Source organism: Dactylosporangium sp. McL0621 (genome assembly GCF_049995355.1).
Taxonomy (GTDB): domain Bacteria; phylum Actinomycetota; class Actinomycetes; order Mycobacteriales; family Micromonosporaceae; genus Dactylosporangium.
This window is the reverse complement of sequence record NZ_CP188259.1, coordinates 2346673-2790549: the sequence shown is the minus strand read 5'-3', so window position 1 is coordinate 2790549 and position 443877 is coordinate 2346673. Positions and strand designations below refer to the sequence as shown.

Below are 443877 nucleotides of genomic sequence, written 5' to 3'. Positions count from 1 at the left end.
CCAGGTCCTGCTCGCAGACGCCGTCGACGACCAGCCAGCGCTCGGCGAACCTCAGGTCCACCAGGTGGGCGCCGATCAGGTCGCGCACGGTGCTGTTGGCGCCGTCGCAGCCGAGCACGGCCGCGGCGGGGACCGCGAAGACCTCGGAGCCGAGCCGGTAGGAGACGGTGGGGAAGTCGACCGCGAACACGGTGGCGCCGCCGATGAGCTCGATCAGGGGGTCCGCGGCCGTCCGGGCCCGCAGGAGGCGTTCGAGGTCGGGCTGGTCGAACATGTTCGCCTGCGGGTAGCCGTGCGGGCCGCCGCCCGGGGCGCGGTCGAACGAGGCCATCACGCGGTGCCGGGCGTCGAGCAGGCGCAGGCCCAGGCCGGGCCGGCTGATCTGCAGGAACTCCTCGGCCACGCCGGCCGCCTGCAGGATGCGCACGACCTCGTCGTCGACGTGCACGGCCCGCGGCAGCGGGTAGGGCTCGGCGTAGCGGTCGAGCACCAGGGACGCGACACCCCGCCGGGCCAGCAGGATGGCGGCGGTGAGCCCGACCGGGCCCGCGCCGACGATGACCACCCGATCCATCCGCCCAGGTTGCAACCTGAAAGTCCTCGACGGCAAGCGGCAGACGGTCGATCAGTGACATCGTGCCGTCGTGGGTCCGCAATCGCAGCATCGCTGGACCGGGCCGGGGCGATCCTGCGCGACCCGCGGTACTTCAAAGGCGGCTACGGCGGCGTGCGGTCCATCGCCACCGTGGCCATGTCCGAGGGCGGCCTGCCGATCCTGCAGAACACGTGCGCGATGCACCGGCAGGCGTCGTTCTACGCCAACGAGTGGCCGGACGGGACGCGGATCGGCCCGGACGGCGACGTGTTCGCGTTCTACCTGCCGTCGATGGACGGGACCCGGGCGCGGCCCGTGCTCGGCGCCGGCGAGTTCACCGGCGCGTTCACGGACCGGCCCGAGGTGCAGGCGGTCGCGTCGTACCTCTCCACGCCCGGATGGGCGGATCACCGGGCCCGGCTCGGCGGGGCGGTCAGCGCGAACCGGGCCATCGACCGCGAGGCGTTGCGCTCGCCGGTCGAGAAGCTCTCCGCGCAGTTGCTGACCGATCCGGGCACGGTGTTCCGCTTCGACGCCTCCGACATGAGGCCCGCGGCCGTCGGGACCGGCACCTTCTGGACCGGCATGATCGACTGGCTGGACGGGAAGCCGACGAAGGACGTCCTGGACGGCATCGAAAAGAGCTGGCCGGCCGGTTAGGCGCAGGTCCTGTTGTCGAGGGCGAACGAGGTGGGCACGGCGTTGGTGCCGTTCCAGCTCGACAGGAAGCCGAAGCTGACCGAGCCGCCGACCGGGATGCCGGCCGTGTAACTCGCGTTGGTCGCGACCACGGTGGCGCCGGACTGGGCGTAGGTGGCGCCCCAGGCCTGGTTGAGCGCCTGGCCGTTGGCGAAGGACCACCGCAGGTCCCAGCCGTTGATCGCGGCCGTGCCGATGTTCGCGATCTTCACCTCGCCCTGGAAGCCGCCCGGCCACTGCCCGACGATCGTGTACGTGACCTTGCAGGGCCCGATCACCGGGTCGGACATCATCGAGCGCGACGGCGAGGGCGAGGCCGAGGAGCGCGACGGCGAGGGCGACACCGACGAGCGGGACGGCGACGGCGAGGTCGTGCCGCCGGCGTAGACCGAGGCCTCCTTCGAGGTGGCCCTGATGCCGTTGGCGCCGTTGAAGATGCGCTCGCCCCAGCTGGTCAGCTGGGCCGGGTTGAAGCTGGTGACCATGTCGAGGTACTCGACGCCGCCGCCGTTGCCGCTCCACGACCAGCCGAGGTAGCCGATGCGCAGCGACGTCGTCGTCGCCATGATGGTGTCCTCGTCGGGGTTGCCGTCGGAGTGGTTGAAGCCGAACTCGCCGACCACGATCGGCAGCTTCGCGGTGACGAACCGGTTCAGGTAGTCGTTGATCTCCGCCGCGGTGTCGAAGACGCCGTACATGTGGATGGAGAAGACGGTGTTCTTCTGCGTGTCGGCCGCGAACACGGTCGCGGCGTTGTCGCGCATGGTGAACGACCAGTCCTGGCCCCAGTTCGGGGCGTCCACCATGATGGTGTGCTCGAAGCCGTTGGAGCGCAGCCGGCGGATGGCGTTCGCGGTGTCGGTGGCCCAGTTGGCGACGGTGGCCGCGTTGTTGCCGTACGGTTCGTTGCCGATGTTCACGATGACGTACTTCTCCTGGCCCACGAGCGCGCTCTTGACGCTCAGCCAGTAGTCGACCGCCTTGTCGAGCGGGACGGCCGCGCTCGCCTCGCCGTAGCCGGTGGTGTCGTGCGCCTCCAGCACGCAGATCAGCTTGCTGGCCTTGCACAGCGACACGACGTTGGCGACGTCGGCGGTGTCGTTCTTGGCCCACTGGGCGCCGGTGGCCAGCACGACCCGCACGGTGTTCGCGCCGAGCGCCTTGATGTTCGCGAACGCGCTGGTCTGGGTCGGGTACCAGGTGTGGGCGTGGCTGACCCCCCGCATCACGAACTCGTTGCCGTTCGCGTCGTACAGCCGGCCGTTGCTGACCGTGAAGCCGGCGGCCGCCTGGGCGGGCTGGACGGCCACCAGCACGGAGATCAGGACGGCCAGCGCCACGCTGGCGGCGAGGGCGATCTTTGTTCTCATTCGAGCCTCCCTTCTCGTTGCCGGGCAATGTATTAACCGGTTCAGTAAGGGTCAACGAACCACCCGCTGAACACCCCGCCACCAGCGCGGGCTTCATGAAAATTGCGGGTAGGTCAGCCCGTCCCCACTTCGAGACAGCACAGGGAGAAGCACATGCCAATGGACAACCCGGCCGACCTGTTCCTCTACGAGCTGTCGGGCATGTACGACGCCGAGCACAAGAGCAACCAGCTGGTCGGCGAGATCCTCGGCCGCACGGAGCAGAGCCCGCTGGCCCAGATCCTGCGCGCCCAGCAGCAACAGGGGCAGCAGAAGATCCAGAACCTCGAGACGTGCTTCGCGATGATGGAGGCCGAGCCCGAGGACGTGCCCTGCCTGACGATGGACGGGATGCGCGCCGAGTTCCAGGCGTTCGTGGGGCAGGCCCCGTCGATGGAGGCGATCGAGATCTACACCGTCGACGCCGAGACGAAGATGGCCCACCTGGGCATCGCGGGCTACCAGGGCCTCATCGACAAGGCGCTGCTCATGGGTGAGATCCAGTGCGCCCAGATCCTGCGCACCAACCTGGTGCAGAAGCAGGAGAACGCGGGCACGTTCGAGCGGATCAGCCACGAGCTCGGCCAGCGGGTGGCGATGAACGTCTAGCGCCCGGCGACGACCACGTGGGTCTCGGTCTCCTCGTCGGTGACCGTCCGCGGTTGCAGGCCGCCCGCGCGCAGCAGTGCGTGGGCGGCCGGCAGCTGCGCCGGGCCGGCCTCGGTGAGCAGCGCGCCGCCGGGGGCGAGCCACGCGGCGGCCTCGGCCGCGACGCGGCGCAGCACGTCGAGGCCGTCGGCGCCGCCGTCCAGCGCCGTGCGGGCCTCGTGCACGCGGAACTCCTCGGGGAGGTAGGCGATCTCGGCGGTCGGCACGTAGGGCACGTTGGCGAGCAGGAGGTCCACACGGCCGCGCAGATCGTGCGGTACCGCCGAGAAGAGATCGCCGGCGAAGACCTCAGCGGTCACGCCGGAGAGGTTGCGGCGCGCGCACGCCACGGCGGCCGGGTCCAGGTCGGTCGCGACCAGGCGGACGCCGGGGCGGCCCTGCGCCACGACCAGGCCGAGCGCGCCGGTACCGCAGCACAGGTCGAGCACGGTGCCGCCGTCGCGCAGCATCGTGCGGGCCGTGGCGGTGAGCAGCTCCGTGCGGTGCCGGGGGACGAAGACGCCGTCGGTGACGGCCACGCGTACCCCGGCGAAATCGGCGAAACCGAGGACGTGCTCCAGCGGCGCACCGGCGACCCGGCGGGCGGCCATCGACTCCAGGGCCGCGGCGTCGGGCGCGGCCGCCAGCAGACGGTCCGCCTCCTGCTCGGCGAAGACGCACCCGGCCGCGCGCAGGCGGGTGGTCAGCTCGGCGTGGTTCATGCGTTGAGGTACGCCAGAACGGCCAGCACGCGGCGGTTGTCGTCCTCCGACGGGGGCAGGGCGAGCTTGCCGAAGATGTTGTTGATGTGCTTGCCGATCGCCTTCTCCGTGACGAAGAGCCGGCCCGCGATCGCCGCGTTCGAGCGGCCCTCGGCCATCAGCCCGAGCACCTCCCGCTCGCGCGGGGTCAGCGCGCGCGTCGGGGCGCCGGCGTTGCGGGCCAGCAGCTGCGAGACGACCTCCGGGTCCATCGCGGTGCCGCCGGCGGCGACGCGCCGGACGGCGTCGACGAACTCGCCGACGGTGGCGACGCGGTCCTTGAGCAGGTACCCGACGCCGCCGCGGCGATCCGAGAGCAGCTCGCGGGCGTAGAGTTGCTCGACGTGCTGGGACAGGACCAGCACGGGCAGCCCGGGGACCTCGGCCCGGGCCGCGATCGCCGCGCGCAGGCCCTCGTCGGTGAAGGTCGGCGGCAGCCGCACGTCGACGACGGCGACGTCGGGGCGGTGCGAGAGCAGCGCGGAGCGCAGGTCGGTGCCGTTGTCGACGGCGGCGACGACCTCGAAGCCGTACGCGCCGAGCAGCCGTATCAGCCCGTCGCGGAGGAGGGCGAGATCTTCGGCGATGACAACACGCACGGCAGCTCCATGGTCAGCACGGTCGGTCCCCCCGGCGGGCTGTCGACGCGCAGAACCCCGTCGAACACGGCCAGCCGGCGCTCGACCCCGGCCAGCCCCGAGCCGGCCCGGGGCGCGGCACCGCCCACGCCGTCATCGCTGACGCTGCAGTAGAGGAATCCTCCGAGGTAGGACAACGATACCCAGGCCGCCCCGGCGCCGCTGTGCTTGACCACGTTGGCGAGCGCCTCGGCGACGGCGAAGTACAGGGCCGACTCGACCGGAGCCTCGGGCCGGCCCGGCAGGTCGCCCTCGACCACGACGGGCAGCGGGAGCGTCAGGGCCAGCGCGCGCAGCCCGCCGACCAGCCCGCGCTCGGCCAGCACCGGCGGGTGGATGCCGCGCACCAGGTGCCGCAGCTCGGCCAGGGCCAGGCCGCTGGCCTCGCGCGCCTCGGCGATGAGCCGCTGGGCCGCGGCCGGGTCGTGCAGCACGATGTCCTCGGCCATGCCCAGGCTCATGCCGAGCGCGACGATCCGGGCCTGCGCGCCGTCGTGCAGGTCGCGCTCGATGCGGCGCAGCTCGGCCGCCTGGGCGTCGACGACCTGGGTGCGGGTCTCGGTGAGGCGGTTGACGCGCTGGGCGAGCACCGAGCGGCTCGTCGGTCCGAGGAGGCTCTGGTCGTACCGCGCGAGCGCCCACTGCACCCACGGCGCCGCGTAGAGCACGCCGGCCGCGATCAGGGCGCCCTGGAACGGTACGGACAGGTAGCTGATCGGGTTGAGCGGCCAGGTGACCCCGTAGCCGCCGTTCTCCCCGGACGTCACGTTGATGATGACCGGCAGCAGGGCGATCCCCGTCAGGCCGTAGAGCATCAGGATCGCCGTGCTGAACCCGAACGCCACCCCGAGCGGCGCCCCGCCGAGCAGCCACAGCAGGTCGCGCCACGTGGCGGGGTCGCGCACGAGCCACATCCACCGCCGCGGCGAGCCGATGAACGCACCGGCCGGCCGGGGCCGGTAGGGCCGGGGAATGTCGACTCCGGACCACTGCCCGGCCAGCTGCCGCCGAAGATTGGCGTAGGCCCGCACCAGCAACTGCACGAGCGGCGCGAGCACGAGCCCGACCCCGAGCACGGTGAACGCGAACGACAGCACGGTGAGCACGATCAGCACGATGTGGATGGGCAGCCCGAGAATGCCGACCACCGCCACCCGGGCGACGCTGACCAGCCCCCGGCGGACGAACGGCCACGGCTTCATGGAGCCATTCTGTCCGCCCGCCGGGCGGTTGGCAGTAGGTCTAAACCCCCGGGTTGCCGTGGGTTCTAGGCCCCGTAGAGGCCGCGGCGGTAGGTGCTCTCGGCGTAGTAGGCCTCGAGCTCCTCCACCGACTCCGCGGTGTCCTGCACGCTCTTGACGAGCTTCGCGTGCGTCGGCAGGAGCTCCGGCGTCCACGTCTCGGACTTCCACAGGGCGGAGCGCATGAAGGCCTTCTGGCAGTGGAAGAAGATCGTGTCGATGTCGACCACCAGGGCCAGGATCGGCCGGTGGCCCTCGACGACGAGGTCCTCGAACCAGGGCGCGTCGGTCAGCAGCCGGGCGCGGCCGTTGATGCGCAGCGTCTCCCGGCGGCCCGGGACGAGGAAGAGCAGGCCGACGTGCGGGTTGGCGAGGATGTTGTGGAAGCCGTCGGCGCGGCGGTTGCCCGGGCGTTCCGGGACGACGATCGTGCGGTCGTCCAGCACGTGCGTGAAGCCGGGCGGGTCGCCCTTCGGCGAGACGTCGCAGTTGCCGCCGGCGTCGGCGGTGCCGACGAGCACGAACGGGGAGAGGGCCAGCCAGTCGCGGTCGGTCTGGCAGAGGCGGTCGCGTTCCTTGGTCACGGCCCGGGGCATCGGCGACCCGAGCAGCTCCTCCAGTTCCGTCACCGAGGTGATCTGCATGGCGCCAGCATACGACCGGTAACAATCTGAAACAGACAGGTTATTGTCCGGGCGCACGTGTGCCATTAGCGTCGGCTCATGACGGGACAACGCACCGAGGCGTACCGCGACGACCGCGCGCACGTCTTCCACTCGTGGTCCGCCCAGCGGATGCTCGACCCGGTCGTGGTCGAGGGCGGGCTCGGGGCCACGTTCTGGGACGACGCCGGAACGCGGTACCTCGACTTCTCCTCGCAGCTGGTGAACCTCAACCTCGGCCACCAGCACCCGCGGGTCGTGGCCGCGATCCAGGAGCAGGCCGCGAAGCTGTGCACGGTCGCGCCGACGTTCGCGAACGCGGCGCGCAGCGAGGCGGCCCGGCTCATCGCCGGGGTCGCGCCGGGCGAGCTGGAGCACGTGTTCTTCACCAACGGCGGCACCGAGGCCAACGAGCACGCGATCCGGATGGCCCGGGGCACCACCGGCCGGCACAAGATCCTGGCCGCGTACCGCTCCTACCACGGGGCCACCACGGGCTCGATCACGCTCACGGGCGACCCGCGCCGCTGGGCCAACGAGCCCGCGATGCCGGGCGTGGTTCGGTTCTTCGGGCCGTACGCGTACCGCTCCCCCTTCCACGCCGAGACCGAGGAGCAGGAGGCCGAGCGCGCCCTCGCCCACCTCGAGGAGATCTTCACGCTCGAGGGCCCGCAGACGATCGCGGCGGTGATCCTCGAACCGGTCGTGGGTACCAACGGCATCCTCGTGCCCCCGCCCGGCTACCTCGCCGGGGTCCGCGCGCTGTGCGACCGGCACGGGGCGCTGCTCATCGCCGACGAGGTGATGAGCGGCTTCGGCCGGTGCGGCGAGTGGTTCGCGGTCGACCGCTGGGGCGTGGTGCCCGACCTCGTCACGTTCGCCAAGGGCGTCAACTCCGGCTATGTACCGCTGGGTGGCGTCATCCTCGGCCCCCGCGTGTACGAGACGTTCGCCGAGCGCCCGTTCCCCGGCGGCCTCACGTACTCCGGGCACCCGCTCGCCTGCGCCGCCGCCGTGGCCACCATCGAGGTCATGCGCGACGAGCGGATCCCCGAGCGCGTGCGCGACCTCGGCGAGCGGGTGGTGCGGCCGCGGCTGGAGAAGCTGCGCGACCGGCACCCGTCCGTCGGCGACGTGCGCGGCCTGGGCCTGTTCTGGGCGATCGAGCTCGTGCGCTCGAAGGAGACCCGGGAGATGCTGGTGCCCTACAACGCCGCCGGCCCGGCCGCGAAGCCGATGGCCGAGGTGGTCGCGGCGTGCAAGGCCGGCGGTGTGTGGCCGTTCACCCACTTCAACCGCGTCCACGTGGTGCCCCCGCTGATCATCTCGGAGGACGACCTGGTCCGCGGCCTCGATGCGGTCGACGACGCGCTCGAGGCCGCGGACGGGTACTGCGCCTGAGGGACTACGCCCCGCCGGCGGTCAGCGTGACCGTCTGCGGGGCGAAGGAGGAGCCCGTGGTGTCGACGCCGGCGGCCTTGGCGGCGTCGAGGGCCTTCTGCATGTAGTCGTTGGTGTAGGCGAGGCCCTCGGGCTTCTTCTTCAGTACCGTGTCGCCGGTCTGGTTCTTGGTCGTCATCGAGATGTCCACGGTGCGCGCCCAGTCGGCCTCGTCAACCAGGCCGACGCCCTTGGCCGCCGGCCAGACGAGCTTGTTGACCTCGTTCATCTGCCACAGCTGGTGCGTCTTGCCGAGCTTGGAGCCCTTGGCCACGACCATGTCGCGGCACTCCTCCGGCTTGTCGCGGCAGTAGGCCCAGCCCTTGATGGTCGCGGTCAGGAACTTCACGGTCCGGTCCTGGTAGCCCGCGTCCTTGAGCTTGTCGGTGTTGGCCCACACGGCGTCCTGCAGCATCGAGGAGCCGACGGTCTTCCAGTCGATGATCGAGAAGTCCTCGGGCTTGTAGAGCTGGCCGGTGGCCGGGTTGGTGGCCTCCAGCAGCTGGGCGTACTCGTTGTAGGACATGGCCTGCGCGACGTCGATCTCCTTCTTCAGCAGCGCCTGCATGTCGAACTGCTGCTGCACCAGGGTGACGTCCTTGCCCGGGTCGAGCCCGGCCTTGGTCATGCCGGCGAAGAGCTCGAACTCGTTGCCGAAGCCCCAGTTGCCGACCTTCTTGCCCTTGAAGTCGGCCGGGGACTTGATGTTCGAGCTCGCGAACGCGACCTGGTAGGTGCCGGAGCGGGCGAAGATCTGCCCGACGTCGGTGATGCCGGCGCCCTGCTCGCGCGAGGCGAGGGCCTTGGGCACCCAGGCCACGGCGTAGTCGGCCTTGCCCTGCGCGAGGACGGTCTGCGGCACGATGTCGACGCCGCCCTCCAGCAGCTGCACGTCGAGGCCCTGCTCCTTGTAGAAGCCCTTGTCCACGGCGGCGATGTAGCCGGCGAACTGGGCCTGGTAGAACCATTGCAGCTGCAGCTTCACGGTGGTGAGACCGCCGCTGCTCGTAGTGGTGGGGGACGTGGAGTCGGCAGTGCCGCAGCCGGCCAGGACGAGCCCGGCCGCGACCACGACAACGAACTTCTTCATGGGGGAACCTCCGTCAGAAACGGGACTTCCAAGGCATCGCGAGACGCTCCAGCAGCAGCGTCGTGAGGTAGAAGACGAGCCCGAGGACGCAGGCGCCGAAGACGAACGCCCACGCCCGGGGATACGCGGTGAACGCGGCGGCGGAGGTGATCCGCGCGCCGAGCCCGTCCTGCAGGCCGCCGAAGTACTCCGCGACGACGGCGGCGATCACGGCCAGCGACGATGCCTGCCGCAGGCCGGTGAACAGGTGAGGCAGCGCGCCCGGCAGGCGCACCAGGCGGGCGAAGGTCCAGCCGCCCGCGGCGTAGCTGGCCATGAGCTCGCGGTGGGTCGGGTCGACCTCCCGCAGCCCGCGCAGCGTGTTGAGGAAGACCGGGAAGAACACGATGATCCCGGCGACCAGCCGGCGCGGCAGGCTGCTGGTCGACTCGAACATGTTGTTGAGGATCGGCGCCAGCGCGATGATCGGCAGCGCGTTGAGCACCGCCGCGAACGGCACCGAGACCTCGCTGAGCAGCCGCACCCGGCTGGTGGCCAGCGCGGCGAGCACGGCCACGACGGTGCCGCCGACCAGGCCGACGAGCGCGTTGGCCCCGCTGGCCAGGGCCGCGTCGAGCACGTTGGAGCGCTGCTCGACGAGCTCGGCCCAGATCGCCGACGGGGCCGGCAGGATGAAGGGGGCGATCCGGCCCGCCTTGACGACCAGCTCCCACCCGGCGAGGCCGAGGATTCCGACGAGCAGCGGCGGCAGGATCCGCCTCATGACCGCAGCGCCTTGCGCACGGCCGTGACGTGGTCGAAGTAGGCGGTCGACTGGCGCACGGCCTCGTTGCGCTCGCCCAGGGCGATGTCGATGGTGGCGGTGATCCGGCCGGGGCGGGCCGACATCACGACGACCTTGTCGGACAGGAACACCGCCTCGGAGATGGAGTGCGTGACGAACACGGTCGAGGTGCGCGTGGCCGCGCAGATCTGCAGGAGCTCGCCCTGCAGGCGCTCGCGGGTCATCTCGTCCAGGGCGCCGAACGGCTCATCCATCAGCAGCAGCGGCGGGTGTACGGCCAGAGCCCGCGCGATCGCGACCCGCTGCTGCATGCCGCCGGAGAGCTGGGCCGGGTAGTGGCCGCCGAAGTCCGCGAGCCCGACCAGCGCGAGCATCTCCTCCGCGCGGGTGCGCCGCTGCTGGCGCGGGATCCGGCGCAGCTCCAGCGGCAGCTCGACGTTGCGGCGCACGGTGCGCCACTCGAAGAGCCCGGCCTGCTGGAAGGCGATGCCGTACCCCTGCTCGCGGCGGGCCTGCCCGGCGGGCTTGCCGGCCACGGTGACCGCGCCGGTGGTCGGCTCGATCAGGTCGGCGATGAGCCGCAGCAGCGTCGACTTGCCGCACCCGGACGGGCCGATGAGGGAGACGAACTGCCCGTCGTCGACGTCCAGGTCCACATCGGACAGTGCCGCCACCTCGTCGGGGCGGCCCTGGTTGAACACCTTGGTGACGCCCGCGATCGACACCGCGGTCATATAACGTTCACCTCGACTCTACGGCGATGGCGCATGAGGGGGAGCTCGAGCAGGCTCACGAACGCGGCGACGCACAGGCCGAGCAGCGCGGCGCCCAGCATCGCGGTGTAGACCTTGGCCGGGTCGGAGGTGGCCTCCCGGGAGTACTCGATGACGAGCCGGCCGATCCCGCCGCGGGTGCCGGTGGAGATCTCGCCGACGACGGCGCCGACGACCGCGGCCGCGCCGGCCAGCCGCAGCGCCGGGAAGAGGAACGGCAGGGCGGCCGGGAGCCGGAGCTTGACCAGCGTGCGCCACCAGCCGGCCGCGTAGGAGCGCATGAGCTCGACGCCGGCGGCCGGGGGCGACTGCAGGCCGCGCAGCAGCCCGACGGCGATCGGGAAGAACGCGAGGTAGGCGGCGATGGTGGACACCGTCATCCAGTCCTGCCACGGGTAGGGGCCGAACGACAGCGCCCCGCTCCAGCCGGCCACCAGCGGCGCGAGCGCCACCAGCGGCACGGTCTGGGACAGGATGACGTACGGCAGCAGCCCCCGCTCCACGACCCGGAAGCGCTGCATGAGCGCCGCGAGCACGAAGCCGATGAGCACGCCGGCGGCGAAGCCGACCGCCGTCACGCCGAGCGTAAACAGACACGCGTCGAGGACCACGCGCCAGATCGGCCGCCCGCCGGTCAGCTCGGGCCGCGACAGGCGCTCCAGCACGGTGTACAGGTGCGGCATGGACAGATCGTCGGCGCGGGGCAGGATGCGCACCCCGAAGACGGCGGTGCCCTCGTCGTTCCCGACCGCCTTGTAGCCCTCCCACAGCAGGACGAAGGCGGCGACCCCGGCGAGGGCACCCAGCACGCGTTTCATGAGACGACCGGGATGACATGCTCGCCGTAGGCGGCGAGCGTGGACTCCTTCGCGTCGTGCTGCAGGTACAGGGCGAACTGGTCCACGCCGAGCTGCTTGAGCTCGGCGAGGCGCTTGAGGTGGTGCTCGATCGGGCCCAGGATGCAGAACCGGTCGACGACCTCGTCGGGGACGAAGTCGGTGTGCGTGTTGCCGGCCCGGCCGTGCTCGGCGTAGTCGTAGCCCTGCCGGCCCTTGATGTAGTCGGTGAGCACGGTCGGCACGGCCCCGCCGGCGCCGTAGCGGGCCACGATGTCGGCGACGTGGTTGCCGACCATGCCGCCGAACCAGCGGGTCTGGTCCCGCTGGTGGGCGAGGTCGTCGCCGACGTAGGCCGGGGCGGCGACACAGAACTTGATCGCCGCCGGGTCCCGCCCGGCCCGCTCGGCCGCGGCGCGCACCGCCCCGATCATCCAGGCCGCGATGTCGGGGTCGGCCAGCTGCAGGATGTACCCGTCGCCGACCTCCCCGGTCAGCGCGAGCGCCTTCGGCCCGTAGGCGGCGACCCAGACCTCGAGGCGGCTGTCGGGCGCCCACGCGAACTGCAGGTCGCGGTCGCGCAGGTGTACCGCGCGGCCGTTGCCGAGCTCGCGGATGACCTGCACGCACTCGCGCAGCTCGGCGAGCGTCGTGGGGCGGGAGCCGAGCACCCGCACCGCCGAGTCGCCGCGGCCGATGCCGCAGACGGTGCGGTTGCCGTACATCTCGTTGAGGGTGGCGAACAGCGACGCGGTGACCGTCCAGTCCCGGGTGCCCGGGTTGGTCACCATCGGGCCGACCACGACCCGCTCGGTGTCGGCGAGAATCTTGCTGTAGATGACGAACGGCTCCTGCCACAGCACGTGCGAGTCGAACGTCCACACGTGGCTGAAGCCGGCCGCCTCGGCCTTCTTGGCCAGCTCGACCACGCCCAGGGCGGGCGGGTCGCACTGCAGCACCACCCCTATGTCCATGCCGTCACCGCACCTTCGGGAAGCCGAGGTCGACCTCGGACGTGGCCGGGTCCGGCCAGCGGGAGGTGACGACCTTGCTGCGTGTGTAGAACTGGATGCCTTCGGGGCCGTACATGTGCAGGTCGCCGAAGAGCGAGGACTTCCAGCCGCCGAAGCTGTAGTAGGCGACCGGGACCGGCACCGGGACGTTCACGCCGACCATGCCGCAGACCACGTCGTACTGGAACCGCCGCGCGGCGCCGCCGTCCCGGGTGAAGATCGCGGTGCCGTTGCCGTACTCGTTGTCGTTGACGAGCTGGACCGCCTCGTCGTAGGAGTCCGCGCGCACGACCGACAGCACCGGGCCGAAGATCTCGTCGCGGTACAGCGGCGAGTCCGGGGTGACCTTGTCCACCAGCGACGCGCCGAGGAAGAAGCCGGGGCCGGAGCTGACCGGCGCCTCCCGCCCGTCGACGACCACCTCGGCCGAGCCCGGCTCGGCCAGGTAGCCGGCCACGCGGTCGCGGTGCTCGCGGGTGATGAGCGGGCCCATCTCCGCGGCCGGGTCGGTGGCCGGGCCGACCGCGATCCGGCCGATCCGCTCGCCGATCGCGGCCACGAGCGGGTCGGCGACGGCGCCGACCGCGACGACGACGGAGACGGCCATGCACCGCTCCCCCGCCGAGCCGTAGCCGGCCGAGACGGCGGCGTCGGCGGCCGCGTCCACGTCGGCGTCCGGCAGGACCACCATGTGGTTCTTGGCCCCGCCGAGCGCCTGGACCCGCTTGCCGGCGCGGGTGCCGGCCTCGTAGACCGCCCGGGCGATCGGGGTCGAGCCGACGAAGCTCAGCGCCTGCACGTCGGGGTGCGCGATGAGCCGCTCGACGGCCTCCCGGTCGCCCTGCACGACGTTGAAGCAGCCGTCGGGCAGGCCGGCCTGGCGCAGCAGGTCGGCCAGCAGCAGGGAGGCGGACGGGTCCTTCTCGCTGGGCTTGAGGATGAACGTGTTGCCGCACACGAGCGCGTTGCAGAACATCCACATCGGCACCATCGCCGGGAAGTTGAACGGCGTGATGCCGGCCACGACGCCCAGCGGCTGGCGGATGGAGTACACGTCCACGCCGGAGCTGGCCTGCTCGCTGTAGCCGCCCTTGAGCAGGTGCGGGGCGCCGGTGGCGAACTCGATGTTCTCCAGGCCCCGGGCCAGCTCGCCGCCGGCGTCGGCGACGGTCTTGCCGTGCTCGGCGGAGACCAGCGCGGCGATCTCCTTGCGGTTGGCGTCGACGAGCTCGCGGAAGCGGAACATGACCTCGGCGCGGCGGGACAGCGAGGCCGCCCGCCAGGCCGGGAACGCGGCCAGGGCGCTCGCCACGGCGGTGTCGGTCTCGGCGGCGGTGGCGGCGACGACGTACGCCTGCTGCTCGCCGGTGGCCGGGTCCCAGACCGGCAGCTGCCGGCCGCTGGTGCCGGAGACGGCCTGTCCGTCGAGCCAGTGCTTGATCTCTCGCATATCGCAACCCCTACAGGAGATAGTCCGACAGCCCCCGGCGGAGGAACTGCCCGTGACCCTTGCGGCCGTGGTACGTGTCGCCGGAGACGATCACGCTCCCGCGGGAGATGACCGTGTCGACCTTGCCGGCGATCTCCACGCCCTCCCACGCCGAATGGTCCATGTTCATGTGGTGCGTCTCGACGCTGATGCGGGTGCGCGCCGAGGGGTCGTACAGCACGATGTCGGCGTCGGACCCGGGCGCGACGACGCCCTTGCGCGGGTACAGGCCGAACATGCGCGCCGGGGTCGTCGCGATCGTCTCGACCCAGCGGGCCAGCGACAGCTTGCCGTCGACGACCCCCTGGTACAGCAGGTCGACGCGGTGCTCGACGCTGCCGATACCGTTGGGGATCTTCGAGAAGTCACCGATGCCGAGCTCCTTCTGGTCCTTGAAGCAGAAGGGGCAGTGGTCGGTGGAGACCACGGAGAGGTCGTTGCTGCGCAGGCCCTTCCACAGGTCGGCGCGGTGGCTCTCGTGCTTGCTGCGCAGCGGGGTGGAGCAGACCCACTTCGCGCCCTCGAAGCCGGGGGCGCCGAGCTGGTCCTCCAGGGTGAGGTACAGGTACTGCGGGCAGGTCTCGGCGAACACGTTGCGGCCGAGGTCCCGGGCGGCGGCGACCTGCTCGAGGGCCTTGCTGGCCGAGAGGTGCACGATGTACAGCGGGCAGTCGGCGGCCACGCTGGCCAGCCAGATCGCGCGGCTGGTGGCCTCGGCCTCGAGCGCCTCCGGGCGGGTGAGCCCGTGGTGGATCGGGTCGGTCTCGCCGCGCTCCAGCGACTGCTTGACGAGCACGTCGATGGCCGGGCCGTTCTCGGCGTGCATCATGATCATGGCGCCGTTGTCCCGGGCCTTCTGCATGGCCCGCAGGATCTGCCCGTCGTCGCTGTAGAAGACCCCGGGGTAGGCCATGAAGAGCTTGAAGCTGGTGATCCCCTCGTCGGTGACCAGCTGGTCCATCGCCTTGAGCGACTCGTCGTCGACGCCGCCGAGTATCTGGTGGAAGGCGTAGTCGATGTGGCACTCGCCGGCCGCCTTGGCGTGCCACGCGGCGAGCCCGTCCTGGACGACCTCGCCGGTGCGCTGGACCGCGAAGTCGATGATGGTGGTGGTACCGCCGAACGCGGCCGCCCGCGTGCCGGTGTCGAACGTGTCGCTGGCGAAGGTGCCGCCGAACGGCAGCTCCATGTGCGTGTGCGCGTCGACGCCGCCCGGGATGACGTACTTCCCGGTCGCGTCGAGCACCTCGAAGTCGCCCTCGACCGGCCCGTCGCCCGGCATGAAGATCGCGGAGATCTTCTCGCCGATGACGAGCACGTCGGCCGGGATGGCGCCCTGCGGCCCGACCACCGTCCCGCCCTTGATCAACAATCCCGTCACGGCTGCACCAGCTCCCCGTAGGCGTCGGGCCGGCGGTCGCGGTAGAACTGCCAGCGGTCGCGGACGGCGGCGAGCAGGTCGAGGTCGAGGTCGCGGACGATGAGCTCGGGGTTGTGCGCGTCGCCGACCTCACCGACGAACTTGCCCTCGGGGTCGACGAAGTAGCTGGTGCCGTAGAAGTCGTTCTCGCCGAGGTCCTCGATGCCGGTGCGGTTGATCGCGCCGATGAAGTACTCGTTCGCGACGGCGCTGGCCGGCTGCTCCAGCTGCCATAGGTACGCACTCAGGCCGCGGCTGGTCGCCGACGGGTTGAACACGATCTGGGCGCCGTTGAGCCCGAGCGCGCGCCAGCCCTCGGGGAAGTGCCGGTCGTAGCAGATGTACACGCCGACCTTGCCCACGGCGGTGTCGAAGACGGGGTAGCCGAGGTTGCCGGGGCGGAAGTAGAACTTCTCCCAGAAGCCCTTCACCTGGGGGATGTGGTTCTTGCGGTACTTGCCCAGGTACCTGCCGTCGGCGTCGACGACGGCGGCGGTGTTGTACAGCACGCCGGGCTGCTCCTGCTCGTACATCGGCAGGATCATGACCATCCCGAGCTCGGCGGCGAGGGCCTGGAAGCGCTCGGTGGTCGGGCCGGGGATCGACTCGGCGTACTCGTAGTAGGCGGTGTCCTGCACCTGGCAGAAGTACGGGCCGTAGAACAGCTCCTGGAAGCAGACGACCTTGGCGCCCTGGGCGGCGGCCTGCCGTGCGTAGTCCTCGTGCGCCTTGATCATCGATTCCTTGTCACCCGTCCAGTTGGTCTGGACGAGGGCGGCGCGGATGATCGTCATGGCTGCCCCTCTCTGGTCGGTCCACAGTGGCCGGTGGCGGGGATGTCGTCCGGCGGCAGATGACCTTGTATCGGGTCGGATGCCGTAGGACACTAACGACACAAATCTAGGCGGACAATGGTCCGAGCGTTACAGAATGTTTCGGAGATGTAATTTGCTAGCGCTGATCACCGGAGCGGTGGACGACCGGTCGGCCCGGGGCATCGCGGCGGCCGTCAGCCGCCTCGTCACCGCGGGGACGCTGCCCGCGGGCACCCGCCTGCCCACCGTGCGTGACGTCGCCCGCGAGCTCGGGATCAGCCCGACCACGGTCAGCGAGGCGTGGCGCAGCCTGGCCCGCGCGGGCGCCATCCAGACCCGGGGCCGCTCGGGCACGTTCGTGTCCGGCCCCTCGGTGCCGCGCCAGCGCCTGCGGTACGCCCAGCTCGGCACCCGCGTCAGCGAGCTGCGCGGCGGCCTGCTGCGCGACTACTCGACCGGCGTGCCGGACTACGACCTGCTGCCGAGCCTCACCGAGGCCCTCAAGCGCATCGGCGACGCCCGGCTGACCACCTCGTACCTCGACGGCGCCGTCCTGCCGGGCCTGGAGGAGGCGCTGCGCGGGCGCTGGCCGTACCCGCCCGAGCAGATCACCGTCGTCGACGGCGCCATGGACGCGCTCGACCGCATCGCCGGCGTCGTGGTCCGCTTCGGCGACCACGTGCTCGTCGAGGACCCGGCCTTCCCGCCGACCCTCGACCTGCTGGAGACGGTCGGCGCCACCGTCGTCGGGGTCGGCCTCGACGAGCACGGCCTGCGCCCCGACGCGCTCACCGCCGCCCTGGCCGGCTGCGAACCGGTCGCGCTGTTCCTGCAGCCGCGCGCGCACAACCCGACCGGCGCCAGCATGACCCAGGCCCGCGCCGACAAGCTCGCCCGCATCCTGGCCCGCCACCCCGGCGTCACCGTGATCGAGGACGACCACGCCGGCGCGATCGCGACCGCGCCGCCGGTGAGCCTGGGCCGCCGCCTGCCCGACCGCACCGTGCACGTCGTCAGCTTCTCCAAGAGCCACGGCCCCGACCTGCGCCTGGCCGCGATCGGCGGCCCCGCGTCGGTCGTCACCGCCGTCACCGACCGGCGGCTGCTCGGCCCCGGCTGGTCGTCGCGGCTCCTGCAGGCCGTCCTGGTCGAGCTGCTCACCGACCCGGCGACGGTACGTCAGGTCGCCCACGCCCGCGACGAGTACGCCCGCCGCCGCACCGCCCTGCTCGACGCCCTCGACGAGCGCGGGGTCGCGGCCACCGGCGCGGACGGGATAAACGTCTGGATGGCGGTCGCGAACCAGCAGGTCGCGCTGCTCACCCTGGCCGCGCACGGGATCGCGGTGGCGCCCGGGGCCCCGTTCGAGGTGAGCCACCAGGACAGCGACCACGTGCGCATCACCGCCGGCCTGATCCGCGACGACTTCCCCGCCCTGGCCGACGTCCTCGCCGAGGCGGCCGGCGGCGAGGTGCGCGGCAGCGGCCCGCGCGCGGCGAGCCACCCCCGCGGCTGGCGGTGACACTCACGACAGTTTGGCCCCCATCCCTGGCGCCGGCGGCCGTTTCTGGATGATGGTCTACCGGGGGCGCCGCGGCGAAAGGGACGAACTGTGCGATACGTGGCGATCGGCGACAGCTTCACCGAGGGCATGGGCGACGAGCGCGCGGACGGCCGCCCGCGGGGCTGGGCGGACCTGGTCGCGGCCGGGATCGCGGAGGCGACCGGCGAGACGGTCCAGTACGCGAACCTCGCCATCCGCGGCCGCCTGCTCGGCCCGATCCTGGACGAGCAGCTCGACGTGGCCCTGAGCCTGGACCCGACCCCGACGATGCTGTCGCTCAACGGCGGCGGCAACGACATGATGCGCCGCGGCACGGACATGGACCACCTGCTGGCGCTGACCGAGACGGCGGTACGCCGCACTTCGGACGCGGGCGTGAAAATGCTCCTGCTCAGCGGCGCCGACCCGTCGGAGCACCTACCGTTCGGCAAGGTCATCCGCCGCAAGGGCGAGATCCTGTCCGCGGCCGTCCAGGAGCTGACGAACCGCTACGACGCCCTCTTCGTCAACATCTTCGGCGACGAGGAGATCCGCAAGGCCCCGTACTGGTCCGCGGACCGCCTGCACCTCAACGCGGCCGGCCACCGGCGGGTGGCGAGCCTGGTGCTGACGGCCCTGGGCCACCCGACGACGGCGGAGCGCATCGACCCGGGCCCGGCCCCGACGCGCGGCCTGCTGGCCGAGGCGAAGTACTACCGCGAACACGTCCTGCCGTGGGTGACCCGCCGTCTGAGAGGCCGCTCCTCGGGCGACGGCCGGGTGGCAAAACACCCGAGCTGGGTGCTGATTTCCTAGTTCGCTGCGGGCCCGGCCGCCGCGGTACACGTCCGCCGCCGCCGCGATACGCAGCATGCGCCTCCGCAACTCGGGCCGCACCAGGCGCCCGTGCGTCCCGGGGGGGGACGAGCCGGGCCTGCGGATCGCCCTTGGGCAGCAGCTCAGAGTACGAGCGCGGCCGTCTGCTCGGCGATCGCGTGCTCCTCGTCCGTCGGTACCACGCACACCGCGACCCGCGCACCGTCGGGGCTGATGACGCGCTCGTTCGCCTCGTTGCGCGCCGCGTCGACGGTGACGCCCCACGGCTCCAGGCCGCTCAGCGACGCCGCCCGCACGGCCGGGGCGTTCTCGCCCACGCCCGCCGTGAACACGATCGCGTCGAGGCGGCCCAGCACGGCGTGGAAGGCGCCGATGTACTTGCGGATGCGGTGGCAGTACACGTCGAAGGCCAGCGCCGCCGCCTCGTCGCCGGACGCCCGGTGCTCCAGCACGGTGCGCATGTCGTTCACGCCGGCCAGGCCCAGCAGGCCCGCGTGGCGCTGCAGGGTGTCGTCGACGGCGGCGAAGTCCATCCCGGCCACGCGGTGCAGGTAGGCGGGGACGGCCGGGTCCAGGTCACCCGAGCGGGTGCCCATGACCAGGCCCTCCAGCGGGGTCAGGCCCATCGACGTGTCGACGCTGCGCCCGCCCCGCACGGCGGTGGCGCTGGCGCCGTTGCCCAGGTGCAGGACGACCAGGTTGAGGTCGTCCAGGGGGCGGCCCAGCAGGTCGGCGGCGCGCGCGGACACATAGGCGCACGAGGTGCCGTGAAAGCCGAAACGCCGGATGTCGTACCGTGCGGCAAGTTCGCGATCGATCGCGTACGTGGCCGCGGCAGGCGGGATCGTCGCGTGGAACGCGGTGTCGAACACGGCCACGTGCGGCACCGCCGGGAGCTTCGCGCGGGCCGCCTCGATGCCGGTGATGCCGCCGGGGTTGTGCAGCGGGGCCAGCGGTACCAGCTCGCGCACGGCGTCCAGCACCGCGTCGTCGACGACCACGGGCGCGTGGAAGCGCGACCCGCCGTGCACGATCCGGTGCCCGACGGCCTCGATCGCGGCGGCGTCGACGCCGTCGAGCACCTCCTCGAGCGCGGCCGCGTGGTCGGGTACGCCGCCCGGCTCGCCGATCTTCTCGACCAGGCCCCGTTCCCCCGCCGCCGGGTCGGCGAGATCCACGACACGAAACTTCACCGACGAGGAGCCGCTGTTGAGCACGAGGATCATGCCAGGCAGACTATCGCCGTGGCCCGCATCGTGTACCTCGTCGAGCACGGACCCGACTCCGGCAAGTCGGCCGTGGCCCTCGGACTGGCCGAACTGCTGTCGCGCAAGGTGCCGCGGATCGGTGTTTTCCGGCCCGTCGCCCCCGCGTCGGAGGACGTTCTGCTGGAGTTGCTGCGCTCGCGGTACACGATCGGGGACGGCCGCCTCTACGGCGTGACGTATCCGGAGGCGGCGGCGATGCTCGCGGCCGGGCGCGCCGAGGAGCTCGTCGGGCAGGTCGTCGAGCACTTCCGCCCGGTCTCGCAGCAGCACGAGGCGGTCGTGGTCATCGGTACCGACATCGACGACGACCTCGCATTCAACGCCCGCCTGGCCAACGAGTTCGGCGCGGTCGTGGTGTCGGTCGTCAACGGCAGCGGGGCCGACGAGTCCACATTGGACTCGATGGCCCGCCAGGCCTACCACGCGCTGGCCGACCTCGACGCGACGGTCGCCGCCGTGGTGCTGAACAAGACCGTTTCGGCGGTACCCGCGCCGAAGCTCCCGGTGCCCTGCTTCGTCATCCCGGACGTGCCGACCGTCGGCGCGCCGACGGTGGCCGAGGTCGCCGCCCAGCTCGGCGCGAGCGTGGTGACCGCCGGCGGCGACCGGGACGCGGCGCTCGGGCGCGACGTGCTCGACTACGTCGTGGGGGCGGCGCAGGTGCCGGCGGTACTGGGCCATCTCACCCCCGACTGCCTGCTCATCACGCCCGGGGACCGGGCTGACCTGCTCGTGGCCGCGGGCGCCGCGCACGCGTCGGGCCTGGTGCCGCTGGCCGGGATCGTGCTCACCCTCGGCATCGCGCCCGACCCCGCCGCGCTGAGCCTCTTCGAGCGGCTCAACCCCGGGCTCGCGGTGCTGTCGGTACCGTCGGGAAGCTACGACACCATCGCGTCGTCCACGCGCATGGAGCACCGGCTCAGCGCGGCCAACCCGCGCAAGGTCGAGGCCGCCCTGGGCGCGTTCGAGTCCAATGTGGACACGGAGGCGCTCGCGGACGTGCTGGAGCTGACCGCCTCGGCGCGGGTGACGCCGCTGATGTTCGAGTACGACCTCATCGACCGCGCCCGGGCGGACCGGCGGCGCCTCGTGCTGCCCGAAGGTACCGAGGAAAGAATCCTGCGCGCCGCGGACATCCTGCTGCGCCGGGGGGTCGCCGACCTGACCCTGCTCGGCGATCCCGCGGCGATCCGGGCCAAGGCGCGGGACCTGAGCCTCGACCTCGGCGCCGCGGAGCTCGTCGACCCGGTCACCAGCCCGCTGCGGGAGGAGTTCGCGGCGACCTACCGCGACCTGCGGGCGCACAAGGGCGTCACGTTCGACCTCGCGCGCGACGTGGTGGCCGACGTGTCGTACTTCGGGACCCTCATGGTGCAGCTCGGCCACGCCGACGGCATGGTCTCGGGCGCGACCCACACCACCGCGGCCACGATCCGCCCGGCCTTCGAGATCATCAAGACGGTGCCGGGGCTGAGCGTCGCCTCCAGCGTGTTCTTCATGCTGCTGCCCGACCGCGTCCTGGTGTACGGCGACTGCGCGGTGAACCCCGACCCCGACGCCGAGCAGCTGGCCGACATCGCGCTCTCCTCGGCCGGCACCGCCGCGCGCTTCGGGGTGACCCCGCGCGTGGCGATGTTGTCGTACTCCACCGGCACCTCCGGCTCCGGCGCCGACGTCACAAAGGTCGCCGAGGCCACGGCCATCGTCCGCGCCCGGCGCCCGGACCTGCCGGTCGAGGGCCCGATCCAGTACGACGCGGCGATCGACCCCGCGGTGGCCGCGACCAAGCTGCCCGGGAGCCCGGTGGCCGGCCAGGCGACGGTGTTCGTGTTCCCGGACCTGAACACGGGCAACAACACGTACAAGGCGGTCCAGCGCTCGGCGGGCGCGGTGGCCGTGGGCCCGGTGATGCAGGGCCTGCGCAAGCCGGTCAACGACCTGTCCCGGGGCGCGACGGTGAAGGACATCGTGAACACCGTCGCCATCACCGCGATCCAGGCGCAGGCCACTTCTTAGTTTTTTGTCATACCGGTGGGGCACGATGGGGGGATGATTGCGAGAGTCTCGTCAGTCGTGTTCGACGCCTCGGACCCGCATGCCCTCGCGCGGTTCTATTCGGAGCTGCTCGACCTGCCGGTCACGAAGGTCGAAGGCGACTGGATCGACATCGGCGACGGCGGCAGCCGGATCAGCTTCCAGCACGCGCCGAACTACATCCCGCCGCAGTGGCCGGACCCGAACTACCCGCAGCAGCTCCACCTGGACATCTGGGTCGACGACATCGATGCCGCGGAGTCCAAGGTCCTGCGCATGGGCGCGCAGCTGCTCTCGGCGAAGGAGGCGGGCTTCCGGGTGTACAGCGACCCGGCCGGCCACCCCTTCTGCCTGGAGTACAGCTGAGCCGCCCTACGGATCGGCGGTGGCCTTGGCCGGGCAGCCGTTCTTCTGCTGCCACGCCTCCAGCTCGGTGACCGGGGACTTCTCCTTGCCCGCCTTCCACGCGTCCAGGTAGGACCAGGGCCAGATCACCCCGCGGCGGGTCCACCAGTCGCCGGTCTTCGCGCACGCCGGGGAGAGCCCGAAGTGGATGTGACAGGCGCTGGCGTCGCCGGTCCGCCCGACCTTGGCCACCGGCTGCCCGGCCTGGACCACCGTGCCCGCCGCGATGCCGTCGTCGATGACCGAGAAGTGCGACATGTAGTACCGCGCGCCGTCGTTACCCAGGATCGACACCGACAGTCCGCCGCGCGAGGAGCCCTCGTTGACCTTGGCCGTCCAGGTGTCGACCTTGGTCACCTCCAGCACGGTCCCGTCGACCGGGGAGAGCGCGTTGAGGCCGCAGTTGGCGATGATGTCGGTGGCCGGGTAGTCGTGGTGGTCGTGCGAGTAGGAGCCCTTGCCCTGCAGGGGGAAGGCGTGCTTCGTGGTGCCCGTGGGGGCGGCACCGGCACCTTCGGAGGCCAGCCCGGCGCTACCGGGCGCACCGGAGGCGGCCGCGCTGGACACCTGACGACCGGGCGACTCCGCGGCGGCGGGGGCCTGACCCGCGGGGGCCGGATCGCCACCGCAGGCGGCCGCACCGAGGGCGACGACCAGCAGGGCGGCGCCGGCGAGACTCAGGCGAAGGGCAGACATCGCCCGCCACCCTACGCGCCGGCGGCAAGCGACCCCAAGCCACCGCCCGGCCACGGATCGGGACCCGTTCGACGGTAGCCCTCGACCACCGGTGCGGACCTCTCACCAATTCCGGCGCCGCCGCCCGGCGAGCACTCCCTCTCCGTCCAGCCTCTCACCAATCCCGGCCCCTCGGCCCGGCCAGCGCCCTCTCCGTTCAGCTCTTCGCCGATTCCTGCTACCTCGGCCCGGCCGGCACTCCCTCTCCGTTCAGCTCTTCGCCAATTCCGGCTACCTCGGCGCGGCCGGCACTCCCTCTCCGTTCAGCCCTTCACCGACGCCGGCCCCTCCACGTTCGGCCCCTCACCGCTTCCGGCCGCCGCTGCCCGCCACGAATCCCGCCCGTTCGACGGCGGCGCCCTCCCCCTTCGACCTCTCGCCGATTCGGGCTCCGACCAAGTCGACTTCGGCCGGCAGCCGACGATATGTCGGGCGCTGGCGCGCCGCGACATATCGGATTTATCGGTTATGCCCAGTTCGCCGGGACCAAGCCGGCGGTCAGTAGCGAGCGGCGTACGCCGTCGGGGGCTCCCCGAACATGCCCGTGAAGTCGCGGGTCAGGTGGGCCTGGTCGGCGAAGCCCAGGTCGGCGGCGAGCGCGGCCCAGTCGATCGGCGCCCGGGCCGCCATCCGCTCGGTCACCTCGTGCAGTCGGAAGCGGCGCAGCACCCACTTCGGGCTCACCCCCACGTGCTCGGCGAACAGGCGCTGCAGGTGGCGCTCGCTGACCCCGAAACGGGCGGTCAGCTGGTCGACCCGGCGCAGCTCGGGCGACCCGGCGATCTCGTCCACCCATAGGGCCACCTCGTCCCCGACCGGGTCCGGCTCCGGCCGATGAGCGGCCAGGAAGCCGTCCAGGGCCGCCACAACGGCCTCAGCCGGATCAACGGCATCGAGGGCCGCCAGGACCAGGGCCGGAACGTGCGGAAAGACGGCGTCGGCGGCCAGCGACCGATCCGTGAGGGATTCAACCGGGCCACCCAGGAACCGGCGGAACACGCCCGGACGAAAGGCCACCCCCACGACCGCCGCCCGGCCCGACAGAACCCTCCGCACCCGCCCCCGGCACACGCCCCGGACCATCGCCGGCCCGTCGGTCGAGAAGGTCAGCTGGACGTTGGGGTACGGGACGATCAGCTGGGCGTAGTCGGGCTGGCCGCGCAGGTCCCAGCGGGCCCACCAGTAGCGGGCGACCAGACAGGACAGCCCCGGGGCGGGGGCCGCGAAGCCGTGGGACTGGAAGTCCGACCAGGCCCCGGCCAGCTCCCGGCGGTCACGCATGCCCTGAATCCTGCCACGCCCCAAAGAAGGAACCTCGACCCCATTATACGTAAATGTCGGATTTGTCGGTAGGGACGGGCTTTACTGGACCAGTCAACGAGAACGACGCGGGCCCGCCGAGGTGTGCGTGCACAACGGGGGACGGCGGAGGCCGCGGAGCAGCGGGTCCGGGTGGCAACGACGCCAACCCGGACCCGTTTCTGTTTGGTGTGGTGGCGGGGGCGTTGCGTACAGTTCCCGTCGTGACCCCGCACGACCCCCTTGACGACCTCGGCCCCGGCATCGACCCCGAGCGGCTGGCCATCTGCCTCGCCGTGTTCGAGGAGCTGCAGGAGCTACCGCCCGAGCACCCCGACGTGCTGCGCGTACGCCGGGCCACCTCGCACCTGTACAAGCACGTCAAGCGCCAGCGGCGCAGTGAGCGGCGCGCCGCCGTCACCGAGGCCGACCGGGCGGTGACCTCGGCGACCGCGACCGGCGCGCCCGGGCGCATCGACGACGAGACGCAGGGCATCGCGCTGGTGTCCCCGACCGTCGGGGCGCTCGCGGGGCAGCTCAAGCGGGCGCGCTCGTGCTACACGTGCAAGACGCGGTACGTCGACGTCGACGCCTTCTACCACCAGCTCTGCCCGCCCTGCGCCAAGCTCAACCGGGAGCGGCGCGACCAGCGCACGGACCTGAGCGGGCGCCGGGCGCTGCTCACCGGCGGCCGGGCCAAGATCGGCATGTACATCGCGCTGCGGCTCCTGCGCGACGGCGCCCACACCACGATCACCACGCGGTTCCCCAACGACGCCGTGCGCCGCTTCGCGGCCATGCCCGACAGCGCGGAGTGGCTGCACCGGCTGCGGATCGTCGGCATCGACCTGCGCGACCCGGCCCAGGTGGCGGCGCTCGCCGACGACGTGGCCGCCCAGGGGCCGCTCGACATCCTCATCAACAACGCGGCGCAGACGGTCAAGCGGACCGCCGGCTCCTACTCGCACCTCGTCGCGGCCGAGTCCGCGCCGGTGATGCTCGACGGGCCCATGCCCGACGTGCTGACGTTCCACAAGACGGACAACGAGCTGGTGCTGGAGTCCGCGCGGACCCCGACCCTGATCCCGCCGCACGCGCTGACCGCGCTCGCGCTGACCAGCCGGAACACGACCCCGGAGAAGATCGCGGCGCTCACCGCGATCGACGCGGGCGGGCTGGTGCCCGACCTGGCCGCGAGCAACAGCTGGGTGCAGACCGTCGAGGAGGTCGACCCGCTCGAGCTGCTCGAGGTGCAGCTGTGCAACGTCACGGCGCCGTTCATCCTGGTGTCGCGGCTGCGCCCGGCGCTCAAGGCGGCGGCCGCGCGGCGCAAGTACGTCGTGAACGTCTCGGCCATGGAGGGGCAGTTCAGCCGGCGGTACAAGGGGCCGGGGCACCCGCACACCAACATGGCCAAGGCGGCGCTGAACATGCTGACGCGCACCAGCGCCGAGGAGATGCTCGACGACGGCATCCTCATGACCGCCGTCGACACCGGCTGGATCACCGACGAGCGGCCGCACCCGCAGAAGATGCGGCTGCACGAGGAGGGCTTCCACGCCCCGCTGGACCTCGCCGACGGCGCCGCCCGGGTCTACGACCCGATCGTGCGCGGCGAGCGCGGCGAGGACCTGTACGGCTGCTTCCTGAAGGACTTCGAGCCCTCGAGCTGGTGACTAGCGCAACTGGTACAACAGCATGAACTTGCCGACCTGGACCTCGTCGCCGTCGTTCAGGTTGGCGCTCTTCACCCGCTCGCCGTTGACGTAGGTGCCGTTCAGGCTGCCCATGTCGAGCATCGAGTAGCCGAACCCGCCGGTGTTGCGGTGGAACTCGACGTGCTTGCGCGACACCGTGTTGTCGTCGAGCACGATCTGGTTCGCCGAGTCTCGGCCGCAGCGCACGACGTCGCCGTCGAGGGAGAACTCGGCCCCGGCCTCGGCGCCCTTGCGGATCAGCAGCGTGGCGCGGCCCGAGGGCAGCTTCTCCATGTGCGCCGTCAGGTCCAGCGGCTGGGTCGGGCCCTCGGGCGCCTGGACCGCGGCCGCGTTGAGCAGCTCCTCGGTCGTCAGGATCGGCACGCCCCAGTGCCGGGCCAGCGCGATCGCCTCCAGCGGCGCCGCCGGCACCCGGATGCCGGGCCCCAGCACGAGCTGGAACGGGCCGTGCGCGGCGACCACCTCGACCGCCCGCAGCGGCGCGTTCAACGCGGTCAGCGCGCGCTGGAACAGCTCGGCGCTGATCGGTTCGTCCATGCTGCGCGGACCGCCCTCGACGGGCAGTTGCAGGTGCCGGCCCGTGGGTTCGTCCTTGAGCAGGACCACGGGACGGCTCTGCCAGGTCTGCGCACGCACACCCACCACGACGAGCTCTCGCATGCCCCGCCTCCCGAGTCCGTAGCAACGGCTGTCAACCCCTGTGCGCCTAACGGTACCGTGTCGGGCGATCGACCCCCTGGGCCGGTCAGGTGGAGGTCTATCGTCAGATCTGTCCGATCTGCCGCATCAGCCGGTCTACCTCGGCTTCCCAGTCGACGGGTTCGCCCCGGTCGTGGCGGCTGCGGACGGCCCCGTCGAGCACGAGCTCCACGAAGTCCGCGCCGGTCGTGAAGCCGACAGCAACCTCGGTGGCGATCTGCTGGTACTGCGGCGCCACCCAGAAATCGAACACCTGCGACACGTCGGCGGAGTTCCAGTCCGACGGCACCGGCGCGGAGGCAAGGCCTGCGTCTTTGAACCGGAACCCGAGCGCGCGCAGCGCCTCGAGGGCCGCGGCCTCGGCCGGGAGCGGGTGCACGGCGACGAAGTCCAGGTCGCCCGGGTCGTGGGCGAAGGCGACCTCGAGCTCGGTGCGCACCCCGACGGCCAGGCCGGGAACCCGCTCCCCGAACACATGAGTGATCGGTGTGCCGAGCGGAACGGCGATTTGCAGCGGTACCGCCCGAGCCTCCCCCGCCTTCAACCGGAACTCGCCGGCCAGCTCGTGGCGGCCGAGCTCCCGGGTGGCGGAGCCGTCCCGGGTCAGCACGGTCAGGACGATCCGCTCGATCTCGACGTCGCGCTCGCCGCCGGTGAGGTGTACTGCACCGCGGAGTGACTCCCCCGGGCGGGTCTCAGGATCATCGAGTACCGTATCGACGGCCGGACCGCCCACGCCCAGGGCAGCGCGGCGCAGGCTCCGGAACACCATGGCGGGCACACTAGCACGCGGCACTGTAGGGTTGGATCGTGTCAAAGCTCCTGCGGATCGGGGAACTCGCCAACCAGGCCGGCGTGTCGACGCGCACCGTCGACTTCTACACCGGACTGGGCCTGATCGAGTCGGCCGAGCGGACGGCCGGCAACTTCCGGCTGTACGACGCGTCCTGCATCGAACGGATCGCGGCGATCAAGGCTCTGGAGGCCAACGGCGTGAGCCTGGCCGACATGGCCGGCGCGCTCGAGCGCGGCGCGGGCGACCTGACCGGGCAGCTCAGCCAGGTGCAGGGCGACATCGACCTGCTGCGCGAGGCCGCCGTGCACGCCGGGCCGGCCGCGCACCAGCTCCTGCTCGCGCTCACGGCGCGGCTGCAGTCGCTGGTGCACACGGCGATCGAGCTGACCCAGAACCTGCCGCCACTCGGCGGCTGAGCCTTACGCGCGGACGACCAGCTCCGCGATGCGCCGGCCGTGCAGCGCCGCGTGCTCGTGGCCGGTCTTCAGCAGCTCCGCCGCCCGCCCCCGCAGCGGCGCCATCGCCGGAGTGACGTCGGCGAGCGTGAGCTCGGCCTCGGTCACGTGGACGTCGAGGTGCAGCACCTCGGCGAGGATGCGCCGCACGTACGGGCTGTTGTGGTCCCAGCCCTCCTTGGGCGCGCCCGGGCCGTAGCCGCCGCCGCGGCTCATCGCCAGCACCGCCGGCCGCCCGGCGAGGGGCCGGTCGCCGGCGCCGCCGAACGCCGGGTTGAGCAGGACCAGGTCGATCCAGGTCTTGAAGCTGGCCGGGACGCCCCAGTTGTAGAGCGGCACCGCGAACACGTACGCGTCGGCCTCGAGCAGCTCGGCCGAGAGCCGCTCGTTCAGCGCGACCGCCTCCGGCGCCGCGGGCGCGGTCGGGTCGACCATGGACAGCGCCGCCCGGCCCCAGAGGTCGCCCGGCAACGGCTCGCGGCCCAGGTCACGACGGGTGACGGTGGCGCCGGGGTGCTCGGCGAGCCAGGCCTGCTCGGCGGTGTCGGCGAGCGCACGGCTCACCGACCCGGTCGTGCGGATGCTGGCGTCGAGACGGAACAGGTGCATCGGTACCTCCACAGTTTGTGCAGCTGTGAAGAAAGTCTGCTTCGCAGAACATCTGATGGCAAGAGTGAGTGACCTGCTTATCATTGCTGTCATGACGCAGGCGGCTGATCCCCACGTCGAGCTCCAGTCGGACCTCGGCTGGGCGCTGGGCGTGCTCCTGCGCGGCTACGCGAAGGGCGCCCAGTCGGTGATCGCCGATGTGCCCGGCGGCCCGCGCGGCTACCAGGTCCTGACCTCGGCCGTCGACGGCGCGGCCCTCACCCAGCTCGCCCTGGCCAACAAGCTGGGCATCGACCGGACCGTGATGACGTACCTGCTGGACGACCTCGAGAAGGCCGGCCTGATCGAGCGCAAGCCCGACCCGGCCGACCGCCGGGCCCGGCGCATCTCGGCCACCGAGGCGGGCCGCGCCACCCTCTGCGACCTGCAGCGCAAGCTGCGCCACGTCGAGGACCGGGTGCTCACCGCGCTGCCGGAGAACGACCGCGCCCGCTTCCGCGAGATGCTCCGCGAGGTGGCCGTCAACATCGACACCCAGGACCCGCTCCAGGACGCCTGCTCGGTCGTCGAGTCGCTCGGCGCGGCCGAGGCGCCTAGGCCGCCCAGAAGGGGTCGCGGCCGCTGAGCGCGAGCACGCGGTCGAACATCGCGGCATCGGCCGGCACCGGTACCTCGGGCCCGTAGACGCCCATCGCGCGGCCCTGCTCGGCGGAGCGGGCGACCTCGTCGTACATCAGGCGCAGCACGTCGCCGGAGAACGCGACCGGCACCCCGAGCCCGCGCGCGAGGTCCCAGCCGTGCAGCACGAACTCGCCGAGCACCATGCCCCCGACCAGGTCCGCGGGCATCTCGATGCCGCCCATGACCGTGCCGCCGTCCCACGCGTCCGCCTCGCCCCACGCCGCCGCGAGCCGCTCGAGCTGCGCGCGCACGTCGCCGTCCCCGCCCCCGGGTGCCACGGCCTCCTTACGCGCGGCCCCTTCCAGCGGCGGCCCCCACTCGAGCAGATGCCCGACGAGCCCGCGCACGTCCCACTCCCGGCACGGCGTGGGCCGCCCGAGGTCCTCCGGCGAGATCCGGCCGACGAGCCCGATCGTGACGGGCGCGGCTTCAACCAGCAACAGGTGCTTGTCCATGCCCGTCAACCTGCCCCACCGGTACCGCCGCCGTCTTGAACAAACCCGCCAGGCGCGTGGCGGGCGACGGGACGGAGCCAGGGCACGGCCAGGAGGATCACGACCGGCGGGAGGATGAAGCCCGCGCGCGTCGAGGTCACCGCGTCCAGGATGGCGCCGTCCACGGCCGCGCCCGCCGCCGCGCCGACCGAGAACGCGGTCGCGACCCAGGCGAAGGCCTCCGCCGCGGTGCCGGGCGGGGCGATGCGGTCCACGGTCAGGAAGGCCGCGGCCAGCAGCGGCGGCAGGAACAGGCCGCACAGCACGGCGAGCGGCAGCATCAGCGGGGCCGGGGCCGGGGTGAGCAGCAGCGGCACGTAGCCCAGGCCGAGCGCCAGGCCCAGCCACGGCAGCCGGCGTGCGTCGACCTTCACGCGGGTGTTGACCAGGCCGCCGATGAGCGCGCCGAACGCCTGCGCGGCCAGCAGCCAGCTCGAGAACGAGCGGTGCCCGACGGACTCGGCGTAGTCCAGCATCGCCACCGGCAGGGAGCCGACGCCCGCGCCGATCAGGACCACCGCGGTCAGCAGCAGCCGCAGCGGGCCCGAGCGCAGGGCGCCCGCCCAGTGCCGCTCGGCGTGCTCGCCCCGCCAGCCGCGCACGACCGGTGTCGTGACGAACCACACGGTGCCGAGCAGTTGGAGGGCGGCGGTGGCGTACACGCCGGCCGCGCCGCCGCCGAGGGCCACGGCCAGGCCGGCCACGAGCGGGCCGAAGATGAAGATGAGCTCCTGGACCGCGATGTCGAGCGTGTACGCGGCCGGCACCTGCTCCTCGTCGAGCAGGTCGCGCCACAGCACCCGCAGGCCGGCCTCGAACGGCGGGGCGCCCAGGCCGGCGAGGGCTCCGGCCAGGAGCGCCGCCCAGAGCGGTACACCCTGCACCAGAACCACGAACCCGAGGGTCGACACGGCGGCGCCGGCGAGCATGACCGGCGGCTGGCGGAACCGGTCCGCGATGCGCGCCAGGACCGGCCCGCCCACGGCCAGGCCGGCCGTGTAGACGCCCACGAGCAGGCCGGCGGCGGCGATGGAGAGGCTCTCCCGGGCGTACAGCAGCAGGGCCACCGGGGCCGCCCCCAGCGGCAGCCGGCCCACGCAGCTGGCGGCGAGGACGCGGGCCACCTGCGCGGCGCGCAGCACGGCGGAGACCGACATGGGCGTGATCATGCCATCCCCCGCGATTAACGACACCATAAAAGGGCGTTAGGCGGGATTTGCAAATCGCACGAGGCGTCGTTAAGCGCCACTCCGATACGTTTTTCTGACCCGAGAGAAATGGTATCGACAATGCGCAGAACGGTGCTGTACCCGCTGGTCGCCCTCGGTGCCGCCGCCGCTGGGACGCTCGTCTTCGCCGAGCCCGCCTCGGCCCACGGATACGTGTCCTCGCCGCCGAGCCGGCAGGCGCTGTGCGCGCAGGGCAAGGTCGCCGACTGCGGCGCGATCCAGTACGAGCCGCAGAGCGTCGAGGGCCCGAAGGGGCTCAAGAGCTGCGACGGCGGCAACGAGCGGTTCGCCGTGCTCAGCGACGACAGCCGCAACTGGCCGGCGACGGCGGTCGGCACGTCGGTCACGTTCAACTGGGTGCTCACGGCCCGGCATTCGACGAGCACGTGGCAGTACTTCATCGGCAGTAAGCAGATCGCGGAGTTCAACGACGGCGGCAAGCAGCCCGACGCCACCGTTTCGCACCAGGTGAGCCTGGCCGGGTACAGCGGGCGCCAGAAGATCCTGGCGATCTGGAACATCGCGGACACCGCCAACGCCTTCTACAACTGCATCGACGTGCAGGTCGGCGGCGGCGGAGCGACCCCGACGACGACGCCGACACCCAAGCCGACTCCGACGAAGTCGATCACGCCGACGCCCGCTCCCACGAAGACCGCGACGCCCACGAAGAGCACCCAGCCCACGACGGCGACCACGGACTGGGCCCCCGACACGCTCTACCACGTCGGCGACGTGGTGACGTACAACGGCAAGCGTTACCAGTGCCGCCAGTCCCACCGCTCGATCTACACGTGGGAGCCGGTCTACACCCTGGCCCTCTGGCTGCCGCTGTGAAGCGCCTGCTGGTCACGCTCGCCGCGGCCGCCGCGCTGCTGAGCGGCTGCGGGAGCGAGCCCGCGGCCGTCCCGCCGCTGGCGGTGAGCCAGGGCATCGCCGAGGCCGACGCGGTCACCGCGGCCGGCCCGCACAACGACTTCGACGTGATGTTCCTACAGATGATGATCGCCCACCAGCAGCAGGGCCTGCAGATGCTCAGGCTCGGCGAGCAGAAGGGCGTGCGCGAGGAGGTCGTCGACCTCGCGGGCGCGATCGACGTGGTCGAGGCCGAGGAGGTCCGCACCATGCAGCGCTGGCTGCAGGCGTGGAAGGTACCGCAGGCCGACATCGCCGACCCGGCCGTGCACGCGGCCCACGGCGGCCGCCCGGCGACGGGCCCCGAGGAGATCCAGGCGCTGCGGGACGCGAGCGGCGCCGACTTCGAGACGAAGTTCCTCAACCTGCTCATCGCCCACCAGCACAACGCCGTCGAGCTGGCCCAGCAGCTGGCCACGACCGGCCAGAACGCGACGGTCAAGCAGCTGGCGGAGCGGGTGCAGCTGTCCCGCACGCAGCAGATCAAGCAGATGCTGGCCCTCGCCGCGGGCTGACATGTTCCGATGGGCCGGACCCGGGGCATAACTGCAGGGTCCGGCTTTGTCGTCTCATCGGAGGTGTACCGCCATGTCGTCGACGGCCACTCAGGCCATCAGCCGCTGCCCGAAGTGCGGCGCCCGCGTCCACGTGAACGCCGGCTCCCCCACCCCGGCCCACCAGCCCGACGGCGCCGGCCCCGGCGCGGGCGAGTGCCCGGGCAGCGGCCAGCCCAGCCGCTAGCTGTTTCTCGCGCTCCCGCCGGTCGCTCCCCATTGGGGGAGCTCCGCTCCACCCAAACCCCCTCCCACACGTGGGTCGCCGTCCGCGGGCGAGGGGCGCCGGAGCGTTGTGCGCGCGGCCTCCACGGAGCGTCGCGGGAAGCGATCGACCGTCATTTGCGCGCGATTCGGTACTCCAGGGTCAGGAAGGGCAGTCCGAACAGCGAGAACGCGTGGTCGGCGCGCAGTTCGCCGTCCTCCACGTACACGTCGAGCTCCTCGGCGAAGCCGTGCACGGCCATCGTGGACAGTGCACGGCTCTCGCCGTCGATGTAGCTCAGGTAGTGCCCTGTCTGCCCGTCGTACGCCTTGCTCGTCAGCCGCAGCCCGCCGTCCGGGCGGGGCCGCGGGGCGAGCGTGGCCGTGAAGTTCGCCTGCGGCAGGGGGAAGCCGACGCTGACGTACCCGCGCTCGCCGTGCCGGTACGTCGTGTAGATGCCCACGTAGATCGGCTCGCCGTTGTGGGCGAAGGAGCGTATCCACCCCCGCGTCGACACGACCCCGTCGGCGCCGGTGATGGTGTCGATTCGGCTGTGCATCCCGCGTTGCGCCTCGCGCAGGTTCATGGGCACGTTGGCCTGGCCGAGCGGGCGGGCCACGAGGTTGCGGTACAGCAGATAACCCGGCCGCACCCAGGGCCACCACCGGGGCACGATGTCCAGCGCGAAGCGGGTCGTGTGCTCGTAGAACTCGCGCACCCGCGGGTCCACGGCCGCCGGGTCGAACTCGGGGCCGGCCAGGGCGTCCAGGCTCGCCACGATGCCGATGTCGGCGACCGCCTCCTCGTAGGTGCCGCCGGTCGCCGCGGCCAGGTCCCGCACATAGCCGGTGCCGACGTAGCGGGTGCGGGCCTCCAGCGGTACCACGAACGGCAGCTGCTCGGCCGTCGCGCTCTCGGCCACCAGCTCGACCTGCGGCTCCCGGAACACCAGCTGCGAGACGGTCCGGAACGCGACCACGCTCGCCGCGGCCGCCTGGGCCGGCGGGCGGTTGCGCAGCGCCGCGCCCACGGCCAGGCCGACCACCGGGCCGAGCGCCACCTTGTGCGGCCGCACGCCCATCGCGCCGGCCACGGCCCCGGCGGCGACCCCGACCGCGAGCGGCGACGCCCCGGCCTTGCCGGCCGCCCACCCGACCGGCGCCGCGAGGGCCCCGCTGGCCGCGATCCGCGCCCAGACCGCCGGGATCTCGCCGGGCTTCTGCCGCGCCCGGGCCGCCGCGTCGATCGCGGCGAGCGTGCCGCCGCCGACCGCCGCGGCCTTCAGCGCCGCGCGCGGCCCGCGGTGCGCCGCCAGCGCCGCCCCGGCCGCGACCCCCATGAGCGCGGCAAAACCGATCCCCTGCATCCGCTTGGCATCCACGGGGTCGTTTCTACACGGTTCTCGCTCGCGTATTTTCACCGAGCACTTCAGCCTGACTCAGGTCTTCGGCCGTATGGACGATGTAGACGACACCAAACGGTGGCCGTCCACACGGTAGAGTCCGGCGCAATGAATGGAGTGCCGTGAGCACATCCCATGAGCAGCCGCGGACCGTGCTGCTGCGCGATCCGGTCCTGCGCGCCATGTTCCTGGGCACCGTGGCCTGCACCATCTGGTATGCCCTGCCCGGAACCGGGGCATCCGTGAAGCTCGCCCTGTTCTGGCCGATTCAGGTGCTTCTCGACGTCATCTTCGCGGTCCTCTCGGCGCGGATGAGCGCACTGCCGGGCGTGTCCGCGGCGCACCGGCGGTTCTGGCGGCTCATCGCGGCCGGGGCGGTGTTCTTCACGGTCGGCGACACCGTCCAGGGCGTCGAGACCTTCGCCAACCCCGTCGGCGGCATGGTGCAGGGCGGCGCGGTGCAGTCCGGGCTCGTCACCTGCGGCTCGGTCGTCTGCCTGCTTGCCATGGTGCTGCACCCGACCCGCACGGCCGGGCGGGAGCGGCTGCGGTTCATGCTCGACGCGGCCACGGTCGTCGCCGCCACCGCGGTCTTGGTGTGGTACCTCTCCCCCAGCGTCGACGTCCGGGAGAGCGGCGGTGCGCTGCTGCTCGCCCTGGCCTCGGCCGGGGTCAGCATCGCGGGCTCGTTCGGCCTGGTGAAGCTCATGCTGGGCCGCAACATGCCGTTCACCCCGATCGCCGGCTGGACCGCGGGCCTGGCCAGCGTGCTCATCGGGCTCAGCACCGGCCTGACCGCGGCCCTGGTGGAGGTCACGCGGCCCGAGCTGGCGATGCTGGCCCGCCTCCTGCCGTGCGCCCTGCTGGCCGCCGTGCCCCGCATCAACGAGGCCAACCTGCGCGCCGACCCCGGCATCCTGGAGCGCCGGCCGGTGCGGCCGTTCAGCCTGCTGCCGTACATCGGGGTCGCCGCCGCCTACGTGCTGCTGATCGTGTCGCTCACCGAAGGCTCGCTGGACGTGCGGGTCTGGGGCGTCGTCGTCGGGGTGCTGCTCGTCACCGGCATCGTGGTGACCCGGCAGCTGATCGCGTTCACCGACAACGCGCGGCTGCTCGGCGAGGTCGACCGCAGCCTGCGCGCCCTGGCCGAGCAGGAGGAGCGGTTCCGGGCCCTGGTCCAGCACTCCTCCGACATCACCGTCATCGCCGGGCCGGACCACGTGGTGTCGTACGCGAGCCCGGCCGTGGAGCGCACGTTCGGCGTGCCGCCCGAGTCGGTGGTCGGCCGGCGGATGGACGAGCTGACCGTGCCCGAGGGGCGCGAGCAGTGGCGGGCCCGCCTGGCCGGCCTGCTGACCCGCCCGGGCGCGAGCATCACCATGCGGCTGCAGGTGCCGCACCTCGACGGCCGCCCGCGCTACCTCACGGCGGTGGCCACCAACCTCACGCACGTACCGAGCATCGGCGGGGTCGTCTACAACGCGCACGACATCACCGAGGTCGTCGCCTACCAGGACCGGCTGCACCACCAGGCCACCCACGACGCGCTGACCGGCCTGGCCAACCGGGCCCTGTTCGCCGAGCGGATCGCCGCGGCGGGCGGCCACGCGGCCATCCTGATCATCGACCTGGACGGGTTCAAGGCGGTCAACGACACCTACGGCCACCACGCCGGCGACGCCCTGTTGCGCGCGGTCGCCGACCGCCTGCGCCGGTGCGTGCGGGCCGGCGACACGGTGGCCCGGCTCGGCGGCGACGAGTTCGCGGTCCTGCTGCCGGACACGCCGCTGTCCTACGCCGAGGACCTGACCCGCCGGCTGCACGAGTCCTTCGGCCAGGCGGTCGAGATCGACGGGACGCTGATCCCGATCCGGGCCAGCATCGGGGCGGCCAGCGGCGCCCTGGCCGACGCCGACGCCCTCCTGCGCGACGCGGACGCCGCGATGTACTCGGTGAAGCACGCCCTGCGCGACCGCGCCGCGTTCTGACTCAGAGGTCGTGGCGGTACCAGGCGTTGGCCTCCACGTACGTGGCGACGCCCCGCTCCGGGTCGCACACCACCGGCCCGAGGCCGCCCGCGACGACGACCGGCCCGGGCGCGTCGAACGGCAGGCCGGTCCACTCCCGCCACCGCGGCAGCGGCGCGGCGATGGTCATCGAGTGCGGCGCCACCGCCACGAACCGCCCGCCGGCCCGCTCGTGCACGCGCAGCCAGGGGTCCGCGGCGGTGCCGTCGGCGCGGCGGCGGGCCACGTACTCGGCCAGCGGTACCAACGGCTCCAGATGCTTGTGGGTCGGGCGGACCGGGGCGAACAGCGCCGGGTGCCCGAGCGCCGCGGCGTTGCGCCGGGCCAGCGCGACCAGATGGCCGGAGACGCCGCGGCCGCGCAGGTCGGGCCGGACGGTCGCGAACAGCGCGGACACCTGCGGGCCGGGGGTGCCGGCCAGGGTGTCGGCGGCGGCGGACAGCAGTACCGCGTCGTAGCCCCCGGCGGGCAGCACCCCGTCCTCGGCCGCGGTGAAGGGCAGCGTGCACAGCAGCCCCGCCGGCCGCCCGGTCGCCCGCTCGACGGCCAGCAACGTGTACCGCGGGTGCCGCGCCACGAGCGCCGGGAACAGCGCCGCGGACACCGGGTCCTGGTACAGGAACGGGGCCACGGCGGGATCGTCGAAGGTCGTGATGAGCGGCAGGCGGTCGGGGCGCTCGGCCAGCGTCGTCACCTCGAGCCAGGCGAAATCCACGAGAACGACTCTACCGAGCCGGGGAGCGCACCCCCGACACGGAAAACGCAATCCGCGCGGGACCTTCAGGGCCCGTTGGTGTGGCCGATGTATATACCGGTGGATCAGACCTTGCCCGCGTGCGGTCGGCGGGACAAAGTAGCTGTCGGTACACGGAAGGGAGCGGCGTGACGAGGCGGGTGACCTGGGCATACGCGCTCTGTGCGCTCACCCTCGCGGTCTGTTACCTACTGTTCCCGGCGGCGGGCCTGCTGTGCTACGTCGGGCTGGTCGTGGGCACGCTCGCGGCGATCGGCTTCGGCATCCGCACCCACCGGCCCCGCCGGCGACTGCCGTGGCTGTTCTGGGCCGGCGGGTCGCTGGGCCTCGCCGCCGGCACCGCCGCCGCCGTGGTGCAGACCGACGTGCTGCACTCCGACCGGTTCCCGTCGGTCGTCGACGCGATCTCGCTCGGCTGCACGTTCCCCCTGCTGCTGCTGAGCCTGCTGATGCTGAGCCGGTCCGGGGCGGCGAACCGCGACTGGGCCACGGTCATCGACTCGCTCATCTTCACCGCCGGGGCGGGGCTGCTCGCCTGGGTGTACCTCATCGACCCGTACCTCAGCGACCCCGGCCTCAACGCCGCCCAGAAGGCCGTCTCCATCGCGTACCCGCTGTGCGACGTGATGCTGCTGGCGATCATGGCGCGGATGGTGCTGGCGGCGCGGCGCAGCTGGGCGGTGGCGCTGCTGCTGACCTCCGGCGCGGTCCTGCTCGTCTCCGACGTCGTGTTCAGCCTGCGCCGGCTCAACGGGGACTGGGGCCTGGGCAGCATCGTCGACGTCGGCTGGATCGTGTTCTTCGTCGCGGGCGGGCTCGCCGCGCTGCACCCGTCGATGGCCGAGCTGTCCGAGCCCCGCGTGATCGGCTCCACCCAGGTCAAGCCGCGCCGGGCGGTGCTCGGCGTCGCCTCGCTCGTCGCGCCCGGGATCCTCTTCGCCGAGGCGCAGTCGGGCCCGGTACCCAACGGGACCGTCATCGCCGTCGGCTCGGCCGCGCTCGTCGGGCTGTCGCTGGGCCGGGGCGCGCTCGCCGCCCGCAGCGCCGCGTACACCCTGGCCCGGGAGCGCGCGCTGCGCCGGGCCTGCGAGGCGCTGCTGTCGGCGACCGAGGTGGCCGCGGTCGAGGCGGTCGTGCGCCGCGCGGTCGGCTCGCTGCTGCGCCCCGGCACCGCCCACCGCACCGTGCTGCGCGTCGGCCCGGCCGGCCGCGACGCGGTCATGAGCATGCAGTACGTCGCGAAGCTCCCGCCGGAGTCCGCGCGCGATCTGGACGGGTTCGAGCTCGCGCTGTACTGCCCCCTGAGCGTCGGCGGCGTCCGGCTCGGCGAGCTGTGGGTCGCCGCCGGCGAGCGGGCCCTGGTCACGCTGCAGGAGTCGGCGCGCGTGCTCGCCGGCCAGGCCGCCAGCATGCTCGACCACATCGCGCTGAACCGCGAGATCACCCGCCGCGACAGCGAGGCGTACTTCCGCACCCTGGTCCTCAACGCCGCCGACGTCATCCTCATCGTCGGCGACGACGACCGGGTCACGTACGCCAGCCCGTCCGCCCGCCCGCTCTTCGGCGCGGACGTGGTCGGCGCCCGCCTGGCCGACCTGCTGGTCGCGTCGGACACCGTCCGCCGCGCCGACGGGACCACGGCCGAGGTCGAGGTGACCGTGCGGGACCTGACCGGGGAGCCGACCGTGGCCGGCCGGGTGCTCACCATCCACGACGTCACCGACCGCCGCCGCCTGGAGCGGGAGCTGCTCGACCGCGCCTACCTCGACCCGCTCACCGGCCTCGGCAACCGCCTGCGCTTCCACGACTGCGTGCAGAGCGCCGAGGCCGCCGCGGTGCTCATCGTCGACATCGACGGATTCCGTACCGTCAACGACACCATGGGCCAGGAGGTCGGCGACGAGCTGCTGCGCGCGTTCGGCGAGCGCCTGGTCGAGGTCTGCCCGCCCGCCGCCGTGGTGGCCCGCCTCAGCGGCGACGAGTTCGGCGTGCTGCTGCGCGGGGCGCGGGTCGACGAGGTCGAGGCGCTCGCCGCGCACATCGTCGAGGAGTTCCGCCCGCCGTTCCTGGTCGGCGGCAGCGTGGTGACGGCCCCGCCGAGCATCGGCGTGGCCACGACCGAGGACGCCGCCGACGCCGCGCAGCTGCTGAGCGAGGCCGACGTCGCCCTCGACAGCGCGAAGGGCACCCCGGAGCGCTGGCGCCGCTACGAGTCGGCGATGCACGCCCACACCCTGCGCCGCATGCGCCTGCGCACCGACCTCGACCAGGCCCTGGCCACCGACGCGTTCGTGCTGCACTACCAGCCGATCGTCGACCTGGCGACGGGCCGGCCGCACGGCTTCGAGGCCCTGGTGCGCTGGCAGCACCCGCAGCTCGGCCTGGTGCCGCCGCTGGAGTTCATCGAGATCGCCGAGGAGTGCGGCCTCATCGTGCCGCTGGGCGACTGGGTCATGCGCCACGCGATCGCCGCCGCGGTAAATTTCCGGGAGTTGTACCGGCACGAGGCCCCGACCATGAGCGTCAACGTGTCCGTGCGCCAGTTCCGCTCCCCCGGCTTCGTCCAGCGCGTCCTGACCGAGCTGACCCAGGCGGACCTGCCGGCGCACGCGCTCACGGTGGAGATCACCGAGAGCCTGCTGCTCGGCGACGACGAGCACATCCACGCCGATCTGGCCGCCCTGCGCGCCGCGGGCGTCCGGGTCTCGATCGACGACTTCGGCACCGGGTACTCGTCGCTGTCCTACCTGCACCGCGTGCCGGTCGACGCGCTCAAGCTCGACAAGTCCTTCGTGGACACCATCGGCAGCTCGCGCCGGCAGTACGACCTGGTGCGCGGCATCGTGCAGCTGGCGCGCACCCTCGACCTGGAGGTGGTGGCCGAGGGCATCGAGACCGAGGCGCACCGCCAGCGGCTGGTGGATCTGCGTTGCGCGTTCGGCCAGGGCTACCTGTTCACCCGCCCGCTGCCCTACGCCGAGGCGCTGGCCTGGCTGCAGACCCCGGGCCTGGTGGAGCCGGCCGCCTGAGGGGCGCCCGTCGCGTTCGCGGGCGCCGCCCTCGCCGCCGTCCCGCCGCGACCGTCAAGGCCGGGTCAGACCGTCAGCACCCAGTGGTCGCAGCGGATCGGCATGCCCTCGTAGTCCACGTCGCACGGGCCCGTGTCCACGAAGCCCGTGCGCCGTGCCACCGCCGCCGCCGCCCGGTTCCCGGCCCCGATGAACGCGTGGACCTCACGGACCAGCCCCGAGGCGCGCACCTCATCGACGACGAGCCGCACCGCCCCGGCCGCGAGCCCGTGCCGCCGCGCCCGGCCGGGCAGGAGCATGATGCCCAGCTCGTGGATCTAGCGCCCCTCCCAGGTGCTGCGGAACACGGCCACGACCCCGGCGGGAGTGTCCCCGGGCTCGGCCAGGACGGTGCGGTACCACTCCCGCTCCCGCCCGGCCAGGCGCCGCTCGTGCACATGCGCGGCCCGGTCGCCGGGGGCCGGCCCGCCCAGGTGGGCCATCACCTCGGCGTCGTGCTCGAGGGCCGCGGTGAGCGAGCGGTCCTGCTCGGAGTACCGCCGCAGCCTCATCCATGGATCGTCTCAGACTTCCGCGGGGACGATGGCCAGCAGCTGGGTGGGCGGTTCGAGCGCGTCGACGATGGTGTCGCCCTCCAGCCAGAGCCCGCCGGCGCGGCACACGAGCGCGGCCGCGGCCTCGATCGGGCACGGCAGCGGCGCACCGCAGGCGCCGCACCGGGCCGGGTCGTCGGGGTCCCGCTCGAGGTGCCGCGTCTGCAGTTCGGCGGCGGTGGTGACGAGGACGCTGTCGGGGTCGAGATGCAACATGCGACCGATGGTGCCGATTCGCCCCGCTACGATCCCGGCACGAAACGGGTGATCCGCCGATTCACCCTCCGGCCAGGGCGTTCGCGAGCTCGGGCAGGCGGCCCAGCGCGCGGGCCCCGGCGATCGGGTCGGCGTAGTCGCGGGTGTGCGCGATGAGCCCGTCCCGCAGTGTCATCACCATGACGAAGCGCAGCACGAAGCGCTCGCCGGTGGCGTGCATGAGGCCGTGGACGTCGTACTCCAGCACCACCGTCGCCGGGTCGGCGCACTCGTGGACGCGCACGCCGGAGAGCTCGGTGTAGCGGCGCACCGCGGTGCCGGCCCGGAAGCGCGCCCGCAGTTCCTCCCGGGTCGTCTCGACCCGGGCCGGCACGAGCCCGGGAACGGCGAAGGGCATCTCGATGACGACGTGCTCGGCGTAGCAGTCGGCCAGGTCGCCCGGGTCGGGCGAGACGACGGCGGCAAGGAAGCGATCGATGATTTCCATAAAACGGAGCTTACACTCCGATTCGAGCGATGGAAATTTCAGCTTCTGTCCCGGGCAACGCGGACAAAGGTGTCGAAGCGCTTGACTCCCCCGGGGTGCGGCGAAGGATGGGAGCGCTTCCAACCGCCATCGAAGCCTCGAAGGAGCCCCATGCGGTACCGCACCACCACCCTCGCGGTGGCCGGCGGCCTGCTGCTCGCCTCGGCCGGGGCGGTCCTGCTGCCGACCTCGGCACAGGCCGCCGCGGGCTGTCAGGTCACGTACACCACCAACGACTGGCCGGGCGGCTTCACCGCCGCCATCACCGTCAAGAACCTCGGCGACGCCGTCTCCTCGTGGAACCTCGGCTTCGCCTTCACCGCCGGACAGCACGTCGACCAGGGCTGGTCGGCGACCTTCACCCAGTCCGGCGCGAACGTGACCGCCGCCAGCATGTCGTACAACGGCGCCCTCGCCACCGGCGCGAGCACCAGCATCGGCTTCAACGGTTCGTGGACCGGCTCCAACCCGAAGCCGGCCGCGTTCACGCTGAACGGCGTCACCTGCACCGGAACCACGACGACGACCTCGCCGAGCCCATCGAGGAGCGCCTCCGCGTCGGCGAGCCCGTCGACGTCCACGTCGCCGCCGCCGGCCGGCGCGGCGCCGAAGCTCAAGGTCAGCGGCAACAAGCTCGTCACGAGCACCGGGTCGACGTACCGGCTGCTGGGCGTCAACCGCTCCGGCGGCGAGTTCGCCTGCATCCAGGGCAACGGCATCTGGGACGGGCCGATGGACCAGGCCTCGATCACCGCGATGCGCTCCTGGAAGATCCGCACGGTCCGGGTGCCGCTGAACGAGGAGTGCTGGGTCGGCACGAGCGACGTGCCGGCCGCCTACGGCGGGGCCAACTACCAGAACGCGGTCAAGTCGTACGTCAACCTGCTGGTCAGCAACGGCATCACCCCGATCGTGGAGATGCACTGGAACTACGGGCAGTACACCGGCCCGTCGGCGGGCTGCTCCGACATCAAGGCGACCTGCCAGAAGCCGATGCCGGACGCGCAGTACGCCCCGAGCTTCTGGACCGGGGTCGCCAACGCGTTCAAGGGCAACGACGCGGTCGTCTTCGACCTGTTCAACGAGCCCTACCCGGAGCGGGCCACCGGCAGCGCGAGCACCGGCTGGGCCTGCTGGCGCGACGGCGGGACCTGCAACGGCATCTCGTACCAGGTCGCGGGCTTCCAGTCGCTGGTCAACGCCGTGCGCGCGACGGGCGCCACGAACGTCATCATGATCGGCGGCCTGGCGTACTCCAACGACCTCACGCAGTGGCTGCAGTACAAGCCCACGGACCCGCAGAACAACATCGCGGCGTTCGCGCACCTGTACAACTTCAACACCTGCTCCAACACCTCGTGCTTCGACAGCCAGCTCGCCCCGGTGGCGGCGCAGGTGCCGCTGTCGCTGACCGAGATCGGCGAGAACGACTGCGCGCACGGCTTCGTCGACACCGTCATGAACTGGGCCGACGCGCACGGCGTCGGGTACCTCGGCTGGACCTGGAACACCTGGGACTGCTCGACGGGCCCGTCGCTCATCAGCAACTACAACGGCACGGCGACCGCCTTCGGCCAGGGCATCAAGGACCACCTCGCGGGAGTCTCCTCATGAGAAGGAAGATCATCGCCGGTGCGGCCACGCTCCTCGCCGCCGTCGGGACCTTCACGTTTGTCGTGACCCGGGCCGAGGCGGCGACGCAGACACTGCAGTCGCTGGCCGCGGCGGGCGGGCGTTACTTCGGCTCCGCCACCGACAACCCGGAGCTGACCGACACCGCCTACACCGCGATCCTCGGCGGCGGCGAGTTCGGCCAGACCACCCCGGGCAACGCGATGAAGTGGGACACGATCGAGCCCACCCAGGGCACGTTCAACTACACCAAGGGCGACGCGGTCGTGACCTTCGCCCAGGCCCACAACCTGAAGGTCCGCGGCCACACGCTGGTCTGGCACAACCAGCTGCCCGGCTGGGTCTCCGCCCTGCCGGCCGCCCAGCTCCAGGCGGCGCTGGAGAACCACATCACGCAGGAGGCCACCCACTACAAGGGCAAGGTCTTCGCCTGGGACGTCGTCAACGAGCCCTTCAACGACGACGGCACGTTCCGCACGTCGCCGTTCTACAACGCGATGGGCAGCGACTACATCGCCGACGCGTTCCGCACCGCCCGCGCCGCCGACCCCGACGCGAAGCTCTACATCAACGACTACAACACCGACGGCCAGGGCGCGAAGGCCGACGCGATGTACAACCTCGTCAAGTCGCTCAAGGCGGCCGGCGTGCCGATCGACGGCGTGGGCTTCCAGGCCCACCTCGCGATCCAGTACGGCTTCCCGACGAACATGCAGGCGAACCTGCAGCGCTTCGCCGACCTCGGCGTCGACGTCGCGATCACCGAGCTGGACGTGCGCATGGTCCTGCCGCGGGACTCGGCCAAGGACGCCACCCAGGCCACGTACTACAACAACGTGGTGAAGGCCTGCGTCGCGGTGACCCGCTGCGTCGGCATCACGATCTGGGACTACACCGACAAGTACTCGTGGGTGCCGAGCACCTTCTCCGGCCAGGGCGCGGCCCTGCCGTGGGACGAGAACCTGGTGAAGAAGCCGACCGCGTACGACGCGATCGTCACCGGGCTGGGCGGCACGGTCCAGTCGCCGAGCGCGTCCGTGACATCCGCCGGCCCCAGCCCCAGCAAGTCAGCCTCCTCCAGCCCCCCGGCGGCCGGCGCCTGCACGGCGACCTACAAGATCGTCGGTAGCTGGCCGGGCGGCTTCCAGGGCGAGGTCAGCGTCACCGGCAAGGCCGGCTGGACGGTCAGGTGGACGTTCGCCAACGGCCAGACCATCAGCCAGCTCTGGGGCGGCACGCTCAGCCAGTCCGGCTCCGCGGTGACGGTGACCCCGGCCTCGTGGAACAACACCCCGCCGGCCACGTTCGGCTTCCTCGCCTCGTGGAACGGCACCAACGCCCTGCCCACCGTCGCCTGTTCATAGAATGCGCACGTGATCCGAAGGCCCCGGTTGCTCGCGACCGGGGCCTTCGCGCCGCTGCGGGCCGCCGCGTTCCGGGCCCTGTGGACCGCGGCCCTGGCCAGCCAGGTCGGCACCTGGATGCAGACCGTCGGCGCGCAGTGGATCCTGCTGCAGCACCCGCACGCGGCCACCACCACGGCGCTGATCCAGACCGCGACCACCCTGCCCGTGCTCTTCCTCGCGCTGCCCGGCGGCGCCCTGGCCGACGTGTTCGACCGGCGCCGGCTGCTCGTGGGCATCCAGATCGCGCAGACCGCGATCGCCGGCGCGCTGGCCGTGCTCGCCGGCCTCGGCGCGCTCGGCCCGGCCGCGCTGCTCGCCCTCACCTTCGGCCTCGGCTGCGGCGCGGCGCTGACCGTGGCGCCGTACCAGGCCCTCAATCCCCGAGCTCGTGCCGCGCCCGGACCTGCCCGCCGCGTCCGCGCTCGGCTCGCTCAGCGTCAACCTGGCCCGTGCCGTCGGGCCCGCGATCGCCGGGCTGCTCGTGGCCCGCATCGCCCCGGTGGCGACGTTCGCGCTCAACGCCGCGTCCTTCGCCGCGTTCGCGGTCGTCCTGTCGGGCCTGCGCCGCCCGGCCCCGGCGGCCGAGACGCGGCCGGAGCCGTTCCTGGCCGCGGTCCGCGCCGGCGAGCGGTACGTGCGCTTCTCCCCCGAGATGCGCCGCATCCTCGTGCGCATCGCGCTGTTCATCACGCCCGCGGTCGCGCTGTGGGCGCTGCTGCCGGTGCTGGCCGCGCACCGCATCGGGCTCGGCCCCACCGGCTACGGGCTGCTGCGGTACCGCGTGCGCGAGGACCGCCGCCGGGCGTTCGTGGCGGCCATGCACCGGGTGCGCGAGGCCCGGCTGCGCACCGGCGCCCTGCAGTGGGGCGTGTTCCGCGCCGGCGAGGACCCCGGCGCGATGGTCGAGATCTACACGGTCTCGTCGTGGGAGGAGCACCGCCGCCAGCACGACGAGCGGCTCACCGCCGCCGACCACGACGACGAGCTCGAGGCGCGCTCCTACGCCGACGGCGAGCCCGAGGTGACCCACCTGTTCAGCGGGTCACCGTGAACATGAAGCATCCGTAGGCGATGTTGCGGCTGTCGACCCGCACCACCTCGGGGTGTGCCAGGATCTCGGCCAGCTCGGCCTCCGGGTCGGTGCCGTCGTGGGCGCGCGTCGACGGGTGGATCCAGCCGCGGGCGTCGTAGGCGCGCAGCACCTGCGGCCGGTGCCGCCACGCCGCGGGGTAGCCGGAGCCGTCCGGGCCCGGGCAGGCCTCGGCGTGGGCGAAGACGGCACCGATCTCGCGGTACGGGCTCGGCGGCAGCTCCGGCTCGTAGCCGAACAGCAGCAGCTGCTCGCCCGCGGTGGCGTCGCGCAGGCAGCAGCGCAACGGCTCGCCGCCCGTGGCCCGCCACGGCTCGGGCGGGTTCCCGGAGACGTCGCGGCCGTTGCGGCGAACGGATTCCAGCTTCTCGGGGGCGATGGCGTGAATGGTGAACATGCCCCCAGCGTGCCCCCGCGAAACGCCTGGCGCTGGCGGAAATCGGCCGTGGCATTCGGGGCTAGTGGATCATGCGGAGCGGCCCCGGCTTCCGTACCGTGGAACAAGTGGAGCGGGTACCCCTGAACGAGAACGACGCCGCGCGGCAGCGGCTCACTGCACTCATCGACGCCCTCGGCGACGAGGGCCTTCGCCAACCCGTCGAGCCGGGCTGGAGCGTCGCGACGATCCTGGCCGAGCTCGCGTTCTGGGACCGCTGGGCGCTGACCCTGGTCCGGCGCTGGCGCTCCGGGCACCTACCGCCACCGACCGTGCCGAACTGGTACGACGACGCCATCAACACGACCCTGCTGCCGACCTGGCAGGCCCTGCCCGGCCCGGTCGCGGCGCAGCTCGCGTGCGCGGCCGCCGAGGAGGCCGACCTGGAGATCCGCAAGGCCGAGACCCCGGTGGTGGCCGGGATCCTGGCCGCGGGCCAGGGCAACCTGCTGCACCGGCACGTGCCGCGCAACGCCGCCATGGACCGCATCGAGGCGGCCTGACGGGGCCCCGCGCCCGCGCGGGATGCTGCATACTCGGTCGCCGTGACCGATCCCTTCAAAAGCCTCGACCCCGAGTGGGCCCGGGACGCCGAGCGCCGGGCCGTGCGCGACGACCGCGCGCGGCGGCTGCGGCGCGGGTTCCGCCCGTCCCGCCCGGCCGGCCGGGCGCGGCTCGGCCCCACCGCCAAGCTGCTGCTGATCGGCGCGGTCGCGGCGCTCGCGGTCGTGCTGTCCTTCGGCGCCTCGTTCATCCTGCCCAGCGGGCGGTAGAGCGGCCGGCGCGGGCACGAAGCGATGCGGTCACCACCCCGCTGGCACCGGCGGCACCGGACGTCTCAGGCGTCGAGGTCCTCGCAGAGCTCACGGTCTCGGCCGGCCGCCACCGCCGCGGACGGGTTTCAGCGCGTTCTCCGACCTGGCGACCTGGATCGACCCACATGCCCGCTCGCGCACGGAGAGGCGCCGCGGGCCAGCGGCCGTGTCACACGCGCCCCGGCATCAACGGCCGGGGTTCGTTCGGATTGCCGTTGGTCAGCCGGCGGTCGCACGTGTGACGCCAGGAACGGGGCCCCAGGAAGGACGCTTGCTCCATATCCGGCTCGGCCATCGCCGCGCGCCGACTGGATCTCGAATCTGCTGTCCTGGCGGCCGGCCCGGTCCGCACAGATTGTACAGCGCACATACTGCGAGTGGAAGCCTCACAATCTCGATCGACCGCAGCGAGTTACGACTTCTGCAACAAGGTAGCTGCGGTTACAATCTAATCCAATTCACCCTACGGGAGGTGCCCCATGGGAGGCGATTATTTGGCGTAGTCACGCGGGCGATGAACGGCGCATACTCGGTTGAAAGATCGCCCAAAAGACCGAGAGGCTGAACCGAATTCAGCCTTCCGCGCCGTCAGCACCGGGTAACTGGCGCACGCCCGGCCGAGCCGGAACAGCTCGGTCGTCCGGACAGCACGGCAGCATCCGAAGCGATGACTTTTCCAGTTACTTCAGCCGACTCGCCGCCTCCCGGCCCACCGACGCCAGCAGCGTGAGCAGTGGGGACAGGCGACGAACGACGCGCTCCCATCAGAAGACACAGCGATCGATGGTTGGCGCCATCGTCACCCCCGTGGTATCCATAGCTCAACTCGATCGACACTGATCAAGGCGGCTTAACCCTTCTCGCCGCCGATTTGGTCTTCACGAGCTGGAGCTGGTCGCGTGGGCATTGGTGAATTCTTCGAATCTCCAATCCTGAAGAATGTCCGCAGCGCGGCCGGGACGATCAACGCTGTAGTATTTTTTTCCACCTCGATTGCGACCGTGGCAACGGTGGCCTACCTCGCGTGGGGACGAAAGGTAAACGACAGCAAATTGGCCGCGCCCGTCGGCGTGGTACTGCTGGGCTGGTTCGTCACCGTTATTGGGCTCTACATCTATGTACGGAAATTTTATGAGCCGCCGGACTATGAGCTGCTGGAAGTCGAAGGGTCGCTCCTGGTCGAAGCCTCCGGTGATCATTACCGCTACACTTACGTAAAGAAGCAAACTGTGCGGGCGCTGCGTCCCGACATTCGGGTCATCGAGTTTAAAGCCCACTGGACCGGGCAGAGCAGCACCGGCAAACCGGTGGTCCGACCCGTGTACGGAGATCATGTGGTCCTGGACGGCAAACACTCAGAGGAAGACGGGCGCGTCCATCGCTGGGTCTATCCAGGCGGTCCGGTCGGCCGGGGCCATAAGGTTGACGTGGGCATCCGACACGTTCATGAGGATGATCTCGCACGCCAACGGCCGTACTTCCGTGACGGCGGCGGCCGGTACCGAACGGCCAAGCTGACTGTGACCGTGAAGTTTCCTCGCGACCAGGACCCGTCGCCCGTGTCAGGTGCCGTCTGGAACACCCACCTGCCGGTCGGTCAAAACAACCAGGTCGGCGACTACCCGTTCGATCGAAGGATCAACTTGGCAGACAACACGGTAGAGTATATCGTCACCGTTCGTCGGCCGAAGCGGCATCATTCCTACGGGGTGCGCTGGAACTGGCCGACGACGGCTTCCTAGCATCCGCGCGTGTTTGGCCGGAGCCGCGACGCACCGCTGTGTAGAGTAGGCCCGTCGAAGGGACAGATCCGTGGGTGACTGAGAAACGCAGCAGCGGCGCAGCGGCGACGGACGACCGTTAGCCATGGAGTCGCTTCAGCGAGCAGGACGTCGATTAAGGTGTTGAGTGGGCTCACGCGCCACTCGGCGCCTTTTCGTCGTTTGTTGCCTCGATCGAGACCCCCACCTCGGCTGGATTCGACCGTCTGCGGCAACGCCACGTGCTCGGACCGTGCGCTCGGCGACGTCGCCGGGATTTGCTGCCGTGCGATCGGCCGGCCGATCGCAGCCCCAGGCGATCAGTTCGTCGCATTCGGGTCCGTCGACGCGCAAAGGCGGCGACATCCGAAAATCTCGCAGATCTTGATCGAGTGTCGAAGGTCCACGCAACGCAAGAGGCGAAAGCGCAACGCTCCAGCCTCCCCGTTGCGCAGCGACGACAGATCGATCGCCCACAAAGGCCTACGGCCGTAGTCGGATCCGTAGACAGACGCCGTGCCACGGCCGAAGCTCAGGCCGGCCACGACAAACACGTAGCCGAGAGGCAGCACCCAACGGACCCGTAGTGCCGCCGCGGGGCCGCGGGGTGGTTGCGGTCACCCACCCCGCCCGCGCGGGCCGTACAGGACGCCTCAGGCGTCGAGGTCTTTGCGGATCTCCTCGAGGATCTTCGCGGTCTCCGTCGGCGGCCGGGCCTCGACGCACAGCCGCTCCATCGCCTCGGCGTAGAGGTCGACGTCGTCGCGCTTGTCGAGGTACAGCGCCGAGGTGAGCTGCTCGATGTAGACCACGTCGGGCAGGTCGTCGTCGGGGAAGCGCAGGATCGTGAACGCCCCGCCGGCGGCGGCGTGCCCGCCCGCGTTGAACGGGATGACCTGCAGGCGCACGTTGGGCAGCGTGCGGTTGATCTCCAGCAGCGCGTCGACCTGGGCGCGCATGATGTCGTGCCCGCCGATGGGGCGGCGCAGCGCGGCCTCGTCGACGACCATCCACAGCTTCGGCGCGTCCGGGCGGGTCAGGATCTGCTGGCGCTGCAGGCGCAGCTCGACCCGCCGCTCGATCTCGTCCTCCTTGGCCCGGCCGTGGCCGAGCAGGACGACCGCACGGGCGTACTCCTTGGTCTGCAGCAGCCCCGGCACGAACTGCACCTCGTAGGTGCGGATGAGCGCGGCGGCCGCCTCCAGCCCGAGGTAGGAGTGGAACCAGCTGGGCAGGACGTCGCCGAAGCGGTGCCACCAGCCCGGGTTGTTGGCGTCGCGGGCCAGCGCCAGGAGGCGCGAGCGCTCCTCGGGGTCGTCGACGCCGTAGAGGGAGAGCAGGTCGGCGACGTCGCGCTCCTTGAAACCGACACGGCCGAGCTCCATCCGGCTGATCTTCGACTCCGACGAGCGGATCTCCCAGCCGGCGTCCTCCCGGGTCACCCCCTGAGCCTCACGCAGGCGCCGCAGATGGGCGCCCAGCAGCATCCGGAGGACCGTAGGGCCTCCGGACGCTCCTCCTTCAGTTAGACCGGTCGTCACCGTGCTGCCTCCGGGACCGTCATGGTCGAGCAGTCGCGAGCCGCGAGCCTGCCCCGCGACCGGAGTAAGCATGCCATGACCGGACAGTAAGCGGGAGTGGGCTCGCCTCCGAGCCTGCTCGATCTCCTGGCCGTAGTTACTCGGCCGCCAACAGGTTGTCGAAGTCGCCGTCGCGGGCGCCTCCGACGAAGGCGGCGATCTCCTCGTAGGTGTATATGAGCGCCGGCCCCTCGGGGTCGCGCGAGTTCCGCATGGCGAATCCGGCTCCCCCGGGCAGGCGGGCCAGTTCGACACAGTTGCCGCTGGGGTTGCTGCGGCGACTCTTCTGCCAGGTCACACCGGAGAGGTGGCCGGCCGGCATCCCGTTGTACGTCTGCTCCATCGACATCTCTCTGACGACCTTGGTTGAAAGTTCACCAAGCAACGGCATCTGCACGTGCATCGGCTCTTGCTTCTGCAGCCGATAAAGCGCATGCTAGCGCATGTGCGGATGTCAGGGGTCGCTCACAGTTCGTGATCAAAACCCGGCATTCGTACCCAAATGATCGAGTGGCTTCCCCAGCTACGATCTGAAGGGACGCGCGCATGGATCCCCTCGCCTTTCTGGCCGGTGCGGCCGCGGCGGCTGGGGCGTGCGCGGCCATCCCGCTCCACCTGCGGGCCCGCCGCGCGGAGCGGCTCGCGACCCGGCTCGGCGCGGAGCTCGAGATCGAGCGGCACGCGGCCAGCCACGACCCGCTCACCGGCCTGCCCAACCGCCGCGCCTTCTATCTGCGCGGCACCGCGCTGGTGGCCGACCGCGGGCAGCACCCCCTGGTCGCCGTCGTGCTCGACGTCGACGGGTTCAAGCAGATCAACGACGTGTTCGGCCACTCGGCCGGCGACGAGGTGCTCGTGACGACCGCCCGCCGCCTCTCCGCTTACGCCGACGGCGGCCTCGTGGCCCGCCTCGGCGGCGACGAGTTCGCGGGCCTGCTGGCCGGCCGCCCGGGCCGCGCCCAGGAGCAGGCCGACCGGCTCGCCGAGGCGCTGGCCGCCCCCATGCGGCTGGCGGGTCAGATCGTCACCGTGAGCGTGTCCGTCGGGCTCGTCCCCGTCGAGCCCGACGCACACCTCGCCGACGCCGTCCACCGCGCCGACGCGGCCATGTACCGCGCCAAGGGCACCCGCCACCGGATCCCGGCGGCCGGGCCCCACCTCAGCCTCCATCAGCACCAGCACCTGGTGCACACCACGCTCCGCCTCGGCAAGTCCCGCGACACCACTTCCCCCCGTCCGACCACGGCGACCTAGAGGGATTCGCTATGGAGCTCCCAGACCTCGTCCGTCAGCGCCGCCGGCACCAGCCGCGCCCGCGCGGGTGGCTGGCCGCGAAGTTCAAGCGCGGCGAGCTGTGCCGCGACTGCGGCCGGCCGTGGCCGTGCGACCAGTACGTGACGGCCCGCAACTCAGTGCTCGTCTACGCCCTGCGACGCCTCGAGGTCGCCCGCCCGGGGAGCCTTGGGTGACGACCGAGGCGCACATCCCGGCCCGCCCCGCGTGGCGGTGCACCGGATGTGCCGACCCCTGGCCGTGCGCGCCGAAGCGGGCCCAGCTCGCCGCCGAGTACGCCGACCACCCCGCCGAGCTGCGCACGCTCATGGCGCTGCGGGTCGCCGACGCGGCCGAGGACCTGCGCCAGTTCGGGGCCGAGCAGCTCTGGCAGCGTTTCCTCGGCTGGACGCCGGAGCCCGGGCAGGGCCCGATCATCCGCTGGGTGGCCAACCCGCCGCTGGGCGGCAGCCGGCGCCAGCCGCCGCCGCGCCAGCAGATCGACCCCCGCACCTCCGGCACGGCCGCGCAGGCCGCCGCCGCCCAGGTCTCTACGCTGCCCGGGCCACCAGCGGGTAGTGGTCCGAGCCGGACTCCGCCTCCCCGCCGGTCACGACGCGGCAATCGCTGAACCGGGCGGCGCCGCCCGGTGTCGCCCACAGGTAGTCCAGCCGCAGCCGCGTGAACTCCGCGCCGCCGACGCCGGTCGTCGGCACGGTCCAGGCCTGGCCGTGGCCGCACCGGCGGAAGAGGTCGACGAGCCCCCGCCGCGCCAGCAGCGCCGTCGCCCGCACGTCGGGCTTCCCGCGATCGAGGTGGCGGCGGCGGTACCGCAGCGGCAGTTCCTCCAGCCGCGCCGCGTGCTCCCCCCACGGGTCGAGCGTGTTGAGGTCGCCCAGCAGCACCCCCTCGCCCTGGCGGCGCAGGAAGCCCGCGAGCCAGCCGGCCTCGGCCCGCCGCACGCTCCCCCAGTAGGGAAACAGGTGCGCGGACACCAGGGTCAGCGGCCCGAGCGGCGTCGCGACCCGCACCCACGCGGCCGCGTGGAAGAACGGCCGCGGCACCCGCCCGGCCCCCAGCACCCGCAGCCGCCGCGAGACGAGCAGCCCGACCGGCTGGCCCCGCCAGGAGCGCGCCACGATCTGCCGCATTCCGGTCAAAGCCCCCAGCGCCGGCTCGCCGCGCAGCTCCTGGAGCGCGACCACGTCCGGCGCCTGGCCCGCGATCACGCGCCCGATGGCCGGAAGGCGCCCGGCGCCGCCGTTGCTGATGTTGTACGTCATGAGCGTCAGCGACATATCGTGCCCTCGTGAACCATGCAGTACAGCCGGCCCTCGACGCCCTGCGCGACGCCCGCGCCGAGGCCACCCGCACCCTGACCGACCTGATCCGGATTCCCAGTGTCGGCGGTACCGCCGCCGAAAGCGAGATCGTCCACCACGTCGCCGCCCTCCTGCGCGCCGAAGGTGTCGACTGCGACCTCTGGCCCGTGCCGGTCGCCGAGCTGGCCGCCCGCGCCGACTTCCCCGGCATGGAGGTCGAGCGCGCCGAGGCCTGGGGCCTGGTCGCCCGCATCCCCGGCACCGACCCCGGCGCCCGGTCCCTGATGTTCAACGGTCACCTGGACGTGGTACCCCCCGGCGACCCCGGCACCTGGACGAGCTCCCCGTGGTCGGGCGACATCCGCGACGGCCACGCCTACGGCCGCGGCGCCTGCGACATGAAGGGCGGCTTCGTCGCGGCCCTCCAGGCACTCCTGGCCCTGCACCGCACCGGCACCCGCCCGCGCGGCGACCTGCTGCTGGCCGCGGTGATCGGCGAGGAGGACGGCGGCCTGGGCACGTACGCCACCCTCGACCGCGGCTGGCGGGCCGACGCCTGCGTGATCACCGAGCCCACGGCGCTGGACGTGCTGGCCGCGAACGGCGGCGCGCTGACCTTCCGCCTGCGCGTGCCCGGCCTGGCCGCACACGCCTGCGCGCGGACCTCCGGGGTGAGCGCGGTCGAGAAGTTCCAGCTGATCTTCCCGGTGCTGCGCGCCCTGGAGGCGAACCGCAACCGCGCGGTCGACCCGATGATGCGCCGCTGGGACATCGCCTACCCGCTCGAGGTCGGCACGGTCCGGGCCGGCGACTGGGCCTCGACGGTGCCCGACCTCCTGGTGGCCGAGGGCCGCTTCGGCGTCGCCCTGGACGAACCCGTGGAGACCGCCCGCACCGAGTTCGAGCGCACTGTGGCCGAGGCCTGCGCCGGGGATCCGTGGCTCAAGGAGCACCCGGTGACGGTCGAGTGGTGGGGCGGCCAGTTCGCGTCCGGCCGCTGCCCCGACGGTACTGACCTCGTCCAGCGGGTGGTGCGGACCCATGAGCGGATCACGGGCCGGGCACCGGCGGTGGTGGGCGCCCCGTACGGCTCCGACCTGCGCCTTCTCACCGGAGCGGGCGTCCCCGCGGTGCAGTTCGGCCCCGGCGTCGGCTACGGCCACTGCCCCGACGAACGGGTCTCCCTGGACCAGGTCAACGCCTGCGCCGAGACTCTCGTGCACCTAGCGCTTGCGGAGGGTGACGCACCGTAGTTCAATATTCGAGGGTCGTCAGCCATTGACCGGCAGCTGTTAGGACAGTTAACTAAAACGCGGACCGGCCATCCGATCGGTTGATTGCATATATCGATGGTCTTCATATAGTGATGGGTATGACTGGCTTACCGTTACGCGAACCGACGTTCCTGGTCCTGACCGCCCTGGCCGCCGAGTCACAACACGGCTACAGCATCCTGGACGACGTAAGGCGCATATCGGAGGGGCGGGTACGCCTGCAGGCCGGCACCCTGTACGGCATCCTGGACCGCCTGCGGGCCGACGGCTTGATCGAGGTGGACCGCGAAGAGGTGGTCGCGTCCCGGCTGCGGCGCTACTACCGCCTGACCGGAATCGGCCGGGATCTGCTCAGCGCCGAGACGGTCCGGCTGCACCGGAACGCCGCGGCCGCCGACAAACGGCTTCACCTGTCGACCGGCGGAGCCGCCGCGTAATGCATCCGCTCGCGGACCGCCCCGCCGTTCCCGGCGGGGCTCCGCCCGTTTGCGAAGACCCCGGGCGTTACGCCGACATGGCGCTTGAAATGGCGGTGCAGATGCGCCTGGTCGTGAAAGCCGACCTCGGCCGCGACATCGGCCGGCTTCAATCCAGTAAGTAATAGCGCGCGGGCCCGCTCAATGCGCCGGCTCAGGATGTACCGGTGCGGGGGCAGCCCGAACGCGGCGCCGAAACTGCGGACCAGGTGCCCCGGATGGCTACCCAGCAGTAGCCCGGCTTCCTGCAGCGTGATGCCCGTCGCCAGCCGCGAGTCCAGCAGCTGGCGCAGTTCGTCGGCGACGCGCCGGGGCGGCGCCGAATCCTCCCGGAAATGCCGGTCCAGATGCTGCCGGAGCCGGTCCTGAATCAGCGCCAACCGGCTTTCGGCCTCGAACTCCTCCCCCGGCCGGTCGAGCACCAGATGCAGTTGGTCGATCCGCCGCCGCAGTACCGGATCGCGCATGTCGGGCTCGTCGACGGCGGCCCCCGCGAGGCCCGGCGCCAATACCGAGGAATCGAGGTACAACACCCGCTTGTGGAACCCGGAATGCGTGGCCGCCCGGCCGTCGTGCGGCACGAAAGGCGGCAGCAGCGTCACGGTGGACCCGGCGACGGCCCCGGTGATGGCGGTCCAGGTCGAACTGGATCGCCCCGGAATCCACGATGAGCAGCGTCCACGCGTCGTGGACGTGCACCGGGTACGCGTGCTCGACGAAGTGCGCGTGAAAGACCTCGGCGACCCCCGGCACCCGAGGCCGCCAGGCCGTGACGGCCTCCATGTGAACAACGTACAAGTCACCGGGCCCGGAGATGTCCAGGCTGTCACCATGACCTTTCCCACCAAGATCGCCGTCCTGCTCCGCGACGACCTGCCGGCCTGGCAGGCGCTGAACGTCACGGCCTTCGTCGTCTCGGGCGTGGCGGGCACCGACCCCGGCCTGCTGGGCGAGGACTACGAGGACGCCGACGGCACGAAGTACCTGCCGATGCTGGGCCAGCCGGTCCTGGTCTTCGCGGGCGACGGGACGGTCCTCAAGGCCGCCCACGCCCGGGCCGTGGAGCGGGGCGTGGCCTGCGCGATCTTCACCCAGGACCTCTTCGCGACCGGCAACGACGAGGACAACCGGGCCGCGGTGCGCAAGGTGGCCCGGGCCGACCTGCACCTGGCCGGGCTCGCGGTACACGGCCCGAAGAACGCCGTCGACCGCATCGTCAAGGGCGCAAGACTGCACGGCTGAGGTGTCCTTCCGGGCCGGGCGCCGTTCGTCCTTAGGGTGGATGACGACTCGCGAAGGAGCAGACCATGCCGATGTACGCCGCGTTCACCTACACCGCCGACGTCGACTGGAGCCACCCCGACCAGGCCGCGGAGATGCTCGAGTACAACGCGTTCGCCAAGGCCGCGGCCACGGTGATCAAGGGCGGCCACGCGCTGTACCCGACCGCCACCGCCACCACCGTGCGCGTCCAGGGCGGCAAGGGCGGCGACGTGCTGGCCACCGACGGGCCGTACGCGGAGACGAAGGAGGCCCTGACCGGCTTCTACCTGCTCGACTGCGCCGACCTCGACGAGGCCGTGGCGGTCGCGGCCCGGATGCCGGCCGCGTGGAACGGCGCGGTCGAGATCCGGCCGGTGATCGTCTTCAACCGGTAGTGGACGAGCTCGCCCGGATCGTGCGGGACGAGGGCGCGGTCGTGCTGGCCGCCCTCGTCCGCGGTACCGGCCGCCTCGACCTCGCCGAGGACGCCACCCAGGACGCCCTGGAGAAGGCGCTGCTCACCTGGCCCGCGGCCGGCATTCCGGACAACCCCCGGGCCTGGCTCATCGTGGCCGCGCGGCGCCGCGCGATCGACATCATGCGCCGCGAGGCCCTGCGCCCGGTCAAGGAGGCGTCCTTCGAGATCGACGTCGCCGAGAACACCGACCTGCTCAGCCTGATCTTCATGTGCTGCCACCCGGCCCTGGCCGTCGAGGCGCAGGTCGTGCTCGCCCTGCGGACCCTGGGCGGCCTGTCGACGGCGGACGTGGCCCGGGCGCTGCTCGTGCCCGAGGCGACCGTGGCCAAGCGCCTGACCAGGGCCAAGCAGAAGATCCAACAGGCGCGGATACCGTACCGTGTCCCGCCCGGCGCCGAGCTGCCCGCGCGGCTGCACGGGGTCGCGGCGACGGTGTACCTGATCTTCAACGAGGGGTACACGAACGGCGCCCCGCTGCTGGTCGGCGAGGCGATCCGGCTGGCCCGGCTGCTGGCCCGGCTCATGCCCGACGAGCCGGCGGCGCTCGGCCTGCTCGCGCTGCTGCTGTTGCAGGACTCCCGCCGCGACGCCCGGCTCTCCCCCGCCGGCGACCCGGTGCTGCTCGCCGACCAGGACCGCTCGCGCTGGGACCGGGCCGCGATCCGCGAGGGCGTGACCGTGCTCGGCACCGCCCTGCGCCGAAGTCCGGACCGGCCCGACCGCTACGCCGTGCAGGCCGCGATCGCCGCCTGCCACGCGCTCTCCCCGTCGTACGACCGGACCGGGTGGGGCGCGGTGATCTCCTGGTACGACGTGCTGCTCACCGTCCACGACACCCCCGTCGCGCGGCTCAACCGGGCGGCGGCGGTCGCCGAACGCGACGGGCCCGCGGCGGCGCTGCCCCTGGTCGAGGCGATCACCGCCCTCGGGTCGTACCCGTGGTGGCACGCGACCCGCGCCGAGCTGCTCCTGCGCCTGGGCCGCCCGGCCGAGGCCCGGGCCGCCTTCGACGCCGCGCTGGCGCTCGACCTCGCCCCGCCGGCGCGCGCCCATCTGGAGTCGCGGCGGTTGCTCACATCAACCTGATTTCAGCGGTACGTCAGCACCGTTGACCATCGTGCCCTCATGGACACGACTCCCCTGCTCCTCCAGTTACCGCCCGGGGCCGCGCCGGACTCGATCGTCGAGCGGCTGCCCGTGCACGACCTGCTCAACCGGCTCCCGCCGCGCCGGCGGGCCGTGCTCGTGCTGCGGTACGTCTGCGACCTGTCGATCGAGCAGACCGCGCGGGCGCTCGGCTGCAGTACCGGCACCGTGAAGAGCCAGTCCGCGCGCGCCCTGGCCACGCTGCGCACGCACGCCGCACGGGCCGGGCTCTGAGTTTTTTGTCGTACCCGGATGTCAGGATGCGGGCATGTACTTCGTGGAGCGTGGGGCCGGGGTCGATGTGCTGGCGGTGCACGGGTGGACGCCGGACCATCGGCTGATGCTCGGCTGTCTGGAGCCCGTGTTCGAGCGGGTGCCCGGCTATCGGCGGCTGTATCCGGACCTTCCGGGCATGGGGCGCACCCCGGCGCCGCCGGGCGTCGACTCCTCCGACGACGTGCTGGCCGCGCTCGACCGGTTCGTCGACGAGCGGATCGGGTCGGCGCCGTTCCTGCTCATCGGGGAGTCCTACGGCGGCTACATGGCCCGGGCGCTGGCGCGGCTCCGGCCGTCGCAGGTGCTGGGGCTGGCCCTCATCTGCCCGATCGGGACGGCGGTGGAGCACGCCGAGCGGACCGTGCCCGCGCACGTGACGCTGCGGGCCGAGCCCGGCCTGGAGTCCGCCGACCCGGACTTCCTGGAGATGGCGGTGGTGCGCACCGCCGCCACGCTGGAGCACTACCGGGCCGACGTGCAGCCCGGGGTGGAGGCGGCCGATCTCGGCGCCATGGCCCGGATCCGGCAGCGGTGGGTGCTGTCGACGCCGCCGGAGTCGGGTCCGCCGTTCGAGCGGCCGTCGCTGATCCTCACCGGCCGGCAGGACAGCTCCACCGGGTTCGCCGACCAGTATCCGTTGCTCGAGCACTACCCCCGGGCCACGTTCGCGGTGCTCGACCTGGCCGGGCACAACCTGCAGTTCGAGCAGCCCGTGCTGTTCGGGGCGCTGCTGGCCGAGTGGCTCGAGCGGGTGGGCGCCGTGTAGCGCGCCGATGGGTTTGCGACTGCCACCGCCGGGCACGGGCAGGCGGTGGATCGCTCCTCTCCCGGCCGGTGGCGGGCGATCAGCGTCGTGCTGGTCGCCGGGTTCATGACGCTGCTCGATGTCAGCATCGTCAACGTCGCGCTGCCCTCCATCAAGCAGAGCCTCGCGCTGAGCGCGGGCGGCCTGCAGTGGGTGCTGTCCGGCTACGCGCTGACGTTCGGGCTGCTGCTCGTGCCGGCCGGGCGGTTCGGCGACGCGCGCGGGCGGCGCAACGTGTTCATCGCCGGGCTGGCCGCCTTCACGCTGGCCAGCGCGGCCGCCGGGCTGGCCACCGGGGCGCTCTTCCTCATCGTCGCCCGGCTGGTGCAGGGCGCCGCGGCCGGCGTGGTCAACCCGCAGGTCTCCGGGCTCATCCAGCAGCTCTTCGCGCCGGCCGAGCGGGGGCGGCCGTTCGGGCTGCTCGGGGCCACGATCGGGGTGTCGACCGCGGTCGGGCCGCTGCTCGGCGGGCTGCTGATCCAGTTCTTCGGGGCGGCCGAGGGGTGGCGGTGGATCTTCTACATCAACCTGCCGATCGGGATCATCGCGATCGTGCTGGCGGCGCGCTGGATTCCGGCCCGGCCCGCTTCGCCGGCGCCCTCGTCGCCGGCGCGGGAGCCGCTCGATCCGGTCGGGGTGCTGCTGCTCGGGGCCGGGGTCGTGCTGTTGCTGCTGCCGCTGGTCGAGGAGCGGGAGTGGGCCGGCTCCGCCAAGTGGCTGCTGGTCGTGGCCGCGCTCGGGGTGCTGGCGGGGTTCGTCGCCTGGGAGTACCGCTTCGCGCGGCGGGGCACCGCCCTCGTCGACCTGTCGCTGTTCCGGGTGCGCTCGTACGGGCTCGGCGCGCTCGTGGGCCTGTTCTACTTCGGCGGGTTCACCTCCATCTTCTTCACGTACACGCTGCTGCTGCAGAGCGGGCTGCACTACTCGGCGCTGGAGGCGGGGCTCGCCATCACGCCGTTCGCGCTCGGATCGGCGATCGCCGCGGCCGTCGGGGGGCGGACGGTGAACCGGCTCGGGCGCCCGCTCGTCGTCGCGGGCCTGGTCCTCGTCGGCGCCGGCCTGGGCGCCACGGTCCTGGCCCTGCACCTCGTGCCCGGCCACGGCGCCGGCTTCGCCACCGCGCTGCCGCTGCTGGTCGCGGGCATCGGCAGCGGGTTCGTGATCAGCCCCAACCAGACGCTGACCCTGGCCGAGGTCCCGGTCGAGCGAGCGGGCAGCGCGGCCGCGGTGCTGCAGACCGGCCAGCGCATCGGCACCGCGATCGGGATCGCGGCGGTCGGGGCCGTGTTCTTCAACCGCCTCGCCCACCACGGCGGCAACTGGAACCTGGCGTTCCAGGCCTCGCTGCTGGTGACGATCGGCTTCGTCGCGGTCGCCTTGGCCGCCGCCACGACAGACGTACTCGCCGCGCGCCGCAAATCGGCTTCCTCGTGACCGCGCGCCGCCCCGCGGCTTCCCCGTGACCGCGCGCCGCGAATCGACCTCCCGTCACCGCGCGCCGACTCGCCCGCTTCCTCACGACCGCACGCCGCCTCGCCCGCCTCCTCATGACCGCACGCCGCCTCGCCGCGGCACCGTCGCCGCGATGGTGCGCGAATCGGCCACCTCGTGACCGCGCGCCGCGAATCGGCTTCGTCGGCGGGATCGTCCTCGGCGGCCGGGCGTCAGGCGGCGACGTCCGGCTCGGGGCGCCGGTCGTGGGGCTCGTCGCGGTCCTCGTCGCGCGGGACGGGGGCCGGAGCGCGGACGGCGGCGGCGCTCGCGGCCACCAGCAGGGCCAGCAGCGCGGGCAGGGCCAGGGCCACCGGCAGCGGCACCGCCTGCGTGGCCGCGCCGATCAGGACCGGGCCCGCCAGGAAGCCGGCGTAGCCCATGCTCACCGCGACCGACAACGCCCGCGCCGGCTGGCCCGGGTTGCGCGCGGTCGCGGCCGAGAAGACCTGCGGCGCCACGCACGACAGGCCGGCGCCCAGCCCGGCGAAGCCCACCACGCCGGCGTACCGGTCGTCGACCAGCAGCGCCGCGCCCAGCCCGGCCGCCGCGACCAGGCCGCCGAGGCGGACCAGGCGCACGGGCCCGAGCAGCACCGTGAGGCGGTCGCCGACCAGGCGGCCGGCGGTCATGGCGATCGCGAAGGCCGCGTACCCGGCGGCCGCGAAGCCGGCGGTGCCCCCCAGGTTGTCGCGCAGGTACACGGCGCTCCAGTCGGCCGCGGCCCCCTCGCCGACCAGGGCGCAGAAGGCGAGCGCGCCCAGCAGGTAGACCCCGTCGAGGCGGCCGGTGGGCGCGGCGGCGGTCTCGGGCGCCGGGGGCTCGGGGGCGATCCAGCGCAGCGCCCAGGCCGCGAGGACCACGGTGAGCGCGCCGACCAGCAGGAACGTGCCGCGCGGGGACCAGCCCAGGTGCGCGCACAGCCCGCCGAGGGCCGCCCCGGCGAAGCCGCCGATGCTGTAGACGGCGTGGAACGAGGAGATGATCGGCCGGCCGTACGCGCGCTGCAGCCCCAGCGCGTTGGCGTTCATCGACACGTTGAGGATGCCGTGGTTGACGCCGAACACGAGCAGCGCGACGGTGAGCAACGCGAGCGACGGCGCGTACGCGGCCGGCAGGAGCAGCACCCCCTCAAGCAGCGCCGTCGGGCCGGCGACCCGCACGCTGCCGAAGCGGTCCACGAGCCGCCCCGCGCCGAGCTGCCCCGCGATCGCGCCGGCGGCCAGCCCGAGCAGCGCGACGCTGAGCCGCCAGTCGTCCAGCCCGAGGCCGTGCTTGATCGCGGGTACCCGGGCCGTCCACGCCCCGAGGGCCCCGCCGAAGAGCAGGAACAGCAGACACCCGGCGACCCGGGCACGGCGCAGCCGAACCGACATCAGCGCACGCTACCCCGCCGGGAGCACCGGCGCAGCACTTAAATACGAGTCGCGAAAAAAGCGACACGGCCAATCCGGGCGCCGGACCACCGGATCGTCGGGGCGGCCCTCAGCGGCGCCGGGCGATGGCCAGCAGGTCGCGGGCCGGGCCGGTGAGCTGGCGTCCCGCGGGCCAGACGGCGTGCAGGCGCCGCTGCAGCGGCACGTCCGCCGCCGGTACCGCCACCAGCGTCCCCGCCGCGAGCTCGGCCACGATCGCGAGGGAGCTGACCACCCCCGGCGCGTTGCCCGCCGCGACCGCGTGCTTGATGGCCGTCGTCGACGACAGCTCCAGCAGCGGCGCGGGCGCGGCCGCGGGCAGGGCCGCCTCCAGCGCGCCCCGCGTTCCCGAGCCGGCCTCCCGCGACACCGGCGGCGCCGCGGGCAGGGCCGCCTCCAGCGCGCCCCGCGTCCCCGAGCCGGCCTCCCGCGACACCGGCGGCGCCGCGGCCAGAGCCGCCTCCAGCGCGCCCCGCGTCCCCGAGCCGGCCTCCCGCGACACCAGCGGCGTCGCGGCCAGCTCGGCGGCGGTGATCCCGCGCCGCCGCCGCGCCCACGGATGCCCCGGCGCCACGATCACCGTGAGCCGGTCGGCCCCGACGGGAGCGGCGTCGAGCCCGGCCGGCACCGCCGGCGCCTCGACGAAGCCGAGGTCCGCCTCCCCGGCCAGGACCCGCGCCGCCACGTCCGCCGAGTTCAGCGCCCGCAGCGTCACCGACAGCCCGGGGCTGCCGGCGTGCAGCGCGACGAGCCAGGCCGGCAGCAGGTACTCGGCGACCGTCTGGCTCGCCGCGACGGTCAGCCGGCTGTGCCGCGACGCGCGCAGGGCCGCGATCCCGGCCGCGAGCGCGTCGGCGGCGTCGACCGCCACCCGCGCCCAGTCGGCGATGAGCGCGCCGGTCTCGGTCAGCGACGAGCCCCGTGGCCCGCGGTCGAGCAGCGTCACGCCGAGGCGCCGCTCCAGCTGCCGCAGCCGGGCGCTGGCGGCCGGCTGGGACATTCCGTGTGCGACCGCGGCGCGCCCGACGGAGCCGAGGCGGGCCACCGACAGCAGCAGGTCGAAGCTGGTCAGGTCGGTCACCGTGGGCGGCAGAGGCATAACCGGAGACTATGACCTCACAAGCACGGGACGGCTACCGGACCCCGGCCGCGACCGGCAGATTCGATCGCATGGACAGAGGACCGTTGCGGCCGGGCGATTTCAGTGCGGTCATGGGTACCGGCATCGTCGCCAACGCCGCCGTGGCGCTCCCCGGGCACGTGCCGGGGCTGCGCGCGGCCGCGGCCGTCGTGTGGGTGCTGGCGTCCGCGCTGCTGGTCCGGGCCGTCGCCGGCGCGGTCGGGCGGCGGATCGACCCGGCGACCGCGCCGGTGCTGGGCGCGCTGCCGATGGCCGCCATGACCGTCGGCGCGGGGACGCTGCTGTTCACGCCGCTGCCCGCGGTCGCCCTCGCGCTGTGGCTGACGGGCACGGTGCTCGGCCTCGTGACCGCCGTCGCCGTGCCGCTGCTGCTGACCGCCCGCCGCGACGCCGTCGTCACCGGCGCGTGGCTGATGCCGGTGGTGCCCCCGATGGTGTCCGCGGCCACCGGAGCGCCGCTCATTGCCCATCTTCCGGCGGCGGTACGCCCCGATGCCCTGCTGTGCTGCTACGCGCTCTTCGGCGTCAGCCTCTTCGCGGCCGTCGCGATCATCGCCCAGCTCTGGGGCCGCCTGCTGCACCACGGCCCGGGCGAGCCGGCGACGGTGCCCACGCTGTGGATCGTCCTCGGTCCGCTCGGCCAGTCGGTGACCGCCGCGCACGCGCTCGCCGGGGCCGCCCGGGACGTCCTGGCGCCCGAGTACGCCCGCGGCACCGAGGTGTTCGCGCTGCTCTACGGCGTGCCCACGCTCGGCTTCGCGCTGCTGTGGCTCGCCTTCGCCGCGGCCGTGACCCTGCGCACCGCCCGCGGCGACGGGGGCCTGCCGTTCACGCCGGCCTGGTGGGCGTTCACGTTCCCGGTCGGCACCTGCGTCACGGGCGCGGCCGGCCTGGCCGTCCAGACCGGCTCGCCCATGCTCGAAACCCTGGCGGTCGCGCTCTACGTGCTGCTGGTGGCCGCCTGGGGAACGGTCGCCGCGCGGACGTTCGTCCGGCGGCGGCCGCGGCTCAGCGCTGTCCCGAGCGCCACGGGCCGGTGATGCCGACGCGCTGCCCGGTCGCGGTGTCGTGGTTCCGGTCGCCGGTGACGGCCAGCATCTGCAGCTGGCCGCCCGCGGCGAGGCGGCCCGGCCGGCGTGGGTCGAGCGGGGCCGGGTCAACGGCTGATCAAGCCGCTGGCCTGGGGCGCAACATGATCGATTGATGATTGCCTGTGCCTCTGCACACAGATCGAACCAGTTTGTCCGCTTCTCTCCCGGCAATCCGAAAGGGGTAACCGAACACAACGAGGAGGATCAATGAACAAGCCCCGGATCCGGACCGCTCTCGGAGCAGTGACGCTCGTCATCGCGATGATCGCACTCTCCCTGGTCGGGTCGCCCGCCGCGAACGCGGCGCCCGCTCAGGCCCAAAACGCGGTGGGCACGCTCACCTCCACGGTGACCGGAACCTTCACGGACGCGCAGGGTGGCGCGGGCACGTTCAACGGCACGTTCACCCCGTCGCAGTTCAGCGACGCCGGTGACCACGTCAACGCCACCGGCGTGCTCGCCGGGCAGCTGACGGACTCGACCGGCGCCGTGCAGAACGTCTCGCAGCCCCAGACGTTCGCGGTCAACGACATCAACCCGGCCGTCGGGTGCCAGGTTCTCGACCTGAACCTCGCCCCGCTGGACCTCGACCTGCTCGGCCTCGTCGTGCACCTCGACCGCGTGCACCTGAACATCACCGCGGTCCCGGGCGCCGGCAACCTGCTGGGCAATCTGGTCTGCGGCATCGCCGGCCTGCTCGACGGCGTCGGCGTCTTCGCCCAGATCTCGCAGCTGCTCAACCAGATCCTGGCTCTGCTGGGCCTGCTCGGCCTGTAAACCGGGCTCCGGGACGGGGCGTGGCCTTCGCGGCCGCGCCCCGTCCGGCTGTGCTCAGATCCGGCCCTGCAGCCGCAGGCGCAGGGCCCGCAGCACGACGCCCGGCTTGGCCAGGGCGGCCGGGTGCTGCTCCATCGCCGTCACGCTGTTGAGGCGCCGGCAGGTCGGCTCGTCGGTCATTGACGCGCGCAGCAGCAGATCACTCGCCCAGCGGATCATCCGGTACCCCCGCGGCTGCCCCGCCGTGATGTGCGGCAGACCCAGGTCGGCGAAGGTCGACACCTGCCACGCGGCGTCGACGATGACGCGGACCTTGTCGAAGTAGGGCCGCGCGGGCGTCGTGGTGACGTCGGGCCCGGTCTGCAGCCAGGCCGACAGGCACGACGCGTGCAGCGCCGCCGACGTCATCCCCTGCCCGTACACGGGGTTGAACGACGCCACCGCGTCCCCGGCCGCGACCAGCCCCGCGGGCAGCCGCTCCAGCGTGTGGAAGTCCCGGCGGCGGCTGTCGGCCTGGTGGTACGTGATGACCCCGCCGATCATCCGCCCGCGCTCGGCGATGTCGCCGAACATCGACGGGAAGTACTTGCGGCAGCGCTCGGCGTACTCCTCGGCGTCGCGGGACGGGCGGTCCTCGTCGTACCCGGCGACGAGCATGAGCCAGCGGTCGTTCTCGACCGAGAGCACCCCGCCGATCCGCGGGATCCGGCCGGCCCCTGGCGTCTCCTGGGTGATGACGACCCAGGTGTCGCTCACCGACTCGTCGCGCTCGAACAGCGCCGAGGCGTAGTTGAGCTTGATGGGCATCCGCTGCATCGGCGCCCGCGGCCAGCCGTGCTCCTCCAGCCAGTCGTTGAGCCGGCTCGAGCGCCCCATCGCGTCGACGACGAGGTCGGCCGCGATCTCCTGCGGCTCCTCGGCCCCATCGGGCACGTACCGCACGCCGCGCACCGCGGACTCGGTGAAGACCAGGTTCTCGGCCCGGCCGTACACCATCGTCACGTTCGGCAGTTCCAGCACGCGGCGGCGCACCTGCGACTCCAGGAACGGCCGCGTGGTGATGAGGATCGGGCGCGTCGGCGGCGGGTCGGCCACCTCGCGGAGCTGGTTGTTGATGTACACCCGGCCGTCGCTGCGCCCGTAGTCCGGGGCGCCGGCCGCGACCGCGCCCTCGCTGAAGCCGGGGAACCAGCGGTCCAGCTGCGTCTGACCGGCCGGCAGCAGCGCGTGGACCTGGGTGCCCTGCGGTACGCCGGGGCGAGGTCCCTCGACCTCGGTCGGGTCGCGTTCGACGATGAGCACCCGCTCGGCGTGGTCGCTCAGGACCCGGGCCGCCATCAGGCCGGCCACGCTGCCGCCGAGGACCACCGCCTGTTTCATCAGGACGCGCGGCGGACCCGGCGGCTCAGGGGTGCTGATCTGGGAGAACTGCTGTGATGCTGACGGTGCCATGTTGTTGATGTTAAATGTTTCACTGCGTGGGTGATCAATGGAGTCGTACTCCCGCCGCCTCCGCCGCGGGCCCTGGACGAGAATGCGTCAATGCGCTTTGGCATCCTGGGGCCGCTGGAGGTCCTCGACGACGACGGAACCGTCGTCCCGGTCGGGGGGCCCAAGCCGCGGGCGCTGCTCGTCCGGCTCCTGCTCGAAGCCGGGCACGTCGTGCCCGCCGAGCGGCTCGGCTCCGAGAGCCCCAACGCGCTGCAGGCCCAGGTCTCCCGGCTCCGCAAGGTGCTGCCCGTCGAGTTCGCCGGCGGCGGGTACCGCATCGCCGTCGACGCCGACGACGTCGACGCGCACCGGTTCGGCCGGCTCGCGCGGGAGGGGCGGCAGCGGCTCGCTGCCGGGGACGGCCGGGGCGCCGCGGTCGTGCTCCGGGAGGCGCTCGCCCTCTGGCGCGGGGCCGCCCTCGCCGACCTGGCCGACGGGGCGCCGGCGGTGCCGCTGGAGGAGGCCCGGCTCGCGGCCGTCGAGGACCTCGTCGAGGCCGAGCTCGGGCTGGCCGAGGGGACGCCGGTCGGGCCGTTGCGCGGCCTCGTGGCCGAGCACCCGTTCCGGGAGCGGCTGCGCGCCCAGCTGATGCGGGCCCTGCACGCCGCCGGCCGCACCGCCGAGGCGCTCGAGGTGTTCGACGAGGGGCGGCGGCTGCTCGCCGAGGAGCTCGGGACCGATCCTTCGGCCGAGCTCAGTGCGGTACACCTGCGGCTGTTGCGGCCCGAACCGTCGGCTCCGGTCCGACGGGGGCCGCCCGCGCCGATCACCCGGATCGTCGGGCGGAGCGCGGAGCTGGACCGGCTCGCCGGGTCGCGGGACGCCCGGCTGGTCACGCTGGTCGGGCCCGGCGGCGCGGGCAAGACCCGGCTCGCCGTCGAGGCCGCGCGGCGCGACCCCCGGGAGGCCTGCTTCGCGGACCTTTCGGCGGCGCCGGCCCCGCTCGCGGTCGCGGCCGCGCTCGGACTGCGCGACGGCGGGCTGGCCCCGAGCGCCGCCCCGGACCCCGTCGAGCTCATCGCCGGCGCCCTGGCCGGGCAGGAGCTGCTGCTCGTGCTCGACAACTGCGAACAGGCCCTCGACGCCACCGCGGCCCTCGTGCGGGAGCTGCTCGCCGCCTGCCCGCGCCTCGCCGTCCTCGCCACCAGCCGGGAGCCGCTGGGGCTCACCGGGGAGGTCCTCGTGCCGGTCGGGCCGCTCCCTGCCGGCCTCGCCGCCGCGCTGTTCGCCGAGCGGGCCGCGGCCGTGCGCCCGGGCTTCACGGTCGACGCCGGCAACGCCGCGGCCGTGGCCGGGATCTGCTCGCTCGTCGACGGGCTGCCGCTCGCCATCGAGCTGGCCGCCGCCCGGCTCCGCCAGCTCGACGTCGGCGAGCTGGCCGCCCGGCTCGCGCAGCACGAGCACTTCGCGCTGCTCTCCCGCGGCGACCGCACCGCCGCCGACCGGCACCGCACGCTGCACGCCGTCGTGGACTGGAGCTGGCGGCTGCTCGGCGACGAGGAGCGCACGGCCGCGGCCCGGCTCTCCGTGTTCGCCGGCGGCGCCACCCGCCCGGCGGCCGTCGCGGTCTGCGGCGTCGACGAGGCCGTGCTGGCCGATCTCGCCGACCGGTCGCTGCTCGTGGCGAGCGGCGGGCGGTACCGGATGCTCGAAACGATCCTGCTCTTCTGCCGGGACCGGCTCGCCCCGCCGGAGCGGGAGCGGCTGGAGCGCGCCCACGCCGAGCACTTCCTCGCGCTCGCCCGGGAGGCCGACCCCCACCTGCGCCGGGCCGAGCAGCTCACCTGGCTCGCCACGCTCGGCGCCGACCACGAGAACCTCATGGCCGCGCTGCGCCGGTCCGCGGCCGCCGACCGGGCCACCGCCATGCGGCTCGTCGCCGCGCTGGCCGCGTACTGGTGGCTGGCGGGCCGGCGCCGGGAGGTCACGCCGATCGCGGCGGCGCTGCTGGACGGGCCGATCGAGGGGCTCGAGGAGGAGTACGTCAGCTGCGTCGTGCATGCCGAGGCCCTCGCGTCGCCGGCGCATCGGGAGCGCGCCGGGGAGGTGATGGCGGCGCTGGATCGGCCGCTGCGGTACCCGTTCGGGGCCGCGGTGTGGGGGATGGTGCGGGTGCCGGGGGCCGGGCCCGAACCGTCGCCGGTGATCCTCACCGGCGATCCGTGGAACCGGGCGCTGCAGGACCTCGGCATGGCGCTGCTCGACGTCCTCGGCGGGCACCCCGACGAGGCCGGGCTGCTCGATGTGCTGGCCCAGTTCCGCGCGCTCGGCGAGCGCTGGGGCATGGCGCAGGGCCTCGACTGGCTCGCGCACGTCGCCTCCTGGCACGGCGACCACGCCCTCGCGCACGAGCGGTGGGCGGCGGCGCTGACCGCCCTCGACGAGCTCGGCGCCGTGCAGGAGGCGGCCGACGTGCTGTGCCGCCGCGGCCACGACCACGTCCGCCAGGGCGACCTGGCCGCGGCCGAGGCCGATTTCCGCCGCGCCACCGGGTCGCCGGCCGCCGAACTCGGGCTGGCCGAGGTGGCCCGGCACCGCGGCGACCTCTCCGCGGCCGCCGTGTACCTTCGCCGCGCGCTGGACGAGACGCGGCCGGGAAACCCGGGCACCGTGTACATCCGCGGCAGCATCCTGACCGCCCACGCCCGCCTGGCCGAGGCCGGGGACCGCCTCGCCGACGCCGCCCGGATGCACGAGGAGGCGTGGTCGGCCGCCCAGCTGGCGCCGTTCGCGGCGAACCTGGCCGACGTGATCGAGGGCCGGGCCGGCCACGCGGCGCTGACGGGCGCCGCGGCGGAGGCGGCGCGCCTGCTGGGGCGCGCGGCGGCCCTGCGCGGCACCGCGGTGGCGTCGGACCCGGACGTGGCCCGCACCGCCGTGGCCGCGACCGAGGCGTTGGGCGCCGACGGGTTCGCTCGCGCCTACGCCGATGGGCTCAGGGCTGCTCAATGAACTGGTAGTCGGCGGCGATGCGTCCGTCCGGGTCGAGCAGCAGCACCTCCAGGCCCACGCCCGCGACGTCGCCGCCGGCCGTGGGCACCATCTCCCAGCGGAACTTCACCACGTCGCGCAGCCGCTCGCCGTCGCCGCGGGCCCGGAACGCGAACGCGCCCGGCGCGACGAACTCCTCGTAGGCGCGGGTCACCCGCCGCTCCAGCGCCTCGTGGCCGCGGGCCTCCAGCACGGGCCGGTCGAAGCCGAGGCCCGCGGCGACCGCGCGCAGCTCGGCCGGGGGCTGCAGCACGTGTACCGCATCGCGCGCCCACAGCTCGCGCACGGCCTCCCGGCGGCGGTGCGGGTCGGGCTCGTTCCACAGTGCGACGTACCGGTCGATGATGTCCATGCCGACGACCCTGCGGCGCCCGGTGCGGCGCGGCAATTCCCCGCAGGGTATCGCCGGGCGGCCCCGGACCGGTTAGAAACGGAGCATGGAGACGTTCGGCGGGGCGCTGCGGGAGTGGCGTACCCGGCGCCGGGTCAGCCAGCTGGAGCTCGCGGTGCGCGCCGGCACCACCCAGCGGCACCTCAGCTTCCTGGAGAGCGGCCGCTCGGCCCCGGGCCGGGGCATGGTCATCCGGCTCGCGGAGTCGCTGGAGGTGCCGATCCGGGAGCGCAACGACCTGCTGCTCGCGGCCGGGTTCGCGCCGGCGTACGCCCGCAGCCCCCTCGACGGCCCGGAGCTCGCCCCGGTCCGCGCCGCCCTGGAGCACGTGCTGCGCGGCCACCTGCCGTACCCGGCCGTGGTCGTCGACCGCCACGGCGACCTCGTGTCCGGCAACGCCGCCTTCCGCGCCCTGACCCGCGGCGCCGACCCGGCCCTGCTCACCCCGCCGGTGAGCGTCCCGCGCCTCCTGCTGCACCCAGGCGGCCTCGCCCCGCGCATCGTCAACCTCGACGAGTGGGCCTGGCACGTCGTCGACCGCGTCCGCGCCGAGGCCGTGCGCAACCCCGACGAGCGCCTGCGCACCCTGGCCACCGAGCTCGCCGCCCTGGCCCCACCGCGACCCCCGGCGCCCGGGCCGCGGCATCTCGGTTTCGCGGTACCGCTGCGCCTGCGCCACGGCCACGGCGAGCTGCGCCTCATCACGACGCTGACCCACTTCGGCACCGCCGTGGACGTGACAATCGCCGAGCTGCGCCTGGAGGCGTTCCTGCCCGCCGACGCCCCCACGGCCGCGGCCCTGGCGGGCCTGGCCGAATAGCTACCGCGCTGCTTCCAGCAGCGCGATCGTGGACTGGTGCCCACCGGCGGCGGCCCACTCCGCCGCGGTGTAGCCCTCGCCGCGGTCCTCGCGCCGGCCCGCGTCGGCGCCACCGTCCAGCAGAGCCCGCACGGCGTCGTCGTGACCCCAGCACGCGGCCCCGCACAGCGGCAGGCCCTCCTCGCCGGTACCGCTCTCCGCATTCGGATCGGCCCCGGCGGCGACGAGCACGCGCACGTTGTCGGCGCGCCCCTGAACGCCGGCCCGGTAGAGCGGCGTGCTGCCGTGCCGGTCGGGAAGCCCGGGATCGGCCCCGGCGCGCAGCAGCGCACCGACCTGACGAGCATCCCCCCACGCCACGACACTCATGAGACGGTCCTGCAACTTCTTACGCCGACGTCGATTCATTGCGCCCACCCTATCGCGCAGCGAGCCAGGGACACTGTCAGCGGACTGGTCGTGAACTGTCAGGGCTCGGCGCGACCGTCGACGGCATGAAGCACACCACGGTTCTCATCTCCGGCGCCAGCATCGCCGGGCCCGCGCTCGCGTTCTGGCTCGCTCGGTACGGCTGCGACGTCACCGTCGTCGAGCGGGCGCCCGCGCTCCGGCCCGGGGGGCAGGCGGTCGACTTCAAGGGGGCTACGCACCGCACGGTGCTCGAGCGCATGGGGCTGCTCGACGACGTGCTGGCGCGGCAGACCGGCGGGCACGACCAGACGATCGTCGACGCGAACGGCAAGGCGCTCGCGGTCATTCCCGGCGAGTTCACCGGCGGCGAGATCGAGATCACCCGCGGGGACCTGTCCGCGCTGCTGTACGACAAGACGGCCGCGCGGTGCGAGTACGTCTTCGGCGACTCCGTCACGTCGCTGACCGAGGTCGGCGAGAAGGTACACGTCACGTTCGCCAGCGGCGCGCCGCGCACGTTCGACATCGTCGTCGGGGCCGACGGCATCCACTCCAACGTGCGGCGGCTCGCGTTCGGGCCCGAGGCGGACTACGTCAAGTTTCTCGGGCACTACTACGCGCTCGTCGGGCTGCCCGACGACGGCGACGCCGTGATGTACAACGAGCCGGGCCGGATGGTCGCGTTCGGCGGGCCCAAGTCGCCCGCGTTCCTCGTGTTCCGGTCGCCGGAGCTGCGGTACGACCGCTATGACCCCGAGGCCGCGAAGGCGATCATCCGGACGGCGTACCGCGGCGGGAAATGGCGCATCCCCGAGCTGCTCGATGGGCTCGACGGCGCCGACGACGTGTACCTGGACTCGATCAGCCGGTCCGAGGTGCCGGCGTACGCGAAGGGGCGCGTCGTGCTCCTCGGCGACGCCGCGTACGGCAACACCCTCGGCGGCTTCGGCACCGGGCTGGCGGTCGTCGGCGCGTACGTGCTCGCCGGCGAGCTCAAGGCCGCGGGCGGGGACCACCGGGCGGCGTTCGCGGCCTACGAGGCGGCGTTCCGGGGGTACGCGAAGGTGTCGAAGCAGGGCAGCGCCGGGCCGTTCCTGGCGCCGGGGAGCCGGAGCCGGATCGCGCTGCGCAACTGGATGTTCCGCTCGTCGTGGCTGCTCGGGCTCATGCTGAAGATGACGGACAAGTTCGCGACCGGCATCGACCTGAAGCGGTACTGACCACTTTCGGGGCCGGCGCGGGTCAGTACCGGCATGCAGACACTTGGACAGACCGCCGTGGTGACCGGCGGCACGCGCGGGCTCGGGCTGGGCATCGCGGAGGCGCTCGCGAAGGCCGGGTACGACACCGTCACCATCGCCCGCGGGCCGGGCGCCGACATCGTCGCCGACGCGGCCGGGCCGGGGCTCGCCGAGCGCGTCATCGCCGAGCGGGCGCCGTCGGTGCTGGTGCTCAACGCGGGGGTGCTGCCCGACCCGCGGCCGGTGCACGAGCAGACGTGGGAGTCGTTCTCGACGCCGTGGGAGGTCGATGTGCGCCAGGCGTTCGAGTGGACCCGGGCCGCGCTGCGGGCCCCGCTGGCGCCCGGCGGCGTCGTCGTGCTCATGTCGAGCGGGGCGGCGCTGGGCGGGTCGCCGCGCAGCGGGGGCTACGCGGGGGCGAAGGCGATGGTGCGCTTCGTGGCGCGGTACGCCGACGACGAGGCCGCCCGGCTCGGCCTCGGCCTCCGGTTCGTGGCGCTGCTGCCGGGCCTGTCCCCCGGCACCGGCGTCGGCGACGTGGGCGCGGCCGCCTACGCGGCGCGGGAGGGCATCACCGTGGCGGCCTTCCGGGAGCGGCTCGGCGCGGTGGTGACCCCGGAGGTCGCCGGCGCGGCCGTGCTCGAGGTTCTGGCCGACCCGGCCGCGGCGGCGGGCGCCTACTCGGTGTCGGCCGCGGGGCTGACGAAGATCGAGTAACCTCGGCGGCCATGACGGGGACCCCTCGGTGACCACATTCCGGCGGGTCCGGTGTCAGCATGGTCGTGATGAGTCTTCTGTCCCGGGCCCAGGCGGGCGACGACAAGGCGTTCGGCGAGCTGGTCGAGCCGTTCCGGCGGGAGTTGTACGTCCACTGCTACCGCATGCTCGGCTCCGTCCAGGACGCCGAGGACGTGCTGCAGGAGACGCTGACCGCGGCGTGGCGGGGCCTCGGCTCGTTCGCCGGGCGGGCCTCCGTGCGCACGTGGCTGTACCGGATCGCGACCAACCGCTGCCTGAACTGGCTGCGGGACGGGCAACGCCGGCCGCGCCCGGAGCCCGGGTTCGGCCCCGGCGACGACGTGCCGGCGCCGACCCGCACCGTGGAGCCGATCTGGCTGCAGCCCATCCCCGACGCGCTGCTGGAGGGGCTGCCCGACGACACGCCGGGGCCCGAGGCGCGGTACGAGCGCCGCGAGGCGGTGTCGCTCGCCTTCGTCACCGCCGTGCAGTACCTGCCGCCGCGGCAGCGGGCCGTGCTGCTGCTGCGCGACGTGCTCGGCTACCGCGCGGCCGAGGCCGCCGGGATGCTGGACCTGACCGAGGACGCGGCAAACGCCCTGCTCAAGCGCGCCCGCGCGGCCGAGCTGCCGCGGGCTGGGGCGGCCCCGCCGTCGCCGCGCCAGGTCGCCGCCGCGTCCCGCTTCGCCGACGCCATGCAGGACGGCGACGTGGACGCGATGGTCGGCCTGCTCACCGACGACGCATGGCTGACGATGCCGCCGGCGCCGCTGGAGTACCAGGGCCGCGCGGCGATCGGCGCGTTCATCCGGCACGTGGGCCTGCTCGACGGCCGGCGCCGGTACCGCCTCGTCCCGGCCGGGGCGCACTGGCAGCCGGCGTTCGGCTGCTACGTCTCCGACGACGGCGACCCGGTCGGGCACGCGCTGGGCATCCTGGTCCTGACGATGGAGGGCGAGCGCGTGTCCGTCTTCACCCGCTTCATCGACAACACCGTGCTGCCGTACTTCGGCCTGCCCCGCCGCCTCTGACCAGATGAGGCCCGGAGGTGGTGCGGTCCGTGAAGGCCGCAAGCCAAACGAACCCGGCCCCTACGCCCCCGGACGGCGACCGACGTGTGGGAGGGGGCCTGGGTGGAGCGGAGCTCCCCCGGTGGGGAGCGAAGCGCGAAGAACAGGGTCCGTGCGCCGGCCTTCGGCGGTGACCGGCGCACGGACGTCTTTCACCCGTTGTACACGCGCAGCTCCGAGACCTGCCCGGCCGGCCAGCCGGTGTTGGCGGTGAAGGTCAGCCGCAGGTAGCGGGTGGTCACCGCGGACGGGAAGGTGATGGTGACCGTGTTGCCGGTGGCGGGATTGAAGGTGTACCCGGCCGAGCCCACGATCGTCGAGAAGCTCCCGCCGTCGGTGCTGCCGCTCACCGACAGCGTCTGGGTGCGCGTCGCCCACGACGACTGGGGCGGCAGGGTCAGCACGACCCGGCGGGTGGCGACCGCGCTGCCCAGGTCGACCTGGAGCCACTGCGGCCAGGCGTTGTTCACGCTCTCCCAGTAGGTGCCGGTGTTGCCGTCGACCGCGTTGCCGCTGCCGTACACCTGGGTGTGGCTGCTCTCCGCCGTCGGGCGGCCCGCGGCCAGGTTCGTGGTGTTGTTCGGCGGGGCCGCGGTCGTCGCGGTGACCGCGTTCGAGGCGCCGGAGGCGTTACCGGCCGCGTCGAAGGCGGCGACGGTGAAGGTGTACGCCGTCGAGGCGGTCAGGCCCGTCGCGGTGAAGGCCAGCGTGGTGGTGGTACCGATGACCGTGCCGCCCCGGCTGACGCGGTAGCCGGCGACGCCGACGTTGTCGGTGGCGGCGTTCCAGGCGAGCGCCGCCGTCGTGTCCGTGGTGCCCGTGACGCGCAGGCTGCCGGGGACCGACGGCGCGGTCTGGTCCGGCCCGGTCGGGAACGGAACCGTGAACCGCGTCGCGGTCAGCGCGACCTGGCCCTTGAGCATCCGGCCACCGTCGCTGGTGAGTCGCAGGTAGTAGTCCGACGAGCACGGCGTGCCGTCCTCGTCGAGGGCCCGCATGCCGGAGTTGGTGGGCTGCCAGGCCGCGCTCTCGGCGGTCTTGGCGATCTGGTTGCCCTCGTTGAACTCGTCGAACATGGAGATGTACACGCTCTTCACGCCCGCGCGGGTGTGGTTGTAGAACTGCCGCCACATGAGCTCGCCGTGGTGGCGGTGCCCGGCCGCGAGGTCGCCGGGGATGACGCACGGCTGGTAGTCGATGCCGCGGCCGTCGAGGTCGGCGAGGTCGGGCAGCACGCGGTTCTGGTAGAACCAGTCAGCGCCGGCGTTGTCGCTGATCCGGCCGACCATCCACGGCGAGACCATGTCGAAGGCGTGGTACACGTCGAGGTACCCGGCGCGCGAGTCGTCGGTGCCGAGCCGCCAGTGCGTCGGTACCCCGCCGATGACGTAGCAGCCCTGGCCCTTGAACCAGTTGATGACGTCGAGGCACGCGGCCGGGGCGAACGGGCGGCCGTCGTCGTTGAAGCCGAAGCCCCAGATGCACACGACGGGCTTGCCGTTCTGGCGGGCGTACGCGGGCGAGGCGGTGTGCGCGGACATCTTGCTCGTCCAGTCGGTCTTGATCTCGCCCTGCATGTTCAGCCACCACGTGACGTCGTACATGATGTAGAACTTGCGGCCGTACGCCTCCGCCGCCTGGCGTACCTTCTGGGCCATCGCGTCGCGGGTCGCGCCCTCGCCGCCGTTGGGGTTGAAGCGCTGCAGGCCCGCGGTGTCGCAGCCGTTCTGCTGCATCCAGCGGAAGTGCGTGTCGACGGTCTGCTGGTCGTAGGAGGAGAAGAGGTTCGCCGGCTGGCCGTTGCCGAGGTTGGCGAAGTTGGTGCGGTACCCCTTCGTGAAGTCGCGCAGGTCGGGCCAGCAGGTGATCGAGCACGCGCCCGGGGCCGGGGCCTGCGACCAGTTCGGGCTGTAGTGCCACCAGCCGTTGATCGGGGCGCCGTCGCCGGGGCAGGCGAACCAGCCCTGGTAGCCGACGGTGACCTTGCCGACCACGTCGCCGGGCGGGCTCACGGCCTGCGCCTCGGTGGCGATCGGCAGCGCGCCGGCGGCGGCCCCGGCGAGCGATGTGGCGATGACGGCGCGGCGGGAAACTCCCATGTGGACTCCTCGGGTGTCACCCCGGGACACGGCGGAGGGCGGCTCGTGTCGGGGCAGGGCGGAAAACGGGCCTGGGCGGGGCCCGTTCACCGGCACTGAGCAGCTCACGCGGGTGGGGACGCGCGGTTGGCGGCGCTGACCATTGTCGGCTTCTGGCGTGGAATCCTGCCAGCAGTCGCGCCTGTACCGCAATACTTCGATGTGTCGATCGCAAATTTACGACTTCAGGGTCGTTCGACCGGCACCCACAGGCTCGGCAGGTTGACGACGACGCCCTCCTGGCTGCTGCGGGCGATGACCACGACGGCCTCCTCGGCGCCCGGGTTCTCCTCGCGGTGCGGGGCGTAGGGCGGTACGAAGATGTAGTCGCCCGGGCCGGCCTCCAGCCGGATCTCCTCGTCGCCGTCGGCGAAGACGAAGACCGGGTGGCCCGACACGACGTAGATGGCGGTCTCGGCCTCGCCGTGGTGGTGGTCGCCGGAGTTGGTGGCCGGGGCGACGTGGGTGCGGCCCATCCAGAGCTTCTCCGAGCCGACGGTCGTGCCCGAGATCGCCTCCAGCCGGGTCATCCCCGGCGTCTGGCCGGTGTCGCCGCCGAGCTCGGCGCCGCGGATGTGCCGCAGCGGGGCGTGCCAGTGATCGCTCATACCCCCGCACTGTACCGCCGACGCCTTTTGCCCGATTTGTCGTTAAGGCGGGTAACGAAGGGAGTTCGAATGAACCGCAGGAGCCTGCTGCTTGCCGCCGGCGCCGTCGGCGTCACGACCGCGGTCGGGGGCGCGGCCGCCGCGATCGCCGCCGACGACCCCGAGGCGGGCCGCGGGGCGCGGCCGATGTTCACCTGGGAGCTCGCCGGCGGGTTCGTCCCGGCGGGCTGGAGCGCGCTGCGGGCGCCGCGGCTGGTCGCCTACGACGACGGCGTGCTCCGGCAGCTGCGCGACGAGCAGCGGGCGCGCCTGCGGGTCCCCGGCATCGCCGACGCGGCGAAGCGGCTGCGGATCGGCCCCGGCGAGCTGCGCTCGCTGCGCAACCACGCGACAACGGTCCTGCGCGACCCGGCCAACGCCCGCCGCCGCGCCGGCGCCCCGATCATCGCGGACGTACCGTCGACGGTGTTCACCGCGCGCACCAACGGGCGCCGGTTCAGCCTGCAGTTCGAGGGGCTCGAGGAGACGCGGCGGGACCGGGCCGACCCGACGCCGGCGTACTCGCTGCTCGACCACTGCACCCAGCTGCGCGACCGGGTGAACCGCACCGGCACGGCGTTCGCGCCCGACGCGGTGCGCATGATCGCGGTCCTGCTCGACGCGGCCCAGCCCGCCTCGGCCCCGGTGCCGCCGTGGCCCGCCGGCGTGCCGGTGCCCCGCTTCCGCAAGGACGAGTTCCTGGTGCAGACCGACCTGCGCGACCGCCGGGCCCGGGCCCTCATGCGGGCCGTGCCGCGCCCGGACTCCGCGCAGTGGCCGGTGTTCCGGCTCCCGGACGGCCGGCGCGCCCAGCTCAACTGGCGTTTCCTGCTGCCACACGAATAGCCTTCAGCGTTTCCACCAACACCCTTCGGGTCACCGCGACGTCCTGGCCCATCTGGAACCCGGGGTGCAGCACGGCGAACCCGTGCAGCGCGGCCCGCAGCACGCGGGTCGCGTGCACCACCTGGTCGTCGGTGAGGTCGTAGCCCTTGAACACGGCGAAGACCACGGCGAGGAAGCGGTCGGCGGCCGCCGTCACGCCCGGGTCGGGGTCCGCGCGCTGCGGCACGAGCGCGTAGCGGTTCGGGTGCCGGGTGACGAAGGCGTCGTAGACGTCCGCGAGCGCCTCGAGCGCGTCGTCGCCACTGCGACCGAGCATGGCCGCGGTCGCCTCGGCGGTGAACTCGTCGAGGATGCGGATCCGCAGCAGGGCCCGCAGCTCGGCGAGGCCGGCGACGTGCTTGTACAGCGACGGCGTCGCCACCCCGCACACCCCCGCCACGGCGGCCAGCGTCAGCGCCTCCGGCCCGCCGTCGTCGAGCACCCGCAGGGCCGCGTCGACGACGGCGGCGGGGCTGAGCCCGGCCCTAGGCACCGACACGCTCCCGCACGAACTCGGCCACGGCCGCGGCCGTCTCCGCCGGCATCTCCGAGTGCGGGTAGTGCCCGGCGCCGTCGATCATCGAGACCTGCCCGTGCAGCCGCTCGGCCATGAGCCGCGCCTCGGCCGCCGGGTCCGGGAAGTCGGGGTCCTTGCTGCCCATGACGACCAGCGCAGGCGTGGTGACCTCGCCGGTGCGGGCCGCGCACACGTCCGTGTCGGCCGCCATCATCGCGCGCAGGGCCGCCATGCGCCCGGGCTCCTTGAGCGAGGCCGACAGCGCGCGCTTCTCGGCCGGGTCCGCCTTCTTCGTCTTGTACAGCGAGGCCCAGTACGCGATCCACAGCGGCCGGAACCGGCTCACCGCGGCGATGGCGGCACGCATGAACACGTTGGGCCGGGGCATCACCCGCGCGAACGGGTCGGAGAGCACGATCGCCCGGAACAGTTCGGGCGCCTCGGCGGCGGCCCAGACCGCGCTCGCCCCGGTGTAGGAGTTGGTGAACAGGACCGCGGGGCCGGCCTGGAGCCGCCGCAGCAGCGCGATCGCGTCCCGGGCGACGGCCTCGGGCGAGTAGTCGGCCCACACCGCGTCGGTCTCGCCCTGCCCGCGCAGGTCCATGGTGACGACCCGGTAGCCGCGCGCGGTCAGCTCGGGGACGAACTTCGCGTAGGTGCGCCGGTCGACCCCCATGCCCGGGAGGCAGAGCACCAGCGGCCCGGTGCCGGCGGTGTCGTCGTAGGCGATGGTCCCGTTCTCGTGCTCAAAGCTCAGCGTCATAGCCAATAAGCTAATGCCATTAGCTTTGTACGTCAAGAGCCTCGGCGTCGCGGCGGGCGGCGGCCACCGGTTCGGCCCGATGTACCAGCAGACCCTGAGCGGCTGCCCGGCCCGCCTCACCGCGATCCTGAAGGACGAGCGGCTGCGCTCCGTGCTCGCGGTCGCCCTGTCCGACTCCCCCGAGGCCGAGCGGGCGCGCAAGGAACTGCCGGCCCTGATCGCCCGGGCCGGCGCGGCCGACACCCCACCCGGCCCGGCCGGCAGCCCGAGCGGCGCCCGCCTGCGAGTCGTGCACGGTGCGCCGGGTTTGTGAGGGTCTCGTGGAGGTACGAACGCGGTGCCCTTCACGGCGATTGGATTCCGCGCATGCGGAGGACGGTTTACGCGCTCTATGCGCGGCGGCTCGGTGCGCGGCTCGCCGGCGCGAACCTGCCCCGGCTTCCGGAAGGTCGACTTCCTCAGGGCGCTGCGGTCGTACTCGGCACGCCACCGGCGGTTCGGCTCGTAACCCCGCCGCGCACGAGCCGGGCCGCCCGGGCGGTCACCGCCAGCAGCAGCGCGCCCGCGGCCACCCCGAGCGCGAACCGCACCGCCGCCGGGGCGAAGGACTCCGGCCAGCCGGCCTGGTCGGCCAGGAACGAGCCGAGCAGGAGCTTCCAGGCGTTCCAGGCGAACAGGAAGCCGGACCCGATCCAGGCCAGCGCGAGCGGCACCGGCCCGCGGCCCAGGAACCAGGCCCCGGCCGCGATCGCGAGCGCCCACAGCGCGTCGTTGCCCAGCTGCAGGTACCAGGTGACGTCCCGCGCTTCCGGACGGACCAGGCCGGCCGGGCCGCCCAGCGCCCAGTACGCCGACACCGCCGCGAACAGCAGGGCCAGGGCGGCCGCCGGGCGCGACCACGGCGGCCTCGGGCCGGGCGCGAACGCGGACGGCCAGCGCTCGCGCAGGTACAACGGCAGCGCCACGGCCAGGCACACGCCCATCCCCAGGAAGCTCAGCTCGATGAGCCAGTACTCCCACCCGGGCGCCTCCGGCGTCCCGTCCGAGGCGACGGGCAGCAGCGAGGAGACGAGCATGTACGGGATCATCGGCACCAGGAAGCCGCCGCCGATCCAGGCGAAGAAGAGCACCGCCCGCCCCGGCAGGCGCATCCCCCAGGGCCGGGCGAGGGCGAGCGCCAGGGCGACGCCGGTCGCGGACATGATGACGGTGGCCAGGTTGAGCGCCACGACCGGGAGGCCGCCGGCGGCCAGGCCGAACAGTCCCGCGATGACCCAGGAGACCTTGATGAGCAGGTACGGCGTCATCGCGGCAGCGCCCCCGTAGGCGAATGCCTTTCGCATGGACGTCAGTCTCTACGGTGTCCCCTGTGGGCAGCCTGAGCCGGCTGAGTAGGGTTCGTGCTGTGGGAGCACTCGCGCAGGCCGGACGGGACTATCGGGCGCAGCAGGAGATCTCGCTGCTCGACGGGCGGCTCACGGTGACGCTGCCCGAAGGGGCGCGGGCCGAGGCGCGCAACCAGTCGCTCATGGGCGTGGCCGCGTCGGGGCAGGCGGAGACGCGGGTCCTGTTCGACCTCGACGGCGAGCGCCTGGTGCTGCTCGCCTCCGAGCTCTTCCGCGTCGTCGCCGGCGAGCTGCACAGCTCGATCGAGGCCGTCGCGCAGACGTGGGAGCTGCCGGCGGGGCAGCGGCTGGAACCGATCGAGGCCGGGGCGGAGACGGTCGCGTACGGGTACTTCCCGCTCGACTCCCGGCGCCAGGCCGTGCCGATCGCGGATGCGTTCGTGCGCACCGCCGATTTCGCGGTGGTACGCGTCCAGCTCTTCGTGTCGCCCAACGCCGCCGACGACCGCGAGGGCCTCACCGAGCTGGCCTCGCAGGTCCTGCGCACCGTGCGCCCCGGCGAGCGGAGCCTGCGCGCGGCGGCCGGCGAGCGCCGCCTGGTCGACCTGGGCGGCGAGACGATCCTGACCGCGCACGTGCCGGACCGCTGGGTGGCGTACCAGGAGCCGGGGCTGTCCTTCGTGGTGCTCCGCCTGTTCCGCCTCACCCCGCTCGGCGGCCCGTTCGCGTCGGTGACCCTGTACCGCGGCAGCGCGCCGTCGCTGGTCCACGAGCGCTTCCCGGCCGACGCGGTCACGAGGTCCGGCGGGCGCCTGCTGGGGCTGCCGACCGACTGGGTCCACGTCCACACCGGGATCGGGGGCACGTCGGCGGTACACATGCGGGAAGCGCTCGTCGAGGACGGCTCGGGGCAGTTCGTCCACGCCCTGGCCGAGACCGACGAGCCCGTCTTCGAACCGGAGATCGACGAGATTCTGGGCTCCATCGCGCGCGTGCGGGCAGAATGACCGCATGCGCCGCCGGGCCTGGTCCGAGCTCGCCTACGTTCTGGTGGGCGCGCCGCTGGCCGTTCTCGGCGCAGCGTACGTCCTGATCTGCCTGCTGCTCGGCGCGGCGCTCGCGGTCACCGCCCTCGGCGTGCCCCTGCTCGCGGCCGCCGTCCCCGCGACGCGGATGCTCGGGCGGGCCCGGCTCGCCCTGGCCGGCGCCCTGCTCGGCGAGCACGTCCCGGCCCCGGAGCCGTACCGCCGCGGCGGCGGCCTGTTCGCCGGCCTGCGCGACGGCCCCGGCTGGCGGGCGGTCGCGTACCAGGTGGTCGCCCTGCCGCTGGCGGTCGTGAGCCTGGCCGTGGCGACGGCGACGTGGGGCTGGGGCCTGGTCGCGCTCACCGCGCCGATCCAGCGGGCGTTCGGCGTCAACGTCCCGGGCTCGCTCGGCCCGGCCGGGATCGCGGCGCTGTGCGTGAGCGGCGCCGTGCTCCTGCTGCTCGCCCCGCGGGCGGTCCGCGCCACCGTACTGCTGGACCGGCTCCTGATCCGCGCCCTGCTGGCCCGCGACGAGCGCGCGAGCCGGATCGCGGCCCTGGAGCGCACCCGGGCCGGCGCGGTCGAGGGCGCGGCCGCGACCCTGCGGCGCATCGAGCGCGACCTGCACGACGGCGTCCAGGCCCGGCTGGTGGCGCTGGCCATGCACCTGACGATCGCCGCCGAGACCCTGCCCGCCGACGGCCGCCCGATGCTGCTGGCCGCGCGCAACGACGCCCGCGACGCCATCCGCGAGCTGCGCGAGGTCATCCAGGGCATCCACCCGCCGATCCTCGACAACGGCCTCGACGCCGCGGTCGCGACCCTGGCCGCGCGCAGCCCGGTCCCGGTGACCCACCGCGTGGCGCTCGCGACCCGCCCGACGGCGGCGATCGAGACCATCGCGTACTTCACCCTGGCCGAGCTGCTGACCAACGTGGCCAGGCACAGCAACGCCACCGAGGCCGCCGTCGAGGTGACCGAGCCGGACGCCGGCGCCCTGCGCCTGGTCGTCCGCGACAACGGCGCCGGCGGCGCGACCCCGGACGGCGGCACCGGCCTGCGCGGCACGGGGCGGGGCGGCACGGGGCGGGGCGGCACCGGGCGGGGCGGCACCGGCCTGCGCGGCATCGCCGACCGGGTCGCGGCGGTCGACGGCACCCTCGCCGTCACCAGCCCGCCCGGCGGCCCCACCGTCGTCACCGTCGACCTGCCCCGGCCGCGGTGAGGCCCCGATGCGCATCGTGATCGCCGAGGACCTCGCCATCCTGCGCGACGGCCTCGCCCAGCTGCTCACCCTGCGCGGCCACGACGTCGTCGGCGCCGGCGACGCCGCCGAACTGGAGCGCGCCGTCGCCGCCCGCCGCCCGGACGTCGCGGTCATCGACATCCGCATGCCGCCGACCCACACCGACGAGGGCCTGCGGGCCGCCCTCGACCTGCGCCGCCGGCACGAGGGGCTCGGGGTGCTGCTCTTCTCGCAGTACGTCGAGACGCGCTTCGTCAGCCAGCTGCTCGCCGAGGGCTCGGCCGGCATCGGGTACCTGCTCAAGGAGCGCGTAGCCGACGTCGACGACTTCACCGACGCGCTGCACCGCGTGGCGGCCGGCGGCACCGCCCTCGACCCCGAGGTCGTCACCCAGCTCATGGCCCCGCGCCGCCGCGACGCCGGCCTGGCGAGCCTCACCCCGCGCGAGCGCGAGGTGCTGACCCGGATGGCCGAGGGCCGGACGAACGCCGCGATCGCCGCGGCGTTCGTCATCACCGAGCGCGCCGTCGAGAAGCACGTCGCGAACATCTTCACGAAGCTGGGCCTGCTCGCCTCGGGCACCGACCACCGCCGCGTACTCGCCGTGCTGCGCTACCTGGAGCACCGCTGACCCGCTCAGATCTGCCGGCTCCACAGGACCACGAACACGACCACGGCCCCGACGACCGCCACGGTGACCGGCACCAGCCACCGGGGCCGCGGCCCGCCGTCGAGCGCGACGCTCAGCCGCCGGTGCAGCGCCGCGATCCCGGCGAGCGCCCCCAGCCCGGCGAGCAGGATCGGGATGCCGACGAGGAAGTGCACGAACCAGGCCCCGGCGCGGCTGGGCCCGCCCCACGAGTTGTCGTACGGCCCGGGGTCCACGATCCCGTACAACACCCCGCGCAGCACGAAGATGGCGAGAAACGCGAGCGGCACGAGCGCGACGACCCCGAGCACCAGCCCGGCGACCGCGGGCCCGATCCGCCGCCGGGCGAGCCCGCGCGGAATGAGCAGCGCGCAGTACATGACGTTGTTCCCGATCGTCCGCACAGCAGCAACCATGGCTCCAGCCTGGGCCGCGGGGCCGCCCGGCGACATGGTGGTGCCACGACACCTCAGGGGTTCGGAAAACCGAACCCCGCCGCCTCGATGACCGTCTCCAGGGGCGCGTCGGTGTCGACGACGACGTGGCGGTCCGTCCACGGCTCGTACGCGGCCGCCCGCGACTCGACGCGGTCCCAGGTCGGCTCCGGGAGGTGGCGAAAGCCCCGCCGCCGGCCCTCCAGGCGGCGGCGGTGCTCCTGCCGGTCGGAGCACGTGAGCACCACGAACCGCAGCTCGACGGCCGCGCTGCCGGCCGCCCGGCGCCAGGTCTCGCGGGCCGGCTCGCCGTCGTTGACGGCGTCGACGACGACATCGCGGCCCAGCGCCAGGTTCTGCTCGGCCGCCGCCCGGATCACCTCGTAGGCCGCGACCCCGGTCGCCCACCCGGCCGGCAGCCCGGCACCGAGCATCGCGTCCTCGGCGTTGTCGACGGACAGGTGCACGGCGCGCAACCGGGCGGCGATACCGGCGGCCACGGCACTCTTGCCGACGCCCGGCAGGCCGGAGACGACGATCAACACACCTCAGCGTACTTGCACGACGGCCCGCGCCCGCTCGGGCGTGACGACCGGCCGAAGCCGTGGATCGGTGAGGAGAACGACCGGCGCGATCCGATGCGGCGAGTCCGAGCGCCAGCCGGGCAGCGCGGCGAGCACGACGGCCCAGGCCGCGTCGAGAGCGCCGTCGTCGGCCAGCGCGCGGGCGCGCTCCAGCGCGGCCTGGAACGCCGGCGGCTCCGGCAGCACCGGCGGCACGAACCGCTCAGGCGCCGCCAGCTCGTCCTCGGTAAGAATGCCGGCGAAGAGTGCGCGATAGGGGCCGATCGGGGCGTTGCGGAGGTACAGCGGCACGGCCTCGGCGCGCAGCTGCTCCCGGCCGATCTCCTCGACGACGTGCGGCCGTGCGAGGACCTCGTTGCGGATCTCGTGGTGCACGGAGGCCGGGTCGAGGAACCCGTTGAGCATGACGGCCAGGTACGCGCCCGCGCCGGAGCCCTTGACCGCGGCACGGGCGAGGGCGTCGACCGCGCCGGTGACATCGCCGCGCCGGGCCAGTGCGCGGCCCTCGTCGACCAGTGCCCCGGCGCCGGCCGCGTCGACCGGGCGGCCGTCGCGCCCGCTCAGCTCCTCGAAGGAGGCCCGCTCGGCGTCGACCAGGGCGGCGAAGGACTCGTACCGGTCACCGAGACCGGGATACCAGCTCGCCCAGGTCCAGGCCGCCCACTCGCCGTCCGGCCCGGCATCGCCGGGGTCGAGCAGCCAGTACTGGGCATCGCCGGCCCCGGAGACCAGCAGCGCCCGGTCGCCCAGCGCGGACTCGCCGGGCTCCGGGCTGTCCCGGATGGCCTCGTGCAGCCCGGGGCCGGCGTCACGCAGCCAGGCGACGTCGTCCGTGGTGCGCATGGTCCACATGAACGGCCCGAGGTTGAGCCAGCCGTCGGAGGCCGCGAGGAACGACCGGTAGCTCGGCGGCAATGCCATACCCAGACGTCGCTCGGTCTGTGCGAGCCGGGCGACGTCCGCGCCGTCGAAGCCCAGCCAGCCGGCGGCGCGCTGGGCGGCGCTGACCTCACCGAGATCGCCGTCAGCGGCGACCTGGAGCACGTCGGCGCTGTACCCGGCGAGATACTGCCGCCATTGCTCGACGTCGCGCGCGCTGGTCACCGGACCACGGTAGCCGAGGCGCCGAGGGGCTCACCCGATGCCGGCGGTGCGGCAGGCCTGCGAGTACTGGCCCGCGCACAGGGCGCCCGGCGTGCACGCGGCGGATCGGAAGGGGTGTTACAGCGCCCGGCGCAGCCACTCCTCGACGCCGGCGACGTGGATCGAGGCCCAGGAGCGGGCCAGGTCCGGCTGGCGGGTCGCGATCGCGTCGACGATGGCCTGGTGCTGCTCGCGCGTGCGGGCCGCCGCGCCCTCCTGGGTCAGGCCGCGCCAGATGCGGGCGCGCGTCGTCGGGCCCGACAGGCCGTCGATGAGCGAGCACAGCACGGCGTTGCCCGAGCCCGCGGCGATCAGGCGGTGGAACTCCAGGTCGTTGGCGACGAGCGCCTCGATGGCCGGGTCGGCGCCGAGCGCGTCGAGCACGGCCTGGAGGCGGGCCACGTCGTCGTCGGTCATGCGGGTCGTGGCCAGGGCGGTCGCGGCCGGCTCGAGGATGCGGCGGACCTCCAGGAACTGCAGCACCGTGTCGTCGCGGTGGAAGTCGACAACGAAGCTCAGGGCGTCGAGCAGGAGGTCGGGCTCCAGGCTCGTCACGTAGGTGCCGTCGCCCTGGCGGACGTCGAGTACGCGGATCATCGACAGCGCCTTGACGGCCTCGCGCAGCGAGTTGCGGGACAGGCCCAGGCGCTCGGCCAGGTCCGACTCCTTGGGCAGCCGGTCCCCCGGGCCGAGCTCGCCCGAGGTGATCATGCCCTTGATCTTGTCGATGGCCTCGTCGGTCAGTGCCACAGTTGCCTCCGCGGCGACTGTACTGCGGGCAGGCCATATACCTCACGCGCCGTCGCCGCGAACACCTCCGGCGCCGGGACCAGCGCCCGGATGCGCTCCAGGGTCTCGCCGTAGGGCACCGCCAGCGTCGACACCGGCCAGTCCGAGCCCCACATGAGCCGCGCCGGGCCGAAGCGCTCGAGGGCGGTCTCCACATACGGCCGGACGTCGTCGACCTCGGTGAACAGGCCGGAGATCTTGGCGTACACATTCGGCATCTCCGATAAATCGGAAATGTCGGACCGCCACGAGCCGAAGTCGCGCGGCTTGCCGAGATGATCGAGCACGAACCGCACCCCGGGGCAGGCGGCCGCGACCCGGACGGCGGACGGCAGCTGGTCCGGGCGGATCACGAGATCGAAGACGAGGCCGGCCGCGCCGTACGCGGCGAGCCCGGAACGCACGTCCGCGCGCGCCAGATAGTCGGTGTCCTCGGCCTGCACCTGCGCGCGCAGCCCGACCAGGTACTCCGCGCCGGGCAGGTCCCGGTAGGCGGCGAAGCCGGGCGACGCCGGATCGTCCCAGGCCACCACCCCGGCGATCTCCGGCGTCGCCGCCGCGTGCGCGAACAGCAGCGCGGCCTCTTCGGCGTCGCAGCGGCCGCCCTCGACCAGCACGGTCTGGGTGACCCCGGCCGCGGCGAGCTCGGCCCGCAGGTCGGACGGGGTGTAGGTGCGGCGGATCGGGGCGAGCGCCGGGGCGTCGAGCCAGTCGTAGCCGCCGCCGAGGTGCCACAGGTGGTGGTGCGCGTCGACGATCACAGCAGGCCCCGCTCGCCCAGGGCGGCCCACAGCGCGTCCGCGGGCGGGGCGGCGAACCGCGCGGCGTTGCGGCGCACCTGGCCGGCGTCGTCGGCGCCGACGACGACCGCGGTCACCGCCGGGTGGCGCCCGGGGAACGAGAGCGCGGCGGCCGGCAGCGTCGTGCCGAACTCGCGACAGGCCTCGGCCAGGTCGGCCGCGCGCCGGATCAGGTCCGAGGGCGCGTCGCCGTACTCGTAGTGCAGTCCGGCCCGCGGCACGTCCTCGGCCAGCAGGCCGCTGTTGAAGACCCCGGCCGCGAACACGGCGACGCCGGCCGCGGCACAGGCCGGCAGCAGGGTCTCCGCGGCCGGCTGTTCGAGGAGGGTGTACCGCCCGGCGACCATGACGACGTCGGGCGCGCACTCGGCCACGACCCGCGCGAGTACACCCGCGTCCTTGGAACCGGCCCCGACGGCGCCCACCACCCCCTCGGCGCGCAGTTCGGCGAGGGCCGGGAAGCCGTGGCGCAGCGCCGCCTCCGGCGCGAACTCCGGATCGTGCAGCAGCGCCACGTCGACGCGGTCGAGCCCGAGCCGGCCCAGGCTCTCCTCCAGCGAGCGGCGCACCCCGTCGCGGCTGAAGTCCCACACCCGGCGGTGCGTGCGCGGGACCGCGAAGCCGTCGGCGAGGTCGTCGCCGCCGTCGGCGGTGGGCTCGAGGAGCCGCCCGACCTTGGTGCTCACCGTGTATTCGCCGCGCGGCCGGCCCGCGAGCGCCGCCCCGAGCCGCCGCTCCGAGAGGCCGAGGCCGTAGTGGGGCGCGGTGTCGAAGTACCGGACGCCGCAGTCCCAGGCCGCGTCGACGATGGCGCGGGCGTCGGCGTCGGAGCGCTCGCGCCAGAGATTGCCCAGCTGGGCGCAGCCGAGGCCGAGCGCCGTCACGCCGGAGGCCTGACCCGCAGGGCGTGCATGCCGCCGTCGACGGACAGCACGGCGCCGGTGGTCGCGCTGGCCAGCGGGCTGGCCAGGTAGGCGATGGCGTGCGCGATCTCGGCGGCCGAGACCAGCCGGCCGGTCGGCTGGCGGGCCTGCAGGGCGGCGAGCTCGCCGGCGGGGTCCGCGGCCTGGTCGAGCAGCCGCCGCACCCACGGGGTGTCGGCGGTGCCCGGGTTGACGCAGTTGACCCGGATGCCCTCGCGCACGTGGTCGGCGGCCATGGCGGCGGTGAGCGACTGCACGGCGCCCTTGGTCGCGCTATACAGGGCCCGGTCCGGCAGGCCCGCGTGGGCCACGATCGAGCAGGTGTTGACGATCGCGGCGTGCGCCGAGCGGCGCAGGTGCGGCAGCGCGGCGCGGCTGACCCGGACCAGGCCGACGACGTTGACGTCGAAGACGCGGTGCCACTCCTCGTCGGCGTTGCTCTCCACCGTGCCGATCGCGCCGATGCCGGCGTTGTTGACGAGGATGTCGATGCCGCCGAGGTGCTCGGCCGCGGCGGCGACGCCCGCGCGCACGGCGGCGTCGTCGGTGACGTCGGCGACGAAGCCGGCGACGCCCTCCGGGATGCCGTCGGTGCGCAGGTCGAGGCCGGCCACGCGGGCGCCCAGCCCGGCGAGGTGGCGGGCGGTGGCCAGCCCGATCCCGGACGCGGCCCCGGTGACGACGGCGGTGAGACCGTCGAACTCTCCAGTCACGAAGCTCTCCCAAACATCGGAGGATTGCTGTCTATCAGCCGGAGACTGCCCGCCGCAAGGGGTTGTCGACGGCCTATAGATAGGATGTTCGCTACTCCATGCCGCGCTTCCCCGGCGTCCAGAACGGCTTGGTCAGCACCGAGCGCCGCGGCCAGCCCCGGTCGCGGACGAGATGCTGCCGCACGGACTGCACGGCCCGCGCCTCCCCGGCGACATAAGCCTGCCCGGGTTCCGGCGGAAGATCCAGCAGCCGTACCGCATCGATGAGGCCGTCCCGCGACGCCCACGTGACGTTGCCGTCGAGGGCGAGCCGGTCCGCGGGCCCGGCCTCGACCACGACCCGGCTCGCGGCGCGCCCGGCGGCCGGCAGCGCCCGCAGCATGGGGCCGAACGCGACCGACGCGGTCTCCTCGCCGACGAAGAGGTGGTAGCGCGCCGGGCGCGTCACGAAGTCGCCCTTGGGCCGGCTCAGCAGCACCTCGTCGCCGGGCTCGGCCGCGGCCATCCAGCGCGCGCCCGGGCCGTCGCCGTGCAGCAGCGCCTGCAGCTCGATGGTGTCGGCCTCGCGGCTCCACACGGAGTAGGTGCGCAGCAGCGGCCCGAAGGCGCCCTTCGGGCCGACGTCGACGCGGACCTGCTGGCCGGGCCGCCACTCGGCGTCACGCAGCGCGCCGGCCCGGAGGCGCAGGCGGCGGAACCGCCCGGTGATCTCGGCCTCGACGACCGCGGCGCGCACGAACAGCTTCTCCCACAGCTTCATGCCGCGGGACGGTACAGCGCACGGCGATATTTCCCATCGGAGCCTTCGTCTGGTGCATTGTGGCAATGCACCGGACGAGGGTTCCGGCCATGGAAGTTGCTAGATGTCCTCGTCCAGCTGCGTGCCGCGGCGCGGGTCGCGGATGCTGCGGCCGGTCGAGTCGACGGCGCCCTCGTCCACGAGGCCGCCGCGGGCCAGCTGGTGCTCGAGGCTCTGCTTGCGCTCGGCCTCGAAGCGCGCCGCCTCGCGGGCCGCCGCCTCGGGGCTGTTCGGGTCGATTCCGGTCGGGTCATGCGCGTTCATGCTGCTCACTCCCAGTGCTCGGCGATGCGGGGACGGGCGGGTCGGGACACAGTACCCAGGGTGAACTGCGCTAATCCAGAGGCGTGATGTTCCGGATTCTCACAGCACCGCCGTCGCGTGGATAGATTCGAGGCGAGAGCAATCTGCGACTCGAAGGAGACCTGACGCATGTCAGCACAGAGCAGCGCGGCGAACGCGGGCACGATCGACGTCGGCGGCGACCTGACCGTCAACCGGCTCGGCTTCGGCGCGATGCGCATCACCGGCGACGGGATCTGGGGTCCGCCCCGCGACCGCGAGGAGGCCAAGCGGGTCCTGCGCCGGGCCGTCGAGCTGGGCGTGAACTTCATCGACACCGCCGACTCCTACGGCCCCGACGTCAGCGAGGAGCTGATCGCCGAGGCGCTGCACCCGTACGCCGACGACCTGGTCATCGCCACGAAGGGCGGCCTGGTTCGGCCGGGCCCGGACCGCTGGGACGCCGACGGGCGGCCCGAGCACCTGCGCGCGGCGCTCGAGGGCAGCCTGCGCAAGCTGAAGCTCGACACGATTCCGCTGTACCAGTTCCACCGCGTCGATCCCCGCGTCCCGCTCGAGGACTCGGTCGGGGCGATCGCCGAGCTCAAGGCCGAGGGCAAGATCCGCCACATCGGCGTATCGAACTTCACCGAGGAGCAGCTGCGGGCCGCGCAGCGGATCACCCCGGTGGTGTCCATCCAGAACCGCTACAACGTCGACGACCGCGGCTCGGAGTCGCTTGTCGACCTGTGCGAGCAGGAGTCGATCGTCTTCCTGCCGTGGGCGCCGATCCAGAACCTCGACGGCAACGCCGCGATCGAGGCGGTCGCGAAGAAGTACGAGGTCACGCCCCGCCAGATCGTGATCGCCTGGCTGCTGGCCCGCTCCCCGGCGATGCTGCCGATCCCCGGCACCGGCTCCGTCGGCCACCTCGAGGACAATATCGCGGCCGCCGGCATCGAACTGTCACCGCAAGAGGTCTCGGACATCACCCGCAACGCGTAAAAAAGAATCTCGGGCGCGATGTCGGATCCGGGCCCTCCCCTTCGAGGAGGGGATGAAGGACCTACTCGACGAGGGAGACGACATGCGTTACGTGATGCTGCTCGAGGCGACCCACCAGCCGTCGACGCCGCCGCCCGCCGGGCTCATGGAGGCGATCATGAAGCTCGGCGAGGAGGCGACGGCGGCCGGGGCGCTGCTGGACAACGCCGGCCTGCTGCCCAGCGCGGCCGGGGCGAAGATCACCGTCACCGGCGGCGACCTGACCGTTACCGACGGCCCGTTCGCGGAGACCAAGGAGCTGATCAGCTACGCGCTGTACTCGGTGCGCTCGAAGGAGGAGGCCGTCGAGTGGTGCTCCCGGTTCATGAAGGTCCACCGCGACCTGTGGCCGGAGTGGGCGGGCACCTGCCGCGTCCTGCAGGTCATGGAATTCTGAGCCGCTGAGATGCCGGACCAGCCGGACGTGCGCCGCGTGGTGGAGGCGGTCTACCGCATCGAGTCCGCCCACATCATCGGCGCCCTGGCCCGGCTGGTCCGGGACGTCGGGGTCGCCGAGGAGCTGGCCCAGGACGCGCTCGTCATCGCGCTGGAGCAGTGGCCGGCCCGGGGCGTGCCCGACGCCCCGGGCCCGTGGCTCATGGCCACGGCGAAGCACCGGGCGGTCGACTACCTGCGCCGCCAGGAGACGTACCGCCGGAAGCTGGCCGTGGTGGGCGCGGACGACGAGGTCGACGAGGAGTCGGAGATCGTCGACGCCCTGGACGACCACATCGGCGACGACACGCTGCGCCTGATCTTCACGGCCTGCCACCCGAACCTGACGACGGAGTCCCAGGTCGCGCTGACCCTGCGCATGCTGGGCGGCCTGCGCACGGACGAGATCGCGCGCGGCTTCCTGACCACGGAGGCGACGGTCTCCCAGCGCATCCTGCGGGCGAAGAAGGCCCTGCACGGCGTCGCGTTCGAGCTGCCGCCGCCGGGCGAGATCCCGGCCCGGCTGTCGGCGGTACTGGGCACCGTCTACCTGATCTTCAACGAGGGCTACGCGGCCACCGCGGGCGACGACTGGTCCCGCCCCCAGCTGTGCGAGGAGGCCCTGCGCCTGGGCCGGGTCCTGAGCGGCCTGCTGCCGAACGCGCCGGAGGTCCACGGCCTGACCGCGCTGATGGAGCTCCAGGCCTCGCGGCTCCCGGCCCGCAACGATCACGACGGCCGCCCGGTGCTGCTGAAGGACCAGGACCGCCTGCGCTGGGACCGCCTGCTGATCAGACGCGGCCTGGAGGCGCTGGAGCGGGCCGAGCGCCTGGGCGTCCTGGGCCCGTACGGCCTGCAGGCGGCGATCGCGGCGTGCCACGCCCGGGCGACGACCTTCGAGCGGACGGACTGGGGGCGCATCGCGGCCCTCTACCAGCTGTTGTCCCACGTCACGAAGTCGGCGGTGGTCGAGCTGAACCGGGCCGTCGCGGTCGGGATGTCCGAGGGCCCGGCCGCGGGGCTGGCGCTGCTCGACGAGCTCAGCGCGGCGCGGCGGCTGGTCGGGTACCCCCATCTCCCGGCCGCCCGGGGCGAACTCCTGGAGCGCCTCGGTCGCCTCGACGAGGCCCGGACGGCGTTCGCGGAGGCGGCCGCGCTGACCCGGAACGAGGCCGAACGCGAGTTGTTCCGCAACCGCACCTTTTGAATCGCCCCCGCGGTGGGAAAGAGGACGATGTGCGGTTTCTGGGCGGACGGTACCGGCTGCGACGCAAGCTGGGCGAGGGCGGGATGGCCAGCGTCTGGGCGGCGCACGACGAGGTGCTGGACCGCGAGGTGGCCGTCAAGCTGCTGACCCCCGAGCACACCGCCGACCGGGAGGCGTTCGACCGGGCCCGCAACGAGGCCCGCTCCGGGGCCCGCTTCGCTCACCCGAACGTGGTGGCGGTGTACGACTTCGGCACCTCGCGGCGCGCCGGCCGGGGCACCGCGTACCTGGTCATGGAGCTGGTCGAGGGCCAGCCGCTGGACGCCGTCATGAGCGAGGGCCCGCTCGACTGGCGGGTCGCCGGGCGGGTGTGCGCCGAGATCGGGGCGGGCCTGGCCGCGGCGCACGGGCACGGCATCGTGCACCGTGACATCAAGCCGGCCAACGTGGTGCTCACCCCGGCCGGCGCCAAGATCCTCGACTTCGGCGTGGCCGCGCGCACCGGGCAGCCGGACCAGCTGCCGGACGGGACGCTGCTCGGCACGCCGTCGTACCTGGCGCCGGAGCGGCTGGAGCGGGGCGCGGCGGCCCCGCCGGCCGACGTGTACGCGGTCGGGGTGCTGCTCTACCAGTGCCTGACCGGCCGCCTGCCGTGGCCGGCCGACACCGATGCGCAGGTGCTGCACGCGCACCGGCACACCCCGCCCGCGCCGCTGCCCGAGATCGCCGGGCTGCCCGAGGAGCTCGCCGAGGTCTGCACGGCGAGCCTGGACAAGCTGCCGGAGGCGCGGCCGACCAGCGTGGCGCTCGCGCTGCTGCTGTCGGCCGCGGTCGACGTGCCGGTACACGTGCCGCCCGTGCTCCGCCCGCACGCCATGTCGCCGTCGATACACGCGACGACCGAGGCGATATCCGTTTGACCGCCGTGTAATTGTCACGGTGTGAGCGACTATCTGGGGATCAACCGCGCCCAGTGGGACGAGCGCGCGCCGGCGCACGCGGCCTCGCGCGGGTACAACCTCCGGGGTTTCGACGATCCGGAGCACCTGAGCAACGTCGTCCGCTTCGACCGGCCCCGCCTCGGCGATGTGCGCGGCCTGCGGGCCGTGCACCTGCAGTGCCACATCGGCACCGACACGCTCTCCCTGCACCGGCTCGGCGCCCGGGTCACCGGCCTCGACTTCTCCCCCGCCTCCCTGGCCGAGGCCCGCGCCCTGGCCGAGCGCGCGGGGGCGGACATCGACTACGTCGAGTCGGACCTCTACGGCGCCCCCGGCGTGCTCGAGGCCGGCGCGTTCGACCTGGTGTACACCGGGGTCGGCGCCCTGTGCTGGCTGCCCGACGTCCGCCGGTGGGCCGGCGTCGTCGGGGCCCTGCTGCGCCCCGGCGGCCGGCTGTTCATCCGCGAGGGCCATCCCATGATGTGGTCGATCGACGAGACCCGCAAGGACGGCCTGCTCGTCGTCGGCTTCCCGTACTTCGAGACGCCGGACCCGCTGGTGTGGGACGAAGCCGAGTCCTACGTCGACACCGACGGCGCCGCGTTCCAGCACACCGTCACCCACTCGTGGAACCACGGCCTGGGCGAGATCGTGGGCGCGCTGCTCGGGGCCGGGCTCGAGCTGACCATGCTGGAGGAGCACGACAGCTGCCCCTGGGACTTCTACCCCGGCCGTACCGTCGAGGGCCCGGACGGGGAGCACCGGCTGGCCGCGGGGCGCGAGCGGTTGCCGCTTACATACACTCTTCAGGCGCGTAGACCGTCGTTCTCATAGTGTGGGAGGCCGAGCCGTGGGCGAGGAGCAGGACGTCAATCGGGTCGTGGCCGAGGCCGCCCGGGCCGCCCGGGCCGCGGCCGCCCCGCTCGCCGCGGCGCCGGCCAAGACCATCGACGAGGCGCTGCGCGGGATGGCCCGCCGCCTCGCCGCCGGCCCCGCCCCGATCCTCGAGGCGAACCGCGCCGACGTGGCCGCGGCCGAGGCCGGCGGGATGAGCGGCGGCCTGCTCGACCGGCTGCGCCTCGACGAGGCCCGCCTCGCCGGCATGGCCGAGCAGCTGAACATCCTCGCCGACGTGGAGCCCGAGCCGGCCCGGCGCACCGTCCGGGAGCTCGGCGGCGGCCTGGTGCTGCAGGAGTGGCGCCGCCCGGTCGGCGTCATCGGCGCCAACTACGAGGCCCGCCCCAACGTGACGGTGGACGTCGCCTCGCAGCTGATCAAGAGCCAGAACGGCGGGGTGCTGCGCACCGGCTCGGCCGCCCTGGCCTCGGCGACCGCCCTCATGGACGAGATCGTCGCGCCGGCCCTGGCCGAGGCCGGCCTCGACCCGGCCGCGGTGCAGCTCATCCGGGCCCGGGGCCGCGCGACCGCCGACGCCCTCGTCGCCCAGCCCGGCCTGATCCCGCTGGTGATCCTGCGCGGCAGCGGCGAGAGCACCCGCATGCTGGCCGAGAAGGCGGCGCTGCAGGGCGTGCGCACGCTGGCCCACGCCGACGGCGGGGGCGTGCTCTACATCGACGCCGCGGCCGACCTGGACAAGGCGTTCGCGCTGGTCGACGCCGGCCTCGACCGCCTCGGCGTGTGCAACCGGCTCAACCTGCTGCTCATCCACCGCTCGCGGTACGACGAGCTCGTGCCGCGGGTGAGCGCCGCCGTGGGGCCCCGGATCGCGGTCTCGGCGCCGCCGCACGCGCACGCGCTGGGTTACGAGTGGGCGCTGGACTCCGACCGTGAGGCGACCATCACCGTGGCGCCCGTCGACTCCCCGCTCGCCGCGGCGCGTCTGGCCAACGACGAGACGTCGGGGCTGGCCGCGGGCATCGTGACCGAGGACGCCGCGGCGGCCCGGGAGTTCCTGGGCGCCTACGCCGGGACCGGGGCGTTCTGGAACGCGACGACCCGGCTGCTGGACGGGTTCAAGCTGCTCAACGTGCCCGAGACGGGGATCAACATCGACCGGGTGCCGGGGCCGCGGGGGCCGGTGACGTTCCGGGACCTGTCGCTGCGGCAGTACGCGGTGGTGCCCGCCGACCGCCTCGCCGACCTGGACTGAGCCGCTCGAGCTTTCAGTAACGGAAAACGGCCACCGCCCGGCGCAGGTCGCCGGCGATGTCGCCCAGCTCCTCGGCCGTGGCGGCCGTGCCCTTCGCGATGCCCGTCGTCTCCTCGGCCGCGGCCGCCACGCCGCCGACGTTCGCGCTGATCTGGCCGGCGCGGCCCGCGACCTGGCTGACGGTCCGGCTCATCTCGGCCGTCGTGGCCGACTGCTGCTCGACCGCGGCCGCGATCGCCGTCTGGGCGTCGCGGATGGTCGTGATGACCTCGCCGATCTGCTCGATCGCCTGCCCCGCGGCGGCCGAGTCGCGCTGGATGGCCTCGACGCGCTGGGCGATGTCCCCGGTGGCGCGGGCGGTCTCCTGGGCCAGGTCCTTCACCTCGGTCGCCACGACCGCGAAGCCCTTGCCGGCGGCGCCGGCGCGGGCGGCCTCGATCGTGGCGTTGAGCGCCAGCAGGTTGGTCTGCTCGGCGATCGACGTGATGAGCTTGACGACCGTGTCGATCTCGCGGCTCGGTCTCCGCGGACCGGGCCAGCGGCAGCAGCTCCTGCTGCAGCACCGTGCGGTAGTCGGCCAGCGCCTTTTCGAAGGCGGCGCGGTCGCTCGTCTCCCCGGCCACGGGCAGCGCGATGAACTCGCTCCACGCCTGGTCCAGCCCCGTGTTCGCCGCCTGCACGTTCTGCAGCGCGGCCGCGATGTCGGCGGCCGTGATGGCGAGGGCCATGTTCGAGACCTCGGCCTGGACCGTCTTGAAGAACAACCCGACGTCGTCGAGGTCGGCGATGTCCTGGAGGTTGTCGCTGTACATCAGGCGAAGCCGGTCCTGGGCCGCGCCGAGCTGACGGATGCCCAGGACCCCGACCCCGACGAGCAGGGCGCAAACGACCGCGACGGTCGAGGCGAGCTTCCCGGCGATCGGTAAATTCCGCACCATGTCCGGCTATTCGGCCGAATGTCCGACTACGTGAGCAATGTTTCGCGGATCCAGTCGTGCAGGGGGTCCACCCGGGTGGTGGTCTCCTCCTGGTCGTGCGGGCACGAGGCCCCCGTGCTCTCCACCGAGACCAGCACCGGGAGCCGGCCGGGCTCGGCGAAGTAGGGCGCGCCCGAGTCGTACTCGCACGCGCTCGTGTCGAGCGCGGGGCGGTACCCCTTCACCCCGACCGTGACCGGGGCGACCGAGGACACCCGGACCTGGCCGGTCCGCAGCTGCCGGGACGGGGCCGGGTCCGTGGCCGCGCGCTTGCCCCACCCGGTGATGCGCAGCACGGCGCCGGTCCGGGGCGCCTTCTCGGCCACGCGCAGCGGCACGACGTCGTACACCGGCCGGTCGAGTTTGGCCAGCGCGATGTCGCCGCTCGGAGCCTGGCGCACGGAGACGACCTTCGCCACGTGGCCCGTCCGGTGCGACAGGTCCGCGCGCCCGACCGTCGCGGTGGTCTCGTACGGCACCGACCCCGACGCCGGGTTGCGCCGCGGATCGTGGAAGCAGTGCCCGGCGGTGATGATCCACCAGGGGGACACCAGGGCCGCCGAGCAGGCGCTGGCGTAGCCGGTGCCGTCGGGCTTCGGAATGCCGGTCATGGTCAGCTGTACCGCGAACCGGTACCGCCCCTCCGGCACCGGACCTCCGCTCGCGACAGCGCCGGCGGGCGTGGCGAGGCTCGTCGCGGCCGCGGCCACCATGGCGGTGAAGGCGATCGAGCGGGCCAGCCGTGACGACTGGCCCGTCACGGAGTGGCGGACATGTCGGTGAAGACCGGGTCCGTCAGCTCGCCCTCCCCCGTGATGCGCAGCGACGACACCTGCGTCGGCGGGGTGCGGCGGTCCCAGATGCGCTGGTTGCGGATCGTCGCCGAGCGCACCCGGGCGTTCACGCAGATCCCCGCGGCCGGATGCCCCTCGGTCCCGTTGCCCCGGATGCGGTTGCTCACCAGGAACGGGTCGATCAGCTCGCCGTCGAGGCGGATGCCGTCGCCGCCGTTGTCCCAGATGTCGTTGCCGTCCAGGACCATGTCGCTGGCCGGGACCGAGATCGCGCCCGGGAGGTTGTGCTGGCGGTACCCGTGCCCGCGGTTGCGGCTGATGCGCGTCGCGCTCACGGTGTAGCCGCCCGGGGTGTTGCCGATGCTCACGCCGTCGCCCGGGTTGTCGTCCACCACGCAGCCGCTCACCACGCCGTAGCGGCCGGCCACGTGCGTGGTGCCCTGGCCGGACACGTCGAAGCCCGCGGTGTGGTTGCCGATCATGGTGCAGCCCGAGACCAGCAGGCCGTCGGCGCCCCAGTCGGAGATGCCGTACTCGTTGTCCTCCGCGTGGCAGCCGAGGATGCGGATGCCCCGCGGCGGCGTCCAGGCGGCGTCCTGGAGCTCGACGAAGATGCCGTTGGTCCCGTTGCGCCGGGTCACGCACTCGGACACGGTCAGGCGCTCGACCGCTCCCCAGCCGCCCACGCCGATGCCGATCCCCGCGCCGCCCTTCTCCCAGCCGGCGTCGAGCCGGCCGCAGTGCACCGCGATCACGCGCTCCACGGTGCAGTCCTGCAGGAAGTCGCAGCCGAAGCCGGTAGCCGGGGTGTCGTGGATGTACAGGTCGCGGAAGGAGGCGCGGACGACGTACTGCAGCCCGAGGCCCTTGGCGAGCACGTCGTACGCCGGCAGCGTGATCTGCGACCCGTCGATCTCGAAGCCGGCGAAGGTGACGTCGGCGATCGGGCGGTCGGGCGCGGCGCCGTGCTGCAGGGTGGTCCAGAACGCCAGCGGCACCGGGGTGCTCGGCGCGCCCGGGTTGGACAGCACGAACCGGGTGGCGCCCGGACCGTCGCCGATCAGCGAGACGCCGGTGCGCCAGATGGTGCCGGCGTCGTGGATCGCGTAGGTCGCCGCGGGGCAGTGGATGACCTCGCCCGGCGGGCACGAGTCGACCAGCTTCTGCAGGGCCGGCTGGTCGTTGGTGACGCCGTCGCCGGTGAGGCCGTGGTCGAGCGCGTTGATCACGTGGGGTCGGATACCCGCAGGGCCCCGAGTATGCGCGCGAGCTCGGCCCGATCCCGCTCGGGCAGCGCGGCGAAGAACCGCTCGGCCTGGGCGCCGCGCTCGGCCCGGATCCGCTCGGCGGCGTCGGCGCCCGCCGGGGTCAGCCGCACCAGGGTGGCCCGGCGGTCGGCCGGGTCCGGGAGCCGCTCCACCAGCCCGCGCTCCTGCAGCCCGTCGACGACCTCGGTGGTCGAGCGCGGGGCGATGCGCAGGTGGTCGGCCAGCTCGCTGAGCCGCATGGTGCCGTGCCGGACGAGCACCATGAAGGCCCGCCCCTGCCCGGGCGTGATCCCGAACGGCTGCATTGACTCGTGGGACCGGTGCCGCAGCTGCCGGGCGACGCTCCAGAACAGCTCGGAGAGGTTCTCATCCTCCACGGGAACAAGGTACCAGGGGTTTGTGTTGTTGCCTCATAGTGAGGTACCCTCAGCATATCCCGACAGGAAGGTGTTCCCCTTGGAGCCCAATCCCCCCGCCCGCGCCCGCGGGAGCCGTAAGCCCTCCGCCGCCGAGAAAGAGCAGGCCAAGCAGGTTTCGCTGGCTCGCATCGGGCGGCTCTTCACCGCGCACCGCGGCCGCCTGGCCGGCGTCGTGCTCATCATCGTGGCCTCGTCCGTGCTGGCGATGGCCTCCCCGTTCCTGCTGCGCGAGGTCATCGACCGCGCGCTGCCCGCCCGCGACACCCGGCTGCTGGTCTGGCTGGTCCTCGGCATGGTCGCCGTCGCCGCCGTGACCTCCGCGCTCGGCGTAGTCCAGACCTGGCAGTCGACGAAGGTCGGCCAGCTGGTCATGCACCGCCTGCGTGTCGACGTGTTCACGCACCTGCAGCGGCAGTCGGTCGGCTTCTTCACCCGCACCCGCACCGGCGAGGTGCAGTCCCGCATCACCAACGACATCGGCGGGATGGAGGCGGTCGTCACCAACACCGCCACGTCCATCGCCTCCAACCTGACCACCGCGATCGCCACCGCCGTCGCGATGGCGGCGCTGTCCTGGCGGCTGTCCCTGGTGTCGCTCGTCGTGCTGCCGCCCGCGATCTACCTGACCCGCCGGGTCGCGAGCATGCGCCGCGAGATCACCGCCCAGCGCCAGCGCGAGCTGGCCGACCTCAACGTGACGATCGAGGAGGGCCTGTCCGTCAGCGGCGTGCGCCTGTCCAAGACGATGGGCGCCGGCGGGGCGGTCGTGCGCCGGTTCACCGAGTCGTCCGGGCGGCTGATCGACCTGGAGCTGCGCTCCGAACTGGCCGGACGCTGGCGGATGGCCTCGATGAGCATCATCTTCGCCGCGATCCCGGCGATCATCTACCTCAGCGCCGGCCTGCCGATGACCGCGGGCACGCTGAGCATCGGCACGCTGGTGGCGTTCACCTCGCTGCAGGCGGGGCTGTTCCGGCCGCTCATGGGCCTGCTCGGGGTCGGCGTGCAGCTGACCAGCTCGCTGGCGCTGTTCGCGCGGATCTTCGAGTACCTCGACCTGCCCGTCGAGGTCGCCGAGCCCGCCCACCCGAAGCGGCTGCCCGCGCCCCGCGGCCACCTGCGCTTCGAGGACGTCACGTTCACCTATCCGGGCAGCGACGCGGCCGCGGTGGCGGGCGTCTCGCTCGACGTGCCGGCCGGGACGTCGCTGGCGATCGTCGGCGAGACGGGCTCGGGCAAGAGCACGATCGCCGCGCTCATCGCCCGGCTGCACGACCCGGGCGCCGGGCGGATCACCATCGACGGCGTCGACCTGCGCGACCTGCGCCTCGACGACCTCGCGGCGATCGTCGGGGTGGTGAGCCAGGAGACCTACCTGCTGCACACCACCGTCCGGGAGAACCTGCGCTACGCCAAGCCCGACGCGACCGACGCCGAGATCGAGACCGCGGCCCGGGCGGCCCGGATCCACGATCTCATCGCGTCGCTGCCGGAGGGGTACGACACCGTCGTGGGCTCGCGCGGGTACCGCTTCTCCGGCGGCGAGCAGCAGCGCATCGCGATCGCCCGGACACTCCTGCGCGACCCGCGCATCCTGGTGCTGGACGAGGCCACGAGCGCGCTGGACAACGAGACCGAGCGGGCCGTGCAGCGTGCCTTCGACGCCCTGGCCCGCGGCCGGACCACGATCACGATCGCGCACCGGCTCTCCACCATCCGCGACGCCGACCAGATCGCGGTCCTCGACCAGGGCCGGATCGTCGAGCGCGGCACGCACGACACCCTCCTCACGGCCGCCGGGGCCTACGCCACCCTGGCCGCATGAGTCCGGGAAGTCCCCGATGACGGCGGTGGCGCGGCAGGAGCATGCTTGGGGCATGGGTCGTTTCCTGGTTGGTGCCATCGCGGTCGTCGTGGGCCTCTTCGTGGTCGGCGCGATCGCCGTATGGGTGTTCCACGCCCTGCTCAGCACGCTCGGCTACCTCATCGTCGGCGCGCTCGTGGTGGGCGGCGGCATCTGGCTGTACGGCAAGGCCAAGCGCGGCCTGGGCAGCTCCCGCAACCAGCGCCGCATCGAGGCGGGCCTGGCGACGTGGAAGCAGCGCAACCGCTGACGCGTTTTTTCGAGGCGGCTCGATCGCGCGCGGTCAGGCCCCGCCGGGGTTCCGGCGCGCGATCGCCGCGTTGAGCGCCGTCGCGAAGCCGGTCCAGGCCACATAGGGCGCCAGGGCGGCCCCGGCCGCCCGGTCCGCCTTCCACGCACGCCGCAGCAGGTCGAGGTTCGACGCGTTGAGCAGCGCGATCTCGGCCAGCGCGGCGCGGGGACGGCGCGCCCCGAAGAAGACCGCCGTCCAGCCCGCGTTGAGCGCCAGGTTGACCCCGTAGGCGACGGCGAAGTCGCGCCGCTCCCGCCCCTTGCCCGCGTCGAGGGCACGGGCGCCGGCGAGGGCGATCAGGCCGTACAGCGGCGTCCACACCAGCGGGAACGCCTGCCGCGGGGGCTGCCAGGCGGGCTTGTCGAGGCGGCGGTACCACGGGTCGCCCGGCCTCGTCGCGAGCGACCCGATCCCGGCCGCCACGGTCACGGCGGCGGTCGTCTTGAGCCATGTGGGAACGCGCATACCCGCCTGGTACCCGTCACTCGCGCGGCGTCACCTCCAGTACGCGGGTGGCGGGCACGGCCGCCCCGTAGCGCTCGCGCAGCGCGAGCCGGTCCGGGTCGTCCAGGAAGGCCTGCAGGCCCTCCCGCGCCGCGAAGTGGATGACCTGCACCTCCTCGCGGCCGTCGGTGAGCCGGCGCTCGAGGCTCCCGCCGTGCCGGGGCAGCAGCGCGAGCACCTCGTCCTCGTACGCGGCGGAGGCCTCGGACACCAGCTCGACCAGCGCGACCAGCAGCAGTCCCGTCACCGCACCAGCCAAGCACACGCGGCCGGCGCGAGAAACCCGCCCGCCAGCCCGAACTGGGCGGAGTAGTCGCCGGCGCGGACGTGCGTGTAGAGCGCGCACACGAAGAACAGCACCAGGCCGAACGCGGCGAGCGTGCCCGCCCACGGCACCGCGAGCCCGGCCGGCAGCCCGAACGCCCCGGCCGGCTTCAGCGTGCCGATCGGGAACGTCAGCCACGACTCGGGCACCCCGGCGCGGGCCATCCCGGGCAGGATCGGCCGGGATGGCCCGAAGTGCAGCACGGCGCAGGTGCCCGAGAACAGGTTGGCCGCGGCCGTGACCAGGGCCGGCACGGCGTGGGCGGACATCTCAGTAGGCGCCGCGGTGGTCGGCGGCGTACTCGGCGAAGGTGCGCGCCGGGCGCCCGAGGATCGACTCCACCCCGTTCGTCGGCCGGTGCTGCGGGCTGTCGAGGTGGCGGCGGTACCGGGCCATGAGCGCCTCGACGAACGGCTCCGGCAACCCGCCCGCGGCCATCCCCCGGGCCGCGGCCTCCGGCGGGACCTCCTCGAACCGCAGCGGCCGGCCGAGCACGGCGCCGAGGATCGCCACCTGCTCGCCGTGGCTGAGCGACTGCGGCCCGGTGAGCTCGAGCACGCCGTCGCCGTCCCCGGTCAGGGCCCGCGCCGCGACCTCGGCGAGGTCCCGCTCGTCGACGAGCGACTCCTGGAAGGCCCGGAAGGCGTACCGCACGACGTCCCCGCCCCGCAGCTGCGGCCCGAACGCACGGACCGTGTTCGCCGCGAACGAGCTCGCGCGCAGGGCGACCCAGGGCAGCCCGCTGTCGGCCGCGGCCTGCTCGGCCTCCCGGTTGCGATCGCCGGCGAAGCGCGACGGCTGGTGCTCGGCCGGTTCGTCGACGTTCATCGCGGAGAGCGCGACGACGCGGCGCACCCCGTGCTCGCGGGCGAGGGCGACGAGCCCCGTGGCCCCCTCCCCCACCGCCCGCGGGTGCAGGAACAGCGCCTCGACGCCGCCCCCGCGCAGCGCCTCCTCGGCCGTCGGGCCGGCCGAGCGGCTGACCCCCAGCACCGCGGCCCCGCTGCCCTCCAGCGCCGCGACGAGATGGCGCCCGACCAGACCGGTGGCGCCCGTGACCAGGATCATGATGGCTCCTCATTCGATATGGTGTCTCCGAGACCAGTATCTTACGAGTTGCATAATATATGGCTAAGGAAGTACATCATATGAGTTCCGTATCACCTTCGCGGCGCCGGGCGACCAACGCGACAAAGGAGTCGCTGCGCGCGCTCAGCACCCAGCTCTCGCTGCTCAACCACCGCGTCGGGGCCCGCCTGGAGGTCAAGGACGCCGACTGCGACTGCCTCGACCCGGTCGACCGCCACGGGCCGCTGAGCCCGAGCGCCCTGGCCCGGCGCGCGGGCCTGCACCCGGCGACGATGACCGGCGTACTGGACCGCCTCGAGCGCGGCTGGGTCGTCCGCGACCGCGACCCGGAGGACCGGCGCGCCGTGGTGATCCGGGCGCGGCGCGAGCGCAACGCCGAGATCTACTCGCTCTTCGCCGGCATGAACGGCCGGATGGACGAGGTGTGCGCCGGCTACGACGACGCCGAGCTGGCCCTGCTGGCCTCGTTCCTGGAGCGGGTCACCGAGGCCGGCCGGACCGCCGCGGACGAGCTCAGCTGACGTCCCACACCCGCACCACGCCGTCGCGGGAGCCCGTGGCGAGCCGGCCGGCCTCCCGGGGGCTGAAGGCGAGCGCGTCGATGGGGCTGTGCGCCTGCTCGAAGGTCCGGATCGTCTTGCGCGAGTCGGGATCCCACAGGTGTACCGCCTGATCGTCCCCGGCCGCCGCCAGAACCGACCCGTCCCGGTCGAAGGCGACGGCGTTGATCGGCGTCTTGCCGCCGGACAGCCGCGCGGCCACCACGCCGGCCTCGCCCGTCCACAGCAGGACACAGCCGTCGGCCCCGGCCGTGGCCAGCAGGGTGCCCGCCGGGTTGTACGCCACGGCGCGGATCGTGTCGGCGTGCGCGACCGAGGCGTCCAGGGGCTGCCGGGCGCCGTCCGCGCTGCTGTACACCGCCGGCGCCGTCGCCGCCCCGCCCAGCGCGACCTCGGTGGCGCTCCCGGCCCCCGGGTTCCAGGCGACCGCCGCGACCGCGCCGGGGTTGAACGCGTCGAACTCGACGCGCTGCCGGCCGGTCGCGACCTCGTGCACGACCGCGAAGCCGGTGTCGGCCCCCAGCACGAGCAGCGTGCCGGTACGGTCGAAGGCGAGGGCGGTGAGCGAGAACGGGAGGCTGGGGATGATGCCCTCGCCGCGCTCCTTGTGGGTGGCGACGTCCCACAGGTGCACGCGCCCGTCGTCGCCGCCCGCGGCGAGCAGTTTCCCGTCGGGGCTGAACGCGACCGCGCGGGGGGCCGCCGCCATGGTGAGGGTCGTGGCCTTCCCGGCGCCGACGTCCCACAGCCGCAGGGTCTTGTCGTCGCCGACGGCCGCGAGCAGGTCGCCGGCGGGGCTGAACGCGACGGACCGTACGGCGCCGACGGCCCCGCGCAGCTCGGCCACGACCGGGCCGCGGAGCCAGGCCCGAACGCCGAGGATCCCGGCCACCACCGCGATCATCACGATCGCACCGACGACGTGCCGCCGCCGCAACCACCGCGGGGCCGGCCCGGCCGCGGGTTTGGGCGAAACCGCCCCCGGCTTCGACGGGGCGGCGGACGCTGAGGCGGCCTCCACAGTGGACGCCGCGGCAGGGGCGGTGGTGGTGACTGCGGCAAGGGTGGGGGGAGCGGGCACGGCAGGCGCGGGCCCGGGAGAGGTCGGCGCGGAAAAAGCAGGCGCGGGAGAGGTCGGCGCGGGAGAAGTGGGCGCGGGAGAAGTGGGCGCAACTCGCGCGGGCGCGGGCGCGGGTGCGGGCGCGGTGGCCGTGACCGACGCTGGGTGCGTGGGAACGGTGGGCGTGGGAACGGTGGGCGCGGGGACCGTGGCGGGCGCGGGCGCGGCCAGCACCGGGGTCAGGTCCTCGGTCGGCAGAGCCACCTCCCAGGTCGTGACCGGGGCCAGCAGGCTGCCCTCCGCGACCACGAGCTCCGGCTGGTCGACGATCGCCGGGGCGATGCGCAACGCGCGGTGCAGCAGCGTCGCCGCCAGGGGGATGCGCGACGAGCCGCCGACGAGGAAGACGCCGGCGATGCGTTCCGGGACCGCGCCCGCGTCGCGCAGTACGCGGACGGTCAGGGCGACCGTGCGGTCGAGGTGCGGCCGGGCCGCCGCCTCGAACTCCGCGCGGGTCAGGTGCACGTCCCGCTCGAGCAGGGGCAGGTGCAGGTCGGCGGTCGCGTGCCGGGTGAGCTGCTCCTTGGCCGCGCGGGCGCCGGTCCACAGGGCCCGGCGGGCCTGCTGGTCGGCCGGGGTCTGGGGCCAGTCGAGGCGCCCCCACTCGCCGGCGGCCGTCGACGTGAGCGAGCGGGCGTGCGCGACCACGGCCGCGTCGAGGTCCAGGCCGCCGATGTCCGTCAGCCCGTCGGCCGCCAGCACCTCGAACGCCCCGCGCGCGGCGTGCACCACATCGGCGGCCGGAAGACCCGACCAGCCGTCGCCGCTGTGAAGGACGGCGCCGCCGCGTCGAAGGCCGTCGGCCGCCAGCACGTCGAATCCCCCGGCGTCCGTGCGGCGCACGACGCTCACGTCGAACGTGCCGGCCCCGAGGTCGTACACGACGACGGTCTGCCCGGGCTTGAGCGAACGCACCGTGCCGAAGTAGGCCGCGGCCGCCACCGGCTCGGAGACCAGCCCGACCTCGCCCAGCCCGGCGCGGCGCGCGGCGTCGGCGAGCAGGCTCAGCCGGGTGCGGCCCCAGGCCGCGGGGTGGGTGAGCACCACCTCGGCGATCGGGCCGCCGGCGACCCGCCGCGCCTCGTCGCCCACGCGGCTCAGGATCGCGGCGAGGACCTCGACGACCGGGTACTCTCGCTCGCCCAGCCACACGGTGCCGTCGTCGATGCGGCGCTTGGGGTTGGCCTCCAGGCCGGCCGGCTGGGCGGTCGCGGCCCGCTCGGCGTCGAGCCCGGTCAGCAGGTCGGGGCCGGAGCCGGCGAAGACGGCCGAGGACAGCAGCGGCGAGGCGTCGAACAGCAGCGGGCGGGTCGCGCCCGGGAACGCCAGCACGGCCACCGTGGTCGAGGTGCCCAGGTCGATGCCGAGCCGGTATGCCACCCGCACACTGTACGAGCCGGCGCCAAACCTCAGCCGGCCGCGGCCTCCGCGAGCAGGTAGAACGCCTGCGCCTCGGCCGAGGTGCCGGGGCGGTCGAAGGTGGGGGCGCCGCAGACCGAGGTGACGAGCCCGTCGACCACGAGGGGCTCGACGGCCGCGCGCAGGGAGCCGGCCACGGCCGCGTAGGAGTCCGGCAGCCAGCCGCCGGCCACGCCGGTGAAGGCCGCGTAGGCGAGCATCTGCGCCAGGTTCGCCTCGCGGAAGGAGCCCGGGTCGTCGAGGACGTCGCCGAACAGGCCGTCGGGGCGGCGGTACCGCAGGCAGGCGTCGATGACCTCGCGGGCGTGCCCGGCCAGCGGCGCGGCCAGCTCGGGCGCGTGCCGGATGGCCCGCGCGAGCCCGGCGGCGACCCAGCCGCTGCCGGTGCCCCAGAGCCGCGGGCGGGTGTCGGCGGCGGCGTAGAGCCCGTCGCGGCACAGCCGGGCGCGGTGGCCCTCGGCCTGGGCCAGCGCCAGGTCGGGCCGGCCGGCGAAGGCGAGCATCGGCACGAGCATGTAGACGGAGTCGGCCCAGCACTCGGGCGCGTCCAGCAGGTGGTAGAGGGTGCCGTCGGCGGCGCGCGGGGCCCGCTCGACGATCCAGTCCAGCTGGCGGCGGGCGGCGTCGGGCGCGTCGAGGAGTACCGCACCCTCGTAGATGGCGGCCGAGTTCACCGACCCGCGCTCGCCGCCGATGGTGCCCAGGCGGCCGTCGGGGCTCTGGTGCACGGCCGCGTCGCGGGCCAGGCGCGCGGCCAGCCCGGTCTCGCCGCGGTCGAGCAGGGCGTGGATCGCCACGCCCTGCTCCCAGTTCTGCCGCTGCATCGCCAGCAGCGTGAGCAGGACCGGATGGCCGGTCAAGACCGGGCGGTGAGCACGAAGACGGGGATCTGCCGGTCGGTCTTGGTCTGGTACTCCGCGTAGTCCGGCCAGGCCTCGATGGCGCGCTTCCACCACAGGGTCTTCTCCTCGCCGGTCACCTCGCGGGCGGTGTAGTCCCGCCTGACCGGGCCGTCCTGCAGCTCGACGTGCGGATGGGCGACGAGGTTGTGGTACCACACCGGGTGCGCCGGCGCGCCGCCCAGGGAGGCCACGACGGCGTACTCCCCGTCGTGCTCCACCCGCATGAGCGGTGTCTTGCGGATCTTGCCCGACTTCGCGCCGAGCGACGTCAGCACGATGACCGGTCGCCCCCGCAGGGTGTTGCCCTCGGCCCCGTTCGTGCGCTCGAACAGCTCGACCTGCTCGCGCGCCCAGTCGGTCGGGCTCGGCTCGTACTCACCGGACAACGGCATGGTGCTCGCTCCTCACTGGTCCTTGATCTCGTCTTCGACGCTACCCGCGGCCGTGGGATCGGAGGGGTCGGACGCGTGTTCGGCATCCTCCTCCGCCTGCTCCCGGCGCTGCTCGTCCTCGTCGGTCGGCTCGGTGCCGGGCGGCTCGTCGGCGTCGGCGGGCTCGCCGCGGGGGTGCTCGGCGAGGTACCGGATGGCGGTGTTGCCGACCGCGAGCAGCGGGACCGCGACGAGCCCGCCGACGATCCCGGCCGCCACCACGCCCGTCGTGATCGCGAGGATCACCGACAGCGGGTGCAGGGCGACGGCCCGCCCCATGATCAGCGGCTGCAGGACGTGGCCCTCCAGCTGCTGTACCGCGATGACGACGGCCAGCACGAGCAGCGCGCTGACCGGCCCGTTGGTCACGAGCGCGACGAGGATCGCGACCGCGCCGGACAGCGTGGCCCCGACGACCGGGATGAACGCGCCGAGGAAGACCAGGGCGGCCAGCGGCAGCGCGAGGGGGACGCGCAGCACGGCGAGGCCGATGCCGATGCCGAGCGCGTCGACGAACGCGACGAGCACCGTGGCCCGGACATAGGAGACGAGGGTGTACCAGGAGTAGTGCCCGGCCCGCGCGAGCGGCAGCTGGGCCTGGCGGGGCAGCAGCCGGCACAGGAACGACCAGATCTGCCCGCCGTCGCGCAGGAAGAAGAACAGCGTGAACAGCACCAGGAAGAAGCCGGTGAGCACCTCGCCGAGGGTGGTCGCGGTGCTCAGGGCGCCGGACGTCAGCGTGCCGCGGTTGGACGTGAACTGCTTCTGCAGCGAGCTCATCATGTCGCTGAGCTGCTTCTCGGAGATGTGCAGGGGGCCGTTGGCGAGCCAGCGCTGGATCTCGCCGAGGCCCTCGCCCACCCGGCCGGAGAGGTTGTCGAACTGGGCGATGAACGTGTAGACGATCCCGCCCAGGCCGCCGAAGACCACGACGAGGCCGCCGACCAGCACGATCGCGGCGGCCAGCGACCGGTGCACCCCCCGCCGGCGCAGCCCGCCGGCCACGGGCTCGAGCAGCGCGGCGAGCAGGATCGCCACGACGACCGGGATGACCATCAGGCGCAGCGCGGCGACGAGGCGCAGCAGCAGGTACGCGGCCAGGATGAACAGCACGATCCGCCAGGCCCAGGCCCCCGCGACCTTGATGCCGCGGGGGATGCCGTCCTCCACAGTGGACGCGGGCCGCACCTCCACGGGCCCGGCGAACGGCGGGATCTGCCGCGCCGTGCTCAGCCGCGTCCGCGCGCGCTCACCGACTTGCGTTATCCACTGCGCCATGCCACGGCAGTACCCCCAATGGGGGGAGATCAACCGGTTCTTACTTCTGCCTGTCGTAGCGCGAGAAGTCGTCCGGGTTGTCCTTGCTCGACGTCCGCCAGATGTCGCCGTTGCAGGTGTACGTCGTGGGGTCGAGGTTGGGCTCGAGCTGGATGCGGCCGGCCTGGACGCCGTCGACGCTGACCGTCACGACCGTGGTGGCCTCGCCGCCGGCGTAGGACAGCACACCGTCCTTCGTGGAGACCTTCCACTCGGTGCGACCGGCCCAGGTGGCGGTGACGGTCCGGCCGTCGTCGGTCTTGCCGCTGTACACCGTGCTGGTGTCGTCCTCGATGGCGCTGCCGTCGTCCTTGATCTCCCAGATCTTGCCGCCGCCGCTCATCTTGACCTTGGACAGGTTCCCGCGCTTGGCGGTGTCGGTCCCGCTGAGATCGACGACCTTCTGGTAGGAGGTCTGCTTCCACTTGCCGACGAGGCACTTGTCGACCGGGCCGGTCTGGGAGGCGCCCGCCTGCGGGGTGCTCGGGGTGTCGGGCTTGCGGTTCAGCGCGACCACGACGATGGCGACCACGACGACCACGAGCAGCACCGAGCTGATGATGAGGGCGGGGAAGAACCGGTTGCGCCGCCCGGAGCCGCCGTCCGGCAGGGGCGGCGCGGACGTCGGGTAGGCCGGCTGCTGCGGGTACGCCGGCGGCGGCTGGTAGGCCGGCGGGGCGCTGTACTGCTGCGACGCATAGGGCACCGCGGAGTAGGGCTGGGCGGCCGGCGGCTGTTGCTGGGGGTACTGCTGGGGCGGGTACTGCTGCTGGGGCGGGTACTGCGGCTGCGGCTGCCCGTACGGCGGCTGCGCCTGAGGCTGGGGCGGCCCGTACGGCGGCTGCTGCGGGTAACCGCCCGGCTGGGGCTGGCCATGGCCACCGCCGCTCGGATCGGGCTGCTGCCACTGCCTGCTCGGGTCCACGGTCCCCGTCCTCCCCATGCCACTGCGCGAGCCATCCAAAGTTCACGCACGCATCGCGTGCCATTCGCCGTCGAGAATGGCATACGCCGACATCTTTCGCAGGTCGCCCTTTCCGACAAATGCCGCGTAACGCCACGGCGCTGACCTGCGAAATTCCACTTGGCGCCAACTGGCCGACCCACAGCGGCGCTTTGTGTGTGACGATCGAGCGCAACGGGTACACGTCGCGCACCGGGCAGGCCCGTCGGAGGAGGTTGGGCGTCATGCTCAGCGAGAGCGAGCAGAAGCGGCTCGCAGACATCGAAGCCGCGTTGCGCAGCGACACGCGCTTCGTCAACGGATTCAACCGGGCCATGACTCGCCGGATCACGCCCCGCCGCGTGACCTCGGTGGCCATCGCCATAGCCGCAATCGTCGGCGCCGTCATCGGCCTGGCCGCCCACAGCGTCTTCGGGACGGTGCTGGCGATCTGCGCCCTCGGCGTCGCGGGCGGCGTCTGGACCTATCGGCCGGCCCACTCCGAGCCGGTCACCACGCAGACCGAACTCGATCTCGAACTCTGACACCCTCGCACATTGCGGTCCTCGCGTTCCCCGGCCCCGCCCCAGGCGCCGGGGAACTGCATGTCTGCGGCCGTTTCCCCGGTCCCGTCGGGCTGACACCCGGTGTGCCGATCTTGCGGGTGACCGCCCGAAGCGCCACAGTTGTCCGGTGATGCCCCCAATCGCCAGGCTCAAGGCGGCGCTGAACGGCGGCCGGGCGCCCGGCGAGCACCCGGCCCTGCCCTGCTCCCCCGCCGAGCTCGCCGAGGCCGCGCAGCGCTCGGTCGCGGCCGGGGCCGAGGCCGTGCACCTGCACCCGCGCGACGACACCGGCGCCGAGTCGCTCGCGGCGGCCGACGTGGGCGCGGCGGTCGCGGCGGTGCGCCAGACCTGCCCCGCCACGCCGGTCGGGGTCACCACGGGGCTGTGGATCACCGGGCGGGACGTGACCGCGCGGCAGGCGGCGGTCGCGGCGTGGGCGGGGCTGCCGCGGTACCAACTCCCGGATTTTGCCTCGGTGAACGTCTCCGAGCCCGGGTTCACCGCGCTCGCCGCCACGCTGGGCGAGCTCGGCGTCGCGGTCGAGGCCGGGGTCTGGACCCCCGAGGACGCGGGGGCGCTGTCGATCGCGGACGAGGTGCCGCGGGTGCTCGTGGAGATCATGCGGCCCGGCGTGGACCCGCTCGCGATCCTGGCCCGGCTGGACGAGGCCGGGGTGACCGGCGAGCGGCTGCTGCACGGCGAGGGGGCGCTGTGCTGGCCGATGGTGGAGCTGGCCGGGCGGCTCGGGCTGCCGACGCGGATCGGGCTCGAGGACACCCTCACCGGCCCGGACGGGGCGCCCGTGGCCGGCAACGCGGAGCTGGTGCGGCTGGCGCTGTCGGTCTGGTCGACCGCCCGCTCAGTTGCGTAGGTCCCAGGCCACCCGCGACAGGACCGCGCCGAGCGGCGCGTCGAGCAGGAGCGCGGCGAGCGTGTCGCCGCGCGTCGGGCCCTGGTTGACGATGGCGACCGGCAGGCCGAGCTTCGCCGCGCGCACCACGAACCGGCGGCCCGACATCACGGTCAGCGAGGAGCCGAGCACGACCAGCGCGGCCGAGCGCTCGACGAGCTCGAAGCAGGCCTGCACCCGCGGCGCCGGCACGCTCTCGCCGAAGAACACGACGTCGGGCTTGAGCATCCCGCCGCAGCCCGTGCAGTCCACGACCACGAAGCCGGCCGCCTGCTCGTCGGTGAGGTCGACGTCGCCGTCGGGGTTGACGCCGCCCGCGACGGCCGCGTAGCCGGCGTTGGCCGCGCCGAGGCGGGCGTCGAGCTCGGCCCGCGCGGAGAGCTCGCCGCAGCCGAGGCAGACCACGCGGTCGAGGGCGCCGTGCAGCTCGACGACGCCGTCCGCGCCGCCGGCCTGGTGCAGCCCGTCGACGTTCTGCGTGATGACGCCGGTGAGCAGGCCCAGCCCCTGCAGCCGCCCGACGGCGTGGTGCCCGGCGTTGGGCGCGGCCCGCGCGATGGTGCGCCAGCCGAGGTGGCTGCGGGCCCAGTACCGCCGCCGCGCGATCGGGTCGCGGGTGAACGTCTGGTAGGTCATCGGCTGGGCGTTGCGCCGCGCCCCGCTCGGGCCCCGGTAGTCGGGGATGCCCGACTCCGTCGACAGGCCCGCGCCGCTGAGCACGAGCACCCCGCCCTTGCCGACGAGCGCGCTCAGCGCCGCGACTGACTGTTCCACGGAATCAATACTGCCTCGCGCTCAGCGCAGCGCGGCCCGGATGGTCTCCGCGACCGGGCCCGCGGTCGGGTAGGGCTCCGCCGGGAGCAGCGGCGGCTGGGCCAGGAACCGGGGCCGGTCGCCGTGGTGGGGCTGGGCCGCATGGACAAGGAACGGGTGGCAGAGGTACACGTCGCCGGCCGTCCCGGTCGCCAGCACCTGCTCCCGGTGCGCGGACGCGGCGTCGATCCGCGCCCCGATCTCCATGATCGGCGCGCCGCGCTCCCCGAACGGGGCCAGCAGCGGCGGCATGTCCATGTGCGAGCCGACCCGCACCCGCGTCGGGGCGTTGCGCTCGTCGACGTCGGTGAACAGGAACAGCAGGAGCAGCGCCCGGCCCCGCGAGTGCACGTTGGCCCAGAACCCGGACTCGCCGGGCGGCGTGAAGCTGCCCTCGATGTGCCACCCGGCGTCGTCGGGCTCCTCCTCGTGCGGGAAGCGCAGCGGGAACGACCCGATCGAGTCGCGCGGGTGCCACCGGCCCGGGCCGACGAGCGCGTCGAAGGCGTCGAGCAGCACCGGCTGGTTCGCGGCCGCCCGGAACGGCTCCTGCGCCATGCCGCCGACCCAGTACACCGGCCTCGTCCAGGTCGCGGGGTCGTCCGGCTCGGCGTCGATCTCGGCCCAGAGCAGCTCGGTGCACTGCCGGGCGACCTCCGCCGGTACCGCCGCATCGATCTTGACGAACCCGTCCCGCACGAACCGATCGACGTCAGCGCTCAGCATGCCCACCATCCTGCCGCGGGCGCCGAAACTTTCAACCGATTTCTACCGGTCTCGAGTTGGGGCGTGATGGGGCGCACAGTCCCGGCCACGGGCGACGTATCGTGTTCGGCATGGGTTTGGTGAGCAAATTCAACACGTGGCGCCGCAAGCTGCAGGAGCAGGTGGGCACCACGATCGACCTCGAGCCGATGCGCGCCCTGCTGCCGGAGATCGAGAAGCGCGAGGCCGAGCTGTCAGAGCTCACCGACGACGAGCTTCGTGCCGCCAGCAAGGCTCTGCACCAGCGCGACGACCCCCAGGACTTCGTCGAGGCGTGCGCGCTCGGCCGTGAGGCGGCCAAGCGGGCCCTGGACGAGCGGCCCTACGACGTGCAGCTGCTCGGCGCCCAGGTGCTGCTGGCCGGGCACGTCGTCGAGATGGCTACCGGTGAGGGCAAGACCCTTACCGCCGCGATCGCCGCCGCCGGCTACGCGGCCCAGGGGCCGGTGCACGTCATCACCGTCAACGACTACCTGGCCCGCCGCGACGCCGAGTGGATGCGCCCGGTCTACGAGCTGCTCGACCTCACCGTCGGGTGGGTCAACGAGTCCTCGACGCCCGACGAGCGGCGCACGGCCTACGCGCAGGACATCACCTACGTCTCGGTCAGCGAGGCCGGCTTCGACCTGCTGCGCGACTCGATCGTCACGAACACCGCGGACCGCGTGCACCGCGAGTTCGCCACGGTCATCGTCGACGAGGCCGACTCGATCCTGATCGACGAGGCCCGGGTGCCGCTGGTGCTGGCCGGGTCCACCATCGCCGGCGAGGAGCAGCCGATCGCGCTCGCCGAGATCATCGGCGGGCTGCACCGCGACCGGGACTACGAGGTCGTCGACGAGGGCCGCACCGCCCACCTGACCACGCAGGGCCTGGCGAAGGTCGAGTCCGCCCTCGACCTCGACCTCTACGCCGAGGACAACGTCGACACCCTGACCGCGGTCAACCTGGCGCTGCACGCCGAGGCGCTGCTGGTCCGCGACGTCGACTACATCGTGCGCGACGAGCGGGTCGAGCTCATCGACGAGTTCCGCGGCCGCGTGGCCCAGCGGCGGCGCTGGCCCGACGGGCTGCAGGCCGCGGTCGAGGCCAAGGAGAAGATCCGCTCCAGCGGCGGCGGCACGGTGCTGCAGACCATCACGGTGCAGGCCTTCCTGACGCAGTACAAGCGGATCTGCGGCATGACGGGCACGGCCATCCCGGTCGGCGACCAGCTGCGGGAGTTCTACAAGCTCGAGGTCGCGGTCATCCCGCCGCACCTGCCCAACATCCGCAAGGACTGGCCCGACCGCGTCTACGCCTCGGCCGAGGAGCGCGACATCGCCGTGGTCGCCGAGATCGTCGCGATGCACGCCACCGGCCGCCCGGTGCTGATCGGCACGCTGAGCGTCGCCGAGTCGGAGCGCCTCGCCGCCACCCTCGGCGAGGAGGGCGTGGAGTGCGTGGTCCTCAACGCCAAGAACGACGAGGCGGAGGCGGCGATCGTGGCCGAGGCCGGCGCGGCCGGCGCGGTGACGGTCTCCACGCAGATGACCGGCCGCGGCGTCGACATCCGCCTCGGCGGCAGCGACGAGAAGGAGCGCGAGCGGGTCGCCGAGCTCGGCGGGCTGTTCGTCATCGGCACGGCCCGCAACGACTCCCGCCGCATCGACGACCAGCTGCGCGGTCGCGCCGGCCGGCAGGGCGACCCGGGCGAGTCGATGTTCTTCGTCTCGCTCGAGGACGAGCTGGTCCAGCGGTACGGCCCCGAGCCGATGCCGATGGGGCAGGCCGACGCCGAAGGCGCGATCGAGGACGAGGACGTGCGCTGGGCCATCGGCTCCGCCCAGCGGGTCGCCGAGACCGTCAACCTGGAGATCCACCGCAACACTTGGCGGTACAACTACCTGCTCGACCAGCACCGCCAGCTGCACGGCAAGCGGCGCGAGGAGCTGCTCACCACCGACTCGGCCGGCGAGCTGCTCGCCGAGCGGTCGCCGGACAAGTACAACGAGCTCGCGGAGGAGCACGGCGAGGAGACGCTGCTGCGCATCGCCCGCGTGATCGCCCTGTTCCACGCCGACCAGGCCTGGTCGGAGCACCTGGCCGACATGAGCGAGCTGCGCGAGGGCATCCACCTGCGGGTGCTGGGCTCGCAGGACCCGCTGGACGAGTTCCACCGCGAGGCGATCCCGGCGTTCCGCGGCCTGCTGGCCGAGATCGACAACCGCACGGTCGCCGAGTTCGAGGAGATCGAGATCGACGGCCCGGACTGGGAGCCGGAGGACGCGGGCCTGGTCCGGCCGAGCGCGACCTGGACCTACGTGGTGAGCGACAACCCGTTCGGCTCGGAGATGGAGCGGTTCTTCGCCGGCATGGTGAAGCTGTTCCGCAGCGGCAAGGGCGTCAAGAAGAGCTGAGCGAAGGGGGGCCCGCCGGGCCCCCCTCGCCTCACCGGTTCAGGGCCTCGGTCAGCGCCCCGCAGAACGCCGGCAGGTCGTCCGGCTTGCGGCTGCTGATCAGGTTCCCGTCCACGACCAGCTCCTCGTCGACCCAGGTGGCGCCGGCGTTGCGGTAGTCGGTCTTCAGCGACGGCCACGACGTGAGCCGGCGGCCCCGGACGGTGCCGGTCTCGATGAGGATCCAGCCGCCGTGGCAGATCACCGCGATGGGGCGCCCGAGGTCGGCGAAACCGCGCACGAACTCGACCGCGGTCGGCTGCCAGCGCAGCAGGTCGCCGTTGGCGACCCCGCCGGGCAGCACCAGGGCCGCGTAGTCGCCGGGGCGCGCGTCGGCCGCGGTGACGTCCACGTCGAACGAGTCGGCGGGGTCGAGATGGTGGTACCCCCTGACCTTCCCCGGCTCCGGCGACACCAGCCGCGGCGTGTGCCCGGCGTGCTCGACCGCCTTCCAGGGCTCGGTCAGCTCGACCTGCTCGATGCCCTCCTTGGAAACCAGAAACGCGACATCCATATGCTCGCCCTCCTTCCAACCCCCGGATACCCCGCGGGCGGCGGCCCAACCGGCGGTACCTTCGGCCCGTGGAGATCAACGTGCGGCGGGCCGGCCCCGCGGACACCGACGAGCTCGTCCGGCTGCGGATCGTGATGCTGGAGGCGATGGACGGCGCGCCCACCCCGCCCGGCGAGTGGTCGGAGCGCTCCGCGGCCGCGCTCCGCCGCCGCCTGCCGGTGCCCGACCCGGACGCCACCCTGGCCGCGTTCGTGGCCGACCGGCCCGACGGCCCCGGGCTGGCCGCGTGCGCGGTCGGCACCATCGAGGAGCGGCTGGGCGCGCCGGGCAACCCGGACGGTCGCGTCGGTTACGTCTTCAACGTGGCCACCGACGCCGCGTACCGCCGCCGGGGCCTGTCCGCCGCCTGCCTGGACGCCCTGCTGGCGTGGTTCGAGCTCCGCTCGGTGCCGATGGTGCACCTGGTCGCCTCCCCCGACGGCCGGCCGATGTACGAGCGGATGGGCTTCGCCCGCCACGCCCACCCGTCCCTGCGGCTGCGGCTCCCCCGGATTGACGCCCCTACCGATGGGTAGGGTGGGGGCGTGACCACCGCCGCCATCGACTCGGGTCTGTTCCGCCGGGTGCTGCGGCGGCACGCGGCCGCCGTCGTCGTGGTGACCGCGCCCGGGCCGGTCGGGTTCACGGCGACGTCGTTCACCTCCGTGTCGCTCGACCCGCCGCTGGTGTCGTTCTGCGTGGCCAAGGCGGCCTCCGCGCGCCCGGCCATCAGCGCGGCCCCGGCCGTCGCCGTGCACGTGCTGACCGCCGACCAGGAGCCGGTGGCCCGCATCTTCGCCACCCCCGGCATCGACCGGTTCGCCGCCTACGAGCGCACCGGCCCGTGGCGCACGGGGCCCGGCGGCGTGCCGCTGCTGGGCGCTCCCCTGGCCGTGCTCATCTGCCGGGTGGTCAAGCAGGTCGAGGCCGGCGACCACGTCATCGTCATCGCCGCGCCCGTGCACGCCGAGCACCACGACGACGCCGAGGCGACGCCGCTGGTGTACCACGACGGCGTCTACACCGGCCTGTAGCCCTCAGGCGGTCTCGCCCCACAGGCGCAGCCGGGACATGCCGCCGTCCGGGTAGATGTCCAGCCGCACGTGGGTCGCCGGCCGCGGCGAGTCCAGCCGGAAGTGGTGGCGGGTGTCCGGCTGCGTGGGGGTGCGCGGCAGGAGGTCGAACCACGCCGCCTCGCTCGCCGGGTCGTCCGTGGCCCGCAGCGAAGCCTCGCCGGGGGCGTTGCCCTTGAAGTGGGTGGTGTCCAGCTCGGCCAGGCGGATGCACCCCGCGGCGGCCAGGCGGACCAGCACCCACTCGTTGCCGGGCTCGCGGCGGCGCGCGGTCTCCCAGCCCTCGCTCATCTGCCGCGAGCGGTCCGGCAGCAGCAGGTTGCCGGGCGATCCGTAGAACATGTCGCTGCAGCCGGCGACCACCGCGCCGAGCTCGAGCGCGGCCAGGTTCACGGTCAGGCCGTGCAGCAGGGCCGGGTCGGGCCGCACCTCGCCGTGCACGCGGAGCCGGGCGACGCCGCCGTCGGGGTAGATGTTCAGGCGCACGTGGGTGTAGCGGGCGTCGTCGGCGACCGGGAAGTGGTTGCGGTGGTCGCCGCGCACCGGGGACCGGGGCACGAGCCCGGTCCAGGCCGCCGCCTCCAGCTCGGCCGGGGACGGGTGGCCGGGCACCTCCGCGGCCTCGACGGCGACGAACGGCGGGTAGTTGCCGGTGAAGTGCGCGGTGTCGACCACCACGCCGTGGATGCGGCCGGGCGCGCCCAGGCGGACGACGGCCCAGTCGTGGCCGGGCGAGCGGCGCCGGCGCGTCTCCCAGCCGTCGTAGACCTTGCCCTTCGGCCCGTAGGTCCACGTCTCGAACTCGGACGGCTCGGGGTTGACGAGGTTGTCCATCGCCGCGAAGAACTCGTCGTTGGCGGCCACCACGCCGCCGCCGAGCGCGCGCGAGGCCAGGTCGGTGAGGTCGGTGAACGTCACTGGGCATCCTCCCGGAGCAGGAAACGGCCGTTCGCTTCCGCCCCGACCGGCTCCCCGCGCAGCCAGGTCGTGCGGACGGCGCCGATCAGCTCGCGGGTGGCGTACGGGGTCACGGGGTGGCGGTGCTGCAGGGCGGCCGGGTCGACCACGAAGGTCGCCGTCGGGTCGAACGCCACCAGGTCCGCGTCGGCGCCGGGCGCGATGCGGCCCTTGCGGCGCAGCCCGACCAGGTCGGCCGGGCCCGCGGACATCCAGCGGACCACGTCGGCCAGGGTGAAGCCGCGCTCGCGGGCGGCCGTCCAGACCGCCGGCAGGCCCAGTTGCAGCGACGCGATGCCACCCCAGGCCGCGGCGAAGTCGCCGGAGTCGCGGCGCTTGAGCTCGGGCGTCGAGGGCGAGTGGTCGGACACGATGATGCCGATGGTGCCGTCGGCGAGCCCGCCCCACAGCCGGTCCTGGTTGCCGGTGTCGCGGATCGGCGGGCAGCACTTGAACTCCGTCGCCCCGTCCGGGACCGCCCCGGCGTTGAGGGTGAGGTAGTGCGGGCACGTCTCGGCGGTGGCGCGGACGCCCTCGGCGCGGGCGCGGCGCAGCGACCCGAGCGCGTCGGCGGCCGACAGGTGCAGGATGTGGACCCGGCGGCCGGTCGCGCGGGCGGTGTCCAGGGCCGTGTCGACCGCGGACACCTCGGCCGCGGCCGGGCGGGAGGCGAGGAAGTCGGCGTAGGCGCGCGACGGGCGGGCGGCGTGCAGGCGGGCCGGGTCCTCGGCGTGGACGATGAACAGCGCGTCGACCGCGGCGAACGCCTCGGCCAGCCCGGCCCGGTCCAGCGGCGGGAACTCGGGCACGCCGGAGTCGGCGAGGAAGCTCTTGAAGCCCAGGACGCCGGCCTCGTGCAGCGGGACGAGGTCGGCGGCGTTGCCGGGCACCGCGCCGCCCCAGAAGCCCACGTCGACATAGCACTGGCCCCGCGCGGCGGCCTGCTTCTCGCGCAGGGCCGCGACCGTCGTGGTCGGCGGCAGCGAGTTCAGCGGCATGTCGACGATCGTGGTCACCCCGCCGGCGGCGGCCGCCCGGGTCGCGGTGGCGAAGCCCTCCCACTCGGTGCGGCCGGGCTCGTTGACGTGCACGTGCGTGTCGACCAGGCCGGGCAGCAGCGCCAGCCCCTCCAGGTCGATCACGGGCCCGTCCACCTCGGACCCGTGGTCCCCGACCGCGGCGATCCGTCCACCGTGGACGGTCACGGTCGCGGCCCGCGGGCCGCCGGGCAGGTAGACCTGGCGGGAGCGCAGCGAGAAGGTCACAGGGCCTCCAGCACCTCGACGGGGTGGCGCACGTCGCCGGGGCGCAGGGCGCCGCAGTGCAGGCCGCGCAGCAGGAACCGGGCCATGGCCCGCGCGGTCGCCGGCTCGTCGAGGTGCCCGCGCGTGCGGCGGCCCAGGTAGTGGGCGAGGCGGTGGACGACCTCGTCGACGCCGTCGCGGAAGAACTCGAACGTGGCTCCCCAGCGGGTCACCAGGTGCCCGGGGTGCAGGTCCCAGCCCTGGTAGATGCCGCGCTCCAGGCTCCGGCGCACCAGCCGGGCGTGCAGGGCCCAGGCGCGGTGCACCTCCTGGGTGGTGCCGGTGGGCAGCACGTTGGTGGAGCCGTCGGCGACGTGTACCCCGGTGCCGGCCGCGGCCGCCTGCATGACGGACTTGGCGTGGTCGGCGACCGGGTGCTCGAGGCTCTGGTACGTCGGGGCGATCCCGAGCGCGGTGCTGTAGTCGTAGGTGCCGTAGTGCAGGCCGGCGAGCCGCCCCTGGGAACGGACGATCATCTCCGGCAGCGGGCTGCGGCCGTCGGCGCCGAGGATCGCCTGCGGGGTCTCGACCTGCAGCTCGAAGCGCAGCGTGCCCTCGGCCAGGCCGTGGGCGTGCTCCAGCTGCCGGCACAGCAGCACGGCGGCGTCGGCGTGCGCGGCCGAGGTGGCCTTCGGGAACGTGATGACGAAGTTGTCCGGCGGCGGGCCCAGCGCCTCCAGGAACCGGTCGATCGTGCGGGCGGCCCGCAGTACCGTATCCGGCTCGAGGCTCTTGGACCGCAGGCCGGAGAAGGCCGGCGGGTCCGCGCGCAGGGCGGCCCCGGCCCCGGCCGCGTGGGCGTCCTCCTCGTCGTCGCCGCGGCGGCCGTACCCGTCCTCGAAGTCGACCCGCAGGTCCTCGATCGGCTCGGTCATGAGCTTGGCCAGCACCAGCTCCACGACGTCGTCCGGGAACGGCGGGCGCCCGTGGTCGCGGACCAGGATTCGTGCCTCGTTGCCCCAGTCGACCAGGGTCCCGGCCGTGAACGACGAGGCGGGCACGTAGACGGTGTGCACGGGCTGCCGGGCCGGCGGCTCCTCCACCTGGCCGGGCAGCAGGAGCCGGTCCAGGTGCTCGGCCCGCGCCCGCAGTTCGTCGAGATCCCGCTCCGAGAGCGCCATCTCAGGTGCCCGTCAGGTGCTCGGGCCGCACCGGCACCCGCACCAGCGGCAGGCCGGTGGCGGCGCGGATCGCGGCGACGATCGCCGGGGTGGACGAGATGGTCGGGGGCTCGCCGACGCCGCGCAGCCCGTACGGCGCCTCGGGGTCGCCCAGCTCCAGCACCTCGATGAGCATCGGCGGCACGTCCAGGATGGTGGGGATCAGGTAGTCGGTGAACGACGGGTTGCGGATGAGCCCGTCCACGACCTGGATCTCCTCCATCACCGCGAGCCCGAGGCCCTGCGCGGTGCCGCCGGCGATCTGGCCGCGCACCGACTGCGGGTGCAGCGCCCGGCCGACGTCCTGGGCGATGGCGATCTCGACCACCCGCACCAGCCCGAGCTCCACGTCGACGTCGACGGTGGCCCGGTGCGCGGCGAAGGCGTACTGGACGTGGGCGTGGCCCTGCCCGGTGTGCGGGTCGAGCGGGAAGGTGGGCTTGTGCCGCCACTCGACGGTCTCGTCGATCGGCCCGGCGTCCAGGGCCACGAGGATATCGGCGTCGCGACGCTCCAGCTCGCGGCGCACCGCCTCACAGGCCGCCTTGACCGCGCCGCCGGTGACGTACGTCTGCCGCGACGCCGACGACGACCCGGCGCTGCCGATCGTCGTGTCCGCGGTGGCCACGGTCACCCGGTCCACCCCGAGCTCGGTCCGCACGATCTGCGCCAGCACCGTCACCAGGCCCTGGCCGACCTCGGCGGCGGCGGTGTGCACGACCGCGGCCGGCTCGCCGCCGACCAGCTCCAGGCGCACGCGGGCCGTGGAGTAGTCGTCGAAGCCCTCGGAGAAGCCGACGTTCTTGATGCCGATGCCGTAGCCGACCCCCCGGCGCACGCCCTCGCCGTGGGTGGTGTTGGCGACGCCGCCGGGCCGCTCGCGCAGGTCGTCGCGCGCGGGTTCCGGCGCCGGGCGGTCGCGGACCCGGCGCAGCAGGTCGGCGACGGGCGCGGGGCCGGTGACGACCTGGCCGGTGGGCATGGTGTCGCCGGGCTCGAGGGCGTTGCGGGCGCGCAGCTCCACCGGGTCGAGGCCGAGGGCGGCGGCGAGCTTGTCCATCTGGGACTCGTACGCGAAGCAGGCCTGGACCGCCCCGAAGCCCCGCATCGCGCCGCACGGCGGGTTGTTGGTGTAGACCGCGTACCCGTCCACGGTGACGCTGGGCACCCGGTAGGGCCCGACGCCGAGCGTGCTGGCGTTGGCGACGACGGCCATCGACGTGGACGCGTAGGCGCCGCCGTCGAGCACGATGCGGGCCCGCACGTAGAGCAGCCGGCCGGTCTCGTCGGCGCCGTGCTCGTAGGCGAGGCGGGCCGGGTGCCGGTGCACGTGGCCGAAGAACGACTCCTCGCGGGAGTACACCATCTTCACCGGCCGGCCGGTGTGCAGGGCCAGCATGCACGCGTGGACCTGCATGGAGACGTCCTCGCGGCCGCCGAACGCGCCGCCGACCCCGGCCAGGCTGAGCCGGACCTTGTCGTGCGGCAGGCCGAGGCAGTCGGCGACCTGGGCGAGGTCGCCGTGCAGCCACTGGGTCGCGATGAACAGGTCGACGCCGCCGTCCTCGGCCGGGATCGCGAGGCCGGACTCGGGGCCGAGGAACGCCTGGTCCTGCATGCCGACCTCGTAGTCGCCGGTGACCACGACCGGCGCGGTGACGTCCTGCGGGCCCTTGCGGATCGGCACGTGCCGCAGCAGGTTGCCGGCCTCGTGCACCCGCTCGGTCGCCGGGTCGAGGGCGGCCTCGCTGTCCACGACGGGCGCCAGCACCTCGTACTCGACCGCGATGCGCGCCGCGGCCCGCCGGGCGGTCTCGGGGTGGTCGGCGGCGACGATCGCGACCGGCTCGCCGGCGTAGCGGACCTGGCCGATGGCGAGCACCGGCTGGTCGCGGTGCTCCAGCCCGTAGTGCTTGGCCCCGGGCACGTCGCCGGCGGTGAGCACGGCGTGCACGCCCGGCAGCGTCAGGGCCTCGGTGATGTCGATCGCGGCGATCCGGGCGCGCGGGTGGGGGCTGCGCAGCGTCGCGCCCCACAGCATCCGGTCGGCCCACAGGTCGGACGAGAACGCGAACTCGCCGGTGACCTTGAGCGTGCCGTCGGGCCGGACCGGTGAGGTACCGATGCCGCTCGTGGCCTTTGTGGATACGGTCACCGCAGCCTCCTCGCCGCCCGGGCCAGGTCGGCGGCCAGTACCGTTGCGTCCACCGTGGACAGCGCACCGTCCTGCACGACCGCGCGGCCGCCGACCAGCAGCAGGCGCAGCGGGGCGGCCGGGCCGAGGACGAGGGCGGCGACGGGGTCCTCGATGCCGGCGTGGCCGAGCCCGTCGAGGCGCCACAGCGCGATGTCGGCGAGCTTGCCCGGCTCGAGCGAGCCGAGCTCGCCGTCCCGGCCGAGGCAGCGGGCCCCGCCGATGGTGCCCAGCGCGAGGGACTCCCGCGCGGTCAGGGCGGCCGGGCCGCCGCGCAGCCGGGCCAGGTACAGCGCCTGGCGCAGCTCCGCGCCGAGCTCGCCGGCCTCCTGGGAGGCGGCGCCGTCGACGCCGAGGCCGACCGGCACCCGGGCGTCGAGCAGGTCGCGGACCGGGGCGATGCCGGCCCCGAGGCGGCCGTTGGAGCTCGGGCAGTGGGCGACGCCGGTGCCGGTCGCGGCGAGCCGGGCGATCGCGGCGGCGTCGAGGTGCACGGCGTGGGCGAGCCAGACGTCGTCGCCGAGCCAGCCGAGGTCCTCGGCGTACTGCACCGGCGTGCACCCGTGGACCTCCTGGCAGTACCGCTCCTCCTCGACCGTCTCGGCGAGGTGGGTGTGCAGCCGCACGCCCTCGGACCGGGCCAGGTCGGCCGCCTCCCGCATCAGCCGCGGGGTGACCGAGAACGGGCTGCACGGCGCGACCGCGATGCGCACCATGGCCCCGGGCGCCGGGTCGTGGTACCGGTCGATCGCCTCCTTGGTGGCGGCGAGCGCGGCGTCGGTGTCCTCCACGACCGAGTCGGGCGGCAGGCCGCCGTCCTTCTCCGAGAGGTCCATGGAGCCGCGGCACGGGTGGAAGCGCAGCCCGACGGCGGCGGCCGCCTCGATCTCGGCCGCGAGCAGATCGCCGGCGCCGCGCGGGAACACGTAGTGGTGGTCGGTGCTCGTCGTGCACCCGGTGAGGGCCAGCTGGGCCAGGCCCGCGGCCGCGGCGGCGTGCACGGTGCCGGCGTCGATGCGGGCCCAGACGGGGTACAGCTCCTTGAGCCAGCCGAACAGGATCTCCTGCTGCGCGTAGCCGCGGGTGGCCCACTGGTAGAGGTGGTGGTGGGTGTTGACCAGCCCCGGGGTGGCCAGGCAGCCGCGGCCGTCGACCCGCGTCGCGCTCGCGTCGCCCCGGTAGGGGCCGGCCCCCACCGCCACGATCCGGTCGCCGTCCACGACGACGTGCCCGTCGGCGTGCTCGGTGCCGGCCGCGTCGACTGTCGCGACCGCGCAGCCCTCGATGACGATCATTGCCCGGCCGCCGTGCGCACCGCCGCGACGATGTGCTCGTACCCGGTGCAGCGGCACAGGTTGCCGGCCAGCGCCTCGCGGATGTCCGGGTCGCTCGGGTGCGGGTTGCGCTCCAGCAGGTCGTGGACGGCCACGATGAGCCCGGGGGTGCAGAACCCGCACTGGACCGCGCCGGCGGCGAGGAACGCCTGCTGGATCGGGTGCAGCGCGTCGCCCCCGGCGAGGCCCTCGACGGTGCGCACCGCCCGCCCCTCGGCCTGCCCGGCGGCGACCAGGCAGGCGCAGACCGGGGTGCCGTCGAGATACACCGTGCAGGACCCGCACTCCCCCTGCTCGCAGGCGTTCTTGGCGCCGGGCAGGCCGAGCCGCTCGCGCAGCACGTACAGCAGGCTCTCGCCCGGCCAGACGTCGTCGGCGGTGCGTTCCTCGCCGTTCACGGACACGTTCAGCCGCATCGGTACTCCTCCCCCGCCGACCGCGGCGCCCGTCCGGCGGTTCCGTTCAGCCGCATCGGTACTCCTCGCAATGCCGACCGCGGCGCCCGTCCGGCAGTTCCGTTCAGCCGCATCGGTACTCCTCGCAATGCCCACCGCGGCGCCCGTCCGGCGGTTCCGTTCAGCCGCATCGGTACTCCTCCCATGCCCACCGCGGCGCCCGTCCGGCGGTTCCGTTCAGCCGCATCGGTACTCCTCGCAATGCCCACCGCGGCGCCCGTCCGGCGGTTCCGTTCAGCCGCATCGGTACTCCTCCCATGCCCACCGCAGCGTCCGTCCACCCAGGACTGACAGGGCGTGCCGGCGGTACGCGGCGCTGCCCCGCACGTCGTCGATCGGGCGGGCCGCGGCCGCGACGAGCTCGCCGAAGCGCGCCACCATCGGCTCCGGCAGCGGCCCGCGCGACTCCCACGGCAGCTCGGCCGCGAACTCCTCCGCCGCGGCGGCCCGCAGCGGGGTCGGGCCGGCCGAGCCGATCCCGGTCCCCGCGGTACGCCGCTGCGGGTCCAGGGCCACGGCGAACGAGCACACCGCGATCACCATCGCGTTGCGGGTGCCGACCTTGGCGAACTGCTGCGCGCCGGCCGCGGGCGGGATGCGGAACGCGGCGATGAGCTCGTCGGGGGCCAGGGCGCTGCGCTTGGGGCCGGCGAAGAACTCGGAAGCGGGGATGCGCCGGGCGCCGCGCACCGAGGCGACCTCGATCTCGGCGCCGGTGGCGAGCAGCGGCGGGTGGGCGTCGCCGGCCGGGGAGGCCGAGCCGAGGTTGCCGCCGACCGTGCCCCGGTTGCGGATCTGCGGGGAGCCCACCGTGCGGGCGGCCATGGCCAGACCCGGCAGGCGCCCGCCGAGCTCGTCGATGATGCGGCGGTACGTCACCCCGGCCCCGATCCGCAGCACGCCCCCGTCGGCGCCCCACTCGGCCAGCGCGCCGACGCGGGTCAGGTCCAGCAGCGCGGGCGGGCGGCGGCGGTCGAAGTTCAGCTCGACCATCACGTCGGTGCCGCCCGCGATCGGCACCGCGCCGGGGTGCTCGGCCTTGGCCGCGAGCGCCTCGTCCCAGTTCGACGGCCTCAGAAAGTCCATGCGACCTCCTCCGGGACCGCGGCGCCGTCGCGGCGCACGACGCCCTCGATGAGCCCGTAGGGCCGGTCGGCCGCGTAGTAGACCTCGTTCGGGTTGTCCAGGCCGAACGGCGCCAGGTCGACGAGGAAGTGGTGCCGGTTGGGCAGCGAGAGCTTCACCTCGACGACGTCCGGGCAGCGCTCCAGCACCCGCGAGCCCATCGCGAACAGGGTCTGCTGCAGCGCGTAGCTGTAGGTGTCGGCGAACGCCTCGACGAGGGCCTCCCGGGCGGGCCGGGGATCCGTGAACCCCTCGACGCACCGCCAGGTGGCGTCGACGGAGGTGGCGAGGATGCGGTCGCGGGTCTCGGGCAGCGTGGTGTAGCGGTCCTTGAGGTACCCGTGGAACTCCGAGTCGGTGGTCTTGAGCAGCACGAGCCCGCCGATGCCGGAGGCGACCTGGGTGCCGTGGGGTCCATGGTGGACGGTGGCGGTGCGGACCTCGCCCCCCTCGCGGCGGAAGGAGTGCCGGCCGTCGACGCTCTGCCAGGGGTACTGCTGGATGGCGACCCGGGCCTCGTGGATCGACGGCTGCGAGGCGACGAAGTGCTCGGCGAGCCGGGCGGCGAACGCCTCGATGCTCGCGACGCCGAACTCGCGGGCGAAGGCGTAGACGGTGTTCTTCTGCGTGTCGGTCGGCAGCACGGCCGCGTTGTCGCCGGTCAGGTGGCTGGCGGCGAGGTCGCCGCGCAGGGCCACGCTCACGTTGAGGTCGGTCAGCCGGTCGCCGTCGGCGCCGCGCTCGACGCGCACCAGGCGCGTCTCGGCCTTGCCGTACTGGTTCGGGCCCAGCTCAAAGGTCGGCACGCGCTCAGCTCCCCCGGTAGGTCGAGTACCCGAACGGGCTCAGCAGCAGCGGCACGTGGTGGTGGCGCGGTTCGGCGACGGTGAACACGATCGACACCTCGGGAAAGAAGGCGTCGGGGCCGAGGTAGGCGGCGGTGTCGATGACCAGCCGGTAGCGGCCCGGGCCGACGTCCTCCCAGCGCAGCCGCCCGTCGGCGTCGGTGAGCCCGTCGCCGACGAGGATGTGCCCGGCCGTCTCCAGCCGGATGGGCACGCCCGCGGCGGGAATGCCACGGGCGGTGTCGAGCACGTGGGTCGATAAGCTCATGCAGCCACCGATTCCGCCAAGCGTTCCAGGCGGAGCTCGACGATCTTGCGCAGCTCGCCGCGGACGACCACGCGCTCGGTCTCCTCGTCGTTGCCCAGGCGCCCGCGCGCGTCCGCGAGCACCTCGGCGGCCGACTTGCCGGTGGCGAAGATCAGGAACAGGTGCCCGAAGCGGCGCTCGTAGGCCTCGTTGGCCCGGGCCAGTTCCTCGTCGGCGCCCTCGACCCCGGACTGCTCGCGGCGGGACCACTCGGCGTCGGTACCGCCGCCGGAGGGTCGCTGCCCGATCCGCGGATGCGCGGCCAGGACGCGCTGCAGCTCGGCCCAGCCGAGCTCGTCGAATGCCGTCACGCCGCTCACGACCAGGTCGGCGGGCGTCTGATAGGGCCGCGCGGCGGCCACGCGGGCGGCCCAACCGGGCGACGCGCAGCAGGCGAGCAGGGCCTCCTCGGCGGCCTCGGGCGCGAGGCCGTTGAACCGATCGAGCATGACACCCCTCTCGTATCCCCGGGACAGTACTCCGGGGATGTTTCATGTCCAGACCATTCGAACGGCTTCCGCGATCATGTCCAGTATCCGCGTTTTGTCCGGTCCGGCGAGGGTGTAGCCCGGAATCGTGTCAGCTCGGCGCCAGGCCGGGCGTGACGACGTGCAGCCGCCACCGCACCTCGAAGACGTCCAGGGGGCGCAGGCCGGCCCGCGTCCGCTCGCTCGTCGACAGCGTCGCGCAGTTGCGGTCGACGAGCACCACGACGGTGTGGCCGTCCGGGTAGCCGAACACCAGGGTCACGTCCGTCGGGTAGCTGATCAGCTGGCAGCGTGCGTCGGCCGGGACCGGCGGCAGGGCGTTCGCCTCGCGCACCACCTGGTCCACGCCCGCCGTCAGGGTGCGCGGCTCCGCCAGGGTGCGGGCGGCGCCTCGGGTCGGGGTCGGGCCGGGCGTCTCGCAGCGGGTCACCGAGACCGCGCCGACCGGCACGAGGTCGCCCGGGAGGTCCGGGTGCGGGCTCCGGCGCACCGGCGTGGGCACCGCCGCGCACGGGCCCGCATCGGGCCCGGCCGGCACGTCGTCGGGCATCGTCCGGGACCGGGCGGCCGCCGCCGCCAGCAGGATGACCGCGAGCGTGGCCGCCGCGGCCGCCGTCGTCAGGTAGCGCGTGCGGCGGACCCGGGTGCGCACCGCGGCCAGGCGGCCGGGGGGCGTCGGCAGCTCGGGTACCGCGGACTGCAGGCGGTCGCGCAGCGCGCGCTCGGGCGGGCTCAGGTCGCTCATCGGATCGGCTCCCTTCGTTCGGGCTGGTCCAGCCGGAGGTCGGCGTCGGCGCGCAGGGCGGCCAGCGCCCGGTGGGACTGGACCCGGACCGTGGCCTCGGAGCAGCCCACCAGCGCCGCCGTCGCCGTGACCGAGCAGTCGTGGGCGTACCGCAGGACGACCACCGCGCGCTGCTGGCGGCTCAGCCGCGCCAGGGCCCGCCGGACCGCGTCCCGGTCGCTCACCGAGGCCGCGTGGTCGCCGCGCGCCGCCGGCTCCGGCAGCTCGGCGGTCGGCACCTCGGCCCGCCAGCGGCGCCGGCGCCAGCTCAGATACGTGGTGAGCAGGATCTTGCGCACGTACGCCTCCGGGTTGGACCCGCCGCGACCCGGCGCCAGCGCCGCCACGCCGCCGCGAGCGCGGTCTGGAGGAGGTCCTCGGCCGCGCGGTCGTCGCCGGTCAGCAGCCACGCGGTGCGCAGCAGCGCCGCCGACCGGGCCGCGACGAACTCGGCGAAGTCATCCATGCCGTTGAAACGCTCCACGGCCGGCGAAACGTTAACGAGCCAGTTCAGGTGGGCCGTGGCAGACTCGAACACATGGTCGATATGGAGCTGCGGCCCGCGGTGGAGGTCGTCGACGCCGGTGGGCGGGTGGTGCGCATCATCGACGCGCACCGGCTCACCGCCGGTGACGTGGTCGGGCACGACCTGCCCAACCGCGGGGTCGAGATCGTCGTCGAGGGCGACGGGTTCCGCGCCCGCTGGGTGCGCGGGGCGTTCAGCCTGCCCGCCTTCGCGAAGGTGTTCGCGGGCGGCGCGGCGGGCGGGGCCCTGTTCCGCCTGCTCGGGCTGCCCGGGGCGGTGCTGGGCACGATCATCGCGGTCGGGATCGCGCGCAGCACCCGGCCGGCCCGCCCCGCCGACGTCGACGATCCGCAGGTCAGCGTGCGGGAGGACGGGCCCGACCTGGTCCTGCGCTCCACCTCCCTCGCCGCCCTCGTCCTCGCGATCATGCAGCTCACCGGCGCCGACGGGCCGGTGACCGTGAGCCCCGCGGCCGGGCCCGGCGCCGGGCCGGAGGGCGTTCGCCTCGACGACGTGGGCGGCCTCGAAGACGTGGTGGCGCAGTTCCGCGACGTCGCCGTGTCGTTCCGCCACCCGGAGGTGATGGCCCGCTGGGGCGCCACCCGGCCGCAGGGCATCCTCCTCTACGGGCCGCCCGGCACCGGCAAGACGATGCTCGCCCAGGCGCTGGCCAACGAGATCGGCGCCGACCTGCGCGAGATCCGCACCCCGGAGATCCTCGACAAGTGGGTCGGCAACTCGGAGAAGAACATCCAGCGGATCTTCACCGAGGCCCGCGGCCTGCGCCGCCCGACGGTCCTGCTGTTCGACGAGTTCGACTCGATCATCAGCTACACCGGCGCCGCCTTCGACGCCGCCGGCCAGATGATCAACGCTGTGGCCGGCATCTTCAAGCAGGAGATGAACACGCTCATCGAGGCCAACCCGAACGTCATCGTGGTGGCGACGACGAACTTCCCCGACCGCGTCGACGCCTCGCTGGTGCGCTCCGGGCGCTTCGACCTGAAGCTCTCGGTGCCCGCCCCGGGCGCGCGGGCGCGGGCGGCGATCCTCGGCCGGCAGATCCGGGCCCTGATCGCGCGGCACGAGACGCCCGGGTTCCGCATGTTCGCCGACGACGTGAACCTCGACGAGCTCGCGGCCGCGGCGGCCGGGCTGACCGGCGCCGACCTCAAGGAGGCCCTGCGCCGCGCCCAGCTCGACAAGGCGATGAGCGAGGCCCGCGGCGGCGCGGCCGGCCCGATCACCCAGGCCGAGCTGCACGCCGCGATCCGGCGCCTGACGTAGGGGCTCCTCAGGCGGCCTCGAGGTAGTGCAGGACGGCGGCCACGCGGCGGTCGGTGCGGTCGTCCGGCGCCAGCTCCAGCTTGGCGAAGATGCTGCGGATGTGCTTGTGCACGGCGCCCTCGGTGACGAAGAGGCGCTCGGCGATCGCGGTGTTGCCGAGGCCCTCCGCCATCAGGGCGAGGACCTCGCGCTCGCGGGCGCTGAGCCGCTCCAGGCGCGCGCCGGGGCGGCTGCGGCTGAGCAACTGGGCGACGACGTCCGGGTCGATCGCGGTGCCGCCGCCGGCGACGCGGTGCAGGGCGGTCAGGAACTCCTCGACACGGCCGACGCGCTCCTTGAGCAGGTACCCCAGGCGCGAACCGCCGACCGCGAGCAGGTCGGTGGCGAAGGCCTGCTCGACGTACGCCGACAGCACCAGCACCGCGAGGTCCGGCCGGCGGCGGCGCGCCTCGACCGCGGCCACGATGCCCTCGTCCGTGTGGGTCGGGGGCATGCGCACGTCCACGATTGCCACGTCGGGCGCATGCTCATCGACGGCGGCGAGGAAAGTGGTCGGGTTGTCGGTGGTGGCGACGACGTCGAGGTCCTCCGCGCGCAGCAGCATCGCGAGCCCCTCCCGGAGCAGCGCGTCGTCCTCGGCGATCACGATCCGCACGGGATGCTCACTTTCAGGATGGTCGGGCCGCCCGTCGGGCTGGTCAGTTCCATGGTGCCGTCGTGGGCGGCGGCGCGCTGGCGGATGCCGGTCAGGCCGGATCCGCCCTGCTCGTCCGCCCCGCCGTGCCCGTCGTCGGCGATGGTCAGGTGCAGGCGGTCGCCGGTACGGCGCAGGCGCAGCGTGGCGTGCTCGGCCCCGCTGTGCTTGGCGACGTTGGTGAGGGCCTCGGCGGCGACGAAGTACGCCGTCGCCTCCACCGAAGCCGCGCAGCGCACCGGCAGCTCCGCGTCGACGTCGACCGGCACGGCGCAGTTGGCGGCGAGGGAGCGCAGCGCGTCGGGCAGGCTGCGGTCGGTGAGCACCGGCGGCAGGATCGTGCGGACCACGGCGCGCAGGTCGGCCAGCGCCGCCTCGGCCGCGCCCTGGGCCCGCTCCAGGATCTCGTCGGCGCGCTCCGGGTTCTTGGCCACCGCCCGCCGGGCCGCGCCGAGCAGCACGTTGACGGCCACGATGCGGTTCTGGGTGCCGTCGTGCAGGGCACGCTCGATGCGGCGCAGCTCGGTGGCGTGGGCGTCGAGGGCGGCGGCCCGGGTCGCGGTCAGCTCGGCGACGCGTAGCATCAGGTCGGTGCCGGGCGCGGGGGCGAGCAGCAGGCGCCCGGGCGCCTCCTGGAGACGGGCCATCAGCGGCGTGGCGTAGAAGACCAGGAACAGCCACACGAGCGCGAGGGCGGACACGACCAGGGCCCCGCGGTCGTCGTGGACCAGCGGGAAGCCGATCGAGGAGGTGGCCCCGTCGGGCGGGAGGAGCCGCCACCACAGCGGGAACGAGCCGTCGCGCAGCACGTTGACCGGCAGCGCGATGGCGAAGACACCGAGAAAGAGCCCAGCCGTCCCGTGTACCGCGGCCCAGGCCACCTCGCGCCGCACCGCGCGGTCGGCGACGGCGTCGCGCAGCCGGGTCGGCGCGGGCAGGTGGCCCAGCAGTTCCGGCCCGGTCTTGGAGAGCCGGTCGCGCTCGCGATCGGCGACGACGCGCAGCAGCCGCAGCGCGAACGGCAGCAGCACCAGCCCGACACCGACAACACACGCGAGCCCCGTGACCGCGGTGGTCACGAGCGCGATGAGCGCCAGGAACGCGGTGCCGAGCCCGCCGACGAGCCGCTCGAGCGCGTCGAGCGCAACGCGAAGCCGCCGCTGAGCCATCTGCCGAAAGTACAGCCTGCTCTACCCCGGTCGTCCAGTGCACGGCATCGACCGGGCGTGGGCGCGGCCATAGCGTCGTTGGCATGACGAAGAACCGGATGCTCTGGCTGGCCCTCGCCGTCGCGGCTGTGCTCAATGCCGCGCTGTCCACCGTGAACCCGTTCCTCGGCGCCGGTTTCGGCGTCGTGGTCCTCGCGTGCGCGGGCACCCTGATCCTGCGCCACTACCGGCGGGCCTAGGGGCTGTATCGAAGTGGATGGCCGGGCTGCGGCGGACTCAGACGCCGCCGGGAACCGTAGCGGTCACACCCCGATACAACCCCGGTATCGGGGCGCGCCCGGCGCGGCCCCAGCCGACGCCTGAGCCTCGCCTCGCTCCGACCCCCACTTCGACACAGCCCCTAGTGCCAGATGCGCGCGCCCGCCTCGAAGGCCTCGCGGTCGTGGACCGGGATCACGCACAGCAGGTGGCCGCCCGGGGCGCGCAGCACGTGGCAGTCCAGCCAGCGGCGCACGGGCTCGGCGCCGAGCGCGGTCAGGCGGGCCACCTCGGCGTCGAGATCGTCCGTCTCGAAGTCGAGGTGGTACCGCGCCTCGCCCTCGATCTCCTGCAGGGCCGCGTAGATCAGGCCGCCGGCCAGGCTGGTGAACTGCGGCTCGTGCGGTTCGACGGCGGCCTCGGCCCCGAGGGCGCCGGCCCAGAACGACTCCGCGGCCGGGCGGTCGGGGGCGGCGACGTCGATGATGACGGCGAAGAGTCGCGAGCGGTGCATCAGGCGTGCACGAAGGGTGTCGTGGTGGCCAGCAGCCGGAAGCCGAGGCGCTGCAGGATCGGGCTGCTGTCGTCGCTCGCGTCGACCTGCAGGTAGCGGAAGCCGGCCGCGGCGGCCTGGGCGGCCCGGTAGGCCACGACGGCCCGGAACACCCCGCGGCCCCGCCACTCCGGCGCGGTGCCGCCGCCCCAGAGGCTCGCGAACTCGGTACCGCGGTGCAGCTCGACCCGCCCGGCGCAGATCGGGCGGTCGCCGGCCAGGGCGACGACGGCCTTCACCTCGTCGGGCCGGGCGAGCAGGGTCTGCCCGGTGGCGGAGTGGTCGCCGCCGAAGACCTCGTCGTGGATGCGGACCACGAGTTCGGCGCCGTCGGCGTCGGTGACGGGCACCAGGCGTACCCCGTCGGGCGGCGCGGCGTCCTGCGGCAGCGCGCCCACCTCGGCGACGAGCAGCGCCTCGGCCGGCCCCGGCTCGAAGCCGGCGTCCAGGAGGCGGTCGGCGAGGTCGGCCGGCTCGTCGTACGAGTACAACTTCCACTCCCACGGCAGGCCGGCCTCGGCGAAGCGGCGGATCTGCGCCGCGATGACCGCGTCGGCGTCCAGCCCGCCGAGCCCGGACCAGGTGATGCCGGTCCACCCGTCGGCCGCGCGGACCACGCGCACCACGCCCGGCTCGCGCTCGACCACGGAGCCGGGCCCCTCCTGCGGCCGCTGCCGGATGTCCTGGTCGAACCGCGCGAGGATCTCGTTGACGTCCATGTCTCCACCCGATACCGGGCCGATCTCATGCGCAACCCATTTCCGCGATCAAGCCGCGACGGGCCCCGTCGTCAGCCCAGCAATGTCGGGAGGGGCAGGCCCGGCACCGACGGGAGGATCTGGGTCGGCAGGGGCAGGACCGGGCCGGTCGGGACGATCTGGGTCGGCAGGCCCGGGATGATCTGGCCGTCTCCCCCGTTGCCCGGGGTGTTCGTCGCGCCCCCGCCGCCGCCCGGGTTTCCGCCCGCGGTCGTCGCGCCCGGGGCCGGGGTCGGGGTGTCCGGGGCGGCCTCGGTGGTCGGGGGCGGCGCGCTCGTCGCGGACGGGGTGGCGGCGGCCGGGGCGGGCGGCGGAAGCTGGGACCGCAGGTCGGCGATGCGGTCGAGCAGGCGCTGGCGGGTGCCCGGGTTGTCGACCTGGGCCGCCTCGTTCGCGGCGGTGTCCAGGAGGCGGCGCGCGTCGTCGTACCGGCCGGCGGCGATGGCGTCGGCGGCCTCGGCGATGGCCTGCTCGGCGGCGCGGGCGTGGGCCTGCTCCGGGTACAACACCTGGGTGAGCGGCCACAGAGGACCGTTCGGGCCCGAGCGCTCGGCGCCCACGGCGAGGCCGGCGAGGATCACGAGGGCGGCCGCCACCGCGGCGAACGTGCGGCGCAGTCCCGCCCCGGGCCGACGTCGGCGCCGCATTTCGGAAATGTCCGTCACGACCGGCTGGAGGGCGACGGTTTCGGCCTCGGGCGCGGCGTCCCGCAACTCGGGCAAGTCCGGGCCAAGGCCCGGCGAGTCCAGGTCAAGGCCCGGCGAGTCCAGGTCAAGGCCCGGCGAGTCCAGGTCAAGGCCCGGCGAGTCCAGGTCAAGGCCCGGCGAGTCCAGGTCAAGGCCCGGCGAGTCCAGGTCGAGACCAGCCAGAGAGTCCAGGTCAAGATCCGGCAGGTCGGCCGACAGGTCCGCATGCCAATCGGCGAACAGGTCGGTCAAGGCGTCGCCCGACGGGGCGCCGGGGCGCTCCCCCCGCGCCAGGGCGTCCAGCAGAGCGTCGTCGGCGTGCAACGTGGCCAGGTCGACCGGCGTCTCGCCGCGGCTGTCCGGCACGGTCTCACCTCGATCCGTCATCGCGCCACCTCGAACACCAGCGTAAACGCGCGGAGCACCAGAGTGGTCACGCCGCCACCTCGCCCAGGGAGTCGCCGGCCAGGGTGCGCAGGCGGGCCAGGGCGCGCGACTGGTACACGCGCACCACCGCCGGCGACAGGCCGACGATCACGCCGACCTCCTCCGCCGACAGCCCGGCCGCGACCCGCAGGAGCACGATCTCGCGCTGCTGCTCGGGGAGCTGGGCCAGCAGCGCCGAGAGGCGGCGGGCCAGGTCGGTGCTCACCGCCTGCTGCTCGGGCCCCGGCGCCGCGTCCGGCCGATCGGGGAAGGTCGGGGTCGGGCCGGGGCCGCGGACCGCGGCGCGCTGGGCGTCGGCGACCTTGTGCGCGGCGATCGTGTAGACGAACGCGGTGAACGGGCGGCCCTGGTCGCGGTACCGCGGCAGGGCCCGCAGCAGCGCGAGGCACACCTCCTGGGCCACGTCGTCCGCGGTCGTGTAGGCCCCGCCGACGCGCCCGAGCTTGGCGCGGCAGTAGCGCACCACGCCCGGCCGCAGCTGTTCCAGCAGGGCCGCCGTGGCCTCCGGCTCGGACCGTACGGCGCGGTCGACGAGCCCCGGATCGAATGTTGCCGTCATCGTGAACGCACGGTAACCGCCTGCGGCCGGAACCACCACCCGGAGAAATTTCCCGGAGAAGCTGTTGCGCCCCGCCCGGAGTTCGCGATCTCACCCATGAAGGGAGGATCACATGGGCGTCGAGGTGCACGTGGAAGGGCTGACGAAGTCCTTCGGCGCCCAGCCCGTGTGGTCCGACGTCACGCTGACCCTGCCCGCCGGGGAGATCTCGGTGCTGCTGGGCCCGTCCGGCACGGGCAAGTCGGTGTTCCTCAAGACGCTCGTCGGGCTGCTCAAGCCCGACCGCGGCGCGATCCTCATCGGCGAGCACGACCTCACGCGACTGCGCGAGCGGGAGCTGTACGAGGTGCGCAAGCTCTTCGGCGTGCTCTTCCAGGACGGCGCGCTGTTCGGGTCGATGAACATCTACGACAACGTGGCGTTCCCGCTGCGCGAGCACACCCGCAAGCCGGAGCGTGAGGTGCGCGCGATCGTCTCCGAGAAGCTCGACATGGTGGGGCTGAACGGCGCCGAGGGCAAGCTGCCCGGTGAGATCTCCGGCGGCATGCGCAAGCGCGCCGGGCTGGCCCGGGCGCTCGTGCTCGACCCGGAGATCGTGCTCTTCGACGAGCCGGACTCGGGCCTGGACCCGGTCCGCACGGCGTACCTCAACCAGCTCATCATCGACCTCAACCAGCAGATCGACGCCACGTTCCTGATCGTCACGCACGACATCAACACCGCGCGCACGGTCCCGGACAACATCGGCCTGATCTACCACGGGCACCTGGCCATGTTCGGCCCGCGCGAGATGCTGCTGTCCAGCACCGAGCCGGTCGTGCGGCAGTTCCTCAACGCCCAGCGGGTCGGCCCGATCGGCATGGCCGAGGAGAAGGACGCCGACGAGCTGCAGGCCGAGGCCGACGCGGGGGTCGAGCCGCCGCCGCTGCCGCCGATCCCGCTGCAGCTGCCGCCCTCGAACAGAGCGCCGCGCAGGGCGGAGCGCCCGCCGGGCCAGTGGTGCGCGGCCAACAACATCGCCCCGCCCGAAGGGTCGTTCCGGTCATGACGGCGGTCGGGCTGTTCTTCATCTTCTCGCTCGACGCGCTGCGCGGGCTGTTCAGGAGACCGTGGCAGCTGCGGGAGTTCGTGCAGCAGGCCTGGTTCGTCAGCTCGGTGTCGATCATGCCGGCCGCGCTGGTCTCGGTGCCGTTCGGTGCGGTCATCGCGCTGCAGCTCGGCTCGCTGGTGCGCCAGCTCGGCGCGCAGTCGTTCACCGGGGCCGCGTCGGTGCTCGCGGTCGTGCGCGAGGCCGGCCCGATCGTCACCGCGCTCATCATCGCCGGCGCCGGCGGCTCGGCGATCTGCGCCGACCTGGGCGCGCGGAAGATCCGCGAGGAGCTCGACGCGATGGAGGTGCTGGGCATCGACCCGCTGCACCGGCTGGTCGCGCCGCGGATCGCCGCCACGATGCTGGTCGCGGTGCTGCTCAACGGCCTGGTGAGCGTGGTCGGGGTGGCCGGCGGCTACTTCTTCAACGTGGTGCTGCAGCACGGCACCCCGGGGGCGTACCTGGCCAGCTTCCAGGCCCTCGGGCAGCTGCCGGACCTCGTCGTCGGCGAGATCAAGGCGCTCGTGTTCGGCGCGGTGGCGGCGCTCGTGGCCTCGTACAAGGGCATGACCGCGAAGGGCGGGCCCAAGGGCGTCGGGGACGCGGTGAACCACAGCGTGGTCATCACCTTCATGCTGCTGTTCGCGCTCAACTTCGTCATCACGGCCGTGTACTTCCAGATCGTGCCGCAGAAGGGGAGCTGAGCATGGCCATCCTGAACCGGCTCGACGATCTCGGCGGTCAGCTGACCTTCTACCTGCGCGCGTTCGCGTGGGCGCCGCGGACGGTCCGGCGGTACAAGCGCGAGATCGTCCGGTTGCTCGCCGAGGTCAGCTTCGGCGGCGGCGCGCTCGCCGTGGCGGGCGGCACCGTGGGCGTCATCTGCTTCATGACGTTCTTCACCGGCACCGAGGTCGGGCTGCAGGGCTACCAGGCGCTGGACCAGATCGGCTCCAGCGCGTTCACCGGGTTCGTCTCGGCCTACTTCAACACCCGCGAGATCTCCCCGCTCGTCGCCGCGCTGGCCCTCTCGGCGACGGTCGGCTGCGGGTTCACCGCCCGGCTCGGCGCGATGCGCATCTCCGAGGAGGTCGACGCGCTCGAGGTGATGGCGGTACCGTCGCTGCCGTTCCTGGTCACCACGCGGATGATCGCCGGACTGATCGCGGTCGTGCCGCTCTACGTGGTCGGGCTGCTGTCGAGCTACCTCGCCACCCGGACCATGGCCATCGTCTACTTCGGACAGTCCGCGGGCACGTACGACTACTACTTCCACCTGTTCCTGCCCCCGGTCGACGTGCTGTGGTCGTTCGTCAAGGTGGTCGTGTTCAGCGTCATCGTCGTGCTGGTGCACTGCTACTACGGGTACACCGCGAGCGGCGGCCCGGCCGGCGTCGGCGTCGCCGTGGGGCGCGCGGTGCGCCTGGCCATCGTCGCGGTGAACGTCGTGGACTTCTTCCTGTCGCTGGCCATCTGGGGCGCGACGACGACCGTGCGGATCGCCGGATGAGAAGACTCCTGGGCCTCGCCTTCATCGTGCTGCTGAGCGCCGCGCTCGGGCTGGCCGTGCTGCAGTACGACAAGGCCTTCACCCCTGTCACGTGGGTGACCCTGAAGACCGCGCACACCGGCATGCAGCTGAGCCCGGGCGCCGAGGTCAAGTACTACGGCGTCGTCGTCGGCGAGGTGCGCAGCGTGGACAGCGACGGCTCGGGCGCGCGGCTGCGCCTGGCCCTCGACCCCGCGCCGGCGACCCAGATCCCGGCGACGGTCAGCGCCCGGCTGCTGCCCAAGACCCTGTTCGGGGAGCGCTACGTCGCGCTCATCCCCGGACCGGACGGCCGGGCCATCCGCGACGGCGACGTCATCGGCCAGGACCGCTCGGCGAGCGCCCTCGAGCTCGAGCGGGTCCTCGACGACGCCCTGCCGCTGCTGCAGGCGATCCAGCCGGACAAGCTCGCCGCGACGCTGGGCGCGCTGGCGACGGCCCTGGAGGGCAAGGGCGACCAGCTCGGCCGCGACGTGACGAACCTCGACAGCTACCTGCGGGCGCTCAACCAGGACATGCCGCTCATCGCCGAGGACGTGCGGCGGCTCGCCGCGGTGCTCGACGTGTACGACGGCGTCCTGCCGGACCTGCTCGGACTGCTGCGCGACGTGTCGGTCACCGCGGACACGGTGGTCGACCAGCGCGAGCAGCTGGCCGGCTTCTACGCGGACACCACGGCGGCGGCGGACAGCACGAAGTACTTCCTGCAGCGCCACGGCGACCAGCTGATCCGGGTCGGCGACGTGAGCCGGCCGGTGCTGGAGCTGCTCGCCGCCTACGCGCCGGAGTACCCCTGCCTGATGCAGGGCCTGGTCGCGCTGCAGCCGCGGGTCGATCAGGTCTTCTCCGGCGGCCGGATGCACATCACGCTGGAGATCACGCGGGACAACGGCAAGTACGTCAACGGCGACCAGCCCGTCTACGGCGCCCGCAACGGCCCCGACTGCCGCGGCCTGCCGAGCCCCCAGATGCCCGCGCCCGGCGCGGCGATAAACGACGGCTACGACTACGGCGCGAACCGCCCGGGCCCCGCCAAGCTCCCGGTGGGCACGGTCGTGGCGCCGCCCTCCAGCGAGGCCGGCTCGGCCGACGAGCAGAAGCTGCTCGACCCGCTGATCGGCGCGGCCGAGGGCGTGCTGCCGGCCGAGGTGCCCGACATCGCGGTACTGCTGTGGGGCCCGCTGCTGCGCGGAGTGGTGGTGAACGCGAAGTGAAGAAGGACCTGTTCAAGCTCACGCTCTTCGCCGCGGTGACGGTGCTGCTGACCGGCCTGCTCGCGCAGACCCTCGGCGCGTTCGGCGGCGGCGGCACGCGGTACAAGGCGCGCTTCACCGACGTGACCGGCCTGCTCGCCGGGGACGACGTGCGCATCGCCGGGGTGAAGGTCGGGGAGGTCGGGGCCATCCGCGTCGCCGACAACCGGGTCGCCGAGGTCGCCTTCACCGTCGACGACGCCATCCCGCTCACCACGGACGTGCGGGCGACCATCCGGTACCGCAACCTCGTCGGCCAGCGTTACGTCGCGCTGAACGAGGGCCCGGGCGACGGGCGGCCGCTGAGCGCCGGGCAGACCATCCCCGAGTCGCGGACCACCCCGGCGCTGGACCTCACGGTGCTGTTCAACGGCTTCCGGCCGCTGTTCACCGCGCTCACCCCGCAGGCCGTCAACCAGCTCGCGTACGAGATCATCCAGGTGCTGCAGGGCGAGGGCGGGACGGTGGCGAGCCTGCTGCGCAGCACCGCGTCGCTGACCGGCACGCTCGCCGACCGGGACGCGGTGATCGGCCGGGTGGTCACCAACCTCAACGCCGTACTGTCCACATTGGATGACCATCGCGGCGACCTCGACACCACGATCGCGCGGCTGCAGCAGTTCGTCTCCGGCCTCGCCGGCGACCGGGTCGCGATCGGCGACGCGCTGGCCAACGTGGGCGCGCTCACCGGGGCCACCGCCGCGCTGCTGCAGGACGCCCGGCCCTCCCTGCAGGCCGACATCGACCAGCTCGGCACGCTGTCGGGCACGTTGAACGCCAACGCGGGGGTCATCGACAAGACCCTGCAGGACCTTCCGGGCCGATATGAGCAGCTGACCCGCGTCGCCTCCTACGGCTCGTGGTTCAACTTCTACCTCTGCGACTTCGACGGCCAGGTGACGCTGGCCGGGCAGCGGCTCGACCCGGCGAGCTTCAGCTCCACGGCGGCCCGGTGCAGTACAGGAGGCGCGGCGTGAGACGCAACCCGCTCGTCGTCGGCGCGGTCGGCCTGGCCGTGCTGGTCGCGCTCGTGCTCGGCGCGTTCAAGATGGACGCGCTGACCGGGCTGACCGCCACGAGCTACCGGGCCGCGTTCCGCGACGCGAGCGGGCTGGCGCCGGGCAACGAGGTGCGGGTCGCGGGCGTGCGGGTCGGCAAGGTGACAGGCGTCGGGCTGGCCCGGGGCGGCCCCGGCCCCTACGTGCGCGTCACGTTCCGCCTCGAGGACGACAGTGTCCGCATCGGTACCGCCACGCGCGCGACGATCCGCATCAAGACGGTACTGGGGCAGAAGTACCTCGCGCTGGAGCCCGCGGGCGCCGGCCGGCTGGCCGAGAACGCCGAGATCCCCCTCGACCGCACCGCCGCCCCGTTCGACGTGGTGCAGGCGGTCACCGGCCTCGCCGACACCCTCGACCAGATCGACAGCATCCAGCTCGCCGACGCGTTCACCACGCTCGCCCAGGCCTTCGCCGACACCCCCGGCAGCGTCCAGGCGTCCCTGGACGGGCTGTCGCGGCTGTCGAAGACGGTGAGCGACCGCGACGGCGAGCTGCGGGCGCTGCTGACCCGGGCCCACGAGGTGACCGGGGTGCTGGCCGCGCGCGACGAGGAGTTCCGCAAGCTCGTGGCCGACGGCGACGCGCTGCTGACCGAGGTGAGCAAGCGGCGCGACGCGATCCACGACCTGCTCGTCGGCACCAACGCCCTCGCCACCCAGCTGGCCGGGGTCGTCTCGGACAACAAGGACCGCCTGGAGCCGGCCCTGCGGCAGCTGCGCGGGGTCGTCGGCATCCTGCAGCGCAACCGCGACAACCTGGAGCTCACCCTGCAGCGGATGGGCCCGTTCGTGGCCGCGTTCGCCAACGTGACCGGCAACGGCCGCTGGTTCGACTCCTACCTCGCCGGCCTGCTGCAGCCGTACGTGCCGAGCGGAGGGCGGTGACGTGAAGCGCCTCATCGCCTTCGGCGCCGCCGTGCTAGCCGGCGCGGCCGTGGCCCTGGTCATCGCCGGCACCGGGCATCCGCAGCGGCACCTCGTGGCCCACTTCACCCGTACCGTCGGCATCCACGCCGGCTCGTCGGTGCGCGTGCTCGGCGTGCGCATCGGCGAGGTGACCTCGGTGACGCCGCAGGGGCGCACGGTCCGGGTCGAGATGTCCTACGACGCCGAGTGGCCGATCCCGGCCGGCGCCCAGGCCCTGATCATCCCGCCCAGCGTGGTCAGCGACCGGTACATCCAGCTCACCCCCGCCTACACCGGCGGCGCGGCCCTGGCCGACCGCGCGGACCTCCCGGTCGGGCGCACCGCGGTGCCGATGGAGATCGACGACATCTACAAGGCCCTCAACGACTTCAACGAGGCGCTCGGCCCCGGCGGCGCCAACGCCGACGGCGCGCTCAAGCAGCTCGTGCTGGCCGGGCAGGCCAACCTCCGGGGCAACGGCGACAACCTGCACACGACAATCGACGGGCTGGACAAGGCGCTGACCACCCTGGCCGACGGCCGCCAGGACCTCTTCGGCACCCTGGTCAACCTGCAGGAGTTCACCACCGCCCTGGCGCAGAGCGACGCCGCGGTGCGCGCGTTCAACCAGCGCCTGGCCGAGGTCGCCGGGCAGCTCGCCGGCGAGCGCGACGACCTGGCCGCGGCGCTGCACGGGCTGGCCACCGCCCTGGCGCAGGTGACCGCGTTCATCCGCGACAACAAGGACGAGCTGGTGTCCAACGTGGACGCGCTCGCGGACGTGACCGGGGTCCTCGCCAAGCAGCAGAAGGCGATCATCGAGATCCTCGACGTGGCGCCGCTCGCGCTGTCGAATCTCAACCTCGCGTACAACCCGCGCTCCGGCACCCTCGACACGCGCGACGACGCGCTCGGCCCCTACGACGCCGCGACCTACGTCTGCTCGGTGATCGCGCAGAACGTGCCGGTGGCGCAGCTGCCGAAGGAGTGCACGGCGCTCGGCCAGACGATCGGCGGCCTCAAGCCGGCGCCGCCCGCCGTCGACACCACCAAGGCGCCGGCCGCCCCGGCGCTGCCCTCCCTGCCCGAAGTCACCCGCGACCTCACGCTCGGCGGCATCCTGCGGGGGTTGTCGTGAGAAAGTCCTTGGCCGCCGCGGCCGCCGGTGTCTGCCTCCTCGCCGGCGGCTGCGACCTCACGCTCCCGGGCGGCGCGCCTTCCGGCCCCGGGTACCACGTCACCGCCGAGTTCTCCGACGTGCTCGACCTGGTCCCGCAGGCCGCCGTGAAGGTCAACGACGTGACCGTCGGCAGCGTCGAACGGATCTCGCTCGACGGCTGGACGGCCCGCGTGCGGCTGCGCGTCGACGCGAAGGTGAGCCTGCCGGCCAACGCCACGGCCGCGGTACGCCAGACAAGTCTGCTCGGCGAGAAGTACGTGGCCCTGGAGGCCCCGGCCACCGAGGCGCCGCAGGGGAAGCTCGGCGACGGCTCGGTCGTGCCGCTGAGCCGCACCCGGCGCTCGGCCGAGGTCGAGGAGGTGCTCGCCGCGCTCGGCCTGCTGCTCAACGGCGGCGGCCTGGCCCAGCTCAAGACCATCAACGAGGAGCTGGGGACCGCGCTGCAGGGCCGCGAGCCGGCCGCCAAGGACGCGCTGCACCAGCTCGACGCGTTCGTCGGCGGGCTCGACGCGCAGAAGGCCGACATCGTGCGGGCCCTCGACGCCCTGGACCGGCTCACCGTGACGCTGTCGAAGCAGCGGGACGTCATCGGTACCGCACTGTCGTCCCTGGCCCCGGGCCTGACCGTGCTCGAGGAGCAGCGCGAGCAGCTCACCGCGACCCTGACCGCGCTCGGCGATCTGGGCCGGGTCGGCACCCGGGTGATCGAGCAGAGCCGCGACGACACGCTGGCCTCGCTCAAGGCGCTCCAGCCGCTGCTGGAGCAGCTGGTCAAGGCCGGCGACGCGCTGCCGAAGTCGCTGGACTTCCTGCTGTCGTTCCCGTTCCCGCCCAGCGTCAGCGGCGCGATCGTCGGCGACTACGTGAACCTCGGCGCGACCGCGGACATCGACGCCACCACGATCCTGTCCAACCTGCTGGTGAACACCGCCCCGCCCGTCGCCTCGACCCCGGCGCCGAAGGCCTCCTCGGGCTCCTCGGGGTCGTCCGGGGGCCAGCCCAAGACCGGGGGCTCCGGGGGCACCCAGAAGCCGCCGCCCCTCATCGGCGTGCTGCCCCTGAACTGCCTGCCGATCGGCGGCCTGCTCCCGCCCGGGTGGATTCCGCCGAAGGGCTGCGAGCTGCCGAAGGACTGCCAGATCGTGCCGCCCGGCACCAAGCCGCCGGCCGGCAGCCTGATCCCGCCCGGCGGCGTCGTGCCGCCGGGGACCGTCTTCCCGCCCGGCACGCTGCTGCCGCCGGGCACCGCCCTGTCCCCCGCCTGCCTGCTGCCCCCGGCGACCGGCGCGACAAACGGGCAGCAGGGCGGGCTCACCGACGTGCTGGGCGGAGGTCTGCTGCCGTGATCCGCCGCTCCGCCAAGCTGCAGGTGCTGGCCTTCCTCGTGGTCGGGCTCGTCGGGATCGTGTACGTCGGGCTGGAGTACGTCGGCCTGGGCGACCGCCTGCTGGGCCGCGGTACCACCGTCTACGCCGACCTGGCCCAGGCCGGCGGCCTCTTCGCCAACGCGCCCGTCACATACCGCGGCGTGCCCGTGGGCCGGGTCGAGTCGGTCGCGCTGCAGGGCGCCGGGGCGCGGGCGCGGCTGCACCTCGACGACGGGGTGCTCGTCCCGGCCGGCACCCGGGCCGTGGTCGGGCAGCGCTCGGCCGTCGGCGAGCAGTTCCTGGACCTGCGCCCGGACGGCGACGCGGGCCCGTACCTGCACGACGGCTCGGTCATCCCGCGCGAGCGCACCGGCGTCCCGCTCGCGCCGGAGACGCTGCTGGCCAACCTCGACGCGCTCGTGCAGTCGGTCGACCCGCAGGCGCTGTCGGTCGTCATCGACGAGCTCGGCACCGCCTTCGAGGGCAACGAGCAGGCGCTGCGGCACCTGCTCGACGCGGGTGAGCTGATCCTGGACTCGGCCTCGGCCACGCTGCCGCAGACCCGCACGCTGCTCGCCGACGGCCGCACGGTACTGCAGACCCAGGAAGAGTCGGCGGCCGCGATCCGGCAGTGGGCGTCCGGCCTGGCGCAGATCGCCGCGACGCTGCGCTCCTCCGACGCCGACCTGCGCCGCATCATCGCCGACGCGCCGCCGGCCGCGCGCGAGCTCGTGTCGCTGCTCGACGGCCTCGACCCGTCGATCGGGCCGCTGCTGGCCAACCTGGTCGCGGTGAACGGGGTCGCGGCCCGGAGACTGCCCGGGATCGAGCAGATACTTGTGGTGTACCCGCTCACCGTCGCGGGCGGCTTCACGGTGACGCCCGGCGACGGGACGGCCCACTTCGGGCTCGTGCTCAACGTGGACGACCCGCCGCCGTGCAAGTACGCCGGCTCGACGCGATGCAGCGCGGCCGACCAGGGGCGGGGGTCCAGCGTCCGCGGCACGAACAACGCGCCGCGGCCCGGCTCCTCGGGCGACCCGGCGCCGCCGTCCTACGACCCGGTGTCCGGCACCGTGCTCGGCTCGGACGGCAACCCGCTGCTGTTCGGCACCACCGGCGGCCAGTACGCGCTCGCCGGCGACCAGTCCTGGAAACAACTCCTGCTCGCCGGTCTCGCGCCGTGAGCCCGTCATCCCTGGAGGCTTCCGTGTCCGCAGCAGAGGAGCGCGGCCTGCGGCTCGTGCCGGGCGGCGCCGATTCCGATTCTTTTGAGGAGAGCACGCCTTCTTTGGCAGAGCACGCGGCTGCTTCTGAACGGCTCGGGCCACGCGGTGACCGCGTCGAGGCTTTTGAACGGCTCGCGCCGCGCAGCGTCCGGCGGCGGGCCGCCACCCGCCGCCGGGTCCCGAAGCGCCGCGACACCATCGACCACGTCCTGTCGCACCTGGACGAGGAGCCGGTGGTCCTGGAGGAGAAGTCCGTCGAAGACGTTACTCACGACGAGGATGACGCCGGGAAGCCTCCTCGTCGGCGAACGGCGCCGCACCGGCGGGGGCCCGCCCGCTCGGTGCGGCGCCGGGAGCCGAAGCCCCGGTTCCGCCTGCGCCGCCCGTCGCTCGCCACCGCGCTGCTCGCGCTCGTGCTCGGCGCCGCGATCGCCGCGGCCGCCGTGCTCGGTCAGCGGTGGTACGACGCCCGCACGCTCGACCGTGCGCACCAGCAGGCCCTGGCGGCGGCCCAGCAGACCACGGTCGACTTCGTGTCGGTGAGCGCGGCCAGCGTCGACCGGGACCTGCAGCGGATCGTCGCCGGCGCGACCGGCGACTTCCGCGACGAGTTCACCCGCGGCCAGGCCCAGGTGAAGGCCGCGGTCGTGGAGAACAACGTGGACTCGAGGGGCACCGTGCTGCGGTCCGCCCTCGTCTCGGGCGACCGCGAACACGCCGTCGTGCTCGTGGCGGTGGACGCGACGGTACGCAACAGCAAGGCGCCGGAGGGCCGGGCGTCGCACTACCGCATCCAGGTGGACCTGGCCCGCGACCGCGACTCGGGCCGCTGGCTCGTGGCCAAGCTGCAGTTCGTGGGCTGAGGGGAAACGACGATGAAGCGCGTTTACGTGTACGTCCTGATCGTGGCCGCACTCGGCCTGGCCGGCGCCGGCTGGTACTTCACCGACGAGCACCACCGCCGCGACGTGGCCGTGCGCCAGTCCACGGCGGCAGCAAACGCCGCGGCGCAGGCCATCTTCTCGTACGACTACCGCAGCTTCGACGCGAGCATCGCCAACGGCAAGGGGTTCACGACCGGCGGCTTCGCCGACGAGTACGCCCAGACGACGACGGCACTCAAGTCCAACGCGGTCGCCGAACAGGCGATCGTGCGAGCGGCGGTCTCGGCCACGGGCGTGGTGAGCGCCGCCCCGACGCGGGTCGAGCTGCTGCTCTACGTCGACCAGTACCGCCGCAACGCCAACATCACCGGCGAGAAGGTCGACCAGAACCGGGTGGTGCTGACCATGGTCCCGGTCGGCGGGGCGTGGAAGGTCGCCCACGCCATAGCCGTCTGACCACCGACGCGCTGCTGATCTGGGGCAGAGCCCGCCTCGGATCAGCTCGGGGCCGGCGACTCGAAGTACCCGCGTAGCTTGTCCGCGTACGGCAGGCGCTGCTCGGCCGGGGAGAAGTCCTCCTGCGGGCGGGTGAAGTAGAGGTCGTCGCCGGCGTACCGCGGGAAGACGTGCATGTGGTAGTGCCAGACGTCCTGGTTGCCGGCGGGCTCGTTGTGCTGGCGTACCGAGATCCCGTCGCAGCCGTAGGTGTGCCGCATGGCGATCGCGACGTCGCGGGCCAGGTCGTGGATCGCGTGCCCGTAGCGGGTCGGCAGGTCGTACAGGTTCTCGTAGTGGGTGTTCGGCACGACCATCACGTGACCGTGGTTCTTCGGCCACCACCGCGGCGAGACGAACGCGGTGGCCAGCTCGTCGCGCCGCACGACGTCGCGCTGCGTTCGCCGTTCGTCCTCGCCGCCCGCCACCAGCCGGCAGAAGGGGCACTCGTAGTCATCCGGCGCGTGGTTGAACATGGCACCCCCTGATCGGCTAGGAGATCTTACGGCGGAACGTGTACATGGCGAAGGTGTACGCGACCACGAGGATGCCCACGCACCAGGCGAGCGCGCCCCAGATGCCAGTGCCCGCCGGCTGCTCGGTGAACAGGGATCGGATCGCGTTCACGATCAGGGTCACCGGCTGGTGTTCGGCGAAGGCGCGCACCGGGCCCGGCATGGTGGCCGTCGGCACGAACGCCGAGCTGATGAACGGCAGGAAGATGAGCGGGTACGAGAACGCGCTCGCGCCGTCCACGGACTTCGCGGCCAGGCCCGGGATGATGGCGATCCAGGTCAGGGTGAAGGTGAACAGGATCAGGATGCCGGCGACCGCCAGCCAGGCCGGCAGCCCCGCCGCGGAGCGGAAGCCCATGACGAGGGCGACGAGCACGACGACCACGACCGAGATGAGGTTGGCGACCAGCGAGGTCAGTACGTGCGCCCACAGCACGGACGAGCGGGCGATCGGCATGGACTGGAAGCGCTCGAAGATGCCGCTCTGCATGTCGAGGAAGAGCCGGAACGCGGTGTACGAGATGCCCGAGGCGATCGTGATGAGCAGGATGCCGGGCAGCAGGTAGTCCACATAGGACTTGGCGCCCGAGTTGATCGCGCCGCCGAAGACGTACACGAACAGGAGCATGAACGCGATCGGCATGATCGTGGTGGTGATGATGGTGTCCAGGCTGCGGGTGATGTGGCGCAGCGAGCGTCCGGTCAGCACGGCGGTGTCGCCGAAGAAGTGTCTGGTCATCTCGTTTCCCCTTACTTGTCCGAGCCGGCGCCGACGAGGGCGAGGAAGACGTCCTCGAGGGTGGGCTGCTTCTCGACGTACTCGACCTTGGCCGGCGGGAGCAGCTGCTTGAGTTCGCTGAGGGTGCCGTTCACGATGATGCGGCCCTCGTGGAGGATCGCGATCCGGTCGGCGAGCTGTTCGGCCTCGTCCAGGTACTGGGTGGTGAGCAGGACCGTCGTGCCCCGGCCGGCGAGCTCCTTGACCGACTGCCACACCTCGATGCGGCCCTGCGGGTCGAGCCCGGTGGTCGGCTCGTCGAGGAAGATGACCGGCGGGTCCCCGACCAGGCTCATCGCGATGTCGAGGCGGCGGCGCATGCCGCCGGAGTAGGTCGACACCTTCCGCGCGGCCGCCTCGGTCAGCGAGAAGCGCGCGAGCAGGTCATCCGCGATCTTGCCGGCCTGCTTGAGGTGGCGCAGCCGGGCGACCAGCACGAGGTTCTCGCGGCCGGTGAGGATCTCGTCGACGGCCGCGAACTGGCCGGTGAGGCTGATTGACTCCCGCACGTCCGCCGGTCGCGTGGCGACGTCGAAGCCGTGGACGCGGGCGGTGCCGGCGTCGGCCTTGAGCAGCGTGGACAGGATCTTCACGACGGTGGTCTTCCCGGCCCCGTTGGAGCCGAGCAGGGCGAAGATGCTGCCCCTGGCCACGTCGAACTCCACGCCCCGCAGCACGCGTAGCTCGCCGTACGACTTCTGCAGGCCCTTTACCTCGATCATCTCAGCGCTTCCCTTCGGGGGGTGGTGATGCGGCGGATGGTGACGTTGCCGTAGTTGGTGTGCAGGTGGAGCTCGACCGTGCGTTCGCTCGCGGCGGCGGCCGGGTCGGGGGTGAGCTCGTTGCGGACCCGGCCGTGCGCGGAGCTGGCGTCGATCCAGGCCGCGACGCCGTTCGGGATGCCGACGTCGACGTCGGCGTGGCCGTTGTCGAGCCGGATCGTGCCGCCGCCGACCTCCCGGATGCGGATGGGCCCGTGGGCGCTGCGCGCGGTCACGTCGCCGAGGGCGCGGTCGATGGTGAGCGTGCCGGACGTGGCGGCCTCGACGTCGCCGCCCGCGGTACCGAGCTCCATGGATCCGTGCGCGGCGCGCAGCCGGGCGCTGCCGTGCACCTCGGCGATGCGCAGCACCCCGTGGCCGGCGGTGACGTCGAGGCGGCCGGTCACCTCGGCGATGTCGGTACTGCCGTAAGGCGCATCGAGCACGAGGTCGGCGACGGTGTCGGCCGTGACACCGCCGTACTTCGCGACGATGCGGGCGTCCCCGAGCACGCCGCGGGTCCGGACCGACCCGTACGCGGTCTCGACCGTCACCCGCGAACCGGTCGGCACCTCGCACCGGACGTCGACCGAGTCGCCCTTGCTGAAAAGATTGAGCCGCCGCGGTACCTTGACCCGCACCCGGCCGCCGTCGAACGACACCGAGGCCTCGCGGGCCAGCGACTCGTCGCCGCCGCGGCCGGCCTTGCTCGGCAGCACCTCGACGACGGCATCGGTACGCTCCGAGGCGACGATCTCGACAAGGCCGGCGCCGACCGTGACCTCGAGGTCGATCGGGCCGGCAACGTCGTAACTGGGCATGGCTGACCTCCACATGGGCATGCCGGATCAGTCCCGCCGCGCGGCGGGACCGTGAGGTTCGATGGGATATGGCCTAGCGGGCCCAGCCCGTGAAGCGTTCGCCCTGCTTGGTGTCGCGCCGCGGGACGCGCTGGACGCCGGGTTCCAGGGCGGCGGCGATCGCGCGGACGAACCACGAGTTCACCGAAACCCCCTCCTCGGCCGCGGCCTGCTCGGCCCGCGCCTTGAGCCGGTCCGGCAGCCGCAGCGTGGTCCGGGAGGACACGGTGTCGTCGAGCGCCGGCGCCGCGACCTCGGCCGCGGTCGGACCGGCCGCGTCCGGCGCCGGCTCGGGCCGGGTCACCGCCAGGTGCGGATCCCGTCCCCGCAGCACCACCTCGACCGACCCGGGCGCGATCTGCTGCGTGATCTCGCCGGCGACGTCGCTCAGGGCCCCGAGCAGCATGAGGCGGACCGCCGGCTCGAGAGCGACATTGAGCTGCTCCGCGACGGCCCGGGCGTCCGCATCACCGTTCACCGCCGCCGCAGCCAGCTGATTCTGGAGATCGGAGACGTACCGGTCGAGGTCCATGACACCACTGTAGCCACCGAGTGGTGTCATGACAAGGGCAAGTGACACCACATGACACCAGGCGGTCAGTCCCTGAGTTCGGCGACCACGGCCGCGTGGTCGGATGGCCACAACCCGTCAATCGGAACATTTCCGGCAACCCAGACCCGTTTGACGGAACCGCGGGAGCCGTGCGGCGGTTCGACGAGCACGTAGTCGATGCGGCAGCTCGGAAGCCCGAACGCGCGCGCATGCGGGTTGCGCGCGTCCCAGGTGTGCCCGGGATCGGCACCGCCGGTGTACCGCCACGCGTCGACGAGCACGAGCCCCTCCGCCGCGGGCGCGGTGAGCCGCCCGCCGAGCAGCCGCAGCTCGTCCGAGTCGGGCTCGGCGTTGCAGTCACCGGTCAGCACCGCGGGGTGGTCCTGGATCGTGTGCTGCGCGACGAACCGGGCCACGGCCGCGACCTGCTCGACCCGCACCGCCGAGCCCGCCGGCGCCGAGTCCAGGTGCGTGGTGAAGAACGGCACCGGCCCGCCGGGCGCGTCGACGCGCGCGAACAGCACGGTCCGCCCGTCCGGGCCGGGCAGCGCCCCGATCGCCGGCTCACCGATCGGCCACCGGCTCAGCACCGCGTTGCCGACCTCGGCGTCGGGCTCCCCGCCGCGCTCCCGCCACCGCCGCGGCGCCGGCGACGGCGCGTATGCCCAGTGCATCCCGAGCTCCGCGGCGAGAATCGCGGCCTGGTTCGCCCCGGGCGTGGCCCACACCTCCTGCAGCCCGCAGACGTCGGCCCGCTCGGCGCGCAGCACCGCGAGGATCGCCGCCTGCCGCTGCCGCCAGTCCCCGAAGCGCCACCACAGATTCCACGTGAGCACCCGCATGTGGTTCAGCTCCCGTCCCGCCGGCGCGCCAGATGGACAACGATGTCGGCGTTGACCTCGACCGTCGCTCCCAGGAACGGTGCCCGCGCGGCCCGGACCGCCGCGTCGACGGCCGGATCGGCCGGCGCGATCGGACCACCGAACGAGGCGAACACCCCGCCCGGCTCCAGCAGCGCGGCCATGCGCGACCACCGCGCCTCCGGGCTGGTCCGGTGCAGCGCCGCCGCCACGTACACGAGCCCGAAGCGCTCGCCGGGAAGCAGATCCTCGAACGCGGCCCGGCGCGTCGTGACGCCTGCTGGCACGCACCGGCGCAGCTCGGCGAGCATGGCCGCGTCGGGTTCGGTTGCCGTCACGGCGATCCCGGCCCGCGCGAACAGCCGGGTCGCCTTCCCGGTCCCGGCGCCGATCTCGAGCGCGGTGCGAACCGGCCGGCCGGCGTACCCCATGACGAGATCGAACAGCCGCACGGGATACCCGGGCCGGTACCGCTCGTACGCCGCCGCCACCGCCCTGAAGCTCAACGCGCGCTCACCCATGCCGCGATTATGTCGGGGCCACGGATGAACGATGCCGCGGTCGTCGTGGTGGAGCGGCGCTAGTCGGATGTCCGCGCGCCGCGGCGGCCCGCCAGGATGACCGTTGCCGCTACCGCCACACAGGCCAGTGCGCCCAGCGACAGCTCCAGCGGGCGGTGCACGATCCACTGTGGAATATCCCGCTGCGGTACGGCCACCGCGCCCGCGAAGGCGCCCAGCAGGCCCAGGTACGAGCCGGTCATGAAGCGGCGGTGCGTCTGCACCCGGCCCGTCAGCGCCGCCCACAGCGCGATGCTCAGCGTCACGAACGTGAAGGCCGACAGGCCGTGAATCCAGCTGAAGTGGCCCGGGTTCAGGGCCTTGACGAAGAACGAGCTGATGATGGTGAAGTACATGGCGCCGACCCACACGCGGCCCGCCACGCGGTGGGGGCGGTCGCCCCGCGTGCGGCGCAGGAGGTTGAAGGCGCCGAGCAGCAGGGAGATCGTCGCCGCGGCGGCGTGGAGCGGAATAACAACGTTATCGCGCATAACACTGTTATAGTCGCGGCCGTGGTGAACGTCAATGCCGAGCTCACCGGGCGGCTGGTCGACGCCGCGGCGCGGATTCTCGTGGACGAGGGGCCCGGCGGGCTCTCGCTGCGCAAGGTCGCCGCGGCCGCGGGGGTTTCGACGATGCCCGTGTACACGCTCTTCGGCGACAAGCAGGGGCTGCTCGACGCCATGCACCGGGAGGGGTTCCGGCGGCTGGGCGCGGCGCTCGCGGCCGCGCCGCGGTCCGGGGACGCGCTCGCCGACCTCATCGCGCTCGGGTTCGCCTACCGGGAGGCGGCGCTGGCCAGCCCGCACCTGTACGGCCTGATGTTCACCGGGGGCTTCGGGCACACGGAGGCGGCCGACGCAACGTACCGGCCGCTGGTCGCCGGGGTGGCCCGGTGCCAGGCCGAGGGCGTGTTCACCGGCGACGACCCGGAGCCCGTGGCGCTGCACCTGTGGGCGCTCGCGCACGGCATGGTGAGCCTGGAGCTGGCCGGCAAGGTGGACGGGGAGAACTTCGCCGAGCAGCTCGGCTACGCGGGCCTGCCGTTCCTGCGATAGTACGAGTGCACGGCGTCCTGGCCGGTGTAGTTCGGGCCGGCACGGTCGTCGGCGCCCAGGTACACGTAGGGCAGCGCCACGTCGCCGCGGTCGTCGCGGCCGATCCGGCGCCGGCGGCCGTCGTAGTTGAAGCCGGCGTCGCGCAGGTCCGCGGCCAGGCGGCGACCGGCGGGGGCGCCGTCCTCCAGCCGTACCGCCGCCAGGTCCAGGTCGGCGACCAGCCTTCCGCCCTCGGTCAGCCAGCCCGCCGCCCGGGCCAGCAGGCCGAGCTTGTCGCCCACGTAGTGCAGGCCGTGGATGCTGGTGATGAGGTCGTACCGCCGGCGCGGCGCCCAGGCCTGCACGGGCGCCGCGGTCAGCCGCAGCCAGGGCACGTCGGGCGCGGGGACGAAGGCGTCGACGAGGTCGACCCCCTCGACCAGCACGCGGCCCGACACGCCCTGCTCGCCGAGGCGGCCCGCGGCCTCGACCAGCGCGCGGCCGGAGCCGCAGCACAGGTCGAGCCACGCGACCGTGTCCGGCGCGCCGGTGACCCGGGCCAGCGCCGTGATCACCTCGACCGGGTTGAAGCCGAGCTCATGTTCGTAGCTGTTGACGCCGTCGAGGCCGCGTTCGCGGTTCATCGCGGAGTTCGCCACCACTGCCGATCCGGCGAGGGCGTCGTCGTCGAGCAGGGGCACGGCGACATGATCGCAGTTATCGCCGGTGGCGGGAACCCCCATGATCGTCACCGGCGCGGTCGTCGGAGCCTCCGCCGGGGTCGCCGTGGTCCTCGCCGGGCTCGGTCGTCCGGAGTCCGCCGTGGTCGTCGCCGGGCTCGGTGGTACGGAGTCCGCCGTGGTCATCGCCGGGTTCGGTGGTGCGGAGTCCGCCGTGGTCATCGACGGTGGGCGAGCCCGACGGGCTCGCCGGGTCGCCGGCCGGGTCGTCCACTCCTCGGGACGGGTTGTCCTCGGACGGGCTGGGACTGACCACTACCTGGGACGGGCGGTCGTCGTGACGGCCCGGGCCCGAGGACGCCAGGGCCGTGCCCCCTATCGCCAGGGCCGCGGCGGTGGTCGCGGTGATGATGAGGAGTCTGCGCATGGGAGGTACACCTTTCTGTCTGTGCGACGAACGGTGCCGTGCGCTTCGTCAACGGGGTCCTGGCCCGGGGCTAAGGATCGGTTAAGAGCTCCAGGGTCACCCGGGCGCCGGCGACGACGAGCCGGCCGCCGGTCGCCTCCGCGGTGCGCCGCGCGATGTCCAGGCCCAGGCCGGTCGAGCCGCCGCCGCTGACCCCGCGCGCCCCGGCGGCCGGGTCGAAGCCGGGCCCCTCGTCCTCGATCGTGAGGGCGACCAGGCCGGGGCCGGCGTGCAGGGAGACCGCGAGGCCGGTGCCCTCGTCGGTGTGCGCGAAGACGTTGCCCAGCAGGGCGTCCACGGCGGCGGCGAGGTCGGCGGCGGCCACCGCGACGGGCCGCGGGCCGGGGTCGAGCGCGGTACGCACGGCGCGGCCCTGGTCCTCGGCGAGCACCGACCAGAACGCGACCCGCTCGGCGACGACCGCGGCGGCGTCGCACTCGGGCGCCGGCCGTTCGCGCCGGGCGTCCTCGATGACCGCGGTGAGCGCCCGGTCCAGCGCGCCGACGTGCTCGAGCATCCGCGCGGCGTCGGCCGGGTCGGCGAGCCCCTCGGCGTCCAGGCGCAGCGCGGTCATCGGGGTGCGCATCCGGTGCGACAGGTCGGCGGCGGCCTCGCGCTCCTGGCGCAGCAGGTCGCGGATGCGCCCGGCGAGGCGGTTGAGGGCGGCGGCGACCGCGCGCACCTCGGGCGGTCTCCCCGAGCTTGCGCCGCAGCCACGACAGGTGCACGTCGACCGTCTTGTCCGCGGCGGAGTACGGCACCTGCCACACCTCGGTGAGCAGTTCCCGCTTCGGTACCACCGCACCCGCCCGCGCCGCCAGGTAGTGCAGCAGATCGAACTCGCGCGGCGTGAGCTCCAGGGGCGCCCCGTCCAGGGTCGCCGTGCGCGCCCGCGGGTCGATCCGCACCCCGTCGGCCTCGACCACCGGCGAGGGCGGGTCGGGCGGGGCCGAGCGGCGCAGCACGGCCCGGATCCGGGCGTCGATCTGTTCGGCCCCGTACGGCTTGACCACGTAGTCGTCGGCCCCGGCGTCCAGGGCGCGCACCATCTCGCCCTCGGTGCGCCGGGCGGTGACCACGATGACCGGCACCTGGCTGACCGCCCGCAGCATGCGCAGCGCCTCGCGCCCGTCGAGGTCGGGCAGCCCGAGGTCGAGCAGCACCACGTCGGGCGCCTCGGCGACGGCGAGGCGCAGGCCCTCGAGGGCGGTCGCGGCGGGTACCACCACATGCCCCCGCCCCGCGAGCGCCTTGCGGACCCCGGTGCGGATCGTCGCGTCGTCCTCCACGATCAGCACCTTCGCCATATGGCGAGCTTAACCGCGCTTTATCGTTGCCCGGCGGACACTGGAGCCATGCGGATGCGCTGGCCCCTGGCGATCGCGGCGTGGCTGGCGGCCGCGGCGCTCGCGACGGCCGCCTCGATCGGGGCGGTCGGCTCGCTGAGCCGCGGCCTCTTCGGCCCGTCGGACGCGCCCCTGCGCGAGACGGAGGTGGAGGCCCAGCTCGCCCCCACCACGCCGGCGCCCCGGGAGAGCAGCCCGGCGCCCGCGGAGAGCAGCCGGGCGCCCGCGGAGAACCGGGCCCTGGCCACCGCCGGGGGCAGCATCGTGGCGAGTTGCACCGGCGGGCTGGCGTACCTCGACTCCTGGATCCCCCGCTCCGGGTTCGAGACCGACCACGTGCAGCGCGGCCCGGCGGCGACGGCCTCGCTGCGGTTCAAGGCGCGCTCCGGCGGCGATTCGGTCCGGGCCCAGGTCACCTGCCGCGACGGCGAACCGGCCCTGGCCGTGGTCGACGACGACTGATGTAGCTCTCACGCCCCGCCCACGCGCGGAAGCACCCGCACGGCAAAAACCGTTATCGATCCGTCCGGCCGGCATCTTTCGTGGCGATCCCTCACGAAAGAAAGGACGCTCCGATGCGAAGAATCGCGCTCACGGCCGCCGCGGCGGCCGTGGTGGCCGGCGGGGTCGCCGTCGCGGTCCGGCCCGCCGAGGCCGCCGGCGCCCCGGTCGCCGGCGGCACCTACACCCTCGCCTCCGGCGCGTCCGGCAAGTGCCTCAACGTCAGCGGCACCGGTACCGCCAACGGCGACCTGCTGGTCCAGCTCGCGTGCAGCAACCAGCAGTTCCGGGTGGTCGCCCAGAACGGCGCCTACGGCCTGGTCGGCGTGGCCGGCGGCAAGTGCGTCGACGTGCCCAACTCGTCCGCCACCGCGGGCACGCAGCTGTGGCAGTGGACGTGCGGGGCCAGCGCCAACCAGACCTGGCAGCTCACCGCCTCGACCGCGGCCGCCGGCAAGTACCTGATCAAGAGCGCGGCTTCGAACCTGTGCGTGAGCGACAAGGACGGCTCCACGGCGGGCAACAACCCGATCGTGCAGGAGGCCTGCTCCGACATTGCCCGGATGCAGTGGTCGTTCAATCTTGTCAGCGGACCCACGACCGAACCCGTGGTGGCCTTCCCCGGCGCGGTCGGGTTCGGGGCCGCGGCCACCGGCGGGCGGGGCGGCAGCGTGTACCACGTCACGAACCTCAACGACAGCGGCCCGGGCTCGTTCCGCGACGCGGTGAGCGCCTCGAACCGCATCGTCGTCTTCGACGTCGGCGGCTACGTGAACCTCTCCTCGCGCACAACCGCTGCCCGCTGGCCAAGGCGAACACGCAGTACATCAACAACGTCGTGTACAACTACCAGGCCGGGTACACCGCCGGGAACTCCAGCGGCCACTTCACCCACGACGTGATCGGCAACTACTTCATCGCCGGCCCGCGGACCACGAACGCGAGCAACGCGTACTACCAGATGGGCAACCAGTCGGTCTACAACTCCGGCAACGTCATCGACTCGAACAAGGACGGCGCGCTCAACGGCTCGGCGCTCGGCCCCGGCGGCGGCGCGACCGCGCTGTCGAGCCCGTGGTCGGCGACGACGAGCGGCATCCCGGCCACGAGCGCGGCGGCGGCCTACGCCAACGTGGTGGCCAAGGCCGGCGCGCTGCCCCGCGACCAGGTCGACGCGCTCGTGGTCAAGGACGTGCAGTCGCTGGGCAGGTCCGGCGACCTCTGGGCGCACCAGACGAGCACGGGTCTGGGGAACAACGGGTACGGGACCCTCGCCGGCAGCACCCCGCCCGCCGACGCCGACCGGGACGGCATGCCCGATGCGTGGGAGAGCGCCCACGGCCTCGATCCGAACAGCGCGAGCGACGCCACCGGCGACTTCGACCACACCGGCTACACGAACGTGGAGAAGTACGTCAACGGCCTCCTCGGTTGAGGTCTCCGCGCCGGGCCGCACCTGGCCCGGCGCGGGACTTTGCCGCTATCCTGAACAGGATGCCTACCAACGTGTGCAGATTGGGGGTCCCGACCGCAACAGCTGAGTGCTGATGCGGACCTCGGAGACCCGGCTCGACCTGTGGCTGCGGGTGCGTGAGTTCGCCGTACCGCCGCCGATGATCACAACGTCCACCGCCCGGCGCCTCGCCGGGGACTGGGCCGGCGCCTGTGCCGCCGCCCGCGTCGACGTGGACCTCAACCTGCGGCTCCTGGCCCGGCTGCGCGGCCCCGACATCGCCGCGCGCGTCCGCGCCGACCTGCGCCACCTCGCCCCCGACCTGCTGCGCTGGCACCTGCCGCGGGCGGGCCCCGAGGGCCGGCTGCGGCCCGGGCTGACCGTCCCGCTCGCCCGCTACGACGACGGCCTGCACCTCGTCGCGCGGACGCCGCCCGCCTGGGCCGCCGGCGGCCAGCGGTTCGGCCTCGCCCTGTGGGACGGCACGCCCGGCCACCCGCACCCCGACCGGTACTACCGGCTCGACCTGCACCGCCACCTCTGGGACGCGCGGCGGGCCGGTGAGCTGCGCGCGCGGGCGCGGCCTGACTGGGTGGCCGAGGCCGGGCGGCTGCGGGCCGCGCGGGTGCTCGTCCGATACGGCCGCCGCCGCCTCCTGCTCGACGCCGAGTCGGGCGAGGCGCGGCCGACCCGCACCCGCGACGGCCGCCTGCCGGTGCTCCCGCACGCGTCCACGTGGCCGGCGCCCGACCTGGAGCTGCTGGAGGCCGGCCGCATCGACCCGGGCGACCTGCACCCGCTCGTCGCCGAGGCTCTTGCCCCGGGCGCGCAACCCAGGCCGCCTCAACAAAAGCGGACGCCGCGGATCGTCGAGTGCCGGGGCGCGGCCCACCGGATCGCGCTCGTCGGCGGGGTGCTCACCGCGCTCGACCACGACCCGGCCCAGCTGCGCCGCGAGGAGCTGCTGGCCGCGCTCGGCGGCCCGCCGCTGCCCTGCCTGCGGGCCATCGACGACTGCCACCGCCACCCGGAGTCCCTCGACGACATCCGCGCCCGGCTCGACCACGGCGACACCGCCGGGGCCCTCGCCGCCGTGGAGGACCTGATCGGCCCGGACGCGCTGCTGCGCGCGGGCGCCCTGCGCGACGCCCTGGAGGCGGCCGCGCGCCAGAGCATCCGGCACGGCCTGTACCGCAACGGCCTGACGACCTTCTGAAAAAGGTGATGACGTATGCCCACTTTGGACACCGCCGCCGACCTGCTGAAGCTGCTGTACGACACCGGGACCGAGCCCCGCGACGACGCGCAGCTCGAGGCGCTCACCCTCGCCGTCGCCGCCGACCTGCCCGTCCTGCTGTGGGGCGAGCCCGGCATCGGCAAGACCGCCGCCCTCGACCAGCTCGCCGCCGCCCTCGACCTGCCGCTGACCACCGTGATCGCGAGCGTGCACGAGCCGTCGGACTTCGCCGGGCTGCCGATCCCCGGCGACGACCCCGCGGCGCAGGGCGTGGCGATGGCCCCGCCCGACTGGGCCGTGCGGCTCGTGAAGGCCGGGCGGGGGCTGCTGTTCCTCGACGAGCTGTCCACCGCGCCGCCCGCCGTGCAGGCCGCGCTGCTGCGCGTCGTGCTGGAGCGGCGCATCGGGGCGCTCCGGCTGCCGGCCGGGGTGCGGATCGTGGCCGCGGCCAACCCGCGCGGCTCCGCGGCCGACGGGTGGGAGCTCAGCGCGCCGCTCGCCAACCGGTTCGTGCACCTGCAGTGGGCCCACCGGCACGAGGTCGTGGTGCGCGGGCTCGGCGGGGTGTGGCCGCGCACGCGGCTGCCCGAGCTCGACGCGGGCCGGCTCGGCGAGGCCGTCGCGTTCGCGCGGCGGGCCGTCTGCGGGCTGCTGGCCGCGCGGCCGAAGCTGGTGCACCAGCTGCCGGCGAGCGAGTCCCGCCGCGGCGGGGCGTGGCCGTCGCCGCGCAGCTGGGACATGGCGCTGCGCCTGGTCGCGTTCGCCACGGCCGCCGGAACGTCCCGCGAGGTGCTGTCGATGCTGGTCCGCGGGGCGGTCGGCGACGGGCCGGGCCTGGAGCTGCTCGCGAGCCTGGACCGTCTGGACCTGCCGGACCCCGAGGAGCTTCTGGAAGATCCTTCGGCGGCGGTACTGCCGGAGCGCGGCGACCTGCGCCAGGCCGTCCTCGACGCCGTGGTGGACGCGGTCCGGCGCCGCCCCACGCGGACGCGCTGGGACGCGGCGTGGGCGGTGCTCGCCGGGGCCGCCGCGACCGGCGCGCCCGACCTCCTCGTCGTGCCCGCGACGACCCTGGCCGCGCTGCGCGAGGACGACTGGGAGCTGCCCGACACCATCGAGCGCCTCGCCGGCGTCGTCTCCGTGGCCCGGGCCGGTGCGCGCTGATGTCCCCCTTGTCGTTGGACGCCGAGAAGCTCTACGCGGCGCGGCTGCACGCGACCCGGGCCCGCCCCTACCTCGCGACGGCCCTGTTCGCCCTGCACGTGGTGCCGTCGCGGCTCGTGCCCACGATGGGCGTGGACCGGTACTGGCGCTGCTATGTCAACCCGGCCTTCGTCGCCGCGACCGCGCTCGAGGAGCTCGCCGCGGTCTGGGTGCACGAGGTCTCGCACCTGCTGCGCGACCATCACGGCCGCGGCGACCGCCTGGGCCTCGACACCCCGGGCGACCGGCTGCGCGTGAACATCGCGGCCGACTGCGAGATCAACGACGACGCGTTCGGCGACGGCCTGCCCACGCCCGAGGGCGCCGTGCACCCGGACCGGCTCAACCTGCCGGCCGGGCAGCTCATGGAGGAGTACCTGCCGCAGTTCCGCCTCGGCCCGCGCACCCAGGAGCACGCGTGGCTCGACTGCGGCAGCGGCGCCGACGGCCTCGGGCGCCCCTGGGACCTGGGCCCCGGCGGCGCGAACGCGCTGAGCGAGCACGAGCGCGACGCGGTCCGGTTCCGCGTCGCCGAGGGCATCCGGGGCGCCCCGGGCCACGCGCCGAAGGGCTGGCAGCGCTGGGCCGACGAGGCCTTCCACCCGCCGCAGCCGTGGCGGCGGCTGCTCGGCGCGGCCGTGCGCACCGCGGCGTCCGGCGCGGGGTCGGGCGACGACTACACGTACGGCCGCCCGGCCCGCCGCGCCGCCGCGCTGCCCGGCGTCGTCCTGCCGAGCCTGCGCCGCCGCCCGCCCCGCGTCTGCGTGGTCATCGACACCTCCGGCTCGGTCAGCGACGGCGAGCTGGGCAGCGCGATCCTGGAGGTGGCGGCCATCACGCAGGCCGTCGGCGGCCGGCGCGACCTCGTGACGGTGGTGCCCTGCGACGCCGCCGCGCACCTGGCGGTCCCGCTGTGCCGGGGCGAGGGCATCGCGCTGCTGGGCGGGGGCGGGACCGACCTGCGGGCCGGCTTCGCGCGGGCGCTGCGGGCGAGCCCGCGCCCGGACGTGGTGGTCGTGCTGACCGACGGCCAGACCCCGTGGCCGGAGCGCCGCCCGGCCTGCCGCACGGTGGTGGGCCTCTTCCCGCGCGCGAACAAGCCGGCGTGGGACGAGGCCGACCCGGACTACGTGCCCGACGCCCCGCCGGACTGGGCGAGGGTGGTGACCATCGGCTGATCGAGGGGGCCGGTCACGACCAGGCGAGCGAGGACCTCGTGCGCCAGTACTCGTCCGGCCGCTCGGCGTCGTCCCGCAGGTCCGGCGCCGTGCCGAGGGCGCGCAGGTTGCTCCTCAGCTGGGCCACCGTCGCCGCGCCCGACAGCACGACGTCCGCGAACGGCTGGGCCAGCGCGGCGGCCAGGGCCGAGGCGTCCCGCGCGGCCAGGCGGCCGTTCGCCATCGCCTCCTTGACGATGACGCGGCGGCCGTCCGCGTGGGCCTCCGCGAGCGCCGGGCCGGCCGAGCGCTCCAGCAGGTTCCACGTCGCCTGGACCGAGCGGAACAGCGGCTCGCCGTCCACCTCGACGCGCAGGGCCGTGCGGATCGCCGCGGCCTGCCGGGGGCCGCTCACCGACAGGCCCACGGTGACGCCCGTCGCGGCCAGGCCGGCCAGGAGGCGGTGCAGGGTGCGGTCGGTCAGGGCCGGGCTCTCCGGGGTCACCGAGTGGATCTGGTACAGGCTCAGGCGCCCGCCCAGCAGCGCGCGCGACTCGGCCAGCTGGCGCTCGAAGGTCGCGGGCGAGTGGTCCTTGGCCTCGTGCACGTCGGCGTCGACGCGCCAGCCGGCGGTGTACGTGTACCCCCACTTCGACCCCACGACCACGTCGTCGTGGCCGGGCAGCCAGCCGGCCAGGAACTCCTCGGCGCGGCCGTACGAGCGGGCGACGTCGACGTAGCGGACCCCGGCCTCGTAGGCGGCGTCGAGCAGCTCGTGGCTGCGGGCCCGCAGCGCGGCGACCGAGCGCTCCGGGGGCAGGTCGCGGTCGCGGCCCAGGTTGATGTACCCGGGCCGGCCCACGGCGGCGAGCCCCAGCCCGATGCGCATCAGGCGGGCTGCAGGTGCTCGGCCAGGATGGCCAGGTGGGTCCGGCGGGCGGCGGTGTGCCGGGCCAGGCCGTCCGGGGTCAGGTTCACGAACACGCCGCGCCGGTCGGCCTCGCACAGGGCGCGCGCGACGAGGCCGTGCTTCTCCAGGCGGGCGACGGCGCGGGACAGGGCGCTCTGGCTCAGGTACATGTCGGCGGCCAGGTCCTGCATGCGTCGCTTCTCACAGTCCTGCCCGACGAGACGGTCGAGGATCTCGAACTCGCTCAGCGTCAGCCCGTGCTCGTCCGACAGGGCTCGCTCCAGGTGGCCAGCGACCTCGTTGTAGCTGGTCAGCAGCGAGCGCCACCGCTCGACCAGGGCTCCCTCCGACCTCATGGGCGGCATCCTACTCCTCGATCCAAGACAGTGCACCTGCATTAAATGTACGCGGATTTAGTGCATGGACATTGAATGCGCACGCATCTAGTGTCGCATCTCGTGACCATGACCTTGACCAACGCCGATCGCACCCGGACCCCGCAACGGCTCTGGGGCGTGCTGGCGGTGCTGTGCGCCGTGCTGTTCCTCGACGGCCTCGACGTCTCGATGGTCGGTGTCGCGCTGCCGTCGATCGGCGGCGAGCTCGGCCTGTCCACCACCTCACTGCAGTGGATCGTCAACGGGTACGTCCTGGGCTACGGCGGCCTGCTGCTGCTCGGCGGCCGCACGGCGGACCTGCTCGGCCGGCGCCGCGTCTTCCTGATCGCCCTCGGCGTCTTCGCCGTGGCCAGCCTGGTCGGCGGCCTCGTCGACGACGGCGGCCTGCTGATCGCCACCCGCTTCGTGAAGGGCCTCGCGGCCGCATTCACCGCCCCGACCGCCCTGTCGATCCTGACCACCACCTTCCCGGAGGGCCCGGCCCGCAACCGCGCGCTGTCGGTGTTCTCCGTCTTCGGGGCCAGCGGCTACTCCTCCGGCCTCATCCTCGGCGGCCTGCTCACCAGCGTCGGCTGGCGCTGGACGTTCCTGATCCCGGTGCCGCTCGCGCTCGCGGCGCTGGCCGCCGGCATCGCGCTCATCCCGCGCGACCGCCCCGCGGCCGAGGGCGGCCACGACCTTGCCGGCGCGGCAACACTGGTCGGCGGCATGCTGCTGGCGGTGTACACCGTCGTCTCCGCCCCGGCCCGCGGCTGGCTGCACCCGGTGACGCTCGGCCTGGCCGTCGCCGCGGTGGCCCTGCTGGCGGCGTTCTTCACCATCGAGCGCCGCGTGCGGCACCCGCTGATCCGGCTCGGCATCCTGCGCATCGGCTCGATCGTGCGCGCGAACCTGGGCATGGTGGCGCTGTTCGGCTCGTACCTGAGCTTCCAGTTCATGATGACCCTGTACCTGCAGGACGTGCTGCACTGGTCGCCGCTGCGCATGGCCCTCGCCCTGCTGCCGGCGGGCCTGCTTGTCGCGTTCGGCTCGCCCTTCGTGGGCCGGCTCATCACGCGGTACGGCACCGCGCCCCTCATCGCGGGCGCGATGCTCTCCATGAGCCTGGGGTACGGCTGGTTCCTGCTCACCGCCGGCAACACGCCGCACTACGCGGTGACCACGCTGCCGACGATGCTCCTGCTGGGCGGCGGCTTCGCGTTCGGCTTCAGTTCGATCATGGCCCAGGCCACCGACGGCATCGCCGACGCCGAGCAGGGGCTGGCGTCCGGCCTCGTGCAGACCTCCGGCCAGGTCGGCGCGGCCCTGGTCCTGGCCGTGGTGACGGCCCTGACCGCGGCGGCGAGCCCGGCTTCGCGGGGCGACTTCAGCCAGTTCCACCCGGGCGTCAACCTGGTGACCGGGGTCGCGGTGGTGGGCCTGCTACTGAGCCTGACGCCACTGGTACTGCGCCGCCGTTAGGAACGCGTCGACGTCGTCGGCGTACAACCGGACCTCGGTCACCGGCCCGTCCGGCGTCCCGAGCGGCGTCGGCTCGCGCAGCACGACCTCGACGTTGGTCTGCCCGGAGACCGGGACCGACAGGGTGCGCCCGGCGGCGTGCTCCTCGACCTGCAGCATCGCGCTGCCGGCGAGGAGCCGCCGCCGGGCGCGCACCTCGGCCACGGCGGCGCCGGGGATCGCGATGTCGGCGAAGAGGCTGTGCCGCACCCGGATGCCGGCCTCGTCGACGAGGTGCGGGTACACCCGGTAGGACGCGACGATGCCGAGCATCCACAGCAGCCCGTAGACGCTGAGCACGTCCACGACGAGGCGGACCACGGGCCACGGCAGGATCAGGTGCACGGCCACCGTCTCGACCGCGGAGACGATCACAAATGCCCAGAGCAGGGGTCGTACCGGTCCGGCGTAGCCGAACCCGTCGCGGGGCCCGCGCCGCAGCACCCAGCGCGCCAGGCCCTGCCACATGAGTCGCTCGAGCGCGGCGTACCGCCTCATCGGCCGCTGAGCCGCGTGCGCCGCCAGCGGCCGTCGAGGTGGCCGAGCTCGCCGAGCATGGCCTGACCCCACTCGGCCCGCGGCGGGGCGAGCAGGCCCACCGCCCAGCGCAGCAGCCGCACTGGCGCGTCCTCGGCCGGCCCGTCGAGGAACCGGCGCGGGTTGCGGCGGTACAACGCGACCGCCACGGCGGCCGGCGCGATCAGGAACACGAAGAACAACGGCACTACGCCTCACTCAGACGGCGGCGGGGGTGGGCGGCGGTGCGTTCCTGACGAGCTGCGGTCAGGGCGGCCACGAGGTCGCGGCCGGCGCCGGTCAGGCGGTACAGGTGCCGCGGCGGCCGGCTGTCGACGCCCGGCTCCCACGAGGTCTCGAGCAGGTCGCGGTCGGCCAGCCGCACGAGGATCGGGTAGAGCGAGCCCGACTTGAGGCGCACCTCGGTGGCCAGGTCATACCCGTAACGCCACCGAGCCGGCTCCGCGGCGAGCGCGAGGAGAACGCGAACCGTCTGCGGCGAGGGAGGGCGGTTACGCTGCACCCGCTTAACTCTACTCATGTAGTCATTACGGTCAAAAGCGCCGATCAGCTCTCGGTGAGCGCCGCGTGCGCGGACTGGAGCAGCTCCTCGGAGAGCGGGTCGCCGGAGGTGGCGCGGGCGAGCACGAGGGCACCCACCATGGTGCAGAGCCGCGCCAGGCCGTCGTCGTCGCCGACGGCCACGCGGGCGGCCAGGTTGCGGACACCGGTGACGTAACGTTCGTGGGCGCGCGCGGCCTGGCCGGGCTCGCGCCCGAGGTCGGCGGCGAACCCGGAGACGGGGCACCCCTGCCCGGCGTGGTCGCGGTGCCAGACCGACAGGTAGCGGTCGACCAGCCTCCGGCGCGCGGCCTCGGGCCGCCCGGACTCCTCGACGGCGATCGCGGAGTGCGCGGCCGGGTCGTCGAAGGCGTAGACGGCGGCCTCGTCGATGAGGTCCTCCTTGGACGCGAACTGCTTGTAGAAGCCGCCGTGCGTGAGTCCGGCCGCCTTCATCACGTCGGCCACACTGACCGCGGTGCCTTGCTCGCGGAACATCCGCGCGGCGATGGCGACGACGCGCCGGCGGTTCTCCTGTGCCTGTACCCGGGACACGCGACCCATGGAACCCCACTCCCCTGCGATGGATGTCACTTGTAATCTATCACGATCCCGATTTAGATTGCGTACGACATCCAAGCCTGACCCAACGATCATGGGGGACTCCTGTGACATCTCCGCCCGCAGCGTCGACATCCTCAGCGCAGCGTTGGACGCTGGTGCTGGTGTGCACGGCGGCGTTCATGCTGCTGCTGGATATCACCGTGGTGAGCGTCGCGTTGCCATCGATCCAGCGGGACCTCGGAGCGAGCCTGTCGGACCTGCAGTGGGTCAGCGCCGCGTACTCGCTGGTGCTGGCGGTGCTGCTGTTGCCGGCGGCGACTCTTGGTGACCGGCTGGGTCGGCGCCGGCTGTTCCTGATCGGGCTGGTCTTGTTCACGGCCGGGTCCCTGGCCTGCGCCGTCGCTCCCACCGCGGTGACGCTGGATGTGTTCCGTGCGTTGCAGGGGGTCGGCGGCGCGGTGCTGTTCGCGACGGCTACACCGCTGCTGCGGGCGGAGTTCTCCGGTGCCGCGCTGGCTCGCGCGCTGGGCGCCTTCGGCGCGACGCTCGGCCTGGCGACGGCGATCGGGCCGCTGGCCGGTGGGGTGCTGACCGACACGCTGGGCTGGCGGTCGATCTTCTTCGTCAATCTGCCCATCGGGGTGGCCGCGTTCGTTGTGGGTGTGGCGCGGCTGCGCGAGTCGCGTAACCCGGCCGGCGGCCGGGCCGACCGGGTGGGCATCGTTCTGATCACCGGGGCGTTGACCGCGCTGATGTTCGCGCTGATCCGCGGCAACGCGATGGGCTGGGAGAGCCCGGCGATCGTGGCGCTGTTCGTGACCGCGGCCGTGGCTCTGGCCGGTTTCGTGTTCTACGAGCTGCGGATCGCGGCGGCGCCGATGGCCGATCTGCGGCTGTTCGGCCGGCGTGGCTTTGCCGCAACCGGGTTCGTGGCGTTCGCCATCTCCATGGCCGTCATCGGGATGATCCTCTACCTGTCGCTGTTCGTGCAGAACACCCTCGGCTACTCCCCGATTCAGGCCGGGCTGCGGTTCCTGCCGCTGTCGCTGGCCTCGTTCGCGGCCGCGCTGGTCACCGGCCGGCTGATCGGCAAGGTGCCGATGCGGGTGCTGCTGGGCGGAGCGATGGTCGCGGCGGCGGCCGGGCTGGCCTCGATGGCGCAGCTGACCGCCACGTCGACGTGGCTGGCACTCGTGCCCGGCTACGTCCTGGCCGGGATCGGCCTGGGCATCACGTCCACCGCCCTGGCCTCGGCCGCGCTGGCCGCGGTGGAGCCGGCCCGCGCCGGGATGGCCGCCGGCATCGTGAACACGCTGCGCCAGGTCGGCACCGCCGCCGGCGTGGCCGTGATCGGCGCCCTCTACGCCTCCCGCGTCGACACCACCACCGCGCACGCCCTGGCGGGACTGCCCGCCCCGACCGGCACGATCCAGCGACTGGCCGCGGCGGTCGCCTCCGGAGCCGGCACCACGGTCGCCGGCCTGGTCCCGCCCCCGGCCCGGGCGACGGTCGCGCACGCCGCCCGGGCCGGCACGGTCAGCGGGCTCCATGTGGTCCTGCTCGCCGCGGCCGCGTTGGCCGTACTCGCCACGATCGCCGGCTTCGCCTTCGGGCCGGACCCGGCCCGGCCCTCGCCGCCCGGCCACGCCGCAGGCGTTCCGTCCGGCGCCGGCCCCCGAACCACGACGCCGTAACCCCGGATCTCGCCCGACGACGAAGGAGTTTCACTGATGAACGCCGACAACCTTGTCCTCATCTCCGGGGCCGGCGGCGTGGGCCGCGCGGTCTTCGAGCACCTGAGCAAGCAGGATGTGCCGGTCCGCTTCATGGTCCGGCGCGACGACGAGCGCGCCGCCGCGGTGAGAGATCTCGGCGCCGAGGTCGTCATCGGCGACCTGACCCGGCCCGGGACCGTCGCCGCCGCCATGCAGGGCGTGTCGCGGATGCTCTTCGCCATGGCCGTGTCCCCGGACCACCTGCTGGCGGCGACCGTTGTGGCTTCCGTGGCCAAGGACTACGGGAAGCTCGACGCCCTCGTCGACCTGTCTCAGCTCACCGTGTCCCAGATGACCGCGACCAGTACCGCCGAGTCACACCAGCAGCGGCTGCACTACCTGGCCGAGCACGTCCTGAACTGGTCCGGTCTGCCCGTCGTCCATATCCGCCCGACCGTGTTCCTGGACACGCCGCTGTTCACCACCATGGCGGCCCGATCGATCCAGCAGAACGGCACGATCGCGTTGCCGTTCGGCGCCGGGCACACCTCGCCGGTCGCCCTCGACGACGTCGCCCGCGTCATCGCCACCGTCCTGGGCGACCCGGCCCCGCACATCGGCCGTGTCCATGAGCTGACCGGGCCGGAGTCGGTCGACATGACCGAGCTTGCCGCGGCCTTCTCCCGCGCACTGGGCCGCACTGTGTCCTATGTGGATGTTCCGCTCGAACAGTGGCGGGCCGGGCTGTCGAGGATGGGCCAACCGCCCCACGTCGAACAGCACATCGCCACCATGGCCCAGCTGCACCGGGACAACCGCTACGACCGTGCCGCTGACGGCGTCGAGCAGGTGACAGGCTCCGCACCGCAGTCGGTCGAGTCGTTCGTGGCCGCTCACCGGGGCCTCTACCTCGGCTGACCCTCACGGGCGGAGCGCGTCCCGGACCGCCGCGGCCGGGGCGGTCAGCGAGCCGTGCACGAGGTCGGTGCGGTGCACCAGGCGGGGCTCGACGACCGGCACGCCGCGCACCCCCGCGGTCAGGGCCGACGCCGGCAGCAGCGCGAGTCCCGCCCCCGCGCCGATCAACGACAGGAACACCGCGGCATCGGTACCGGGATAAGCCAACCCGCCCCGGAAGCCCTCCGCCCGCGCCAGGGCCCGCAGCTGGGTCAGCGGCGTGGCGACCTCGGGCGCGTCCAGCCACACCGCGTCGGCCAGATCCGCCAGGCGCAGCCCGCGCCGGCCGGCGAGTGGGTGCCCGGCCGGCAGCGCGACGACGGCCGGGCGCTCGGCCACCGGCACGGTCGACAGCTGGCCCGCGTCGGGCAGCGGCAGCGGGTCGCTCGGCGCGGTCACGCCGTCGACCAGCCCGAGGTCCAGCTCCCCCACGGCGACCCCGGTCGCGACCGCCCCCGCGCCCGCGATGCGCAGCGTGAAGGTGACCCGCGGCATGGACCGCTGCACGCCGACGAGCGCGGCGGTGTCCACTCCGGACAGTGGGGTCGCGCCGAGTACCACCGACGCCGGCGCCGGGCCGGACAGCCGCACGACGTCGGCCCGGGCCGCGGCCAGGCGCAGCAGGATCGGGCCGGTGTGCTCCAGCAGGCGCGCGCCGGCGTCGGTGAGCGCGACCGGGCGGCGGCGCAGCAGCGGCGCGCCGACGTCCTGCTCGAGTGCGGCGATGTGCTGGGAGACCGCGGACTGGGTGTAGCCGAGCTCGTCCGCGGCCGCGGAGAACGAGCCGAGCCGGGCGACGGCGGCGAAGGTGCGCAGCAGGTGCGGGTCCACGACATCATGATTCCTTATATCGGTACCGCAAACAGTCGTTGGACTTATCTCACCGTTGGGTCGACGCTGATTCGTATGACGACGACCCGTACCGCCCGCGTCGCGCTGGTCGGCGACCGCTCGGCGCACGTCCGCTCCCACACCCGCATCCCGGGCCTGCTCGAGGTGCTCCGCGAGCAGCACGGCCTCGCCCTGGACGCGTACTGGATCCCCTCCGAGGAGGTCGACGAGGCGAGCCTGGCCGGGTTCGACGGGGTCTGGCTGATCCCGGGCTCGCCGTACCGCTCCGAGTCCGGCGCGCTCGCGGCCGTGCGCGCGGCCCGGGAGTACCGCATCGCCTTTCTCGGCACGTGCGGCGGCTTCCAGCACCTCATGCTCGAGGTCGCCCGCGACCTGGCCGGGCTGGCCGAGGTCGTGCACGCCGAGAGCGACCCGGACGGCGGGCCGCAGCTCATCGTGCCGCTCGTGTGCTCGCTGGTCGGGCACGAGGGCGCGGTACGCCTGCGCCGGGGCAGCCTGGCCGAGCGCATCTTCGGCGTCGAGCGCTCGGTGGAGCGCTACCACTGCGCGTACGGCCTCGACCCCGCCTACCTGCCGGCCCTGGAGGCGCACGGGCTGCGCTTCACCGGCCACGACGACGACGGCGCGGTACGCGTGGCCGAACTCGAGGGCCACCCGTTCATGCTGGGCACGCTGTTCCAGCCCGAGCTGGCCGGCGACGGCAGCCGGGTGCACGCGGTGATCCGCGCGTTCGCCGAGGCCGCGGTGGCGGTGGGCGCGGCCCGGGAGACGAGCCCGGCCTGACCGGCGCGTACGACGGGGCCGCGGCCGCCGTGGGCGACGAGCCCGGTCTGACCGGCGCGTGCGACGGGGCCGCGGATGGCGTGCGCCGCGGCCCGGGAGACCAGGCCGTAGGCGACGAGCCCGGCCTGACCGGCGCGTACGACGGGGCCGCGGCCGCCGTGGGCGACGAGCCCGGTCTGACCGGCGCGTGCGACGGGGCCGCGGATGGCGTGCGCCGCGGCCCGGGAGACCAGGCCGTAGGCGACGAGCCCGGCCTGACCGGCGCTCAGCGGCGCCGCAGGCTCCACTCGAAGCGGCCCGCGCACACGACCGCGCCGGTACCGTCGCGGATCTCGGCCTCGGTGCCCACCCGGGCCTTCGCGGCCCGGCCGGCCTAGAGCGCCCGCACGGCGGCGAGCGCCTCGTCCTCCAGGCGGCACGAGGCCACCAGGCGGCCCCGGGCCGGGGCGAGGAAGCGCAGCTCGGCGGCGGCGCCCAGCGGTACCACGCCGGCGAAGCCGTCCGGGTCCTCGACGGCCGCGACGAACGCGGCGAGCCCGGCCGCGTCGACGAGCGTGATGAGGCCGCTGGAGTGCAGGGAGCCGATGACGTTGGTCAGCGCCTCGGGCACCTCCGCGGCGACCTCGGCCGCCCCGTCCGCGGCGCGCACGACCTCGAGGCCGAGCGTGACGTGTGCCGGGATCGGGCCGAGGAGCTGCCGGGCGAGGGCGGTCGCGTCCACGGCTACGACTTCGGGACGTTGCTCAGCGCGGTGCGCCCGATCCGGGCCATGATCTCGTCCAGCTCCAAGGCACTGAAGCGTGCGTGGTTGTACCCGTGGAAGGTCAGCATGATGTACACGTCCTGCTGCAGGCACCACAGCTGCGCGTCGGCGTTCTCGCCCGCCGGGTCGACCTTGTGCCCGGCGACCGCGTGCTCGCCGCACTCGACCGGCAGGCGGGACAGCCCGCTCGTGGCGCCCTGCTGGGACTCGAACTTGGCCGGGGCGGACGAGCTGACCTCGACGTACAGCCGCAGCCGGCTCCCGCTCGCCTCCGGGCTGTGCGAGTCGTGCTGGAACGTGTAGTCGCAGGTGCCCTCGTCGCCCTTCTGGGCCTTCTCCAGCGGGGCGCCGAGGTCCGTGCCGAACGCGTCCTTGTTCAGCAGCGCGCACGGGTCCTTGGGCTGGCGGTGCGACTGGTTCGAGGGCACCACGCCGCCGAGCCCGTTCTCCACCACGAACGCGGCCGCCGTCCCGCCGATCACGCACAGCGCCAGCAGGCCGCCGACGATGGCGAGGAGCACCCCGGTCCGCGGCTGGAACGGCGCGGGCGCCGCGGGCGCCTGATAGGCGGGCGGCTGACCGTACACAGGCGGCGGCTGACCGTAGCCCGGGGGCGGCGGCTGACCGGGCGCCCCCGGATACGACTGGGGCGGCGGCGCGGCCGGGTACGACCCGGGCGGCGGCGCGGCCGGGTACGACCCGGGCGGCGGTGGCGGCGCGGCCGGGTACGACCCGGGCGGCGGTGGCGGCGCGGCGGAGTACGGCCCGGGCGGCTGCGCGGGGTACTGCTGGAACGGGTCGTACTGCGGCGACGTCACGAACGGCAGTATGGCAGGCCGGACCCCCGCTCACGGGGCACGGCTCAGAGGGCCGAGGCGACAAGCTCCAGCAGCGCGCGGTCGTGCCCAGGCGGGGCGATCAGCGCGATCCCGGCCGGCGGGTCGGCGCCCGTGGGCAGCGACACGCTCGGCAGGCCGTAGGCGCTCGCCGGCACCGAGCAGCGCAGGATTTCCCGCCGCCAGGCGTCGCGGCCGGCCAGGCCCAGGTCGCGCGCGTGGCCCGGGCCGCCCGCGGGCAGCACCAGCCAGGCGTCGTCGCCGAGCATCGCGAGCAGCTCGGCCCGGCCGGCGGCGAGGCGGGCCCGGGCCTCGGCCTCATCCGCCGCGCTCACCCCGGCCCCGAAGCGGAAGCGGCCCTCGACGTCGGGGGCGAGCGAGCGCGGGTGCGCCTCGACCCACGCCCCGTGCGCCCGCCAGGACTCGGCCGCCTGCACCCGCCGGAACGCCAGCAGCAGCGCGTCGGGATCGTCGAAGGTGGACAGCTCGGCCCCGGCCACGGGGACTCCGAGACGGGCGGCCGATTCCGCGGTACCGCCGACCGCCAGCAACCGCCGCGGAGGCGCAACGGGCCCCGGCGGCAGCAGCACCTCCCCCACCGCGGCGAGCGTCCCCGCGTCGCGGGTGATCCAGCCGACGGTGTCGAAGGAGGGCGCGAGCGGCAGGACGCCCTCGGTCGGCACGGCGCCGTGGGTGGGGCGCAGGCCGAACAGCCCGCAGCAGGAGGCCGGCACGCGGATCGAGCCGCTGGTGTCGGTGCCCAGCCCGATGTCGGCGTGCCCGGTCGCGACGGCCGAGGCCGGGCCGCTCGACGAGCCGCCGGTCACGAGGCCGGGCGCGGCCGGGTTGGGCGGGGCGCCGTAGTGGGCGTTCGCGCCCGAGAGCGAGTACGCGAACTCGTCGGTGTGCGCGATGCCCTGCACGACCGCGCCCGCGGCGCGCAGCCGGGCCACCGCCGGCGCGTCCTCGGCGGCGGGCAGCGCCGTCGCGAGCCAGTCGGGGTTGCCGGCCCCGGCGGCGAAGCCGGTGACGGCGAAGATGTCCTTGACCGCGAGCCGCATCCCGTCCAGGACACCGTGCCCGGTGGCCGGGGCCAGCGGCATGCCCTTGACCCGCCACACGCTGGGGTCAGCTGTCACGTCGAGCAGAGTACTGCCTTTCACCAGGTTGGCGCGCCCATCCACGCGGCGGCGGCCAGGGCGGTCTGGCCCGCGGCGTTGGGGTGGAAGAAGTCCTGGGCGGTGACCATGTCGAGGGTGAAGCGCACGCGGTGCACGGCCCCGCCGTCGCCGCGGCACCGCGGCCCGTACGCGCGGCAGGCGGCGGCCAGCTGCTCGTTGTAGGCGTCGATGCGCTCGGCGAAGGCCCGGCGCCGGGCGGTCACGTCGGGGGCGGTCGACGTGGGCTCGGCCAGCAGCGCCGGGCAGAGGCCGAAGTTCCACGCCTGCACCGCGACCTTGTTGGTGTGCCCGATCTCCCACAGCCGGTTGATGTCCGGGATGCTGGCCACCAGCACGCGGGCGTCCGGCGCCCCGTCGCGCAGCACCGCCAGGGCCCGGTCGACGTCCTGCCGGAACTCCTCGACCGGCGTCATGTCGGCGAGCCGGCCCCGGCAGGCGTCGTCGGCGCCGGCGAGGATCGTGACGTACCGCGGAGAGACCTTCACCGCCGCGGCGGCCTGCCCGGCCAGCGCGTCGGCCCGCGCGTTGGCCGCGGCGTAGTTGTGGTTGCCGCCCTTCAGGCCCGGGTTGTCCTTGAGCAGGCGCTTGTAGTGGCTGTTCACCTTGGTGCCGTCGCCGGTGGCCCAGGAGTTGCGCGGGCACGGGCTCGGCGCCAGGCACGAGGCGAACGCATTGGAGATGGAGTCCCCGAGCGCGGCCATCGACGCGACGCCGCCGGAGGGGCGGCCCGACGGCCCCGGGTCGGCCCCGGCCGCGCCGTCGCACGCGATGGCGAGCAGCGCCAGCCCGGCCAGCAGCAGAGTCCACCCGCGCTTTCTTGCGCTCCGCACTCTAATATTGACGATGAGCGACATTCTAAGGGGAATAAGCCGGCCCGTCGCCGTGTTGACCTTGATCTGTGAGTGAAATTCCGCTTTCTGTGCTCGATGTCGCACCCGTCGCCGTCAACGGCTCGACCGGGGAGGCGTTGCGGAACACGACCGAGCTGGCCCGGCGCGTCGAAGCGCTCGGCTACCGGCGGTTCTGGGTGGCCGAGCACCACAACATGCCCGCCATCGCCAGCTCCTCGCCCGCCGTGCTGCTGGCCCACCTCGCCGCGGCGACGTCCACGATCCGGGTCGGCTCGGGCGGCGTGATGCTGCCCAACCACGCGCCGCTGGTGGTGGCCGAGCAGTTCGGCACCCTGGAGGCGCTGCACCCCGGCCGCATCGACCTGGGCATCGGGCGGGCGCCGGGCACCGACCAGTACACGGCCCTCGCCCTGCGCCGCACCATGGAGGGGCTCTCGGCGGAGAACTTCCCCGAGGAGCTGCAGGACCTCATCGCCTACTTCGAGGGTGAGGCCCGCATCCTCGCCTCGCCCGGCAAGGGCTCGAAGCCCGACGTCTGGCTGCTCGGCTCGAGCGGCTTCAGCGCGCAGCTCGCGGGCGTGCTCGGGCTGCCGTTCGCGTTCGCGCACCACTTCAGCGCGCAGAACACGCTGCCCGCCCTGGGCCTGTACCGCCAGCATTTCCGCCCGTCGAAGTGGCTCGACGAGCCCTACGCGATGGTCGCGGTGAGCGCGATCGCGGCCGAGACCGACGAGGAGGCCGAGTTCCTCTCCGGCCCCAGCGCGCTGTCGTTCCTGCGGCTGCGCTCCGGCCGTCCGGAGGCGATGGCGACGCCGGAGGAGGCGGCGGCGTACGCGTACAGCGACCGGGAACGCGAGTTCGTGCTCTCCCGGCGCGAGGGCCAGGCGCTCGGCTCGCCCGCGACGGTCCGGCGGCAGCTCGGCGATCTGCTCGCGGCCACACAGGCCGACGAGTTCATGCTGACCTGCATGGTCTACGACATCGAGGCCCGCGCCCGGTCCTTCGAGCTGATCCGCAAGGAGGTCGCGCCCGCGCTGACCAAGTAGCCCGGGCCCACCAAGTGGCGCGTTCTCGCGGTAGCGTCACCCGCGAACTTCGGCGAAGATGGCGGACGATCTTGCCGGTCGAGTGAGGGTGGGGGCGTGTGAACAAGACCTGGGTGCGGCTGCGGCCGGTGGTCGAGGGGGACCTGGCCATGTTCCGCCGGTTCGCGACCGAGCCGGGCCTCGCCGGGCCCGCCTGGAGCGGGTACAACGAGCCCAACGGGCCCGCCCGGCGGTTCGCGGTCGACGGCTACCTCGGCGCCGAGGACGGCCGGCTCATGGTCGAGGCGGACGAGACCGCGGCCGGGTTCGTGCAGTGGTTCGCGATCGGCTCCGGGATGGCGCAGTACTGGGGCATCGGCATCGTGCTGCTGCCCGAGTGGCGCGGCCGCGGGGTCGGCTGGCGGGCGCAGACGCTGCTGTGCGACTACCTGTTCGCGAGCACGCCGACGCAGCGGATCGAGGCCCGCATCCAGCCCGAGAACATCCCCGAGCAGAAGGCCCTCGAGAAGGTCGGGTTCCTCAGCGAGGGCATCCTGCGCGCCGCCGAGTTCCGCGACGGCGCGTGGCGCGACGTGCTGGTGTACGGCCGGGTGCGGGGCGACCGGTGATCTACAAGATCCTGCTCCCGGCGGAGTGGGCCGGCTGCGAGGGCGCCGAAGCCTTCGCGGGCTCCCCGCTCGATCTCGGCGACGGGTACGTGCACCTGTCCACCGCCGCCCAGGTGCACCGCACCGCCACGAGGTTCTTCGCCGGCGTGCCCGCGCTCGTCGTGCTCTCGGTCGACCCGGAGGCGCTCGGCGACGCGCTCAAGTGGGAGACAAACGAGCACGGGACCTTTCCGCACCTGTACGCGCCGTTGCCGATGGCGGCCGTGACGAAGGTCCGGCACATCACCGACGCCGCCGACCTGACCGCGCTGCCGGACTAGGGGCTGTATCGAAGTGAGGGTCGGACTGAGTCCGCCGCAGCCCGGCCATCCACTTCGATACAGCCCCTAGATCCGCACGAAGTGTGGCGCGGCGGCCGCGAGGGTACCGTGTGCCCATGCCAGACGCGCCGCCGGTGTTGATCGTCATGGGAGTGGCCGGCACCGGGAAGACCACGGTGGGCGCGATGCTGGCGGGTCGCCTGCACTGGCTCTACGCCGAGGCCGACGACTTCCACCCGGCCGCCAACGTCGAGAAGATGGCCGCGGGCACCCCGCTCACCGACGCCGACCGCGAGCCCTGGCTGGCCGCGATCGGGCGCTGGATCGACGAGCGCGCCGCGGCCGGTGAGCCGGGCGTCGTCACGTGCTCCGGGCTCAAGCGCGCGTACCGCGACCGGCTCCGCCAGGGCCGCCCGCAGGTGCGCATGGTGTTCCTCCAGGGTTCCCGCGAGCTGATCGCGCGACGGCTCGCGGCCCGGCACGGCCATTTCATGCGCGCGGAAATGCTCGACAGCCAGTTCGCCGACCTGGAGCCGCCGGAGCCGGACGAGGGTGTGACCGAGGTTTCGGTCGAGCCTCCGCCCAACGAGATCGTGGACGCGATCCTGCGCGCTAACCCCGACGCGTGAGCTGACCGCCGGGCCCAGCCGAAGGAGCCCGCGATGCACTGGACGTTGCACGACACGACGCTGGTGATCTGGACCGTGGTCGCGATCGCGGTCGTGGTGGTGCTGATCACGCGCTTCAAGGTCCATCCGTTCCTGTCCCTGGTGATCGGCAGCGCCGTCGTCGGCCTGGGCGCCGGGCTCGGCGCGGCGAAGGAGATCAGCACCTTCGAGTCCGGCTTCGGCACGACGCTCGGCGGCGTGGGCATCCTCGTCGCCCTCGGCACGATCCTGGGCAAGTTGCTGGCCGACTCCGGCGGCGCCGACCAGGTGGTGGACACCATCGTCGGCCGGGCCGGGAAGGCGCGCCTGCCGTGGGCGATGGCCCTGATCGCGATGATCATCGGCATCCCGCTGTTCTTCGAGGTCGGCGTGGTGCTGCTGATCCCGGTCATCTTCCTGGTGGCCCGGCGCGCGCGGACCTCGATCGTGCGGGTCGGCATCCCCGCCCTGGCCGGCCTGTCGGTCATGCACGGCCTGGTCCCGCCGCACCCGGGGCCGCTCATCGCCATCGACGCGCTGAAGGCCGATCTGGGGCAGACCCTCGCCTTCGGCCTCATCGTCGCGATCCCCACGGTCATCATCGCCGGTCCGCTGTACGGCATGTGGATCGCCCGCTTCGTCTCGCCCGAGCCGCCGGCGCGGCTGGTCGCCGAGTTCGCCCGTACCTCGGCCCGGTCCGGTCCCGCCGACTCCTCCGACGCCGACCAATCTGCCGGCCTCGACCGCTCTTCCGACCTCGACCGCTCCTCCGACGGCACCGCGGACCTCGACCGCTCCGCCGACGGCCTCGACCGCTCCTCCGGCCGCACCGCCGTCGAGGCCGCGGCCGACGGATCTCCCGCGGAAGGCGACGCCGAGGCGCCGGCGTCGGCCACCAGCCGCCCCGGGTTCGTGCTCACCCTCGTCACCGTGCTGCTGCCCGTCGCGCTGATGCTCGGCCGCGCCATCGCCGACATCGCCACCGACGACAAGAGCAACCCGTTCCGCAAGGTCTTCGACGCGATCGGCGACCCGTTCGTCGCCCTGCTCCTGGCCGTCCTGCTGGCCCTGTTCACCTTCGGCTACCTGCGCGGCTTCTCCCGGGCCCAGGTCGGCGACATGGTATCGGGCAGCCTGCTGCCCATCGCCGGCATCGTGTTCATCATCGGCGCGGGCGGCGGCTTCAAGCAGGTCCTGGTGGCCATCGGCATCGGCGACGCGATCGGCAAGGCGGCCGCGGCCAGCGGCATCTCGGCGCTGCTGCTGGGCTGGCTGATCGCGGTCGGCATCCGGCTGGCGACGGGCTCGGCCACGGTCGCGACCGTGACGGCGGCCGGCCTGATGGCGCCGCTGCTGGCCCAGCTGCCGGGCACCAACACGGCGCTGCTGGCCCTGGCCATCGGCTCGGGCTCGCTGTTCCTCTCGCACGTCAACGACGCCGGGTTCTGGCTGGTCAAGGAGTACTTCGGGATGACCGTCGGGCAGACCTTCAAGACCTGGTCGGCGATGGAGACCATCATCTCGGTCGTCTCGATCGTGCTGATCCTGCTGCTGAGCGTCTTCGTCTGACCGTCTCACTCGAAGAGGGAGCCGCGGCCGCCGCCCTCGCGACGGCGGGCGCGGCGGCGCAGCTCGACCACGACCGAGTCGACCAGGGCGGTGGCGGCCAGGACGAACAGCAGCACGGCCAGCCAGGTGAAGCCGGCCGCCAGGGCCAGGGCGCCCAGCACCGCGCTGCTGAGGAAGCCGAACGCGGCCAGGAGGAGGCGGAGGTTCAGGGCGGAGTACGGGTGCCCGTGGGTACCGCGGGCGCCCCGGGGCTGGGCGCGCATCATACGTAACGCTTTGCCCGATCCGCCGGGTCCAAACACCGGGCGCCGATCGGGTACCCTACGGCCACATGGGGATGCTCGACCGGCTCCGCGGCACGCCGCAGGAGCGCTTCGCCCGCCGCGTGGTGACCGCGATGCGCGATGCCGGGGTGGCATCGGCGCGGTACCTGCCCGACCAGTTCGCGATCGAGGTCCGCCGGGACTCGACCCAGGCCCAGCCGGCCATCGCCTACCTGGGCAACATCTTCCGCGAGTGCGAGCGCGCCGACCGGGCCGAGCGCCGCGAGCGCATCGCGTCGTTCCTCAGCGCCGTGATCTTCAACCCGGGCGCCCCGACCAGCTGGGAGGAGGTCGCCCCGCTGCTGCGGCCCCTGCTGCGCACGGTCACGTTCGGCACCGGGATGCCCGCCTCCGCGCCGCGGCCCCTGCGCCGGCCGGCGTGGGCCTACCTGGCCGAGTTCGTGGTCGTCGACCAGCCGACCTCGGTGATGTACGTGACGGAGAAGCAGGCCCACGAGTGGGGCGTCACCGAGAACGCCGTCTTCGACCGGGCCCGGCGCAACATGGCGGCGATCGCGAAGGTCGGCGACGAGGTGTCCGACGCGCCCGGCCCGCGCACGCTGATCCGGATGGTCGAGGACGGCGACGCGTACTGGGCCTCGCACCTGTTCGTCGACGGCTGGCTGGCCGCCCAGCAGGCCCGGCTCGGCGGGCGCCCGCTCGCGTTCGTCGCCGACACGACCGGGATGCTGCTGGTCGGGCGGGGCGCCGAGGACACCCCGGAGAGCCTGGGCAAGGTGTTCGAGCTCGTCGAGCAGGAGTACCGGGACGCGGCCCGCCCGATCTCCCCGGTGGCGCTGACGGTCGACGGGACCGGCGCCGTCGTGCCCTTCCTGGTGCCGGCGGAGCACCCGATGTACACCATCACGCACCGCACCGAAGTGATCATTGCGGCGTCGGAGTATGCCGCCCAGGCCGCCCACCTCGAGTCCGACGCCTTCGTGGCCGCGTGCACCACCGCGCAGCGCCCGGACGGGGCGGTCTTCACGGTGGCGAGCTGGGCCGAGGGCGTCGACACGCTGCTGCCCCGGGCCGACTACGTGGCGTTCCCGTCCGGCGGCGCCGACACGTTCTTCGTGGCGTGGGACGCCGTGGCCCGCGAGGTCGACCTGGAGCCGGAGCCGGACCTGGAGCCGGAGCGCTACCGCCTGCGCGAGTGGCCCCACCCCGGCGTCGTCGAGCGGCTACGCAAGGTCGCCACGCGGCCCTGAGCCTTCGAGCACCGCACGGAGCCGGGCGCGCACGGCCGGGTCCTCGGCGTCCGGGTGCGGCTCGGCGACGCGCTGGCCGTCGAAGAAGAGCCCGGAGCGCGTCTCGTCCAGAATGAGCCGCAGCGTCGCCGCGCCGCCCTCGTCGACGGTGGAGAAGGGCGTCTGGCCGTACTCCCGCACCATCTCGGTGTCCATGAACGTGGCCGGGTGCAGGCAGTTGGCGGTGACCCCGGTGCCGTCGAGCTCCGCGGCGAGGTCGAACGTCCACGCGGCGAGCGCGAGCTTGCTGCGCCGGTACGCGCGCACCCCGTCGTACCGCCGCTCCTGCTGCAGATCCCCGAAGTCGATCGGCTCCTGCCCGAGCGACCCGACGTTGACGACCCGCGCGGGCGCGTTACGCCGCAGCGTGGGCAGCAGCGCGCGGGTGAGCCGCACCGGGGCGAGCAGGTTGACGGCCCAGCGCAGCTCGTACCCGTCGGCGGAGACCTCGCGCGCGCCGCCCCGCTCCCCGAACCCGACCCCGGCGTTGTTGACGAGGTGCGTGAGCGCCCGGTCCCCGACCTGGCGCGCGAGCCGGTCGACCGCGGCGAGCGACGCGAGATCGGCGACGAACCCTTCCGCCTTGCCGCCGGCCGCCTCGACCTCGGCCACGCCGCGCTCGACCTTGTCGGGATCGCGCCCGTGCAGCAGGACGGTGAGCCCGGCCTGTCCGAGTCTGGGGGCGAGCCAGCGGCCGAGCCCGGAGGTGGCGCCGGTGAGAAGAACTTCGCTCATGGGGGAAAGCCTGGCACGAAATGTCGGGCGCTGCCGCGCCGCGACATTTCGGATTTATACCTCGCCGGGCGATATGTCGGGGACCGAGCGCGAAACCGCGAAAACACAGCAGGGCGGCACGAGGCCGCCCTGCTGTTGTGCCGAAGTCGCTAGTTGCCCGGGACCTGCAAGCCGCCCGTGCTGTCCGCGGCCTGGATGTCCAGGATGTCGACGTAGAAGCGCAGGTCGCCCTGCGGGTAGCCCTCGGCGTTGTTGTAGGCCTCCTTGACCGGGATGTCGAGGATGACCCGGCTGCCGACCTTCAGGCCCACCAGTCCCCGGTCCCAGCCCTCGATGACCTGCGCCTGCTGGCCCTGCTCCAGCATGCCGACCTGCACCGGGAAGGTCTGCTTGTGCTGCCAGGACGAGTCGAAGACCTTGCCGTCCTTGTACGTCAGGCCGACGTAGTTGACCACGACGGTGTCGCCGGGCTTGACGGTCTTGCACTTGCCCTGGATCAGGGTCTTGACCTCGCGCACGCCGACGCTCTGCTCGGTGCCCGGCTCGGTCTTGGGCTCGTCGGCGAGGCGCTTGTCGAAGCCGCCGAGCAACGGCGGGTACGAACTCTGGGCCGGCTTCTTGCACTCGGTCTTCTGCTGCTCGGCGCGGTCGCCGAAGTACCACACGCCGGCGAACGCGCCGCCGATGGCCAGCAGGACGATCACGGTGCCGGCGATGGCCTGGCCGACGCGGCGGCGGCGGGCGGCCCGGGCCGCGGCCACACGGGCGGCGGCGCGCTTCTCGGCCCTCGTCAGAGGCGCCGGGCCCCTCTTCTTGGCCGGCTTCTCCTCATCTTCGTCGGCCTCCGAGTCGGACTCATCCGCCGAGTCCGATTTGTCGGACGAATCCGAAGATTCCGAAGATTCCGAAGAATCCGAGTCATCCGACGCAACCGAATCGTCCGAATCAGCCGAAGCGTCCGCGGACGAAGCGTCAACGGCATCGACCGAAGTCGAAGCCGACTCATCGGCGATCGTCGAGTCCGAATCCGGATCCTCGACGGTCGACTCCTCCGGCTCGACCGCTTTCGGCGGGGTGGCCTTGGTCGACCTTGCCGGGCGGCGGTTCCTGCCCCGATCGCTCACGATTCGTCGACTCCCCTGGTGGACGGCCCCGCACACAGACGGACCTGAGTTTCGTTCGGCAGAGCTTCCCATACCACACGCCTCGCGGCACGCACCGGGGTAGGGCCGTGGTATGGCCTAAGGTCGGTCGTATGGGCAACGCTACGGGCGTCGAGATTACCGGACCGCTCGGCGAACGCTTCGCCGAGATCCTCACCGAAGAGGCTCTGAGTTTCCTGGCAGAATTGCATCGCCGCTTCGACGCGCGCCGGCTGCAACTGCTGGCCCTGCGCAAGGAGCGCGAGGCCGTGCTGCAGGACGGCGGCACGCTGGGTTTCCTGCCCGAGACGAGCGACGTGCGCGAGGGCGATTGGCGCGTGGCCGAACCGGCACCGGGCCTGGAGGACCGCCGGGTCGAGATCACCGGGCCGACCGACGCGAAAATGAGCATCAACGCGCTCAACTCCGGGGCGCGGGTGTGGCTGGCCGACCACGAGGACGCGAACACGCCGCTGTGGGAGAACGTCGTCCAGGGCCAGCTCAACCTGCGTGACGCGGTGGCCGGCACGCTGGCGTACACGTCGCCGGAGGGCAAGGCGTACCGGCTGACGGACGGCCCCCGGCCGACCATCGTGGTGCGACCGCGCGGCTGGCACCTGCCCGAGAAGCACATCCTGGTCGACGGGCAGCGGACCTCGGGCTCGCTTACCGACTTCGGCCTGTACTTCTTCCACAACCACCTGGCCACCCGGCCGTACTTCTACCTGCCCAAGATGGAGTCGCACCTCGAGGCCCGGCTCTGGAACGAGGTCTTCGCCTTCGCCGAGGAGCGCTTCGGCCGCCCGATTGGCACGATCCGCGCCACCGTGCTCATCGAGACCTTCCCGGCCGCGTTCGAGATGGAGGAGATCCTGTACGAGCTGCGCGAGCACTCGGCCGGGCTCAACGCCGGCCGCTGGGACTACATGTTCAGCGTCATCAAGAAGTTCCGCACCCGCGGCCGCGACTTCCTGCTGCCCGACCGCAACTCGGTGACGATGACGGTGCCCTTCATGCGCGCGTACACGGAGCTGCTCGTGCGCACCTGTCACAAACGCGGCGCCCACGCGATCGGCGGCATGGCGGCGTTCATCCCGAGCCGTCGCGACGCGGCCGTGAACCAGGCCGCGTTCGAGAAAGTTTCCGCGGACAAGACCCGCGAGGCCGGCGACGGCTTCGACGGCTCATGGGTCGCGCACCCCGATCTCGTCCCGCTCTGCCGGGAGATCTTCGACGGCGTCCTGCGCGACCGCCCGAACCAGCTGGAGCGGCTCCGCGAGGACGTCGACGTCGCCGCGGCCGATCTGCTCAACGTCGCGGCCACGCCCGGGCGCCGCACCGAGGCCGGGCTGCGCGGGGCGGTGAGCGTCGGCGTGCAGTACCTCGACGCGTGGCTGCGCGGCAGCGGCGCGGTCGCGATCAACAACCTGATGGAGGACGCCGCGACCGCCGAGATCTCGCGCTCGCAGGTGTGGCAGTGGCTGCACAACGGCGTCGAGCTCGACGACACCGGGGAGAAGGTGACCCGCGAACTGGTCGAGCGCTTGGCCAGCGAGGAGCTGGCCAAGCTGGGCGGCGACCTGTCCGCCGCGCATGATTTGTTCATGGAGGTGGCCGTGGCCGACGAATTTGTGGACTTCCTGACGATTCCGGCGTACGAACGGATGCCATGAGCGTCGCAGCGCTCGCCGCCGCCGTCAGCAGCGTCCTCAGCCCGGACCAGATCATCACGGATCGGGCCCGGCTGCGGACGTACGAGTGCGACGGCCTGGCGCACTACCGGGTCGTGCCCGGCATCGTGCTGCTGCCCCGCACCGCCGAGGAGTGCGCCGCCGTGGTCCGGGCCTGCGTCGAACACAGAACGCCGTTCGTGGCCCGCGGCTCCGGCACCGGCCTGTCCGGCGGCGCGCTCCCCCACGCCGACGGCGCCCTGATCGTCACCTCCCAGCTGCGCGCCATCCGCGAGGTCGCGCCGCAGGACGAGCGGGCCGTGCTCGAGCCCGGCGTGATCAACCTGCAGGTCTCCAAGGCGGCCGGGCCGCACGGGTACTACTACGCCCCCGACCCGTCCAGCCAGCAGATCTGCTCGATCGGCGGCAACGTGGCGGAGAACTCCGGCGGGGCGCACTGCCTGAAGTACGGCTTCACGGCCAACCACGTGACCGGCGTGCAGATCGTGACGCCCGACGGTGACCTGGTGCGGCTGGGCGGGCGGGCCCCCGACGCGCCCGGCTACGACCTGCTCGGGGCGTTCGTCGGCTCCGAGGGGACGCTCGGGATCGCGACCGAGGTGACGGTACGGCTGGTGCGTCTGCCGGAGACCGTGCGCACCCTGCTGGCGGCGTTCGCCGGCCCCGACGAGGCGGGCGCGGCGACCTCGGCGATCATCGCGGCCGGGGTGGTACCCGCGGCCGTGGAGATGATGGACGCGCTCGCGATCGAGGCGGCCGAGGCCGCGGTGCACTGCGGCTACCCGGGCGGGGCGGGCGCGGTGCTCATCGTCGAGCTCGACGGGCCCGCGGCCGAGGTCGAGGCCCAGTTCGCCGCCGTCGAGGGGTTCTGCCGCGCGCACGGCGCCTTCGAGATCCGCATCGCCGCCGACGACGCCGAGCGGGCGCTGTTCTGGAAGGGCCGCAAGTCCGCGTTCGCCGCGGTCGGGCGCATCTCCCCCGACTACATCGTGCAGGACGGGGTCATCCCCCGCACCGCGCTGCCGCAGGTGCTCACGCGCATCGGCGAGCTCGCGCGGGAGCACGGCGTGCGGGTCGCGAACGTCTTCCACGCCGGCGACGGCAACCTGCACCCGCTCGTGCTCTTCGACGAGGCGGTGGAGGGGCAGGCCGAGCGGGCCGAGACGGTGTCGGGGGCGATCCTCGACATCTGCGTGGAGCACGGCGGGTCGATCACCGGCGAGCACGGCGTGGGCGTGGACAAGGCGAAGTACCTTCCGCGGATGTACACCGAAGCCGACCTCGACACCATGCAGCTGCTGCGGTGCGCGTTCGACCCGCGGGGCCTGGCCAATCCGGGCAAGCTGTTCCCGACCCCGCGGCTGTGCGGCGAGGTGCCCGGGCGGCACAAGGGTCCCAATCCCTGGCACGACGCGGGCGTGGAGGTGTTCTGACGATGACGGTCGTCGATGGGATCGCGGGGGTGCCCGCGGCGGCGGTCGCCGAGCCCGCCTCGACCGCCGAGGTGGCCGAGGTCGTGCGCGGCGCCGCCGCCGACGGGCTCGCGCTCGTGGTGCGCGGGGCCGGCACGCGGCAGGACTGGGCACTGCCGCCGCAGCGGCTCGACCTGATCGTGGCGATGCGCGGGATCTGCGGGCTCGTCGAGCACGCGGCCGGCGACCTCGTGGCGATCGTGCGCGCGGGAACGCCGCTGCGCGAGCTGCAGGAGGCGCTGCGCCCTTCCGGGCAGCAGCTGGCCCTGGACGAGCCGCTGCCGGGCGCGACGGTCGGCGGCACCGTCGCGGTAAACGCGTCCGGGCCGCGCCGCATGCTCTACGGCACCGTCCGCGACCTGCTCATCGGGGTCACCGTGGTGCGCGCCGACGGGGTCGTGGCCCGGGCCGGGGGCAAGGTCGTCAAGAACGTCGCCGGGTACGACCTCGGCAAGCTCGTCGCCGGCTCGTACGGCACCCTCGGCGTCATCACCGAGTGCGCCTTCCGCCTGCACCCGCTGCCGGCCGCGGCCCGCTACGTCTCGGCCCGCGCGGACGGCCCCGACGACGCCGGCCGGGCGGTGGCCTCCGTGCTCGCCGCGCAGGTGGTGCCGAGCGCGCTGGAGGTCGACATGACCGCCGGGGACGGGCCGCTCACGGTGACCGCGCTGGTCGAGGGGGTGCCGGCGGGCGTCGAGCGGCGCGCCGCCGACCTGGAGAAGCTCCTCGGCGACGACACCGAGCAGGGCGAGTCGCCGCCGCCGTCCTGGGGCGCCTACCCGTGGGCGACCGGCGACGTCGGGATCAAGCTCACCTGCGCGCTGTCCCGGGTGCCGTACCTGCTCACCGCGGCCGGCGTCACCGCGCGCCTGCACGACGTGCCGCTGCGCGTGCGCGGCTCGGCCGGCACCGGCGTGCTCTACGCGGGCCTGCCCGGCCGTACCGACCCCGGCGTCGTGGCCGGGGTGATAAGCGACCTGCGCGCGGCCACCCGGGCCGGGGCCGGGCACTGCGTGGTGCTGACCGCCCCGCCGCCGGTACGCGCGCGGGTCGACGTCTGGGGCCACGTCGACGGCCTCGACCTCATGCGCCGGGTCAAGGAGCAGTTCGACCCCGCGGGCACGCTCGCGCCCGGCCGCTTCGTCGGAGGCATCTGATGGCGGACCGGCGCGAGCTCATCGACGACTGCGTGCACTGCGGGTTCTGCCTGCCGACGTGCCCGACGTACGTGCTGTGGGGCGAGGAGATGGACTCGCCGCGCGGGCGGATCCAGCTGATGCTGCAGCAGAGCGAGGGCGAGCCGCTGACGCCCGCGATGGCCGGCCACTTCGACGCGTGCCTCGGCTGCATGGCGTGCGTGACCGCGTGCCCGTCCGGCGTGCGCTACGACGAGCTGATCACCGAGACCCGGGCGATGGTCGAGCAGGTGCGCCCGCCCGCCGGCCGGGCCCTGCGCGCGGCCGTGTTCGCGCTGTTCCCCTACCGCCGCCGGCTCGCTCTGGCGAAGGCGCCGCTGCGGGGGTACCGCATGATCGGCACCCCCTTCCGCGACCGCCTCCCGGCCACCCTGCGCACGCTGCTCGACCTGGCCCCGCCGGGCGTCCGCACCGCCCGGCTCCCGGCCGTCGTCCCCGCGCTCGGGCGCCGCCGCGCCCGCGTCGGCATGCTCACCGGCTGCGTCCAGCAGGCGTTCTTCCCCGGCGTCAACGCCGCCACGGCCCGGGTGCTGGCCGCGGAGGGCTGCGAGGTCGTCATTCCGCCCGAGCAGGGCTGCTGCGGCGCGCTGAGCCGGCACAGCGGCCGGGCCCAGGAGGCGGATCGCTTCGCCGCGGGCCTCGAGCGCGCGTTCGCCGGCGTCGACGCGCTGGTCGTGAACGCGGCCGGGTGCGGCTCGGCGCTGAAGGAGTCCGGGCCGCTGGCCGCGCGGACCCGGGACCTGTCGGAGTTCCTGGTCGAGCTGGGCCCGGTCGCGCCCCGGCTCCCGGTGCCGGTGACCGCGGCGTACCACGACGCCTGCCACCTGGGCCACGCGCAGGGCGTGCGGGCCCAGCCGCGGGCGCTGCTGCGGGCCATCCCGGGCCTGGAGCTGCGCGAGATCGCGGACGCCGAGATCTGCTGCGGCTCGGCCGGGATCTGGAATGTGCTGAACCCGGGGCCGGCCGCGGAGCTGGGCGACCGCAAGGCGAGCGACGTGCTCGCGACGGGCGCGTCGCTGCTGGTCACCGCGAACCCGGGCTGCCTGATGCAGATTGCGGCGGCGGTACAGCGGGCCGGCACCACCATCCGCCTGGCCCACACGGCCGAGGTCCTCGACGCCTCAATCCGCGGCGTCCGCCCCTGAGCGCAGGGCGTTCATCCGCGCCTGGATCTGCAGCCAGGCCGGGTCCTGCTCGCCCGCCTCCAGCACTGTCTCCAGGTCCCCCGGCCCCCACGTGCGCTCGCCGTCGGTCAGCTCGAACTCCTCCTCGAGCTCGGCGTCCTCGGGCACGTCCTCGGTGGACGCCAGGAACGCGCGCACGGTCTCCGGGCCCGCGGCCGGCGGGGCCTGCGTGGCCGGGAGGAGTACCAGCTCGCCGCCGGCCCCGGCGACGACGATCTCCCCGGTGGCCGTGGCCGCGAGCGCGGTCACCGGCCCGGTGCAGCGGGAGTCGAGGCCGGACGGGGTGCCGACGAACAGGTCGGGCGCGAAGGCGACGTTGTGCCGCGACCAGCCCTCGTCCCACCGGCCCAGCACGGTCTGCAGCACGCGGCGCAGGGACGGGAACTCGTACACGTAAAGCGTGTGCGCGTAGGCGTTGCCGCGCACGGCGAAGTACCGCCCGTCCGGGCTGAACAGCGGCGCCGTGTACCCGTCGACCTCGATGATCAGGGCCCGGCGCAGCAGGCGCACCCGCGCCCCGTCGGTGCGCCCGAAGACGACGAGGGTCGCGCCCTGGTCGCTGCGCAGCGTCGCGAAGAGCCCGCCCGCGGGGTGCACGACGACGCCGGTGTCCCAGTCCGGGCCGTCGCCCCGGGTGCCGTCGCCGAGGTCGATGACGTCGGCGAGGTCGTGGCCCTCGCCCTTGGCCGCCGAGGGCCGCGCCAGCAGCGTCCGCCCGCCGGGGCCGAGCCCGATCGCGCGGTAGGGGTGCTCCAGCACCGGCTCGATCCCGCCGCCGGGGCTCCAGGACCTGACGCCGGCGTCGGTGGCCACGAGCAGCCGCGGCTCCTCCGGGTGCCAGACCGGCGAGCGGGCGCCCTCCCCGAGGGTCGCGAGCTCACGCAGCTCGCCGTCCCAGACGTGTACCGCCGGCCCTTCCGGCTCCACGCCCGCGATGAGGGGCAGCCGGGGGTGACACAGAAGTTGCTCGATGACCACGACGGGACGGTATCGGATCGAGGACTGACCCGGGCCGCCGAGGGCCCGCGGTGCGTGAGCGCGGGCATGGAGACGAACCTGGTGGACTGCCCCGAGTGCGGGCTGCCCGCGACCCGCCGCGAGGGCGGGCGCCTGCCGAGCACGGACGGTCCGGTCGAGCACGTACACGTGCGGTGCGTGATCGGGCACCGCTTCTTCGGCCCGTCGGACATCCTGCTGCACCGCCGCCGGCCCCGATGACACGGCAACGCCGGGGCCCCCGGCGCGGCGGGCCCCGGCGGATGGCCGATCAGTTCGGGCGCAGCGGGCGGCCCTGGCCGTCGACGGGGCGACCGGCGAGCATCATGATGCCGTCGATGATGAACCACAGCCACAGGCCGCCGGTGATCACCCACGGGACCAGGAACAGGAAGAACCCGCAGATGAAGGCGACCCAGCCGACGACGAAGCTCAGCACGAGCTGGGTGACGCCGAGCGCGATGTTGCCCGCGTAGAGCCGGCCGATGCCGCCGACCGCGAAGATCAGGCCCGGCAGCAGCTGGAGCAGGCCCGCGACGAGCTTGCTCTTGTCGGAGTAGGGCTGGCCGGTCAGCGGGTCGTAGGCCTGCACGGCGACCGGGTAGCCCGCGGGCTGGCCGTACGCGGGCTGCGCGTAGGCGGCCTGGCCGTACGGGTCGTAGGCGCCGCCCGAGGCCGGGGCGCCCGAGACCGGCGGCAGCTGGTAGGCGGTGCCGTAGGGCTGGCCCGAGGCCGGCACGCCCGACGCCGGCGGCGCGGACATGGGCGGCGGGAGGGCGGGCTGGGCGTACGGGTCGGGCTGGCCGTAGGGCACCGGCTGCTGCCCGTACGGCACGGGCTGCTGCCCGTACGGCTGGGGCTGCTGGCCGTACGGTGACGGCTGTCCGTACGGATCCGGCTGCCCATACGGATTGGGACTTCCATACGGTGGCTGCGTCATGAAGTGCAGGCTACAACGAGGCCGCGACACTTATCGCCCCCGGACCGGCTGTGACGCGGTCGACAGTTCGCACGACTTCCGGCGTGCACCCGCCGGGCAAAAGACAAGGCGGGTCGCTCACGACTCCCGCTGCGGCACCGCGATCAACATGGCCACCAGGATCGCGGCGCACATCGCGAACACGGCGAGCCCGGCCGTCACGGGCACGTACCACCGGGGCGCGAGCGCGGCGACGTCCGCCCCGATCTCCATCGAGCCGGCGCCGGCGCCGGCGATCCGGGGCGCGAGGATCGTGCCGCCGCCGAACACGGCCGGGGCGAGCCCGGCGACGAGCAGCGCGCACGTGATCCAGGCGGGGCCGCGCCGGCCGAAGCGCAGCCGGTCGGCCGCATAGAGGCAGCACCCGGCCGCGGCCACGGCGAGCCCGACCCCGACGAGCACGGCGGTGTGCCCGCGGGTGGCGCCGCCGTCGCCGTAGGCCAGCTCGTACGCCGCCGCGATGCTCCCCCACGCCACGACGCCGGCCAGTCCCCCGAAGAGCGCCGCGAACCCGGCCGCGAGCAGCAGGACGCGCGCCGCCTTCCGTGAGGCCTCCACGGTCGCATCTTCGCAGAGGCCCCACGCCGGCCGTCAATGCGCGGCGGCCATGCGCCCCCGGCCGGAGCCCTGGTGCACCAGCTGGTACGCGGCCACGAGCAGCAGCACGCCGCTCACGATCGCGTACACCCCGATCGCCCACGCGATGGCGAGCGCCCCCGCGGACGGGCGGACCATGATGAACAGGCCGGCCACGATCGCCAGGGCGCCGATGAGGGCCAGCGGCCAGCCGCCGTGCTGGCGGGTCGCGAGCCAGAGGTCGGCCAGGCCCGTGAACACCGCCCAGATGCCGACCAGGATCGCGAGCGCCACGGCGGTGACCCCGGGCCAGGCGATCGCCATGACGCCGATGACCAGCCCGACGAACCCGGCCACGCCGCGGGCCACCCGCGGGCCGGTGCCGTCGGCGAACCCGGTGATCGGGTTCGACGGCCCGGGCGCCGGGCGGATCGCGTGCACGAGCTGCTCGATGCCGGTGACGACGGCGAAGATGCCGAACAGCAGCGCCAGCGCGATCACCGTCACGCCGGGCCAGATCACCGCGAGGATGCCGAACAGGACGGCGAGTACGCCGCGGATGCCCAGCAGCCAGGCTTCCCGTTTGAGCATGTGATCCCTTCCCTTCTAACCATGGCGAGGGTCGAACGGCGACTCGCGGGCCAGCGAGTCGAACAGGGCGCGCTCGCCGGGGGTGAGCCGTTCCGGCACGACGATGCGCAGTTCCGCGAAGAGGTCCCCGGCCGCGCCGCGGGGGTTGGGCAGCCCGTGCCCGGGCAGGCGCACGCGCCGCCCCGACGACGACCCGGACGGCACGTCCAGCCGCACGTCGCCGCCGGGCAGGCCCACCGGCACCGCGGCGCCGAGCGCCGCCTCCCACGGGCTGATGGGCACCGCGACCCGGACGTCGCGGCCGGCGACCTTGAGGCGGGGATGGGGCGCCAGGTGTACCTCGAGCAGCAGATCGCCCGCGACCCCGCCGCGGACGCCGGGCTCGCCGCGGCCGGGCAGCCGCAGCCGCTCGCCGTCGGCCACCCCGGCCGGGACGTGCACGTCGTACTGCCGCGGCCGCCCGGCCGGCCCGTCGACGGTCACCCGCCGCCGCCCGCCGATGTAGGCGACGTCGACGCCGACGGTGACCTCGGCCCGCAGGTCGGCCCCGCGGGCGTTGCGGAACAGCCCGCCCGAGAGGTCGGCGGGCCGCCGCGCCCGGCTGAGGAGCGCGCGGTACGCGACGCTGATCTCCTTGAACCGCTCCTCCGCGCCCGGCTCGGTGCTGACGTCGGGGTGGTGGCGGCGGGCCAGGCGCCGATACGCGCGCTGGATCTCCTCCCGCCCCGCGCCCCGGGGCACGCCGAGCACCTCGTACGGATCGCGGACCGCGGCGGCCATGGCGGCCGTCCCCGCGCCCCGGCCGCGCCTCAGGCCGTCGCGCTCCGGCCGACCTGCCCGGTACTGCCCACGCCTCCGGTCCCGGTACTCGTCTTGCCGGCGATCCCGGTCGGCTGGCCGCCGGTGCCGGGCCGCGCCTGGCCCTCCTTCATCTGCTTCGCGTGCGCCGCGGGCGTGTCCGGCGCGTCGGGCCGCATGGCCGGCCCCGTGTCCCGTCCGCCCTGGATCGCGATCCGGCGGGCATGCTGCTCGCGCAGCTTGGGCGCGACGATCGTGAGCACCCCGCCGTCGAGGTCGGCCTCGACCGCGTCGGCGTCCACGTCGCCGGGCAGGGACAGCAGGTACTCGAACTCGCCCGTCCGCCGCGCGTGGTGCCGCAGCGTTCCGGTCCGCTCGCGCTCCTTGAACGAGCCGTAGACGCGCAGCTCGCTGTCGCGCAGCTCGATCTCGACGTCGCCGGGGTCCACGCCCGGCAGGTCCAGCTCGATCCGGAACGCCGCGCTCGTCTCCTCGATGTCGACGGGCGCGCCGCTCGTGACGGGCAGGCCCAGCGCCGGATACATGGCCAGCGACCGGCGGGGACGGGTGACCAGCAGTGTCATGGTGACGCCTCCAAGAAACGGGGCTGCCTGTACCCCGCCATGCTGGGCGAGCCGCGGGTGACCCGGTGCCACCCGAGCGGGATGAGCGGCCCAGCACCGAGCCCGTCCCGCCCGAGTGATGGCCGCTCACCTCCGGCCCGGGCAGCGTTTCTCGCATGTACGAAGACGTTTTCATCGCGGAGGTACGCGACAAGACCGGCATCACCGACCCCGAGCGTGCGCGCCGGGCCCTGCGCGGCGTGCTGCACGCCCTGGCGACGAGGCTCCCGGACGGCTGGGTGCACCACCTCGCCGCGGAGCTCCCACCGACTCTGGCCGAACCCCTATGGTCCTACCAGCACCTGTACGACCAGGAGGTACACCTGGACTTCCTGTCCGACGTAGCCGCGCGCGCCGCGGTGCCGCCGGCCGACGCGGAAAGGCTGGCCCGAGCGGTCTTCGCCACCGTGGCGAGCGCGTGCGACCCGGCCCTCCTGCGCCGCGTGTACCAGCCTTTGACGAGCGACGTGCTGGCCCTGACCGAGGCCGACTCCTCGCTCCTGCCGGTCTGATCCCCGCACGTTCCCCGAAAAGTCGGGCGCGGCAGCGCCCGACATCTCGGGAACGGGCTATCGCGACGTGTGCCTGATCCTCCAGAGGGCCAGCGCCGACACCAGGGCGGTCAGGAGCAGGTACAGGGCCGTCTCCAGCAACTGGAAGGTCCAGAAGCGCCCGTTGGGCTGGTAGGCGATGTCCAGGTGCAGGTCGTGCGCGGCCAGGCACGGGGACGAGTCGCCGAAGGTGCCCGTCGCGCCCGTCTTCGGGGCCTGCATCAGGCAGTCGTCGAATACGCCCGCGTCCAGGGGGCGGCCGTCCGCGGTCAGCAGCTCGCTCACCGATGTCACCCAGGCCCCGGGGACCTCGATGCCCTTCAGCACCGGCGCACTGCCCAGCGTGCCCAGGCCGTGGGCGGCGTCGATCGCCTCCGCGGTCATCGGGCGGGTCTCGTGGCGGGCCGGCATCAGGTGGGGGCGGACCGCGTTGGGCACGGCGAAGAGCGTGACCAGGACCAGCAGGCCGGAGACCGCCATGGCCGGCAGGGTGCGGCGCATCAGCAGGCCCGTCACGGCGCCGACTGCGGTGGCGAAGGCGGCCTGGCCGATCGGGGACAGCGCCCGGGCGCCGAAGTTGACGGTGCCGAAGCGGTCGCCGGCGATCGTGTCGACCGGGGCGGCGGCCCAGCTCAGCAGGGCGCTCGCGGCGGCCGCGACGAGCATCGCGGCGAGCACCACCGTGGCCAGGCGCACGGCCAGCCAGCGGCGCCGGGTGACGCTCTGGTTCCAGGCCAGGCGGTGGGTGCCCGCCTCCAGCTCGCGGGCGATGAGCGGGGCGCCCCAGAACATGCCGATCAGCACCGGGACCAGGCCGAGCACGCCGGCCAGCAGGAGCAGCCGGGTGCGGTAGTCGCCGACCAGGCGGGCCAGCGCGGCGGCGCAGTCCCCGGTGGCCCGGCACTGCGCCAGGTACCCGTCGTGCGCGTCGCGGATGTCGAGGCCGGTGACGACCAGGTACGCCGCGAGCGCCCCCAGCACCAGCGCGCCCACGAGCGCCTGCAGGCGGAACTGCCGCCAGCTCATCCAGATCATGCCGACGCTCCCCGCAGCGAGGTGAGGACCAGGTCCTCCAGCGACGAGCCGTGCGCGGCCCGCAGCTCGGACACGTCGCCGGCCAGCTGGACGCGGCCGCCGGCCAGCACGATCAGGTAGTCGCAGACGCGCTCGACGTCGGCCAGCAGGTGGGAGCTGAGGATCGCGCTCGCGCCGAGCTCGGCCACCGAATCCAGCAGGCTGCGCAGGAAGGCGTCGCGGGCCAGCGGGTCCAGTGCGGCCGCCGGCTCGTCGAGGATGAGCAGCTCGGGTCGCTTGGCCGCGGCCAGGGTCAGGGCCAGCTGGGCCCGCTGGCCGCCCGAGAGCCGGCCCGCCTTCTGGGTCAGCGGCAGGCCGGTCCGCCCGATCCGGTCGCGCGCCAGGGGGTCGTCCCAGCGCGGATTCATCCGGGCCCCCATGCGCAGGTGGTCGGCGACGGTCAGCCCGCCGTACACCGGGGCGTCCTGCGCCACGAACCCGACCCGCGCCAGGTGCGCCGCGTCGGCCGCGGGGCGGGCGCCGAGCACCGTCAGCGTCCCCGCGCTCGGCTCGATGAGCCCGCACGCCAGCTGCAGCAGGGTCGACTTGCCCGCGCCGTTGGGGCCGACGAGCCCGATGATCCGCCGCGCCGGGACGTCGAGGTCGACGCCGCTCAGCGCGGACCGGCGCCCGTAGCGCTTGGTCAGCGCGGACGCCCGCAGCACCGCATGTGATTTCGTCATGCGTCGAATCCTCGGCGCCGGCCGGACGCCGGCCATCGTGCCGAAGCAGGGGCGCGACCGTACTTTTGACCGGTTCGCCGGGGCCGCGCCGCTCCTACAACTGAGGCATGAAACTCATCGACCTTGCCCTCGCCGCGGTGTGCGCGGCCGCCCTGGGCGTCACCGCGTTCATGCTCGCCGGCAGCTGGGGCGGCACGTCCTGGCTCCTCGACGTCCTCGCCGGGGTCGCCGTCGTGGTGCTCGTGGTGCTGCGCTCGCCGTGGTCCATCGCGGTCGCGCTGGCCGCCGTCGCCGTCGCCCGCGTCGCCGATCAGCCGCAGGAGCCGGGGCCGGCGGCCGCGCTCGCGCTCGCGTTCCTCGTCGCCTGGGCCGTGCCCCGCGGCGCCTGGTGGGTTCCGGCCGGCGGGCTGGCCGTCGTCGCCGCCACGTGGGCCTCGGCGCTGCCGGACGAGCACGGGTTCACCCCGGTGACCGTCATCGACGCGGCCCTCTGGGGCCTCGGGCTCGGGGCGGGGCTGGTGGCGCGGTTCAGCGGTACCAGCGGCGGAGGCGGCGCAGCGTCTCGGCGCCGCCCAGCTCCGGCGGCGGGGGCGGCAGCTGGCGCAGGAGCAGATCCCGCTCGGTGACGAACGACGGCGCCGGTTCGGTCAGCGGGACCGGGGACAGCCAGAACCGCTCGATCTCCACGTCGGGCTCGGCGAGGCCGGCCAGCGCTCCGGCGGTACCGATGGGGGATGGAAGCTCGGCGGCGACCGGTTCGAGGTCGTCCGGCTCGGCCGGACCGCCGGCGCGCAGGGTGCGCAGCGCGGCCAGGAGGGCGTCGCGGGACCGGCCGCGCCAGAGCAGGATGTCGAACGGGTCGGCGTCGAAGCGCTCGGCCAGCAGGTAGCAGGTGGCGGCCAGGTGCTTGCACGGCACCGCATTGTCCGGGCAGCTGCAGCGCATGGTCAGGTCGGCCAGGCGGGCCGGGAACAGCGGCGCGCCCGCGGCCAGGAACACGTCCTCGACGTGCGGCGGCAGCTCGCCGGCGAGCAGCTTGGCGGCGCCGAGCGCCTCGCCGGCCAGGGCCTGCTCGACGCCGGCCCACACGGAGTCGCCGAACGCGGCGAGGCCGATGCTCACGTCGTACGGCCGGGGCCGCGAGCCCTGCACGCTCGCGGTCACCGTGCCGGGCGCCACGTCGAGGCGCAGCACCTGCCCGGCGCGGGCGTAGTTGCGGCCCCGGGTCAGGCGGGTGCCGAGCGCGAAGGACTCCAGCACCGCCAGGAAGCGCTTGGACCACCAGCTCGCGCCGATGGCGCCGCGCGTGCTGCGGGCCCGGATGCCGCCCTCGACGCGGACGGTCCGGGAACCCCAGTACTCCGGCGTCGTCACCCCTGCAGGCGCTCCAGGCCCGGGACGACCCGGCGCGGGGTGAACTCCACGACGGTGTACTCGGCCAGGCCCTTCTGCCGGAACGGGTCCAGCGCGAGGCGGGCCTCCAGCTCCGGCCGCTCCAGCCCGGTGGCCAGGATCACGCCGCCCTCGCGGGGCGTCATGGCGCCCGAGGCGACGAACACGCCGTCGTCGTACTGCCCGTCGACCCACTCGGTGTGGGCCTGGAGGGCGGCGTCGATCTGGTCGAGCCCGGCCGTGTACCGCAGCGTGATGACGAACATTCCCGCGAGCCTACCCGGTTTGAGGTCCATGGTTCTCAGGCGGCGCCCACGGCGTCGTCTTTGAACGCCGCCACGACGCGAGCCATCGGCTCCAGGCAGTCGGGGTGCGGGAGGCGCACCATGACCTCGCCGACCCCGGCCTCGGCCAGCTCGCGAAACCGCCCGATGTGGTCGTCGACCGTGCCCGCGTGCACCGCGGCGGCGTACGCCTCGCGGGGCCGCCGCCCGCGCCCGGCCTCGACGAGCGCCTCGACGCCGCGGTCGTCGGCGGCGACGAGGGCCGTGGTGAGGTGCGTGAGCGCGGTCTCCGGGTTGTACCCGCGCAGCACCTCCGCCTTGCGCCGCACGGTCGCGAGGTCGCCCATGACGTTCGCCGCGTCGGCGTACTTCGCGGCGAGCCGCAGCGTGTGCCGCTCGCCGTTGCCGCCGACGACGATCGGGATCCGCTCCTGCTTCGGCCGCGGGTAGCACATCGCCTCGGGGACGGTGAGCACCCGGCCCTCGAAGCGCGGGCTGCCCTTGCCCCACAGCAGCGGCAGGAGCTGCAGCGCGTCCTCCAGCAGCGCGTAGCGCGTGCGCACGTCGGGGAAGTCCCAGCCGTAGGCGGCGTGCTCCTCCTGGAACCAGGCGAGCCCGAGCCCGCAGACGGCCCGCCCGCCCGACAGGACGTCGAGGGTGGCGGCGATCTTGCCGAGGTGGGCGACGTTGCGGTACGTCACCCCGCTCACGAGCGTGCCGAGCCGGACGGTCTCGGTGCACGCGGCGAGGTACGCCAGCGTCGTCCAGCTCTCCAGGAAGTCGTCCCAGGCGCGGCCGATCTGCGGGATCTGGCGGAAGTGGTCCATGACGTATATCGCGTCGAACCCGGCGGCCTCGGCGGCCCGCGCGGTCTCGCGCACGTCGACGCCCTTGAACTCGCCGAGGTGCAGCCCGAACCGGAGCCGCGCGGGCTCGTCGGCCTGGCGCCGGGCCGCCGGCTCCGCCCCGAGAAACGCGTCCGGCACGGTTCTGGCCGGAGCTTCCAGGTGTACCGCCGAAAAGCCTTCGTCCTTGAGCAGTTCCCGCGTCCGGGCCCAGTCGCGCAGCTGCCGCGTGAGGGCCTCGGCCGGGATGCGCTTGTGCGTGCGGGCCCGGTTGCGCGCCCGGCACTCGGCCGCCGGCGTGTCGAACGCGATCGCGACGCAGGGCATGTCGTGCTCGCGCGCGAGGGCGATCCAGCGCCGCCGCCGCTCGGCGTCGAGCCCGAGGGTGTCCACGACGGTGGTGAGCCGCCGCCGGACCCGCCGCTCGACCACGAGCTCGAGGATCTCGAACGCGTCGGCGCTGGCCGCGAGGTCGTCCTCGCCGGCCCCGGCCAGCGCCCGGAGCGCATCGGACGACACGATGCGCTCCGGGCGGAAGTGCGCGGCGGCCCAGGTCGACTTCCCGGCCGCCCCGGGCCCGGCGAGGACGACGAGGCACGGCTCCGGCAGCGTCAGCACCCCTACAGCATGAAGGGTGCCGCCTGCGGTGACGTCTCAGCGGTACGCCGTGTGGTGCGCAGGGCCAGCCCGGCAAGCACCAACGCGAGGGCGGCGCCGTAGCCGAGGCGCTGCGCGGTCGACGTCGCCAGGCCCAGGTCGCCCGCGAACTGGGGCAGGTACGCGGCCGCGGCGACCGCGAGCCACTCGGCCGGCGCGCCGTACGCGACGAGCATCACGAGCAGCAGCGCGTACCACGGGTAGGCGGGGGCGGCCACGAGCAGCGTCGCCGCGACCATCGCGGCCGCGGCCCGCCACGGGCGGTCCGGGTCGGCGCGGCGCCACACCAGCACCGCGGTCGTGGCGAGGATCAGGGCCGCGGCCGGGGCGGTGAACGCGCGGGGCAGCACGAGGCCGAGCAGCGCGAAGCGGGCGCCGTCGGCGTAGCCCTCCTCGTGCAGGTAGCCGGGCAGGTAGCCCAGCACCTTCGGGCCGGCCGCGAGCACGTGCGGCAGGTAGACGGCCGCGACCGCGCCCGCGGCCGCGGCGAGCACGGCCACCGGGCGGCGGCGCAGCAGGGCCGGGGCGAGCAGCGCCGGGGTGAGCTTGGTGGCGATCGCCAGGCCCAGCACCGCGCCGCCCGGGCCCGCCCGGCCGCGGGCGGCGAGCAGGAGCGCGAGGGCGGCCAGGAACACCGCGGCCGCGTCGGCGTGCGCGTTGTTCCCGGCCTCCAGGGCCACGAGCGGGCACCAGGACCACAGCACCGCGCGGCGCGGGTCGCGGCCGAGGGAGCGCAGCGCGAACCACAGCAGCGCGCCCGTCGCGGCGGCGAAGGCGGCCATCGCCAGCTGGAAGGCGCCGACCCGGCCCGGGAGCGCGGCGAAGAGCGCCTCCGCCACCGGCGGGTAGATGGTCGGGACGGCGGGGCGGTTGATCAGCGTGCAGCCGTCCGGGACGCACCACGGCGCGCCCGGGGGCCACAGGGTGTCGTCGCGGAACGGGCGGAGCTCGGGGGCGGCGGGCGGGTACCGGTACGGGTCGATGCCCGCGCGCTGGACGCGGCCGTCCCAGACGTAGCGGTACACGTCGTCGCTGCTGTTCGGCGGGTGCGCGGCCGCGGCCAGGGGCAGCAGCACGCCGCCGAGCAGCACCAGGACGAGCGCGGCCCGGCGGCCGGTGCGGGCGACGAGCCAGGCGCCGGCGGCGAACGGGAGCCAGGCGAGGAGGTACCAGCGCCCCGGCAGCAGCAGCGCGCCGAGCAGCAGCGCCAGCGCGGCCGCCGCAGCGACGGTGCGCCTCACCGCTTCCGCCAGCGCCACCGCGACCGCCGCAGCGCCCAGCCGGCGGCGACGAGCGCGGTCACGGCGAGCAGGATCAGCAGGCCGCGGCCGTACCGCTGGGGAAAGGCCGACGGGTTGTCGGCGATGCGCCCGGCGCCGATGACGAACGGGAGCGCGACAACGGTCAGGGCCGCCCCGACCGCGAGCGCGGCCTGGACCGGGCGCCGCGCCGGCTCGGGCACGAACCGCGTGGTCAGGACGCCCGCGAGCACCACCAGCGGTACCACCACGAAGTCGTGCGCGACGAGCGCGACGGCGGCGAAGACGAGCCGGCCCAGCAGCTCGGGGCCCGGGGCGTCGAGCCAGCCGTAGACCCCGTAGCCGAGCAGGGCCAGGCCGGCCAGCGCGAGGAGGACTCTCATGCCGTCACCTTCGCGACCCACTTGGTCTGCAGCACGCCGGGCCGGTTCGGGGCGATGAGCCGGCAGGGGTACCCGTGGTCGAGGTGCAGCGGCTCCCCGCCGACGCGCAGGGCGAGCAGGGTCAGCGGGTCGCGGGCCTGGCCGGGCTCGAGCACCGAGGCGCGGTACGGCCCGTCCGCCTGCAGCGACTCGACCGTCACCGGCCGGTCCGTCTCCGCCGCGCCGACGAGCCGCAGCAGGTCGGCCACGCGCACCCCGGACCAGGCGGCGCCCGCGCTCCAGCCCTCGACGCACGCGATCGGCAGCTCGGCCCCAGTCTGCGGCAGGGCGAGCAGGTCGGCGAGGCTGAGCGCGTGGCGGCCGGCCGGGCCGGTGACGAGCAGGCGGTACGCCTCGTCGACCCGCACGATCCCGGCCGCGGCGGCGGTCTTGTTCACCGGCACGCCCTGCGGCCCGACGCCGGGCAGGCGCGGCGCGAGCAGCGACACCCGGCGCAGCGGGGCCACGGTCTGCCCGGCGGTGGCGAGGGTGACGGCCCCGGCCGCGGTGCCGGTGAGCGCGAGCACGCCCCGGCGGGTCCAGCCCCCGGTCCCGGGCGCCGGGCGGGGCTCGGCCGCGAGGCCGCGGATGAGCGGGAGCTTCGCCGCCAGGTGCAGCAGCAGTGCCCCGGCGAGGATCCAGGCCGTCCAGTAGTGCGCGCCGATAAAACCGAAGGGCATCAGTTTGTACCAGTACGCAATGTTCAGCACCCCGGTCACGAGCTCGAAGACGGCCGCGGCCGACAGGAGGCCGACCGCCGCGCGCTCGAGGGCGTGCCCGAGGCCGCGCACCGGCGGCCAGGCGAAGAGCTTCGGGAAGACCGACCAGATCTTGGCGGTCAGCAGGGGCACCGAGGCCAGTCCGCTCGCCACGTGCAGGCCCTGGGTGATGCGGTACAGCTGCACCGGCCGCGACGGCCAGTGCAACCAGCCCGGCGGGTGCTGGATGTAGTGGCTCAGCACGCCGGTGACGAGGCACGTCGTGAACGCGACGGCCAGCCAGAGGCCGAGGTTCGCGGTGAGCCGGACGCTCCTCACCGGCCCGGCGTCGTTCACTTTCCCAGCTGGGAGAACCATCGACCGGCCTCCGTCCAGGTGTCGATGTGGTGCAGCGCGGCGGCCGCGGCCATGGCGGCGAGGTCGTCGGCGGCGACGAACGCCCACGCGAACGGGACGCTGGTGCGGCCGCGATGCTCGTCGGCCAGCGCCACCGGGCCGCTCCAGCTGCCGGCGCCGGGCGGGTCGACCTCCACGAGCACCGTCCCGCCGGGGGCCACGAGCCGGCGGCAGCGGCGCAGCAGGCGGGCCGGGTCGCCGCCGATGCCGATGTTGCCGTCGGCGAGCAGGGCGCCGGGCCAGCCGCCCTCGCCCGGCAGCGGGTGGAACAGGTCCTGGCGCAGCACGGGGGCGCCGTGGCGGCGGGCGTACCGCACCGCCTGCGGGCTCACGTCCACGCCCAGCACCCGCCGGCCGCTCGCCGCGAGGGCGCCGGTGAGCCGGCCCGGCCCGCAGCCGAGGTCGACGGTCCCGTCCGGGCAGCGGTCCAGGATTGCGCCGTCGCCCGGCCGCGACCCGCGGTGCCACGCGTGCGGGTCGAGCGCCCGCACGGCCGCCCCGTCGGGCCCGACGAGGCGCAGCGCGGCCGGCTCGCCGCGCTCGGCCCGGCGCAGCGCGGCCCCGAACACCGCGACGGGCGCGGTCACCGCTGTCCGTCCACGGTGGACAGGACCCGGGCGAACCGGGTCGCGGGGGCGGCCGCGGCGGCCGCGCGGGCGTCGGGGGCGGTGTCCACGTCGCGCAGGGTCGCGGCGGTCGAGACGGCCAGCCCGCGCTCGCACAGCGCGGCCCGGGTGAGCGCGCCGGTGTCCGCAGTGGACATCGGCACGTCCGCCAGCACCGCGGCCGCGGCCGGGTCGCGCAGGCCCAGCAGCCACCAGCCGCCGTCCTCGGCCGGCCCGAGCACCGCGTCGGCCGTCGCCAGCCGCGCGGTGGCGTCGACCAGGTGCCCGACGCTCAGCTGGGGCGTGTCCATGCCGACCAGCAGGGTGGCGACGCGCGGGCGGGCGGTGTCGGCGTACGCGGCCGCGAGCCGCTCCCCGAGCCCGGCCCCGCGCTGCGGTACCCGGCCCCACCCGCGCGGCGCGGCCAGGGCCCCGTCGACGACCAGGGTGCGGGCCACGGCCGGGGTCGCCGCGAGCACGTCGGCGGTGTCGGCGATCGCGGCGGCGGCCAGCGACGCGGCCTGCTCGGCCGTCCACGGTGGACAGAGCCGCGTCTTCACCCGCCCCGGCACCGGGGTCTTTGCCAGCAGCAGCACCTGGACCCTCATGACGCCAGCACCCGCGACATGTCGCGGACCGCGCGCAGGGTGCCGCGGACGCTGCCGGTCACCTTCGAGCGGCCGCCTTCGGCCCGGGGCGCGTAGTCCACGTCGACCTCGGCGATCCGCCAGCCCGCGGCCCCGGCCCGCACCATCATCTCCAGCGGGTAGCCGAAGCGGCGGTCGGTCAGGCCGAGCGCGAGCAGGGCCTCGCGGCGGGCGGCGCGCATCGGGCCGAGGTCGTGCACCGGGATGCCGGCGGTGCGCCGCAGCCGCCACGCCACCAGCGCGTTGCCCGCGCGGCCGTGCACCGGCCAGGCCCCGCGGGCGGTGGGCCGGCGGCGGCCGAGCACCAGGTCGCGCTCGCCGGCCGCGACGGGGCCGGCGACCCGCGGGAGCTGGCGCGGGTCGAAGGAGCCGTCGGCGTCCATGAAGCACACCACGTCGGCGGTCGCGGCGCAGAGCCCGGCGTGGGCGGCGGCGCCGAAGCCGCGCGGGGCGGCGGCCACCACCGTCGCGCCGTGGGCCGCGGCGATCTCCGGCGAGCCGTCGGTGGAGCCGTTGTCGGCCACGATCGCGCGGAAGCCGGCCGGCAGCCGCGACAGCACCCACGGCAGCGCGGCCGCCTCATTGAGACAGGGCAGTACGACATCGGTCACCTCTCGGACGCTAGCGATGATCATCGTCACAAGGTCTTACGAGCCGCTGACGGACTATTACGAACCACGAACGCGGCCCCACCCCGGCGCCCGGCCGCGCCTAGCGTCAGGGGATGCGCATCCTCGTCACCGGCGGCGCCGGGTTCATCGGCACCCACGTCGCCGCCGCCCTGCGGACCGCCGGCCACGACGTCACCGTGCTCGACGTGCTGCACCCCAAGGCCCACCGCACGGAGCCGGTCGTCGAAGGCCCGTTCCTGCGCGCCGACGTGCGCGACGCGGCCGCGGTCGGCGCCGCGCTGGCCGGCGTCGACGTCGTGGTGCACCAGGCCGCGATCGTGGGCATGGGCGTGGACCTGGCGGACCTGCCGGAGTACGCCGGGTGCAACGACCTCGGCACCGCGGTGCTGCTGGCCGGCATGGCCCGGACCGGCGTGGGGCGGCTGGTGCTGGCGAGCTCGATGGTGGTCTACGGCGAGGGCGCGTACGCCTGCCCGCGGCACGGCCCGGCCGAGCCCGCCGCGCGCACGGCGGAGGACCTGGCCGCCGGGCGGTTCGAGGCGCGCTGCGCGGACTGCGGCGCGGAGCTGGAGCCGGGCGAGGTCGGCGAGGACGCACCGGTGCGGCCGCGCAGCGTGTACGCGGCGACGAAGGCGGCCCAGGAGCACCTCGCCGCGGCGTGGGCGTCGGCGGCCGGCGGGTCCGTGGTGGCGCTGCGGTACCACAACGTCTACGGCCCCGGCATGCCCCGTGACACGCCCTACAGCGGCGTGGCGGCGATCTTCCGCTCGGCACTGGAGGCCGGCCGGGCGCCGCGCGTGTTCGAGGACGGCGGGCAGCGCCGCGACTTCGTGCACGTGGCCGACGTCGCCGCGGCGAACCTCGCGGCCGTTGACGCGACGGGGCGGGCGGGCTTCCGGGCGTACAACGTCGCCTCGGGGCGGCCCACGACGGTCGGCGCGCTGGCCGCGGCCCTGGCCACCGCCATGGACGGCCCGGCCCCGGTCGTGACCGGCGACTTCCGCGCCGGCGACGTGCGGCACGTCGTCGCCTCGCCCGCCCGGGCGCGGCGCGAGCTGGGGTTCAGCGCCGGCGTCGGGCTCGCCGAGGGCCTGCGCGAGTTCGCCACGGCGGCGCTGCGCGCCTGAAACCCCGGTGGCGGGACCATTATTCCGAGTCGTTACACACGGCGACGCGACGGCCGGCCGCGCTCTAGCGTGAGGCCATGAGGATCGTGTTGACCGGGGGAACCGGGTACATCGGGTCGGCCGTGGTGCGGGAGCTCGTCGCGGCCGGGCACGCCGTCACCGCGCTGGTGCGCAGCGACGAGGCGGCCGCGAAGGCGCGCAAGGGCGGGGCCGAGGCGGCGGTCGGCGACCTGTTCGACGCGGGCTGGACCGCGGCCCGGTTCGCCGAGGCCGACGCGGCCGTGCACATCGCGGCCACGGGCGGCCCCGACACCGTCGAGTTCGACAAGGCGATCATCGCCGCGGCGGTGCAGGCCGGGAAGCCGTACGTGCACACCAGCGGCATCTGGCTCTGGGGCGACAACGCGGACATCACCGAGGAGTCCCCGCTCGCGCCGCCGGCCCTGACCGCGTGGCGCGTGCCGGTGGAGCAGTCGGTGCTCGACTCGGGCCTCGCGGCCACGATCGTGGCGCCCGGCATCGTCTACGGCCACGGCGGCGGCATCCCGGCGGGTGTACTCGCACCCGCGCGCGACGAACAGGGCCGCGTCAAGCTCATCGGCGACGGCTCGCAGCACTGGACGAGCGTGCACGTGGACGACGTCGCGGTCGTGTACCGCCTCGTCCTCGAGCACGGCTCCGGCCTCGGCCGCGTGGTCGTCGCCTCGGGCGTGAACCCGACCGTGCGCGAGCTGGCCGAGGCCGCCGCGGGCGGGGCGGGCGTCGCCCCGGAGTCCGTGGAGGACACCCGTGCGCGCCTGGGCGAGGGGTTCGCCGACGCGCTGCTGCTCGACCAGCAGGCGACGGGCGCGAAGGCGCGGGGCCTGGGCTGGACGCCGAGCGGCCCCTCCCTCGTGCAGGAGCTGCGCGGCTAGACCGGGTCGGCGTACCTCGGGTACCGCACGCTGACGGTGGTGTTGTCGAGGCTCGTCACCTCCACGATCGCGGTGCTGAACCTGGTGCGGCCGCGCCGGGTCAGCTCCACGTCGGAGGCCGCGCGTAGGTGTCCGTGGGCTTCCCGTCGACGGCTTTCGCGCAGATCGACAGGGACGTGGTTCACCGCAGCACCGGCCCGAGGATCGCCGCCGCGGTCACCAGCATCGCCACGCCGAGCACGAGCACGACGGCGAAGGCGGCGGTCCCCAGCGTCGGCAGGCCTTCGCGCCCGGGCCCGCCCCAGGTGGACGGGCACGGCCGGCTTGGCCGCCCCGGCACAGAGCAGCGTGCCGGGGAGCACAGCACCGACCGGCCCCGCGACATCCCCCGTGGTCACGGCCTCAGAGACCAGCACGCAGAAACGATTGTCAATGCGTCAGGGTCGTTGCCCTGCGGATCTCCCGATATGTCGGGCGCTGCCGCGCCGCGACATATCCGATTTATCGCCCGGCGGGAGATATCTGCAAGAGGTCCGATTCCGGGAGCGGGCAGTCCGGGCAAGTGCAGTCGGTCAAGCTGTCGCACTCGGCGGCGATCACCCGGGCCAGGGTCTCGCGCACCTGGGTCAGGTCGGCGATCCGGCGGTCGATCTCGGCGAGCTTGCCCGCCGCGCGGTCCTGCAGCCCGCCCGAGCGGCGCCGCCGGGACCCCGGCAGCAGGGCCGCGACCTCGTCGAGCGTGAAGCCGAGCCGCTGCGCGGCCTTGATCGCGGCGAGCAGCGCCACCGTGTCCGGCGGGTACAGCCGGTGCCCGCCCGGGCTGCGCCGCGGCTCGGCGAGCAGGCCGCGGCGCTCGTAGTACCGCAGCGTCTGGATGTTGACACCGGCCCGCCCGGCGAGCTCGCCGGTGCGCAGGCCCACAGGCGGGTGCGTCATCCTCCGACGGTAAACCCGTACCCGAGGACCGGATGCAACCGGCGCGCTGGGGCTACCATTGCGCGTCGGCGACGGTACCGAATGGGGAGTGACGGCACCAGTGAACGCGTGGGACCAGGTCGAGGCGCTGCGGTTTCCCGGGCGGGAGTTCGACTCCGCGACCGGGGTGGCGCGCTTCCACTATGCGCTCGGTGACCTCGTCCTGACCGAGACGATCGACTTCGGGCCCCCGGCCGTCGAGCCCGAGGCCCTCGGCCGCGTGCTCGACCTGCTCTACGTGGCCGCGTCGACCTCCTACTACAAGATCGCCGCGCCGCGCCGGGTCGAGCTCGGGGACCTCGCCCTCGCCGAGGGCGCGCTGCCCTGGGTGCGCGCGTTGTACCACGACGGCCTGGGCGAGTTCGCGTACCGCAACAAGCTCGAGTACGTGCTCGACCTCCCGATCGACGCCCCGTCCACGGCGCCCGCGCCCGGCTGGGAGCACGTGCCGTCCGGCCCGCCGCTCGCCGCCGTCGGCGGGGGCAAGGACTCGATCGTGTCGATGGAGGCGCTGCACCTGGCCGGCCTCGACCCGGTGCTGTTCTCGGTGAACCCGAACGCGATCATCAAGAGCGTCATGGCGGTCTCGCCGCAGCCGGTGCGCACGGTGCAGCGCCGGCTCGACCCGCGCATGCGGGAGCTGAACGAGTCCGGGGCGTACAACGGCCACATCCCGGTGACCGCGATCAACTCGCTGATCGCCGTCGCCGCGTCGCTCATGCACGGCCTCGGCCCGGTCGTGATGTCCAACGAGAGCTCGGCCTCGGTCCCGAACCTGAGCTGGCTCGGCCGCGACATCAACCACCAGTGGTCCAAGGGCCTGCCCGCCGAGCGGCACCTCCGCGACGCCCTGCTCGCCCACGCCGGCCTGCGCGACGCGTACTTCTCCCTGCTGCGCGGCCTCTCGGAGCTGCACATCGCCGGCCTCTTCGCCAAGTTCACCGCCTACGACGAGGTGGTGACGAGCTGCAACGCGGCGTTCAAGCTGCGCGACGCGAGCGACCGCTGGTGCGGGCACTGCCCGAAGTGCCGCTTCGTCTTCCTGGCCCTCGCCCCGTTCACCGGCCGCGAGCGCCTGGTCCACATCTTCGGCGCCAACGTGTTCACGGACATGTCGCAGCTGGAGGGGTACCGCGAGCTGATGGGCCTCACCGCGCACAAGCCGTTCGAATGTGTCGGCGAGATCGAGGAGTCGCTGGTCGCCCTGCGGCTGCTGACCGAGCACCCCGACTGGCACGACGCGCCGATCGTGGCCGCCCTCACCGCGGAGCTGCCGTCGCTGCCCTCCGATGCCGAGGTCGAGGCGGCCTTCAAGGGCGACGCCCCGAACGTGGTACCGCCGCGCTACCTCGAGGCGCTCAACGCCCTGGGCTCGCCGCGCTGACGCACTACCCGCCGATCTGCTTGTGGATCGCGGCGATGATGCGCGGGATCTCGCGGCGCTCGAGCTGGGTGTAGCTGTCCCCGTACGGCGCGTCGCGGATCACCGTCGCCAGCCCGTCGGTCACCTTGCAGCGCGCGACGGCCCGCGCGACCATCGCGACCGGGTACCCACCGGCGGGCCGCGCGAGCAGCCCCGTCGTCCACTCGCGGGTCTCGGGGATCTCCTGCATCTCGGTCCACTCGAAGCGGCCGATCACCCACAGCGCCCCGACCTCGATCTCGTCGATCTCCTCCCGGGCCCGGCCCAGCCGCTGCTTGACGAAGCGCGAGTGCCGCTCGACCACGGGCAGCGGCGCGATCCCGGCCGCGTAGAGGTCCATGGCCGCCTGCCCGGACGTGACCCAGGTGCGCTCGGTCGCCGCGCGCGCGTCGGACCGGGCATCGCCGCCGCCGGCCACGCGGGTGCGGCGCTCCAGGCACTGGATGCACAGCGCCGCGTACCCCTCGCCGGTGACCTCGTTGTGCGCCTGGTGCGACATGCAGAAGGCGCGGCCGCACTCCCGGCACCGGCCGATCGCTAGCACGGCGCATCGATCGATCGCACACTCGGCCGCCATGGGCCGACCATATCGCGGTGCGTTGATCGACGACATGTCGGGCGCTCGGCGGGTTCCAGCGGTCCTTGCACCACGGTGGCTCTCTCGTCGACGACGAGGAGGCGTTCGATCGCGGACCGGATTGTTCTTGCCCATGATCAGGTCGCCTTCCCAGTGGCCGGGGGGACGGCCCGGTCATCACCATCGGCGGCGCGGACCGCGGCTGACGCTGCCCCGGGATGCGGCGGGGCCGGCGGGTCGTGTCGTGACATGTCGGATTTATACCCCGCCGGGTCTTTTACTGGGACGGGGGGCTGACAAACGACGCTCGGCCGATGGTGCGCGGGGCCTTCGGCCCCGCAATGTGTAAGCGTGGTCCATTTCGTTGTTGCTCGCGGTTATGCCTCTTGGCCGTTGTTTGCTGCCGGGTTCGTGCGGGTCGTCATTCGGTGGTCCCTGTGCTGTCTCGCGCTATTTGAAACGGGATCCTGTTTTCGACCGTAATTTGGGATAATCAATGTGTGTTGGGGCAGCGGGGGTTGTTCAGTCGGGCCGAAATTACCTCTATGTATGACGCTACTCGGCGGCGTAACTATTCGCCTGCTGGTGAAAAGTTTCGGAAGGAACACCGGCGGCATCGGGACTGGGGGCTTGAGCAGCGGCATCGGAAGAAGCTCTGTGACCAGTACGGCAGTGTCGAGGCGGCCGAGGCGTACTTCGCGCGGCGGGCCCGGGCCGCCCTTGCGCCAGCCCCTTCGGAACCGCCGGCTGAACAGGCCGAATATTCCGTCGAGCCGACGGAATGCCCCGCGCCACCGGATGAGGATACCGCGGAACAGGGCCTGACCAACGGTAACGACGATCCCGCGCCACCACGAAGCGCTCCGCGGCCGGCACCGGCCGCCGCATTGTGTATTCCGCCTAAGAAACCGAAAGCCCGCATCACCGCAACGCCGGCTCGTGGGTCATGGATCGTGCACGAAACGATTGGGCGGCGGCGCCGTCGGGGCACAGGCGGCATTCCGGTAATCTCGGTCCATGACCGGCCCCTACCCCGAGCCGCCGCCGCAGTACGGCCCGCCGCCCCAGCAGTACGGGCCGCCGCCGCCGTACGCGCCGGGCCAACCGCCGTACGCGCCGGGGCAACCGCCGTATGCGCCGGGGCAACCGCCGTACGCGCCCGGGCCGACGCCGCCGAAGAGCAACCGGGGCGTCGTCATCGCGGTCGTGAGCATCGTCGGCGTGCTGGCGGTCCTGTGCGCGGCCGGCATCGTCGCCGCGGTGTGGCTCGTCAACCGCGAGAACGGTGGTGGGCACGACGACAGCGACGAGATCGCCGGGCTCATCGACTACCGGCTGACCCACCCGGACTGGCTGGAGCGGGATCACCTGCAGGATACGGAGCAGCCGGTGTACAAGATGGTCCCGGCCGCGGGGGGCAGGCACTTCGGGATCTGGCAGCGGTGCGCCGGGGACGTGTACGACAAGCCGGTGGTCGAGGGCCGCGCGGTGCACAGCCTCGAGCACGGGGCGGTCTGGATCACGTACCAGCCGGGGCTGGCCAAGGCCGACGTCGACAAGCTCGCCGGCAAGGTGCGCAACAACGATTTTATGCTCATGAGCCCGTACGAGGGGCAGCCCGGCGCGATCTCGCTGCAGGCGTGGGGGTACCAGCTGCGGGTCGACAAGGCCGACGACCCGCGCGTGGACAAGTTCATCCGGCGGTTCCGTGAGACCGCCAGCCTCGAGCCCGGAACCCCCTGCAGCAATGGCACGACGGAGTAGAGGGCTGCCGTTACTCCTGGCCGCCGTCCTCGCTACGGCGGCCTGCAGCGCACCCGCGGGCACCGACGGCGACCTCGTGAACGGGTGGCCGATGCTGCCCGCGGCCAAGTACGTGCCGCCCGCGATCGGGCAGTGTCTCGCCGGCGGGCCGTTCAGCGCGTTCGAGCAGCCCAGCGCCGCCGTGCTCACCGAGACCGGCTGCGCGCAGGAGCACAGCGTCGAGGTCGTCGCGACCGGCACGGTGCAGAGCGACAGCCTCCCGGGGTGGGACTCCGACCCGGCCCGGGCCGCGTACGCCGCGTGCGACAAGGCGGCGAGCGCGTACGCCGGCGGGGACTGGCACACCGGGCGGCTGTTCCCGTTCCTGTCCCTGCCGAGCGAGGGCGCGTGGGCGGGCGGCGTGCGCACCTACGTGTGCGGGCTCGCCGAGGCCGCCGACGACCTGTTCGCGCCGAAGGCGCGCACCGGGAGCCTGAAGAACGCGCTGCAGGCGCTGGCGCTCACCTGCGTCGACCTCGACGGCGGGGACCTCACGCCGGACGGGTTCTACCGCAGCGTCGACGCCGTCAGCCCCGTGGCCTGCACCGAGCCGCACGACACCGAGTTCGTCGGGGTGTGGGCGGCCCCGGCGGGCGGGTTCCCGGCCGACGCGCAGGCGCTCAACGCGACCGTCAGCAAGGCCTGCTTCGCGGAGGTGGCGGCGTTCATGGGATTGACCGAGCTGCAGCTGTACCAGCGCAAAGACGTCTACACCTTCTGGGACGGCCTCACCAGGTCGCAGTGGCAGCTGGGCGACCGCACCGCGCACTGTTTCCTCAACGTCTCCACCGCCAAGCCCCTGCACGCCTCGCTCAAGGGCCTAGGCCCCCAGCCCCTCCCGGCCTAGCAGCACGTGCAGGGCCACGCCCGGGTCGGTGCCGTCGACCAGGCGGGTCACCTCGAGCGTCGCGGTCTCGGGCGGCCCGAAGGCGACGGCCAGCCGGATGCGCACGGGCGCCTGGTCCGCGGGCGGCAGACCGGACCGGAACACCCGGCAGAGCGCGGCGAAGGCCCGCGGCTCGTTGACGTCGGCCGGAAAGACCACGAGGGCCCCGTCACCGAGCATCTGCAGTTGTACCTCGGGAAAGGCGATCCCGGCCCGCGCCGCCGCCCGCTCGACCGCGTCGTGCAGGCGCCAGTGCAGCTCCTCCCGCGCGGGCAGCACCGGGGCGCCCACCAGCAGTACGAACGCGCATAATCGCTCGTTCACGCCGCCACCGCCGCGGCCGGGTCGAGCGTGAGCAGCTCGCGCAGGTCGGCGGTGGACAGGTCGGTCAGCCAGCCCTCGCCGGTGCCGACGATCTTCTGGGCCAGGCCCCGCTTGTCGGTGATGAGCGCGGCGATCTTCTCCTCGACCGTGCCGGCGGTGACGAACTTGCGCACCTGGACCGCGCGGCGCTGGCCGATGCGGAAGGCGCGGTCGGTCGCCTGGTCCTCGACCGCCGGGTTCCACCAGCGGTCCACGTGGATGACGTGGTTGGCCGCGGTGAGGGTCAGGCCGGTGCCGCCGGCCTTGAGGGAGAGCACGAACAGCGGCGGCGAGGACGGCGTGGCCTCCTGGAAGCGGGCCACGAGCGCGTCGCGGCCGGCCTTGGGCACGCCGCCGTGCAGGAACGCGACCTCGCGGCCGAAGCGGGCGGAGAGCTCGGCGCGCAGCATGCGCCCGAACTCGGCGTACTGGGTGAAGATCAGCGCCCGCTCCCCCGCGGCCAGGATCTCCTCGGTGAGCTCCTCGAGCCGGTCGAGCTTGCCGCTGCGGCCGGGCAGGCGGCTGCCGTCGCGCAGGGCCAGGGCCGGGTGGTTGCAGATCTGCTTGAGCCGGGTCATGGTCGCCAGCACCAGGCCGCGGCGCTCGATGCCCTGGCTGCTGTCGATGCGGGCCAGCATGTCGTCGACCACGGCCTGGTAGAGGCTCGCCTGCTCGGGGGTCAGGCTGCAGACGACGTCCATCTCCAGCTTCTCCGGCAGGTCGGTGATGATCGTGCGGTCGGTCTTGACCCGGCGCAGCACGAACGGCTGGGTGATGCGGCGCAGCCGGGCGGCGGCGTCGGCGTCGCCGTCGCGCTCGATGGGCTCGGCGAAGCGCTCCTTGAACTTCGTCGCGCTGCCCAGCAGGCCCGGGTTGGCGAACTCCATGATCGACCACAGGTCGGCGAGGCGGTTCTCGACCGGGGTGCCGGTGACGGCGATGCGGTGCCGGGCGGGCAGCCGGCGTACCGCAGCCGCCTGTTTGGTGGCGGCGTTCTTGACGGCCTGGGCCTCGTCGAGCACGACCCGGTGCCAGGGCACGGCGGCGAGGGCGTCGGTGTCGCGGCCGGCCACCGAGTACGTGGTGACGACGACGTCGAAGCCGGCCGGGTCCAGCGCCCGCGCCCGGTCGGCGCCGTGGTGGACGTGCACCCGCAGCTGCGGGGCGAACTTGGCCGCCTCCCGCTGCCAGTTGCCGACCAGGGACATCGGGCAGATCAGCAGCGTCGGGCCGGGCGCGTCGCCGGCCAGCAGGGCGAGCAGCTGGACGGTCTTGCCCAGGCCCATGTCGTCGGCCAGGATGCCGCCGAGCCCGGCCCGCTCCAGGAAGCGCAGCCAGTTGAGGCCTCTTCGCTGGTACGGCCGCAGCTCGCCCCGGAACGACAGCGGCACGTCGCCGTCGTCGATGCGCATCTCGGCCTCGCCGCTGAGCAGGTCGCCGAGCCAGCCGTCGGCGGCGACCTCGACCACGGGCAGCCCGCCGGGGCCCTCGGCGGCGCCGCCGGCCAGGTGCAGCAGGTCGGCGACGGTGAGCGCCTCCTGCTCGCGGTGGCGCTCGATGAACGACAGGCCCTCGGCGAGCCGGCGGGGATCGAGCTCGACCCACTGGCCGCGCAGCCGGACCAGCGGGGCCTTGAGCTCGCTGAGCCGGCGCAGCTCGTCCTCGCTCAGCGGCTCGTCGCCGATCGCGAGCTCCCAGCGGTAGTCGACCAGGGCGCCGAGGCCGAGGCCGCTGTCGGTGGCGACGGTGCCCGGTGCGGTACCGCCGGATCCGTCTTTGATCTTGAGCCGGGCCCCCAGCCGGGCCGACGCCTTGCGCCACCAGCCGGGGAGCACGACGCCGAAGCCGGCCGCGGCCAGCAGCGGGGCGTTCTCGCTGAGCAGGCGATGGGCGCCGTCGGTGTCCAGGCGCAGCGCGACCGGGCGGGCCTCGCGCAGGGCGTCCTCGAGCGCCGGGTACAGCCGGCTGGCCCGCCCGAGCTCGGCCAGCAGCGTCTCCTGCGGGGCCGGGATGTGCCGCTGGAGGGCCTTGAGCGCGCCGCGGGAGCGCCACACCCGCTCGGCGTCGACGACGAGGGTCGGCTCGTCGGCGGCCTGCAGCGCGAACTCGAGCGTCCAGTGCGGGTCGGGCGCCGGCTCCTCGCCGACCTCGGGTTCGGGCGGCTCGACCAGCCGGAAGCAGGCCCGCACCGACCCGCCGACGGCGTCGGCCTCCCAGGCGGCCAGGCGGCGGCCGAGCGCTTCCGGGGGTACCCCCGGAATGTCGCGGTCGCGGCCGGTGAGCGCGCCCAGCCAGCCATCGGCCGCCTCGTCCGGCAGCGCGGCGCGGGCCGCGGCGTCGACGAACGCGTCGAGGGCCTCGGCGGTGGCTCCGGCCCGGGTCGCGGACGGGGTGGCGGCGAGGGCGGCGGAGGGCAGGGCCAGGGCCAGGGACCGGGCGTAGGCGGCGTCGCGGCCGGTGAGCACCGGGGCCCAGCGGGCCTGCGCGCCGGCGATCGTCGGCAGCATCCGGCCGCGGGCGACGAGGGTGGCGGCGAACTCGGCCACGCTCAGGAACCACTCGGTGGACTGGGCCAGCGCGATGTCCGCCCCGGCCAGGCCCGGGAGCCCGCGCAGCAGCTCGAGCGCGTCGTCGGGCTCGTACTCGACGGTGGCCACCAGGCAGGGCCGCAGTTCAGCCTTTTCGGTGACGGCCGGCCAGGGCTCGGGCCGCCGGTTGCGGGTCGGCAGCACCAGCGAGCGTTCGGCCGCGATGCCGGCGTCGCCGTCGAGATTCAGGCCCGCCAGCGCCGTGCCGGCGTCCTCGGCCCACATACCGACCCGGCCTTCGACCCAGAGCGCATGGACCACGAGCACCGGTGCAGCGTAGTGGAGCCGCAGCCTATCGACGGCCTGAACCTCTGTTCAGTGACAGGTGTCGTTGTTACCATCCGGTAATCCGAGTCATTTTCATATTGGCTCGCAACCCCCGGAGGGATCCGCCATGTCCCTGCCTGTCGTGAAACGCGCCCTGGGGGCGTTGCTGCTCACCGCCGCGGTGCTCGTCGCCCCCGCCCTCACCGCGCCGGCCGAGGCCGCCGTCCTCGCCCCGAACGACTACTGCCTCGACCAGTGCAACGACATCCTGCCGCCGGGCCAGAACGGCAACGCCACGCTCGCCGACATCCTGGCCCACAAGGCCCTGGGCTTCCGCCCGGCGCACTCGGCCGACCAGCTCGGCCCGTACGCGAACCTCGTCTCGGCCTACACCGGCCTCACCGACGAGCAGATCTCGTCCTTCTACAACGACGCGTCGTTCGGGGTGCCGGCCGGCCAGGTCGACCGCAGCTACAGCCCCCGCTCCGACGTGACGATCGTGCGCGACAAGGCGCTCGGCGTGCCGCACGTGACCGGCACGACCCGGTCCGGGACGATGTTCGGCGCCGGCTACGCCGGGGCCGAGGACCGGCTCTTCGTGATGGACCTGCTGCGCCGGGTCGGCCGCGGCAAGCTGACCCCGTTCGCGGGCGGCGCGCCGGGCAACCGGGAGCTGGAGCAGAGCATCTGGCGGCAGGCCCCGTACACCGAGGCCGACCTGCAGGCCCAGGTCGCGGCGCTGCGCACCAAGGGCACCCGCGGGGCGCAGCTCTACGACGACGTGCAGAACTACGTCGCCGGGATCAACGCCTACATCGCCGCGTGCATGTCCGGGCGCAACTGCCCCGGCGAGTACGTGCTCACCGGCCACCTCGACGCGATCACCAACGCGGGCGGCCCGGAGCCGTTCCAGATGACCGACCTGATCGCCATCGCCGGCGTGGTCGGCGGGCTCTTCGGCGGCGGCGGGGGCGGCGAGGTCGAGTCGGCGCTGGTCCGCGTCACCGCCCGGGCCCGCTACGGCGCGGCCGAGGGCGACCGGCTGTGGGCCGCCTTCCGCTCCCAGAACGACGAGGAGACCGTGCTCACCCTGCACAACGGGCAGTCCTTCCCGTACGGCGCGGCCGACCCCGACGCCGCCGGCGTCGCGCTGCCGGACCAGGGCAGCGTCACCGCGCAGCCGGTCGTGTTCAACCCGAGCGGCTCGGCGGGCACGACCGCCGGGCTGGCACCGGGCTCGGCGACCAAGCGGGGCATGTCCAACGCGGTGGTCGTCGACGCCGCCCACTCGGCCGGCGGGCACCCGATCGCGGTGTTCGGTCCGCAGACCGGGTACTTCTCGCCGCAGCTGCTCATGCTGCAGGAGCTGCAGGGCCCGGGAATCAGCGCGCACGGGGTCGCCTTCGCCGGGCTCAACCTCTACGTGCTGCTCGGCCGCGGCCAGGACTACGCGTGGAGCGCCACGTCGTCGGAGCAGGACATCACCGACACCTACGCGGTGCCGCTGTGCAACACCGACGGCTCCCCCGCCACCACGCAGTCCAGCGCGTACCGCTTCCACGGCACGTGCACGCCGATGGAGGCGCTGACCCAGACCAACGCCTGGACCCCGACCGTCGCGGACGGCACGGCCGCCGGGTCCTACCAGCTCATCACGTACCGCACGAAGTACGGCCTGGTCGCGTGGCGCGGGACGGTCGGCGGGCAGCCCGTCGCCTTCACCCAGCTGCGCTCGACGTACCGCCACGAGGCCGACTCCGCCATCGGGTTCCAGGCGTTCAACGACCCGGCCGCCATGGCGAACCCGGCCCAGTTCATCGCCTCGGCGAGCAGCGTCGGATACGCCTTCAACTGGTTCTACGTCAACGCCACCGACACCGCGTACTTCAACTCGGGCGACGACCCGGTGCGCAAGACGGGCGCGAACCCGAACCTGCCGACGAAGGCCGACGCGGCATATGAATGGTCCGGCTGGAATGCGGACACGAATACGGCCGACTACATTCCGGTGAACCAACACCCGCAGTCGACCGGTCAGGATTATTTCGTCTCTTGGAATAACAAGCAAAGTAAGGACTTCTCGGCGGCCGACGGAAACTTCAGTTTCGGGGCCGTGCAGCGCGCGGATCTGCTCGACCGGCGGGTGAAATCGGCACTGAGCGGCGGAAAGGTCGACCGGGCCGGGGTCGTGCGGATCGTCGAGGACGCCGCCGTCACCGACCTACGCGCGGAGAACCTGCTGCCCGAGCTGCTGCGGATCCTCGACCCGGGCGGGACGAGCACCGACGCGAACGTGGCGGCGCTGCGGGCCTGGCTGGCGGCCGGGGGCAAGCGGGTGGAGACGACCCCCGGCTCGCACGTCTACCAGCACGCGGCCGCCATCCGCACGTTCGACGCCTGGTGGCCCAAGCTCGTCGAGGGCGCGTTCCGGCCCGGGCTCGGCGACGACGTGTACGCGGCCCTGACCGGGGCGCTGCAGATCGACGAGTCGCCCTCGGGCTACACCGGGCCGACGAACGCCGGCTCCCTGAACCAGACCCAGGCCCACAAGGGGTCCTCGTTCCAGTACGGCTGGTGGGGGTACCTCGACAAGGACCTGCGCTCGGTCCTCGGCGACCCGGTGCGCAGCGGCCTGGGCAGGACCTACTGCGGCGGCGGGACCCTGGCCGGGTGCCGCCAGGTGCTGGTCACGACGCTCGGCACGGCCGCCGCCGAGCCCGCGACGACCACCTACCCGGGCGACAGCAGTTGCTCGGCCGGCGACCAGTGGTGCGCGGACACGATCATCCAGTCGCCGCTGGGCGGGATCACGCACGACAAGATCTCGTGGCAGAACCGCCCGACGTACCAGCAGGTGGTGTCCTTCCCGGCCAAGCGCGGCGACGACATCACGAACCTGGCCCAGGGCCGCGGCGTCAGCGCCAACGGCACGTTCCTCGGCTTCTCCGCCGGGGCCGCGGTCGACGGCGACCCGACCAGCCGGTGGGCCAGCTGGTGGAGCGACAACCAGTCGATCACCGTCGACCTCGGCGCGGCCAGGCCGGTCCGGCGGGTGATCCTGCGCTGGGAGGCCGCGTACGGGTCGCGGTACCGCATCGAGGTTTCCACGAACAACAGCACGTGGACGACCGCGGCGACGATCGACGCCGGCAACGGCGGGATCGACAACGTCACGTTCGCGCCGGTCAGCGCCCGGTACGTGCGCATGGCCGGGGTGGCCCGGGGCACCGGCTACGGCTACTCGCTGTGGGAGTTCGAGGTCTACAACCATTAGTCAGAGCGCCGCGCGGTGACGGCCGGCCCGCAGCTCACGTGCGGGCAACTCGGCCGCCGCCCAGGTGACGTACTGCCCCGCCCGGCTCAGGACACACGTGCTCACCAGCAGCTCCACGAGCACGTGCTGGCCGAAGCCGGGCGGCGGCGCGGCCAGGGCCCGCTCGGCGACGAAGGCGGCCGCGACCGACCGGCGCAGCGCCTGATCGCGCGGGAACACGGCCCGGCCGGTGAGGTAGAACGCCTCCTCGCCGGAGTCCATCGGGAAGGTGTGCAGGGCGAAGCGGCTGTCGCGCAGCAGGTCCTCGAGCTTCGGCGAGACCATGAGCAGCGTGTAGAGGCCCTCCTCGACGAGCAGGGGGCTGACCGGGTGCACCCGCGGGCCGCCGTCGGCGCGCACGGTGCCCAGGTAGGCGAGGCCCACGCCGCTGCGGTAGAGCAGCGTGCGACCGGCCGCGGCGAGGTCCGGCGCCGAACGCCGGAAGCGCCCCCACGAGAGCATGGCGCCCAGACTCGCGCACCCCGGACGCCGGGTCAATTCCGCCAGGCGTTGATCAGGTCCTGGACCTCGTCGGCGACCTCCTCCGCGAGCAGGTCGTCGGTGTCCACGACCTCCCCCAGCGGGCGCAGGTCGCGGCGGGCGGTGAGGTACGCCCCGAGGTCGTCCAGCCGCCATCCGCGCGCGTCCGCGTCGTCGTCGGCCTCGACCCGCTCGACCAGCGCCGGCGGCGAGACGTCCAGCAGCACGTGGCGCACCTCGTGGCCCCGGTCGCGCAGCGCGCCCAGGACCTCCTCGAGGTGCTTGCGGCGCAGCATCGTCATGGGCACCAGCAGCGGGTCGGCGCCCCGGGCCTGGCGGGCCGCGGCCACGACGGTGGCCGCGCGCCAGGCGGGCAGCTCCCGGTAGTCGCCGTGGCGGACCCCGGGCCGGACCAGCCCGGCGGTGCGCTGCAGCACCCAGCCGATGCGCTCGGCGTCGAAGGCCCGGGCCCGCGGCTCGCGGCGGCACAGCTCGGCGGTCACGGTGGCCTTGCCGACGCCCGACGGGCCGTTGAGCCAGACGATCACGGGACCTCCCACCGCTGTACGGCTTCCAGGATTCTCGCAGGTGGAACCGAGGGGGATGCCAGCCCCGCACGGGATAAATAAGGCATGACGATCCTGACCCTTCCGCCGCGCACCCCGTCCGCAGTCGACCAGGAGCGCATCGAGGTGCTGCTCATAGCCCCCGCCCACCGCCTGTCGGAGCTGGATCGGCACCTGCCCCAGGGCTGGGTGGTGACCAGGCGGGCCGAGATGCCGGCCGGGTGCCGGGAACCCGACATCGTGGTGCTCGACGACCCCGGTTCCCGCTCGGTCACCGCCGCCTGCCTGCGCCACCCGGCCGCCTCGATCGTGGCCGTGCTCAACCCGTACAGCGACCACCAGGCCGTGGTCGACGTGCTCGAGGCCGGCGCCGACGCCTGCGTGCGCTCGTCGACCGCCGCGGTCATCGCCGCCCACCTCGAGGCCTGCCGGCGGCGCCAGGCGGCATAACGAGGTTTGGCGTTTCCCACAACATATTCCAGAGAGCGCTCTCAACCGTTTCCGTGATTGACATTGGGCTAGTCATGGGCCAGTCTGATTCCAGTCTTGAGAGCGCTCTCCGGCCGATACGGCGGCTTGGGTGACCGGCGTATCACGTCCCGGCGAATCGTGATCAGGGTGTAACCGGTGTGAGGGTGCGACGGGCGATGGAGCGACATGCTCCATCGCCCGTCATTGTTTGTGCGCTACACATTGCTGAGCTTCAGTCATGATGGTCCGGCAGAACAGATATGGGGGACGCCACAATGGTGATGTCGGGGCGGGACCGGCCCACTCTGGAAAACGTCGCGCAGCGCGCCGGGGTGTCGCGCGCCACCGCCTCGCGCGTGGTGAACGGGTCGACCTCCGTCGCGCCCCACATCCGCGACAAGGTGCTCAGCGCGGTCGAGGCGCTCGGCTACGTGCCGAACCAGGCCGCCCGCAGCCTCGTCACCCAGCGGACGGACTCCATCGCGCTTGTCGCGTCGGAGACCGCGAGCCGGGTCTTCTCCGACGACCCCTTCTTCTCCAGCATCATCCGCGGGGTCAGCCTCGAGCTCGAGGCCGTCGACAAGCAGCTCGTGCTCATGATGGTCGGGCCCAGCGGGCCGAGCCACGACCGGGTGGAGCGCTACTGCACCGGCGGGCACGTCGACGGGGCCATCATCTTCTCCATGCACGGCGCCGACCCGCTGCCGGAGCGGCTGAGCCGGGCCGGGGTGCCGGTCGTGTGCAACGGGCGGCTGCTGATCCAGGCCTCGGTGCCGTACGTCGACGTGGACAACGAGGACGCGGCCCGGGCCGCGGTGCGCCACCTGCTCGACACCGGGCGCCGGCGGGTCGCCACGATCGCCGGGCCGCAGGACATGAGCGCGGGGATCGACCGGCTCAAGGGGTACCGCGCGGCGATGCAGGACAGCGGCCGCCGCTCGCTGGTGGCCGTCGGCGACTTCACCCGGCAGTCCGGCGCGCTGGCCATGAGTCAGCTGCTCGGCGACGACCCGGAGCTCGACGCCGTCTTCGCCGCCTCCGACGCGATGGCCGAGGGGGCGCTGCGGGCGCTGCGGCAGGCCGGGCGGCGGGTCCCCGACGACGTGGCCGTGGTCGGCTTCGACGACATGGACTTCGCCCGCGACACCGAGCCGCCGCTGACCACCGTGCGCCAGCCGATCACCGACCTGGGCCGGATGGCGGCCCGGCAGGTGCTGCGGATGGCGGGCGGCGAGAAGATCGAGCCCGTTCTGCTACTGCCTACCGAATTGGTGAAGCGAGAATCAGCCTGAAAAGGCACGCGGCAAACTCGGCGTAGTCATGGCAATGTGACACAGGTGAGGCTCGCCACCTGGAACGTGAACTCCGTCAAGGCCCGGTTGCCCCGCCTGCTCGAGTGGCTGGAGCTGGCCGGGCCCGACGTGCTCTGCCTGCAGGAGACGAAGCTCGCCGCCGACGCGTTCCCCGCGGACGAGGTCAAGGCGGTCGGGTACGACACCGCACACCACGGCGAGGGGCGCTGGAACGGCGTCGCGCTCCTGTCCCGGGTCGGGCTGGACGACGTCCGCCGCGGCTTCGACGGCGATCCGGGCTGGAGCGGCGAGCCCGGCGGCGAGGAGCCGCTGCTCGAGGAGCCCCGGCGGGAGGCCCGCACCATCTCGGCCGTCTGCGGCGGCGTGCGGGTCTGGTCGGTCTATGTGCCAAACGGCCGCACGCCGGAGTCGGCGCACTACGGGTACAAGCTGAACTGGCTGGCCGCCCTCCGCCTGGCGGTGGCCGCGGACCTCGCCACCGGCGCGCCGGTCGCCGTCTGCGGCGACTTCAACGTGGCCCCGGCCGACTCCGACGTCTTCGACATCAAGGCCTTCGCCGGCGCCACGCACGTGACCCGGCCCGAGCGGGACGCGGTCGCCGCGCTGCTGGACGCCGGGCTGTCCGACATCGTCCCGAAGCCGATGAAAGGCCCCAACCCGTTCACGTATTGGGACTATCGGGCGGGAATGTTCCACCAGGACAAGGGCATGCGCATCGACCTGGTCTGCGCCAGCCCAACGATCGCGGGTGCGGTCAAGGGTGCCTACATCGACCGGGAGGCCAGGAAGGGCAAAGGGCCCTCCGACCACGCGCCGGTCGTGATCGATTTCGATATTTGAACACACTGTGTCACCATGGACGCCGCCCGGACCGTACTGTTAAGTGTGAAACGATCAACGATCGTCCTGGATAGCCCGTTCTCGCCGTTCTTGGCGCCATGTTTCCAGCACGTTGCGTGATCACACCGTTACGATTCACCGGTAAATTGCCCGTTTAGGGGTGTATGACCCAAAAGTCGCTGTGCTTGGATCACGCCCTCATCACGGCGCGGCGTGGACTTGGTTACAGGACAGGGGGTGACCCTTGACGATCGGCCAAACGGGAGACAGGGTTCGTCCAACGAAGGCGACGACACCAAGTCGGCTTCGTGCACGCTCTGCCCGTGGACCGAACCTGCGGATAGGGCACCAGGAGTCCACGAAGACACAGCCGATCGGCTGCTGACTGCCACGGGCCCCGGTCTGGCCGACGCATGCTCGCTGCACGGTGCGACGGTCATCGCTGGCGGCTATCAGGCGGGCAGACGGCCGGGGAGAGGGGCACCACGCCCATGACTATGGGACCCGTCACGTCGAAGAGCGACGAGCAGGTGCCGACGGTCGAAGAGGCGACCGCCTTGCCTGCCGGTGTTCCAGCGAAGGCCATCGAAGGTCGCTCGCTCAGTCAGATTGCGTGGACCCGGCTCAAGCGCGACAAGGTCGCGCTCATTGGAGGCGGGTTCATCATTTTCCTGGTGCTGGTCGCGGTGTTCGCATCCTTGATCAACAAGGCGTTCGGGCATCCGGTCAACGAGTTCCACCAAGATCTGATCGATCCATCGCTGGGCGGCATCCCGCCCGTCGGCACGTGGGGCGGCGTGAGCAAGGACTACCTGCTCGGCGTCCAGCCCGTCACCGGCCGCGACATGTTCTCGCAGATCATCTTCGGCGCCCAGGTGTCGCTGCTCGTGGCGCTGGCGGCCACGATCATCGCGGTGACCATCGGCGTGGTGCTGGGCGTTGTCTCCGGATACTTCGGCGGCGCCATCGACAGCGTCATCAGCCGCCTGATGGACCTGATCCTGGCCTTCCCGTACCTGCTGTTCTCGATCGCGCTGATCTCCGTCGTGCCGGCGAGCACCGGCTGGCGCATCGGCGTGGTCATCTCGGTCATCGCGTTCTTCAGCTGGCCGTACATCGGGCGTATCGTCCGCGGCCAGACTCTCTCCCTGCGGGAACGCGAGTTCGTCGAGGCGGCGCGCAGCATCGGCGCGGGGTCCCCCCGCATCCTCTTCCGGGAGCTGCTGCCCAACCTCGTCGCGCCGATCCTGGTGTACGCGACGCTGATCATCCCCACGAACATCCTCTTCGAGGCCGCGCTGTCGTTCCTCGGCGTCGGTGTGCTGCCGCCCACTCCCTCGTGGGGCCGGCTGCTCTCGGACGCCGTGCAGTACTACGAGTACGACCCGATGTACATGTTCGTGCCCGGCTTCGCGATCTTCCTCATGGTCCTCGCCTTCAACCTCTTCGGCGACGGCCTGCGTGACGCCCTGGACCCGAAGGCCAACCGGTAGCCCCGCAAGGGCCACCGGTGGCCTCCGGCTGTCACGCACACCCGGCACCACCTCGCTCGACCATGCCCGCCAGCCCGGTCGACCCTGCGCAAAACCCCGGCTTCACGCGCACAGCAGCACAGCTCGGACGGCCCGTCCCTCGGCGGGTCGCGCCAAACAAGGAGGGAATCCCAGTGAGAATGAGGACAGGGGCACTGGTGGCCGGTTCGGTCACTATCGCCCTGGCGTTGTCCGCTTGCGGCGGCGGCGGCAGCACGCCCAAGACCAACGAGAGCGGCGGCTCGGGTGTGTCCGGCTTCAACGCCGCCACCAAGGGCATCGTGAACCCTTCGACCAAGAAGGGCGGCACGCTCAAGCTCGTCAACAACGCCGACGCGGACTCTTACGACCCGGCGCGGGCCTACTACGCGTACGTGTGGAACCTGATGAAGGGTTACTACGTCCGTACGCTGCTCACCAACGAGTCGAAGCCGGGTGAGGACGGGCTGAAGCTGGTTCCCGACCTGGCCCAGGCCATGCCGGAGGTCTCCGCCGACGGCAAGACCTACACCTTCAAGCTCAAGTCGGGCGTGAAGTTCGAGGACGGCTCGCCGATCACCTCGAAGGACATCAAGTACGGCATCGAGCGCGTCTTCGCGCAGGACGTGCTGTCCGGTGGCCCGACCTACCTGATCGACGTGCTCGACCAGGGCCAGAAGTACCCCGGCCCGTACAAGGACACCGACCCGAACAAGCTGGGTCTGAAGTCCGTCGAGACGCCGGACGACAACACGATCGTCTTCAAGCTCGCCGACCCGCTGTCGGACTTCCTGTACCTGCTCGCCACCCCCTCGGCCAGCCCCATCCCGCAGGCCAAGGACACCGGCGACAAGTACGGTGAGAAGCCCATCTCGACCGGCCCGTACAAGTTCCAGTCGTACGACCAGGGCAAGAAGGTCGTCTGGGTCCGCAACGACCAGTGGGACCCGAAGACCGACACCGTGCGCGCGGCGCTGCCGGACGAGGTCGACCTGACCATCGGCACGGCCGTCGAGGAGATCGACAACCAGCTGCTGAGCGGCGAGGTCGACATCGACACCGCGCAGACCGGTGTCCAGCAGGGCTCGCAGCCGAAGATCCTGCTCGACCCCGAGAAGAAGAAGAACGCGGACACCCCGAACACGGGCTTCATCCGCTACTTCTCGATCAGCACCAAGGTCGCGCCGTTCGACAACATCCACTGCCGCAAGGCCGTGCAGTACGCGACCGACAAGATCACGATGCAGACCGCTCGTGGTGGCGCCGACGCCGGTGGTGACATCGCCACCAACATGCTGCCCCCGAACATCGCGGGTCACGACGAGTACGACCCGTACAACACCAAGTCGGGCAAGCCGCAGATCGACAAGGCCAAGGAAGAGCTCGCGGCCTGTGGCAAGCCGAACGGCTTCGACACCGTGATCGCGACCCGCAGCTCCGGCAAGGAGCCCAAGACGGCCGAGGCGCTGCAGGCGGCTCTGAAGAACGTGGGCATCAACGCCCGCCTCGACCCGACCGAGCCGTCGCTGTACTTCCGCTCGACCATCGGCGCGCCGTCCAACGTCGCGGCGAAGGGCTACGGCCTCATGATGGCCGGCTGGGGTGCCGACTTCCCGACCGCGTACGGCTTCCTGTCCGTGCTGGTCGACGGCCGCAACATCCTGCCGTCGGGTAACAACAACTACGCCGAGCTCAACGACCCGGAGATCAACTCCCTGATCGACCAGGCGAAGGCGGAGAAGGACCCGGCCAAGGCCGCCGGAATCTGGACGACCATCAACCACAAGGTCATGGACGCCGCGGTCATGGTGCCGTTCGTCTACGACAAGGCGCTCAACTACCGCAACCCCCGCGTCACGAACGTGTTCGTGACGGAGTACTACGGCATGTACGACTTCGGCAGCCTGGGCGTGCAGTGACCCTCGGGTCACGCCAGTCCTGCTGACGAAGCAGCCAGCCTGAACAGCCGGTAACCCGCCCTTCACGAGTACAGAAGGCAGGTGAGGGCCACGGCGCCGGCCGGCGAGACGGGAACCCCGTCGAGCCGGCCGGCGTCAGGCCGCACACGTGATCAATTACATCCTGCGCCGCCTGGTCACCGCGGCATTGCTCATCGTGGCCGTCTCCATGGTCACCTTCGCGATCTTCTTCCTGATCCCGAAGGCGGCGCACGCCGATCCGGCGGAGATGTACGTCGGTAAGTCGGCGACCCCGCGCGACGTCGACGCGACGAGGATCAAGCTCGGGCTCGACAAGCCGATCTACATCCAGTACGGCCGGTTCGTGAAGGGCCTGGTCGTCGGGCGCGACTACAACAGCGGCCCGTCGGTCACCCACTGCTCCGCCCCGTGCTTCGGGTACTCGTTCCGCACCGACCGCGAGGTCTGGCCCCTGCTGCTGGACCGCCTGCCGGTCACGATCTCCCTCGCCATCGGCGCGGCCATCCTGTGGCTGTTCGGGGGTGTGGCGGGCGGCATCATATCCGCGCTGAAACGCGGCAAACTCGCCGACCGGGCGGTGATGTTCCTGGCTCTCGCCGGCGTCTCGCTACCGGTCTACTTCACCGGTCTGGTCTTCCAGTCGCTGTTCGTCCACCAGTGGAAGATCTTCCAGGGCGGCGAATACATCAACTTCGTGGACGACCCGCTGGGCTGGGCCAACAAGCTCTTCCTCGCCTGGGTGAGCCTCGCCCTGCTGTTCGCCGCCACCTACGCGCGGCTGACGCGGGCGCAGATGCTCGAGACCCTCGGCGAGGACTACATCCGCACCGCCCGGGCCAAGGGCCTGAAGGAACGGGTCGTCATCGGTAAGCACGCCATGCGCGCGGTGCTCACGCCGATCGTGACGATCTTCGGCCTCGACCTCGGCACGCTGCTCGGCGGCGCGATCCTCACCGAGCGGGTGTTCAGCCTGCCCGGTATCGGCAAGCTCAGCGTCGACGCGGTGACCCAGAAGGACCTGCCGATCATCCTCGGCGCGACGCTCTTCGCCTCGTTCTTCATCGTCATGGCCAACCTGGTCGTGGACGTGCTCTACGCCGTGATCGACCCGCGGGTGCGGCTCGGATGACCCGTTCCCCGTCCCGTTCCCCGCGTCACGGCACCCCAGGAAAGGAGTGAGCATGTCCAGCAGCCTGCTCACCGACGGCACCCCGAGCCCCAGCGGGTCCGGGCCCCAGGTCGCGCAGTCGTTCCTCGACGTGCGGGACCTGCGGATTCACTTCAACACCGACGACGGCGTGGTCCGGGCCGTGGACGGCCTGACGTTCCAGCTCGAGCGCGGCGAGACCCTCGGCATCGTGGGCGAGTCCGGCTCCGGCAAGAGCGTCACCAGCCTGGGCATCCTGGGTCTGCACCGGCGGGGCTCGGCGAAGATCTCCGGCGAGGTCTGGCTCGACGGCGAGGAGCTCATCGGCGCCTCGCCCGAGCACGTCCGGCTGCTGCGCGGCGCGAAGATGTCGATGATCTTCCAGGACCCGCTGACCGCGATGCACCCGTACTACACGGTCGGCGCCCAGATCATCGAGGCGTACCGGGTGCACCACAAGGTCTCCAAGAGCGAGGGCCGCAAGCGCGCGATCGAGATGCTCGACCGGGTCGGCATCCCGCAGCCGCAGCGGCGCGTGGACGACTACCCGCACCAGTTCTCCGGCGGCATGCGCCAGCGCGCCATGATCGCCATGTCGCTGGTGAACAACCCGCAGCTGCTCATCGCCGACGAGCCCACCACGGCGCTCGACGTGACGGTCCAGGCGCAGATCCTGGACCTGATCCGCGACCTGCAGTCGGAGTTCAACTCCGCGGTCATCATCATCACCCACGACCTGGGCGTCGTCGCCGAGCTGGCCGACGACATCCTGGTGATGTACGGCGGCAAGTGCGTCGAACACGCCACCGCGCAGGACATCTTCCGGCGCCCCGAGCACCCGTACGCCTGGGGCCTGCTCTCGTCGATGCCCCGCGTCGACCGGGAGGTGCGCGACCGGCTGGTGCCGATCAAGGGCAGCCCGCCGTCGCTGATCAACCTCCCGAGCGGCTGCTCCTTCCACCCGCGCTGCCCGTACGTGGAGCGCAACGGCATCCCTTGCAAGACGGTCGAGCCGTCCCTGGCGGAGGGGACGCCCGCACACGGCGTCGCCTGCCACATTCCGCCCGCGGACCGGCTGGCCATCTTCAAGTCGGACATCGCCCCGAACCTCTGAGGAGCACGACAGTGTCGACGACGACCCAACCCCAGCCGGCGGCGGCGCCCGAGCGCGGCGGCGAGAACCTCCTCGAGGTACGTGGCCTGGAGAAGCACTTCCCGATCATGCGGGGCGCCTTCGTCAAGCGAAAGGTCGGCGCGGTCCGCGCGGTCGACGGCATCGACCTGGCCGTCAGGACCGGCGAGACGCTCGGCCTGGTGGGCGAGTCCGGCTGTGGCAAGTCCACCACCGGGCGGCTGATGACCCGGCTGCTGGAGCCGACCGGCGGGCAGGTGCTGCTGGAGGGGCAGGACATCTCCCACTTCAACGTGGCGAAGATGCGGCCGCTGCGGCGCGAGGTCCAGATGATCTTCCAGGACCCGTACTCGTCGCTGAACCCGCGCCACACGGTCGGCTCGATCGTCGGGGCCCCGCTGCAGGTGCAGAACATCAAGACCGCGCACGGGCAGAAGCGCGAGGTGCAGCGGCTGCTGGAGCTGGTCGGGCTCAACCCCGAGCACTACAACCGGTACCCGCACGAGTTCTCCGGCGGTCAGCGCCAGCGCATCGGCATCGCCCGGGCGCTCGCCCTGCAGCCGAAGCTCATCATCGCCGACGAGCCGGTCTCGGCCCTGGACGTGTCGATCCAGGCCCAGGTCGTGAACCTGCTCGACGACCTGCAGCGCGAGTTCAACCTGACGTACGTCTTCATCGCGCACGACCTGTCGGTGGTCCGGCACATCTCCGACCGCATCGCGGTGATGTACCTGGGCAAGGTCGTCGAGATCGGCGGGCGCGACGGGCTGTACGTGAACCCGCTGCACCCGTACACCTTCGCCCTGCTCTCCGCGGTGCCGGTGCCCGACCCGGGCCGGCGCGACAAGGCGCAGCGCGAGCGGATCCTGCTCACCGGCGACGTGCCCAGCCCGATCGACCCGCCCTCGGGCTGCCGCTTCCGCACGCGGTGCTGGAAGGCGCAGGACCTGTGCGCCCAGGAGGAGCCGCTGCTGCGCGAGCTCGCGCCGGGCCAGACGGTCGCCTGCCACTTCCCGATCACCGACGACGAGCGCTCGGCGCGCGGCGCCCAGGCGGCGCGGGCCGCGGCCGCGGAGATCCCGGTCGACACCGCCGAGGACCCGTTCGCGGAGCCGATCGCCTGAGGTCGGGTTTTCCTGGTTCGGGGAGTCGCCTTCTGGCGGCTCCCCGACTTTGTTCCGGGGCCGGACGATCTACGGTGGCCGCATGGACGCCGACCACAGCATGCGACTGGCCCGCCTCGAGCGCCAGGTCAACTTCCTGTACCGCCACTTCGGGCTCGACCCGCAGCTCGCCGACGCGTTCCCGGGCACGGCCGCGATGCCGCCGCAGTTCACGGAGGCGCTGCGGCAGAACAACCTCATCGCCGCCATCAAGATCTACCGCCAGGTGACCGGCGTCGGGCTGGCCGAGGCCAAGGCCGCGGTGGAGGCCCTCGTCAGGAACCCATGATCGCTGCGACAGGCGGCGGCTTCTCGGCGGGCCAGTTTAGGATCATGGCCGTGGTGTACGAGGCGGCTTCGGGCCGATACCAGGACATGCTCTACCGGCGCAGCGGCCGCAGCGGGCTCAAGCTGCCGGCCATCTCGCTGGGCCTGTGGCACAACTTCGGGCGCGAGCGGCCGTTCGAGACCCAGCGCTCGATCGTGCGGCGCGCCTTCGACGCGGGCGTGACCCACTTCGACCTGGCCAACAACTACGGGCCGCCGCCGGGGTCGGCCGAGGAGAACTTCGGGCGCATCCTGGCCGAGGACCTGCGCCCGTACCGCGACGAGCTCATCATCTCCACGAAGGCCGGCTACGACATGTGGCCGGGCCCGTACGGGGAGTGGGGCTCGCGCAAGTACGTGCTGTCCTCGCTCGACCAGTCGCTGCGGCGGATGGGCCTGGAGTACGTCGACATCTTCTACTCCCACCGCCCCGACCCGGACACGCCGCTGGAAGAGACCATGGGCGCGCTGGACGCGGCGGTGCGGGCGGGCAAGGCGCTGTACGTCGGCATCTCCAACTACAGCCCCGAGCAGACCCTCGCGGCCGCCCGGATCCTGCGCGAGCTGGGCACGCCGCTGCTGATCCACCAGCCGCGGTACTCGATGCTGGACCGCTGGATCGAGGACGGGCTGCTGGACGCGCTGGAGGAGGCGGGCGCCGGCTGCATCCCGTTCTCGCCGCTGGCGCAGGGGCTGCTGACCAACCGGTACCTCGACGGCATTCCCGACGACTCCCGGGTGCGCACCAGCCGCTTCCTCAACGAGAGCGACCTGAGCGCGTCCCGGCTGCAGCTCATCCGGGCGCTGGACCAGGTGGCCCGCGAGCGCGGCCAGACCCTGGCCCAGCTGGCGCTGGCCTGGGCGCTGCGCGACTCGCGGGTCACCTCGCTGATCATCGGGGCGTCGAGCGTGAAGCAGCTGCTCGACAACCTCGGTGCCCTGGAGAACCTGGCCCTCTCCCCCGACGAGCTGGCCCGGATCGACGGGCTACTTGCTCAGGAACGCGCCTAGCGCGCTGATCACCGGCTGGAGGGCGGGCGGGATGGACCCGTCCTTCGCCGTGATCTGCTTCCCGGCATAGGTGACGGTGTACGTGTACGCGTCGGCGATCCCGCCGTTGTCGTTCATGGTCGGCAGCTTGTTGAAGTCCGTCGACTCCAGCGCGGTCTTGAGCGCGGCCAGCTCCTCGGCGGTCAGCTTGCCGCTCTTCGTGCCCTGCTTGGTCTGGATGGTGTAGGAGCCGTCGGGGCGCACGGTCAGCGTGTCGTTGTTGCCGGCCAGGCCCCCGGTGCGGGTGAACGTCACCAGGCTGTCCGTGGCGGTCACGTTACCGCCCGTGTTGGTCTTGGAGCTCGGGTCGGTGTTCGGGCCCGCGCTCGTGCCCGCCCCGGCACCCGTGCTGGAGCCCGTGCCCGCGCTGCCGCTGGACACCGGGGCGCCGTTCGACGCGGCGCCGCCGGCTCCCCCGCCCGCCTGGTCGGTGCCGTCCGAGCAGGCGGCGAGCCCGAACGCGAGCGTGAGCAGGGCGGCGGCGATGATCCGGGACTTCATCGTGGTTCAGCTCCATCCATAGGTCTTGCTCATTGGACCGCCGCGCGGTGCGAGCGGTTCCATCCAAATTTTGTCGTACCCCCACGACATGATGTGCCCATGCACCTCCACCCCTACCGTCGCGTTCTCGCCCTGCCGGGCGTCCGGCCCCTCATGGTGCTGGCCCCGCTGGCCCGCATCCCGATCACGGCGATCGGCGTGACGATGACCCTGCACGTCGCCCAGGACCTCCACCGGGGCTGGGGCGCGGCGGGCCTGGTAGGGGCGGCCCTGACGGTCGGCACGGCGATCGGCGGCCCGCTCAACGGCCGCTTCGTGGACCGCCGCGGCCTGCGCCCGATGCTGGTGGTCACCACCGTGGCCGAGGCCCTCTTCTGGGTCGTCGCGCCCTTCCTGGCTTTTCCGGTACTCCTGGCCGGCGCCTTCGTCGCCGGCCTGTTCTCGCTGCCGGTCTTCTCCGTCATCCGCCAGTCGATCGCCGCCCTGGTGCCCACCGAGCAGCGCCGCCAGGCCTACGCGCTCGACTCGATGTCGGTCGAGCTGTCCTTCATGGCCGGCCCGCCCCTGGCCGTCCTGCTCACGAGCACCCTGTCCGGCCGCGCCGCGATGTGGTCGATCGGCGGCGCGCTGGTCCTGGCGGGCCTGGCCCTGTACGTCGCCAACCCGCCCGTGCACACGTCCGCCGAGTCCGACGACCCGGCCCCCACCGCCCCCACCCGCCGCGGCGACTGGCTGACCCCGCGCTTCGTGGCCGTCCTGGCCGCCGCGTCCGCCACGACCATGGTCCTGGCCGGCACCGACCTGGGCATCGTGGCCATGCTGCGCGCGGCCGGCGAGGTGGGCCTGGTCGGCACCCTGCTGGCCGCCTGGGCCGTCTACTCCCTGGTGGGCGGCTTCATCTACGGCGCCCTGCCGCGCGCGGTGCCGCTGGCCGCCCTCCTGGCCGCGCTGGCCGTGTGCACCATCCCGGCGGGCCTGGTCGGCCACGCCTGGCCCCTGCTGTTCCTGACCCTGCTACCGGCGGGCGCCCTGTGCGCCCCGACCCTGACCGCGAGCGCCGACCTGGTGAGCCGCCTGGTCCCCCCGTCGGCCCGAGGCGAGGCCATGGGCTGGCACGGCTCGTCCTTGACCGTGGGCCTGGCCATCGGCTCCCCGCTGGCCGGCTGGGCCATCGACCAGGGCGGCCCGGCTTGGGGCTTCGCCGCGGTGGGCGCGGTGGGCGCCGCGGCCGCCACCGCCCTGCTGCTGGTCCACCACAACAACACCACGACGCCGCCCAAGCCCGCCACACCCACGCCTGCCACACCCACGCCTGCCACGCCCACGCCTGCCACGCTCACCACGCCTGCCACGCCCACGCCCACCACGCCTGCCACGCCCACGCCCGCCACGCCCACGCCCGCCACGTCTGCGTCCATGCATGTGCCCGTCACGCCCCTGGCCGCCAGCCACACGGCCGCCGCGCACACTCCTACTTCTGCCGCGCACACTCCTACTTCCGCCACGCACACGCCCACCGCGCCTCCAGCCCCGCCACTCGACCCGGCTCCAACGGTCGCCGCCGCCCTGACGGACGACTTCGGCACCGCTTCACAACGCTGAGCACGGCGGCCCCCCGCTCACGGCCGAGGCACCGACACCGGTCACCACGACTCCGGTTTCCGCACTGACGCCCGCCGAGGCCAGCCCGGTCGAACGCTTCAAGGGGGCTGACGCGGGGCGCCTCAGTCAGTTGGTCCAGCAATCAGGTGGCCCCGCCGGAGCTCATACCCGCCCCACCCCGACTCTGGGTCCGCGCTCCACGCTGACAGGCACGACTCCGACGCCACCTCCACGGCTGGCCACGCGGTGCATCCCCCACAGCCAGGCAATCGACACCGCTCCAACCGCCACGACGGCAATTCCGCTCTGACGCCGTGGCGCACGCCCGCTCCCAGTCGCCCATTCGGCACCGCTGTAGGAGCGGTCGACGCCCCACCGACCATCGCCGCGCATCCCCCCGCACTCAGCGCTGCACCGCCGAGCCCACCACAGCCCCACACACCGCCCCGGGTTCGCTTTGCACGCTGCCAGCCACGACTCCGGCGACTGATCCCGGCGCCGACCCGGGCCGCCGGTCCACCCCGCTGGCCCAAGCGACGCATCCCCACCGGCCGGGCGATCGGTTGACGCCGACCCACTCGAGCTCAGCCGGCCCGGTAGTCAGTACGGCGCCGCCGTCACCACGTCCGCTCCCCCTGCGGCGCGCCGCGAGGGTCAACCCACGTCTCGGCTGTCCAACTGCACTTCCGCTCGGAAAGCCATCCGGCACTCGCCGGTCCCGCGATAAGTCGGGCGCTCCGCGCCACGACTTATCGGATTTATACCCCGACCGGCCCCAAATCCGATTCGCCACTTTCAACGCCCTCCGCACGGCCCGATCCGGCTGGGAACTGTCGGCGGGCGACGGTCGACCGTGTTCAAACCGGCCCCGAGGCACTGAAGTGCTCAAACGTTCAACAGAAAACTTTGCTTGTCAGTTAAGAGTGAAAGATTGGACAGGTTCCAATCTTCGGATTGTGCACTCACAGGAGGGAGGGGGCCGCCACGAAGGTGTAGCCCATCTGCTGCATGCCCTCGATCAACTGCGGGAGGTACTGCAGGGCCAGGAACGGGTGGTAGAAGAAGCTCGCCACGTTGTCGCGGACCACGAGCTGGCGCCGCGCCGAGGCCAGCAGGTCAGGGGTCAGCCGGACGCCGTGCTGGTTAAATCTTTGTGTTGCCACGTTTCCAAGAGATTCCGGGATCACCGGCGTTCCATATGCGTCTTTTACGAGATATGGGTAGTACTGGCTCACTGAGCGTGTACCGGTGCCGCCGAGAATGCCGTTGAAGTACAGGACCTGCTCGTATCGGGCGCGTATGCCCGGCGCCGCGGCGATCGCCCGGTAGTCGGTCGCGCTGGCCGTGTAGTGCGGAAACTCCCAGATGTCCGGCGGTGTCAGGCCGGCCTTGGTCCACTCCTGGCGGGCCGCGTCCAGGCGGCCCAGGGCCCAGGCCGCGGAGTCGTCCGGCACCGGGCCGTTGAGCACCACGGCCCCGCGGCGTCGACGTGGGCGCGGTAGAACTCGTAATCCTCGGCGCTGACACCGTACGGATTCGGGGCGCCGGCGAATCCGTGTGTGTAGCCGTGCATGATCAGCGTTCCGCCCTGCTGCACCATGTACCGCAGCGCGTCCACGACCTGCGGAGTTCCGCTCAGCGTCCGGTGCACGGGCACGCCGCCGGAATAGATGCCGGCCGCGTCGTCGTAAACGGGGAATACCGCCACGGCAAACGGAACATTACGAGAATGCAGATAATCCGCGATCTGGCGCAGCTGGGCCGGGTCGGAGTGCGGGCCGACGTCCTCGATGCGCACCAGGGCGCGGTGCCGCGTCGGCGTCTTCGGGGCCAGCAGGTCGAAGAGCAGGTCGGCGATGACGAGGTACCGGTCGTCGAAGCTGACGTAGGTGAAGGGCACCTCGGCCACGTACGTCAGGCCGCCGACCCGCACCGCCCAGGGCCGTGACGTGCCGTCGGGCATCGCGGCCTCGGCCAGCGTCGTGGAGTACACACCCTGGGAAAGCACGGCGTGGACCAGGCCCCCGGCGTTCGCGTTGCGGGTCAGCTCGACGCCCCGGTAACGGATCCCGGTCGGCGCGGCATCGTCGATCGTCGCTGTCTGAAAACCGATTTGGGGGTACTTCCTGATCAACTGCCACACGTTCCCCCCGAGCCACAGCACGCTCAACCCGGTGGCCACGTCGGCGAGGAAGGCTTCGGGCAGCGGCTCGTCATACGTCGATCCGATATAGATCGTCAACTGGTACTTCTGGGCCGTTCCCGACGTGTACTTCGTCACTGGCATCGACTGCCAGGCATCGAAGTGAGAGGCCAAGTTCCCTGCTTGGACGGCATACAGCTCGCCCAGCGAGCCGTATTGCCCGCCCGTGTCATACAGGACGAGCACCCCGCTCGGCGGGTATGCAGGAGAACGGCCCGGTGACGGGCCCGCCCCGGAAGTACCGATTGGAGAGGTTTTGCAGGCGCTCAGCGACGACGCGGCGACGATGAACAGCACGATCCCGATGACCATGACGGCACGGCGCCGGACGGGCCCGAAGGTGACAGCCAGTATTCGGCGGACTGCAGCTCGAAGCATGAGCAACTCTCCGGAGAAGTCACCATCAAGGCTACCAAATCGGGTGCAATCCACCGGCCGGTCGGCGTTTCCTAGCGGGTCCGTCGACAAACGGGATGGTTGCGTCCGTCACTCAGCGCGGTACGATCCGGCAGAGCCGCCCTGCGGTGATCGGTGTGGAACCCCCTCCGCACCGCACCGCTCGTGGCACACCCGACGGAGGGCGATCTTGACTCGTTGCTGCCCGCTCGCAGCCCGCACACCGGACGAGCCAGGCCGTACGCGGCCAGGCGCCGGGACGGTGATGCCGCGGACGGCAGCCGCCTTCGGCGGGGCACGGCTCCATAGTGCTGAGAGGTCTGCATGAGCACGGCGATGCAGGTGCGGCTGCGTCACTGGCCCGGGATGAAGGTGTCCTGGCTCGGTGCCGGTGCGGTCGTCCACTCCGGTGAGGAGCCCAGCGCGGGTTCGGCGGCGCTTGTCGTCTCGCCCCACGGCTCCACCGAATGCGCGGTGGTGATCAGCTCCCATACGGTGAAGCTGCAGCCGGCAATGATCGAGGAGCTCGCCGAGGTCCTCGCCAACGGCCTGCCCCGCGGGTTCACCGCCATGCGCTTCGTCGCCTGGGACGGCGCCTGCGCCACCAACGAGCGCCCCGCCGCCGCGCACATGATCGCGATGCGGCTCGGCATCGACGTCATCGCCGCGGCCGGCCCGCTGCTGGGGGTACCCGGCGGCTCGCTCTTCGCCCCCGTCGGGCGCGGCGAGCAGCGGCCCGGCGGCTTCTGGCGCTTCCGCACCGGCACGCCCGCGGTCCGGGTGGGCTGGCGCTTCCCCGCCCCGACGTGGGAGTCGGACCTGTGCACCGAGATGCCGGAACTGCCCGGCGACCTCGTGCTCGACCAGATCCCGGCCGGCCTGTGGCTGCACCGCCGCCGCGTGGGCAGCGTGACCGACCTGGCGTACTCGGTGCCGACCGACCCCGAGAACCCGGCGATGATCCTCGGCCACCCCGGCGACGAGCCGCTGCACCGCGACGAGCTCGCCCGCGCCGTCACGGCCGTGCCGACGCTCGCCGCGGACCGGTGCGTCTTCACGCCGTACGGGCAGAACCCGATCGCCGAGGGCCCGGTCGGCCCGGTCGTCGCCGACGTGCTCGGCCGCGCCGTGCACGTGCGCACCGGCCTGCCGTTGTGCGCGCCCGCCGGCCAGCGCGCCGTCGTCACCATTGACAACAAAGGCCTTCCCCGCTGGCGTACCTTCGCCCGCGAGCTCTGGCACGCCCCCCGCACGGGCGCGCCGCGGCCGGTCGACTGGATCAACCCGTGCCCGGACGTGCTCGGCACCCCGGCCGGGCAGGCCACCTTCTCGCTCGGCTCCGGCTGGGTGCTCGAGGTCGTACAGGCCGGCCTGTGGGTGCGCCCGGAGCACCTCAACGACCCGGCCGACTGGGTGCGCGGGCTGCCCGTAGACGTCAACCGCTGCGCGGTGCTCGTCGGGGCGCCCAACGCCGCCGAGATCCCGCCGCCGGCGCACACGATCGCCGAGATCCTCGAGAAGCTGCCGATCGACGCGCGGAAGCGGGCCTACATCGCGGTACCGCGCGGCGCCGCCCCGAACGTGTTCATCCTGGCGACCGGGCTGCTCGAGTCGCTGCCCGAGCCGGGCGAGGTCGAGCTGGTGTCCCCGGCCACGCCGACCAACAGCGGCTCCTTCCCGGCCGTCACGCCTGACGCTCCGCGGCACGCGACCGGCCGCCACGGCGACGCGAACGGCCCGTTCCTCGTCGACGGGCGGCCCGCCAACGGCCACCCGTCCGGCGCGCACCCGACGGTGAGCCGATCGGCCGCGCACGAGCAGGACTACGAGCACGGGTACAGCTCACACACCGGTTCCTTCCCGGCCTTCTCCCCGTCGGACACCGACCGCGGCTCGCTCACCGGTTCGTTCCCGGCGGTGGACGCCGATCGCGGCTCGCGTTCGGGCTCGTTCCCGGCGTCCGACCCGGACCGCGGCTCCCGTACCGGCGCGTTCCCGCCGGTCGACGCGGACCGTGGCTCCCGCACCGGCGCGTTCCCGCCGGTCGACGCCGACCGCGGCTCGCGCACCGGCTCGTTCCCCGCTTTCCCGGCCGCCGACGCGCCCGCCGACCGCGGCCCCCGCAACGGCTCCTTCCCGCCGGCGGACGCGGACCGCGGCTCGCGCACGGGCTCGTTCCCCGCGTTCTCGCCCGCCGACCCGCCCACCACCTCGTTCGACGCCCAGCGGATGCCCCGCAACGGCGCCTCGCCGGCGACGGGCGCGTTCCCGGCGGTGCCCGAGTCGCCGACCGGCTCGTTCGCGCCGCTGACGCCGAATGGTTCGCAGCGTCCCGGGCGCCCCGGTGGGTACCCGGCCGAGCCTCCGGCGCAGCAGCCCCGCCCGCGTCCGGGCGAGACGACGGGTTCGTTTCCGACCGCGGCGTTCCGCAACGGCACCCCGGACGCGACGGCCCCGATGGTGCCGATCGTCCCGGGCCCGTCGGCTCCGGCCAACGGTCACGGCCACGGTCCCGCTCCGATGAACGGCCACGGCCCGGCCCCGGTCAACGGCCACGGCCCGGCTCCCGTCAACGGCCATGGCCACGGCCCTGGTCCCGCTCCGGCCAACGGGCACGGCCCCGGCGGCACGTACGGCGCGGCGCCGCAGGCTCCGAACGGCTTCCACGGCAACGGGCAGTACAACGGCTTCAACGGGGCCGCCCCGGCTCCGGCGCACCCGGACCTGCACGTGGCCCCGCCGCGCGCGTTCCACCGCGAGGACCAGCCGTTGCACCCGTCGGGCCCGGGAGCGCCGCACGGGTACAGCTTCGACGCCCCCGACTACGACGAGCACCACTTCGACCCGGTCACGCCGCCCACCCGCCACCACGAGGACCCGACCGGTCGCATGCCGGCGCAGCGGGCCCCGAGGCCGGACGAGCAGGCCGACCCGGCGGACGACACCTCCTCGACCAACACCGGCCGGGAGATCCGTTCGCACAACAAAAAGGGCAAGGTCCAGCGGGCCGACGACAAGACGAGCACGCAGGAACTCGACCGGCTGCTCGGCTTCTTCGACGAGATCCGCCGGGCGAAGGCCTGGGACGAAGACCCCAGCTCTCCGGACCAGCAGGCCGCCAAGCGCGCCGCGGCGGGCCAGCCCCCGGCCGGTCCGCGGCGAGCCCGGCACTGATCTAGACGCACCGAGCCGGCCCATCCGTTGCCACGGATGGGCCGGCTTTTTCGTGCCCCTCGTTCGGGTTAGCCCGATCGCCCGATACGGAGCGCCCGGCTCGTCGCGCCGGCGGGCCGCTACGATCGCACGGTGCTCGACATCATGCTGCCGCACTACGGTGAGCTGCCGTTGCTCAAGATCGCCGTGGAGAGCGTCCTCGCGCAGACTGATGAGCGGTGGCGGCTCACCGTGTTCGATGACAACCCGGTCGAGCGGGTGACAGGCGTTCCCGAGTACTTCGCGGCGCTGGGCCATCCGCGCGTGCGGTACGAGCGCAATCCCGCGAACCTGGGCATCACGCGCAACTTCCAGCAGTGCGTGGAGCGCGCCGAGGCGCCGTTCCTGAACATGATGGGCTGCGACGATGTCATGCTGCCGCGGTACGTCGAACGCATTCACGCACTGATCGAGCAACACCCGGACGCCGTACTCGTCCAGCCCGGGGTCGAGGTCATCGGCACCGACGGCGCCGTCGTGCGCACACTGGCGGACACGACGAAGCGGCGGGTGTACGCGCCGAAGATCGACGGCACCGTCCGCATGGTCGGCGAGGATCTCGCGGTGAGTCTCCTGCGCGGCAACTGGCTGTACTTCCCGTCGCTGACCTGGCGCACCAGCGAGATGCAGGCGGTCGGGTTCGACCTCGACCTCAAGGTCATCCAGGACCTGAAGCTGATCCTGGAGCTCGTGACGCGCGGCGGGGCGCTAGTGGCCGATTCCGATGTCGTGTTCCAGTACCGGCGGCACAACGAGAGCGTGTCATCCTCATCGGCGGTGACCGGCGGCCGGTTCAGCGAGGCGCGGGCGTTCTTCCTCGCGGCGGCGGAGGCCATGGACGCCCACGGATGGCGCCGGGCGGCCAAGGCCGCGCGCTGGCACCTGTCCTCACGCATCCACGCGCTCACCATGCTGCCGGCCGCCGCCAAGCAGCGCAGCGCCGGAAGTGTTCGAGTGCTGACGAAGTACGCGTTCGGCAAGCCCCACTAACGCGCACACGCACAGAAACGTGCAGCTCCGCGCAGACAGTGGACGCTCCCGCACGCACAGAACGCAGGACCCGCACGCGCAGAACGCGCGTTCGCGGACGCCCACGCACGCACAAACGCTCGCCCCGCACGCACGGAACGCACGTCCGCGCAGACAGCAGACGCTCACGCGCGCACAGAACACGCATCCGCGCAGACAACAGACGCACACGCGCGCACGCGCACACAGAACGCGAGTCCGCGGACGCTCACGCGCACACAGAACGCTCGCCCCGCACGCACAGAACGCGCGTCCGCACAGACAGCAGACGCACACGCGCACATAGAACGCTCGACCCGCACGCACGCAACGCGTGTCCGCGCAGACAGCAGACGCACACGCGCACACAGAACGCGAGTCCGCGGACGCTCACGCACGCAGGTGCGGGACGGGCTCAAGATCTGCGTCAGGGTGCTCTCGCGGCGGCCACGTGCGCGGGATGAGGCTCTTTTGCGGCGTCTTCGGGGAGCGCATCCGCGTCGCGCGCCGGCTACACGACGTGGTCACTCGCCCGATCGCCGTCATCTTCCTCTAGACCGGGTGCCTTTCGGCTGAGCCGCCCGCAACGTCCGCGTGCGGAGGCCCCTTCCGAGCCCTCTGAGGGCCCGCTGAGCGTTCTTGGCGAGCTGTCCGAGGTTCGCATCAGCCTCGGCACGCTCAGAGCCGTACACGGCCATCTCCCGCCACACCGGCAACATCTCTGCACGCTCCTTCGTCTCGTTTCGTCGCTTCATCGGTACGACGAACAAGCCGAACGGAACCGGACATACTCACCTCGAGCTTTCTGCACGACTTTTCTTGCGCCACGCGCTCGTCGCCGACCAAGGCCCGTGACGCGCGCTCAGCCCGGCCCGCGCGAACCTGCCCGTTCTGAGTGCGCAGGTTGAGCGTTCTGTCTGCGCAGACCCGCACGTTCTGTGCGCGCGGTCCTGCACGGTCCGTCTGCACGTTCGGTGCGTGCAGGTTGAGCGTTCTGTCTGCGCAGACCCGCACGTTCTGTGCGCGCCGTCCTGCACGGTCCGTCTGCACGGTCGGTGCGTGCAGGTTGAGCGTTCTGTCTGCGCAGACCCGCACGTTCTGTGCGCGCCGTCCTGCACCGTCCGTCTGCACGGTCGGTGCGTGCAGGTTGAGCGTTCTGTCTGCGCAGACCCGCACGTTCTGTGCGCGCCGTCCTGCACCGTCCGTCTGCACGGTCGGTGCGTGCAGGTTGAGCGTTCTGTCTGCGCGGTCCTGCACGGCCAGTCTGCGCGTTTCGTGCACGTGTGTAAGCGTCCGCTGTCTGTGCGGACGCTCGTTGCGTGCGTGCGGGTCGAGCGTTTGTGGCCGTCGCCAGAGCACCCTGACGCAGATCTTGAACCCCGTCCCGCGCACCTGGCCGCCGCCAGAGCGCCCGGACGTAAAATGTTGAGCCGCTTCCCAGGCACTTCGCCGTCGCGAGAGCGCCTTGGCGCAGATCTTGAGCCTCGCCCGGCGCACCTGGCCGTCGTCAGAGCGCGCTGGCGTAGATCTTGAGGGGGTGTGGGTGGAGCGAAGCTCCCCCACCGCGAGCGCAGCGAGCTGGAAATTCAGCTGGGGTGTGGGTGGAGCGAAGCTCCCCCACCGCGAGCGCAGCGGGAAATACAGCGGGAAGGGTGGGAGTCGAACCCACACGGGCGTTAAACCCAACGCCGTTTTCGAGACGGGTGCCGGCACCGATCGGCTGGCCTTCCCAGGTTGCTGTGCAGCGGAAAGTGAGGGGATCGAACCCCCGCGGGGTCGCCCCCGTCGACGGCTTAGCAAGCCGCAGCCTTACCTCTCGGCCAACCTTCCTCGCGTGAAAATGCAGTACCCGGAAGAGGATTCGAACCTCCAACCTTCTGGCCCTGAACCAGACGCCTCTTCCCGTTGGGCTACCCGGGCGTGGACCCGACCGGACTCGAACCGGTCACCTCCGCTTTGCAAGAGCGGCGCTCTTCCTGATGAGCTACGAGCCCGTGCGGCCCCGGGCGGTCGGCGGTAGCGACAGGGCCGACCGCCCAGGGCCTTGCGTCAGCGCTGGACCAGCGCGTGCCACGTCGGAATCGACGGCCTCGCGCGCAGCACCATGCCCGCTTCGGCGGGGGTGCGATCGCCCTTGCGCTGGTTGCAGCCCGTGCAGGCCGCAACGGTGTTCTTCCAGGTGTTCCGGCCGCCGCGGGAGCGGGGCTGGATGTGGTCGATCGTGGTCGCCTCGGTGCCGCAGTAGCCGCAGCGGCGGCCGTCGCGGGCGTGGACGCCGGCGCGCGACCAGGCCGGGCCGCCGGCGAAACGCCAGCGGGTGACGACGTAGGACACGAGCCGCACGACCCGCGGGAGCGGGTAGACCCCGATCACCCGGTCCGGCTCCGCCTCGTGGATCACGGCCACCTCGCGCAGGAGCATGCGGATGGCGTGGCGGAGTGAGACCCGGTGCAGGGGTCCGAGGTCGGCGTTGAGTACGAGAACCGCGGTCACTGGGCCTCCTCCCTTCATCTGCACTGCGCAACCAAACGACCTTGCGTACCGCGGGCGGGATTCGAACCCGCACCTGTCCCCTTTTGAGGAGGACGCCTCTACCCTTGGGCCACCACGGCATTATTAATCGATACTGGTAAATGTAAAATGGCACGAAAAAACCGCCCGGAACCGGCCCGGGCGGCTGACGTGACGTCGGGTCGTACCCCTAGTCACACCACCGGCCCGCACCCATTGTCAAGGCGCTGAGCAGCGAAGACGCGGCCAGTCGCTCGCTCATGGTCGGTCTCCTCTGCTCGTTGACGCCTTGACGTATTCAAAGATAGGCGCGTCGGCGGGGTGGCGCAAGAGATTAAATAGCGGCGGTGTAATGCGCGAGGTACAGGTTCATCTCGTCGGTGGACTCGTCGCCCTCGTTCACGCTGAACCACAGCGCGTTCTCCAGCCAGAACCGGTGGATGAACCGCTCGAAGGATCCGGCGACCTGCACCATGTTGGCGATGAGGGTCGAGCGGTCGACCTCCTCGAGGCCGACGATCTCCAGCAGCCACGGCGAGGCGATCACGAACGGCTCGGCGCCGGGGCGCAGGTACAGGTACCAGATGACCGCATCCTGCTGGTCACGCAGGAAGCGCACGAGCTGGGCGGTGGGCTCCACAGGGCTGGGGACCGGGCGCGGGGCCAGGTCGAAGTCGCAGCCCGTGCACGAGGGGATGGCGTCCATCAGCACCTGGCTGCCCATGAAGCGGGTGAACGGCTCCGGCAGCGCGATGTGCTCGGCGAGGGCCGCGACCTCCATGGCCCGCAGCGGGTCGTGCGGGGCGTCGGGCACGAGCCAGGAGAACGTGCCGTCGCAGCGTGACTCGTCCACCGCCGGCAGGCTCTCGGTGGAGTAGAGCTCGTAGGTTCCGATGCTCGCCCGGGCGGCGCCCAGGTCCGTGCCCCACCAGCCGTGCGGGAAGTCGATCGTCATGTGTCGCACGGTAGTTCGGCGACAGGGGTTCTTCCGTCGCCTATCGGACCGAGCGTAGTGCCTTTCGCCGTCCGTGGCCGATCAGGCACTGACCGCTGTCTCGGCGCCGGCGAGGGGGACGAGTCCCAGGTAGGTGAGCTTGTCGACGATCGCCTCGGCGGTGAACGGCTTGATCACGTACTCGTGCGCGCCGGCGGCGAGGGCCCGCACGATCTGGCCGTGTTCGCTCTCGGTGGTGACCATCATGAGGGTCATCTGGCGGAGATGTTTCTGTTTGCGTACCGCCATGACGAACTCCAGCCCGTTCATCTCCGGCATGTTCCAGTCGATCAGCGCCAGCGCCGGCTTGAGGTCGTCGTTCCAGATCTGGTCGAGCGCGTCCTTGCCGTGGGCCGCCTCGCGGACCTCGAAGCCGAGGGGCAGCAGGATCCTTCTCAGGATGCCCCTCATCGCGCGCGAGTCGTCGATGACCATGGCGAGCGTGTTGTCCATGCAGGCTCCTCCTCCGCGACCTTGATCGGCACCGGAGGGGGGCACTTGAGCAATTGTCAGGGCGCCTTGCTCGTACGCTTGAGCTGCAGCGTGTAGATCTGGTTGGACAGGCTCATGGCGACCGGGCCGCAGTTGACCTTCATCGGCTGGGGCACGCGGGCCTCGAGCTTGCCCTTGTAGTCGACGTGGCCGTTGCGGATGAAGGTCTCGGTGCCGTCGGGGCGGGGCGAGGAGTACGTCACCGTCGAGCCGTCGTACTTGAACTGGTACGAGATGAAGCCTTCGAAGATGTACTCGAACTGGGTCGAACCGTTGCTGCCGCGCAGGTGCATGCCGTCGCCGTAGTCGATCACGACCCGGCCGCTCTCGTTGTACCGGTGGTAGGCCCCACTGCCGGTGAACGGGAACGTGCCCGTGTTGAGCACCGTCACCTGCTCGTTGTGCTGCTCCTCGAGGAACACGCCGAGGATGCACGGCACGGCGGTCGCGCTGGGGCTCGCGGTGCCGGAGGCGCTCGGGCCGGGCAGGCCGCCGAGGGGGCCGGTCGGGGTCGGGCTCGGTTCGTCGGCGGTCGCGGAGTCGCTCGCGGCCACGACGGGGTTGGTGCCGCCGGTCAGTCCCTGGTCCTCCGGCTTGTCGTCGCCGCCGGCGAACGCGTAGACGATCACGCCGCCGACGAGCAGCAGGGCGACGATGCCGAAGATGACCCCGGGGATCAGCAGCGGGTTGCGCGAACGCGGCGGGGGCGGCGGCGGGTAGAAACCGGCCGGGGCCGGAGGGGCCGGCTGGTGCACCGCGCGGGGCGGGGCGGGCGGGGCCGGCTGGGGCACGGCCGGCGGAACCCACTGCGGCGCGGCCGGAGGCTGGATGGGTGGGGCCGGCTGCGGCACCGCGGGGGGCTGGGGCACCGCGGGAGTCTGCGGCACCGCGGGGGTTTGCGGCACCGGAGGGGTCTGGCCGCGGTACAGGCGGCACCCGACGCAGTATCCGGCCGGGTCGATGGCCTCAGTTCCGCAACGTGGACAACGCACCTGATCACTCCCTCCGCCGGGAGCCAATCTACCGTGGCGGTCCAAAGTGGAGGCAGCCCCACAACGCCCGGAGAAAATGGTGAGACCGGCATCCACGGGGGAAGACGCCGGTCTCGTTGAAAACTGTAGAGCGCGGCGCGCCTTTGCGCCAGCGGTGGGAAGTGGTCAATCCGCCGGAACCGGTTTCGGATTTTCACCGGGTCGGGGCCGGCGCGCCCGGACCGGTAGGGTGTCGAGCCAGGCGCGGGTGCTGGAGGAGGCCGATGTCGACCCTGTTCGTCGCCGGGCTCGGCATCGTGGGCCTGGTGCTGCTCACCGTCGGCGCCGACCAGCTCGTCGTCGGCGCGGGCCGGCTCGCGACGGTGCTGCGGGTCGCGCCGGTGATCGTCGGCGTCGTGATCATCGGGCTGGGCACGAGCGCGCCGGAGTTCGTGGTCTCGGGCACCGCCGCGGTGCGGGGGAACGCCGCCCTCGCCCTGGGCAACCTGGTCGGCTCGAACATGCTCAATGTGACGCTGATCCTGGGCGTGGTCGCGGTGGTCTCGCCGGTGGTGGTGCGCTCGTCCGTGCCGGTGCGCGAGGCGCCGCTCATGGTCGCCGGGGTCACGGTCTTCGGGGCGTTCGCGCTCGTCGGGCTGAAGTTCGTGGCGGGCGTACTGCTGGCCGTCCTCAGCATCGGGGCGCTCATGCTGCTGGTGCGGCTGTCACGGGTACCACCGGATGATCCCCTGCCCGATGACGTCGCCGCGTTCGTCGAGCCGGCCCCCGCGCCCGGCCGGTGGTGGGTCGAGGCGGCGCGGTGCGCGGTGGGTCTGGCCGCGACCCTGGGCGGCGCGCAGCTGCTCGTGGCCAACGCCTCCACGCTCGCGCACCGCTGGGGCCTCAGCGACGCGGTGATCGGCTTCACGCTCGTCGCGGTCGGCACGTCGCTGCCGGAGCTGATGACGTCGGTGCAGGCGCAGCGGCGCGGCTGGAGCGATCTGATGGTGGGCAACCTGCTGGGTTCCAACCTGTTCAACAGCCTCATCGGCGGGGCGGTCGTGGGGATCGCGGCCGGCCGGCACACCATCGCGCCGTTCGGGTTCGCGGCGGTGACCGCGATGGTCGTGGCCGGCCTCCTGGCGTGGCTGCTGCTCAAAAGGGGCAATCGCATCACCCGGCCGGAGGCTTGCGTGCTGCTGTGCGCGTACGGCCTCATGCTCCCGCTGTTGATCTCCGCCAACCCGTGACGTTTCCGCTCCGGCGGGCTGGGTACGCGGCCTGAATGGGCGACGCAATGGTCCGGACCCACCAGTCCGGCGAGGTACCCGGCGGCACGGTCGTGGTGGAGGTGCTCGGCCCGCTCGAGGCGGCCACCGTGAGCGCGCTGCGCTCCGTCGTGCTGGACACCGTGGAGACGTACCGTCCCCGGCTGCTCGCGATCGACCTGCGGCGGGTGCCGTTCATGGACTCGATCGGCATCGGGGCGCTGGTGGCGGCGAGCAACAAGGTGCGCGAGGTCGGCGGCGACATCGAGGTGCGCAGCCCGTCACCGTTCGTGCACCGGCTGTTGCAGATCACCGGCCTGACCGAGCTGTTCGGCCTGCCCGACCTGCCCGAGGACGCGCCCGTGTCGGGCGCGCCCGTCGAGCTGCGGGCCGACCCGCACTAGCACGACCCTCCGCTCAGCCGCGGTCGACCTTGATCGTGGGGACGCCACCCAACGGCGTCGGACGTCGTATCGGTCCGCCGCTCAGCCGCGGTCGACCTTAATCGTGGGGACGCCACCCAACGGCGTCGGACGTCGTATCGGTCCGCCGCTCAGCCGCGGTCGACCTTAATCGTGGGGACGCCACCCAACGGCGTCGGACGTCGTATCGGTCCGCCGCTCAGCCGCGGTCGACGGTGATCGTTGAGACGCCGCCCGCGGCGTCGACGTCGTAGCGGTCCGCCGCGGTGTCCCATCCGCCGGAGGCGAACGTGGCCCCGGCGGTGACGCCGTTGTGCTCGTCGCCGTCGATGCCGACCCGGCCCGCTCCCCCGCCGGCCTTCACCCGCACCGGCACGGACGCGGGCGCGTGGATGCGCACGGCGCTCGCCCCGCCGTCGATGCGGACCGGGACGGTACCGCCCGGGGCCGGGAGCGTGAGCTCGATGGCGGAGACGCCGCCGACGTACTCGACGCCCGCGAGGTGGCGCAGGTCGCGCAGGTCGGCGTGGTTGCGCTGGGCCCCGGCGGTGAAGCGGACGTCCCAGCGCACGTCGCGGTTGAGCCGGATCGTGACCGAGGCATCACCTCCGGTGACGTGAACCTCGACGCGATCGCCGGAGTCGTCGACCGACGGGCCGTGCGCGCTGTCGACGCGGTACAGCGTGTCGCCGAGGTCCGCAGCCTGGACCGTCACCGAGGTGGCGCCGGTGACGAGGTCGAGGGTGGCGTGGTCGCGGCCGTCGACGCCGCCGGTGACGGTGTGCGCCGCCTCGCCGGTGCGCTGGCCGGTCAGCCGGGGCCAGGCCGCGACCGTGACGACGGCGATGACGATCAGCGCGACGAGGATGAGGCCGCCGATGAGGTACACCGAGCGGGGCGGCGGGCCCGAGGGCGCCGGGGTCTCAGGGGGTCGCGTATCGACGGCAGCCATGCCGTTGTGGTGTCCCGGCGCGTCGCGGAGCAAACCCGCAACGGAAGAAACCCAAGACCGGGGCCGCCGCCACGGGGGAAGCGGCGGCCCCGGCTGTCCTTGGGTTGCAGGAAATGTACTCCGCGGACGCGCCTCTGCACAGCCCCAAATCGTGCCGTCTTCCCGACTGTCCAATGTGGAGCACTCCGGTGCATCCGTTGCCAGGCCACGGATTCCGTCGCCATGATTTGGAAGGATTGTTTCCCGTTGCTGGTCGGCGCGCATTTACGGACGACTATTGACTTGATCGCAGATACGCAGGCTGCCTAGAAGCGCTCCCATAGATTGACCAGAGCCTATGCGTGAGTAGGCCCGGGCCGGCCGGGGATTCCGTCGACCCGGACAGCCTCAGGACAGCTGGGCGGCGCGGCGCCCGGCCTCGGCCGGGGTCAGCAGCTCCCCGTCGAGCACCACGGCCCAGAAAGCGTCGAGCGGAATCCGCTCGAACAGCGGGGAGCCCAGACCCTCGAAGACGTCCTCGGGTACCAGCTTCAGCGAGGTGGTCACCACGATCGTGGGCACGGCGCGGGCCAGCTCCAGCGTGCCCTTGATGTTGAGCACCCGGGTCGGGCTGATCGCGTCGGCGCCGGCCACGCCCGTGACGGGCGCCAGGCCTTCGGTGCCCGGCGCGTCGACGGTGCCGCTGGGCAGGGCGGCGACGGCGGCCTTGACCAGGGCGCTGCTCGGTGCGGTACGAACCCAGCCGCCCCGTTGCTGGAGCAGTCTGGTGGCGACCGCGACCGAGCGCTCGACGTCGCGGTCGAGCTGCTCGCGGATCGCGCGCAGGGCGGGGCCCGGCTCGGCCCCGTTGGCCGCCCGGGCGATGTGCCACATCGACGCGTACCCCGGAAGCAGCCCCGGCAGCGGCGCCACCATCGCACGCAGGGTCGCCGGATCGCCCACGAACTCGGCGAGCCCGTCGAGCACCTGCCGGGCCACTCCGGTGGCCCCCGACGTCCGGTCCTGCACTGCCGCGGTCAGTAGCGGCGACAACGTTGGCGCGCTCATGCTGGCTCCGTTTGCTCACATGTCCAAAACGGACATCGACCCCAGACAACCCATGTATGAGACAGCCGGGGTCGATCTCCGTCAAGTAGACAAACGAGCAAGAAGCACTCGGCGCTGCGGGTCTTTACCGGGCGGCAATCGGGGTGTAATCGCGAGAGCCGTAGCCGGTGTACACCTGGCGCGGGCGGCCGATCTTGGTCTCCGGGTCGTTGATCATCTCGCGCCACTGGGCAATCCAGCCCGGCAGGCGGCCGAGCGCGAACAGCACCGTGAACATCGTCGTCGGGAAGCCCATGGCCTTGTAGATGAGGCCGGTGTAGAAGTCGACGTTCGGGTACAGCTTGCGCGAGACGAAGAAGTCGTCGGCCAGCGCGATCTCCTCGAGCTGCATGGCCAGGTCGAGCAGCGGGTCGGGCGCCGCCATCCGGCCGAGGACCTCCTGGGCGGCCTTCTTGACCAGGGCCGCGCGGGGGTCGTAGTTCTTGTACACGCGGTGGCCGAAGCCCATGAGGCGGACGCCCGCCTCCTTGTTCTTGACCTTGCGCACGAACGACTGGACGTCGCCGCCGTCGGCGTGGATCTGCTGCAGCATCTCCAGCACGGCCTGGTTGGCGCCGCCGTGTAGCGGGCCGAACAGCGCGTTGACGCCGGCCGAGACCGACGCGAAGAGGTTGGCCTGGCTGGAGCCGACGAGGCGCACCGTGGAGGTGGAGCAGTTCTGCTCGTGGTCGGCGTGCAGCAGCAGGAGCATGTCGAGGACCTTGACCGCGACCGGGTCGATCTCGTACGGCGTGGACGGGACGCCGAACGTCATGCGCAGGAAGTTCTCGACGTAGCCCAGGGAGTTGTCCGGGTACAGCATGGGCTGGCCGATGGCCTTCTTGTACGCGTACGACGCGATCGTGGGCACCTTGGCCAGCAGCCGGATGGTGGAGATCTCCACCTGCTCCTTGTCGAACGGGTTCAGGCTGTCCTGGTAGAACGTGGACAGCGCGCTGACCGCGGAGGACAGCACCGCCATCGGGTGCGCGTCGCGCGGGAAGCCGTCGAAGAAGCGGCGCATCTCCTCGTGCAGCAGCGTGTGGTGCTGGATGCGGTTGGTGAACTCCTCCAGCTGGGAGGTGCTCGGCAGTTCGCCGTGGATGAGCAGGTAGGACGACTCCAGGAAGGTCGAGCCCTCGGCGAGCTGCTCGATCGGGTAGCCGCGGTAGCGCAGGATGCCCTCGTCGCCGTCGATGTAGGTGATCGACGAGACGCACGAGGCCGTGTTGACGAAGCCGGTGTCGAGGGTGACCTGGCCGGTCTGCTTCAGCAGCGAGCCGACCTCCAGCCCGCCCGGGCCCTCGGTCGCCTTGCGTACCTTGAGCTCGAGCTCGCCGTCGGGGTATGTGATGTTGTACTCACTCATGCGCGTCGTTCCCGTCTCGTCCCGCAGTCCGGCTCCTGGCCGCGGCCGCCATTGCCCACGACCGGCGCTTATGGCGCCTCCGGGCAGGATTACAGATGTACCCGGCCCACCCTGCGGCGGGGCGCGTCACTGCGATATTTCCTACTCGTGACATCCGGTTGCGCCAGGAAATCAATCGTCGCATCGTGGCCGCGACCGAACCATCTTTCCCGGGCGGCCTTCTTATGCACTTTGCCTCAGGGCGGGCCGACCGGCTCCAGCGTCACCGTATGGATGCGCCACTGGTCGACCCCGCGTTGCAGCAGCATGTTCCGCATGACGCCCACGGCGAGGGGGCTGCCGCTGAGGTACACGTCGTGCGACGTCCACTCCCCGAAGTCCACGACCACCTGGGGAAGTGAGCCGCTGGTGTACGGGTGGGCCGGGCCCCGGGCCACCACCGCGTGCACGAACGCGTGCGAGCAGCGGGCCGCGTGCTCGCGCAGCGACTCGAGGTCGTAGAGGTCGTCGCGGGTCGACACGCCCCAGAACAGGTGCACGACCCGCTCGTCGTGGTGCTCGGCCAGCTCGCTCAGCAGCGCCTTGACCGGGGTGACGTGCACGTCCTCGGCGACGATGAGGATCGCCCCGGACGCGCCGGCCTCGATCTCGAAGTCGCCGTCGGCCCGCCGCGGCCGGATCGGGTCGCCGACCCCGCGGTCGCGCACGAGGGCGCCGGTGGCCTGGTCGCCGGGCAGCGCCTGGACGTGGATCTCGATGTGGTGGTCCTCGGCCGGCGGGTCGCCGATCCAGCAGGCCCGCCAGGCGTCGGGCACCGCGTGGCATTCGACGATCGCGCGCTGGCCGGCGCGGAACGGGTACGGCAGATCGGTCTCGACGGTGAGCACGGCCACATCGTCGCGGCGCCGGTCGTGGCCGATGATCGTGCCGGTCCAGAACGGGGTCTCGCCCTGGTGCAGCTGGGCGCCCTGGCGCAGCCAGTCGACCGCGAACCGCCACGCGTCGCGCCAGGCGGTCGCGTCCTCGTCGGTCCAGTTCGCCTCGCCGCGGGTGTCGCGCGCGGCCGCCACCAGCGCGTCGCCGAACAGGTCGAGCTGGCGCGCCCGGGGCCCGATCAGCGCCTCGAGCGCCGGCGCGAGCCGCCCGAGGGCGGCCACCACGGCACTGGGCTGGTCGAAGTGCTCCAGCAGCCAGGCCAGGCCCCGCTCGGCCGCCGCCGGATCGTCGGCGATGGCTGTGTGAAGAACAGTGCGCTGCTGCGGTGGTACCTCGGACAGGCGCCCGACGATCCCGCTGACGTCCCCGAGCGCGGCCCGCAGGCGGCCCTGCAGCTGCGGCAGATAACCCTGTTCGCCGGCTTCCGGCCCGTCTTGTGGGAGACTTTGCTTTGGCTCCCGGGATCGGCGCCCTTGTGGTGGTTCAGGGTCTTTCGGCTTTTCGTCCCCCTGTTCGAGCCGTTGCCGCCACGACCACAGCACCGTGAGCGGCTCACCGCCGCCACCCACGGGTCCCACCTGCGTCATAGTCCGATTTTATCCGTATAAATCCGCTTTACTGCCGATACCAAAAATGTCGCACCCTATCCGTAGAGTGCCGTGCATGTCGTTGGATCTGCTGGAGCTCCTCCCCGCCGGCTGGCGGGACGTGATGAAGCCGCACCTCGACCTCGAGGTTGTGCAGCGCTTGCAGGCTTTCGTGGAGGCCGAGTATGCGGCCGGGCCCGTGTACCCGCCGCTGGAAGACCTCTTCACCGCGTTCCGGCTGTGCCCGCCCGACCAGGCGCGGGTGCTCATCCTCGGCCAGGACCCGTATTTCAAGCAGGGCCAGGCCCACGGCCTGAGCTTCTCGGTGCGCCCCGGGGTGGCGGTGCCGGCCTCGCTGCGCAACGTGTACAAGGAGATGCGCGAGGACCTCGGCGTGACCCCGCCGGCCAACGGCGACCTCACCCCCTGGGCCGCCGACGGTGTGCTGCTGCTCAACGCGGTGCTGACCGTCCGCGCCGGGAAGGCCGCCACGCACGCCGGGCACGGCTGGGAGCACTTCACCGACGCGGCGATCCAGGCGCTCAACGCGTTCGACCGGCGCGTGGTGTTCGTGCTCTGGGGCGCCTACGCGCGCAAGAAGGCCGTGCTCGTCACCAACCCGCAGCACGTGGTCATCGAGGCCGGGCACCCCTCGCCGATGAACCCCGCCGGGTTCCTCGGGTCGCGGCCGTTCAGCAAGATCGACGCGGCGCTGGCCGAGGCCGGGCTGCCGCCGGTGCACTGGGCCTGACATGACCACCGGCGGGGACGAGCGGCGCCGGCTACCCGGCCTGGAGGGGCCGCTGTGGCGCGCGCTGCTCGTCTTCCGGATCGCCGCGCTCGGCTACGCCGCCGTGCTCATGGTCAACAACTTCCGCCACTACGCCTGGCCGCCCGGCGGCTTCGTGATCATCGTGGTGATGGCCGTCTGGACGGCGGTGAGCAGCCTCGCCTACGCCCGCCCCGAGCGGCGCGGCTGGCCCCTGCTCATCGCCGACCTCGCGGTCGCCGCGGCGTGCCTGCTCGCGTCCCGCTGGATCGTGCACCCGGCCGGCCTCGGCGTCGGCGCCCCGACCCTGCCCATGGCCTGGGTCGCCGGCCCGGTCGTCGCGTGGGCCATCGCCGGCGGCCGCCGCCGCGGCGCGATCGCCGCCATCCTGCTCAGCGTCGCCGACGTGATCGTGCGCAACGGCGTCAGCCAGGCCACCCTCAACGGCCCGGTGCTCATGATCCTCGCCGGCATCGGGGTCGGGCACATCGCGCGGCTGGCCATCGACGCCGAGGCGCGCCTGCAGCGGGCCTCGGAGCTGGAGGCGGCCACCCGGGAGCGCGAGCGCCTGGCCCGCGGCATCCACGACTCCGTCCTGCAGGTGCTCGCCCTCGTCCAGCGCCGGGGGGCCGAGCTCGGCGGGGAGGCGGCCGAGCTCGGGCGCCTCGCCGGGGCGCAGGAGTCGGTGCTGCGCTCGCTGATCGCGGCCGCGTCGCCGGTCCCGCCCGCCGACGCCGCGACCGACCTGCGGCCGCTGCTGAACGCGTACGCCTCAGCCTGCGTGACGATCGCCGCCCCGGCCACGCCCGTCCTCCTGCCGGCCTCGGTGGCCAACGAGGTGGCGGCGGCGGTGGGGGCCGCGCTCGACAACGTCTCCCGGCACGCGGGGCCGCAGGCGCGGGCCTGGATTCTGCTGGAGGAGCTCGCCGAGCGCGTGACGGTGTCGATCCGCGACGACGGGGACGGGATCGCGGAGGGGCGGCTGGTGGAGGCCGAGCGCGACGGGCGGCTGGGGGTGGCCCAGTCGATCCGGGGGCGCATTCGTGATCTGGGCGGGTCGGTCAGCGTTTCTTCGGTGGCGGGGAACGGTACCGAGGTCGAGCTGACCGTGCCGCGCTGACCTCGCCGAGGCGCCGCCCGGCCGGGTTCGTGACCTGGGCGGATCTCGGGCGACGGCGGCTTCGGCCCGACCTCCTCCCCCACGCGGTGCATCTGCGTCGTGTTCTTGCCCATCCCCGGGTTTCACCACGACGGCGGTTCCGAGCACTGCACCTCGGCGGCGCTCGCCCGATCCATCCTCGGTGCGGCTTCTCGGCGTGACGCCGTTCGATCACTCCGGACGCGGCAGTCGTGTCGCGCCTTGTCCATCTCTGGCCTGGCCCTGTCGCGCCGCCGGCTCCGGCCGCGCGATCCGCTCCCGGCGCCGGCTTCTCCGCGCCGATCCTCCCTCCTGGTCCGTCTCTGACCCGGGCGGGCGGATCGGGCGCCGGAAACGGTACCGAGGTGGAACTTTGCCGGCAACGCTCAGCGTTTATGGTGCTTGGGTGGACAGCGGGGCGAATTTGCGGGTGATGGTGGTCGATGACCATCCCATGTGGCGCGAGGGGGTGGCCCGGGATCTCGCCGAGGCCGGGTACGAGGTGGTCGCCGCCGTCGGCGAGGGCGCCCAGGCGGTGCGCATCGCCGGATCGGTACGGCCGGACGTCGTGGTCCTCGACCTGCAGCTGCCCGACCGCTCGGGCGTCGAGGTCATCCAGGGCGTACTGGCGTCCTGCCCCGAGGCGCGCATCCTCATGCTGTCGGCGAGCGGGGAGCAGCAGGACGTGCTCGACGCCGTGAAGGCGGGGGCGACCGGATATCTCGTGAAGTCCGCGGCCCGCGAGGAGTTCCTGGCGGCCGTGCGGCGCACGGCCCTGGGCGACCCGGTGTTCACGCCGGGGCTGGCCGGGCTGGTACTCGGCGAGTTCCGCCGGCTGGCGAGCGTGACCCGGGCCGAGGACCCGGACGCGCCGCGACTGACCGAGCGGGAGACCGAAGTCCTGAGGCTTGTCGCAAAGGGCGTGACGTACAAGGAAATCGCCGAGCGCCTGGTGCTGTCGCACCGCACGGTGCAGAACCACGTGCAGAACACACTGGGCAAACTGCAGCTACACAGCCGGGTAGACCTGGTGCGCTACGCAATCGAACGCGGCCTGGACGCCTGACCACTCACAACGCACACCGAAACGCCGCCGACGCGCACCGCCACCACTCCGGTTCTCGTGAACCGCTCAGTTTTCGTGCACGACTCTGTTCGCTCGCACCGCTTCCGCCGCCGGATCGCCCCGAACGCTGCACCGCCCCGACGCTGCACCGTTCGCTGTGCCGCACCGCTCCCCCACCCTGCACCACTCCCGACGCTGCACCGCACCACTCCCTGCGCCACTCCCGACGCTGCACCGCACCGCTCCCCTGCGCTGCGCCGCCGCTCCGCATGCCGCACTGCACTCGACGCTGCAACTCCGCATGCTGGACCGATCCGTTCGCTGGAGTGATCCGACAGCCCGACGGATCCCTTTGCTCGACGGCTCCGGTTGCCGGCCTGTTCCTTCCCTCCGACCGGTCCCGCTTCTAAACCGCCATGATGTCCAGCAGGTAGTGACCGAGCACCGTGTTGCGGGTCAGATCAAGCACGACCACGAGGAACACGTTGTTGCGCTCACAATTGACCAGAACGTGCTGCAGGTTCCCCTGCGGCATGTGCCAGGCGTAGGTGACCGTGCCCCCGGAGAAGTCATGCCCCTGAAGATCGGCTTCGGGTATGGCGTCAAAATAGGGCCAAAAGTCGAACGGCGGCTCGTCATCCGGCCCGATGGGAACCGGCTCGGGCTCCATCGTGGCCTTGTACTCGGCCTCGGTCAGCAACCGCATCACGACAGCATGCCCCTTAACGCTCGTCCTGTCCCGCGTGCACGATCGCGCACCCTGCGCCACACACCAAGCGCACCACGCGCAGACTCGTCCACGGCCCCAAGCAAACTCGCGCACCGTAGTCCCCGCAGCGCGGTCCGCACAGACTCGCGCATCGTGGTCCGCGCTCACCTGCACGCCTGCCCGCACAACTCTTGCTTGCACCCATGGTTGGCGCACACCTGCACGCCCGCCCCGCGCAAATTCGCGCACCATGCTCCGCGCACACCTGCACGCCTGCCCGCGCAAATTCGCGCACCATGCTCCGCGCACACCTGCACGCCTGCCCGCGCAAATTCGCGCACCATGCTCCGCGCACACCTGCACGCCTGCCCCGCACAACTCCCACCGTGGTCAGCGCAAACTTGCAGGCCCTGCCCCGCGCAGCTTCGCTCACACCTGATTCCCCGCAGACTGCTGCACCCAGCCTCGCGCAGACTCACGCACCGTAGTCCGAGCAGAATCGTGCAACCCAGTGCCACCGTGGTCCGTGCAGACTCGCACCCTGGCCCACACGCGCTCATGCATCCGGACCGTGCAGACTCGTGCACCCAGCTCGCACCATCGTCCGCGCGAACTTGCAAGGCCTGCCCCGCGCAGAATCTCTCACTCCGCGTCGCGCGGATTTGCGCGGCCGGCCTCCGATTGGGTTGCGCGTCTCGCTTTGCGCTGCGCACTCCTGTCTCTCGCTGAGTACTCAGGCGCGGTTGAGTAGGCGAACCGATACACCGGGGGCGGAGTCGGCCGCACCCTGAGGGGCATGGTGAGCTATCCGTGCCCGTTCTGCGGCGCGTCGGCCGGGCTGGAGTCCGGATGCGGCGGCTGCGGGCGGCCGCCCTTCCCCGACGCGGCCGAGGTTGTGCGCCTCAATGCGCAGACGCGCGAGCTGTACGCCGAGGTCGAAGCCGCGCGCGGCCGTCTCGGGTCCGCGGTGCTCGCCTACAACTCGGTGGTGTCGCAACGCAATCTGCTGGCCGCGCGCGTCAAGGGTGCTGTCGCCGGCGCGCGGGCTCTGCGTGGTCCGGCTTCTCCGCCGCATGGTTCGGCCGCTGCCACTTCGGCGCCGGCTCTGAGAGAACCGGCCGCCGCCTCCTCCCCGCAGACTTCAGCGCCGGTTCCCTCGTGGCATGCTCCCGACGGCTCGAACGCCGCCATTCCGTCGGATGCTCCAGGCCGCCCGGATGCCGCCGCTCCGTCGGATGCTCCAGGCCGCCCGGATGCCGCCGCCTCGTCGCACGCTCCGGCTACCCCCGACGCTGTCGCACCGCCGCACACTCCGGCTAACCCCGACGCTGTCGCACCGTCGCACACTCCGGCTAACCCCGATGCTGTCGCACCGTCGCACGCTCCGGACGGCGTGGGTGGCGTCACGCCTCCCTACGTTTCTGGTCCGGGTTTTCCGGCTGGCGCACCGGCTGGGCCGGGGGTCGATTCGCCGGCGGTTGTCTCTGGGGCGGGCTTTGCCGGGCTTGTTTCTCCGCTGTACGTGTCCGGGTCTGGCGTTTCGGGGGCTGGGGCGGTCGGGGGGTTTGAGCGGCGGCCTGAGGCGGCGCCGCGGACTGTGCAGAATCTGCTGTTCGTTCTTGGCGGGTTGTTGCTCGGGGCGGCGGCGATTGTGTTTGCGGCGGTGGCCTGGGCCAGCTTTGGGGTGCTCGGACGAGCGGCCATCCTTGGCGTTGTCACGCTGCTTACGCTTGCCGTGCCGCCGTTGACTTTGCGTCGCGGGCTGCGCGCCACTGCCGAGACGTTCGCTGCGCTCGGGTTGTTGTTGGTTGTGCTCGATGGGTACGCCGCTTGGTACGTCGACCTGGTCGGGCTTGCCACCGGGACGATCCCTACCACGTACGCGGGCATCACGTTTGCGGTCACGGCGGCAGTCGGCGGTGGGTATGCGGTGCTTACCCGGCTGCGGGCTCCTGGACTGGCGGCTGTGCTCGCCTTGCAGCCGGTTCTTCCGTTGCTTGTGCTCCACCGGGGGTTTGGGGCGACCGGTTGGACGTTCGTGTTTGTTGTTGTTGCGGCGCTTGATGTCGCTCTGGCCACTGTCGTATCGCGCAACTGGACTGGACGGGATTCGCTCGGTGGCGTCGCCGCGAACGGTCAGAGCGTGCAGGACTCGCTCACCGACGGCGTTGCGAACGGGCCGAACGAACACGACTCGCTCGGTGGTGCCGTTGCGAACAGGCCGAATGAACATGGCGTGCGCAGAGGTGACGTTGCCAACGGGCCGAATGAACACGGCGTGCGCAGAGGTGACGTTGCCAACGGGCCGAATGAACACGGCGTGCGCAGAGGTGACGTTGCCAACGGGCCGAATGAACACGGCGTGCGCAGAGGTGACGTTGCCAACGGGCCGAATGAACACGGCGTGCGCAGAGGTGACGTTGCCAACGGGCCGAATGAACATGGCGTGCGCAGTGGGGGCGTTGCGGGTGGGGGCTTTGGACACGGCTCGCTCAGTGGCGGTGGTTCTGGGGGCTGGGGCGGGGAGCGTGCGCCGGGTCGGGCTGGGTTTGGGCCGGTTGCCTGGGTTGCCGCCGTTGCTGCCGGGGTTGCCGTCCTGTCTGCACTGCCGCCTGCGTTGCATGCGCTCGCCACTGTTGACGGGGTTCCGGCTGCGCTGCGGATTGCTGGGGTCATGGCGTTGTTGGCGGCGCTGGTGGTTGTCACTGGGGGTATGCATCCGGCTACCACCCAGGCCGGGGCTGGGGTTGCTGTCGTCATCGTTGGTGTTGCCGGCGCACGGCTGGTGGCTGAGGTGGTTCCGGATCAGCGGTACGTTGCGTTCGGGGGGCTGGCGCTGCTCATTGCTGCAGTTGCGCTCGTTGTGCCCGAACGGCTGCGGGATGGTGCTCGTTTCGGGGCGGTTGTTGTCGTCTCCGGGTTCGCTTTGCCGTACGTGTTGTTTGCTGTCTACGCCGCGTTGCGTACTGCTGCGCTCGCTCTGCCTGTCTGGCATCTGAGCGGTGGTGCGAATGGACTGTCCGTTTGGGATGAGCCTGGTGCGTCCATCTTTGACTGGCAGGAGCCGGCGGCGTTGGGGTTGCTCGCGGGGGCGGGTTGGCTGCTCGTGCGGCATCGGGCGGTACCGTGGGCGGCTCTTCTGCTCTTGACCTTTGCTTTGCCGGCTGCGTTCACGGCGCCCGAGCCGGTGCTCGCGGCGCTCGTCGATGGGGTTGTGCTCGTCGGGATTGTCGCGGTCGTGGTGCTGCGGGTCCGGGAGTGGGTTGCGTTTGTCGTTTTGCCGTTCGTTGCTGCGCATTTGGGCGTCGTCGCGCTCGTTACGCCGGGCGTCACCGTGGCGGGGTACTTGGCGATCGGGGTGCTGGCCGCGGTGGTGGCGGCGCGGGTCGGCGGGCGCGGGATCGGGCTTCCGGCGGCCGTCGTGGGCCTGTTGACGCTGCCCATTGTGGGGGCTGCTGGGTTCTGGCTGCTTGATGTTGGTACCGCTGGATCGGGGGTTGTTCCACCTGCCCTTGCCGGCGCTACGTTCGGTTATTTGCTGGTCACTGGTGCTGCTCTGGTGCTGCGCAATCGGGCTTGGAATGCGGGCACGGTCGCTACCGCGGTGGCCGGCGCCGCTGTGACCGTCGGGGCTGCCTTCGTCGCTGGGGGTAATCAGGGGGCTACCTGGTTCGGAACGTACGCCGCGGCCGTGCTTGTTTGTATTTGGCTCGCGGCTCGTGGGTTCCGCTCGCCGGGGGCTGGGGCTGACATGGCTGGGCCGGGAGGGGTGCGCGCTGGCTCGGTCGCGCTAGGAGGAGTGAGCGCAGACGCTGCCCGGCTGGGAGGGATAAGCGCTGACGCCGCCGGGCTGGGAGGGGTGCGCGCTGACGCGGCCGGGGGCAGTGTGGTGCGCGCTGGCACTTCCGGGCCGGATGCCGCCGTACGCGCTGACGCTACCGGGCCGGGAGGGGCGCGCGCTGACACTCCCGGGCCGGATGCCGTATACGCCGACGCGGCCGGAGGGGGTGTGGTGCGCGCTGACGTTGCCCGGTCCGGCTTGGTTCGCGCTGATCTGGATCCCTTGAGCGCCGGGTGGCGAGAGCAGGACGGTGGAGCCGGTGGGGCGCATGCCTCGGCCGGGGTTGTTCCGGTGTCGTTCGTGATGGTCTCGTTGCTGCCCGCTGTCGTTGAGGTGCTGCTCCGGCCGCTCGGGTGGCTCGGGGCTGTCTGGCGTGGGGCGCCGGTGGGGGTGGGGCTCGGGCCCGACGGTACCGACTGGTGGGCCGGGCGGCCGCCCGCGTTCGGGGCCGGGGCGTCTGCGGTCACGCTCGTTGTGCTCGCCCTGCTTGCGGTGCTCGTGGCTGGGCGGTTCTCGTTGGCGCGCTGGAGTTTTGCGGCGCCGCCGGTGTTGCTCGCGGCGGTGCTCGGGTGCGTCGCGGTCGGGGCGCCGTGGCCTGCTGTGCCGGCGGTGACGCTCGCTGCCGGGATCGTCGCCGCGCTCGGAGCCGCGCTGCGCCGGCCCTCACCCGGGGCCGTTGTCGCCGGGATGACCTGCTGGTTCGGGATCGTGCCGGGGTTGTCGGGGCTGTTGGCCGCATCGTGGTCGACGATCCTCGGGCTCGGGATCGTCGTCGGCGCTGGGATCGTGGTGGGGGTTGCCGGGCGTACGGTGTCGGCGCGCGTGCTGGCCTGGCCGATTGCCGGGATTGCGGGCGCTTGGATGGCGTTCGCCTCCGGGCGGGCGGCGGAGCTGCCGTTGGCGACTGTTGCGTACCTGGTGCTGGGCGCGGCCGTGCTCTCGTTGGCCGGTGGGTTCCTGCTTCGGGGGCGCGACGGCGGCGGGCCGGCGATCGATGCCGCCGGGGTCGCGGGCGGCGCGGTTGACGCGACGGTGGTCGGCGGTGGAAAGCGGGCGCTCGGGGTTGAGGGGCGGGTGCTCGATGTCGTTGCGCATGCGGTGGGCGTTGTGGCGTTCCTGCTTGCGATCGGGGACCTCGCCGCGGCGGCCGGAGTTGCTGGGCTTTGGGGGGTTGCGCTGGGATTGCGGGCGCTCCCCGCTTCGGCCCGGGGTGTGCACGCCTCGGGGGCCGTGCCGGGGCGGGTCGCCGGGGGCGGGTGGGGGCGCGTCGCGTACGTCGCTGGGGCCGTGTTTGCTGAGCTTGTCGCCTATGAGCTGGTGCTCGTGGCGCGGGAGGTGGGGGTCGCCGAGGCGTACACGGGGCCGGTTGCGTTTGCGGCGCTCGTTGCCGGGTGGTTTGCGGCTCGGCATAATGCCGCGCTCACCAGCTGGACGGCGTTCGGCCCGGGGCTGCTCGCCGGGCTGCTGCCCAGCCTTGCGCTCGTTGCGGTGACGCCGGGGGATCCGGGGCGGCGGCTGGTGCTCGGGGCGGTGGCGCTCGCGGTGGTACTGGCAGGGGCTCGGCTGCGGCTCAAGGCGCCGATCGCGGCCGGTGGAGTGGTCCTTGCCGTGCTCGCGTGGCATGAGGTGCTGTTGTTCTGGGACTATCTGCCGCGGTGGGCGCCGCTGGCGATGGCGGGGGCGGTGCTGGTGGGGCTGGCCGTGACGTACGAGCGGCGGATTCGGGACCTTACCCGTCTCCGGGATGCGATGGGGCGGATGCGCTGACGCCCGGCACCACGACCGCGTGACCGGGCCGGCGGCGTGAGACGGGGAAAGGCCGACGTGCCCGCAACAAAGGCCGGCCGTGAGAGTCAGACGGTGACGATCGTCGACGTGCTCCGCGCGCGCTCGGCGGCCGACAAGATGTGCGTCACCTGGGCGCCGAAGGCGGCGTCGCACGCGTGGGGGCGTCCCGCGGCCGCGTCCAGGAGGGCGTTCACGGCGTTGCCGAAGGCCTCGACCTGGGTCGCGTCCCACTCGGGGAGGGTCGTGGCGCCGTGCTCGCCGAAGTACGCGAAGCCGAAGCTCTTCGCCTCGGGCGCCGCGTCCAGCGTCAGCGAGAGCGTGCTCGCCGCGCCGCCCTCGTGGCGCAGGAGCAGGTGGGCGGTGTCGCGCGGGCCCTCGGCGGCGGAGAGGTCGACGACCGGGCCGAGCAGTGGGAGTACCACCGAAAGACCGTGCGGACCGAGGTCCCACAGGCCGCCCTTCTCCTTGCGCCACACCGAGGCGCTGTAGGGGTTCCCGGGCTGGAAGATCGAGGTGTACATGGTGCCGTGGGCCGCGTACCAGCCGCCGAGCTCCGCGTTGGTGCGCAGGAAGGCGTCGACCGCCGGGATGAAACGGTTGGTGAAGAAGACGACCGTGGCCACGCCGGCGGCGTCCGCGGCCGCTACTACCTCGTCGGCCGCGGCCGGGTCCAGGGCCAGGGGCTTGTCGAGCAGGAGGTGCTTGCCGGCCTGGGCCGCCTTGACGGCCAGCGGGGCCTGCACGGCCGGCGGGAGGGCGATCGCCACCGCGTCGACCTCCTTGAGGAGGGCGTCGACGTCGGTGTACGCGGGCACGCCGTAGCGCGAGCCCATCTCCGCCACCTTCTCGGGGCTGCGGCCCCAGACGCCCACCAGGGTCGCCGAGGGGTGCGTCGCCAGCGCGGCCGCCTGCGTGACCGTCGCCCAGTGCCCCGTGCCCAACACACCGAATCGCATCAGAACATTGTCCCCTACGTGCCGCTCAGGGATTGTGCTGGCCTATCCAATCGTCGATCCTGGCCCACCACTCGTACAACCACTCGACGCGCTCATCCCGCCCGGCGGGAATCTCCGACGGCTCGACCGACCACCACCGCATGGTGATGGTCAGGTCCAGGGGCAGGTGGCGCCAGACGTCCGCGGCCGTGAGCAGCTTGTCCACGCCCGTGTGGGCGACCCAGATCACCCCGGCCTCCGGCGCCGCGTCCAGCGCCGCCAGCGTCCCGCCCGGCTTCGGCGCGAGCACGTGGCGCATGCGTGACGCGCGTTCGGCCATCGTCGTCAGGCCCAGGTCGCGCAGGCGCCGGATGGCGCGCTCCCGCCGTCCGGGGGTGAAGTTGCCGCCCTCCGGGAAGAGCACGAGCACGTCGTTCTCGTCGAGGCCGGTGGCCAGCTCGCCGATGCGCTCCTCGCTGTCCGCGGCGACGGTGACGAAGTGGTTCGGCAGGCGGTTGAGCATGACGTCGATGACCGGGTCCCACTGCAGGCCCTGCTTGAGCACGATGCGCGGCTCGCGGTCGAACCAGTTGATCAGGGAGTGCACGAGCAGGAACGAGTCGCCGGGGCCGGCGTGGCGGGAGAAGACGAGCTCGGGCTGGCCCGGCGCGGCCACGTCGGGGTCGGTGCCGACGACGGAGACCTTGACGCCGAGGGCGAAGCGGGCCTGGTGGTACAGGATCTTCAGGAACCGGCCGGTGAGCACGTAGTGGGCGCGCTGGAAGCGGGGGCCGCGCAGCCGCCAGCCGAAGCCGCTGCCCACCCAGAGGGCGAAGAGCACGACCAGGGCGACGGCCTCCAGGAACAGGTACACCGCGATCATCCAGCCGACCCGCAGCGCGCGGAGGCGGCCGGAGCCGAGCGGGCCGAGCGCGCCGGCGAGCAGCAGCCACAGCGGCATGGTGGCCAGCAGGGCGACGATGAGCACGAGGGCGAGCGGGGTCAGCACGAGCCGGCGGATCCAGCGGGGCGGCATCTAGCCCAGCGCCTTGAGGTAGGCGCAGGTCGCCTCGTACGCGCGCTGGATGCGGCCGCGGGCGAGCTCGACCTTGCGGTACGACAGCGGCGAGTCGTCCTTCGGGGAACCGCCGCCGGTGGGCAGGACGTGCACCGTCACGTCCTCGGGCGTCTCCTGCAGCTCGCGCGCGAAGCGGTGGCGGCGGGCGACCTCGAAGGCGACCTGGGCGACGTCCCACGGGCGGCGCGGCGGGCGCAGGGGCCGTTCGACCCGGCCCACCTGCATCACGAAGACGGTCCGGGCGCCGAGGGCGACCGCGCGCCCGACGGGCACGGAGTTGACGATGCCTCCGTCGATGAAATGCTCATTTCCCAGGTGTACCGGGGGCAGCAGCCCCGGCACCGCCGACGACGCGAGCACCGCGTCGACGAGCCGGCCCGACGAGAACCAGTGCTCCGCGGCCCGCTCGATGCTGGCCGCGCAGCACTGGAACGGCACCTTGAGGTCGGCGAACGTGGTGTCCTCGCCGAGCTCGCGCTCCAGCATCCGGCGCAGCGGGGCCGGGGAGTGCAGGTGGGTACGGCGGGCGAAGCGGCTCAGCTGCCGGGGCAGCGAGTCGCCGTAGACGGTGCGCGCCTGCGGCGAGGCCCACAGCTCGGTGAGCCGCTCGGCGACGTGCTCGTCCGGAGCCGCGGCGACGGCGGCGCCGTTGAACGCGCCGATCGAGCTGCCGACGATCAGGTCGGGGCGGATGCCGTGGTGCAGGACCGCGCGGGCCATCCCGACCTCGTAGGCGCCGAGCACCCCGCCGCCGCCGAACACGAACCCGACGGGGCCGACCGGCTCAGGCATGCCGCTTGCGGCGGGCGCGCTGGGCGGCCGGGGTCGACGGCAGGTAGGCCGGCGGGCCGGACTGGCCCTGCGGCTGCCCGGGGCCCCGGCTCGGGTCCTGGCCGGGGTTGTTCGGGTCGCGGCCGGGCGGCCGGTCCGGGTTGTTCGGGTCGCCACCACCACCGCCGCCGCCGGGCGGGGGGCCCTGCGGCTGCCCCGTCGGCGGGCGGGACGCGTCGGGCGGCGCGTCCTGGTTGCCGTTGATCGCCGGCAGCTGCTGCTCGGGGCCGCGCTGCTCGACGCGCAGGTCGCAGGCGGTGTCGTTGAGCACGAAGTCGCTCGGCGGGGAGGGCTTGCCGCCGTGGCCCCAGACCCCGAAGGTGACGGCCTTGCCGGGCAGCAGCGGGGACTGGCCGGTGACCTTCTGCCCGCCGATGCCGGGCTCGTAGGCGCCGGCGCCCTCGACGCGGTCGACCTGCTGGCCGCCCCGGAAGAGGAAGACCAGCTGCCACGGGTCGAGCGTGCGGTTGCCGATGTTGGCAACGGTAACGCGGCCCTCGAAGCCCTTGTCGACCCCGGCCGTGTACAGCGGGTGGATGTAGAAGTCGATGTTGCAGCCGGGCTTGGCGGCCCACGGCTTCCAGATGATCATCCCGGTGGTGGCGCCGGCCGCGACCATCGTCGCCACGACGGCGACCCAGGTGCGCCGGGCGGTGCGGCTCGTCGTGGCCCGGTGGTGGCTGCCGCCGACGGCGCGCCGGACCGGTAACTCCGCGCGCCGGGGCGGCGGGGTGTCCTCGCTCGGCGGCGGCGCGTGCACCTCCTGGGTGGAGGAGCCGTCCTCGCCGGGCAGCACGACGTGGATGCCGGTGGCGGCGGCGAGCACGCGGGCGACCTCGGCCGCGGACGGGCGGGCGTCGGGGTCCTTGGCCAGGCACCGGGTGATGAGCCGGGCCACCTCGCCCGGCATGCCGGGAATCTCCGGCAGCGGGTGCGGCGGCTCGTACACGTGGTTGGCGATCATCTGCGTCGGCGTGTCCGCGTGCCAGGGCAGCCGGTCGGTGAGGCAGCGGTAGGCGAGCAGCCCGACGGTGTACACGTCGGTGGCGGCGACGACCCCGCCGCCGAGCAGCCGCTCCGGGGCCAGGTACGCGGGGGTGCCGAACACGGTGCCGTCGCGCTCGTCGTCCGGGTCGTAGGAGCCGGCCAGGCCCGCGACGCCGAAGTCGAGGATCTTCGCGCCGGCCGCGGTGAGCATGACGTTGCTGGGCTTGATGTCGCGGTGCACGACGCCGCTCTCGTGCGCGGCGGCCAGCCCGGCCGCGACCTGGGCGCACACCTGGGTGGCCCGGCGCCAGGACATCGCCCCGGAGCGCAGCCGCTCGGAGAGCAGCTCGCCCTCGAGCAGCTCCATCACCACGTACGGGCGGCGGCCGTTGCGCCCGGCGCTGAGGTCGCCGGCCTCGCCGTAGTCGTGCACGGCGGTGATGTTGGGGTGCTGCAGGCGGGCCACGACCTGGGCCTCGGAGCGGATCCGCTCACGGTTGCCGGGCTTGCTCGCCAGGGCCCCGGCCAGGAGCTTCACGGCGACGTCGCGGTCGAGCACGAGGTCCCGGGCCCGCCACACGACCGCCATGCCCCCGGTGCCGACGGGTGCGATCAGCCGGTACCTGTTGCCGAGGACTTCATCGGCGCTGCCGCTCACCCAGTTGCCGTCCTGATCGATTCCGGTCGCTGTACCTGGCAAACCGTACCGGGGATGGAACGCCCTGGCGAGACCCAAAATATGACCGACCCCGGCAAATCCCTAGGCCGGGGTCGGTCATATTTCCGATGTATCCAGAAGGCCTCTCAGAGCGTCAGGAGGTTACCGTCCGGTACGACGATCTGCGGCCGCCCGTGCTCGAGGATCGCGGCCGCCTGCTTCGCGGCGAACCCGGGGGCCTCGCTGATGGCGGTGCCGTACACGTCGGCGGTGTTCGCCGCGATCGTCGGCCAGCCGTAGCGCTCGCCGACCATGGAGCGGGCCTGCTTGGCGACCCGGCGGGCGAACGGCTCGTCCTCCAGCAGGGTGCCGACCGAGGCGGCCAGCCCGTCGGGGTTCTTGGCCGGGAAGTGCACGCCGGTGACGCCGGGCTCGACGATCTCGGCGAGGCCGCCGGTCGCGGCCACGGCCAGCGGCGCGCCGGCGGAGGCGCCCTCCAGCGCGACCATGCCGAACGGCTCGTAGATGCTGGGCACGACGAGCGCGTCGGTGGCGGCCATGAGCGCGGGCAGCTCGCCCTCGCCCATGAACCCGGCGAAGCTGACGGCCCGCTGCAGCCGCAGCCGGCGGACCTCCTCCTGCAGCTCGCCGCGGTGCGGGCCGTCGCCGGCGATGACCACGCGCAGCCCGTTGTGCCGGGCCCGCAGCTCGGGCAGGGCCGCGATGAGGTCCTGGACGCCCTTCTCGTAGACCAGGCGGCCGGCGTACCCCAGCAGGGGCCCGTCGGCGGCGAACCGCGCACGGGCCGCGTTGACCGCGCGGGACGGCGCCCGCCAGACGCTGGCGTCGACCCCGTTGGCGACCACCGACACCCGCGCGGGCGCGAGGTCCAGCAGGCGCGTGACCTCCCAGCGCATGTACTCGGAGCAGACGATGACCCGGCAGGCCTCGTGCCCGAGCCACCACTCGACCGAGTGAATGCACTTGTTCATCTCGTCGGGCAGCCAGCCCTGGTGCCGCCCGGCCTCGGTGGCGTGGATGGTGGCCACCAGCGGCAGGTCCAGGGTCTCCTTGAGGGTGACCGCGGTGTGCGTGACGAGCCAGTCGTGGGCGTGGATGACGTCGTACTCGCCCGTGGCCGCGGCCCGCAGAGCGGCCCGGGTCAGCGTGTGGTTGAACGCCATCGTCCAGGCCAGCAGGTTCGACGTGTTCAGCGGAAACAGGGGCGGGTCCTCGGCCGCCCGCACGATGCGCACGCCTTCCGAGTACTCCTCCAGCGGCGCGCCGGGCGCGTGCCGCGTCACGACCGTAACCTCGTCGCCCGCCGTCACCAGCGAGGTGGCCAGCGCGTGGACGTGCCGCCCGAGGCCGCCGACGACCACCGGCGGGTACTCCCACGACAACATCAGAATGCGCAACGGTCGACGTTTACCGGTCCCGATGGTCTCGCTCACGTGGCCGCCCCCACAGATCGTTGATCAAAACGCTCGCCCAAGTACCCACGCGCAGCACCGACACACACGCGTTCTAGCCCCAGCGTGTGACCGGTTGGGTGGGTTTGAGTCTCATCCTGCCCGGCCAGGGTTACCGGGGCGGCAAATCTCATTTCTGGGGTGTAACGGTCAGCCGACATTCCTACGAACGCGCAGCACCTCTGCCACCGACCAGGCCTGGAACGGACATCCGGTGGCCCGGTGCGGGGCGTCCCCGTCAGCGGTCTCGCTGACCGAACCTACACCCCACTCCCACAGATGCGCCTCGATACCTTGCAGTAGCCCACCGTGATTTTTTACAGATCGAGCCAGGTGGGCATCGGCGTATGGGCCGATCATCCAGGGCCACACCGTGCCCTGGTGATAGGCGGCGTCGCGCCGCGCGGGATCCCCCGCGTGCACCCCGACGTAGGCCGGTTCGCCCACCGCCAAGCTGCGCGGCCCGAGCGGCGTGAGCAGGGCGGACACCGCCTCGGGGACGGGCCGGCCGCGCATCGGGCCGCGGGGCAGGCTCCACGCCAGCAGCTGGTTCGGGCGCAGCGCGGGGTCGTCCCCGCCGGGCCCGTCGACGACGTCGAACATGGGTCTTGCATCCGGCAGCGCCGTTGCGGACTGCAACGGTGCCGGGATCGGGAAGCGGCGCTCGAAGCTCGCCCGGGCCGCGGCGAGCAGGGCCGGCACCGCACCCGTCGGGCCGCCGACGCGCTCGGCGAGGGCGGCGATCGCGGCGAGCCCGTTGATCCACAGCGCGTTCACCTCGACGGGCTTGCCGGCCCGGGGTGTGATCGGGATCTCCCCGACCCGGGCGTCCATCCAGGTGAGCGCGACGCCGGGGGCGCCCTGGGTGATGAGGCCGTCGGCGTCGGCCCGGATGCCGTAGCGGGTGCCGCGCACGTGGGCCGCGACGATCTCCTGCAGGGCGGGCAGCAGCTCGGCCGCGAGGTCGTCGTCGCCGGTACCGCTGACGTGCCGTTCAACCGCGTGCAGGAACCACAGCGTGGCGTCGACGGTGTTGTGCTCGGTCTGCCCGGTGTCCGCGGTGTTGGCGAGCATCCCGTCGTCGAGGGTGGCCGCGTAGGCGCGCAGCAGCTCCCGGCCCTCGTCGTACCAGCCGGTGCTGAGGAACAGCCCCTCGTAGGCGGTCATGGTGTCGCGCGACCAGGTGCCGAACCACGGGTACCCGGCCACGACGTCGGGCGCGCCCGCGACCCCGGCCACCACGAAGGCGTCGGCGGCGAGCACGAGCGCGGCGTCGGTGGGGTCGGCGGCGTCGTGGGTCAGGGCGCGGTTGCGGATGCGGGCCCGCTCGACGATGCGCCGGGCGCCGCGGTGCGCCTCCCCGGTGCCGGCCCAGGCCTCGACCTCGATCGTGTCGCCGGGCTCCAGGCGGGCGGTGAAGCGGCCGGCGCACCACAGGTCCTCGTGCGCCGTCAGGCCCCGGTCGGCCTCGAGACGGGCGTAGGCGCCGCGGTACCACTGCCCGATCTTCTGGAAGCCCGGCCCGCTGATGCGGAACGCGTCCTCGACCACGGCCCCGGTCCCGTGCGCCTCGACGTGCGGCGCCGGCCCCGCGGCGGACCGCTCGCCGTGCGCGTCGCGCCACGTGACAAGCGCCTTCAGGCTCAGGGTGACCGGGCCGGGCGCGCTGACCAGCCGGTGCACGATGCCGAGGTGGGCCTGGCCGTGCACCATCGCCAGCTCGCGCTCGATCACGACCGGGCCGACCCGCCAGCGCCAGCGGGGCAGGCCGTCGACGAGCTCGAAGCGCTCCAGCAGGGTGTGGCCCCCCGGGCTGACCGCGCCGCCGGCCCACTCGTGCACGGCGAGCTCGACCTCGGCGCCCGAGGGCAGGGTGAGCACCGGGTCCAGGGCGGCCAGCGCCAGGTGGCGCCGCGCCGGTCGGCCGGGTTCGGCGATGACGAGCAGCCCGTGGTACCGCCGCGTCCGTAGGCCCGAAACCGTTCCCATCGCGTAGCCGCCGGTCCCGTCGGGGACGAGCCACTCCCGCGCCGCCCCGGCCGACAAATCCCCGCATACCTGCGCGCCGAACATGACCATGCGCACAATCTTGGTGGCTGCGGGTGGCGGGGAACGAACCGCCCCCCGCAAAATTATTGATCAATGGAGCCAGAGGACCTGCGGCTCGTCGGCCCGAGGTCCATCGGAGGTGCGGTTGTAAGGCATCGTGGTGTAGGAACGAATGCCACGTATGGGGCCGAACGGTCGGGTCTCAACTTGACCGAAACATGAACAACGGAGAATAGCCGCGTGATCGAGGACGATGGGAACGCCGAACGCCGGAGGCTGGCCGAAGCCGACAGCGGTGAGCGCCCATGGCGGGGCTGGGGGCCCTACCTGTCCGAGCGAGCCTGGGGCACGGTCCGGGAGGACTACAGCCCCTACGGCAACGCCTGGGACTACTTCCCCCATGACCAGGCCCGTTCCCGCACGTACCGGTGGAACGAGGACGGGATGGCGGGCATCTGCGACGACCGCCAGACGTTCTGCTTCGCCCTGTCGCTGTGGAACGGCGAGGACGCCATCCTCAAGGAGCGGATGTTCGGCCTCGGCGGCGACACGGGCAACCACGGCGAGGACGTCAAGGAGTACTGGTGGTACACCGACTCCACGCCGACGCACTCGTGGATGCAGTGGCGCTACCACTACCCGCAGAAGGCGTTCCCGTACGACGACCTCGTCGCCGAGAACTGCCGGCGCGGGCGCAACGAGCCGGAGTACGAGCTCGTCGACACCGGCATCTTCGACGAGGACCGCTACTGGGCGGTCGAGGTCGACTACGCCAAGGCCGGCCCCACGGACATGTGCATCAAGATCCGGGTCCGCAACATGGGGCCCGACGATGCGACCCTGCACGTGCTGCCGACCCTGTGGTTCCGCAACACCTGGGCCTGGGGCCTGCCCGGCCGCGACTACCGCCCGGAGATCCGGGCCAAGGACAACGGCCTGCTCGCCGAGCACCGCCTGCTCGGCCGCCTGGCGCTGACCGGCGACGGGGCGCCCGTCTCGCTGTTCTGCAACAACGAGACCAATGGGCCGCGGATCTGGGGCAAAGCCGGCGAGGAGTACCCGAAGGACGGCATCGGCGACCACATCATCCACGGCACCGACAGCGTGAACCCGGCGGGCACCGGCACCAAGGGCGCCCTGCACTACGTCCTCTCGGTGCCGGCCGGCGGCACCCGGGAGATCCGCCTGCGGCTCAACCTCAACGCGCCCGGCGCCAAGGACCTCGCCCCGGCCGACCTCAAGGCCGACTTCGAGTCCACGATGGCCCGGCGGCGCGGCGAGGCCGACGAGTACTTCGACGCGCTGGTCCCCCCGGCCGCCACCGCCGAGGAGAAGATGATCGTCCGGCAGGCCGTCGCCGGGCTCATGTGGGGCAAGCAGTTCTTCCACTTCGACGTGGCCCGCTGGCTGCAGGGCGATCCGGTGTCGGAGCCGCCACCGGACAGCCGGCGGTACGGGCGCAACTCGCACTGGTGGCACATGAACAGCTGCGACGTGCTGTCCATGCCCGACCCGTGGGAGTACCCGTGGTACGCCGCCTGGGATCTGGCCTTCCACTGTGTGGCCATCGCCCGCGTCGACCCCGGCTTCGCCAAGGAGCAGCTGCTGCTCCTGCTGCGCGAGTGGTACATGCACCCGAACGGGCAGATCCCGGCGTACGAGTGGGCGTTCGGCGACGTGAACCCGCCGGTGCACGCCTGGGCCGCGCTGCGCGTGTTCATGCTCGACGGCTCCCGCGACTTCGACTTCCTCGCCCGGACGCTGCACAAGCTGCTGCTGAACTTCACCTGGTGGGTCAACCGCAAGGACGCCGAGGGCAACAACGTCTTCGAGGGCGGCTTCCTCGGGCTGGACAACGTCGGCCCGTTCGACCGGTCCGCGGCGCTGCCCGTGGGCGGCCGGCTGGAGCAGAGCGACGGCACCGCCTGGATGGCGATGTACGCGCTCAACCTGCTCGACATGTCGCTCACCCTCGCCGTGCACGACCGCGTGTACGAGGACATCGCCGCGAAGTTCCTCGAGCACTTCGCGTACATCGCCGACGCCGCCTACGAGTTCGGCCTGTGGGACGAGGAGGAGGCGTTCTTCTACGACGTCCTGCGCACCGCCGACGGGCACCAGATCCCGCTGAAGGTCCGCTCGGTCGTCGGCCTCCTCCCGCTCACCGCGACCACGATCATCAGCTCCTCGACCCTGCGCCGGCTGCCCGACGTGGCCGCCCGCCTGCGCTGGTTCCTGACCAACAAGCCCGAGTACGGCGACGTCGTCGGCGCGAAGAAGAGCCGCGGCGGCCAGCAGCTGCGCCTGCTGTCGATGGTCGGCCCCGACCAGCTCATCCGCATCCTGCAGCGCATGCTCGACGAGGACGAGTTCCTCTCCCCCTACGGCCTGCGCACTCTTTCCAGGGCCCACAAGGACGAGCCCTTCACGGTGCAGCTGGGCGAGCACGCCTACACCGTGGGCTACGAGCCGGGCGAGTCCACGAGCGGCCTCTTCGGCGGCAACTCGAACTGGCGGGGCCCGATCTGGCTGCCGGTCAACTACATCCTGATCGAGGCGGTCCGCCGTTTCGCCGAGTTCTTCGGCGACGACCTGCAGGTGGAGTACCCCGCGAAGAGCGGCCACATGGCCACCCTGGCAACGGTCGCCGACGACCTGTCGCACCGCCTCGTGAAGCTCTTCCTCAACGACGAACAGGGCCGCCGCCCCTTCTTCGGCGACGTGAACCTGTTCCAGTCCCCCGGCGACTGGCACGACCTGCTGCTGTTCTACGAGTACTTCCACGGCGACACGGGCGCCGGGCTGGGCGCGGCGCACCAGACGGGGTGGACGGCCCTGGTCCTCGACCTGATCCTGACCCTGCGCACTCCCCCGCCCGACGCCCGCCCGTAACCGGCTCAGCGGGCCGGAACCTCGGCGGCGTTGCGCAGCGCCGCCTCGACCCGGCGGTTGCTGGTCATGGTGGCGGTGACGGCGGTCATGGCCAGGAGGAGGCCGGCGGCGGTGTAGAGCGGGGTGCGGATGTTGTAGGTGGTGGCCAGCCAGCCGCCGAGGAAGGCGCCGGTGGGGGCCGCGCCCATGGCGAGCATGCGGGAAGTCGCGGCGACCCGGCCGATGAGGTGGGCGGGGACGATGGCCTGCCGGAGGGAGGGTGCGAGGACCATGGTGGCGCCCATGGCGGCTCCGCAGACCGCGAGGGCGAGGCCGGCCACGTACGGGTTGGGGGCGGTGGCCAGGCCCAGGATGGCGAGGCCTTCGATCGTGGCGGTGGCGGTGAGTGCGGTGCCGGTGCCGAGTTGCCGGCCGAGGATGGAGGCGGTGGCTGCGCCGAGGAGGCCGCCGGTGGCTTCGGCGGTGAGGAGCAGGCCGAAGCCGAAGGGGCCGGTGCCGAGGCGGTCGTGGGCGAAGAGGGCGAGGACGGTCTCCACGGCGAGGAAGGCGATGTTCCCGACCGCTGGGCGTAGTGCGAGGCCGAGCAGGAGCCGGTCCTGGAAGACGTAGGCGGCGCCGGCCCGTGCTTGGCGCAGGAGTGATTCGCGGGCTTGCGGTAGCGGGTGGGGTGTGGCGGGCAGTGTCCGTACGAGGAGTGCGGAGACCGCGAATGACACCGCGTCGGTGAGGAGCGGGAGGGTCCGGCCGAGGGTGAGCAGGACGCTGCCTGCGGGTGGGCCGGCGAAGCCGGAGGCGGCGGTCTGGGTGCCGCGGAGGCGGGTGTTGGCGCGTTGCAGGTGTGTGGGGTCGCGGCCGAGCAGGTCGGGCAGGTAGGCGGTGGCGGCGGTGTCGAAGAAGAGCCCGCCGAGGGCGAGGAGGAACGCGAGGGCCGCGAGCAGTGGGATGTTCAGCACGTCGAGTGCGGCCGCGGCGGCCGGTATCGCGAGCAGTACCGCCCGGGCTGTGTCGGCGACCCACATCGTGCGGCGGCGGTCCCAGCGGTCGACCAGCGCGCCGCCGAGGACCCCGAACAGCAGCCAGGGCAGCGTCCCGGCGGCCGTGACGACGGCCAGCGCCATCGGGTCCCGGGTCAACGTCAACGCCAGCAGCGGCAGCGCGGCATGCGTCACCCCGTCGCCGAGCGAGGACACCGTCTGCGCGGTCCACAGCCGCCCGAACCCGGCCGGCAGCTTCCGCGGTGATGTCCTGGTACCGATGTCGATCAGGGTTTCGCTCATGGAGGCACGATCGCCCCCGTCACCCGGCCGGAACAACGCGAAAGATCGAACCGCCGCTTAAGCCACCGGTTATCGTTCGGCGTGACCGGAGGGGAGGCGGCCTGGTGGAGCTGCGCGACATCGAGATCTTCCTGGCACTGGCCGAAGAGCTCCACTTCGGGCGTACGGCCGAACGCCTCCACGTGTCCCAGGCGCGGGTCAGCCAGTCGATCAAACAGCAGGAGCGCCGGATCGGCGGTGCCCTGTTCGAGCGGACCAGCCGCAGCGTGCGGCTCACCCCGCTCGGCGAGCGGCTGCGCGACCGGCTCGACGCGGGCTACCGCGAGATCATGGCCGGCATCGACGAGGCCGCCGCCACCGCTCGCGGACAGGTCGGCACCCTGACCATCGGCACCTTCGACACCCACCACCGGGAGATCGCGGCCGTCCTCGACCTGTTCCGGCAGCGGCATCCGAAATGCGAGCTGCGCATGCGCGAGATCCTCCCCTCCGACCCGTTCGGCGGGCTGCGCGCGGGGCGGGTCGACATCGGCCTGCTCTGGCTGCCCGTCCGCGAGCCCGACCTCACCGTCGGGCCGGAGCTGTACACCGAGCGGCTGGTGCTGGCCGTCTCCTCCGCGCATCCGCTGGCCGGCCGGGACCAGGTCGAGATGGAGGACCTCGGCGACCACCCGGTGGTGGACCTGGAGGGGCCCGTTCCGGACTACGTGTGGCAGGCGCACACCCCGGCCGTGACACCGTCCGGGCGGCCCATCCGGCGCGGCACCACCGCGGCCACCCTCGAGGAGGCCCTCACGGCGATCGGCGCCGGCGGCGTCGTGTCCCCCGTCGGGTCGTACGCGGCCGCCTCCCGGCAGCGTCGTGACCTCGCATTCGTGCCCATCGCCGACGGCCCGGTCCTGCGGTACGCCCCGGTGTGGCGCAGCGCCGCGGAGACCGCGCCGGTCCGCGCCTTCGTCCACGCCGCCGGGGGCGGCTGAGCTGCGTCGTACGGCGGGACCGGCCCGGTCGCGTGGTGCCTGCGACCGGGCCGGGGGTTGCCGGGGTCAGCTGCCCGACGCGCTCGGCGTGGGGGCGGTGTTGGTGCCGGAGTACGTGCCCTGGAAGCCGAAGCTCGTCGACCCGCCGGGCGGGATCGTGCCGTTGTAGTTCATGTTCACGGCCGTGACCGTGCGGCCCGACGAGGTGACGCCGGCGTTCCAGCTGCTGCCGATCTGCTGGTTGCCGGCCCAGGTCCAGGTCACCCGCCAGGAGCTGATCGGCGTGGTCCCGTTGTTCTTCACCGTGATCGATGCGACGAAACCGGCGCCCCAGTCGCTCTCGACCTTGTAGGTGGCCGTCACCGACGCGGTGCCGCCGCTCGAGCTCGGTGACCTGGAGGCCGACGGCGAGACCGACGCGGACGCACTTGCCGACGCGCTCGCGCTCGCGCTCACACTCGCGCTCACCGAGGCCGACGGGCTGGTGCTGGTGCCGCCGAGGAACAGCTCCGAGTACAGCGCCAGCGCCATGGCGACGTCGGCCTGGGCCCAGAAGCGGTGGTACGTGAACACCGGGGCGGCCCCGCCGTTGAGGTACGCCTGGACCTTCGGGAAGTCGGGGTCCTTCTGGTAGAAGGACCGGATCGACAGGAAGGTCGCGCCGGGCGCGATGGTGTCGCCGTTGGGCATCTTGCCGGTCCAGCCGGACGGCACGTAGACCGTGTCCTTGAAGCGGCTGTAGTCGGCGCGGGTCTCGGGGATGGCGATGCCCTTGCTGTCGGTGTGCTGCGCCAGGGCGTCCAGCAGGTTCTTGCCCAGCGTCTGGGCCGCGGCGTTGCCGGCGCCGGCCGCGTAGTACAGCAGGGTCTTGATGAGCGCGGCGGCCACCCCGACGTCCTGGCCGGAGTCGGTGACGGTGACGTGCAGGCCGGCGTTGGCGCCCGGGCTGGCCGCGTTCCAGGTGTCGGGCTGCCCGCTCCAGCTCAGCGTCGAGGGGATCTGGAAGCTGCCGCCGGTACCGACGGTGACCTTGCTGGAGGCCCAGGTGACCCACTTGTCCAGGATCGCCTTGACCCGGCTGTCCTTGGTCAGGTAGTAGTACTCGGCCCAGCGCTCCATGCCCCACACCTGCATGCCGAACCAGTTGTTGCTCGGCGGGTCGTGGTAGACCGGCTCCCAGTCGTAGGCCATGCCGTAGAAGGTCGGCGTGCCGGCCGGGGGCTGGCCGTACTGGCCGTTCCAGCTGTTGGTGGCGCCACCGGCGATGCCGCCGTCGGCCGACTGCAGCCAGCGCAGGAACTCGATCTGGCGGGTGAGGCTGGTCGCCCAGTCCGAACGGCCGGTGGCCGACTTCGGCGCCATCGCGCTCACGGTCGACAGCGCCCACGCGGCCACCGGGTTCTGGTAGCCGTGGTGCGCCGCGCCGTCGCCGATGCGCCACGCCCAGCCGCCGCCCGCGGTGGCGCCGCCCCACGCGTAGTACCAGCCGAGCAGGTAGTGCTGCGAGTTGCGGCCGCTGCCGGCCGCGCAGCCGCTCGGGCTGGTGCAGTTGCCGATCTGCTTGAAGTACTTGTCGAACATGCCGTAGCGCAGGTAGTCGCCCATCTTGGCGGCCTTGGCCACCGAGGCGGAGACGGCGCCCGCGTTGCCCTGCGCCGACGCCCACCGGTACGCCCAGTAGGCCGCCTGGATGGCCCGCGCGTCGGCGTCGGGCGCGTTGGTGTACTTCCACTGCTTGGCGTAGCTCTGGTCCTTGACGAACAGGTCCAGGTAGCCGTTGGTGCCGCCGTACTTCATGAGGTCGGTGCACGGCTGCGGGATCGTCTCGAAGACCGACTCCTGGGCGCCGCGCTGGTAGCTGTTGATGTAGCCGGGTCCGGGTGCGCTCGGGCCGTTCTCCGCCCCGGTGCCGGCCGTGTTGCCGTAGCCGTACACGTTGTCCACGTCGAGCAGCCAGTGCATCCCGTAGATGTCGGGGGTGCCGTAGGCGGACTGCAGCTCGGCCGCGATCGGGTCGGCGCCGACCGGCACCGAGCTGTCCAGCGGGCTGGGGTAGCCGGTGGGCTCCGGAAACTCCGGCGCGTAGGTCGCCGGCTTGCTCGAGTTGTACGACCCGTTCGTCGGCTGGTCGACCGTGGTGGGGATGATGTACTTCTCGGCCGCCGTCCACGTGTTGTTGAACGGGGCCCAGTCGCCGGTCACCCGGCCGTACACGGCCTCCAGCCACATCCAGTAGCTGAACGCCTCCGACGTGGTCTCGTGCCCGTGGTCGGGCGCCTCGACCATGAGGGTCTCGACCGAGTGATACGGCACGCCGGACGGGCTGAAGTAGCCGCTGGCCGAACTCTTGATCTTGTTGTACATGTCGAGGAACTGCTGCGCGTAGGGGTCGGGTGCGGCGGCATTGGTAGCGGCCGATGCTTCGAGCACCTTCGATCCAACTGCGACCGCGGCGACCGTGCCGCCGACAGCGGCAACGAATTTTCTGCGGGACAGGCGGGACATGGAGCCTCCTGCGGGGTTGGCGGATGCGGCGGGGCGGGGCAGATCGAAGATCTGAATGGGAGCGTTCCCAAACCTTCGGTTTGCCGCCATACGCTGTCAATCCGGGGAGGTGCAGCCACGCTGTCAGCAGGGCTTATTCCTTGAAAATTACGGCCGGGCGGCCGGCGCCCGGCATCGAAGCTGGTCATGCCGGGGCGTGCGGTCGTATTGTCGGTCGTCGGGTCGGCGTCTGTCCTCGTGGGCGCCGGCCCGCCGCCGCTGCGGTGCACGGCCTCGGCCCGGCGGCCGATCCGGACCGGGCCGGCGAGTGGGCAGCGGCCAAGTTGTGACCCCGGGCAGGTAGCGTCGACTACATGAGCACCTACTCGGGTCCCGCCAGGCTCATCCTCGCCGACGGCACACGCGTGCCCGGGACTGCCTCGCTGAAGATGAGCCAGAACGGCGGCCGCCCTGGCTGGGGCGGCACGTTCCGGCCCGACGAAACCACGGCCGGCGCCCGTGCGGCCGCCGAAGACGTTCAGATCGAGCTCCCTTACGACCAGCTCGGTCACGTCGCGGTCACCGGCACACGGCGTCTTCTCGCCACACAGATCCTGATGTCGCTGTCCGGTCGCGGCCCTGCGCCGTTCTGACCACCGTCCTTTCCGCGCCGTGGCGGGCGTTCAGGACGACCTGGAGCAGACCGCCCGGCGGTGCGCTCCAGGTCGTCCTGGCCCATGACGTCCCGGCCGGGGTTGTCGCCGTCACCGCCGCACGCGACTTTGTTGCCGTCGTTACGCATCGTCGGGGTCGAACAACGGGCCGCGACCTGGGCGGCGCGCGCGCAGTGATCGCCGGGCGCTGATGCACGAGGGCGTACGATCCGGGCCGGAGTCGATCGAGGGGGTTGCGGTGGCGGACGCGCAGGAGATGGCATCGCGGCTCGATACGTCTGTGCCGCATCCGGCGCGGCGGTACAACTACTGGCTCGGCGGTAAGGACAACTTTGCCGCTGACCGGGAGTCCGGGGACGCGGTCGTCAAACTGTTCCCGTCGATCCGTACCGCGGCCGTCGAGAACCGGTACTTTCTGCGCCGCGCGGTCACGTTGCTCGCCGGGGAGCTCGGCATCCGGCAGTTCCTGGACATCGGGACCGGGCTGCCGACGGCCGACAACACGCACGAGGTCGCGCAGCGTCTAGCGCCCGAGTCCAGGGTCGTCTACGTCGACAACGACCCGCTCGTCATGGTGCACGCGCGGGCGCTGCTCACCGCGGCGCCCGGGGCCGGGCCCACCGACTACATCGAGGCCGACGTCCGCTCGCCCGAGCACATCCTGCAGGAGGCGGCGAAGCTCCTCGACTTCAGCCGTCCCATCGGGCTGATGCTCATCGCAGTCCTGCACTTCATCGCCGACGACGAGGACCCCTACGGCATCGTGCGGCGGCTCGTCGACGCGCTGCCTTCGGGCAGTTACCTCGTGCTGTCGCACTCCACCGGCGAGTTCCTGGCGCCGGAGGCGGTGCACGCCTTCCGTACCGGCGCGATCCCGGTCTACCTGCGCCGGCACGACGAGATCGCGCGGTTCTTCGACGGGCTCGACGTGCTCGAGCCCGGCATCGCGTCGATCTCCAGCTGGCGCGCCGAGCACGAGCGGCAGCCCCGGCCGGACGAGTCGGAGACCGCGACGGACTGCGCGGTCGCACGCATCCCGTAGCCGTCAGAGCATCGGGGCGCGGTGGCGCTCCAGGTACGCCTCGACGTGCTCGGCGTGGTCCGGCGGGTTCAGCAGGTAGCCCTGGCCCAGCGGGCAGCCCGCCGCCCGTACCACGTCCACGTGCGACTCCGTCTCCAGCCCGCACGCGATCACGTCGATGCCCAGGCGCCGGGCCAGGGCCACCACCACGTCGACGATCGGCGTGGCCGGGCCGCGGCGGCCGGCCGGTTCGACGAAGAGGGTCTGGTCGATCTTCAGGACGTCGATCGGGAGCCGGCGGAGGTGGGACAGCGCCGTCGGGCCGGTGCCGAAGTGGTCCAGGGCGGTGCGTACGCCCAGGGCACGCAGGCCGGCCAGCTGCTCCACGGCCAGGGTGTCGTCGGGCAGGGCGGCCTCCGTCACCTCCACGACGAGGAACTCCGGCCGGACGTCGTGGGTGTCGATCGCCGTGGCGACCGTGGTCAGCCAGCCGTCGGCCGCCAGCTGACGGGCCGAGACGTTCACCGAGACCCACAGCGTCCGGCCGTCGCGGTGCCAGCGGGAGAGCTGGCGGCAGGCCTTGTGCAGCACCCAAGTGCCGATCTCTTCGGCCAGGCCGGCGCCCAGCTCCTCGGCGATCGGGAGGAACTCCGACGGCGGTACGGCGCCCAGTCGCGGGTGGCGCCAGCGCAGCAGGGCCTCGGCGCCCACCGGCTGGCGGGTGACCAGGTCGGCGATCGGCTGGAAGACGAGGTCGAGCTCGCCGCGGCCGATGACGCCGGGGAGCTGCTGCTCGATGTCGGTGCGGCGGACCAGCGCGGCCTCGAACGACTTGTCGTAGCACTCCACGCGGTTGCCGTCGCGCGGCCGGGACAGCTGGCGGGCCCGGCGGCGGGCCACGTCCGCGTGGCGAAGGGCTTCTTCGGCGGTACCGGCGCCAAGGAGATCGGCCACGCCCACGTCAGCGGTCAGATGCACCGTGTGGCCGGGCAGGTGGAAGGGCTCGGCCAGGGCGGTGGCCAGGCGCGTGGCCAGGGCGAAGGCGTGCACCAGGGGCGCCTCGGTGAGCACGGCGAACGCGGCGCCGCCGAGGCGGGCGGGGAAGCCGGCGAGGCCGTCGGCGCCGTCTCTGGGGGTCGTGGCGGTGCGCAGGCGGCGGGCGGCCTCGATCAGTACCGCGCCGGCGACCGTCGGGCCGTGCAGGTCCGCGACGCTCTCGAACCGGTCCAGCTCCAGCACGAGCACGGAGCCGGGGCGGCCCTCGTGGCAGGCCTCGCCCGCGGCGGCGACGAACCGGCGGCGGTTCGCCAGGCCGGTCTGGTCGTCGGTCCACGCGACCTCGTCGAGCGTGCGCTGCAGCTGCGCACGGTCGCCGACGTCGCGTACGTGCACGACGAGCCCGGCCACCTCCGGCGCGGTGCGCTGGTCGCTGACCGTCGACTCGGTGTCGCGCCAGCGGCCGAAGCCGTCGCGGAGGCGGGCCTGCACGAGTACGTGCTGGCGGCCGTCGAGCACGGCGCGCAGCGCCTCGGTGACGGGGCCGTGGTCCTCGGTGTGGAGCAGGTCGGTCAGCGGGCGGCCGAGCGCGTCCTGGTCGGACAGGCCGAACTGGCGCGCGGCCGCGGGGCTCTGCCAGCGCACGACGAGGTCGGCGTCGAGCACGATCGTGACGTCGGTCGAGCCGGACACCAGGGTGCGGAAGCGGGCTTCGCGGCCGGCGAGCCTCAGCGCGTACCGCCGGATGTCACGCGCGGCGAGCAGCTCACGCACGGCGAGGGCGGCGAACGCGGCCACGCCCAGGCTGACCGCTGTGGCGTCGAACCGGCCCCCGGTGAGCAGGTGGAAGGCCGAGACGATGACGGCGAGCAGGGCGGGGCCCATGAGCAGCGGGTACGCCGCGAGCGTGCCGCCCTCGTCGTACACCTCGGGGCGGGTCGGCTCGTCGCCGGCCCGGCGGGCGCCCGCGGTGATGAGGAACGGGCCCGCGACCATCGCGAGCCCGGCGACCACGAGGCCCCCGGTGACCGCGCCGGGAGCTGCGGGCCAGGCACGGTGGTGACCGAGGAGCAACAGGGAGTACACGTCAAGGCCGACGATCGAAAGTGCGGCTCCGCCGGCGCAGCCCAGCGCCGCGGGACGGTGCCGCACGGCGCGCAGGCCGGTGACGACCGCGACGGCGACGGCCACCGAGCCGGTGACGGCCACGGCCAGCCGCAGCGGCCCGGTGCCCGGCGGCGCGGTGCGGCCCAGCGCCAGCACCCACGCGCAGTAGAAGAGGCTCACGCCGATGCCGGCGCCGTCCAGCAGGCGGCGCAGCCGGGCCCCGACGGTCGGCGCGGTGCCGGGGAGCAGGAGCAGGCCGAGGAGGTACGTCGGGGCGGCGAGCAGCGTCGTCGCGGCGGCGGCCGGCCCCGGGGCGAGCGCCGGGACCCCGGTGACGGCGACGCCCGCGCCGGTGATGAGCGCCCCCATGCCGAGGAACCCGGCCCCGCGGCACGGCCCGAAGTCACGCCGCCCGTGGTGAATCCGCAGCGCCAGCCTGATCAGCGAGCCGGCGTGTAACAGCGCGGCGCCCGCGGCCGCGGCGGCGACCGCGACGAGGCCGAGGACCGGCCCGCTGGCGGCGGCGGCGCTCAGGGCGGCCGCCGTGGTGAGCAGAACGAGCCAGAACGTGCGCGGGTTGCCGATCACTGCAGTGCCGCTTTCACGAGGGGAGCGCTGGGGATGTGCTCAACCCGCTCAACGAGGAGGGGCGCTCGGGGTTACTGGCCGGTTGCGACGATCCGGTGAACGGCGTCGATCCGTTCGCGGCGTTCTGCTTCGGCGACGGTACCGCGGGTGAGCTCGTCCAGCAGCAGCCCGTCGATCAGCCCGATCAGCAGCCGGCCCCGCTGTCGCGAGCCGGTCAGCGCCTCGGCCCGCTCGACGAAGCCGCCGGCCAGCCGGGCCGCGGCCTCGCCCAGCTCGCGGCGCGCCTGCGGGTCGAGCATGAGCATGAAGCGCGCCCTGGTCCGGTGGGAGGTTGCCCAGCGCTGCAGTACCTCCGCCAGGTCTGCTCCTTCCGTGTCTTGCAGGTCGAGCTCGGCGATGCGCTCGAGGGCGGCGGTGAGCAGGGCGTTGCGCGTCGGGAAGTGGTAGCTGCAGGTGCCTTGGGGCAGGCCGGCGCGGGTGTCTACGGCGCGGTGGGTGAGGGCGCGTACGCCGTCGTGGCCGAGCACCTCGATGGCGGCGTCGGCGAGGCGGCTCTTGCGATCCGCGTCTCGTTGCTTCACGGGGTGGATGCTACAGGTGTAGCGTGCTCTTGCTACATCTGTAGCGGGTTGCTCGGCGAAATGTCGGGCCGCTTCGCTAGGCCCGACATTTCGGACATATACCCCGACGGGGGATGCGCTGGTTATGTCGAGTTATGCGGTATTTGGGTTATCCGTCCGAATCGGGGAGGAAGCGTGCGCGCGATTGTTGTCGGGGGCGGGATTGGGGGGTTGGCGACGGCCCGTGGGCTGACGCTGTGCGGCTGGGACGTCGTGGTGCTGGAGCGGCTGCCGCGGCTGGAGACGGCCGGGGCCGGGCTGTCGCTGTGGCCGAACGCGCTGCGGGCCCTGGACTGGCTCGGCGTGGGCTCGCGCGTCCGGGCCGCGGGGACGCCGATCACGGGCGGTGGTCTGCGCACCGCGGAGGGTGCCTGGCTGTCGCGGGTCACGGTGGCCGGCCCGATCGTGGTCCATCGCGCGGATCTGCACGAGATCCTGGCCGAGGGCCTTTGCGTCCGCACCGGCGTCAATGTGACAGATGTGCGCACCCTCGAGGCCGATCTGATCGTCGGAGCGGACGGAATCGGCAGTGCGGTGCGCGCACAGTACGCACCCCAAGTGCGCATCCGCGACAGCACGAACGTGTCCTGGCGCGCCGTAGTACCGCCAGACCCGAGCATCACCAGCGGCGGCGAAACCATGGGCCCGGGCGGCCACCGTTTCGGCTACGCCCCGATGGGCGAGCGCGGCATCTATTGGTACGCCGTAGCGCCCGGCCCGTTGCGCACCACGTCCCGGACCGAGCAGCTCACCGAGCTGGCAGACCGGTTCGCGGCCTGGCACGATCCGATCCCGCGCCTCCTGGCCGCGACAGATCCGAACACATTGCTGCACTATCCACTGCACGACCTGCACCCGGTGGCGCCGATGCGGTTCGGTGACCGAGTGGCCCTGGTCGGCGACGCAGCGCACGCAATGACGCCGTACCTCGGCCAGGGCGCGTGTCAGGCCCTGGAGGACGCGGTAACTCTCGCCGCAGTCGTGTCACAGCCGGCGTCGCCCACGCGCAGACCGCTTCCGACGGAGGCGCCCGTGTCGCCGCCGATCGCAGAAACGCGCACCTCACCGTCCGCTCCAACCGCGCACCAGACGCCGCCGATCGCAGAAACGCGCACGTCGCCGTCCGCTCCAACCGCGCACCTGACGCCGCCGATCGCAGAAACGCGCACGTCGCCGTCCGCTCCAACCGCGCACCAGACGCCGCCGATCGCAGAAACGCGCACCGCACCGTCCGCTCCAACCGCGCACCAGACGCCGCCGATTGCAGAAACGGACACCTCACCGCCCGCTTCGGCAGCGCACCAGACGCCGCCGATCGCAGAAACGCACACGTCGCCGTCCGCTTCAGCAGTGCATCTGACGCCGTCGGCCGCCGAGACGCCCATTTCTCCAACATTTGTGTCCGTGTCGCGGACGGACACAAATGTGCGCGTAGGGCGGTCGGTTGCGGAGGCGCTCGTGGAGTACGACCGGATTCGGCGGCCGCGGGTGGCCATGGTGGTGCGGCGCAGCCGGCTCGCCGGTCGGATGTCGGGTGCCCTTGCGCGGGTCGTGTTGCGCGTGTTGCCCGCGCGCGTGCTGGTGCGCGGCGCGGAGAAGGTTTCGGCCTGGGAGCCGCCTACGCGGGAAGCCGGGCGTTGCTGATCTCGTCGCGGCCCAGCCAGGAACGCAGGCGGTGGCGAAGGCCGCGGCGCTCGGGTACGTCGTCGCCCACGATGTCCGCGATCACGGCCGTGATGTTGTCCGGGCCGCCGGCACGCAGGGCCAGGTCGACGAGGCGCTCGACGCACTCGTCGACGTCCGTGTACTCGCGCATCGCCTCCTCGATCGTCTCCGCGCGCAGCACGCCGGACAGGCCGTCGCTGCACAGCAGGTAGCGGTCGCCGGCGCGGGCGGCGGTGACGGAGTACACAGGATCGGTCGGTTGTCCTTGCAGGACCCGGCTGACCAGGGAGCGCTGCGGATGGGTCGCGGCCTCGTCGAGCGTGATGCGCCCTTCGTCCACGAGTAACTGCACGTATGTGTCGTCTTTTGTGATCTGGGCGAATTCGTCGCCGCGCAGCAGGTACGCCCGGGAGTCTCCAATGTGGACCAGGCCGATCCGGTCGCCGGAGAACAGGATCGCGGTGAGCGTCGTGCCCATGCCCAGCTTCGACGGGTCCTCCTCGACCTCGTCGCGGATGCGCCGGTTGGCGTCCGACACCGCGGTGCGCAGCGCGGTGAGCAGGTCGTTGCCGGCGAACTCCTCGTCGAGCGGGCCCATCGCCTCGATCGCGAGCCGGCTGGCCACGTCACCCGCCGCCATGCCGCCCATGCCGTCAGCGACGGCGAGCAGCCGGTCGCCCGCGAACACCGAGTCCTGGTTCTGGTTGCGTACCAGGCCGGTGTCGGTGCGCGCGGCCCAATGCAGGGCGAGCGGCTGATGACCCTCGTCGACCACACCCTCTGCGACACCCTCTGCCATGCCTGACAGCGTGCCGTATCGATACGGCGGGCGTCTCTACGCACTTGTGCGTATCGTGACCGCATGCCGACCGCCCCCTTCATCGGACGAGCGGCCCAGCTCGCCGAGATCGAGGCGGCGTGGGCGGCGCGGCGGCCCGGGATCGTGCTCATCACCGGCGAGGGCGGCAGCGGCAAGAGCCGGCTGGTCGCGGAGGTGCTGCGCCGCCTCGACCTCGACGGCACGGCGGTGCTGCGGGGCTCGGCGCGGCCCCAGGGCGCGGCCCCGTACGACTGGCTGGCCTCGGTGCTCAACGGCCGCCCGGCGGCGACCCTGCCCGTCGAGGAGTCGCTGCTCAACCGGCTCGCGCAGCGCCCCCTGGACGCGGCCGAGCCGCGACTCGCCCCGGCGACGACACTGCGCGCGGCGGTCGACGTTGTACGTGCGTTATTGAGCGGTACCGCCACCAATCACTCAGAACTCAGCATCGTCGTCGTCGAGGACCTGCACGACCTCGACCCGGCCAGCCTGGCGCTCGTCGCCGAGCTCGCGGCCGCGGCGGAGACGCTGCCCGCGCTCATGCTCGTGACGAGCCGCCCGCCGCAGGAGGCCGCGTTCGCCCCCGCGGCCGCGCGCACACTGCGCCGGCTCGGCGGTTCGCCGTCCGTGCTGCGCGTTCATGTCGCACCGTTCACCGCGCGCGAGACCGCCGAGCTGATCGAGGCCACGTACGGCAGCGCCCCCGCCCCCGAGGCCGTCCGCGGCGCGCGGCGGCGGACCGGCGGGAACCCGTTCTGGCTGGCGGAGCTGCTGGCGGCGTACGACACCGCCGGCGACCTGCCCGCCGCCCCGCTCCCCCCGCACGTCGTCGGCCTGCTCGTGGAGCCGCTGTCGAGCGAACCGGAGCTGGTCGGGCGGGTGGCCCGGGCGGCGGCACTGCTCGGCGACCCGGTGGAGAGCGACGTGCTCTTCCACGTCTGCGGCGGCGACGTCGAGCCCGCGCTGCGCCGGCTGCTCGACCTCGGCCTCCTGCTGATCGCCCCGGACCTGGCGCCGACCGGATCGCTCAGATTCCGCCACCCACTCCTGCGCGAAGCGCTAGCCGCCGGCGTGATGCCGCGCGAACGCACACGCGTGCACTCACTCGCGCGCGGACTGGCCGTCGAGCTGGGCGACAACGCCGCGCTGGCCCGGCATGCGGCCGCCTTGGGTCGTACCGCGGAAGCCCGCACCGCCGCCGCCCGCGGCGCGGCGGCCAGCCTGGCCACGGGCCTGCCGGAGGCGGCGCTGGAGCTGGTCGCGCTGGGTTTGAGCCTGCCCGTCCGCACTTCCGATGATGGCCCCGGCGGCGGGCCCGGGCCTGAACCACCCGACCGCCGATCTCCCGTGGGCCTCGAGCAACCGTCGCTTCCGCAATCGAACACACATGATGCGCAGCCGGACACACAGCCAGTTGCGCACAGCGGGCGCTCAAGCGCGCAGGACGCTCAGCTCACTGCACACGACAGACAGTCAGACGCGCGGAACACCACGCACGACGGACAGTCAGACGCACAGAGCACCGCGCACTACGGACAGTCAGGCGTGCAGAGCACCGCGCACGACGCGCAGTCAGGCGTGCAGAGCACCGCGCACGACGCGCAGTCAGACGTGCAGAGCACCGCGCACGACGCGCAGTCAGGCGTGCAGAGCACCGCGCACGACGCACAGTCAGGCGTGCAGAGCACCGCGCACGACGCGCACAAAGCGCAGTTGGGCGGGCACTCAAGTGCGCAGGACGCTCAGCTCACTGCACACGACAGACAGTCAGACGCGCGGAACACCGCGCACGACGGACAGTCAGACGCACAGAGCACCGCGCACGACGCACAGTCAGGCGTGCAGAGCACCGCGCACGACGCATCGCGCGCCGCGCACAAAGCGCAGCCGGGCGGGCACTCAAGTGCGCAGGACGCTCAGCTCACTGCACACGACAGACAGTCAGACGCGCGGAACACCGCGCACGACGGACAGTCAGACGCACAGAGCACCGCGCACGACGCACAGTCAGACGTGCAGAGCACCGCGCACGACGCATCGCGCGCCGCGCACAAAGCGCAGCCGGGCGGGCACTCAAGTGCGCAGGACGCTCAGCTCACTGCACACGACAGACAGTCAGACGCGCGGAACACCGCGCACGACGGACAGTCAGACGCACAGAGCACCGCGCACGACGCACAGTCAGACGTGCAGAGCACCGCGCACGACGCATCGCGCGCCGCGCACAAAGCGCAGCCGGGCGGGCACTCAAGTGCGCAGGACGCTCAGCTCACTGCACACAACGGACAGTCAGACGCGCGGAACACCGCGCACGACGGACAGTCAGACGCACAGAGCACCGCGCACGACGCATCGCGCGCCGCGCACAAAGCGCAGCCGGGCGGGCACTCAAGTGCGCAGGACGCTCAGCTCACTGCACACAACGGACAGTCAGACGCACAGAGCACCGCGCGCAATGCGCAGCCGGGCGCGCGCTCAAGTGCGCAGGACGCTCAGCTCACAGCGCACAACGGACAGGCAGACGCGCAGAGCACCGCACACAATGCACCGTCGGGCGCGCGCTCGAGTGCGCAGGACGCGCAGTCAGGTCTGTCGGCCAGTGCGCGCGGTGGGCAGTCTGCGGTGCTCGACCGTGACGAGGTTTGGGTTGCGCTCGCCGGGGTTGGAGCTGCGGCGGCGTTTGTCAGTGCTCGCTTTGAGGTTGCTGCCAACTATGCCGGGGACTGGCTGCACGAGGTACAGCAGACGGATGACCGTGACGGGACGGCTGATGCGCATCGGCAGCTCGCGGCCGTTCGGTGGTGTCTCGGGGACCCCGGCGGGCATCGGCGGTCGCTCGATCGGGCCGCGGCCGTTGGAGGGTCGGCGGCTTCGCTGGCGCGGCAGCGGGCGGCCGAGGCTGAGAGTGCGCTTCGTACCGAGGACGCTGCCTCCGCGCTGCCGCTCGCCGAGGCTGCGGTTGGGGCCGCCGAGCGGGCCGGGGTCGGGATCGCGTCCGCGTCGGTCACGCTCGGCACGGCGCTGGCGCTGACCGGGGACTTTGAGCGGGGGGTTGCGCTCCTGCGCGCGGCGCGACAGCTTGCCGGGCGCGAGCACGATCCCGTCACGATCGGACGTGCGGTGCACAACCTGGTGGCCGTCAGCCTGCCGCGGCTGGGCGAGGTCATGGGCTGGCGGCTGTTCGACGAGGCTATGGGGACGATCGGGCGGTACGGGCTGGAGTTCTGCGCCGGGCGCACCACCACGCTCGGCGTTGCGCACGCGATGCGCACCGGGGATCTGGCGCGGGCCGAGGCGCTGGTCTGGTCGCGGCTGCCGATCGAAGGCGATCCGGTTGAGCGAGTGCGGTTCACTGCGCGCGCGGGTCTGCTCGCTTTGGAGCGTGGCGACGACAGTCTTGCGGTGCGGATGCTCGCACGGGCAGACGCTGAGGGGCGCGACTCGGGCCTTGTGCGGGTGCTACGGGTGGCGGTGGCGGCGCGGGGAGTACACCCCGTTGATCCGGCAGAAGCTCTGCGTGACTGCGTCGGGCGGTGCGGGCCGGCCCGGCTCGCGGAGGCGGCGCGGTGGGCGCTGCACGGCGGGGTACCGGCGACGGTCGTCGAGGAGCATGTGCCCGATCGACCCGTGCGGCTGCGGTTCCTGCTCGCCGTGGCCGCCGGACGCGATGCCGACGCGCTCGAACTCCTGCCCGTTGCGCTGGGCGGCGACACGCTGAGTGATGTGGGGGTTCGCGACCGTGTGCCGGCGGCGGGGGGCGATGCCGGCGGGCTCGGGCCCGGTGGGTTCGGTGCCGGCGGTACGGGGATCATCGGGCTCATCTCCGGGGACTCGCGCGGGCGCGGGGCGGCCGGCTCCGGTGTGCGGCGATCGGCGCGGCGGGCGGCGGTCGCGGCCGTTGCTGACGGTGTCGGGCCGGACGATGAGGTCGGCGGCGGGGTCGAGGCCGGCGGGGCGGCGCTTGGGCGCGGGGACGGGGATGGGCGGGCTGAGGATGCGGCGGTACACACGGCGGCTGCTCATGCTTTGTTGCGGCTCGGGCGGGCGGGCGAGGCCCGTCGGCATGCGGAGCGTGCGGTGGCTCTGCTCGCGCACTGGCCCGGGTGGCGGCTGGCCGAGGCCGAGACGCTGTTGCACAGTCTGCGCGCGGGTGGTGACCTGACGGCGCGGGAGTTGGAGGTGCTCGGGTGTCTTGCCGCGGGGATGACGAATCAGCAGGTCGCGAGTTCGCTGGGGATTTCGATCCGGACTGTCGCGGTTCATGTGTCGAACCTTCTGCGCAAGACGGGGGCTACCTCGCGGACTGAGGCGGCGCTGTGGGCTGTGCGGCATCGGCTTGCTCCTGAGCGGTGATTCGGGCGTTTCCGGAAAATCCGATAGGCCTGGTTGTTTCTGGCTACGGTGGGGCCACGAGCGCAGGGTTACTTGGACTTTGGGGCTGCCCAACGACGCTCGGCCGATGGTGGCGGGAGCTTGCGCTCCCGCAACGTGTAAGCGTGGTCCCTGCTCGTTGTTGCGTGCGGTTATTCCTCTTGGCCGTGGTTTGCCGGCGGGTTCGTGCGGGTCGTCATTCGGTGGTCCCGGATTTGTGCGCTATATGAAGTGGGGCCGCGGGTTTCTGGGTGGGTTGGGATAATTGATGGGTGGCGGGGCAGATATCGTTGTTTAGTCGGGCGCAAGTGGCTTCTATGCGGGATCGGACTCGGGCGCGGAATTGGTCGCCTTCTCAAGATGCGTTTCGGCGGGAGCATGCGGAGCGTCGTTACTGGGGGTTGAAGCGGCGGTATGCGGAGAAGCTTCGGCGGGAATATGGCAGTGAGGCGGCGGGGTATGCGAGCTTCGCTCGGCGGGCGGCGGAGGCGAAGGCGGGCTATGAGCGGCGGGCGGCAGCTGCCCTTGAGCTAGCCGGGCCGGTTCAGGTTGAGCAGGTTGAGTGCGCTGGGCCGCTCTCCGGCCAGGCCGAACGTCCCGGACCGCCGGTTGAGCAGGCCGAACGTCCCGGACCGCCGGTTGAGCAGGCCGAACGTCCCGGACCGCCGGTTGAGCAGGCCGAACGTCCCGGACCGCCGGTTGAGCAGGCCGAATGTGCCGGACCGCTCGATGGGCTACCCGTGGAGCAGGCCAGCGCCGGTAACGACTGGGAGCCCGCGGCGCGGCCGAGTGGGGAAGGCGCCGATCGGGGCGGGCCCACACGCGACACCGCCGCGCGCCGGCACCACGATCGCGCTGGGACCGCCGCGGCGTCAACGATTCGGAACAATCAGTCGCCGACCGCGTCGACCGGTGCATTCTGCCTGTCGCCGAAGTCTACGAGAGCCGGTATCGATCGGTCATTGTTACAACGGACCGGTGACAGGAAACAGCGACTCGCCCATTCGTGTGCCGCGGCGGCGGCGCGCTACGAAGGCGCAAATGCGTGATCGTGAAAATAGAGCGTCAGGTTGAGAAAGTTCGGCCGAACTGGATTACTGCTGCGTCCAGCTCCTCGTACGCGGCGTCGCTTATGGATTGGTCGCGGGTTCGGTCTGTCAGTTGTCTGCGCAGTACCTCGATGCGGTGTGCCGCGTCCGCGCCGTCTGACAGGAGGTTGTTCACCTGGTTGCGGATGTCCAGGGCTACGTCCGGGCGGATTTCGTTCGTCTGGGAGCGGCGGTCCACGATGTCCAGGACGGCTTTGCCCGCGGCCTGGCGCGTCAGGGGGGACGGCGGGGCCGGGGGCGAGGCGGGCGGGCTGGCCGGGCCGGTCTGGGTGGCCGTGCCCGAGCGGCGCGGCTGGGTGGTCGGGGTGGGGGTGGCCTGCTGGTTCGGGGGGCCCGGTACCACCGAGACGAGGATGCTGACCGATGGTCCGGGGGCCGCGTTGTCGCCGGGCCTCGGGCCGGGGTCGTCCTGTTGCAGGATGAGCACAGTGAGTACCGCTGCCGCTGTCACGATGACCGGCACGGACAGCAACGCTCGGCGGCGGGTGAGCATTGTGGACGCCGCGGACTTCGCGCCCAGGATGCTGGCCATTTCCGCGGCCGTCGGGCGGCGCAGGGGGTCGGTGGACAGGCAGCGCAGGCACACCGCGGCGGCCGCGGCCGGCAGGCCGGGCACGTTGAGGGCCGGGCGGCGCTCGGCGGCCAGGGCGCGCTCCAGCTCCTCCCACGTCGTGGCCGGGTAGGGCGGGGCGCCGGTGAGCATCTCGTAGAGCAGGACACCGAGGGCGTACACGTCGGTGGCGCCGCTGGTCGGGGCGCCGGTCAGGCGTTCGGGCGCGACGTAGGGCGGGGTGCCGAACGTCATCGCCTCCTCGCGCTGGCCGATGTCGGCGGCGATGCCGAAGTCGAGCAGGCGCACGCCGTCGGTGGTGAGCATGACGTTCTCGGGGGTCACGTCGCGGTGCACGACGCCGCGGCGGTGGGCGGCGTGCAGGACGTCGGCGACGGTGGCGGCGACCGCGACCGCCTCGGGCCACGGCATGGGGCCCTTCTCCAGGCGGGCGGCGACGGAGATGCCGTCGAGCAGCTGCATCACCACGTATGCGGCGATGCGACCGCGCGGGGTGACCGTCTCGCCGTAGTCGTACACGCCGATCGCGTTCGGGTGCTCGATGCGGGCCGCGGCCCGGGCCTCGCGGCGGATGCGGTCGCGCTGGCCGCCGTCGGACGCGATGGGTCCATCGAGGACCTTGACCGCGACCGTGCGCTCCAGGGCCGAGTCCCAGGCTCGCCAGACGACCGACATGCCGCCCGCACCGACGGGCTGTTTGAGGATGTAGCGGCGGGCGAGGATATCGCCCTCCCGCAGCTGAGCACCGCGCATCCTACGTGGATGCCCGCACAACGAGTTCGGTAGGCAGGATCGGCGTGACCTCGTCCGGGTCGAGCAGCAGGGCGGCGACGACCGCGCCGAGCTCCTCGACGGGCTGGCGGACCGTGGTCAGGGCGGGCGTCGTGAAACTCGCGACCGGGGAGTCGTCGAAGCCGACCACGGCCACGTCCTCGGGCACCCGCCGGCCGGACTTGCGCAGGGCCTGCAGCGCGCCGGCGGCCATCGCGTCGGAGGCGACGAAGAGCCCGTCCAGGCGCGGGGTGCGGTCGAGCAGCCAGGCCGCGGCGTGGCCACCGGACGGGGTGCTGTAGTCACCGTATGCGATCAGCGGTTGACGGCCGGCGGTGATCATGGCGCGACGGTACCCCTCGAGGCGGTCGGCCGCGGCGGGCGAGTCCGGCGGGCCGGCGATCGTGGCGATCGTCCTACGGCCGCGCAGGAGCAGATGCTCCACGGCCTGGCGCGCGCCGTCGCGGTTGTCGACGTCGGCGAAGGGCACGGCCAGCTCCGGCCGGCCCGCGGCGCGCAGCGGCACCCGGGACGCGGCCAGCGACACGGCGAGGGGGTGCTGCGCCGGCGCGCCGACGAGCAGCACGCCGCCGACCCCGCCCGCGGTCAGGAACTGGGTGGAGCCGGCCACCGTGCCGCGCGTGGCGGACATGGTGATCAGCGGCACCCCGCGGGTCGCCAGCTCCTCCTCGGCCCCGGCCAGCAGCCGCGCGACGAAGCCGTCGCGGAAGAGCCGGGCGGTCGGCTCGAACACGACGGCGGCCACGGGCAGGCCCGCGGCCTGGTGGTCGGTCCGGCGCGGGGCGCGGTGGCGGACGTACCCCAGCCGGGCGATGGCATCGTGCACCGACACCCGGGCGGAGGTGCTGACCCGCACCCGGCCCGTGAGGACACGGGAGACGGTGGCGGCGGAGACCCCCGCGGCGGCGGCGACCTCGGTGACAGTGGGTGGTACAGGTTCGTCGGTGTGCTCAGGCATCAAGTCTCCTGTGGGAGCGATTCCTGCGGTCAGCGTCAGCCAGAGTTACCGCGATGTCAACTATTGGTTTCGATCACGCTCACGGTCGCTGCCATCACCCTAAATTGTGTTGTGTCGAAGTTCGCTGGGGCTACCGCTGGTGCGACCGGATAGGGAATAGTCGTCGATTGTGTCCGGGATCGAGGTTGGCCGCAGGGTGCTCGACCGCTACCTGCTGGTCCGTCCGATCGCCCGGGGCGGGATGTCGCTGGTCTACGAGGCCGTCGACCTCGAGCGGATCAGACCGGCGGCGGTGAAGGTACTCGCCCCGGCGTTCGCGAACAACACCCGGGCCTGTCACGCCGCACGCCGCGAGCCGCACCTGATGCAGCGGATGCGCCACCCCACGGTGCCGAAGGTCTTCGCGTTCGGCGAGATCGAGGCCGAGGGCGTGTCCGTGCCGGCCGTCGCGATGGAGCTGCTGAACGGGGTACCGCTGGCGACCCGCCTCGGCGAGGGCCCGGTGCCCTGGCAGGAGGCGGTGGAGATCGCGGCCTCGGTCGCCGAGCTGCTCGCCGTCGCGCACCGCCGCGGCATCGCGCACCGCGATTTGACGGCCGACAATGTCATGCTGACCACGGCGGGCGTCAAAATCATCGACTTCGGGCTGGCGGTACCGTTCGCGCACCCGTCGGCGTCGCGGGTCGAACACGCTCCGGCGTGGGACGTGTACGCGCTGGGCGTCCTGCTGTACCACATGCTGACCGGCCGCTCGCCCCACGCGCCCGGGGCCAGGCTCCTGCAGGCCGCGCCGACGCCGGTGGTCCTCACCCCCGGGCTGCCACGCTCGGTGGCCGAGCTGTGCCGCCAGTGCATGGCCAAGCGCCCAACCGAGCGGCCCGAGAGCGCCGCCGTCGCCCTGTCGCTGTGGGCCGAGTTCGCCCCCGACTGGCGGCAGCCCCGGGACTTCACTGAGAGCTACGGAACAGCATCTCGTCACGGTGTGTGATCACCGGGTTTTACCTGCGTAAGGCCCCTGTCAGGCGCTCGGTTGGAGTTAGCGCCCCCACCCTCGTCACCGGTTGTAATCGACGCGGCGGCAAGCCAAGCTTCTCGGACAAGGTGCACGACGGTTGCCGGCAGGGAGCCGACGAGCACCACCACCGGATAGCCGGGGAAGCTGTCATGTCAGGTTCGAAGGTCACCGGCGTGGTCGTGACAGGCGCAGCCACCGCCGGATCGCTGCCCGTCACCGGAAGCCCGGTCTTCGCCATCGTCATTGCCGGGGTCGCGCTCGTCGTCACCGGCTTTCTGATGGTCCGGGCGTCCCGCTTCAACCGCAGCGCCGCCTGACCTATGACGGCGATCCTGTTGGTCGGCTTCGCGCTGCTGACGCTCTGGCCGGCGTACAACCTGGCGCTGGTGGCGTTCTCCGCCAGCGACTCGGCCACCGCCGGTCGGCGCCGCCGACGCGACGCCATCGCGCCGAACGGCAACGAGCCGCTGACCTTCTGGATCGTCGTGCCCGCTCTCAACGAGGAGCGGGTGGTCGGCCGGACCGTCGGCGCCGCCCTGGCGCTGAGCGGCCCGGACGGCACGCGCACCAGGGTCCTGGTGGTCGATGACGGATCGGACGACACCCCGGACGTGCTGGCCGCCATCGACCACCCGGGCCTGACCGTCCTGCGCCGCGACTTCCCCAACGCCCGCAAGGGCAAGGGCGAGGCCCTCAACGCGGCGTTCCGTACGATCCGGGAGCTCACGCTCGCCGGCGGCGAGGACCCCGACCGGGTCGCGGTCGGCGTCATCGACGGCGACGGGCGCGGCAGCACCAACCTGCTGTCCGAGGTCTCGCGGCTCATGCGCGACCCCGACGTCGGCGCGGTGCAGGTCCGGGTGCGCATCCACAACCGCAACAAGGTGCTCGGCGCCGTGCAGGACCTCGAGTTCGCCGCGATCGCCAACGCCAGCCAGCTGCTGCGCGACACCGCGGGCACGGTCGGGCTCGGCGGCAACGGGCAGTTCGCCCGGCTGTCGTCGCTGATCCGGCTGGGCAACGCGCCCTGGTCGCACTGCCTGGTCGAGGACCTCGAGCTCGGGCTGCGCATGCACCTCAACGGCGAGCGCATCCGGTACACCTCGATGGCCCACGTCAAGCAGCAGGGCCTGGTCGACGTCAAGCGGCTGGTCCGGCAGCGCACCCGCTGGGCGTAGGGCAACCTGCAGTGCGTGGCGTACGTCCCGCGGCTGATCGCCTCGCGGCGCATCCGCAACCACGCGCTGCTGGAGATGCTGTGCTACCTGCTCGCGCCGTGGATGAACGCGTTCGGCACGGCGGCGGTGTTCGGGCTCTGGGGGTACGCCATGTGGCGCCTCGTCCCCGGGCACGGCGACACCTTCATGATCCACTCGTGGGGCCAGATGGGCGCGGTCGCACTCTTCTGGGCCATCGGAATGACGGCGCCGGGCCTGGTCTGGGCCACCGTGCACCGCATCCAGCTGCGCGACGAGAAGGCGGCGACGCTGCTGCGGGCCGCCATCGCCTACCCGTTCTTCCTGCTGCTCGGCCTGGTCGCGACCTGGCGGGCGATCGGCCGGCAGGTGGCGCGGCGCAACGCCTGGGCCAAGACCGAGCGGCTCGCCGAAGAGCCGGTAGCCGCCTGAACCCCCATGGATATCCCCGCACGGATGCGGCACTTCCTCCCTCGCAAGGTGACGCACACATGCTTCCTGAAGTCTTCCTGATCGCCGGTACCCGTCCCGAGGCCATCAAGCTCGCCCCGGTCGCGGCCGCCATGCGCGCCGCCGGCCGTCTCCGCCCCGTCCTGGTCGCCAGCGGCCAGCACCCGACGATGGTCACGCAGGCCCTGGCCGCCTTCGACGTCGAGGCCGACGTGACGCTGCCGCTGCAGCGCGTGACCGGCAGCCAGCCCGAGCTCCTCACCGAGATGATCAAGCAGCTCGACGCGCTGCTGGAGACCCGCAAGCCGGCCGCCGTGATCGTGCAGGGCGACACCACGACCACGCTCGCCGGCGCGATGGCCGCGTTCTGGCGCCGCATCCCGGTCGTGCACCTCGAGGCCGGCCTGCGCTCGGGCGACCTGGACTCGCCGTTCCCGGAGGAGGCCAACCGCAAGCTCGTCGGCCAGCTCGCCGCGCTGCACCTCGCCCCGACCGCCCTGGCCGCGACGAACCTGCTCGACGAGAGCGTGGCCCCGGCCAACGTGCTCATCACCGGCAACACCGTCGTGGACGCGGCGCTGGAGATCGCGGCGAAGGAGCTGCCGTTCGACAACGCCGCCGTCGCCGCCGCGGTCGACGCCGCCGAGCACGGCGAGGCGCGCCTGGTGCTGGTCACCGCGCACCGCCGGGAGTCCTGGGGCGAGCCGCTGGACCGCATCCTCAGCGCGGTGCGGCGCCTGGTCGCGGCCTACCCGGACATCCGGGTCGTGCTGCCGGCCCACGCCAACCCGGCCGTGCGGGCCCAGGTCGAGGCCGGCCTCGCGGGCGTGCCGCGGGTGACGATCACCGACCCGCTGCCCTACCCCGCCCTGGCCCGGCTGCTCTCCCGCGCCTACCTGGCCCTGACCGACTCCGGCGGCATCCAGGAGGAGGCGCCTTCCTTCCGGGTTCCGGCATTGGTACTGCGTGAGGTGACCGAGCGCGTGGAGTCCCTGCAGGCGGGCTGCGCCAAGCTGGTCGGCACCGACGAGGACCTGATCGTCGCCGAGGCCGCGAAGCTGCTCGACGACCCGCTGCTGCGCCAGTCGATGACGGCCAGCGGCAACCCGTACGGCGACGGTCTCGCGTCGCAGCGCACCGAGCAGGCGGTCGCCGCCATGCTCGGCCTCGCGCCCCTGCCCTCCCCGATGCCCACGTCCGCCTCGCTCGTCTGATTGGTGTACCGCTTCATGCGTAAGCTGTCCGCTCTGCTCGGCCTCGTGCTGGCCGCGGTGCTCGGCCTCGCCGCCCCGGCGGCCCCGGCCCTCGCCGCGACCACGGCGAAGACGGTCTCCGGCGCCGGGGCCACCGGCTCCAGCGCCTCGACGAAGACGCTCGTCCTCTACGACTACACCGGCCAGTACGCCTGGCTCGGCGAGGACTACGGGATGATGGCCACGAACCTCGTCTCGCACTTCGGCGCCTGGACCGCCCACCCGGTCGGCACCTACACCGCGGGCGAGCTGTCGAAGTACAGCGCGGTCGTGTACGTCGGCTCCACGTACGACGAGCCGATCCCGACCGCCTTCCTCGACGACGTGCTCACCACGACCAAGCCGGTCGTGTGGCTGTACGACAACATCTGGCAGCTGACCGCGCGCTCGGCGGACTTCGCGACGAAGTACGGGTACACCTGGAAGGGCTTCGACGTCTCCAACGTCGCCGAGGTCGACTACAAGGGCACCGCCCTCACCCGCGACACGCGCAACCTCGCCGGCATCATGGACTACGCCGTCTACGACAGCAGCAAGGCGGTCAGCGTGGCCGACGCCGTGCGCGCCGACGGCACGAAGTTCCCGTGGGGCATCAAGTCGGGCAACCTCACCTACATCGGCGAGATCCCGTTCTCCTACATCACGTCGAACGACCGGTACCTCGCGTTCTCGGACCTGTTCTACGACGTGCTCGCCCCGCAGACCGCCGCCCGGCGCCGCGCCCTTCGTCGGGCAGGCCGGGTTCGTGTCGCCACCAGGTCACCCGTCGACAGTGCTCCCTTCGGCACAGCGGCTCCACGAGGCCGGACCCCGCGCCGGGTCCGGCCTTCGCGGTGCGCGCTCCCCCTCGGCGCGCGCGCAGCGGTTCGCCGTCGCCCTCCCGCCCCGGCGCGATCCATCTGGTCGCGCCGCCTCTTGCCGGCGACCCGACCCCACCCGACCCCGACGGCCGCGGACGGGCGGACCGGCGCCCGCCGATGGACAGGCCGACCACCACAGGCCACCTCCAGCCGCCGCGGACGGGCGGGATTGCCCGACATCGCCGGCCGCCGCGGACCGACCCCGACCACCACGGAGGGGCTGACCGCCCGGGATCGCCGAGGTGCTCACCGCCGAGGGCGCAGGCCGAAACGAACCCGCAGGCCGAAACGAGCACAGGCCGAAACGAACCCGCAGGCCGAAACGAGCGCAGGGCAAAACGAGCGCCGGGCCCGAAACGAACGCACGGACCCGAACGAGCGCGGGGCAATACGAGCGCCAGGCCGAAACGAGCGCCGGGCGAAAGAGCGCGAGCCAAACACACGCCGCGGCGAAACGAGCGCGAGCCGAAACACGTGCCGCGGCGAAACGAGCGCTGGGGCGAAACGCGCGCGCGGGGCGGAGCGGCACCAGCTCGCGGGGCGGACCGGGCCGACCGCGCGCTGCGGGTCGGCCCGGCCCCGCCCGGAGCGGCGCGGCACGGCCATCGCGGCGCGGCAACGCGTTCCGGCGCGGTGCGGGTTCCGCGCGTTATGGGAAGCGGCCGGCCGCGAGGACGACGCGGCTTGGCCGGCGCCGCCCGGCGGCTAGTGGGAGAGACAGATCGGTGGGCCGCGGTCGATGGCGTTGTCGTCTGAGCGGTGGCCGAGGAGCCGGGGTGGGGATTGCCTGTCCTTCATGTCGTCCAGCCTGCTCCCGCCGCGGTCGGAGGGGAAGACAAACTTTTCGCCTGTGGATAACCCCGTGAATCCGCTGGTCGGGGGTGTGCACGAGAGAAGGCCGTGGCCGTGGGAAAGGGGCGAGGAAACCCGCGGAGGGTGGTGCGGCGAGAGCGGCGGCCAGGACTGCGCGCGGAGAAGCTGACGGAGAAGCCCCGCTGAGCGCAGGGCGCGCGTCAGTGTTCCAGGAGCAGGTGGGGCATGAGGCGTTCGATGGCGCTGAGGTCGTACACCCGACGGATCTCCGTCACCAGGCCCGCCTCGTTGACGGTCAGGAACTCGGCCAGGCGGAAGGTCTCGCCCGACAGGGCGCAGTCGTAGACCAGAGCCGCCCGCCGGTCCAGGACCGTCTGTGAGAAGACCGTCACCGAGTCCAGGGCGGCCGCGTAGTCCGTCAGGAGCTCGATGAAGTCGCCGTCCGGGTCCAGGTTCGTCTCGATCGCCGGGGCGGCGGCCAGAAGTCTGAAGATGTCCGTCGTGCGCCCCGTCGTCCAGGCCGTGACCCAGCGGGCGGCGACGTCCTCCACCGCGATGTCCATCGCCGCATATCCTCGCATGTCCGCCCCGCGCCGCCGCACCCACACGGCCGGGCCCGGCGCCCGCGGGCGATCGCATCGGCGCGACTCATGCCGGCGGCGAAGCCGAGAACGCGGCGGCGAGCACCGCTGCCGTAGATCTTGAGGGGTGTGGGTGGAGCTTGCTCCCCCACCGCGAGCGCCGGCGAGCCGGGAAACACAGCTTCCAGGAAAGGGCTTTCCTGGGTAGCATCCGGGGCATGTTGCGCATCGATTCGGAACTCACCGGCAAGGATCTCGTTGCCGACGTTGAGCGGATGTTCGAGCTCTCCGCCGGGAAGATCCTGGCCCTTGACCCGGACGGAGGTGGCGGCTCGCCGGTGTTCACGGTCGACGGGCGGTACACGGCCCGGGGCTGGACCGAGTGGACGCAGGGGTTCCAGGTGGGCTCGGCGCTGCTGCAGTTCGACGCGACCGGCGACGACCGGTTCAAGGCGCTCGGCCTGGAACAGACGCGAAACCTGATGGCGCCGCACGTCAGCCACGTCGGCGTGCACGACCACGGGTTCAACAACGTGAGCACGTACGGGGCGATCCTCCGCCTGGTCAAGGAGGGCCGGGTCGAGGAGAGCGAGAGGGCCGCCGCCGAGCTGGCGTTGAAGGTCTCCGGGGCGGTCCAGGCCGCGCGCTGGCAGAAGACCGAGGACGGCAGCGGGTACATCTACAGCTTCAACGGCCCCCAGTCGCTCTTCGTCGACACCATCCGGTCGTGCCGGTCCCTGGCCGTCGCGCACCGCCTCGGACACGTGCTGATGGGCGAGCACGACGAGCGGATCGACCTGCGCGAGCGGATGCGCCAGCACGCGTACAACACCGCGAAGTACAACGTGTTCTACGGCGCCGGGCGAGACGCCTACGACGTGCGCGGGCGCACCGTGCACGAGGCCCTGTTCAACGTCAACGACGGCCGCTTCCGGGCGCCGAGCACGCAGCAGGGGTACTCCCCCTTCTCGACCTGGACCCGCGGCCTGGCCTGGGCGATGCTCGGCTTCGCGGAGCTGCTGGAGTTCGAATCGGAAAACGACGACACGTTCGCCGAGGCCGCCCGGGCCACCTGCGACTTCTACATCGACTCGTCCCCGGCCGACGGCGTGCCCTACTGGGACACCGGCGCCCCCGGCGTCGTCCACCTCGACCTCGACGCGCCCGCGGACCCGTTCAACGACCACGAGCCCGTCGACTCCAGCGCCGCCGCGATCGGGGCCCAGGGCCTGCTGCGCCTCGGGCACGCGCTCGGCGACGAGCGGTACACCCAGGCGGGCCTGACGGTCGCGCGCACGCTCCTGCGCGAGCCGTACCTGAGCACCGACCCGGACCACCAGGGGCTCCTGCTGCACTCGGTCTACCACCGCCCCAACGGCTGGGACCAGATCCACGAGGGCCAGCGCGTGCCGAACGGCGAGTCGAGCATGTGGGGCGACTACCACCTGCGTGAGCTCGGCCTGTACCTGCTCCGCCTCGACAACGGCCCGTACTACACGTTCTTCGGAGGGGTGGCGTGAGCGCCGCGCTCGTCACCGGGGCCTCGCGCGGGATCGGCCGGGGCATCGCTCTCGCCCTCGCCCGCGCCGGCTGGGACGTCGTCGTCAACTACGCGAGCAACGCGGCCGCCGCCGACGAGGTAGCGGCCGAGGTGGAGAAGCTGGGAGCGAAAGCGGCGACGGTACGCGCTGATCTCGCCCGGTCCGAGGACCGCACCCGGCTCGTGGCGGAGGCCTACGCGGCGTTCGGCGACATCGAGCTGCTCGTGAACAACGCCGGCGTCGCGCCCGACGTGCGCGCCGACATCCTCGAGGCCGGCGAGGAGTCGTTCGACCGGCTCGTCGGGATCAACCTCAAGGGGCCGTACTTCCTGACCCAGCAGGTCGCCAACCGCATGATCGCGGCCGGTACCGCGGGGCGCATCGTGACGATCTCGTCGATGAGCGCGTACACGGCGAGCGTCAACCGCGGCGACTACTGCATCACCAAGGCCGGCCTGTCGATGCTGACCAAGCTGTTCGCGGCGCGCCTGGCCGAGCACGGCATCAACGTCTACGAGGTCCGCCCCGGCATCATCGCGACCGACATGACCGGCGGGGTCAAGGAGAAGTACGACCGGCTGATCCTCGAGGAGGGCGTGACCCCGATCCGCCGGTGGGGTACCCCGGAGGACGTGGGCAAGGCGGTGGTCGCGATCGCGGGCGGCCTGCTGCCCTTCTCCACCGGGCAGGTCATCGACGTCGACGGAGGCTTCCACCTGAAGATCCTGTAAATGCGGATTCGGTTGTCACGGCCGCCGGTGTCGTTTTTCACGTGTCGCCGGCGGCCCGATCGGGTACGGCTTTAAGAGTGCGTCTCCGTCCCAATGTGGCCCTGAAGGCCGTCGCCTCACTGTTGCTGTCCGGATTGTTCGCCGGGGTGGTGGTCGCCGCGGCCGCGTTCCCGGGGCTCGCCTTCTCCGGGCTGGCCGCGAAGTCCGGGGCCGACACCTTCGAGGACCTGCCCACCGATCTCGACGTGCTGCCGTCGCCGCAGATCTCCTACGTCTACGCCAGCGACGGCAAGACGCTGCTGGCGATGATGTACGACGAGAACCGCCGCGACGTGCCGATCGCCGACGTGGCCGAGGTGATGCGCCAGGCGATGGTCGCGGCCGAGGACAACCGCTTCTACGAGCACAGGGGCGTCGACCTCAAGGGCGTGGCCCGGGCGTTCGTCAACAACGAGAACGGCGGCGACCAGCAGGGCGCCTCGACGCTGACGATGCAGTACGTGCGCCAGGCGACCTCGTACTCGGCCCGCACCCCGCAGGACGTCGTCGACGCGACCGCCAAGACGCCGGCGCGCAAGCTCAAAGAGATGAAGCTCGCGATGGCGCTGGAGAAGAAGCTCACCAAAGAGCAGATCCTGGAGCGGTACCTCAACATCTCGACCTTCGGCCACGGCGCCTTCGGCATCTACGCGGCCGCGCACGTCTACTTCGGCAAGGACCCCAAGGACCTCACGCTCGGCGAGGCCGCGCTGCTGGCCGGGCTGGTGAAGGCGCCCTCGACGAACGACCCCGCGACCGCGGACGGGCTGCCGAAGGCGATCGCGCGCCAGGCGTACGTGCTCGACCAGATGGTGACGATGAAGTACATCACGCCGCAGCAGCGCGACGAGGCCAAGGCCCAGAAGCTGACCATCGTCGGCCAGCGCACCCCCGAGGGCTGCGAGTCCGTGCAGCGGGCCGATCTCGGCGCCGGGTTCCTGTGCGACTACCTGCGCCGCTGGTGGGACGAGCAGCCGGCGTTCGGCGCCGACGCGTTCGACCGGGAGAACAAGCTGCGCTCAGGCGGGTACACCATCATCAGCTCTTTGAATGTCCAGACCCAGGCCGCGGCGTTCAAATACGCCAAGGACCAGCCCGGCGTCGGCTCGGCGAAGGTCGGCCTGGGCAACTCGGAGGCGGTGATGGTCGCCGCGGTCGAGCCCGGCACGGGCCGGGTGCAGGCGCTGGCCACGAACCGGAACTTCAGCAACGACCAGACGGCCAACGGCGCGAGCACCAACCCGGACAAGAAGGGGCAGAAGGGCAACTACCCCAACACGACGGTACCGTTCATCACCGGCGGCCCCGACGTACCCGGCTACCAGGCCGGCTCCTCGTTCAAGATCTTCACCGCGGTCGCCGCGATGGAGTCCGGGCTGCCACTGAACCACACCGAGGACGTGCAGGCGCAGTTCGTCTCCGACTACCCGATCGACGCGAGCAGCCCCGCGGCCTGCAACGGCCCGCACTACTGCCCGAAGAACTCCGAGGGCGACCCGACCGGCACGTTCAACATGTGGCAGGGCTTCGGGATGTCGCTCAACACGTACTTCGTCCCGCTGGAGCAGCGCGTCGGCGCCGACCACGTCGTCGACGTGGCCAAGCGCCTCGGCATCCAGTTCCGCTCGCCCAACGACGCGAGCTTCGCCAAGGACGCCAAGGAGTGGGGCGCGTTCACCCTCGGCGTGTCGGACACGACGCCGCTGGACCTGGCCGGCGCCTACGCGACCCTGGCCGCCGACGGCAAGTACTGCGCACCGACGCCGGTCACCGAGATCCGCGACGTCAACGGCAACAAGATCGACGCCGGGCAGCCGCAGTGCAAGCAGGTCGTCGACCCCGACATCGCGCGCGCGGCCGTGGACATGGCCCGGTGCCCGGTCGGCGACCAGTCCGCGTTCGGCGCCTGCCCGGGCAGCGGTACCGCGACAAACGTGCGCGGCGACGTCGGGCGCCCGGTGGCCGGCAAGACCGGCACCACCGACAGCGGCAAGAGCGCGACCTTCGTGGCGATGACCAAGCAGCTGGCCGTGGCCGGGATCCTCACGGACCCGGACAACCCGCAGATCAACAAGACCATGTCGCACCCGGTGATCAACAACGCGGTGACGTACACCCTGAAGGCCGGCCTGCAGGGTCAGCCGGTGGTGCAGTTCACCCCGCCGAGCCACCAGCGGGCGTTCGGGAACTGACCTCGGCGGCCGCCCGGGCCTGCAGCAGCGCGTGCACCTCGCCGATGTCCCGCGGCGAGGTGCGCGAGGCCAGCCAGTACATGATCCCGGTCGGAACGAAGAAGACCTGGAACGCGGCGAGGCCGATGGCCAGGTTGGCCGGCGGCGGGAACGAGCGCGCGAGGGCCGCGAACACGGCCCCGACGAGACCGTTGCCGGCCGCGCGGCCGACGCCGTTGACGAGGTTGCCCATGGAGTACACCGTGCCGCGGTGCTCCGGCGGGTTGACGTCGGCGATCAGCGCGAACCAGTTCGGCGAGTTCGCCGAGGTGAGCGCGAGCGCCAGCAGGGCCAGCAGGAACGCCCCGAGCAGCCCGGGCGACGTGAACAGCGACCCGAGCACGATCTCCAGCGCCGGCCGGTCGCGCGGCGCGGGCAGGCCGATCGGGGCGAAGAACAGCAGCACGTACAGCGGGACGCCGGCCAGGATGCCGATCGCCGCCACCTTCGCCCGCCCGCCCTGGTCGCGCCGCTGCCACCGGTCGCCGATCAGCCCGCCGACGATCGACAGCACCCCGCCGAGCTGGAACAGCGTGGCGAGCAGCCCGCCGACGGCGATCGCGGACTGCTCGTCGTACCCCTGCGCCTCGGCCCGGGCCTGGAACAGCCGCGGCAGCCAGACCAGCGACCCGAACGCGGCCTGGGCCGTGAGCCCCTGCAGCACCAGCCACACGTTGGTCCGCCGCGCGGCGATCCGGGGCAGGTCGGCCCGGGAGATCCGGTGCTCGTACTCCTCCCCCGCCGCGAACACCGCGGCCAGATCGGGCTCGCTCTGCCCGCGGCGGATGTCGGCGGTGGTGAAGTACGCGATGGAGGCCACCACCCCGAGCGCGGCCAGCACGTAGAACGGGGCCTTCCAGTCCTTCCCCCCGAGCTGGCTGGCGACGAGCACCCCGGCGAGCGTCCCGACCCCCTGCGACAGCCCCCACAGGCTCATGACCAGCCCGCGCCGCTTGGGCGAGATCAGGTCGCTGACCACGGAGAACCCGACCGACCCGACCGCCCCGAGCCCGACGGAGGCGAGCAGCTGCGCCCCGAGGAACCCCCAGTACCCGCCGGCGAGCACGGTGGCCCCGGTGCCGGCCGCCCAGATCAGCGTGCCGACCATGAGCACGGGCTTGCGGTCGGTACGGTCCCCGGCGTACGCCCACACCACCGCGGCCACGGCCGTGACGAGGTAACTGACGGCGGTGACGACGCCGAGCGCGCCTTCGCCGACACCGAGGGCGCGGCTGATGGGAGAGTAGAGCGGAGGGACGAGCCCGATCGCCACGTTGTCGAGCGAGGCCAGGACGATGAAGACGGCCACGCTGTACACCCGATGCACGACTCACACCCAACCATCGCGGCCTTGAGCTGCGCCACTCGGGCGGGTCCAATGCGCCTTCCGGGGCAGGCCCGACGTTCCGATCCGGGCGGGTTCGGCGCCCTGATCCCCAGCCTGGCCCTTCGATCCCGACACGTCCGACGCCGAATCCGACATGCCCACGCTTTGTATCGACATGTCCCGGCCCTTATCCACGACATGCCCCGGCCCTTATGCACGACATGTCCGACACTTCGTGATCGGACATGTCGGATTTTTCGCCTGGCAGGCGGAAAATCGGGTTCAAGGAGCGCGCCGGGCCCGACGCCCGTCAGCCCAAGCGCGGAGCACGGGGCGCGGAGCACGGGGCGCGGAGCACGGGGCGCGGTGCGCGGAGCACGGGGCGCGGAGCGCGGAGCCCGAGGCGCGGAGCGCGGAGCGCGGTGCGCGGTGCGCGGAGCGCGGAGCGCGGAGCCCGAGGCGCGGAGCGCCGAGCGCGGAGCGCGGAGCGCGGTGCACGGAGCCCGAGGCGCGGAGCGCGGAGCGCGGTGCACGGAGCACGGGGCGCGGAGCGCGGAGCCCGAGCCGCGGAGCCCGAGGCGCGGAGCGCGGAGCGCGGAGCGCGGAGCGCGGAGCCCGAGGCGCGGAGCGCGGAGCCCGAGCCGCGGAGCCCGAGCCGCGGAGCCCGAGCCGCGGAGCCCGAGGCGCGAAGCCCGAGGCGCGAAGCCCGAGGCGCGAAGCCCGAGGCGCGAAGCCCGAGGCGCGAAGCCCGAGGCGCGAAGCCCGAGGCGCGAAGCCCGAGGCGCGAAGCCCGAGGCGCGAAGCCCGAGGCGCGAGGCGCGAGGCGCGAGGCGCGAGGTCCTTCAGCCCAAACGCGAGGCGCGCCCGCCGGTTGAGTCGGGGGCGCGCCTTGCGAGGAGATCAGCCCGTCTCGCCCGCGACCGCGAGGGTGCGCAGGCGCTGCACCGCGTAGGCCGTCGACGCGATCGTGAACACCGCGGCCATAACGCAGCTCAGCGGTACCGCCACATTGCCGTGCAGCAGGTCCGTCGGGGCCAGCCAGTCGACGATCGCCTGCACGTACTGCTGGATCGACAGCTTCTGGGTGCCCGTGAGGATGTTGCCCAGGACGCCCTCCCACAGGACCACGTACGCCAGGCCGACCAGCACCGGGCGCCGGGTGAGCACGCTCAGCAGCACGAACAGCGAGCAGTACGCCGCCGAGCCGATCACGCCGCCCACGAAGAGCGCGAACGCCAGCGCCGGTTCGCCGGCGATCAGGCCCACCACGAACAGCGGTACCCCGGCGAAGAGGGCGGTGACGCCGGTCGCCACGGCCAGCTTGGTGAAGATGATCTCCGAGCGCGGGATCGGCTTGCTCAGGATGTGCGTGATGGTCCCGTCGTCGATCTCCGAGCCCAGCACGCCGGTGCCGATGATGAGGGCGATGACCGGCAGTACCGCGGAGAAGCCGAGCCCGCCGATGACCCCCTCGCCCCACTCCGCCGGGGCCGGGCCGAACGCCTTCACGACCAGCGTGAGCCCGATCAGCAGCAGCGGCAGCGGCACGAGCAGCCAGATCCGGCGCCGGCCGAGCAGGCCCCGCGCGGTGATCATCGCGACAGTGGCGTTCATCAGGCACCCACCAGGTAGGAGAAGACGCTTTCCAGGGACTCGTCGGCCGGGATGAGGCGGCGCACGCGGACGCCCTCCTTGAGCGCGACGCGCGGCAGGGCGCGGGTGAACGTGCCGTAGTCCGACGCGCGCACCTGCAGGCCGGTGGCGTCGATGTCGACGCCGGCCACCGAGTCCTGGGCCATGAGCGCGACCGCGAGGCGCCGGTCGTCGCTGGAGCGGATGGTGAACACGTGCGGGCGGTTGGTCATCAGCCGCCGGATGGTGCGGAACTCGCCGGAGGCGGCGAGGCGCCCGGCCACCATGACCTGCACGGTGCCGGAGACCTGCTCGACCTCCTCCAGGATGTGCGAGGAGAACAGCACCGTGCGGCCCTCGTCGCCCATCCGGTGCAGCAGGTCCATCATGTGGAAGCGCTGCCGCGGGTCCATGCCGTTGAAGGGCTCGTCGAGCAGCAGGACGCTCGGCTCGTGCACGAGCGCCGCGGCGACCCGGATGCGCTGGCGCATGCCCTTGCTGTACGTCTCGATCCGGCGGTCCTGGGCCGGCTCCATCTCCACGTGGGCGAGCGCCCGGCGGGCGGCCTCCTCCGGCTTGGTCAGGCGGAAGAGCCTGGCACTGGCGAGTACGAACTCCTGCCCCGTCAGGAAGCCGTGCACGCTCTCGCGTTCGGAGACGAGGCCCAGCGTGCGGTACACATCGGGATTGCGCCAGGTCGGGGCGCCGTCCACGGTGAGGGTGCCCCGCGACGGGGCGAGGAACCCGGACATCATGTGCAGAAGGGTCGTCTTGCCGGCCCCGTTCGGGCCCAGCAGCCCGGTGACGCCGGGCCCGAGGGTCATTGTCACGTCGTTGACGGCGACCACGTTGCCGTACCACCGCGAGACGTGCTGCAGGTCGACGGTGCTCATGTCAGGCGGCCACCTTCCGGTAACGCAGCAGCAGGAGCCCGACGGAGCCGCCGAGCAGGATCAGGCCGCCGATGCCGTACACGGGGCCGTAGCCGCCGATCGGCAGCCCCTCGTTCTGACCTTCGACGCCGAAGATCCACTGTTCCAGCGCGAGCATCAGGGTCATCGGGTTGGCCAGGAACGACAGCTTGGCCAGCGTGTCGTTGCCCAGGAAGTTCAGGATGCCGACGATTGGCGAGGTGATGAGGAAGACGCCGACGATGAACGCGGCGGCGAACGCGCGCCGGCCCGACAGCGAGGCGATCAGCAGCGACACGCCGGCCAGGATCAGGGCCCGGATGAGGGTGGCGCCCAGACCCGGGGCCAGGTCGCCGAACTCGTGCCAGGCGCCGGAGAACCCGTCGGTGCGGGTGAAGACCGCCCCGATGTAGATCAGCAGCTGCGGTACGGCCAGCAGCGCCACCACCGCGGTGACGAGCGCGGCGTACTTGGCCAGCGCGTAGTCGGTGCGCAACAACGGGCGGGAGAAGTACAGCGGCAACGTCCGGTCGCGCAGGTCCCGCGAAACGAGCTCGGGGGCCACGATGGCCAGGAACAGCATGACCGGGTAGCTCAGGCCGGCGGTGTAGTCGCGGTACGACATCAGGGTCTGTCCGCTGATCGAGCGGAACGCGATGACGACCACAGCCACCAGCAGCACGATGCCGATGATGAGCCAGGGGAAGATCTTGGCCTTGGCCCCGCGGCCGATGCCGAACGCGGCGCGCACGCTGTGCTCGTAGAGGGAGCGGTTGGCGTACCACCGGCCGAGCCGCGGTCCCGTGTACCGCTGATAGCCGATGTCGTGGATGACACTAGTCTGCGGCGCCACGGCCGGCCTCCTGTGCGCTCAGCGCGGGTGCGGTGACGGTGTGCGTCTGGAACAGCTCGGCCACGCGGTGGCGGCGCTGGTCGAGCCGGTGCAGCGGCAGGTCCAGCTCGGCGACGGCCACGAGGATGCGGTCGTACACGTCCTCGCTGTCCAGTGGCACGGTGAGCGCGGTACCGTCGCGGCCGGCCGGGATGCCCAGCTCCGCCAGGCGGGCCGTGAGCTGGTCGACCCCCTCGGAGACCTCGACGGTGAGCACGTCGCGGCTCGTCGTCATGTCCTCGACCGTCGCCGAGCGCAGCAGCCGCCCGCCGTCGATGGCGATGATCGAGTCGCAGATGCGCTCGACCTCGCCCAGCAGGTGCGAGCACACGACGATGGAGATGCCGAACTCGGTGCCGATGCGGTGCACCAGCTCGAGCATGGCGTCGCGGCCGGCCGGGTCGAGGCCGTTGGTCGGCTCGTCCAGCAGCAGCAGGTCGGGGTCGTGCGCGAGGGCCTGGGCCAGCTTGACCCGCTGCTTCATGCCGGTCGAGTAGCCGCCGATCTGGCGGTACCGCTCCTCGTAGAGCCCCACGTGGCGCAGCGCCTCGGAGGCCCGTTCGCGGGCGGCGGTGGCTGGCAGGCCGCTCATGCGCGCCAGGTGGGTCACGAACTCCGCCGCCGAGACCTCGCTCGGCAGGCAGTCGTGTTCCGGCATGTACCCGACCCGGCCGCGAACCTCCGCGGCCTGTTTGGTCGGGTCCAGCCCAAGGACCCGCAGATCGCCATCGGAAGGCGCCAGCAGGCCCAGCATGATCTTGATGAAGGTGGACTTCCCGGCGCCGTTGGCCCCGACGAGGCCGATGATCCCCGGCTGCACCGCCAGGGTCAGGTCCGACAGGGCGGTGACGCCACCCCCGTAGCGCTTCGTCAGCGCACGCGTCTCGATGAGTGTCACGTCGCCGAGACTACGGACCGTGCACCCCCGGGACTATCCGGAACGCACCTGAAAGCCTCTCCTTAGGGGTTCTACCTGTGATTCTTCTCAGGTTCGGCCGGTCCGCAGGTCAGGGTCGACCCCGCCGAGTGAAGGTCCACGGAGTCGTTCCAGGTTGACGAAGCGCTGGTGCGCATGCGCCGCAGTCTGGAGTGGGCCGGCCTGGTCAGCCGCCTGGCCGCGGTGCTGTGGATCGCGACCGGCCTCACCGTGTTCCCGCCGGTGCCAGGGATGGCGACGGTACTCGGGGTAGGCGCGGCGGTCGCCGCGGCGCTCATCAACGTGCTGGGCGTGTACGCGCTGCGCAATGTGGCGCGCCGCCGCTATCCGCGCATCAGCGCCGTGCTCCTGGCCGTGGACACGGCCGCCATCATCGCCATGGTGTACAGCTCGGCCGGCGCGCCCGACCTCGTGTTCTGGCCGCTGCTCATCATCCCGATCATCGTGGGCGCGTACCGGCACCAGCTCGTCGGCGCAGCCCGTGCACACTCGCGCACCACACGGACAACTACGCCACGTTCGCGCACTGCATCGCACAACGGCACAGCCACCCGCCACCCGCCGGCTCCGCGGCGCAGCCCGTGCACACTCGCGCACCACACGGACAACCACGCCACGTTCGCGCACTACATCGCACAACGCCACAGGGTCCGCCCGCCGCGCGCCGGCTCCGTGGCGCAGCCCGTGCACACTCGCGCACCCCACGGACAACCACGCCACGTTCGCGCACTACATCGCACAACGCCACAGGGTCCGCCCGCCGCGCGCCGGCTCCGTGGCGCAGCCCGTGCACACTCGCGCACCCCACGTCGAGCGCGCGCACTACGCCGTACGGTGACACCCGGTCCAGGGCGACCGCCAGGTCATGGCACAGCTACACGTCATCCACGGGCCGAAGCCTGTGCGAGCCCCGCACTGCCGGCGGGCCCGCATCAGGTCCGCGCACCGTCTCCGGCGATCACCCGTAGCAGCAGGTCCTTGACCTCGGTCGCGTGCACCCGGGCCGGAGCGACCGCCGGGTCGTCGCACAGCCATACCGGGCCGTCCGCCGGATCCGCAGGCAGCAGCCCGTGCGAACCGCGCACCGCGCGGGCGCCGGCGTCGAGGCCGATCGCGCTCATGCGGTACCGCATCCCGAGCTTTTTCCGGATCAGCGCGAGCCCCGCCCGGGCCTTCGCCGCGCCCGGGCCGGCCGGGTCGAAGAACAGCTCCGCAGGGTCGTAGCCGGGCTTGCGGTGGATCTCGACGAGCTGAGCGAAGTCAGGCGCCCGCGTGTCGTCGAGCCAGTAGTAGTACGTGAACCAGGCGTCACGCTCGGCGAGCAGGACGAGCTCGCCCGCGCGCTCGTGTCCGAGTCCGTCGCGGATTTCGCCGACGCCGGGCAGGGTTGCGCACACCTTGCGCACTTCGTGCACGTCCTGCGCGTTGCGCACATAAACGTGCGCGATCTGATGGTCGGCGACGGCGAACGCGCGCGACGTGCACGGGTCGAGGTACTCCATCCCGTCCTGGGTGTGCACGTTCAGCCAGCCCTCGGCGCGCAGATGCCGGTTGATGTCCACCGGCCGGTGCACGTCTGTGATGCCGTACTCGGAAAGCGCCACAATCGCGCGTCCACTGGTGCGCGCGGCGTCCAGCAACGGACCAAGGACGGTGTCGAGCTCGGCGGCGGCGCGCGCGGCCCGCGGGTCGGACGGGCCGTAGCGCTGCAGGTCATAGTCGAGATGCGGGAGGTACACCAGGGTCAGGTCGGGGTTCTTGACCTTCATGACCTGCTCGGCGGCCCGCGCGATCCACGCCGAGGAGGCCAGCCCCGCGTTCGGGCCCCAGTACGTGAACAGCGGAAACGGGCCGACACTGTCGGTGAGCTCGTCGTGCAGCTCCGGCGGGTAGGTGTAACAGTCGGGCTCCTTGCGCCCATCGGCGTAGTAGATCGGCCGCGGGGTGACGGTCCAGTCGACGTCGGCGCCCATCGCGTACCACCAGCAGACATTCGCGACAGTAAATGCCGGATCGGCGCGCCGGGCGGCGTCCCACAGCTTCTCGCCGCCGACGAGCGCGTTGTGCTGGCGCCAGAGGAGCACCTCGCCGAGGTCACGGAAGTACCAGCCGTTGCCGACGATCCCGTGCCCGGACACCGGCTCGCCAGTCAGGAACGTCGACTGTACCGAGCAGGTGACAGCGGGTAGCACCGGCTCGAGCGGCACGGCGGCGCCGAGCCGCGACAGATTCGGCATGTGCGGCAACAGCCGCGGCGTCAGCCCGACAACGTCGAGCACGAGCGTCGGGCGACTCATGCGATCTCCCCCGCCTCATTGCGATACGCAACCACTCCGCTGCTTTCCGTCACGTTCATGGCTTCAGTCCCAGGTCGTGCAGCGTGTCCCGGGACCAGGCGAGCTCCGCCGCCATGCCGTGAGCCAGTTCGCGCGGGCCCGCCGGGCGTTGCTCGACGGGCAGGACGCTCCAGGTGTACGTCTCAACCTCCAAGTGGTCACAGACAGCGATCGGGCCGCCGACCAAGGCCCCCAACCCGGCGCGCAGCACCGGAATGGTCGAGCGCAGCGGCGGCTCCGGCTCGGCGTGCAGTGGCACGTGGTAGTGCACCCGCCACGGCTGCCCGGCCGCCTCGCCGTCGGCCAGGGCCTCGTCGAGGTCGTCGAACGCGCGGCGGGCGCCAGCCGTGCGGGTCTGATGCAGGAAGCGCGGCTCGGCGTACCGGGCCACGACCTCGCGGGCGCCGCCGGGGTCGGCGACCTCCAGCGCGGCCGAGACCTGGACCTTCACCACCGGCAGCCCCGCCCGCGCCAGCCGCTGCACCGCCGCGACCGGGTCCTCCCACGCGCACGCGAGGTGGGCGAGGTCGACGCAGACGCCGAGCCAGCGCCGGTCGACCCGGGCCAGGTGCACGGTGGCCTGCAGCGTGTTCTCGATGATGCAACCGGGCTCCGGCTCAAACGCCACGCGCACGACACGCCCGGTGAGGACCTCCAACCCTGCCAATCCCTGCGCGAGTGCGTCCAACGCGCGCAGGACACGCCCGGCGTGCGGCCCGTCCCACGGCTCGCGCCAGCCCAGCGGGAGCGTGGAGATGGAGCCGCGGGCGGCGTCATCGGGCAGCAGGTCGACGAGAATCCGAGCCAGATCGAGGGTGTACCGCAAACGCGCGGGATCGGCCCAGTCCGGGGAGTACACGGCGCGCTTGACGACCGGGGCGTGGAACTCGCGGTACGGAAAGCCGTTGAGCGTCACCACCTCCAGGCCGCGCGCATCGAGCTCGCGGCGCAGCCGGCGGCGGGCTTCCGGGTCCGCGGCGAGCTCGGAGGCCACGGCGGCCCCGAGCCACAGGCCGAGGCCGAGCACGTCGGTGCCGAGCCGCTCGCGCATGGGCGTCGCATACGTTTCGAGCTGCTGCAGGATTCCGGCGAGGTCCTCGGCCGGATGGACATTGGTGCCGTACGCCAGGTGCACGGTCTGCCCATCGGGGTGCTGCAGCCGCATCACTCGCCCCCGCGCCGGATTGAGTTGCCGTTCCACGCCTCGGGCGCGTCCACAGTGGACAGGTCAAGGCGCTTGGACTGCCCGTAGAATTCGACCGGATTCCGCCACAGCACCTTGTCCACTTCGTCACCGGTGAAGCCGGCCGTGAGCATCGCGTCACCGGTGCGGCGGGTCAGCAGCGGGTCCGAGCGCCCCCAGTCGGCGGCGGAGTTGACGAGCATGCGTTCGAGGCCGTACTCGCGCAGAATGTGCACCATCCGCTCAGCGGTCATCTTCGTCTCCGGATAGATGGAGAAGCCCATCCAGCAGCCGGACTCGGCGACCGCGGCGACGGTGACCTCGTTGAGGTGGTCGATGGCGACGCGGTCCGGCTCGAGGCCGGATTCGCGCACGACGGCGAGCGTACGTGCGGTACCGCGGGCCTTGTCCCGGTGCGGCGTGTGCACGAGCGCCGGCAGTTCATGCTCGATTGCGAGCGCCAGCTGCACGGCGAACACCTCATCCTCGGCCGGGGTCATCGAGTCGTAACCGACCTCGCCGACCGCGACCACGCCGTCCTTCTCCAGGTAGCGCGGGAGGACGCCGAGCACCTCGCGGCAGCGGGGATCGTTGGCCTCTTTGGGGTTGAGCGCGATCGTGGCGTGGTGTCGGATGCCGAACTGGCTCGCGCGGTACGGCTCCCAGCCGACGAGCGAGTCGAAGTAGTCGGTGAACGAACCGACACCGGTGCGCGGCTGACCGAGCCAGAACGCGGGCTCGACGAGCGCCCGGACACCGGCGGCGGCCATGCGCTCGTAGTCGTCGGTGGTCCGTGACGTCATGTGGATGTGGGGGTCGAAAATGCGCATCACAGTCCCCTTGCCTCGATCAGCACCCGGACACCGGCCGCGGCCGAGCCCGCGCAATCGCTCGTCGCCATGTGCATGCGGGGTTCCAAAACGCGCATCACAATCCCCCTGGCCCGATCAGCACCCGGACACCGGCCGCGACCAAGCCCCTCACAGCCGCCTATCGTTCGCGACGTCATGCGCATGCGGCGGACGAAAACGCGCATCACAGTCCCCTTGCCTGGATCCGCTGGATCAGTGCCAGTGCGTCGGCGGGCATCGTGCGCCCAGCGGCGCGGCGCTCCTCGGCGAGTCCGGCGAGCATGATCGCCAGCTCGGCGTCGGCACGCTCGTCGAGGTCGGCGACGGCGGCCAGCGGAAGCTGCATGAAGACGGCCTTCAGTACTCCCTGGCGCCAAACGGCCACGCTGAGGTGCCGCGCGGCCGGCCCGAGCGCGGCGGCGACCAGTCGGACGTCGTTGGTACGCAAAGCGTCCTCGAGAATCTGCGCGGTTTCGGCCAGATCGAGCAGCGGCAGCGCGCGCAAGACTGCGCGTTTCTCCGCGGCGTCGCCGTGCCGGTACAGCTGCGGGATTTCGCTCGTGTCTTTCAGGCTGGTCAGCAGCAGGACCCGGGCCGCGTCGTCCACGCTCCAGCCCGGGGGTTCCTTGAGCATCCACCGCCCGCAGCGCCGGCCGACGGCCGGAAACAACCTCGCGATCGCGGCCGGTTGACGGCCTACGGTCTCCAGCGCGGTGTCGAGCCAAACGGTGTCGGTGAGCTCGGCGCGCAACGCAGTCGCGAGATTCATACGACCACCGCCGGCAACAACACCCGGGCCATCACGCCGGGCCGGCAGCGCACGGTCCCCTGCCACACCCCGCCGGTCAGCCGGCCCCGCACTCGCGTTACGACGTTCATACGACCACCGCCGGCAACAACGCCCGCGCGATCGCAGCCGACCGACGACCCCAGGTCTCCGCGGTGCCGGTCAGGCCGACCCGCACCCTCATGGCGACGTTCATGCAGCCGCTGCCTGCAGCAACGCCCGCGCGATCGCACCCGGCCGGCGCCACCGGTCACCGCGGCGGCGGTCAGGCCGACCCGCACCCTCATGGCGACGTTCATGCGGCCACCGCCTTCAGGAATTCAAGGGACGCCCGGGCGACCGCCGGAGCGGCGTGGCTGTGGCGGGGCAGTTCGACGCAGACCAGTCCGCCGTAGCCGATGTCGCTCAAGGCGCGCAGTACCGGCGGGAAGTCGACCTCGCCCTGCCCGAACTCGAGGTGCTCGTGCACACCGCGCCGCATGTCGTCGATCTGCACGTTTACGAGCGAACCCGCCGCCTTACGAACACATTCATCCGCCGGTACCGGCTCCAGACACCGACAGTGACCGATGTCCAGGGTGAGTCCGAAGTGGACGGGCGCACCGAGGTCGGCCCGCAGACGCTCCCAGTCGTCGATGGTCTCGACGAGCATGCCGGGCTCAGGCTCGAAGCCGAGCATCATTTCCACGCCCTCGGCCGCGGCGAGCACCTCGGCACACCCGGTAACCAGCCGGCGCCAGGCCTCGTCGCGCTCCAACCCGCGCGGCGTAGCGCCGGCCTCTGCACGCTGCGACCTTTCGACCTCTGCACGCTGAGACCTCCCGACTTCTGCGCGGGGCGGCCTTCTGACGTCTTCGCGCTGCGACCGTCCGTCCTTCTCGCGCAGCGTCACACCGACCTTTTCACGCTGCGATCCCCCGGCCGCCGCGTGCGGCGACCCCCCGAGCTCCGCGTGCGGCGATCCTCCGGCCTCCGCGCCCGGCGACCCCCCGACCTTCGCGCCCGGCGACCCCCCGACCTTCGCGCCCGGCGATCCCCCGACCTCGGCGCCCGGCCGCACGCCGGCCTCCTTGCGCGGCGGTACGCCGGCCCAGAAGCTGACCGCCTCGGCCCCGAGATCCGCACCGATACGCACGGCGCGGCGCAGAAACTCCAGGCGCGGCCCGGGTTCGTCGTCCAGCAGCGTCGGCGCGTGCTTGCGCCACGGGTCGAGCAGATACCGCGCGCCCGTCTCGATCACCACGCCGAGGCCGAGCTCCTGCAGGCGGCGACCGACCTCGCGCACATGCCGCGACAGGTTCGCGTCGAACGGGTCGAGGTGATGGTGGTCGAGTGTGAGCGCAACGCCCTCGTACCCGAGGCCCGCGATCACGGCGAGCGCGTCGTCGAGTCGGTGGTTGCTGAAACCGTTGGTGCCGTACCCGAATCTCATGTCGCCGCCACCTTCCTGACCAGACTGCGGGCCAATTCGCTCAGTGCTGCGACGGTCACGCCGAGTACGGGTGCGCCGGCCCTGGCCGTGAGCGCGCCCTGCAGCGCCGGGAGGTTCACGATCCCGGCCCCGACCGCCCGCCGGATGTGCTCGGCGTCCGGGTTGCGCACGGCGTCGAGCTGCGGCCGGCCGTACCGCAGCGCGTACCAGCCGGCAAGCGCCCCCGCCGCCGGCGTCCCACCCGCGGCCGCCGCGACCAGGGCCGTCCCGGCAAGCGTCCGGCTCGGCAACCGGGGTGAGGCCCCGTCCACTTCAAACTGCGAAAGAACGGTGACGGTGTACGTGTGCGCAAACACGGTCGCCGCCGGCCAAACGGCCATACTCGGACGCTCATTCGCTCCAAGCAGCACATTGAGCGCACGGCAAGCGGCCATGAGCCCCGGCTTCTTCGGCCCCAGGTCGTACGCCCACACCGCCCCGGCCAGCGGCACCGCCACCTTCAACGCCCGCCGCCCACCGGTGAACCCCGCCGCTACCACAGCGGCGACGGTCAGCCCGGCGGCGAGCCCGAGCGCGGTGTTCGGCGCGACGCGGCCGGACGGGATGGGCCGTTCGGGCCGCTCCTTGGCGTCGATTTCGCGATCGGCCCAGTCATTGGCGGCCATGCCCGCCCAGTACAGCAACACGCTCGCCCCGGCCAGTCCCGCCGTTCGCGCACCGAGTCGGTTGGCGGCGGCCGCCCCCGCGATGACATCTCCGGGCACCGACAGCGCCGCCGGCGCCCGGACAAGTTCGACCAGATCCTTGAGCCTCGTTCGTGGCTTCATTTCAGACCCTCGGCAAACTTCGCGAGTGTCTCGAACTGGGCGGCCAACCCGTGGTCGGTGTCGCCGAGCGGGTCCTTGAAGAAGAACGCGAGCTCGGCGAGCGGCCCGATGTGTCCGTTCTTGTGCGCGGCCGCGGTGAGTCGTGCAAGATCGAGCACGAGGGGCGCCGCGAGCGCGGAGTCGCAGCCGTGCCAGGTGAACTCCATGCGCATCCCGGTGCCGAGGAACCCCTCGAACGTGACGAGGTCCCAGGCGGTCTTGAAGTCGCCGAGCCCCGGGACGTACTCGATGCGCGTCGTCCCGTCCGGCACGTACCCGAGCGTCTCGCCGAGCACGCGCTGCTTGCTCGCCGACTTCGCGGCGTTGGCGGCCGGCTCGGCCAGCGTGGCCCCGTCGCCGCCGCCGAGCAGGTTGATGCCGGACCAGGACGTAGCGTGCAGCCGGCGCATCGCGAACATCGGCGCGAGCACGGACTTGAGCAGCGTCTCCCCCGTCTTGCCGTCGTGCCCGGCGTAGGGCGTCCGTTCTTGCACGGCCAGTTCGTGCAGGGCGGGCAACCGCGCACCGGTCGACGGCGTGAAGTCCACATACGCGCACCCCGCACTGAACGCCGCGAACGCCGCCAGCGAGCTGCCCGGCATTACCGGTTCGCTCATCGCCATGGCGCTTTGCAGTCGTTCGAGGTCGGTGTGCGCAGGATGCGCACGCGCGGCCGGCTCGGTGGACGCCACGTTGACGACCACGACCCGCTCCAGCGCGTGCTTGTCCCGGAACGCCTCGAGGTCGTGCCGCATCGCCGAGGCCGTCGCGCGCTGGGTGGCGGCGTGCGGCACCGGACGTACGTCATCGTCCACAGCGGACAGTTCACTGTGGAGGGCAGCGACGAGCCGGGCGGGCACGACCCCCGCCGCGGCGAGCGCCTCGGCCCGCTTGACCAGGTTGGTATGGACGACGTCATGACCACCGAACACGAGGTCCCCGAACCCCGGCAGCGCCGTGGTCCGGAGCCGCGGATGCTCGGTGACACAACCGATCGGCTCGGCTAGGCCGGCCCGCAGCGCGGCGGCCCCGACAATGCTGGTGACGGCGACAGAACCGCGCGCGCCAACCAGCCACAAACCCGTACGCACGGGCTCCTCCTAGCGGTGAGGAACGTGACGACAGGGATCCATGGATGGGGCGACATCGCCGAATGTCGCTGGATTAGCAGCCTAGATCGATCGAGGTCTTTCCGCCAGTACCAACCGAACTTTTGTCAAAATCAAAAGAACTTCCGCACGTGTACTTCAAAGTCGCGCCCTGCCGCCCCCAGACCGCAGCGGCATGGACGCGACACCGGCTGCCACGGTCCCGCAACCGCTCGCAGCGGCCGTCGCGATCCTCAACGTTCGCACTGGTCAGCCGGGGGTGCCGCAGACCCTGTCGTCGCGGCCGCCGCGATCCGCAACCGTTCGTTTCCGCACGACCGCCGCAAACCGCCTGCGACCCACTTACGTCCGTGGACCGCAGGCGTCCGCATCACGACCGCTCATCGACCGCGACCGCTCCGACCTCCGGAGTTCCGCCCCGGCCGCCGGCCGCCGCCCACGGACCGCGCCCGCCGCCCCTTCACGACCGCCGCCCCTTCATGACCGCCACCACTCACGGACGGCGCCAGCTTCGGCCGCTGGTTCGCCGTCCCTTCCTGACGACTACCGCTGACGGACTGTGGCCGTTTCGGTCCCTGGGCCGGAGTTCCTTCCGGGCTGCCACCGTCCACCGACGGCGGCCGCTCGGGGGTCTCCGGGGTCTCCGGGGTCTCCGGGGTCTCTGGACGGAACACCCTCTTGCAGATCCACCGCTCCACCGCCGTCCACAGCCCTGTAGTCACCAGGTAGATCCCGGCGGCCACGGGCACGAACGGCGCGAAGGCGACAGTGCCGAACGTCAACACGCGCACGAACACGGCCGATCCGGACGGAAGCTGCTGCACGTTCCACAGCGCGATCGCGGCCAGAACGGACACGATCAGCCAACCGGCGAGCAGTCCCGGATTGCCGATGAGTCGCTGCGTGAGGTCGGCGCCGAGCAGTGCGTAGCCGTGCATGTCGCCGTTGGTGAACTCGCGGTAGAGCAGCCACACGAACGGGGCCTGCATGAGCATCGGCAGCAGTCCCGCGAACGGCCCGGACCCGGCCTCTCGCATCAATGCGGTGGTCTTCTCCGCGAGCACGACGGGTTCGTGCCCGTGTTGCTGCCTGATCTGCGCGAGTTGGGGCGCGAGTCCGGCTCTGACGCGTTCTGCGCGATACGCGCGCAGACTGAGCGGCAACAGACCGGCGCGCAGGATGAGCGTTGCGACAACGATCGCCAGGGGAACGGACCCGAACAGTCCGGCCAGCGCGAGCAAACCATGGTGTACCACGATGCAGCCCTTCACATTTCACGAAGCCTGATGGCGTTTTGGGCGGCCGCGACTCACATCTGGACGTGATTCGATGTCCGGTTGTGGCGACCAGATGGATGTAGCGAGCACAAACGGACACACCGCAGTGGCCGACGGCGACCGCGACCACCGCGAAATCGATGACGACCGCGACGGCGACGACCGCGGAAACGACGATGGCGACGACGACGACCGCGGAAACGACGACGACCGAGACAGCGATGACCGCGGAAACGACGGCGATGACGATGACGACCGAGACGGCGACGACGACGAACGCGACGACGACGACGAACGCGACGACGACGGCGAACGCGACGACGACGGCAACCTACGCGTCGATTACGACGACGACGGCGAGCACGACGCAACCACGGCGGCGACGCCGACGGCGACGGCGATGAACGCGTACGCGACGACGGCGGTCACCGCGGCGGCGACTACGACGAATCAGTCGGCGTTTGTGGTGTGTTCGGTCCGCGGCGCGCGCGGGCGCTTGACCGCGCGACGTGTGTCAGGCGGTTGGGCTCTCGCGTGCGGGAGAAGGAGTCAGGCTCCGGGCGCCCGGGGGCGGGGGCGGCCGGCCGCGTCGGGGTCTACCGAGCGGATGGACTGACCCAGTGCGGTGCGGGCGCGGGCCGGCAGGGCCAGCGTACGGGCAGGGGGCGTTGGGGCTCCGGTCACGAGTCGGGCCGCCAGCACGACCGCCAGTGCGGCCAGCATGGCCGTCGCCACGGCGACGACGTCGCCCGGTGTGCCGAAGAAGGCCCACGCGGTGATCAGGGTGGTCATCGACCACGACATGCCACCGATGGTAGGTATCCCCGGCAATGAGCGCATCCGCCCGCGGGAGTATCTCCGCCGTTGAGGTCGTGGTCGCTCAGGCCGCGGCTGTGACGATCATCCGCTACCGGGAAGGTGCGTGGGCGCCGCGGTGCCAGCAGCCACACGAAGCGGACTGCGGCGAGGTGCGGACCACAACAACGGGCGTGAACCCCGATGCGATGCGAGCAGCCCCGCGAAGTGGACCCCTGCGGGTGTGCGGACCACAATACGGGCGCGAACCGCCGGCGCGGCGCGAACCCCCATGCGGGCGTGAAGCCACGGCGCGGCGCGAAGCCCTGACGCGGGCGCGAAGCGCTACGCAGGCGCGAAGCCCTGACGCGGGCGCGAAGCGCTACGCAGGCGCGAAGCCCTGACACGGGCGCGAAGCCCTGACACGGGCGCGAAGCGCTACGCAGGCGCGAAGCCCTGACACGGGCGCGAAGCCCTACGCCGGCGTGAATCCCCCGGCGAAGCCGAGCGGAGGAGAAACGCAGCGGTGCGGCAAAGAGCAAGGGCTGGGCTACTTGGCCGGCGTGCGCGACTTCACCCACGCCGCGATCTGGGTTCGCGACTCCAGGTTCAGCTTGCTCAAGATGTTCGACACGTGGACGGCGGCCGTGCGCGGGGAGATGTACAGGCGCCGGGCCAGTTCGGCGTTCGTCAGGCCCTCGGCCAGCAGGACGGCCACCTCGCGTTCGCGCGGGGTCAGGGACTGGTCGCCCGCCGCCGTCGGGGCCGTCATGCCCAGGCGGCCGCGCAAGCCGGTCAGCTCGGCCACGCGCCAGCCCGCCCACCGGGCCAGGTGTGGCTCGGCCGCGCGGACCGCGGTTCGGGCGGCCTCCAGGTCGGCCAGGGCGAGCAGGCAGCGGGCGACGCCCAGGTGGCCCGTGCCCCGGTGGGGCGGCAGGAGCAGGGTCGGCTCGGCCACGGCGGCGCGGTAGAGGCGCAGGGCGTCCTTCGTGTCGCCCGCGGCCTCGGCGATCTGGGCGTCGGCGAGCCAGCGGTACGCGTCGTCGAAGAGCGGGTCGTCGATCGCGGCCGCGATGGGGCGCAGTTCGTCGGCGGCGAGGCCGGCGGCCAGGCCCGCGGAGATGAGGTCGTGGGCGAAGTCGCGGCCGGTGACGCCGGTGACGCGAACCGCGTCGAGGACGGTGCGCAGCAGCTCGCGGGCCTGCTCGGTGCGGCCGAGGCGGCAGGCCAGGTGGAACTGCAGGCCGGGGACCGAGGTCTGGGTGAGCATCGTGTAGGCGTCCGTCGACTGCTCGATCAGGCCGCGGATGACGATGTCGGCCTTGTCGAGCTCGCCCGCCTCGAGCAGCAGGCCGGCGAAGAGCACGCCGTGGTAGTCGCTGCCGTTGCGGGTGCGCAGCAGGCCCCGGTCGCGGCGGCGGGCCGCCTCGAGCTCGGCCAGCGCGGCGCCGAGGTTGCCGGCCTGCACGGCCAGGCGGGCGCGGCCCTGGAAGTACGCGGCCACGGCCAGCGACTCGAAGCCGGCGCGCTCGGCGAAGGTGCGCATGCGCTCCAGCGCCGCGGCCCAGTCGGCCGGGCCGCCGGGCAGCAGGTTGTAGAGGTTGTTCAGCGAGCGGGCGGCCAGCAGCCACTCGCCGGCCTCCTCGGCCTCCTGCGCGGCCTCGTTGAGCAGCTTGACGCCCTCGTCGACGCCGGCCGCGACGTTGACCAGGGCCGAGCCCTTCTCGACCTTGCCGGCGAGCCAGACGGCGGGCAGGCCGAGCTCCTCGCCCAGCGCGATCGCCATGTCGGCCCAGGCCACGGCCCGTTCGGTGTCGTCGTGGAGCATGTACGCCTGGGCGATCGCGGCGTACGCATGGGCCTTGGCCGGTCCGTCGTCCAGGTGCGCGATCTCGCGCCGCAGCTCGGCCGCGCGCTGCTGCATGCTGCCGCTGCTGCCGACCTCCCAGCTGAGCCGGACCAGCAGCCGCAGCGCGTCGGCCCGCTCCTCGCCGGTGGTGGCGGCGTCGAGCCAGCGCTGGCCGAGCTCGTGCGCGTCGTCGAGCAGGCCGGCCAGCCACGCGGCGCGGGCGCCGCAGGAGAGCAGCTCGACGTCGTCGGGCAGCTCGTCGAGGCCCATCTCGGCGAGCTGGAGCGCCTGGTACGGCGAGCCCATCGCGAGGTACACCACCAGGCCCCGCCGCGCCGCCTCCACCATGTCGAGGTAGCGCCCGGCGCCGCGGGCGTGGTGGGCGACGAGCGCGTAGTCCTTGCTGCCGGTGGACAGCAGCGTCTCGAGCGCGAGCTCGTGCAGGCGGCGGCGCTGGCGGGCGAGCATCTCGTCGACGAGGGCCTCGCGGGTCAGGGCGTGGCGGAAGCTGAACTCGTCGTCGCCGGTCTCGACCATGAGGCCGCGGCGCACCAGGTCGCGCAGGCCCTCGATGAGCTCGTTCTCGTCGAAGCCGGTGACGGCGGCGAGCAGGTCGAACGGGACCTTGCGGCCGAGCACCGCGGCCGCCTCGACGATGCGCTTCTCGGCGGCGTCGAGGTCGTCGACCTGGCGGCGCAGGGCCTCGGCGATGTTCCAGGGCAGCGGCCGGTCGCACAGGGTGTCGAGGTCGGCCTCGCCGTTGGCCTTGAGCAGCTCCTCGAGGAAGAACGGGTTGCCGCCGGTGCGGTTGTGCAGCGACAGGGCGGTGCGGTAGGCGGGCGGGCGGCCGGTCGCCGACTTCAGGAACATCGACGTGTCGGCGAGGCTGAGGCGCTCGAGCCGCACGTTCGTCACGGTGTACCGCCGCTCGAGCCGCGTCAGCAGGTCGGCGAGCGGGTGCCGGCGGGTGACCTCGTCCGGCCGGTACGTCCCGACGAGGAGCCGCTCCCCCGGCAGCTCGGCGATGCGCTCGAACAGCGCGACGCTCTCCGAGTCGGCCCAGTGCAGGTCCTCGAAGACCACGATCGACGGGCCGGGCGTGGTCAGCAGCCGCACGATCTCGAGCCCGGCCTGGATGCGGTCGATCATCGAGCGGGACGCGTCGGTGACGACCCGCAGCAGCTCCGGGTCGAGCAGCTCGGAGCGGTTACAGCTGTCGATCGCGTCGAGCAGCAGCTCGAAGGGGCGGCTGAGGGTGCCGGGATCGGCCTGGCCGTCGAGGACCGGAGCGCTCTCGGGCAGGCCCGCGATCAGCTCCTGGACCAGGCGGCTCTTGCCGATGCCCGGCTCCCCGCCGAGCATGGCGATGGAGGGCTCGGCCCCGTCGACGAGCCGGCGCAACCGGCGCAGCTCGTCGTCGCGGCCGACCATCACCTGGCTCATTCCGCTACGGCTGGCCCGCACGCCACCAGCCTACCGGCGGGCGGGCGATGCTCCGGCTGTGACGGACGCGACCTGCGCCACCACCCGCGCCGCCCGCCCCGCTCTTCCGTGCGGCGGTGTGCCTCGAGCCCGAGCAGGCCCTGCTGGCGGTGCTGGAGCTGGCTGTACAGAAAGACGGGGTGCATCATGGGGACTCCTCAGAACGACCGATGGTTCAATGCTGTCGAAGTAAGGGCCGTCTGCCATCCGCATCTGTTACGTATCTTCGGCGGTGGCCGGCCCTAGTCATCAGATCCGGCCCTGAACACAGAGCAGCCCCGGCCGGGGCCGGGGCTGCTCTCCCCCGCGGTTCGGTCGCGGGTAGCTCAGGCGAGGTGCTCGCGCTGGTTTCGCCGGCGCAGCCGCACGCGGCTTGTCCAGCTCTTGTGGTCGTCCAGCATGTCCTGGCGACGCTGGCGGGAGATCTCGCTGAGCAGGCTCTCGTGGACGTTCATGGTGTCGTTCCCCTCTCAACCTTGTGACTCAATCTTGTCCGAGTAAGGCCCGCATTCCATCTGTCACGCTTACGTAATCGCGGCGCCGGGACATACGTAGCCGGCCGCCGCCGCCGTCTACGTATGCCGGGGCCGGCCTAGTCATCCGGCATCGCCGCAGGTTACGGGCGTCCCGGACGGGGAACGGGTCCATACGTGATGCGTATCGGGACCTCCGGCTGGCAGTACAAGGACTGGCGCGACCGCTTCTACCCCCGGGAGCTGCCGCACCGTCTGTGGCTGGAGCACTACGCAGCGGCGTTCGGCACCGTCGAGGTGAACAACGCCTTCTACCGGCTGCCCGAGCGCAAGACGTTCGCGGACTGGCGCACGCGTACCCCGGCCGACTTCGTCGTCACCGTGAAGGCGAGCCGGTTCCTCACGCACGTCAAGCGCCTCAAGGAGCCGGAGGAGCCGGTCGCGCGCCTGCTGGACCGCGCGGCCGGGCTGGGCCGTAAGCTCGGACCGGTACTGCTGCAGCTGCCTCCGACCCTCCCGGCCGACCCGGAGGCGCTCGAGCGCACGTTGCGGGCGTTCCCGCGCGACGTCCGCGTCGCCGTCGAGCCCCGGCACGACTCGTGGTGGAACGGCGACGTCCGGGAGGTACTGACGCGTCATGACGCGGCCCTGTGCTGGTCGGACCGCAAGGGCCGCCCGCAGGCACCGCTGTGGCGCACCGCCGGCTGGGGCTACCTGCGCCTGCACGAGGGCCGCGCGGCGCCCTGGCCGCGTTACGGCCGCTCCGCCCTCGATTCGTGGACGGCCCGGCTGGCCGGGGCATTCACGGACCAGGACATTTATGTGTACTTCAACAACGACCCCGGCTGCGCGGCCGTCACCGATGCCGTGGCCTTCGCACGGCTGGCCGAGCGCCGGGGGTTCGCCGTCGGCCGGGCGCCGCGGCGGGTGCCCCGCTGGTCGTAGGCTGCGGCCGTGACCAAGTTCTGTTGCCTCGCGGTCGTGCTCGTCGCCTTCCTCGCGGTGCTCGTCTGGCAGCGCCGCCGCCTCATGGACCGCGACCGCGACGGCCGCGGCTGAGCCGCGCCGATCTCCGAGCCGGCCCGGACGCCGATTACGGAGCGCAACCGGGCACCGGCAGAAATACCGGCAGAAGCCCGGCGAAGTCCACCGCGGCACCGCCGACGGATGTATCAGACGGGCCGTACCCCGACTCTCCTCCTGTGGAACAGGTGATCCTAGAAACTTTCAATTCATCAAATATCCGGCAGGACCGCCGGACAAACGCGGTGAATGCCCAGAAGGCAGGCACCGGAGGGTCGCCATGAAAATGCGCACAGTGATGACGGGGCAACGGAACCCGCACGTTCCCGATATTCTGTGTGTTCGATGTGGGGACCGGAGGGGGGCCGCCCATATGGGCAAGCACGGGGTCGCGTCGGCACGGGCACGTTTGCGCGGGACACGGTGACCACAGCGGTGGGCAGGGACGGCGGCGCGTTCACGGGCGCGACCCAGGCCGTGCTGCACCTGCACCGGGCCGCCAACGCCGTCCGGCAGCACGTGGAGCAGGAGGTCCTGCGCCCCCGCCAGCTGACCTGGACCGGTTTCGTGGTGCTGCGCACCGTCTGGGTCGCCCGCCGCATCGAGACCCGGCACGTCGCCGAGCAGGCCGGGATCTCCAAGGCGACGCTCACCGGCGTCGTCGACACGCTGTCCGGGCGCGGCCTCATGAAACGGTCCAACCACCCCGACGACGGCCGGCTGGTGCTGCTGCAGCTGACCCGCAAGGGGCATCGCCTGATCCGGGAGCTGCTCCCGGAGGCCGAGAAGGCCGAGTCGTACGCGCTGTCGTACCTCGACCCCGGCGAGCTCGCCCTCATCACCGCCGCACTGCGTGGACTGGTCGATCACCTGGAGCGATCGCGGTAGTCCGGCAATTGCCCGCGGATGCCCCGGAAGCGGGGATATGCGTCATTGCCGCACGTTCCGCTCGTTGGGCAGAGGCCGGAACAGTGCGATAACAGGTGTGACGTCCGGCGCGGAGGATCCGGCGCTGCTGGACTACTGTTCGAGGCGGCGCCGCGAACCCCAGAGGTGTCCGAACGGGCACACGTGATGCATACAGCGCGGTCTTTTCAACGCCCCTTGAAGAGACCAGACTGCTGGTGAAAACCCCGATCTCCCCAAGACCCTGGAAGGACCCCGATGACCGAGGCAGGCAAGCACGACGACGCCGGCGAGTCCGGCCCGCCGGACCTGCCGCTGCGCTCGGCCGCGCCCGCCCGTCGCGCCACCGTCGGCGACCTGACCGCGAACGACCCGGTCCGCATCGACGACTACCGGCTGATCGGCCAGCTCGGCGTCGGCGGCATGGGCACGGTCTACCTGGCGCAGTCGCCGGAGGGCACCCGTGTCGCGGTGAAGCTGGTCCACCAGCACCTGGCCCGCGACCCCCGCTTCCGGGTGCGCTTCGCCGGCGAGGTGCGCGCCGCCCAGCGCGTGCCCGGCTTCTGCACCGCGCGCGTGCTCGACTCGGGCGTGTTCGAGGAGCGGCCGTACCTGGTCACCGAGTACCTCGAGGGCATACCGCTGTCCCGCCTCGTCGCCGACGACGGCCCGCTCGACCCGGCCATGCTGCACAGCGTGGCGCTCGGGGTCGCGGCCGCCCTCGCGGCGATCCACAACGTCGGCCTCGTGCACCGCGACCTCAAGCCGAGCAACCTCATGGTCACCCTCGGCGGGGTGCGGATCATCGACTTCGGCATCGCCCGGGCGCTGGATGCGGTGAGCGACATCACCGGTACCGGCAACATCGTCGGCAGCCTCGGATGGGCCTCCCCCGAGCAGCTGCGCGCCGAGCAGCCCACCGCGGCGATGGACATCTTCGGCTGGGGCTGCCTCGTCGCGTTCGCCGCGACCGGCCGGCACCCCTACGGCGGCGAGGAGGCGGCCGCCCGCGCCTGGAAGATCCTGGAGGGCGATCCCGACCTCAGCGGCGTGCCCGACCCGGTGCGCGACCTCGTCGCCGCGGCCCTGAGCCGCGACCCGCTCGACCGCCCGGACGCGCGGCAGCTGCTGCTCGGCCTGGCCATCGACGACCTCGAGGCGGCCACCGTCCCCGTGCAGCGCCGCTGGCTGCGGGGCCCGGCCCAGATGTCGCGGCGCCGGGTCACGTCGATGGCGATCGCGCTGCCGATGGCGCTCGCGCTCGTCTTCGCCGCGGCCGAGACGACCTCCGACCTGATCGGCGGCACCCCGAGCACCGACACGCACCACGGCACGACCGGCGGCGACTCGGTGACCACCAACCTGTCGCCGCAGCCGGCCCCGGCCGCGACCGGGGGCCTCGGGAACCGGCCCAACACCGGCTCCAACCAGACGATGATCGGCAACCCCACCAACACGGCGCAGCCGGCGGCCCCGACGCAGACGGTCGACGGGCACGTGGTGACGCCGACGCAGACGACGCCGGCGGTCACCACCCCGACGCCCACGCCGACGACGCCGACCCCCGACCCGACCACCCCGACGCCCACGCCGACCACGGCGGGCCCGACCACGGACAGCCCGCCGGGCGGCGAGAACCAGGTGCCGCTCGCGCCCTGAGGGTCAGAGCACGTCGAGGTAGCCCCGGATGGCTTCGTCGAGCACGTCGCCGCCGGGGCGTGACCAGACGTCCTCGTGGAAGACCTCGACCTCGATCGGGCCGTCGTACCCGGCCGCGTCCACCGCCTCGCGGAAGCGGCGCAGCTCCACGCAGCCGGTGCCGGGCAGGCCCCGTCCGAGCAGCACCCCTTCCGGCAGCGGGGTGATCCAGTCCGCGAGCTGGAAGCACGCGATGCGCCCCGCGGCCCCGGCCCGGGCCAGCTGCGCCCAGACCTGGTCGTCCCACCACAGGTGGTACGTGTCGACGGCGACCCCGACGGCGTCGGCCGGGAACGGCTCCGCGATGTCGAGCGCGTTACCGAGCGTAGCGATCACGCAGCGGTCCGAGGCGAACATCGGGTGCAGCGGCTCGATCGCCAACTGGACGCCGGCCGCCTGCGCGTGCGGTACCAACGCCGCAATCGCGTCGCCGACCTGCTTGCGCGCGCCGTCGATGTCGCGGCTGCCCGCGGGCAGGCCGCCACTGACGAGCACGAGCACCGGCGCGCCGAGTGTCACCGCCTCGTCGATCGCGCGCAGGTTGTCCTCGCGCCAGCCGTCGGCGGTGAAGAATCCGCCGCGGCACAGCGTGGTCACGGCCAGGCCGGCGGAGCGCACGAGGGCCGCGGTGCGCTCGAGGCCGTAGTCCGCGACCTGGTCGCGCCACAACCCGATGCCGGGCACGCCGGCGGCGACGCAGCCGGCGACGGTGTCCTCCATGGGCCAGCGCTTGGTCGTCGCCTGGTTCAGCGAGAACCTGGACAGGTCCCCCACAATGCCTCCATAAGGTCGGATACTGATGTACCCGCCACCGGCCGGCGGCGGGTACATCAGGGGAACCGCTGTTACAGGTCGAGGGACGGGATCTCCAGGCGCCGGCCGGTGCGGGCCGACTCCAGGCCGAGCTCCGCCAGCTGCACGCCCCGCGCGCCCGCGGCGAAGTCCCACGGGAAGGCGGCGTCGTCGACGACGTGGCGCAGGAACTGCTCCCACTGGACCTTGAACCCGTTGTCGAACGGTTCGTTGTCCGGCACCTGCTGCCACTGGTCGCGGAACCGCTCCGTCGCCGGCAGGTCCGGGTTCCACACCGGCTTCGGCGTCGAGCCGCGGTGCTGGATGTGGCACTCGCGCAGGCCGGCCACCGCACTGCCGTGGGTGCCGTCGACCTGGAACTCGACGAGCTCGTCGCGGTACACGCGCACCGCCCACGACGAGTTGATCTGCGCGACGATGCCGCCCTCGAGCTCGAAGGTGCCGTACGCCGCGTCGTCCGCGGTCGCCTCGTACACGGCGCCGGCCTCGTCGACGCGGGACGGCACGTGGGTCGCGATGGTCGCCTGCACCGAGCGGACCGGGGCGAAAATACGCTCCAGGACGTACTGCCAATGCGGGAACATGTCCACGACGATCCCGCCACCGTCGGCCGAACGGTAGTTCCACGACGGACGCTGCGCCGTCTGCCAGTCGCCCTCGAAGACCCAGTAGCCGAACTCGCCACGGACGGACAGGATGCGGCCGAAGAAGCCGCCCTCGACGAGCCGGGCCAGCTTGCGCAGCCCGGGCAGGAACAGCTTGTCCTGTACCACGCCGTGCTTGACCCCGGCCGCACGCGCGGCGCGGTACAGGTCGACGGCGGCCGCGGTGTCGTCGGCGAGCGGCTTCTCGGTGTAGATGTGCTTGCCGGCCTCGATCGCGGCGCGGATGGCCTTCTCGCGCTGCTGGGTCACCTGGGCGTCGAAGTAGATCTGGACGTCGTCGCGGTGCAGGGCGGCGTCGAGGTCGGTGGTCCACTCGGTGAGGCCGTGCCGCTCGGCGATCTCCTGCAGCTTGGCCGCGTTGCGCCCGACGAGGATCGGCTCCGGCCAGATGCGCCGGCCGTCGCCGGAGGGCAGGCCGCCCTCCTCCCGGATGGCCAGCAGCGACCGGACGAGATGCTGGCGGTACCCCATGCGGCCGGTCACGCCGTTGAGGACGATGCCGATCGGAACGCGGTTCACTGGTCTCCTTCAGGGATGTAGGTCGAGAGCAGCCCGCACATGCCGTGCTTGCCGGACTCGGTGGGCTGCGGCAGCACCTCGATGCCGCCGCCGGCCAGGTGGGTCACGTCCGACTTCTCGAGGGCGTCGAGCTGCCGGCCGGTTTCGAGCGCCACCTCCAGCGCGCCGGTCTCCCAGCGCTGCCGCCAGTCGCCGAGGCGCGGGGCCACCAGCGCGGCGGCCGCGCGGCAGAACTCGGTGAACGCCTCGGGGCCGGCGGCGCGCATGGCCAGGAAGCCCGTGACGGCGAGGTCGCGGCGGCGGTACGCCGGGGCCAGGTCGGCCCCGCCGGGCAGGGTGGCCGCGGCGCGGTACGCGTCCGGGTCGCCGAGCGTGTCCACCGGGAACGTCAGCACCGCGTCGCCCGCCTCGGGCAGGCCGCTGTTCTGCATGAGCACCACCAGCTGCAGCCCGTCGTCGTTGACGAGCCGGTGGATGGTGCCCGGCCGGAACCAGGCGACGGTTCCGGCTTGCAGCGGGGTCTCGCGGTACCCCTCCCCCGACAGCGTCTGCACCCGGCCCTCGCCGGCGATCACGACGTACCCCTCGGAGCATGTGAGATGCATGTGCGGCGTGCCCCCGTGCAGACCATCGGGTGCGGTGGTGTCATACACCGACAGCCGCGACACGCCGATCGCGCCCGGCAAATGGGACGTCATGGCAAAACCCCCGGATTCAGGAAACCGCTTTCCTGAGGCTAACCGGTACGCTGAGCGCGGGTCAATGGAAGGAGTCTCACGATGGCGACGCTCGCCGACGTAGCCCGCCGCGCGGGTGTGTCACCGGCAACCGCTTCCCGCATCATCAGCGGCAGCACCAAGCTGGTCACCGACGAGCTGCGCGCCCGGGTGCTGCGCGCCGTCGACGAGTTGCAGTACGTGCCGAACGCGCACGCCCAGTTGCTCGCCCGCGCCCAGCGCACGGCCGTCGGCGTGATCGTGCACGACGTCTCCGACCCGTACTTCGCCGAGATCACCCGCGGCCTGCAGCAGGTGGCGACCGCGCACGGCCGGCTGAGCATCATCTGCAACAGCTACCGCGACCCGGCCCGCGAGCTCGAGTACGTCGAGCTGCTGCGCGCCCAGCAGGTGGCGGCGATCGTCCTGGCCGGCTCCGGATACCACGACGCCGTGTTCACCAAGGCGCTGAAGGCGAAGCTCGCCGCGTACACGCGCACGGGCGGCCGGGTGAGCGTCATCGGCCGCCACGAGCTGCCCGGCGACGCGGTGATGCCGGCGAACGAGGAGGGCGGCTACCTGGCCGGCTGCGAGCTGTACGGCAGCGGGCACCGCCGGGTCGGCGTCATCGCGGGCCCGAAGGTGCTCACCACGACCACGGACCGCCTGGCCGGCCTGCGCCGCGCGGCCCGCGAGCAGGGCCGGACGCTGCCGGCGCGGCGGGTGGCGTACGCCGGCTTCGACCGCGACGGCGGCGCCGAGGCGGTCGCGGCCCTGCTCGACGCCAACCCGGACCTGACCGCGATCGTGGCCCTCAACGACCAGATGGCGGTCGGCGCCCTGAGCACCCTGCGCGCGCGGGGCGTCGCCGTGCCGGAGCACATCTCGCTGGTCGGCTTCGACGACATGCCGATCGCCCGCGACGTGACCCCGGCCCTGACGACCGTGCGCCTGCCCCTGGCCGAGATGGGGGCGCGCGCGATGTCGATGGCACTGGACGACGCCCACGACACCGACGCGCCGCGGATCGAGCCGGCCCCGGCCACACTCGTGCGCCGTGCGAGCACTCAGCCGCTGGTGTCCTGAGACGTGGAGCCCGGCCCCGACGACCGTGCGCCTGCCCCGGCCACGCTCATGCGCCTGCGCGAGAACTCAGCCGTTGGTGTCCTGAGACGTGAGGCCGGCCCCGACGACCGCGCGCCCGCCCCGGCCACACTCGTGCGCCCGCGCGAGCACTCAGCCTTGCTGTCCTGAGACGTGAGGCCGGCCCCGACGACCGTGCGCCCGCCCCGGCCACACTCGTGCGCCCGCGCGAGCACTCAGCCGTTGGTGTCCTGAGACGTGAGGCCGGCCCCGACGACCGTGCGCCCGCCCCGGCCACACTCGTGCGCCCGCGCGAGCACTCAGCCGTTGCTGTCCTGAGACGTGAGGCCGGCCCCGACGACCGCGCGCCCGCCCCGGCCACACTCGTGCGCCCGCGCGAGCACTCAGCCGTTGGTGTCCTGAGACGTGAGGCCGGCCCCGACGACCGCGCGCCCGCCCCGGCCACACTCGTGCGCCCGCGCGAGCACTCAGCCGTTTGGTGTCCTGAGACGTGAGGCCGGCCCCGACGACCGTGCGCCTGCCCCTGGCCGAGATGGGCCCACGTGATGTCGATGGCGCTGGACGACGCCCACGACACCAACGCGCCGCGGATCGGCCCCGGCCACAATCGTGCGCCGCGCGGGGACTCAGCCGTTGATGTCCTGATAGGACGGAAGGTCCCCGCGCAGCGGCCGATCCAGTTGTACCGCAAGAGCCGTCTCCACCGCCGCCGCGAGCGCGGCCCGGAAGAGCAGCGACCCCATGCTGATCCGGGCCACGCCCAGCTCGGCGAGCGCACGCACCGACGGCCCGGCGGGCCGCGCGAGCACGTTCACCGGCGCGTCGACCGCGGCGACGAGCCGCGCGATGTCGGCGGGCTCGGCGACACCGGGCACGAACACCCCGTCGGCCCCGGCGTCCCGATACATGCGAATGCGTCGAACCGCTTCACCAATGTCGCCCTCGCGCAGCCAATGAGTGTCCGTTCGCGCATTGACGAACAACGACGGCGCCGCGTCCTTCACGCTCCGGATGAGCGCGGCGTGCACGTCGGGGTCGCCGTACCCGTCCTCGAGGTTGACCCCGGCGGCCCCGGCCTGCGCCGCGGCCACGGCGACGGGGACGGAGCCGCGCTCGAGGTCGGCGGTGACGTACAGCGGGAGCGCCGCGAGCCGCCCGACGAGCCGGACCGTCTCGTCGACGGCGGCCCCTTCCCCATCGGGAAGCCCCAGGCTCGCAGCCACCCCGAGACTGGTGGTACCAACGGCGGCGAACCCGGCACCAACGAACATGCGAGCGCTGGCCACGTCCCACACGTTGGGCAGCACGAGCGGCTCACCGGGTATGTGCAGTTCACCGAACCCGCTCATATGCGAACACCTCTTCCACAAAACGCCACCGGCCGCGCGCGTTCGCGCAGCAGCCTGCTCGCCCCGACCACGTCGCACACCTTGGCCAACACCAGCGGTTCGGTTCGCCCAAGGACAGCCCGACATCCACGTCCTCGGCGTCCGCAACGCTCACCGGACACGTGCAGCGCGCCAAACTCGCGCACCCTTTCCGCGCAGACCTGCGCATTCACACACTCCGGACAGGCGCGCGGCTCTCCCCGCCCCGACCACGTCCCATCGGCGCTGCCGGCAGAACGGACATGTGCAGCGCTCCTTCCACGAACAAGGCGTGCGCGCGCCCCCTCCGCCGCCCCGGCCACGTCCCACACCTTGAACAGCGCTGTCGGCAGAACGGACACGTGCAGCCTGTTCATTTGAGCGCCCCTTCCACGAGCGCCAGGGCATGCGCACGCCCGGGACAGCCACGCGGCCCTTCGCCAAACGGACGTCCGGCCAGCGGCACGGCGACGACCGAACCGTCCGGTGCGACACGGCGGGTGGCCGCCACCGGCGGGTCGTCACGCAGCACCTCGGCAACCGGCCGGGTCCGGGCCCGCTCGATCAGCGTCGCGGTCGCGTCACAGGCCTGCACGAGCAGCTGGATACGGGCGGCGGTCCACTCGTCCCGCACCCCGCCGAACACGGCGACGAGCCGCTCGACCGCATCGTCAGCCGCGGTGTCCCCGGTCTGATAGGCCGCGGCAACGATGCGCACGTCGTCGACCACGCCGGCAACTCCGAGCGCCTCGGCGAGAGGTGCAACGGGATGCCCGTCATAGGGCCGGGACAGATCGGCGGGATTGATGCCGGCCAGAAGCTCGTCAACGATCGCGCGGCGGCGGGCATGAACGGCGCCGTTGGCGAAGCGACTGACGGTGGCGCGCAGCCAGCCGATGCCGGTGGGAGCGGCCTCCGGCTCAGGAACGGGGAGCGTGAGCATGCCCCCAAGCTAAGCCGCGAACCGTTCGGGAGCGGCCGAACCAACACCTGCCGAACCGCAAGCGACGACGAAACCGACAGGCCCACACGCGCACCGCGATGGCCGAACCGACACTCGCAGCGCACAAAAACGACAGCCGCGCAGACAGATCGAACGTGCAGAGGACGACCGAAGCGACGGCCGAACGAACACAACGCGCACAAGCGGGCGGACGGACGGACGAACGAACAGACCGAACGCGCAGCAGACGACCGAACGCGACGACGAAACGAACAGTCCGAACGCGCAGAAGACGACCGACGGGACGGCCGAACGAACACAACGCGCAAACCGATGAGCGTTATGCGCGAAGTGACAGATGAACAGGTGAGCGTTTATGCGCGAAGTGACAGATGAACAGGTGAGCGTTTATGCGCGAAGTGACAGGTGAACCGGTGAGCGTTTATGCGCGAGGCGAGGCGAGGCCAGACCAGACGAGTCGAGGCGAAGCCAGATCAGGCCAGGCGAGGCCAGACCAGGCGAGGCGAGGCCAGACCAGACCAGACCAGGCGAGGGGAGGCGAGGCGACCAGGCAAGGCGAGGCGAGGCGAGGCCAGACCAGGCGAGGCGAGCAGGGCAGGGCTGGGCAGGACAGGACAGGACAGGACAGGGCAGGCAGCGCAGGAGAGCGCAGGGCAGGCAGCGCAGGAGAGCGCAGGGCAGGCAGCGCAGGAGAGCGCAGGGCAGGCAGCGCAGGAGAGCGCAGGGCAGGCAGCGCAGGAGAGCGCAGGGCAGGCAGCGCAGGAAAGCGCAGGGCAGGCAGCGCAGGAGAGCGCAGGGCAGGCAGCGCAGGGCAGCTCGTGGTGGAACGAACGTCAGTCGCGCGGGGCCGCGGTGCTTGCTCGCACGATCAGGTCGGCCGGGAGGCACAGGTGCTCCGCCAGGGCCGGCTCTCCCGTGCGAGCTGCCTCTATGGCCCTCGTCAGAGCGGCCGCCGCCGCGTGGCCCTTGGAGTGGATGTCCTGGCGGACCGTGGTCAGCGGGGGGCGCATCCTCGCCGCCGCGGGGCTGTCGTCGAAGCCGACCACCGACAGGTCGTCCGGTACGGACAGGCCGGCGTCCGCCGCGGCCCCCATCACGCCCTGCGCCAGGGCGTCCGAGAAGCACAGCACCGCCGTCGGGGGCTCCGCCGCCTCCAGCAGCAGCCGCGCCGCCTGGTAGCCCGAGTCCGGGTCGCCGTGCGGGAGGCGCGCGATCACCGGCGTGACCCCCGCCGGCGTCAGGGCGTCCAGCCAGCCCGAGAGGCGCTGGGCGGCCACGTACCCGTCGATGATGTCGCCCGTGCCGTTCGGGCCGATCAGGCCGTGGCGGCCGCGGATGCCCGAGGTCACCACGCCAACTCGGCGGTGGCCCAGGTCGACCAGGTGCTGGGCGGCCGCGCGGGCGCCCGCGCGGTCGGCCACGTTCACCGCCGGTACGCCCTCGGCCGGGTCCTGGTCGATGAAGACCAGCGGCATCTTGCGGCGCATCAGCCATTCGACGCCGGTGTTCTCGGGGTCGCAGGAGTACACCAGGGCGCCGTCCATGGCCACGTCGCGGGCCGGGACTACGTTGCCCGCCGCCGTGGTGGTCAGCAGGGTCAGGCCCAGGCCGGTCGGGGCCAGCTCGTCGGCGATGGCGCCCAGGAACGTGGTCGCCACCTCGTCGCCGAAGGCCTGGCTCAGGGAGTCGGTTAGCAGGATGCCCACGGCGCCCGTCGTGCCCTTGGCCAGGGCCCGGGCGGCCGGGTCGGGCCCGACGTAGCCGAGCTCGTCCGCGACCGCCAGGATCCGGTCACGCAGGGTGGGGGACAGCTGGTCGGGGCGGGAGAACGCATTGGACACGGTCATCCGGCTCACGCCGACCCGGTCCGCGATCGTCTGCAGGGTCACCCTTCCCACCGCAGCGCCTCCCAGGTCGATGTCTGTCCTCCTGCGCAGAACCTTAACGCGCCGGGTGCGAGCGCACCGCCGGGGCCGGGGCCACGGCCTCCGCCGCCTTGCGCAGGGTCGCGGCCAGGGCGTTGCGGGTGCGGTACCCCCGGGGCGGGCGCACCGGCGCATCGTGGCCGACTACGGGCGCGTTGGGCAGGGCGCTGGCGTACTCGAAGGTCTCGCCGTTCCAGGCGCCGCCGAACTCCTCGGAGAGCGCGGACTGGGAGACGACCATCGCGAACGGGAACGTGCTCATGACGAACTCCTCTGTACCGGTAATGAACCCTATACCGGTACAGTAGACCCGAGCGCTGTACCGGTCAAGTCTATATCGGTAAAGCGACGAATCAGCGGCGGCGCGTCGGCGGCTTCGGGGCCGGGCGGAAGAACAGGAAGGCCAGCGCGCCCGCGACGACGACCACGCCCAGCAGGTACCACACCCAGGTATAGGACGCGGAGGCCTTCTCGGGGGCCGGCGGCGCCGACGACGGGGGCGGTGTGCAGGTCTTCTCGTCCGGGGCCGGCGTCGCGTTCGCCCCGGCCACGCGCAGGACGGCCTCGCAGCGGCCGATCGCCGGGGTGCCCATGTCGGCGACGACGGTCCACTCGCCGGGGGCGAGGGTGCCGCTGTAGGTCACCGCGTCCCCGTTGCGCTTCAGCGGCGCCGGGCCGACCCGCTGACCCGTGCTGGAGGTCGCCAGCATGGTCATGCCGATCGGCTCGGTGACCGGGTGGCCGTCCTGCCAGACGCTGGTGACCCAGACCGAGCCGCGGCCGTCGCCGTGCAGGGTCAGCACGACGCCGCCGTGCGCGTCGGCGTCCCCGGCGAACCCGAAGACGGCCACGGCGACCGCGAGGACGGTCACCACCAGGCACGCCGCGGCCCGGCGCCACAGGGGCGCCGGGCCGGGACGGTCGTACGGGGTGTGCGTCATGCCTGCTGCGGTACCCAGCTCTGGTACTTCGCGCCGGTCGCCTTCTGCAGCACCAGCAGGCGGCTGCCGAAGAACGCGTTGTTGCTCACGCCGACCACGAGCCCGCCGGGCGAGGTGAGCGCGACGCCGTCGGCGGTCTTGGTGACCGTCCACTTCAGCGCGGAGCTGCAGTCGGCCTGTACCACCGTGGCGCCCGCCGCGTCCTTGTTGCCCGCGGTGCTCAGGCACTCGTTCGTCGCCTTCGAGCGCACCACGAACGCGTCGCCGGAGGCCTCGAGCTTCCACTGCTGGTTCGCGCCGTTGTGCCGGCTGTAGAGGATGACCGGGGTACCCGCGGCCCGCCGCGCGCCGAAGAGGTCGACGACCCCGCCGGTCAGGCTGTTGCCGAACACCGTCCACGCCCCGGTGGCCGGGGTGGCGGCCGCGGCGGTGTGCACCGTCACGGTCTTCGTGTACGGGGTCAGGGCGCCGTTCTGCGAGAGCGAAATCCCGATCTGGTAGTCGGTGTCGGCGTGCAGGCCGACGATCCGGACGTTTGTCGCGGTGGTGCGGCCGATGGTGCGGTTGTTGACCAGGACGGCGTACCGGGCGCCGGCGCCGGCCGGGTCGAAGGACAGCCGAACAGAGGTCGCGTCGAGAGCACTGGTCCGCAGCTCCTTGAGACCGCCGGTGGACGTCCGGGTCGGCGTCGGCGTCGGGGTCGGCGCCGGCGTGGCCGTCTTCGTCGGAGTCGGCGACGCGGTCGTCTTCGTCGGCGTCGGGGCCGTCGACGACGTGGTCTTCGACGGGGTCGGCGACGCGGTCGTCTTCGTCGGCGTGGGGTTCGCCGTGGCCGTCGGGGTCGGCGGCGGGGTCGTGCCGCCGCCGCCGGCGATCAGGAACTGGTTGTTGGCCACGTTCCAGTTGTTCGCCAGGTAGCTGCCCGGGCTCGGGTTGGTGTTGTAGTAGTCGTCGTGGTTGCAGTCGAGCCGGTCGTCGTGCTTCCGGTCGTTGCACTTGACGCTGGTGGTGAGGCCGCCCGAGTCGTTGTAGCACATGATGTCGTACTCATCGAGGCAGTGCCCGGCCTTGCTGGAGTTCGGCGCGTTGTTGTTCACGGCGCCGAGGTTGTGGCCCAGCTCGTGCGCGGCCACGCTCGCGGCCCAGCAGCCGTTGTCGCTGCGGCCGTACCCCGGACCGCCGTTGCTGCGGTTCTTCTCGCCCGGCTGCGTGTCGCCGGCGAAGGTGCCGATGCCGCAGTAGACGTTCGCGTCGCCGAAGATCACGTACTTGCGGTCGGTGCGGTTGTAGCCCAGCGCCTTCAGGCCGTTGATCGTGGCGTCGAAGGTGGCCATGCCGCCCGCCGCGAGCTCGACCTCGCGCACGTCGACCTTGCAGTCGGCGGTGGTCACGAAGCGCACGTGGCGCTCGCCGCCGGTCTCCTGGGCGCTGGCGTTGTAGATCGTCTCGATGCCGGCCGACCAGGTCCGGAAGGACTCGAGGTACTCGGCGAAGCGGCTCTTGGTGTCCACGTCGCGCACGTAGAGGACCTGGATGCGCTTGCCGGTCACGCCGTCGCCGTCGCAGACCACGCCGGCCGCGCCGACCGTCACCGCGGCGCTGCCGTCGGCGGCCACCGCGTCGGGCACGACCGCGAGGCCGCCGTCGGCGCCCTCGGCCACGTTCTCGTCGGCGAGCACCGTCTGGTCCTGGGGCGCGGCGGCGGTGTCGGACGCCGGGACGTCCTCCTTCGTCACGGCCGCGACCGTCTTGACCTGCGTGTGCACGCTGAGGCCGGTCGGCGGGACGTCGGGGCCGTGGCTGCACTGGTCGCGCTCGGTGAGCACGTACCCGCCGACGCAGGGCTCGCCCTTCTTGGCGGGCGTCAGGCCCTGGTAGACCAGGCCCTGGTCGGGGTTGTCCCCCGGGACGTGCGAGATCGCGGTCGGCTCGCGGTCCTTCTCGTGGAAGAGGGACTGAAAGGCGCCGGGTCCGGCGATGGCCGCCCCCGCGCCGAGCACGACGACCGCGGCGGTCGTCAGCACACGGCGCATGGAGCGGCGGGACTTCTCGGGTCGCGCTTGCACGCTCGGGTCCTCCGGGGGGAAAGGGGCGCGCGGCGTGGATCGGCACAGGGCAGAGGTACCGATCCGCGCCGCGCGCGGGACGCCGGCCTTCGAGGGTGGCAAGGCGGGTGAGAGCCGACGTCCACGTGGGAACGCGCCGACCATAGCCAGGTGGCAGGTGCGCATTCCACCTGGAACGGGCCAGTTAAGACACTTCTAAGTGAGACTTGTTCTCACGCTATGTACGGGTGTTTTCCTATGACGGACGGCGACGGGATCGACGCTCGTTGGGCTCGCGCGAGAGGCGGCCGACCAGCCAGCGCGAGGGCGGCGGGGCCTCCTTCGGGGCCGGGTCGGCGTCGGTCATGACGATCACCACGCTGGCTCCGCCGAGGTTGCTCGTGCCGATGTTCACGGCGCCGTTGCCGGCCACCGCCACCCGCCGCACGATGTCGAGCCCGAGGCCGGTCGAGCCCTGCTGGCTCTCGCCGCGCTGCATCGCCAGCTCCGGGTCGGGGATGCCGGGGCCGCCGTCGTCGACGCGCAGCACGACGTAGCCGTCCTCGCGGCGCGTCACGGCGACCTCGAAGGGCACGCCCTGGGGGGTGTACCGGATCACGTTGCCGATCAGCGCGTCGAGCGCCGCGGCCAGCTCGCCCTTCGGCACGGTGACCGGGGCCGGCGCGTCGGTGCCGGTGGCCTTGCAGTCGCGCTCCTGGTCGCCGGCGACCGCGGACCAGAACATCATCCGGTCGCGCACGACCTCGGCCACGTCGCAGCCCTCGTCGCCGGTCGTGGCCGCGGCCCCGTCGGCCCGCTCGCCGCGGTCCGGGGTCGGCGAGTGCGCGTCGATGGGCTCGCGCATGGCCCGGATCAGCTTGTCGACCTCGACCTCGAGCGCGGCGATGGCGTCGCGGATGCGGTCGGCGTCCTGGGAGTCGTCGAGGGTCTCGGCGTCGAGGCGCAGCGCGGTCAGCGGGGTGCGCAGCCGGTGCGAGAGGTCGGCGACGAGCTCGCGCTCGTTGGACAGCAGCGCCATGATGCGGTCGGCCATCAGGTTGAGCGCGAAGCTCGCGTCGGCCAGCTCCCGGGGGCCCTGGGGGTCGATGCGGACGTCGAGGTACCCCTCGCTGAGCGCCCCGGCCGCCCCGGCCAGTTGCCGCGCCGACGCGATGATCTTCGCGGCCAGGCGGTCGGCGACCCAGACCGAGGCCACGATCAGGCCCAGCGCGACGGCGCCGAGCGCCCACCAGGCCCCGGCGACGCCGCTGGACAGCTCGGACTCGGGGATGAACACCTCGACGACTGTCGTGCGGCTCGCGCCCAGGTCGACCGGCTCGAGGTACGACAGCCCGCCCGGCACCCCGGCGATGACGGGCGCGGCGGCGTCGGCGGCGCGGCTCAAGTCGCCGGCGGCGGCGTGCCCGGAGCCGATCTCCGCGCCGGTCTCGCCGAGGTTGTGGACCGAGACGCGCGTGACCGCGGGCCCGCCCGTGCTGGCGATGGCCCGCTCGATGCTCAGCGGGTCGGTGGTCACGGTGAGGACCGCCACGACCACGGCGGTCTGGCGTTCGGCGTCGGCGAGTGCACGCTCGCGGGCGAGTTGCTGGACGACGAGACCCAGCGGGATCAGGAACGCGAGGGCCACCATCGTGGTGACCGCGGCGGAGACGTAGGCGAGGGTCCGCCTCAGTCCGGGGCGCTGAACCTGAAGCCCACGCCCCGCACGGTGTGCAGGTATCTGGGCGCTGACGCGCTCTCGCCAAGTTTCCGGCGTAGCCAGTACAGATGCACGTCGATCGTCTGGTCCTCGCCCACTGAGGGTTGCCGCCATACCTCCTCCAACAGCTCACGGCGTGAGACCACCCGGCCGGGCCGGGCGGCGAGGTACGCCAGCAGGTCGAACTCCTTGCGGGTCAGGGTCAGCGGCTCGCCGTGCAGGTAGGCCTGGCGCTGTCCGATGTCCACCCGCAAGCCTCCCACCTCGATGGCAGTGGGCTCCTCGCGGCTCGCCCGGCCGGTGCGGCGCAGCACGGAGGTCATCCGCGCGTCCAGGTGCGCCGAGGTGAACGGCTTGATCATGTAGTCGTCGGCACCGGCCTTGAGCAGCCGGACGATCTCCGCCTCGTCGTCGCGGGCGGTGGCGATGATGATGGGCGTGTCGGCGATGCCGCGCAGCATGCGCAGGGCGTCGGCGCCGTCGAGATCCGGCAGGCCGAGGTCGAGCACGACCAGGTCAGGGGTCTCGGCGGCGAAGCGGCGCAGCGCCTCCAGCGCGGTGCCGACCGCGTGCACAGTGTGACCACGGTCGGTCAGGGAGCGCAGCAGGGCACCCCGCACGACGTGGTCGTCCTCAACCAGCAGCACCGTGGCCATGCAGAGAAGGTACTGCCTGTGTCCAGTAGCAGTCTCCGTGGTCTATGGACAAATCCGACATGTACTAATTTTCGCCAGGCGACATCGCTCGTTCGCCGCAACTTCCATTCGAATGGGTACTGCCGAGTAACCGGTCGGCGTACAAACGGCAACCATGACTGTCGATGCTGCCCTCACCCGGCGCGCGCTGCTGATCGCCGGCGGGGCCACCGCGGCCGCCGTCGCCGTCGCGGGCGACGCCACCGCGGCGAGCCCGCTCTTCCTGCACGGCGTGGCCTCCGGCGACCCCCTGCCCGACGGCATCCTGCTGTGGACCCGGGTCACCCCCGACGCCCAGTCGGCCCCGGGGTCGGGCGCCGGGCCCACGACCACCGTCACCTGGCAGATCGCCACCGACGCCAGCTTCGCGGGCGTCGTGCGCTCGGGCGAGGTCACCACCGGCCCCGAGCGCGACCACACCGTCAAGGTCGACGTGCGGGGGCTGCAGGCGGCCACGACGTACTGGTACCGCTTCGGCGTCGCCGGCCGGTGGTCGCCGACCGGCCGCACCCTGACCGCCCCCGCCACCGACGCGGCCGTGGCCCTGCTGCGGCTCGGCGTCGTGTCCTGCTCGAACTGGGAGGCCGGCTACTTCGCCCCCTACCGGCTGCTCGCCCAGCGCGGCGACCTGCAGGCCGTCGTGCACCTCGGCGACTACCTGTACGAGTACGCCTCGGGCGGCTTCACGGCCGGCGGCACCGTCGTACGCCAGGCCCAGCCCACCCACGAGATCATCTCGCTCGCCGACTACCGGATCCGGCACGCGCAGTACAAGACCGATCCCGACGCGCAGGCCCTGCACGCCGCGGTGCCGTGGATCATCACGTGGGACGACCACGAGGTCGCCAACGACATGTGGGCCGGCGGCGCCGAGAACCACGACCCGGCGACCGAGGGCTCCTTCGCCGCCCGGGTGGCGGCGGCCCGCCAGGCCTACGCCGAGTGGATGCCGGTCCGCCTGGCCTTTGATCCGGAGTCTGGTGAAGGCCACATCTACCGCCGCCTCCAGTTCGGCAAGCTCGCCGAGCTCAGCATGCTGGACCTGCGCTCGTACCGCTCCCAGCAGGCCTCCGGCGCCGCCGTCGACGACCCCGCGCGCACCATCACCGGCGACGACCAGATGGCCTGGCTCAAGCAGGGCCTCGCCGCGTCCACGGCCCAGTGGAAGATCGTCGGCAACCCCGACATGATCGCCCGGGTCGACGTCGGCACGCTGCCCGCCTGGCTGCTCGGCCCCGTCGGCAAGCTGCTGGGCATCCCGTCCAACGGGTACGCGATCAACACGGACCAGTGGGACGGGTACAACGCCGACCGTGACGAACTGGTCAACCATCTGCGGGCGAACAACGTCCGCGACACCGTGTTGATCACCGGCGACATCCACTCCAGCTGGGCCAACGAGCTCACCACCCTGTCCACGCTCAACTCCCCCACCGCGGTCGAGTTCGTGGTTCCGTCGGTGACCAGCGACAACGTCAACGACTTCGTCGGCGTGCCGCCGGGGCTGGTCGGGCCGATCGCGGCGAGCATCGTGCACGCGGCGAACCCGCACGTGAAGTGGGCGGAGCTGGACGGGCACGGCTACGGCGTGCTCGAGGTGCGGCCGGAATCGTGCCGGATGGACTGGTACCACGTCAAGGAGCGCACCGACCCCCGCACCACCGCCTCGAAGGTGCGCTCCTTCAAGGTCAACGCTGGCGTGTCCCGCCTCGTGTCCTCCTAGACGTGCTCGGGCCGCAGGCCGACGCCGATCACCCGGGTCGGGATGGTGCGCAGCGGCGGGTAGCGGTCCAGCAAGCGGACGGGCAGCGGTGGCCGGCTCGGGCGGCCGGTCACCGCCGGGGCCAGCACCGCCCGCTGCAGGCCCCGCTGGACGAGCTGCGTGCCCGCGGTCGGCAGCGCTCGGCGGCGCTGGACCGCGGCCAGCTCCCGCTCCGTGGGCGGCGCGCCGCGCTCGAAGGCGTCGCCGATGACGCGGGCGGCGGCGACCGCGTCCTGGATGGCGAGGTTGATGCCGACCCCGCCGACCGGGGACATCGCGTGCGCCGCGTCGCCGATGAGCAGGGCGCCGGGGACCTGCCAGCGGTACAGCCGGTCCATACGCACGGTCAGGGTGCGCACCTGGTCCCAGTCGCGCAGCTCGCCGACGCGGTCGGCCAGGTACGGCACGCTCTGCGCGATCCCGGCCCGGAACGCCTCCAGCCCGGCCGCGCGGAGGACCCGGTCGCCGCCCTTCGGTACCACCCAGCCGAGCTGCCAGTAGTCGCCGCGGTCGATGCCGATGAAGAGCCGGCCGTCGGCCACGCGCCCGGCCAGGCCCTCGGGGTCGGACGGCGACCGGGGCAGCCGGAACCACAGCACGTCGATCGGGGCGCCGAAGTCCTTCGACTTCAGGCCGAGCTCCCGCCGTACCGTCGAGTTGCGCCCGTCGCAGGCCACCGTCAGCGGCGCCGCGACCTCGACCGGGCCCTGCGGCGTCCGCGCGGTCACGCCGGTCACGCGGCGCTCCCGGCGGTTGACGGCGACCACCTCGCAGCGGCGGTACAGCGCGAAGTCCCCGTGCTCCGCGAGCAGCTCGAGGAAGTCCCACTGGGGCAGCATCATCACGTACGGGTGGGCGACGCGCAGGCGCTCGAAGTCGACCGGGCGGAACGTGCCCCCGTCATCCCCGGAGTTCGAATAGGTGAGCTCGATCTGGCGCACGACGCGGTGCGGCAGCCGCTCGAGGTCCTCACCGAGGCCGAGCTCGTCCATGAGCTGCAGCGTCGAGGGGTGCACGGTGTCGCCGCGGAAGTCCCGCAGGAACGTCTCGTGCTTCTCCAGCACCACGGTGTCGATGCCGCGCCGCCCCAGCAGCAGCGCGAGAACCAGACCGGCGGGTCCGCCGCCGACGACGCATACGTCCGCCTTGACCAGCATCAGGATCCTTCCAGCAACCGCCCGATGATCTCCAGTGCCTGTTCCACGTCCGGCTCGCCGTCCGCGATGGCGTCGGCATACAGAAAGCTCTCCCCGATTCGCACGAGGACAAACGCCAGCGTGCGCGCATCAAGCCGGGGTGCGAAACTCCCGGCCGCGATCTCGTCGCGCATCAGCCCCTCGAGGTGGTCCACGACCCGCCCCTGCACGATGCCGCGCTTGGAGGTGAGGATGCGCAGCGCCGCCTCGGGCTCGGTGGCCAGGAAGTGCCGCAGGGCGGGCTGGTCCTTCACGGCGTTGAGGAAGTGGCCGATCACGGCCACGATCCGCTCCGCCCCGCGGCGCCCCTCGGCCGCGCGGACGGCCCGGTCGAGGTTGCGGTCGGTGAGGTACCACAGCACATGCCCCAGCACCTGGTCCCGCCCGCCCGCGCGCCGGTAGAGGGTGGCCCGGCCGATGCCGAGCTCGGCGGCGAGCGAGCGCATGTCGACGCGCTGCTGGGCGAGGAACCGCTTCAGCGCCGCGTCGAAGACCTCATCCGGCGGCATGGGCCGGCTCGGCGTACAGCGTCGCCGGGTCTGTGTTCGCCCCGCACAGGACCACCACCGCGGTGCCGGGGGCGGCGACGAGCTCCAGCCCGGCGAGCGCGGCCGCGGCCCCGTGCTCCACCGCGAGGCGGTGCTCGTGCCACAGCCGGCGGCGGGCCTCGACGATCGCCGCGTCACTCACGAGAATGCTCTCAACCTTGTGGTGTACCGCAAGATCGAACGCGATCGCGCCCGCCCGGCGGGCCCCGAGGGAGTCGCCGGCCACGCTGTCCACGGCGACGTCCACCGGCGCCCCTGCGGCCAGGGCGGCGTGCAGCGTCGGCGCCCCCTCCGGCTCGACGGCCACGACCCGCGCCCGGTCGCCGAGGGCGGCCGCGACCCCGGCGACGAGCCCGCCGCCGCCGACCGCGACGAGCACCGTGTCGCACGGCGGCAGCTCCAGCCCGAGGGTGCCCTGCCCGGCGACGACCTCCGGCTGGTCGTAGGCGTGCACGAACAGCGCCCCGGTCTCGGCGACCCGGATCGCGGAGGCGGCGTAGGCCTCGGCGTACTCCCGGCCGTGCTGCTGCACCCGCGCGCCGAGCTCGCGCAGCCGCGCCACCTTCGTCGCGGGCGCGGTCACCGGCACGAACACCTCGGCGGGCACCCCGAGCACGGCGGCGGCGTAGGCCACCCCGAGGCCCGCGTTGCCGCCGGACGCGACGACGACGCCGGACTCGGGCAGCTCGCCGGCCTCACGGGCGGCGAGGATGCGGTTGAACGCGCCGCGCGCCTTGAACGACCCGCTGTGCTGCAGCAGCTCGAGCTTGAACCACAGGCCGGGGCGCACCTCGTAGGCGGGCGTATGCCGCACGTAGGACCCGATCCGCCGCGCCGCCGCCTGGACGTCATCCCTGTTCACCACCACCCGATCACCCTAGACCCGCACCGTGGCGCCCCTCACCGGCCGCGAACCGGGCCGCACCGTGCAATGCGCCACTCGCCAGCGAGGCCACCCCGAGCCGGTGCTCGATCGCGAGACCGTCCTCGATGCTGCGGCCCATGGAGTCGTACGTCGAGATCCGGTCGTTGCGCAGGCACTCCTGCGGCAGCGCGGACAGCTGGGCGGCGAGCGCCTCCGCGGCCGCGCGTGCGGTCCCACGCGGCACGACGCGGTCGGCCAGGCCGATGCGCAGCGCCTCCGCGGCGTCGACGGGCCGGCCGGTCAGGATCAGGTCGAGCGCCCGCCCGGCGCCGATCAGCCGCGGCAGCCGCACGGTGCCGCCGTCGACCAGCGGGACGCCCCAGCGGCGGCAGTACACCCCGAAGACCGCGTCCTCCTCCACGACCCGCAGGTCGCACCAGATCGCCAGCTCCAGGCCGCCGGCGACCGCGTGCCCGGACACGGCCGCGATCACCGGCTTGGACAGCCGCATCCGGGTCGGCCCCATGGGCCCGTCGCCGTCGGGCTCGACCCGGTTGCCCTGCGCCGCGGCGACCGCCTTGAGGTCGGCGCCGGCGCAGAAGCTGCCACCGGCGCCCCAAAGCACGGCCACGTCGGCTTCCGGATCGGCGTCGAAGTCGCGGAAGGCGGCCGCGAGGGCCTCGGCGGTGGCCCGGTCGACCGCGTTGCGGGTCTCGGGCCGGTCCAGGATCACGGTTCGCACGCGGTCGCGGCGTTCAACAGTCACACTCATGCGGGCTAGTGTTCTACCTATGCGCGGCGAGTTCGTCCGTCAGCCCAACCGGTTCACCGGCCGGGTCAGCGCCGAGTCCGCCTCGGGGCCCGGCGGCGGCCCCGACGAGCACGGACGGTGGCCGCTGGAGGCCGGCCGGTACCGGCTGATCTGGTCCCGTGCCTGCCCGTGGGCGCACCGCGCGGTGATCGTGCGCGGGCTGCTCGGGCTCGACCAGTCCCTGTCGCTCGGCACCGTCGACCCGATCCGCGACGAGCGCGGCTGGCGCTTCGGCCTCGACCCCGGCGGGCGCGACCCGGTGCTCGGCATCGAGTACCTCGCCGAGGCGTACGCCGACACCGACCCCGCCTACGAGGGCCGCGTGACCGTGCCCGCGATCATCGACACCGTCAGCGGCTGCGTGGTCACCAACGACTACCCGCAGATCACGCTGGACTTCTCCACCGAGTGGGCGCCGCTGGCCACCCGGCACGCGGAGCTGCTCCCGCCCGACGTGCGGCCCGAGATGGAGCAGCTGATGCACGACGTCTTCACCGACGTCAACAACGGGGTGTACCGCTGCGGCTTCGCCGCCACCCAGGAGGCCTACGAGGAGGCGTACGAGCGCCTGTTCGCCCGCCTCGACGCGCTGGAGGACCGCCTGTCGACCCGCCGCTTCCTCTTCGGCGACCGCATCACCGAGGCCGACGTGCGGCTGTTCACGACGCTGGTGCGCTTCGACGCGGTCTACCACAACCACTTCAAGTGCAACCGGAACAAGCTCAGCGAGATGCCGAACCTGTGGCGGTACGCGCGGGAGCTGTACAACACCCCGGGCTTCGGCGAGACCGTCGACTTCGACCAGATCAAGCGCCACTACTACGTCACCCACGCCCACCTGAACCCGTCGGGCGTCGTGCCGGTCGGCCCCGACCTGTCGGTCTGGACCGTCTAGGGCTTCTCCCCCGACGGCCCGGCCTGGCGTACCTCGGCCTGGATCTCGCCGCGCAGCCGGTTCGCCGAGGGCAGGTAGATCTCCTCGGCGACGCTCAGCAGCCCGCCGTGCAGGTTGCGGCGCCGGACCCGGCGGGCCAGCAGCACCAGCCCGCCGAGCACGACGGCGAGGATCGCGAACACGAGCACGAGCGCGCGCAGGGCGTCCATGGCGGCCAGGGTACCGGCGCCCGGTTTCATCGGCGCCCGGCCTTTATCGGCGCCCGGCCTTTATCGGCGCCCGGGCTTGTCGGGAGCCCAGCCTTTATCGGCGTGCGCCCTTTATCGGCGCGCGTACCCGCGGCGGCGGCGGTTGCTCCAGCGGCTCGAGGTCCAGGCGCCCGCGCCCGCCAGGTGCAGGGCGATGCACAGGAAGCCGGCCAGGCTCAGCGTCCCGACGTCCAAGATCGGGCCGGAGTCGACGCCGAGCAGGTCGAGCAGCAGGGCTACCGCGAACAGGATCGCGGCGATCACAGCGAACACGATGGCCTCCCTAATCAGTTGACCGCTGTCTACCCAGAGGCGCCTTCCGCTAATCGATGCCCAGCAGCGCGTGGAGGCCGGCCCGCCCCTCCGGCGTCACCTTCACCGCGCGGGTGGAGCCGATCCGCACGACCCAGCGCTGCTCCAGGAACCGCTCGCACAGCCGCGCCCCGGCCACCCCGGCCAGGTGCGGGCGCCGCTCGGTCCAGTCCAGGCAGCCGCGGGCCAGCGGGCGGCGCCGGGCCTGCAACGCCGCCGGGTCGATCCCGGCCCCGGCCGTGAGCCACTCGACGCCCGCCCCGGTCAGCGCGAACCCGGCCTGCTGCTCCAGCAGCCCGCGCGCCGTCATCGCGTCGGCCACGGCCACGCCGAGCTCGCCGGCCAGGTGGTCGTAGCAGGTGCGGGCGCGCTTCATCGCGGCCGTGGCGGTCGCCTGGCGCAGGCCCCGGGGCGGCGCCTGCGCCGGTTCGAGGCGCGCGGAGAGATCCTCGATCAGGTGCGCGACGGAGGCGTCGGCCAGCCGGAGGTACCGATGCCGCCCCTGCCGTTCCTCGGCGAGCAGCCCGCCGCCGACCAGCCGGTCGAGGTGCTCGGTGGCCGTGGACCGGGCGACCCCGGCGTGCGCGGCCAGCTCACCGGCGGTCCAGGCGCGCCCGTCGAGCAGCGCCAGGCACATCGCGGCGCGGGTCTCATCGGCGAGCAGCGTGGCGAGCGCGGCAAGCCCCCCGGCGTCGGTACTCATGCTCCCAATCTTCCCCACGAACCCTTCGGCCCCCGACGAACGGTCGCGAGCAGGCGCGGCCGACGCGGCTTCGACCCAGCGCGGCTCACGGCGGTTCCCGCCGACGGCGCCTTCCGCGATCCGGCCTTCCCAGCGCCTTCCTGAGCCGCCCTCGGTGCCGCTCCGGGCCGGGAGGGCAAACTTCGGTCGTTAGTTGCGTTGCGGAATACTCGCCTTGCAACTATCGTTGAGGCGGAGGCACAGCATCCACGCCTTCCAAGGAGGGGTTCCCATGCCAGCCGTCACCACCGATAACGTCCTCGCGCTACCTCGTGTCGCCGAGCCCGACCGCGTGGCCGCGCGGCCACGGCCCGTGGTATCGGTTACGACCGCACCCAAGGGCTATGAGGGTGAGGGCTTCCCCGTCCGTCGCGCCTTCGCCGGGGTCGAGCTGCGCGCCCTCGACCCGTTCATCCACATGGACCAGATGGGTGAGGTGGACTACGCGCCGGGCGAACCGAAGGGAACCCCGTGGCACCCGCACCGGGGCTTCGAGACGGTCACCTACATCATCGACGGGGAGTTCGTTCACCACGACTCCAACGGCGGCGGCGGCACGATCACCAACGGCGACACTCAATGGATGACAGCTGGAAGCGGGATCTTACATATCGAGACGCCGCCAGAGCATCTCGTCGTGAGCGGTGGTCTCTTCCACGGGTTCCAGCTGTGGGTGAACCTGCCCAGGACCAACAAGCTTGTCGCCCCGCGGTACCAGGACATTCGCGGCGGCCAGGTCTCGCTGCTCGCATCCCCGGACGGCGGCGCACTGTTGCGCGTCATCGCCGGCGATCTGGACGGGCACGCCGGCCCCGGCGTCACCTACACGCCGATCACCCTCGTGCACGCGACGCTCTCCGCCGGTGCCTCCCTCACCCTGCCGTGGCGCCCCGACTTCAACGCCCTGGCCTACGTCATGGCCGGCAAGGGCACCGTCGGTGCCAAGGGCCGCCCGGTCGAGCTGGGCCAGCTCGCGGTCTTCGGCGCGGGTGACACCATCACGGTCGCGGCCGATGCGAAGCAGAGCATGGACGTGCTGTTCCTCGGCGGTCAGCCGATCCGCGAGCCCGTCGTGGCGTATGGTCCGTTCGTCATGAACACCAAGGCCGAGGTCATGCAGGCGTTCGAGGACTACCAGGCCGGTCGGCTCGGCAGCATCCCCGCGGCGCACGCCGACGTTAGGGGAGAGGCGTCCTGAGTGGACTTCCAGGTCAGTGACAACGCCGAGCAGCACCGTTTCGAGATTCGCGTCGACGGTGAGCGCGCCGGGCTGGCGTACTACCGGCTCGACGGCGAGTCGATCGTCTTCACCCACACCGAGGTCGACTCGGCGTTCGAGGGCCAGGGCGTCGGCAGCAAGCTCGCCAACGGCGCCCTGACCCTGGCCAATGACCGGGGGCTGCGGATCGTCGCGCAGTGCCCGTTCATCTCGGCCTACCTCAAGAAGCATCCCGAGCTGGCATCGGCAGCTTGATCCAGTTCGGGTAGAACGGCGCGAGCTCCGCGTTGATCCGGTCGGTGACCGGGGTGAGCAGCGCCGCCAGGCGCTCGGTCCGCTCGCGTCCGAGCGCCTGCCACGGGCGTGCGGCCAGCTGGTCGGTGGTTTCTTCCAGGGTTCGGTACGCCTGGTGCGCCTTCGGTGTCGCCGTGCCCTCGCCGTCGAGGTAGCCGCGCTGGTGGAGCCGGTCGCGGGCGGCGTCCCACTCCTCGTCGGTCCAGCCGCGGGCCGGCTGGGCCATCTTGCGCCCGCGCCCGTTGTTGAGCGCGACCCGCCAGACCATCGCCTCGCAGCCGTCGAGCCCCTCCATGAGCAGGGCGGCCAGGTGGCCGTCGCCGCGGTGCTCGCGCAGGATCGTGGCGGCCTGCCAGACGATGCCGAGCGTGTCGCCGGGCCAGGGCAGGGCGGCGTTGGCCGCGGCGAGTACGCGGCCGTAGATCTCGGCGGCGGACGCGGCCTCGCGCAGGAGCGCGGCGGCCTCCTCGATGCCCTCGAGGCCCTCCACGGCCGGGGCGAGGGCGCGGCGGGCGCCGTCGAGCCGCGCGGTCAGGGCGGCCTCGGGGGTGATTCGGGTCCAGAGCTCGGGCAGGGCCCGCTCGACCATCTGCGGGGCGAAGCTGTAGAAGGCGGCGACCACGGGGGCGGCGTTGACCGGCCCGAGGGGGGCGCTGCGCCCGGCGAAGTACCCCCGCCAGAAACCGCGCAGGCCGGCCTCCTCGAAGGCGGCCCGGCCGGCGGGAGCGAAGTAGCTGACCGCGTGCAGTGGCTCGTAGAGCGCCCAGAGGCGGCTCTCGGTGGACAGCTCTGTCGTCATGGGCCTGACGATAGGCGGGAGCGGGCCCCGGCAGTACCGCCGGGGCCCGCTACTTTGTCACAGCCGCCCGGTCAGAGCGCCGGGTAGGCGTTGGTCATGAGCTGCTGGAACTGGCCCGAGAACCACGCGCCCGAGAGCGGGGAGTTCGGGAGCGCACCGGTCAGGTTGTTGCCGTTGAGGCTGTTGCCGGTGTATGTCGGGTCGCACATGCGGTCGAAGCCCTTGCCGTCGCTGTTGGCGATGGCCGTGCTGGAGCCGTCGGACTCGCCCGGGGGCTTGATCCAGACGTAGGCGTCGATGCCGGTGGCCGGGGTCGCCCGCGGCCGCTCACCCAGGCCTGCACCGCTCTGGTTGCACCAGTTGCCGGCGTGGATGCGCCGGTCGATGCGGCTGCCGTTGACGAACGTGTTCACGTCGGTCGAGGTGCTCGGGCCGGCGGGCCGGGCGGTGCCGCCCCAGCCGTTGCGCGAGGTGTCGATGAGCATGCCGAGCGTCGAGGGGAAGCCGGCGGTGATCAGGGCGTTGCGGAAGCCCTGGGTGAAGCTGAGCTCGTCGACGTACTGGTTCCAGTCGACCCACTTGGACTGGCGGATGGACTGGCCGCCGACCTGGGTGGTGATGGTGAAGTACGGCTCGGTCAGGGCCGAGTAGTTCGCCGTGTTCGAGATGAAGCCGTCGACGCTGTTGAAGCCGGCCGTGGTGCCCTTGACGGTGTTGGCCATCAGGGTGACGGCGGGGCCGAGGTTGCTGTCCCACCCGAGCCAGGCGTGGTGGCCGATGTCGAGGTAGTTGTAGATGTTGTTCTTGTGCAGCTTGTTCAGGGCGTACTGGATGCCCTGCACGTAGGCGCCGCTGCTGTTGGCCTCGGCGCAGTTGGCGAGGCCGAGGTTGGTGACCAGGTTCGGCAGCGAGTCGTCCTCCACCACGTTGACGATGCGGAGGCTGCTGTACTTCGAGTCGCTCATGATCGCGGCGATCGGGTCGATGAACTCGGTCTTGTACCGGGCCAGCCCGTTCTCCGAGACCTTCAGCTCGCCGTTGGACGCCAGTGCCGCGCAGTCGCGGTTGGGCAGGTCGTAGATGACGAACTCGATGACGACGGGCGTGCCGCCGGCGGCCTGTGCGAGCGCGGCGTCGAGGTGCGCCCGCACGCCCTTGGCCCCGTTGGCGCCGGTGATCGCGGCGATCCGGTCGATCCAGATGGCGGTCGAGGTGTTGGCGACGCGGCTGCCGCCCGGCTCGGCCGCGGCGAGCGCGGACCAGTCGGAGTTCACGTAGCCCTTGGCCCCGACGTACGGGTTGTCGACGTGGGAGCCCGTGTCGCCGCCGGTGGTGACGGTGATGGCGGTACCGCTGGTGCTGGTGGTGTTGCCGGCGTTGTCGGTCGCCTTGGCCGAGACGGTGTAGTTGCCGGCGGCGACGCCGGTCCAGGAGTACGTGTACGGCGCGGTGGTGTCCGAGCCGAGCAGCGTGGTGCCGTTGTAGAAGTCGACCTTGGTGACGGTACCGTCGCTGTCGGATGCGGTCGCGGCGAGCGCGACCGTGGCCGGGGCGGTGAACGTGGAGCCGGCGGTCGGGCTGGTCAGCGCGACGCTCGGGGCTCCGTTGCCGCCTCCGGTGGTGACCGTGACCGGCACCGCGGTGCTGGCCGTGGACAGGCCCATGTTGTCGTACGCCTTGGCGGTCAGGGTGTACGAGCCCGCGGCGACGCCGGCCCAGGAGTAGCTGTATGGGGCCGAGGTGTCGGTGCCCAGCAGCGTCGAGCCGTTGTAGAACTCGACCTTGGCGACCGTGCCGTCGGCGTCGGCGGCGTTGGCGGCGATGCCGATCGTGGCCGGGGCGGAGAACGTGGCGTTGGCGGCCGGGCTCGTCAGGCTGACGGTCGGGGCCTGGTTGGTGGTGGTACCGCCGTTGCAGGCGGCGCCGTTGAGGGTGAACGCACCCGGGACCGGGTTGGCGGTGGTCCAGGAGCCGTTGAAGCCGAACGCGACCTTGCCGCCGCTGGGCACGGCGCCGTTGTAGGACTCGTTCTTGGCGGTGACGTGCAGGCCGGAGACGGTCGGGACCGCCTGCCACATCTGCTGGATGCCCTGGCCGGCGACGAAGTCCCAGCCGAGGCTCCAGCTCGTGAGGGCGTCACCGGTGTTGGTGATCTCCACCGAGGCGCCGAAGCCGCCGGGCCACTGGTTGGTGACGGTGTACTTGACGCTGCAGCCGGTCGCGGCGAGTGCGGGCTGCATGACGGCGATGGCGCCGCCGGTTGCCGCGACAGCGGCGATCGAGACGATGGCGAGTTTTCGCCTCATCTTGGTGCTCCTACTCGATGGAGTTGGGCAGTTCTGGCCCGCTCAAGCTGCGCGGGAGCGCTCCCGGACGTCAACTACGCGTTGTCCGCAGGCCGTTTCACCTGCGTTCACCCCATGAAAATTACGAGTGGCACCGATCACACAAGAGGTGTACGAAACCGTTTCGTTTCGCTTGCGGGCCGCGCTACGTTCGATCACGTGACCGCTTCGACTTCGACCAAGGCCGACCGCCGCGCCGCGATCTGCGGCGCCGTGTTCGAGCTGCTCGGCGAGGTCGGCTACGACCGGATGACGATGGACGCCGTGGCGGCGCGGGCCCGCGCGAGCAAGGCGACCATCTACCGGGGCTGGCCGAGCAAGCCGGAGCTGGTCATGGAGGCGGTCGAGCACCGGTTCGGCGGGGCAGTGGAGGCCCCCGACACGGGCTCGCTGCGCGGCGACCTGCACGCCCAGCTCAGCGCCGTGTGCGCGGCGGCCGAGGGGGCGGACGGGGCGGTCTTCACCGGGCTGCTCACGGCGGCGACGCACAACGCCGAGCTGGCCGAGTGCATGTTCCGCTGTGCGTACTCCACCAAGCACGGGATGTACGAGTCGATGCTCCGGCGTGCGGCCGAGCGCGGCGAGGTTGCCCCGGGCACCTCCGCGGAGCTGCTGCACGAGGTGCTGCATGCGATGGTCACGAGCCGGCGCATGTGGCAGAACGGGCCTCTGGACCAGGCCTTCGTGGAGCACCTCGTCGACGGCGTACTGATCCCGATTCTCACGCGTTCCTGACTTTTCGCGGGCCTTGGAGGCTTTTGTGCCGAACGACGCTGTCCTGACGCCGGACATAACCGTTAAATCATCTTCTTTTGTCCCTCCTGATCCGCGCCGCTGGCTCGCGCTGGCGGTCATCGCGGTCGCGCAGCTCATGGTCGTGCTCGACGCGACGATCGTGAACATCGCGCTGCCCTCGGCCCAGGAGGCGCTGCACATCTCCACCGCCGACCGGCAGTGGATCGTCACGGCGTACACGCTGACCTTCGGCGGCCTGCTGCTGCTCGGCGGGCGGATCGCGGACTACTTCGGCCGCAAGCGGACGTTCCTCATCGGCCTGCTCGGCTTCGCGGGCGCCTCGGCGCTGGGCGGCGCCGCGGTGAACGCGGGCACCCTGTTCGCCGCCCGCGGCCTGCAGGGCCTCTTCGGCGCCCTGCTCGCCCCGGCCGCCCTGTCGCTCATCACGGTCACGTTCACCGAGGCCAAGGAGCGGGCCAAGGCGTTCGGCGTGTTCGGTGGCATCTCCGGCGGCGGCGCCGCGATCGGCCTGCTCGCCGGCGGCGTGCTCACCGAGTACGCGGACTGGCGCTGGTGCCTGCTGGTGAACATCCCGATCGCCATCCTCGCCTTCGCCGCGGCCGTGCCGCTGGTGCGGGAGAGCAAGGCGTCCGGCGACACCCGCTACGACATCCCCGGCGCCGTGCTGGTGACCGCGGGCCAGGTCGCCCTCGTGTACGGCTTCACCAAGGCCGCGACGGACGGCTGGAGCTCGAGCGTGACGGTCACCTGGCTCGCCTCGGCGGTCGCCCTGCTGGGCGCGTTCCTGTTCTGGGAGTCGCGCACCGCCCACCCGCTGCTGCCGCTGCGCGTGCTCTTCGACCGCAACCGCGGCGCGTCGTACCTGGTGTCGGTCCTGCTCGGCGCGGGCATGCTGGGCATGTTCCTGTTCATGACGTTCTACCTGCAGCAGACCCTGGGCTGGTCGGCCATGAAGAGCGGCGTGGCCTACATGCCCTTCTCGGGCGGCATCATCGCCGCGGCCGTGATCGCCTCCCGCCTGCTGCCCCGCACCGGCCCGAAGATCCTCATGTCCGTCGGCGGCGTCCTGGCCACGGCGGCGATGGTCTGGCTGACCCGGCTCGACCTCGACTCCAGCTACGCGGTGCAGATCCTGCCGTCGTTCGTCGCGATGAGCCTGGGCATGGGCCTGGTCTTCGTCCCGATGTCGAGCCTCGCCCTGCAGGGCGTGGCCAACCACGACGCGGGCGTGGCGAGCGCGATGGTGAACACGACCCAGCAGGTGGGCGGCTCCCTGGGCACCGCCCTGCTGAACACCATCTTCACGACGGCGCTGGCGGGCTACGTGACCGACCACGCGGCGTCGGCGGCCTCGGGCGGCGCGGCGGGGGCGCAGCTGCTGCAGGCCCACGCGGCGATCCACGGGTACAACGTGGCCTTCACCGCGAGCGCCGTCCTGCTGGCCGTGGCGACGGTGGTCGTGATCGTCATGGTGCGCAACCCGAAGACGGACGCCACGACGTCGACGATCGAGGCGGCCCCGGCCCACTTCGGCTGACCGACCGGAAGGCGCCGGGCTCCCTGAGCGGAGCCCGGCGCCTTCCGTCTAGGGGCTGTATCGAAGTGGGGGTCGGAGCGAGGCGAGGCTCAGGCGTCGGCTGAGGCCGCGCCGGGCGCGCCCCGATACCGGGTTGTATCGGGGTGTGACCGGGGTGGTTCCCGGCGGCGTCTGAGTCCGCCGCAGCCCGGCCATCCACTTCGATACAGCCCCTAGACGCGGACGAACTTCACCGCGTCCGCGCGGGCGCAGCCGGTGCCCGAGCTCGTCAGCTTGACCGAGCCCGCGGTGCCGGCCGCGAACGCGTACGTGCCCAGGCTCACCCAGCCCGACGCGCCCGCGGTGCCGTTCACCGTCGTGGTCGAGACGGTCCCGCCGTGGGTCACGTCCAGCCGCGTGGACGGGTCGCTGTTCGCCGCCGCGAGCTTGTAGTAGTACACCTGGTAATCGCCGGCCGCGCGCAGGTTCGGTCGCCACGTGGCCGTGTTGCCCGCGCCGCCGCACGCCGAGTAGCGGGTCGGGGACGCCACCGTCCAGCCGGTCAGGGTCGAGTCGGCCCACGTGCCGGTCTCGGAGTAGCCGTAGGCGGCCGGGCCGTCGTTGTCGAGGTAGTAGTCCTTCTGCCAGTACTTCACGTAGTCGAACTGGACCGTCGCCGGCAGCTTGGTCGCGTCCGGGACCGAGCCGTAGGCGATGCTCGTGAGCCAGACGTTGGTGTAGTCGTGCGTCCAGTCGCTCGGCAGGTAGGGCGCGGTGTAGGCGAGCACGCCGTCCACATAGAACTTCGCGCTCGTCTCCGACCAGTCCAGGCCGTACGTGTGCCAGTCGCGGGTGTCCACTGTGGAGCTGTTGTACGTGGTGCCGTACGCCTTGCCGGCCGAGACCCCGCTGCCCTTCCACGTCAGCACGCCGTGGTGGATGCGGTTCGGCGTGATCGAGTCGATCTCGAACGCGTCGATCTCGGTGCGCTGCGAGGCCGGGAACGTGGTCGAGCCGTCGCCCGACATGATCCAGAAGCTGCTGTGCCAGCCGGCGCCGTCGTTGAGCTTCGCGCGCGTTTCGTAGTAGCCGTACCGCAGCGCCTGCTTCGACACCACGCCGCCGCCGGTGTAGTCCTTGCCGCCGAAGGTCTCCTTCTTCAGCGCGATGTTCAGCGCGCCGCCGCTCTCGGAGACGTTCTCCGGCCGCTGCGTGCTGTAGGCCTTGCTGTCGGTGCGGTAGTTCCACTTCGCAGTGTCCACGGTGGACGCGTTGAAGTCGTCGGAGAACACGAGGGTCCAGCCGGTCCCGGCGGGGTCGGCGTGCGCGACGGCGGCCGGGGTCAGCAGCAGCGCGGCGGTGAGGGTCACGGTGACGAGGCGGCGCATCAGTTCCTCCCGTAGTACAGGCGCAGGTTGGTCAGGTCGACGAGGTAGAGCATGTCGACGCCGGCGCTGGTGCGCTCGACGGCGAAGCGCGTGATGGGCAGCCCGGGCGCGACCGCGGCGGTGGTCCAGGCGGTGCCGGGTTTCGTGGCGACGTACATGGCCCCGGCGGTGGTCGAGAAGTAGACGCGCTTGGCGCCGTCCCAGGTGATGTCGACGGCGGCGCTGGTCTGCGCGGCGTCGTAGACGGTCTCGCGCGCCCAGGCCGCGCCGGACACATACGCATAGCGGACGTTGAAATTACTGCTGCTGCGGTACCGGTACGCCACCTTCGGGCTCGAACCGTCAAGCGTCAGCTTGGCGCTCTGCACGGCCGGCCCGGTGCCGTCGTTGCCCTGGTACACCTCGCCGGTCTCGACGGGCTGGATGACGTCGGCCGTGCCGGTGCTGACGGGCACGGCCACGGATGCTCCACTGTGGTCACTGAACGTGCCGGTCGAGGGGTGGTACACGAGGTAGCTGAGCTGATGGCGGAAGGCGGTCGCCGGCCACAGCCCCCACTCCCACAGGATGTGCAGGTTCCCGGCCGCGTCGAACTGCAGGTCGTCGGGGTACACGGCCCGGTTGGCGCTCTCGGCGAAGACCGCGACCCGGGTCCACGCCGAGGCGGCGTTGTCCCAGCGGTACAGCCGGCCCGAGCGCCCGGCCGACTGGACGCCGTCGAGGCGTGCGATCAGGTACAGGTCGCCGTTCGGGGCGGTGGTGAGCACCGGATAGGTGACCCCGATCCCCTGGTCGGGCAGGTCGGCGCTGTGCAGCGTGGGGCTGCCGCCGACGGTGTCGGAGCGGAAGTACCGCCAGACGTTGTTGTGCATGCTGGCGAAGACGTGGAACCGGCCGCTGCCGTCGCGCGCGACGGACGGCTGGTTGTGTCCGTCGTCGTCGGTGTACTCCGCCTGCGCGGAGCCGTTCATGACGGGCAGCTTCGTCCAGTTCCCGGCGCCGTCGCGGCGGGCGATGGCGACCTTGTGCGTGCCGGCCTGGGCGCCGGGCTCGTTGAAGGCGAGGTACGCGTACGCGTTGTAGGTGTCCAACGGCGACCACCACGCGGCCTGGTTGGAACTGTCGATGGGGTACGGCACGAGCGTGACCGCGGCCGGGGCGGCGTTCGCGGGCACGGCGAGGAGGGTCGCGGCCGTGGCGGTGGCGGCGACCAGGGCGACTCTTCGCATGTGACCCTTTCGTCGGGCATTGTTGGGTCAGGGGGCTCGGAGGACCTCCAGCAGCGGGGCCAGGCCGCCCTCGCGGGTGACGGCACCGCCGACGCCGAGGGCCCCCGCGCCCGCGGCGAGGTACTCACGGGCGTTGCCGGCGTCGACCCCGCCGGTCGCGACGAACCGCGCCTCGGGGAACGGGCCGCGCATCTCGCGCAGCCAGCCCGGCCCGAGCGAGCCGGCCGGGAACGCCTTGAGCCAGCCGCAGCCGGCGTTGAGCGCGTGGTGCACCTCGGAGGCGGTCGCGACCCCGGGCAGGTGCGGCAGCCCGGCGTCGAGGCTGGACCGCACGACGTCGAGGTCGAGGCCGGGCGCGACGGTGAACCGGGCCCCGGCCGCGACCGCCCGCTCGACCTGCTCGGCGCTGCGGACGGTGCCCGCCCCGACGAGGGCCCCGGGCGGTGCGGCCTCCGCGAGCGCCCGAAGGCAGTCGAGAGCTTCGGGCGTCTGAATCGGTACCTCCACCACGCCCAGCCCGCTGTCCCACACCGCCCGCGCCAGCTCCAGCGCCCGCGCGACGGGCACGCCGCGCAGAATGGCGACCAGCGGCCGTCCGTGCAGCAGCTCGTCGAACGTCATGACTGTCCCTCCTGGAGCGGTGGCAGGCCGAGCTTGCCCCGTGGTCCGGGGCGGAGCAGGGCGGCGGTCTGGGCCGCGCCGGCGCCGCCGTCGAGGACGAGTTCGGTGCCGGTCAGATGTGGGGCGGTGAGGACGTAGGCGACGGCGGCGGCGATGTCGTCGGGGGTGCCGAGGTGCTGGGTTTCGGTGAGGCGGGCGAGGTCGTCGGGGTCGGTGAGGCGGGTTTCGGTGTCGGGGGTGCGGACCCAGGCGGGGGCGATGGTGACGGCGCGGATGCCGTGGCGGGCGTAGTCGACGGCGAGCTGGCGGGTGAGGGCGGCGAGGGCGGCTTTGGATGCGCTGTAGGCGGGCAGGGCGGGGAAGTGGCGGGTGGCGTGGATGGAGCCGATGGTGATGATGACGCCGTGGCCGGCGGCCATCATGGCGGGCAGGACGGCGCGGGCGCACAGGAACGCGGACGTGACGTTGGTGTCCATGACGTGGTGCCAGGCTTCGAGGGTGGTCTCGTGCGCGGGGGCACCGGCGGTGATCCCGGCGCAATGAACAAGGGCCTTCACCAGGCCGGCATCGGCGAGCGCGGCCCGCACGCCTTCCTCGGTGGTGAGGTCGCCGTCGGCGCGGTCGACGCCGTGGACCTGGTAGCCGTCGGCGGCGAGCCGGGCCGCGACCGCCGACCCGATGCCGCCGGCCGCGCCCGTCACCACCACTGTCATGCGACGCTCATTTGCCTCATGCGGTGCTCACTTGTCTCATGCGGTGCTCACTTGTCTCATGCGGTGCTCACTTGTCTCATGCGGTGCTCACTTGTCTCATGCGGTGCTCACTTGTCTCGTGCGACGCTCACTTGATGAGCGCGTTCATCCGGTCGCGGGCCGAGGCGAGCGCGTCCTTCGGCGTCTTCTTGCCGATGAGGATCGACTGCACCTCCTCGGCGAGGACCTTCTCCATCTGCGAGAACTGCGGATACCCCCAGAACGGGCTGGCACTGGAGTTCGCACCGATCTGCGCACTGAAATCGGTCGCGAACTTGTCGTTCTTCACCGCCGTATCCGCCAAACCCGCATTCGTCGTCGGCGGCAACCCCGTCCTGGTGAACCAGTCCACCGCATACCCCTTATCGGTGGTGACCGTCTTCGCGAAGTTCGCCGCCGCGGCCGCCCCCGCACCGTTCATCACCGCGATCACCTGACCCCAGGCCAGATGCCGAGGCTTGTCCCCACCGGCCTTCACCGGCCGCGCCACCGGCTGCAACTTCGCCGCAAGATCCTTGTCCGGCGACGACTTCGTCACCGTCGCCTTCCCACCGATCGCATCCTCATAGAACGCGGTCTTCCCCTGCGACATCAACGCCCGCGCATCAACCCGGTTCACATCCGGCGCGATCAGCTTCTGGTCATACAACTTCTTATACCAGGTCAACGCCTCAACACTGCCGTCATCCCCGATCACAATCCGGTTGTCCCGCACAATCGGCGACCCGAACTCCCACATCCACGGAATGACATCCTTGAGCTGGTCCACCTTCGTCATACCCGCCCACGGCACAATCCCGTTCCCGAGCCCCTTCACCGCCGTCAACGCCGCCTCGAACTCGGCCACCGTCTTCGGCGGAGCCGTCACCCCCGCCCGCGTCAGCAACTCGTTGTTGGCGATCAGCCCGATCCCGGCGAACGTCCACGGCAACCCGTACTGCACCCCGTTCGACTGCCCCAACGCCAACGCCGCCGGCGCATAATCCAGCCCGCCCACCACACTCCGCAGATCCACCAACTTCCCCGTCGCCGCCAGGGTCGCCAGCCACGCCACATCGAGCTGGATCGCCCCCTTCAACTGACCACCCTGCACCTGCAACAGCAACTGATTCAGATAATCGTTGTACGGATACGACGGCGTCGTGATCTTCACACCGGCATTCGCGGCACTGTACTTATCGATCGCATCCTGCATCGGCTGCTTCGTCACCGCCTCGTTGAACGACCACGACGTGAACGGAAACTCCTTCACCCCGTCATCCTTGAGGCCTTCGGAGCCGGCCGGGGTGGGCGCGCTGGTAGACGGCGCGCACGCGGCGAGAGCGGCAGCGCTTGCTGATATGCCGAGTGCGCTCAGAAACGAGCGTCGAGTGATGTCCATTTGCGACTCTTTTCGGTCCTAGGGGCGTCCTGAGCGTCTGTTCGGGGTGCTCAGCCCTGCACGTCTTTGCACGTCTTCCCGGGGTGGCCAAGCCCCTCCACGTCGTCCCGGGGGCGGCTCAGCCCTTTGCACGTCTTTCCGAGCGGCTAAGCCTGTCAGCGTCTCTGGCGGCTCAGCCTCTCCACGTCTCTGACGGCTCAGCCTCTCCACGTCTTTCTGGTGGCTCAGCCTTCTCACGTCTTTCTGGGGTGTTCAGCCTTTTACAGCGCCGGAGGTCAGGCCGGCGACGAGATAGCGCTGCAGAACGGTGAAGCCGATGACGACAGGGAGGGACACGACGAGGGAGGCCGCCATGAGATCGGGCCAGGCCGTCTCGAACTCGCCGAGGAACGTATTCACCAGACCCGGCGGCAGCGTCTGCTTGTCAGGCCCGGCAAGCGTCAGGGCGAAAATGAAGTCGTTCCAGCCGCGGATGAACGCGAACAGTCCCGTGGCGACGAGGCCGGGCAGCGAGACCGGCAGCAGAATGCGATGGATGATCGCACCCTGCCCGGCCCCGTCGACCTTCGCCGCCTCGATGAGCTCATCGGGGATGGTGTCGAAGAAGCCCTTCAGCATCCACACGCACAGCGGCAGCGTGAAGGTGGTGAAGGACAGAATCAGCGCCAGGTACGAGTTGAGCAGACCGGCCTGACTGAACACGAGGTACAACGTGATGAGCAGCAGGGCCTGCGGAAACATCTGCGAGGCCAGCACGAGGTACATGAGCGAACGGCGGCCGCGGTACCGGAACTTCGCGAACGAATAACCGGTGTAGGCGGACACGATGACGGTGAGCACCGCGGTGAGCGCCGAGACGATGAGCGAGTTCAGCAGGTACCGCAGCAGCTTGGGATTTTGGAAGATGTTCCCGAAGTGCTCGAACGTGATGTGGTCGGGCACGAAGTGCGGCGGAAACCGGAACACTTCCTGCGTAGGCGTGAGCGCGGTGACCAGGACCCAGTAGATCGGCCCGAACGCAAACACCCCGATTATCGCAACGGTGCTGGCAGCGAGAAACGTACGTGGCCGCCGAGGCTTACGCAGGGCAGGCCGTTGCTCGGGGCCGGCTTCAACACGCACAAGTTCCTGCACAGTCATGCCCGCTCACCCCGCTCGGACAGGCGCACATAAACGACGGTCAGCCCCAGAATGAGCACCAGCCAGAGGGCGCCGAGGGCACTGGCGGTGCCGAGGTCGAAGGCTTTGAAGGCGGTGTCGTACACCGCGACGGCGAACGTCGTCGTCGAGCCGGCCGGCCCACCACCCGTGAGCACATAGATCATGTCGAAGTGCTGCACATTCCAGATCACCTCGAGCAGCACGACAATCCCGAGAATCCCCCGCAGATGCGGCAACGTCACATGCCAGAACCGCGCCACCGCACCCGCACCATCCAGCGCCGCCGCCTCATGCAACGCCGCCGGCACCGTCTGCAGACCCGCCAGCAACATCACCATGATCCACGGGAAACTCGCCCACGACTTCGCCACCACGATCGCCGCCATCGCCGTACCCGGCTGCCCCAACCACGACACCGGCTCATCCACCAGATGCATCGTCGTCAGCAACCCATTGAGCAGCCCATAGTTCGCATTGAAAATCCACAGCCAGATGAACGACACGACGACACCCGGGATGACCCACGGCATCAGGAACAGACCGCGCAGCACCGCACGGCCGCGGATGCGCGAGTTGAGCGCGAGGGCCAGAGCGAAGCCGATGAGCACGGGCACGACCGTCGAGCCGATGGTGAAGACGACGGTGTGCCCGAGGACGGGCCAGAAGTTCTGGTGCAGGACGGTGGTGAAGTTGTCGAGTCCGGCGAAGGAGCGGCCGGGCAGGACCAGGCTCTGGTGGAACAGGCTGGTGGACAGGGCACCGACCAGGGGGTACAGCACGACGGCACCCAACAGCGCGAGAGCCGGCAGGGTGAGCAGGAAGCCGAAGGTGCGGTCTTTCATCGCCGCTCCCCGATTTCGAACGAAAACGCGCACTGGTCATTCATCGCGACTCCTCGGCGCGGACGACGCCGTGCAGAAACGCGCACCGATGCGCTCACCGCGACATCGCCGGGCGCACGGTGCCGTGCAGAAACGCACACCGGTCCGCGCACCGCGACCTCTCGGCGCGGACGACATCTTGCACAAACGCAAACTGGCTCGCTCACCGCAGCCTCTCCACGCGGCCGGCGCCGTGCAGAAACGCGCACCAGCTCGCTCATCGCGACACCTCCGCGCGGACGACGCCGCGCAGAAACGCACACCAGCTCGCGCACCGTGGCATGTCCGCGCGGACAACGCGGACCACGGCGCGCAGAAACGCACACCAGTTCGCGCACCGCGACACCTCCGCGCGGACGACGCCGCGCAGAAACGCACACCAGCTCGCGCACCGCAGCAACTCCGCCCGAACGCGGCCGAGCGCAAACGCGCATCAAGGCGTTCATCGCGGCTCCTCCGCGCGGGCGATGCCGACCGGGAACGCGCCCTGGTGGCCCGGGCCCACGTAGCCGAGGCCGATGCTTATCGAGTCCGCGGCCTCGATGACGCTTCGCGCCAGCTCCGGCTCGCGGTTCGGCAGATCGATCGCCGACAGCGGACCGGAAACGGACAACGCCGCAGCCACGCCGCCGGTTGCGTCGCGGATCGGCGCGGCGAGACAGGCGCGGCCCAGCGCGAGCTCCTCGACCTCGGCGAAGTACCCGCGCGCCAGCGACCGCTGGATCTCGGTGTCGAGCGCGTCGTGGTCGGTGATCGTCCTCGGCGTGTACGACATGAAGAACGGGCCCGGAAGCACCTCCCGGCGCTCCCGCGGATCGACGCCGCTGAGCAGCGCCTTGCCCAGCCCCGTGGCGTGCAACGGATTGTGCTGCCCGGCGAGGGTGAAGGAGCGCGGCGCCTGGCGGCCCTCGAAGTTGAGCAGGTAGAAGAGGCGGATGTCGCGGCGCACCGCGACGTTGACGCCGAGGCCGACCTCGGCCGCAAGGTTCTGCGCGATCTGGCGCGCCTCGCGGTGCACGGGATGCGCGTTGAGCACGGCGCCGCCGAGGCTGACGGTGTCCAGGCCCAGGCGGTACAGCCCGCTGATCGGGTCGCGGTCGACGAACCCGGCCGCCTCCAGGGTTCCCAGCAGGCGCGAGGCCGTGGACAGGCCGAGGTCGGCGAGCTTGGCAACGTCAGAAACGCGCAGTTCGCTCCGTCCGGTCGTGAACACTCGCAGGACGGTCAGCGCGCGGTCGACGCTCTGGTTGCTTCCGGCATCCGCTGCCATCGGACCTCTCTCGCCACGACTCTGGAAATTGCTTGCGCGATACGGAAAGATATCCCGCATGTTGCAAGCGGTCAACCGCATCGTGAGGATGCCTTGTGAAGATCGTTGATGTGGCCACGTGGGCCGTGAAGCTGCGCGGCGAGGACGTGTACCTCGGCGCGGCGACCCGCGAGGCCTCCGACCGGCCGTACTACCAGCGCCCGCCCTGGCGCAGCCTCTACTCCGACCGCTACGAGACCATGATCGTGCGCTTGACCTGCGACGACGGCACGGTCGGGTGGGGCGAGTGCCTGGCCCCGGTCGGGCCCGAGGTGGCCCAGGCGATCGTCGACCGCCTGCTCGCGCCGGTACTGCTCGGCGCCGACCCCCGGCCCGTCCGGCCCCTGTGGTCGCGACTGTCCGGCCTCATGCGCGAGCGCGGACACCTCGGCGGACACCAGGCCGACGCCCTCGCCGCTGTGGACATCGCGCTCTGGGACCTGGCCGGAAAGGCGGCCGGCCTACCGGTGTACGCCCTGCTCGGCGGCGCCTTCCGAGACCCCGTCCCGACGTACGTGTCGGGCCTTCCAGTCCCGGACGACGCCGCCCGCGCCGAGCTGGCCCGCAACTGGCTTGCACAGGGTGCAACTCATGTGAAGCTCCATCTCGGGCACGGCGTGGAGCGGGACCTGGCCACCTATGACGCCGTGGCGGCGACGGGGATGCGGGTGGCCGTCGACGCGCACTGGGCGTACGACCTCAGTGACGCGCTGCGACTCGGCCGTGCACTTGATGAGCGCGGTGCGTGGTTCCTGGAGGCGCCGCTGTCCCCGGAGGACCTGGAGGCACACCGAGAGCTCGCGGCGGCGCTGATCACGCCGGTCGCGGTCGGCGAGGCGATGCGGCACCGGTACGAGTTCCGGCAGTGGTTGCAGACTCGCGCACTCGACCTTGCACAACCCGACATCGGCCGCACCGGCATCACCGAGGCGATGGCGATCGCGGAGGTCGCGGCCGCTTTCCATGTCCCGGTTGCGCCGCATCATTCGGTCGGGCTCGGCGTGGTACTGGCGGCGGGTTTGCACGTAGCGGCGGCGATCGAAGCCATGCCGGCCTTCGAGTTCCAGCCCGGCCCGTTCCCCGTCGCCAACCGAATCCTGACCGCCCCGCTGGCCGGCGGCCCCGGCTCGTTCCCCCTGCCGACGGCGCCCGGCCTGGGCGTCGACGTCGACATCACCGCGCTCGTGGAGGATCAGTGACCCGCTCGTCCGATGTTCGTGGCCTCATTCCGGTGCTGGCCACGCCCTTCCAGCCCGGTGGGGCGCTCGACCTGGACAGCCTGCGCCGCCTGGTCGCGTTCAATGCGCACTCCGGCGCCGACGGCGTGGCGGTGTTCGGTTTCGCCAGCGAGGGCTTCGCGCTGACCGCCGAAGAGCGAAAGCAAATTCTGGCAACGGTACTCGCTGAGCTCCCCCCCGAAGCCCCAATCGTCGCCGGCATCTCCGCGACCGGCACCGCCGACGCGATCGCCCAGTCCCGCGCCGCCGCCGACGCCGGGGCCACGGTCGGCATGGTGATCCCGCCGTTCATGGTGAAGCCCTCCCCCGCACAGATCGTGGACTTCTACGGCACCGTCGCTACCGAGGGTGGCCTACCCGTCATGATCCAGGACGCGCCCGCCTCCACCGGGGTGAACCTGCCGGTACCGCTGATCGCCGAACTCTCCAAACTGGACGGCGTAACCTCCGCGAAGATCGAGACCCAGCCGACCGTCCCGAAACTGGGCGCAGTCGTGGCCGCCACCCCCGACGAATTCCTCGTACTGGGTGGACAGAACGCACTGTTCGTTTTGGACGAGTACGCGCGCGGCGCGGTAGGCACCATGCCCGCGAGCGAGTTCCCGGACCTGCTGGCTCCGGTACTGTCCGCACACGCATCAGGCGAACACAAAACCGCACGCGCCGCGTTCAATCGCCTACTGCCACTGATCCGCTTCGGCCTGCAGCCGGGCATAGCCTGGTCCATCCACAAACACGTCCTGCACCACCGCGGCGTAATCGAGTCCACAACGGTCCGCGCACCAGCGACGGACGCGGACGAGGGAACGTTGAAGGCGCTGGACGAAATCCTGACGGACTTGGGCCTGTGACACGACCATTCGCAGCATCCCCGCACGGGGGCGATTCCCCCGCGGCCGATCCTCGTGCGGCCGATCCTCGTGCGGCCGATCCTCGTGCGGCCGATCCTCGTGCGGCCGGTCTCGACGCGAGCGGTCTCGACGTGGCCGATTCCAATGTGGCCGATTCGGATGCGACTGGTCCTGACGCGGCCGGCCCCAATACGAGCCGTCTCGACGCGGCCGATTCCAACGCCGCTGATTCCGATGCGACTGGCCCTGACGCGACAGGTCCTGACGCGAGCAGCCCCGACACGGCTGATTCCGGCGCGGCTGGTCCCGACGCGGCCGATTCCGATGCCGTCGGTTCCTCCGCGGCTGATGGTCATGTGGCCGGTTCGCCTGCGGCCGGTTCCTCAACGACCGGTCCGCTGGTGGTCGGGCTAGGCGAGGCGATGGTCCTCTTCCAGCCCGCCTCCGGGGAGTCACTATCGGCTTGTGCGACTACATCCGTGCACGTCGCCGGGGCGGAGCTGAACCTCCTCGCCGCGGTACGCCGGGCAGGCGTGCGCGCCGCATTCTGCAGCCGGGTCGGGTCCGATCCATTCGGCGAACGCGTGCTGGCGGCAGCCGCCGGCCTGGGGGTGGAAACGGATCTCGTAGCCGTAGATCCGACGCGCCCGACCGGCGTGTTCGCCAAGGAAGTGCGCGAAGACGGAGCCCGCCGCGTGTACTACTACCGCGCCGGCTCGGCCGCCTCAGCCCTGGACGAATCCGACGTCCTCCGAGCTCTGGCGTCCGGCCCAACGGTGGTGGCGGTATCGGGTCTGACCGCCGCCCTGGGCGACGGCCCGCGACGCGCGTTAACCCGCCTGGGGCGCCTGGTGGCGGAGTTGCGGACAAACCCCGACGCAACCCGACACACCCAACTGCACGCCACGGACACTCACGACGACAAATCCGAACACCCACCACTGCACACGACGAACACACGGATCGACGCACCCGCGAGCTCAGCACTGCACACGACGCACACTCGGATCGACGCACCCGAACAACAAGCACCACACGCGACGCGCACCCAAGACACCACGACTAAGCACACAGCACTGCACACGGCGCACACTCAGGACGACGAATTCGAGCACCCGGCAGTGCACGTGACGCACACTCCGGACGACGCGGAGCGGCGGGTGTTGACGAAGGCGGGGCAGGCGCAAGAGGTACTGCTGGCCTTGGATCCGAATCTGCGGCCCGGACTGGCGCCGGTGACGGACCTGTTGCGAGAGCTGCTGCCAGTGACATCGTTTCTGTTGCTCGGCATCGACGAGGCCGGGCCGTTGCTCGGAACCGAAGAGCCGGGCGAGGTGTTCCGGCGGGCGGCGGCGCTGGGGGTCGGTGAAGTGGTGCTCAAGGCCGGGGCGGATGGATGCTGGTACGCCGGTGCCGACGGGCCTGAGCATCTGCCGAGCGCCGCCGTCCACGTGGTCGATCCTGTCGGGGCGGGGGATGCTTTCGCGGGCGCGTACCTGGCGGCGCGGCTGCGCGGGATCGCGCCGCGCGGGGCCGCCTGGCTGGGAACCCGATTCGCCGCGGGTGTGGTCGCGGCTCCTGGCGATACCGATGGGCTTCCCGATGCCGATGAGGCGGCTGCTCTGTTTGAAGCCGCCCACCTCCAGACGGCCGCCGATGCGCATCCGGGCTCCGATTAGGCGGCGCTGCTGCTCGATGCTGTCCACCAACGATGCCCGCCGGCGGGCTTCACAACGCCCCGACCAGACAACGGCACCGCCCGCCGCCGCCCACCACGCACGCCGGCGGGCCTCCCGACGCGAATGAGTCAACGCACTGCCCGCGACCGCCCACCCACGCGCGCCGACCGGCGAGCTCCCGACGCCAACCAGACAACGGCACCGTCCGAGACCGCCAACCCGCGCACGCCGCCGGGCCTCCCGACGCCGACCACACAACGGCACTGCCCGCGACCGCCCGCCTACAGATGGCCGCCGACGTGCCGATGAAGGGGACAGACCCCACCAGTACGTAGGGAGCCCACACCATGCCCGGAGCGATCTCCTGGCTCATGCCGAAGGTCAGGCTCAGCGACGCGGCGTTCCGGTCCCGGCACCGGGCGCTGACCGTGGTGCTTTGGCTGCACGCGCCTGTGCTCGTGGTGCTCGCGGTCGTAAACGGACATGCGGTCGTGGGGAAACATGCGCACGGTGCGGCTTGGCTGGTCTGGTGTTTCATTGCGGGTGCTGTTTTGTGTGCGTTGGTTGCCGGTATTGCGCGGACGCGGCGGGGTGGCTCCGGGGCCGTGTCGATCGGGTTGCTGCTGGCGGCCATGGCGCTCGTGCACGCCGGGAACGGGCTCACCGACCTGCACTTTCACTTCTTTGTGGTGTTGGGGCTGATCAGCCTGTACCAGGACTGGCTTCCGCTCTTTCTGGGCATCCTGATCGTCGGCGTCCATCACCTCGTGATCGGCATGACGATGCCCGAGACGCCGCAGGCCCTGGCTCACCCGGTCTGGTTTTCGTTGCTGCACATCGTGTTCGTGGTCGCGATGTGCGCGACGCAACTGACGTACTGGCGCTTTGCGGCCGCCGCCGAGACCGAGGCCGACATCGAGCGCGAGCGGCTCGCGACCGACAACCAGGAGCAGCTGCGCGCGGCGGCCGACAATGCGAACCAGCGCGAGGAGAGCGCCGCGGCCAACACCGCCGAGCAGGTGGCGCGCAGTGAGCAGCTCGGCCGGCGGCTCGAGACGGTGCTCGCCGACGTCGCCGCCGCCGGGGTCCGCCTCGGCGCCGAGGCCGGCTCGGCGACGAGGCCAGCTCGGCGACGAGGCCAGCTCGGCGAAGGTCCCACACGGCAGCGCCGGGCAAACTCAGCGCGACGAAGGCGTCAGCGCCGCCCCAACCTGCTCGACCAGCCCAGACATCTCAAACGCAACCTGCCCCACATCACACCCCGGCTGCACCATCGCCGCCAGGCTCGCCAGCGTGTCGCCCTCCCCGAGGGCCATCACGAACAACAGGCTGCGCCCCATCTCGACGATAGTGCGCACCACCGGCCCGGCCTCGGTCGTAGCCGAGAGACCCTGGGCCAGCGAAACGATCCCCGCGACCATCGCCGCCAACTGGTCGGCACGCTCCGGCGGCAGCTCGCTCGACGACGCCACGAGAAGGCCGTCGCCCGACACGGCGACGGTGTGGCGCACCCCGGTGACACGCTGTGTGAAGCCGCTCAGCAGCCAGTCCAGCCCCGTGGTCGGTGTCATGCCGAGGATCGTCCTTCCGTCGCGTGCTGGTAGCCGGACATGAGGTCGCGGGCGGCGTCGGGTTCGAGGTCCACCGTAGGACCGTCCGGCGTCTGCACGAGACCCGGCACGACGGGGACGAGGGTCGAGCGCGGGTGCGGTACGTCGACCGGCTCGCCGCCGGGCAGGGCCTGGCCGCGCTCGAACGGGCGGGGCGGCAGGCGGCGCGCCACGGGCGGGTCGAGCGCCGGCGCGGGCGCGTCCAGGACTAGGCCGGCCGGGAGGTGCACGACGGCGCGCAGGCCGCGGCCCGACGGGGGCGGGCGCAGCGTGACGGTCAGGCCGTGCCGGGCGGCCAGGCGGGCGACGACCGCCAGGCCGATGTGGTGGGCCTCGGCGGCGTCGAGCGGGGGCGGGTCGGCGAGGCGGGCGTTGAGCTCGGCGAGGCGCTGCGGGTCGAGGCCGGGGCCGCGGTCGGCGACCTCCACGACGGCGCCACCCTCATCGCGGCGGGCCTCGACGAGCACCGGGCGGTCGGGCGGGCCGTAGCGGGTCGCGTTGTCGAAGAGCTCCGTGAGCAGGTGTACCACGTCGTCCACGGCGTCGGGGGCCACGTGCGCGTCGGGGGCGATCATCGAGTACTCGATGCGCGGGTAGTCCTCGATCCGCGACTGGGCGGCACGGAGGAGGTCCAGCAGGGTCACGGGGTCGCGGCGGCCCACGCCCGTGTCGCCGCCGGCCAGCACGAGCAGGCTCTGGTTGTCGTGGCGGATGCGCGTGGCCAGGTGGTCGAGGGCGAAGAGCTGGGCCAGGCGGTCCGGGTCGGCCTCGTCGCGCTCGGCCGCGTCGAGGTGGTGGACGAGCTCGTCGGCGAGGTGCTGGCTGCGCCGGGCCAGGCCGATGACCGCGGCGGAGGTGCCGGCGCGCAAGGCGGCCTGTTCGGCCACGGCGCGGGCGGCTTCCTGGCGTACCACCTGGAACTCTTCGGGATCGATCGGCGGCGCCGTGCGGGGGCGCCGGGCGACGTGACCACGCCGGGTGACGTACGCGAAACGCAGCGCCAGCGCGATCGAGGCGGCCGCGACGGCCAGCACCGCGGCCAGCCCGGCGATCAGGGTGCGGCGCTGCTCGCCGCGGGTGGCGGCGGCGACGCGGGCCTCGTCGGTGCCCGCGAAGCCGACGAGGCCGGTGAGGGACTCCAGGGCCGGCTGCGGGTCGCCGGCCAGGCCGTTGGGCACCTGGGCGAGCCGGTCGCGCCAGGCCGCGGGCGCGGTCTCGCCGAAGCGGCGCAGGGCGTCGAGGTGGGCGGCCTCGTGCGCGGCGAGGTTCTCGTGCCAGGCCGGCGTGTCGGCGCTGCGCCGCTCGAGCAGCTGGATCTGCGCGAGCTGCTCGCGGGCGACGGCGAGCCAGCCCGACGCGCGCAGGACGGCGTTCACCGGCGAGGGGGCGGCGCGGCGCGGCAGATCCTGCCGCAGCTCGACGAATTCGCTGATCATTTGGGTGTACTGCATGAGAAAACCGCCCGCCGCGACCTCCTGGGCCGCCGCGGACACCCGGCTGCGCAGGTCGGCCAGCCCCTCCGGCGGTCGCGGCAGGACCGCGTCGGTGGCCCCGGTCTGGGCGGTGTACGCCGCGCGCGCCTGGTCGGAGCCGGTGACCAGCAGGTTCAGCGCGGCGAGGCGCTCGCGGGACAGCTCGGTCGCGGCCCGGTCGGCGGCCGTCCCGGCGGTGACGGCGGCGCGCGGGTCGTCCATGCGCCCGCTCGGGCCCGTGTAGAGGTACGCGGCCACGCCCGCGAGCGCGAGCAGGCCCAGCAGGGGCAGGAGCAGTACCGTCGCCAGGCGCGGCCCCGAAGGGCGCCCGGCGGGAGCAGCATCGACCAGCACCGCTACCCCCTGCCATAGTCCGGTTACTTATGCGTACCACCCTTAGCGTTCGGTACGGAAGAGATGACTTTGAGTGAACGCCGGGTTTGCCCTCATTCACGAGGAAGGCGGGGCACTTAAGCAAGAAGAAAGGCAAAGTTGAGGCGGCCTCGCGCCCTGCCGCTTGAGGGCTGATCGAAGGCTCACTAGATTCGCTAGCGTGCCAGAACGGCTCTTCCCGGACGACGAGCCGGGCGACGCGCCCAAGAAGGTCAAGGGCGCATTCTTCTCCGACTTCACCGGCGAGTTCCCGGTGCCGCGCATCCTGCAGCGGCGCCCGGGCGAGCCGGCGGCCGACGCGCCGAAAAAGCGGGCCGGCGGGCCCGCGCCCGCTTGGATGCGCACCGGCCGCCCCGCCCTGCACGAGCTGACCCGCAACCGCCGCCAGGCCCTCATGGCCCTCGGCGGCGGCGCCGTCGCCCTGGGCGCGCTCGGCACCGGCGCCGCGGCCGTGTTCGGCCCGCCCTCCGCCGGCCCCGACGACTTCGTCAAGACCGGCAGCGGGGGCGGCAACGTGTCGCCGCGCGACGCCGGCTCGTTCTCCAACCGCGACGCGAGCTACACCAGCGGCCAGGGCGACCTCAACGACCTCGGCGCGGCGGGCACCGCGGACACGCCGTCGGCCGCCGCCGTCGCCGCGATGCGGGCCACCCCGCGCTTCCCGACGCCGCTGAACCGCGACCCGGTGCTGCACCTGCTCCGCCGCGCCACGTTCGGCCCGACGCCGGCCGACGTGGCCCTGGTCAAGCAGCTCGGCATCGACGCCTGGATCGACCAGCAGCTGGAGCCGGACAAGATCGCCGACCCGGTCGCGGACGCCGCGCTCCAGGCCGTACCGACCGCCACCATGACCACGGCGGAGATCCGCACGACGGTCAAGGACGGCGACAACAAGGCCCAGATGGACCTCACCAAGGCCGTCATCGCGCGGCAGATGTGGAGCAGCCGGCAACTGCTCGAGGTGATGGTCGACTTCTGGAACAACCACCTCAACGTCACGAGCCCGTTCGACGGCGGCTGGGACGTGCGCGGCCCGTACGACACCGGGGTGATCCGCAAGCACGCGCTGGGCAAGTTCTCCGACATGCTCATCGCCTCGGCCCGCGACCCGGCGATGATGCGGTACCTCGACAACACCTCCTCGGACCGGCGCAACGTCAACGAGAACTACGGCCGCGAGCTGCTGGAGCTGCACACCGTCGGCATCGACGGCGGGTACAACGAGAAGGACGTGCGCAACTCGGCGTACCTCATGACCGGGCGCACCGCGACGCGCGACGGCCTGTTCAAGTACGAGCAGAACAAGCACTGGACCGGCGCGGTGAAGGTGCTGGGGTTCCAGCACGCCAACAAGTCGGCCAAGGACGGTCTGGCGGTCGGCGACGCCTACCTGCTGTACCTGGCCACCCACCCCTCGACCGCCCGCTACGTCGCGCGCAAGCTCTGCGTGCGCTTCGTGTGCGACACCCCGCCGCAGGGGCTGGTGGACCGGCTCGCGAAGACGTACCAGGAGAGCGGCTCGGCCATCGTGCCGGTGCTGAAGGTGCTGTTCCGGTCGCTGGAGTTCTGGATCGCGACCGGCCTGAAGACGCGCCGCCCGCTCGAGAACTTCATCGCCACCGGACGTGTCGTCGGTACCACTCCGGGCGCCGACACCGCCAAGGCGCTCGACGATCTCTACAACTTCACGAACAAGCTGGGGCAGCCGCCGCTGGGCTGGGGGCCGCCGGACGGCTACCCCGACGTGGCCACGGCGTGGAGCTCGGCCGCGGGCATGCTGGAGACGTGGAACGCGCACCGGGCGTTCCTGCAGCAGCAGTGGAAGGGCCTGAACAACCCGAAGGCCGACAGCCTGGTCTCGCAGCCCGCGGCGACGCTCGGCACCTACCTCGACGTACTGGCCAACCGCCTGGTCTTCCAGCCGATGCAGCCGGCCGAGAAGGACGCGCTCATCAAGTTCCTCGCGTCCAAGGCCGACACCCGCATCACCGACAACAACCTCGGCGGCAAGCTGCCCCTGCTCGCGCCGCTGATCCTCGACTCCGTCTACCACGCGCTGCGGTGAGGCCCATGAGCAACGACTTTCCCGAGGGCGAGCGGCGCCCCCAGAGCCTCGAGGAGCTGCACCGCCACGGCCCCAACCTGTGCGAGGCGGCCATCCGCGTGCACGCGGAGAAGGTCACCGACGAGCTCGCCGCCGAGCGCGAGCAGTGGAGCCGCGGCTTCACCCGCCGCCGGCTCGTGCAGGGCGCCGGCTTCGTCGGCGTGGCCGCGCTCGGCACCCAGCTGGTGACCAGCCGGGTCTCGTTCGCCGCGCCGGAGGACAACAAGAACACGCTCATCGTCATCTTCCTGCGCGGCGGGATGGACGGGCTGTCGGTCGTGGCGCCCGGCGACGACGCCAACTACAAGCAGATGCGGCCGAACATCGCGGTGCCGATGGCGGCGATGAAGGCGGCCGGGCGCGGCTTCGGCCTCAACCCGGCGATGACCGGCCTGTACCCGCTGTGGGACGCCGGCAAGATGGCCGCCGTGCACGCCGTGGCCTCACCCGACGCCAGCCGCAGCCACTTCCAGGCCCAGGACGCGCTCGAGCGCGGCGCGGCCTCGGTCGCGGTACGCACCGGCTGGCTCGACCGGGTGCTCGCCCAGATGGGGCCGGGCACCACGTTCCGCGCGATCGCGCAGGGCTCGGCGCTGCCCCGTTCGCTCGTCGGCGGCGAGCAGGCGATCGTGCTCAACGGCATGCGCGACTTCCGCATCGACAACGACAACATGCGCACCCAGACGATGGATGCGCTGAAGACGCTGTACACCGGGCTGGACCACCCGCTCGCGGGCACCGCCGGCTCGACGCTGCAGGCCATCACGACCGCGCAGAAGCTCGCGACCACGCAGTACCGGCCGGCCGAGGGCGTGCAGTACCCCGGCGGCGGCCTGGCCGACCGGCTGCGCGACATCGCCCAGCTGCTCAAGGCCAACGTGGGGCTGCGCATCGCCGCGCTCGACGTCGGTGGCTGGGACATGCACACCAACCTCGGCCGGGTCGACGGCGGCGACATGAAGAACTCGCTGACCAACATGTCCGACGCGATCGGCGCGTTCTGCACGGACATCGGGCCGCAGCTGGAGAACACGACGATCGTCACGATGAGCGAGTTCGGCCGGCGCGTGCAGGAGAACGGCAACTCGGGCGTCGACCACGGCCACGGCAACGCGATGCTGCTCTTCGGCGGCGGGCTCAACGGCGGCAAGGTGCACGGCAACTGGCCCGGGCTGGCCCCGGCCGCCCTCGACCAGGGCGACGTGGCCGGCGCCAACGACTACCGCGACATCCTCGCCGAGATGCTCAAGAAGCGCTTCGGGGTCAGCGACTCCGCGGCGATCTTCCCCAACCACGACTTCAAGCAGCTGGGCGTGTTCAAAGGCTGAAGACCGCGCCCGTCGCCGTGCCGAGCGTGCACGCGTTGCCGAAGGTGTGGCGGTAGGCGACCTTGCGCCCCTTCCACGTGCCGTTCGCGGTCACGGTCACGGGGTCCCACTGCATGGTGCAAGCCCCGCCGTCGACCTGGAGCTTGTCGACCCGCCCGCCGACCTTGGCCAGCTGCCCGCACGCGGTGCGCGCCTGCCGGTGGCTGCCCCCGGCGGGCTGGCAGGTCAGCGACGCGCGGCGCTGCGCGGGCTGGGACGACTCGCCCTTGGCCACCGTGAGCACCAGCCGGATCGTCCGCGCGCCCGTCGACCCGGCCGCGAACGCCGCGCCCGGCGTCCCCGCCTCGGCCGCACCGAACGCCGTCAGCAGTACCGCCGCCGACGCGACCACCCGTGCTACACCCATTCGTGACCCCCATTGCACCTGAGTGCCCAGAGCCTACGCCGTTTTGTCCTAAACTACCGAAAAACGGGGATTCATCGGTACGACATTTTCGCGCACTGCACCCAAATGATCGACGTGCGGGGCTAGGGTGCTGGGTGTTGGAGGTATGCCCCGTGCCGATGGAAGCACAGGCCCAGAAGCTCGTCGCCGGCTTGGTCCGGGTGGCCGTGATGGCCCCCGTCGACGGCCCGGAGCCGGCCCACGGCCTGCCCCCCGCCCACCGCCAGATCATGCTGCTGCTGGGCCGCCGCGACCGCGAATACCGGCTGTCCGACCTCGCCGGCGACCTCGGCTCGACGGTCGCCGCGACCATGGCCCTGCTCTCGCCCCTGATCGCCGACGACCTGGTCGAGATGCGCCCCGCGCCGTCCTACGCGGCCCGCGACATGCGCGTGGCCGCGACCGACCGCGGCCTGGCCACCACGCCCGCCCCCGCGAACTGGGCCGACCAGCTGCTGTCGGAGGTCGAGGGGCTGACCGACAACCAGCAGGCCCGCCTCCTGCGCATGGTCACCGCGCGGATCGGCCTGATGCAGCAGCAGGGCAGCATCCCGGTCACGCGGATGTGCCTGTCGTGCCGGTTCTTCGACGGGTACCGCCATCCCGGCACCCCGACCCCGCACCACTGCTGGTTCGTCGATGCCCCGTTCGGGTACCGCGAGCTTCGCCTGCACTGCCCCGACCACATCCCCGGCGAGCCCCCGAAGCCGAAGTACTGACCCTCGCGCGCACGCTCTGTGCACAGTTACGCACTGCGATGCCGCCGGCCGCCACCTGGCGACGCCCCCACCGGTGAACTCTGGCACGCCGCCCGCTGCGTACCGCGGGAACTGCTTTTATGCTGTTCGCGTGACAACCTGGGGTGGGCCATGAGCATGTCGGTGACCGCCAACGTGATGATGGACGGATCGACAGTACTCTCCGTCCGGGGCGAGATCGACCACAGCAACGCGGCCACGCTGCGTCAGGAAATCGTGTCCGCCGCGACCGATCGGCGGCCGAGCTCGCTGCGCGTGGATCTGGGTCTGGTGACGTTCCTGGACTCCGCGGCGGTGGGCGCCCTGGTCGCCGCCCAGCGCGAGGCGGGCGCCGAGGGCGTGCGCGTCGTCGTGTGGCGCTCGAGCCCGTTCGTGTACCGCCAGCTGCGCATCGCCGGCGTCCACGAGCTGCTCGGCGCCCCCGCCGAGCCCGACGGCGACCACATCGCCTTCTGACCCGGCGGGCGCTCAGCTCAGCACGAGCTGCTCGGCGCCCCCGCCGAGCCCGACGGCGACCACATCGCCTTCTGACCCGGCGGGCGCTCAGCTCAGGCCGATGTCGTGGTCCTTGTTGATGTGCCGGTCGTCGCGCAGCGGGACGTACGGCTCCTCCTGCGGCTCCAGGCCGCCCTCGATCGCGCGCTCCCGCTCCAGCTCGGCGTCGAACTCGGCGCCGAGCAGGATGGCGATGTTCGAGATCCACAGCCACACCAGGAACGCGATGATCCCGCCCAGGGTGCCGTAGGTCTTGTTGTACGACCCGAAGTTCGACACGTAGATCGCGAACCCGGCCGAGGCGATCAGCCAGATGGCGACGGCCAGCGCGCCGCCCGGCGTGATCCAGCGGAAGCCGTGGTGGCGGGCGTTGGGCGAGGCCCAGTACAGGATGGCCAGGATCGCCAGGACCACCACCAGCAGCGCGGGCCACTTGGCGATGTTGAAGACCTGCACCGTCTCCTTCGACAGGCCCACCAGGCCGCCCACCCGCTCGGCGAAGCGGCCGCTGAACACGATGCTCAGCGCGGCGAACGCGATGAGCGTGCCGACCGCGATGGTGATGCCCAGGCGGATGGGCAGCACCTTCCAGATGGGCCGACCCTCCGGCACGTCGTAGATCGCGTTGGCCGCGCGCATGAACGCCCCGACGTACCCCGAGGCCGTCCACACCGCGCCGAGCAGACCGACGGCCGCGAAGAGGCCGGCGACGTGCGAGCCCTTCTTGAGCTCCGAGATCGCGTCGGTCATCGGCCCGGCGATGGCGCCCGGGAAAAGCTGCTGGGCATTGTCGAGTACCGCCGACTGGGTGGTGTCCGTCAACAGGAGCCCGGAGACCGACAGCAGCACCAGAATGCCCGGGAAGATGGAGAGGACGCCGTAGTACGTCAGGGCCGCTGCCCAGTCGCTGAGGTTGTCGTTGTTGAACTCCTTGACGGTGCGCTTGAGCACCTCGAGCCAGGAGCGGCGGCTGAGATCGGTGGGGCTTTTCGGGCCACCCGCGATCGGGTCCTCGGCACCGGTCGCATCATCGGTGCTCGTGTCGTCGTCGTCAGCCATCGGGCGCCACCTCCAGGGTCTCTATGCCCCCGCCGCGCTGCCCGTTAACGCTCCGGGTCGACCCTTCCGGCCCTGATCAGTGCGCTCTGCACGGTGTCGACCAGTTCGGTGGCGCGGAACGGCTTGGCGATCACTGACGCGTCCTCGCCCAGGTCGATGACGGCGGCGTCGAAGTACGGCAGCCCGGACATGTACATGATCAGCGCATCGGGGCTGCTCGCCCGCACGGCCGCGGCCACCTGCACCCCGGTGCCGTCGTTGAGCTTCAGGTCGGTGATCGCCAGGTCGATGCCCTTGGGGTGCTCGGCCAGGCACCGCTCGGCCCCGGCGAGCCCCGAGGCGGTCAGCACCTCGGCGCCGGCACGGGTGAGCACCCGGCGCACGATCTCGCACAGATCCGGCTCGTCGTCGACGACCAGGACGCGCAGCTGCTCGAGCATGCAATCACGATATGCCGCGCACCGGATGCTAGCGTGCGGATCCATGAACGGCGGAGAACGCTCGCTCGCCGACCTGGTGCGCTTCGAGCGGCCGCCGCCGCCCACCCCGGCAAGCCGGCGCCTGCGCCGCCTGCTCCTGCTGACCGCCGTGGCGACGATCGCGATCGACGTGATCAACCTGCGGTACTCCGCGGAGGCCGGCTTCGGCCTGGGCGTCCGCACGTTCTGGGCGACGCTGCGCGCGATCGGCTTCCTGTTCCTCATGCGCGAGGTGCGCTTCGGCCGCCTGACCGCCCGCCCGCTCGGGCTGATCCTGGCCGTGACCACGGTGTTCGCCTCGGCGCGCCTGGTCCAGCCGAAGGAGGGCGCCCTCCTGCCGCGCCTGCCCGTCGTGCTCGGGCTCGTGGTCGTGGCGGTGCTGTGCTCGGCGGTGGTGTGGCAGCTGTTCCGCTCCCCCGGCATCGACGAGCACCTGACCCGGCGCAAACCGCGGCGCGTGGTACCCCCGTGGGTGCTGACCGCCCGTGTGGCCGCCCTGTCGTACTCCGCGCTCATGTTCGTGCCGTGCCTGGTCGCGCTCGGCTCGCTGTTCGACACCCCGCGCCTGCGGCCGGAGATCGCGGTGCCGCTGGTGGTGTCCTGGTTCGTCCTGGGCCTGGTCATCGGCCTCGTGGCGGGCATCATCAGTTTCGTGACCCTGTTCGGGCACGGCTGGGCCAAGCTCCTTCTGGCCCTGATTTCCGCGTTTGTACTGCTGGTGCAGCCCACGCTGTGCTACCTGCTCCTGGGCTGGGACGGCCTCATCCGCGACGGCACGCCGATGGTGATCGCGGCGCTCGTCTGCCTCTACGGGCTGGCCAGATCGCGCGTGTCGCCCTCGGCGTAGTGCTTGATCTTGGCTTCGATGTGCTCCAGGTCGCCCTGCAGCGCGGCGATTCGCTCCAGTACCTGCTGGCGGTGCTCCTCGAGCAGGACGCGCCGCGCGTCGAAGGTGCCCGGCCCGACCCGGCACAGGTCCGCGTAGCGGCGCATCTCGGCGATCGACATGCCGGTGGCCTTGAGCCGCGTGAGGATGCGGAGCATGCCGAGGTCGGCCTCGGAGTACCGGCGGTGCCCGTTCGTGCCCCGGTCCGGCGGCGCGACGAGGCCGGCGCGCTCGTAGTACCGCAGGGTGTGCGCACTCAACCCGGTCAGGTCGGACGCCTCGGCGATGGTGAACATGTCTCCCGAGTCTATTGGACTTCTCGCTGATTCTGTTTGGCTTCTCTCCCCGGGTCTGCTGGGCGTCTCCCCCGGGGTTGCTTGATCTCTCCCCGGGATCCGTTGGACCGCTCCCCCGGGTCCGTTGGACCGCTCCCCCTCCCCGGGGTCCGTTGGACTTCTCCCCCCGGGTTCCGTTGGACTTCTCCCCCCGGGGTTCCGTTGGACTTCTCCCCCCGGGGTTCCATTGGACTTCTTCCCGGGTCTATTTGACTTCGAGCGCGCTCTAAGGGGAACGCTTGTGGCATGCAAACGCGAAACCTCGGTGCACTGACCACGTCCGCACTCGGCCTCGGCTGCATGGGGATGAGCGAGTTCTACGGCCCCGGCGACGACGCCGAGTCCGTCGCCACCATCCACCGCGCGCTCGACCTGGGCGTGACCCTGCTCGACACCGCCGACATGTACGGCCCGTACACAAACGAACAACTCGTCGGCCGCGCCATCGCCGGCCGCCGCGACGAGGTGGTCCTGGCCACGAAGTTCGGCATCCAGCGCGAGGGCGGCACGAGGCGGATCAACGGTCGCCCGGAGTACGTCCGGGCTGCTGTAGACGCGTCGCTGCAGCGCCTGGGCGTGGACCACATCGACCTGTACTACCAGCACCGCGTGGACCCGACCGTGCCCGTCGAGGAGACGTGGGGCGCACTGGCGGAGGCGGTGACCGCGGGCAAGGTACTCCACCTGGGCATCTCGGAGGCGTCCGCGGACAGCGTGCGCCGCGCGCACGCCGTGCACCCGATCGCCGCGGGCCAGTACGAGTACTCCCTGTGGAGCCGCGACCCGGAGGACACCATCATCCCGCTGTTCCGCGAGCTGGGAATCGGCCTGGTCGCGTACAGCCCCCTGGGCCGCGGCTTCCTCAGCGGCGAGATCACCAGCCCGTCCCAGTTCGCCGCGGACGACTTCCGCGCGACGAACCCACGCTTCCAGGGCGAGAACTTCCAGAAGAACCTGGACCTGGTGACGGAGGTCAAGCACCTCGCCGACGCGAAGGGCGCGACGGCGGCCCAGCTGGCCTTGGCGTGGGTACTGGCCCAGGGCCCGGACGTCGTGCCGATCCCGGGAACCAAGCGCCGCAAGTACCTGGAGCAGAACGCGGCCGCCCTGGCCGTAACCCTGACCGCCGACGACCTGGCCGCAATCGAGAAACTTTCCATCGGCCGCGACGTGGCGGGCGCCCGGTACGCCGAGATGGGCTCTGTGAACAAGTAGGACCGAGCGTGCCCGCCTGAGCCACTCCGGCCGGGCGGGCACTGCTGCTTTGCGCGCGGACTGCACGAATGCGTCGCACCGCTGCACACACCCGACACCTACGCCCCGTTCCGTGCGTGGCTCGCGTCGCCAAGCGCCGACCGATCTGGCGTCCTCGCCCACCTGCACACCGGTCCTCGCCCACCTGTGCACGGGTCCTCCGCACCTTGCACCGGTCGTCCCCACCTTCCCGGCTCAACAAGTGAGCACCAAATCCTCGGATACACCCACCCGAAGTGCTGGCGCGGACGGACATGCTCCCTTACGCTCTTGCACGTGACCGCGCGAATGAACAGCTGGTGGCCCGCCTGACGAGGCGGCCCACTTCCGCGTGACACTTTCGCGGCCGCCCGATGAGGCGGCCGTTTTGCTTTCCCGGAAGCCCCGGGTGCCGCCTCCAGAGACGGCCACCCGAGCCCGAAGGGAACGCTATGCCACACGACCCGCTGTTCGCCCGCCCCGCCGCGAACCCAGCCAGCGCCTCATCGCCCCCCTCGCCCGCAAGCGCTCATTCCGTCACACCGGAACGCTCGAACATGCACACCTCGCTCACGCAATCCGACCATCCGGATGCGGCACCTCCATTCACGCTGCCTGGCCGTTTCGATGTGAATGCCCCGTTCGCCCTCCTGCGCAGAGAGGGCCGCGCCAACGTCGAGGTGCTGACCGGTCCCATCTCGACCGTGGACGCACTGGCCGACATCCCCGACGATTGCTTGGCGCTCGTTCCGTTCCGCCAAGTGCGCGAACGCGGCTTCGACTGCGTGGACGACGGCACGCCGCTGTCCGTGTTGCACATCGCCGACCGCCAAGAGATCCCGGTCGCCGACCTGCTGAACCTGCTGCCCGAGTCCCCGATCCAATTCGCGAACGCGGGCTTCGACGTCGGCGACGACGAGTACGCGTCCATCGTGGACACCGTCCTGCGCGAGGAGATCGGCCGCGGCGAGGGCTCGAACTTCGTCATCCACCGCGTGTTCGAGGCGGACATGAAAGGCAGCCCGGTCGCGGCCGCGCTGACCGTGTTCCGTCGCCTGCTGACGCACGAACGCGGCGCCTATTGGACGTTCGTAGTGCACACCGGTGATCGAACGCTCGTCGGCGCCACCCCCGAGCGACACGTCAGCGTCGACGACGGCCTGGTGATGATGAACCCGATCAGCGGCACCTTGCGCGGTACCCCGTCCAAGCCCGCGGTGCTGGAGTTCCTGGCCGACCGCAAGGAGATCGACGAGCTGTCGATGGTGCTGGACGAGGAGCTCAAGATGATGGCCACGGTGGCCGACCTGGGCGGCCAGGTAATCGGCCCGTACCTGAAGGAGATGACCCACCTCGTCCACACCGAGTACCTGCTGGCCGGCCGCACCACACGAGACGTGCGCGAGGTCCTGCGCGAAACGATGTTCGCCCCGACGGTCGTGGGCAGCCCGATCGAGAACGCCTGCCGAGTGGTGGCAAGGCACGAACACCGCGGCCGCGGCTACTACGGCGCGGTCCTGGCCTTGCTCGGCCGCGACGCGCAGGGCCGCCAGACGCTTGACGCCCCGATCCTGATCCGCACCGCCGACATCGACAACACCGGCCGCCTGCGAGTCCCGGTCGGAGCAACACTGGTACGCCACTCAACCCCGGCCGGCGAGGTCCTGGAAACCCACACCAAGGCAGCAGCGGTACTACGAGCGCTGGGCTTGGGTGCCCACACAAGCAAGGTTCCGTCCCCAACCACCACGAACGTGCCAACAGAGCCCAAAGACGAGCGCGCAAACGTGTCCGAAGGCGCAGCAGATGTCCCCGTACCGAGCAAGGACGAGCATTCCGACGGGTCCGGAGGCGCAACGGAGGTCCGCACGCCAGGCGAAAACGAGCGTGCAGATGTGTCCGAAGGGGTGGCAGATGTCCCCGTACCGAGCAAGGACGAACGTCCCAATGGATCCGGAGGTGCAACAGACGTCCGTGGATCCGGAGGCGCAACGGACGTCCGCACGCCAGGCGAAAACGAGCGTTGGGATGTGTCCGAAGGCGTGGCAGATGTCCCTGCACCGAGCAAGGACGAACGTCCCAATGGATCCGGAGATGCAACGGACGTCCGCACGCCAGGCGAAAACGAGCGTTCGGATGTGTCCGAAGCGCGCCTCGCGGCCGGTCCCGAGGTGCAGGCCGCACTCGTAGCGCGCAACGCCACGCTCGCGCCGTTCTGGTTGCAGGCGCGCGACGGACTCAGCGCGGACCCGGCACTCGCGGGTCGGCGAGCGCTCGTTGTTGACGCCGAGGACACATTCACCGGCATGCTCGTCCATCAGCTGCGCGTCCTGGGGCTGTCGACAACGCTCGTGCGGTACGACTCCGAAATCACGGTCGACGAGTTCGACCTCGTGATCCCCGGCCCCGGCCCGGGCGACCCGCGACAGCTGGACGACCAGAAGATCGCGCGCATGCGGGGCATCGTGGCCGGACTGCTCCAAACCGGCCGTCCGATGCTCGCGATCTGCCTGAGCCACCAGCTCACCGCCGGGCTGCTGGGCCTGCCGCTGCGCCGGAAGGCCTCGCCGTACCAGGGCATGCAGCGCGAAATCGACCTCTTCGGCCGCCAGGCGCGGGTCGGCTTCTACTCGACATTCGCGGCGACGCACCACGGCCCATTGCTAGACACCGCGTACGGCCCGGTCAACGTCGCCCGCGACCCGTCCAACGGTGACGTGCACGCATTGCGCGGCCGGAGCTTCGCGAGTCTGCAGTTCCATCCCGAGTCCGTACTGAGTCAGAACGGAATCGACCTGGTGCGCGAGTTGCTGACGGTTCTGCTCGCCACGCCGGTGGCCAGCTCACCGGAGTGAACTGACCGCGCGCAACGACGAGCGAACGCACGCAAGTTGAGCACGATCGCGCACCCGGGACGTTCGTGCACGACGGACCTGCACGGTCGTGCACGACGGACGTTGCACAGTCATGCACGACGGACCCACACGGTGGTGCACGACGGACGTTGCACACTCGTGCACGACGGACCCACACGGTGGTGCACGACGGACGTTGCACACTCGTGCACGACGGATCTGCACAGTCATGCACGACGGACGTTGCACACTCGTGCACGACGGATCTGCACAGTCATGCACGACGGACGTTGCACACTCGTGCACGACGGATCTGCACAGTCATGCACGACGGACGTTGCACACTCGTGCACGACGGATCTGCACAGTCATGCACGACGGACGTTGCACACTCGTGCACGACGGATCTGCACAGTCATGCTCTGCAGATGCTGCACATTCGAGCACGACCGAGACTGCGCGGTCGTGCTCGAATGCGCGGCGCGGTGGAAACACGACAAGTGAAGGGAGCACGTCGGGCGCAGTCGAGCACCGCTGCTGCACGGCCGGGCATGGCCGATGCTGCACAGACGACCACCCGCGATGTGCACGGTCGTGCGTGTACGTGCGGCGTAGCGGGCCGCCGCCGTGGTCGCCGCCTGGACGGACATCCCGGCCGGCCGGCTCCTGGAGGGCGAGACCATGTCATGCGCGGCGCGGTGGGCGCTGCGCGCTGTGTGGTCGTGCGCTTGGCCGTTGGGCGGGGAAATTGTTGCCGGTTCTGGTCGGTGCGCCGGTGGGTACCTCAATTTGGTGATCGTCCGCTTCGTCCGTCTCATTGCGCGCTTTTTTCGCGGGCGCGACCTCAATCTGCACGCCGCTGCGGTCACCTTCTACTCGGGGATCGCTGTGGTGCCGGTGGCTCTGCTCGTGCTGCGCCTGGCCGCCGCGCTCGTTGGGGTCGGGCGGGTGAAGCACCTGGCCGAACCCGTGCTCGCCGCCATGCCCGAGCGCATGGCGGCGGGCGCCGGCGTGTTGCTCGATGCCGGGGCCGGCATGAGTTGGTGGTTTACGTTCGTTGCGCTCATTCCGGCCACGCTCTACGGCGAAGGTCTGCGCCGCGCGCTCGCCTCGCTCTCCGGTGAGCCCGGCGGCGCGGCCGTCGGCTGGCGTGGGCGGCTCCTCGTGCTGCCGCTGCTCGCCTGCGGGCCAGCGCTCGTGCTCATTCTGCTCGTTGCGCTCGGCGCCCCCGCCCGTCACCTGCACGACGGGGGCTGGGCGACGTTGTGGGCGGTGGTGCTCAGCTTCCTGATCGTCTGGCTGGTCCTCAGCCCCGTGCTCATCCTGGTGTACCGCCTGATCGCGCCCCTCCGCCCCGGCTGGCCGGTCACCGTGGTCGTCGGCTCGTTCACGGCTGCGAACATCTCCGGATTCGCGCACGGATTTGTACTGTTCTGGACGCTGCCGCTCGACCTGGGCGCGCCGTTCGGGGGCCTCGACGCCGTCGGCGCGACGGTTGCTGTCGGTTTGTGGTTGTACCTCTTTCATCTGCTCACGCTCGTCGGGTACGCCGCGACCGTTCAAGCGCACCGTATGGGGCTCTTGCGCTCAGCCGCGCAGTCGACAATGCTTCCGAATTAATTTCACTTCTGTCTTCGTTTTCGTCGTCGTTGAGGAGCCGGCCAGTGGATCAGCTCTCGGCCACCACGAGCCACGAGGCCGGCCCGCGCGACCGCCGTGCGCGGATCGCCGTCGCCGGTGCGTACTTCGTGCAAGGTTTCTGCTTCGCCGGCCTGCTCACTCAGGTTGCAAGCCTGCAGAAACGCTTCGACTTCGACGACACCCAGCTGTCGCTGGTACTCCTCGCCGTCCCCGTCGTCGCCGGCGTCGGCAGCGTCGTCGCGGGCCTGCTCACCACGCGTTTCGGCAGCTCACCGGTCCTACGCGCGGGCGGCCCGGGCGTCGCGCTGGCCATCACCGTGACGGGCTTCGCCGCGCAACGTTGGCAGTTGTACTGCGCACTTGCGTTCGTCGGCCTCATGCTCGGACTGGTCGATGCAACCATGAACATGCAGGGCGTGGGCGTCGAGCGCCGTTATGGCCGGCCCGTCCTGAACTCGTTCCACGCCGTCTGGAGCGCGGGCGCCATCCTCGGCGCGCTTGTCACATCGGGTACCGCCCGCTTGGACTGGTCGATCGGGGCGTCCCTGGCCTCGGTCGCCGCGGTGGGCGCGATCCTGGCCCTGGTGGCCGGGCCCGGACAGCTGCGCAAGGCCGAGGAAGCCCAGGAGATCCCGGCGGCGACGGCGGCCGCGGCGGAGGCGGCCATCCCGTGGCGCCCGATCGTCCTGATCGGCGTCGCGATGATGCTCATGTTCATCGCCGACTCGGCCGTCTCCAACTGGAGTTCGGTCTTCATCGAGAAGGCTCTGCACGCCAGTACGGCGGTGGCCGCGCTCGGCCTGGCCGCGTACCAGACGACGATGCTCCTCGGCCGCACCACCGGCGACCGTCTCGTGAGCCGCTTCAGCCCCACCGCCGTCGTCTCGGTCGGCGGTGTGGTCGGCGGCCTGGGTCTGATTCTGGTCGCCGCGTCCACGACCCCGGCCCTGAGCATCGCGGCCTTTGCGGTGGTGGGTCTCGGCCTGTCCCTGGTCGTGCCCCAGTCGTTCTCGGCCGCGGGCCGGCTGGACCCGGCCGGCACCGGGATCGCAATCGCGCGCGTCAACCTGTTCAATTATGTCGGTTTCGTGGTCGGCGCCGGTCTGATTGGCGCGGTGGCGGAAAGCCTGAACCTGCGCTGGGCCTTCGTCGTTCCGGCCCTCCTGGTCGCGGGCATCGTGATCCTGGCTCCGGCCTTCCGCACACACGCCCCGGCCCCGGCCCCGGCGCCGGCGATCGCGGACGCCGCCCCCGAGGCCGCCTCCTAAGAACCCGCGGGCTCCACCCCGAAGCCGTGTCCAAAGAACGCCCCGTCGCCGTGGTCCGAGGACGCGTGGCACCACACCCCGACGTAGCGCCCCACGCACACGTGGCCTGCGCTCTGAGACCGCGCCCCGCAGAACGCACCTCCGCCACGCTCGACGCAGCACCCGCCCTACGCACGCGTGGTCACCGCCACCGAGACCGCGCACCGAACGCGCGGTCGCCACCCTCGACGTAGCGCCCTACGCACGCGTGGCCGCCGCGCCGTAAGCACGTGTGGCCGCTCCCACGTAAGCACGCTTGGCCGGACTGAGACCGCGCCCCGCAGAACGCGCAGCTCCCGCCCGGAGGCCGCGTCCAACGAACGGGTGGCCGCCGGAGGCCGCGTCCAACGAACGCGTGGCCGCCAGCGCCCGAGGCCGCCGGAGGCCGCGTCCAAAGAACGACGCGTGCACACCACCCCCTGAGGCCGGGCCTGGAACGCGTGGTCGCCAGCCTCCGAAGAACGGAGCCCTAAGAACGCGCGGCTGCCAGCGCCAGGGGGTTGAGGTAGTCGCGGTACGACGCGATTTCGCCGTTGTGGACTCGGATCACCGCGATGATCGTCTGGTGGAACGGGGCGCCTGTGGTTGTGACTCGGCCTAGGACCTCGTACTCGACGATGGTGACCTCTGGGTCTGTCGTTTCGTGCACTACGACGTTGCGGTACTGCTCGAATGTGATCGGGGGTCGCGCGGCTCGGGTCATGAATGCTCGGATTTCTGCGCGACCGTGCAGACGGGGCGGGACTCCTTCCGGTCGGAATGGCCATTCGAACGTTGCGTCCGCGGCCAGCAGGCCGATGAATGCCTCCACGTCCTGGCGCAGGCCTACCTCTAGCACTCGATCCACTACTTGCCGTGTCGTCAGCTTCATTCAACGAGCGTAGAACGAATGGTCGGCGCCGGTCAACGGTCGTAGAATGAACGGATGAGTAGCCGGGCTGAGCAGCGGCGTAACACCGAGGCTCGCATTCTTGAAGCTGCTGGGCGGATGTTTGCTGATCTCGGCTACGAACGGACGACCATTCGTGCAGTCGCTGCGGCCGCCGGGGTCGACGGTGGGTTGGTCATGCACTACTTCGGGTCCAAAGAGGCGCTGTTCGGTCGGGTTGCGAAATTTTCGTCCGAGGAGGCGCCGTCGGGGTCGGCCGAGGAGGTGGTCGAGCAACTGCTCGACGGGTTGGGGCGCCGGCTGGAGGACGAGCCCGTCGCGTCGTTGGCGGTTCTGCGCTCGATGTTGACGCACGATGACGCTGCCGAGGACTTTCGCGCCATTGCCCTGCCTCGCCTTGATCGACTGGCTGACGCCCTGCAGGCCGGTGACGCTCTGGATGGTGATGACGCTCGTCTGCGCGCCGGGTTGATCAGCGCGATCACTCACGGGATTCTGATTGAGCGGTACCTTCTGCAGATTGCCGGTCTTGAAGCCGCCGATCCGCAAGCGGTGATTGAGCTGCTGCGTCCGTGCTTCCAGTTGCTCGCCGGGGCCGACCCGGTGCGGCGAAACGTGCAGAGTTAGACGACTGGCGTTGCGCGAAACGCCGAACATGGCACAGGCCCGTGGATCGCTCCACGGGCCTTGAGACGGAGGCCGGGAGACCGGAAAGCCCGGAGAACGGAGCCAGAAGACCGGGGAGCTGGGGAACCGGCGAACCGGAGAACCGGCAGACCGGGGCTGTCGGGGAGCCGGAGAGCCGGCAAGCCACGGAAACCGGGAACCGGGACGCTGGAAAGGACGCCGGGCGCCGGAAAGTCGGGACGTAGCGACGTAGCGACGTAGCGACGCGGGACGCAGGAAGGCCACGACACCGCGAACCGGGACGCTGCGACTCAGCGACACAGGAAACCGGGACGCCGCGACGCTGGAAAGCCGTGACGCCGTGACGCCGTGACGCCGCAGCGCGCCGTGACGCCGGGACGCCGCAGCGCGCCGTGACGCCGCAGCGCGCCGTGACGCCGCAGCGCGCCGTGACGCCGGGACGCCGCAGCGCGCCGTGACGCCGGGACGCCGCAGCGCGCTGTGACGCTGTGACGCTGTGACGCTGTGACGCTGTGATTAGAGCACGATCACCGACCGCAGTACCTCGCCGCGTTCCATTTTGTGGAAGGCCTCCTCTACGTCGCCCAGGCCGGCCGTCTCCGTCACGAACTTGTCCAGCGGCAGGCGGCCCTGCAAGTGCAGGTCCACGAGCATGGGGAAGTCGCGCGTGGGCAGGCAGTCGCCGTACCAGCTGGACTTGAGCGCGCCGCCCCGGCCGAACACCTCCAGGAACGGCAGCGTGAGCTGCATGTCGGGGCGCGGTACGCCCACGAGTACCACGGTGCCGGCCAGGTCGCGGGCGTAGAAGGCCTGCTCGTACACCTGCGGGAGCCCCACCGCCTCGATCACCACGTCCGCGCCGAAGCCGCCGGTCAGGGAACGGATCGCCTCGACCGGGTCGGTGTCGCGGGAGTTCACCACGTGCGTGGCGCCGAACTCGGTGGCCCAGTCGAGTTTGCGCGCGTCCACGTCCACGCCGATGATCGTCGACGCGCCGGCCAGGCGGGCTCCGGCGATGGCCGCGTTGCCCACGCCGCCGCAGCCGAAGACGGCCACGGAGTCGCCTCGGGTGACGTTGCCGGTGTTGACGGCCGCGCCGATGCCGGCCATGACGCCGCAGCCGAGCAGGCCGGCGACGGTGGCGGGGGCCTGCGGGTCGACCTTCGTGCACTGGCCGGCGGCGACCAGCGTGTGCTTGAGGAACGCGCCGATGCCCAGGGCCGGCGAGAGCGGCGTGCCGTCGGCCAGGGTCATCTTCTGTTTGGCGTTGTGGGTGTTGAAGCAGTACCACGGCCGGCCCCGCAGGCACGCGCGGCACTGGCCGCACACCGCTCGCCAGTTCAGGATCACGAAGTCGCCGGGCGCCACGTCGGTCACGCCGGGGCCGACGGACTCGACGACGCCGGCCGCCTCGTGCCCGAGCAGAAACGGGAAGTCGTCGCTGATCCCGCCCTCGCGGTAGTGCAGGTCGGTGTGGCAGACCCCGCACGCCTGCACCTCGACACGCGCTTCACCCGGCCCGGGCTCGGGAACGATGATGGTTTCCAGGCTCACGGGGCGCCCCTTGCCGAGGGCGACGACACCTTGCGTCTCGATTGGCATACCTGCCGTCCTACCATGCCTTGCATGAGTGCGGACGAACTGCGGCGCGTTGCGAAAGACAGTTTCGGCTGGGAACGCCTCCGTGACGAGCAGTTGCGGGCCATGGAAGCGCTCATGGCGGGCCGCGACGCCCTCGCCGTGCTCCCGACCGGCGCCGGCAAGTCCGCCATCTACCAGGTGCCGGCGCCGCTGCTGCCCGGGCCCACGATCGTCGTCTCGCCGCTGCTCGCCCTGCAGCAGGACCAGATCGCCTCGCTGACCGCGCGCAACGAGGAGGCGCTGGTGGCGGTGCGGCTGTCGTCGGCCGAGGGCAAGACCGAGCGCGCGGAGGCGCTGGAGGCGCTGCGCAAGGGCGACGCCGAGTTCGTCTTCCTGACCCCCGAGCAGTTCGCCGATCCGGCCCGGATCGCGCAGATCAAGGCGCTCAAGCCGAGCCTGATCGCCGTCGACGAGGCGCACTGCGTCTCCGCGTGGGGCCACGACTTCCGCCCGGACTACCTGCAGCTCGGCCAGTTCATCCGCGAGCTCGGGCGGCCGCCGGTCGTGGCGCTGACGGCGACGGCCTCGCCGCCGGTGCGCGAGGACATCATCGACCGCCTGGGCATGCGCGACCCCGAGGTCGTGGTGATGGGCCTGGACCGCCCGAATCTGTACCTGGAGTCGGTCCACTGCCCCGACGAGGAGACGCGCTGGCGCCGCCTGGTCGCGCGGCTGCAGGAGTCGGAGCCGCCCGGCATCATCTACGCGCCGACCCGCCGGGCCACCGAGGAGATGGCCGAGCGGCTGGAACAGCAGGGACTGCCGGCCGTCGCGTACCACGGCGGCATGAGCGCCGGCGACCGCGAGCGCGCCCACGAGGCCTTCCTGGCCGACGAGGTACCGATCATGGTCGCCACCACCGCGTTCGGCATGGGCATCGACAAGCCCAACATCCGCTGGGTCAACCACGTGTCGCTCCCGGACTCGCCCGACTCCTACCTGCAGGAGATCGGCCGCGCCGGGCGCGACGGACAGCCGGCGCATGTGCTGCTGCTGCACCGTACCGAGGACACCGGTCTTCGGAAGTTCTTCACCAGCGTCTCCGTCGACCGCGACGAGGTCGCCTCGCTCGCGGCCCTGCTGCGGGCCGCGAAGGACGCCGTGACCCGCGGCGAGCTGGAGGAGCGCACGGGGCTCGGCGAGCGCAAGCTCGGGCAGCTGCTGGGCCTGCTGGAGGAGGTCGGGGCCGCGCGGATGCTGCACGGGGGCAAGGTGAAGGCCCCGCGCTGGGCGCCGACCCCGGCCAAGGCCGCCGAGCTGGTGGAGGCCCAGGCCGAGCGGCAGCAGACGGTGAGCCGCTCGCGGCTGGACATGATGCGCAACTTCGCCGAGACCGAGCAGTGCCGGGGCCGGACGCTGCTGGCGTACTTCGGCGAGCACCTCGAGGGCACCTGCGGGCACTGCGACAACTGCACCGACGGCAGCGCCGCCGCCGGGCTGGCGGCGGCCGCGGACGCGCCCTTCCCGGTGCACGCCGAGGTCCGCCACGGCGAGTGGGGCAAGGGCGTGGTGCTCTCCTACGCGGGCGAGCAGATGACGGTGCTGTTCGAGCAGGTCGGGTACAAAACCCTGTCCGTTCCGGTGGTCAGGGAGCACCGGCTGTTGCGGAAGGCGTAGCGCGGGTCGGGACCCCGCCCGAGCGGTGGCGGGAACGGTGGTCAGGGAGCACCGGCTGTTGCGGAAGGCGTAGCGCGGGTCGGGACCCCGCCCGAGCGGTGGCGGGAACGGTGGTCAGGGAGCAACGGCCGTTGCGGAAGGCGTAGCGCGCTGGCGGGAACGGTGGTCAGGGAGCAACGGCCGTTGCGGAAGGCGTAGCGCCGGTCAGGACCCCGCCCGAGGCCGTCAGCACCGCGTCGAGGTCGTCGGCCGGGAGCGGGCGCGAGAAGTGGTACCCCTGCGCCTGCGGGCAGTCCAGCTGGCGCAGGCGCTCGGCCTGCTCCGGCGTCTCGACGGCCTCGGCGATGGAGGACAGGCGCAGGCTGTTGCCGAGCTCGACGATCGCGCGGGTGAAGGCCAGCTCCTCGGCCAGCCCGCCGTCGGGCATGAGCGCGCGGTCGATCTTGAGGATGTCGACGGGGACGTGGCGCAGGTACGCCAGCGACGAGTACCCGGTGCCGAAGTCGTCCACCGCGATCCGGACCCCCTCGGCGCGCAGCCGGTACAGCAGCTCCGTCACGTCGTCGGTCCCGACCGACACCAGCACCGTCTCCGTGATCTCCAGGATCAGCGCGGACCGGGGCAGCCCGGCGTCGCGCAGGGCCGAGACCACGGTGTCGCCGAAGCCGGGCTCGCGCAGCTGGCGGCCGGAGACGTTGACGGTGACCGAGATCCCGAAGCGGTCGTGCCACTTGCGCACGTCCAGGCACGCCTGCCGCAGCACCCAGGCGACCGATGGGCACGATCAGCCCGTACTGCTCGGCGACCGGGATGAAGTCCAGCGGCGGCACCGACACGCCGTCGCGGGACCAGCGCAGCAGCGCCTCGACCGCGGTGACCCGCCCGGTCGCGAGGTCGACGACCGGCTGGTAGTTGACCGTGAACGCCTCGGCGGCGATGGCCCGGCGCAGGTCCGCGGCGATGCGCATGTGCTCGGTGCGCTCGCTGGCCAGCCGCTCCTCGTACGCCTCCAGCCGGTTCTTGCCGGCCGCCTTGGCCGCGTACAGGGCCAGGTCCACGTTGCGCAGCTGGCTGAGCCGGGCGATGAGCAGGATCGACGTCACCACGGACGTGGCCAGCGGCACGAGCACCCACCAGCGCGACGGCAGCGGCCGGGCCACCAGCAGCATGGTGATCGCGACCACGGGGCCGACGAGGGCCAGCACGGAGTACAGATAAACCCGATGCCGCGGAATGACCTGCTGCGACCGCTCGGGCCGCCCGGCCGCCCCGGCCATCGAGGGGTGCAACGCGGCCGTGCCGATGAGGGTGTACGCGCAGAGGTACAACACGGTCGAGAAGCGGTCCCCGCCCGTCCGGCCCGTCCAGGCGACGGCGGCGTAGTAGACCACGTCGCCGGTGATGACCGTGGTCAGCGCGAGCGACACCAGGGCGTGCGCGGGGCTGCGGACGCTGGCGGTGAAGATCATGCGTGCGGTGAGCACGACGAGGACGAGGTCGATCGCGATGTACGTCAGGTGGCTGGCCAGGTGCGCCGCGTCCACGTCGCGGTCGAAGACCAGCGGGTGCACGATGTAGGTCCAGGCCAGCGCGGCCACCCCGGACGCGACGATCCCGGAGTCGATGAACCGCTCGGCGCGCGGGCGCGCCGGGTCGGGCCGCACCCAGCGCAGCGTGCCGAGCGTTATCAGCAGGTAGGAGCCCAGGAAGGGCAGGTCCTTCCAGGCCGGGAAGGTGAGGCGCCCGGTGAGCCCGTACTGCACCGCGTACAGCACCGCGGCCCCGACCGAGCACCACAGCGCGGCCCCGAACAGCGTCCAGCTGCGCCCGCCGGACGGGCGGTACCGGCGCATCCCGGCGGTGACGGCGGCCGCGGCCGTGACGCCGATCAGCGTGTACCGCCCCTGGCGCGCCATGACCGGCAGGAACCCGCCCACGGCGACGGCGCCGAGCCCGAGGCCCGCGTACCAGCGCCAGGCGGCCATCGTTCTCCCTGCGGTCAGCGCGATTTGTCCGTTATATTCATCGGGCGGGATCGGCTGTGTTCCTATCGGCAGTCCGGTCCGCCGACGTGAGGATTCGCGCGAGGGCGCGGGGGTAGGAGGCCGCGATGAAGGTGGCATTGCTCGGACCGATCGCCTGGCGAACGCCGCCACGGGCCTACGGGCCATGGGAACAGATCGTCTCGCTGCTCGCCGAGGGGCTCGTCGCCCGCGGCGTCGACGTCACACTCTTCGCGAGCCTCGACTCGCAGACCGCGGCCCGCCTCGACGGGGTCGTCGAGCACCCGTACAACGAGGACGGCTCCTACGACGGCCGCGTCTGGGAGGCGATCCACGTCGCCCACTGCTACGAGCGCAGCGGCGAGTTCGACCTGGTGCACAACAACCTCGACTGGCTGCCGCTGGCGATGAGCGCGTTCTGCCGCACCCGGCTGCTGACCACCGTGCACGGCTTCTGCTCGACGGCGATCCTGCCCGCGTACCAGCGGTCGCGCTCGGCGTTCGTCTCCATCTCCGACGCCGACCGCGGGCCGGGGCTGGACTACGCCGCCACGATCTACCACGGCATCGACGTGGGCCAGTTCCCCTTCCGCGCGCAGCCGGGCGAGACGCTGGTGGCCTTCGGGCGAATCCACCCCGACAAGGGCACGGCCGAGGCCGTGAAGATCGCCCGCGCGACGGGGCGCCGGCTGCTGATCTGCGGCCCGATCCATGATGAGGTGTACCACCGGCAGGAGGTGCTGCCGCACGTCGACGGCGAGCAGATCGTCTACGGCGGCAACGTCGGCCCCGCCGAACGCGCCGAGATCCTGGGCTCCGCCGCCGCCCTGCTGCACCCGATCGGGTTCGCCGAGCCGTTCGGGCTCTCGGTGGTCGAGGCGATGGCCTGCGGTACCCCGGTGGTCGCCTATCCGCTCGGCTCGATGCCCGAGATCGTCGACGAGGGGGTCACCGGCTACCTCGCGACCGGCGCGGAGGAGGCCGCCGGCGTGCTCGACGACGCGCTGAAGCTGGACCGGGCCCGGGTGCGCGCCCGCGCGCTCGAGCGCTTCTCGGCCGACCGCATGGTGGACGACTATCTGGCCCTGTACCAGCGAATCGTGGGCTGAAGTCCTCAAGGGTCCCGGCGGGTGGCCGAACGTTCACAGTGTGCGGCGCCCGCGGCTTCTGACGCGGTAACGCGGACGGCTCGGCTCCGGCAGCGACGTGGCAGGCTGCCGGGGCTGATGCCTTTCCCTCTTCGGCCTTTGCCGTCTTTCTGCCTTTCTGTGATCGAAGGCTGGCGTTGCGTCACCGGCATCCTTAAGCTCTGCGGGGCGGAGGGATACTGTGGGTACTGTCGATGTCACGGAACGGCTGGACGAGGTCGAGCGGCTCATCCTGGCCTGGGACTTCCCGGCGGCCCGGGCCGAGGTCCAGCGCCTGCTCGACGAGCCCGTCCTGGCCGACGACGACCGGCTCACCGCGCGCCGGCTGCTCGCCGAGGTCCTGCGCGAGCTGGGCGAGCTCGACGCCGCCTACGACCTCGCGGAGGCGGTGGCGGCCCAGGCCGAGCGGCGCCACGGTCCCGCGCACCCCGCCACCGTCCACGCCGTCGCCGTGCTGGCCGCGGTGCGCCACGACTACGACGAGTGGGACGAGGCCGAGCGGCTGTACCACCGCGTGCTCGACAGCGGCCTCGACGAGGACGGGCCCGAGCCGGTCGCCCGGGCCGTGCGCCTCGCCCGGGTCAACCTGGCTCTCCTGCAGCGCGACCGCGGCGAGACCACGCTGGCCCTGGCGATGCTCAACGCCGCGTACGTGATCCACCGGCGGGAGTACGGCGCGGAGGACCTCGACACGATCCGCATCGCGGCGGAGCTGGCGGCGCTGCTGTACGCCACCGGTGACGTGCTGCAGTCGCGCCGGCTGTTCACGCTGGCCCATGCGGCGGCGCGGGCACGGCTCGGCACGCGGCATCCGTTCACGAAGGCCGTGGAGTGGGAGCTGGCGGCGGTCGAGCCGCCCATGCCCTCGGCCCCCATCTCGCTGGCCCCTCCCCCGTTCGTCGTCGACCCGGTGGTGGTACCGCCGCCGGCGCCACCGCCCGCCCCGGCCCGGCCCACCGCCGCCCGGCCCACCCCGGCCCGGCCCGCCCCGGCCCGGCCCGCCCCCGACCCGGTCCGGAACGCTCCGGTGCGCGTTTGGCCGCTGTTATGCCTGATAGCGGTGCTGGCGGGGGTGTTCGTGGGGCTGCTGGCGTGGCATCACGAGGGTCCGCCCGACCCCTTCGCGGGCCGGTCCGCGCCGCCGTCACCGTTCGTGGTCCAGGATCTCCAGCTGCGCGACGGCGGCCGGGAGCTGACGGTGACGTGGACGGCGCTGCCGGTGAGCGTGGTCGTGGCGCTCTCCCGCGGCGGGGACCCCGCCACCGTCATGGCCACCGTGCCGCCCGGCACCACCGAGTACGTGGTGCGCGACGTGGACCCCGCGGCCGCCTACTGCGTGGTCCTGGGCCCGGTCGACGAGGCGGTCTCGATCACGCCCGCGACGTCAGCGTGCACGGCCGGTCGCTGACAGTTTCCGGCACAGATTCCGTTACCGCGGTGGGCGTAACGCAAGGTTGGCCGGGTATAGTCGCGCCGATGCGGCTCACAGACCGGACCCTCAATCTGCTGCCGGAGCAAGTAGCGGCGCTGCTGCGCAAGCGGCGCGAGACGGTGAAGTTCATCATCGTCGGCGGCTTCTGCTACGTCGTCAGCCTGGTCCTCAACTACGGCCTGCGGTTGACGGTGCTCGAGCACAAGCCGGTCACCGCACTGACGATCGCCAATGTCATCGCGACAGTGGTGTCGTACTTCATGAACCGCGAGTGGTCCTTCCGCACGCGCGGCGGCCGCAGCCGGCACCACGAGATGCTCCTGTACACCGTGGTCAACGGCATCGGCGTGGCGCTGAACTCGGCCCCGCTGTGGGTGGCGCAGTACATGTTCGGCCTGCACACCCCGAACATCAGCTCCGCGGCCGAGGAGATCTCGGACTTCATCTTCGGCATGGTCATCGGTGTCGCCCTGGCCATGGTCTTCCGCCTGTGGGCGTACCGCGTCTGGGTCTTCCCGCACGACGACGTGCGCCCGGCGCCGAACCGCTACGAGGTCCCGGCCCAGGCCGCGACCGTTCCGGCGCCGTCGGCCCCGGACGCCTGACACACGTAATTTTCGTACCGTCACGGTTCTCCCGGGTCTTTCCCGCCGCAGGTCACCTGGGAGTTCATCTCGTTCGTTGGTAGCACGATATGTCGGGCGCTGGCGCGCCACGACATATCGGATTTTTCGCCTGACGGGGCATAAGTCTGATATCCGGGCCTTCACGCGACTCTGGGGCCGATCATGACGGCGCCGGGCCGGGTCCGCCCCGGCCTTGCATCGCGGCGCCGGGGACCGGTCCGGCCTCGGCCCTCCATGACGGCGCCGGCAGCGTCCCGGCCCCGGCCCGGCCACCACGCCGCCGCAGACCGGCGCACCCGGCCCCGCCTCCACGCCGATGCAGACCAGCGCACCCGGCTCTGCCACCACGCCGCCGCGGACCGGCACACCCGGCCCTGCCACCACGCCGCCACGGACCAGCGCACCCGGTGTCCATCACGGCGCCGGGACGGGCTCCGCCTCGACCGGCTGCGCCGGGGCCGGGGCCTTGCGCCGCGTCGACAGGATCGAGCCCGCCAGGATCAGCGCGAACGCCGCCCCCGTCAGCCACGACACCGACTCGCCCAGGACCAGCGCGCCCAGGACCACCGCGACCGCGGGGTTGACGAACGTGATGACGGTTGCGCGTACGCCGCCGACCTCCGCGATCAGCGCGAAGAACAGCACGAACGCCAGGGCCGTGCAGATCACCGCGAGGCCGAGCGCGGCCAGGGCCGGGCCCGCGGTGATGTCGCGGGCGAGGTCCGGCAGCTTCGGCACCGAGACCGGCGCGAACATGAGGGCGCCCAGGACGAGGGAGGCGGCGGCGACGCCATAGCGCGGTACCGCCGAAAGCCAACGCTCGATGATGAGCGGGCCGGTCGCGTAGCAGACGACGACCCCCGTGAGCTCGAGGAGCGGCACCGCGCCCCCGCCGCCCGCGTGGAAGCCGAGCAGCAGCGCCACGCCCGCGAAGCCGACCAGCAGGCCACCGACCCGGCTCGCGGTCAGGCGCTCGTCGCGGTTGGTCAGGCGGGCCACGATCGCGGCGACGAGCGGGACGCCGGCGATGACGAGGCCGGTGAACGAGCTGTCCACGTGCCGCTCGGCGTCGGAGAGCAGCAGCCAGGGCAGGCCGATCTCGATGATGGTGTACACGAGCAGCGGCAGCCACGGGCGCAGCGACGCGCGGATCTCCCGGCGGCCGAGGGCGATCGGCAGCAGCAGGACGGCCCCGAGGGCGGTGCGCACGAACACGAGCTCGGCCGGCCCGATCTCGCGCACGGCGACTTTGATCAACAGGTACGGGATTCCCCACACCACGCACATGGCGCTGAAGAGGAACCAGCCACGACGACTCATGCCCCCGATTTCACGCCGGCGCGCGGGCCGCGTCTTGAACGCTGTTGCGGAATGCGGCCGGCGTGACCCCCGTCACCCGCTTGAACCAGCGCGTGAGATGGGCCTGGTCGGCGAAGCCCACGGCCCCGGCCACCTCGGCCGGCGTGCGGCCCGCGGCGAGCAGAAGGCGCGCGTGGCACACCCGCTCCAGCACGAGCCACGCGTGCGGCGGGAATCCCGTCGCTTCGCGAAAGACCCGCAACATGTGGTACGGCGAGAGCTCCACCCCCGCCGCCAGCTCCCGCAGACTCGGCGCGCACCGCAGGTCGGCCAGCAGCCGATCGCGGATCTCGGCGACCTTGCGCCCCGCGGCCGCGTCCCCCGCGCGGATGCCGCCCGGCGCCTCCGCCAATGCCCCGTGCCGCTGGATCACCGCCTCGAACGCCCACACCAGCCGCGAGTGCGCGGCGAGCGGATCGAGTCCGGCCGTGAGCTCCTCGTGCGCGGAGCGGATGAGGTGCACGCTGCGCGGGTCGGTGACGATGGGCTCGCGGAAGCCGGCGCGCTCGGTGCGGCCGTCGAAGAGGAGGGCCTCGCTCGGGTACAACACGCGGTAGGCCCATCCCTCGGGCCGCGCGGCCATCCCGTCGTGGGGCTCGCCCGGCTCGAGGATGGCGAGGCTGCCGACGCCGGCCCGGCGCAGCGTGCCCCGGTAGTGGAACTGCTCCTCGCCGCAGGTGACGACGCCGATCGCGTACGTCGCGTGCGTGTGCCGCGCGAACTGGTGCCGCCGGTAGCTGGCGGTGAGCAGATCGAGCGCGTGCCGACCGGCGTCGACCCGCGTCCACTCCGCCGACTCAGCCATGCCCGCACGATACTCCGACGGCGGTTGCCGCTACTGCGACCGAAAGGCGGCCCGCACTGCCAACGCTCGCGCGCCGCGAGACCACGACCTGCGCCGGGCGGCTCACGCCACGAACTCGACTCCTAAGGGGCCGCTGCCGCGCCGCGAAGTCGCCGCGTCCTACGGGCCGCTGCCGCGCCCGCGAGATTTCCGTCTACGGCGCGGCCGAGGGCCGAGGCCGCTGCCGCTGCGCAAGATCCCGTCTACGGCGCGGCCGAGGGCCGAGGCCGCTGCCGCTGCGCAAGATCCCGTCTACGGCGCGGCCGAGGGCCGAGGCCGCTGCCGCTGCGCAAGATCCCCGTCTACGGCGCGGCCGAGGGCCGAGGCCGCTGCCGCTGCGCAAGATCCCCGTCTACGGCGCGGCCGAGGGCCGAGGCCGCTGCCGCTGCGCAAGATCCCCGTCTACGGCGCGGCCGAGGGCCGCTGCCGCTGCCGCTGCGCAAGATCCCGTCTTATGTCGGGCGCTCCGCGCCACGACATAAGCAGATTTATACCCCGTCAGGGCATAAAAGCGATATGTCGGGCGCGGGGCGCCCGACATATCGACAAACCAAGAACCTATCCGCGAGCCCGAGCCGTCTCCCGACGGTTGGCCTTCATGAGCGCCTCAACGAGCTCCGCCTTCGTCATCCGCGAGCGCCCCCGAATCTCGAGGCGCCGCGCGAGCTCCATCAGGTGCTGCTTCGAGGCGTTGGCGTCCACGCCCTCAGCGGTGGCCCGCGGCCGGTTGCGCGCCGCGGACCCGCGCTGGGCGGCCTGAGCGTCGCTCGGGCCCTTGTCGTCCTTCTGCTCCCAGTGGTCGCCGACCTTCTCATACGTGTGCTTGAGCGACGAGAACGCCGTGCGATGCGCGCGCTCGCCGTCGCCGTACTGGTCGGCGGCCGAGTCGTGGGTCTTCTGCCAGGTCGCCTGCGCGTGCTTGTCCGAGCGCTGCAGGGTCGCCGGCAGATCCGACTCGCGCGGTTTACGGGGAGCCATCAGGAGATCACCAGTCCTTCATCCAGGGCAGCCGCGCGTCCAGCCAGTCGTTGAGCCGCGCCACCTGGTCGACGTCGCTGTCGAGCCAGCTGACCTGGCCGGTCATCGCGAGAATGCCGAACACCACGGCGGTACCGCTGATCAGCACGCCAAGCGTGCCGAGCCCACGGCCGGCCACGTTGGGCCGCACGCCGGCGATGATGCCGCCGAACGAGAACAGCAGCCCGAGCGCGCCGACGGGAATCGCCCACGGCGCGAGCAGCCCGGTCAGCGCGGCCGCGACGCCCGCGACACCCAGGATGACGCCGAACGTGGCGAGCAGGCTCACCCGCGCGGGGGCCTGGCGGACGGGCACCGGCTCGGTCACCGGCTCCGGCGCCGTGACCGGCTCGCGGTCGATCGTGGGGCGCATGCCCGCCGTGTCGCTCTCGCGGTCCATGACGCCGACCGGCGGAATGGCGCCGGTGGTCTTGGTCTCGGTACGGTCGTCGATGCCGTCGCCGTCCTTGTCGTGCCGCCGCCCGGGGCGCCAGGTGCGCGTCTCGGCCGCGGTCTCGGTACGGTCGTCGATGCCGTCGCCGTCCTTGTCGTGCCGGCGCCCGAGGCGCCAGGTGCGCGTCTCGCTCGCCGCCTCGGCCCGGTCGTCGACGCCGTCGCGGTTGCGGTCGACGGTGGGTCGCTCGGCGCGGTCGTCCACGCCGTCGCCGTCACGGTCCACGACCGGCCGCCCGGTGCGGTCGTCGAGGCCGTCGCCGTCACGGTCGGTCGCGCTGCCGCGGCCGCCGAACAGCTGCCCGATGCGTGCCACTGGTGCTCACCTCCTGCGAAGCGCCCGGGCCGGCACACCGGGGGGTTTCGGAGTGCGGTGAATCGGGCGGATGTCCAACGGCTACCCAGGCACGCCGATTTCCAATCGGGGGTGAGCCCGTTTGGGGGGATTTCGCCCGGGTACCTCCGCAGCATGGACGCCATGCACCGAGGCAACACGAAGCACGGAGTGGCCCTGGACGAGCTCCTCCGGCGCGAGGACGAGATCGAGGCCCGCCAGGTGGATCCGGAGGGCGAGGGCGACCGCACGTTCGGCGCACCCGTCGGCATGACGCCCGACGAGGTCGAGGGCAGAAGCAATCTGGGTCGGTACATCCCGAGGGCCAGCCTTCCCGGCGACCGCGACACGCTCATCGCCGGGGCAACGGGGCTGAGCGCGCCCGACGAGGTACTCGACGCGCTGCGGGCATTGCCACCGCACACGCAGTTCGAGACGGTCAACCAGGTGTGGGCGGCCCTGGGCGGCCGGAACGAGGATCCGGCCCACCGGCCGTAGCCGGCCCGGGCGGTTGGGACTCCCGCGGCGGCCCAGCGGGCGGCGGCGGGGTCGGACGAACGGTCCACCAGCGCATTGGCCGAGTTCCTTCTGCGCGATGCCAGTCGATCCCCGGGGCCCGCACGCCCCGGGGATCGCGTCTGTGTGGTGCGGGTCAGTCGGCGAGGATGGCGTACAGCTTGCGACGCGTCTCGGTGAGCACTTCCAGCGCCTGAGCCCGCTGCTCGGGGGTGCCGTTGAAGCCCACCTGCCGCAGCGCGTCCATGATCCCGAACGCCGCGTCGCGGAACTCCTGCGCCTGCGAGACGTTCTCGTCGCCGTACTCCTGCCAAGGCGCGTTCTGCGCCGCCTGCTCGGCCTCGGGCCGCCCCGTGTCGGTGAGCACGAAGCGCTTGCGCCCGCCACTCTCCTCGGCGACGATCAGCCCTTCGTCCTCGAGCAGCTGCAGCGTGGGGTACACCGACCCCGGACTCGGCCGCCAGATGCCGCCGGTGCGCTGCTCGAGCTCCTGAATCATCTCGTACCCGTGCATCGGCCGCTCGTGCAGCAGCGCGAGCACCGCATTGCGCACGTTCGGCCGCCCCCCGCGGGACCGCCCTCGTCCGCCCTGGCCATGCCCGCGGCCGCCACCCCAGCCACCGCCACGCCCGCCCTCGGGCGGGAACGGCGGGATGAAGCTGCCAAAACCGCGCTGCCAGGCCCCCGTGTCGAAAAATCCGTGTCGCGACCTCATGTCGCTTCCCCCATTCGTCGTATCTCTTCTCTGATACGTCGACGATATATCGGAAGACTATCGGCGACAACCCTTTCCGATAGTCGTCTTCGCTGTGACGCCCGGCACGGTGGCCTTTGCCGGATATGTCGGGTCAGCGGTCGCCGTCTCGACCGCGATAAGCCCGGTTCCCGCCGTCGATGGGGTCCAGCGGATGCGCCGGGACAGCCGCGCGGGCGGCCGCGTTCAGGGCGGCCGGGTCAGGACGGCCGCGCCGGGCGGCGGTGCCGTCGTGCCGCAGCAATGGCATGCGTTCCGCCACGAGGAGATAGTCGCGAGCCCGGCGCACGACCTACCGCGCGAAACGCGCACGCGAAGTTGTCGCTTCGACCAAGTTGGAGCGCCCGGCCGCGGTCAGTCGGTGCGCCGGAAGGTGGTGCGGTAGGCGATCGGCGACACACCCAGCGCCGCACCCATGTGCAGCCGCAGCGACGCCCCGGTCCCGAACCCGGCCGCCGCCGCCACCCGATCCACGGACCAGTCGGTGGTCTCGAGGAGCCGCCGCGCGTACGAGACACGCTGCCCCGTCAGCCACTGCAGCGGCGTGGTCCCCACCTCCTCGCGAAAACGCCGGCTGAATGTGCGAACGCTCATGCGCCCGTGCGCGGCCATGGACGTCAGCGACAACGGCTCGTGCAATCGCTCAAGCGCCCATGCACGAATCTCGGCGGTGCCGGTCGAGCCGGTGGTGGGCACGGGCCGCTCGACGTACTGCGCCTGCCCGCCGTCCCGCCACGGCGGCACGATGCACAGCCGCGCCACGCGGTTGGCGACCTCGCTGCCGTGGTCGCGCCGGACCAGATGCAGACACAGATCGACACCGGCGGCCACCCCGGCGGCGGTGAGCAGATCGCCGTCGTCGACGAACAGCACGTCGGGCCGCAGATCCACGCCCGGGAACGCGGCCCGAAACCGCGCCGCACGGTTCCAGTGCGTGGTCGCCGGCCGCCCGTCGAGCAGCCCGGCCGCCGCCAGCGCGAACGCCGCCGTACAGAACGACACGATCCGCACACCACGGGGCAGTTCCGTGAGCGCGGTGGACAGCAACGGCGGAAGCCACTGTTCGCCGGAGTCGTCCGAGCAGCCGACGAACGGCGGGATCACCACGGTCTCGGCGGTGGCCAGGAGCGCCCGCCCGTGCGACACCGCGACCGTGAAGTCGGCATCCGTGCGCACGAGACCGCCGCCGTCGCCGTCGTGCAGCCCGCACGTGAGCACCTCGTAGTGCGGCGCGGCGGTGCCGAAGATGCGCACGGGAATGCTCAGTTCGAACGGATACACGCCGTCGACGGCGAGCACAACGACACGATGCGGACCCATGGCCGGATCTTTCCATATGTTGGCAATCCGGCCACTCGATGCCCGGCGCGCGGACCCGCAGGATCGTCTGCATGACAGCGTCATTGGAGACAGCAACGTCCGGCCGCGCGCACGATCGTGCAGGTTTGTCCATGCGAGCGATCGCTCAGGACGTGTTCGGCGGGCCTGAGGTGTTGCGGGTCGTTGAGCGGCCGCGGCCCGAGGCCGGATTCGCGCAGGTAGTAGTGCGCGTTCGTGCAACCAGCGTCAACCCGACCGACTTCTGGCACCGGTCGTCCGGCGGCCTCCACGGGCGGATCGTGCCGCTCGGCTGGGACGTCTCCGGCGTCGTCGAGGCCGTCGGGCCCGGCGTCACCCTGTTCGCGCCCGGCGACGAGGTGTTCGGGATGCCGCGCCAGCCGGAGCCCGCCGGCACGTACGCCGAGTTCGTCGTCTCGCCCGCCCGCCACCTCGCGCACAAGCCCGCCGCGATCTCCCACGAGGAGGCGGCGGCGCTCCCGCTGGTGTCGCTGACCGCCTGGCAGGCCCTCGTCGACGTCGCCCGGGTCGAGCCCGGTCAGCGCGTACTCGTCCACGCCGCCGGCGGCGGGGTCGGGCACGTCGCGGTACAGATCGCGAAGGCTCTTGGGGCGGAGGTGATCGGCACCGCGAGCGCGGCCAAGCGGGACTTCGTCCGTGACCTGGGCGCCGACCGGGTCATCGACTACGCGGAGGAGGACTTCGCGGAGGTCCTCACCGACGTCGACGTGGTGCTCGACGCGATCGGCGGCGAGTACGGCCCGCGCTCCCTGCGGACCCTGCGCCCGGGCGGCCTGCTGGTCTCGCTGGCGTCCCCGGCCGAGGCCGCGCTGACCCCGATCGCGGCCGAGCAGGGCCGCCGAGCCGTGTTCATGGTCGTCGAGGCGGACCGCGCGGGCATGGTCGCGATCGCCGACCTGGTCGAGCGTGGCCTCCTGCGCCCGCGGCTGGACACCGTGTTCCCGCTGGCCGAGGTGGCCGAGGCCCACGAGCTGGGCGAGCGCGGCTCGACCACCGGCAAGATCGTGCTCACGGTGACGTGATCGGCGATAGGCGCCGAAATCCGACTTAAGCCCCGTCAGGCGAAAAATCGTTTATGTCGTGGCGCGCCAGCGCCCGACATAAGCGCAGGCCAGACGGCGACGGTCACGCGTGGGTGGCGACGCTCAGCACATGGTCGGTCAACGACGGGTCCGCTCGCAGTTCGGCCGCCGTGTGCGTCCCTGCTACCACGCCGTCCGCCAGCAGGGCCACCCGGTCCGCGACCGCCAGGGCGTGCTCCGGCTGCTGCTCGACCAGCAGCACCGTCAGGCCTCCGCGCGCCAGCTCGGCCACCACGGCGCGGACGCGGTCGGCCAGGTCCACGGCCAGGCCCTCGCACGGCTCGTCCAGCAGGAGCACCGTCGGCTGGGTCAGCAGTGCCCGCGCGATCGCGAGCATCTGGGCCTCGCCGCCCGAGAGCTGGTCGCCGCGGTTGCGCATGCGCTCCTGCAGGCGTGGCAGCAGCTGCAGGACGCGGGCCTGGTTCCACTCGCCGCGGCGGCGGGACAGGCTCAGGTGTTCGGCGACCGTGAGGCTCGGGAAGACGCGGCGGCCCTGCGGTACCAAAGCGATGCCCGCCCGGGCCACGCGGTGCGCCTGGCGGCCCGCGAGCTCGGTGGCGTCCAGGGCGACGCGGCCGGCCCTGGGCTTGATCAGCCCGCAGATGGTGTGCACGAGCGTGGTCTTGCCGGCGCCGTTGCGCCCGAGCACGGCCAGGGCGGTGCCGGTCGGCACGGTGAGGTCGACGCCGTGCAGGACGGTGCCGCCGCCGTACCCGCTGTGGAGCCCCTGAACCGTCAGCGTCACGGTGTCACCCCCGCGTAGGCGGCCTTCACGTCCGGCGAGCGCCTGGTCTCGGCGACCGTGCCGGTGTGGACGTGGCGGCCGGAGTGCAGGACCGTGACGTGGTCCGCGAAGCCGTACACCAGGTCCAGGTGGTGCTCGACCAGCAGCACCGCGACGCTCTTGGGCAGCTCGGCGAGCAGGCCCGCCAGCAGCTCGACCTCCGGCGGGGCCAGGCCCGCGGCCGGCTCGTCGAGCAGCAGCAGCGTCGGCTCGCCGGCCAGGGCCATCGCGAGCTCGAGCTGGCGGCGCTGGCCGTGCGACAGGCTGCCCGCGCGCACGCCTGACACGTCGGCCAGGCCCACGGCGGTCAGGTACTGCTCCGCGCCCTTGCGCAGGCGGCCCCACGGGCGCCGGGCGGCCACAAGCACGTTGTCCCGCGCGGTGAGCGTCGGCCACACGGCGGGGTGCTGGTGTGTGCGGCCGATGCCGAGACGGGCGCGGCGGGCCGGGCCGACGCGGGTCACGTCGCGGTCGTTGAAGTGGATGCGGCCCGTCGTCGGGCGCTGGGCGCCGGCCACGAGGTTGAGCAGCGTCGACTTGCCGGCGCCGTTGGGGCCGATGAGGGCCCGGCGCTCCCCCGGGGCCAGCTGCAGCGCGACGCCGTCGAGGGCGGCCAGGTCGCCGTAGCGCCGGCCCAGGTTCTCCACTCGAAGAATCAAAGACGTAGACCTTGTCTCCGTCTCGGTGTCGTTCGACTTCGTCATCGGGCCGCTCCCGGCTCGGAGACCGTCTCGCCGGCCGCGACCGGGCCGCGGGGGCCGGGGATGCGGGCCGCCGGCGGCGGGTCGGACGGCGGCGCCGGGCGCGGGCGGGGCCGGAGGCGGTTGAGGAAGGACAGCGCCGCGTGGTCGCCCAGCAGGCCGTTGGGCAGCAGGTACACGCACACGACGAACAGCAGCCCGAGCAGCAGCGGGGCGTGCCCGGCGTCGGCCACCCAGTCACGCGTCGCGACGACCAGGCCCGCGCCGATGAGCGCGCCGACCATCGACGTCGCGCCGCCGATGACCACGGCGAGCAGGATGAGCGCGGCCACGTCGAAGCCGCCGTCGCCCGGGGAGACGTACGACTGCACCGTGAACAGCAGTGCGCCGGCCACGCCGGCCAGGGCGCCCGCGGCGACGTAGACGACCGTGAGGTACCCGGCGACGGGGTGCCCGCTCGCGCGCATGCGGCGGGCGTCGTCGCGTGTGGCGCGCAGCAGGGCGCCGGCCGGGGAGCGCAGCACCAGCAGCACGAGGCCGACGAGGACCGCGACGACGGTGAGGGTGTAGAGGTACTTCGACGCGTCGGTGTCCAGGTCGACCAGGCCCGGCGCCGGGGTCACGCCGGTGAACACCGTGATCCCGTCGGTGCCGTGGGTGATCGACTTCCAGCGCCCGGCGACGGTCGAGGTCAGCTCGCCGAGGGCCAGCGTGATCATGAGGACCACGACGCCGCGGGCGTAGACCACCAGCGGGGCGGTCAGCAGGGCGAACAGCGCCCCGGTGCCGGCCGAGGCGAGCAGGTGCACGATGCCGATGGTGTGGCCGTGTTCCAGCAGGAGCGCGGTGGTGTACGCGCCCACGAGGAACGGCGCCGTCTGGCCCAGCGTGGGCAGGCCGGCGACGCCCGTGAGCAGGGCGACGCTCACCGCGAGCAGGCCGATGATGAGGATGCGCGTGAGCATCCCGGTGGCGTAGCGGTCGAGGGTCCAGGCGAACGAGACCAGCAGGGCGAGGACGCCCAGCGTCAGGAGGTACCGCAGAAATCTCATGCCGCCCGTCCCGACGGGAGCAGGCCGCGGGCCCGGGCCGCGAGGGCGAGCGCCATCGCGCCGAACAGCGCGAAGGGGGCGATGGTGGGGAAGTTCGCGACGCCGACGGTCTGGATCTCGCCGACCGCGAGGGCCGCGACCAGGGCGCCGGCGATGGAGCCCATGCCGCCCAGGACGACCACGACGAGGGAGAGCATCAGCACGAGGTCGGCGGTGCGCGGGCCGGGGCCGATGACCGGGGCGCCGAGCGCGCCCGCCAGGCCGGCGAGGGCGCCCGCGCCCGCGAGCACGCTGGTGCGCACGGTGAACGGGGAGACGCCGAGCATGGCGACCATGTCGCGGTCGTCGACCGTCGCGCGCACGAAGTGCCCGGCCCGGGTGCGGGTCACCACCAGGCCGAGCGCGGCCGCGATGAGCGCGGCGACGATGATGAGCGCCAGCCGGTACCCCGGGTAGCTGTGCCCGGCCAGGTCCACCGGCCGGTCCAGCGTCTGGGGCACGGTCACGGGCAGGTCGTCCTTGCCGAACAGCGCGGTCAGCCGGTCGCCGATCACCAGCGCGACGCCGAACGTGAGCAGCGCCTGGGCGAGGTGGCCGCGGCCGGCCAGCGGGACGAGCAGCACCGAGAGCAGGGCGCCCCCGAGGCCCGCGGCCGCGGTGCCGACCAGCACCGCGAGCGCGAGCGAGCCCCAGCTGCCGTCGCTGATCTCGGCGGCGGCGTACGCACCGAACGCGAAGAGCGTGCCGTGCGCGAGGTTGAGCACGTCACCCACGCCGAAGGCGAGGGTGAGCCCGGCGGCGACGACGAAGAGCAGCAGGCCGTAGGCCACGCCGTCGACCGCCGGGATCAGATACGCGTCCAAGGAACTACTGGCCTACCGTCGCGAGGTCCTGCACCAGCGTGTTCGCGAGGGCACGGCCGTCGTTGCGGACCTGACGCAGGTACCACTTCTGCACCGGCGCGTGGTTCTTGCCGAACTGCCACTGGCCGCGCGGGCTGGAGATCTGGCCCAGCTTGCCGACCTGCTCGTTGATCGTCTCGGCGGTCACATTGCTGCCGGCCGCGGCGATGGCCCGGTCGAGCACGGCGGCCGCGTCGTAGGAGGCGACGGCGTACGTGGTCGGGGTCGCGTCCGGGAACTGCGCGCGCCACGCGGCGACGAACTTGCGGTTCTCCTCGTTGTCGAGGTCGGGCGAGTAGTTGCAGGTGGTGAAGACGTCCTTGGCGGCGTCGCCCTCGGCCTGCAGCACCGAGCCCTCGGTCAGGAACGCGCCGTACAGCGGGATGTCCTTGATGTCCGACTGCTTGTACTGCTTGACGAAGTCGATCGCGGCCTTGCCGGCGTAGAAGGTGTAGACGGCCTTCGCCCCGCTGGACTTGATCTGGCTGAAGTACGGCAGGAAGTTCGTCGTGGTCGGGAACGGCGTCCACAGCGTCTTGCCGCCGGTGTTGGCCGACTGGCCGCCGATCTTGGCGAACTCGTTGGTGAAGCCGCCGACCTCGTCGTAGCCACCCTGGTAGTCCGGGCCGATCGCGAAGACCGGGCCGTTGACCTTGTCCTTGATGTACTGCGCGATCGACTGGCCCGGGTCCGAGGACATGAAGCTCGTCGTCCACACCCCGTTGAGGTCCTTGAGCTCGGGGCGGCCGTTGGAGCCGATCAGCGGGATCTTCGCCTGGGCCAGCAGCGGCGCCACGGCGGCCACCGAGCCACCGCCGACGATGCCGGTCATGGCGATGACGCCGTCCTCCTTGACCAGCTTGGTCGCGGCCGGGACGGCGGTCTGCGCGCCGTCGCCCTCGTCGCCGACCTTGAGGTCGATCGGGTGGCCGCCCAGCTTGCCGTCGTGCGTCTTGAGGTAGAGCTCGAAGCCGTTCTTGAGGTCGGTGCCGACGGCCTGGTACGTGCCGCTCAGCGAGCCGAGGAAGCCGATCTTCAGCGTGGACGCCGCGCCGGCGCTGTCGGACTTCGCGTCGTCCTTGGCGCACCCGGCGCCCGCGAGCACCAGGCCGGTGGCCAGCGCGATGCTGAGCAGTCGTCGTTGCAGGAACATTATTCTCCTTGAGGGGGGGTTTCTAGCGGCGAGCGCCGGCGCGCTGCGCGAGGGCGTGCTCGGTCACGGCGACGAGGATCTCCTTGGCCGATGCCCGCGACCGCACGTCGGCGTTGAGCATCGGGACGCTGCGGTGCACGGCCAGCGCGTCGCGGATGTCCTCGAGGTGGTAACGCGCCGAGCCGTCGAAGTTGTTGACGGCCACGACATAGGGAAGGTGCCGGTTCTCGAAGTAGTCGATGGCGCCGAAGCAGTCGGCCAGCCGCCGTGTGTCGGCGATGACGACCGCCCCGATGGCGCCGCGGCACAGCTCGTCCCACATGAACCAGAACCGCTTCTGCCCCGGGGTCCCGAACAGGTACAGGACCAGGTCCGAGTAGAGCGTGATACGGCCGAAGTCCATCGCCACCGTGGTGCTGCCCTTGTCGGGCACCAGGGAGGCGTCGTCGTGCGCGAGGCTGGCCGCGGTCATCACAGCCTCGGTCGTGACCGGCGGGATCTCGGAGATCGCGCCGACGAGCGTGGTCTTGCCCGCGCCGAAGCCGCCCGCGATGATGATCTTGACTGCGGTCGGACGTCCACGCCTGTGCGGATCGGTCACGACGGGCCCCGCACCGCGGGTGTGAGCGCGTCGCCGATCCGGTTGGCGAGCTCCGTCATCTCGTACGAGACCTTGCCGACGTCGGCGTTGGGCGAGGCGAGCACGAGCATCGACGCGCCGTCGCTGAAGGCCATGCAGAACATGAAGCCGCCGTCGAGCTGGGTCACGTTGGAGATGACCTGGCCGGCGTCGAAGAACCGCGCGGCGCCCGCGAGGAGGGCGACGAGACCGCTGCCGGTGGCGGCGAGCTGGTCGGCCCGGTCCCGGGGCAAGGCCCGGGTGTGGGCCAGCACGAGACCGTCCGTGGAGATCGCCAGCGCGTGGCTGACGTCGGGGGTGCGGCTCGCGAAGCTATCCAGCAGCCAACCGAGATTACTCGGGTCGGTCACAGACGTGGTCCTCTCCAGCTGTTGCATATACATCCCAACGGTTCCCCCCGGAGCCGATCAGCCTTGCGGGCGTCGGTTCGCGACGCCTCGTGCGTACGCCGACATCGCCGCGGCGACCCGCGAGGGGTCCCGCTTGGGCGTGCCGGTCGGGATCGGCGCGCCCGGGCGCTGCTGGGTCGGCTCGGCCGCCCCCGGCACCAGGTGCCGCCCGGCCGCGCGGACCGGCAGGCCCGCCGCGGTGGTGTCGCTGACCTGCGGCGTCGCGGCCTCGGCGGCGGCGCGCCAGCCCGTGTCGGCCGAGCTCTCCCAGTTGCGGGGCTCCGGCGCGGCCGGCGCGGCGCTCGCGGCGGCACTGGCGCCGACGCCCACCGGCGCGAGCTCCGGCTCCAGCCCGGGCGGCGTCTCGACGTGGAACCAGCCGCTGACCGAGTTGAAGATCGGCAGCTCCATCGGGTCTTCCTCGGCCGAGGCGAGGATCGACGGCACCTCGGGCTCCGGCAGCGGCGGCCACATGCCGGGCCCGGGCGGGGCCGGCTGGGCGTGCGACGGCTGGGCCGCGTACGCGGAGGGCTGGTACGCCGACGAATCCTGGTACGACGGGCTCTGGTACGGCTCCGGGTAAGACGTGTCGCGGTAGGGCGACTGCGACTCCTGGTACGGCTGCGTCTGCGGGTACGGCGCGTCGTAGTCCGGCTTCGTGAAGACCTGCGTCGCGGCCGACGCCTCGATCGGGCTGAGCTCCTGGGTCGCCCACTGCTGGGCCGGCACCTCGAACAGGCTCGTCTCGCTCGGCCGCTGCTGCGGCGTGAAGAGGTCGTTGCCCGGCCGGGCGCCGTTGCCGTTGCGCTCGGGGGCCCCGGCGGTCACCGGCGCGAGCTGCGGTCCCCGCTCCGATGCCATGATCGGGCGGAAGACCTCCTTGGGAATGATGATCTCGGCGAGCGTCCCGGTGTGCTGACCCTGGCGAAGAGCAACGCTGATGTTGTACCGCGCGGCAATGTGCCCGACCACGGTGAGCCCCATGGCGCGCACGGCGGCGATGTCGATCGCGGGCGGCTGCGCGAGGAGCTGGTTGAGCTGCTCCCGCCGCGCCGGGGAGAGCCCGACGCCGACGTCCACGATCTGCACGATGACCCGCTCGCCCAGGCCGCGGGCGGTGACCCAGACCTCGGACTCCGGGGGCGAGTAGCCGGTCGCGTTGTCCAGCAGCTCGGCGAGCAGGTGCACGATCTCGTCGACGGCCTCGGCGACGACGGCGACGTCGTCGTCCACGCTGCCGAAGCGGACGCGCACGTAGTGCTCGATCTGGGAGATGGCGGCCTGCAGTACCTTGCCCAGCGGGGCGTCCTCGCGCCGGACGCGGGCGGCGCCGGAGCCACCGAGGACCAGGAGGCTCAGGTTGATCCGGGCCATGCGGGTGGCCAGGTGGTCGAGCTGGTACAGCTCCTGCAGCCGGTCCGGGTCGGTCTCGTCGCGCTCGACCTTGTCGACCTGGGCCAGTACCGCGTCGACCAGTCGCTGCTCGCGGCGGGACAGATGGACGAAGATCTCGGCGACGTTGGACCGCATGACGGCCTGCTCACCGGCGATCTTCACCGCCTCGCGGTGGACGGCCCGGAAGGCCTGGGCCACGTCGGCGACCTCGTCGGAGCCCGCCACCACGAGGGTCGCGGACGCCCGCTCGGCGACCTCGTCCGGGTCGACGGTGCCGGGGGCGGCGGCGCGCAGCTCGGCCACGACGGAGGGCAGCTGGTCGTACGCGACCGTACGAGCGGCGTCCTGCAGGTACCGCAGCCGCCGGGTCAGGCGCCGGGCGACGAAACCGGTGAGCACGATGGCGACGAGGAGTACGACCACCACGCCCGCGGTCTGCAGGGCGGCCCGGGTCATCTGGTCGTCGTGCACGACCGTGACGGCCTGCTCGATGTTCTCGTCGACCTGCTGCTCGACCTGGTACAGCAGGCCCTCGTAGCCGGACATCGCGTTGATCCAGGCGGCCGACTCGAAGCCGATGCGCTGGCCGGGCGCGGTGCGGCCGACCTGGTCCTGCAGCCGCTGGGCGGCGATGACCTGGTCGCCCATACCGGCCTGCTCGTACCAGGTGCGCCACTCGGCCGGGGCGAGCTGGTTGAAGGCGACCGACTGCTCCGTGAAGCTCGTGCGGGTCGCGGTGATCTCCTGCTGCAGCGCCGGGGTCAGCTCGCCCGCGGCGATCGCGCGGAGCACGGCCGCCTGCTGCTGGCCGATGGCCTCGGCGGCGCGGGAGAGCGCGGCGGCGGCGCGGATCTCGTCGGCCAGGTCGGTCGGGGCGCCGGAGCGGGCCACCGACTCGCGGTACTCGAGCAGGTCGGCGATGGCGATGCGGTAGCTGAACGCGACGGCGGAGACGGAGGCCCGCTTGTCGTTGCGCACCTGGTCGCGCAGCTTGGCCAGGGCCCCGAGGTCGGCGTCGATGCGCTTGAGCGTGTCGGACTCCCCGCCGCCGGCGAGATTGTGGCGCTGGTCGCTGTACTTGTGCACCGCGTCGTCGGTCAGCATCGACTGCTGCTGGAACGCGTCCTGCTGGGTCGCCTCGTTGTGCAGGACCACGTTGACGGCCGCGGCCCGCTCGCGCTGCAGCGCGTGGGCGAGGCCACCGGCGTCGGTGGCCAGGGCGGAGAGGTCCTGCAGGGTTCGCGCCCGGTTCACCTCCTGCACGGTGGAGATGAACGCGACGCCGGCGAAGACGACGACCGCGACCAGCGGCAGGGCGACGATGAGGCGGAGCTGGTCGACGATGCGCCGGCCGGCACGCTGACCGGAGCGGCGGTCGTCCGGGCCACGGCCCGGGGGCAGCGGCTCCTCGCGGCGGGCCACGGCGGCGGTATGGCGGGTAGGCCGGCGCTCGGGGCTCTGCCGCGGGTCGCGACCCTGCCGTTGGGCGGGCACGGGCAACGAGCTCTGGCTTTGGGTCACGAAAAGTCCCCGCAGGCATCCGAGATTGACAATGCGCGTCGAACGCGGGCCGAACCGGAACGGGCAAGTGGCCCAATCTGTGGCTGTCGCATCGACGTTGTGCACAATCACAGAGCGGCCGATCCGTGTCAATACCGACGTACCCGATCGAGCGACGAACGCCTGTATCTCGCTCATCCGTTCGCCGTCAGGACATCAACCCGTACGGACCCAAACGGCTGCCCCGGACGGATTTCCGACTGATGTCTTCCGATATGAGCAACCCCTGTGTGACGTTAACTTTACGTTGCCGCAATAATCACAGAATGCATTGTCGACATTACGCGGTGTTACCAATTGTCGCGAAGAAATATGTTTCCCCGACAATGTTCATGTAGAGGCAAAGATCTCGCCGGCCAGCCTCAGCTGCCCGTCGTCCGCGCAGAGCCGCCCGCCGAAGCCGAGCCGTGCCAGGGCCGCGCAGGACTCCGCAAACCGGCCCTGATCTGGACATTCGTCCGCCACCGGCGCGCCGATGCGGGCCGCCGCGCTGGCCACCACGACCGTCGAGCGCAGCCACAGCAGCTCCCCCTCGTCCGGCCCGGGCGCCATGCGCAGCTCCGCGCGCAGCGCCGCCTCGCCGAGCAGCAGCCGGCTCACCCTCGGGGCCCGGGCCAGCTCGGCCGCGCCGAGCACGCCGGCCGCCGTCTCCAGCGCCGGCATCACCGCGATCGTCCCGACCGGCAGGCCGACCGCCTCCTCGGCCTCGGCGAGCGCGGCGGCGAGGGCGGCCAGCTCCGGCGCCGAGCACGCGGCGGCCGCGCACACGCCGGCGAGCCCGGGAGTCACGACCGCGCGGGTGGCGCGCAGGCCGGCCTCGCCGGGCGGGAGCCGCACCCAGCCGCCGGGGCCGTCGGGCCGGTCGTCGGGCGGCCCGGCCTCGCGGAGGCGGGCGGGGCGGGCGCCGGCGACGAAGAGGTACGAACCCATGCCCCGATCTTCGGGGCCGCGGGCAGTTTCGGCCATTCGGCCGCGCCACCGGCCCGTCCCGCGCGACCGTGGAAGTTGACGATCCAAGGAGGAGACATGGCTTCCGACGCCGTCACGCTGATCACGAACGACCACCGGATGATGGAGCAGCTCTTCGACCGCCTGCGGGCCGCCGACGGGGACCGCCAGCTGCTGCTGGACGAGTGCGCGGCGCGGCTGACCGCGCACAGCCACGCGGAGGAGCAGCAGGTGTACCCGCAGCTGCCCTCGCCCGACGATGCCCACCGCGGCGCCGACGAGCATCACGAGGCCGAGCGGCTGCTGCACGACCTGCAACGCATCTCGCCCGAGGGGCCGGACTTCGAGGACAAGCTCGAGGAGTTCATCGCGGCGGTACACCACCACGTCGAGCACGAGGAAACCGTGCTGCTGCCCGGTTTGCGCGACGCACTGACGCCGGAACGCCTGAACGAGCTGGGAATGGCGTTCGAGGAAGTCCGCATCGCCGAGCTCGCGGTGGCCGGTATCCGGGTGTGAATCCGGCTCCACCCCGCTTGCCGATTGGCGGGCCTTCGGTACAGTCGGGCTGGTCATGGTCAGTCTCGGCGTCCTATCCGGGGACCCTGTCGGCGCGGCGCGCCTCAGCGACCTGCCGGTCGGGCGTTCGCCCCTGCGGACCGCGAACCACGTGGTCATCCTCGTCAGCGCCGGGCAGGGCACGCACGCGGTGGACTTCGTGACGTACGCCTGCCGCCCCGGCACCTTGCTGTGGGGCCGTCCGGGCCAGGTCCACCAGTTCGGCGGCCAGATCGGCTTCGACGCCACGCTGCTGATGTTCTCGCCGGCGATCCTGCCCGAGCTGCCGCTGCCCGAGCTCGCCACCGACCCGTTCGCGCCGGCCTGCTGGCAGCCCGCGGGCGAGGACGAGGACGCGATCGTGGCCGAGATCGCGCAGATCGGCGTCGACCAGGTCCGCTTCGGGGGCACCGCGTTCGGCGCGAACCTGCTCGCGCACTCGGTCGCGGTGCTGCTCATGCGGATCTCGGCCCTGGCCCCGGTACCGCGCCGAAGCCCCGCCGACCTGCTCATCGGGCAGCTGCGGCGGGAGCTCGAGCGCGAGGTACGGCACCGGCGCGTCGAGGACTACGCCGAGCAGCTGCGGTGCTCGGTGCGGACCCTCACCCGGGCGAGCCTCGCCGTGACGGGCCGCAGCGCGAAGCAGCTCATCGACGAGCGGGTGGCGCTGGAGGCGAAGCGGGTGCTGGCGACCAGCAACCTGCCGGTGTCCGACGTCGGGCGGCAGCTCGGGTTCGAGGAGCCGACCAACTTCGGCCGCTTCTTCGCTCGCGAGACCGGGCAGTCGCCGGGCAGCTTTCGCGCGGCGCTGCAGCGGTCGCCGGCGCCTCGGGTGCCGCATCAGCGGTCGGCGTTGCCGGGTCGTCTGACGCCTCGTACGGCCTGAGCGTTCAGGTTTATCGATATGTCGGGCGCTCCGCGCCGCGACATATCGGATTTTTCGCCTGACGGGGTATATATGTGGTATGTCGTGGCGCGGCCGCGCCCGACATATCGGGTATGTGCCGGGCGGGCGGGCTGAGCTGCATGAACGTGCACGACCGGCTCGCCCCAAGTGCCAGACGTTGCCGTTCAGCACGACGAGATGCACGACGAGATGAACATCCGTGACCGCCCGCCGCGAGCGGCTGACCAGTCGTCGCGGGGGCGTGCGTACGTACCAGTCGGTACGCTGTACGGCATGAACGCGCGCGACCGGCTCGTTGCCAGTGCTCAGGAGCTGCTTTGGGAGCGTGGGTACGGCGGTACCAGTCCCAAGGCCATCCAGGACCGGGCCGGCGCCGGGCAGGGCAGCATGTACCACCACTTTGCCGGTAAGGCCGAGCTCGCCGCCGCCGCGCTCGGGATCACCGCCGCCGCCGAGCGGGAGCGCGCCGAGAGCATTCTCGGGGGTGAGGGGCCGGCGCTGGAGCGGATCGTCGCGTACCTGCGGCGGGAGCGCGACGCGCTGCGCGGATGTCCCATCGGGCGGCACGTGGCCGATCCCGAGCTCGTGGCCGATCCGGCGCTGCGGGCGCCGGTCGAGGAGACGTTCGCCTGGCTGCGCGATCGGATCGCCGGCATCGTCGCGGCCGGGCAGGAGTCCGGGGAGCTGCGGGCCGGGGCCGATCCGGTGGCGGTCGGGGCGGCCGTGGTGGCCACGGTGCAGGGGGGCTATGTGCTCGCGCGGGCGGCCGGGGCGCAGGAGCCGTTCGACCAAGCGTGCGAGGGAGCGGTACAGCTGGTGAGCGCACTGAGGTTCTCGTAACCGAACCGTCACGCGCGCGTACCATTTTTCGGCGATGGAGTAATCGCATCCGCAAGGTGAAGTAATTGGTACAGGAATGCGCCGCGGTGCAATTCCGGCATTACGGGCTGATTGTGCACTCCGCGGGCTTGGCCGGGGTCTTTGCCGGGGATTCGCTGCCCAGCTCCAGCGCGGCCTCTTCGCGGCCCACGAACGGCACCAGCGTGAAGTAGCTCAGGGTCGGCAGCAGGGCCGGGAGTTGCTCGACGCGACCGGCGGCCACGTATCGGTACACCGTGGCGTAGATGCCGCCGACGATGGTCTCCACGAGCTCCTCCGGCATCGGTACGTCCACGGCGCGCGGGGCCTCGGCGAAGAAGCGGTCGAAGCGGCGCAGCAGGCGGGCGCGCTCGGTGCGCCCGTGCGGGCCGGCCGCGTCGATCTCCACGACCGCCATCGTCGCGAACGCGGGGAGTTCGGCCAGTACCTGCAGCATGACCCGCAGCGCGGCGCGGGCGCCCTCGCGCCAGGCCGACTCGTTGCGGTACGCGTCCTCCATGATCTTGAGCAGGAGGTCGGTGCCGTGGCGGTACGTCGCGATCAGGGCGTCGTCCTTGCCGGCGAACAGGGCGTAGAAGGCGGGGCGGGTCACGCCCGCGGCGCGGCAGATGTCGCTGACCGTGGCGTTCGCGTAGCCCTTCTCGGCGACGGTGTGCACCAGCGCGTCGAAGAGCCGCTCGCGCTGGTTGGCCGCGATGACCTCGGGCGGGACCCGGCTGGGGCCGCGCTTGATCGCCCGCGCGGGGTCGCGGCCCGCACGCGCACCCGGCAGCTGGCCCAGCGATTCGGTCGCCATGGAACAAGTATCCGTCGATCAGCCGGACGGGGCGCGGCGCCGACCGTGCGGAAACGCCTTGGCGACAAGTATCCGACGAGACGCCGAACGGGGCGCGGCACCGGCCGAGCGGATGACAACGGCGGCGAAAGCATCGGCCGGGCGGATGACACCGTTCGGCCGCGATCATGGGAGTTGGGTGACACCGGGTGGCGGGCACCCCACCCGGCAGTGCAGAGTATCCGGCGTGTCCTCGTCCGCCCAGTTGGCCAACGCCGTGCAAGGCGCGAAAGCAATCGCCGCACACGGGGACAAACGGGGTGCGCTGAACCTGCTCGACCAGGCCGTCGACGCCGCGATCCGGACGCTCGGGCCGGACGACCCCGACGTGCTGACCGCCACCGCCCAGCTCGCGCGGTACCACGTCGCGATCGGCGAGCTCAACGACGCGCGGCGGGTGCTCGAGGAGGGGCTCACCGCCGGGTACCACCGCCTCGGCGACGGGCACGCGGTCATGCTCGCGCTCTCGTTCGAGGTGGCCCGCGTCGCCGATGAGCTCGGGAACGTGTTCGAGGCGAAGCGGCGGTACAACCAGGTCGCCAAGCTGGGGCCCCAGGCGCTCGGCGCCGGGCACCCGAGCGTGCGGGCCGCGCGGGAGTACCTCGGGCTGCCCGAGCCGGAGGGCGAGATCCACGTGCCCGCCGCGCCGCCGGTCGTCTTCGACCCCGTCACGCCCCCGCCCCGGCAACCGCTCGACGACCGGCCGATCTTCCGGCCCGAGCCGCGCGCAGAAGAGCCGCGAGCAGAAGAGCCGTACGGGGAAGCGCCGTACGCGGAAGCCGCGTACGCGGAAGCGCCGTACGCGGAAGCGCCGTACGCGGAAGCGCCGTACACGGAAGCGCCGTACACGGAAGCGGAAGAGCCGGACGAGGACGAGGAAGAGGACGACTACCAGCCGGCGCCGTGGCAGCAGGCCGCACCCGGCGTCCTGCAGCGCACCGACTTCCGGCCCGCGCCCGGAACTCCGTGGCCGCCGCAACCGCAACCGCAACCGCAGCCCCGGCCCCAGCCCGCCCCCGTCTGGTCGCCGTCACCGCCGCCGCCCGTGCCTCAGCCGGCGCCCGTTGACGAGGAGCGCGGCCGCCGCTCGCCGATGATCGCGATCGTCATCATCGCCGTCATCGCGGTGCTCGGCGGCGCGGTCGCGGCCGCCGTCGCGTTCGTCAGCGCCGGCGGCAAGGACCCCGGCCCCGCGCCGACGCAGACCGTCGCCGCGCCGGAGCCCGGCCCGGCCAGCGCGCCGCCGTCCGCGGCCGCGCTCGGCGACGGCCGCGCCCCGCGGGAACTGCAGCTGCGCGACGACAAGACGAGCGTGACGCTGACCTGGAAGGACCCGACCAAGGGCACCGTGCCGTTCATCGTGGCGGGCGGCACCGAGGGCGCCGTGCGCGAGCTGCAGGGGCTGCCGGCGGGCACGACGAAGTACACGATCAACGGTCTGAATCCGAAGCTGGACTACTGCTTCACCGTGGCGGCCGTCTACGGAACGCAGGACGTCCAGCTGTCGGACCTGGCATGCACGAAGCGCAAATAGTGCAAAGAGTGCGGCAACTACAGTCCGTGACCGGGTATCGGCCACTCATCGACGGGAATATGATGAGCGCCGGTTTCGGGAGGGGGCCGGGATGGTGAGCAGATGCGTCTGAACCTGCGTTCGGGCCGCAGCGGTGCGTTGGTCACGGGTGGCACGATCGTCGCCCTGGTCGCGGTGCTGGGCCTTACGCTCTGGGGCACGGGTTCGGCGAACCATGCCGTCGCGAGCTTCGACGTCAGCGCCTGGCTGTGGAGCGCCGACAAGGGCGAGGTCGCCCGGGTCAACGGCGTCACCGGCAAGGTGGACACCCGAACGAAGATCACCGACGCCCAGGGGCACACGATGCAGGTCACCCAGAGTGACCGGTTCGTGATCCTCCGGGACCTCAACACGGGCAAGGTCAGCGTGCTCGACCTGTCGAGCCTGACCCTGGGCGCGACCACGCAGTCGACGCCGGGCCTGGGCGTGACGGTCGCCGTGCACGACGACACCGCCTTCGTCATCGACACCGTGCAGGGCCAGGTCCGCCAGCTCGACCCGACGACGCTGCTGCCGGTCGGCGAGACGCTGAGCTTCCCGCCGGGCATCTCCGGCGGCGCGTTCGACGACAGCGGCCGGCTGTGGCTGCTGGTGCCGTCCGAGGGCACGGTCGTGGCGATCGACGCGGCCAAGAGCAAGCCCGCCTCCCCGGGGGGCGGCCAGGGCGGCGGGTTCGCCGGCGACCCGGTGAAGGTCAAGACGGTCGGGGTCGCCGACCCGAGCCACGACCTGGCGCTGTCCATCCTGGACACCGGCGTGGCCGTGCTGGACAAGACCGCCACGACGCTGACCACCCTGCAGGGCGACGCGGTGAAGAAGGTCCCGCTGAAGCTCGACGGCGAGGGCGGGATGCCCGACCGGACGGTCGGCGGCGACGTGCCGGTGACCGTGGTCGACGGCGGCCACGTCTACGTGGTGAACAACGACAAGGTCAGCGACTTCAAGGTGCCGGGCGACAGCCCCCAGCTCAAGCCGTGCGTGGCCTGGTCGGGCCGCTTCTACTGCGCCGACGACGCGACCGGCACCGTCTACGTCCTCGACGGGCAGGGCAAGGCGCTCGACCCGATCCGCATCCAGGCCGGCGGCAAGCCGCTGGAGATCGAGGTCCGCGAGGACCGCATGTTCATCAATGCGCCCGGCGGCTCGACGGCGCGGGTCGTGGACGCCAAGAACCACGTGACAACTGTCGACAAGTACGCCAACGACGTCCTCGGCGGCGACGCCCCGCCCGCGCCGCCGCCCCCGCAGCAGACCAAGCCGCCGGTCGGGCCGCCCGGCGCGCCGGCCCGGGTCAACGCCGTGGCCGGCAACGCGACCGCCCGCGTCACGTGGACGGCGGCCCCGCCCAACGGCGCCGCGGTCACGAAGTACGTGGTCGAGGGCGACGGGCAGCCGCCGCACGAGGTCGGGGCGACCCAGCGGGCGCTGGACATCACGGGGCTGACCAACGGCCAGACGTACAAGTTCACGGTCTATGCGGTGAACGCCAAGGGCAACGGGCCGAAGAAGGCCGCCAACCCGGTGGTGCCGACCCGCGACGTCCCCGACGCCCCGGTGAGCGTGGCCGCGACGGCCAACCCGGACGGGACGGTCGCGGTGACATGGCCGGCTGCGAACGGGCAGGGACACAAGATCGCCAAGTACGTCGTCACGACCGTCGGCACCGGCGAGTCCAAGACGTTCGAGTCGGCGCAGCCGCAGTTCACGGTGCCGGCCGGGGAGCTGGCGTACGGCACCCAGGTCGCCTTCAAGGTCGCCGCGATCAACGACATCGGGGGCAGCTCGCCGCAGTCGCCGCTGAGCCCGTCGGTCGTGCCGTTCAACAAGCCGGGCACGCCGACCGGGCTGACGGTGAAGGCCTCGACGACCAAGCGCGGCACGGTGGTCGCCACGTGGAAGGCGCCGGCCGACAACGGCTCGCCCCTCACCGGGTACGAGGCCACGGTCAACGGCACCAAGTCGACGATCGGCACCGCCCTGACCCACGAGTTCACCGGGTTCAAGGACGCCGAGGCGGTCACGGTCCAGCTGCGGGCGGTCAACAAAGCCGGTCAGAGCGCCCCGGCCAGCGGCTCCGGCACCACCTTGGCCGCGCCGAAGATGACCGTGAGCGGCGACTCCGCCGCGCTTAACTCGATCACGGTGCGCTTCACCGCGACCGACGGCGGCTCGCCCGGCACCTGCACGGTCGAGGTCGCCGGCGGCGGCAGTGCGAGTGGCGCGTGCTCGGGCTCGCTGACGGTGAACGGGCTGTGGCCCAACACGGCGTACTCGTACACCGCCACGATCACCAACGGCGCCGGCATGACCGCGAGCGGCACCGGGTCGGTCAGCACGCCGGTGTACAAGGGCACCGTCATCTGCAACGACCCGAGCTACTGCGGGAAGACCGCGAGCGGCGGCGGCATCTGGGTGTACAAGGCGCCGTCGCAGTCCGGCTCGGGCATCGGGGACGTCTTCAACGGCGAGAGCTACACCGCGATCTGCCAGACCAACACCAGCGTGAGCATCAACGCCGAGCCTTACGGCGGCAAGAAGAGCACGCAGTGGATCAAGATCAGTTTCATGGGCGAGAACTACATCCCCTACGCCTGGTTGAATCTGCCCAGCGGCACGGGGCCGCTGAAGCAATGCTGATGGAGCACCGTGATCTCGCCTGAACAGCCCACGCATCAGGGTCCACCGAGCAGCGAGGAGGTCGGCGCCGCGGCCGAGCTGGTCGGCCGGCTCGCGCGCAACATCGAGTCGATCGTGCTCGGCAAGCCGCACGTCGTGCGGCTGACCATGACCGCGCTGCTGGCCGAGGGGCACGTCCTGCTCGAGGACGTGCCCGGCGTCGGCAAGACCACCCTCGCGCGGGCGATCGCGGCCAGCGTCCAGGGCCAGTGGCGGCGCATCCAGTTCACGCCCGACCTGCTGCCCTCCGACGTCACCGGCGTGACGATCTTCAACCAGGCGACCCGCGGCTTCGAGTTCCACCCGGGCCCGATCTTCGCGAACATCGTCATCGCCGACGAGATCAACCGCGCCTCGCCGAAGACCCAGTCGGCGCTGCTGGAGGTCATGGAGGAGCGGTACGTCACCGTCGACGGCGTCCGCCACGGCGTGCCCCGCCCGTTCCTCGTCGTGGCCACCCAGAACCCGATCGAGATGGACGGCACCTACCGCCTCCCCGAGGCCCAGCTGGACCGTTTCCTCATGAAGCTCTCCGTGGGGTACCCGGCCGAGGCGGTCGAGATCGAGGTGCTGCGCGGCTCCGTGAACCGCTCCCCCGAGGCCCTCGACCCGGTCACCGACACCCCGGTCGTGGCCCAGCTCGTGCGGCTGGCCCGGCGCGCGCACATCGCCGATCCGCTGCTGCACTACGCGGTGAAGCTCGCCAACGCGACCCGCTCGCACCCGCAGATCCGCATCGGGGTGAGCCCGCGCGGCGTCATCGCGCTGACCCGGGCCGCGAGCGCCTACGCGCTCACCGACGGCCGCGGGTACGTGGTGCCGGAGGACCTCAAGGTCCTCGCCGAGCCGGTGTTCGCGCACCGGCTGCTGCTCGCGCCCGACGCCCAGGTGCGCGGCGTGGCCCCGGCCGACGTGGTGCGGCAGGTGCTCGAGGCGGTGCCCGTGCCCTCCCCCGTCGCGGCCTGAGCCGATGCGCCTCACCGCCCGCGGGGCCGGGTTGTGCGCGGCGGCCGTGGTGCTGCTCGCCGTCGGTCTGGTCTTCGGGTACCGCCACCTGGTCGTGCTCGGCACCGCGTGCGTGGCGTCGCTGGTCTTCGCGGCCGGGTACGTCTGGTGGCGCCCGCGGCTGACCGTCGCGCGCGGCGTGGAACCGGACCGGGTCATGCGCGGCGAGTCGAGCACGGTGACGCTGAAGGTCGGCAACACGAGCCGGCTGCGGGGCGCCACGCTCGTCGCGCACGACCGGTGCGGGCCGGTCTCGGTGCCGGTACCGCTGCTGCGCCTCAAGGCCGGCGGCGAGACGACGGCGCAGTATCCCGTGCCCACCGCCCGCCGCGGCGTGGTCGAGATCGGCCCGCTGCGCGTGGTGCGCCGCGACCCCCTCGGGCTGATGGCGCTGGCCCGCGCCTACGGGGGAACGGCGCAGGTCTGGGTGTACCCGCGCGTGCACCGCCTCACCGCCGTGCCGACGGGCATCACGCGCTCGCTCGACGGGCGCGACGACCGGGTCCCGCACGGCACGATCACCTTCGACACGCTGCGGGAGTACGTCGTCGGCGACGAGCTGCGGCGGGTGCACTGGCGCACGTCGGCCAAGGTCGGCGAGCTCATGGTGCGCGAGCAGCTGGACACGTCGCTGCCCCGGCTGGCGGTGCTGCTGGACGACCGCCGCTCGTCGTACGCGGACCCGGAGCTCTTCGAGTCCGCCTGCGAGGCGGCGGCGTCGCTGGTCATGGCCGCCTTCCACGCGGAGCTGCCGATCGCGCTGCGGCTGCTGTCGGGGCGGGCCGCGTCCGGCAAGACGACCCGGGCGTACCTGGACCTGCTCGCCGAGACGGAAATTTCGGAAATGTCGGAAAATTCCATCGAGGAGCTTCGCACCCAGCGGGTCGGTGACACGCTCATCTACCTCACCGGCGACCCCGACCTGTCCCGGGTCAGCACGCTGCGCACCGCCTACCCGACGCTGGTGGCGGGGGTCTTCGGCGACGAGCGCCCGGCCCTGGAGCGGGTCGTCGTCCTGGCCGTGCGCGACGGCACCGAGTTCGCCGCGGCCTGGGACGGGGTGCAGACGTGGTGAGCCGCACGCGGAACGGCCGCGGCCGTGGTGAGTCGGCGCGTGCGAGGGCGCGCGGCCGACGGGCGGCTGTCGTGATGCGGCGCGTGCGACCGCGCGCGGCTGTCGGGCGGCCGTCGTGATGCGCCGCGTCTTCGTGCCGCTCGCGCTGCTCGGCATGCTGATCCTGAGCGGCCTCGCGCTGGCCCCGATCTACAACGGCACGCTGCTGCCCCTGCTCACCACGGTCGCCGCGGCCGGCTCGGTGCTCATCAGCGTCGCGGTGCGCCGGCTGCCCGCCTTCACGGCCGCGCCCGCCTCGGTGCTCGGCCTGGCCGTGATGGTGTACGTGACCGTGCGGGTGACGGCCGCGGCCGGGCAGATCCCGGGCGCGGTGCCCGACGTGGCCCGCGAGGCCCTCGGCAACAGCATCCCGCGCCTGCTCACCGCGCTGATCCCGATCGAGCCCCAGCCCGACACCGTGCTGCTGCCGGTGATCGCGACCTGGCTGGCGGGGCTGGCGGCGGCCGAGGCCGGCGTGCGGTACCGCCGCGTCCTGCTCTCCTACAGCGCGCCCACCGCGCTGTTCGGGGGCGCGCTCTACCTGGTCGGCCCGGACACGACCGCCGCCCGGGCGACGACGTGGATCCCGATGGCGTACGCGGCGCTGGCGATCCTCGGGCTGATCGCGAGCGCGCGGCCGGACCTGGGCGGCGACACGCTGACCGGGGCCCAGCGCCGCACGCTCGGGCTGCGGGTGGGCGCGGGCGCGGCGGCCGGGCTCGCCGTCATCGTGCTGCTGTCCCAGCTGCTCGGCCCGGCCGTCGCCGAGCAGGGCAACGACAGCCCGGTCGACCCGCGCAACTACGTGACCCCGCCCCAGCTGGACGCCCTCGACGAGAACCCGCTCGTGCGCCTGTCCGGCTGGAACCTGAACAAGGACCAGCACCTCTTCGACGCGGTCGTCACGCGCGGGCCGGGCGCGGAGCAGGAACCGATCATCCGCCTCGCGGTGCTCAACGACTACGACGGCGTCACCTGGCGGATCGGCTCGGTGTACCGCAACGCCGGCCGCGTCCTGGGCCGCTCCGACGGCGACGGGCCCGAGGTCACCCAGGCCATCACCATCGACGAGCTCGACGGCCGGCTACTGCCCGGGATCGCCACCCCGGAGCGGGTCGAGGGCGTGCGCGTGGCCTACGACGCCGAGACGGGCACCGTCGCGCTCGCCGACAGCCTGCGCAAGGGCCTGACGTACACCGTCACCTCCCGCCAGCGGCCCCGCCCCGACGACCAGGCGCTCCTCGTCGCCGAGGTCCCGACGCCGGAGGAGGCGGCCCGGTTCGTGGCGCTGCCGGGCAAGGTGCCGGACTCGATCGCGCAGCTGTCCAGCCACCTCGGCGAGGGGGTCTCCAACCCGTACCAGCGCGCCTTCGCCATCCAGCAGTGGCTGGAAGAGCATTACAAGCTCGTCGCGGACGCGCCCAGCGGGCACTCGTACCCCAACGTCGAGCACTTCCTGTTCGGCAACAAGCAGCTCGGCGGCCAGAAGGGCACGTCGGAGCAGTTCACCGCCGCGTTCGCGGTGCTGGCGCGGCTGGCCGGCCTGCCCACGCGCGTGGGCGTGGGCTTCCAGACCCACGAGGGCCGGAAGGAGATCCACGGCGCCGACGCGATCGCCTGGCCGGAGGTCGAGTTCAAGGGCTTCGGCTGGGTGGCGTTCGACCCGCTGCCGAAGTCCGACACCGTGCAGCGGCCGGTCGAGGACGACTTCAAGCCCAAGGCGCCGCCGTCGCAGCCGCCGCCCCCGTCGGTCCCGCCGCCCTCGGCCGCGCCGAGCGCGCAGTCGTCCGCGTCCGCCCATGCGTCGGCCGCCCCCGCGACCGCCGCCGGCGACCACACGACGCTCATCGCGGTGTCGTCCGCCGCGGCCGCCCTGGTCCTCGTCATCGCTTATTTCGCTTCGGTACCGGTGGTGCTCGCCCGCCGCCGCCGGCGCCGCCTGAGCGAGGGGCCGCCGGGGGTGCGCATCGACGCCGCCTGGCACGAGGTGCTCATCGGCCTGCGCCAGGCGGGGCGGCCGGCGCCGACGCACCTGACCGCGGGCGAGGTCGCCCGGTACGCCGCCAACGCCGCCGAGCCCCGCGCCCACGCCCCGGGCCGTGGGCTGCGCCCGGCCGTGCCGCCGGTGGACGAGCTGGCGACGCTGGTCAACGCCGTGGCCTTCGCGACGCCGGCGACGGGCCCGGGCGAGCCGCAGGCCGTGCGGGCAACGGCCCAGGCCACCGCGTACGTGGAGGATCTGCGGGCCCGCCGCCCCTGGTGGCGCCGCCTGCTGTGGACCTTCGACCCCCGCCCCCTGCGCTGGCACCGCCGCCGCAAAGACTGAGCCCGGCCGGCACGGCAACCACGGCCCGGCCGGCACGACGACCACGACCCGACCGGCACGGCAACCACGGCCCGGCCGGCACGACGACCACGACCCGACCGGCACGGCAACCACGGCCCGGCCGGCACGACGACCACGACCCGACCGGCACGACGACCACGACCCGACCGGCAACCACGACCCGACCGGCACGGCAACCACGGCCCGACCGGCACGACGACCACGGCCCGGCCGCCGCGACGGCTAAACCCGGGCGAGCGCCCGGGCCACGACGTCGAGCCCGGCCGCGCGCGACGCCTTGACCAGCACGGTGTCGTCCGGCCCCAGGTGCTCCTCCAGCCACGCCACGGCGGCCGGGATGTCGCCGAGACCGATCCCGCCGGCCGGATGGGCCGCCGCGCCCACCGCCAGCACCACGTCCACGCCGGCCGCGCGCGCGAAGGCGCCGACCTCGGCGTGGGCCGCCGCGGAGGCCGGGCCCAGTTCCCGCATCTCGCCCAGGACGGCGACCGTCCGGCCGGCGCGCCCGCGGCCGATCGACACGAGCGCCCGCAGCGCGGCGCGCATCGACTCCGGGTTGGCGTTGTAGGTGTCGTCGATGACGATCGGCCCGTCGTCGCGCCGGGACACCGCCATCCGCATCGGGGAGGCGCGCTCGACCGCGCCGAGCCGCCGCGCGATCGCCGGCAGGTCGCCGCCGGCGGCCAGGGCCACCGCGGCGGCGCCGGCGGCGTTGACCACCTGGTGGGCGCCCGACTGCCGCAGGCGTACCGGCTGCCACGCGCCCGCGTAGCCGAGGGCGAACGACGGCCGGGCCAGCCGGTCGAGGCGGACGTCGCGCCAGGTCACGTCGCCCCGGAGGCCGAATGTGAGCACCCGTGCGGGCGTCGGCATCCCGGCCACCCGCGGGTCGTCGGCGTTGAGGACCGCGACCCCGGCGCCGGGCAGCGCGGCCGGCAGCTCGCCCTTGGCCGCCGCGGTCAGCTCCAGCGAGCCGAACGCGCCCACGTGCGCGGACCCGACCCCCAGCACGGCCCCGATGTGCGGCGGCGCGATGTCGCACAGGTAGGCGAGGTGCCCCACGCCCCGCGCGCCCAGCTCCAGCACCAGGAACTCGTCGCGCGGGCGGAGTCGCAGGGCGGTGAGCGGTACACCTAATTCGTTGTTCTGGTTGCCCGCGGTCGCCACCGCGCCGGGCAGCAGCGCCGCGAGGTAGTCCTTGGTGGTGGTCTTGCCGTGCGAGCCGGTCACCGCCAGCACCGTCGGCGCCACCGCCGCGACCACGTGCCGCGCCAGCCGGCCCAGGGCGACCACGGGATCGGCCACGACGACCGTCGGGCGGCCGGTCGGGCGCGAGCCGAGGACGGCGCGGGCGCCGGCGGCGAACGCGTGCCCGTCGGCCCGCTCGCCGGCGATGGCCACGAACAGGCCGCCCGGGTGCGGCGCGCGGCTGTCGAGGTATGCCGGGCCGGTGACCACGAGCGTGGGATCACCGCACACGGTGCCCCCGGTGACGGCGGCGATCTGGGCCAGGCTGAGCGGGATCATGGCTCGATCCTGGGCGGAACGGGGCCGGTCGGCCTCCTCCCCCGGGCCCGGCGGCTCCGCCTTGAGGACCGATCATCGGCACCTCAGACGGAGGCCCCGGGGCGGGCCCGCCGGTCACCGTGTTGACCATGACCGTCCTGCTCTCCGATCCACGGGTGTCCGCCGTTCCTGTCTGCGACGTCGACGAGCCCCTCGTCGCCCTCGACCCCGGCTTCGGACCCGGCCGGGCCCTGGTCCGCCGCGAGCTGGCCGCCCGGCTGGGCACCGCGCGGGCCGCCCTGCCCGCGGGGGTGCACCTGCGTGTGGTGGAGGGCTACCGTCCGGCGTACCGGCAGCAGGCGATCATCGAGCGCTACTCGGCCGAGCTCCGGGCCGTCCGGCCCGACATCGGCGAGCCGGAGCTGCACACCCTGACCAGCCGGTACGTCGCCCCGCTCGCGGTGGCACCGCACGTGGCCGGGGCGGCGGTCGACGTGACCCTGGCCGACGCGTCCGGGCGGGAGCTCGACCTGGGTACCGCGATCGACGCCACCCCGGAGGCGTCCGGCGGCCGCTGCTACTTCGCCGCCGAGGGGATCAGCCGCGAGGCGCGGGCCAACCGGGACCTGCTCGCCCGGGTGCTGGGCCGGGAAGGGCTTGTCAACTACCCCACCGAGTGGTGGCACTACTCCTACGGCGACCGCTACTGGGCGCTGGCCACCGACGCCGTGGTCGCGCTGTACGGCCCCGTGTCCCGGTGAGCCTGCTGGCGCTGCGCCCGCAGGCGACGCTCGAGGTCGACCTGGGCGCCGTCACCGCCAACGTGCGCACGATCCGGTCCCGTACGGCCGGCGAGCTGATGGCGGTGGTCAAGGCCGACGGCTTCGGCCACGGCCAGGTCGACGTCGCGCGGGCCGCGCTCACCGGGGGCGCCACCCGCCTCGGCGTCACAAGCATCGACGAGGCGCGGCCGCTGCGCGCGGCGGGCCTGACCCAGCGGGTCCTGAGCTGGCTCAACCCGCTGGACGCCGACTTCGCCGCGGCGGTGGCGCTCGACATCGAGCTGGGCGTGCCCGGCCTGGACCACCTGCACGCGATCGCGCGTACCGCCCCCGGGGCCCGCATCCACCTGCAGCTGGACACCGGCATGGGGCGGGACGGCGCCGAGCCCGCCCAGTGGGACCGGCTCTGCCGCGCCGCCCGGCGGGCCGAGCGGGACGGCCGATTACAGGTCGTCGGGGTCATGGGCCACCTGCCCTGCGCCGACCGGCCCGGCCACGCCGCGAACGCGTCGGGGCGCAACCGGTTCGCCTGGGGCCTGCAGGTGGCCCGGGCGGCCGGCCTGCGCCCGGCCGACCACCACCTCGCCGCGACGGCCGCCACGCTCAGCGATCCGCTGTCGCACCACACCATGAGCCGCATCGGGGCGGGGCTGGTGGGCATCGACGAGTCGGGCACGCTGCGGCTGCGGCCCGCCCTGACCCTGACCGCCCCGCTGGTGACCGTCCGCAGCGTCCCGGCCGGCACCGCGGTCGGCTACGGGCACACCTGGACGGCCCGGCGCGCGACCCGGCTCGGCCTGATCCCGGTCGGCTACGCCGACGGCCTCCCCCGGCTGGCCTCGGGCCGCGCCGAGGTCTGGGCCGGCGGCCGGCGCCGCCCGGTGGCCGGCCGGATCTCCATGGACATGACCGTCGTCGACCTGGGCCGCGACAGCCCGGCCGCCGTGGGGGACCCGGTGACCGTCTTCGGCCCGGGCGAGCACGGCGAGCCGACCACGGCGCAATGGGCCCGCTGGGCCGAAACCCTCGAACACGAGATCGTCACGGGCCTCAGCGCCCGCCTGCACCGGAGGAGCGCACCATGACCAGCACCCGCGTCGCCGTGATCGGCGGTGGCCGCAACTGCGAGCACGAGGTCTCCCTCGCCTCGGCCGCCGCGGTCGCCGACACCCTGGAACGGGCGGGCTACGACGCCGTCCGCCTCACCATCGACCCCGCCGGCGTCTGGCGCGACCGGGAGGACCGCCCGATCGCGCTGGCCGGGGCGGTGCACGCCCTGCGCTCCTGCGCGGTGGCGTTCCCGATGCTGCACGGCCCGCACGGCGAGGACGGCACGCTGGCGGCGCTGTGCGACCTGGCCGACGTGCCGTGGGTCGGATCGCCGCTGGGCGCCGGCGCGCTGGGGATGGACAAGTGGGCCACCAAGCTCGTCGCCGGCGCGCTCGGCATCGCCACGGCGCCCGGGCGGCTGCTGACCCGGGCCGGCGCGGACGCGTACACCTTCACGCATCCGGTCGTGGTCAAGCCGGTCGCCGCCGGCTCCAGCCTCGGGGTCACCCTGGTGCGCGACGCGGCCGGGCTCGGGCCGGCGCTGGACGCCGCGTTCGCCCACGACGCCCGGGTCCTCGTGGAGGACCTCGTGACCGGCCGGGAGATCGACGTGGCCGTGCTGGGCCGCCGGGACGGATCGCGGGTCGTGGCACCGGCGCTGGAGATCGTCGTGCCCGACGGCGAGATCTTCGACCACGCCGCCAAGTACGGCGGCGCGCCCGACTTCCGCATCCCGGCGCCGCTGGACGAGGCCGACCGCAAGGACCTCGAGCGGGCGGCGGTGGGCATGTACGACGCCCTGGGCTGCGCCGGGGTGGCCCGGGTCGACTTCTTCCTCACCGCGCAGGGGCCGGTCCTCAACGAGGTCAACACGACGCCGGGCTTCACCGCGCAGTCGCAGGTGCCCAGAATGTTCGCCGCGACCGGAATGTCCTTTGCCGCGCTGCTCGACCTGCTGGTGCGCGATGCGCTGCCGGCCTGACCTCGCCGTTGCTTTGCCGGGCGGGCCGTGCGGATGGTTCGCTTGAGGTGACCCGACCCGCGTACCTGGAAGACCCGATGACCGAGACCGACTGGCGCCCGTGGTTGCCCGAGGCGATCACGGCGCTCGTCGTGCTCGCGTTCGGCCTCACCGAGGCCCTCGTGACCTGGGCGGTGACGGGCGGCAACCTCGTCGGCTTCGCGCAGGCGGTGACCGTCGCCTTCGCCGTCGCGCTGTGCCGCCGCGCGCCGGAGGCGGCGCTCGGGCTGGTGTGGGGGCTGGGCCTGCTCCACGTGCTGTTCGGCGCGCCGCTCATGCTCATCGAGTTCGCGCTGACCGCCGTGTTCTACGGCGGTGCGCGCTGGGGCCGCCCGCCGACGGTGGTGATGAGCGCGCTGTCGGTACCGCTGGCCGTGGTCGTGGCGTTCGTCCTGCACGACGGCAACACCGTCAGCCTGCACCTCCTGCTGGGCGGATCGCGGCTGGGCGTCCTCATCCGCGAGCAGTCGACCCTGCGGCTGGCCCTGGCGCTGATCGGGCTGCTGGTCGTCGCCGCGCCCTGGCCGGCCGGGCTGCTGGTGCGCTCCCTCGAACGGGCGAGCACCTCCCGGACCGCGATGCTCGCCGCCGAGGAGGTCGCCGCCGGGGCCCGGCGCGAGACGGAGCACGCCCACGAGATCGCGCACCTGCGCGACCAGCAGACCCGCCTGGCCCGCGACGTCCACGACGTCGTCGGGCACTCGCTCGCGGTGATCCTGGCGCAGGCCGAGTCGGGGCAGTACCTGGACGACACCGAGCGGCTGAAGAAGGTGCTGCAGACGATCGCCACCTCGGCGCGCTCGTCCCTGCGCGACGTACGGCAGGTGCTCTCCTCGACCCAGGACACGGGGCGGGGCGACGCGGACCGGTTCGAGGGCCTGATCGCGGGCGTACGCAGCGGCGGGCACGAGATCGTCGTGACCGAGCTGGGCGCCCCGCGCCAGCTGCTGCCGGACGCCGCCGAGGTGGCCTACCGGGTGCTGCAGGAGATGCTCACCAACGCCATCAAGCACGGCCGGCGGGATCGGCCCATCACGGTGGAGCGGGGCTGGCCGCCCGGCGGCGGAGCGGGGGTCCTGCGCATCGAGGTGACGAACACGACCGAGCCCGCCGATCCCGCCGTAGCCGCCAACGCCGGGCGCGGCCTGGACGGCATGCGGCGGCGGCTGGAGGCGATCGGCGGCCGGCTCGACGTGCGCCGGCCCGAGAGCGCCACCTTCACCGCCGCCGCGTTCGTGCCCGTCCGGGGCGGCGCGGGATGAGCGAGGAGATCACCGTCCTGCTCGTCGACGACCAGGAGCTGTTCCGCGAGGGGGTACGGGTCATCGTCGACGCCCAGGAGGGCATGCGCGTGGTCGGCGCGGCCGGCGACGGCGTAGAGGCGGTCCGCCTCGTCGAGGAGCTGCAGCCCGACGTCGTCCTCATGGACGTCCGGATGCCGCACATGGACGGCGTCGAGGCGTCCCGGCAGATCTTCACGCCCGAGCGGGTCGCCCGCCGGACCAAGCCGGTCCGCGTCATCGTGCTGACCACGTTCAACCTCGACGACCGGGCCGCCACCGCGATCCGCCACGGCGCGAGCGGCTTCCTGCTCAAGGACACCACGCCGCTGATGCTGCGCGACGCGATCCGCACCGTCCACGGCGGCAACGCGGTGCTCGCCCCGCAGGACCTGGCCACCCTGCTGGACCAGCAGTTCCAGGCCGAGACGGCGCCGCCGGCGGCGTTCCTCGGGCTGACGGACAAGGAGCGCGAGGTGTTCACCGCCGTGGCCCGGGGCCTGTCCAACGCGGAGATCGCCGGCACGGTGTTCGTCAGCGAGTCCACGGTCAAGACCCACGTGGGCGCCATCCTGCGCAAGCTGGCCCTGCGCGACCGGGTCCAGATCGTCGTGTTCGCCTACGAGCACGGCCTGGTCTGAAGCGGCGCGCGGCCACCGCTTGGGATCAGGCGCCGCGGCCACCGCTTGGGATCAGGCGCCGCGGCCACCGCTTGGGATCAGGCGCCGCGGCCACCGCTTGGGATCAGGCGCCGCGGCCACCGCTTGGGATCAGGCGCCGCGGCCACCGCTTGGGATCAGGCGCCGCGGCCACCGCTTGGGGTCAGGCGCCGCAGCCGCAGCCGCTCCCGCCGCAGCCGCAACCGGCACCGGCCGGCGCCGCCCGCCGGGTGCTGCGGCGGCGGTGCAGCCACCACAGGCCCAGCGCGGCCACGACCAGCCCAGCCGACGCGGCGAGGAGCGCCCGCTCGAGAATGGCCGCCCCGGCCGTGGTGAGCACGCCGGCCGCGATGAGCACGGGCAGGGCGCAGCAGGCGGCGCACGCGACCGCGGCCAGGGCGCCGGAGATCCGCGACGACCGCGGCGGCCGGCCGTCGATCATCGGTTCGCCCCGTTCGCGCCGTTCGCCCCGTTCGCGCTGTTCGCCCCGTTCACGCTGTTCGCCCCGTTCACGCTGTTCGCCCCGTTCACGCCGTTCGCCCCGTTCACGCCGTTCGCCCCGTTCACGCCGTTCGCCGCGTTCGCCCCGGTCGCGCCGTTCGCGACGGCGCCGGCCCGCCCGGCGAGGGCCGCGAGCACGTCGGCGTACGCCGCGGGCACCTCGACGTCGAGCTGCACGTCGGCGTACGCCGCGGGCACCTCGACGTCGAGCCGGAGCCCGGCCGCCTCCGGCGTGACCGTGAACGTGAAGAACGAGCAGCACTGCGTCTCGCGCGCGGCCAGGTCGCGCACGGTGGCCTCGAGCCCGGCCGGGCCGTCCAGGCGCATCCGCGCGTGGGTCGGGCTCACCATGGTCACCGCACGGACCGCGGTCGCGAAGAGCGCGTCGAACTCCGCGAGCCGCAGCGGCTGCTCCGCGGTCGGCAGGGTGCACGCATCGGGGACGTCGAACGCCATCGCAGGCTCCTCGAGGTGGTAGGAAACGAAGCTGTCCCCGGACGGTAGGCCCGTACCCCGGTACCGGATGCAACTGATCTACTGGATCGTCGTCACCAGCCTCAAGACCCAGGCGAACTACTTCACCACCAACACGTTCGCGCCGCCGTCCGACCCGACCCCGGCCAACTACCGCCTCGTCGTCGACAACGACTTCGCCCGGTACTGCCTCAACAGCGTCATCGTCACGGCCGGCGCGGTGATCCCGGCCGTGGCCCTGTCGTTCATGGCCGCCTACGCCGTCGTCCGCGGCGTCGGCAACCGCTGGCTGCGCTGGACCAACTCGGTGTTCCTGCTCGGACTCGCGATCCCCCTGCAGGCCGTCATCATCCCGGTCTACCTGATCATCATCCGGCTGAAGCTGTACGACTCCCTGCTCGCGATCGTCCTGCCCTCGATCGCGTTCGCCATCCCGCTGTCGGTGCTCGTGCTCACCAACTTCATCCGCGACGTGCCGAAGGAGCTGTTCGAGTCGATGCGGATGGACGGCGCCTCCGAGTGGGGCACCCTGTGGCGGCTGGCGTTCCCGGCCCGCCCTGGTCACCGTGACGATCTACAACGCGCTGAGCATCTGGAACGGCTTCCTGCTGCCGCTGGTGCTCACCCAGAGCCCCAACCGGCGGACGGTACCGCTGGCCCTGTGGACGTTTCAAGGCCAGTTCGGTGTCAACGTGCCGGCCATCGCGGCGTCGGTCACCCTCACCACCATCCCGATCGTGGTGCTGTACGCCATCGGCCGACGACAATTGCTCAGCGGACTCACCGCCGGCTTCGGCCGCTAGCCCGAACCACCACGCCGACGAAAGGCCCGACCTGTGACATCCGAAATTCACGTGGCGACCGATGGTGCCGACTCCGCCGACGGCTCGGCGGCCCGGCCGTTGCGCACCATCGGCCGGGCCGCGGAGCTGGCCCGCGCCGGCGACACCGTCATCGTCCACGCCGGGGAGTACCGGGAGTGGGTCAAGCCCCGCCGGGGCGGTCTGAGCGACGCCCGCCGCATCACCTACCAGGCCGCCGCCGGCGAGCACGTCGTCATCAAGGGGTCCGAGCGGATCACCGGCTGGGAGCCCGACGGCGGCACCGTGTGGAGGGCGACGGTGCCGAACACCCTCTTCGGCGAGTTCAACCCCTACGCCGAGGAGGTCACCGGCGACTGGACCGTCTACCGCAAGGGCGCGCCGCACAAGCACCTCGGCGAGGTCTACCTCAACGGCCGCAGCTTCTACGAGGTCGCCTCCCGCGCCGAGCTCGACGACCCGCCGCGGCGCACCGAGGTCCTCGACCACTGGACCGGCACCACCGTCGCGATCGGCGACCCCGAGCAGACCAGGTATGTCTGGTACGCCGAGGTCGGCGCCGACGGCACCACGATCCGGGCCAACTTCCAGGGCGCCGACCCCAACGCCGAGCTGACCGAGATCAACGTGCGTCGGTCCGTGTTCTACCCCGACGCCCATCACCTCGACTACATCACCGTCCGCGGGTTCGAGCTCGCCCACGCCGCCACCCCGTGGGCGCCGCCGACCGCCGACCAGCCCGGCCTCATCGGCCCGAACTGGGCCAAGGGCTGGATCATCGAGGACAACGTCATCCACGACGCGAAGTGCTCGGCCGTCTCGATCGGCAAGGAGGCGTCGACCGGCCACAACTACGCCAGCGACCGCGGCGACTAGCCGGGCTACCAGTACCAGCTGGAGTCCGTCTTCACCGCCGTGCAGCACGGCTGGGACAAGGAGACCATCGGCTCCCACGTCATCCGCCGCAACACCATCCGCGACTGCGGGCAGACCGCCATCGTCGGCCACCTGGGCGGCGTGTTCTCCACCATCGAGGACAACCACATCCACGACATCGCCGTCAAGCGCGAGTTCTACGGCTACGAGATCGCCGGCATCAAGCTCCACGCCGCGATCGACGTGACGATCCGGCACAACCACATCCACCACTGCTCGCTCGGCGTCTGGCTGGACTGGCAGACCCAGGGCACCCGGGTCTCCCGTAACGTCCTGCACGCCAACCGCCGCGACCTCTTCGTCGAGGTCAGCCACGGCCCGTACCTCGTCGAGCACAACGTCTTCGGATCGCCGGCCGCGCTGGAGGTGTTCAGCCAGGGCGGGGCCTTCGTCCACAACCTCGTCCTCGGTACCGTGCGCCTCGAGCCCGTGCTGGACCGGGCCACCCCGTACCACCGCCCGCACAGCACCCAGGTCACCGGGTACGCGGTCATCCTCGGCGGCGACGACCGGTGGATCGGCAACCTCTTCGCGGGCGCGGACCCGGCGGCCGCCTACGGCCCCGACGCCGAGGGCGTGGCCCCGGCCACCGCGGGCACCGCCGGCTACGACGGGCACCCGGCGTCGTTCGAGGAGTACCGCGACCGCATCGACGCCCAGCCGCCCGGCGACCACCAGCGCTTCGCGGGCGTACGGCAGCCCGTCTACGCCCGCGGCAACGTCTACGCACCGGGCGCCCGGGCGTTCGCCGGCGAGCACGGCGCGGTGGTCCTGCCCGCGGCGACGCTGTCGATCGACTCCGAGGACGACGCCTGCTACCTGGCCGCCGACCTGCCCGCGGAGTTCGACCGCGCCCGGCTCGACCCGATCGGCGGCCGCGACCTCGGACGGGTGCGCTTCCCCGACGCCGAGTTCGAGGAGCCGGACGGCACCCCCGCCCGCCTGGACATCGACCTCACCGGCGAGACCCGGTCGCCCGGCCTCCCGGCAGCGGCCGGGCCGGTGGCGGGACTCACCGCCGGGAGGAGCCGGGTCCGGATCTGGTAGCCCTCCGGTTGCCGATGCGGCCCTATGGAGTTTCCATAAATACATGGGTGTAATTCGGCTCGGTACGGCGTCCTGGGCGGATCGGCAGCTGCTGGCGTCGGGCTGGTACCCGCGCGAGGCCCGCACGCCCGCCCAGCGTCTTACGTACTACGCGCGGCAGTTCGACATCGTGGAGGCCGACACCAGCTACTACGCGATCCCGGCCCCGGAGACCACCGCGGGCTGGGTCGCCGCCACGCCCGCCGGGTTCACGTTCGACGTCAAGGCGTTCTCCCTGCTCACCGGGCACCCGACGCCGGTGCGCGCGCTGCCGCCGGACCTGCGCCCCGAGGGCGTCACGGGCACGGTCCGCCGCTCCGACCTGCCCGGCGCGACCGTGGACGCCGTCTGGCGCCGCTTCCACGCGGCCCTGGAGCCGCTGCGCCCGCGGCTCGGGACGGTGCTGCTGCAGTTCCCGCCGTGGCTCGCCCACGGCGAGGCCGCGATCCGGCGCATCGAGGACACGATCGCCCGCTGCCGGCCGCTGCGCCCGGCGGTGGAGCTGCGCCACGGCTCGTGGTTCGAGGGCTCGCGGCGCTCCCTGGAGACCCTGCTCATGCTCCAGCGGGCGGAGGCCTCGTTCGTGGCGGTGGACATGCCCCAGGGGTTTCCGTCGTCGGTACCGCCGGTGCTGGCCGTCACCGCCTCCCCCGCGGTCGTGCGCTTCCACGGCCACAGCAAGGTGTGGGAGCGGGGCTCGAAGGAGGACAAGTTCCGCTACGCCTACTCCGAGCGGGAGCTGGCGGACTGGGCCGAGCGCCTGCGCATGCTCAGCAACGACGCCGACGAGGTGCACGTGCTGATGAACACGTGCTGCGCCGGCCAGGCCCAGCGCGACGGGGCGCGCCTGGCCGAGCTGGTGGGCGTGCGGATGGCCGCCTGAGCCGGTTCAGAGCAGCGACAGCTGCCCCGTCACCGGGTGCAGCTCGTCGTGGCGCGCCGGGCCGATCGCGCAGCACGTCGCCGTGCCGGACGCGACCTGCGTGCGCCCGGCGTCGTGGACGACCTCGACCGGCAGCCGCGCCTCCTCGGCCGCAGCGACCACGAGCCCGAGCGTGTCCTCGTCGGCGACCTTCAGCACGACCTTCGGCTGCCCGGCGCGCCACCAGTCGGCGAAGGCCGGGGTGGACTGGCTGCGCAGCGCGGCGATGACGGCGGCGTGGGCGGCCTGCGCGGCCATCTTGCCCTTGCCCATGCCGAGATCGGTGCGCATGACGATGACGAGCCGGGTTTCGCTCATCTCACAAGGTTAGGTCGAAGCGCTGCATGAGGGCCGGCGCCACGAGTACCGCGGCCGCGAAGATCGCGACCGTGGCGAAGACGGTGCGCAGGAAGACCGTCTCGGTCTTGTCGCCGGCGGTGAGCGCGATGCGGTGCGGCAGGCCGATGCAGCGCCACATGCGCCGGCCGGTCGGGATCGGCCACAGGATGGGCGAGCCGTGCCGGGTGATCATGTCGCCGAGCAGGTGGATGAGGCCGCCGATGCCGACGGCCACGCCGAGCAGCGGGTAGCCGCGGTCGCCGGGCAGCCGCTCGTAGACGACGAAGGCCGCGCCGGCCGCGGCGAGCGTCACGATGACCCAGCCGGCGCGCTCGGCCCACTTCTCGAACAGGCCCCGCAGGGCGAGGGCGAACGCGAAGAAGAGCACGCCCATGACGGCCCACTTGCCGTAGGCCTGGCACAGGGCGAGCGTGCCGTAGCCGACGCCGACGTTGAACACGATGGTGTGCGTGAGCGTGCGGTGGCCGTTGCGCCGCGGCGGGTCGTGCTTCATGCGCGTGAGCTTGTAGACGCCGAGCGAGAACTTCTCGATGCACTCGGCGAGGAACAGCGAGAAGACGCCGAACGTGTGCGCGACAGTCGCGCCGCCCTGCCGGCTGGTGACCCGGCCGGAGAGGTCCAGGTCGGGCACGAGTGCGCCGCCGGCGCAGATCGCGGTGCCGACGGCGAGCTGGAGCGGCGTCTGGTGGTAGTGCCCGAGCTGCTCCAGCGCGAGCGACCCCGTCAACCAGACAGCCGCCCCGGACAGCGCATGCGAGGAGCCCATCATGCGCAGTGACTATCCCAGGTGGACGGTCATTCGTACATAGGATCTACAGTCGCATCAAAGTGCCCGCAACGTCGAGTGTCGTTGCCGTCATCCGCGCCGCGGCGTCCGAGGCCAGGTAGAGGGCCGCATAGGCGGCGTCGTCCACGGTGGACTCGCGAGGTGTCCAGGACACGACATTCGCGCGCACGCCGGACAGCGCGAACAGCCGTGCGTAGTGCTGGGTGAGCGCCGTCACCCCGCCGCCGACCGCGTTGGTGGCCGGGTCGGTGCCCACGGGCGCGAGCGTGACGACCGCGCCGGTGCCGGACTCGGCCATGGCGGGCACGAACGCCTGCAGCGCCAGGAAGGTCGCGGTCAGTCCACTGTCGACGGTGCGCTGCCAGCCGCCGGCGCCCTGCTGGCCCGGCAGCACGAAGAGCAGCTCGGGCGCGCCGAGCTCGCCGAGGACACTGTGCCGTACGGCATCCATGGCCGCGGCGTCGGCGCACTCCAGCCCGGTGGCGACGACCCCGACCGCCTCGGCGCCGTTCCAGCGCAGCTCGTCGACGAGGTCGGCGAGGGACAGTTCGTCGGGGCCGACGACGGCCACGCGCGCGCCGCGCTCGGCCAGCAGCCGGCAGACGGCGGCGGCGACCCCGTCGGAGCCGCCCAGCACGACCGCGATCCGGCCCTTGAGCTCAAAGGATGATCCAAACACGACGGCCCCTCCCCGGGTCGCCGGGGGCCGCCGTGTGGCGACGGCGGCCCCCGTCCTTGTCAGCGGCTCCAGCCCTGCTTCTGGTCGGACGCGGCCCCCCACGGTCCGCGCCCCCAGTCCCCCCGGCCGTGCCCGTGGTGATGTCCCCACGGCCCGCGGCCGAAGCGCGGGTGGCCGCCGTAGGCCCGCCAGCGCGCATGCCGGGCCAGGCCGAACACCATGAAGAAGAGCGGGATCGCCGGCCAGAAGAAGTGCGCGCCCGAGAGCGCCCACAGCCCGGTCAGCGTGGCGGCGACGACGGCGACGAAGCCGGCGTGGCCGAACAGGTGCCGGCGGCCGTCCCGGGCGAACTGCTCCCGGGCCTCCGGCGTCTCGTGCAGCCCGCGCCGCCCCCCTTCGGGCAGGTCGGCGGTGAGCGGCGGCAGTTCGTCGCGGAACTTCGCCGCGTACACCTGCGCCAGCCGCTCCTCCCCCTCCTCGAGCGTGAGCCGGCCCTCGGTCATGCCGGCCCGCATCATGTTGGCGTATTGTTCGCGCTCCTCGTCCGAGGCACGCACCCTCTCGCCGGCCATGTCGTCGGCCCCCTTCCGTTGATGGACTCCAGCGTGCCGAAGCGCGGCGCCGGGCGCGTCGCACCGGGGACGGCTCATGCGGTACCTCCGGCGACGCAGCCGGGCCGGGCGTGTACTCCCGCGGGAGTACTCGCCGCCGCGCCGGGAAGGCGATGCCGCTGGTGAACCGCCTCCACTACGGTTTGTGCCGTGAGGAGAAACGCGCCGTGGGCCAGCGAACAGCGCGCCGCGCACCTCGAGCGCAAGCTCAAGCGCTTCGAGGAGCGGCTGGAGCGCCGCCGCGGGCAGAGGTTCCGCGGCCCGCACTCCGTGCCGCTCGCGGTGTTCCTCGCGCTCGTGCAGGTCTTCGGCACCCGCGCCGCCGCCTACGGCTCGACCGGCCACACCCTGGACGAGACCGGCTACCTCCTGCTCATCGCCGGCCCGGCCGCGCTGCTGTTCCGCACCCGGCTGCCGCTGTTCGCGCTGGCCGGGGCCCTGACGGCCACGGTCGCCTACTTCTCGCAGCTGTACCCCAACGGGCCCGGCTTCATCGCCGCGCTCGTGGCGGTGATCAGCGCGCTCAACGCCGGCTTCCGCTGGCTGACGTGGCTGGCCGTCATCGTGGCGTACACCTCCTATGTCGTCCTGGTCCTTCCCCACGCCTCGCTGGCCCGCCTGGTGGTGATCGGCGTGTGGTGCCTGATCATCTCCGTCTTCGGCGAGGCCGCCCGGGCACGCGGCCTGCGGTACAGCCAGATGGCCCGCGACCGCGCCCACCAGGAGGCCCTCGCCCGGGCCGAGGAGGAGAAGGCGCGCAAGGAGCAGCAGCGCCGGCAGGCCAGCGACGAGCGGCTCCTGATCGCCCGCGAGCTGCACGACGTCATCGGCCACCACCTGTCCCTGATCAACGTCCAGGCCGGCGTCGGGCTGCACCTCATGGACGAGCAGCCGGAGCAGGCCCGCGTGGCGCTCAGCGCGATCAAGCACGCGAGCGCCGAGGCGCTGCGCGAGACCCGCGCCGTCCTGGCCGGGCTCAACCCCGGCGAGGCGGCCCCGCGCACGCCCGCCCCCGGCCTCGCCGACCTGGAGCGCCTGGCCGGCGAGGCCCGCGGCGCCGGGCTGCCGGTCACCGTGGACACCGTCGGCGCGCCGCGCGCGCTGCCGCCGCAGGTCGACCGGGCGGCGTACCGCATCGTGCAGGAGGCCCTGACCAACGTGCGCCGGCACGCGGGCCCGGAGGCGACGGCCACGGTCGTGGTGGCCTACGGCCCGCGCGCGCTGACCCTCACCGTGACCGACAACGGCGTCGGCGCCGCCGCCCCGGCCCCGGGCCCGGCCGCCGAGTCGGGCGGCAACGGCATCGCCGGCATGCGCCACCGCGCGGCGACGTTCGGCGGCTCGGTGGAGGCCGGGCCGCGCGACGACGGCGGCTTCGAGGTCCGCGCGACAATCCCCCTGAGCGAGGAAGAGACGACGTGATAAAGGTTCTGCTCGCCGATGACCAGGCCCTCGTGCGGGCCGGCTTCCGCGCCCTGCTCGACGCCCAGTCCGACATCGAGGTGGTGGGCGAGGCCGCGGACGGCGCGGAGGCGGTGCGGCTGACCGCCCGGACGCGTCCCGACGTGGTCCTCATGGACATCCGCATGCCGGTGCTCGACGGGCTGGAGGCGACGCGGCAGATCGCGGCCGACGCCGCCCTCCGCGACGTCCGCATCGTCATCCTGACCACGTTCGACCTCGACGAGTACGTCTTCGAGGCGCTCCGCGTGGGCGCCAGTGGCTTCCTGGTGAAGGACACCGAGCCGGTGGACCTGCTGCGCGGGGTCCGGGCCGTGGCCGGAGGCGACGCCCTGCTCTCCCCCGGCGTGACCCGCCGCCTGATCGAGGAGTTCGCCAGCCGCTCCCGCGCCCCGCTGGCCCCCATGTCGCTGGACACGCTGACCGACCGCGAGCGCGAGGTCATGGCTCTGGTGGGGGCCGGGCTGTCCAACGAGGACATCGCCACGAAGCTCTTCGTGAGCCCGGCGACGGCCAAGACCCACGTGAGCCGGGCCATGATCAAGCTCGGCGCCCGCGACCGCGCCCAGCTGGTCGTGTTCGCCTACGAGGCGGGGCTGGTCCGTCCCGGCTGGCTGGGCTGAGCGCTCCCGCCGCCGTCGAGGCCGTTGCGGGCGATCACGCCGCGGTACCACTCGGCGCTGGCCTTGCGCCGCCGGTCCCGCGTGGCCGGGTCGACGCGGATGAGGCCCCAGCGCTGGGAGTACCCCTCGGCCCACTCGAAGTTGTCCAGCAGCGACCAGACGTGGAAGCCCTGCAGCCGTACCCCGGCCTGGACCGCCCGGTGCGCCGCGGCGAAGTGGTCGCGCAGGAACGCGATCCGGTCGTCGTCCTGCACGTCGTTCGTGGTCGGCATGCCGTTCTCGGTGATCGTGAGCGGGATGTCGCCGTAGTCGCGCTTGATGCGGGTCAGCAGGTCGTACAGGCCGTCGGGGTACACCTCCAGCCAGGTCGCCTGCGTCGTCGGGTGCTGTTTCACCCGGCCGCCCTTGGCGTCGACGAAGACCGGGTTGTAGTACTGCACCGCGAGCAGGTCGGTCCGCTCCCCGAGCACGGCCGCGTCGCCGTCGCGGACCGCCGCGCGCACGGGCGCCGGCTGGCCCGCGAGCCACCCGTCGGGGTACTTGCCCAGCAGCACCGGGTCGAGCCAGCGCAGGTTCTCCTCGACGTCGAGGGTGGCCGCCTGCTTCGCCGCCCCGGCCGAGCCGTCCGCGGCGTACACCGGCGAGAGGTTGAGCGCCGCGCCGATCCCGCCCTTGCGCCCGCTCGCCCGGAACGCGCGCACCGCGAGCCCGTGCGCGAGCAGCAGGTGGTGCCCGGCCACGTTGGCGATCTTGCGGTCCTTGATGCCCGGCGCGTGGGTCCCGGTGACGTACCCGAGCGACACCACCGTCTTCGGCTCGTTGAGCGTCAGCCAGGTCGTCACCTTGTCGCCGAGCGAGTAGAACATCTGCTGCGCGTAGTCGGCGAACCACTGCGCACAGTCCCGCTGCTCCCAGCCGCCCCGGTCCTGCAGCGCCTGCGGGGTGTCCCAGTGGAACAGCGTCGCCACGGGGGTGATCCCGCGGGCGAGCAGCCCGTCGACGAGCCGGTGGTAGAAGTCCAGCCCCCTGGCGTTGAGCGCGCCCCGGCCCTGCGGCAGCACCCGCGACCAGGAGATCGAGAACCGGTAGCTCTTCAGGCCCAGGTCCTTCATGAGGTCGAGGTCCTCGTAGAGCCGGTGGTAGTGGTCGGCCGCCACGTCCCCGGTGTCGCCGCCGTGCGTGCGCCCCGGCTGGTGGCTGAACGTGTCCCACACCGACGGCCCGCGCCCGTCCTCGGCCGCGGCCCCCTCGATCTGGTACGCCGACGTGGAGGCGCCCCACGCGAACCCGTCCGGGAACCGGAGCGGGCCGGCGGCCGGCGTGGGGGCCTGGGCGGGAGCCGCGGCGGAGCGGCCCGGGGCCGGATCGTCCGGAGAGCAACCCGTGGCGACCGCCCCGGCGGCGGCGAGGGTGAACAGGTGACGCCGTCGCATCCCAACGACGGTAGCCGGTCGGCACAACGGCCGCGAACGACGAAAACGGCCGCGGACGACGAAACGGCCGCCCCCGGAGCGGGGAGCGGCCGTCGGTGCGCCAGGCGTGGTCAGTCGGCGAGGTTGACGATGCCCTGGGCCCAGCGGAAGTACTTGTTCGTGCCCAGGTCACGGACGGTCTTGATGCCGAAGGCGGCCTGCAGCTTCTCGGCGTCGCCCTCGCTGACGCCCGCGATCGCGGTGACGGGGGCGTCGGCGAGCTCCTGCGCGCTCTTGCCTTCCCATTCCTTCATGAGCTTCTTTTCCAGACCAAGCATGTCGCGCTCCTTCTCTCGGTGAAACCCGCGCCAGGCTACGTCGCACGCCTACCGGCTGCAACGTGAGGGGTGCCAGCCGAGTGTGCCGTTCTGCTTGCCACATCGCCCGTTTCGCGGAGATGATCGGCTGATGAACAGCCAATGGGGGCTGACGATCCCTCTTACGGGGATCCCGCTGCCCGATCACGCTGCGTTGCTCGCCACGCTACCGGATCTCGGGTACACGGACGTCTGGTCCTCCGAGGTCGCGGGCACCGATGCCTTCACCCCGCTCGCACTCGCCTCGGCCTGGTCGCCCCGCCTGCGGCTCGGCACCGCGATCGTCCCCGTCTTCACCCGCGGGCCCGGGCTGCTGGCCATGCAGGCGGCCACCCTCGCCGAGGCCGCGCCGGGCCGGTTCGCGCTCGGCATCGGGGCGTCGTCACCCGTCGTGGTCGGCGACTGGAACGCGGTCCCGTTCGACCGTCCGTTCGAGCGCAGCCGCGACATCCTGCGGTTCCTGCGCGCGGCCCTGGCGGGCGAGCTCGTCGACGGGGTCTTCGACACCTTCGAGGTGCGCCGGTTCCGGCTCGAGCGGCCTGCCCAGGTACCGCCGAAACTGCTTCTGGCCGGTCTTCGCGGGCGCATGCTGCGCCTGGCGGCGGCCGAGGCCGACGGTGCGGTCCTCAACTGGCTGTCGGCCGACGACGTCGCGACCGCGCGGGCCGAGCTGGCCGGGGCGCCGGAGGGCTTCGAGATCGCGGCGCGCATCTTCGTGTGCCCGACCGACGACGCCGCCGAGGCGCGGGCGACCGCGCGCCGGCTCATCGCGGCCTACCTGACGGTGCCGGCGTACGCGGCGTTCCACCGCTGGCTGGGGCGCGGCGAGGTGCTCAAGCCGATGTGGGACGCGTGGGCGGCCGGCGACCGCAAGGGCGCGCTCGCCGCGATCCCGGACGAGGTGGTGGACCAGCTCATCGTCCACGGCTCGCCCGACACGTGCCGCGCCCACGTCGAGCGCTACGCGGCCGCGGGCGTGACGACGCCGGTCATCGCGCTGCTGCCGACGCGGGACCTGATCGCCGGCGGCGCGCCCGCGCTGCTGGAGACGCTGCGAGGCCTGGGGGCGCGGTCGTGAAGGTGGACGGGAAGGTCGTGGTCGTCACGGGGGCGGCCGGCGGGATCGGGGCCGCGCTGGCCCGGCGGTTCGCCGCGGAGGGTGCGGCCGCGCTGGTGCTCGCCGACCTCGACGGGGCGGCCGCGGCGGAGCTCGCGGCGACGCTGCCCGGCGAGGTGGTCGGGGTCGAGGCCGACGTGACGAGCGAGGAGCAGGTCGCGGAGCTCGTCGGGGAGACGCTCGGGCGCTTCGACCGGATCGACCTGTTCTGCGCGAACGCGGGCATCACCAGCGGCGCCGGGCTGGAGGCGTCGGCCGAGACGTGGGCGCGGACGTGGGCGGTGAACGTCCTGTCGCACGTGTACTCCGCGCGGGCCGTCCTGCCCTCGATGCTCGAGCGTGGCTCCGGGTACCTGCTGCACACCTGCTCGGCCGCGGGCCTGCTGACCGCCGTCGGGGACGCGCCCTACGCGGTCACCAAGCACGCGGCGGTGTCGTTCGCGGAGTGGCTGTCCATCACGTACGGCTCGCAGGGCATCCGGGTCAGCGCCCTCTGCCCGCAGGGCGTGGACACGCCGATGCTGCGCGACGGCCTCAAGGAGGGCCACATCGGCGCCAAGGTGACCGCGGCCGGCGGCGCCGTGCTCTCCGCCGAGTCGGTCGCCGACTCGGTCGTGGCCGGGCTCGAGGCGGAGAAGTTCCTGATCCTGCCGCACCCCGAGGTCGCCAGGTACTACCTGCACCGCGCCACCGACACCGACCGCTGGCTCGCCGGGATGCGTGGCCTGCGCGACACCCTCGCATGAGGCAGCCCGACGTGCTCCAGCCGGCCCTGGACGTGGTCGTGCCGTTCGTCCGCGGCCGCCCGGGCCGCACCATCGTCGGCATCTGCGGCCCGCCCGCCGCCGGGAAGTCGACGCTGTCCTCGGCGCTGGCCGACGCCCTGAACGTCCACGATGGACTGTCCAGCGCCTCGGTGCCGATGGACGGGTTCCACCTGTCCAATGTGGAGCTCGACCGGCTCGGGCTGACCGACCGCAAGGGCGCGCCGGAGACGTTCGACGCGGCCGGGTTCGTGCACCTGCTGCGCCGCCTGCGCGCGGGCGAGGACCTCGTCTACGCGCCGATCTACAGCCGCACCCTGCACGAGTCGATCGGCGGCGTCATCCCCATCGCCTCCGGCGTGCGCGTGATCGTGGTCGAGGGCAACTACCTGCTGCTCGACCACGGCCCGTGGGCGTCGGTGCGCGGCCTCGTCGACCTGGCGCTGTACCTCGACGCGCCGGACAAGGTGCGGCAGGAGTCGCTGGTGCGCCGGCAGCTGGCCAAGGGCCTCGACCGGCCCGACGCCGAGGACTGGGTCTTCCGCAGCGACGAGCGCAACGCCGCCGTCATCGCCGGCACCCGCGACCGGGCCGACCTCATCCTGACACGCTGAACAGGCGCGCGGCGTTGTCCCACAGCACCGCGCGCAGCCAGTCCTCGCCGAGGTCCAGGCGTTGCAGGGCCTCGATCTGGTGCTCGTACGGGTACGGGATGTTCGGGAAGTCGCTGCCGAGCAGCACCCGCCCGGCGAGCCCCAGCTCCCGCACCCGGGGCAGCAGCGCGGCGGGCGGGCCGCCGAAGAAGTCGGTGAACACCATCGTCGTGTCCAGGTGTACCGCGGAGTGGCGCTCGGCGAGCGCGAGGAACCCGTCGTACTCCGGCGCCCCCAGGTGCGCGACGACCGCGACCAGCCCCGGATGCCGGCGCAGCACCTCCCCGAACGGCCCCGGCCCGGTGAACCCGTTCGCGACCGGCCCCGACCCGGCGTGCACGACGACCGGCACCCGCGCCTCGGCGAGCAGCCCCCACACGGGGTCGAGCTCGGCCGCGCGCGGGTCGAAGCCGCCGACCTGCAGGTGCGCCTTGAAGACCCGGGCCCCGTCGGCGACGGCCCGCCCGACGTACCCGGCCACGCCCGGCTCCGGGAAGAAGGTCGCGCTGGCCAGGCACCCCGGCGTGCGCGCCGCGAAGTCCATCGTCCACGCGTTGAGGTCCTCGGCCATGCCGGCCCGGTGCGCGTAGGCGAGCGCGGTGAAGTGGCGCACCCCGAAGCCACGCAGCTGCGCGACGCGCTCCTCGTCGGAGCCGCGGTAGAGGATCGGCCAGGGCCGGCCCAGCAGCGGGCCGGCCTCGTCGAAGTAGGCCCAGACCTTGCGCAGCAGCCGGGGCGGCAGGAAGTGCGTGTGCACGTCGAACAGCACGTTTCGACCTTAGTGATGAGTTGTCGTGCCCGCACCCGTCTCACCTACGACGGAACACGACGAGCGGAAGGATGACGCCATGAGCGTGAGTGAGCTGGGCGAGATCGACGAGCCGGCGTTCTCGGGGCTGGCGCGGCGGCACCGGCGGGAGCTGCACGTGCACTGCTACCGGATGCTCGGCTCGTTCGAGGACGCCGAGGACGCCGTGCAGGAGACGTTCCTGCGGGCGTGGCGGCGGCGGGAGACCTTCGAGGGGCGCTCGACGTTGCGGGCCTGGCTGTACCGCATCGCCACCAACGCCTGCCTGGACCTGCTCGCCAAGTGCCGTCCCGAGCCCGCGACCGGCGGCGAGGTGCGGTGGCTGCAGCCCTACCCGGACCGGCTGCTCGACGAGCTGCCCGCGGGCGGCGCGGACGAGCCGGAGACCGTCGCCGTCGCGCGGGAGACCATCGAGCTGGCGTACCTGGTCGCGGTCCAGCACCTCGCGCCGCGCCCGCGGGCCGTGCTGATCCTGCGCGACGTGCTCGACTGGACGGCGAAGGACGTCGCCGAGCTCCTCGGGGACTCCGTCAACTCCGTGAACAGCGCCCTGCAGCGGGCCCGCGCCGGCCTGCGGGAGCACCTGCCCGCCGAGCGGCAGGACTGGACCGGCGGAGCCGGGGACGCCGGGACGCGCGAGCTGGTGCGCCGCTACACCGAGGCCAGCGTGGCCACGGACGTCGACCGGATCGCCGCGCTGCTGCGCGACGACGTCCGCTGCTCGATGCCGCCCACGCCGGGCCTGTTCGTCGGCCGCGACGCGGTGGTGAACGACTGGGTCGGGAGCGGCTTCGCGCAGATGCGGGGCCTGCGCGCCGTCGTCACCGCCGTGAACCGGCAGCCCGCCGTCGCCTTCTACCACTGGCGGGCGGCGGAGGACGCGTACCTGCCGCTGACGATCGACGTCCTGCGGGTCACGGGCGGGGCGATCGCGGAGATCGTCACGTTCCACGCCGACCGGTTCCCGCGGCTCGGGCTGCCGGAGCGCCTGCCGGCGGACCGCACGGAGTAGTCCCGTGCGGACGCTCACGCTGCGCGCGGGCGCGCGGGTCGCGGTGGTCGCGGCCGAATGGCGCGACGCGTTCGGCGTCGTCGTCCGCGGGCGGGTGCAGCTGGAGCTGCGCGACGGCGCGCCCGGGCCGGTCCTCGGGCGCGACGCCGGGTTCTGGCTCCGCGGCACCGGCGTCCGCGCCCTGCGCAACCCCGGCCGTCGCACGGCGACGGTGCACATCGTCACCCCCGGTCACCGAACGATGGAGGAACGCCATGGACAGCATGAGTGACACCCGGGTCGTCGCCGGCCCCGCCCACCGGTTCCGCCGGCTCGCCGGCACCGGCCTCATCGCCACGCTCGCCGCGATGGCGGCCACCACCCTCGCCGCCGCGCTGGCCGCGGCCGCCGGCGCCGACTTCGAGCTCCCCGACGGCGGCGAGGCGATCCCGCTGCCCGGGTTCGCCGTGGTGACCGGCTTCTTCTCGGTCGTGGGCGTCGCCATCGCCGCCGCCCTGCTCCGCTGGAGCGCACGGCCCGCCGCGCGGTTCGTGTGGACGGCCGTGCCGCTCACCGCGATCTCGCTGGCCCCGCCGCTGGTCGCCGGGGCGAACGCCGCCACCGCCGTCGCCCTGATCGGGCTGCACCTCGTGGCGGCGGCGGTGATGATCCCGGCCCTGGCCCGGAGCCTTCAGCGAGTGGGCTCCGCGCTGGACGGCGACTGAGCCGGCAGGACCGGCTTGTCGAGCCCCGGCTCGTGCACCGCCCCGCAGCCGTTGCAGAAGACGTCCACGGCGAACGGCATCAGGCGGTCCCGCACGGCCGGGAAGTCGCCGGCGCAGCGCAGGTCGAAGCGGAAGTTCGCCGCCAGCGAGTCCGGCTTCGTCGCGGCGACCAGGTCGGGCGCGTCGCGGAAGGCGTTCTGGAACCCGGCCCAGGCCTCCTCCGCGGACTGGTAGGTGTACGACACGATCTCGGGCGACGCGGCGATGGCGGCCTGCAGTTGCTCGCGCTGCTGCTCGCTCGCCTGCGCCGGCAGGAACGCGCCGCCCTCGGCCGGGGCGCACGAGGGGGCGCCGGCCGGGTGCTCCGGCGCCGGCGGGCGCGCGACCCAGACCAGGGCCGCGGCCAGCAGCAGGGCCAGGGCGGTGCCGCCGGCGGCGACCGCGACGCGGCGGCGGCGGGCCGCGGCCGGGATGCCGCCCGGGCCCGGCGGGCGCAGGGCCGAACGCGCCTGGTCGTCCAGGTCGCGGAGGGCGAGGCGAAGGCGCTCGTCGAGCTCAGACATGGTCGTCCCCCTCGTCGGTCAGGTGCTTGGCCAGGGCGATCCGCGCCCGGTAGAGCCAGGTGCGGACGGCGCCCTCGCGCACCCGCGAGAGCTCGGCGATCTCGGCGACGGGGAGGCCGGCGAGGTAGTACAGGACCACGGCCCGGCGCTGGTCGGCCGGCAGGGCGGCGAGGGCGCGTTCGAGGGCCACCCGCTCGGGGCCCGGCCCGGCGACCGGCTCGGCCCGCTGGCCGCGCCAGTGCCGCAGGGCGACGCGGGCGCGGCGGATCCGGCTCGTGGCGAGGTTCCAGGCGACGCGGCGCACCCAGGCCGCCGGGTCCTCGTAGCGCGCGATCCGGCCCCAGCGCACCCAGGCGCGGATGAACGCCTCCTGGGTCACCTCCTGGGCCTCCTCGGTGCTGCCGAGGTAGACCGCGAGCTGCCCCGCGATGGCGCCGAACGAGGCGGAGTAGCACTCCGCGAAATCGGGCGGCATGGCCCTCCCGGCGACGGCCGGCGGCGGGACGCCGTCGAGCGTGTGGATCGTCATACCATCTACACGCCCGGCGGCGCCCCGGTGTCACATCGCTCAGGCGGGATTGTTCGCGTGCGTCAGGGTCTCCCAGGCGACGAACAGGTTGTTGCTGCCGGCCGGGCGCGACTGCTCGGTCAGCCGCTGCGTGTTCGTCATGGCGATGCCCATGCGGTTGTGCAGCGCGTTGAAGGCGACCTCGGTCACCGGGCCGAGGCCGAGGTTCAGCCGGCCGCCGCACAGCCAGGACGGAACGGCCTCGCCCAGCTGGTAGCGGCTGTGGAAGCCGAGCGCGTACCGCAGGCGGTCGGCGATCTCGGGGTACACGTCCTGGCCCTGGATCCGGGTCGTCTCGGCGATGTGCGAGATCGCGGAGATGCCGTAGCCGGTGTGCGTGAAGTCGCGGCAGGTCTCCTGGGCGAGGCCGTTCTCGAAGGTGCCCTGGCCCTGCCAGTAGTTCACGATCTCGGACTTCGTGTCGACGGAGCCGATGCCCTTGGGGTAGGCGCCGTCCGTGGCGAGGTAGATGTACGCGGGGACGCGCGCCCGGAACTTGGCCATCGCCTTGTCCCAGCTCGCCCGGTCGTCCAGGAAGACGGAGATGCCGATCGCGGCCTCCATCATGGACAGCTCCCAGTTGCCGTTGCTGCTGCTGCCGCCGATCACCTTGGGCAGGTACACGGTGCGCAGCATGGTCGCGAAGCGCGCCTGGCCGGGCCAGCTGCTGTAGGTGTACCGGATGATCTCCGCCGCCCGCGGCCAGGACGAGCCCGCCCAGCCCGTCTGCAGCGGGGCGTTGCTGTTGGTGTGCTCCTTGATCGTGGCCGACCACGCGTCCATGATCGCGATAGCCTTCGTCGCGTAGCGGCTGTCGCGCGTGATGAACCACGCCAGCGACAGGGTGTACGCGGCGATCGCGTCCTCGCGCTCGTCCGTGCAGCCGTTGTTCGGGTTCGAGTACGAGCCGCACTCGACGGTCGCGCGGGGCTTCGGCGTGCGCGTCAGCGACGCGTACTTCGAGCCCATCATCTGGTCGTTCGCCGCCTTCCACGGCTGCTCGCCCGCCTGCACCTTGCCGCGGACGAAGTCGAGCTGCGCCTGGCTGACCAGGACGCCGGGGTGTGCGAAGGTGGCGGGCGCCGCGGCGGTCTGCGGCGCCCGGGCGGTGGACTGGGCGGCCGACGCGTAGGTGGCGCCGGCCACCGCGACGGCGACCGCGAGCCCGGCCGCGCCGAGCAGGACGAGTCGTCGTGACATGGGGCCTCCCGGGGGTGACACATCTGTTAGGCAGTCTGCCTAACGCGTCCCGAGCTGCCCGGGGAAGCCATCACATCGAAACTTAAGCATCCGTTGGGCAGGCGATCAGGTTGCGGGCATCATGGGTCCCGTGACCAACGCAACGCGACGTTCTCTTCATGGGCTGGCGGAGCTCGTGCTCGCCGGGCCCCAGCACCGGGCCAGCGGGACCATCCGGCTGCGGGTGTTCGACGGCGGGTTCGCCACCGTCGCCGCGCCCGATCTCCGGGTGACCGCCGACGCGCTCGTGATCGGCGACGACGGCGGGCGCCGGGTGACGCTGGCCGGGCGGACGCTCGGGGAGCTCGCCGCGGCGGCGGGGGTCGAGCCCGGGGCACCGCGCGACCTGTACCCGGACGGCTCCGGCGCGTCCGCGGACGACCCGGTCGTGCTGGACGGGGCCGCGGAGATCCTGGCCGGGTTCGCCGCCGGGGACGCGGCGCTGCGGGCCTTCAGCGCCGACGCCACGCCGGTGCTGTGGCCGGAGCACTTCGACCTCGGGGTCTCGCTCGACGAG

General features: G+C 72.7%; 438 protein-coding genes, 5 tRNA genes and 11 pseudogenes (2 of these 454 cut by a window edge). 195 read left to right on the top strand and 259 right to left on the bottom strand.

Translation table 11 applies throughout. The features are described 5' to 3' along the window. Positions 1 to 574, bottom strand: partial view of a bifunctional 3-(3-hydroxy-phenyl)propionate/3-hydroxycinnamic acid hydroxylase gene (locus ACPPVO_RS13100; protein WP_426511469.1) — the 5' portion only. It extends 779 nt beyond the left edge of the window; 574 of the gene's 1353 nt are visible here — the first part of the coding sequence; its start codon is at positions 572 to 574; the stop codon falls past the left edge of the window. 54 nt (positions 575 to 628) lie between these two features. On the opposite strand from ACPPVO_RS13100, the gene ACPPVO_RS13095 reads away from it, so the two are divergent. Further along, positions 629 to 1255 carry a hypothetical protein gene (locus ACPPVO_RS13095; RefSeq protein WP_426511468.1) on the top strand — a complete coding sequence of 209 codons (627 nt, stop codon included), beginning with the start codon at positions 629 to 631 and terminating at the stop codon, positions 1253 to 1255. Here ACPPVO_RS13095 and ACPPVO_RS13090 read toward each other — a convergent pair. Further along, on the bottom strand, positions 1252 to 2664 hold the full coding sequence (locus ACPPVO_RS13090; protein WP_426511467.1) for a cellulase family glycosylhydrolase: 1413 nt from the start codon (positions 2662 to 2664) through the stop codon (positions 1252 to 1254). The genes ACPPVO_RS13095 and ACPPVO_RS13090 overlap by 4 nt on opposite strands. Before the next feature lie 153 nt (positions 2665 to 2817). On the opposite strand from ACPPVO_RS13090, the gene ACPPVO_RS13085 reads away from it, so the two are divergent. Next, the gene (locus tag ACPPVO_RS13085; RefSeq protein WP_426511466.1) at positions 2818 to 3312 is read left to right on the top strand and encodes a ferritin-like domain-containing protein; all 495 of its coding nucleotides are present in this window, start codon (positions 2818 to 2820) and stop codon (positions 3310 to 3312) included. Here ACPPVO_RS13085 and ACPPVO_RS13080 read toward each other — a convergent pair. The 4 genes from ACPPVO_RS13080 to ACPPVO_RS13065 form a co-directional block, all read right to left on the bottom strand. After that, positions 3309 to 4073 carry a putative protein N(5)-glutamine methyltransferase gene (locus tag ACPPVO_RS13080; protein ID WP_426511465.1) on the bottom strand — a complete coding sequence of 255 codons (765 nt, stop codon included), beginning with the start codon at positions 4071 to 4073 and terminating at the stop codon, positions 3309 to 3311. The genes ACPPVO_RS13085 and ACPPVO_RS13080 overlap by 4 nt on opposite strands. After that, on the bottom strand, positions 4070 to 4711 hold the full coding sequence (locus ACPPVO_RS13075) for a LuxR C-terminal-related transcriptional regulator (RefSeq protein ID WP_426511464.1): 642 nt from the start codon (positions 4709 to 4711) through the stop codon (positions 4070 to 4072). Before ACPPVO_RS13075 ends, ACPPVO_RS13080 begins: the two co-directional genes overlap by 4 nt. Then, positions 4663 to 5952, bottom strand: coding sequence for a sensor histidine kinase (locus ACPPVO_RS13070; protein ID WP_426511463.1), 1290 nt, complete (start codon positions 5950 to 5952; stop codon positions 4663 to 4665). The genes ACPPVO_RS13075 and ACPPVO_RS13070 overlap by 49 nt, the downstream gene beginning before the upstream one ends. A 65-nt stretch (positions 5953 to 6017) precedes the next feature. Further along, positions 6018 to 6635, bottom strand: a complete 618-nt coding sequence (locus tag ACPPVO_RS13065; protein WP_426511462.1) for a pyridoxamine 5'-phosphate oxidase family protein — start codon at positions 6633 to 6635, stop codon at positions 6018 to 6020. A 78-nt stretch (positions 6636 to 6713) separates the two neighbouring features. Here ACPPVO_RS13065 and ACPPVO_RS13060 point away from each other — a divergent pair, with 78 nt between their 5' ends. Then, positions 6714 to 8054: an aspartate aminotransferase family protein gene (locus ACPPVO_RS13060; protein ID WP_426511461.1), complete on the top strand. Its 1341-nt coding sequence runs from the start codon at positions 6714 to 6716 to the stop codon at positions 8052 to 8054. Between the two features lie 4 nt (positions 8055 to 8058). On the opposite strand, the gene ACPPVO_RS13055 is transcribed toward ACPPVO_RS13060, so the two are convergent. The 8 genes from ACPPVO_RS13055 to ACPPVO_RS13020 are packed head-to-tail and all read right to left on the bottom strand — an operon-like array spanning position 8059 to position 16292. Then, positions 8059 to 9183 carry an ABC transporter substrate-binding protein gene (locus ACPPVO_RS13055; RefSeq protein WP_426511460.1) on the bottom strand — a complete coding sequence of 375 codons (1125 nt, stop codon included), beginning with the start codon at positions 9181 to 9183 and terminating at the stop codon, positions 8059 to 8061. Between the two features lie 13 nt (positions 9184 to 9196). Further along, on the bottom strand, positions 9197 to 9946 hold the full coding sequence (locus tag ACPPVO_RS13050; protein ID WP_426511459.1) for an ABC transporter permease: 750 nt from the start codon (positions 9944 to 9946) through the stop codon (positions 9197 to 9199). Next, positions 9943 to 10701, bottom strand: coding sequence for an ABC transporter ATP-binding protein (locus ACPPVO_RS13045; protein WP_360377654.1), 759 nt, complete (start codon positions 10699 to 10701; stop codon positions 9943 to 9945). The genes ACPPVO_RS13050 and ACPPVO_RS13045 overlap by 4 nt, the downstream gene beginning before the upstream one ends. Further along, positions 10698 to 11558: an ABC transporter permease gene (locus tag ACPPVO_RS13040; protein WP_426511458.1), complete on the bottom strand. Its 861-nt coding sequence runs from the start codon at positions 11556 to 11558 to the stop codon at positions 10698 to 10700. The genes ACPPVO_RS13045 and ACPPVO_RS13040 overlap by 4 nt, the downstream gene beginning before the upstream one ends. After that, entirely contained in the window at positions 11555 to 12550 is a 996-nt protein-coding gene (locus tag ACPPVO_RS13035; protein ID WP_426511457.1) for a TIGR03842 family LLM class F420-dependent oxidoreductase, read from the bottom strand. Before ACPPVO_RS13035 ends, ACPPVO_RS13040 begins: the two co-directional genes overlap by 4 nt. 4 nt (positions 12551 to 12554) lie before the next feature. Continuing rightward, the gene (locus ACPPVO_RS13030; RefSeq protein ID WP_426511456.1) at positions 12555 to 14039 is read right to left on the bottom strand and encodes a CoA-acylating methylmalonate-semialdehyde dehydrogenase; all 1485 of its coding nucleotides are present in this window, start codon (positions 14037 to 14039) and stop codon (positions 12555 to 12557) included. 10 nt (positions 14040 to 14049) lie between these two features. Then, positions 14050 to 15459: a dihydropyrimidinase gene (gene hydA / locus ACPPVO_RS13025; RefSeq protein ID WP_426511455.1), complete on the bottom strand. Its 1410-nt coding sequence runs from the start codon at positions 15457 to 15459 to the stop codon at positions 14050 to 14052. Further along, entirely contained in the window at positions 15456 to 16292 is an 837-nt protein-coding gene (locus ACPPVO_RS13020; protein ID WP_426511454.1) for a nitrilase-related carbon-nitrogen hydrolase, read from the bottom strand. Before ACPPVO_RS13020 ends, hydA begins: the two co-directional genes overlap by 4 nt. Positions 16293 to 16470: 178 nt before the next feature. Here ACPPVO_RS13020 and ACPPVO_RS13015 point away from each other — a divergent pair, with 178 nt between their 5' ends. Together ACPPVO_RS13015 and ACPPVO_RS13010 are read left to right on the top strand one after the other, a co-directional pair. Continuing rightward, entirely contained in the window at positions 16471 to 17835 is a 1365-nt protein-coding gene (locus tag ACPPVO_RS13015; RefSeq protein ID WP_426511453.1) for a PLP-dependent aminotransferase family protein, read from the top strand. Between the two features lie 90 nt (positions 17836 to 17925). Next, the gene (locus ACPPVO_RS13010) at positions 17926 to 18672 is read left to right on the top strand and encodes an SGNH/GDSL hydrolase family protein (protein ID WP_426511452.1); all 747 of its coding nucleotides are present in this window, start codon (positions 17926 to 17928) and stop codon (positions 18670 to 18672) included. Positions 18673 to 18815: 143 nt separating this feature from the next. Here ACPPVO_RS13010 and ACPPVO_RS13005 read toward each other — a convergent pair whose 3' ends face one another. After that, positions 18816 to 19919: an acetate/propionate family kinase gene (locus ACPPVO_RS13005; protein ID WP_426511451.1), complete on the bottom strand. Its 1104-nt coding sequence runs from the start codon at positions 19917 to 19919 to the stop codon at positions 18816 to 18818. Positions 19920 to 19937: 18 nt separating this feature from the next. Here ACPPVO_RS13005 and pta point away from each other — a divergent pair, with 18 nt between their 5' ends. Together pta and ACPPVO_RS12995 are read left to right on the top strand one after the other, a co-directional pair. Further along, on the top strand, positions 19938 to 21977 hold the full coding sequence (pta, locus tag ACPPVO_RS13000; RefSeq protein WP_426511450.1) for a phosphate acetyltransferase: 2040 nt from the start codon (positions 19938 to 19940) through the stop codon (positions 21975 to 21977). 33 nt (positions 21978 to 22010) lie between these two features. Then, positions 22011 to 22361 carry a VOC family protein gene (locus tag ACPPVO_RS12995; RefSeq protein ID WP_426511449.1) on the top strand — a complete coding sequence of 117 codons (351 nt, stop codon included), beginning with the start codon at positions 22011 to 22013 and terminating at the stop codon, positions 22359 to 22361. 6 nt (positions 22362 to 22367) lie between these two features. Here ACPPVO_RS12995 and ACPPVO_RS12990 read toward each other — a convergent pair whose 3' ends face one another. Together ACPPVO_RS12990 and ACPPVO_RS12985 are read right to left on the bottom strand one after the other, a co-directional pair. After that, the gene (locus ACPPVO_RS12990; RefSeq protein ID WP_426511448.1) at positions 22368 to 23096 is read right to left on the bottom strand and encodes a M23 family metallopeptidase; all 729 of its coding nucleotides are present in this window, start codon (positions 23094 to 23096) and stop codon (positions 22368 to 22370) included. Between the two features lie 537 nt (positions 23097 to 23633). Beyond that, on the bottom strand, positions 23634 to 24416 hold the full coding sequence (locus ACPPVO_RS12985) for a helix-turn-helix domain-containing protein (protein ID WP_426511447.1): 783 nt from the start codon (positions 24414 to 24416) through the stop codon (positions 23634 to 23636). A gap of 242 nt (positions 24417 to 24658) precedes the next feature. Here ACPPVO_RS12985 and ACPPVO_RS12980 point away from each other — a divergent pair, with 242 nt between their 5' ends. Continuing rightward, on the top strand, positions 24659 to 26110 hold the full coding sequence (locus tag ACPPVO_RS12980) for an SDR family NAD(P)-dependent oxidoreductase (protein ID WP_426511445.1): 1452 nt from the start codon (positions 24659 to 24661) through the stop codon (positions 26108 to 26110). Here ACPPVO_RS12980 and ACPPVO_RS12975 read toward each other — a convergent pair whose 3' ends face one another. Together ACPPVO_RS12975 and ACPPVO_RS12970 are read right to left on the bottom strand one after the other, a co-directional pair. Continuing rightward, positions 26111 to 26812, bottom strand: a complete 702-nt coding sequence (locus tag ACPPVO_RS12975) for a bifunctional nuclease domain-containing protein (protein ID WP_426511444.1) — start codon at positions 26810 to 26812, stop codon at positions 26111 to 26113. Positions 26813 to 26915: 103 nt separating this feature from the next. Further along, positions 26916 to 27623: a sporulation protein gene (locus ACPPVO_RS12970; protein ID WP_426511443.1), complete on the bottom strand. Its 708-nt coding sequence runs from the start codon at positions 27621 to 27623 to the stop codon at positions 26916 to 26918. A gap of 38 nt (positions 27624 to 27661) precedes the next feature. Between ACPPVO_RS12970 and ACPPVO_RS12965 the strand changes: the two genes are divergently transcribed. Continuing rightward, positions 27662 to 28063, top strand: coding sequence for a MerR family transcriptional regulator (locus ACPPVO_RS12965; protein ID WP_426511441.1), 402 nt, complete (start codon positions 27662 to 27664; stop codon positions 28061 to 28063). Between the two features lie 3 nt (positions 28064 to 28066). Here the strand turns inward: ACPPVO_RS12965 and ACPPVO_RS12960 are convergent, their stop codons facing one another. After that, a complete protein-coding gene (locus ACPPVO_RS12960; RefSeq protein WP_426511440.1) occupies positions 28067 to 28711 on the bottom strand; it encodes an FMN-dependent NADH-azoreductase in 645 nt (214 codons plus the stop codon). Positions 28712 to 28802: 91 nt separating this feature from the next. Between ACPPVO_RS12960 and ACPPVO_RS12955 the strand changes: the two genes are divergently transcribed. Then, a complete protein-coding gene (locus ACPPVO_RS12955; RefSeq protein ID WP_426511439.1) occupies positions 28803 to 29336 on the top strand; it encodes a MarR family winged helix-turn-helix transcriptional regulator in 534 nt (177 codons plus the stop codon). On the opposite strand, the gene ACPPVO_RS12950 is transcribed toward ACPPVO_RS12955, so the two are convergent. Further along, positions 29305 to 29847, bottom strand: a complete 543-nt coding sequence (locus tag ACPPVO_RS12950) for a TIGR03086 family metal-binding protein (protein WP_426511438.1) — start codon at positions 29845 to 29847, stop codon at positions 29305 to 29307. The two genes, ACPPVO_RS12955 and ACPPVO_RS12950, sit on opposite strands and share 32 nt — an antisense overlap. Positions 29848 to 29852: 5 nt before the next feature. Further along, entirely contained in the window at positions 29853 to 31043 is a 1191-nt protein-coding gene (locus tag ACPPVO_RS12945) for an MFS transporter (RefSeq protein ID WP_426511436.1), read from the bottom strand. Between the two features lie 132 nt (positions 31044 to 31175). Here ACPPVO_RS12945 and ACPPVO_RS12940 point away from each other — a divergent pair, with 132 nt between their 5' ends. The 3 genes from ACPPVO_RS12940 (at position 31176) to ACPPVO_RS12930 (ending at position 32771) form a co-directional block, all read left to right on the top strand. Then, positions 31176 to 31952 carry a lytic polysaccharide monooxygenase gene (locus ACPPVO_RS12940; protein ID WP_426511435.1) on the top strand — a complete coding sequence of 259 codons (777 nt, stop codon included), beginning with the start codon at positions 31176 to 31178 and terminating at the stop codon, positions 31950 to 31952. Next, the gene (locus ACPPVO_RS12935) at positions 31949 to 32545 is read left to right on the top strand and encodes a DUF305 domain-containing protein (protein WP_426511434.1); all 597 of its coding nucleotides are present in this window, start codon (positions 31949 to 31951) and stop codon (positions 32543 to 32545) included. The genes ACPPVO_RS12940 and ACPPVO_RS12935 overlap by 4 nt, the downstream gene beginning before the upstream one ends. A gap of 73 nt (positions 32546 to 32618) precedes the next feature. Next, on the top strand, positions 32619 to 32771 hold the full coding sequence (locus tag ACPPVO_RS12930; RefSeq protein WP_223102723.1) for a hypothetical protein: 153 nt from the start codon (positions 32619 to 32621) through the stop codon (positions 32769 to 32771). 151 nt (positions 32772 to 32922) lie between these two features. Here ACPPVO_RS12930 and ACPPVO_RS12925 read toward each other — a convergent pair whose 3' ends face one another. Continuing rightward, the gene (locus tag ACPPVO_RS12925; RefSeq protein ID WP_426511433.1) at positions 32923 to 34170 is read right to left on the bottom strand and encodes a hypothetical protein; all 1248 of its coding nucleotides are present in this window, start codon (positions 34168 to 34170) and stop codon (positions 32923 to 32925) included. Between the two features lie 143 nt (positions 34171 to 34313). On the opposite strand from ACPPVO_RS12925, the gene ACPPVO_RS12920 reads away from it, so the two are divergent. Continuing rightward, a complete protein-coding gene (locus ACPPVO_RS12920) occupies positions 34314 to 36179 on the top strand; it encodes a diguanylate cyclase domain-containing protein (protein WP_426511432.1) in 1866 nt (621 codons plus the stop codon). A gap of 1 nt (position 36180) precedes the next feature. Here the strand turns inward: ACPPVO_RS12920 and ACPPVO_RS12915 are convergent, their stop codons facing one another. Continuing rightward, positions 36181 to 36933 carry an N-acetyltransferase gene (locus ACPPVO_RS12915; protein ID WP_426511431.1) on the bottom strand — a complete coding sequence of 251 codons (753 nt, stop codon included), beginning with the start codon at positions 36931 to 36933 and terminating at the stop codon, positions 36181 to 36183. A 167-nt stretch (positions 36934 to 37100) separates the two neighbouring features. Here ACPPVO_RS12915 and ACPPVO_RS12910 point away from each other — a divergent pair, with 167 nt between their 5' ends. Then, positions 37101 to 40001 (top strand): putative bifunctional diguanylate cyclase/phosphodiesterase, encoded by a 2901-nt coding sequence (locus tag ACPPVO_RS12910; RefSeq protein WP_426511430.1) that lies wholly within the window; start codon positions 37101 to 37103, stop codon positions 39999 to 40001. Positions 40002 to 40066: 65 nt separating this feature from the next. On the opposite strand, the gene ACPPVO_RS12905 is transcribed toward ACPPVO_RS12910, so the two are convergent. The 4 genes from ACPPVO_RS12905 to ACPPVO_RS12890 form a co-directional block, all read right to left on the bottom strand. Continuing rightward, positions 40067 to 40300 (bottom strand): hypothetical protein, encoded by a 234-nt coding sequence (locus ACPPVO_RS12905; RefSeq protein ID WP_426511429.1) that lies wholly within the window; start codon positions 40298 to 40300, stop codon positions 40067 to 40069. Between the two features lie 18 nt (positions 40301 to 40318). Next, complete coding sequence (locus ACPPVO_RS12900; protein ID WP_426511428.1) at positions 40319 to 40552, bottom strand: hypothetical protein; 234 nt, start codon at positions 40550 to 40552, stop codon at positions 40319 to 40321. 12 nt (positions 40553 to 40564) lie between these two features. Further along, entirely contained in the window at positions 40565 to 40810 is a 246-nt protein-coding gene (locus ACPPVO_RS12895; protein ID WP_360377571.1) for a hypothetical protein, read from the bottom strand. A gap of 61 nt (positions 40811 to 40871) precedes the next feature. Further along, positions 40872 to 41297 carry a nuclear transport factor 2 family protein gene (locus tag ACPPVO_RS12890; RefSeq protein ID WP_426511427.1) on the bottom strand — a complete coding sequence of 142 codons (426 nt, stop codon included), beginning with the start codon at positions 41295 to 41297 and terminating at the stop codon, positions 40872 to 40874. Positions 41298 to 41447: 150 nt separating this feature from the next. On the opposite strand from ACPPVO_RS12890, the gene ACPPVO_RS12885 reads away from it, so the two are divergent. The 4 genes and pseudogenes from ACPPVO_RS12885 (at position 41448) to ACPPVO_RS12870 (ending at position 45425) form a co-directional block, all read left to right on the top strand. Next, entirely contained in the window at positions 41448 to 42950 is a 1503-nt protein-coding gene (locus tag ACPPVO_RS12885) for a cellulose binding domain-containing protein (RefSeq protein WP_426511426.1), read from the top strand. Beyond that, a complete protein-coding gene (locus ACPPVO_RS12880) occupies positions 42947 to 44332 on the top strand; it encodes an endo-1,4-beta-xylanase (RefSeq protein WP_426511425.1) in 1386 nt (461 codons plus the stop codon). The genes ACPPVO_RS12885 and ACPPVO_RS12880 overlap by 4 nt, the downstream gene beginning before the upstream one ends. 9 nt (positions 44333 to 44341) lie before the next feature. After that, positions 44342 to 44689: pseudogene (locus ACPPVO_RS12875) on the top strand (MFS transporter); the annotation flags it as partial. A gap of 73 nt (positions 44690 to 44762) precedes the next feature. Further along, positions 44763 to 45425 (top strand): MFS transporter, encoded by a 663-nt coding sequence (locus ACPPVO_RS12870; RefSeq protein WP_426511424.1) that lies wholly within the window; start codon positions 44763 to 44765, stop codon positions 45423 to 45425. Here the strand turns inward: ACPPVO_RS12870 and ACPPVO_RS12865 are convergent. After that, positions 45409 to 45861, bottom strand: a complete 453-nt coding sequence (locus ACPPVO_RS12865) for a DUF1203 domain-containing protein (RefSeq protein WP_360377558.1) — start codon at positions 45859 to 45861, stop codon at positions 45409 to 45411. The genes ACPPVO_RS12870 and ACPPVO_RS12865 overlap by 17 nt on opposite strands. A 107-nt stretch (positions 45862 to 45968) precedes the next feature. On the opposite strand from ACPPVO_RS12865, the gene ACPPVO_RS12860 reads away from it, so the two are divergent. The 3 genes from ACPPVO_RS12860 (at position 45969) to ACPPVO_RS12850 (ending at position 48457) form a co-directional block, all read left to right on the top strand. Continuing rightward, positions 45969 to 46403, top strand: coding sequence for a hypothetical protein (locus ACPPVO_RS12860; RefSeq protein WP_426511423.1), 435 nt, complete (start codon positions 45969 to 45971; stop codon positions 46401 to 46403). Between the two features lie 42 nt (positions 46404 to 46445). After that, positions 46446 to 46673 (top strand): hypothetical protein, encoded by a 228-nt coding sequence (locus ACPPVO_RS12855; RefSeq protein WP_426511422.1) that lies wholly within the window; start codon positions 46446 to 46448, stop codon positions 46671 to 46673. 941 nt (positions 46674 to 47614) lie between these two features. Next, on the top strand, positions 47615 to 48457 hold the full coding sequence (locus ACPPVO_RS12850) for a hypothetical protein (RefSeq protein ID WP_426511421.1): 843 nt from the start codon (positions 47615 to 47617) through the stop codon (positions 48455 to 48457). A gap of 671 nt (positions 48458 to 49128) precedes the next feature. On the opposite strand, the gene ACPPVO_RS12845 is transcribed toward ACPPVO_RS12850, so the two are convergent. Beyond that, positions 49129 to 49962 (bottom strand): helix-turn-helix domain-containing protein, encoded by an 834-nt coding sequence (locus tag ACPPVO_RS12845; protein ID WP_426511420.1) that lies wholly within the window; start codon positions 49960 to 49962, stop codon positions 49129 to 49131. A 190-nt stretch (positions 49963 to 50152) separates the two neighbouring features. Continuing rightward, a complete protein-coding gene (locus ACPPVO_RS12840; protein WP_426514619.1) occupies positions 50153 to 50398 on the bottom strand; it encodes a DUF397 domain-containing protein in 246 nt (81 codons plus the stop codon). Between the two features lie 203 nt (positions 50399 to 50601). Between ACPPVO_RS12840 and ACPPVO_RS12835 the strand changes: the two genes are divergently transcribed. The 3 genes from ACPPVO_RS12835 to ACPPVO_RS12825 are packed head-to-tail and all read left to right on the top strand — an operon-like array spanning position 50602 to position 51958. After that, complete coding sequence (locus ACPPVO_RS12835) at positions 50602 to 51309, top strand: GGDEF domain-containing protein (RefSeq protein ID WP_426511419.1); 708 nt, start codon at positions 50602 to 50604, stop codon at positions 51307 to 51309. 11 nt (positions 51310 to 51320) lie between these two features. Beyond that, positions 51321 to 51524: a hypothetical protein gene (locus ACPPVO_RS12830; RefSeq protein WP_360377547.1), complete on the top strand. Its 204-nt coding sequence runs from the start codon at positions 51321 to 51323 to the stop codon at positions 51522 to 51524. Continuing rightward, positions 51521 to 51958, top strand: coding sequence for a hypothetical protein (locus ACPPVO_RS12825; RefSeq protein WP_426511418.1), 438 nt, complete (start codon positions 51521 to 51523; stop codon positions 51956 to 51958). Before ACPPVO_RS12830 ends, ACPPVO_RS12825 begins: the two co-directional genes overlap by 4 nt. On the opposite strand, the gene ACPPVO_RS12820 is transcribed toward ACPPVO_RS12825, so the two are convergent. Then, positions 51879 to 52625, bottom strand: coding sequence for an endonuclease/exonuclease/phosphatase family protein (locus ACPPVO_RS12820; RefSeq protein WP_426511417.1), 747 nt, complete (start codon positions 52623 to 52625; stop codon positions 51879 to 51881). The two genes, ACPPVO_RS12825 and ACPPVO_RS12820, sit on opposite strands and share 80 nt — an antisense overlap. A gap of 11 nt (positions 52626 to 52636) precedes the next feature. Here ACPPVO_RS12820 and ACPPVO_RS12815 point away from each other — a divergent pair, with 11 nt between their 5' ends. Together ACPPVO_RS12815 and ACPPVO_RS12810 are read left to right on the top strand one after the other, a co-directional pair. Further along, positions 52637 to 53902, top strand: coding sequence for an ArgE/DapE family deacylase (locus ACPPVO_RS12815; protein ID WP_426511416.1), 1266 nt, complete (start codon positions 52637 to 52639; stop codon positions 53900 to 53902). Positions 53903 to 54021: 119 nt separating this feature from the next. Next, complete coding sequence (locus ACPPVO_RS12810; RefSeq protein ID WP_360377538.1) at positions 54022 to 54360, top strand: PadR family transcriptional regulator; 339 nt, start codon at positions 54022 to 54024, stop codon at positions 54358 to 54360. Here ACPPVO_RS12810 and ACPPVO_RS12805 read toward each other — a convergent pair. Then, entirely contained in the window at positions 54330 to 55001 is a 672-nt protein-coding gene (locus ACPPVO_RS12805) for an AraC family transcriptional regulator (protein WP_426511415.1), read from the bottom strand. The two genes, ACPPVO_RS12810 and ACPPVO_RS12805, sit on opposite strands and share 31 nt — an antisense overlap. A 229-nt stretch (positions 55002 to 55230) precedes the next feature. Between ACPPVO_RS12805 and ACPPVO_RS12800 the strand changes: the two genes are divergently transcribed. From ACPPVO_RS12800 to ACPPVO_RS12775, 6 genes are all read left to right on the top strand, one after another. Further along, positions 55231 to 55641 carry a DUF2000 family protein gene (locus tag ACPPVO_RS12800; RefSeq protein ID WP_426511414.1) on the top strand — a complete coding sequence of 137 codons (411 nt, stop codon included), beginning with the start codon at positions 55231 to 55233 and terminating at the stop codon, positions 55639 to 55641. 65 nt (positions 55642 to 55706) lie between these two features. Continuing rightward, positions 55707 to 56057, top strand: a complete 351-nt coding sequence (locus ACPPVO_RS12795; RefSeq protein ID WP_426511413.1) for a YciI family protein — start codon at positions 55707 to 55709, stop codon at positions 56055 to 56057. After that, positions 56057 to 57226, top strand: coding sequence for an RNA polymerase sigma factor (locus ACPPVO_RS12790; RefSeq protein WP_426511412.1), 1170 nt, complete (start codon positions 56057 to 56059; stop codon positions 57224 to 57226). The genes ACPPVO_RS12795 and ACPPVO_RS12790 overlap by 1 nt, the downstream gene beginning before the upstream one ends. Before the next feature lie 39 nt (positions 57227 to 57265). Next, positions 57266 to 57520 (top strand): sigma-70 family RNA polymerase sigma factor, encoded by a 255-nt coding sequence (locus ACPPVO_RS12785; RefSeq protein ID WP_426511411.1) that lies wholly within the window; start codon positions 57266 to 57268, stop codon positions 57518 to 57520. Positions 57521 to 57554: 34 nt separating this feature from the next. Next, on the top strand, positions 57555 to 58328 hold the full coding sequence (locus ACPPVO_RS12780) for an alpha/beta fold hydrolase (protein WP_426511410.1): 774 nt from the start codon (positions 57555 to 57557) through the stop codon (positions 58326 to 58328). 78 nt (positions 58329 to 58406) lie between these two features. Continuing rightward, positions 58407 to 59801 carry an MFS transporter gene (locus tag ACPPVO_RS12775; RefSeq protein WP_426514618.1) on the top strand — a complete coding sequence of 465 codons (1395 nt, stop codon included), beginning with the start codon at positions 58407 to 58409 and terminating at the stop codon, positions 59799 to 59801. A 230-nt stretch (positions 59802 to 60031) separates the two neighbouring features. Here ACPPVO_RS12775 and ACPPVO_RS12770 read toward each other — a convergent pair whose 3' ends face one another. Next, positions 60032 to 61234 carry an MFS transporter gene (locus ACPPVO_RS12770; protein ID WP_426511409.1) on the bottom strand — a complete coding sequence of 401 codons (1203 nt, stop codon included), beginning with the start codon at positions 61232 to 61234 and terminating at the stop codon, positions 60032 to 60034. A 109-nt stretch (positions 61235 to 61343) separates the two neighbouring features. Beyond that, a complete protein-coding gene (locus ACPPVO_RS12765) occupies positions 61344 to 62372 on the bottom strand; it encodes a LysR substrate-binding domain-containing protein (protein WP_426511408.1) in 1029 nt (342 codons plus the stop codon). Between the two features lie 113 nt (positions 62373 to 62485). On the opposite strand from ACPPVO_RS12765, the gene ACPPVO_RS12760 reads away from it, so the two are divergent. Both ACPPVO_RS12760 and ACPPVO_RS12755 read left to right on the top strand, forming a co-directional pair. Then, complete coding sequence (locus ACPPVO_RS12760) at positions 62486 to 63454, top strand: C4-dicarboxylate ABC transporter (protein WP_426511407.1); 969 nt, start codon at positions 62486 to 62488, stop codon at positions 63452 to 63454. A 258-nt stretch (positions 63455 to 63712) separates the two neighbouring features. Continuing rightward, positions 63713 to 64282: a hypothetical protein gene (locus ACPPVO_RS12755; protein ID WP_426511406.1), complete on the top strand. Its 570-nt coding sequence runs from the start codon at positions 63713 to 63715 to the stop codon at positions 64280 to 64282. A 54-nt stretch (positions 64283 to 64336) separates the two neighbouring features. Here ACPPVO_RS12755 and ACPPVO_RS12750 read toward each other — a convergent pair whose 3' ends face one another. Further along, positions 64337 to 65734: an FAD-dependent oxidoreductase gene (locus ACPPVO_RS12750; RefSeq protein WP_426511405.1), complete on the bottom strand. Its 1398-nt coding sequence runs from the start codon at positions 65732 to 65734 to the stop codon at positions 64337 to 64339. A 90-nt stretch (positions 65735 to 65824) separates the two neighbouring features. On the opposite strand from ACPPVO_RS12750, the gene ACPPVO_RS12745 reads away from it, so the two are divergent. Beyond that, positions 65825 to 68725, top strand: a complete 2901-nt coding sequence (locus ACPPVO_RS12745) for a BTAD domain-containing putative transcriptional regulator (RefSeq protein WP_426511404.1) — start codon at positions 65825 to 65827, stop codon at positions 68723 to 68725. Here the strand turns inward: ACPPVO_RS12745 and ACPPVO_RS12740 are convergent. Beyond that, positions 68709 to 69116, bottom strand: a complete 408-nt coding sequence (locus tag ACPPVO_RS12740) for a hypothetical protein (RefSeq protein ID WP_426511403.1) — start codon at positions 69114 to 69116, stop codon at positions 68709 to 68711. The genes ACPPVO_RS12745 and ACPPVO_RS12740 overlap by 17 nt on opposite strands. Positions 69117 to 69201: 85 nt before the next feature. Here ACPPVO_RS12740 and ACPPVO_RS12735 point away from each other — a divergent pair, with 85 nt between their 5' ends. Further along, a complete protein-coding gene (locus ACPPVO_RS12735; RefSeq protein WP_426511402.1) occupies positions 69202 to 69975 on the top strand; it encodes a helix-turn-helix domain-containing protein in 774 nt (257 codons plus the stop codon). Here the strand turns inward: ACPPVO_RS12735 and ACPPVO_RS12730 are convergent, their stop codons facing one another. After that, positions 69976 to 70344: an ankyrin repeat domain-containing protein gene (locus tag ACPPVO_RS12730; protein WP_426511401.1), complete on the bottom strand. Its 369-nt coding sequence runs from the start codon at positions 70342 to 70344 to the stop codon at positions 69976 to 69978. It abuts the gene before it with no gap. Positions 70345 to 70469: 125 nt separating this feature from the next. Here ACPPVO_RS12730 and ACPPVO_RS12725 point away from each other — a divergent pair, with 125 nt between their 5' ends. From ACPPVO_RS12725 to ACPPVO_RS12715, 3 genes are all read left to right on the top strand, one after another. After that, entirely contained in the window at positions 70470 to 71606 is a 1137-nt protein-coding gene (locus ACPPVO_RS12725) for an FAD-dependent monooxygenase (RefSeq protein ID WP_426511400.1), read from the top strand. Between the two features lie 33 nt (positions 71607 to 71639). After that, positions 71640 to 72344: an SDR family oxidoreductase gene (locus tag ACPPVO_RS12720; RefSeq protein ID WP_426511399.1), complete on the top strand. Its 705-nt coding sequence runs from the start codon at positions 71640 to 71642 to the stop codon at positions 72342 to 72344. Between the two features lie 68 nt (positions 72345 to 72412). After that, positions 72413 to 73396, top strand: coding sequence for an RNA polymerase subunit sigma-70 (locus tag ACPPVO_RS12715; RefSeq protein ID WP_426511398.1), 984 nt, complete (start codon positions 72413 to 72415; stop codon positions 73394 to 73396). 191 nt (positions 73397 to 73587) lie between these two features. On the opposite strand, the gene ACPPVO_RS12710 is transcribed toward ACPPVO_RS12715, so the two are convergent. Together ACPPVO_RS12710 and ACPPVO_RS12705 are read right to left on the bottom strand one after the other, a co-directional pair. After that, the gene (locus ACPPVO_RS12710) at positions 73588 to 75534 is read right to left on the bottom strand and encodes a discoidin domain-containing protein (protein ID WP_426511397.1); all 1947 of its coding nucleotides are present in this window, start codon (positions 75532 to 75534) and stop codon (positions 73588 to 73590) included. 224 nt (positions 75535 to 75758) lie between these two features. Continuing rightward, the gene (locus ACPPVO_RS12705) at positions 75759 to 76181 is read right to left on the bottom strand and encodes a cupin domain-containing protein (RefSeq protein ID WP_426511396.1); all 423 of its coding nucleotides are present in this window, start codon (positions 76179 to 76181) and stop codon (positions 75759 to 75761) included. A 69-nt stretch (positions 76182 to 76250) separates the two neighbouring features. Between ACPPVO_RS12705 and ACPPVO_RS12700 the strand changes: the two genes are divergently transcribed. Further along, on the top strand, positions 76251 to 77066 hold the full coding sequence (locus ACPPVO_RS12700; RefSeq protein ID WP_426511395.1) for a hypothetical protein: 816 nt from the start codon (positions 76251 to 76253) through the stop codon (positions 77064 to 77066). Here the strand turns inward: ACPPVO_RS12700 and ACPPVO_RS12695 are convergent. Both ACPPVO_RS12695 and ACPPVO_RS12690 read right to left on the bottom strand, forming a co-directional pair. Continuing rightward, the gene (locus tag ACPPVO_RS12695) at positions 77035 to 77598 is read right to left on the bottom strand and encodes a TetR/AcrR family transcriptional regulator (protein ID WP_360377475.1); all 564 of its coding nucleotides are present in this window, start codon (positions 77596 to 77598) and stop codon (positions 77035 to 77037) included. The two genes, ACPPVO_RS12700 and ACPPVO_RS12695, sit on opposite strands and share 32 nt — an antisense overlap. After that, positions 77591 to 78385, bottom strand: a complete 795-nt coding sequence (locus tag ACPPVO_RS12690; RefSeq protein ID WP_426511394.1) for an alpha/beta fold hydrolase — start codon at positions 78383 to 78385, stop codon at positions 77591 to 77593. The genes ACPPVO_RS12695 and ACPPVO_RS12690 overlap by 8 nt, the downstream gene beginning before the upstream one ends. 13 nt (positions 78386 to 78398) lie before the next feature. Between ACPPVO_RS12690 and ACPPVO_RS12685 the strand changes: the two genes are divergently transcribed. After that, positions 78399 to 78698: a hypothetical protein gene (locus tag ACPPVO_RS12685; protein ID WP_426511393.1), complete on the top strand. Its 300-nt coding sequence runs from the start codon at positions 78399 to 78401 to the stop codon at positions 78696 to 78698. Between the two features lie 145 nt (positions 78699 to 78843). Here the strand turns inward: ACPPVO_RS12685 and ACPPVO_RS12680 are convergent, their stop codons facing one another. Next, positions 78844 to 79728 carry a hypothetical protein gene (locus ACPPVO_RS12680; RefSeq protein WP_426511392.1) on the bottom strand — a complete coding sequence of 295 codons (885 nt, stop codon included), beginning with the start codon at positions 79726 to 79728 and terminating at the stop codon, positions 78844 to 78846. A 62-nt stretch (positions 79729 to 79790) separates the two neighbouring features. Between ACPPVO_RS12680 and ACPPVO_RS12675 the strand changes: the two genes are divergently transcribed. The 3 genes from ACPPVO_RS12675 to ACPPVO_RS12665 are packed head-to-tail and all read left to right on the top strand — an operon-like array spanning position 79791 to position 82633. Further along, positions 79791 to 80738, top strand: a complete 948-nt coding sequence (locus tag ACPPVO_RS12675; protein ID WP_426511391.1) for a hypothetical protein — start codon at positions 79791 to 79793, stop codon at positions 80736 to 80738. Positions 80739 to 80742: 4 nt separating this feature from the next. Then, positions 80743 to 81981: a sensor histidine kinase gene (locus tag ACPPVO_RS12670; RefSeq protein ID WP_426511390.1), complete on the top strand. Its 1239-nt coding sequence runs from the start codon at positions 80743 to 80745 to the stop codon at positions 81979 to 81981. 7 nt (positions 81982 to 81988) lie between these two features. Continuing rightward, the gene (locus ACPPVO_RS12665) at positions 81989 to 82633 is read left to right on the top strand and encodes a LuxR C-terminal-related transcriptional regulator (protein WP_426511389.1); all 645 of its coding nucleotides are present in this window, start codon (positions 81989 to 81991) and stop codon (positions 82631 to 82633) included. Between the two features lie 5 nt (positions 82634 to 82638). On the opposite strand, the gene ACPPVO_RS12660 is transcribed toward ACPPVO_RS12665, so the two are convergent. From ACPPVO_RS12660 to ACPPVO_RS12620, 9 genes are all read right to left on the bottom strand, one after another. Continuing rightward, positions 82639 to 83055: a hypothetical protein gene (locus tag ACPPVO_RS12660; RefSeq protein WP_426511388.1), complete on the bottom strand. Its 417-nt coding sequence runs from the start codon at positions 83053 to 83055 to the stop codon at positions 82639 to 82641. A gap of 65 nt (positions 83056 to 83120) precedes the next feature. Beyond that, complete coding sequence (locus tag ACPPVO_RS12655) at positions 83121 to 83630, bottom strand: AAA family ATPase (RefSeq protein ID WP_426511387.1); 510 nt, start codon at positions 83628 to 83630, stop codon at positions 83121 to 83123. 3 nt (positions 83631 to 83633) lie between these two features. Next, the gene (locus ACPPVO_RS12650) at positions 83634 to 84773 is read right to left on the bottom strand and encodes an SMI1/KNR4 family protein (RefSeq protein WP_426511386.1); all 1140 of its coding nucleotides are present in this window, start codon (positions 84771 to 84773) and stop codon (positions 83634 to 83636) included. A 117-nt stretch (positions 84774 to 84890) separates the two neighbouring features. Beyond that, complete coding sequence (locus ACPPVO_RS12645; RefSeq protein WP_426511385.1) at positions 84891 to 85562, bottom strand: FadR/GntR family transcriptional regulator; 672 nt, start codon at positions 85560 to 85562, stop codon at positions 84891 to 84893. After that, positions 85553 to 86362, bottom strand: a complete 810-nt coding sequence (locus ACPPVO_RS12640) for an amidohydrolase family protein (RefSeq protein WP_426511384.1) — start codon at positions 86360 to 86362, stop codon at positions 85553 to 85555. Before ACPPVO_RS12640 ends, ACPPVO_RS12645 begins: the two co-directional genes overlap by 10 nt. Further along, a complete protein-coding gene (locus ACPPVO_RS12635) occupies positions 86359 to 87285 on the bottom strand; it encodes an aldo/keto reductase (protein WP_426511383.1) in 927 nt (308 codons plus the stop codon). The genes ACPPVO_RS12640 and ACPPVO_RS12635 overlap by 4 nt, the downstream gene beginning before the upstream one ends. Continuing rightward, positions 87282 to 88037, bottom strand: a complete 756-nt coding sequence (locus tag ACPPVO_RS12630) for an SDR family NAD(P)-dependent oxidoreductase (RefSeq protein ID WP_426511382.1) — start codon at positions 88035 to 88037, stop codon at positions 87282 to 87284. Before ACPPVO_RS12630 ends, ACPPVO_RS12635 begins: the two co-directional genes overlap by 4 nt. A gap of 91 nt (positions 88038 to 88128) precedes the next feature. Continuing rightward, positions 88129 to 88797 carry a siderophore-interacting protein gene (locus tag ACPPVO_RS12625; protein ID WP_426511381.1) on the bottom strand — a complete coding sequence of 223 codons (669 nt, stop codon included), beginning with the start codon at positions 88795 to 88797 and terminating at the stop codon, positions 88129 to 88131. Positions 88798 to 88896: 99 nt separating this feature from the next. Continuing rightward, entirely contained in the window at positions 88897 to 89100 is a 204-nt protein-coding gene (locus ACPPVO_RS12620; RefSeq protein WP_360390404.1) for a hypothetical protein, read from the bottom strand. A gap of 168 nt (positions 89101 to 89268) precedes the next feature. Here ACPPVO_RS12620 and ACPPVO_RS12615 point away from each other — a divergent pair, with 168 nt between their 5' ends. The 6 genes from ACPPVO_RS12615 (at position 89269) to ACPPVO_RS12590 (ending at position 94855) form a co-directional block, all read left to right on the top strand. Beyond that, a complete protein-coding gene (locus tag ACPPVO_RS12615) occupies positions 89269 to 90123 on the top strand; it encodes an aldo/keto reductase (protein WP_426511380.1) in 855 nt (284 codons plus the stop codon). A gap of 82 nt (positions 90124 to 90205) precedes the next feature. Next, positions 90206 to 90559 carry a YciI family protein gene (locus tag ACPPVO_RS12610; protein ID WP_426511379.1) on the top strand — a complete coding sequence of 118 codons (354 nt, stop codon included), beginning with the start codon at positions 90206 to 90208 and terminating at the stop codon, positions 90557 to 90559. Positions 90560 to 90568: 9 nt separating this feature from the next. Then, a complete protein-coding gene (locus ACPPVO_RS12605) occupies positions 90569 to 91804 on the top strand; it encodes an RNA polymerase sigma factor (protein ID WP_426511378.1) in 1236 nt (411 codons plus the stop codon). Positions 91805 to 91833: 29 nt separating this feature from the next. Further along, on the top strand, positions 91834 to 92724 hold the full coding sequence (locus ACPPVO_RS12600; RefSeq protein WP_426511377.1) for a serine/threonine-protein kinase: 891 nt from the start codon (positions 91834 to 91836) through the stop codon (positions 92722 to 92724). A 21-nt stretch (positions 92725 to 92745) separates the two neighbouring features. After that, on the top strand, positions 92746 to 93579 hold the full coding sequence (locus tag ACPPVO_RS12595; protein WP_426511376.1) for a class I SAM-dependent methyltransferase: 834 nt from the start codon (positions 92746 to 92748) through the stop codon (positions 93577 to 93579). A 16-nt stretch (positions 93580 to 93595) separates the two neighbouring features. Then, positions 93596 to 94855 carry an aldehyde dehydrogenase family protein gene (locus ACPPVO_RS12590; RefSeq protein WP_426511375.1) on the top strand — a complete coding sequence of 420 codons (1260 nt, stop codon included), beginning with the start codon at positions 93596 to 93598 and terminating at the stop codon, positions 94853 to 94855. Between the two features lie 13 nt (positions 94856 to 94868). Here the strand turns inward: ACPPVO_RS12590 and ACPPVO_RS12585 are convergent, their stop codons facing one another. The 5 genes and pseudogenes from ACPPVO_RS12585 to ACPPVO_RS12565 all read right to left on the bottom strand — a co-directional run bounded on the left by ACPPVO_RS12585 (position 94869) and on the right by ACPPVO_RS12565 (position 98271). Further along, positions 94869 to 95312, bottom strand: a complete 444-nt coding sequence (locus tag ACPPVO_RS12585; protein WP_426514617.1) for a methyl-accepting chemotaxis protein — start codon at positions 95310 to 95312, stop codon at positions 94869 to 94871. A gap of 85 nt (positions 95313 to 95397) precedes the next feature. Continuing rightward, positions 95398 to 95793 (bottom strand): annotated as a pseudogene (locus tag ACPPVO_RS12580) (MCP four helix bundle domain-containing protein); the annotation flags it as partial. Positions 95794 to 95819: 26 nt separating this feature from the next. Then, entirely contained in the window at positions 95820 to 96593 is a 774-nt protein-coding gene (locus ACPPVO_RS12575) for a S1 family peptidase (RefSeq protein ID WP_426511374.1), read from the bottom strand. Beyond that, entirely contained in the window at positions 96590 to 97855 is a 1266-nt protein-coding gene (locus ACPPVO_RS12570; RefSeq protein ID WP_426511373.1) for a right-handed parallel beta-helix repeat-containing protein, read from the bottom strand. Before ACPPVO_RS12570 ends, ACPPVO_RS12575 begins: the two co-directional genes overlap by 4 nt. Next, positions 97852 to 98271 carry a MarR family winged helix-turn-helix transcriptional regulator gene (locus tag ACPPVO_RS12565; protein WP_426511372.1) on the bottom strand — a complete coding sequence of 140 codons (420 nt, stop codon included), beginning with the start codon at positions 98269 to 98271 and terminating at the stop codon, positions 97852 to 97854. Before ACPPVO_RS12565 ends, ACPPVO_RS12570 begins: the two co-directional genes overlap by 4 nt. Before the next feature lie 79 nt (positions 98272 to 98350). Between ACPPVO_RS12565 and ACPPVO_RS12560 the strand changes: the two genes are divergently transcribed. Then, positions 98351 to 100138, top strand: a complete 1788-nt coding sequence (locus tag ACPPVO_RS12560; protein WP_426511371.1) for an ABC transporter ATP-binding protein — start codon at positions 98351 to 98353, stop codon at positions 100136 to 100138. 52 nt (positions 100139 to 100190) lie between these two features. Next, a complete protein-coding gene (locus ACPPVO_RS12555) occupies positions 100191 to 100427 on the top strand; it encodes a hypothetical protein (RefSeq protein WP_360390431.1) in 237 nt (78 codons plus the stop codon). Between the two features lie 33 nt (positions 100428 to 100460). Here ACPPVO_RS12555 and ACPPVO_RS12550 read toward each other — a convergent pair whose 3' ends face one another. The 4 genes from ACPPVO_RS12550 to ACPPVO_RS12535 are packed head-to-tail and all read right to left on the bottom strand — an operon-like array spanning position 100461 to position 102366. Then, complete coding sequence (locus ACPPVO_RS12550; RefSeq protein WP_426511370.1) at positions 100461 to 100934, bottom strand: TspO/MBR family protein; 474 nt, start codon at positions 100932 to 100934, stop codon at positions 100461 to 100463. A gap of 16 nt (positions 100935 to 100950) precedes the next feature. Next, on the bottom strand, positions 100951 to 101220 hold the full coding sequence (locus tag ACPPVO_RS12545; RefSeq protein ID WP_426511369.1) for a hypothetical protein: 270 nt from the start codon (positions 101218 to 101220) through the stop codon (positions 100951 to 100953). After that, positions 101217 to 101567 (bottom strand): DoxX family protein, encoded by a 351-nt coding sequence (locus ACPPVO_RS12540; protein WP_426511368.1) that lies wholly within the window; start codon positions 101565 to 101567, stop codon positions 101217 to 101219. Before ACPPVO_RS12540 ends, ACPPVO_RS12545 begins: the two co-directional genes overlap by 4 nt. A 1-nt stretch (position 101568) precedes the next feature. Next, positions 101569 to 102366: an NAD(P)H-binding protein gene (locus ACPPVO_RS12535; protein WP_426511367.1), complete on the bottom strand. Its 798-nt coding sequence runs from the start codon at positions 102364 to 102366 to the stop codon at positions 101569 to 101571. A gap of 80 nt (positions 102367 to 102446) precedes the next feature. Between ACPPVO_RS12535 and ACPPVO_RS12530 the strand changes: the two genes are divergently transcribed. Then, positions 102447 to 102908 (top strand): MarR family winged helix-turn-helix transcriptional regulator, encoded by a 462-nt coding sequence (locus ACPPVO_RS12530; protein ID WP_426511366.1) that lies wholly within the window; start codon positions 102447 to 102449, stop codon positions 102906 to 102908. Here the strand turns inward: ACPPVO_RS12530 and ACPPVO_RS12525 are convergent. The 7 genes and pseudogenes from ACPPVO_RS12525 to ACPPVO_RS12495 form a co-directional block, all read right to left on the bottom strand. After that, on the bottom strand, positions 102901 to 103851 hold the full coding sequence (locus ACPPVO_RS12525) for a WD40 repeat domain-containing protein (RefSeq protein ID WP_426514616.1): 951 nt from the start codon (positions 103849 to 103851) through the stop codon (positions 102901 to 102903). The two genes, ACPPVO_RS12530 and ACPPVO_RS12525, sit on opposite strands and share 8 nt — an antisense overlap. A gap of 232 nt (positions 103852 to 104083) precedes the next feature. Beyond that, a pseudogene (locus ACPPVO_RS12520) lies at positions 104084 to 104278 on the bottom strand (hypothetical protein); the annotation flags it as partial. Between the two features lie 32 nt (positions 104279 to 104310). After that, positions 104311 to 105219, bottom strand: a pseudogene (locus tag ACPPVO_RS12515) (Hsp70 family protein); the annotation flags it as partial. Between the two features lie 257 nt (positions 105220 to 105476). Further along, the gene (locus ACPPVO_RS12510) at positions 105477 to 106346 is read right to left on the bottom strand and encodes a glycoside hydrolase family 88 protein (protein ID WP_426511365.1); all 870 of its coding nucleotides are present in this window, start codon (positions 106344 to 106346) and stop codon (positions 105477 to 105479) included. Continuing rightward, positions 106343 to 106780, bottom strand: coding sequence for a nitroreductase family deazaflavin-dependent oxidoreductase (locus tag ACPPVO_RS12505; RefSeq protein WP_426511364.1), 438 nt, complete (start codon positions 106778 to 106780; stop codon positions 106343 to 106345). Before ACPPVO_RS12505 ends, ACPPVO_RS12510 begins: the two co-directional genes overlap by 4 nt. Positions 106781 to 106792: 12 nt before the next feature. Beyond that, positions 106793 to 108097, bottom strand: coding sequence for an AI-2E family transporter (locus ACPPVO_RS12500; protein ID WP_426511363.1), 1305 nt, complete (start codon positions 108095 to 108097; stop codon positions 106793 to 106795). A gap of 40 nt (positions 108098 to 108137) precedes the next feature. After that, positions 108138 to 109061, bottom strand: a complete 924-nt coding sequence (locus ACPPVO_RS12495; RefSeq protein WP_426511362.1) for a hypothetical protein — start codon at positions 109059 to 109061, stop codon at positions 108138 to 108140. 263 nt (positions 109062 to 109324) lie between these two features. On the opposite strand from ACPPVO_RS12495, the gene ACPPVO_RS12490 reads away from it, so the two are divergent. Beyond that, entirely contained in the window at positions 109325 to 109624 is a 300-nt protein-coding gene (locus tag ACPPVO_RS12490) for a DUF3040 domain-containing protein (protein WP_360390459.1), read from the top strand. Positions 109625 to 109775: 151 nt separating this feature from the next. Then, positions 109776 to 110516 carry a 3-keto-5-aminohexanoate cleavage protein gene (locus ACPPVO_RS12485; RefSeq protein ID WP_426514615.1) on the top strand — a complete coding sequence of 247 codons (741 nt, stop codon included), beginning with the start codon at positions 109776 to 109778 and terminating at the stop codon, positions 110514 to 110516. Here ACPPVO_RS12485 and ACPPVO_RS12480 read toward each other — a convergent pair. Beyond that, the gene (locus ACPPVO_RS12480) at positions 110505 to 111329 is read right to left on the bottom strand and encodes an NAD-dependent protein deacetylase (protein WP_426511360.1); all 825 of its coding nucleotides are present in this window, start codon (positions 111327 to 111329) and stop codon (positions 110505 to 110507) included. The genes ACPPVO_RS12485 and ACPPVO_RS12480 overlap by 12 nt on opposite strands. 21 nt (positions 111330 to 111350) lie before the next feature. After that, entirely contained in the window at positions 111351 to 112094 is a 744-nt protein-coding gene (locus ACPPVO_RS12475) for a phytanoyl-CoA dioxygenase family protein (protein ID WP_426511359.1), read from the bottom strand. A 110-nt stretch (positions 112095 to 112204) separates the two neighbouring features. On the opposite strand from ACPPVO_RS12475, the gene secA2 reads away from it, so the two are divergent. Further along, positions 112205 to 114532: an accessory Sec system translocase SecA2 gene (gene secA2, locus ACPPVO_RS12470; protein WP_426511358.1), complete on the top strand. Its 2328-nt coding sequence runs from the start codon at positions 112205 to 112207 to the stop codon at positions 114530 to 114532. A gap of 31 nt (positions 114533 to 114563) precedes the next feature. Here secA2 and ACPPVO_RS12465 read toward each other — a convergent pair whose 3' ends face one another. After that, positions 114564 to 115085 carry a type 1 glutamine amidotransferase domain-containing protein gene (locus tag ACPPVO_RS12465; RefSeq protein WP_426511357.1) on the bottom strand — a complete coding sequence of 174 codons (522 nt, stop codon included), beginning with the start codon at positions 115083 to 115085 and terminating at the stop codon, positions 114564 to 114566. A gap of 68 nt (positions 115086 to 115153) precedes the next feature. Here ACPPVO_RS12465 and ACPPVO_RS12460 point away from each other — a divergent pair, with 68 nt between their 5' ends. Continuing rightward, positions 115154 to 115660 (top strand): GNAT family N-acetyltransferase, encoded by a 507-nt coding sequence (locus ACPPVO_RS12460; protein ID WP_426511356.1) that lies wholly within the window; start codon positions 115154 to 115156, stop codon positions 115658 to 115660. 9 nt (positions 115661 to 115669) lie between these two features. Beyond that, positions 115670 to 116158, top strand: coding sequence for a flavin reductase family protein (locus ACPPVO_RS12455; protein ID WP_426511355.1), 489 nt, complete (start codon positions 115670 to 115672; stop codon positions 116156 to 116158). A 3-nt stretch (positions 116159 to 116161) separates the two neighbouring features. On the opposite strand, the gene alc is transcribed toward ACPPVO_RS12455, so the two are convergent. The 13 genes from alc to ACPPVO_RS12390 form a co-directional block, all read right to left on the bottom strand. Next, a complete protein-coding gene (alc, locus tag ACPPVO_RS12450) occupies positions 116162 to 117115 on the bottom strand; it encodes an allantoicase (RefSeq protein WP_426511354.1) in 954 nt (317 codons plus the stop codon). After that, positions 117112 to 118419, bottom strand: a complete 1308-nt coding sequence (gene allB, locus ACPPVO_RS12445; protein WP_426511353.1) for an allantoinase AllB — start codon at positions 118417 to 118419, stop codon at positions 117112 to 117114. Before allB ends, alc begins: the two co-directional genes overlap by 4 nt. Then, complete coding sequence (locus tag ACPPVO_RS12440) at positions 118416 to 119579, bottom strand: DUF6986 family protein (protein WP_426511352.1); 1164 nt, start codon at positions 119577 to 119579, stop codon at positions 118416 to 118418. The genes allB and ACPPVO_RS12440 overlap by 4 nt, the downstream gene beginning before the upstream one ends. Position 119580: 1 nt before the next feature. Further along, a complete protein-coding gene (locus tag ACPPVO_RS12435; protein ID WP_426511351.1) occupies positions 119581 to 121773 on the bottom strand; it encodes a molybdopterin cofactor-binding domain-containing protein in 2193 nt (730 codons plus the stop codon). Beyond that, positions 121770 to 123107, bottom strand: a complete 1338-nt coding sequence (locus ACPPVO_RS12430; protein ID WP_426511350.1) for an 8-oxoguanine deaminase — start codon at positions 123105 to 123107, stop codon at positions 121770 to 121772. Before ACPPVO_RS12430 ends, ACPPVO_RS12435 begins: the two co-directional genes overlap by 4 nt. Further along, complete coding sequence (locus ACPPVO_RS12425; protein WP_360390488.1) at positions 123104 to 123562, bottom strand: (2Fe-2S)-binding protein; 459 nt, start codon at positions 123560 to 123562, stop codon at positions 123104 to 123106. The genes ACPPVO_RS12430 and ACPPVO_RS12425 overlap by 4 nt, the downstream gene beginning before the upstream one ends. A gap of 273 nt (positions 123563 to 123835) precedes the next feature. Continuing rightward, positions 123836 to 124687, bottom strand: coding sequence for an FAD binding domain-containing protein (locus ACPPVO_RS12420; protein ID WP_426511349.1), 852 nt, complete (start codon positions 124685 to 124687; stop codon positions 123836 to 123838). Then, the gene (gene pucL / locus ACPPVO_RS12415; protein WP_426511348.1) at positions 124675 to 125532 is read right to left on the bottom strand and encodes a factor-independent urate hydroxylase; all 858 of its coding nucleotides are present in this window, start codon (positions 125530 to 125532) and stop codon (positions 124675 to 124677) included. Before pucL ends, ACPPVO_RS12420 begins: the two co-directional genes overlap by 13 nt. 4 nt (positions 125533 to 125536) lie before the next feature. Then, positions 125537 to 125839 (bottom strand): hydroxyisourate hydrolase, encoded by a 303-nt coding sequence (gene uraH, locus ACPPVO_RS12410; protein ID WP_360390497.1) that lies wholly within the window; start codon positions 125837 to 125839, stop codon positions 125537 to 125539. Beyond that, positions 125836 to 126327, bottom strand: coding sequence for a 2-oxo-4-hydroxy-4-carboxy-5-ureidoimidazoline decarboxylase (gene uraD, locus ACPPVO_RS12405; RefSeq protein ID WP_426511346.1), 492 nt, complete (start codon positions 126325 to 126327; stop codon positions 125836 to 125838). Before uraD ends, uraH begins: the two co-directional genes overlap by 4 nt. Positions 126328 to 126457: 130 nt before the next feature. After that, positions 126458 to 127111, bottom strand: a complete 654-nt coding sequence (locus ACPPVO_RS12400) for a hypothetical protein (RefSeq protein WP_426511345.1) — start codon at positions 127109 to 127111, stop codon at positions 126458 to 126460. Further along, positions 127108 to 127449, bottom strand: a complete 342-nt coding sequence (locus tag ACPPVO_RS12395) for a sigma factor-like helix-turn-helix DNA-binding protein (RefSeq protein WP_426511344.1) — start codon at positions 127447 to 127449, stop codon at positions 127108 to 127110. Before ACPPVO_RS12395 ends, ACPPVO_RS12400 begins: the two co-directional genes overlap by 4 nt. Next, positions 127419 to 127634, bottom strand: a complete 216-nt coding sequence (locus ACPPVO_RS12390; RefSeq protein WP_426511343.1) for a hypothetical protein — start codon at positions 127632 to 127634, stop codon at positions 127419 to 127421. Before ACPPVO_RS12390 ends, ACPPVO_RS12395 begins: the two co-directional genes overlap by 31 nt. A gap of 54 nt (positions 127635 to 127688) precedes the next feature. Here ACPPVO_RS12390 and ACPPVO_RS12385 point away from each other — a divergent pair, with 54 nt between their 5' ends. After that, positions 127689 to 128963: an AAA family ATPase gene (locus tag ACPPVO_RS12385; protein WP_426511342.1), complete on the top strand. Its 1275-nt coding sequence runs from the start codon at positions 127689 to 127691 to the stop codon at positions 128961 to 128963. 7 nt (positions 128964 to 128970) lie between these two features. On the opposite strand, the gene ACPPVO_RS12380 is transcribed toward ACPPVO_RS12385, so the two are convergent. Together ACPPVO_RS12380 and ACPPVO_RS12375 are read right to left on the bottom strand one after the other, a co-directional pair. Beyond that, positions 128971 to 129618 (bottom strand): response regulator transcription factor, encoded by a 648-nt coding sequence (locus tag ACPPVO_RS12380; RefSeq protein WP_360390511.1) that lies wholly within the window; start codon positions 129616 to 129618, stop codon positions 128971 to 128973. Continuing rightward, positions 129606 to 130826: a sensor histidine kinase gene (locus ACPPVO_RS12375; RefSeq protein WP_426511341.1), complete on the bottom strand. Its 1221-nt coding sequence runs from the start codon at positions 130824 to 130826 to the stop codon at positions 129606 to 129608. Before ACPPVO_RS12375 ends, ACPPVO_RS12380 begins: the two co-directional genes overlap by 13 nt. Positions 130827 to 130909: 83 nt before the next feature. Here ACPPVO_RS12375 and ACPPVO_RS12370 point away from each other — a divergent pair, with 83 nt between their 5' ends. Beyond that, on the top strand, positions 130910 to 131065 hold the full coding sequence (locus tag ACPPVO_RS12370; protein WP_426511340.1) for a hypothetical protein: 156 nt from the start codon (positions 130910 to 130912) through the stop codon (positions 131063 to 131065). Positions 131066 to 131226: 161 nt separating this feature from the next. On the opposite strand, the gene ACPPVO_RS12365 is transcribed toward ACPPVO_RS12370, so the two are convergent. From ACPPVO_RS12365 to shbA, 4 genes are all read right to left on the bottom strand, one after another. Beyond that, the gene (locus ACPPVO_RS12365; protein WP_426511339.1) at positions 131227 to 131598 is read right to left on the bottom strand and encodes a VOC family protein; all 372 of its coding nucleotides are present in this window, start codon (positions 131596 to 131598) and stop codon (positions 131227 to 131229) included. Continuing rightward, positions 131598 to 132356 carry a GNAT family N-acetyltransferase gene (locus ACPPVO_RS12360; protein ID WP_426511337.1) on the bottom strand — a complete coding sequence of 253 codons (759 nt, stop codon included), beginning with the start codon at positions 132354 to 132356 and terminating at the stop codon, positions 131598 to 131600. Before ACPPVO_RS12360 ends, ACPPVO_RS12365 begins: the two co-directional genes overlap by 1 nt. Before the next feature lie 71 nt (positions 132357 to 132427). Next, positions 132428 to 133468, bottom strand: a complete 1041-nt coding sequence (locus tag ACPPVO_RS12355; protein ID WP_426511336.1) for a hypothetical protein — start codon at positions 133466 to 133468, stop codon at positions 132428 to 132430. Between the two features lie 46 nt (positions 133469 to 133514). Then, positions 133515 to 134087, bottom strand: coding sequence for an RNA polymerase sigma factor ShbA (shbA, locus tag ACPPVO_RS12350; protein ID WP_426511335.1), 573 nt, complete (start codon positions 134085 to 134087; stop codon positions 133515 to 133517). 112 nt (positions 134088 to 134199) lie between these two features. Between shbA and ACPPVO_RS12345 the strand changes: the two genes are divergently transcribed. From ACPPVO_RS12345 to ACPPVO_RS12295, 11 genes are read left to right on the top strand one after another with little or no spacing between them, the layout of a single operon-like run. After that, positions 134200 to 135135, top strand: a complete 936-nt coding sequence (locus ACPPVO_RS12345) for an ABC transporter ATP-binding protein (protein ID WP_426511334.1) — start codon at positions 134200 to 134202, stop codon at positions 135133 to 135135. Beyond that, positions 135132 to 135881 carry an MlaE family ABC transporter permease gene (locus ACPPVO_RS12340; RefSeq protein WP_360390535.1) on the top strand — a complete coding sequence of 250 codons (750 nt, stop codon included), beginning with the start codon at positions 135132 to 135134 and terminating at the stop codon, positions 135879 to 135881. The genes ACPPVO_RS12345 and ACPPVO_RS12340 overlap by 4 nt, the downstream gene beginning before the upstream one ends. A gap of 2 nt (positions 135882 to 135883) precedes the next feature. Continuing rightward, positions 135884 to 136687 carry an MlaE family ABC transporter permease gene (locus ACPPVO_RS12335; RefSeq protein WP_360390538.1) on the top strand — a complete coding sequence of 268 codons (804 nt, stop codon included), beginning with the start codon at positions 135884 to 135886 and terminating at the stop codon, positions 136685 to 136687. After that, on the top strand, positions 136684 to 137940 hold the full coding sequence (locus ACPPVO_RS12330; RefSeq protein ID WP_426511333.1) for an MCE family protein: 1257 nt from the start codon (positions 136684 to 136686) through the stop codon (positions 137938 to 137940). The genes ACPPVO_RS12335 and ACPPVO_RS12330 overlap by 4 nt, the downstream gene beginning before the upstream one ends. Then, the gene (locus ACPPVO_RS12325; RefSeq protein WP_426511332.1) at positions 137937 to 138956 is read left to right on the top strand and encodes an MCE family protein; all 1020 of its coding nucleotides are present in this window, start codon (positions 137937 to 137939) and stop codon (positions 138954 to 138956) included. Before ACPPVO_RS12330 ends, ACPPVO_RS12325 begins: the two co-directional genes overlap by 4 nt. Further along, complete coding sequence (locus ACPPVO_RS12320; RefSeq protein ID WP_426511331.1) at positions 138953 to 139924, top strand: MCE family protein; 972 nt, start codon at positions 138953 to 138955, stop codon at positions 139922 to 139924. The genes ACPPVO_RS12325 and ACPPVO_RS12320 overlap by 4 nt, the downstream gene beginning before the upstream one ends. A gap of 1 nt (position 139925) precedes the next feature. Further along, on the top strand, positions 139926 to 141083 hold the full coding sequence (locus ACPPVO_RS12315) for an MCE family protein (protein WP_426511330.1): 1158 nt from the start codon (positions 139926 to 139928) through the stop codon (positions 141081 to 141083). Next, positions 141080 to 142471, top strand: coding sequence for an MCE family protein (locus tag ACPPVO_RS12310; protein WP_426511329.1), 1392 nt, complete (start codon positions 141080 to 141082; stop codon positions 142469 to 142471). Before ACPPVO_RS12315 ends, ACPPVO_RS12310 begins: the two co-directional genes overlap by 4 nt. After that, positions 142468 to 143679, top strand: a complete 1212-nt coding sequence (locus ACPPVO_RS12305; protein ID WP_426511328.1) for an MCE family protein — start codon at positions 142468 to 142470, stop codon at positions 143677 to 143679. The genes ACPPVO_RS12310 and ACPPVO_RS12305 overlap by 4 nt, the downstream gene beginning before the upstream one ends. A 23-nt stretch (positions 143680 to 143702) precedes the next feature. Continuing rightward, positions 143703 to 144584, top strand: a complete 882-nt coding sequence (locus ACPPVO_RS12300; RefSeq protein ID WP_426511327.1) for a hypothetical protein — start codon at positions 143703 to 143705, stop codon at positions 144582 to 144584. 12 nt (positions 144585 to 144596) lie between these two features. Further along, positions 144597 to 145061, top strand: a complete 465-nt coding sequence (locus tag ACPPVO_RS12295) for a hypothetical protein (protein WP_426511326.1) — start codon at positions 144597 to 144599, stop codon at positions 145059 to 145061. 41 nt (positions 145062 to 145102) lie between these two features. Here the strand turns inward: ACPPVO_RS12295 and ACPPVO_RS12290 are convergent, their stop codons facing one another. The 8 genes from ACPPVO_RS12290 to ACPPVO_RS12255 form a co-directional block, all read right to left on the bottom strand. Further along, positions 145103 to 145576 (bottom strand): HIT family protein, encoded by a 474-nt coding sequence (locus tag ACPPVO_RS12290; protein ID WP_426511325.1) that lies wholly within the window; start codon positions 145574 to 145576, stop codon positions 145103 to 145105. 16 nt (positions 145577 to 145592) lie between these two features. Continuing rightward, the gene (locus ACPPVO_RS12285; protein WP_426511324.1) at positions 145593 to 146354 is read right to left on the bottom strand and encodes an ABC transporter permease; all 762 of its coding nucleotides are present in this window, start codon (positions 146352 to 146354) and stop codon (positions 145593 to 145595) included. Between the two features lie 11 nt (positions 146355 to 146365). Next, entirely contained in the window at positions 146366 to 147115 is a 750-nt protein-coding gene (locus ACPPVO_RS12280; protein ID WP_426511323.1) for an ABC transporter ATP-binding protein, read from the bottom strand. Further along, complete coding sequence (locus tag ACPPVO_RS12275) at positions 147112 to 147975, bottom strand: DUF4097 family beta strand repeat-containing protein (RefSeq protein ID WP_426511322.1); 864 nt, start codon at positions 147973 to 147975, stop codon at positions 147112 to 147114. The genes ACPPVO_RS12280 and ACPPVO_RS12275 overlap by 4 nt, the downstream gene beginning before the upstream one ends. Positions 147976 to 148048: 73 nt before the next feature. Beyond that, positions 148049 to 148546: a toxin-antitoxin system HicB family antitoxin gene (locus tag ACPPVO_RS12270; protein ID WP_426511321.1), complete on the bottom strand. Its 498-nt coding sequence runs from the start codon at positions 148544 to 148546 to the stop codon at positions 148049 to 148051. Positions 148547 to 148611: 65 nt separating this feature from the next. Further along, positions 148612 to 149409: an endonuclease/exonuclease/phosphatase family protein gene (locus ACPPVO_RS12265; protein WP_426511320.1), complete on the bottom strand. Its 798-nt coding sequence runs from the start codon at positions 149407 to 149409 to the stop codon at positions 148612 to 148614. 5 nt (positions 149410 to 149414) lie between these two features. Continuing rightward, positions 149415 to 149948 carry a class I SAM-dependent methyltransferase gene (locus ACPPVO_RS12260; protein WP_426511319.1) on the bottom strand — a complete coding sequence of 178 codons (534 nt, stop codon included), beginning with the start codon at positions 149946 to 149948 and terminating at the stop codon, positions 149415 to 149417. A 59-nt stretch (positions 149949 to 150007) separates the two neighbouring features. Continuing rightward, complete coding sequence (locus ACPPVO_RS12255) at positions 150008 to 150478, bottom strand: DUF2306 domain-containing protein (protein WP_426511318.1); 471 nt, start codon at positions 150476 to 150478, stop codon at positions 150008 to 150010. 21 nt (positions 150479 to 150499) lie between these two features. On the opposite strand from ACPPVO_RS12255, the gene ACPPVO_RS12250 reads away from it, so the two are divergent. Then, entirely contained in the window at positions 150500 to 151045 is a 546-nt protein-coding gene (locus ACPPVO_RS12250) for a TetR/AcrR family transcriptional regulator (RefSeq protein ID WP_426511317.1), read from the top strand. Here ACPPVO_RS12250 and ACPPVO_RS12245 read toward each other — a convergent pair. From ACPPVO_RS12245 to ACPPVO_RS12230, 4 genes and pseudogenes are all read right to left on the bottom strand, one after another. Further along, on the bottom strand, positions 151018 to 151725 hold the full coding sequence (locus ACPPVO_RS12245) for a class I SAM-dependent methyltransferase (RefSeq protein ID WP_426511316.1): 708 nt from the start codon (positions 151723 to 151725) through the stop codon (positions 151018 to 151020). The two genes, ACPPVO_RS12250 and ACPPVO_RS12245, sit on opposite strands and share 28 nt — an antisense overlap. A gap of 16 nt (positions 151726 to 151741) precedes the next feature. Next, on the bottom strand, positions 151742 to 152131 hold the full coding sequence (locus tag ACPPVO_RS12240) for a hypothetical protein (protein WP_426511315.1): 390 nt from the start codon (positions 152129 to 152131) through the stop codon (positions 151742 to 151744). A 70-nt stretch (positions 152132 to 152201) separates the two neighbouring features. Then, on the bottom strand, positions 152202 to 152852 hold the full coding sequence (locus tag ACPPVO_RS12235) for an ATP-binding protein (protein WP_426511314.1): 651 nt from the start codon (positions 152850 to 152852) through the stop codon (positions 152202 to 152204). Positions 152853 to 152919: 67 nt separating this feature from the next. Further along, positions 152920 to 153477, bottom strand: a pseudogene (locus ACPPVO_RS12230) (response regulator transcription factor); the annotation flags it as partial. A gap of 48 nt (positions 153478 to 153525) precedes the next feature. Here ACPPVO_RS12230 and ACPPVO_RS12225 point away from each other — a divergent pair. From ACPPVO_RS12225 to ACPPVO_RS12200, 6 genes are all read left to right on the top strand, one after another. Further along, positions 153526 to 153978 carry a hypothetical protein gene (locus ACPPVO_RS12225; protein ID WP_426511313.1) on the top strand — a complete coding sequence of 151 codons (453 nt, stop codon included), beginning with the start codon at positions 153526 to 153528 and terminating at the stop codon, positions 153976 to 153978. Positions 153979 to 154091: 113 nt separating this feature from the next. Continuing rightward, positions 154092 to 154919, top strand: coding sequence for an RICIN domain-containing protein (locus tag ACPPVO_RS12220; RefSeq protein WP_426511312.1), 828 nt, complete (start codon positions 154092 to 154094; stop codon positions 154917 to 154919). Beyond that, positions 154856 to 155452 carry a hypothetical protein gene (locus tag ACPPVO_RS12215; protein WP_426511311.1) on the top strand — a complete coding sequence of 199 codons (597 nt, stop codon included), beginning with the start codon at positions 154856 to 154858 and terminating at the stop codon, positions 155450 to 155452. The genes ACPPVO_RS12220 and ACPPVO_RS12215 overlap by 64 nt, the downstream gene beginning before the upstream one ends. Before the next feature lie 112 nt (positions 155453 to 155564). Further along, positions 155565 to 156686 (top strand): hypothetical protein, encoded by a 1122-nt coding sequence (locus ACPPVO_RS12210; RefSeq protein ID WP_426511310.1) that lies wholly within the window; start codon positions 155565 to 155567, stop codon positions 156684 to 156686. Positions 156687 to 156701: 15 nt separating this feature from the next. Continuing rightward, positions 156702 to 157871 carry an AAA family ATPase gene (locus ACPPVO_RS12205; protein ID WP_426511309.1) on the top strand — a complete coding sequence of 390 codons (1170 nt, stop codon included), beginning with the start codon at positions 156702 to 156704 and terminating at the stop codon, positions 157869 to 157871. Then, complete coding sequence (locus ACPPVO_RS12200; protein ID WP_426511308.1) at positions 157871 to 159088, top strand: DUF2201 family putative metallopeptidase; 1218 nt, start codon at positions 157871 to 157873, stop codon at positions 159086 to 159088. The genes ACPPVO_RS12205 and ACPPVO_RS12200 overlap by 1 nt, the downstream gene beginning before the upstream one ends. A 13-nt stretch (positions 159089 to 159101) precedes the next feature. Here ACPPVO_RS12200 and ACPPVO_RS12195 read toward each other — a convergent pair whose 3' ends face one another. Both ACPPVO_RS12195 and ACPPVO_RS12190 read right to left on the bottom strand, forming a co-directional pair. Next, complete coding sequence (locus ACPPVO_RS12195; RefSeq protein ID WP_426511307.1) at positions 159102 to 159956, bottom strand: aldo/keto reductase; 855 nt, start codon at positions 159954 to 159956, stop codon at positions 159102 to 159104. After that, the gene (locus tag ACPPVO_RS12190; RefSeq protein WP_360390577.1) at positions 159956 to 160333 is read right to left on the bottom strand and encodes a MarR family winged helix-turn-helix transcriptional regulator; all 378 of its coding nucleotides are present in this window, start codon (positions 160331 to 160333) and stop codon (positions 159956 to 159958) included. Before ACPPVO_RS12190 ends, ACPPVO_RS12195 begins: the two co-directional genes overlap by 1 nt. 108 nt (positions 160334 to 160441) lie before the next feature. Between ACPPVO_RS12190 and ACPPVO_RS12185 the strand changes: the two genes are divergently transcribed. Further along, complete coding sequence (locus ACPPVO_RS12185; RefSeq protein ID WP_426514614.1) at positions 160442 to 161836, top strand: MFS transporter; 1395 nt, start codon at positions 160442 to 160444, stop codon at positions 161834 to 161836. Here the strand turns inward: ACPPVO_RS12185 and ACPPVO_RS12180 are convergent. The 4 genes from ACPPVO_RS12180 to ACPPVO_RS12165 are packed head-to-tail and all read right to left on the bottom strand — an operon-like array spanning position 161798 to position 163516. Beyond that, entirely contained in the window at positions 161798 to 162373 is a 576-nt protein-coding gene (locus ACPPVO_RS12180; protein WP_426511305.1) for a PH domain-containing protein, read from the bottom strand. The genes ACPPVO_RS12185 and ACPPVO_RS12180 overlap by 39 nt on opposite strands. Next, positions 162370 to 162600 carry a hypothetical protein gene (locus ACPPVO_RS12175; RefSeq protein WP_426511304.1) on the bottom strand — a complete coding sequence of 77 codons (231 nt, stop codon included), beginning with the start codon at positions 162598 to 162600 and terminating at the stop codon, positions 162370 to 162372. The genes ACPPVO_RS12180 and ACPPVO_RS12175 overlap by 4 nt, the downstream gene beginning before the upstream one ends. After that, positions 162600 to 162914, bottom strand: coding sequence for a PadR family transcriptional regulator (locus ACPPVO_RS12170; RefSeq protein WP_360390569.1), 315 nt, complete (start codon positions 162912 to 162914; stop codon positions 162600 to 162602). Before ACPPVO_RS12170 ends, ACPPVO_RS12175 begins: the two co-directional genes overlap by 1 nt. 44 nt (positions 162915 to 162958) lie before the next feature. After that, complete coding sequence (locus tag ACPPVO_RS12165; RefSeq protein WP_426511303.1) at positions 162959 to 163516, bottom strand: TetR/AcrR family transcriptional regulator; 558 nt, start codon at positions 163514 to 163516, stop codon at positions 162959 to 162961. Positions 163517 to 163695: 179 nt separating this feature from the next. Here ACPPVO_RS12165 and ACPPVO_RS12160 point away from each other — a divergent pair, with 179 nt between their 5' ends. Next, positions 163696 to 165210, top strand: coding sequence for a DHA2 family efflux MFS transporter permease subunit (locus tag ACPPVO_RS12160; protein WP_426511302.1), 1515 nt, complete (start codon positions 163696 to 163698; stop codon positions 165208 to 165210). A 36-nt stretch (positions 165211 to 165246) separates the two neighbouring features. Then, a complete protein-coding gene (locus tag ACPPVO_RS12155; RefSeq protein WP_426511301.1) occupies positions 165247 to 166149 on the top strand; it encodes an NAD(P)H-binding protein in 903 nt (300 codons plus the stop codon). A gap of 3 nt (positions 166150 to 166152) precedes the next feature. Here the strand turns inward: ACPPVO_RS12155 and ACPPVO_RS12150 are convergent, their stop codons facing one another. Further along, positions 166153 to 167019: a LysR family transcriptional regulator gene (locus tag ACPPVO_RS12150; RefSeq protein ID WP_426511300.1), complete on the bottom strand. Its 867-nt coding sequence runs from the start codon at positions 167017 to 167019 to the stop codon at positions 166153 to 166155. Positions 167020 to 167094: 75 nt separating this feature from the next. Here ACPPVO_RS12150 and ACPPVO_RS12145 point away from each other — a divergent pair, with 75 nt between their 5' ends. After that, the gene (locus ACPPVO_RS12145) at positions 167095 to 167823 is read left to right on the top strand and encodes a CTP synthase C-terminal region-related (seleno)protein (RefSeq protein WP_426511299.1); all 729 of its coding nucleotides are present in this window, start codon (positions 167095 to 167097) and stop codon (positions 167821 to 167823) included. A gap of 29 nt (positions 167824 to 167852) precedes the next feature. Further along, the gene (locus ACPPVO_RS12140) at positions 167853 to 168200 is read left to right on the top strand and encodes a hypothetical protein (RefSeq protein ID WP_426511298.1); all 348 of its coding nucleotides are present in this window, start codon (positions 167853 to 167855) and stop codon (positions 168198 to 168200) included. Here the strand turns inward: ACPPVO_RS12140 and ACPPVO_RS12135 are convergent. The 4 genes from ACPPVO_RS12135 to ACPPVO_RS12120 are packed head-to-tail and all read right to left on the bottom strand — an operon-like array spanning position 168197 to position 171433. Next, positions 168197 to 168544, bottom strand: a complete 348-nt coding sequence (locus tag ACPPVO_RS12135) for a DUF4442 domain-containing protein (RefSeq protein WP_426511297.1) — start codon at positions 168542 to 168544, stop codon at positions 168197 to 168199. The two genes, ACPPVO_RS12140 and ACPPVO_RS12135, sit on opposite strands and share 4 nt — an antisense overlap. Positions 168545 to 168546: 2 nt before the next feature. Next, a complete protein-coding gene (locus ACPPVO_RS12130; protein WP_426511296.1) occupies positions 168547 to 169404 on the bottom strand; it encodes a hypothetical protein in 858 nt (285 codons plus the stop codon). A gap of 44 nt (positions 169405 to 169448) precedes the next feature. Further along, positions 169449 to 170561, bottom strand: a complete 1113-nt coding sequence (locus ACPPVO_RS12125; RefSeq protein ID WP_426511295.1) for an amidase family protein — start codon at positions 170559 to 170561, stop codon at positions 169449 to 169451. 20 nt (positions 170562 to 170581) lie between these two features. Continuing rightward, entirely contained in the window at positions 170582 to 171433 is an 852-nt protein-coding gene (locus ACPPVO_RS12120) for a GDSL-type esterase/lipase family protein (protein ID WP_426511294.1), read from the bottom strand. A gap of 68 nt (positions 171434 to 171501) precedes the next feature. Between ACPPVO_RS12120 and ACPPVO_RS12115 the strand changes: the two genes are divergently transcribed. From ACPPVO_RS12115 to ACPPVO_RS12095, 5 genes are all read left to right on the top strand, one after another. Continuing rightward, positions 171502 to 172500, top strand: coding sequence for an LLM class flavin-dependent oxidoreductase (locus ACPPVO_RS12115; RefSeq protein WP_426511293.1), 999 nt, complete (start codon positions 171502 to 171504; stop codon positions 172498 to 172500). A 98-nt stretch (positions 172501 to 172598) separates the two neighbouring features. Next, positions 172599 to 173108, top strand: a complete 510-nt coding sequence (locus ACPPVO_RS12110) for a GNAT family N-acetyltransferase (protein WP_360384185.1) — start codon at positions 172599 to 172601, stop codon at positions 173106 to 173108. Then, positions 173105 to 173428, top strand: coding sequence for a DUF952 domain-containing protein (locus tag ACPPVO_RS12105; RefSeq protein WP_426511292.1), 324 nt, complete (start codon positions 173105 to 173107; stop codon positions 173426 to 173428). The genes ACPPVO_RS12110 and ACPPVO_RS12105 overlap by 4 nt, the downstream gene beginning before the upstream one ends. Positions 173429 to 173544: 116 nt before the next feature. Further along, positions 173545 to 174057, top strand: a complete 513-nt coding sequence (locus tag ACPPVO_RS12100) for a gluconokinase (protein ID WP_426511291.1) — start codon at positions 173545 to 173547, stop codon at positions 174055 to 174057. Positions 174058 to 174090: 33 nt separating this feature from the next. Beyond that, positions 174091 to 175644: an SLC13 family permease gene (locus ACPPVO_RS12095; protein WP_426511290.1), complete on the top strand. Its 1554-nt coding sequence runs from the start codon at positions 174091 to 174093 to the stop codon at positions 175642 to 175644. A gap of 5 nt (positions 175645 to 175649) precedes the next feature. On the opposite strand, the gene ACPPVO_RS12090 is transcribed toward ACPPVO_RS12095, so the two are convergent. Further along, positions 175650 to 175910 (bottom strand): hypothetical protein, encoded by a 261-nt coding sequence (locus ACPPVO_RS12090; protein WP_426511289.1) that lies wholly within the window; start codon positions 175908 to 175910, stop codon positions 175650 to 175652. Positions 175911 to 175975: 65 nt separating this feature from the next. Between ACPPVO_RS12090 and ACPPVO_RS12085 the strand changes: the two genes are divergently transcribed. Next, positions 175976 to 177178, top strand: a complete 1203-nt coding sequence (locus ACPPVO_RS12085; RefSeq protein ID WP_426511288.1) for a hypothetical protein — start codon at positions 175976 to 175978, stop codon at positions 177176 to 177178. Here ACPPVO_RS12085 and ACPPVO_RS12080 read toward each other — a convergent pair. Together ACPPVO_RS12080 and ACPPVO_RS12075 are read right to left on the bottom strand one after the other, a co-directional pair. Beyond that, positions 177152 to 177952 carry an SDR family NAD(P)-dependent oxidoreductase gene (locus ACPPVO_RS12080; RefSeq protein WP_426511287.1) on the bottom strand — a complete coding sequence of 267 codons (801 nt, stop codon included), beginning with the start codon at positions 177950 to 177952 and terminating at the stop codon, positions 177152 to 177154. The genes ACPPVO_RS12085 and ACPPVO_RS12080 overlap by 27 nt on opposite strands. 149 nt (positions 177953 to 178101) lie before the next feature. Beyond that, positions 178102 to 178713 (bottom strand): FKBP-type peptidyl-prolyl cis-trans isomerase, encoded by a 612-nt coding sequence (locus ACPPVO_RS12075; RefSeq protein ID WP_426511286.1) that lies wholly within the window; start codon positions 178711 to 178713, stop codon positions 178102 to 178104. A gap of 494 nt (positions 178714 to 179207) precedes the next feature. Between ACPPVO_RS12075 and aceB the strand changes: the two genes are divergently transcribed. Genes aceB through ACPPVO_RS12055 form a run of 4 tightly spaced genes read left to right on the top strand, consistent with a single transcriptional unit; the run spans position 179208 to position 184598 of the window. After that, positions 179208 to 180767, top strand: a complete 1560-nt coding sequence (gene aceB, locus ACPPVO_RS12070; RefSeq protein WP_426511285.1) for a malate synthase A — start codon at positions 179208 to 179210, stop codon at positions 180765 to 180767. Then, the gene (locus tag ACPPVO_RS12065) at positions 180764 to 182218 is read left to right on the top strand and encodes an FAD-linked oxidase C-terminal domain-containing protein (RefSeq protein WP_426511284.1); all 1455 of its coding nucleotides are present in this window, start codon (positions 180764 to 180766) and stop codon (positions 182216 to 182218) included. Before aceB ends, ACPPVO_RS12065 begins: the two co-directional genes overlap by 4 nt. A gap of 2 nt (positions 182219 to 182220) precedes the next feature. Beyond that, positions 182221 to 183414, top strand: a complete 1194-nt coding sequence (locus ACPPVO_RS12060) for an FAD-binding oxidoreductase (RefSeq protein WP_426511283.1) — start codon at positions 182221 to 182223, stop codon at positions 183412 to 183414. Further along, positions 183414 to 184598: a (Fe-S)-binding protein gene (locus tag ACPPVO_RS12055; RefSeq protein ID WP_426511282.1), complete on the top strand. Its 1185-nt coding sequence runs from the start codon at positions 183414 to 183416 to the stop codon at positions 184596 to 184598. Before ACPPVO_RS12060 ends, ACPPVO_RS12055 begins: the two co-directional genes overlap by 1 nt. Here ACPPVO_RS12055 and ACPPVO_RS12050 read toward each other — a convergent pair. After that, a complete protein-coding gene (locus ACPPVO_RS12050; protein ID WP_426511281.1) occupies positions 184575 to 185615 on the bottom strand; it encodes a hypothetical protein in 1041 nt (346 codons plus the stop codon). The two genes, ACPPVO_RS12055 and ACPPVO_RS12050, sit on opposite strands and share 24 nt — an antisense overlap. A gap of 66 nt (positions 185616 to 185681) precedes the next feature. On the opposite strand from ACPPVO_RS12050, the gene ACPPVO_RS12045 reads away from it, so the two are divergent. After that, positions 185682 to 185855 (top strand): hypothetical protein, encoded by a 174-nt coding sequence (locus ACPPVO_RS12045; protein ID WP_426511280.1) that lies wholly within the window; start codon positions 185682 to 185684, stop codon positions 185853 to 185855. A 49-nt stretch (positions 185856 to 185904) separates the two neighbouring features. On the opposite strand, the gene ACPPVO_RS12040 is transcribed toward ACPPVO_RS12045, so the two are convergent. From ACPPVO_RS12040 to ACPPVO_RS12020, 5 genes are all read right to left on the bottom strand, one after another. Then, a complete protein-coding gene (locus tag ACPPVO_RS12040; RefSeq protein WP_426511279.1) occupies positions 185905 to 186573 on the bottom strand; it encodes a hypothetical protein in 669 nt (222 codons plus the stop codon). A gap of 117 nt (positions 186574 to 186690) precedes the next feature. Continuing rightward, positions 186691 to 187170 (bottom strand): hypothetical protein, encoded by a 480-nt coding sequence (locus tag ACPPVO_RS12035; RefSeq protein ID WP_426511278.1) that lies wholly within the window; start codon positions 187168 to 187170, stop codon positions 186691 to 186693. A 33-nt stretch (positions 187171 to 187203) separates the two neighbouring features. Beyond that, positions 187204 to 187779 carry an HdeD family acid-resistance protein gene (locus ACPPVO_RS12030; RefSeq protein WP_426511277.1) on the bottom strand — a complete coding sequence of 192 codons (576 nt, stop codon included), beginning with the start codon at positions 187777 to 187779 and terminating at the stop codon, positions 187204 to 187206. A 15-nt stretch (positions 187780 to 187794) separates the two neighbouring features. Next, positions 187795 to 188559, bottom strand: a complete 765-nt coding sequence (locus tag ACPPVO_RS12025) for a DnaJ C-terminal domain-containing protein (protein ID WP_426511276.1) — start codon at positions 188557 to 188559, stop codon at positions 187795 to 187797. A 29-nt stretch (positions 188560 to 188588) separates the two neighbouring features. Further along, positions 188589 to 189161 carry an Hsp20/alpha crystallin family protein gene (locus tag ACPPVO_RS12020; RefSeq protein ID WP_426511275.1) on the bottom strand — a complete coding sequence of 191 codons (573 nt, stop codon included), beginning with the start codon at positions 189159 to 189161 and terminating at the stop codon, positions 188589 to 188591. A gap of 155 nt (positions 189162 to 189316) precedes the next feature. Between ACPPVO_RS12020 and ACPPVO_RS12015 the strand changes: the two genes are divergently transcribed. Further along, the gene (locus ACPPVO_RS12015) at positions 189317 to 189712 is read left to right on the top strand and encodes a DUF2267 domain-containing protein (protein ID WP_360384221.1); all 396 of its coding nucleotides are present in this window, start codon (positions 189317 to 189319) and stop codon (positions 189710 to 189712) included. A gap of 57 nt (positions 189713 to 189769) precedes the next feature. On the opposite strand, the gene ACPPVO_RS12010 is transcribed toward ACPPVO_RS12015, so the two are convergent. Together ACPPVO_RS12010 and ACPPVO_RS12005 are read right to left on the bottom strand one after the other, a co-directional pair. Then, positions 189770 to 190786 carry an ABC transporter permease subunit gene (locus ACPPVO_RS12010; protein WP_426511274.1) on the bottom strand — a complete coding sequence of 339 codons (1017 nt, stop codon included), beginning with the start codon at positions 190784 to 190786 and terminating at the stop codon, positions 189770 to 189772. A gap of 50 nt (positions 190787 to 190836) precedes the next feature. Continuing rightward, a pseudogene (locus ACPPVO_RS12005) lies at positions 190837 to 191508 on the bottom strand (ABC transporter ATP-binding protein); the annotation flags it as partial. 107 nt (positions 191509 to 191615) lie between these two features. Here ACPPVO_RS12005 and ACPPVO_RS12000 point away from each other — a divergent pair. Continuing rightward, entirely contained in the window at positions 191616 to 192134 is a 519-nt protein-coding gene (locus ACPPVO_RS12000) for a hypothetical protein (RefSeq protein ID WP_426511273.1), read from the top strand. On the opposite strand, the gene ACPPVO_RS11995 is transcribed toward ACPPVO_RS12000, so the two are convergent. The 9 genes from ACPPVO_RS11995 to ACPPVO_RS11955 are packed head-to-tail and all read right to left on the bottom strand — an operon-like array spanning position 192037 to position 199369. After that, the gene (locus tag ACPPVO_RS11995) at positions 192037 to 192882 is read right to left on the bottom strand and encodes an SWIM zinc finger family protein (RefSeq protein ID WP_426511272.1); all 846 of its coding nucleotides are present in this window, start codon (positions 192880 to 192882) and stop codon (positions 192037 to 192039) included. The two genes, ACPPVO_RS12000 and ACPPVO_RS11995, sit on opposite strands and share 98 nt — an antisense overlap. Next, positions 192879 to 193166, bottom strand: a complete 288-nt coding sequence (locus tag ACPPVO_RS11990) for a YciI family protein (RefSeq protein ID WP_426511270.1) — start codon at positions 193164 to 193166, stop codon at positions 192879 to 192881. The genes ACPPVO_RS11995 and ACPPVO_RS11990 overlap by 4 nt, the downstream gene beginning before the upstream one ends. A gap of 35 nt (positions 193167 to 193201) precedes the next feature. Next, on the bottom strand, positions 193202 to 194647 hold the full coding sequence (locus tag ACPPVO_RS11985) for an LLM class flavin-dependent oxidoreductase (protein WP_426511269.1): 1446 nt from the start codon (positions 194645 to 194647) through the stop codon (positions 193202 to 193204). 2 nt (positions 194648 to 194649) lie between these two features. Beyond that, on the bottom strand, positions 194650 to 195927 hold the full coding sequence (locus ACPPVO_RS11980) for a glycosyltransferase 87 family protein (RefSeq protein WP_426511268.1): 1278 nt from the start codon (positions 195925 to 195927) through the stop codon (positions 194650 to 194652). Then, positions 195924 to 196328 (bottom strand): hypothetical protein, encoded by a 405-nt coding sequence (locus ACPPVO_RS11975; RefSeq protein ID WP_426511267.1) that lies wholly within the window; start codon positions 196326 to 196328, stop codon positions 195924 to 195926. Before ACPPVO_RS11975 ends, ACPPVO_RS11980 begins: the two co-directional genes overlap by 4 nt. Continuing rightward, positions 196325 to 197404, bottom strand: a complete 1080-nt coding sequence (locus ACPPVO_RS11970) for a molybdopterin-dependent oxidoreductase (RefSeq protein ID WP_426511266.1) — start codon at positions 197402 to 197404, stop codon at positions 196325 to 196327. The genes ACPPVO_RS11975 and ACPPVO_RS11970 overlap by 4 nt, the downstream gene beginning before the upstream one ends. 14 nt (positions 197405 to 197418) lie before the next feature. Then, positions 197419 to 198069 carry a methyltransferase domain-containing protein gene (locus tag ACPPVO_RS11965; protein ID WP_426511265.1) on the bottom strand — a complete coding sequence of 217 codons (651 nt, stop codon included), beginning with the start codon at positions 198067 to 198069 and terminating at the stop codon, positions 197419 to 197421. Then, complete coding sequence (locus tag ACPPVO_RS11960; RefSeq protein WP_426511264.1) at positions 198066 to 198695, bottom strand: TIGR04282 family arsenosugar biosynthesis glycosyltransferase; 630 nt, start codon at positions 198693 to 198695, stop codon at positions 198066 to 198068. Before ACPPVO_RS11960 ends, ACPPVO_RS11965 begins: the two co-directional genes overlap by 4 nt. Continuing rightward, positions 198692 to 199369, bottom strand: a complete 678-nt coding sequence (locus ACPPVO_RS11955; RefSeq protein ID WP_426511263.1) for a glycosyltransferase family 2 protein — start codon at positions 199367 to 199369, stop codon at positions 198692 to 198694. The genes ACPPVO_RS11960 and ACPPVO_RS11955 overlap by 4 nt, the downstream gene beginning before the upstream one ends. Before the next feature lie 89 nt (positions 199370 to 199458). Between ACPPVO_RS11955 and ACPPVO_RS11950 the strand changes: the two genes are divergently transcribed. Further along, positions 199459 to 200493 (top strand): NAD-dependent epimerase/dehydratase family protein, encoded by a 1035-nt coding sequence (locus ACPPVO_RS11950; RefSeq protein WP_426511262.1) that lies wholly within the window; start codon positions 199459 to 199461, stop codon positions 200491 to 200493. A 77-nt stretch (positions 200494 to 200570) separates the two neighbouring features. Continuing rightward, positions 200571 to 201407, top strand: a complete 837-nt coding sequence (locus ACPPVO_RS11945) for an NAD-dependent epimerase/dehydratase family protein (protein ID WP_426511261.1) — start codon at positions 200571 to 200573, stop codon at positions 201405 to 201407. Here ACPPVO_RS11945 and ACPPVO_RS11940 read toward each other — a convergent pair. From ACPPVO_RS11940 to ACPPVO_RS11930, 3 genes are all read right to left on the bottom strand, one after another. Continuing rightward, positions 201404 to 201592: a hypothetical protein gene (locus ACPPVO_RS11940; RefSeq protein ID WP_426511260.1), complete on the bottom strand. Its 189-nt coding sequence runs from the start codon at positions 201590 to 201592 to the stop codon at positions 201404 to 201406. The genes ACPPVO_RS11945 and ACPPVO_RS11940 overlap by 4 nt on opposite strands. After that, positions 201589 to 201747: a hypothetical protein gene (locus tag ACPPVO_RS11935; protein WP_426511259.1), complete on the bottom strand. Its 159-nt coding sequence runs from the start codon at positions 201745 to 201747 to the stop codon at positions 201589 to 201591. Before ACPPVO_RS11935 ends, ACPPVO_RS11940 begins: the two co-directional genes overlap by 4 nt. 161 nt (positions 201748 to 201908) lie before the next feature. Beyond that, on the bottom strand, positions 201909 to 202343 hold the full coding sequence (locus tag ACPPVO_RS11930; RefSeq protein WP_426511258.1) for a MerR family transcriptional regulator: 435 nt from the start codon (positions 202341 to 202343) through the stop codon (positions 201909 to 201911). 88 nt (positions 202344 to 202431) lie between these two features. On the opposite strand from ACPPVO_RS11930, the gene ACPPVO_RS11925 reads away from it, so the two are divergent. After that, positions 202432 to 203766: a hypothetical protein gene (locus tag ACPPVO_RS11925; RefSeq protein ID WP_426511257.1), complete on the top strand. Its 1335-nt coding sequence runs from the start codon at positions 202432 to 202434 to the stop codon at positions 203764 to 203766. A 4-nt stretch (positions 203767 to 203770) separates the two neighbouring features. Here the strand turns inward: ACPPVO_RS11925 and ACPPVO_RS11920 are convergent, their stop codons facing one another. Beyond that, positions 203771 to 204382 (bottom strand): hypothetical protein, encoded by a 612-nt coding sequence (locus ACPPVO_RS11920; protein ID WP_426511256.1) that lies wholly within the window; start codon positions 204380 to 204382, stop codon positions 203771 to 203773. Between the two features lie 1017 nt (positions 204383 to 205399). Here ACPPVO_RS11920 and ACPPVO_RS11915 point away from each other — a divergent pair. Both ACPPVO_RS11915 and ACPPVO_RS11910 read left to right on the top strand, forming a co-directional pair. Next, complete coding sequence (locus tag ACPPVO_RS11915; RefSeq protein WP_426511255.1) at positions 205400 to 206146, top strand: DUF3105 domain-containing protein; 747 nt, start codon at positions 205400 to 205402, stop codon at positions 206144 to 206146. Next, positions 206130 to 207032, top strand: coding sequence for a septum formation family protein (locus tag ACPPVO_RS11910; RefSeq protein ID WP_426511254.1), 903 nt, complete (start codon positions 206130 to 206132; stop codon positions 207030 to 207032). The genes ACPPVO_RS11915 and ACPPVO_RS11910 overlap by 17 nt, the downstream gene beginning before the upstream one ends. Here the strand turns inward: ACPPVO_RS11910 and ACPPVO_RS11905 are convergent. Together ACPPVO_RS11905 and ACPPVO_RS11900 are read right to left on the bottom strand one after the other, a co-directional pair. After that, positions 207006 to 207395 carry a hypothetical protein gene (locus tag ACPPVO_RS11905; protein WP_426511253.1) on the bottom strand — a complete coding sequence of 130 codons (390 nt, stop codon included), beginning with the start codon at positions 207393 to 207395 and terminating at the stop codon, positions 207006 to 207008. The two genes, ACPPVO_RS11910 and ACPPVO_RS11905, sit on opposite strands and share 27 nt — an antisense overlap. After that, positions 207392 to 210247 carry a DEAD/DEAH box helicase gene (locus ACPPVO_RS11900; RefSeq protein ID WP_426514613.1) on the bottom strand — a complete coding sequence of 952 codons (2856 nt, stop codon included), beginning with the start codon at positions 210245 to 210247 and terminating at the stop codon, positions 207392 to 207394. Before ACPPVO_RS11900 ends, ACPPVO_RS11905 begins: the two co-directional genes overlap by 4 nt. 169 nt (positions 210248 to 210416) lie before the next feature. On the opposite strand from ACPPVO_RS11900, the gene ACPPVO_RS11895 reads away from it, so the two are divergent. Beyond that, positions 210417 to 213563 (top strand): penicillin acylase family protein, encoded by a 3147-nt coding sequence (locus tag ACPPVO_RS11895; RefSeq protein ID WP_426511252.1) that lies wholly within the window; start codon positions 210417 to 210419, stop codon positions 213561 to 213563. Here the strand turns inward: ACPPVO_RS11895 and ACPPVO_RS11890 are convergent, their stop codons facing one another. Continuing rightward, on the bottom strand, positions 213564 to 214064 hold the full coding sequence (locus ACPPVO_RS11890; protein WP_426511251.1) for a pyridoxamine 5'-phosphate oxidase family protein: 501 nt from the start codon (positions 214062 to 214064) through the stop codon (positions 213564 to 213566). 32 nt (positions 214065 to 214096) lie between these two features. Then, positions 214097 to 214630: an AAA family ATPase gene (locus ACPPVO_RS11885; protein ID WP_426511250.1), complete on the bottom strand. Its 534-nt coding sequence runs from the start codon at positions 214628 to 214630 to the stop codon at positions 214097 to 214099. Between the two features lie 84 nt (positions 214631 to 214714). Between ACPPVO_RS11885 and ACPPVO_RS11880 the strand changes: the two genes are divergently transcribed. The 10 genes from ACPPVO_RS11880 (at position 214715) to mgrA (ending at position 225503) form a co-directional block, all read left to right on the top strand. After that, complete coding sequence (locus ACPPVO_RS11880; RefSeq protein WP_426511249.1) at positions 214715 to 215098, top strand: hypothetical protein; 384 nt, start codon at positions 214715 to 214717, stop codon at positions 215096 to 215098. Between the two features lie 302 nt (positions 215099 to 215400). Then, entirely contained in the window at positions 215401 to 216411 is a 1011-nt protein-coding gene (locus ACPPVO_RS11875; RefSeq protein ID WP_360384271.1) for a LacI family DNA-binding transcriptional regulator, read from the top strand. A 45-nt stretch (positions 216412 to 216456) separates the two neighbouring features. Beyond that, complete coding sequence (locus ACPPVO_RS11870; RefSeq protein ID WP_426511248.1) at positions 216457 to 217272, top strand: exodeoxyribonuclease III; 816 nt, start codon at positions 216457 to 216459, stop codon at positions 217270 to 217272. A gap of 491 nt (positions 217273 to 217763) precedes the next feature. Continuing rightward, complete coding sequence (locus tag ACPPVO_RS11865; RefSeq protein ID WP_426511247.1) at positions 217764 to 218765, top strand: ABC transporter permease; 1002 nt, start codon at positions 217764 to 217766, stop codon at positions 218763 to 218765. Between the two features lie 179 nt (positions 218766 to 218944). After that, positions 218945 to 220702 carry an ABC transporter substrate-binding protein gene (locus tag ACPPVO_RS11860; protein WP_426514612.1) on the top strand — a complete coding sequence of 586 codons (1758 nt, stop codon included), beginning with the start codon at positions 218945 to 218947 and terminating at the stop codon, positions 220700 to 220702. Positions 220703 to 220850: 148 nt separating this feature from the next. Next, positions 220851 to 221852 carry an ABC transporter permease gene (locus ACPPVO_RS11855; RefSeq protein ID WP_426511246.1) on the top strand — a complete coding sequence of 334 codons (1002 nt, stop codon included), beginning with the start codon at positions 220851 to 220853 and terminating at the stop codon, positions 221850 to 221852. Positions 221853 to 221904: 52 nt separating this feature from the next. Next, positions 221905 to 222984 carry an ABC transporter ATP-binding protein gene (locus tag ACPPVO_RS11850; protein ID WP_426511245.1) on the top strand — a complete coding sequence of 360 codons (1080 nt, stop codon included), beginning with the start codon at positions 221905 to 221907 and terminating at the stop codon, positions 222982 to 222984. Between the two features lie 107 nt (positions 222985 to 223091). After that, on the top strand, positions 223092 to 224126 hold the full coding sequence (locus ACPPVO_RS11845) for an ABC transporter ATP-binding protein (protein WP_426514611.1): 1035 nt from the start codon (positions 223092 to 223094) through the stop codon (positions 224124 to 224126). Between the two features lie 82 nt (positions 224127 to 224208). Beyond that, positions 224209 to 224454 (top strand): hypothetical protein, encoded by a 246-nt coding sequence (locus ACPPVO_RS11840; RefSeq protein ID WP_426511244.1) that lies wholly within the window; start codon positions 224209 to 224211, stop codon positions 224452 to 224454. 44 nt (positions 224455 to 224498) lie between these two features. Next, positions 224499 to 225503, top strand: a complete 1005-nt coding sequence (mgrA, locus tag ACPPVO_RS11835) for an L-glyceraldehyde 3-phosphate reductase (RefSeq protein ID WP_426511243.1) — start codon at positions 224499 to 224501, stop codon at positions 225501 to 225503. Here mgrA and ACPPVO_RS11830 read toward each other — a convergent pair. Beyond that, positions 225480 to 226043 (bottom strand): hypothetical protein, encoded by a 564-nt coding sequence (locus tag ACPPVO_RS11830; RefSeq protein ID WP_426511242.1) that lies wholly within the window; start codon positions 226041 to 226043, stop codon positions 225480 to 225482. The genes mgrA and ACPPVO_RS11830 overlap by 24 nt on opposite strands. A gap of 99 nt (positions 226044 to 226142) precedes the next feature. Here ACPPVO_RS11830 and ACPPVO_RS11825 point away from each other — a divergent pair. Next, a pseudogene (locus tag ACPPVO_RS11825) lies at positions 226143 to 227342 on the top strand (MFS transporter); the annotation flags it as partial. Positions 227343 to 228607: 1265 nt separating this feature from the next. Here ACPPVO_RS11825 and ACPPVO_RS11820 read toward each other — a convergent pair. Then, on the bottom strand, positions 228608 to 229117 hold the full coding sequence (locus tag ACPPVO_RS11820) for a DUF2334 domain-containing protein (RefSeq protein ID WP_426511241.1): 510 nt from the start codon (positions 229115 to 229117) through the stop codon (positions 228608 to 228610). Next, entirely contained in the window at positions 229024 to 230145 is a 1122-nt protein-coding gene (locus ACPPVO_RS11815; RefSeq protein WP_426511240.1) for a DUF2334 domain-containing protein, read from the bottom strand. Before ACPPVO_RS11815 ends, ACPPVO_RS11820 begins: the two co-directional genes overlap by 94 nt. Before the next feature lie 423 nt (positions 230146 to 230568). Here ACPPVO_RS11815 and ACPPVO_RS11810 point away from each other — a divergent pair, with 423 nt between their 5' ends. Continuing rightward, the gene (locus ACPPVO_RS11810) at positions 230569 to 233418 is read left to right on the top strand and encodes a hypothetical protein (RefSeq protein WP_426511239.1); all 2850 of its coding nucleotides are present in this window, start codon (positions 230569 to 230571) and stop codon (positions 233416 to 233418) included. A 132-nt stretch (positions 233419 to 233550) separates the two neighbouring features. Beyond that, positions 233551 to 234447 carry a glycosyltransferase family 2 protein gene (locus tag ACPPVO_RS11805; protein WP_426511238.1) on the top strand — a complete coding sequence of 299 codons (897 nt, stop codon included), beginning with the start codon at positions 233551 to 233553 and terminating at the stop codon, positions 234445 to 234447. A 696-nt stretch (positions 234448 to 235143) separates the two neighbouring features. Here ACPPVO_RS11805 and ACPPVO_RS11800 read toward each other — a convergent pair. The 10 genes from ACPPVO_RS11800 to ACPPVO_RS11755 form a co-directional block, all read right to left on the bottom strand. Further along, a complete protein-coding gene (locus ACPPVO_RS11800; protein ID WP_426511237.1) occupies positions 235144 to 235746 on the bottom strand; it encodes a hypothetical protein in 603 nt (200 codons plus the stop codon). A 363-nt stretch (positions 235747 to 236109) separates the two neighbouring features. Beyond that, positions 236110 to 236196 (bottom strand) — tRNA-Ser (locus ACPPVO_RS11795). Between the two features lie 14 nt (positions 236197 to 236210). Continuing rightward, a tRNA-Ser gene (locus tag ACPPVO_RS11790) sits at positions 236211 to 236295 on the bottom strand. A gap of 16 nt (positions 236296 to 236311) precedes the next feature. Then, a tRNA-Leu gene (locus tag ACPPVO_RS11785) sits at positions 236312 to 236385 on the bottom strand. A gap of 1 nt (position 236386) precedes the next feature. Further along, a tRNA-Ala gene (locus ACPPVO_RS11780) sits at positions 236387 to 236459 on the bottom strand. A gap of 55 nt (positions 236460 to 236514) precedes the next feature. Next, the gene (locus ACPPVO_RS11775; protein ID WP_426511236.1) at positions 236515 to 236958 is read right to left on the bottom strand and encodes an HNH endonuclease; all 444 of its coding nucleotides are present in this window, start codon (positions 236956 to 236958) and stop codon (positions 236515 to 236517) included. A 46-nt stretch (positions 236959 to 237004) separates the two neighbouring features. Further along, positions 237005 to 237077, bottom strand: a tRNA-Leu gene (locus tag ACPPVO_RS11770). Between the two features lie 233 nt (positions 237078 to 237310). Further along, positions 237311 to 237931 carry a hypothetical protein gene (locus ACPPVO_RS11765; RefSeq protein ID WP_426511235.1) on the bottom strand — a complete coding sequence of 207 codons (621 nt, stop codon included), beginning with the start codon at positions 237929 to 237931 and terminating at the stop codon, positions 237311 to 237313. An 81-nt stretch (positions 237932 to 238012) separates the two neighbouring features. After that, complete coding sequence (locus tag ACPPVO_RS11760; protein WP_426511234.1) at positions 238013 to 238423, bottom strand: response regulator; 411 nt, start codon at positions 238421 to 238423, stop codon at positions 238013 to 238015. A 56-nt stretch (positions 238424 to 238479) separates the two neighbouring features. After that, positions 238480 to 239331, bottom strand: coding sequence for a hypothetical protein (locus ACPPVO_RS11755; protein WP_426511233.1), 852 nt, complete (start codon positions 239329 to 239331; stop codon positions 238480 to 238482). A gap of 386 nt (positions 239332 to 239717) precedes the next feature. Here ACPPVO_RS11755 and ACPPVO_RS11750 point away from each other — a divergent pair, with 386 nt between their 5' ends. Beyond that, complete coding sequence (locus ACPPVO_RS11750; RefSeq protein WP_426511232.1) at positions 239718 to 240683, top strand: sodium:calcium antiporter; 966 nt, start codon at positions 239718 to 239720, stop codon at positions 240681 to 240683. A 35-nt stretch (positions 240684 to 240718) separates the two neighbouring features. After that, positions 240719 to 241105 (top strand): STAS domain-containing protein, encoded by a 387-nt coding sequence (locus ACPPVO_RS11745; protein WP_426511231.1) that lies wholly within the window; start codon positions 240719 to 240721, stop codon positions 241103 to 241105. Between the two features lie 217 nt (positions 241106 to 241322). Here ACPPVO_RS11745 and ACPPVO_RS11740 read toward each other — a convergent pair whose 3' ends face one another. From ACPPVO_RS11740 to ACPPVO_RS11725, 4 genes are all read right to left on the bottom strand, one after another. Next, entirely contained in the window at positions 241323 to 242075 is a 753-nt protein-coding gene (locus ACPPVO_RS11740; protein WP_426511230.1) for a hypothetical protein, read from the bottom strand. A gap of 387 nt (positions 242076 to 242462) precedes the next feature. After that, the gene (locus ACPPVO_RS11735; RefSeq protein WP_426511229.1) at positions 242463 to 243122 is read right to left on the bottom strand and encodes a hypothetical protein; all 660 of its coding nucleotides are present in this window, start codon (positions 243120 to 243122) and stop codon (positions 242463 to 242465) included. Between the two features lie 124 nt (positions 243123 to 243246). Then, the gene (locus ACPPVO_RS11730; protein WP_426511228.1) at positions 243247 to 244530 is read right to left on the bottom strand and encodes a citrate synthase; all 1284 of its coding nucleotides are present in this window, start codon (positions 244528 to 244530) and stop codon (positions 243247 to 243249) included. Between the two features lie 236 nt (positions 244531 to 244766). After that, the gene (locus ACPPVO_RS11725) at positions 244767 to 246053 is read right to left on the bottom strand and encodes a hypothetical protein (RefSeq protein WP_426511227.1); all 1287 of its coding nucleotides are present in this window, start codon (positions 246051 to 246053) and stop codon (positions 244767 to 244769) included. A gap of 76 nt (positions 246054 to 246129) precedes the next feature. Here ACPPVO_RS11725 and ACPPVO_RS11720 point away from each other — a divergent pair, with 76 nt between their 5' ends. The 3 genes from ACPPVO_RS11720 to ACPPVO_RS11710 all read left to right on the top strand — a co-directional run bounded on the left by ACPPVO_RS11720 (position 246130) and on the right by ACPPVO_RS11710 (position 249026). Further along, entirely contained in the window at positions 246130 to 246804 is a 675-nt protein-coding gene (locus ACPPVO_RS11720) for a uracil-DNA glycosylase (protein WP_360384316.1), read from the top strand. A 1-nt stretch (position 246805) separates the two neighbouring features. After that, positions 246806 to 247942, top strand: coding sequence for a MacS family sensor histidine kinase (macS, locus tag ACPPVO_RS11715; RefSeq protein ID WP_426511226.1), 1137 nt, complete (start codon positions 246806 to 246808; stop codon positions 247940 to 247942). Between the two features lie 451 nt (positions 247943 to 248393). Next, on the top strand, positions 248394 to 249026 hold the full coding sequence (locus tag ACPPVO_RS11710) for a response regulator (protein WP_426514610.1): 633 nt from the start codon (positions 248394 to 248396) through the stop codon (positions 249024 to 249026). A gap of 406 nt (positions 249027 to 249432) precedes the next feature. On the opposite strand, the gene ACPPVO_RS11705 is transcribed toward ACPPVO_RS11710, so the two are convergent. Then, entirely contained in the window at positions 249433 to 249732 is a 300-nt protein-coding gene (locus tag ACPPVO_RS11705; protein WP_426511225.1) for a hypothetical protein, read from the bottom strand. Between the two features lie 1600 nt (positions 249733 to 251332). Here ACPPVO_RS11705 and ACPPVO_RS11700 point away from each other — a divergent pair. After that, positions 251333 to 255343: an SCO7613 C-terminal domain-containing membrane protein gene (locus ACPPVO_RS11700; RefSeq protein WP_426511224.1), complete on the top strand. Its 4011-nt coding sequence runs from the start codon at positions 251333 to 251335 to the stop codon at positions 255341 to 255343. A gap of 86 nt (positions 255344 to 255429) precedes the next feature. On the opposite strand, the gene ACPPVO_RS11695 is transcribed toward ACPPVO_RS11700, so the two are convergent. The 6 genes from ACPPVO_RS11695 to ACPPVO_RS11670 form a co-directional block, all read right to left on the bottom strand. Then, positions 255430 to 256323, bottom strand: coding sequence for a Gfo/Idh/MocA family protein (locus tag ACPPVO_RS11695; RefSeq protein ID WP_426514609.1), 894 nt, complete (start codon positions 256321 to 256323; stop codon positions 255430 to 255432). A gap of 22 nt (positions 256324 to 256345) precedes the next feature. Then, positions 256346 to 257335, bottom strand: coding sequence for a 1-acyl-sn-glycerol-3-phosphate acyltransferase (locus tag ACPPVO_RS11690; RefSeq protein WP_426511223.1), 990 nt, complete (start codon positions 257333 to 257335; stop codon positions 256346 to 256348). Beyond that, entirely contained in the window at positions 257336 to 258169 is an 834-nt protein-coding gene (locus ACPPVO_RS11685; RefSeq protein ID WP_426511222.1) for a patatin-like phospholipase family protein, read from the bottom strand. Next, positions 258162 to 259853 (bottom strand): protein kinase domain-containing protein, encoded by a 1692-nt coding sequence (locus tag ACPPVO_RS11680; protein WP_426511221.1) that lies wholly within the window; start codon positions 259851 to 259853, stop codon positions 258162 to 258164. Before ACPPVO_RS11680 ends, ACPPVO_RS11685 begins: the two co-directional genes overlap by 8 nt. A 146-nt stretch (positions 259854 to 259999) precedes the next feature. Next, positions 260000 to 261259 carry a glycosyltransferase family 4 protein gene (locus ACPPVO_RS11675; RefSeq protein ID WP_426514608.1) on the bottom strand — a complete coding sequence of 420 codons (1260 nt, stop codon included), beginning with the start codon at positions 261257 to 261259 and terminating at the stop codon, positions 260000 to 260002. Positions 261260 to 261475: 216 nt separating this feature from the next. Further along, complete coding sequence (locus ACPPVO_RS11670) at positions 261476 to 263404, bottom strand: amylo-alpha-1,6-glucosidase (RefSeq protein ID WP_426511220.1); 1929 nt, start codon at positions 263402 to 263404, stop codon at positions 261476 to 261478. Between the two features lie 210 nt (positions 263405 to 263614). On the opposite strand from ACPPVO_RS11670, the gene ACPPVO_RS11665 reads away from it, so the two are divergent. Then, on the top strand, positions 263615 to 266266 hold the full coding sequence (locus ACPPVO_RS11665) for an MGH1-like glycoside hydrolase domain-containing protein (RefSeq protein ID WP_426511219.1): 2652 nt from the start codon (positions 263615 to 263617) through the stop codon (positions 266264 to 266266). 5 nt (positions 266267 to 266271) lie between these two features. Here the strand turns inward: ACPPVO_RS11665 and ACPPVO_RS11660 are convergent, their stop codons facing one another. After that, complete coding sequence (locus tag ACPPVO_RS11660) at positions 266272 to 267543, bottom strand: MFS transporter (protein ID WP_426511218.1); 1272 nt, start codon at positions 267541 to 267543, stop codon at positions 266272 to 266274. A gap of 104 nt (positions 267544 to 267647) precedes the next feature. Here ACPPVO_RS11660 and ACPPVO_RS11655 point away from each other — a divergent pair, with 104 nt between their 5' ends. Further along, positions 267648 to 268523: a LysR substrate-binding domain-containing protein gene (locus ACPPVO_RS11655; RefSeq protein ID WP_426511217.1), complete on the top strand. Its 876-nt coding sequence runs from the start codon at positions 267648 to 267650 to the stop codon at positions 268521 to 268523. A gap of 66 nt (positions 268524 to 268589) precedes the next feature. Here the strand turns inward: ACPPVO_RS11655 and ACPPVO_RS11650 are convergent, their stop codons facing one another. Both ACPPVO_RS11650 and ACPPVO_RS11645 read right to left on the bottom strand, forming a co-directional pair. Next, entirely contained in the window at positions 268590 to 268826 is a 237-nt protein-coding gene (locus ACPPVO_RS11650) for a cellulose binding domain-containing protein (RefSeq protein ID WP_426514607.1), read from the bottom strand. 189 nt (positions 268827 to 269015) lie between these two features. Next, a pseudogene (locus ACPPVO_RS11645) lies at positions 269016 to 271058 on the bottom strand (glycoside hydrolase family 48 protein); the annotation flags it as partial. 323 nt (positions 271059 to 271381) lie between these two features. Between ACPPVO_RS11645 and ACPPVO_RS11640 the strand changes: the two are divergent. Then, entirely contained in the window at positions 271382 to 271660 is a 279-nt protein-coding gene (locus ACPPVO_RS11640; protein WP_426511216.1) for a hypothetical protein, read from the top strand. A 277-nt stretch (positions 271661 to 271937) separates the two neighbouring features. Next, positions 271938 to 272723: an SAM-dependent methyltransferase gene (locus tag ACPPVO_RS11635; RefSeq protein ID WP_426514606.1), complete on the top strand. Its 786-nt coding sequence runs from the start codon at positions 271938 to 271940 to the stop codon at positions 272721 to 272723. A 3-nt stretch (positions 272724 to 272726) separates the two neighbouring features. Here ACPPVO_RS11635 and ACPPVO_RS11630 read toward each other — a convergent pair whose 3' ends face one another. Next, positions 272727 to 275393 (bottom strand): putative bifunctional diguanylate cyclase/phosphodiesterase, encoded by a 2667-nt coding sequence (locus tag ACPPVO_RS11630; RefSeq protein WP_426511214.1) that lies wholly within the window; start codon positions 275391 to 275393, stop codon positions 272727 to 272729. Between the two features lie 71 nt (positions 275394 to 275464). Beyond that, entirely contained in the window at positions 275465 to 275974 is a 510-nt protein-coding gene (locus tag ACPPVO_RS11625) for a TetR/AcrR family transcriptional regulator (RefSeq protein ID WP_426511213.1), read from the bottom strand. A gap of 174 nt (positions 275975 to 276148) precedes the next feature. Between ACPPVO_RS11625 and ACPPVO_RS11620 the strand changes: the two genes are divergently transcribed. Further along, entirely contained in the window at positions 276149 to 277657 is a 1509-nt protein-coding gene (locus ACPPVO_RS11620; RefSeq protein ID WP_426511212.1) for an FAD-dependent monooxygenase, read from the top strand. Positions 277658 to 277706: 49 nt separating this feature from the next. On the opposite strand, the pseudogene ACPPVO_RS11615 reads toward ACPPVO_RS11620, so the two are convergent. Beyond that, positions 277707 to 278477, bottom strand: a pseudogene (locus ACPPVO_RS11615) (PP2C family protein-serine/threonine phosphatase); the annotation flags it as partial. A gap of 63 nt (positions 278478 to 278540) precedes the next feature. On the opposite strand from ACPPVO_RS11615, the gene ACPPVO_RS11610 reads away from it, so the two are divergent. Beyond that, on the top strand, positions 278541 to 282848 hold the full coding sequence (locus tag ACPPVO_RS11610) for an AAA family ATPase (protein WP_426511211.1): 4308 nt from the start codon (positions 278541 to 278543) through the stop codon (positions 282846 to 282848). A gap of 1083 nt (positions 282849 to 283931) precedes the next feature. On the opposite strand, the gene ACPPVO_RS11605 is transcribed toward ACPPVO_RS11610, so the two are convergent. Further along, positions 283932 to 285299, bottom strand: coding sequence for a serine/threonine-protein kinase (locus ACPPVO_RS11605; RefSeq protein WP_426511210.1), 1368 nt, complete (start codon positions 285297 to 285299; stop codon positions 283932 to 283934). A 1-nt stretch (position 285300) separates the two neighbouring features. Then, complete coding sequence (locus tag ACPPVO_RS11600) at positions 285301 to 286296, bottom strand: LacI family DNA-binding transcriptional regulator (protein ID WP_426511209.1); 996 nt, start codon at positions 286294 to 286296, stop codon at positions 285301 to 285303. Between the two features lie 169 nt (positions 286297 to 286465). Between ACPPVO_RS11600 and ACPPVO_RS11595 the strand changes: the two genes are divergently transcribed. The 6 genes from ACPPVO_RS11595 to ACPPVO_RS11570 are packed head-to-tail and all read left to right on the top strand — an operon-like array spanning position 286466 to position 291779. Next, on the top strand, positions 286466 to 287284 hold the full coding sequence (locus ACPPVO_RS11595) for a serine/threonine-protein kinase (RefSeq protein WP_426511208.1): 819 nt from the start codon (positions 286466 to 286468) through the stop codon (positions 287282 to 287284). After that, positions 287281 to 287628, top strand: a complete 348-nt coding sequence (locus ACPPVO_RS11590; protein WP_426511207.1) for a hypothetical protein — start codon at positions 287281 to 287283, stop codon at positions 287626 to 287628. The genes ACPPVO_RS11595 and ACPPVO_RS11590 overlap by 4 nt, the downstream gene beginning before the upstream one ends. 3 nt (positions 287629 to 287631) lie before the next feature. Next, the gene (locus ACPPVO_RS11585) at positions 287632 to 288489 is read left to right on the top strand and encodes a glycosyltransferase (RefSeq protein ID WP_426511206.1); all 858 of its coding nucleotides are present in this window, start codon (positions 287632 to 287634) and stop codon (positions 288487 to 288489) included. Positions 288490 to 288504: 15 nt separating this feature from the next. Continuing rightward, the gene (locus ACPPVO_RS11580) at positions 288505 to 288939 is read left to right on the top strand and encodes a hypothetical protein (protein WP_426511205.1); all 435 of its coding nucleotides are present in this window, start codon (positions 288505 to 288507) and stop codon (positions 288937 to 288939) included. A 59-nt stretch (positions 288940 to 288998) separates the two neighbouring features. Continuing rightward, a complete protein-coding gene (gene wecB, locus ACPPVO_RS11575; protein WP_426511203.1) occupies positions 288999 to 290171 on the top strand; it encodes a non-hydrolyzing UDP-N-acetylglucosamine 2-epimerase in 1173 nt (390 codons plus the stop codon). A 15-nt stretch (positions 290172 to 290186) separates the two neighbouring features. Beyond that, positions 290187 to 291779: a hypothetical protein gene (locus tag ACPPVO_RS11570; protein ID WP_426511202.1), complete on the top strand. Its 1593-nt coding sequence runs from the start codon at positions 290187 to 290189 to the stop codon at positions 291777 to 291779. A gap of 304 nt (positions 291780 to 292083) precedes the next feature. Here the strand turns inward: ACPPVO_RS11570 and ACPPVO_RS11565 are convergent, their stop codons facing one another. After that, positions 292084 to 292446, bottom strand: a complete 363-nt coding sequence (locus tag ACPPVO_RS11565) for a hypothetical protein (RefSeq protein ID WP_360384350.1) — start codon at positions 292444 to 292446, stop codon at positions 292084 to 292086. Between the two features lie 236 nt (positions 292447 to 292682). Between ACPPVO_RS11565 and ACPPVO_RS11560 the strand changes: the two genes are divergently transcribed. From ACPPVO_RS11560 to ACPPVO_RS11550, 3 genes are all read left to right on the top strand, one after another. Next, positions 292683 to 293984, top strand: coding sequence for a hypothetical protein (locus ACPPVO_RS11560; RefSeq protein WP_426511201.1), 1302 nt, complete (start codon positions 292683 to 292685; stop codon positions 293982 to 293984). Then, the gene (locus ACPPVO_RS11555; protein WP_426511200.1) at positions 293981 to 294736 is read left to right on the top strand and encodes a 3-ketoacyl-ACP reductase; all 756 of its coding nucleotides are present in this window, start codon (positions 293981 to 293983) and stop codon (positions 294734 to 294736) included. The genes ACPPVO_RS11560 and ACPPVO_RS11555 overlap by 4 nt, the downstream gene beginning before the upstream one ends. A 77-nt stretch (positions 294737 to 294813) precedes the next feature. Continuing rightward, entirely contained in the window at positions 294814 to 296967 is a 2154-nt protein-coding gene (locus ACPPVO_RS11550; protein WP_426511199.1) for a transglycosylase domain-containing protein, read from the top strand. Here ACPPVO_RS11550 and ACPPVO_RS11545 read toward each other — a convergent pair. The 13 genes from ACPPVO_RS11545 to ACPPVO_RS11485 all read right to left on the bottom strand — a co-directional run bounded on the left by ACPPVO_RS11545 (position 296930) and on the right by ACPPVO_RS11485 (position 312540). Next, positions 296930 to 298333 (bottom strand): MFS transporter, encoded by a 1404-nt coding sequence (locus tag ACPPVO_RS11545; protein ID WP_426511198.1) that lies wholly within the window; start codon positions 298331 to 298333, stop codon positions 296930 to 296932. The two genes, ACPPVO_RS11550 and ACPPVO_RS11545, sit on opposite strands and share 38 nt — an antisense overlap. Positions 298334 to 299233: 900 nt before the next feature. Beyond that, a complete protein-coding gene (locus ACPPVO_RS11540; protein ID WP_360392830.1) occupies positions 299234 to 299947 on the bottom strand; it encodes an ABC transporter permease subunit in 714 nt (237 codons plus the stop codon). After that, on the bottom strand, positions 299947 to 300858 hold the full coding sequence (locus ACPPVO_RS11535; RefSeq protein ID WP_426511197.1) for an ABC transporter ATP-binding protein: 912 nt from the start codon (positions 300856 to 300858) through the stop codon (positions 299947 to 299949). Before ACPPVO_RS11535 ends, ACPPVO_RS11540 begins: the two co-directional genes overlap by 1 nt. Position 300859: 1 nt before the next feature. Next, positions 300860 to 301729 carry an ABC transporter permease gene (locus ACPPVO_RS11530; protein WP_426511196.1) on the bottom strand — a complete coding sequence of 290 codons (870 nt, stop codon included), beginning with the start codon at positions 301727 to 301729 and terminating at the stop codon, positions 300860 to 300862. Beyond that, entirely contained in the window at positions 301713 to 302666 is a 954-nt protein-coding gene (locus ACPPVO_RS11525) for an ABC transporter ATP-binding protein (RefSeq protein WP_426511195.1), read from the bottom strand. The genes ACPPVO_RS11530 and ACPPVO_RS11525 overlap by 17 nt, the downstream gene beginning before the upstream one ends. A 971-nt stretch (positions 302667 to 303637) precedes the next feature. Next, positions 303638 to 305002 carry a nucleotide pyrophosphatase/phosphodiesterase family protein gene (locus ACPPVO_RS11520; protein ID WP_426511194.1) on the bottom strand — a complete coding sequence of 455 codons (1365 nt, stop codon included), beginning with the start codon at positions 305000 to 305002 and terminating at the stop codon, positions 303638 to 303640. Between the two features lie 55 nt (positions 305003 to 305057). Further along, complete coding sequence (eboE, locus tag ACPPVO_RS11515) at positions 305058 to 306206, bottom strand: metabolite traffic protein EboE (RefSeq protein WP_426511193.1); 1149 nt, start codon at positions 306204 to 306206, stop codon at positions 305058 to 305060. Continuing rightward, positions 306206 to 307054: a TatD family hydrolase gene (locus tag ACPPVO_RS11510; protein ID WP_426511192.1), complete on the bottom strand. Its 849-nt coding sequence runs from the start codon at positions 307052 to 307054 to the stop codon at positions 306206 to 306208. Before ACPPVO_RS11510 ends, eboE begins: the two co-directional genes overlap by 1 nt. A gap of 205 nt (positions 307055 to 307259) precedes the next feature. Continuing rightward, positions 307260 to 307844 (bottom strand): EboA domain-containing protein, encoded by a 585-nt coding sequence (locus ACPPVO_RS11505; protein ID WP_426511191.1) that lies wholly within the window; start codon positions 307842 to 307844, stop codon positions 307260 to 307262. Between the two features lie 313 nt (positions 307845 to 308157). Then, complete coding sequence (locus ACPPVO_RS11500) at positions 308158 to 309294, bottom strand: sugar phosphate isomerase/epimerase family protein (RefSeq protein WP_426511190.1); 1137 nt, start codon at positions 309292 to 309294, stop codon at positions 308158 to 308160. Then, complete coding sequence (locus ACPPVO_RS11495; RefSeq protein WP_426511189.1) at positions 309291 to 310121, bottom strand: SCO3242 family prenyltransferase; 831 nt, start codon at positions 310119 to 310121, stop codon at positions 309291 to 309293. The genes ACPPVO_RS11500 and ACPPVO_RS11495 overlap by 4 nt, the downstream gene beginning before the upstream one ends. Continuing rightward, positions 310118 to 311251 (bottom strand): inositol-3-phosphate synthase, encoded by a 1134-nt coding sequence (locus ACPPVO_RS11490; protein WP_426511188.1) that lies wholly within the window; start codon positions 311249 to 311251, stop codon positions 310118 to 310120. The genes ACPPVO_RS11495 and ACPPVO_RS11490 overlap by 4 nt, the downstream gene beginning before the upstream one ends. A gap of 398 nt (positions 311252 to 311649) precedes the next feature. Then, the gene (locus tag ACPPVO_RS11485; protein ID WP_426511187.1) at positions 311650 to 312540 is read right to left on the bottom strand and encodes a YidC/Oxa1 family membrane protein insertase; all 891 of its coding nucleotides are present in this window, start codon (positions 312538 to 312540) and stop codon (positions 311650 to 311652) included. Between the two features lie 112 nt (positions 312541 to 312652). On the opposite strand from ACPPVO_RS11485, the gene ACPPVO_RS11480 reads away from it, so the two are divergent. Continuing rightward, on the top strand, positions 312653 to 313162 hold the full coding sequence (locus tag ACPPVO_RS11480; protein ID WP_426511186.1) for a hypothetical protein: 510 nt from the start codon (positions 312653 to 312655) through the stop codon (positions 313160 to 313162). Here the strand turns inward: ACPPVO_RS11480 and ACPPVO_RS11475 are convergent. From ACPPVO_RS11475 to ACPPVO_RS11465, 3 genes are all read right to left on the bottom strand, one after another. Beyond that, on the bottom strand, positions 313096 to 313269 hold the full coding sequence (locus tag ACPPVO_RS11475; protein WP_426514605.1) for a DUF6412 domain-containing protein: 174 nt from the start codon (positions 313267 to 313269) through the stop codon (positions 313096 to 313098). The genes ACPPVO_RS11480 and ACPPVO_RS11475 overlap by 67 nt on opposite strands. A gap of 622 nt (positions 313270 to 313891) precedes the next feature. After that, complete coding sequence (locus ACPPVO_RS11470; protein WP_426511185.1) at positions 313892 to 316654, bottom strand: ATP-binding protein; 2763 nt, start codon at positions 316652 to 316654, stop codon at positions 313892 to 313894. 344 nt (positions 316655 to 316998) lie between these two features. Next, positions 316999 to 317127 carry a hypothetical protein gene (locus ACPPVO_RS11465; protein WP_360392791.1) on the bottom strand — a complete coding sequence of 43 codons (129 nt, stop codon included), beginning with the start codon at positions 317125 to 317127 and terminating at the stop codon, positions 316999 to 317001. 198 nt (positions 317128 to 317325) lie between these two features. On the opposite strand from ACPPVO_RS11465, the gene ACPPVO_RS11460 reads away from it, so the two are divergent. From ACPPVO_RS11460 to ACPPVO_RS11450, 3 genes are all read left to right on the top strand, one after another. After that, positions 317326 to 318090, top strand: coding sequence for a DUF72 domain-containing protein (locus tag ACPPVO_RS11460; RefSeq protein ID WP_426514604.1), 765 nt, complete (start codon positions 317326 to 317328; stop codon positions 318088 to 318090). Between the two features lie 513 nt (positions 318091 to 318603). After that, positions 318604 to 319056: a MarR family winged helix-turn-helix transcriptional regulator gene (locus ACPPVO_RS11455; RefSeq protein WP_426511184.1), complete on the top strand. Its 453-nt coding sequence runs from the start codon at positions 318604 to 318606 to the stop codon at positions 319054 to 319056. 276 nt (positions 319057 to 319332) lie between these two features. After that, positions 319333 to 320733, top strand: coding sequence for a serine/threonine-protein kinase (locus tag ACPPVO_RS11450; protein WP_426511183.1), 1401 nt, complete (start codon positions 319333 to 319335; stop codon positions 320731 to 320733). 3 nt (positions 320734 to 320736) lie between these two features. Here ACPPVO_RS11450 and ACPPVO_RS11445 read toward each other — a convergent pair whose 3' ends face one another. The 3 genes from ACPPVO_RS11445 to ACPPVO_RS11435 all read right to left on the bottom strand — a co-directional run bounded on the left by ACPPVO_RS11445 (position 320737) and on the right by ACPPVO_RS11435 (position 323467). Then, the gene (locus tag ACPPVO_RS11445) at positions 320737 to 321537 is read right to left on the bottom strand and encodes a sugar phosphate isomerase/epimerase family protein (protein ID WP_360392833.1); all 801 of its coding nucleotides are present in this window, start codon (positions 321535 to 321537) and stop codon (positions 320737 to 320739) included. 80 nt (positions 321538 to 321617) lie between these two features. Next, positions 321618 to 322769 (bottom strand): Gfo/Idh/MocA family protein, encoded by a 1152-nt coding sequence (locus ACPPVO_RS11440; protein ID WP_360392783.1) that lies wholly within the window; start codon positions 322767 to 322769, stop codon positions 321618 to 321620. Continuing rightward, entirely contained in the window at positions 322766 to 323467 is a 702-nt protein-coding gene (locus ACPPVO_RS11435; protein ID WP_426511182.1) for a cupin domain-containing protein, read from the bottom strand. Before ACPPVO_RS11435 ends, ACPPVO_RS11440 begins: the two co-directional genes overlap by 4 nt. An 81-nt stretch (positions 323468 to 323548) precedes the next feature. Here ACPPVO_RS11435 and ACPPVO_RS11430 point away from each other — a divergent pair, with 81 nt between their 5' ends. Next, the gene (locus ACPPVO_RS11430) at positions 323549 to 324571 is read left to right on the top strand and encodes a LacI family DNA-binding transcriptional regulator (RefSeq protein ID WP_426511181.1); all 1023 of its coding nucleotides are present in this window, start codon (positions 323549 to 323551) and stop codon (positions 324569 to 324571) included. Between the two features lie 644 nt (positions 324572 to 325215). Here ACPPVO_RS11430 and ACPPVO_RS11425 read toward each other — a convergent pair. The 8 genes from ACPPVO_RS11425 to ACPPVO_RS11390 all read right to left on the bottom strand — a co-directional run bounded on the left by ACPPVO_RS11425 (position 325216) and on the right by ACPPVO_RS11390 (position 334207). Next, positions 325216 to 325938: an isocitrate lyase/PEP mutase family protein gene (locus tag ACPPVO_RS11425; RefSeq protein ID WP_426511180.1), complete on the bottom strand. Its 723-nt coding sequence runs from the start codon at positions 325936 to 325938 to the stop codon at positions 325216 to 325218. 391 nt (positions 325939 to 326329) lie between these two features. Beyond that, positions 326330 to 326899, bottom strand: a complete 570-nt coding sequence (locus ACPPVO_RS11420; RefSeq protein WP_426511179.1) for a hypothetical protein — start codon at positions 326897 to 326899, stop codon at positions 326330 to 326332. Between the two features lie 854 nt (positions 326900 to 327753). After that, complete coding sequence (locus ACPPVO_RS11415) at positions 327754 to 328809, bottom strand: LacI family DNA-binding transcriptional regulator (protein WP_426511178.1); 1056 nt, start codon at positions 328807 to 328809, stop codon at positions 327754 to 327756. Between the two features lie 52 nt (positions 328810 to 328861). After that, on the bottom strand, positions 328862 to 329107 hold the full coding sequence (locus tag ACPPVO_RS11410; protein ID WP_426511177.1) for a hypothetical protein: 246 nt from the start codon (positions 329105 to 329107) through the stop codon (positions 328862 to 328864). Positions 329108 to 329198: 91 nt separating this feature from the next. Then, positions 329199 to 329786, bottom strand: coding sequence for a hypothetical protein (locus ACPPVO_RS11405; protein ID WP_426511176.1), 588 nt, complete (start codon positions 329784 to 329786; stop codon positions 329199 to 329201). Continuing rightward, the gene (locus tag ACPPVO_RS11400; protein ID WP_426511175.1) at positions 329783 to 331852 is read right to left on the bottom strand and encodes an RICIN domain-containing protein; all 2070 of its coding nucleotides are present in this window, start codon (positions 331850 to 331852) and stop codon (positions 329783 to 329785) included. Before ACPPVO_RS11400 ends, ACPPVO_RS11405 begins: the two co-directional genes overlap by 4 nt. 235 nt (positions 331853 to 332087) lie before the next feature. Further along, positions 332088 to 333482, bottom strand: a complete 1395-nt coding sequence (locus ACPPVO_RS11395) for a sensor histidine kinase (protein WP_426511174.1) — start codon at positions 333480 to 333482, stop codon at positions 332088 to 332090. A 38-nt stretch (positions 333483 to 333520) separates the two neighbouring features. Next, positions 333521 to 334207, bottom strand: a complete 687-nt coding sequence (locus tag ACPPVO_RS11390) for a response regulator transcription factor (RefSeq protein ID WP_223102380.1) — start codon at positions 334205 to 334207, stop codon at positions 333521 to 333523. A 154-nt stretch (positions 334208 to 334361) separates the two neighbouring features. On the opposite strand from ACPPVO_RS11390, the gene ACPPVO_RS11385 reads away from it, so the two are divergent. Next, entirely contained in the window at positions 334362 to 335969 is a 1608-nt protein-coding gene (locus ACPPVO_RS11385) for an alkaline phosphatase D family protein (protein ID WP_426511173.1), read from the top strand. Here the strand turns inward: ACPPVO_RS11385 and ACPPVO_RS11380 are convergent. From ACPPVO_RS11380 to ACPPVO_RS11365, 4 genes are read right to left on the bottom strand one after another with little or no spacing between them, the layout of a single operon-like run. Continuing rightward, a complete protein-coding gene (locus ACPPVO_RS11380; RefSeq protein ID WP_426511172.1) occupies positions 335966 to 337165 on the bottom strand; it encodes an FAD-dependent oxidoreductase in 1200 nt (399 codons plus the stop codon). The two genes, ACPPVO_RS11385 and ACPPVO_RS11380, sit on opposite strands and share 4 nt — an antisense overlap. Next, positions 337165 to 337713: a QsdR family transcriptional regulator gene (locus ACPPVO_RS11375; protein ID WP_426511171.1), complete on the bottom strand. Its 549-nt coding sequence runs from the start codon at positions 337711 to 337713 to the stop codon at positions 337165 to 337167. Before ACPPVO_RS11375 ends, ACPPVO_RS11380 begins: the two co-directional genes overlap by 1 nt. Further along, positions 337700 to 338617 carry a serine/threonine dehydratase gene (locus ACPPVO_RS11370; RefSeq protein ID WP_426511170.1) on the bottom strand — a complete coding sequence of 306 codons (918 nt, stop codon included), beginning with the start codon at positions 338615 to 338617 and terminating at the stop codon, positions 337700 to 337702. The genes ACPPVO_RS11375 and ACPPVO_RS11370 overlap by 14 nt, the downstream gene beginning before the upstream one ends. A gap of 7 nt (positions 338618 to 338624) precedes the next feature. Continuing rightward, complete coding sequence (locus ACPPVO_RS11365) at positions 338625 to 339389, bottom strand: crotonase/enoyl-CoA hydratase family protein (protein WP_426511169.1); 765 nt, start codon at positions 339387 to 339389, stop codon at positions 338625 to 338627. A gap of 19 nt (positions 339390 to 339408) precedes the next feature. Between ACPPVO_RS11365 and ACPPVO_RS11360 the strand changes: the two genes are divergently transcribed. Continuing rightward, positions 339409 to 340323, top strand: coding sequence for a glutathione S-transferase family protein (locus tag ACPPVO_RS11360; RefSeq protein ID WP_426511168.1), 915 nt, complete (start codon positions 339409 to 339411; stop codon positions 340321 to 340323). Here the strand turns inward: ACPPVO_RS11360 and ACPPVO_RS11355 are convergent. The 3 genes from ACPPVO_RS11355 to ACPPVO_RS11345 all read right to left on the bottom strand — a co-directional run bounded on the left by ACPPVO_RS11355 (position 340320) and on the right by ACPPVO_RS11345 (position 341586). Further along, entirely contained in the window at positions 340320 to 340532 is a 213-nt protein-coding gene (locus tag ACPPVO_RS11355; protein WP_426511167.1) for a hypothetical protein, read from the bottom strand. The genes ACPPVO_RS11360 and ACPPVO_RS11355 overlap by 4 nt on opposite strands. 111 nt (positions 340533 to 340643) lie before the next feature. Continuing rightward, positions 340644 to 340844, bottom strand: coding sequence for a hypothetical protein (locus ACPPVO_RS11350; protein WP_426511166.1), 201 nt, complete (start codon positions 340842 to 340844; stop codon positions 340644 to 340646). A 49-nt stretch (positions 340845 to 340893) separates the two neighbouring features. After that, positions 340894 to 341586 carry an ArsR/SmtB family transcription factor gene (locus ACPPVO_RS11345; RefSeq protein ID WP_360394347.1) on the bottom strand — a complete coding sequence of 231 codons (693 nt, stop codon included), beginning with the start codon at positions 341584 to 341586 and terminating at the stop codon, positions 340894 to 340896. 271 nt (positions 341587 to 341857) lie between these two features. On the opposite strand from ACPPVO_RS11345, the gene ACPPVO_RS11340 reads away from it, so the two are divergent. Continuing rightward, positions 341858 to 342823 carry a pirin family protein gene (locus tag ACPPVO_RS11340; RefSeq protein ID WP_426511165.1) on the top strand — a complete coding sequence of 322 codons (966 nt, stop codon included), beginning with the start codon at positions 341858 to 341860 and terminating at the stop codon, positions 342821 to 342823. After that, positions 342824 to 343099 carry a GNAT family N-acetyltransferase gene (locus ACPPVO_RS11335; protein WP_360394339.1) on the top strand — a complete coding sequence of 92 codons (276 nt, stop codon included), beginning with the start codon at positions 342824 to 342826 and terminating at the stop codon, positions 343097 to 343099. On the opposite strand, the gene ACPPVO_RS11330 is transcribed toward ACPPVO_RS11335, so the two are convergent. Next, positions 343065 to 343937 carry an SCO6745 family protein gene (locus tag ACPPVO_RS11330; RefSeq protein ID WP_426511164.1) on the bottom strand — a complete coding sequence of 291 codons (873 nt, stop codon included), beginning with the start codon at positions 343935 to 343937 and terminating at the stop codon, positions 343065 to 343067. The two genes, ACPPVO_RS11335 and ACPPVO_RS11330, sit on opposite strands and share 35 nt — an antisense overlap. A gap of 71 nt (positions 343938 to 344008) precedes the next feature. Further along, positions 344009 to 346243, bottom strand: a complete 2235-nt coding sequence (locus ACPPVO_RS11325) for a glycoside hydrolase family 6 protein (protein WP_426511163.1) — start codon at positions 346241 to 346243, stop codon at positions 344009 to 344011. Positions 346244 to 346441: 198 nt separating this feature from the next. Between ACPPVO_RS11325 and ACPPVO_RS11320 the strand changes: the two genes are divergently transcribed. Both ACPPVO_RS11320 and ACPPVO_RS11315 read left to right on the top strand, forming a co-directional pair. Continuing rightward, positions 346442 to 347017, top strand: coding sequence for a TetR/AcrR family transcriptional regulator (locus ACPPVO_RS11320; protein WP_426511162.1), 576 nt, complete (start codon positions 346442 to 346444; stop codon positions 347015 to 347017). Positions 347018 to 347153: 136 nt separating this feature from the next. Continuing rightward, positions 347154 to 348575, top strand: a complete 1422-nt coding sequence (locus tag ACPPVO_RS11315; RefSeq protein ID WP_426511161.1) for an MFS transporter — start codon at positions 347154 to 347156, stop codon at positions 348573 to 348575. 212 nt (positions 348576 to 348787) lie between these two features. Here the strand turns inward: ACPPVO_RS11315 and ACPPVO_RS11310 are convergent, their stop codons facing one another. The 8 genes from ACPPVO_RS11310 to ACPPVO_RS11275 form a co-directional block, all read right to left on the bottom strand. Next, positions 348788 to 349942: a family 16 glycosylhydrolase gene (locus ACPPVO_RS11310; RefSeq protein ID WP_426511160.1), complete on the bottom strand. Its 1155-nt coding sequence runs from the start codon at positions 349940 to 349942 to the stop codon at positions 348788 to 348790. Further along, entirely contained in the window at positions 349942 to 351171 is a 1230-nt protein-coding gene (locus tag ACPPVO_RS11305; RefSeq protein WP_426511159.1) for a BNR-4 repeat-containing protein, read from the bottom strand. The genes ACPPVO_RS11310 and ACPPVO_RS11305 overlap by 1 nt, the downstream gene beginning before the upstream one ends. Before the next feature lie 27 nt (positions 351172 to 351198). Then, a complete protein-coding gene (locus tag ACPPVO_RS11300; RefSeq protein WP_426511158.1) occupies positions 351199 to 351792 on the bottom strand; it encodes a bifunctional 4-hydroxy-2-oxoglutarate aldolase/2-dehydro-3-deoxy-phosphogluconate aldolase in 594 nt (197 codons plus the stop codon). Continuing rightward, the gene (locus tag ACPPVO_RS11295; RefSeq protein WP_426511157.1) at positions 351789 to 352505 is read right to left on the bottom strand and encodes an SDR family NAD(P)-dependent oxidoreductase; all 717 of its coding nucleotides are present in this window, start codon (positions 352503 to 352505) and stop codon (positions 351789 to 351791) included. The genes ACPPVO_RS11300 and ACPPVO_RS11295 overlap by 4 nt, the downstream gene beginning before the upstream one ends. Positions 352506 to 352632: 127 nt before the next feature. Then, complete coding sequence (locus ACPPVO_RS11290) at positions 352633 to 353925, bottom strand: ABC transporter substrate-binding protein (protein ID WP_426511156.1); 1293 nt, start codon at positions 353923 to 353925, stop codon at positions 352633 to 352635. A 252-nt stretch (positions 353926 to 354177) separates the two neighbouring features. Then, positions 354178 to 354951 (bottom strand): carbohydrate ABC transporter permease, encoded by a 774-nt coding sequence (locus tag ACPPVO_RS11285; RefSeq protein ID WP_426511155.1) that lies wholly within the window; start codon positions 354949 to 354951, stop codon positions 354178 to 354180. 110 nt (positions 354952 to 355061) lie between these two features. After that, positions 355062 to 355928: a carbohydrate ABC transporter permease gene (locus ACPPVO_RS11280; protein ID WP_426511154.1), complete on the bottom strand. Its 867-nt coding sequence runs from the start codon at positions 355926 to 355928 to the stop codon at positions 355062 to 355064. Between the two features lie 481 nt (positions 355929 to 356409). Beyond that, the gene (locus tag ACPPVO_RS11275) at positions 356410 to 357237 is read right to left on the bottom strand and encodes an IclR family transcriptional regulator (RefSeq protein WP_360383396.1); all 828 of its coding nucleotides are present in this window, start codon (positions 357235 to 357237) and stop codon (positions 356410 to 356412) included. 95 nt (positions 357238 to 357332) lie between these two features. Between ACPPVO_RS11275 and ACPPVO_RS11270 the strand changes: the two genes are divergently transcribed. From ACPPVO_RS11270 to ACPPVO_RS11260, 3 genes are all read left to right on the top strand, one after another. Beyond that, complete coding sequence (locus tag ACPPVO_RS11270) at positions 357333 to 358475, top strand: mandelate racemase/muconate lactonizing enzyme family protein (protein ID WP_426511153.1); 1143 nt, start codon at positions 357333 to 357335, stop codon at positions 358473 to 358475. Then, positions 358472 to 359365 (top strand): dihydrodipicolinate synthase family protein, encoded by an 894-nt coding sequence (locus ACPPVO_RS11265; RefSeq protein ID WP_426511152.1) that lies wholly within the window; start codon positions 358472 to 358474, stop codon positions 359363 to 359365. The genes ACPPVO_RS11270 and ACPPVO_RS11265 overlap by 4 nt, the downstream gene beginning before the upstream one ends. A 131-nt stretch (positions 359366 to 359496) precedes the next feature. Then, positions 359497 to 361044 carry a sugar kinase gene (locus ACPPVO_RS11260; protein ID WP_426511151.1) on the top strand — a complete coding sequence of 516 codons (1548 nt, stop codon included), beginning with the start codon at positions 359497 to 359499 and terminating at the stop codon, positions 361042 to 361044. 281 nt (positions 361045 to 361325) lie between these two features. Here the strand turns inward: ACPPVO_RS11260 and ACPPVO_RS11255 are convergent, their stop codons facing one another. From ACPPVO_RS11255 to ACPPVO_RS11240, 4 genes are all read right to left on the bottom strand, one after another. Then, positions 361326 to 361856: a hypothetical protein gene (locus tag ACPPVO_RS11255; RefSeq protein WP_426511150.1), complete on the bottom strand. Its 531-nt coding sequence runs from the start codon at positions 361854 to 361856 to the stop codon at positions 361326 to 361328. Next, positions 361853 to 362053, bottom strand: a complete 201-nt coding sequence (locus ACPPVO_RS11250; protein ID WP_426511149.1) for a hypothetical protein — start codon at positions 362051 to 362053, stop codon at positions 361853 to 361855. Before ACPPVO_RS11250 ends, ACPPVO_RS11255 begins: the two co-directional genes overlap by 4 nt. A 169-nt stretch (positions 362054 to 362222) precedes the next feature. Then, entirely contained in the window at positions 362223 to 362615 is a 393-nt protein-coding gene (locus tag ACPPVO_RS11245) for a roadblock/LC7 domain-containing protein (RefSeq protein WP_426511148.1), read from the bottom strand. Beyond that, complete coding sequence (locus tag ACPPVO_RS11240) at positions 362612 to 364480, bottom strand: ATP-binding protein (RefSeq protein ID WP_426511147.1); 1869 nt, start codon at positions 364478 to 364480, stop codon at positions 362612 to 362614. The genes ACPPVO_RS11245 and ACPPVO_RS11240 overlap by 4 nt, the downstream gene beginning before the upstream one ends. 199 nt (positions 364481 to 364679) lie before the next feature. Here ACPPVO_RS11240 and ACPPVO_RS11235 point away from each other — a divergent pair, with 199 nt between their 5' ends. Next, positions 364680 to 366584 carry a DUF1800 domain-containing protein gene (locus ACPPVO_RS11235; RefSeq protein WP_426511146.1) on the top strand — a complete coding sequence of 635 codons (1905 nt, stop codon included), beginning with the start codon at positions 364680 to 364682 and terminating at the stop codon, positions 366582 to 366584. Positions 366585 to 366589: 5 nt separating this feature from the next. Further along, complete coding sequence (locus ACPPVO_RS11230; protein ID WP_426511145.1) at positions 366590 to 367951, top strand: DUF1501 domain-containing protein; 1362 nt, start codon at positions 366590 to 366592, stop codon at positions 367949 to 367951. Here the strand turns inward: ACPPVO_RS11230 and ACPPVO_RS11225 are convergent. Then, complete coding sequence (locus tag ACPPVO_RS11225) at positions 367941 to 368357, bottom strand: SSI family serine proteinase inhibitor (RefSeq protein WP_426511144.1); 417 nt, start codon at positions 368355 to 368357, stop codon at positions 367941 to 367943. The genes ACPPVO_RS11230 and ACPPVO_RS11225 overlap by 11 nt on opposite strands. Before the next feature lie 152 nt (positions 368358 to 368509). Here ACPPVO_RS11225 and ACPPVO_RS11220 point away from each other — a divergent pair, with 152 nt between their 5' ends. Then, a complete protein-coding gene (locus ACPPVO_RS11220) occupies positions 368510 to 369115 on the top strand; it encodes a hypothetical protein (RefSeq protein WP_426511143.1) in 606 nt (201 codons plus the stop codon). A 150-nt stretch (positions 369116 to 369265) separates the two neighbouring features. Continuing rightward, positions 369266 to 369610 (top strand): STAS domain-containing protein, encoded by a 345-nt coding sequence (locus ACPPVO_RS11215; RefSeq protein WP_426511142.1) that lies wholly within the window; start codon positions 369266 to 369268, stop codon positions 369608 to 369610. A gap of 87 nt (positions 369611 to 369697) precedes the next feature. Here ACPPVO_RS11215 and ACPPVO_RS11210 read toward each other — a convergent pair whose 3' ends face one another. Further along, complete coding sequence (locus ACPPVO_RS11210; protein WP_426511141.1) at positions 369698 to 370708, bottom strand: YihY/virulence factor BrkB family protein; 1011 nt, start codon at positions 370706 to 370708, stop codon at positions 369698 to 369700. 44 nt (positions 370709 to 370752) lie between these two features. Then, a complete protein-coding gene (locus tag ACPPVO_RS11205; protein WP_426511140.1) occupies positions 370753 to 371148 on the bottom strand; it encodes a response regulator in 396 nt (131 codons plus the stop codon). Positions 371149 to 371191: 43 nt separating this feature from the next. On the opposite strand from ACPPVO_RS11205, the gene ACPPVO_RS11200 reads away from it, so the two are divergent. Next, positions 371192 to 372034, top strand: coding sequence for a hypothetical protein (locus ACPPVO_RS11200; protein ID WP_426511139.1), 843 nt, complete (start codon positions 371192 to 371194; stop codon positions 372032 to 372034). On the opposite strand, the gene ACPPVO_RS11195 is transcribed toward ACPPVO_RS11200, so the two are convergent. Next, positions 371995 to 372369 (bottom strand): MerR family transcriptional regulator, encoded by a 375-nt coding sequence (locus ACPPVO_RS11195; protein WP_360383434.1) that lies wholly within the window; start codon positions 372367 to 372369, stop codon positions 371995 to 371997. The genes ACPPVO_RS11200 and ACPPVO_RS11195 overlap by 40 nt on opposite strands. Positions 372370 to 372654: 285 nt before the next feature. On the opposite strand from ACPPVO_RS11195, the gene ACPPVO_RS11190 reads away from it, so the two are divergent. The 4 genes from ACPPVO_RS11190 (at position 372655) to ACPPVO_RS11175 (ending at position 379405) form a co-directional block, all read left to right on the top strand. After that, entirely contained in the window at positions 372655 to 373623 is a 969-nt protein-coding gene (locus tag ACPPVO_RS11190; RefSeq protein WP_426511138.1) for an aldo/keto reductase, read from the top strand. A gap of 575 nt (positions 373624 to 374198) precedes the next feature. Then, on the top strand, positions 374199 to 376496 hold the full coding sequence (locus ACPPVO_RS11185; RefSeq protein WP_426511137.1) for an anthranilate synthase family protein: 2298 nt from the start codon (positions 374199 to 374201) through the stop codon (positions 376494 to 376496). A 792-nt stretch (positions 376497 to 377288) separates the two neighbouring features. Then, a complete protein-coding gene (locus ACPPVO_RS11180; protein WP_426511136.1) occupies positions 377289 to 378116 on the top strand; it encodes a YhjD/YihY/BrkB family envelope integrity protein in 828 nt (275 codons plus the stop codon). Positions 378117 to 378160: 44 nt separating this feature from the next. After that, complete coding sequence (locus ACPPVO_RS11175) at positions 378161 to 379405, top strand: MFS transporter (protein ID WP_426511135.1); 1245 nt, start codon at positions 378161 to 378163, stop codon at positions 379403 to 379405. Between the two features lie 508 nt (positions 379406 to 379913). Here ACPPVO_RS11175 and ACPPVO_RS11170 read toward each other — a convergent pair. Continuing rightward, positions 379914 to 380315 carry a nuclear transport factor 2 family protein gene (locus ACPPVO_RS11170; protein WP_426511134.1) on the bottom strand — a complete coding sequence of 134 codons (402 nt, stop codon included), beginning with the start codon at positions 380313 to 380315 and terminating at the stop codon, positions 379914 to 379916. A 54-nt stretch (positions 380316 to 380369) separates the two neighbouring features. Between ACPPVO_RS11170 and ACPPVO_RS11165 the strand changes: the two genes are divergently transcribed. Continuing rightward, positions 380370 to 380960 (top strand): TetR/AcrR family transcriptional regulator, encoded by a 591-nt coding sequence (locus tag ACPPVO_RS11165; RefSeq protein WP_426511133.1) that lies wholly within the window; start codon positions 380370 to 380372, stop codon positions 380958 to 380960. A gap of 537 nt (positions 380961 to 381497) precedes the next feature. Here ACPPVO_RS11165 and ACPPVO_RS11160 read toward each other — a convergent pair. Continuing rightward, the gene (locus ACPPVO_RS11160) at positions 381498 to 382583 is read right to left on the bottom strand and encodes an S-(hydroxymethyl)mycothiol dehydrogenase (protein WP_426511132.1); all 1086 of its coding nucleotides are present in this window, start codon (positions 382581 to 382583) and stop codon (positions 381498 to 381500) included. Positions 382584 to 382607: 24 nt separating this feature from the next. Between ACPPVO_RS11160 and ACPPVO_RS11155 the strand changes: the two genes are divergently transcribed. Then, the gene (locus tag ACPPVO_RS11155; RefSeq protein ID WP_426511131.1) at positions 382608 to 384239 is read left to right on the top strand and encodes a RecQ family ATP-dependent DNA helicase; all 1632 of its coding nucleotides are present in this window, start codon (positions 382608 to 382610) and stop codon (positions 384237 to 384239) included. 166 nt (positions 384240 to 384405) lie between these two features. On the opposite strand, the gene ACPPVO_RS11150 is transcribed toward ACPPVO_RS11155, so the two are convergent. Then, entirely contained in the window at positions 384406 to 385002 is a 597-nt protein-coding gene (locus ACPPVO_RS11150; RefSeq protein WP_426511130.1) for an EAL domain-containing protein, read from the bottom strand. A 64-nt stretch (positions 385003 to 385066) separates the two neighbouring features. Beyond that, a pseudogene (locus ACPPVO_RS11145) lies at positions 385067 to 385207 on the bottom strand (EAL domain-containing protein); the annotation flags it as partial. Between ACPPVO_RS11145 and ACPPVO_RS11140 the strand changes: the two are divergent. The 4 genes from ACPPVO_RS11140 (at position 385158) to ACPPVO_RS11125 (ending at position 389427) form a co-directional block, all read left to right on the top strand. Then, entirely contained in the window at positions 385158 to 385457 is a 300-nt protein-coding gene (locus ACPPVO_RS11140) for a hypothetical protein (RefSeq protein ID WP_426511129.1), read from the top strand. The pseudogene ACPPVO_RS11145 and the gene ACPPVO_RS11140 overlap by 50 nt on opposite strands. 892 nt (positions 385458 to 386349) lie before the next feature. Then, the gene (locus ACPPVO_RS11135) at positions 386350 to 387351 is read left to right on the top strand and encodes a glycosyltransferase family 4 protein (protein ID WP_426511128.1); all 1002 of its coding nucleotides are present in this window, start codon (positions 386350 to 386352) and stop codon (positions 387349 to 387351) included. Between the two features lie 220 nt (positions 387352 to 387571). Further along, positions 387572 to 388798 carry a tetratricopeptide repeat protein gene (locus ACPPVO_RS11130; RefSeq protein ID WP_426511127.1) on the top strand — a complete coding sequence of 409 codons (1227 nt, stop codon included), beginning with the start codon at positions 387572 to 387574 and terminating at the stop codon, positions 388796 to 388798. A 68-nt stretch (positions 388799 to 388866) separates the two neighbouring features. Then, positions 388867 to 389427: a GtrA family protein gene (locus ACPPVO_RS11125; protein ID WP_426511126.1), complete on the top strand. Its 561-nt coding sequence runs from the start codon at positions 388867 to 388869 to the stop codon at positions 389425 to 389427. Between the two features lie 435 nt (positions 389428 to 389862). Here the strand turns inward: ACPPVO_RS11125 and ACPPVO_RS11120 are convergent, their stop codons facing one another. The 4 genes from ACPPVO_RS11120 to ACPPVO_RS11105 form a co-directional block, all read right to left on the bottom strand. After that, on the bottom strand, positions 389863 to 390768 hold the full coding sequence (locus tag ACPPVO_RS11120) for a DMT family transporter (RefSeq protein WP_426511125.1): 906 nt from the start codon (positions 390766 to 390768) through the stop codon (positions 389863 to 389865). Between the two features lie 10 nt (positions 390769 to 390778). After that, a complete protein-coding gene (locus ACPPVO_RS11115) occupies positions 390779 to 391612 on the bottom strand; it encodes an AraC family ligand binding domain-containing protein (RefSeq protein ID WP_426511124.1) in 834 nt (277 codons plus the stop codon). A 597-nt stretch (positions 391613 to 392209) separates the two neighbouring features. Further along, positions 392210 to 392629, bottom strand: coding sequence for a ChaB family protein (locus tag ACPPVO_RS11110; protein WP_426511123.1), 420 nt, complete (start codon positions 392627 to 392629; stop codon positions 392210 to 392212). 7 nt (positions 392630 to 392636) lie between these two features. Continuing rightward, the gene (locus tag ACPPVO_RS11105; protein ID WP_426511122.1) at positions 392637 to 393437 is read right to left on the bottom strand and encodes a hypothetical protein; all 801 of its coding nucleotides are present in this window, start codon (positions 393435 to 393437) and stop codon (positions 392637 to 392639) included. A 162-nt stretch (positions 393438 to 393599) separates the two neighbouring features. Here ACPPVO_RS11105 and ACPPVO_RS11100 point away from each other — a divergent pair, with 162 nt between their 5' ends. Further along, positions 393600 to 393953, top strand: coding sequence for a DUF2795 domain-containing protein (locus tag ACPPVO_RS11100; protein WP_426511121.1), 354 nt, complete (start codon positions 393600 to 393602; stop codon positions 393951 to 393953). Between the two features lie 154 nt (positions 393954 to 394107). Here ACPPVO_RS11100 and ACPPVO_RS11095 read toward each other — a convergent pair whose 3' ends face one another. Together ACPPVO_RS11095 and ACPPVO_RS11090 are read right to left on the bottom strand one after the other, a co-directional pair. Further along, positions 394108 to 394686, bottom strand: a complete 579-nt coding sequence (locus tag ACPPVO_RS11095; protein WP_426511120.1) for a PadR family transcriptional regulator — start codon at positions 394684 to 394686, stop codon at positions 394108 to 394110. A 393-nt stretch (positions 394687 to 395079) separates the two neighbouring features. Further along, complete coding sequence (locus ACPPVO_RS11090) at positions 395080 to 396045, bottom strand: GlxA family transcriptional regulator (RefSeq protein ID WP_426511119.1); 966 nt, start codon at positions 396043 to 396045, stop codon at positions 395080 to 395082. Between the two features lie 131 nt (positions 396046 to 396176). Between ACPPVO_RS11090 and ACPPVO_RS11085 the strand changes: the two genes are divergently transcribed. Then, a complete protein-coding gene (locus tag ACPPVO_RS11085) occupies positions 396177 to 397106 on the top strand; it encodes an NADP-dependent oxidoreductase (protein ID WP_426511118.1) in 930 nt (309 codons plus the stop codon). Between the two features lie 103 nt (positions 397107 to 397209). Here the strand turns inward: ACPPVO_RS11085 and ACPPVO_RS11080 are convergent, their stop codons facing one another. The 9 genes from ACPPVO_RS11080 to ACPPVO_RS11040 all read right to left on the bottom strand — a co-directional run bounded on the left by ACPPVO_RS11080 (position 397210) and on the right by ACPPVO_RS11040 (position 406672). Beyond that, complete coding sequence (locus ACPPVO_RS11080; RefSeq protein ID WP_426511117.1) at positions 397210 to 397911, bottom strand: ABC transporter ATP-binding protein; 702 nt, start codon at positions 397909 to 397911, stop codon at positions 397210 to 397212. Beyond that, the gene (locus ACPPVO_RS11075) at positions 397908 to 398609 is read right to left on the bottom strand and encodes an ABC transporter ATP-binding protein (protein WP_426511116.1); all 702 of its coding nucleotides are present in this window, start codon (positions 398607 to 398609) and stop codon (positions 397908 to 397910) included. The genes ACPPVO_RS11080 and ACPPVO_RS11075 overlap by 4 nt, the downstream gene beginning before the upstream one ends. A gap of 41 nt (positions 398610 to 398650) precedes the next feature. Then, positions 398651 to 399703, bottom strand: a complete 1053-nt coding sequence (locus tag ACPPVO_RS11070) for a branched-chain amino acid ABC transporter permease (protein WP_426511115.1) — start codon at positions 399701 to 399703, stop codon at positions 398651 to 398653. After that, entirely contained in the window at positions 399700 to 400566 is an 867-nt protein-coding gene (locus ACPPVO_RS11065) for a branched-chain amino acid ABC transporter permease (RefSeq protein ID WP_426511114.1), read from the bottom strand. Before ACPPVO_RS11065 ends, ACPPVO_RS11070 begins: the two co-directional genes overlap by 4 nt. Before the next feature lie 4 nt (positions 400567 to 400570). Further along, positions 400571 to 401758, bottom strand: a complete 1188-nt coding sequence (locus ACPPVO_RS11060; protein ID WP_426511113.1) for an ABC transporter substrate-binding protein — start codon at positions 401756 to 401758, stop codon at positions 400571 to 400573. Positions 401759 to 401780: 22 nt separating this feature from the next. Next, entirely contained in the window at positions 401781 to 402359 is a 579-nt protein-coding gene (locus tag ACPPVO_RS11055; RefSeq protein WP_360383502.1) for a GTP-binding protein, read from the bottom strand. Next, positions 402356 to 402748, bottom strand: coding sequence for a roadblock/LC7 domain-containing protein (locus tag ACPPVO_RS11050; RefSeq protein ID WP_426511112.1), 393 nt, complete (start codon positions 402746 to 402748; stop codon positions 402356 to 402358). Before ACPPVO_RS11050 ends, ACPPVO_RS11055 begins: the two co-directional genes overlap by 4 nt. A gap of 57 nt (positions 402749 to 402805) precedes the next feature. Continuing rightward, positions 402806 to 405604 carry a nitrate- and nitrite sensing domain-containing protein gene (locus ACPPVO_RS11045; protein WP_426511111.1) on the bottom strand — a complete coding sequence of 933 codons (2799 nt, stop codon included), beginning with the start codon at positions 405602 to 405604 and terminating at the stop codon, positions 402806 to 402808. Positions 405605 to 406072: 468 nt separating this feature from the next. Then, positions 406073 to 406672: an aldolase/citrate lyase family protein gene (locus ACPPVO_RS11040; RefSeq protein WP_426511110.1), complete on the bottom strand. Its 600-nt coding sequence runs from the start codon at positions 406670 to 406672 to the stop codon at positions 406073 to 406075. 96 nt (positions 406673 to 406768) lie between these two features. On the opposite strand from ACPPVO_RS11040, the gene ACPPVO_RS11035 reads away from it, so the two are divergent. The 3 genes from ACPPVO_RS11035 to ACPPVO_RS11025 all read left to right on the top strand — a co-directional run bounded on the left by ACPPVO_RS11035 (position 406769) and on the right by ACPPVO_RS11025 (position 408995). Further along, positions 406769 to 407209, top strand: coding sequence for a hemerythrin domain-containing protein (locus tag ACPPVO_RS11035; protein WP_426511109.1), 441 nt, complete (start codon positions 406769 to 406771; stop codon positions 407207 to 407209). Between the two features lie 55 nt (positions 407210 to 407264). Next, complete coding sequence (locus ACPPVO_RS11030) at positions 407265 to 408134, top strand: helix-turn-helix domain-containing protein (protein ID WP_426511108.1); 870 nt, start codon at positions 407265 to 407267, stop codon at positions 408132 to 408134. A 294-nt stretch (positions 408135 to 408428) separates the two neighbouring features. Further along, the gene (locus tag ACPPVO_RS11025; protein ID WP_426511107.1) at positions 408429 to 408995 is read left to right on the top strand and encodes a TetR/AcrR family transcriptional regulator; all 567 of its coding nucleotides are present in this window, start codon (positions 408429 to 408431) and stop codon (positions 408993 to 408995) included. Positions 408996 to 409095: 100 nt separating this feature from the next. Here ACPPVO_RS11025 and ACPPVO_RS11020 read toward each other — a convergent pair whose 3' ends face one another. Next, entirely contained in the window at positions 409096 to 409830 is a 735-nt protein-coding gene (locus ACPPVO_RS11020) for a TetR/AcrR family transcriptional regulator (protein WP_426511106.1), read from the bottom strand. Positions 409831 to 410056: 226 nt separating this feature from the next. Between ACPPVO_RS11020 and ACPPVO_RS11015 the strand changes: the two genes are divergently transcribed. The 5 genes from ACPPVO_RS11015 to ACPPVO_RS10995 all read left to right on the top strand — a co-directional run bounded on the left by ACPPVO_RS11015 (position 410057) and on the right by ACPPVO_RS10995 (position 418563). Beyond that, the gene (locus ACPPVO_RS11015; protein WP_426511105.1) at positions 410057 to 411403 is read left to right on the top strand and encodes a tetratricopeptide repeat protein; all 1347 of its coding nucleotides are present in this window, start codon (positions 410057 to 410059) and stop codon (positions 411401 to 411403) included. A 102-nt stretch (positions 411404 to 411505) separates the two neighbouring features. Continuing rightward, a complete protein-coding gene (locus ACPPVO_RS11010; RefSeq protein ID WP_426511104.1) occupies positions 411506 to 414079 on the top strand; it encodes a fibronectin type III domain-containing protein in 2574 nt (857 codons plus the stop codon). Positions 414080 to 414157: 78 nt separating this feature from the next. Further along, entirely contained in the window at positions 414158 to 415084 is a 927-nt protein-coding gene (locus ACPPVO_RS11005) for an AAA family ATPase (protein ID WP_426514603.1), read from the top strand. A gap of 4 nt (positions 415085 to 415088) precedes the next feature. Beyond that, a complete protein-coding gene (locus ACPPVO_RS11000; RefSeq protein WP_426511103.1) occupies positions 415089 to 416198 on the top strand; it encodes a DUF58 domain-containing protein in 1110 nt (369 codons plus the stop codon). Between the two features lie 118 nt (positions 416199 to 416316). Further along, on the top strand, positions 416317 to 418563 hold the full coding sequence (locus tag ACPPVO_RS10995; RefSeq protein ID WP_426514602.1) for a DUF3488 and transglutaminase-like domain-containing protein: 2247 nt from the start codon (positions 416317 to 416319) through the stop codon (positions 418561 to 418563). 243 nt (positions 418564 to 418806) lie between these two features. On the opposite strand, the gene ACPPVO_RS10990 is transcribed toward ACPPVO_RS10995, so the two are convergent. After that, on the bottom strand, positions 418807 to 420111 hold the full coding sequence (locus ACPPVO_RS10990) for a UDP-N-acetylmuramoyl-tripeptide--D-alanyl-D-alanine ligase (protein ID WP_426511102.1): 1305 nt from the start codon (positions 420109 to 420111) through the stop codon (positions 418807 to 418809). Positions 420112 to 420239: 128 nt separating this feature from the next. Here ACPPVO_RS10990 and ACPPVO_RS10985 point away from each other — a divergent pair, with 128 nt between their 5' ends. The 5 genes from ACPPVO_RS10985 to ACPPVO_RS10965 are packed head-to-tail and all read left to right on the top strand — an operon-like array spanning position 420240 to position 424864. Then, on the top strand, positions 420240 to 420851 hold the full coding sequence (locus ACPPVO_RS10985; protein ID WP_360383538.1) for a M15 family metallopeptidase: 612 nt from the start codon (positions 420240 to 420242) through the stop codon (positions 420849 to 420851). Continuing rightward, positions 420848 to 421957 (top strand): alanine racemase, encoded by a 1110-nt coding sequence (gene alr / locus ACPPVO_RS10980; RefSeq protein WP_426511101.1) that lies wholly within the window; start codon positions 420848 to 420850, stop codon positions 421955 to 421957. The genes ACPPVO_RS10985 and alr overlap by 4 nt, the downstream gene beginning before the upstream one ends. Next, complete coding sequence (locus tag ACPPVO_RS10975) at positions 421954 to 422904, top strand: D-alanine--D-alanine ligase family protein (RefSeq protein ID WP_426511100.1); 951 nt, start codon at positions 421954 to 421956, stop codon at positions 422902 to 422904. Before alr ends, ACPPVO_RS10975 begins: the two co-directional genes overlap by 4 nt. Positions 422905 to 422951: 47 nt before the next feature. Continuing rightward, positions 422952 to 424205, top strand: coding sequence for a sensor histidine kinase (locus tag ACPPVO_RS10970; protein ID WP_426511099.1), 1254 nt, complete (start codon positions 422952 to 422954; stop codon positions 424203 to 424205). Then, positions 424202 to 424864 (top strand): response regulator transcription factor, encoded by a 663-nt coding sequence (locus tag ACPPVO_RS10965; protein WP_360383549.1) that lies wholly within the window; start codon positions 424202 to 424204, stop codon positions 424862 to 424864. Before ACPPVO_RS10970 ends, ACPPVO_RS10965 begins: the two co-directional genes overlap by 4 nt. A 181-nt stretch (positions 424865 to 425045) precedes the next feature. Here the strand turns inward: ACPPVO_RS10965 and ACPPVO_RS10960 are convergent, their stop codons facing one another. Together ACPPVO_RS10960 and ACPPVO_RS10955 are read right to left on the bottom strand one after the other, a co-directional pair. After that, positions 425046 to 425324 carry a hypothetical protein gene (locus ACPPVO_RS10960; RefSeq protein WP_426511098.1) on the bottom strand — a complete coding sequence of 93 codons (279 nt, stop codon included), beginning with the start codon at positions 425322 to 425324 and terminating at the stop codon, positions 425046 to 425048. Continuing rightward, entirely contained in the window at positions 425321 to 425839 is a 519-nt protein-coding gene (locus ACPPVO_RS10955) for a hypothetical protein (protein ID WP_426511097.1), read from the bottom strand. The genes ACPPVO_RS10960 and ACPPVO_RS10955 overlap by 4 nt, the downstream gene beginning before the upstream one ends. A 67-nt stretch (positions 425840 to 425906) precedes the next feature. Between ACPPVO_RS10955 and ACPPVO_RS10950 the strand changes: the two are divergent. The 5 genes and pseudogenes from ACPPVO_RS10950 to ACPPVO_RS10930 form a co-directional block, all read left to right on the top strand. Then, positions 425907 to 426350: pseudogene (locus ACPPVO_RS10950) on the top strand (carbohydrate ABC transporter permease); the annotation flags it as partial. Between the two features lie 73 nt (positions 426351 to 426423). After that, complete coding sequence (locus ACPPVO_RS10945; RefSeq protein WP_426511096.1) at positions 426424 to 426660, top strand: hypothetical protein; 237 nt, start codon at positions 426424 to 426426, stop codon at positions 426658 to 426660. Between the two features lie 51 nt (positions 426661 to 426711). Next, positions 426712 to 427554 (top strand): DUF1565 domain-containing protein, encoded by an 843-nt coding sequence (locus tag ACPPVO_RS10940; RefSeq protein WP_426511095.1) that lies wholly within the window; start codon positions 426712 to 426714, stop codon positions 427552 to 427554. Positions 427555 to 427593: 39 nt separating this feature from the next. Continuing rightward, the gene (locus tag ACPPVO_RS10935; protein ID WP_426511094.1) at positions 427594 to 428661 is read left to right on the top strand and encodes a right-handed parallel beta-helix repeat-containing protein; all 1068 of its coding nucleotides are present in this window, start codon (positions 427594 to 427596) and stop codon (positions 428659 to 428661) included. Positions 428662 to 428704: 43 nt separating this feature from the next. Further along, the gene (locus ACPPVO_RS10930; protein ID WP_426511093.1) at positions 428705 to 429583 is read left to right on the top strand and encodes a DUF72 domain-containing protein; all 879 of its coding nucleotides are present in this window, start codon (positions 428705 to 428707) and stop codon (positions 429581 to 429583) included. 6 nt (positions 429584 to 429589) lie between these two features. Here ACPPVO_RS10930 and pth2 read toward each other — a convergent pair whose 3' ends face one another. Genes pth2 through ACPPVO_RS10910 form a run of 4 tightly spaced genes read right to left on the bottom strand, consistent with a single transcriptional unit; the run spans position 429590 to position 432020 of the window. After that, positions 429590 to 429940, bottom strand: a complete 351-nt coding sequence (pth2, locus tag ACPPVO_RS10925; RefSeq protein WP_426511092.1) for a peptidyl-tRNA hydrolase Pth2 — start codon at positions 429938 to 429940, stop codon at positions 429590 to 429592. Between the two features lies 1 nt (position 429941). Next, complete coding sequence (locus ACPPVO_RS10920; protein WP_426511091.1) at positions 429942 to 430751, bottom strand: metal-dependent hydrolase; 810 nt, start codon at positions 430749 to 430751, stop codon at positions 429942 to 429944. A gap of 43 nt (positions 430752 to 430794) precedes the next feature. Continuing rightward, the gene (locus ACPPVO_RS10915) at positions 430795 to 431448 is read right to left on the bottom strand and encodes an SDR family NAD(P)-dependent oxidoreductase (protein ID WP_426511090.1); all 654 of its coding nucleotides are present in this window, start codon (positions 431446 to 431448) and stop codon (positions 430795 to 430797) included. 59 nt (positions 431449 to 431507) lie between these two features. Continuing rightward, the gene (locus ACPPVO_RS10910) at positions 431508 to 432020 is read right to left on the bottom strand and encodes a DUF1707 domain-containing protein (RefSeq protein WP_426511089.1); all 513 of its coding nucleotides are present in this window, start codon (positions 432018 to 432020) and stop codon (positions 431508 to 431510) included. A gap of 189 nt (positions 432021 to 432209) precedes the next feature. Here ACPPVO_RS10910 and ACPPVO_RS10905 point away from each other — a divergent pair, with 189 nt between their 5' ends. Both ACPPVO_RS10905 and ACPPVO_RS10900 read left to right on the top strand, forming a co-directional pair. Further along, positions 432210 to 433481, top strand: coding sequence for a sensor histidine kinase (locus ACPPVO_RS10905; protein WP_426511088.1), 1272 nt, complete (start codon positions 432210 to 432212; stop codon positions 433479 to 433481). Continuing rightward, positions 433478 to 434143, top strand: a complete 666-nt coding sequence (locus ACPPVO_RS10900; protein ID WP_360383569.1) for a response regulator transcription factor — start codon at positions 433478 to 433480, stop codon at positions 434141 to 434143. Before ACPPVO_RS10905 ends, ACPPVO_RS10900 begins: the two co-directional genes overlap by 4 nt. On the opposite strand, the gene ACPPVO_RS10895 is transcribed toward ACPPVO_RS10900, so the two are convergent. Both ACPPVO_RS10895 and ACPPVO_RS10890 read right to left on the bottom strand, forming a co-directional pair. Next, the gene (locus tag ACPPVO_RS10895; protein WP_426511087.1) at positions 434104 to 435576 is read right to left on the bottom strand and encodes a GH1 family beta-glucosidase; all 1473 of its coding nucleotides are present in this window, start codon (positions 435574 to 435576) and stop codon (positions 434104 to 434106) included. The genes ACPPVO_RS10900 and ACPPVO_RS10895 overlap by 40 nt on opposite strands. 110 nt (positions 435577 to 435686) lie before the next feature. Further along, positions 435687 to 435893, bottom strand: coding sequence for a hypothetical protein (locus ACPPVO_RS10890; RefSeq protein WP_360383574.1), 207 nt, complete (start codon positions 435891 to 435893; stop codon positions 435687 to 435689). 148 nt (positions 435894 to 436041) lie between these two features. Between ACPPVO_RS10890 and ACPPVO_RS10885 the strand changes: the two genes are divergently transcribed. From ACPPVO_RS10885 to ACPPVO_RS10875, 3 genes are read left to right on the top strand one after another with little or no spacing between them, the layout of a single operon-like run. Next, positions 436042 to 437010 (top strand): LLM class F420-dependent oxidoreductase, encoded by a 969-nt coding sequence (locus tag ACPPVO_RS10885; RefSeq protein WP_426514601.1) that lies wholly within the window; start codon positions 436042 to 436044, stop codon positions 437008 to 437010. Continuing rightward, the gene (locus ACPPVO_RS10880; RefSeq protein ID WP_426511086.1) at positions 437007 to 437795 is read left to right on the top strand and encodes an SDR family oxidoreductase; all 789 of its coding nucleotides are present in this window, start codon (positions 437007 to 437009) and stop codon (positions 437793 to 437795) included. Before ACPPVO_RS10885 ends, ACPPVO_RS10880 begins: the two co-directional genes overlap by 4 nt. Further along, the gene (locus tag ACPPVO_RS10875; RefSeq protein ID WP_426511085.1) at positions 437792 to 438427 is read left to right on the top strand and encodes a nucleoside/nucleotide kinase family protein; all 636 of its coding nucleotides are present in this window, start codon (positions 437792 to 437794) and stop codon (positions 438425 to 438427) included. Before ACPPVO_RS10880 ends, ACPPVO_RS10875 begins: the two co-directional genes overlap by 4 nt. Here the strand turns inward: ACPPVO_RS10875 and ACPPVO_RS10870 are convergent. Continuing rightward, entirely contained in the window at positions 438411 to 439235 is an 825-nt protein-coding gene (locus ACPPVO_RS10870; RefSeq protein WP_426511084.1) for an amidohydrolase family protein, read from the bottom strand. The genes ACPPVO_RS10875 and ACPPVO_RS10870 overlap by 17 nt on opposite strands. Before the next feature lie 79 nt (positions 439236 to 439314). Between ACPPVO_RS10870 and ACPPVO_RS10865 the strand changes: the two genes are divergently transcribed. Genes ACPPVO_RS10865 through ACPPVO_RS10855 form a run of 3 tightly spaced genes read left to right on the top strand, consistent with a single transcriptional unit; the run spans position 439315 to position 440990 of the window. Next, complete coding sequence (locus ACPPVO_RS10865; protein ID WP_426511083.1) at positions 439315 to 440286, top strand: RNA polymerase subunit sigma-70; 972 nt, start codon at positions 439315 to 439317, stop codon at positions 440284 to 440286. A gap of 4 nt (positions 440287 to 440290) precedes the next feature. Then, entirely contained in the window at positions 440291 to 440557 is a 267-nt protein-coding gene (locus ACPPVO_RS10860; protein ID WP_426511082.1) for a hypothetical protein, read from the top strand. Next, positions 440541 to 440990, top strand: coding sequence for a DUF6069 family protein (locus tag ACPPVO_RS10855; protein WP_426511080.1), 450 nt, complete (start codon positions 440541 to 440543; stop codon positions 440988 to 440990). Before ACPPVO_RS10860 ends, ACPPVO_RS10855 begins: the two co-directional genes overlap by 17 nt. On the opposite strand, the gene ACPPVO_RS10850 is transcribed toward ACPPVO_RS10855, so the two are convergent. The 3 genes from ACPPVO_RS10850 to ACPPVO_RS10840 are packed head-to-tail and all read right to left on the bottom strand — an operon-like array spanning position 440957 to position 443321. Then, positions 440957 to 441553: a permease-like cell division protein FtsX gene (locus ACPPVO_RS10850; RefSeq protein ID WP_426511079.1), complete on the bottom strand. Its 597-nt coding sequence runs from the start codon at positions 441551 to 441553 to the stop codon at positions 440957 to 440959. The two genes, ACPPVO_RS10855 and ACPPVO_RS10850, sit on opposite strands and share 34 nt — an antisense overlap. Beyond that, complete coding sequence (locus ACPPVO_RS10845; RefSeq protein WP_426511078.1) at positions 441546 to 442082, bottom strand: RNA polymerase sigma factor; 537 nt, start codon at positions 442080 to 442082, stop codon at positions 441546 to 441548. The genes ACPPVO_RS10850 and ACPPVO_RS10845 overlap by 8 nt, the downstream gene beginning before the upstream one ends. 39 nt (positions 442083 to 442121) lie before the next feature. Beyond that, complete coding sequence (locus ACPPVO_RS10840) at positions 442122 to 443321, bottom strand: alginate lyase family protein (protein WP_426511077.1); 1200 nt, start codon at positions 443319 to 443321, stop codon at positions 442122 to 442124. 130 nt (positions 443322 to 443451) lie between these two features. On the opposite strand from ACPPVO_RS10840, the gene ACPPVO_RS10835 reads away from it, so the two are divergent. Next, positions 443452 to 443877, top strand: the 5' portion of a protein-coding gene (locus tag ACPPVO_RS10835; protein ID WP_426511076.1) for a hypothetical protein. Its footprint extends 177 nt past the window's final position; the window shows 426 of its 603 coding nt (coding positions 1–426); the start codon lies at positions 443452 to 443454; the stop codon falls past the right edge of the window.

What these genes read in the sequence shown, in the direction of transcription:
- ACPPVO_RS11200 (WP_426511139.1), top strand. Translation starts at nt 371,192, where the DNA reads ATGAACGGCGGAGAACGCTCGCTCGCCGACCTGGTGCGCTTCGAGCGG.
- ACPPVO_RS12525 (WP_426514616.1), bottom strand. Translation starts at nt 103,851, where the DNA reads ATGATCGCGGTGGTGGCCGGGATCCTCGGCGTTCGGGCCTGGCTCCGC.
- ACPPVO_RS12755 (WP_426511406.1), top strand. Translation starts at nt 63,713, where the DNA reads ATGAACAAGCCCCGGATCCGGACCGCTCTCGGAGCAGTGACGCTCGTC.
- ACPPVO_RS12730 (WP_426511401.1), bottom strand. Translation starts at nt 70,344, where the DNA reads ATGAGTGTCGTGGCGTGGGGGGATGCTCGTCAGGTCGGTGCGCTGCTG.
- ACPPVO_RS10965 (WP_360383549.1), top strand. Translation starts at nt 424,202, where the DNA reads ATGAGCGAGGAGATCACCGTCCTGCTCGTCGACGACCAGGAGCTGTTC.
- ACPPVO_RS10840 (WP_426511077.1), bottom strand. Translation starts at nt 443,321, where the DNA reads ATGTCACGACGACTCGTCCTGCTCGGCGCGGCCGGGCTCGCGGTCGCC.
- ACPPVO_RS11070 (WP_426511115.1), bottom strand. Translation starts at nt 399,703, where the DNA reads ATGAGATTTCTGCGGTACCTCCTGACGCTGGGCGTCCTCGCCCTGCTG.
- ACPPVO_RS12840 (WP_426514619.1), bottom strand. Translation starts at nt 50,398, where the DNA reads ATGGAGCAGACGTACAACGGGATGCCGGCCGGCCACCTCTCCGGTGTG.
- ACPPVO_RS11690 (WP_426511223.1), bottom strand. Translation starts at nt 257,335, where the DNA reads ATGCCGCCCCGCTGGATCCGCCGGCTCGTGCTGACCCCGCTCGCCCTC.
- ACPPVO_RS12200 (WP_426511308.1), top strand. Translation starts at nt 157,871, where the DNA reads ATGTCCCCCTTGTCGTTGGACGCCGAGAAGCTCTACGCGGCGCGGCTG.
- ACPPVO_RS12785 (WP_426511411.1), top strand. Translation starts at nt 57,266, where the DNA reads ATGGACACGACTCCCCTGCTCCTCCAGTTACCGCCCGGGGCCGCGCCG.
- ACPPVO_RS12365 (WP_426511339.1), bottom strand. Translation starts at nt 131,598, where the DNA reads ATGCACCGCTCGCGACTCTTCGCCGTCATCATCGACGTCGCCGCCCCC.
- ACPPVO_RS13080 (WP_426511465.1), bottom strand. Translation starts at nt 4,073, where the DNA reads ATGAACCACGCCGAGCTGACCACCCGCCTGCGCGCGGCCGGGTGCGTC.
- uraD (WP_426511346.1), bottom strand. Translation starts at nt 126,327, where the DNA reads ATGCTCGATCGGTTCAACGGCCTCGCGCCCGAGGCCGCCGAGGAGGCC.
- ACPPVO_RS12165 (WP_426511303.1), bottom strand. Translation starts at nt 163,516, where the DNA reads ATGGGTCGCGTGTCCCGGGTACAGGCACAGGAGAACCGCCGGCGCGTC.
- ACPPVO_RS13090 (WP_426511467.1), bottom strand. Translation starts at nt 2,664, where the DNA reads ATGAGAACAAAGATCGCCCTCGCCGCCAGCGTGGCGCTGGCCGTCCTG.
- ACPPVO_RS12770 (WP_426511409.1), bottom strand. Translation starts at nt 61,234, where the DNA reads ATGTCGGTTCGGCTGCGCCGTGCCCGGGTCGCCGGGTGTCTGCTGTTC.
- ACPPVO_RS11540 (WP_360392830.1), bottom strand. Translation starts at nt 299,947, where the DNA reads ATGAACGCCACTGTCGCGATGATCACCGCGCGGGGCCTGCTCGGCCGG.
- ACPPVO_RS11990 (WP_426511270.1), bottom strand. Translation starts at nt 193,166, where the DNA reads ATGTTCGTCATCACGCTGCGGTACACGGCCGGGCTCGACCAGATCGAC.
- ACPPVO_RS12530 (WP_426511366.1), top strand. Translation starts at nt 102,447, where the DNA reads ATGAGTTCCGTATCACCTTCGCGGCGCCGGGCGACCAACGCGACAAAG.
- ACPPVO_RS12265 (WP_426511320.1), bottom strand. Translation starts at nt 149,409, where the DNA reads ATGCGGGTGCTCACGTGGAATCTGTGGTGGCGCTTCGGGGACTGGCGG.
- ACPPVO_RS11745 (WP_426511231.1), top strand. Translation starts at nt 240,719, where the DNA reads ATGGGCGACGCAATGGTCCGGACCCACCAGTCCGGCGAGGTACCCGGC.
- ACPPVO_RS11960 (WP_426511264.1), bottom strand. Translation starts at nt 198,695, where the DNA reads ATGAGGGTCCAGGTGCTGCTGCTGGCAAAGACCCCGGTGCCGGGGCGG.
- ACPPVO_RS11705 (WP_426511225.1), bottom strand. Translation starts at nt 249,732, where the DNA reads ATGCGGTTGCTGACCGAGGCCGAGTACAAGGCCACGATGGAGCCCGAG.
- ACPPVO_RS12210 (WP_426511310.1), top strand. Translation starts at nt 155,565, where the DNA reads ATGCGGACCTCGGAGACCCGGCTCGACCTGTGGCTGCGGGTGCGTGAG.
- ACPPVO_RS12240 (WP_426511315.1), bottom strand. Translation starts at nt 152,131, where the DNA reads ATGCGCAGACTCCTCATCATCACCGCGACCACCGCCGCGGCCCTGGCG.
- ACPPVO_RS13040 (WP_426511458.1), bottom strand. Translation starts at nt 11,558, where the DNA reads ATGAAACGCGTGCTGGGTGCCCTCGCCGGGGTCGCCGCCTTCGTCCTG.
- ACPPVO_RS11035 (WP_426511109.1), top strand. Translation starts at nt 406,769, where the DNA reads ATGGCTTCCGACGCCGTCACGCTGATCACGAACGACCACCGGATGATG.
- ACPPVO_RS12970 (WP_426511443.1), bottom strand. Translation starts at nt 27,623, where the DNA reads ATGGTGTTCCGGAGCCTGCGCCGCGCTGCCCTGGGCGTGGGCGGTCCG.
- ACPPVO_RS11605 (WP_426511210.1), bottom strand. Translation starts at nt 285,299, where the DNA reads ATGCGCGGTGCTCAGCTGCGGGAGGGCGATATCCTCGCCCGCCGCTAC.
- ACPPVO_RS12185 (WP_426514614.1), top strand. Translation starts at nt 160,442, where the DNA reads ATGACCTTGACCAACGCCGATCGCACCCGGACCCCGCAACGGCTCTGG.
- ACPPVO_RS11520 (WP_426511194.1), bottom strand. Translation starts at nt 305,002, where the DNA reads ATGAGTCGCCCGACGCTCGTGCTCGACGTTGTCGGGCTGACGCCGCGG.
- ACPPVO_RS11435 (WP_426511182.1), bottom strand. Translation starts at nt 323,467, where the DNA reads ATGACGTCCCATTTGCCGGGCGCGATCGGCGTGTCGCGGCTGTCGGTG.
- ACPPVO_RS10855 (WP_426511080.1), top strand. Translation starts at nt 440,541, where the DNA reads ATGGACAGCATGAGTGACACCCGGGTCGTCGCCGGCCCCGCCCACCGG.
- ACPPVO_RS12995 (WP_426511449.1), top strand. Translation starts at nt 22,011, where the DNA reads ATGATTGCGAGAGTCTCGTCAGTCGTGTTCGACGCCTCGGACCCGCAT.
- ACPPVO_RS10985 (WP_360383538.1), top strand. Translation starts at nt 420,240, where the DNA reads ATGACCGTCCTGCTCTCCGATCCACGGGTGTCCGCCGTTCCTGTCTGC.
- ACPPVO_RS12610 (WP_426511379.1), top strand. Translation starts at nt 90,206, where the DNA reads ATGCGTTACGTGATGCTGCTCGAGGCGACCCACCAGCCGTCGACGCCG.
- ACPPVO_RS10920 (WP_426511091.1), bottom strand. Translation starts at nt 430,751, where the DNA reads ATGATGGGCTCCTCGCATGCGCTGTCCGGGGCGGCTGTCTGGTTGACG.
- ACPPVO_RS11570 (WP_426511202.1), top strand. Translation starts at nt 290,187, where the DNA reads ATGCGTAAGCTGTCCGCTCTGCTCGGCCTCGTGCTGGCCGCGGTGCTC.
- ACPPVO_RS11385 (WP_426511173.1), top strand. Translation starts at nt 334,362, where the DNA reads ATGACTGTCGATGCTGCCCTCACCCGGCGCGCGCTGCTGATCGCCGGC.
- ACPPVO_RS11275 (WP_360383396.1), bottom strand. Translation starts at nt 357,237, where the DNA reads ATGGCAGCGGATGCCGGAAGCAACCAGAGCGTCGACCGCGCGCTGACC.
- ACPPVO_RS11685 (WP_426511222.1), bottom strand. Translation starts at nt 258,169, where the DNA reads ATGCCTGAGCCGGTCGGCCCCGTCGGGTTCGTGTTCGGCGGCGGCGGG.
- ACPPVO_RS10955 (WP_426511097.1), bottom strand. Translation starts at nt 425,839, where the DNA reads ATGGCGTTCGACGTCCCCGATGCGTGCACCCTGCCGACCGCGGAGCAG.
- ACPPVO_RS10850 (WP_426511079.1), bottom strand. Translation starts at nt 441,553, where the DNA reads ATGTCTGAGCTCGACGAGCGCCTTCGCCTCGCCCTCCGCGACCTGGAC.
- ACPPVO_RS11365 (WP_426511169.1), bottom strand. Translation starts at nt 339,389, where the DNA reads ATGAGTGTGACTGTTGAACGCCGCGACCGCGTGCGAACCGTGATCCTG.
- ACPPVO_RS11945 (WP_426511261.1), top strand. Translation starts at nt 200,571, where the DNA reads ATGAGGATCGTGTTGACCGGGGGAACCGGGTACATCGGGTCGGCCGTG.
- ACPPVO_RS11495 (WP_426511189.1), bottom strand. Translation starts at nt 310,121, where the DNA reads ATGAAGCCACGAACGAGGCTCAAGGATCTGGTCGAACTTGTCCGGGCG.
- ACPPVO_RS11135 (WP_426511128.1), top strand. Translation starts at nt 386,350, where the DNA reads ATGAAGGTGGCATTGCTCGGACCGATCGCCTGGCGAACGCCGCCACGG.
- ACPPVO_RS12430 (WP_426511350.1), bottom strand. Translation starts at nt 123,107, where the DNA reads ATGATCGTCATCGAGGGCTGCGCGGTCGCGACAGTCGACGCGGCCGGC.
- ACPPVO_RS12745 (WP_426511404.1), top strand. Translation starts at nt 65,825, where the DNA reads ATGCGCTTTGGCATCCTGGGGCCGCTGGAGGTCCTCGACGACGACGGA.
- ACPPVO_RS12195 (WP_426511307.1), bottom strand. Translation starts at nt 159,956, where the DNA reads ATGCGCATCGGGCTGGGGCTCGCCGCCGTGGGCCGGCCCGGGTACATC.
- ACPPVO_RS12225 (WP_426511313.1), top strand. Translation starts at nt 153,526, where the DNA reads ATGCGGATGCGCTGGCCCCTGGCGATCGCGGCGTGGCTGGCGGCCGCG.
- ACPPVO_RS11025 (WP_426511107.1), top strand. Translation starts at nt 408,429, where the DNA reads ATGAACGCGCGCGACCGGCTCGTTGCCAGTGCTCAGGAGCTGCTTTGG.
- ACPPVO_RS12295 (WP_426511326.1), top strand. Translation starts at nt 144,597, where the DNA reads ATGAAGCGCGTTTACGTGTACGTCCTGATCGTGGCCGCACTCGGCCTG.
- ACPPVO_RS11305 (WP_426511159.1), bottom strand. Translation starts at nt 351,171, where the DNA reads ATGCGAAGAGTCGCCCTGGTCGCCGCCACCGCCACGGCCGCGACCCTC.
- ACPPVO_RS11345 (WP_360394347.1), bottom strand. Translation starts at nt 341,586, where the DNA reads ATGAGTACCGACGCCGGGGGGCTTGCCGCGCTCGCCACGCTGCTCGCC.
- ACPPVO_RS12065 (WP_426511284.1), top strand. Translation starts at nt 180,764, where the DNA reads ATGAGCGTCGCAGCGCTCGCCGCCGCCGTCAGCAGCGTCCTCAGCCCG.
- ACPPVO_RS12490 (WP_360390459.1), top strand. Translation starts at nt 109,325, where the DNA reads ATGCTCAGCGAGAGCGAGCAGAAGCGGCTCGCAGACATCGAAGCCGCG.
- ACPPVO_RS11880 (WP_426511249.1), top strand. Translation starts at nt 214,715, where the DNA reads ATGACGATCCTGACCCTTCCGCCGCGCACCCCGTCCGCAGTCGACCAG.
- secA2 (WP_426511358.1), top strand. Translation starts at nt 112,205, where the DNA reads ATGGGTTTGGTGAGCAAATTCAACACGTGGCGCCGCAAGCTGCAGGAG.
- ACPPVO_RS11600 (WP_426511209.1), bottom strand. Translation starts at nt 286,296, where the DNA reads ATGCCTGAGCACACCGACGAACCTGTACCACCCACTGTCACCGAGGTC.
- ACPPVO_RS13035 (WP_426511457.1), bottom strand. Translation starts at nt 12,550, where the DNA reads ATGGACATAGGGGTGGTGCTGCAGTGCGACCCGCCCGCCCTGGGCGTG.
- ACPPVO_RS12280 (WP_426511323.1), bottom strand. Translation starts at nt 147,115, where the DNA reads ATGATCGAGGTAAAGGGCCTGCAGAAGTCGTACGGCGAGCTACGCGTG.
- ACPPVO_RS11390 (WP_223102380.1), bottom strand. Translation starts at nt 334,207, where the DNA reads ATGGCCACGGTGCTGCTGGTTGAGGACGACCACGTCGTGCGGGGTGCC.
- ACPPVO_RS11845 (WP_426514611.1), top strand. Translation starts at nt 223,092, where the DNA reads ATGCGGGGCGCCTTCGTCAAGCGAAAGGTCGGCGCGGTCCGCGCGGTC.
- ACPPVO_RS12285 (WP_426511324.1), bottom strand. Translation starts at nt 146,354, where the DNA reads ATGACCAGACACTTCTTCGGCGACACCGCCGTGCTGACCGGACGCTCG.
- ACPPVO_RS10910 (WP_426511089.1), bottom strand. Translation starts at nt 432,020, where the DNA reads ATGGCCGGCGAGAGGGTGCGTGCCTCGGACGAGGAGCGCGAACAATAC.
- ACPPVO_RS11560 (WP_426511201.1), top strand. Translation starts at nt 292,683, where the DNA reads ATGTTGCGCATCGATTCGGAACTCACCGGCAAGGATCTCGTTGCCGAC.
- ACPPVO_RS11475 (WP_426514605.1), bottom strand. Translation starts at nt 313,269, where the DNA reads ATGCTGGCCGCACTGGCGGTCGTGCTGGCGGCCCGACTCGTGACCGGA.
- ACPPVO_RS11890 (WP_426511251.1), bottom strand. Translation starts at nt 214,064, where the DNA reads ATGCTCTCGTGGGGGCGCTTCCGGCGTTCGGCGCCGGACCTCGCCGCG.
- ACPPVO_RS11955 (WP_426511263.1), bottom strand. Translation starts at nt 199,369, where the DNA reads ATGATCATCGCTAGCGTCCGAGAGGTGACCGATGTCGTACTGCCCTGT.
- ACPPVO_RS12620 (WP_360390404.1), bottom strand. Translation starts at nt 89,100, where the DNA reads ATGAACGCGCATGACCCGACCGGAATCGACCCGAACAGCCCCGAGGCG.
- ACPPVO_RS11040 (WP_426511110.1), bottom strand. Translation starts at nt 406,672, where the DNA reads ATGGGTTCGTACCTCTTCGTCGCCGGCGCCCGCCCCGCCCGCCTCCGC.
- ACPPVO_RS11210 (WP_426511141.1), bottom strand. Translation starts at nt 370,708, where the DNA reads ATGGCTGACGACGACGACACGAGCACCGATGATGCGACCGGTGCCGAG.
- ACPPVO_RS12685 (WP_426511393.1), top strand. Translation starts at nt 78,399, where the DNA reads ATGCCATTAGCTTTGTACGTCAAGAGCCTCGGCGTCGCGGCGGGCGGC.
- ACPPVO_RS12890 (WP_426511427.1), bottom strand. Translation starts at nt 41,297, where the DNA reads ATGGAAATCATCGATCGCTTCCTTGCCGCCGTCGTCTCGCCCGACCCG.
- ACPPVO_RS12025 (WP_426511276.1), bottom strand. Translation starts at nt 188,559, where the DNA reads ATGGCCGCCGCGGTCCGCGATCCGTACGAGGTGCTCGGCGTGCCCCGG.
- ACPPVO_RS12160 (WP_426511302.1), top strand. Translation starts at nt 163,696, where the DNA reads ATGCTGCTGCTGGATATCACCGTGGTGAGCGTCGCGTTGCCATCGATC.
- ACPPVO_RS11315 (WP_426511161.1), top strand. Translation starts at nt 347,154, where the DNA reads ATGGTCGTGCTCGACGCGACGATCGTGAACATCGCGCTGCCCTCGGCC.
- ACPPVO_RS12260 (WP_426511319.1), bottom strand. Translation starts at nt 149,948, where the DNA reads ATGGGTGAGCGCGCGTTGAGCTTCAGGGCGGTGGCGGCGGCGTACGAG.
- ACPPVO_RS12290 (WP_426511325.1), bottom strand. Translation starts at nt 145,576, where the DNA reads ATGTTCAACCACGCGCCGGATGACTACGAGTGCCCCTTCTGCCGGCTG.
- ACPPVO_RS12725 (WP_426511400.1), top strand. Translation starts at nt 70,470, where the DNA reads ATGAAGCACACCACGGTTCTCATCTCCGGCGCCAGCATCGCCGGGCCC.
- ACPPVO_RS11290 (WP_426511156.1), bottom strand. Translation starts at nt 353,925, where the DNA reads ATGGACATCACTCGACGCTCGTTTCTGAGCGCACTCGGCATATCAGCA.
- ACPPVO_RS11225 (WP_426511144.1), bottom strand. Translation starts at nt 368,357, where the DNA reads ATGGGTGTAGCACGGGTGGTCGCGTCGGCGGCGGTACTGCTGACGGCG.
- ACPPVO_RS12485 (WP_426514615.1), top strand. Translation starts at nt 109,776, where the DNA reads ATGCCCCCAATCGCCAGGCTCAAGGCGGCGCTGAACGGCGGCCGGGCG.
- ACPPVO_RS12000 (WP_426511273.1), top strand. Translation starts at nt 191,616, where the DNA reads ATGAAACTCATCGACCTTGCCCTCGCCGCGGTGTGCGCGGCCGCCCTG.
- ACPPVO_RS12700 (WP_426511395.1), top strand. Translation starts at nt 76,251, where the DNA reads ATGAACCGCAGGAGCCTGCTGCTTGCCGCCGGCGCCGTCGGCGTCACG.
- ACPPVO_RS13020 (WP_426511454.1), bottom strand. Translation starts at nt 16,292, where the DNA reads ATGACGATCATCCGCGCCGCCCTCGTCCAGACCAACTGGACGGGTGAC.
- ACPPVO_RS12500 (WP_426511363.1), bottom strand. Translation starts at nt 108,097, where the DNA reads ATGGCGCAGTGGATAACGCAAGTCGGTGAGCGCGCGCGGACGCGGCTG.
- ACPPVO_RS11230 (WP_426511145.1), top strand. Translation starts at nt 366,590, where the DNA reads ATGAGCAACGACTTTCCCGAGGGCGAGCGGCGCCCCCAGAGCCTCGAG.
- ACPPVO_RS10875 (WP_426511085.1), top strand. Translation starts at nt 437,792, where the DNA reads ATGAGGCAGCCCGACGTGCTCCAGCCGGCCCTGGACGTGGTCGTGCCG.
- ACPPVO_RS13060 (WP_426511461.1), top strand. Translation starts at nt 6,714, where the DNA reads ATGACGGGACAACGCACCGAGGCGTACCGCGACGACCGCGCGCACGTC.
- ACPPVO_RS12340 (WP_360390535.1), top strand. Translation starts at nt 135,132, where the DNA reads ATGACGGCGGTCGGGCTGTTCTTCATCTTCTCGCTCGACGCGCTGCGC.
- ACPPVO_RS12615 (WP_426511380.1), top strand. Translation starts at nt 89,269, where the DNA reads ATGTCAGCACAGAGCAGCGCGGCGAACGCGGGCACGATCGACGTCGGC.
- ACPPVO_RS12845 (WP_426511420.1), bottom strand. Translation starts at nt 49,962, where the DNA reads ATGCTGCTGGGCGCCCATCTGCGGCGCCTGCGTGAGGCTCAGGGGGTG.
- ACPPVO_RS11185 (WP_426511137.1), top strand. Translation starts at nt 374,199, where the DNA reads ATGCACACCTCGCTCACGCAATCCGACCATCCGGATGCGGCACCTCCA.
- ACPPVO_RS12820 (WP_426511417.1), bottom strand. Translation starts at nt 52,625, where the DNA reads ATGTCGCTGACGCTCATGACGTACAACATCAGCAACGGCGGCGCCGGG.
- ACPPVO_RS11100 (WP_426511121.1), top strand. Translation starts at nt 393,600, where the DNA reads ATGCACCGAGGCAACACGAAGCACGGAGTGGCCCTGGACGAGCTCCTC.
- ACPPVO_RS13070 (WP_426511463.1), bottom strand. Translation starts at nt 5,952, where the DNA reads ATGAAGCCGTGGCCGTTCGTCCGCCGGGGGCTGGTCAGCGTCGCCCGG.
- ACPPVO_RS11155 (WP_426511131.1), top strand. Translation starts at nt 382,608, where the DNA reads ATGAGTGCGGACGAACTGCGGCGCGTTGCGAAAGACAGTTTCGGCTGG.
- ACPPVO_RS13065 (WP_426511462.1), bottom strand. Translation starts at nt 6,635, where the DNA reads ATGCAGATCACCTCGGTGACGGAACTGGAGGAGCTGCTCGGGTCGCCG.
- ACPPVO_RS12830 (WP_360377547.1), top strand. Translation starts at nt 51,321, where the DNA reads ATGGAGCTCCCAGACCTCGTCCGTCAGCGCCGCCGGCACCAGCCGCGC.
- ACPPVO_RS12505 (WP_426511364.1), bottom strand. Translation starts at nt 106,780, where the DNA reads ATGCCGTTGTCCGGTGAGTACGAGCCGAGCCCGACCGACTGGGCGCGC.
- ACPPVO_RS12040 (WP_426511279.1), bottom strand. Translation starts at nt 186,573, where the DNA reads ATGACGCAGCCACCGTATGGAAGTCCCAATCCGTATGGGCAGCCGGAT.
- ACPPVO_RS13030 (WP_426511456.1), bottom strand. Translation starts at nt 14,039, where the DNA reads ATGCGAGAGATCAAGCACTGGCTCGACGGACAGGCCGTCTCCGGCACC.
- ACPPVO_RS11085 (WP_426511118.1), top strand. Translation starts at nt 396,177, where the DNA reads ATGCGAGCGATCGCTCAGGACGTGTTCGGCGGGCCTGAGGTGTTGCGG.
- ACPPVO_RS11670 (WP_426511220.1), bottom strand. Translation starts at nt 263,404, where the DNA reads ATGGTCATGTTCGGCGCGCAGGTATGCGGGGATTTGTCGGCCGGGGCG.
- ACPPVO_RS12990 (WP_426511448.1), bottom strand. Translation starts at nt 23,096, where the DNA reads ATGTCTGCCCTTCGCCTGAGTCTCGCCGGCGCCGCCCTGCTGGTCGTC.
- ACPPVO_RS11020 (WP_426511106.1), bottom strand. Translation starts at nt 409,830, where the DNA reads ATGGCGACCGAATCGCTGGGCCAGCTGCCGGGTGCGCGTGCGGGCCGC.
- ACPPVO_RS13045 (WP_360377654.1), bottom strand. Translation starts at nt 10,701, where the DNA reads ATGACCGCGGTGTCGATCGCGGGCGTCACCAAGGTGTTCAACCAGGGC.
- ACPPVO_RS12385 (WP_426511342.1), top strand. Translation starts at nt 127,689, where the DNA reads ATGGTCGATATGGAGCTGCGGCCCGCGGTGGAGGTCGTCGACGCCGGT.
- ACPPVO_RS12155 (WP_426511301.1), top strand. Translation starts at nt 165,247, where the DNA reads ATGAACGCCGACAACCTTGTCCTCATCTCCGGGGCCGGCGGCGTGGGC.
- ACPPVO_RS12095 (WP_426511290.1), top strand. Translation starts at nt 174,091, where the DNA reads ATGCACTGGACGTTGCACGACACGACGCTGGTGATCTGGACCGTGGTC.
- ACPPVO_RS11465 (WP_360392791.1), bottom strand. Translation starts at nt 317,127, where the DNA reads ATGAACGTCCACGAGAGCCTGCTCAGCGAGATCTCCCGCCAGCGTCGC.
- ACPPVO_RS11425 (WP_426511180.1), bottom strand. Translation starts at nt 325,938, where the DNA reads ATGAGCGGGTTCGGTGAACTGCACATACCCGGTGAGCCGCTCGTGCTG.
- macS (WP_426511226.1), top strand. Translation starts at nt 246,806, where the DNA reads ATGACCACCGGCGGGGACGAGCGGCGCCGGCTACCCGGCCTGGAGGGG.
- ACPPVO_RS11760 (WP_426511234.1), bottom strand. Translation starts at nt 238,423, where the DNA reads ATGGACAACACGCTCGCCATGGTCATCGACGACTCGCGCGCGATGAGG.
- ACPPVO_RS11405 (WP_426511176.1), bottom strand. Translation starts at nt 329,786, where the DNA reads ATGACGCACACCCCGTACGACCGTCCCGGCCCGGCGCCCCTGTGGCGC.
- ACPPVO_RS12060 (WP_426511283.1), top strand. Translation starts at nt 182,221, where the DNA reads ATGACGGTCGTCGATGGGATCGCGGGGGTGCCCGCGGCGGCGGTCGCC.
- ACPPVO_RS13050 (WP_426511459.1), bottom strand. Translation starts at nt 9,946, where the DNA reads ATGAGGCGGATCCTGCCGCCGCTGCTCGTCGGAATCCTCGGCCTCGCC.
- pth2 (WP_426511092.1), bottom strand. Translation starts at nt 429,940, where the DNA reads ATGAGCGAAACCCGGCTCGTCATCGTCATGCGCACCGATCTCGGCATG.
- ACPPVO_RS12900 (WP_426511428.1), bottom strand. Translation starts at nt 40,552, where the DNA reads ATGAGGCTGCGGCGGTACTCCGAGCAGGACCGCTCGCTCACCGCGGCC.
- ACPPVO_RS11095 (WP_426511120.1), bottom strand. Translation starts at nt 394,686, where the DNA reads ATGAGGTCGCGACACGGATTTTTCGACACGGGGGCCTGGCAGCGCGGT.
- ACPPVO_RS13085 (WP_426511466.1), top strand. Translation starts at nt 2,818, where the DNA reads ATGCCAATGGACAACCCGGCCGACCTGTTCCTCTACGAGCTGTCGGGC.
- ACPPVO_RS12345 (WP_426511334.1), top strand. Translation starts at nt 134,200, where the DNA reads ATGGGCGTCGAGGTGCACGTGGAAGGGCTGACGAAGTCCTTCGGCGCC.
- ACPPVO_RS10960 (WP_426511098.1), bottom strand. Translation starts at nt 425,324, where the DNA reads ATGATCGACGGCCGGCCGCCGCGGTCGTCGCGGATCTCCGGCGCCCTG.
- ACPPVO_RS12945 (WP_426511436.1), bottom strand. Translation starts at nt 31,043, where the DNA reads ATGTCGGTCTCCGCCGTGCTGCGCGCCGCGCAGGTGGCCCGCGTCCTC.
- ACPPVO_RS11810 (WP_426511239.1), top strand. Translation starts at nt 230,569, where the DNA reads ATGAGCACGGCGATGCAGGTGCGGCTGCGTCACTGGCCCGGGATGAAG.
- ACPPVO_RS11910 (WP_426511254.1), top strand. Translation starts at nt 206,130, where the DNA reads ATGGCACGACGGAGTAGAGGGCTGCCGTTACTCCTGGCCGCCGTCCTC.
- ACPPVO_RS11840 (WP_426511244.1), top strand. Translation starts at nt 224,209, where the DNA reads ATGGACGCCGACCACAGCATGCGACTGGCCCGCCTCGAGCGCCAGGTC.
- ACPPVO_RS12335 (WP_360390538.1), top strand. Translation starts at nt 135,884, where the DNA reads ATGGCCATCCTGAACCGGCTCGACGATCTCGGCGGTCAGCTGACCTTC.
- ACPPVO_RS11170 (WP_426511134.1), bottom strand. Translation starts at nt 380,315, where the DNA reads ATGAAGCTGACGACACGGCAAGTAGTGGATCGAGTGCTAGAGGTAGGC.
- ACPPVO_RS12440 (WP_426511352.1), bottom strand. Translation starts at nt 119,579, where the DNA reads ATGGCGCTCTCGGAGCGGGATCTCGACGAACTGCGGGCGCGGGCCGAG.
- ACPPVO_RS12190 (WP_360390577.1), bottom strand. Translation starts at nt 160,333, where the DNA reads ATGAGGTCGGAGGGAGCCCTGGTCGAGCGGTGGCGCTCGCTGCTGACC.
- wecB (WP_426511203.1), top strand. Translation starts at nt 288,999, where the DNA reads ATGCTTCCTGAAGTCTTCCTGATCGCCGGTACCCGTCCCGAGGCCATC.
- ACPPVO_RS12270 (WP_426511321.1), bottom strand. Translation starts at nt 148,546, where the DNA reads ATGGACCTCGACCGGTACGTCTCCGATCTCCAGAATCAGCTGGCTGCG.
- ACPPVO_RS12720 (WP_426511399.1), top strand. Translation starts at nt 71,640, where the DNA reads ATGCAGACACTTGGACAGACCGCCGTGGTGACCGGCGGCACGCGCGGG.
- ACPPVO_RS12030 (WP_426511277.1), bottom strand. Translation starts at nt 187,779, where the DNA reads ATGCTCAAACGGGAAGCCTGGCTGCTGGGCATCCGCGGCGTACTCGCC.
- ACPPVO_RS11635 (WP_426514606.1), top strand. Translation starts at nt 271,938, where the DNA reads ATGGCATCGCGGCTCGATACGTCTGTGCCGCATCCGGCGCGGCGGTAC.
- ACPPVO_RS10990 (WP_426511102.1), bottom strand. Translation starts at nt 420,111, where the DNA reads ATGATCCCGCTCAGCCTGGCCCAGATCGCCGCCGTCACCGGGGGCACC.
- ACPPVO_RS12985 (WP_426511447.1), bottom strand. Translation starts at nt 24,416, where the DNA reads ATGCGTGACCGCCGGGAGCTGGCCGGGGCCTGGTCGGACTTCCAGTCC.
- ACPPVO_RS12605 (WP_426511378.1), top strand. Translation starts at nt 90,569, where the DNA reads ATGCCGGACCAGCCGGACGTGCGCCGCGTGGTGGAGGCGGTCTACCGC.
- ACPPVO_RS12765 (WP_426511408.1), bottom strand. Translation starts at nt 62,372, where the DNA reads ATGCCTCTGCCGCCCACGGTGACCGACCTGACCAGCTTCGACCTGCTG.
- ACPPVO_RS11300 (WP_426511158.1), bottom strand. Translation starts at nt 351,792, where the DNA reads ATGACGTTCGACGAGCTGCTGCACGGACGGCCGCTGGTCGCCATTCTG.
- ACPPVO_RS12055 (WP_426511282.1), top strand. Translation starts at nt 183,414, where the DNA reads ATGGCGGACCGGCGCGAGCTCATCGACGACTGCGTGCACTGCGGGTTC.
- ACPPVO_RS11030 (WP_426511108.1), top strand. Translation starts at nt 407,265, where the DNA reads ATGGTCAGTCTCGGCGTCCTATCCGGGGACCCTGTCGGCGCGGCGCGC.
- ACPPVO_RS11865 (WP_426511247.1), top strand. Translation starts at nt 217,764, where the DNA reads ATGACTATGGGACCCGTCACGTCGAAGAGCGACGAGCAGGTGCCGACG.
- ACPPVO_RS11830 (WP_426511242.1), bottom strand. Translation starts at nt 226,043, where the DNA reads ATGAAGTCCCGGATCATCGCCGCCGCCCTGCTCACGCTCGCGTTCGGG.
- ACPPVO_RS12940 (WP_426511435.1), top strand. Translation starts at nt 31,176, where the DNA reads ATGCGCAGAACGGTGCTGTACCCGCTGGTCGCCCTCGGTGCCGCCGCC.
- ACPPVO_RS10995 (WP_426514602.1), top strand. Translation starts at nt 416,317, where the DNA reads ATGCGCCGCGTCTTCGTGCCGCTCGCGCTGCTCGGCATGCTGATCCTG.
- ACPPVO_RS12535 (WP_426511367.1), bottom strand. Translation starts at nt 102,366, where the DNA reads ATGATCCTGGTCACGGGCGCCACCGGTCTGGTCGGGCGCCATCTCGTC.
- ACPPVO_RS10895 (WP_426511087.1), bottom strand. Translation starts at nt 435,576, where the DNA reads ATGCGACGGCGTCACCTGTTCACCCTCGCCGCCGCCGGGGCGGTCGCC.
- ACPPVO_RS12100 (WP_426511291.1), top strand. Translation starts at nt 173,545, where the DNA reads ATGCCAGACGCGCCGCCGGTGTTGATCGTCATGGGAGTGGCCGGCACC.
- ACPPVO_RS11510 (WP_426511192.1), bottom strand. Translation starts at nt 307,054, where the DNA reads ATGCGCATTTTCGACCCCCACATCCACATGACGTCACGGACCACCGAC.
- ACPPVO_RS11850 (WP_426511245.1), top strand. Translation starts at nt 221,905, where the DNA reads ATGTCCAGCAGCCTGCTCACCGACGGCACCCCGAGCCCCAGCGGGTCC.
- ACPPVO_RS11875 (WP_360384271.1), top strand. Translation starts at nt 215,401, where the DNA reads ATGTCGGGGCGGGACCGGCCCACTCTGGAAAACGTCGCGCAGCGCGCC.
- ACPPVO_RS11860 (WP_426514612.1), top strand. Translation starts at nt 218,945, where the DNA reads ATGAGGACAGGGGCACTGGTGGCCGGTTCGGTCACTATCGCCCTGGCG.
- ACPPVO_RS12555 (WP_360390431.1), top strand. Translation starts at nt 100,191, where the DNA reads ATGGGTCGTTTCCTGGTTGGTGCCATCGCGGTCGTCGTGGGCCTCTTC.
- ACPPVO_RS11535 (WP_426511197.1), bottom strand. Translation starts at nt 300,858, where the DNA reads ATGAGCACCGTCGACCTGCAGCACGTCTCGCGGTGGTACGGCAACGTG.
- ACPPVO_RS11710 (WP_426514610.1), top strand. Translation starts at nt 248,394, where the DNA reads ATGGTGGTCGATGACCATCCCATGTGGCGCGAGGGGGTGGCCCGGGAT.
- ACPPVO_RS12045 (WP_426511280.1), top strand. Translation starts at nt 185,682, where the DNA reads ATGGAGACGAACCTGGTGGACTGCCCCGAGTGCGGGCTGCCCGCGACC.
- ACPPVO_RS12950 (WP_426511438.1), bottom strand. Translation starts at nt 29,847, where the DNA reads ATGGACAAGCACCTGTTGCTGGTTGAAGCCGCGCCCGTCACGATCGGG.
- ACPPVO_RS12255 (WP_426511318.1), bottom strand. Translation starts at nt 150,478, where the DNA reads ATGCGCGATAACGTTGTTATTCCGCTCCACGCCGCCGCGGCGACGATC.
- ACPPVO_RS11190 (WP_426511138.1), top strand. Translation starts at nt 372,655, where the DNA reads ATGCAAACGCGAAACCTCGGTGCACTGACCACGTCCGCACTCGGCCTC.
- ACPPVO_RS13055 (WP_426511460.1), bottom strand. Translation starts at nt 9,183, where the DNA reads ATGAAGAAGTTCGTTGTCGTGGTCGCGGCCGGGCTCGTCCTGGCCGGC.
- ACPPVO_RS11160 (WP_426511132.1), bottom strand. Translation starts at nt 382,583, where the DNA reads ATGCCAATCGAGACGCAAGGTGTCGTCGCCCTCGGCAAGGGGCGCCCC.
- ACPPVO_RS11950 (WP_426511262.1), top strand. Translation starts at nt 199,459, where the DNA reads ATGCGCATCCTCGTCACCGGCGGCGCCGGGTTCATCGGCACCCACGTC.
- mgrA (WP_426511243.1), top strand. Translation starts at nt 224,499, where the DNA reads ATGGCCGTGGTGTACGAGGCGGCTTCGGGCCGATACCAGGACATGCTC.
- ACPPVO_RS11375 (WP_426511171.1), bottom strand. Translation starts at nt 337,713, where the DNA reads ATGCCGCCGGATGAGGTCTTCGACGCGGCGCTGAAGCGGTTCCTCGCC.
- ACPPVO_RS11410 (WP_426511177.1), bottom strand. Translation starts at nt 329,107, where the DNA reads ATGAGCACGTTCCCGTTCGCGATGGTCGTCTCCCAGTCCGCGCTCTCC.
- ACPPVO_RS11340 (WP_426511165.1), top strand. Translation starts at nt 341,858, where the DNA reads ATGCCAGCCGTCACCACCGATAACGTCCTCGCGCTACCTCGTGTCGCC.
- eboE (WP_426511193.1), bottom strand. Translation starts at nt 306,206, where the DNA reads ATGCGGCTGCAGCACCCCGATGGGCAGACCGTGCACCTGGCGTACGGC.
- ACPPVO_RS12895 (WP_360377571.1), bottom strand. Translation starts at nt 40,810, where the DNA reads ATGTTGCATCTCGACCCCGACAGCGTCCTCGTCACCACCGCCGCCGAA.
- ACPPVO_RS10865 (WP_426511083.1), top strand. Translation starts at nt 439,315, where the DNA reads ATGAGCGTGAGTGAGCTGGGCGAGATCGACGAGCCGGCGTTCTCGGGG.
- ACPPVO_RS12800 (WP_426511414.1), top strand. Translation starts at nt 55,231, where the DNA reads ATGACCTTTCCCACCAAGATCGCCGTCCTGCTCCGCGACGACCTGCCG.
- ACPPVO_RS11725 (WP_426511227.1), bottom strand. Translation starts at nt 246,053, where the DNA reads ATGACGCAGGTGGGACCCGTGGGTGGCGGCGGTGAGCCGCTCACGGTG.
- ACPPVO_RS11430 (WP_426511181.1), top strand. Translation starts at nt 323,549, where the DNA reads ATGGCGACGCTCGCCGACGTAGCCCGCCGCGCGGGTGTGTCACCGGCA.
- ACPPVO_RS11090 (WP_426511119.1), bottom strand. Translation starts at nt 396,045, where the DNA reads ATGGGTCCGCATCGTGTCGTTGTGCTCGCCGTCGACGGCGTGTATCCG.
- ACPPVO_RS11920 (WP_426511256.1), bottom strand. Translation starts at nt 204,382, where the DNA reads ATGGCGGCCGAGTGTGCGATCGATCGATGCGCCGTGCTAGCGATCGGC.
- ACPPVO_RS12760 (WP_426511407.1), top strand. Translation starts at nt 62,486, where the DNA reads ATGGGTACCGGCATCGTCGCCAACGCCGCCGTGGCGCTCCCCGGGCAC.
- ACPPVO_RS12780 (WP_426511410.1), top strand. Translation starts at nt 57,555, where the DNA reads ATGTACTTCGTGGAGCGTGGGGCCGGGGTCGATGTGCTGGCGGTGCAC.
- ACPPVO_RS11900 (WP_426514613.1), bottom strand. Translation starts at nt 210,247, where the DNA reads ATGTGGGCCGAGGACGCCGGCACGGCGCTGGCGGGCCTGAATCTCGAC.
- ACPPVO_RS11060 (WP_426511113.1), bottom strand. Translation starts at nt 401,758, where the DNA reads ATGTTCCTGCAACGACGACTGCTCAGCATCGCGCTGGCCACCGGCCTG.
- ACPPVO_RS12090 (WP_426511289.1), bottom strand. Translation starts at nt 175,910, where the DNA reads ATGATGCGCGCCCAGCCCCGGGGCGCCCGCGGTACCCACGGGCACCCG.
- ACPPVO_RS11450 (WP_426511183.1), top strand. Translation starts at nt 319,333, where the DNA reads ATGACCGAGGCAGGCAAGCACGACGACGCCGGCGAGTCCGGCCCGCCG.
- ACPPVO_RS12975 (WP_426511444.1), bottom strand. Translation starts at nt 26,812, where the DNA reads ATGCGAGAGCTCGTCGTGGTGGGTGTGCGTGCGCAGACCTGGCAGAGC.
- ACPPVO_RS11245 (WP_426511148.1), bottom strand. Translation starts at nt 362,615, where the DNA reads ATGACACCGACCACGGGGCTGGACTGGCTGCTGAGCGGCTTCACACAG.
- uraH (WP_360390497.1), bottom strand. Translation starts at nt 125,839, where the DNA reads ATGAGCTTATCGACCCACGTGCTCGACACCGCCCGTGGCATTCCCGCC.
- ACPPVO_RS11330 (WP_426511164.1), bottom strand. Translation starts at nt 343,937, where the DNA reads ATGACGACAGAGCTGTCCACCGAGAGCCGCCTCTGGGCGCTCTACGAG.
- ACPPVO_RS11585 (WP_426511206.1), top strand. Translation starts at nt 287,632, where the DNA reads ATGACGGCGATCCTGTTGGTCGGCTTCGCGCTGCTGACGCTCTGGCCG.
- ACPPVO_RS12865 (WP_360377558.1), bottom strand. Translation starts at nt 45,861, where the DNA reads ATGTTCACCATTCACGCCATCGCCCCCGAGAAGCTGGAATCCGTTCGC.
- ACPPVO_RS11660 (WP_426511218.1), bottom strand. Translation starts at nt 267,543, where the DNA reads ATGAGCGAAACCCTGATCGACATCGGTACCAGGACATCACCGCGGAAG.
- ACPPVO_RS12960 (WP_426511440.1), bottom strand. Translation starts at nt 28,711, where the DNA reads ATGCACCTGTTCCGTCTCGACGCCAGCATCCGCACGACCGGGTCGGTG.
- ACPPVO_RS11215 (WP_426511142.1), top strand. Translation starts at nt 369,266, where the DNA reads ATGAGCATGTCGGTGACCGCCAACGTGATGATGGACGGATCGACAGTA.
- ACPPVO_RS11110 (WP_426511123.1), bottom strand. Translation starts at nt 392,629, where the DNA reads ATGGCTCCCCGTAAACCGCGCGAGTCGGATCTGCCGGCGACCCTGCAG.
- ACPPVO_RS11165 (WP_426511133.1), top strand. Translation starts at nt 380,370, where the DNA reads ATGAGTAGCCGGGCTGAGCAGCGGCGTAACACCGAGGCTCGCATTCTT.
- ACPPVO_RS12690 (WP_426511394.1), bottom strand. Translation starts at nt 78,385, where the DNA reads ATGACGCTGAGCTTTGAGCACGAGAACGGGACCATCGCCTACGACGAC.
- ACPPVO_RS11000 (WP_426511103.1), top strand. Translation starts at nt 415,089, where the DNA reads ATGCGCCTCACCGCCCGCGGGGCCGGGTTGTGCGCGGCGGCCGTGGTG.
- ACPPVO_RS11010 (WP_426511104.1), top strand. Translation starts at nt 411,506, where the DNA reads ATGCGTCTGAACCTGCGTTCGGGCCGCAGCGGTGCGTTGGTCACGGGT.
- ACPPVO_RS11565 (WP_360384350.1), bottom strand. Translation starts at nt 292,446, where the DNA reads ATGGACATCGCGGTGGAGGACGTCGCCGCCCGCTGGGTCACGGCCTGG.
- ACPPVO_RS11310 (WP_426511160.1), bottom strand. Translation starts at nt 349,942, where the DNA reads ATGCGCCGCCTCGTCACCGTGACCCTCACCGCCGCGCTGCTGCTGACC.
- ACPPVO_RS12400 (WP_426511345.1), bottom strand. Translation starts at nt 127,111, where the DNA reads ATGAGCGACCTGAGCCCGCCCGAGCGCGCGCTGCGCGACCGCCTGCAG.
- ACPPVO_RS11750 (WP_426511232.1), top strand. Translation starts at nt 239,718, where the DNA reads ATGTCGACCCTGTTCGTCGCCGGGCTCGGCATCGTGGGCCTGGTGCTG.
- ACPPVO_RS11420 (WP_426511179.1), bottom strand. Translation starts at nt 326,899, where the DNA reads ATGCTCACGCTCCCCGTTCCTGAGCCGGAGGCCGCTCCCACCGGCATC.
- ACPPVO_RS11675 (WP_426514608.1), bottom strand. Translation starts at nt 261,259, where the DNA reads ATGTTGTCGTGGGAGTACCCGCCGGTGGTCGTCGGCGGCCTCGGGCGG.
- ACPPVO_RS11740 (WP_426511230.1), bottom strand. Translation starts at nt 242,075, where the DNA reads ATGGCTGCCGTCGATACGCGACCCCCTGAGACCCCGGCGCCCTCGGGC.
- ACPPVO_RS12420 (WP_426511349.1), bottom strand. Translation starts at nt 124,687, where the DNA reads ATGGACTTTCTGAGGCCGTCGAACTGGGACGAGGCGCTCGCGGCCAAG.
- ACPPVO_RS12015 (WP_360384221.1), top strand. Translation starts at nt 189,317, where the DNA reads ATGTACGAAGACGTTTTCATCGCGGAGGTACGCGACAAGACCGGCATC.
- ACPPVO_RS11765 (WP_426511235.1), bottom strand. Translation starts at nt 237,931, where the DNA reads ATGACGATCGACTTCCCGCACGGCTGGTGGGGCACGGACCTGGGCGCC.
- ACPPVO_RS12715 (WP_426511398.1), top strand. Translation starts at nt 72,413, where the DNA reads ATGAGTCTTCTGTCCCGGGCCCAGGCGGGCGACGACAAGGCGTTCGGC.
- ACPPVO_RS12810 (WP_360377538.1), top strand. Translation starts at nt 54,022, where the DNA reads ATGACTGGCTTACCGTTACGCGAACCGACGTTCCTGGTCCTGACCGCC.
- ACPPVO_RS11205 (WP_426511140.1), bottom strand. Translation starts at nt 371,148, where the DNA reads ATGCTCGAGCAGCTGCGCGTCCTGGTCGTCGACGACGAGCCGGATCTG.
- ACPPVO_RS13005 (WP_426511451.1), bottom strand. Translation starts at nt 19,919, where the DNA reads ATGATCCTCGTGCTCAACAGCGGCTCCTCGTCGGTGAAGTTTCGTGTC.
- ACPPVO_RS12355 (WP_426511336.1), bottom strand. Translation starts at nt 133,468, where the DNA reads ATGACGGATCGAGGTGAGACCGTGCCGGACAGCCGCGGCGAGACGCCG.
- ACPPVO_RS12905 (WP_426511429.1), bottom strand. Translation starts at nt 40,300, where the DNA reads ATGCTCCTGCCCGGCCGGGCGCGGCGGCACGGGCTCGCGGCCGGGGCG.
- ACPPVO_RS11915 (WP_426511255.1), top strand. Translation starts at nt 205,400, where the DNA reads ATGACCGGCCCCTACCCCGAGCCGCCGCCGCAGTACGGCCCGCCGCCC.
- ACPPVO_RS12750 (WP_426511405.1), bottom strand. Translation starts at nt 65,734, where the DNA reads ATGGCACCGTCAGCATCACAGCAGTTCTCCCAGATCAGCACCCCTGAG.
- ACPPVO_RS11395 (WP_426511174.1), bottom strand. Translation starts at nt 333,482, where the DNA reads ATGGTGGCCCTCGCGTTCCTGATCCCGCTGGGTCTCGTCGTCCAGCAA.
- ACPPVO_RS11460 (WP_426514604.1), top strand. Translation starts at nt 317,326, where the DNA reads ATGCGTATCGGGACCTCCGGCTGGCAGTACAAGGACTGGCGCGACCGC.
- ACPPVO_RS11125 (WP_426511126.1), top strand. Translation starts at nt 388,867, where the DNA reads ATGCGGCTCACAGACCGGACCCTCAATCTGCTGCCGGAGCAAGTAGCG.
- ACPPVO_RS12705 (WP_426511396.1), bottom strand. Translation starts at nt 76,181, where the DNA reads ATGAGCGATCACTGGCACGCCCCGCTGCGGCACATCCGCGGCGCCGAG.
- ACPPVO_RS12670 (WP_426511390.1), top strand. Translation starts at nt 80,743, where the DNA reads ATGCGCCGCCGGGCCTGGTCCGAGCTCGCCTACGTTCTGGTGGGCGCG.
- ACPPVO_RS12735 (WP_426511402.1), top strand. Translation starts at nt 69,202, where the DNA reads ATGGAGACGTTCGGCGGGGCGCTGCGGGAGTGGCGTACCCGGCGCCGG.
- ACPPVO_RS12085 (WP_426511288.1), top strand. Translation starts at nt 175,976, where the DNA reads ATGGGGATGCTCGACCGGCTCCGCGGCACGCCGCAGGAGCGCTTCGCC.
- ACPPVO_RS12930 (WP_223102723.1), top strand. Translation starts at nt 32,619, where the DNA reads ATGTCGTCGACGGCCACTCAGGCCATCAGCCGCTGCCCGAAGTGCGGC.
- ACPPVO_RS11325 (WP_426511163.1), bottom strand. Translation starts at nt 346,243, where the DNA reads ATGAGGCGAAAACTCGCCATCGTCTCGATCGCCGCTGTCGCGGCAACC.
- ACPPVO_RS11610 (WP_426511211.1), top strand. Translation starts at nt 278,541, where the DNA reads ATGCCGACCGCCCCCTTCATCGGACGAGCGGCCCAGCTCGCCGAGATC.
- ACPPVO_RS11380 (WP_426511172.1), bottom strand. Translation starts at nt 337,165, where the DNA reads ATGCTGGTCAAGGCGGACGTATGCGTCGTCGGCGGCGGACCCGCCGGT.
- ACPPVO_RS12275 (WP_426511322.1), bottom strand. Translation starts at nt 147,975, where the DNA reads ATGCCCAGTTACGACGTTGCCGGCCCGATCGACCTCGAGGTCACGGTC.
- ACPPVO_RS12180 (WP_426511305.1), bottom strand. Translation starts at nt 162,373, where the DNA reads ATGAGGCGGTACGCCGCGCTCGAGCGACTCATGTGGCAGGGCCTGGCG.
- ACPPVO_RS12360 (WP_426511337.1), bottom strand. Translation starts at nt 132,356, where the DNA reads ATGGACGTCAACGAGATCCTCGCGCGGTTCGACCAGGACATCCGGCAG.
- ACPPVO_RS12880 (WP_426511425.1), top strand. Translation starts at nt 42,947, where the DNA reads ATGAGAAGGAAGATCATCGCCGGTGCGGCCACGCTCCTCGCCGCCGTC.
- ACPPVO_RS11720 (WP_360384316.1), top strand. Translation starts at nt 246,130, where the DNA reads ATGTCGTTGGATCTGCTGGAGCTCCTCCCCGCCGGCTGGCGGGACGTG.
- ACPPVO_RS12220 (WP_426511312.1), top strand. Translation starts at nt 154,092, where the DNA reads ATGCGAAGAATCGCGCTCACGGCCGCCGCGGCGGCCGTGGTGGCCGGC.
- ACPPVO_RS11640 (WP_426511216.1), top strand. Translation starts at nt 271,382, where the DNA reads ATGAGCACCTACTCGGGTCCCGCCAGGCTCATCCTCGCCGACGGCACA.
- ACPPVO_RS12020 (WP_426511275.1), bottom strand. Translation starts at nt 189,161, where the DNA reads ATGACACTGCTGGTCACCCGTCCCCGCCGGTCGCTGGCCATGTATCCG.
- ACPPVO_RS12375 (WP_426511341.1), bottom strand. Translation starts at nt 130,826, where the DNA reads ATGGCTCAGCGGCGGCTTCGCGTTGCGCTCGACGCGCTCGAGCGGCTC.
- ACPPVO_RS12835 (WP_426511419.1), top strand. Translation starts at nt 50,602, where the DNA reads ATGGATCCCCTCGCCTTTCTGGCCGGTGCGGCCGCGGCGGCTGGGGCG.
- ACPPVO_RS12010 (WP_426511274.1), bottom strand. Translation starts at nt 190,786, where the DNA reads ATGATCTGGATGAGCTGGCGGCAGTTCCGCCTGCAGGCGCTCGTGGGC.
- ACPPVO_RS12465 (WP_426511357.1), bottom strand. Translation starts at nt 115,085, where the DNA reads ATGGATGTCGCGTTTCTGGTTTCCAAGGAGGGCATCGAGCAGGTCGAG.
- ACPPVO_RS11280 (WP_426511154.1), bottom strand. Translation starts at nt 355,928, where the DNA reads ATGAAAGACCGCACCTTCGGCTTCCTGCTCACCCTGCCGGCTCTCGCG.
- ACPPVO_RS10975 (WP_426511100.1), top strand. Translation starts at nt 421,954, where the DNA reads ATGACCAGCACCCGCGTCGCCGTGATCGGCGGTGGCCGCAACTGCGAG.
- ACPPVO_RS12625 (WP_426511381.1), bottom strand. Translation starts at nt 88,797, where the DNA reads ATGAAGCTGTGGGAGAAGCTGTTCGTGCGCGCCGCGGTCGTCGAGGCC.
- ACPPVO_RS12680 (WP_426511392.1), bottom strand. Translation starts at nt 79,728, where the DNA reads ATGCGAAAGGCATTCGCCTACGGGGGCGCTGCCGCGATGACGCCGTAC.
- ACPPVO_RS12080 (WP_426511287.1), bottom strand. Translation starts at nt 177,952, where the DNA reads ATGAGCGAAGTTCTTCTCACCGGCGCCACCTCCGGGCTCGGCCGCTGG.
- ACPPVO_RS11930 (WP_426511258.1), bottom strand. Translation starts at nt 202,343, where the DNA reads ATGACGCACCCGCCTGTGGGCCTGCGCACCGGCGAGCTCGCCGGGCGG.
- ACPPVO_RS12475 (WP_426511359.1), bottom strand. Translation starts at nt 112,094, where the DNA reads ATGCTGAGCGCTGACGTCGATCGGTTCGTGCGGGACGGGTTCGTCAAG.
- ACPPVO_RS11975 (WP_426511267.1), bottom strand. Translation starts at nt 196,328, where the DNA reads ATGAGAGTCCTCCTCGCGCTGGCCGGCCTGGCCCTGCTCGGCTACGGG.
- ACPPVO_RS11895 (WP_426511252.1), top strand. Translation starts at nt 210,417, where the DNA reads ATGTCCCTGCCTGTCGTGAAACGCGCCCTGGGGGCGTTGCTGCTCACC.
- ACPPVO_RS12145 (WP_426511299.1), top strand. Translation starts at nt 167,095, where the DNA reads ATGACGACGACCCGTACCGCCCGCGTCGCGCTGGTCGGCGACCGCTCG.
- ACPPVO_RS12740 (WP_426511403.1), bottom strand. Translation starts at nt 69,116, where the DNA reads ATGGACATCATCGACCGGTACGTCGCACTGTGGAACGAGCCCGACCCG.
- ACPPVO_RS11295 (WP_426511157.1), bottom strand. Translation starts at nt 352,505, where the DNA reads ATGACAGTGGTGGTGACGGGCGCGGCCGGCGGCATCGGGTCGGCGGTC.
- ACPPVO_RS12205 (WP_426511309.1), top strand. Translation starts at nt 156,702, where the DNA reads ATGCCCACTTTGGACACCGCCGCCGACCTGCTGAAGCTGCTGTACGAC.
- ACPPVO_RS12370 (WP_426511340.1), top strand. Translation starts at nt 130,910, where the DNA reads ATGACGAAGAACCGGATGCTCTGGCTGGCCCTCGCCGTCGCGGCTGTG.
- ACPPVO_RS11500 (WP_426511190.1), bottom strand. Translation starts at nt 309,294, where the DNA reads ATGAGATTCGGGTACGGCACCAACGGTTTCAGCAACCACCGACTCGAC.
- ACPPVO_RS11355 (WP_426511167.1), bottom strand. Translation starts at nt 340,532, where the DNA reads ATGGACGCCCTGCGCGCGCTCGTGCTCGTGTTCGCGATCCTCGCCGTC.
- ACPPVO_RS11120 (WP_426511125.1), bottom strand. Translation starts at nt 390,768, where the DNA reads ATGAGTCGTCGTGGCTGGTTCCTCTTCAGCGCCATGTGCGTGGTGTGG.
- ACPPVO_RS12885 (WP_426511426.1), top strand. Translation starts at nt 41,448, where the DNA reads ATGCGGTACCGCACCACCACCCTCGCGGTGGCCGGCGGCCTGCTGCTC.
- ACPPVO_RS11195 (WP_360383434.1), bottom strand. Translation starts at nt 372,369, where the DNA reads ATGTTCACCATCGCCGAGGCGTCCGACCTGACCGGGTTGAGTGCGCAC.
- ACPPVO_RS10930 (WP_426511093.1), top strand. Translation starts at nt 428,705, where the DNA reads ATGGGTGTAATTCGGCTCGGTACGGCGTCCTGGGCGGATCGGCAGCTG.
- ACPPVO_RS12425 (WP_360390488.1), bottom strand. Translation starts at nt 123,562, where the DNA reads ATGCGGCTGAACGTGTCCGTGAACGGCGAGGAACGCACCGCCGACGAC.
- ACPPVO_RS12955 (WP_426511439.1), top strand. Translation starts at nt 28,803, where the DNA reads ATGACGCAGGCGGCTGATCCCCACGTCGAGCTCCAGTCGGACCTCGGC.
- aceB (WP_426511285.1), top strand. Translation starts at nt 179,208, where the DNA reads ATGGGCAACGCTACGGGCGTCGAGATTACCGGACCGCTCGGCGAACGC.
- ACPPVO_RS12330 (WP_426511333.1), top strand. Translation starts at nt 136,684, where the DNA reads ATGAGAAGACTCCTGGGCCTCGCCTTCATCGTGCTGCTGAGCGCCGCG.
- ACPPVO_RS12665 (WP_426511389.1), top strand. Translation starts at nt 81,989, where the DNA reads ATGCGCATCGTGATCGCCGAGGACCTCGCCATCCTGCGCGACGGCCTC.
- ACPPVO_RS12540 (WP_426511368.1), bottom strand. Translation starts at nt 101,567, where the DNA reads ATGTCCGCCCACGCCGTGCCGGCCCTGGTCACGGCCGCGGCCAACCTG.
- ACPPVO_RS11505 (WP_426511191.1), bottom strand. Translation starts at nt 307,844, where the DNA reads ATGAATCTCGCGACTGCGTTGCGCGCCGAGCTCACCGACACCGTTTGG.
- ACPPVO_RS12550 (WP_426511370.1), bottom strand. Translation starts at nt 100,934, where the DNA reads ATGCGCGTTCCCACATGGCTCAAGACGACCGCCGCCGTGACCGTGGCG.
- ACPPVO_RS11735 (WP_426511229.1), bottom strand. Translation starts at nt 243,122, where the DNA reads ATGAGCGCGCCAACGTTGTCGCCGCTACTGACCGCGGCAGTGCAGGAC.
- ACPPVO_RS12710 (WP_426511397.1), bottom strand. Translation starts at nt 75,534, where the DNA reads ATGGGAGTTTCCCGCCGCGCCGTCATCGCCACATCGCTCGCCGGGGCC.
- ACPPVO_RS10845 (WP_426511078.1), bottom strand. Translation starts at nt 442,082, where the DNA reads ATGACGATCCACACGCTCGACGGCGTCCCGCCGCCGGCCGTCGCCGGG.
- ACPPVO_RS10890 (WP_360383574.1), bottom strand. Translation starts at nt 435,893, where the DNA reads ATGCTTGGTCTGGAAAAGAAGCTCATGAAGGAATGGGAAGGCAAGAGC.
- ACPPVO_RS12795 (WP_426511413.1), top strand. Translation starts at nt 55,707, where the DNA reads ATGCCGATGTACGCCGCGTTCACCTACACCGCCGACGTCGACTGGAGC.
- ACPPVO_RS11360 (WP_426511168.1), top strand. Translation starts at nt 339,409, where the DNA reads ATGCGCGGCGAGTTCGTCCGTCAGCCCAACCGGTTCACCGGCCGGGTC.
- ACPPVO_RS11730 (WP_426511228.1), bottom strand. Translation starts at nt 244,530, where the DNA reads ATGAGTGAGTACAACATCACATACCCCGACGGCGAGCTCGAGCTCAAG.
- ACPPVO_RS11115 (WP_426511124.1), bottom strand. Translation starts at nt 391,612, where the DNA reads ATGGCTGAGTCGGCGGAGTGGACGCGGGTCGACGCCGGTCGGCACGCG.
- shbA (WP_426511335.1), bottom strand. Translation starts at nt 134,087, where the DNA reads ATGACGGCAACATTCGATCCGGGGCTCGTCGACCGCGCCGTACGGTCC.